Consider the following 400,990-nt stretch of genomic DNA (forward strand, 5'->3'; position numbering starts at 1 on the left):
CTGAACAGCCGGGAGGGCGGGGCGGCGGTGCTCCGGCAGGGCGCTGGCCGACGCCGCCGCGACACGCAAGACAGGGGGCGCCCTGCCGGCATGGCACGGCACCCCTGTCGCATGGGAGTGGTAAATCCATGCATCGGCGCGTCGCGCCCGACGATGACGGCAGGAAAATCGAACTATTAACCTTCTGAAAACCTTTGGCTCGCCGTGGCTTTTCTTGGGTTCCGCGGTCATGCTTAACGTGCTGTCAACCAACAGCGTTCTAGCTTGCCGCCATGACGCGCGGCGTTTCCTGGTTTATCGTAGCCCCGCTCGTCCTTCTGGGGCTTTCCGCCTGCCAGTTCTCGCTGTTCCAGCAGCGGGAACCCTGGCGCACGGAAGCTGAGGAACGGTGTCTGGCGGGAGGCTCGGTGAAGCCTTCCGCCTACATCGTCCCCATGCGGGCCATCGATGGGGCCGGCACCTGCGGGATGGAGCACCCGTTCAAAATTGGCGGCCTCAACCAGGGAACGGTGGAGGTGGCGCCCAAGGCGACGCTTGCCTGCCCGATGACCGCCTCGCTCGACAGCTGGCTCGCCGAGGACATCCAGCCCGCCGCCATCGCCTGGTTCGGCCAGCCGGTGGCCAAGATCAAGCAGATGTCGTCCTATTCCTGCCGCAACATGAACGGCGCGGCGACCGGCAAGGTTTCCGAACACGCCTTCGGCAACGGCTTCGACGTCGGCGGCTTCGTGCTGGCCGACGGGCGCGAGGTGCTGGTGAAGACCGGCTGGAAGGGGCGCGCGGACGAGCGCGGCTTCCTGCGCACGGTGCAGGCCACCGCCTGCCGGCGCTTCACCACCGTGCTGGCGCCGGGCTCGAACGTCTATCACTACGACCATATCCATGTGGACCTGATGCGGCGCACCTCCGGCCGCTGGGCGTGCAACCCGGCCGCCGTGATGCCGACGCCGCCGAACCTGCCGGTCTACAAGGCTCCCCCCATGGTCTCGGCTCCGCCCATGCTCTCGGCGCCGCCCATGGGTTCGCCCCCGGCGCAGGCGACGCCGGCCTATTATCCGCCGCCGGCTCCGGCATCCAATGGGGCGCCGGAACCGGAGCAGGAGGAGACCGACACGCCCGGCGCGCCGATGGTGCTGTCGCCGCAGCCGCAACAGCCGCAGGCTTATCCCCCGGCTGCCTATCCTCCGGCCGCCTATCCCCCCGCCGCCGCCTATCCCCCGGCCGCGGCACCCCAGCAACTGGCGCCGCCGGCCTATCCGTCGCCGGCGCAGACCTATCGTGCGCCGGCCTATCCCCCGCCCGCCCCGGCGGCGCAGCCGCAGCGTCCGAACGGCGTGCCGCTGCCGCCCGCCGGCATCCCGATGGTGATGCGCTGGCTCGGCCTCGACCCGACCCCGACCGGCTCGATCGCGACCGGCTCGACCGCGAAGCAGGCCTATGCCCCCGAGCGGCAGTTCGCCACGCCGATCCCGCCGCCGCCGGCCGAATCCGGCGCCGACTAGATCCGGCGCCGGCCGACGCTCAGTCCAGCAGCGTATCCAGCCCGCGCCGCACGCCGCTCCAGCCGTCGACCCGGCGCGCGGCGAGCAGCGTGCCGGCGACATAGGGCGCCGCCGAGGAACCGGCATCGTGGCGGATGGTCAGTCGTTCGTCCGGCGCGCCGAACACGCTTTCCACCGCCAGCACGAAGGAGGGCAGGCGCAGCGCATGCACGCGCACCTCGCGCGTGTCGTCGCCGAAGCCGCCGCCTCGGGTTTCCGGCACGCCCGAGACCTCGGCCACCGGCCGGCTGGTCGCCGGCAGCCGGACCCCGGCCAGCGTCTCGGCGAGCTCGCGGGCGGTGCCGGAGGGGGCGTCCATCTTGCCGGCGGAGGCGTAGTCGATGATCTCGACATCGGCGACATATTTCGCCGCTTCCAGCGTGAAGCGCTTGAGCAGGGTGGCGGTGATGGAGAAATTGCCGGCCGCCAGCACGCCGACGCCCCTGTCGCGGGCCAGCGCGTCGAGCTCGGCATAGTCGGCGGCGCCGAGGCCGGAGGTGCCGACCACCACGTGCCGGCCGGCAGCGATGGCAGCTGCGGCGTTGGCCTTCACCACATTCGGCTTGGTGTAGTCGATCAGCACGTCGGAGGGGATGTCGAGCGCCTCCTCGATGCTGGCGAAGACCGGCGCGCCGTCGATGCCGGAGCCTGCCGCCGAACGGGAAACGCAGGCGACGAGCTCAAGGTCGGCGGCGGCGGCGATGGCCGGCACCAGGGCGCGGCCGACCCAGCCGGTGGCGCCGGCGAGCAGGATTCGAAGGGGCATGGCAGGTCTCCAGAGGCAATGGACCACGCCGCATACACCCCGCGCGCAGGCGGGGAAAGCGCCAGCCGGCCTGTAAGCCGGGTTCTGTAAGGCGGGATCGCTCCCGCGCGGCGGCCATTCCTCTGGAACGCCGGTTGCCCGGCGCCTCTAGCAGTCAACCCGGGCGGCGATCCGAAGACGGGACCTGCGACCGGCGAACCGGCCTCGTGCCACCCCTATACGACTTTGCTCCCGGTGGGGTTTGCCGTGCCGCCGCCGTTGCCGGAAGCGCGGTGGGCTCTTACCCCACCGTTTCACCCTTGCCGCGGGCGCACCCGCGGCGGTTTGTTTTCTGTGGCACTTTCCCTGGGGTCGCCCCCGCCGGACGTTATCCGGCACCGTGTCTTCGTGGAGCCCGGACTTTCCTCGGCGCCCTTGCGGACGACGCGGCCGCCCGGCCGGCTGGCGGGGGAGCAATGGGGGAGACGCGCGCGTCCGTCAAGGCATGAAGCACAACAGGGTCCGCGAAGAAGGGCGCGCGCGGCTGTCTCAGTTCGAGGCCATGATGGTGCGGGCCTTGCTGCAATAGGTGCGGGCGGCCCCGGACATGCGCTTGGCGCCATGGCCGCCCTGGTAGCGCATCACCGTGCCGCAGGTGTCGCCGCCGGCGAGCCGATAGGCGCCGGCGAGGTAGCGCATGCCCCATTTGACGTTGGTTTCGGGATCGTAGAGGGCGGTGCGGCTGCCCTGGTAGCCAAGGCCGCGGGCGGTCGGAGGCTTGATCTGCATGAGGCCGACCTCGCCGGCGCGTCCGGTCATCCCGGCATTCCAGCTGCTCTCGATCCGCACCACGGCGCGGGCAAGGGCGATTGGAATGCCGTTCGCGCGGGCTTCACGATCGACGAGATCGACGATGGATGATTTGAAACCTTGAGCCTCGTCGAGGCTTTTATCTGCGTTGATCTGGCGGGCGCTTGCGATGTTCGCGCCGAATGAGACAGTCAAAATGGTGCAGAACGCGGTACGATAAAGAAAATGATGAAGAGCCATTCGCGGCGTTAGCCTTTCAAGGTCGATAAGGGAGACCCGGAAATGCAATGGGAAATCTGTTTCGAATGAGGCTTCAATTCCACACGAATTGGGTAATACGCAGGCGGCCACACCTGACCTGAATGCAGCTGTGGCCGATGCGCAACGAATCGGCACGATCGTTGCGCCCATGCTGCGCTGCACGCACGATGACTGCGCCAACGGTATGATAGGGCGGCGTACGAATTGACGAGTTGCCGCAGCGGTTCAGTCCGGCCGCGAGGCGGCCAGCGCGTATAATGTGGCAAGGGTCGACACATCCGCCACGCCGTCGACACGCGAGCGCCGGAAATGGCGCTGAAAGGCGCGCACCACCGCTTCGGTCTCGCTGCAATACGTGCCGGTGACCGGGAGGTCGTAGCCGTAGAAGCCGAGCATGGCCTGCAGCGCCTCGATGGGCTGGCCGTGCTCGCCGCGCATGAAATAGCGCCCGTCGGTGACCGCGACCTCCTCGACCAGATGGCCGATTCCGGCGCGGTGCAGAATTTCCCACGGGAATTTTTCGCCCGGATCCTGCTTGCGCAGCGGCGCGACGTCGGAATGCGCCAGCACCCGGTCCGGCCGGATGCGCAGGCGGGTGACGATGTCCTTGGCCAGGGCGGTCACCGCCTCGACCTGGCGGGGGGGGAACGGCGGGTAGCCGTGATCATGTCCCGGATTGACGATCTCGATGCCGACGGACAGCGAATTGATGTCCCGCGCGCCCGCCCAGCAGGCGATTCCGGCATGCCAGGCGCGGCGGGCCTCCGCCACCAGCTGCACGATGCGGCCGTCCTCGTGCACCACGTAATGGCAGGAGACCCCGCGCTCGGGCGAACGCAGCCATTCGACCGCCTCGTCGGCGCTTTCCATGCCGGTGTAATGCAGCACCAGCATGTCCGGCACGGTGACGCCGAGGCGCTCGCCGTGATTGGGCGAGGCCAGCACCTCGGCGGCGAGCGGCGAGTCGGCGGCGAAGCGTGGGGCGGTGTCCATGCAGCCGAGCTAAACGGCTCGTGAAGCCGATTCAACTGAATCTTAAGGTTCAGAGAGCGTTAATCGCGGATTGAAACCGGGGGGAATCAGCGCGCCGCGCCGGAGGCCCCGAGTAGCGTTCCGCCGATGTCCCAAAGTGTTGCATGCCTCGATCCGCCTGCCTCCCGCATCGTCCTGACGGCCCCGCGTCCGCCGGCGCGCGGCGATTGCGCGCGCGCGGCAGCCGCAACCGGCGGCCGGATGCCGGGCGGGGACGCGCGATGACGCCCCCGCAGGCCGGAAATCCCGGCGAGGACGCCCGCCACGTGCCGGTGATGCTGGCCGAGGTGCTGTCGCATCTCGCGCCCCGTGACGGCGGCGTCTATGTCGACGGCACCTTCGGCGCCGGCGGCTATACCCGCGCCATTCTCGACGCCGCCGACTGCCGGGTGGTCGCCATCGACCGCGACCCGTCCGCGGTGGCCGCGAGCGCGGCGCTGGTGCTGGCCAATCCCGGCCGGCTGGCGGTCACGCAGGACCGCTTCGGCCATCTCGACCAGGTGGCGGCCATGCTGGATGCGCCGCGGGTGGACGGCGTGGTGCTGGATATCGGCGTCTCCTCGATGCAGATCGACGAGGGCGAGCGCGGCTTCTCGTTCCGCCGCGACGGGCCGCTCGACATGCGCATGTCGAGCGAGGGGCTGTCGGCGGCGGATTACGTGGCGCGCCTTTCCGAGACCGAGCTCGCCAACCTCATCTATCGCTTCGGCGAGGAGCGGCACTCGCGCTCCATCGCCAAGGCCATCGTCAAGGCGCGCGCCGAGGCGCCGATCGAGACCACGCTGCAGCTCGCCGCCATCGTCGCCAAGGTGGTGTGGGCCAAGCCGCACGAGCCGCATCCGGCCACGCGCACCTTCCAGGCGCTGCGCATCGCGGTGAATGACGAGCTCGGCGAGCTGGTCCGGGCGCTGGCCGCCGCCGAGCGCATCCTGAAGCCCGGCGGGCGGCTGGTGGTGGTCACCTTCCATTCGCTGGAAGACCGCATCGTGAAGAATTTCCTCAACGCCCGCGCCAAGGCCGCGGCCGGCTCGCGCCACCTGCCGGCGGTGGCGAGCGCGCCGCCGAGCTTCCGGCTGGTCGCCAAGGGGGCGGTTGAGCCGGGGGACGCGGAGACGCGCCTCAATCCGCGCGCCCGTTCCGCCAAATTGCGGGCGGGAGAGCGCACCGAGGCGCCGGCCCGCGAGGCGGGCGACATCGAGGCACTGCTGCCGCCGCTTCCCGATTTCGACGCGCCGAACCGCCACCGCTGAGGGCTTCGACACATGTTCCGCATCCTCAATCTCATCTCGGTGATCGCGCTGCTGGCGGCGGCCGGCGCGGTCTACCACGTCAAATATTCCTCGGCCTTCGAGGCGCAGAAGATCGCCCGGCTGCGCGACGACATCCGCTGGGAGCGCGACCGCATCGCCACGCTCAATGCCGAATGGGCGCGACGCACCGCGCCGGACCGCATCCAGGCGCTGGCCGAGCACCATCTCGACATGCAGCCGCTCGACACCACCCGCATGGACATGCTCGCCAGCCTGCCGGCCAAGCCGGAGCTGGGCGGCGACGCGCTCGGCGGCATGATCGAGGCGCTGGTCGACGGGCCGACCGGGGCCGCCGCCATCCCCACCAGCCCGGCCAGGCCGTCCGCCTCCTCCGCCAAGCCGGTGGCGCGTGCTCCCGCCGCCGCGCCGGTGCGCACCAATGCGCCGCTGCCGCTCTCCGCCGTGCCCTCCGCCGGCGTGATGGCGCCGGTCGGCCCGCCGGTGCTCGGCTCGCCGCTTCCCCCGCCGTCCGCCCGCCCGATGGCGACGGCACCGATGATGTCGCCCATTCCGCTGCTGCCGCCGGCAGCGGTCGGCCAGTAAGCGTTGGAGGTCGCCCCCTTGTCCGAGTCCGAGCTGACCGAAACGCCCCTGACCGAGGCGCGCCTGCCCAAGGCTCACCCGGCCCGCCCGTCCAGGATGCAGCGGTTGAAGCGGCGGCTGCGCGCCATGCCGATGTGGCTGCTGCGCCTGCCGGGCCGCGCGCTGCGCGCCTTCGTCGGCGTGGTGCGCAGCGCCACGCGCCGCGGCCGGCCGGAAGCCCATGCCGTCGCCCGTGCCCGGCTGATCCTGTGCATGCTGGTGTTCGGCGGCGTCTACCTCGCCATTGGCGGCCGGCTCGCCATGTTCGCCTCGGCGCCGGAAGGCCAGCTCAGCCGACGCGGCATGTCCTCCGACGCGGTGGCCTCCGCCCGCCCGGACATCCTCGACCGCAACGGCCGCATCCTCGCCACCGACGTGCGCTCCTCCTCGCTGTTCGGCGAGCCCAAGCGGCTCATCGATGTCGACGAGGCGGTGGAGGCGCTCTCGGCGGTGCTGCCCAATCTCGACACCGACGAAACCCGCATCCGCCTCGACAGCAAGCGCGGCTTCGTCTGGCTGAAGCGCGACATCAGCCCGATGCAGCAGCGCGAGATCCACAATCTCGGCCTGCCCGGCATCGGCTTCATGACCGAGAACCGCCGCATCTATCCCGGCGGCAACCTCGCGGCGCATGCGCTGGGCTCGGTCAATATCGACAACCAGGGCATTGCCGGCCTAGAGAAGTGGATCGACAGCCGCGGCCTGTCCGAACTGCATCTCGCCGGCTTCGCCACCGACCGGCAGCAGGAGCCGGTGGAACTGTCGATCGACCTGCGCGTGCAGCACGTCCTGCGCGACGAGCTCAATTTCGCCTTCCAGAAGTTCAAGGCCAAGGCGGCGGCCGGCGTCGTCACCGACGTGCGCACCGGCGAGATCATCGCCATGACCTCGCTGCCGGATTTCGACGCCAACGATCCCGGCAAGGCGCTCGATCCCAAGGCGCTGAACCGGCTGACCACCGGCGTGTTCGAGATGGGCTCGACCTTCAAGGCGCTCACCTTCGCCATGGCGCTGGACAGCGGCAAGTTCAACCTCAACTCGACGCTGGACGCCCGCGGCGCGCTGCAGTTCGGCCGCTTCAGGATCCACGACTACCACGCCGAGAACCGGGTGCTGACGCTGCCGGAAGTGTTCCTGGTCTCCTCGAATATCGGCACGGCGCGCATGGCGCTGACGCTGGGGGTCGATGCCCACAAGGCGTTCCTGAAGAAGATGGGCCAGCTCGACCGCCTGCGCACCGAACTGCCGGAAAGCGCGGCGCCGCTGGTGCCCAAGCGCTGGGGCGAGCTCAACACCGCCACCATCGCCTTCGGCCACGGCCTCGCCGTCGCTCCCATCCAGGTGCTGATGGCGGAGAACGCGCTGGTCAATGGCGGCTGGCTGATTCCGCCGACCTTCCTCAAGCGCACGCCGGAGGAAGCCCAGAAGCTGGCGGTGCGGGTGATCAAGCCGGAGACCAGCGTCAAGATGCGCTATCTGATGCGGCTCAATGCCGAGAAGGGCTCGGCGAAGAAGGCCGAGAGCCCCGGCTACTATGTCGGCGGCAAGACCGGCACGGCGGAAAAGGTGATCGGCGGGCGCTATTCCAAGACCAAGCTGCTGACCTCCTTCATCTCCGCCTTCCCGATGGACGACCCGCAATACCTGATGCTGATCATGCTCGACGAGCCGCAGGCGGTGGAAGGCACCTACGGCTTCGCCACCGCCGGCTGGAACACGGCGCCCACCACCGCGCGCATCATCCAGCGCATCGCCCCGCTGCTGGGCATCATGCCGCGCAAGGAGCTGCCGCCGGTCGAGAGCATCCTCTCCACCTACAAGGTGGCGCAGGTGCAATAGCGGCGGACATGCCGATTTCCCGTGCGTGAGCCGCGGGGAATCGGCTATCCCCGCCAGAAGAGCGAAGGGCCGGCGGCGGCGCTGCGGAGCGCGCCGGCCTTCCTGAGGGCTCCGCGCGGTCGTTCGGGACGGCGAGCATGTCTGATACCCATCATCCCCCATCGAACCCCTCCAGCGCCCATACCCTCGGCGCGCTGATCGGCGAGGATGCCGATTACGAGGCGGCCGATCCGTTGCTGGCGGTGGCCGATCCGGTCCTCGACAGCCGCAGGGCGCGGTGCGGCGACGTGTTCTTCGCGCTGGCCGGCGCCAGGGCGGACGGCATGGCCTTCGCCCGCGAGGCGGTGGCGCGCGGCGCGGCGGCGGTGGTGGGCGAGACCGAGCGGCCGGCAGATCTCGATCCCGGCGTCTCCTATGTCCGCGTCGGCAATGCCCGCCGCGCGGTGGCGCTGGCCGCCGCCAACGCCTTTCCGCGCCAGCCCGAGACCATCGCCGCGGTGACCGGCACCTCGGGCAAGACCTCGGTCGCGGCCTTCACCCGGCAGATCTGGCAGCGCCTCGGCTACGAGAGCGCCAGCCTCGGCACGCTCGGCGTGGTGGCGCCGTCCGGCGCGGTCTACGGCTCGCTCACCACGCCCGACCCGATCGCGCTCCACCGCACGCTCGACCATCTGGCGGGCGAGGGGGTGACGCATCTGTGCCTGGAGGCCTCCTCGCACGGGCTGGACCAGCACCGGCTCGACGGGGTGCGGCTTGCCGCCGGCGGCTTCACCAACCTGTCGCGCGACCATCTCGACTATCACCCGACCATGGAGGCCTATCTCGAGGCCAAGCTGCGGCTGTTCCGCCACCTAGTGCCGCGCGGCGGCGGCGCGGCGGTGTGGGTCGACACCGCCGAGGGCGGCCATGTCGCGCAGGTGGCAGCCGATAGCGGGCTGGAGGTGATCGGCATCGGCGCCGCCGGCGCCGGGATCACGCTGCTGTCGCGCCGCGACGACGGGCTCGGCCAGGCGCTGGAGGTGGAGGCGGACGGCTTCAAGCGCAGCCTGCGCCTGCCGCTGGTCGGCGCCTTCCAGGTGGCGAACGCGCTCATCGCCGCCGGCCTCGTCACCGCCACCGGCACGCCGGTGCGCGAGGCGCTGGACCAGCTCGCCTATCTCGACGGCGTGCCGGGACGGCTGGAACTGGTCGGCACCGCCGCCGGTGCCGGAATCTTCGTCGACTACGCCCACAAGCCGGACGCGCTGGCCAATGCGCTCGACGCGCTGCGGCCCTATGCGACCGGGCGGCTGATCGCGGTGTTCGGCTGCGGCGGCGACCGCGACAGGGGCAAGCGCCCGCTGATGGGCGCCATCGCCGCCGAGAAGGCGGATATCGTCATCGTCACCGACGACAACCCGCGCAGCGAGGACCCGGCGAGCATCCGCGCCGCCATCCTCGAAGCCGCGCCCGGCGCGCGCGAGATCGGCGACCGCGCCGAGGCCATCGCGGCGGCGATAAGCATGGCGGGAGCCGGGGATGTCGTGCTGATCGCCGGCAAGGGTCACGAAACCGGCCAAATCGTGGGCGACCGGACATTGCCGTTCTCCGACCGCGATGTCGCGCGGGCCGCGCTGGAGGGACAATCCGCATGATGGCTCCGCTTTGGACGATCGACGAGCTGGTCGCGGCGACCGGCGGCAGCGCCGCCGGCAGCCTCGCGGGGACCCCCGAGGGCGCGGTGAGCGGAGTCTCGATCGACACCCGCACCCTGCAGCCGGGCGACGCCTTCTTCGCCATCACCGGCGAGAACAGCGACGGCCATGACTATGTCGAGGCGGCGCGCGGACGCGGCGCGGCGGTCTGCGTGGTGGCGCGGGAGCGTGCCGGATCGATGCCGGCCGGAGCGCCGCTGCTGGTGGTGGAGGACGTGCTCGCCGCGCTGGAGGCGGCCGGCCGGGCGGCGCGCGCCCGTTCGCGCGCGCGCATCGTCGCGGTGACCGGCTCGGTGGGCAAGACCACCACCAAGGAAGCGCTGCTGCTGGCGCTCGGCGCCGACGGGCCGACCCATGCCTCGGCCGCCTCCTACAACAACCATTGGGGCGTGCCGCTGTCGCTCGCCCGGCTGCCGCGCAGCGCCGCCTACGGGGTGTTCGAGCTCGGCATGAACCATCCGGGCGAGATCACGCCGCTCGCCGCCATGGTGCGCCCGCACGTGGCGGTGGTCACCACCGTCGAGCCGGTGCACATCGCCCAGTTCTCAAGCGTCGAGGCCATTGCCGACGCCAAGGCGGAGATCTTCACCGGCGTCGAGCCGGGCGGGGCGGCGGTGCTGAACCGCGACAACCCGCATTTCTCCCGGCTGGAGGCCGCCGCCCGCGCCGCCGGTATCGAGACGGTCATCGGCTTCGGCGAATCGGTGGCGGCGCAGGCGCGGCTGCTCAGCGTGGCGCTGCAGCCGCAGAGCTCCACCGCGCTGGCCGACATTCTCGGCGAGACGGTGAGCTTCAAGGTCGGCCTGCCCGGCCGGCATATCGTGCAGAACGCGCTGGCGGTGCTGGCGGCCGCCCGGCTCGCCGGCGCCGACCTCTGCCTCGCGGCGCTGGCGCTCGCCTCGCTCGGCCCGCCGCCGGGGCGCGGGGTGCGCACGGCGCTCGGCGTCAAGGGCGGCACCGCGCTGATGATCGACGAGAGCTACAACGCCAATCCCGCCTCGATGCGCGCGGCGCTCGCCGTGCTCGCCGGCACGCCGGTGGAAGGGCGCGGCCGGCGGATCGCGGTGCTCGGCGACATGCTCGAGCTCGGCACTTCCGGCGAGGAGCTGCATCGCGGCCTCGCCCCTTCGGCCGGCCGGGCCGACCTGGTGTTCTGCGCCGGGCCGCTGATGCGCGCGCTGTGGGAGGCGCTGCCGGAGAGCCGCCGCGGCGCCTGGGCGCCCGATGCCGCGGCGCTGCTGCCTCTCGTCGCCGACCGCCTGCGCGGCGGCGACGTGTTCATGGTCAAGGGGTCGAACGGCAGCCGCATGGGGCCGCTGGCCCGCGCGCTCGCCGAACGTTTCCATATTCAAGACGACGCCGCGGCGGAAGGTTGATCCGATGCTTCAATGGCTGGCCCAGTTCCAGGAGAGCGTTCCGGCGCTCAACGTGTTTCGCTACATCACCTTCCGCACCGGCGGCGCCATCATCACCGCGCTGCTGTTCGTGTTCATGTTCGGGCCGGCGATCATCGCGCTGCTGCGGCTGAAGCAGGGCAAGGGCCAGCCGATCCGCACCGACGGGCCGCAGTCGCACCTGCTGACCAAGAAGGGCACGCCCACAATGGGCGGGCTGATGATCTTCTCCGGCCTGATGGTGGCGACGCTGCTCTGGGCCAACCTCGCCAATCCCTATGTGTGGGTGGTGCTGTTCGTCACCATCGGCTTCGGGCTGATCGGCTTCTACGACGACTACCTGAAGGTGACGAAGCAGACCCATAACGGCCTGTCCGGCAAGGCGCGCCTCGCCATCGAGGCGCTGATCGCCGGCATCGCGGTGGTGGTGATCGTGCATGTGGGCCGCGCGCCGCTGTCGAGCTCGCTGGCCTTTCCGCTGTTCAAGGATCTGCTCATCGATCTCGGCTGGTTCTTCGTGGTGTTCGGCGCCTTCGTGGTGGTGGCGGCCGGCAATGCGGTGAACCTGACCGACGGCCTCGACGGCCTCGCCATCGTGCCGGTGATGGTGGCGGCGGCGAGCTTCGGCCTCATCTCCTACCTCTCCGGCAACGTGCTGTTCGCCGATTATCTGCAGATCCACTATGTCGCCGGCGTCGGCGAACTGGCGGTGATCTGCGGCGCGCTGATCGGCGCCGGCATCGGCTTCCTGTGGTTCAACGCCCCGCCGGCGCAGATCTTCATGGGCGATACCGGCTCGCTGGCGCTGGGCGGCCTGCTCGGCACCATCGCGGTCGCCACCAAGCACGAGATCGTGCTCGCCATCATCGGCGGCCTGTTCGTGCTGGAGGCGGTGTCGGTGATCGTGCAGGTGATCTCCTTCAAGCTCACCGGCAAGCGCGTGTTCAAGATGGCGCCGATCCACCATCATTTCGAGCAGATGGGCTGGACCGAGCCGCAGATCGTCATCCGCTTCTGGATCATCGCGGTGGTGCTGGCGCTGATCGGGCTGTCGTCGCTGAAGCTGCGGTGAGGGGCTGGAGGCGGGGGAATCGAGCCATCCTTACCCGTCGTCATGCTGAGGTGCCGGCCGGCACGGCCGGCCTCGAAGCACGCAGGCGGCGTGCTGGCGAGAGCGCTTCTGCGTCCTTCGAGGCTCGCCTTCGGCTCGCACCTCAGGATGACGGGGAGGTCGCTTGAGGCGCGATGACGGCTTCTCGGGTCCTTTTGGCTTTTGGCCGTTGGCCCTTGGCGCTCAGCTCTTCAGCACCTTCTTCACATTGTCGGCGTGCACCTGCTCATAGGGCGCGAAATAGGCGAGGACGCCCGAGGCGAGGTCCTCGGCGATGAAGGTGCTCAAATCCTGGTCCGCCAGCGACATGTCCTCGCGCGTGCGGATCAGCTTCTTCACGTAGCCGATCGTGGCGTCGATCAGTTCCGGCCCGTAGCCGCCATTGGCGATGACGTCCGGCGCGCCGTGATTGGGCAGGATGCGCGGATAGCCCCAGCCCTTCACCCGCCTGAGCTCCTCGACATGGACCGCCAGCCGGGCGGGCTCGGCGACATAGGTGATCGGCTCCTCCAGCGTGTCGCCGGCCAGCATGAGGCCGAGGTCCGGCAGCAGCAGGATCAGCCCGTCATGGCTGTGGATGTCGGCGGGGCGCAGTTCCACTTTGAGCGAGCCGACCCATAGATCGGTCGGGCCGGCAATGATGCGGTTCGGCATGACGAGCGGCCTGATCGGCGGCTCGGCGGTCTCGATCTCCTCGCGATGGTCGATCAGCGCCCGTTCGGTGAGGTCGAGGGCGATGATCTCGCAATCGGCGAACACCTCGTTGCCGGCGACATGGTCGTCATGCCAGTGGCTCAGCACCACCCGGATCGAGGTGATTCCGGCTTCCTCCAGCGTGCGCCGCATGATTCGCGCATGGGCGAGCGAGATGTGGGTGTCGTAGACGAGGGCCTGCGATCCCTCCACCACCGCATAGACGCAGACGCCGAGCGCATAGGCGCCGTCGTCCAGCCAGTTCGGCGCCGCCGAATGAGCGCGGACGCCCTCGATGCGGCCGTCATAGAAGGCGTAGACGTTGGGATGCGGGCGCAGCACCCGCATCGTCGAGGCGAGCGGGAGCAGGGTCGGGCTGGAGGCGGGCATCGGCGGGATTCTCGCGGTGACGGCGGACGGCGCGATCTTTCCATCCGGCGCGGAAATGCGCTAGCCAGAGATGCCCGGTCCGGGCGCCTGCCATCCCGAGTCCTAGCTATCCAGCGTCCTGCCTATCCAACCTCCCGCCTGTCCGAGGTCCCGCCCGCCATGATCCCCGTCACCACCTTCCGCGACCGCCGCGTCGCGCTGTTCGGCCTCGGCGGTTCCGGCCGCGCCACCGCCCATGCGCTGATCGCCGGCGGCGCCGACGTGATCGCCTGGGACGATGCCATTGCCTCGGTCGAGGCGGCGGATGACGAGGACATCCCGACCGGCGACCTGCGGGCGCTGGAATGGGGGGCGGTCGACGCGCTGGTGCTGGCGCCCGGCGTGCCGCTCACCCATCCGCTGCCGCACTGGAGCGTGCGGCTCGCGCACGCTGCCGGCGTCGAGGTGATCGGCGATATCGAACTGTTCATGCGCGAAAGGCGGGCGACGTCTCCCGGCGCGCCGATGGTGGCGATCACCGGCACCAACGGCAAGTCGACCACCACGGCGCTGATCGCGCATCTGCTGCAGGCGGCGGGACGCGACGCGCCGATCGGCGGCAATTTCGGGCCGGCGATCCTGTCGCTGGCGCCGCCGTCACCGGACCGCGTGCATGTGATCGAGTGCTCGTCCTACCAGATCGACCTCGCCCCGAGCCTCGATCCCAGCGTCGGCATCCTGCTCAACCTGTCGCCCGACCATCTCGACCGCCATGGCGACATGGAGCATTACGCCGAGGTGAAGGAGCGGCTGGTCGCCGGGGTCGAGCCGGGCGGCACCGCGGTGGTCGGCGTCGACGACGAGTGGAGCCGCGCCGTCGCCGACCGGCTGCAGGCGGCGGGGCGCAGGCTGGTGCGCATCTCGGTGCTGCACGACCTTGCCGACGGCATCTGCCGCGACGGCGAGACGCTGCTGGTGCGGGAAGCGGGCCGCACGGTGTTCACCGTGCCGCTCGCCGGCATCGGCTCGCTGCGCGGCGCCCACAACGCGCAGAACGCCGCCGCCGCCTTCGCCGCCGCGCGGGCGCTCGGCGTCGAGCCGGAGGCCATCGTCGCGGGCCTGCGCAGCTTCCCCGGCCTCGCCCATCGCATGGAGCAGGTGCGCAGCATCGGCAAGGTGCTGTTCGTCAACGATTCCAAGGCGACCAATGCCGATGCGGCCGAGCGGGCGCTGACCAGCTTCGAGGACATCTACTGGATCCTCGGCGGCAAGCCGAAGGCCGGCGGCATCGAGCCGTTGCGGCCGCTGTTCGGCCGGGTGCGCAAGGCCTACCTGATCGGCGAGGCGGCCGAGGCCTTCGCCGCGACGCTCGGCGACGCGATCCCGCACGAGATGTGCGGCACGCTGGAGGTGGCGATCCCGGCGGCGGCCCGCGACGCGGCGGCGTCCGGCGACGCGCATCCGGTGGTGCTGCTGTCGCCGGCCTGCGCCAGCTTCGACCAGTTCCGCAATTTCGAGGTGCGCGGCGACCGCTTCCGCAAGCTGGTGCAGGAACTGCCCGGTGGATGAGCGTCCCGCGGCGTGAACATCCCGAGACGCTGCTGGAGGTGCCGCCCACGGCCGGGCCCGGCCGCCGGGCGGGACGTGTGGGCAGGGCTTGCGGGCGGGACTTAATCGTCCGTCAACCTTAACCGGATGATACTCGCCGGTGGCGGGATCTGCCCCGCTTCAGGAGAGTGGCGTTCCATGATTTCGCGTGCCGAGAGGACCGTGGTCGGCGAGTGGTGGTGGACGATCGACCGCCTGCTTCTGGGAGCGCTGGCCGCGCTGATGATCATCGGCATCGTGCTGGCGCTGGCGGCGAGCCCGCCGGTCGCCGCCCGCCTCGGCATCGCCGACCCGTTCCATTTCGTGAACCGGCAGGTGTTCTTCCTCATGCCGGCGCTGTTCGTGCTGATCGGCACCTCGTTCCTCTCGCCGAAGCAGATCCGGCGGGTGGCGCTGGTGCTGTTCCTCCTGTTCCTCGGCCTCGTCTGCGCCACGCTGGTGTTCGGCCCGGAGGTGAAGGGCGCGCGGCGCTGGCTGAATATCGGCCCGATAGCGCTGCAGCCGTCCGAATTCCTCAAGCCGAGCTTCGTCATCATCGCCGCCTGGCTGTTCTCCGAGAGCGTGCGCCGGCCGGAAATGCCGGGCCAGTTCATGGCGGTGGCGCTGCTCGGCAGCGTGGTGACGCCGCTGGTGATGCAGCCGGACTTCGGCCAGACCATGCTGGTCTCGCTGGTGTGGGGCGGGCTGTTCTTCCTCGCCGGGCTCAGGATGATCTGGGTGGTCGGGCTCGGGGGCATCGGCGCGGCCGGGCTCCTGCTCGCCTATCACCTGGTGCCGCATGTGACGAAGCGCATCGACCGCTTCCTCGACCCGGAATCCGGCGATACCTACCAGATCGACCTCGCCATCGACAGTTTCCTCAATGGCGGCTGGCTCGGCCAGGGTCCGGGGGAGGGCACCTTCAAGAAGATGCTGCCGGACGGCCATACCGACTTCATCTTCGCGGTGGCGGCCGAGGAATTCGGCGCCATCCTGTGCATGATGATCGCCGGCCTGTTCGCCTTCATCGTGCTGCGCGCGCTCAGCCGGGCGATGAAGGACGAGGACCCGTTCGTGCGCTTCGCGACCGCCGGCCTCGCCATGCTGTTCGGCCTGCAATCGGCCATCAACATGATGGTGAACCTGCACATGATGCCGGCCAAGGGCATGACGCTGCCTTTCGTGTCGTATGGCGGCTCCTCGCTGCTGTCGCTCGCCTTCGGCATGGGCATGCTGCTGGCGCTCACGCGCCGGCGGCCGCGCAGCGCCACGCTCGCCGAGCTGGAGCGGCTCGGCACCCGCCTCGGCGCGCCGCCGGCGGCGACGCCTGCGGCGGCGTGAGGCGATCATGGCAGCCAGGAACGATCCGCCCCACGATGTGCCCCTCGTGCTGATTGCCGCCGGTGGCACCGGCGGCCACCTGTTCCCGGCCGAGGCGCTGGCCGGGGCTCTGGCGCGGCGCGGCGTGGTGGTCGATCTCGCCACCGATGCCCGCGCCGCCCGCTATGCCGGCCAGTTCCCGGCGCGGCAGCTGCACGTCCTGCCCGCCGATACGCTGCGCGGGCGCTCGCCGCTGGCACTGGCCAGGACCGGCTGGGCGCTGGCGAGCGGACTGGTGAAGGGCTTCGCATTGATCCGGCGGCTGAAGCCGGCGGCGATCGTCGGCTTCGGCGGCTATCCCACCGTGCCGCCGCTGCTGGCCGGCGCGCTCGGCGGCCGTCCGACGCTGATCCACGAGGCCAACGGGGTGATGGGGCGGGCGAACCGCCTGCTGGCGCCGCGCGTCACCGCCATCGCGCTCGGCTATCCCGATGCGGTGGCGGGCGAGCCGGCGCTGGCCGCCAAGGCGCATCACACCGGCAATCCGGTGCGCCCGGCCGTGCAGGCCGCCGCCCGCGTGCCGTTCGAGGCGCCCGAGGCGGATGGCGAGTTCCGGCTGCTGGTGTTCGGCGGCAGCCAGGGCGCGCGGATCATGAGCGAGATCGTGCCGCCGGCGCTGGAGAAGCTCGCCCCGGCGCTGCGCGCGCGGCTGCACCTCGCCCAGCAATGCCGGTTAGAGGATATCGCCGCGGTGCGGGCGGCGTATGACCGCATCGGCGTCGCCGCCGAGCTGGCGCCGTTCTTCGACGATCTGCCGGCGCGCATGGCGACGGCGCATCTGGTGGTGGCGCGCTCGGGCGCCTCCACCGTCGCCGAGCTCGGGGTCATCGGCCGCGCCTCGGTGCTGGTGCCGCTGCCCGGCGCGCTCGACCAGGACCAGCTGGTCAACGCCACCTCGCTCGCCCGCGCCGGCGGGGCGCGGCTGATGCCGCAGGCCGAGTTCACCCCGGACAATTTCGCCGTCGCGCTCGCCCGGCTGATGGAGGACCCCGCCGCGCTCGGCGCCATGGCAGCGGCGGCGCACGGCCTCGGCCGCGCCGATGCCGACGAGCGTCTCGCCGAGCTCGTCCTGCGAATCGCCAAGATCGATGTGTAACGGGCGGGGCGGGATGACGGCGCCGGCCGTCTCGTCTAATCCTGCCCGCCCGCCGGAGGACACCCGTTCGTTCGTCCGGCTGCAGAGGATATCGCCCGCATGAAGCTTCCGCTCTCCCTCGGTCCCATCCATTTCGTCGGCATCGGCGGCATCGGCATGAGCGGCATCGCCGAGGTGCTGCACAATCTCGGCTACACGGTGCAGGGCTCCGACGTCGCCGAGAGCGCCAATGTGAAGCGCCTGGCCGAGAAGGGCATCGCGGTGCGCATCGGCCATGTCGCCGAGAATATCGACGGCGCCGAGGTGCTGGTGGTCTCCTCCGCCATCCGCCGCGACAATCCCGAGCTGGTCGCCGCCCGCGCCAAGCGCCTGCCGGTGGTGCGCCGGGCCGAGATGCTGGCCGAGCTGATGCGGCTGAAGAGCTGCGTCGCCATTGCCGGCACCCATGGCAAGACCACCACCACCTCGCTGGTCGCCACCCTGCTCGACGCAGCCGGCCGCGACCCGACGGTGATCAATGGCGGCATCATCAACGCCTATGGCACCAATGCCCGCCTCGGCGACGGCGAGTGGATGGTGGTGGAGGCCGACGAGAGCGACGGCACCTTCCTCAAGCTGCCGGCCGAGGTGGCGATCATCACCAATATCGACCCCGAGCATCTCGACCACTTCAAGACCTTCGATGCGGTGAAGGACGCCTTCCGCAGCTTCGTCGAGAACGTGCCGTTCTACGGCTTCGCGGTGATGTGCACCGACCATCCGGTGGTGCAGGCGCTGGTGGGGCGCGTCGAGGATCGGCGCATCATCACCTATGGCGAGAACCCGCAGGCCGACGTGCGCATCGTCGATGTCGACCTGCGCGGCGGGCGCTCGCGCTTCACCGTGCTGTTCCGCGACCGCGAGGGCGTGGCGGCGCACGAATTGCGCGACCTCGTGCTGCCCATGCCCGGCCGGCATAATGCGCTCAACGCCACCGCCGCCATCGCGGTGGCGCGCGAGCTGAAGGCGACCGACGAGCAGATCCGCAGCGCGCTGGCCGGCTTCGGCGGCGTCAAGCGGCGCTTCACCCGCACCGGCGAGGTGAACGGCGTCACCATCTTCGACGATTACGGCCATCACCCGGTGGAGATCGCCGCGGTGCTGCGGGCGGCGCGGGCATCGACCGACGGGCAGGTGATCGCGGTGGTGCAGCCGCACCGCTATACCCGCCTCCACTCGCTGTTCGACCAGTTCGCCACCTGCTTCAACGATGCCGACCACGTCATCGTCGCCGATGTCTATGCCGCCGGCGAGGCGCCCATCGAGGGCGCGGACCGCGACCATCTCGTCGAGGCGCTGCGCGCCCGCGGCCATCGCTCGGTGCAGCCGCTGGAAGGACCGGAGGCGCTGGCCGGGCTGGTGAAGGGGCTGGCGAAGCCGTCCGACTATGTCGTGTGCCTCGGCGCCGGCAACATCACCCAATGGGCCTATGCGCTGCCGGGGCAGCTGGAGGCATGAGCTCGCCTGAAGTTCCCTCGCCGGACATCGGCTTCCCCGACCTGACCGGCGAGCTTGCGGAGCTCATGCCGGGGCTGCGGGGGCGCCTGCTGGCCAATCAACCGCTGGCGCCCTTTACCTGGTTCCGGGTCGGTGGGCCGGCGCAGCTGCTGTTCACCCCGGCCGACGAGGACGACCTCGCCTATTTCCTCGGCCATCTGCCGGCCGACATTCCGGTGATGGTGATCGGCCTCGGCTCCAACCTCATCGTGCGCGACGGCGGGGTGCCGGGCGTCGTCATCCGGCTGGCGCGCGGCTTCAACGAGATCGCGGTCGAGGCCGGGCACCGGCTGCGCGCCGGCACCGCGGTGCCGGACGTGAAGGTGGCCCGCGCGGCGGCGGATGCCGGCATTGCCGGGCTCGCCTTCTTCCGCGGCATTCCCGGCGGCATCGGCGGCGCCCTGCGCATGAATGCCGGCGCCCATCACGGCGAGACCAGGGATCGGCTCATCGAGGCGCGGGCGGTCGACCGGCAGGGCAGGATCCACGTGCTGAGCAATGCCGATTTCGGCTTCAGCTACCGGCATTCCGACGCGCCGGCCGATTTCATCTTTACCGGCGCGCTGTTCCAGGGCCAGCCCGGCGATCCTGCCGACATCCTCGCCGAGATGGACCGAATCACCGCCGCGCGCGAGGCCTCGCAGCCGATTCGCGAGAAGACCGGCGGCTCGACCTTCAAGAACCCGCCCGGCCACAAGGCGTGGCAGCTCGTCGACGCGGCGGGCTGCCGCGGGCTCACCCTCGGCGGGGCGCAGGTGTCGCAGATGCACTGCAATTTCCTCATCAATGCCGGCGGCGCCAGCGCGGCCGATATCGAGGGGCTCGGCGAGGAAGTCCGCCGACGGGTGAAGGCCGGCTCGGGCATCGAGCTGGAATGGGAAATCAAGCGGATCGGCATTCCCGCCGATTGAAGCGCGGGCCTTCCGATCGGGCCGTTGCCGCCGGTCGGAAAGGCGGGCCGGACAGGATCCGGGACCGCCAGAAGGGAGTTGCCAGATGGCAAAGCATGTCGCCGTCCTCATGGGCGGCTGGTCGGCCGAACGCGAGGTGTCGCTGCGCTCGGGCGCGGCCTGCGCCAAGGCCGCCGAGAGCGTCGGCTACCGGGTCACCCGCGTCGATGTCGGGCGCGACATCGCCGAGGTGCTGGCGCGCCTGAAGCCCGACGTGGCGCTCAACGTGCTGCATGGCCGTCCGGGCGAGGACGGGGTGCTGCAGGGCGTGCTGGAGCTGCTGCAGGTCCCCTACACCCATTCCGGCGTGCTGGCCTCGGCGCTGGCGATGAACAAGGCGCAGGCCAAGGTCGCGCTGGCGGCGGCCGGCGTGCCGCTTGCCGAGGGCATGGTGGTGTCGCGATTCGCGGCGGCGAAGCAGCACGTCATGGAACGGCCCTATGTGCTGAAGCCGGTGTCGGAGGGTTCCTCGGTCGGGGTGTTCATCGTCACCGCCGAACACGAGCATCCGCCTCAGGAACTGACGCGCGGCGACTGGTCGCTCGGCGATGATTTGCTGGCGGAACGCTACATTCCGGGGCTCGAGCTCACCTGCGCGGTGATGGGCGAGGAGCCGCTCGGCGTCATCGAAATTCAATCCGACCTAAGGTTCTACGATTACGAGGCAAAATACGCCCCCGGCGGCTCTCGCCACATTCTGCCGGCCAGAATTTTACCGAATATTTACCAAAAGGTACGGATGCTGTCCCTCAAGGCGCACCGCGCGCTCGGCTGTCGGGGCATCAGCAGGTCGGACTTCAGATACGACGACCGGACCGGAGACGAATCCGGCCTGGTCTGTCTGGAGGTCAACACGCAGCCCGGAATGACCGAGACGTCGCTTGTGCCCGAACTAGCAGCCCATGCGGGTTTTTCGTTCGGTGAGCTTGTGAGATGGATGGTGGAGGACGCGTCGCTCGATCGCTGAACCCGGGGCGCAAGCCCGGGGGGAAAAGCACGGGCGGGGCCATAGCGGGGCAGGGGCGCGGCGGCAGGCCGAATCGCATGACGGTTTCCCCGTCGGATGCGGGCGGCGGACGCGTGCGCTTCGTGAACCGGGCGATCATCGGCGGCAAGCGGATGCTGGTCGGCCTGTCCGCGTCGCGGGCGATGACCTGCGGCGCCGGCACCTGGCTGGTGGCGGCGCTGTTCGCGGCGACCGGCGCCTATGGCCTGCAGCAGGGCGGCCACATGCCGGAGGCGATCGAGACGGTGCGCGACATGACCGACGCTGCCGCCAATCTCGCCGGCTTCAAGATTCGCAACATCAACCTGTCCGGCCAGAACCACGTCACCCCCGGCGACATCCTCGCCACCGCCGGCGTCAAGCCGACCTCCTCGCTGCTGATGCTCGATGCCGAGGCGGCGCGGATGCGGCTCGAGGAACTGGCCTGGATCAAGCGCGCAACGGTGCAGAAGCTCTATCCCGACCGCCTCGACATCCAGGTGGTGGAACGCGAGGGCTTCGCCCTCTGGCAGAAGGACGGCAAGATCAACGTCATCGCCCGCGACGGCACCGTCATCGCCCCGTATTCCGACGACCCGCGCTACATCCGCCTGCCGATCGTCGTCGGCGACGGGGCGCAGAACCACGTCACCGAGATCGTCGAGGCGCTCAGCCTGGTGCCGGGCGTGCGTGACAAGGTGCGCGCGGCGATTCGCGTCGCCGACCGCCGCTGGACGCTGAAGATGCGCAACGGCATCGACGTGCGCCTGCCGGAAAAGGGCATGGCCGACGCGCTGCAGAACCTCGCGGTGCTCGATCGCGACAAGCAGCTGCTCACCCGCGACGTGACCGTGATCGACCTGCGCCTGGCCGACCGCGTGTCGGTGCGCCTGTCCGACGCCGCCTATGAGGCGCGCCAGGCGGATATCAAGGCCAAGACTCCCAAGAAGGCGGGCAACACATGAGGTCGCGCGCTCCGTTCGAGATCGCCCCGAAGATGCGGCCGCTGCCGCCGCGCCGCTCCGGCGTGGTGGGGGTGCTGGAGGTCGGCACCTCCAAGATCGTCTGCCTGATCGCCCGGCTGAAGCCGCGCGACGCCTCGATGAGCCTGCGCCGCCGCACCCACGCCATCGAGGTGCTGGGCGTCGGCCATACCAGCGCGCACGGCATCAAGGGCGGCACCGTCGCCGACATGGAGCGCGCCGAGCATGCCATCCGCCGGGCGGTGGACGCCGCCGAGCGCATGGCCGGCGCGCAGATCGCCTCGGTCATCGTCTCCATGGCCGGCGGGCGGCTCGCCTCCGAGCATTTCAACGCCGAGGTCGACCTGCCGGAGCCGGCGGTCGCCGAGGGCGACATCCGCCGGGTGCTCGACGCCGCCTCGACCTTCGCGGTCGGCGACGGCCGCGCCATCCTGCACGCGCTGCCGGTGAGCTACGCGCTCGACGGCGTCGGCGGCATCGCCGAGCCGCGCGGCATGCTCGGCCGGCGCCTCGGCGTCGACCTGCACGTGGTCTCCGCCGAGGCCTCGGCGGTGCGCAACCTGCTGCTCTGCGTCGAGCGCTGCCATCTCGGCGTCGAGGCGATGGTCGCCGCGCCCTATGCGGCGGCGCTGTCGACCCTGGCCGACGACGAGGCCGAGCTCGGCACCACGCTGATCGATTTCGGCGCCGGCACCACCACCGTCGCCGTGGTGGTGAACGGCCATTGCGTGCATGTCGACGGCATCGCCGTCGGCGGCCAGCACATCACCAACGACGTGGCGCGCGGCCTGTCCACCCGCCTCGCCGATGCCGAGCGGCTGAAGAGCCTGCATGGCGGGGTGATGGCGGTGGGCGCCGACGAGCGCGAGATGCTCACCGTGCCGGCGATCTCCGAGGACCAGCGCGACCTGCCGCGCACGGTGCCGAAGTCGCGGCTGCTGCACATCATCCGGCCGCGGGTGGAGGAGATCGTCGAGTTGATCCGCGACCGGCTGATCGCCTCCGGCCACGCCGCCGATGCCGGTCGCCGCATCGTGCTGACCGGCGGCGCCAGCCAGCTTACCGGCCATGCCGAGCTGGTGGGCAAGATCCTCGGGCCGCAGGTCGGCTCGCTGGTGCGGGTCGGCCGTCCGCTCGGCATCTCGCGGCTGCCGGAGGCGGTGCGGGGGGCTCCCTTCGCGGTTGCCGCCGGCCTCCTCGTCTATCCGCAGGTGGCGGGTCTCGAGCATTTCGAGGCGCGTCGCCGGCGCGTCTCCCATGCGGAGGCCGACGGGTATTTCTCCCGCGTCGGCCACTGGCTCCGGGAGGCTTTCTGAAAATGGTTCATCAAATCCGCGCCGGCGGAACCGGCACCACAGTGATCGAGACGGGACGCGTGCCCGCCGGCGTTAGGGGACACAAGCAATGACCATCAATCTCCAGGTGCCTGACATGCGCGAGCTGCGCCCCCGGATCACCGTCTTCGGCGTCGGCGGCGCCGGCGGCAACGCCGTCAACAACATGATCACCGCGGGCCTGTCGGGCGTGGATTTCGTGGTGGCCAATACCGACGCGCAGGCACTGTCCCTGTCCAAGGCCGAGCGCATCGTGCAGATGGGCGTGGCGGTCACCGAGGGCCTCGGCGCCGGCTCGCAGCCGGAAGTCGGCCGCGCCGCCGCCGAGGAGGCGCTGGACGAGATCCGCGACCACCTTGCCGGCGCACACATGGTGTTCATCACCGCCGGCATGGGCGGCGGCACCGGCACCGGCGCCGCTCCGGTCATCGCCCGCGCCGCCCGCGAGCTCGGCATCCTGACCGTCGGCGTCGTCACCAAGCCCTTCCACTTCGAGGGCCAGCGCCGCATGCGCATCGGCGAGATGGGCATCGCCGAGCTGCAGAAGGGCGTCGACACCCTCATCGTCATCCCGAACCAGAACCTGTTCCGGGTCGCCAACGAGAAGACCACCTTCGCCGACGCCTTCGCGATGGCGGACCAGGTGCTGTATTCGGGCGTCGCCTGCATCACCGACCTGATGGTGAAGGAAGGCCTGATCAATCTCGACTTCGCCGACGTCCGCGCCGTGATGCGCGAGATGGGCAAGGCGATGATGGGCACCGGCGAGGCCTCCGGCGAGAAGCGCGCCCTGCACGCCGCCGAGGCGGCGATCGCCAACCCGCTGCTCGACGAAGTGTCGATGCGCGGCGCCCGCGGCCTGCTGATCTCGATCACCGGTGGCAAGGACCTCACCCTGTTCGAGGTCGACGAGGCGGCGACCCGCATCCGCGAGGAAGTCGATCCCGACGCCAACATCATCCTCGGCGCCACCTTCGACGACACGCTGGACGGCCTCATCCGGGTGTCGGTGGTGGCGACCGGGATCGACCCGGCGGTCATCCCGGAGCAGATCCCGCACAGCTTCTCCAACCTCGCCGATATCGGCGGGCGCCGCATGTCCAATGCCGGCCGCGCCGCCGTGGAGGCGCGCCGCGACGCCGCCCTGCGCTCGGTCGCCTCCGCGCTGACCGAAGAGCCGGCCTACGAGCCCGCCTTCGCCGCGCAGAGCGCCGGCGAGCACGTCTATGCCGCCGAGACCGCCTATGCGCCGCAGGCGCAGATGCCGGCCGCCGCCATCGACGACGTCACCATCCGCCCGCTGCCGCCCAAGCCGCAGCTCTATGTCGAGCAGGAGCAGCCGCAGCCGGCGCCGTACGACTATCAGGACGAGCCGATCGAGCCGTTCATCCCGCCGCAGGCCGAGCGCCCCGAGCCGCGCATGCCCCGCATGCCGCGCGTCGAGGAACTGCCGATGCCGGCGCAGAACCAGATCCGCGCGGCCCGCGGCGAGCCGACCGAGCACCAGCATGCCGAGAAGAAGCGCATGACGCTGCTCCAGCGCCTCGCCAATGTCGGCCTCGGCCGTCGCGACGACGAGGAAGAGGTGGACCCGCCGGCGGACATGCGCCCGATGGTGCGCCGCGCGCCGCAGCAGCCCGCCCATGCCGAGGAGCGCGCGCTCGCCGAGCGTCGTCCCGAGGCGTCCGAATTCGCCAAGCGCCCGGCCCAGCGTCCGCTCGACGCCCATGGCCGGCCGCAGGCGGCGCGCCCGGCCGAGGACGACCACCTCGACATCCCGGCCTTCCTGCGCCGTCAGGGCTGAGGGCGGCGGCGGTACCGCGCTCCCGCGAGGGGCGTGTTAAGAAAGTCTTAACGCAGTGCAGCGCCCGGACCGCAAGGTTCGGGCGCTTTCCTTTGATTTTAAGGCTTTATTTCCCATCCCGGGTGTATTGCAGGACGGTAACAGACGGTAAGCAAGCGTGATTTGGCATGCGCCGGGGTGCTGACTATCGTGCAATCAACAACAGGCCGCCGGGGAGATTCGCGTCTCGGCAAAAAACACTGGCGGCGGATTGTGTCTGTATCGGGGAAGTAAGGGGAAAGCGCGACGCCTCTGACGCGCTTTTGGGATTGCGAATGAATGCAGTAAGTCAAACCACTCTTGCCGATCGCGTCGCCTTCACCGGCGTCGGCGTCCATTCCGGCAAGACGGCGCGTATGACCATTGCCCCCGCCTCGGCCGACACCGGCATCGTTTTCTACCGCTCCGACAGTTCCCAGTCCGTGCGCGCCTCCCATGGCGCGGTGCGCGGCAGCGATCTCGCCACCGTGCTGCGCGACGAGGAAGGCCCGGCAGTTTCCACCGTCGAGCACCTGCTCGCCTGTTTCGCCGGCCTCGGCATCGACAACGCCACCGTCGAGATCGACGGGCCGGAGGTTCCGATCCTCGACGGCAGCGCCGACCTCTTCGTCACCGCCATCGACCATGCCGGCATCGTCGAGACCGGCCACGCCCGCCGCTATCTCAAGGTTCTCAAAACCATCCGGGTCGAGACCGAGAACGGCTTCGGCGAGCTGTCCCCCTATGACATGGGCTTCCGGCTCGAGGTCGAGATCGAGTTCGACCACGCCGCCATCGGCCGCCAGCGCTACGCCGCGACCGTGTCGCCGGAAGTGTTCCGCAAGGACCTTGCGCCGGCCCGCACCTTCGGCTTCCTCAGCGACGTGAACCGCCTGTGGCAGGCCGGCTATGCGCTCGGCGCCTCGCTCGACAACACGATCTGCGTCGGCGAGGACGGGGTGGTGAATGAGAACGGGCTGCGCTGGTCCGACGAGTTCGTCCGTCACAAGGCGCTCGACGCCCTCGGCGATCTCGCCCTCGGCGGCATGCCGCTGATGGCCCGCTACCGCTCCTATCGCGGCGGCCACAAGTTGAATTTCGCCGTGGTCGACGCGCTTCTCGCCGACCGTTCGGCCTATGAGATCGTCGAGGCCCGCCTGCCCAGCCGTCGCGCCCTGCGCGGCACCGCCGGGTTCGGCGTCGCGGTGGCGGTGCCGGCCTACGCGCCGGAGCTCTGAGGGATTGCCTGCCCGCGCGGGATTGCCGCTGGCGCGGGGACCCTGTGGCGGTGCGCCGTGCCCTGCCTGCCGAACTTCCTCTCCTTTCGTCACGCCGCTTATCCCCGGCATATTGCCCCTGGCATCCCAGTCGCCATAATCCGGTCGGAAAGCCGCTATAGCGGCTAGTCAGGGAATTTGGGTGCCGGGCAGCGGCCGTGGCAGGGAGCGCTGGCTCCGGATCGGGATCGAAACCTGTGATGCGTCTTCTCCATCTCGCCGGTCGCAATTCGCCGGCGCCGCGAATTGCCTGCGCCGCCCGCCTCTTCGCGCTGGCCCTTGCCGCCCTGCCGATGGCCGGCTGCGCCGGTCTCTTCGACACCAAGGAAGAAGAGCTGGTCATTCCCGACGTGCCGGCCGAGCAGCGCTACAATGAAGGCCTGACCCTCCTGCAGAAGGAGGATTACAACGAGGCGCTGAAGCGCTTCGAGGACGTCGACCGCCAGCACCCCTATTCGGACTGGGCGCGCAAGGCGATGCTGATGATCGCCTATATCAACTACTCGCAGGGCAATTATGACGAGTGTATCGGCGCCGCCAAGCGCTACCTCGCCCTGCATCCCGGCGCGGCCGACGCCGCCTATGCGCAATATCTGGTCGCGGCTTCCAATTTCGATCTCATTCCCGACATTTCCCGCGACCAGACCCGCACCCAGCGCGCGATGGATTCGCTGGACGAGGTGATCCGCAAATATCCCGACACGGAATATGCGGTCAGCGCCAAGAAGAAGCTCGAGGTCGCGCGCGACCAACTCGCCGGCAAGGAGATGATGATCGGGCGCTATTATCTCGAGCAGCGCAACTATGCCGGCGCCATCAACCGGTTCAAGGTCGTCGTCACCCGCTACCAGACCACCCGCCATGTCGAGGAGGCGCTGTATCGCCTGACCGAGGCCTATATGGCGCTGGGCGTGGTGAACGAGGCGCAGACCTCGGCGGCGGTGCTGGGCTATAATTTCCCGGAAAGCAGCTGGTACAAGGACGCGTTCAAGCTGGTGCAGTCGCGCGGCGTCAGCCCGCAGATGAACGACCAGTCCTGGATCGCCAAGGCGTTCCAGGGCTTCAAGCTCGGCTGAGCCGGCCGCGCGTGCCGTCTCCCGGCGGCACGTTTTCGGGCGGCATCCTCGTCGGGCCGCGTGAAGCGGGCGCGAAAATGCTCTAGAACCAACCGGGCGCCGGCGGCAGACCCGCCTGCAGGATTCGCTTCGGAGCTGACGCATGCTGGCCGCCCTGGCGATCAGGGACATCGTTCTCATCGAGCGGCTCGACCTCGCCTTCGAGCCCGGTCTCACCGTGCTCACCGGCGAGACCGGTGCCGGCAAGTCCATCCTGCTCGACGCCTTCACCCTTGCGCTCGGCGGGCGCGGCGACGGCTCGCTGGTGCGCCAGGGCGCCGGCCAGGGGCAGGTGACGGCGGAATTCGACCTTCCCCTCGACCATCCGGCGCGGGCGATACTGACGGAGGCGGGGATCGCCGACGAGGGCGCGCTGGTGCTGCGCCGCATCCAGCACGCCGACGGGCGCACGCGGGCCTTCGTCAACGACCAGTCGGTGAGCGCGCAGATGCTGCGGGCGCTCGGGCGCGGCCTCGTCGAGATCCACGGCCAGCATGACGACCGGGCGCTGGTCGACCCCTCTTCGCACCGCCTGCTGCTCGATGCCTTTGGCGGGCTTAACGTTTTCGCGGCGGAGGTTGGCGTGCTGTGGCGGCGCTGGCGCGCGTTCACGGAGGAGCTGCGCGCCGAGCAGGCCCGGCTCGACGAGGCCGCGCGCGAGGCCGATTTCCTCCGCCACGCGGCCGAGGAGCTTGCCGCGCTGGGTCCGGAACCCGGCGAGGAGGAGCGGCTCGCCACCCGTCGCTCGGAGATGATGCGCTACGAGAAGATCGCGTCCGACCTCTCGGAGGCGCAGGAGGCCGTCGGCGGGGCCGGCTCGCCGGTGCCGGCGCTGGCCGCCGCCGTGCGCCGGCTGGAGCGGCGGGCGGGCGAGGCGGAAGCGTTGGTGCGCCCGGCGGTGGAGGCCATCGACCAGGCGCTCAACGCGCTGGAACTGGCGCGCACGCTGCTGGATGCCGCCCTGGAGGCGGCGGATTTCGACCCGCACGAGCTGGAGCGGATCGAGGAGCGGCTGTTCGCCCTGCGCGCCGCCGGCCGCAAATATAGCTGTCGCGTCGACGACCTGCCGCAGATCGCGGCGCGGTTCGCCGACAAGCTGGACGCCCTCGACCATGGCGCGCAGGCGCTCCTCGTGCTGCGGGCGCGGGCCACCGAGGCGGAGGCGGCCTATCGCGCCGCCGCCCGCGACCTCTCGGAAAGGCGCCACCGCGCCGCCGCCGATCTCGACGCGGCGGTGAATGCCGAGCTGCCGCCGCTGAAGCTGGAGCGGGCGCAATTCACCACCGATATTCAGACCGATGAGGTGTATGGTCAGGCCGACGGCTACGACCGGGTCGAGTTCTGGGTGCGCACCAATCCCGGCACCCGTCCCGGCCCGATGATGAAGGTGGCGTCGGGCGGCGAGCTCGCCCGCTTCCTGCTCGCCCTCAAGGTGGTGCTGGCCGACAAGGGCTCGGCGCCGACGCTGGTGTTCGACGAGATCGACACCGGGGTGGGCGGCGCGGTGGCGGATGCCATCGGCGCCCGGCTCGCCCGGCTCGGGGCGAAGGCACAGGTGATCGCGGTCACCCATGCGCCGCAGGTGGCGGCCCGCGCGGCCAACCATTACCGCATCGCCAAGGAGATGACCGCCGAGCGCGACCGCGTCGCCACCCATGTCGCCCCGCTCGCCCCCGACCACCGGCGCGAGGAGATCGCCCGCATGCTTTCCGGCGCCGAGATCACCTCGGAGGCCCGCGCCGCCGCCGAGCGGCTGCTGAAAAGCGCCGAATCCGTTAAATAGCCTGCATGACCCCACGCGCCTCCGATATCGACGTCGACAAGCTGACCGCCGACGAGGCGGCCAGGGAACATGCACGGCTCGGCGAGGAGATCGCCGGCCATGACAGGCGCTATTATCAGGACGACGCCCCCAGCGTCTCCGATGCCGATTACGACGCGCTGCGCCGCCGCTATGACGCCATCGAGGCGGCCTTTCCCGAGCTGAAAGGCATTGACAGCCTGTCGGAGAAGGTTGGCACCGCGCCGTCGTCGAAATTCGCCAAGATCCGGCACAAGGTGCCGATGCTCTCGCTCGGCAATGCCTTCGCCGACGAGGATGTCGAGGAATTCGTCGCCCGCATCCGCCGCTTCCTCAATCTCGCCGCCGATGCCGACCTCGTCCTGACCGCCGAGCCGAAGATCGACGGCCTGTCCTGCTCGCTGCGCTACGAGAAGGGCGTGCTCAGGCAGGCCGCCACCCGCGGCGACGGCTCCGAGGGCGAGGATGTCACCGCCAATGTGCGCACCATCGGGGAAATCCCCGAGCGGCTCGAAGGCCGCGACATGTTCGAGATCCCCGAGGTGTTCGAGGTGCGCGGCGAGGTCTATATGGGCCATGCCGACTTCGCGGCGCTGAACGCGCGCCAGCAGGAGGCGGGCAAGCCGCTGTTCGCCAATCCGCGCAACGCCGCGGCCGGCAGCCTGCGCCAGCTCGACCCGAAGATCACCGCCAGCCGGCCGCTGCGCTTCTTCGCCTATGCCTGGGGCGAGGTGACGCCGGGCGGCCTGCCGGCCGACACGCAGTTCGGCGTGATCGAGGCGTTCGCACGCTGGGGGCTGCCGACCAACAAGCTGACCGTGCGCTGCCATTCGGCGGAGGAACTGCTGGCGCATTACCGCATGATTGGGGAGAGGCGGGCCACCCTCGGCTATGACATAGACGGCGTGGTCTACAAGGTAGACCGGCTCGACTATCAGGCGGAGCTCGGTTTCGTCTCGCGTGCGCCGCGCTGGGCGATCGCGCATAAATTCCCGGCGCAGAAGGCGGTGACGCAGCTTCTCGACATCGAGATTCAGGTCGGGCGCACCGGCGCGCTCACCCCGGTCGCCCGCCTCGCGCCCATCACCGTGGGCGGTGTCGTCGTGTCGAACGCCACGCTGCACAACGAAGATTACATTGCCGGCATCGGCAGCGACGGAATGCCGATCCGCGGCGCGGTCGACAACAGACCGGTCGACATCCGCATCGGCGATTTCGTCACCATCCAGCGGGCCGGCGACGTCATCCCGCAGGTGGTCGACGTGCTCATCGAGAAGCGGCCGCCGGAGGCGGTGCGCTACGTATTTCCGCATCTGTGCCCGGCCTGCGGCTCGCATGCGGTGCGCGAGGAGGGCGAATCGGTGCGCCGCTGCACCGGCGGCCTGATCTGCCCGGCGCAGGCGGTGGAGCGCATCCGCCATTTCGTTGCCCGCGACGCCCTCGACATCGAGGGGCTCGGCGATGAGAACGTGCAGACGCTGTTCGATGCCGGGCTGTTGCGCACGCCGGCCGACATCTTCCGGCTGCATGCGCGCGGCGAGGAGGTGCGCAAGGCCTTCCTCGCCCAGCGCGAGGAACGCGCCCGCCAGCGCGAGATCGAGAGCGGGCAGGCGCGCAAAAAGGTGCTCAGCGAGGAGGAGCGGCAGTTCCTCGGCGTCGACAAGCTGTTCGCCTCGATCGACGAGCGCCGCGAGGTGCCGTTGGCGCGCTTCGTCTACGGGCTCGGCATTCGCCATGTCGGCGAGGTGACGGCCAAGGCGCTCGCCAAGACCTATCGCAGCGTGGAAGCCCTGCGCGCGGCGCTGGAGGGGGCGCTGCCGGGGCGGCCGGGCGAGGCGTGGATACGGCTGCTCGCCGTGCCGTCGGTCGGCCATAAACGGGCAGAGGCCGTTGCGCTCGCGACGGCGGATCTGGATCCGGCGGCCGCGCCCGAGGCGGCGGTGCGCGAGGTGTTCACGCGCGCGGCGCTCAATGCGCGCCAGCGCGTGGCGATCCGCGAGACCTACGGGCTTGAGGCCGACATCCTCACTGCCCTCGACGAGGCACGCCGACAGATGCCGGGCGAGGATTTCCTCGCCCTCGCCGCCGTGCCGGATGTCGGCGAGGTGGCGGCGACCTCGCTGTGCGAGTTCTACGCCGAGGAGCATAATCGCCGCCTGCTGGACGAATTGCTGGCCGAGGTGACGGTGGCGCCCCCCGAGGACGTGCCGTCCACTGCGGCTAGCGCCGTGGCCGGCAAGACGGTGGTCTTCACCGGGGCGCTGGAGAAGATGACCCGCGACGAGGCCAAGGCGATGGCCGAGCGGCTCGGCGCCAAGGTAGCCGGCTCGGTGTCGAAGAAGACCGATTACGTGGTGGCCGGCGCCGATGCCGGCTCCAAGCTCGCCAAGGCGCGCGACCTCGGCGTCGCGGTGCTCACCGAGGACGAGTGGCTGGCGCTGGCTGCGGCCGGCTGACGGTGCAGCCCTCGCCGGCCGACAAGGGGCATGGCGGCAAGGGGCATGGCGGCAAGAGGCGAGGCGGCAAAGAGGCAAAGAGGCAAGGCGCTTCCGTCGCGCCGCCTGACGATAGGCGATCATCCTGGAGTTTCCCGTGACCGACACCGCGCTTCTCATCATCGATCTGCAGAACGATTATTTTCCCGCCGGCAAATATCCGCTGGTCGGCACCGAGGCGGCGGCGCGGCAGGCGGCCGGGCTTCTCGACGCAGCCCGTCGGAACGGAGTTGCGGTGGTACATGTCCGTCACGAAGACCCGTCCCCGGACGCCTCCTTCTTCGGCAGCGGTACCGAAGGGGCGGACATCCACGCATCGGTAAGCCCGCAGGCGGGCGAGCCGGTGGTGGTGAAGCAGGACGTCAACGCCTTCCTGCACACCGATCTCGACGCGGTGCTGAAGCGTCACGGCGCCGCGAAGCTGGTGATCGTCGGGGCGATGAGCCACATGTGCGTCGACGCGGCGACGCGGGCGGCGCTGGATCTCGGCTACGAGGTCACGCTGGCGCATGACGCCGCCGCCACGCGGGACCTGTCCTTCGGCGGCACCGAGGTGCCGGCCGCCAGCGTGCAGGCGACGATGATGGCGGCGCTGGAATTCGCCGGCGCCACCCTGAAGACCGCCGCCGCCGTCGCCGACGAGTGGGATCGCCAGAACCTCTGAGGAAGGGCGCGGGATTCAACGGCCGGAGCGGGGCCGCCCGCAAGCCTCATCCGGTTTTGCGTATCGGGGCCTAGTGGCGCCAAAGCCTCGGCCGTCACACCTCGGCCGCCACGCCTGCCAAGTCTCAACGCTGCCGTGCTGGAATGACGACGGGCGCCCAGCCGGGGGAGCTGGACGCCCGTCAGCGGCGCTTGAGCCGCGTGCTTCCACCTTGCGGGGGCGGGGTGGAGGCAACCGGCTCCCAAACCCGGCACCAGGCCGGCGGCGCGCGGATCGACGACTGCAGCCTTTCCGGTGAATCCGGTTCACCGGAAAGGCTGCAGATCATCGTGTTGACGCGTTTTCCTCACGCGAACCGGTTTCCACTTCGGTAGAAAACGCTCTAGACGCGGCCGGTAAGCATCATCACGATCAGGATGACGACCAGGATTGTGACAAGCCCGCTCGGGCCGTAACCCCAACTGCGGCTGTAACCCCAGCTCGGCAGCGCGCCCACCAGGATCAGAATCAGGATAACGAGAAGAATAGTGGTCATGCTGGCGTCTCCATGCGTCCCGTAGACTTGGGTTACGAGGAGAACGCCGGGCCGGTGCGATGGTTCCATTCAACCGTCGAGCGGCATCCGCTGCGATGATGGTCGCGAATTCACGGCGAATAATGCTGCGGCGCAGGAGGTCTTGCGTGCGGTGCGGCTCGCCACCCAGCGGCCTATGCCGGCGGCCTCAGCCCTGAAGCGGCGCTGTGGCCTGGATCAGCCAGTCGGCGACCTCGCCCTCCACCAGCGGGCCGATCACCTCGCGCACGCGGGCATGGTAGTCGTCCAGCCAGGCGATCTCCTCGTCGGTCATCAGCACGGCGTCGATCAGCCGTGCGTCGAACGGGGCGAAGGTGATGGTCTCGAAGGCGAACAGCTCGCGCTCGCCGCCGGGCGGCATCGGCTCCGGGCGCACCACGATCAGGTTTTCCAGCCTTATGCCGTAGGCGCCCTGCTTGTAGAAGCCCGGCTCGTCGGACAGCACCATGCCGGCTTCCAGCGGCACGGTGCCGAGCTTGGAGATGCGCGCCGGCCCCTCGTGCACCGAGAGATAGGCGCCGACGCCGTGGCCGGTGCCGTGGTCGAAATCGAGCCCGGCCGCCCACAGGAACTGGCGGGCGAAAGGATCGAGCTGGGCGCCGGAGGTGCCTTTCGGGAACACGGCGCGGGCGACCGCGATGTGGCCCTTGAGCACGCGGGTATAGCGGTCGCGCATCTCGTCGCCGGGCGTGCCGACCGGCAGGGTGCGGGTGACGTCGGTGGTGCCGTCCTCGTACTGGCCGCCGGAATCGATGACGAACAATTCGCCCTCGCCGAGGCGGCGGTTGCTGGCGGCGCTCACCCGGTAATGCGGCAGCGCGCCGTTGGGGCCGGCGCCGGCGATGCTGGGGAAGGACAGGTCCTTCAGCAGCCCGGTCTCGCGGCGGAACGTCTCCAGCGCGCAGACCACGTCGATCTCGGTCAATTCGCCCTTCGGCGCTTCGGCGTCGAACCAGGCGAGGAAGCGGGTGAGCGCCGCGCCGTCGCGGATATGGGCGGCGCGCATGCCGGCGAGCTCGGCCTCGTTCTTGGCCGCCTGCATCAGGGCGACCGGGCTCGGCCCGCGCGAGACCCGCCCGCCGGCGGCCTCGATGCGGGCGGCGAGCAGCGCCGGGGCGGTCGCCTGGTCGAGCCGCACGGTGGCGTCTTTGGCGACGAGCTCGAGCGCACGCTCCAGCAGCACCGGCTCGGCGATCTCGGCATGCCGGGCGAGGGCGTCGCGCACGGCGTTGGAGAGCTTGCGGGCGTCGACGAACAGCGTCGGGCGGCCCTCGCGCGGCACGATCGCCCAGGCGAGCGGCAGCGGCGTGAAGCCGACATCGCCGCCGCGTATGTTGAAGGTCCAGGCCACCGCATGCGGATCGGAGAGCACGGTGGCGTCGAGCTTTTCCGCCCCGAGCTTCTCGCGGATGCGCGCGAGCTTGGAGGCGGTGTCCTCGCCGGCCAGCGCGGCGTCGCGCAGCAGCACCGGCGCGGTGGGAGCGGCGGGGCGGTCGGCCCAGACGGCGTCGATCGGGTTGCCGTCGACCGCCACCAGCACGGCGTCGGCGGCGGCCGCCGCCTTGCGCAGCCGGTCGAGGCTGTCGACGGTGATCAGCCACGGGTCGTAGCCGAGGCGGGCGCCGGCCGGCAGATGCGCCTCCAGCCACTTCTCCGGACTAGTCTCGGCCAGCGGCACCACGGTGTAGGAGCCGGGATCGGCCTGCGCCGCCGCCTGCAGCGTGTAGCGCCCGTCGACCACCAGCGCCGCCTCGTCGCGCAGCACCAGCGCGATGCCGGCCGAGCCGGTGAAGCCGGTGAGCCAGGCGAGCCGCTCGTCGCAGGGCGGAACATATTCGTTCTGGTGCGCATCCGCGCGGGGCACGACGAGCCCGTCCAATCCGCGCCGGTCGAGCTCGGCACGCAGCAGGGCGAGATGGACGGCACCGCGCTCGGGTGCCGCCGCATCGGCGAAGGACTGGAATTTCGATTCGAACATGAAGGCACTCGTCAGGGGTACGGCACGCGCCGGGAAGGTCAGGCGCGTGCGCTCATGGAGCGGCCGGCGTCCCACAGCGACTTGGCGCCGAAGGCGATGAACATCACGCCCACGAGCCGGGTGATGAGGGTGCCGTGGCGCGTGAACATGCGCCGCACCGGGGCAAGGCCGGCGGCCCATATCAGCACGAGGTCGGCGGCGATGAAGCCGATGAACGCCGCCGCCATCAGCACGGGCGCGTCCGACCACGACAGGCTGCCGGCATAGCTGGCGGTCAGCGCCGTGAACATGGCCACCGATACCGGATAGGCCTTGGGATTGGTGAGCCCGAACAGCACGCCGGTGATGAGCGGCCGCCCGGCGCCGATCGGCGCTCCCGCGCTGCCCCTCGAGGTCAGCGCCTTGAAGCCCAGCCAGCACAGATAGAGGCCGCAGGCGATGCCGAGCAGGTCGAACAGCGTCGGCCCGAGCTGGTTGACGCCGATGATGGCGGCGAAGGCCAACGTTCCCCAGAACAGATCGCCGATGAGGTGGCCGCTGACGAAGCGCGCCCCGGCGCCGCGCCCCTGCGCGGCCGACAGCGAGAACAGCGCCAGGAAGGCCGGGCCGGGCAGCAGGACGTAGAGCGCGCCGGCCAGCGCGGTCATCGTGAAGAGTCCGTAGGACATATTTGGAGAACCGGCTGGACGAAATGGAACGATTGAGCCAGCATCGGCCCGATCCCTCGGTACGTCAATCTTGCCGCCCGTCGCGTGGAGTCCAGCCAATGATCGGGACGGCTCGGCATTTGCTGGCGTGGTGCGGCGCATGCGCGGCGCTGGCCGTGCTGCTGTCGGTTTCCCCGGCATCGGCGACCCTGCTGCGGATCGGCATCCATCACGACAACAGGCCGTGGGAATTCCGCAGCCCGGCGGGGGAATATGTCGGCTTCGAGGTCGACATGATCCAGGCGCTCGAGGGCCAGCTCGGCGTCGATCTGGCGATGATCCCGATGAGCTTCCGCGGGTTGTTCGACGCGCTGGGCAACCATGAGGTCGATGCGGTGATCAGCAGCATCACCGTGACGCCGGAGCGGTCGAGCCGCTTCGATTTCACCCAGCCCTACTACATGACCTCGCAGGCGGTGGTGACGCTCAAGACCTCCAGTGTGCGGGACCTCGCGGGTCTCGCCGGCGCGACGGTCGCGACCACCCGGGGGTCGACCAATGACGATTGGCTCGAAGCCAACAGGCATCGCTACGCGATCCGCTCGATCCACTATGTCGACGGCATGGAGGAGGCGATCGAGCTGCTGCGCCGGGGCGAGGTCTCCGCCTATTTCGGCGACGAGCCGGCACTGCTCTACGAATTGCTGTCGAGTCGCGATCTCGCGGTCATCGCCCGGCTTCCGACCCATGACCGCTACGCGATCATGCTGCACGCGCAGTCGCCCTGGACCGAACGCTTCGACGCGGCGCTGGCCAGGATCAAGGGCAATGGCGAGATGGAGGCGATCTACCGCAAATGGTTCGGCTCCCGCCCGCCGCCGGATTCGCCCTCGATCATGGTGCTGCCGCGCCCCTGAGCCGGAAGATTCCGCCCGGCCTCGCCAAACGGGCATGCCGGTGCCATTTTGTTCACGCAAGAATCAGTCGCGACGACTGACAACCAGCCGTGACGGACAAGAGCGGGCCCTTGGCCAACCCCTGGAATCATTCGGACGACGATCCGTCCGACATCCCCTTCGACCTGCCGGCCCCCGCGCACCAGCCGCGCCCCGGCGGCATTGCCGCGCGCGCCAGCGCCGCCGCGATGCCGGGCCCGGCGCGGGCGGGGGGCGCCTATCTCGACGGGCTGAACCCCGAGCAGCGCGCGGCGGTGGAGGCGACGGAAGGCCCGGTCCTGGTGCTCGCCGGCGCCGGCACCGGCAAGACGCGGGTGCTGACCACCCGCATCGCCCATATCCTCTCGCTCGGCCTCGCCTATCCCTCGCAGATCCTCGCCGTGACCTTCACCAACAAGGCGGCGCGGGAGATGAAGGACCGCATCGGCGCCATGGTCGGCGAGCAGGTGGAGGGCATGCCCTGGCTCGGCACCTTCCACTCGATCGGCGTGCGCATGCTGCGCCGGCACGCGGAACTGGTCGGGCTGAAGAGCGGCTTCACCATTCTCGACACCGACGACCAGATCCGGCTGCTGAAGCAGCTGCTTCAGGCCGAGCAGATTGACGAGAAGCGCTGGCCGGCGCGGCTCCTGGCCAACACCATCGACGGCTGGAAGAATCGCGGCCTCACCCCCGACCAGGTCTCGGCCGGCGAGGGCGCGGCGTTCGCCAACGGCCGCGGGCAGAAGCTCTATGCCGCCTACCAGGCGCGGCTGAAGGCGCTGAACGCGGTGGATTTCGGCGACCTGCTGCTGGAGAGCATCCGGCTGCTGCGCGAGAACCCGGACGTGCTCGCCGAATATCACCGGCGCTTCCGCTACATCCTGGTCGACGAATACCAGGACACCAACGTCGCGCAATATCTGTGGCTGCGCCTGTTGGCGCAGGGCTCGCACAATGTCTGCTGCGTCGGCGACGACGACCAGTCGATCTATGGCTGGCGCGGCGCCGAGGTGGACAACATCCTGCGCTTCGACAGCGATTTTCCCGGCGCCACGGTGGTGCGGCTGGAGCGCAATTACCGCTCCACCGGCCACATCCTCGGCGCCGCCGCCTTCCTCATCGCCCATAATGAGGGCCGGCTCGGCAAGACGCTGTTCTCCGAGGGCGAGGCCGGCGAGAAGGTGACGGTGACCGGCGCCTGGGACAGCCAGGAAGAGGCCCGCGCCATCGGCGAGGAGATCGAGCAGCTGCAGCGGCAGGGCCGGGCGCTGTCGCAGATGGCCATCCTGGTGCGCGCCTCGTTCCAGATGCGCGAGTTCGAGGACCGCTTCGTCACGCTGGGGCTGAACTACCGCGTCATCGGCGGCCCGCGCTTCTACGAGCGCGCCGAGATCCGCGACGCGCTGGCGTACCTCCGCGTCATCGCTTCGCCGGCGGACGACCTCGCCTTCGAGCGCATCGTCAACGTGCCCAAGCGCGGGCTCGGCGACGCGGCGCTCCGGCAGATCCACGACCATGCCCGCGCGGTCGGCGTGCCGCTCATCGAGGCCGCGCGCCAATTGGTCGGCAGCGAGGAGCTGAAGCCCAAGGTGCGGCTCACCCTGCGCGACCTCGTCGCTTCGTTCGACCGCTGGGCCGGGCAGATGGCGCAGATGCCGCAGAGCGAGCTTGCCGAGATCGTGCTCGACGAGTCCGGCTATACCGAGATGTGGCAGAAGGACCGCTCCGCCGATGCCGCCGGGCGGCTGGAGAACCTCAAGGAGCTCGTGCGCTCGATGGAGCCGTTCGAGAACCTGGTCGGCTTCCTCGAGCACATCTCGCTGGTGATGGACGCCGAGGGCTCCGGCGGCGGCGACGCGGTCAGCATCATGACGCTGCATTCCGCCAAGGGTCTGGAATTCGATGTGGTATTCCTGCCCGGCTGGGAGGAAGGGCTGTTCCCGCACCAGCGCGCGCTCGACGAGCAGGGGCGCGCCGGGCTGGAGGAGGAGCGGCGGCTCGCCTATGTCGGCATCACCCGCGCGCGGCGCTTCGCCAAGGTGTTCTTCGCCTCCAACCGGCGCATCCACGGGCTGTGGCAATCGAGCGTGCCGAGCCGCTTCCTCGATGAATTGCCGGAGGCGCATGTCGAGGTGACGGAATCGCGCGGCGGCAATGGCTGGGGCGGCGCCAGCAGCGCCGGGCGCTACGGCTACGGCCCGAGCCGCTTCGACGAGGCGCAGACCTTCGGCTCCTCCTATTCGACGCCCGGCTGGCAGCGGGCGCAGACCAATGCCCGGCAGAACAATGCCAGCCCGTCTGGGGCCAGCCCGTCCGGAGCGAAGCGCGACGGCCAGTTCGGCGGCTTCTCGGAAGGCGCCGTGCGCCACGGAGGTGGGGGCTATGGAGGCGGGAGCCGCGGCGGACGGGTGATCGAGGGCCAGCTGGTGGCGAGTTCCGCCGGCCCGGAATCGCGATTCTCGACCGGTGAGCGGGTGTTCCACCAGAAGTTCGGCTATGGCGAGGTGACGGCGGTGGAAGGCAACAAGCTCACCGTGCAGTTCGACAAGGCCGGCGAGAAGCGGGTGCTGGACAATTACGTCGAGGGAGTGTGAGGGCGGTCGGACGCTGAGCGGGCGGTTAGCATCGCCCTGGCGGGAGGTGAGGCTTGGGCTCCCAAACCACGATCCGTTCCGGCACGGGCCGTGCCGAGCCGGCCTCCTTCCACGAGGCCGATCTCCAGCCGCCGCGACGAGGCACTGGTGCGCGCCTATCGCTCCGCCAAACCTCTGGCCTTCCGCCGCGGGCTTTCGTACACAGCGCGCGTCAGTTTCCGCATGCGAGGCCGCCATGCTCGAAGGACTTCCGCCCAACGGCGCGTCGCATGTGATGCGCGTCGATGCGCCCGAGCAGGAGGCGCGCGCCATCGCCGAATTCCTCGGCGAGAGCTTCGATCCCGCCGAGGTCGCCACTTCCGCCTTCGAGGTCGAGGACCGGGCGGAGGGCTCCGGCTGGGCGGTCGAGGTGTATTTTTCCGAGGAGCCGTACGAGGAAGGGGTGCGCGAGCTGATCGCCCTGGTCTCGCCGGCGGCGGCGCAGGCGGCGGTATTCTCGCTGCTGGACAAGAAGGACTGGGTCGCCGCCTCGCTGGAAGGGCTGGCGCCGGTGGCGATCGGCCGCTTCGTGGTGCATGGCTCGCATGACCGCGACCGGGCCGGCGGCGGCAGCCGCATCGGCATCGAGATCGAGGCGGCGCTGGCCTTCGGCACCGGTCATCACGGCACCACCAAGGGCTGCCTCGCCGCCGTCCACGCCTATGGGAAGAAAAGGCGGCCGGCGCGCACGCTCGATGTCGGCACCGGCACCGGGGTGCTGGCCATGGGGGCGGCGCTGCTGTTCCGCACGCCGGTCCTGGCCAGCGATATCGACCGGGTGGCGGTGGCGACGGCGCGGGAGAATGCGCGCGCCAACCATGCGGCGCCGTTCATCCGCTTCGTGCACGCGCCCGGCCTCGGGGCGCGGGATTTCCGCATGCGGCGGCCCTACGACCTGATCCTCGCCAACATATTGCTGGCGCCGCTCAAGGGCATCGCCAAACCGCTGCGCCCGCTGGTGGCGCGCGGCGGCACGGTGGTGCTGTCGGGGCTGCTGCCCTCGCATGCGAATGCGGCGCTCGCCGCCTATCGCGCGCAGGGGCTCTACCTGAAGCGCCGCCGCACCATTGAGGGCTGGACGACGCTGGAGCTCTCCGCCGGCGCCGGGCGCCCGAAGCGCTGAACCGGCGGGCGTCGAGCGCGCCGGCCGGGCGTGATCAGTCGCGGGAAGAGAGTTCCAGCATCGCGGCCGAGCGGGCGTCGAACCTGGCGATATGGGCGTGGCGGGCGATCTCGAGGCGGGCCTGCGCGGCGCGGGCGGCGATCAGCCGGTCGATGATGCGGGCGAAAAGGCTCCGGGCGGGAGCCTTGGTCGAAGCCTTGGCGGCGGTCGAGGCCTTGGCGGCGACGGCCGGCTGGGCGGGGGCGGCGATGGCGAAAGAAGCGGTGGCCATGAGGTGTCTCCTTCGAGGAGCAAGGTGATTATGCTCTGCAGCATAAACCTTTCGCACCGCACAAGAAGAGACGCGCATTCATGGCTGGCCTGCAAATCGCGCAAGGCCTGACGTTGAGGAACGGCCGGACGAGGTGTCGCCGGCCGATCATCGCCGCCTCAGGAGAGGCGGATCGGCATGTTCACCGGCCGGCCGAGCCCCTCGGGCTGCGGCAGGGCGCCGTGGGCCGCCTTCATCAGCGCGAGGCGCTCAAGCACCTCGTCCGGGAAGGGGGTGGCGCGGCGGGTGCCGGTTTCCACATGCAGCGCGATCTGCTCGCAGGTCGCCGCCGTCCATCCCTCGCGGGCATGGTGCATCTCCTGGAACAGGTGCATGCGCTTTTCGTCGTAATTGACGAGGCGCAGGGTCACCCGCACCTCATGTCCGGCGCGCAGTCCGCGCAGGAAGCGCTGATGCGACTCCGCGGTGAAGAAGGAGGAGCTGCGGGTGTCCGCGAGATGCGGCCCGAGCCCGACCAGGAACACCGCCTCGTCGACCGCGCGGTCGAACAGCAGGCTGTAATATGCCGAATTCAGCTGCCCGTCATAATCCACCCAGACCGGCTCGACCGTCATCACGGACGAGACAAACGGGGCGAAGAACACGGGTTCGAAGTCGATCCCGTCCAACATGACACCATCCCGACTTTTCTCGCGCGCTAGGTCGCGCTGCCTTATTGGCAAGCATTGTGCCGACTTTCCAAGCAATCGTCACCTGCCGAAGTGGCGTTTGAAGGGCGGAAATCGTGTGTTTCCGGGGTATTTGCCGAAGGCCGTGCGAATCAGGCGCTGTCGATGCCCTCGCTCCCGGCGCGCAGAGGGTATAAGCGTCGGGCGCACGCAGCGTCGAAGGGCAGGACGAGCAGGAGGCAGGCATGGCCGAGGCGATGGACGAAACCGTGGAAAGCCGGGAGGCCGACGCGGCAGCGGCGGCGACAATCGCCAGCCTTTCGAAGCACTTCGGCGACCGCCTCGCCACCGGCCGGGCGATCCGCGAGCAGCATGCCAATTCCATCACCTGGCTCGCCTGCGAGGCCCCGGACGCGGTGGTGTTCGCCGAGAGCGAGGACGAGGTTCAAATTATCGTGCGCACCTGCGCCGCCCATGGCGTGCCGGTGGTCCCCTTCGGCGCCGGCTCCTCGCTGGAGGGGCAGGTCAATGCGCCGAAGGGCGGCATTTCCATCGACCTGTCGCGCATGAACCGCGTCCTGGCGGTGAACATGGAAGACCTCGACTGCGTGGTGGAGCCCGGCGTCACCCGCAAGCAGCTCAACGAGCATCTGCGCGATATCGGCCTGTTCTTTCCCATCGATCCCGGCGCCGACGCCTCGCTGGGCGGCATGGCTTCCACCCGCGCCTCCGGCACCAATGCGGTGCGCTACGGCACCATGAAGGACAATGTGCTGTCGCTGAACGCCGTGCTGGCCAATGGCGAGGTGATCACCACCGCGCGCCGCGCCCGCAAGTCGGCGGCCGGCTACGACCTCACGCGGCTGTTCATCGGTGCCGAGGGCACGCTCGGCGTCATCACGCGGCTGACGCTGAAGCTTTCCGGCCAGCCGGAGGCGATCTCCGCCGGCATATGCCCGTTCCCCACCATCCGCGCCGCCTGCGACACCACCATCGCCACCATCCAGAGCGGGCTGCCGGTGGCGCGCATCGAATTGCTGGACGAGGTGCAGGTGAAGGCGTGCAACGCCTATTCCAAGCTCGACCTCGCCGAGCAGCCGACCCTGTTCGTCGAGTTCCACGGCACCGAGGCCGGCGTGCACGAGCAGGCCGAGCGCTTCGGCGAGATCGCCGCCGAATTCGGCGGCGGCGCGTTCCGCTGGGCGACGCGGCCGGAAGACCGCTCGAAGCTGTGGCAGGCGCGGCACGATGCCTATTGGGCCTGCCTGCCGATGCGCCCGGGCGCCAAGGCGCTGGCGACCGACGTGTGCGTGCCGATCTCGCGGCTGGCCGAATGCGTCGACGAGACCAAGCGCGACATCGAGGAGATGGGCATGGTGGCGCCGATCGTCGGCCATGTCGGCGACGGCAATTTCCACACCGTCACCCTGGTCATGATGGACGACCCGCAGGACGTGGCGAAGGCGCAGGATTTCATCTCCCGCATGGTGAAACGCTCGTTGGCCATGGGCGGCACCGCCACCGGCGAGCACGGCGTCGGCCAGGGAAAGCGCAAATATATGGAGGCCGAGCACGGGGCGGGAACGCTCGACGCCATGCGGGCGATCAAGCAGGCGCTGGACCCGCAGGGCATCATGAATCCCGGCAAGATACTACCCTAGCTCCCACCCGGACACCGCGCCGCCATGGCGCTGTTGCATCGGCGGGGAGAATGCAAATAACATCAATCATCTAAGACTATCGGCGGCCAGCCGTGCCCGCCTCGTGCGGGACGGCGCCGCGCTCGCCGATCGCGGAGGAACCGGGTGCAGAATTTCCTGCTCACCATCGCAGGCGTCGTGATCCTGGCGATCGCCGCCGCCTTCGCCGCGCCGTACGTGGTCGACTGGACGCAATGGCGGTCGACCTTCGAGGCGCAGGCGGCGCGGGTGGTGGGCGCGCCGGTGCTCATTCGCGGGCCGATCGAGGCGCGGCTGCTGCCGACGCCGGCGGTGGTGCTGCGCGACGTGTCGATCGGCGTCGATGCCGGGGGCACCGGCCTTGCCATACGCGAGCTTGCCGCCACGGTGGCGCTCGGCGACCTGATGCGCGGGCACATCGCCGTGCAGAACCTCACCCTCCACGAGCCGCGCGGCCGGCTGGTGCTCGACGGCACCGGCAAGGTGGCGCTGCCGACCGGCGCCGGCGCGCCGGCCGATCTCGGCATCGCCGCCTTCACCCTGCGCGGCGGCCGGCTCGACCTGATCGACCGGGCGAGCGGGCGCATGCTGCGGCTCGACGACATCGTCGCCACCGGCTCGCTGGTCAGCCTGATCGGCCCGCTGAAGCTCGACGGCGAGGTGACGGCGGCCGGGGCGCGGCAGCGGCTCAGGCTCGGCCTCGCCGGCTTCGGCGCCGATGGCGCCTCCAAGATGCGGCTGTCGCTGCAGCAGGTGGATTCGCCCTTCCTGATCGATGCCGACGGAAGCCTGAAGCTCGCCGGGGGCAAGCCGGCCTTCGAGGGCAAGGCCAGCCTGTCGACCACGCCGCCGGCCCGGCAGGGCGCGCCGGCGCCCGCCCTGCGCGGCTCGGATTCCGCCCTTGCCGACGGCGCCTCGCCGCTGTCCGGCTGGAGCCTCAGCGCCATGGTGGCCGCCACGCCGGCGGCGCTGGAGGCGAAGGACCTGACGCTGGCGCTGGGTTCCGCCGAGCGGCCGGTGCAACTCGCCGGCAGCGGGCGGCTCTCCGGCACGCCGGCGACACAGGGCAAGCCGGCGACCTCGCGGCTGGAGCTCAGCCTCGCCGCCCGCCAGATCGATCTCAACGCCGCCACCGGCGGGGTGGCGCCGCTCGCCGCCCTCGACGAGATGGCGCGCGCCGTCGCGCCGCTGGCCGGGGTGACCACCATCGGCACGCTCGACCTCGCCGCCGACACGGTGCTGCTGTCCGGCGCGGCGATGCGCGAGGTGAAGGCCGGGCTCGACTGGTCCGGCGGCGGCTGGGCGGTGCGCACGCTGGAGGCGAAGCTGCCCGGCGGCGCGCGTGCCCGCCTCGCCGGCACGGTGCCGGGCGCGGCCGGCGGCGATCCGACGCTGTTCGCCGGGCAGGTGGCGGCGAGCGCCGACGATCTGCCGGCCTTCGTCGCCTGGGCGGTGCCGCAAGCGGTGAATTTCACCGCCGGGCTGCCGGCGGGCGCGGCCAGGCTCGACGCCGCGGTGAAGCTCGGCCCCGAGAAGGTCGAGCTCTCGGCGATGACGCTGGCCGCCGGCGGGCTGACGTTGACCGGCGTCGGCTCCTACGCCTTTCCCGCCACCGACCGACGCGGGCGGGTGGATGCGGCGCTCAGCGGGCAGGGTGTCGATCTCGACGCGCTGCTGGTGCCGGCACGCCGGCTGATGGCGGCGAGCGGCGCGGCGCTCGACCTCGGCCTCACCTTTTCCGGCCGCGCGGTGCGGATCGGCGGCGTCGATGCGACGGGCATCGATGTCGCGCTGACCTCGGGCGCGCAGGGCATCGATATCGAGCGGCTGGCGCTGGCCGGATTCGGCGGGCTCGACCTTAAGGGTGCCGGCAAGGTGGCGGCGCTGGGCGACCCGGACGGGCGTTTCCGCGCCACGCTGACCGGCAGCCGGGCCGACGGGCTCGCGGCGCTGGCCCGGCTCGGCGGCTTCGAGACGGTGGCGGCGCTGCTCGGCAGGCTCGGCCCGGACCTCGCGCCGGTGAATGCCGACGTGACGCTCGCCTCCACCGGCGGGCGCATGGACGTATCTGCCGAGGGCCGGCTCGGCGCCTATGCCGGCAAGGGCCAGATGGCTTTCGGCGGCATGGATGCGGCGGCCGGATCCGCGACGACCGGTTCCCTCGCGCTCGACATCGCCGATGGCAGCGCCTTCCTCGCCCGGCTCGGCGTGCCGGGCGTGCGGGGGAGGCTCGGCCCGGCGCGGCTGGAGCTCGCGGCCAAGCCCGGCATCGCCGCGACGCTGGCCTTTGCCGGCGCCCGCCTGTCGGCCGACGGCGCGCTCACGAGGGCGGAGGACGGCACCCTGGCGCCCGATCTCGCGGTGAAGCTGGAGGGAGCCGATCTCGCCCGGCTGCTGCCCGACCTCGCCGCCGGCGGCACGCGGACGCTGCCGGCCTCGCTCGCCGCCCGCCTCACCAGGCAGGGCGACGCCTATAGCTTCGCCGGCCTCAACGGCAGCATCGCCGGCACCTCGCTCGACGGGCGGGTGCTCTATCGCCCCGGCACGCCGGAGCCGATCGAGGCCGAGCTGACATTGCCGAGCTGGACGCTCGCCACCGCGCTCGGGCTGGTGACCGGCCGCCCGGCCGGCGACGGGCTGTGGCCGTCCGGCGGCTTCGGCCCGGCGCCGCTGGCCAAGGCGGCCGGGCGATTGCGCCTCGACATCGCGCGGCTGGACCTGCCCGGCGGGCAGACCCTCGAAGGCGCCAAGCTGCGCGCGCGCCTCGCCGGGGGCTCGCTGGCGATCGACGAATTCGGCGGCGCGCTCGCCGGCGGCCAGCTTGCCGGCCGGCTGGAGCTTTCCCGCAACGGAACCAAGGTGCAGGCCACCGGCAGCCTCACCCTGAAGGAGGCCCCTTCGGCACCGCTGCTCAGGGCGGCCGGCGTCGCCCGGCCGATGGCGCAGGGCACCATCGACATGGCCCTCGACTTCACCGGCGCCGGAACCTCTCCGAAGGCGCTGGCCGCCAGCCTCGCCGGGCAGGGCAGCCTCGCCATCGACCGGCTGGAGGTCGCCGCGACGTCTCCGGCGGCGCTGCAATACGCGATGCTGGCCACCGAGCGCGGCCTGCCGCCGGAGCCGCGCCGGATCACGCAGCTGTTCGAGGAAGGGCTGACGCGCGGGCCGCTCAAGCTGCCGCGCGCCGAGACCACGCTCGGCCTGGTCGGCGGGGTGGCGCGCAGCGGGGTGGCGCGGCTCGCCATCGACGACCAGCGCTTCGCGCTGTCCGGCAGTCTGGACCTGGCCAGCCTCGGCTTCGAGGCGCTGCTGGAGGTCGAGGACGTGGCCAAGGCCGGCACGGCGGCGGTCCCGGCCGCCGCCATCCGCTGGAGCGGGGCGCTGAATGCGCCGGAGCGGCGCACCGACGTGACCGCGCTGTCGGCGGCGATCAACATGCGGGCGCTGGAGCGCGAGACCCGGCGGCTGGAGGCGGAATATGGCCGCACGCCGCTGACCAATGCCGGCCACGCCACCGACGCGCCGACCGATCCGGCACTGTCGCCATCGCCTCAAGCCGCGCCGCCGCCCCAAGCCGCGCCACTGCCGCTGATGGCGCCGCTCCCCCAAGCCGCGCCGATCTCGTCGTCCGCACCCTTGTCGGTTCCGCGCCGCACGCCGCAGCAGGCGCAGCGGCCAGCCCCGGTGCCGAATTTCATGATGGCCCCCGGCTCGCCGGCTCCGCCCTTGCCGCCGCCGGTGGAGATCCCGCCGGATGCGCTGCTCAACCCGATCCTGCAGCCGCCGCTGGCGCCCTAGTCGGGATAGCGGTTTTGCCCGAGCCGCGATAGCGGTCCTTGCCCGAGGACCGGGCGGGGCTCAGGCGGTCACGAATTCGTCGCGCGCGTAGCCTTGGAGATAGAGCAGCGCGGTGAGGTCGGCATGGTCGATGCGCACCGCCGCCACCGCCGCCACCGCCGGCTTGGCGTGGTAGGCGACGCCCAGCCCGGCCTCGCCCAGCATGGCGAGGTCGTTGGCGCCGTCGCCGACCGCCATGGTCTGGTGCGGTGCCAGGCCGAGCGCGTCGCGGCTCTCGATCAGCGCGGCGAGCTTGGCCTCGCGGCCGAGAATGGGCTCGGCGACGCGGCCGGCGAAGCTGCCATCCTCGACGATCAGCTCGTTGGCGCGGTCGGCATGGAAGCCGATGGCGGCGGCGATGCGGGCGGTGAACAGGGTGAAGCCGCCGGAAACCAGCAGCGTATGGGCGCCGTTCGCCCGCATGGTGCGCACCAGCTCGGTGCCGCCGGGGGTCAGGCGGATGCGCTGCGCGATCACCTCGTCGACGACGCCGGCGGGCAGGCCCTTCAGCAGCGCCACCCGCTCGCGCAAGGCCGGCTCGAAGGCGATCTCCCCGCGCATGGCCCGCTCGGTGATGGCGGAGACATGCTCCTTCATGCCGGCGAAATCGGCGAGCTCGTCGATGCATTCCTGGCCGATCATGGTGGAATCCATGTCGGCGAGGAACAGCTTCTTGCGGCGTCCTTCCGCCGGCACCAGCGCGACGTCGACCGGGGCGGGAGCGAGCGCGGCGCGCAAGGCCTCGATATCGGCGGTGCCGTCGAAGCCGATCTCGGCGGCGATCCCCTGCGCGAGGATGCGCGGCGCCTGCGCGCCCGGCAGGCGTGCGGCGACCTGCGCGATCAGCGCGGCGTCGAGCGCGGGGGCGGCGGGATTGGCGACGAGGACGGCGTAGTGGCTCGGCATGGGAAACTCGACGGCTGTTCGCTCGGAAAATGGGTTGCCGGCGGGCCGGCGCCGGGCAAAAAGGCGGAGGAGGCGCCGCGACCGGCGTTCAGGGAGATCGACGTGGACGACACCGGCGGGAGCAGTCCCCCCCGATATCGCGCGGTGCTTATCGCAGGGCCGACGGCGAGCGGCAAGTCGGCGCTGGCGCTCGATCTCGCCGAGCGGATGGGCGGCGTGGTGGTCAACGCCGATTCGATGCAGGTCTATGCCGACCTGCGCGTGCTCTCCGCCCGCCCGACGCCGGAGGAGGAGGCCCGCGCGCCGCATGTTCTCTACGGCCATGTCGACGGCGCGGCGGATTATTCCGTCGCCCATTGGGTGGAGGACGCGCGAGCCGTCATCGCCGAGACGCAGGCGCAGGGGCGGCTGCCGATCCTGGTCGGCGGCACCGGGCTTTATTTCAAGGCCCTGCTCCGGGGTCTGTCGCCGATGCCGCCGGTGCCGGAAGCGGTGAAGGCGCGGGTGCGCGGGCGCGCCGAGGACGCGGGCGCGCTGCATGAGCGGCTCTCGCGCCTCGACCCGCTGACCGCGGCACGGCTGCGGCCGAGCGACACCCAGCGCCTCACCCGCGCGATCGAGGTGTTCGAGGCGACGGGACGGCCGCTGGCGGCGTGGCAGGACGAGGCGATGACGCCGCCGGTGCTGGCGCCGGACGAGGCGTTCGGCGTGTTCCTCGCCACCGACCGCACCGCCTTGCGCGAGCGCATCGCCACGCGGTTCCGGGCGATGATGGACCTTGGCGCGCTGGACGAGGTGCGGCGCCTGACGGCGCGCGGCCTGCCGGCGGACCGCACCATCCTGAAGGCGCATGGCGTGCCGTGGCTCACGCGGCATCTCGCCGGCGAGATCGGGCTGGAGGCGGCGATCGAGGGCGGCATCGGCGATACAAGCCGCTATGCCAAGCGGCAGGAGACCTGGTTCCGCCACCAGATCGACGGCTTCGCCCGGCTGACGCCGGCGGAAGCCGCGGCGGCGCTCAAGGCGTGCGTCGGCTAGGCCGGGTCAGAGCCCGAGGTCGGACAGGCCGGGATGGCCGGCCGGGCGTGGGCCGCTCCGGTCCCAGTGGAACTTGCGCTCGGCCTCCCTGATCGGCAGGTCGTTGATCGAGGCATGGCGCCGCCGCATCAGCCCGTTCTCGGTGAATTCCCAGTTCTCGTTGCCATAGGAGCGGAACCAGCTGCCGGAATCGTCGTGCCATTCATAGGCGAAGCGCACGGCGATGCGGTCCTCCGTGAAGGCCCACAATTCCTTGATCAGCCGGTAGTCGAGCTCCTTCGCCCATTTGCGGGTCAGGAAGGCGACGATCTCCTCCCGCCCGGTGATGAATTCCGCCCGGTTCCGCCATTGGCTGTCGGGCGTATAGACCTGCGAGACCCGCGCGGGATCGCAGGAGTTCCAGCCATCCTCGGCGCCGCGCACCTTCTGGATGGCGGTCTCGCGGGTGAAGGGCGGCAGCGGCGGGCGGGTTTCGGTCATCGGACATTCCGTCGGGTTCAGGCCCGTGCGGCGCGGCGCACGGGGAGGGGACGCAGGCGCAGGACCACCTCGCTCGCCAGCGCCACCGCGACGCCGAGGCCGAACACCCACCAGGCCGGGCGAACGGAATAGGCGAAGGCGAGATTGGCGCTCAGCACCCGCACCGGGTCGATGCCGGTGGCGGCGAGATACCAGCCGGCCTCCAGCAGCGCGGTGCCGAGGCCGGCGGCGGCGGCAAGCAGCACGAGCGGGGCCAGCCCGGTGCCGCGCCCGCGGCGCTGCACTACCCGCCAGCCCATCAGCCACAGGAACAGGCCGGCCATCAGCGTCGGCTCGGTGACGTCGAGCTTCTGCTGCATGAAGAAATGCAGGATGGCGAGCGCGGTGATCGGGTAGGCGAGGCGGTGCAGCCTGGTCCAGCGCTCGGCGCCGAGGCGGGCGACCGCGCCGTCCCAGGAGGTGGCCGACAGCGCGATCAGGCCGACGAGCGCGACGAAGCCGATGGTGAGGTAGATGCGCAGCACGATCTCGCGCGCGACCACCGACAGCGAGCCCATGTCGATGCAGTAGAGCCCGAAATGGGTGAATACCAGCGCCGCGGCGCCGAGCCCGAGGGTGCGGCGGGCGGCCAGCAGCTTCGGCCAGTTGAACAGCCGTCGTGCCGGGGTGACGACCAGCGTGACCAGCAGCAGCCGCACCGCCCAGTCGCCGAGGAAGCGCAGCGTCTCCACCAGCGGCCGGGCGCCGAGCGCCGGCCCGCCGCCGAGCCCGCCCGCGGCGCCGCCGCCCAATCCCGATGCATCGAGACCCGGCGCCCCGGCGCCGAACGGATTGCCGCCGCCGGCGAGGTCGCCGCGCGCGATGCGCACGGCCAGCAGCGCGAAGGGCAGCAGGACGAGGAGGAAGGCGCCGATCTTTTCCGGGCTCCATTTATAGGCGGGGCCTTTGGCGCCGGAACGTTCGCGAAGAAAGGGCATGGCGGCTCGCTGCATGTCGATGGACGGACGCTACAGCTACGCAGGCGAGGCCGCCATCATATCGGCACGGCGCCGCACGTCTTCGTGAGCGGTCGCCTGCGCCGGCAGCCTATCCGGCGACGGCGCGGGTGAAACGGCCAGGCGCGTCACGCCGCGAAGACGCGGGTGGGATTGGGGGGTGTCACTCCGCGAAGACGCGGGTGACGTGGCCCATCTTGCGGCCCGGCCGGGCCTCGGCCTTGCCGTAGAGGCTGAGCATGGCGCCCGGCTCGGCGAGCAGGGCGTGCCAGCTCCCGGCCTCGTCGCCGATGAGATTGGTCATCTCGACGCGGGCGCCGAGCCGCTCCGCCGCGCCGAGCGGCCAGCCGGCAATGGCGCGCACATGCTGCTCGAACTGGCTGGTGCGGGCGCCGCCCAGCGTCCAATGGCCGGAATTGTGCACGCGCGGGGCGATCTCGTTGACCACCAGCCGCTCCTGCGCGCCGGTGCCGACCACGAACAGCTCCACCGCGAACACGCCGACATAGTCCAGCGCGTCGCCGATGCGGCGGGCGATGTCGCCGGCCGCCGCCACCGAGGCGTCGCCGAGCCCGGCCGGCACGGTGGAGCGGTGCAGGATGTGATGGCGGTGCTCGTTCTCGGTCACCTCATAGGCGGCCACCGTGCCGTCGAGGGCGCGGGCGGCAACCACCGAGACCTCGCGCTCGAACGGCACGAAGCCCTCCAGGATCGCGGGATGGCGGCCGATGGCGGCGAAGGCCCCGGCGGCGGCCTCGCCCTCGCGGATCATTACCTGGCCCTTGCCGTCATAGCCGAAGCGCCGGGTCTTCAGCACCGCCGGCCGGCCGATCGTCGCGAGCGACGCTTCCAGTCCGGCCTCGTCGTCGACCGCGGCAAAGGGGGCGACCTCGATGCCGAGGCCGCTGATGAAGCTTTTCTCGGCCAGCCGATCCTGGGTGATGCCGAGCGCCTTGGCGCCCGGATGCACCGGCGCGAAGCGGGCGATATGCGCGGCGGTGGCGACCGGCACGTTCTCGAATTCGTAGGTCACGACGTCGACCGCGCGGGCGAAGCGCTCCAGCGCCGCCTCGTCGTCATAGGCGGCGAGCGTGTGGGCGTCCGCCACCTGGAAGGCCGGGCTGCCGTCCTCCGGGGCATAGATATGCGCCTTCAGCCCCAGCGGGGCGGCGGCCAGCGCGATCATGCGGGCGAGCTGGCCGCCGCCGAGAATGCCGATGGTGGAACCGGGCTTCAGCATCAGATCGGCCCATCGGTGACGGCGGCGGTGCGGGCGGCGCGCCAGGCGTCGAGCCTTGCCGCCAGCGCCGCGTCGCTGAGCGCCAGTACGGCGACGGCGATCAGCGCGGCATTGGTCGCCCCGGCCTTGCCGATGGCGAGCGTGCCGACCGGGATGCCGGCCGGCATCTGCACGATGGAATAGAGGCTGTCGAGGCCGGACATCGCCTTGGATTCCACCGGCACGCCGAAAACCGGCAGCGGGGTGAGCGCGGCGACCATGCCGGGCAGATGCGCGGCGCCGCCGGCCCCGGCGATGATCGCCTTGTAGCCGGCCGCCCTGGCGCCCCTGGCGAAGTCGAACATGCGCTCGGGGGTGCGGTGGGCGGAGACGATGCGGCAGTCATGCGGCACGCCGAGCTCGTCCAGCGTCTGCGCGGCATGGCGCATGGTGTCCCAATCGGACTGGCTGCCCATGATGATGGCGATCGGCCGCAAATCGACGTTCGACGTCTCGGCGGTCGTCAAGGCGGTCATTGCAGGCCCTTCCCCGGAAAAAGAAGGCGCGGATTATAGGAATCCGCCCCCGTGCGGCAAGGGCTTACGCGATATCGTCCCGCGCGGCCTGTCGAAAGCGGCGCGCGGGCGGGAAAACGCAGGGCCTCGCGGCCGGCGCGATCATGCTTAACACCGCCTTTACCGCGCCTTGCCAGAGTGTCGCGCACATGCCCGTTCCGGTCGATCCGATGTGGCACCGAGGCGACGGCTTCGGCGCATTGATCTTTTTGTCGGGTTTGTGAGTTGAACGGTATCGGCATTGGCGCAGAACAGGGGCCGTCTCGCCCCTATCGATCGGTCAAGGCGGCGGCGATGGAGCGGAGAGTATGATGTCCGGGCATATGGGTGGCAGCGCGAAGCCCCGCCTCGCGGCGATGGCGTGCACCTTGCTGGCGGGAACCGCCCTGTGGGTCGGGCTGAGCGGCCATGCCGGCCTGCTGGCCGCTTCGCGTGCCATGGCGCAGGAAATGCCCGTCTTCGAGATGTCGGGCAAGGATGTGTCGGGCAGGGATCTGTCGGGAATGCCGGCATGGCGCGAGCCGGCCGGCAAGGGCACCGGCGACGTGGTGTCGGCGTTCGACCCGCAGGCCGCCGGCATGAATTCGGCCGGGCAGGGCGCGGCGCTGCTCGCCTCGCTCCATGACGATCCGGCACCTTTCGACATCAACGAGGCTCGCAGCCGCCCGCCGGCGCAGCCCGAGCCCGTGGCGCAGCCGCCGGCCGCGAGGAGCCCGCTGGTCCCGGGCGCGCCGGCCGTCAGCGCGCCAACCCCGCTTCCGGCGGTGCAGCCGGCGGCGATCCCGCAGCCGCAGCCGGCGACGCCGACCCTCGTCATGCCGGCTCCCGGCGGCATCGGTGGCGCCTCGGCACCGGCCGTCGGCGCCGGCTCCCCGGTTCCGGGCGATGCCACGCCGGGCGCGGCGCATCCCGGCGCCTCGACGCCGGGCGCCGCCACCGCCGCCTCGGCCACCGAGCAGGCGGCGCCCTCGGCGGTCGCCGCGCGCATCGGCGAGCTGGTCGCCGGCCAGCTGCCGCGCTTTTCGGCGCGCGCCGGCGAGCAGCAGGCGCTTGCCGGCTTCTATGCCGCGCGCCAGTACCAGCCGGTCTTCACCGCCGGCCACGCCTGGTCGTCGCTCGGCGTCACCGCGCTGCAGCAATTCGCCGCCTCCTGGCAGGACGGGTTGCAGCCGGCCGACTACGAGGTGCCGGCCATCTCCGCCACCTCCAGCGACGCCGAACTCGCCAATGCGGAATTGCGGGTGGCGGCGACGCTGCTGCTCTATGCGCGGCATGTGCAGAGCGGCCGCTTCGATCCCAAGCGGATTTCCGACAATATCGACCCCAGCCCCAGCGTGCCCGACGCGAATGCGGTGCTGGCCGAGGTGACGGGGGCGCCGAACCCGCGCGCGGTGCTCGCCTCCTACGCGCCGCAATATGACGAATACCGGCTGCTGAAGCAGCAACTCGCCGGCCTGCAATCGGAGCGGCGCGGCGTGGCGCTGGCGCCGGTGCCGGCCGGGCCGACGCTGCGGCCGGGCGATCGCGATCCCCGCGTGCCGCTGCTGCGCGCCCGGCTGGGCGTGCCCGGCGCGCCGGAGGACGTCCTGTATTCGCCGGCGCTGGTCGAGGCGGTGCGCGCCTTCCAGAATTCCGCCGGCGAACGCCCCGACGGCGTCATCGGGCCGGCGACGCTGGCGGCGATGAACGACATGGGCGACGACCGCCTCGCCGACGTCACCGCCAACATGGAGCGCTGGCGCTGGCTGCCGCATCAGGTCGCGCCGGTCTATGTCATCGTCAACATCCCGGAATACATGGTCCGGGTGGTGGTGAACGAGCAGGCCATCCACGAGACGCGGGTGATCGTCGGCAAGCCGGAGAACCAGACGCCGCTGTTGACCGAGGACATGCAATACGCGGTGTTCAACCCGTCGTGGAACGTGCCGCCCGGCATCATCCGCAACGAGATGCTGCCCAAGCTGCAGGCCGATCCCTATGCGCTGGAACGGCAGGGCATCGACGTGGTGCGCAACGGGCGCATCGTCGATCCCGGCACGGTGAACTGGAGCCGCGGCTCGCAGGGCTATTCCTTCCGCCAGCCCCCCGGCGAGCGCAATGCGCTCGGCAACATGAAGTTCATGTTCCCGAACAAGCACTCGGTCTATTTGCACGACACGCCGAATCGCTCGCTGTTCGCCCGCGACCGGCGCGCCCTGAGCCATGGCTGCGTGCGCGTGTTCGAGCCGATGAAATTCGCCGAGGTGCTGTTCGGCCTCGGCCTGCCGGGCGAGGGCTGGTCGCAGCAGCGCATCTCCAAGCTGATCGGCGGCAAGGAGAAATACCTGAACCTGAAGCAGCGCTTCCCGGTGCATCTCGCCTATTTCAACACCTATGTCGACGGCGACGGCCGGCTGGTGACCCGCGAGGATCTCTACGGCCTGAACGCCGCCACCAAGGCGATTCTCGGCATTGGCGGCAGCGCGCAGGTGGCCGACCGCGGCACGGCGCCGCGCCGGCGCTGACCTGTGGATATCGACGGTAATACTGTGATCTATTCGGCACGGTGGGCAGAAAAATGCTGCGCCGCGTCACTGATTGACGTGAATTTGTTTGTGCGGCACTCTTTCGCCACAGTCTCTTTTTAGCCAGAGACGCAATGAGTGTGGGGGTTGGGCCGTAACGCGCCCTTAACCAAACCTGACAAGACTATGTTCACCATGTCCGAACCGGCAGCCGTGCCGGTTCGTCTCAAGGAAACGTTCGCTTATCGGGTTGAGGGTTCGTGCGCATTCATCATCGCTTTCAAAACCTCCGATCGCATCGTGTCCTGAAGGCCGCGGCCCTGGCGGGTCTCGTGACCTTGGGCGGCACCGACATGCTGCAGGACGCCGTGGCCAACGGCGATACCCGCACGATCTCGCTGCATCACGTCCATTCGGGCGAGAGCGCCACCGTCACCTTCAAGAGGAACGGCCGCTACGACCCGGCCGCGCTGAAGCAGCTCAACGTCCTGTTGCAGGATTGGCGCCGCAAGGAGCCGACCAACATGGACCCGCAGCTGTTCGACATCATCTGGGAGGTCTATCGCGAGACCGACGCCACCCAGCCGATCCAGGTGATCGGCGGCTACCGTTCTCCCGAGACCAACGCCATGCTGCGCGCCCGCTCGCGCGGCGTCGCCCAGACCAGCATGCACATGCGCGGCAAGGCGATGGACTTCTTCATCCCCGGCGTGCCGCTCGCCAAGATCCGCGAGGCGGGGCTGCGCCTCCAGCGCGGCGGCGTCGGCTTCTACCCGACCTCCGGCTCGCCCTTCGTGCATCTCGACACCGGCGGCGTGCGGCACTGGCCGCGCATGACCCGGCCCGAGCTCGCCCGCGTGTTCCCGGACGGCAAGACCGTGCACATCCCCACGGACGGCAAGCCGATGCCGGGCTATGCGCTGGCCCTGGCCGAGGTGGAGAGCCACGGTTCCGAGCCGGGTGCCGTGAGTGCCGCCTTCGCCGGCAGCGCGGCGAGGCCGGCCGGCAAGACCAAGAACCTGTTCGCGGCGCTGTTCGGCAAGGATGGTGGCGACGACGACGACGAGGGCGCCGCCCCGGCGGCGGTGGCCTCCGCGAAGCCTTCCGCTCCCGCTCCGGCGGCTCCGCCCGCCGCTGCGCCGGTCGCCGTCGCTTCCGCCGAGCCGGCCGATATCCCGTTGCCGCAGCCGGCGCCGCTGGCGCGCGCGGCCCAGCCCGTCGCGCCGCCGCCGCCCGAGGCTCCCGCCACCATTCCCTTCGCGGTCGCCGCTCCGGCGCAGGCTCTCGCCTCGGCCTCCGTGCCGCTGCCGGCCGCCCGGCCGGGCGACGCGCCAAAGGCCGGTACCATCACCGTCGCCTCGGCCGGGCCGATCGGCGTGCCGCTGCCGGCGGCGCGGCCGCAGCAGGCCGGGCGGCTGCCCGAGCTCATCGTCGGCAATAATGGCGGCGATGGCCCGGCGCTCGCCTATGCCTCGGCGACCACCGGGCTGTTCCCCTCCGACCGGCTGCAGCCGGGCCGCGCGCCGCAGGCGGTTCAGCTGCCCGGCGTCAATGCGCCGGGCGTGACGTCCGCCGCCTTGCAGGGACCGGCGCGCGCCGTTGCCGCCCAGCCGCCGAAGCCGGCCAGCGCCTATTCCGCCGAGATGCAGGATGAAATCCGCCGGCTGTTCTCCAGCCCGACGGTGGCGGCGCATGTGGTAATGCGCACGCCGGAACTGCGCCGCTTCGCCGCCTTCGTCGCGCCGCCGCGGCAGGTGGTCGCCGCCGGCTTCGGCAAGGACGGTTCCAGCGGCCTCACCACCACCCGCTTCAGCGGCGCGGCGGTGGTCGCGGTGCCGGTCGTCGCGGTCATGGACGGCCCGGCGCCGATCGCCCGCAAGTTGTGATCCGTCGCAGGCACTGATCGCCCGCCGGCCCCAGGGCCGGGAGGCGGAGCCGATGCCTCGCGGGAGGCGAGGCGGGGCCGAAGCCCCGCCGCCGCCTGTTCAGGCGAGCATGCCCAGCGCCTGCATGTAGAGGTCGACGATCGCCTCGTGCTCGGCGCGCTGGTCGGCATCCTGCTTGCGGATCTTCAGGATCTCGCGCAGCGCCTTGACGTCGAAGCCGGTGCCCTTGGCCTCGGCGAAGACGTCCTTGATGTCTTCGGCAATGGTCTTCTTCTCCTCCTCGAGACGCTCGATGCGCTCGATGAAGGATTTCAGCTGCTCCTTGGCGAAGCCGGCGGCAGCGTCGGACATGGGTTCTTCGTTCGGAATATCGGACATAGGCTCTCCGGCCGGCGGGACCCGGCTCGTCAGGATCAAAAATTCGGGCGGCGATGAGGAACGCAAGCGGCCGCCCGCGTCAAGTTCGGCGGGTTTCGCGCCGGGGCGCTACGCCCGCTATCCACCGTCGTTCACAGGGCCAGTTTCATGGAGCCCGGTTTGCGAGGCGCGATTCGCGAGGCCAGGCCCGTGAGGCGGCGGTCAGTGGCCGGGGCCCTTGAAGGCGGCATTCTGCTGCGGGCTGGCCTCGCTCTGGTGGCGCGCCTTCCACTCCTCGTAGGGCATGCCGTAGACGATCTCGCGGCTCTCGTCCCTGGTCACCGGCAGGCCGCGTTCCTGCGCGGCCTCGAGATACCAGTTCGACAGGCAGTTGCGGCAGAAGCCGGCGAGATTCATCAGGTCGATGTTCTGCACGTCGGTGCGCTCGCGCAGATGCGCGACGAGGCGGCGGAAGGCGGCGGCTTCCAGCTCGGTGCGGGTGGGGGCGCTGAGGGCGGTGATCTTGTCGGCCATGTCTTCCTCCCGCCGCCGTCAGGCGGCTGTCAGTTCGGGGGCGTCGAAGGGCGGCACCGGCCCGGTGCGCGAGCCGAAGAAGCGGCGCTCGTGCAGTTCCGGTGCCTTGAGGATGCCGGGCAGCAGGCTCGCCAGCCGGTCGGCCCAGGTGATCTGCCCGGCGAGGTCGCCGATGAGGTCCTGGCGGATCTCGATCAGCACATTGGCGAGGCCGGCAATGGTGGCGTGGCGATAGAGGCAGTCGCCCTCCAGCGCGCCGTCATAGGGCTCGTTGTCGCCGACGATCAGGTCGCCCTGCGCCTCCAGGCCGTCGATCAGCGGGCGGGCGAAGCGCGGGTCGGCGTCCCAGAGCAGCGCGACGTGCCAGGGGCGCGGGACGCCGCGCCATACCGGGGTGAAGCTGTGCACCGAGAAGATCGCCGGCACCACGCCGGCGGCGCGGGCGCGGGCGATCTCGGCGGCGACGGCGTGGTGGTAGGGGCGGTGGAAGCGGTCGAGCCGGTAGGCGATCTCGGCCTCGTCGGCGTGCCGGTTGCCGGGCACGATGGCGCCGTCGGACAGCCGCATCACCAGCGTCGGGTCGTCCTCGCCGCGATTGGGATCGATGAGCAGCCGGGAGAAATGCGACAGCACCGCCGGGCAGCCGAGCGCGCTTGCCAGCGCCCGCGTGACGCCGGCCGCGCCGATGTCGTAGCCGATATGGCGCTGCAGCTCGGAGAGCGGCAGGCCGAGCGTGCCATATTCCGCCGGCAGGGCGTTCGAGGCGTGATCGCAGAGCAGGATCAGCCCGGTCTCGACGGCGCCGTCGATGCGCTCGACGGGGGGGAAGTCGGCTGTGGCCTGCCCGGCCGCATCCGCCTGCGCGACCGATTGTCCATCGGGGTTGGTCAGCCGGCGCATATTGTCCCTTATGCTACGAAAGCGGCGTCAGGATAGTGACGCGCGGCCTCAGGTGCCATAGGAATACGCCCGTTTCGCGTCGCGCGGAAACCGGATTCGACCGGCGCCCGCATGCAGGAATCACAGCCCGACGAGGCGGTAGCAGGGGTTGAAATGACGGACGGATCGGCACGCGCGTTTCTCGACAGGCTGTTCTCCGCGGCGGTGGCCGCAGCCCATCCCTCCACCTGCCTTCCGCCGGCGCTGCCGCCGCCGCCCGCCACCGGCCGGCTGATCCTGCTCGCCGCCGGCAAGGCCGCCGGCTCGATGCTGGAAGTGGCCGAGGCGCATTATCTCGATACGCTCGGCTTCGATCCGGCGCGGCTTGCCGGTATCGGCGTCGCCCGCCACGGCTACGGGCGGCCGACCCGGCTGCTGGAAATGGTCGAGGCCGGCCACCCGGTGCCGGACGCCGCCGGCCTTGCCGGCGCGCAGAAGGCGCTCGACCTCGCCGCCGCGGCGACCGCCGGCGACCTCGTGGTGGTGCTGCTCTCGGGCGGCGCCTCGGCCAACTGGATCGCCCCGGCCTATGGCGTCGAGCTCGACGACAAGCGGGCGCTCACCCGCGCGCTGCTGCGCTCCGGCGCCAACATCACCGAGATCAACACGGTGCGAAAGCACCTGTCGCGCATCAAGGGCGGCCGGCTCGCCGCGCTGGCGCAGCCGGCGCATGTGGTCACGCTGTCGATCTCGGACGTGCCGGGCGACGACCCGGCGGTGATCGGCTCCGGCCCCACGGTGCCGGATCCCTCGACGCTGGCCGAGGCGCGCGACGTGCTGGCGCGCTACCGCATCGATCCGCCGCCCTCGGTTGCGGTCGCCCTGCGCGACAGCGCCAACGAATCGCCCAAGCCCGGCGATCCGGCCTTCGCCAATGCCGAATATAAAATGATCTCCCGGCCGGCGGATTCCTTCGTCGCCACCGAGAGGCTGGTGCGCGAGGCCGGCTACGAGCCGGTGCTGCTCGGCGACAATCTCGAAGGCGAGGCTCGCGAGGTCGCGGCGGCGCAGGCGACGGAGGCCAAGGCGCTGAAGGCGGCCGGCCGCAAGGCGGTGCTGATGTCGGGCGGCGAGCTCACCGTCACCATGCGCGGCCAGGGCCGTGGCGGTCCCAACCAGGAATTCGCGCTGGCGCTCGCCACCGCGCTGGGCGGCGAGACCTCGATCTACGCGGTGGCCGGCGACACCGACGGCACCGATGGCGGCGGCGGCGACGCCACCGACCCGGCCGGCGCCTATGTGATGCCGGATACGCTGGTGCGCGCGGCGGCGGCCGGTCTCGATCCCGCCGCCTTTCTCGCCAATAACGATTCGACCGGTTTCTTCGAGAAGATCGGCGACCTGCTGACGCCGGGACCCACCTGCACCAACGTCAATGATTTCCGTGCCGTTCTCGTCGACCCCTGAGTTGCCGCGCCGGCGCCCGTTGCATCGGGGCCGGCGGCTGGCACTCGCCGCGCTGGCCGCCATGCCGCTGCTCGCGACGCTGATGCCGGTGCCGGCGGCGGCGGATTTCCGCTTGTGCAACCGTTCCGGCAGCCGCGTCGGCATCGCCGTCGGCTACAAGGACGGCGAGGCCTGGGCCACCGAGGGCTGGTGGAACCTCGCGCCGCGCAGCTGCGAGACCCTGCTGCGCGGCGACCTCGTCGCCCGCTTCTATTACGTCTATGCGGTGGATTACGACCAGGGCGGGGAATGGGCCGGCAAGGCCTTCATGTGCACCCGCGACAAGGAATTCACCATTCGCGGCATCGAGAACTGCCTGGCGCGCGGCTTCGACCGCACCGGCTTCTTCGAGATCGACACCCAGGAGCAGAAGAGCTGGACGGTGCAGCTGACCGAGGGCGACCAGAAGCCGGCGGCGCAGCCCGGCACGGCGCCGCCGCCACCGCCGAAAAAGCCCTGAGGGCGCTCTTCGCCGCGAAACGCGCCGCTCTCTGATGGTGCGCGCCGCGCAGGCATCCTCATCCATCCCATGACGCCGGCGGGCGCTTGTGTCGCACGTCCCGTCCGACGGCGGGTTTCCGCGGCGGCCCGATCAAGGCCGCCGCGAGGGCCCGGCTCAGTCGATCGGCAGCGCGGTGAAGCGCACCTGGCCCTGCGGATCGGAGACCATCAGCAGCGCCGAGCGCCGGCCGTCCTTCTTCAGCGCCGCGATGCGGTTCTCCACATCCTTCGGCGTGGCGGCGGCTTCCTGATTGATCTCGCTGATGACGTTGCCGGCCGCGAGGCCGCGATCGGCGGCGGGCGAGTTCGGCTCCACCGCGACGATCACCACGCCCTTCACCTCGTCCTTGATCTTGAACTTGGTGCGCAGGTCCGGCGTCATCTCGGCGATTTCGAGGCCCATCAGCTTGGTGGTGGGAGCGCTCGGCGTGAGCTTTTCCGGCGGCGGCGTGTCGCTGGCTTCCGCAACCTTCTCGCTCTCGTCGAGCCGGCCGACGGTGAGCTTCAGCGTCTCTTCCTTGCCCTTGCGGACCACCACCACGTCGACCTGCTTGTCGACCGGGGTGTCGGCGACGACGATCGGCAGCGAGCGCATGTCCTTCACCGGCTTGCCGTCGAAGCTGACGATGACGTCGCCGGCCTTGATGCCGCCCTTGGCCGCCGGGCCGTCATCGTTGACCGAGCCGACCAGCGCGCCGCGCGGCCGGCCGAGCGACAGGCTCTCGGCGATCTCGTCGGTGACCTGCTGGATGCGCACGCCGATCCAGCCGCGCCGCATCTCGCCGAATTCCTTGAGCTGGGCGACGACCGGCATCGCCGTGTTGGCCGGCACCGCGAAGCCGATGCCGATCGAGCCGCCGGAGGGCGAGATGATGGCGGTGTTGATGCCGATGACGTTGCCGTCCATGTCGAACAGCGGGCCGCCGGAATTGCCGCGATTGATGGCGGCGTCGGTCTGCAGGAAATTGTCGTAGGGGCCGCTGTTGATGTCGCGGTTGCGGGCCGAGATGACGCCGACCGTGAGCGTGCCGCCGAGGCCGAACGGGTTGCCGATCGCCATCACCCAGTCGCCGACGCGCAGCTTGTCGGAATCGCCGAACTTCACCGCGACCAGCGGCTTGTCCGCCGACGGCGTCACCTTGAGCAGCGCGATGTCGACCTTGGTGTCGCGGCCGACCAGCTCGGCCTTGAGCCGCGAGCCGTCGGCGAAATTGGCGTAGATCTCGTCGGCGTCGGCGATGACGTGGTTGTTGGTGACGATGAAGCCCGCGGCGTCGATGACGAAGCCGGAGCCCAGCGAGGAGACGCGGCGCGGCTTGCCATTGTCCTCGCCCTGCTGCTGGCGGCGCTTGAAGAATTCCTCGAAGAACTCCTCGAAGGGCGAGCCGGGCGGCAGTTCCGGCGTCGGCACCCCGCGCGAGGGGGCGACCGTCTGCGAGGTGGAGATGTTCACCACCGCGTCCATCACCCGCTCGGCGGTATCGGCGACGGTGTCCGGCCCCTTGGTGGCCGCCGCGCCGGCCGGGCCGGGGGCGGCGAACATCAGCGCGAGGCCCAGTATCGCCGCGAGCGGTCCGCCGCGCGACAGGCGGGAGAGAGCGGCGCCTCGATGGGGTGCGGACATGGTGCCTCCTTCGCGTCCCGGTGCGTCGGACCCGGCGCCTGGGGCGCCGGATCGACGTGCTTTGGGCAAACGCTTAACCGGGGGGCGGCGCGATGCAAGCCAAAACCGCGCGAGCCGGAAGCGGGAAGGCGGGAGGCGGGCGACCCCGGACCCCACGCCTCGGGGACCGGACGGGTCGGGCGGCTGGGCCGGAAGGTTGCCGGGCGCGGCGGCGGCCGCGTCCGCTACGAGACGTCAGCCGCGGATGAACCAGACGATGAGGATGCCGATGACGGCACCGGCGAGGCCGGCCATCCGCATCGGCATGTCCGGCAGGCGCTCCATGGCCTCCATGGCCCGGCGCACCGCGCCGGGAGCGGCCGCCAGCATCAATCCCTCGATGACCAGCACGAGGCCGAGCGCGACGATGAGGTCGGACATCGTCGCGCGTTCTCAGTTCGCAGGCTGGGCGGGGGCGGCGGCAGCCGGAGCTGCGGCAGCCGGCGCCGCCGGGGTGGGGGCGTTGAAGAAGCGGAAGAAGTCCGAGGTCGGCGACATCACCATCCTTGTGTCGCCGCTCTTCATAGACGCCTCGTAGGCCTGCATCGACCGGTAGAAGTCGAAGAAGCCCCTGTCCTGCTGATAGGCGCCGGCGAAGATCTGGTTGCGCTCGGCCTCGCCCTCGCCGCGCAGCTTGTCGGCGGTGGCGTTGGCTTCCGCGACGATGATGGTCGAATCGCGGTCGGCGCGGGCGCGGATGGTCTGCGCCTGCTCGGCGCCCTGGGCGCGGATTTCCGAGGCTTCGCGCTGGCGCTCGGTCTGCATGCGCTGGAACACCGCCTGGCTGTTGGCTTCCGGCAGGTCGGCGCGGCGGATGCGCACGTCGATGACGCTGATGCCGAAATTCGCCGCCTCGCGGTTCACCTGGTCGCGGATGCGGCCCATCAGCACCTCGCGCTCGTCGCGCACCACCTGGATGAAGGTGGATTCGCCGAGCACCCGGCGCAGCGACGAGTTGAGGATGGTGGCGAGCCGCGAATTGGCGGCCTCCACCGTGCCCACCGCCTGGTAGAAGCGCAGCGGGTTGGTGATGCGGTAGCGGGCGAAGGCGTCGACCACGAGGCGCTTCTGGTCGGAGGCGATCACTTCCTGCGAGGGGTTCTCGAGGTCGAGGATGCGCTTGTCGAGCAGGATCACGCTGTCGACCAGCGGGATCTTGGCGTTGAGGCCGGGCTGCTCGATGACGCGGATGGGCTCGCCGAAGCGAAGCACCAGCGCCTGCTGGGTCTGGTAGACGCTGAACAGCGCCGAGAACAGCACGATGGCGACCACCGCGACGGCGACGGCAAGGACGAGGCCAAAGATGTTCTTCATTTCGCGGCTCCCTGCGCGGCCGGAGTGGACGGGCGGGGTTCGAGAGCGCTGAGCGGCAGGTAGGGTACCACGCCGCCGCCGGCGCCGTTGGCCGGGGTATCGAGGATCACCTTGTCCATGCCGGCGAAGATGCGTTCCATGGTTTCGAGATAGAGGCGCTGGCGGGTGACGTCCGGCGCCTTCTGGTATTCGGCGAGCACGCTGAGGAAGCGCGAGGCCTGGCCGCGCGCCTCGATGATGGCGCGCTCCTTGTAGCCCTGCGCGCCCTGGGTGATGCGGGCCGAATCGCCGCGCGCCTCGGGAACGACGCGGTTGGCATAGGCCTGCGCCTCGTTCTGCAGGCGCTCGGCGTCGGCACGGGCGGCCTGGACGTCGCGGAAGGCGTCGATGACCTGCTGCGGCGGATCCACCTTCTGCAGCTGCACCTGGGTGACCATCACGCCGGACTGGTAGGAATCCAGCGTCCTCTGCATCAGCTCGTGCACGGCCTGCTCGATGCCCTGGCGGGCGCCGGTGAGGATCGGCTGGATGTTGGTGCGGCCGACCACCTCGCGCATGGCGCTTTCCGCCACCGCCTTGATGGTGCCTTCCGGGTTCTGGACGTTGAACAGGAAGTTCGCCGCGCCGATATCCTCGGTCGAGCCGGCGGCGGCGGGCTTCACCATCCAGAACACCGCGAAGTCGACATCGACGATGTTCTCGTCGCCGGTCAGCATCAGGCTCTCTTCCGACACGTCGCGCATGGCGGCGCCGCGGCGCGGGTCGTCGCCCGAACGGATGCCGATATCGATTCGGTTGACGCGGGTGACCTGCGGGGTCAGCACCGTCTCGATCGGATAGGGCAGGTGGTAGTTCAGGCCGGGATTGGAGGTCGAGACGAACTTGCCGAACCGAAGCACCACGCCCTGCTCGTCGGGCTCGACCCGGTAGAAGCCGGAGAGCAGCCACACCACGATGGCGATCGCGACGACGGCCAGCACGCCCTTGCCGCTGCCGAAGCCGCCGGGCACCACGGTGCGCAGCTTCTCCTGCCCGCGGCGGATCAGGTCTTCGAGATCGGGAGAGTTCGGACCCGAGGATTGCGGGCCACTGCCCCAGGGACCACGCGGACCACCACCCCATGGTCCGCCGCTCTGGTTCTTCCACGGCATGTCGTGCCAACTCCCGTTTGCGTGCCCGATGGGTCCAGGCCCGCAAACGCAGAACCGACAGACGCTATCGTGCTGAAAAGGACCCGCGCCGCCCAGGACAGGAGACGCGACGACGGCGGTTATAGGTGACGCAGCACCCGGATACAACGCGCCGTCGTGTCCGCAGATATGGGATGGCGGGAATGTTACGCAACGTTAGGGCGTGCGGCCACATTCCGATCCGTCTGGTCGCTCGCCTCGCGCCGTTGCGGCACCGCGCGGTAATGGGCGAGCACGTAAAGGCGGATTGCCGAGGACAGGTTGCCCTGGTTGCGTCCAGAATCAATGGAAGCGACGATATCTGACAAGGTACTGCGCTTTTCGGCAGCGATTTCCTTCAGCGCGTCCCAGAACTGGTCCTCGAGGCTGACGCTCGTCTTGTGTCCGGCAATAACGATCGACCGCTTCACCACGGGGCTTTTCATGTCTCGTCCTCTCGTATGCGCCTGTGCCCGTCCAGAACCGCCTCGCTCTTGCGTTTGGCGGCTTCGTCGGCGCCCCGCTGCGCCTTGGATACCCCAAACGCCAAACGTCGTTCCGTCGCGGTTTGTTCCGCCGCGTCCCGTGCTTTTCTCTTGCGGTAGCGCCGCAGGTTGATGAGATCGGCCAAGCTCTTTCCTCCCATGCTCCCTCCGGCCGCATGCGGTCGGGGGGAGCGGCTCGCTCGACGCGCCGGCAATGCCGGACAAGTCGGTCCTCGCGCGAATGGTAAAAACGTTTCTCGACGCAAAACAAACCGGAAAAAGAGTTGGGCGTTGCAAGGAAAATCCAGACAATTCGCACCCGAATTGTACCGGTTCGCCCAAGTCGTCTCATTTATTCGGTTATCCCCCCGAAACGGATCATCGCGTCGCAGCATAAGGTATCGGGCGGCCGTTCACGTCTTCGTGACCTTTGCCGGCGAAGCGGGCGGCGATGCCGCGGGGCCCCGTCCGAGGTCGCATTTGCCGCCCGCCGCGCGCGTGCTAAACCGGCGCCGCGCCGCGATCCGCCGGGAGGTGACGGCCGGCGCGTTCCGCGCCCGATCCGAAAGGTTGCTTCATGACCACCACCCGCATCGAAACCGATACGTTCGGCCCCATCGAGGTCGAGAACGACAAGTATTGGGGCGCGCAGGCGCAGCGCTCGCTCGGCAATTTCAAGATCGGCTGGGAGAAGCAGCCGCTGCCGGTGGTGCGGGCGCTCGGCATCGTCAAGCGCGCGGCGGCGGAAACCAATCTCGAGCTCGGCCGGCTCGACCCGGCGCTGGCCAAGGTGATCGTGGCGGCGGCGCAGGAGGTGATCGAGGGCAAGCTCGACGCGCATTTCCCGCTGGCGGTGTGGCAGACCGGCTCCGGCACCCAGTCCAACATGAACGCCAACGAGGTGATCTCCAACCGCGCCATCGAGATGCTGGGCGGGGTGATGGGCTCGAAGAAGCCGGTGCACCCGAACGACCACGTCAATATGAGCCAGTCGTCCAACGACACCTATCCCACCGCGATGCATGTCGCCTGCGCGGAGGAGATCGTGCACCGGCTGCTCCCGGCGCTCTCGAAGCTGCGCAACGCGCTGAACGACAAGGCGCACCAGTGGAAGGGCATCATCAAGATCGGCCGCACCCACACCCAGGACGCGACGCCGCTGACCCTCGGCCAGGAATTCTCCGGCTACACCGCGCAGGTGGAGAACGGCATCGCCCGCATCGAGCAGACGCTGCCGGCGCTGATGCAGCTCGCCCAGGGCGGCACCGCGGTCGGCACCGGGCTGAACGCGCCGGTCGGCTTCGCCGAGAAGGTGGCCGAGCATATCGCCGCCATCACCCAGCTGCCCTTCACCACCGCGCCGAACAAGTTCGAGGCGCTCGCCGCCCATGACGCCATGGTGTTCTCGCACGGGGCGATCAACACGGTGGCGGCCTCGCTGTTCAAGATCGCCAACGATATCCGCCTGCTCGGCTCCGGCCCGCGCTCGGGCCTCGGCGAATTGTCGCTGCCGGAGAACGAGCCCGGCTCCTCGATCATGCCCGGCAAGGTGAACCCGACCCAGTGCGAGGCGATGACGCAGGTCTGCGTGCAGGTCTTCGGCAACAATGCCGCGCTCACCTTCGCCGGCAGCCAGGGCCATTTCGAGCTGAACGTCTACAACCCGGTGATGGCCTACAATTTCCTGCAGTCGGTGCGGCTGATGGCGGATGCGGCGGTGAGCTTCACCGATAATTGCGTCGTCGGCATCGAGGCGCGCGAGGACAACATCAAGGCGGCGCTGGAGCGCTCGCTGATGCTGGTCACCGCGCTCGCCCCCAAGATCGGCTATGACAGCGCCGCCAAGATCGCCAAGACCGCGCACAAGAACGGCACCACGCTGCGCGAGGAAGCGGTCGGCGGCGGCTATGTCACCAACGAGGAATTCGACGCCGTGGTCCGCCCGGAGAACATGATCGCGCCGGGCTGAACGCGGCGTTCATCAAGCTGAACGGCTATTCATCTAACTCATTGAAAACAGAAGAACATTACCGAAGCTTCATTTGAAGCCCGGTTGGTTCGGTGCCACCATCGGCCTCGTTCTCATCAAGGAGACGAGGCCGATGAAACGCACCATACTTGCCGCTACCGCCGCCGCGCTTCTGGCGAGCGTGACTTTCGGCATCGCCGCGCCGAACTGGCGTGGCGCCGATCACCCGCGTCCCACTCCCGAGCAGATGGCGGAAAACGCCGCCGCCATGACCGATGCGCGCATCGCCGCGCTGAAGGCCGGCCTGCGGCTGACGCCCGACCAGGAGAAGCTGTGGCCGGCGCTGGAGACGGCGCTGCGCGGGTTCTCGGAGCAGCGGATCGAGGAGCGCCAGCAGCGCTGGCAGCAGCGCGCCGAGCGCCGGAATCCGGGATCCGAAGGTTTTGGCTCGGAAGGTCCGGGCCGTCCGGGTCCGGGCGCCGCTCCCGGCGTGGCGGGAGGCCCGCAGGCCGATGCCGGCCCGGATGCGGGTCCCGGCGGCCCGGATCGCGATGTCGTCGCCCGGCTGCAGCAGCGCGCCGACCGCCTGCTCGAACGCGGCACCGCGCTGAAGCAGCTCGCCGAGGCCGCCCAGCCGCTCTATGCCGAGCTCGAACCCGCCCAGCGCCACCGCTTCAACCTGCTGTTCCGCGAGGCGCAGGGCGAACGCTTCGCCGATGGGCGGCACGACCGGCACGAGCGCATGCGCGGCCCGCATCGCGGGCCCGGCTTCGGCCCGCACCCGCATCGCCCCGGCCTGCCGCCGCCGAATGGCGGTGACGACCGGCTCTGACCTTGCTCCCCGATCGGACCTTCGGGCATCCCCGCCCGACACCTCGCCGCCGGCCACCAGCCGGCGGCATTTTCATGTGCCGGCGAGTTCGCGCAGGGCATCGCCGGTGACGCGCTGCACCGTCCATTCGTCCATCGCCGCCGCGCCGATGGAGCGGTAGAACCGGATCGCCGGCTCGTTCCAGTCCAGCACCCACCATTCGAAGCGGCCGAGCCCCTCGTCGAGGCAGCGCCGCGCCAGATGGCGCATCAGCGCCGTGGCGATGCCGCGCGAGCGGAAGGCCGGGCGCACGAACAGGTCCTCGAGATAGAGCCCGTGGCGGCCGCGGAAGGTCGAGTAATTGTAGAACCACAGCGCGAAGCCGGCCGGCTGCCCGTCCCATTCGGCGATGTCGCAGAATGCCTTGGGATTGTCACCGAACAAGGCCGCCGCGATGTCGGCCTCGCCGGCCTCGACCTCGTGCAGCAGCTGCTCATAGTCGGCGAGCTCGCGCACCAGCGAATAGACGAGGGCGGCGTCGTCCGGCCGCGCCGGGCGGATGGCGAGGCTCATGTCGACAGGCTCATGATGGCATCCGTCAGACCGCGACCGGCGCCTTGATGGCGGGGTGGGGCTCGTAGCCCTCGATGGCGATGTCCTCGAAGCGGAAGGCGAACAGGTCCGTCACCGCCGGGTTCAGCGCCAGCTTCGGCAACGGGCGCGGCGCGCGCGAGAGCAACTGGTGCGCCTGCTCGACATGGTTCACATAGAGGTGCAGGTCGCCGAAGGAGTGGACGAAATCGCCCGGCTGCAGCCCGGTCACCTGCGCCACCATATGGGTGAGCAGCGCGTAGCTGGCGATGTTGAACGGCACGCCGAGGAAGCTGTCGGCCGAGCGCTGGTAGAGCTGGCAGGAGAGCTTGCCCTCCAGCACGTAGAACTGGAACAGGCAGTGGCAGGGCGGCAGCGCCATGTGCGGCACGTCTGCCGGGTTCCAGGCCGAGACGATCAGCCGGCGCGAATCCGGGTTGCGGCGGATCTCGGCGACGACCTGGGCGATCTGGTCGATCACCCCGCCGCGCCCGTCCGGCCAGGAGCGCCACTGATGGCCGTAGACCGGGCCGAGATTGCCATCGGCATCCGCCCACTCGTCCCAGATCGAGACGCCGTTCTGCTTGAGATAGGCGATGTTGGTGTCGCCGGCGAGGAACCACAAAAGCTCGTGAACGATCGACTTCAGGTGCAGCTTCTTGGTGGTGACCAGCGGAAAGCCTTCCGAGAGGTCGAAGCGCATCTGGTGGCCGAACACCGAGAGCGTGCCGGTTCCGGTGCGGTCGTCCTTGCGCGTGCCCTCGCGCAGCAGGCGTTCAAGCAGTTCGTGATATTGCCGCATGCCGCGCCACCATAGGCTGTCGAGATCGGTTGCCTACTACATATAGCGCGAAGGAGCGGGCGACGCATGTGCCGCCCGCTCCCAACATGTGGAAAATTATCTGTGATGCGGGGTGACGCGTGCCGGGCACTGCGTCAGTTGCAATAGGTGTAGCTGCGCAGCAGGCCCTTCTGGTCCGTCTTCTCGATCGTGCGGCAGGGCGTGCCATACGCGCCGGTGCGCATCGCGCTCGGGCTCACGCGCACCGGCTTGTTGCCGTAGCCGCGATAGACCGTGGCGCCATAGGGGTCGACCGGCTCGGTGACCACGACGGTGTTCGGCGCCGGGCGCACCATCATGCGCGGGGCGGGGGTCATGTAGCCGGGCTGCTGGTAGACCACGACCGGGGCGACATCATAGCCGGTGCCGTTGGTGCTGGTGACATGGGTCTGGGCGGCGGCCGGCGTCGCGCCGAGGGCGCCGAGGCCGAGAACGGCGGCAAGGCCGCAGGCGGCGAGGGTGGACGTCTTCATCGTCTGTCTCCGTTTCTGTCCCCTTTGGCCCCAGGGATGTGAGGCAAACGGGCCGGGGCCGGGTTCGTTCCGCCGCCGCCCGCGGCGTTTTCGCGGCGGAAACCGGGCGAAACCCGGAGCGGCGGCGAGCGGGTTATCGGGGGCCTATCGAGGATGACATGCCGCGATGGTATCGGAGGCAACCAACCGCACCGCCGGCGGTTAAGATAGGACCGCGCCGCCGCCTGCCGCGCGGCCGCGACGAGGGAGAGCGCCGATGACCATCGAGACCCAGGAAAACCTGAAGACCGCCCTGCACCGTGCCCGCGTGCATCTGGCGCTGATGGAGAAGGATGCCACGCATCCCATCGACCTGTCGGTGGTCGGCGCCAAATCGACGCCGACGCTGATCCTGCGCGGCGGCGAATGCCTGCGCAGCGCCCATTCCGACGCGCTGCTGAGTTATGAGCTGATGCGCGACATCATGATGGCGGCGCTGCAGGCGCGGATCGACGACCTGTTGGAAAAGCTCGGCGGCAGCGACCCCGGCCTGCCGCTCGACAAGCTGCAATTTGGGGATCAGACGGAAGCGTGAGGCGGTTATCGCGCGCAGCCCCTTCCAACCGGGCGCGCGCCTGCCTATATTCACCGGGCCGGCGCAAGCCGGATATGGCGATAAACCGCTATCGGAATAAACCCTTCGGACCCGGGGGCAGTACCCGGCGCCTCCACCAGAGCCCAGCGGAATGCTGGGTTCCGGCGGGGGCGAAACAGGATCGACGAGGGCGTAAAGGGTAGACTTTCGCTCGGCATGGTACCGCCGTCATCGGACCGAACATATAGTTGCCAACGACAACTATGCTCCGGTTGCTCAGGCCGCGTGAGCGGTTTGATCTCTGGGAAATAAGTCCAAACGGGTAGCACCGTGAGGCGGGGTTCGGAGGCACCTGGCAACAGAAGCCTCCACTCATTTCTCGCCCTTTGGGCCCGTGCGGGCTGGCGGCGACGGCCGGAATCGGGTTCATTGCCCCTATGAGCGTCGACCTTATCCGCTACGATCTCCTGGTCCAGGAAGCCCTGCGCGCCGTGGTGCGCCGCGTGCTGACCGATGTCGCGCGCGACGGCCTGCCCGGCGATCACCATCTCTACGTCTCCTTCGACACCACGGCTCCCGGCGTGCGGCTCTCGCCGCGGCTGAAGGAGAAGTACCCGGAGGAGATGACCATCGTGCTCCAGCACCAGTTCTGGGACCTCATCGTCACCGAGCAGTTCTTCGAGGTGGGGCTGTCCTTCAACGGCATTCCCGAGCGGCTGCACGTGCCCTTCGACGCGCTGAAGGGCTTTTTCGACCCGTCGGTGAAGTTCGGCCTGCAATTCGAGCCGCCGCCGGCCGACGATGCGCGGGAGCCGAATGCCCCCGGCGAGGCGACGGTGGCGAATCTTTCCGAGATGCGCCCGACCTCGGTGCCGCCGACGCGCTCGGCCTCCAGCCTCGACAATGTCGCCAAGGGCCCGGCCCCGGCGCGCCCGCAGCTTCGCCCTGCCGCCGCGGCGGGCGAGGCGCCGGTGGGCAAGGGCGAGGGGGTCAAAGGTGAGGCGGGCAAGGCCGCACGGCCGGACGCGGGCAAATCGGACGCGGGCAAGGCCGATGCCGGCAATGGCGGTGCCAGCAAGACGGAGGCGGTGAAGCCGGCCGCGCCGAAGGCGAAGCCCTCCGAATCCGATCCGCCGAAAGCCGAGCCTGCCAAGGCCGACACGACGAAGCCGGATACGGCGAAACCCGATGCGCCGAAGCCCGATGCGCAAAAAGGCGAGGCCAAGGAGGGCGGGGCGCAGGTCGTTCGGCTGGATTCCTTCCGCAAGAAATAGGCTGGTGGGCAAACCTCCCGCTGCACGCCACCCGATTCGGAGCGGCCGTTTCATGAGCCAGGATGTCGACGTCGTGGTCGTCGGGGCCGGTGCCGCCGGCCTCGCGGCCGGTGCGCGCCTCCATGCGGCCGGCGTACGGGTGCGGGTGCTGGAAGCCGCCGCCCGCACCGGCGGGCGCGCCCATACCGATACCGCGACCTTCGGCATTGCCTGGGACCGGGGTTGCCACTGGCTGCATTCGGCATCGGTGAACCCGCTGCGCGCCGCCGCCGACGAGCTCGGCTTCGCCTACCTCAATCGGGGCTCGCGGCAGGCGCGGGCGACCCATCTCGGCGATCACTGGGCCGACGAGGCGGAGCGCGGGGAGGTCTGGCGCGCCATTGACGGCACCTTCGCCGCGGTGAAGGCGGCGGGCGATGCCGGCCGCGACATCCCGGCGAGCGACTGCCTCGATACCGCGAGCCGCTGGCTGCGGCTCTCGCGCCATTGGCTGACCCTGATGTCGGCGGCCGAGCCGGAGCGGCTCTCCACGCTCGACTATGCCGCCTATACCGACACGGCGGAGAACTGCCCGGTCGAGGCCGGCTATGGCGCGCTGGTGCAGGCGGTGGCGGCGCGCGCCGCGCCCGCGCTCGACATCGTCACTTCCTGCCCGGTGCAGGCGGTGGACTGGTCCGGCACCGGCGTGTCGGTGACGACGCCGCGCGGGACCATCGCCGCGCGTTTCGCCATCCTCGCGGTGCCGACCAGCGTGATGGCCAGGGGCGCCATCCGCTTCGATCCCGGCCTGCCGCCGGCGCTGGAGGAGGCTTTCGCCGCCCTGCCGCTCGGCGCGGCAGAGAAGGTGGCCCTGCTGTTCGACCGCGACGTGTTCGGCCTGCCGCCGACCAGCTATTGCGACACGCTCGACCTGCGTGACCCCATGCGAAAGCCGGTCAATTTCACGCTGAACCCGTTCGGCGCGCCGATGGCGATCGGCCAACTCGGCGGCGCCAATGCGGCCGATCTGGTCGCCGCCGGCCCGCAGGCGATGGTGGATTTCGCGCTTGCCGCGCTGGTCGACGCCTTCGGCGCCGATATTCGCGCCCGCGTCAAAGCCACGGCGACGACCGGCTGGGTCGCCGACCCGCTGATCGGCGGCGCCTATAGCTGCGCGCTGCCGGGCCTTGCGCATCTGCGCGCCCGGCTGTCGACGAGCCTCGGCGAGCGGATTCTGTTCGCCGGAGAGGCGGTCTCGACGCATGCCTATTCGACGGCGCATGGCGCCCATCTCACCGGCCTCGCCGCCGCCGACCAGGTGCTGGCGCGGCTCCGCGGGGTGGCGGCGTGAGTGTCGACCTGGTGGTGATCGCGGCGGTGGCGACCAATGGGGTGATCGGGCGCGGCGACGAACTGCCCTGGCGGATTTCCGGCGATCTCAAGCGCTTCCGCGCCATCACCATGGGCAAGCCGATCCTTATGGGGCGGCGCACCTTCGATTCCATCGGCAGGCCGCTGCCGGGCCGCACCAGCATCGTGGTGAGCCGCGACACCGCCTTCCTGCCCGCCTCCGACGCGGTGCGGGTGGTGCCCTCGCTCGACGCGGCGCTGGCCATGGGCGCGCGCGAGGCGGAGCGGATGGGGGTGGACGAGATGGCGGTGATCGGCGGGGCGCAGATCTATGCGCAGGCGCTGCCGCTCGCCGCGCGGCTACGGCTGACCGAAGTGCATGGCGAGCCGTTCGGCGACGTGCATTTCCCGGCCTTCGATGCGGCGGAATGGCGGGAGATCGGCCGCGAAGGCCCGTTCCAGACCGAGAAGGACGAGTTCCCGTTCAGCTTCGTCGACTACGAGCGGGTCTGAAGGGGCGCCGCCAGATCGACGCCGTCAGATCGGCCGGCCCTCGACGGAGAGCGTCAGCGTCTTCTCCATCTCCCCGGCCGCCTCGAATTGCGGGTAGATGTCGTGTGCATGGCGCACCGCCGCCAGCGCGCTCTTCTCGTCGCCGAGCTCCTTGCAGATCAGCGCGATGCCCATCCATGCCGCGTAGTGGCGCGGCTCGCGGGCGACCACCTGCTGCAGGTCGCGCAGCGAATCCTCGTAGTCCTGATTGAGATAGAACACCGTCGCGCGCCGGTTCCAGGCGTCGAGATGATCCGGCGCCACCGCGAGCACGCCGTCGAGCAGCTGGATGGCGAGGTCGAAATCCTTGGCCTGCGTGGCCTGCGCGGCGCGGCTCATCAGCAGGTCGGCGGTCTCGCTGCCGGAGGGGGTCAGCGCGATGTCGATGCGGTCGGCGATGCTCTTGGCCGCGTCGGCGCTCGGCGCCGCCTTCAGCGCCGCGAACAGCGCGTCGAGCCGCTTGGCGCGGTCGGGCTCGGAAGCCTCGGCCGCTTTGGGCTCGGCGGTTTTGGCATCCGCAGGCTTGGCATCCGCGGCCTTGGGAACCGCCGGTTGAGCGGGCGCCGGCTGAACAGGCGCCGCTTGGGCGGGTGCCGGCTGGGCCCTGGCAGCGGGAGCGCCCTGCGGCACGCGGTCGGGCGCGGTCTCGGCATGAGCCGGGAGCGGCAGCAGCGTCAGGACGAGAACAGCAAAAAAGGCGCGCATGCCCCGAGTTTCGGGAAACATGGCGCCTTCGTCAATCGCCGAGCGTGCGGCGCCGCGAAAACGTGATCGCGGCGCGCGGGAGCGGAGGCCGCCCCTTCTCAGCCCTGGCGGGCCTTGAAGCGCTTCTGGGTCTTGTTGATGATGTAGACGCGGCCCTTGCGGCGAACCAGGCGGTTGTCGCGGTGACGGCCGAGCAGCGACTTGAGCGAATTACGGATCTTCATGACACGAACCTTGGATAGTTGAGAGCCCGCGCAAAGGGATCCCCACGAGAGAACCCGCTCCGCCAGCTGAAATCGAGGCCCGGCTGATAGCGGAGGGGTGGGGGCCTTGTCAATCCGCGCCGGGCCCGCGATCCCCATCCGCCGGCGCTTTTCCGATCCGCCCGAGATGGGTGAGGCCGAATCCGCCGGCATATTTCAGCCCGTAGCCGAGCGCGCGGTCGACGCCGACATGGGCGAGCCAGATCAGCCCGAGGCCGACCGCCGGCGGGGCTTCGAGCCACCAGCCGGCGGCGGAGAGCACGGCGGGGCCGAGATAGCTGTGGCCGATATTGTAGAGCACGGCGCCCGTGTGCGGGCCGCGGAGATAGCCGAGCATGGTGAGGTCGGGCGCCAGGATCAGAAGCGCGAACAGGCTCCAGTCGCCGCCGGTTTCCCGATAGGCGACGAGGGCGGCGATGAACATTGCCAGCCCTTCGAGCCGCAGGACGAGGCGCGGGACGCCCGTCGCCGCTCCGCCTGCCGATGTGCCCATCATCCCTCGACCTCTCCAACCGGCGCGGCCTAGCGCGTCTTGTACGGCGCCATGCCGGCGCGGGCGAGCTCGTCGGCGCGCTCGTTCATCTCGTCGCCGGCATGGCCCTTGACCCAGTGCCAGCGGATCTCGTGGCGCTCGATGGCGGCCTCCAGCCGCTCCCACAGGTCGACATTCTTCACCGGCTTCCTGTCGGCGGTGCGCCAGCCGTTGCGCTTCCAGCCGGCGATCCATTTGGTGATGCCGTTGCGCATGTATTCGCTGTCGGTGTGCAGGTCGACGGTGCAGGGACGCTTGAGCGCCTCCAGCGCCGAGATCGCCGCCATCAGCTCCATGCGGTTATTGGTGGTGGGCGTCTCGCCGCCGGAGAGCTCGCGCGCGTGATCGCCGTAGCGCAGGATGGCGCCCCAGCCGCCGGGGCCGGGATTGCCGGAGCAGGCGCCGTCGGTCCACACCGCGACGGTGTTGGCGGGCTGGGTCTGCTCGTCGGCGAAGATGCGGGCGGTGCCGGGCGCGGTCTTCACGCGACGATCCCGTAATCGCGGGCGCTGTGGGCGAAGCGGTGGAAGCGCAGCTTGCGCAGATATTCCAACGGGTCGTGCGGGCGCACCAGCGCGCCGGGCGGCACGTTCAGCCAGTCGACCAGCCGCGTCAGCAGGAAGCGCAGCGCGCCGCCGCGGCACAGCATCGGCAGCGCCTCGATCTCCTCCACCGTCAACGGACGCACCGCCTGGTAAGCGGCGAGCAGCGCCCGGCCCTTGGTCTGATTATAGGCGCCGTCCTGCTCGAAGCACCAGGCGTTGAGGCAGATGGCGATGTCATAGGCGAGCAGGTCGTTGCAGGCGAAATAGAAGTCGATCAGCCCGGAAAGCGCGTCGTCGGTGAAGAACACGTTGTCGGGGAAGAGATCCGCATGGATCACCCCGGCGGGCAGGTCCTTCGGCCAGCCGGCCTCCAGCACGGCGAGCTCGTCGGCGATCAGCGCCGACAGCCCGTGGGCCACGGTGTCGGCGCGCGCCGATGCCTGGTCGTAGAGCGGCCGCCAGCCGGCGACGGAGAGCGCGTTCACGCGGGAAAACGCGGTGAAGTCGGCGCCCGCCTTGTGCAGCCCGGCGAGCGCGGTGCCGAGCGCGGCGCAATGGGCGGCGCTGGGCCGGCGCACCGAGGTGCCGAGCAGGAAGGTGGCGATCAGCGCCGGCCGGCCGGCGAGCCTGCCGAGCGCCTCGCCGGCGCGGTTCGCCACCGGGAGCGGGCAGTCGATGCCGCGGCCGGCGAGGTGCTGCATCAGCCCAACGAAGAAGGGCAGATCGGCCGGGTTCACCCGCTTCTCGTAGAGCGTGAGGATGTAGCTGCCGGCCTCGGTCTGGAGCAGGAAGTTGGAGTTCTCCACCCCCTCGGCAATGCCCTTGAAGGCGCGCAGCCGGCCGAGATCATAGGTCGAGAGGAAGGCTTCGAGCTCTTCCGGCGAGACGTCGGTATAGACGGCCATTGTGTGGGCGGACCTTCGGGGGCGGATCTTGAGGGAGCTGTGTTGGGGGGCCGCTATTCGGCGGCATCGGGCCGCAGCTGGCGGGGCAGGGGGAAGAACACGTCCTCCTGCACCGTATGCACGGTCTCCACCTTTACCGTGAAGCGCTCGGCGAAGGCGTCGATGATCTCCTCCACCAGCACTTCCGGCGCCGAGGCGCCCGCCGTCACCGCCAGCGAGGAAATGGTGCCGAAGCGGTCCCAGTCGATCTCGCCGGCCCGCTGCACCAGCACGGCGATGCGGCAGCCGGCGCGCTCGGCGGCCTCGCGCAGGCGCTGCGAATTGGAGGAGTTCGGCGCGCCGACCACGATCATCGCGTCGACATCGGGCGCCACCTTCTTCACCGCCTCCTGGCGGTTGGTGGTGGCGTAGCAGATGTCTTCCTTGTGCGGCGCGACCATGGACGGGAAGCGGGCGCGCAATATGTCGACGATCTCGGCTGTGTCGTCGATGGAGAGCGTGGTCTGGGTGGTGAAGGCGAGATTGTCCGGGTCGCGCGGGGTGAAGACGCGCGCCTGCTCGGCGGTCTCCACCAGCGTCACCGCGCCCTCGGGCAGCTGGCCCATGGTGCCGATCACTTCCGGGTGGCCGGCATGGCCGATCAGCACCACCTCGCGGCCCCGCTTGTGGTGCACCGTCGCCTCGCGATGCACCTTGGTCACCAGCGGGCAGGTGGCGTCGATGGCGTAGAAATTGCGCGACGCCGCGTCCTGCGGCACCGACTTGGCGACGCCGTGGGCGGAGAAGATCACCGGCGCGGCGGTGCCGGCGGGGATCTCGGCGAGTTCCTCGACGAAGATGGCGCCCTTCGCCTTCAGCCCCTCGACCACATATTTGTTATGCACGATCTCGTGGCGCACATAGACCGGCGGACCGTACAGCGCCAGCGCCTGCTCGACGGCGTCGATGGCCCGCACCACGCCGGCGCAGAAGCCGCGCGGGGCGCAGAGCAGCACGCGCAGCGGACGCTTCTCGGCAGGCGGGTCGGTAACGCTCATCGCGGGTTCCGTTGCAGGGTCGCCGCGCCCTTGCGAGGCGGCCGGCGCGGCATGCACAAAAAATGTGACGTCCAAGGGAAAGTTGCAATTCGCCTCCACCTCATTGGGTGGAGCGGCCGATGCTGTCAAGCCGGCGTCCGGCCGCCATCGGCGTCTCGCGCCTTCTCAATTGCCTTAGGCGCGGGCTCGGCCTATATTGCACGCATCCCGGTCATCGCGAGACGGTCCGAGGCTCCGCCCCCCAAGGGGTGGCGGAGCGCGCGGGACTACGCATGTTCTACGTTCGTTTGCCGAACGCCATTTCACTGGAGACGCGCCCCATGGCGAACGCCCCTCTTATGCCGAAGGCCACCGCGGTGTGGCTGGTGGAAAACACCGCTCTGACGTTCGATCAGATCGCCGATTTCTGCAAGCTGCACGTCCTCGAAGTGAAGGGCATCGCCGACGGCGAAGTGGCGCAGGGCATCAAGGGCATGGACCCGGTCTCCAACGGCCAGCTGTCGCGCGAGGAGATCGCCCGCGCCGAGGCCAACCCGAACTACCGGCTGAAGCTGCTCGAATCCAAGGTGCGCCTGCCCGAGCCCAAGCGCCGGCGCGGCCCGCGCTACACCCCGGTGTCCAAGCGCCAGGACCGGCCGAACGCCATCCTCTGGCTGCTGCGCAACCATGCGGAGCTGAAGGACAGCCAGATCATGCGGCTGGTCGGCACCACCAAGCACACCATCGAGTCGATCAAGGAGCGCACCCACTGGAATGCGCAGAACCTGACGCCGATGGACCCGGTGACGCTCGGCCTGTGCTCGCAGATCGATCTCGACATCGAGGTGCAGCGCTCCTCCAAGGATCGTCCGGCGGCGGTCTCCGGCGAGGGTGCGACCCTGCTGCCGGCCGAGGTCACCACCTCGCATGCGCCGCATGACGAGGGCTTCACCGTGCCGCGCAAGCCGAAGGAGGATTCGCTCGACCTCGAGACCGTGTTCGCCAAGCTCGGCGGTTCGCGCAAGACCGAAGTCGACGACAACTGACCGGAGCCGAGGACCACCGATCGCCGATCGGGTCCGGTCCGGCATGAGACAAGGGGCGCCGAGGCGCCCCTTTGCTTTTGCATGACGCGGCGAGGCGGCCGGGCGCCGTCGGGGGAGCTACGCCGCCGTCGATTTGACGTGGCCGCGCTCCTTCAGCACCGCGGCGATCTCGTCCAGCACCACCGGGTCGTCGATGGTCGCCGGCAGGTTCCACGGCTCGGCATCGGCGATCTTCTTCATGGTGCCGCGCAGGATCTTGCCGGAGCGGGTCTTGGGCAGCCGCGCCACGGTGATGGCGATGCGGAACGCCGCCACCGGGCCGATGCGCTCGCGCACCAGCGCGACGATCTCGCCCTCGATCACCGTCGGCGGCCGTTCCACCCCGGATTTCAGCACCACGAAGCCGCAGGGCACCTCGCCCTTCAGTTCGTCATGCATGCCGATCACCGCGCATTCGGCGACGTCGGGATGCGAGGCCAGCACCTCCTCCATGCCGCCGGTGGAGAGCCGGTGGCCGGCGACGTTGATGATGTCGTCGGTGCGGCCCATGATGAACAGGCCGCCATCGGTGTCGCGGAAGCCGGCATCGGCGGTCTTGTAATAGCCGGGGAATTCCGAGAGGTAGCTCTCGGCGAAGCGCGCGTCCTGCTTCCACAGCGTCGGCAGGCAGCCGGGCGGCAGCGGCAGCTTGATGGCGATCGAGCCCATCTTGCCGTCGGCAACCGGATGCCCGCCCTCGTCGAGGATGTCGATCCGGTAGCCGGGCATCGGCACGCCGGTGGAGCCGGGCTTCACCGGCAGCAGGCCGAGGCCCGCCGGGTTGCCGGCGATCGCCCAGCCGGTCTCGGTCTGCCACCAATGGTCGACCACCGGCACGCCGAGCTTCTCGCCCGCCCACAGCACGGTGTCCGGGTCGGCGCGCTCGCCGGCGAGGAACAGCGTGCGCAGGCTCGACAGGTCGTAATCGCCGATCAGCCTGCCGGCCGGGTCTTCCTTCTTGATGGCGCGCAGCGCGGTCGGCGCGGTGAACAGCGCCACGACCTTGTACTCCTCGATCACCCGCCAGAAGGCGCCGGCATCCGGGGTGCCGACCGGCTTGCCCTCGTAGAGCACGGTGGTGCAGCCGGTGATCAGCGGCGCGTAGACGATGTAGGAGTGGCCGACCACCCAGCCGATATCGGAGGCCGACCAGAACACCTCGCCCGGCTCGACGCCGTAGAGCCCCTGCATCGACCAGCGCAGAGCCACCATGTAGCCGCCGGTGTCGCGCACCACGCCCTTGGGCTTTCCGGTGGTGCCGGAAGTGTAGAGGATGTAGAGCGGGTCGGTGGCGCCCATCGGCGTGCAGTCGACGCCGCGCCCGCCGGCGGCGGCGGCCTCGCGCAGCCTTGCCCAGTCGTGGTCGCGGCCGGCCAGCAGCTTGGCCTCCATCTGCGGCCGCTGGAGGATGACGCAGGCATTCGGCTTGTGGTTCGCCATGGTGAGGGCGAGGTCGAGCAGCGGCTTGTAGGAGACGATGCGGCTCGGCTCGATGCCGCAGGAGGCCGACAGCACCACTTTCGGCCGGGCGTCGTCGATGCGGCTCGCCAGCTCCGCCGCCGCGAAGCCGCCGAACACCACCGAATGGATGGCGCCGATGCGGGCGCAGGCCAGCATGGCGATCACCGCCTCCGGGACCATCGGCATGTAGATGACGACGCGGTCGCCCTTCTCGACGCCGAGATCGCGCAGCATCGCCCCGAGGGTGCGGGTCTCCGCCAGCATCTCGGCATAGGTGACGGTGCGGCGGGCGCCGGCCACCGGGCTGTCATAGAAGATCGCCGGCTGCGGCCCGCGTCCGGCATCGACATGCCGGTCCACCGCATTGTGGCAGACATTGGTGAGCCCGCCGACGAACCAGCGGCCATAGGCGCCGAGATCGGGATCGAAGACCTGGCGCGCCGGGGCGATCCACTCGATCGCCCTGGCGGCATCGCGCCAGAAACGCTCGGGATCGTCCATCGAGGCGGCATAGGCGGCGCGGTAGCCGGACGCGGGTGCCGGGGCGGCGCCGTCGTCGGCAGAATGGGAAATGGTCATGCTCGGCGTCTCCCTGAATCCCGATTATTTTTCTTCAAGGAAACCGGCAGCGCGCGCCGGTTGCAAGAACGCTCAAATGCGTACGACCTTGGTCGTGCTTCGTTCAGGCGCGGGCCGCTGCCAAACGCGAACCGCCGGCCCGAGGGCCGGCGGCGAAAGCGCTGAACCTTCAACGCGTCGAATCATGGAATCCCTCCGATCGGGCCTGGGGCCCGGTCAATGAGAAAATTCTGCAAATTCAAGTGGTTGGAGCATGTGCTCTTGGCAGAGGCCACACGGCTTCCGCAAATCATGCTCAGTGATACGTGTTCCCGACATCGGTCTTGAGTCGGGTGATCTCGTCCTTGAGGTGCAGCTTTCGCCGTTTGAGCTCGGCTATTCTCGTCTCGCTGGATGCCGGATGCGACATCTCGGCCTTGAGTTCCTTGTCGATCGCCTGATGGCGCCTTTCCAATTCCGCGACATGCGCCTGCATGGACATGGACTTTGATCTCCCTGTCTGGATTAGGAACGTCATCACTCTGTCATCGATGGGCGGTCGTGTCGACGAAACGATGCGCTGCAGCGCACCATCGTCGTGCAATGCGGGAGAGGGGGCCGGCGGGGCGCCCGGCATATTGCGGCGACGGGAAAGCCCGGCGATAATCGCGCGGCGCCCCGTATGCGGGCGATGGCGAGTCGGGTTGCGGGTCGGCGTTTTGGCAGAGATCACGACGGATGAGGAACGCGAGCTGAAGGCGCTCCTCGAGCGTCTGCGGCAGGAGCATCGAGATCTCGACACCGCGATCGAGGCGCTGCATTCCATTCCCGGCTGCGACCAGCTCCAGCTCGCCCGCCTCAAGAAGCGCAAGCTGTTGCTGAAGGACCGGATCGGCTTCGTCGAGGACCAGATCCTCCCCGACATCATCGCCTGAGCGAACCGGACCGCCGGCCGGCGTGATTCGCGGCGGAACATCCCCGGCGGCGTGCCGCGGGGGACAAGATTCGTGGCAGCCCGTTCCCCGGCGGCGTGCCGCCGGGGAACGGGAGCCCGCGATCAGAACTGCGTGAGCAGCACGTCGGCATTGGTGGTGTCGGCCTTGCTCGGCACCGGCTCGACATTGAGGATCAGCACCTCGCCGTCGTCGACCAGCATCGAATAGCGCTTGGAACGCAGGCCGAGCCCGGCGGCGGAGGCGTCGAAATCGAGGCCGACCGCCTTGGCGAAATCGCCATTGCCGTCGGAGAGGAACACGATCTTGCCGCCGGCATTGGAGGCCTTTTCCCAGGCTTCCATCACGAAGGGATCGTTCACCGCGGTCACCGCGATGGTGCTGACGCCCTTGGCGAACAGCTCGTCGGCGCGGGCGATGAAGCTCGGCAGGTGGTTCTTGTGGCAGGTCGGGGTGAAGGCGCCCGGCACGGCGAACAGCACGACCTTCTTGTTCTTGAAGATTTCCTCGGTGGACTTCGGTACCGGGCCGTCCGCGGTGGCGACGCGGAAGGTGGCGCTCGGCAGGGTATCGCCGACCTTGATCGTCATGATGCTTCCTTTCAACGGGCGTTTGGCAAAATATACGCGGTGCGCAGAGCCGTTCTTGTGCGGCTCCGGCGCGGCGCCGGTAGCATAATCGGTTCCCGTTCGACGGAAAGCGCTTTCATGGGGCGGAAAGTCGCGCCGTCACCTCCACCGCCCTGTCGCCGTCGACCAGGGTGAAGCGCAGCGGGCTGTCGGCGAGGTTCGCGCCTTTCGGCACGCCGTCCGCCGGCAGCACGAAGACGGTGCGCCCGTCGGTGCCGGCCACCGCGCGCTCGGGCAGCGGCAGCGCCCATTCCTCGTTCGGGCCCTCGACGAACAGGTCGCCTTCCGCCGCGTCGGCGAGGCGGGCGACCACCCGGATGCTGGCCTTGCCGCCGGCGGCCTCCAGCGTCGCCCGCTCCAGCGCCGGCGCGCCGGCCGCGCCGAGCGCGGCGAGGCGCGGCACCGCGCGCGCGGCCTCGACCAGCGCCGGCGATGTCGGGGCGGCGCCGGCGGCCGGGATGTCGAGCGAGACGGCGGCGCTCGCCGGCTGGCAGATGGTGCTGCACACCGCGAAATCGAGCGCGAGATTGAGCGTCACCGGCGCGCCGGCGTCGACCGGCACCACCCGCAGCGGCAGCAGCACGTCGTGCTTGTAGCCGATGGAGACCGCGCCGCCCTCGTCGAAGCGGGTCGGCGCCGGCCAGGCGACCTCGACCCGCTCGACATTGCGCGAGCCGCTCCAGTCGAAATGCGGCGGGATGCCGGCATCGCCGGGATAGCGCCAATAGGTCTTCCAGCCCGGCGCCAGCCGGATCTCGACCCCGGCGGCATGGGCGTCGCCGTCGCGCGCGCCGGCGAGCAGCCGCACCGCGGTGCCGTCCGGCGCCGACCACGGCGATTCGACGCCGGCGACGGCGCGCGGCGCACCGGCCGGCGCCAGCGCGCAGGCGGCGAGGAACAGGGCGGCGCGGCGGAAGGCGGGGCCGAAATCGGGGGCGCGGCAAAGGGTCATACCTTGCCGATAGCCCGCCGCGCGGCGCGCGAAAAGCCGGGCGGCCCGCACTTTCATGTGAGGGCGGGCGGCGGCGAAGGCTCGGATCGCTCGGCCGCACTTCAAAAAGCCGCCGACCGCGATTAGGCTTTCCGCATGTGGATCGGACAGAAGCAGAAGGACAGGGGCGGCTCCGACCGCCCAGCCGGCGCCAGCTTCCTCGACGGGCAGCTGCTGGTCGCCATGCCCGGCATGCGCGACGAGCGCTTCGCCCGCGCGGTGATCTACATGTGCGCCCATTCCCCGGAGGGGGCGATGGGCATCGTGGTCAACCAGCCGGCCAGCCATATCAGCTTCCGCGACCTGCTCGTCCAGCTCGACGTGGTGCCGGAGGAGGAGCGCATCCACCTGCCGCGCGGCGCCGGCGACGTCGCGGTGCTCAAGGGCGGGCCGGTGGAGACCGGGCGTGGCTTCGTGCTGCATTCCTCGGATTTCTTCATCCAGGATTCGACGCTGCCGATCGACAGCGGAATCTGCCTCACCGCGACGCTCGACATATTGAAGGCGATCGCCGCCGGCGGCGGGCCGGCCAGCGCGGTGCTGGCGCTCGGCTATGCCGGCTGGGCGCCGGGGCAGCTGGAGAACGAGATCCAGCAGAACGGCTGGATCAACTGCCCGGCCGATCCGACGCTGGTGTTCGGCGCCGACGCGGCGGGCAAATATGACCGGGCGCTGCGCCAGATCGGCATCGACCCCGGCATGCTCTCCTCCGACGCGGGCCACGCCTGAGCTTTCCAGCCGTCGCCGCTGGTGCCGTCGCCGCTCGTGCCGCGCCCAAGGCGGCGCGCGCCGATCCATGCCGTGATCGCGCCGCGTCGGGATGGCTTGAGCGTCGGGATGCCCTGCGCGTCAGGATGCCTTGGCCGGCGCCTCGCCTGGTGCCGGCCGGGCGAGGGGAGCCGGTGCCGCTGCCGGGCGGGCGGCGACCTTGCCGCCTGCCTCGCCATTGGTCGCCGGCCTGTCGCCAGAGGGCTTGTCGCCAGGAGGCTTGTCGGAGGTGGGCCTGTCGGCCGCCGGTTTGTCGGCCGCCGGCCTTTCAGGAGCTTTCCCGCCGCCGCCGCGGCGCAGCAGCCGGCCGCGCTCCAGCAGCGAGGCGGGCGCGGCTTCCGGCTGCAGCAGCCGGCGCGCCTCGTCGGCGCCGACCGTCTCGCCGAATAGCGGGCCCTGGCCGTAGCGGCAGCCGAGCTTGGCGAGCGCGGTGGCGGAGGGCTCGGATTCCACCCCTTCCGCCACGATCTCCATGCCGAGATCATGCGCCATGGTGACGATGGTGCGCAGGATCACCGGCCGCTGCGCCTTGTTGCCGTTGCGCCCCAGCGCCTTGACGAAGGTGCGGTCGACCTTGATCGTGTCGAAGGGGAAGCGCTGGAGATAGGCGAGCGAGGAATAGCCGGTGCCGAAATCGTCGAGCGTCAGCCCGGCGCCGAGCTCGCGCATGCGCATCAGGATCTGCGCCGCATATTCCGGGTTCTCCATGGCGAGCGATTCGGAGAGCTCCAGCTTGAGCGTGCCCGGCGCCACCACGTTGCGGGCGAGGATCGCCTTGAGGTCCTGCAGCAGGTCGTGGCGCAGCATCTGCCGCGAGGAAATGTCGACCGAGACGAAGATCGGCTCGCCGCGCATGTTGCGCTGCCAGGAGCCGAGCTGGCGGGCGGCGGCGTCGAGCGTGAACAGGCCGAGGTCGACGATCAGCCCGGTATCCTCGGCAAGGCTGAGGAAGTCGTCGGGGCCGAGCATGCCCAGCGTCGGGTGCTGCCAGCGCGTCACCGCCTCGAAGCCGGCGACGGCGCGGGTGGAGAGCTCGACGATCGGCCGGTAGACGACGTTGATCTCGTTGCGCTCCAGCGCGGTGCGCAGGTCCGCCTCCAGCGTCAGCCGGTCGAGCTTGTGGGTGCGCATCGAGGGCCGGAACACCTCGATTCGGTCGCCGCCGACGCGCTTGGCGAAATACATCGCCAGCTCGGCATCCTTCAGCATCTCCTCCGGCGTGCGCTTCTGGCCGTCGGCGAGCAGGAGGCCGATGGAGGCGGTGATGAAGATCTCGCGGTCGCCGAAGGTGATCGGCGCGCGCAGCGTGCGGCGCAGCGTGTCGGCGAAGGCGGTGATGCGCTCGGGGTCCTTCTCCGAGAGCAGGATCAGCGCGAAATGGTCGCCCCCGAGCCGCGCCAGCGTGTCCTGCTGCTTGGCGAGGCGCATCAGCCGCCGCGCCACGGTGAGCAGGATCGAATCGCCGGCCGGCATGCCGAGGCTGGCATTCACCTGCTTGAAGCGGTCGAGGTCGACCAGCATGATGGTCGGCTTCAGCGTCTCGTCGGCGCGGGCGAAGCCGATGGCGGAGGACAGCCGGTCGAGGAACAGCTCGCGGTTGGGCAGGCCGGTGAGGTTGTCATGCACCGCGTCGTGCAGCATCCGCTCCTCGGCGGTGCGGCTGTCGGTGACGTCGGAGAGCGTGCCGATGCAGCGCACCACTTCGCCGTCGGTGCCGACCACCGGCCGGGCGCGCAGGTTGAACCAGAGATAATGGCCGTCATGGGCGCGCAGGCGGAAATCCTGGTCGATGCGGCCGCGCCGCTGGTCGAGCAGCCCGTCCAGCGTGGCGCGGAAGCGGTCGCGGTCGCCGGGGTGGATGGTCTCCAGCCAGCCGGCGGCCTCGGTCTCCAGCGAGCCGGCCTTGAGGCCGAGCAGCTGTTCGGCTTCCGGGCTCACATGGATGCGGTCGGTGTCGACGTCCCAGTCCCACACGATATTGCCGGAGCCGGCGACGGCGAGGGCGCGGCGCTCCAGCTCCTGCGCGCTGCCGGCCACCGAGCCGATGCCGGCGAAGGCGTGCTGCATCACCGTGAAGCCGATCAGCATCACGATCAGCACCAGCCCGCCGAGCAGGGCGGGGGCGACGAGGTCGTTGCCGATCCGGCCCGATACCGCCAGCCCGGCGGTGATCACCCACACCATCAGCAGGAACAGCGTCGGGATGATCAGCACCGCGCGGTCGTAGCGATGCAGCGACAGCCACATCACCACCGCGAAGCCCATCACCGAGACCACCAGCAGCGAGGGCCGGGCGATGCCGGCCGCCGCCGAGGGATCGAGCAGCGCGAGCCCGACCAGGGCGACGAGGAACACCAGCCAGCCGGCGGTGATGTGGGCATAGCGCACATGCCAGCGGTTGAGGTTGAGATAGGCGAACAGGAACACCACCAGCGTGGCGGCGAGGATCGCCTCGCCGGCGGCGCGCCAGAATTGCTGGGCGATCGGCGAAATGCCGAACACCTTGCTCCAGAAGCCGAAATCGAGGCCGATATAGCCGAGCACCGCCCAGGCGAGCAGCGCGGCGGCCGGGAACATGGCGCTGCCCTTCACCACGAACAGGATGGTGAGGAACAAGGCGAGCAGGCCGGAAATGCCGATGACGATGCCGTTATAGAGGGTGAAGGAGTTGACCTTGTCCTTGAAGGCTTCCGGCTCCCACAGATGCAGCTGCGGCAGGTTGCCGTCGGTCAGCTCGGCGACCAGCGTCACCGTGGTGCCGGGGTCGAGCGTCACCAGATAGACGTCGGCGTCCGACGCATTCTGCATTTCCGGGCGAAAGCCCTGGCTCGGCGTGATGTTGACGATGCGCCGGTTGCCGAGGTCGGGCCAGAACACGCCGGAGCCGACCATGCGGTAATGCGGCGAGACGATCAGCCGGTCGACCTGCTCGTCGGTATTGTTGGCGAGCGCGAACACCGCCCATTTGCTGCCCTGCGGCGTCGGGGCGACGGCGCGCACCTCGAAGCGGCGCACGATGCCGTCGGCGCCGGGCACGGTGGAGACCGGGATGCTGCCGCCTTCGGTGTCGTGCCGCTCGATGGCCGGCGCGAGGTCGATCACCGGCGCGTCGAGCCGGATCGCCACCGCGTCGAGCGCGCGCGCCGTGCCGGGTGCCAGCGTCGCCGCCAGCACGAGCACGAGGAGCGTATGGAGCAGGACCTGCGGCAGCAGTCGGCGGGCAATGGCCAAAAACGGGCTCTCCTGAAGGCTGCGCACCGCGCCTGAGCACCGTGCGCCACGATGAGTAGCGGCGTGCGGTCGCCGGGGCAAGGCGCGGCGGGCGATCCGCTGCGCATCCGCCGGCTCCGCGAGGCGGGGCGGGTCAGCCCGAGGGGCCGCCCGCCCATTTGCGCAGGATCTCCTCGGCCCTCGCCCGCTCCTGCGGGGTCATGCCGGCGATCATCTTGTCGAGTTCGGCGTCCTTCAGTCCCTGGGTCAACGCGACCTTGTACCAGGCGGCGGCCAGCGGCTTGTCCTGCGGCACGCCGCGCCCGGCCGCCAGCATGCGGGCATAGCGGTTCTGGGCGATGGCGTTGCCGGCGAGCGCCGCCTTGCGGAACAGCTCGGCGGCGCGCTCCTCGTCCTTGGGCATGCCGACGCCGTTGAACACCGCGATGGCATATTCGGTGGTGGCGACGACATGGCCGACGCCGTCGGCGCGCTGCAGCAGCCGTGCCGCCTCGATCGGGTCGCGCCGCACGCCGCGGCCCTCGCGATAGAGCATGGCGAGCGCGTAGAGCGCGTCGGGCTGGTCCTTTTCCGCCGCCTTCTGGAACCATTCGGCGGCGATGGCCGGCTCCTTCGGCGCAGCCTCGCCCTGGAGATAGATCAGCCCGAGATTGTAGGCGGCGGTGGCGTTGCCCTTTTCCGCCGCGTCGCGCAGCATCGGCAGCGCCTCGCTCTTCATCTGGGCGTTCTTGCCGGCGTCCCTGATCTTGCGCGCGCCGAGGGCGAACAGCGCGTCGGCATTGCCCTTGGCGGCGGCGGCCTCGTACCACTGGCGCGCCGCGTCCTCGTCCTGGCGCACCCCGTAGCCCTGCGAAAGGATCTCCGCCGCCAGCACCATGGCGACCGGGTCGCCGGCGCTGTTGGCGCGCTCCACCGCCAGCTTCAGCGCCGTGCGGTAGTCGCCGCGCTGATAGGCGCCATAGGCGGCGTCGAGCGGGGTCGGCTCCGCCTCGGGCTTTGGAGGCTGGGTTTTTGGAATCTCGGCCTTGGGGGCGTCAGCCTTGGGGGCCTCGGCCTGCGGCGTCGCGGCCTCGGGCGTCTGCGCGCGTGCGCCGGCGCCGAGGAGAAGCCCGGCCGCGGCCAGGGCGGCGAACACCCCGTGCCGCACCCGCATCAGACCGCTCCCGCGGCGGCAAGGCGGCCGGAAAGCGCACGCCCGCCGGCGGCCGGGTCGTCGAGGATGAGGCCGTCGACGGCGATGAAATCGGCACCGAGGGCGACCAGCGCGTCGACTTCCTCCAGCGTGCCGGCATAGGCGACGCAGGGCGGCTGGAAGATCTCCACCCACCACTCGACGCGCTCGCGCGTGGTCTCGAAGGGCAGGCGGCGGCCGCCCGCATCCGGCTCGCCGAACATCACATAGTCGGCACCGGCATCCCCGGCATCCATCGCCTCGTGCCGGGTGCGCAGCTCGCCGATCCCGGCAATGCCGTCCGGCCGCACGGCGGCGATGGCGCCCTTCAGCGCCGGCAGGCCGGCGGCGTGCACGCCGTCCGCGCCGACGGCGGCGGCGAGCGCCGCATTGCCGTCGATCAGGCAGGCGGCGCCGCCTTCCTGGCAGGCGGCGACGAGGTCGCGCAGCGCGCCGGCGCCGGCCTCGCCGGGGCGCACCAGCACGGCGGCGATGTCGGCCGCTCCGGTCGCCTGGCGCACCAGCGCGGAAAGGCGCGCCGCGGCGGGCGCCGCATCCCCGGCGAGCGGCGGTAGCAGCAGGTAAAGTCTCGGAGCCGGCGGAGCGGCGGAGGAATCGGTTCGAGCCATGAACGAGCCATGTCGCAGGATGGCGGCGAAAGCACGGCCGAAATCGCCTGCCGGTGGCGTGTCCTAGACCATGTCGCGCGAAATTTGAAATGCTTTCGCCGCCGGGCGGTCATCGCATGGCGTCGAAATGGGCGTGCCACGGTAACGGGCAGGGGCGGCGAGGGCCGGGCCGTCGCAATTTACCGTGTACGGACGGGGCCTTGCGGCGGCGAGAATTTCCGTCGCCGGGCCCGGCCGGCAATGCTAATCAGGGCGCAGCCGGAGCCTGCCCCAACTGCGTACAAGCCCCGAGCAAGGGGCTCCCACGTTTCAAGGTCTCATGTTCACGGCCCCGTGCCGGTGGAGGAAACATGCCCGCCCGCCCTCGCTCGTCCCGCTCGCCCGCTATCCGCCCGGCCCGCCTGCTGGCGCTTGCCGGCGCGCTGCTCGCCGCGCCGCTCTCTCCCGCCTTCGCCCAGGCCCCCGCCACCCAGCCCCCCGCCACTCCGGCGCCGTCCGCCGCCACCGCTGCCGGCCTTTCCTGGCCGCGCAGCGTGAAGATCGGCGACAACGCGCTGGAGATCTACCAGCCGCTGATCGAGAGCTGGAACGGCGACCAGATCGCCGGCCGCGCCGCCGTGGCCTTCGGCGCCGCCTCCGGCTCGCCGACCTATGGCGTCGCCCGGTTCACCGCCCGCGTCGCCGTCGACAAGCCGGCCAAGCTCGCCCGGCTCACCAATATCGTCATCGCCAGGGTCGACGTGCCGACCCAGCCGGACCTCGACGTGAAGGTGCTCAGCGCCCTGCAGTCGCATATCCCGGCCGACGGCCTCACCGTGGCGCTCGACCACCTGCTCACCAGCTACGCCGCCAACAAGCAGCTGACCAAGGACATGGAGCAGCCGGTCGACAACACGCCGCCGAAGATCGTCTTCGCCGACGCGCCGACGCTGCTGGTGCAGGTGGCGGGGCCGCCGGTGCTGCGGCCGGTGGACGGCGCGCAGGGCTTCCAGCGGGTGATCAACACCCATCCGCTGATCCTCGTCGACGGGTCGGGCAGCTTCTACCTGCAGGCGGCGCTGAGCTGGTACCAGGCCAAGGCGATCGACGGGCCGTGGACGCTGCTGCGCGAGCCCGCCGCTGCGCTGCAGGCCGCCGGCTCGATGGCGAACTACCAGCAGCAGGCCGAGACCATGCTGCCGGAAAACGGCCAGAAGCCGGCCCAGCCGGCGGCGGTCATCGTCTCCACCGTGCCGGCCGAGCTGATCATCACCGCCGGCGCGGCGCAGATGGTGCCGGTGACGGGCACCTCGCTGCTGCGCATGGGCAATGCCGACCATGCCGTGCTGCTCGACCCCGACAGCAACAGCTATTACGTGCTGGTCTCCGGCCGCTGGTTCCGCGCCGCCGGCCTTGCCGGGCCGTGGAGCTTCGTTGCGGGCGACGCGCTGCCGGCCTCGTTCGGAAAGATCGCCTCCACCGACCCGGTGGCGAACGCCCTGGTGGCGGTGCCCGGCACGCCGCAGGCCAAGGAGGCGGCGATCGCCGCCACCGTGCCGCAGACGGCGAGCGTGTCGCGCGCCACCCAGCTCACCATCCAGTATGACGGCGGCACCCCGAAATTCGTGCCGATCAAGGGCACGCTGCTCAACTATGCCGAGAACACCCGCACCCCGGTGATCCAGCTCGACGCCAGCCGCTACTACGCGCTGTTCCAGGGCGCCTGGTTCATGGCGGCGACGCCGACCGGCCCATGGGTGATCGCCGACGTGGTGCCGGCGGCGATCTACACCATCCCCTCTTCCTCGCCGCTGCATTACGTGACCTATGTCTATGTCTACGCCTCCACTTCCGACGCGGTGACGGTCGGCTACATGCCGGGCTATCTCGGCGTGGTGGTCGGCCCCGGCGGCACCGTGGTCTACGGCACCGGCTATGATTGCGTCGGCTATGTCGGCACCTACTGGTACGGCTGCCCGGACACCTATGGCTACAACGCCGCCTTCGGCTGGCAGGGCGGCTTCGCCTTCGGCTTTGCCGCCGGCTATGCCTGGGGCGCCATGTCGCCGTGGTGGGGTCCCTATTGGGGGCCGGGGCCGTGGGGCGGGCCGTGGGCCGGCGTCAACGTCAACCAGACCAACATCTATGGCCGCTGGGGCGGCAGCGCCACGGTGAACCACGCCTTCGGCTACAACCCGTGGACCGGCAACGAATGGGCGGCCAATTCGGTGAACGGCGTCACCGCGCGCGGCACCGAGTTCACTGGGCGCTCCGGCGCCGCCTTCAATCCGTGGAACGGCAATTTCGCCGCCGGCCGCGCGGGCGGCTACTACAACCCCTCGACCGGGGCCTGGGGCGGGGCGCGCTCCGGCGTGGTCGGCAACGAGGATACCGGCAATTTCGCCGCCGGCCGCCAGTCGGCCAACTACAACCCCGCTACCGGCTTCGGCCACGCCTCCGAGACCGGGGTGACGCGAAATGACGGCCAGCTCGACGTCGACAGCCGCGGCGTCGCCGGCAATGTCCATTCCGGCAATGCGGTGGGCTGGAACAACGGCAACATCTATACCGACCATGACGGGTCGATCCACCAGTACAACCCGGACGGCTCCTGGCAGCACCAGTCCATCGACGGCTGGCAGCGCGACAGCGACGCCGACCAGATCGGCCGGCTCGACAACCAGCGCCAGTTCCAGGACCTCGGCAACCAGCGCGTCGACGACTTCGCCCGCTCCGGCGGCTTCGGCGGCGGCGACTTCGATCGCGGGGGTTTCGGGGGAGGCGGCTTCGGCGGCGGGTTCCGCGGTGGCTTCGGCGGCGGCGGGTTCCGCCGCTGAACGCCCTGGCGCCGCGCCCGCTCACCATCCCCGGCGGCGTCGCCGGGGATGTCGTTCGCCGCGTCGCGATTGACTGCCGCGCCGGTGCCTGCCGTGCCGGCGCTCTATCCCATCTTGCCGGTGACATAGGCCGCGGTGCGCTCGTCGGCCGGGTTGGCGAAGATCGCCTCTGTCGGGCCGAACTCGACCAGCCTGCCGAGATACAGGAAGGCGGTGTAGTCGGCGATCCGCGCCGCCTGCTGCAGGTTATGGGTGACGATCACGATGGTGCAGGTGGATTTCAGCGCCTCGATGGTCTGCTCGATCTTCGCCGTCGAGATCGGGTCGAGCGCGGAGCACGGCTCGTCGAGCAGGATCACTTCCGGTCGCACCGCCATGGTGCGGGCGAGGCAGAGCCGCTGCTGCTGGCCGCCCGAGAGGCTGAGCGCATCGTAGCGCAGGATGTCGCGCACCTCGTCCCATAGCGCGGCGCGGCGCAGGGCGTCCTCGACCCGCGCGTCGAGCGCGGCGGGGGTGAGCTCCTCGTTGAGGCGCATGCCGATCGCCACATTGTCGTAGATCGACATCGGGAAGGGCGACGGCTTCTGCGTGACCATGCCGATGCGCCGCCGGAGCGTCAGCACGTCGATGCCGGGACCCAGTATGTCGACGCCGTCGAGCCGCACCTCGCCCTCGACATGCTGGTCCTCGTAAAGGTCCGGCATGCGGTTGAACACGCGCAGCAGCGTGGACTTGCCGCAGCCGGAGGGGCCGATCAGCGCCGTCACCCTGTGGGCATGGATCGGCAGCGAGACATCGCTCAGGGCGACATGATCGCCGAAGCGGAAGCTGACATGCCGCACGTCCAGCTTCACCGCGGCGTCGGACGGCGCATCCGCGCGCCACGCGCCGGACAGCTGCCGAACGTCGAAGTCGACGGGCGCAACGCCGCCCTTGATGTCGCGTTGCACGGTGCGTTCTCCCCGTTGACGGAGGGGGAGGCTAGGAACTGGGATGCGGCCCGGCCTTGCGCAAGATCAAGCGGCGGGAAACTGCGTAGGGTGGAGACGACCGCCGGCAAAGCAGAACGCCGCCCCCGAAGGAGCGGCGTTCGTATGATCTCACTGGAATTTGCCGCCGCGCGAGCGGAGGGCCCGCGCGAAGCCGCTGCCGTCAGGCGGCCTTCTTCTGCTCGACTTCCGGCGTCCACTGACCCAGCGCGGCCAGGTAGTTCATCTTGGCGCGGTGGGTGAAGGCGGCCTGGCCGGCGGTCCAGTTCTCGTCCTTGCCGGACCACGCCTTCTGCGGCGCCGCCTGCAGGGCGCGGCCATAGGAGAAGGTGAGGTTCCAGGGCAGCCCGCCGATCTTGATCATGGCGTCGAGATTGGCCGTCGCCATCTCGTCCGACTGGCCGCCGGAGAGGAAGGCGACGCCCGGTACGGCGGAGGGCACGCAGTTCTTCAGGCAGCGGACGGTCTTCTCCGCCACTTCCTCGACCGAGGGCTGCTTGGGCGCCTTCATGCCGGCGACGATCATGTTCGGCTTCAGCACCATGCCTTCGAGGCGGATGCGGGCGTAGAACAGCTGCTGGAAGACTTCCTTCAGCACCCATTCGGTGACGTCGTAGCAGCGGTCGATGTCGTGGTCGCCGTCCATCAGCACTTCCGGCTCGACGATCGGCACGATATTGGCCTGCTGGCACAAGGCCGCGTAGCGGGCGAGCGCCTGGGCATTGGCGAGGATCGAGGTGTAGCTCGGGATGTGCGAGCCGATATCGATCACCGCGCGCCACTTCGCGAAGCGGGCGCCGAGGTCGTAATATTCCTTCAGCCGGGCGCCGAGGCCGTCGAGGCCCTCGGTGATGGTCTCGCCGGGTGCGCCCGGCTGCGGCTTGGCGCCGGCATCGACCTTGATGCCGGGGATCGAGCCGGCCTTCTGGATCAGCTCGACCAGCGGCGTGCCGTCCTTGGCCTTCTGGCGGATGGTCTCGTCGAACAGGATGACGCCGGAAATATACTTCGTCATCGCCTCGTCGGTGCGGAACAGCATCTCGCGGTAGTCGCGCCGACTGTCGAAGGTGGATTCGACGCCGATCGCGTCGAAGCGCTTCTTGATGGTGCTGGAGCTTTCATCCGCAGCAAGGATTCCCTTGCCGCCCGCACACATTTTGTACGCTACCTCGTCGAGGCCTGCCGTCATTCGTTTTTCTCCCGCAACGAACAAAAATAATGAACCGCCGACCGAAACACGCCGGGTCGGACGGTGAAAATTATAGCATCGGCTTCGCGTCTGTCCGCGACTTATCGCATGCAACAGGCTGCCGATGCGGCACTTAACGTCGCAGCGCCTCCACGCCCGGTAGCGGCTTGCCTTCCAGCCATTCGAGGAAGGCGCCGCCCGCGGTCGAGACATAGGTGAAGCGCCCGGCGACGCCGGCATGGTTCAGCGCCGCCACGGTGTCGCCGCCGCCGGCCACCGAGAGCAGCGCGCCCGCGTCGGTCAGGTCGGCCGCCGCCTGCGCCACCGCCACCGTGGCGGCATCGAAGGGCACGAGCTCGAAGGCGCCGAACGGCCCGTTCCACACCACGGTCTTCGAGGTCTTCAGCTTGGCGACGACATTGTCGACCGAGGCCGGGCCGGCATCGAGGATCATCTCGTCGGCCGCCACCGCATCGACGCCGACCGCGCGGTTGTCGGCATGCGCCTTGAATTCCTTCGCCACCACCGCGTCGACCGGCAGCACGATCTCGCAGCCGGCGGCACGGGCCTTCTCGACGATCTCCAGCGCGGTGCCGGCGAGGTCGTGCTCGCACAGCGACTTGCCGACCGGCTTGCCCTGCGCGGCGAGGAAGGTGTTGGCCATGCCGCCGCCGATCACCAGCAGGTCGACCTTGGCGACCAGATTGCCGAGCAGCTCCAGCTTGGACGACACCTTGGCGCCGCCGACCACCGCCATCACCGGGCGCTCGGGGGCCTCCAGCGCCTTGGCCAGCGCCTCGATCTCCACCTGCATGCAGCGGCCGGCATAGGCCGGCAGGTGATGGGCGAGGCCTTCCGTCGAGGCATGGGCGCGGTGCGCGGTGGCGAAGGCGTCGTTGACATAGAGGTCGCCGAGGGCGGCCAGCGCGGCGACGAAGCCGGGGTCGTTCTTTTCCTCGCGCGGGTCGAAGCGGGTGTTCTCCAGCAGCAGCACCTCGCCGGGCTGCAGCTTGTCCACCGCCGCCTGCGCCACCTCGCCGATGGTGGCGGGGGCGAAGGCGACCGGGCGGCCGAGGCGGGAGGCGACCTCGCCGGCGATCGGCTCCAGCGACAGCTTGGGGTCGGCGCCCTTGGGCCGGCCGAAATGGGCGAGCAGGATCACCTTGCCGCCCTTGTCGGCGATCTCGCGGATCGTCGGCAGCACCGCCTGGATGCGGGTGTCGTCGGTGACGGTGGCGCCGTCCATCGGCACGTTGAGGTCGACGCGCACCAGCACGCGCTTGTTGGCGACATCGGCGTCGTCGAGGGTGCGGAAGGCGGAGGTCTCGTTCATTGGCGTGGTTCTGCCTGTTTCGTTCCGCCTCGCGCCGCCCTCGGGAGGCGCTGCCGCGGATTGATACCTGCCCTTGGGGCAACCGAAGGGCGCAATGCGCCCCTGAACGAAAAGGCCGGGCGTCTTGCGACGGCCCGGCCGGATTTGGATCAGATCAGCTTGCCCATCGCCACCGCGGTGTCGGCCATGCGGTTCGAGAAGCCCCATTCATTGTCGTACCAGGACAGCACCCGCACCAGCGTGCCGTCGAGCACCTTGGTCTGGTCGAGGGCGAAGGTCGAGGAATGCGGGTCGTGGTTGAAGTCGATCGACACGTTGGGGAAGGCGGTGGTGCCGAGAATGCCCTTCAGGTAGCCCTGCGAGGCCGCCTTGATCGCCTCGTTGATCTCGGCGACCGAGGTGGTCTTCTTGGCGACGAACTTGAAATCCACCACTGAGACGTTCGGGGTCGGCACGCGGATCGAGGTGCCGTCCAGCTTGCCGTTCAGCTCCGGCAGCACCAGGCCGACCGCCTTGGCGGCGCCGGTCGAGGTCGGGATCATCGACATCGCCGCCGCACGGGCGCGGTAGAGGTCCTTGTGCATGGTATCGAGCGTCGGCTGGTCGCCGGTATAGGAATGGATGGTCGTCATGAACCCCTTGTCGATGCCGACGGCATCGTTCAGCACCTTGGCCACCGGCGCGAGGCAGTTGGTGGTGCAGGAGGCGTTGGAGATGACGAGGTGGTCCTTGGTCAGCTTGTCGTGGTTGACGCCGAACACCACGGTGAGGTCGGCGCCGTCGGCCGGGGCGGAGACGATCACCCGCTTGGCGCCGGCGGCGAGGTGCGCGGCGGCCTTGTCGCGGGCGGTGAAGATGCCGGTGCATTCCAGCGCGATGTCGACGCCGAGCTCGCCATGCGGCAGCTCGGCCGGGTTGCGCACCGCGGTCACCTTGATCGGGCCGCGGCCGACATCGATGGTGTCGCCGTCGACCGTCACCGTGCCGGGGAAGCGGCCGTGCACGCTGTCGAAGCGGAACAGGTGGGCGTTGGTCTCGACCGGGCCGAGGTCGTTGATCGCCACGACCTCGATATCGGTGCGGCCGGATTCGATGATGGCACGCAGCACGTTGCGGCCGATGCGTCCGAAACCGTTAATGGCAACCTTGAGCGTCATGCGTCTTCCCCCGAGTGACTGTTCCTGTTCGAGCACGGTGCGCGCCTTTGGCTCATAGCGCGGTCGCCCCTACGACACCAGCCGCTCATTCGGCCGGTATGGTGCCAGCGCAGGGCTGCGAGCCCGGTCATGCGCCAAGATCATGACTTACCTCATAATCTTGCGCATGACGTGCGGCGAATCGTCGACGGCTACGCCTTTTTCAGCCGGCTGCGGGCGGTGGCGGCGACGTTTTCGGCGGTGATGCCGAAATGCGCGAACACCTTGCCCGCCGGGCCGGAGGCGCCGAAGCCGGTCATGCCGACAAAGGCGGCGTCGGAGCCGACGACGGCGTCCCAGCCCTGGCGGATGGCGGCCTCGACGGCGACCTTCACCGGCGCGGTGCCGATGACCTGGCGGCGGCTTTCCTCCGGCTGGCTGGCGAACAGTTCGAAGCTCGGCACCGAGACCACGCGGGTCGGGATGCCTTCGGCTTCCAGGATGTTGCGGGCGGCCGCCGCCATCGAGACTTCCGAGCCGGAGGCGAACAGCGACACCTGCGCGTTGTCGGAGGCCGGCACGATCTCGTAGGCGCCGCGCGAGGTCAGGCAGCGCTCATTGGTGTCGGTGCGCATCAGCGGCAGGTTCTGGCGGGTCAGCGCCAGCACGCTCGGGCCGGTCTTGTGCTCCAGCGCCAGCTTCCAGGCTTCCGCGGTCTCCACCGTGTCGCAGGGGCGGAAGACGAGGAGGTTGGGGATGGCGCGCAGCGCCGCCAGCTGCTCCACCGGCTGGTGGGTCGGGCCGTCCTCGCCGACGCCGATCGAATCATGGGTGAACACGTAGACCACGCGGATGCCCATCAGCGCCGCGAGGCGGATCGAGGGGCGGCAATAGTCGGAGAACACCAGGAAGGTGCCGGCATAGGGGATGAAGCCGCCATGCAGGGCGATGCCGTTCATCGCCGCCGCCATGCCGTGCTCGCGGATGCCCCAGTTGACGTAGCGGCCGTCATATCCAGGCGGCTCGACATAGACCGAGGTGGCCTTGGTCTTGGTGTTGTTGGAATGGGTGAGGTCGGCCGAGCCGCCCACCATTTCCGGCAGCGCCGCGGTCAGGGCCTCCAGCACGGTCTCGGAGGACTTGCGGGTGGCGACCGGCGTCGCATCGGCCTGCGCCCTGGCGACGATGCCGGCGGCGATGTCGGCGAATTTCGACGGCAGCTCGCCGCGCATGCGGCGCTCGAACTCGCCGCGTTGCTCGTGGTCGGCGGCCTTCAGCCGGGCGGTCCAGTTCTTGTGCGCCTGGCGCGAGCGCAGCCCGGCGAGGCGCCAGGCGTCGAGCACGTCGGTCGGCACCACGAAGGGCTCGGCTTCCCAGCCCAGCGCGGCGCGGGTGGCGGCGATCTCGGCGGCGCCGAGCGGGGCGCCGTGCACGCCGTTGGTGCCGGCCTTGGTCGGCGCGCCGAAGCCGATCGTGGTGCGGCAGGCGATCAGCGTCGGCTTGTCGGATGTCTTGGCGCGCTCCAGCGCGGCGAGGATGGCGTCGGCATCATGGCCGTCGATCCGCGTCGCCGCCCAGCCAGAGGCCTCGAAGCGGGCGAGCTGGTCGGTGGCGACCGACAGCGAGGTCGGCCCGTCGATGGTGATGTGGTTGTCGTCCCACATCACGATGAGCTTGTTCAGCTTCTGGCGGCCGGCGATCTCGATCGCCTCTTCCGAGATGCCTTCCATGAGGCAGCCGTCGCCGACGATGGCATAGGTGTGGTGCTCGACGAGGTCCGAGCCGAACTGGGCGGCCAGCATGCGCTCGGCAAGCGCGAAGCCCACCGCGTTGGCAAGACCCTGGCCGAGCGGGCCGGTGGTGGTCTCGACGCCCACCGTATGGCCGTATTCCGGGTGGCCGGGGGTCCTGGAGCCGAGCTGGCGGAAATTCCTGATGTCCTCGATCGTCATCCCCTCGTAGCCGGTGAGATAGAGCAGCGAGTAGATCAGCATCGAGCCGTGCCCGGCGGAGAGGATGAAGCGGTCGCGGTCCGGCCAGTGCGGGTCGGTCGGATCGAACTTCAAGACCTTGCCGAACAGCACCGTGGCGACGTCCGCCATGCCCATCGGCATTCCCGGATGGCCGGACTTGGCGGCCTCGACGGCATCCATCGAGAGGAACCGGATGGCGTTGGCCATGCGGTCGTGCTTTTCACGGTTCGGCATGAGGTCTCATGACTCCCAGGAATGGGTGCAGGGGCGTGATCGGGGGCGTGGTTGGCGGCGTGGTCTGGGACGCGTCGGCGTTCGGTTTCCAGGCGGTTTCGTTATGGCACGCCGCGGGGACGCGGTCGCTCGGCATTCCGACTGAGGCGCCGGTCCGGCCGATGCCGGAGGCTGCCGCAAGGCGGCAATGAATGGGGCGGGAGTGATATCACCCCGCGTCATCCTGTCAAACGCGGCGCGGGCGGGTCTTGCGCGAGCCGGACGCTGCACCCGGCCGGGTGCAGCGCGTGCCCCCGGCCCCGCGCCGCGGTTGACGCCCGGCGCGGGGCCGGACCAATCTAGCCGAATCATCCGTTTCCCCAATCGCCGCACGGAGCGCAGCCAGCATGTCGGAACCGGCCCCGGTGGACGCCGCCGCGCGGCGCTTCAACGCCGCCCTGGAGGCGCTGGAGGCAGCGGTCGAGCGGCGGCTCGAAGTCGAGCGGCAGGAAGCCGCGCTTGCCGAGCAGATCCACGTGCTCGGCGCCGACCGCTCGCGCCTCGCCGCCGCGCTCGACGGGGCGCAGGCGCATGCCGGGCGGCTGGAGGGCGCCAGCGACGAGGTCGCCCGCCGGCTCGGCGCCGCCATGGAAACCATCCGCGCGGTTCTCGCCGCGCATGATCGCTAGAGGCGGCCCATGGCTCACGTCACCGTCACCATTGCCGGGCGCGCCTATCGCATGGCGTGCGACGACGGCCAGGAGGAGCATCTCGCCCGCCTCGGCCAGGAGGTCGACGCCCGCATCGACCAGCTGCGCGCCGCCTTCGGCGAGATCGGCGACCAGCGCCTGAGCGTGATGGCGGCGATCACGCTGGCCGACGAGCTCAGCGAGGCGCGCCGCCGGCACACGGCGCTGGAGCAGGAATTGCAGGCCGAGCGCAACCGCCACGCCGCCGCGGTCCAGCGCACCGACATGGCCGAGCGCACGGTGTCGGAGGCGCTCACCAAGGCCGCCGACCGCATGGAGCGCCTCGCCCGCGAGCTCGGCACCAGCCCGAGCCCGTCCTCGGGCGTGGCGATGGGCTGAGGGCAGCGGCGGCGGAGGAAAGCGCCGGGCGCCAGCCGGGCAGGCCGCCCCATGGCGCCAGCCGAGCAGGCTGCCTCTCGGCGCCGGCCGATCCGGCCGCCCCACGGCGTCAGCCGAGCAGGTTGCCCTTGCGGGCGAGATAGTCCTTCACCGCGATATCCTGCATGCGCGCGCCGACTGCGTACCATTCCAGCTTTTCGGTTTCCCGCGTCGCCCAGAGCGCCAGCAGGTCCTTGACGTCCTCGGCGATGCCGATCACCTCGCCCAGCACCGGCACATAGTGAAGCGGCTTGATGTAGAGGCTGGTGGTCTCGAACACCTTTTCGGCGCGTCGTCCCGCTTCGGCCCGTTCATAGGTCTTGGCCATGGCGCCGATGAGCTCGCGCTGCGCCTCCTCGTCGGTGCGGCGCAGCAGCGGGCGGATGCGGGCGGCATAGAAGGCGACCTGCGGGTCGCGGCGCACCGCCGCCAGCGCCGACGCGTCGGGCGGCGCGAAATTGAGCAGCCCGGCGGCGAAGGCATCGGCGTCGACCATGCGGCCGGACAGCGCGGGAAAGTCGAACGGCGTCGGACATCGCCGCTCCGCCAGCCAGTCGGCGATCTCGCCGATGAGCCGGACATCGTCCTCGGCCAGCACCAGCAGCGCCTCGGCGGCGGGCGCCGCCCGCAGGTGAAGGAACAGCCGGCACAGGTAATGTTCGGCGAGGGCGCGGCGCAGCACGTCGGCGCGAGCGGTCAGCTCCGCACGGTCCTCCGGCTCGTAGTCGCGCAGCGAGAAGCCGCCGATGCGGGCTCGCTGCTCGGGGGAAAGCGCCCCGGCATCGAGGAGGAGGTTGGCGAAGGCCCGGCTGTCCTCATCCCATTCGCGGCCGCCATAGTTCTTCGCGCCACCGAGGTGCACGCCGAGCGCGTCGCCGGAGAGCTCGTCCGATCCCGGCGCCCAGTCGACGGAGGGGACCTGCGTCTCCTCCGCGAGCGCGACGAAGGTCGCGGCGCGGCCGAAGCAGGCGGTCGGCACCCGCCGGTTCAGGCCCATGTAATAGCCATGGGTGGTGCGGTTGCGGGAAGGATCGCGCAGCTCGTCGACCGCGCGCACCAGCGCCGATTCAAGTGAACCGCCCAGCACGATGCGCATGGCAGGCCCCCGCTATCCTGATCTCCCGCCTCCGCCTGGCCGGTCGCGGCGGGGAGGCTCGGCACGGTAATGCCGCCGCCATGCCGCTGCAATTGGCGCCCCGCACTTGACGATCCGGCGCGCGACGGGCACAGGACGCCACGACTCCCATTCTCCCGTGAGGGCCCCCGCGCCCGCCGCGCCCTGTCTTCAGCCGGAAGCCCTCGATGATCCGTTCTCCCCTCATGACCGTCATGGTCGCCGCGGTCCGCAAGGCCGGCCGCTCCCTCGTGCGCGATTTCGGCGAGGTGGAGAACCTGCAGGTCTCCCTCAAGGGGCCGGCGGACTTCGTCTCCAATGCCGACCGCAAGGCCGAGCGCATCCTGCACGAGGAGCTCTCCAAGGCCCGTCCGGGCTTCGGCTTCATCATGGAGGAGAGCGGCGAGCGCGAGGGCACCGACGAGAGCCATCGCTGGATCGTCGACCCGCTCGACGGCACCACCAATTTCCTGCACGGCATCCCGCTGTTCTGCGTCTCGCTCGGGCTGACGCGCGACGGCGTGCCGATCGCCGGCGTCATCTACAACCCGGTCACCGACGAGCTGTTCATCGCCGAGAAGGGCGCCGGCGCCTTCATGAACGACCGGCGCATCCGCGTCGCCGCCCGCCGCTCGCTGGCCGAGAGCGTCATCTGCTGCGGGATCCCGCATATGGGGCGCGGCGACCTCGCCGGCTTCGGGCGCGAACTTGCCGCGCTGGCCCCGCGCGTCGCCGGGCTGCGCCGCACCGGCACCGCGGCGCTCGACCTCGCCTGGACGGCGGCCGGCCGCTTCGACGGGTTCTGGGAGCGCAAGCTGTCGCCCTGGGACATGGCGGCGGGCATCATCCTGGTGCGCGAGGCCGGCGGCTACGTCTCCGACCTCGACGACGGCGACAAGATGCTGGCCAAGGGCGACATCATCGCCGGCAACGAGGCGATCCGCCGCGATCTTTTGGCAATCCTGCGCAAGGCCTGACGAATCCGCGACGATTCGGTGCCGGCGGCGTTTCATTTCGGGCGCGCTGTGGCATAGTCCGGCCTTGATTTCGGCGGCATCCTGAGAGCCGTGCCGCCGCGTGCAGGAGACGGCCACCGGCAATGGACGCGAACGACCCCTTTCACAAGCTGTCTTCGCCCCGCATCTTCCTGGTGCGGATGTTCGTGTTCCTGCTGCTCTGCGGGGCGCTGACGGCGGTGCTGCACGAGCATATCTGGCGCGCCTTCCTCAACAATCCCGGCCTCAACGGCGTCATTTTCGGCGTGCTCGGCATCGGCATCGTCTTCGCGTTCCGCCAGGTGATCCGGCTGCTGCCGGAAGTCGACTGGGTCAACAGCTTCCGCCTCGTCGATCCGGGGCTGGAGGTGCGGCGCAACCCGGTGCTGCTGGCGCCGATGGCGGCGCTGCTCGGCGACCGCGTCGGGCGGATGTCGATGTCGCAGGCGACCATGCGCGGCATCATGGAATCGATCGGCACCCGCCTCGACGAGGGCCGCGACCTGCTGCGCTACCTCACCGGCCTGCTGGTCTTCCTCGGCCTGCTCGGCACCTTCTGGGGCCTGCTGGAAACCGTGAGCTCGATCGGCCAGGTCATCGGCTCGCTCGATGTCGGGCCGAATTCCGGCTCGGTGTTCGACACCATGAAGACCGGCCTCGCCGCCCCGCTGGCCGGCATGGGCATCTCGTTCTCGTCCTCGCTGTTCGGCCTCGCCGGCTCGCTGGTGCTCGGCTTCCTCGACCTGCAGGCCGGGCAGGCGCAGAACCGCTTCTATACCGACCTCGAGGACTGGCTCGCCACCACGGTGGAGGATCTCGGCATCGACAAGGCGAAGCCGGTGCCGGTTCCCGCGCCGCTGCCGCTGGCCTCGCAGATCGCCGCCGCGCAGCTGGCCGCGACCCAGCTCGCCAACCCGCTGCCGCCGCCTTCCGCCTTCCTGCCGCCGGCCGACCTCATCCAGCTCACCGAGGCGATCGCCAAGCTCGACCGCACCATGACGGAAGCCGGCTCGCAGCGCGTCACCACCGCCATGGCGCATCTGGCCGAGAGCCTGCAGGGCCTCGTCCAGCACATGCGCGGCGAGCAGCAGATGGTGCGCGACTGGGTGGAGGCGCAGGCCGAGCAGCAGAAGGACATCAAGAAGCTGCTCGAACGCATCGCCCGCGAGAGCGATCGCGAACGGGCGTGAGAGGCTGACGTCACATGGCGCTGGGACGCTCCCGCGGTCGCGAACGCACCGTCGATTACTGGCCCGGCTTCGTCGACGCGCTGTCGACGCTGCTGCTGGTCTTCGTGTTCCTGCTCTCGGTCTTCGTGCTGGCGCAGTTCTTCCTCACCCAGGAGATCACCGGCAAGGACGACGCGATGGCGCGCCTGCAGGCGCAGATCCGCGCGCTCACCGACCAGCTGTCGCTGGAGCGGGCCGGCCAGGACGAAGCCTCGTCGGAGATCGGCAGCCTGCGCGCCAGCCTCGCCGAGCTGCAGAGGGAGCGCTCCGACCTGCTCGACGCCGCCGAGGCGGCCGCCTCGGCGCCGGCCGACCTTTCCGCCGCCCAGGGCCAGAATGCCGAGCTCGGCCGCCAGATCGCCCGCCAGCAGGATGCCGCCGCCGACGCCGCCCAGCAGATCGCGCTGCTCAACCAGCAGATCGCCGCCTTGCGCAAGCAGGTGGGGGCGATGGAAGAGGCGCTGAACATTGCCGAGAAGAAGGACCAGGAGAGCCAGGCGCGGCTCGGCGACCTCGGCAAGCGGCTCAATCTGGCCCTCGCCCAGCGGGTGCAGGAACTCACCCGCTACCGCTCGGAATTCTTCGGCCGGCTGAACGCCATCCTCGGCAACCGGCCGGGCATCCGCGTGGTCGGCGACCGCTTCGTGTTCCAGTCGGAAGTGTTCTTCGACGCCTCCTCGGCGCAGCTGCGCCCGGAATCGGCGGCGGCGCTCGACCAGATCGCCGCGGCGCTGCTCCAGCTGGAGAAGGAAATCCCCGCCGACCTCGCCTGGGTGCTGCGGGTCGACGGCCACACCGACGACCGGCCGATCCAGACCCCGCAATTCCCGTCCAACTGGGAGCTTTCCGCCGCCCGCTCCATCGCGGTGGTGCAGTATCTCGCCGGCAAGGGCGTCTCGCCCACCCATCTGGTCGCCGCCGGCTTCGGCGAATACCAGCCGCTCGACACTTCCGGCACCGACGAGGCCCGCGGCCGCAACCGACGCATCGAGCTGAAGCTCACCGAGCGATGAGATGCGAGTAGCGAGATGACCGATACCGGCCCGTGCGTGCTGCGCGCTTTCGGCTGGGAGCAGATGCCGGCCATGGCCGACTTGTGGGTCGAGAGCTGGCAGGAGGCGATGCCGGAGATCGATTTCGAGGCCCGGCGCGGCTGGCTGTGCCACCGCATCGGCACGCTGGTCGAGGGCGGGGTGCGGATCGAGACCGCGGTGGATGCCGGGGGAAGGCTGCTCGGCTTCGTCACCGTCGATCCCGGCAGCGGCTATGTCGACCAGCTCGTCGTGCATCCCGACCATTGGGGGCGCGGCATCGCCCGGCTTCTGGTGGAGGCCGCCGCCGGCCGCGCGCCGGCCGGGCTGGCGATCGACGTCAACGAGGAGAACGAGCGGGCGGTGCGCTTCTACGCGGCGGCGGGCTTCGTCGTCGTCGCCCATGGCAGCAACCCGACCTCCGGCCGGCCGACGCTGAGGATGGAGCGGCGGGCGGACGCCGATTTCGGCTGACATTCGCGAAGCGGGGCGTGGGTCGGAGGGCGCGCTCGTCCCGCCGAAACGCTGCATCCCCGTCGTTTCACCCCCGACGCATCATCGTCATGGATCTAGGTCAGGCCCGTCCTGACCGGCCCGAGGGCGGAACCCGGCCGTCCGCACGCTCTCTCAGATCGGCGAGGCTTCCGCCTTCTCCTCGCGCCCAACGGGGGCGTGCTCGCCGAATTGCAGCGCCGCCAGCCGCGCATAGAGCCCGCCCTTGGCCACCAGCTCGGCGTGGCGGCCTTCCTCGACGATGCGCCCGCGCTCCATGACGAGGATGCGGTCCGCCGACAGCACGGTGGCGAGCCGGTGGGCGATGACCAGCGTGGTGCGCCCCTGCATGGAGTGGTCGAGCGCCTTCTGCACCAGCGTCTCGCTCTCGGCGTCGAGCGCCGAGGTGGCCTCGTCGAGCAGCAGCACCGGCGCCTTGCGCAATATGGCGCGGGCGATGGCGAGGCGCTGGCGCTGGCCGCCGGACAGCGTCACCCCGCGCTCGCCGACCGGCGTGTCCCAGCCCTCCGGCAGGCGCTCGATGAATTCGTCGGCGCTCGCGAGGCGGCCGGCCTCCTCCACCTCGGCGTCGCTGGCATCGGGCCGGCCGAGGCGGATATTGTCGCGGATCGAGGCGGCGAAGATGGCGACGTCCTGCGGCACCAGCGCCAGGCGCGCGCGAACCGCGCGCGGGTCGGCCTGCGCGATGTCGACGCCGTCGACGGTGATCCGGCCGGAGACGGGATCGTAGAAGCGCAGCAGCAGCTGGAACAGCGTGCTCTTGCCGCCGCCGGAGGGACCGACGATGGCGACCCGCTCGCCGGGCCGCACCGTGAAGCTCACCCCGGCCAGCGCCGGCGTGCCCGGCCGGGTCGGATAGGCGAAGCCGACATTCTCGAAGCTCACCGCGCCGACCGGCGGCTGCGGCAGCGCCAGCGGCGCGGCGGGGGGCGCCACCGCCGGCTTCTCGTCGAGCAGCTCGGCGATGCGCTCGGTGGCGCCGGCGGCCTGCGAGACCTCGCCCCATACCTCGCCGAGCTGGCCGAGCCCGCTGGCCGCCAGCACCGCGTAGAGCACGAACTGGCCGAGCGTGCCGGCGCTCATCGAGCCGGCCAGCACCGCATTGGCGCCGGCCCAGAGGATGCCGACAATGCTGGCGAACACCAGGAAGATGCCGACCCCGGTCAGCAGCCCGCGGGCGCGGATGGCGTCGCGGGCGGCGCCGAAGGCGTGCTCGACCTCGCCGTCGAACCGGCCCCTGGCCGCGTCCTCGGCGGTGTTGGCCTGCAGCGTGCGCATGGCGCCGACCGCCTCGGCGGCATAGGCGGAGGCGTTGGCGAGCGTGTCCTGCGCCTCGCGCGAGCGCTTGCGCACCCCGCGCCCGGAGCCGAGCAGCACCACGACGATGATCGGGATGGCGACCAGCAGGATGGCGGAGAGCCACGGGCTGGTGATCACCATCATCGCCGCCGCGCCGATGAACAGCACGATGTTGCGCAGCGCGATCGAGGCGGAGGAGCCGACGGCGGACTTGATCTGGGTGGTGTCGGCGGTCAGCCGCGAGACGATCTCGCCGGCCCGCGCATGGTCGTAGAAGGCGCCGTCGAGCCTGAGCAGATGCGCGAACACCGCCGCGCGCAGGTCGGCGACGATGCGTTCGCCGAGCGTCATCACCAGGTAGTAGCGCACCGCCGAGGCGCCGGCGAGCACCGCGACCACGCCGATCATCACCAGGAAATAGCGGTCGATGAAGCCGGCATGGTCGGCATCGAAGCCGAAATCGATCATCCGGCGCACCGCGACCGGCACCACCAGCGTCGCCAGCGACGCGACGACGAGGGCGGCGAGCGCGGCGCCCGCCCGGCCCTTGTAGCGCTTGACATGCGGCCACAGCGCCCGCAGCGGCGAGAGGTCGGTGCGGCCACTGCGGCGCGGGGCGGCGGCCCCCGTTGTCGTCGCGCTGGTCTTCTCGGCGCTTGCGGGGACGGCGCTCGTTTGATCGGCTTGTGTCACGCTCAGGTCTCGGTTATAGACCCGCACGGATTTCCGGCAGGATCGTTTTGAAGATCGCCGCGTGGCTCCCTTACCAGGGAGCGGCCCCGCGGCGGCGAGGATGCAACCCATGAAGAGCAACATCCATCCCGACTACCACTTCGTCAAAGTGGTGATGACGGACGGCACCGAGTACACGACCCGGACGACCTGGGGCAAGGAGGGCGACACCCTTCAGCTCGACATCGATCCGACCTCCCACCCGGCCTGGACCGGCGGCTCGCAGCAGCTGCTCGACCGCGGCGGCCGCGTGTCGAAGTTCCAGAAGAAGTTCGCCGGCTTCCTCAAGGCCTGATCGGCCGAGGGGCCGCGTCTCTTCGCGAGCCTGTATAGAGGAAACCCCCGTGCCCGGCGCGGGGGTTTTCGTTTGCCTGCATGCCTTTGCGCAAGCGGCTGGCGCAAGCGGCCGACGGGGCGGCGCCCGGCGCCCGTCAGGGCCGTTCGAACGCGGAACGCAGCCGGCCGATCTGGCCGGCCACCGCATTGGCGGGCCGCTCGGGCACGGCGCGGGCGCGCAGCGCCGCGTCGAGCTGCCGCACCTGCCGCTGCAGCTCGACGCTGCGCCCGATCAGCGCCCGCAGCGGCGTCGGCAGGAACGCATCCGGCTCGATCGGGGCATCGTCGCCGAGATCGACCTTGGCCGCCTCGCGCCGGGCATCCTCCAGGCTCATGTCGCCTTCGGTGACGGCGCGCTGCAGCAGCAGCCAGGAGGTGAGGTTCATCAGCCGCGTCGACAGCCGCCGGCTCTCCTCGGCATAGCGCGCCTGCGCCCGCCGTCCCAGCGCCGCCGCCTCCGCGCGGCCGGCGCCGTCGAGATAGTCGGCGGTCTCGTCGATCAGCGCGATGCCCTGCGCGAACAGCGCCGCGAAGGCGGGGGAGGCAACGCGGCGCTCGGCGAGATTGACCGGCATTTCGGCGGCGGAGGGGCGGCCGGAAGCGGGCGCCGCGCCCTCGGACGACGAGCCGGGGGGCGAGGAGCCGTCGGGCGTCCGCGACTCGTCCTGCGTCCGCTTCGCCATGTTCGTCACTCCGCGCCGGCCGCAGCCTTCATGCCGCGCCTGATTCGCCTGCCCCAGAACCGATCATGTCGCGCGGGCCGGGTTCCGTGTCCAGTCGTCGCGGCGCGGCGGCGGCGCAATCCCCGCAACCCACCGGTGCGGACAAAAAAGAGCCGCCTCCGGGGCGGCTCGCAAGTCTAAAGACAGGGAGGCGTCAAACAGAGTGGCAGGCGCCACTCGCGTCCAGGGGCTGGTGTCAGGCTGGACCTGTCCCCGATAATGGTTTGGAAAGCTTAACGTCGCGTTAAGAAAAAGCTTAACGCAACGTTAAGAACCTGCCTGTCAGCGCTTGAAGAAGGCGTCGGCCGCCTCCCGCGACGAGCGCTTGCCGGCCAGCGCCGCGCGCAGCCGCTCGATCTCCGCGCCGAGCAGGTCGATGCGCTCCTCGATCTCGGCTTCCGACAGGGCGGAAAGCTCCATGCCGATCTCATGGCTCGCCACCCGTCGCAGCGGGCGGGCGCCGAAGGGGTCGTCCTCGATCATGATGCGGGTCTCCTCTCACGCGCCGGCATGGGCTGGTCCTGCTGTATCTATTGCGCGCGGTCCTCGGTTGCCAGTGCGGGCGGCATGACTTAACCAGTCGGCTCGTCCCGAAAGCCCGCCGAACCGCGAGGACCGTCCCGTGACCGACCTGCCCGCCAGCGCTCTCCCGGCAACCATGACCGCCATCGGCCTGCCGACGCCGGGAGGCCCCGAGGCCCTCGTCCCCGAGCAGCGCCCGGTGCCGGTGCCGGGTGCCGGCCAGATCCTGGTCAAGGTGGCGGCCGCCGGCGTCAACCGGCCGGACGTGATGCAGCGCAAGGGCCTCTATCCGCCGCCGCCCGGCGCGCCGGACATTCCGGGCCTGGAGATCGCCGGCGAAGTCGTCGCCCTGGGCGAGGGCGCCACGCGCTGGAAGCTCAGCGACAAGGTGTGCGCGCTGGTCTCCGGCGGCGGCTATGCGCAATATTGCCTCGCCGAGGAGGCCGCCGCGCTGCCGGTGCCGGCCGGCCTGTCGATGCGCGAGGCCGCGGCGCTGCCCGAGACCTTCTTCACCGTCTGGACCAACGTCTTCGACCTTGCCGGGCTGAAGGCGGGCGAGAGCTTCCTCGTGCATGGCGGCACCTCGGGCATCGGCACCACGGCGATCCAGCTCGCCAAGGCCTATGGCGCCACCGTCTTCGCCACCGCCGGCAGCGCCGCCAAGTGCCAGGTCTGCCGCGACCTCGGCGCCGACTATGCCATCGACTACAAGACCGAGGACTTCGTCGCGGTCATCAAGGAGAAGACCGGCGGCCGCGGCGTCAACGTCATCCTCGACATGGTCGGCGGCTCCTATATCGCCCGCAATTACGAGGCGGCGGCCCCGCTCGGGCGCATCGTGCAGATCGCCTTCATGGAAGGCTCCAGGGTGCAGATCGACTATATGCGGCTGATGCTGAAGCGATTGTCGCATATGGGCTCGACGCTGCGCTCGCGGCCGAATGCCGAGAAGGCCGCCATCGCCGCCTCGCTGCGCGAGAAGGTGTGGCCGCTGATCGAGGCGGGCAAGGTGAAGCCGGTGCTCGACCAGAGCTTCCCGCTGGAACAGGCCTCCGCCGCCCATGCGCGGATGGAGACCAGCCTGCATGTCGGCAAGATCATGCTCGACGTGGGGTGAGGGGCGAGCCGGCATCCGGCCGCCATGCGGCTTCGCCGGCGGGCTCACGCTGGGGGGGCTCATGCCGGCGCTCTCCGCCGCCAGGGCCGGGCCTGGCCCGGCCCTCCACGCGATCGGCCCCGGCGCATGGGCGAAACGGGGATGCCCGGTCCGGGCAGGGCGCTCATCGGGGATGGCGCTTGCCGGGCAGAGCACTCGCCGGGCAGGGCGCTCGCCGATAATTGCGCCGCGGCCATCGGCCGCTCACAGGATATAAGTCCGCTGCCTCTGGCAATCCGTCCCGCGGCATCTTAGATTTGTCATGCGGGGCTGCGAGGTTCGTCAGGAGAACATAATCCCCGGGGCCTTATCGATCTCAAAGGGAGCTGTCCCTGACCGGACCCGTGGGTCCGGATACACGGCACCCACCTACGTTGTAGGTTCCCGGGATCGATTTCCAACGGCCATCGCGGCTCCGCGCTCACTCATCATGATGATTGCATCCCCGACCCACGACGCGACCGGCCCCGACAAGCGCAGCCTGCGCGCGGCGGCGCTCGCCCGCCGGGCCGATCTCGACCCGTCGGCCCGCGCCGTCGCCGCCGAGCGCGCCGCCGCCAATGCGCTGGCCTGGCTCGGGGCGGTCAAGGGCGAGGTGGTGGCGCTGTTCGCGCCCATCGGCACCGAGATCGACACCGCCCCGCTCGCGAGCGCCCTGCGCGCCGCCGGCGCCTCGCTGGTGCTGCCGGTGGTGGAGAGCGCCGAGCGGCCGCTGCTGTTCCGGCTGTGGCAGGAGGCAGTGCCGCTCATCGTCGCGCCCGGTCCCTGCCGTCTCATCATTCCGGTGCCGCCGGAAGGCGCGCCGGAAATGGTGCCGGACGTGCTGATCGTGCCGCTCGCCGCCTTCGATGCGCGCGGCCACCGGCTCGGCTATGGCGGCGGCTATTACGACCGCACCCTGTCGGTGCTGCGGCGGGTGAAGCGGGTGGAGGCGCTGGGCTACGCCTTCGCCGTGCAGGAACTTCCCTCCGTCCCCGCCGAACCGCATGATGAACGGCTCGACGCCGTCGTCACCGATGCCGGCATCATCTGCCCGTCGGAGGACTAGATTTGCGCATACTCTTCCTCGGCGACGTGGTCGGCCGCGTCGGCCGCCAGATCGTGCTCGACGAGCTTCCCCGCCTGCGGACGCTGTGGTCGCTCGACTGCGTGGTGGTGAACGGCGAGAACGCCGCCGGCGGCTTCGGCATCACCGAGGCGATCTACGAGGAATTCCTCGCCGCCGGCGCCGATGCCGTCACGCTGGGCAACCACGCCTTCGACCAGCGCGAGGCGCTCGTCTTCATCGAGCGCGCCCCGCGCCTGGTGCGTCCGGCCAACTATCCCGCCGGCACGCCGGGACGCGGCGCCGTGCTGGTGGAGACGGCGGGCGGCGACCGCGTGCTGGTGGTCAACGTCATGGGCCGCGCCTTCATGGACCCGATGGACGACCCGTTCGTCGCCATCGACCGCGAGCTGGAAGCCGCCCCGCTTGGCCTCGTCTGCGACGCGGCGATCGTCGATTTCCACGCCGAGACCACCAGCGAGAAGCAGGCCTTCGGCCATTGGTGCGACGGGCGGGCCAGCCTGGTCATCGGCACCCATACCCATGTGCCGACCGCCGATCACCGCATCCTGGCGGGCGGCACCGCCTATATGACCGATGTCGGCATGTGCGGCGCCTATGACGGCGTCATCGGCATGGACAAGGAGGAGCCGCTGCGCCGCTTCACCCGCAAGATCGGTTCCTCGCGCTTCGAGCCGGCGACCGGGCCGGGCACGCTGTCGGGCCTCGCGGTGGAGACCGACGGCGCCGGCCGGGCGGTGAAGGTCGCCCCTGTGCGCATCGGCGGGCTGCTGGAGCCGGTGGCGCCGTCCTTCTGGTAGCCGGCATTCCGCCCTGCGCGAAGGCGGCGGGCTTCACGCGCAGGCGTTCCGCTTTACGCATGGCCGGCCTTGCGCCTATAAGCCACGCGGCATTTTCGTGAAGTCGAGATCGCGCGGCGAAGGGACCGGCAAGGGCCCCGGCCGCCAGACGTGGAGAGGCGGCCATGGCCGGGCATTCGCAATTCAAGAACATCATGCACCGCAAGGGCAAGCAGGACGCGGTGCGCTCCAAGCTGTTCTCCAAGCTGGCGCGCGAAATCACCGTCTCCGCCAAGCTCGGCATGCCCGACCCGAACATGAACCCGCGCCTGCGCGCCGCCATCCTCGCGGCCCGCGCGGAAAACATGCCGAAGGACAATATCGACCGCGCCATCAAGAAGGCGGTGGGCGGCGATGCCGAGAACTATGACGAGATCCGCTACGAGGGCTACGGCCCCGGCGGCGTCGCCGTCATCGTCGAGGCGCTGACCGACAACCGCAACCGCACCGCCTCGGAAGTGCGCTCCTATTTCACCAAGTCGGGCGGCGCGCTGGCCGAGACCGGCGCGGTGTCCTTCATGTTCGACCGCGTCGGCACGGTGGAGTTCGACGCCGTCAAGGCCTCGGCCGACGACATGCTGGAAGCCGCCATCGATGCCGGCGCCGACGACGTCGCCTCCTCGGAGGACGGCCACGAGGTGACCTGCTCGATCGAGAACCTGCACGAGGTCGCCCGCGCGCTGGAAGCCCGCTTCGGCGAGCCGCGCAAGTCGGGCCTGGTGTGGAAGCCGCAGAACACCGTCGCGGTCGACGACGAGGTGGCCGAAAAGCTGCTGCGCCTCGTCGACAGTCTCCAGGACAATGACGACGTGCAGAACGTCTACGCGAATTTCGAGATTTCCGACGCGCTGATGGCCAAGATGAGCGCCTGAGCGTTCGTCTCGATGCGAGAACGGCTGGACGGTCCCCTTGCCCTCTCCCCGGCGGGGAGAGGGAGTGCGTCGCTCCAGCGCCGCCTGAGCGCGCGTCTTCGACGGGAGCGCGCGGGACGCTCCCGGCCTCACGGCCGCAATATCGGGTCCAGCAGCGGCACGCTCGCCAGCGCCGACAGCGCGATCACCCAATAGGCGATCAGCCGGAAATGCCGGTCGGTGGCGTGCCTGAACCCGCGCGCGCCGATGACGAGGCCGAGCGCATAGGTCGGTCCGAGGATCAGCGCGAGGCGCCCGGTCTCGTAATTGATCATGCCGCGGCTGACATAGGCGGTGCCGGACGCCACCGTCACCAGCGCGAAGAAGGCGAACAGGTTGGCCCGCACCAGCGCCGCGTTCTGGCCGGTGCCGAGCCAGTAGACCACCACCGGCGGGCCGGAGAGCTGCGCCGCGCCGCCGAGCATGCCGGCCAGCGCGCCGATGCCGAGCCGGGCGGCGAGCGAATGCGGCGCCTTCACCCCCTGGCCGAACATCAGGAGCAGCAGCAGCGCCACGGCGAGCATCGCGACCGCCCAGCGGAACGTCGCCGCGTCGACATGTTCGAGCAGCCCGACGCCGAGCGGCACCGCCAGCACCGCGCCGATGGCGAGCGGCGCCACCTGCCGCCACAGGCAGGCGCGCATCGCCCGCGCCACCATCGGCAGCGTCAGCACGGTGTCGATGATCAGCAGCGTCGGCGCCGCCACCCGCGGCCCGAAGGCGGCACCGATCAGCGGCACGAAGATCAGCGCGCCGCCGAAGCCGGAAAAGCCGCGCGTGGCGCCGGCGATGAAGGCGGTGGCGATCGCCCAGAGCAGAGCTGCGTCGAGGGAGGCGACGTCGAAGGACATGGAGGGCGCCACCGCACGGAACCGGACAGCATGAAACGGAAAACGGCGCTCGCGGCGCTGTCGTCGCATTGCTAGACCCGCGCCCGGGGCCGGTCAATCGTCGAAATTTGTCGTTTCGGCGGTTCCATCGCATTTGGTGAAGCAAGTCATCGGCAAAACTGATTTGTCGCATGGCCCGCCACCCCTCACATTGGGCCCGACACAAGCGGGGCGCCGCAGGCGCGCGTCGGAACGCCGCCGCCGGGATATTCCATGAGCATGACCGAACCCCGCACCGAAACGGGTGCCGCCGGCGTGGCCGCGGCCAGTCCGGCCAGCGAGGCGACCGCCGCCCGCGCGGCTGCCGAGCGCTACGACCGTCTGGTCGGCGCCGGGCTGGCCCTGTTCGCGGTCGCCATCTGGGGCGGCTGGATCGTCTCGACCCGCCATGCGGTGGCCGGCCATCTCACGCCCTCGGCGGTGGGCTGGCTGCGCTTCGTGGTGCCGGCCATCGTGCTGGCGCCCTATTGGTGGAAGATCGGGCTGTGGCCGCGCGGCCGGGCGGTGCCGTTCCTGTTCTGCTTCCTGGGCTCGGGCGGCATCTTCTTCCTGGTGGTGGCCAATGCCATGCGCTTCGTGCCGGCCGCCGATGTCGGGCCGATGCTGCCGGGCACCATGCCGCTCATCGTGGCGGTGGTGTCGGTGCTGGCGTTCCGCGAGCGGCTCGGCTGGCTGCGTGCCGCCGGCTTCGCCTGCATCGCCCTGGGGGTGATCACCCTCGGCGGGCGCGGCCTCTTCAATTCGGTGGACGGCGCCTGGCGCGGTCATCTGCTGCTGCTCACCGGCGCCGCGCTGTGGGCGGGCTACACGCTCGCCTTTCCGCGCACCCGGATGAACGCCCGCGAGATCGTCGGCCTCATCGGGCTGTGGTCCTGCGTGCTGCTGACGCCCACCGGCGTGCCGGGGGTGGTCGCGGCGCTGCGCGAGGGCCATGGCGCCGAGGTGCTGCAGCTCATTCTGGTGCAGGGCGTCGGCTCGGGTGTGGTGGCGCTGGTCGCCTTCGGCATGGCGATCGAGAAGCTCGGCTCCTCGCGCGCCGCCGCCTTTACCGGGCTGGTGCCGGCGCTGGCCGCCGGCCTCGCCATCCCGCTGCTCGGCGAGCACCCGGATGGGGCGGCGCTGATCGGCGTGGTCGCCACCGGCATCGGGGTGACGCTGGCCAGCGGCGCGCTGACGCCGCGCCGCCGGGCCTGATCTCCCGCCCCGCCGGCCGCCGGGCCGGGCCCGGTGCGGTCATGCCCGCATCCGGGCAGGCAGCCTTACAGGGGGCAGTCTTGCACGGGCGCCTTGCAGGGCTCGCCCGCTCGTCGGCTAGTCCTTGACGATGTGCCAGACGCCGCCGCGGCCGTCGCCCATCTTGTCGCCGGCCTTCTTGTCGCCGACGAAGAAATAGACCGGCTTGCCGTCATAGGCCCATTGCATGGCGCCGTCCTTGCGCGCCACCAGCGTCCAGCCGTCGCGGGGGGCCTCGCCGGTCTTGCCGAGCACCGGCGGCCAGTTCTTGGCGCAGCTGTCGTAGCAGCTCGGCATGCCGCCGGCATCGGAATCGAAGATATAGACCGTCATGCCGTTGGGGGCGGTGAGCAGGCCGGCCGCCGTGGCGGGCGCGGCCAGCAGCAAGCCGCCGGCGAGAAGGCCGGCAGTGCGGATGAGATATTTTTTCATGGCGTTTCTCCGGGGTACGTTCCGCCCCCTGGGAGCCCGTTCGGCCGTTCGAGCTCGTCCGGGCTCTTAATCCCGCCTTCACCATGTTCTCCGCCTGTGGCGAAGTCGCGGCGGACCGCGCGGCTGCGCACTGGCCGTTCGTCCTTTGTTCGTCTACTCCAGAGACATGGCCACCCGCCCGATTCGCATTCTCGGCCTCGACCCCGGCCTCCGCCGCACCGGCTGGGGGGTGATCGAGGCTGCCGGCACCCGTCTCGTCTTCGTCGCCTGCGGCACGGTGCTGCCGCCGGAGGAGGGCACGCTCGCCTCGCGCCTCGCCGCGCTGCATACCGAGCTCGCCGCGGTCATCCGCGCCTTCGCGCCCGACGAGGCGGCGGTGGAGGAGACCTTCGTCAACGTGAACCCCGCCTCGACGCTGAAGCTCGGCCAGGCGCGCGGCGTGGTGCTGCTCACCCCGGCGCTGGCGGGGGTGCCGGTGGCGGAATATGCGGCGCTGCTGGTGAAGAAGACCGTGGTCGGCGCCGGCCGGGCGGACAAGGCGCAGATCCGCATGATGATGAAGGTGCTGCTGCCGCAGGCCGATTTCGACACCGACGACGCCGCGGACGCGCTTGCCGTGGCGGTCACCCACGCCCAGCATAGGGGCATGGCGGCGCTGCGGGCGCAGATGGGCGTGACATGATCGGGAAGCTGAAGGGGCTGGTCGATACCTATGGCGAGGACCATGTCATCCTCGACGTGCAGGGGGTCGGCTATCTCGTGCATTGCTCGGGCCGCACGCTGCAGGCGCTGCCCTCGCCCGGCGAGGCGGCGAGCCTGTTCATCGAGACCTTCGTGCGCGAGGACATGATCCGGCTCTACGGCTTCGTCTCGCAGGCGGAGAAGGCGTGGTTCCTGCTGTTGCAGAACGTGCAGGGCGTCGGCGCCAAGGTGGCGCTCAACGTGCTCTCGGTGCTCTCGCCCTCCGAGCTCGCCAATGCGGTGGCGCTCGGCGACAGGGCGATGGTGTCGCGGGCCAACGGCGTCGGGCCGAAGGTCGCCGCCCGCATCGTCGCCGAGCTGAAGGACAAGGCCCCCGGTTTCGCCGATGTCGACCCGGCGGTCGCCGCGCTCGCCGGGCAGGTGGAGTCGCGCAGCGCCCCGGCGCCGGTGGCGGACGCCGTCTCGGCACTGGTCAATCTCGGCTATGCGCCGATCCAGGCCAGCGCGGCGGTGGCCGCGGCGGTGCGCGAGGCGGGGGAGGGGGCCGATACCGCCCGGCTGATCCGGTTCGGTCTGAAGGAACTGGCCCGATGAGCACGGATTTTCGGTCTCACTGGACAGTTTGCACGGGTTTTCGGGCTGATCGTACACCTCACTGCACTCACTGGACACGGGGTGGACGATGAGCACGAAGCGCCTGATCGCCCCCGACAAGCGCGAGGAAGACGCCGCGGAAGCCTCGCTGCGCCCGCAGATGCTGGCCGAATTCGTCGGCCAGGAGCAGGCCCGCGCCAATCTCGACATCTTCATCCGGGCAGCGAAAACCCGCGGCGAGGCGCTCGACCACGTGCTGTTCGTCGGCCCGCCCGGATTGGGAAAAACCACGCTGGCGCAAATAGTTGCGCGGGAGCTGGGGGTCGGTTTCCGCTCGACCTCCGGGCCCGTCATCGCCAAGGCCGGCGACCTCGCCGCGCTGCTCACCAATCTGGAGGAGCGCGACGTCCTGTTCATCGACGAGATTCACCGGCTCAACCCGGCGGTGGAGGAAATCCTCTACCCGGCGATGGAAGATTACGAGCTCGACCTGATCATCGGTGAAGGTCCTGCCGCCCGTTCGGTGAAGATTTCGCTGTCGAAATTCACGCTGGTCGGCGCCACAACCCGCTCGGGTCTGCTGACGACACCTTTGCGCGATCGCTTCGGCATCCCGATCCGGCTGAATTTCTACACGGTCGATGAGCTTGAGCTGGTGGTTACACGCGGCGCGCGGGTGCTCGGCATCCCGATCTCCAGGGACGGCGCCCGCGAGATTGCCCGCCGCGCCCGCGGCACGCCGCGCATTGCCGGCCGGCTGCTGCGACGGGTGCGGGACTTCGCGCTGGTGGCCGGCAAGGAGATCATCGACCGCGCGAGCGCCGACCATGCGCTCGGGCATCTCGAGGTCGACGCGCTCGGGCTCGACCAGATGGATCGACGCTATCTCACTGTGATCGCACTGAATTATGGCGGCGGCCCGGTCGGCGTCGAGACCATTGCGGCGGCGCTGTCCGAGCCGCGCGACGCCATCGAGGAGATCATCGAGCCCTATCTGGTGCAGCAGGGCTTCCTCCAGCGCACCCCGCGCGGGCGAGTGCTGACGGCGCATGCCTTCAAGCATCTGGGCCTCGCCGTGCCGACCAGCGCCAACCCGCTGCCGCTGTTCGACGAAGGCGAATGAGCCTGTCGACGCCGCCCCGCCGCTGATGTAAGTCATCTTCACATGAACTGGTCCCGCAACGGCGAAACGCGTTCCTATCACCACGGCAACCTACGGGAAGCCCTGGTGCAGGCGACGCTCGACCTCATCGCCGAGAAGGGCATTGCCGGCGTCACCTTCGCCGAGGCGGCGCGGCGCGCCGGGGTCAGCGCGGCGGCGCCCTACCGCCATTTCCGCGACCGCGACGAGCTCGTCGCCGCGGTGGCGACCGGCGGCTTCGACCGTTTCGCCGAGGAGCTTGCCGCCGCCTGGCAGAACGGCAAGCCGTCGCCGGCGGCGGCGTATGAACGCATGGGCCGGGCCTATCTCGACTTTGCGCGGCGGCATCCCGCCGATTACATCGCCATGTTCGAATCCGGCGTGCCGCTGGAGGCGCATGAGGGCCTGCAGCAGGCCGGCAACCGTGCTTTCGGCGTGTTGCGCGAGGCGGCGGAAGTATTGGTCTCTCACATGCCGGCGGCCGTGCGCCCGCCGGCTTTGATGGTGGCGCTGCACACCTGGTCGCTGGCGCATGGCGTGGCCTCGCTGTTCGGTCGTGCCGACGGGGCCCGCCGCAAGCTGCCGATGACCCCCGACGAGCTGCTGGAAGCGGCTTTTCTGGTCTATCTGAAGGGTCTCGGCGCCCCCGTCATCTGATTTTGCACGCGATCGCATTGACAGGAGCCGTCAGTGCTCCTACCTATGTAAATGTATTTAACATTAACCAGGAACGGCAGCCATGGAGCTCGCTTACAAGCTCGACAGTTACGGCAAACCGGCCTGGATCGCGCTGACGGTGCTGGGCTTCATGGCTTGGTGGCCGCTCGGATTGGCGATCCTGGCCTTCACAATCGGGAGTGGACGGATGGGTTGTGGTTCAAGGCGCAGCTTTGCGCGCTGGCAGGAAGAAGGCGGCGAAGCGGTTCGTAGCGCCTTCGGTCGTTGGGGTCGTGCGGCGCCGTCCAGCGGCAACCGCGCCTTCGACGAGTATCGCGAGGACACGCTGCGTCGCCTCGAGGAGGAGCAGAAGGATTTCCGCGGCTTCCTCGACCGGCTGCGCCAGGCCAAGGACAAGGCCGAGTTCGATCAGTTCATGGCCGATCGCCGCCGCCCGGCGCCGCCGGCTCCCGACGCTCCGACGGACGGCTCGGTCGGCAACTGATCCTGCCTCCCCCGAGTATCGTCTAAATGGCCGCGCCCTTTGTTCACAAGGGGCGCGGTCTCGTCTATGAGGGGGCATGGACCTCCCCGATTTCGCCTCCGACCCGTTCCTCCACCTCGCCGGCCGTCTGGTGCCGGGCGGCCATGTGCTGCCGGTGCGCGTCTATTACGAAGACACTGATTTCTCCGGCATCGTCTACCACGCCAATTATCTGAAATTCATGGAACGGGCCCGCTCCGACCATTTGCGCCTCATCGGCGTGGTGCAGGGCGAGCTGTTCGGCGAGGCGATGGCGGAAGCGCCCGGCTTCGCCTTCGTGGTGCGCTCGATAGCGCTCGATTTCCTGCGTTCCGCCCGCATCGACGACGTTCTGGAAATCCATACCAGCCCGGTCGAGGTTGCCGGCGCCTCGATCACCCTGCTGCAAAAGGTGATGCGCGGCGGCGAACTGCTGGTCGAGGGGCGGGTGAAGGTGGCTTTCGTCTCGCAGGGCCGCGCCCGTCGGATTCCCGATTCGCTGCGCGCCGCCATGCGCGCGGCGCAAGGCGAGGCGCCGTCGGCATGAGCGGATTGGTGTTGCGATGCCGCAACGCTAACGCAACATTAACCCTAGCAAGCGCTTAATGATCGCAGCGTGAGACGTCGCGCGCCCAAGTTTCGGCGGATTCCACGCCGAACAGGGGCCGCAAGTGGAACGGAAGACCTGGTTCTCGCCGGGGGTGTCCATTTGCGTTGATTAAGCCGCCGTGACGTCGTCGCGTCATGCGTACCGGCCGTCCGAAGGGCGGGCGGGCTCTGGTGCTTGAGGTTGAGATCACATGAACCCTGCTGACGTGGCGCAAACGGCCATGGCCGCTCCGAGCGCCGATCTTTCGCTGATCGGGCTGTTCCTTCAGGCACATTTCGTCGTCAAGCTTGTCATGGCGGGTCTCGTGCTCGCCTCCGTCTGGGTCTGGGCGATCATCATCGACAAGACCATCCTGTTCGGCCGCATGAAGCGGCAGATGGACCGCTTCGAGCAGACCTTCTGGTCCGGCCAGAGCCTCGAGGAGCTCTACCGGTCGCTGTCCTCGCGGCCGAACCACGCCATGGCGGCGATCTTCGTCGCCGCGATGCGCGAGTGGAAGCGTTCCTATGAAGGCGGTGCGCGCTCGTTCGCCGGGCTGACGCAGCGGCTGGAAAAGGTGATGGACGTCACCATCGCCCGTGAGGTCGAGCGGCTGGAGGCGCGGCTGCTGGTGCTGGCAACGGTCGGTTCGGCCGGTCCCTTCATCGGTCTGTTCGGCACGGTGTGGGGCATCATGACTGCCTTCCAGTCGATTGCCGCCTCGAAGAACACCAGCCTCGCCGTGGTGGCGCCGGGCATCGCAGAAGCCCTTTTCGCAACGGCAATTGGCCTTATCGCCGCCATCCCGGCGACGATTTTCTACAACAAGTTCGTGTCACAGGTGAACCGCTTGGCGCTGCGGCTGGAGGGTTTTGCGGATGAGTTCTCCGCCATCCTGTCGCGCCAGATCGATGAACGGGGCTGACGCGGATGGGTATGTCGGGAGGCGGGGGCGGAGGTTGGCAGTCGCGGCGCTCGCGTCGTCGCGGCGGCGGCGCCGTGATGGCCGAGATCAACGTCACGCCGATGGTCGACGTGATGCTGGTGCTGCTGATCATCTTCATGGTCGCCGCGCCGATGCTCACCGTGGGCGTGCCGCTCGACCTGCCGCAGACGCAGGCGCAGGCGGTTTCGCAGGATCGCGAGCCGCTGGTGATCTCCATCAACAACCAGGGCAAGATCTTCCTGCAGGACGGCGAAATTCCGGTCGACGAGCTGGTGCCGAAGCTGCAGGCGATCGCCAAGGCCGGCTATGACGAGCGCATCTTCGTGCGCGGCGACAAGACCGTCGACTACGGCGCGGTGATGAAGGTGATGGGCCGCCTGTCCGGCGCCGGCTTCAAGCGCGTCGCTCTCGTGTCCGAAGTCGAGCAGGGGAACTGAGCGTCATGCGCGCGGGTCTCGTCTCCTCGGCCGCCCTTCACATCGGCATCATCGGCTTCATGGCCGTTTCCTTCGCGTCGCCGCGTACGTTCGATTCGCCGCCGCAGGAATCGATGCCGATCGACATCATCTCCGACGCGGAGATGACGAAGATGATGGCCGGCAAGAAGGATGCCCCGAAGGCGCAGGCGCCCAAGCCGGTGGTCGAGAAGGTCGACAAGCCGAAGCCGGCCGAGAATCTCGAGGCCAAGGTGACGGAGAAGCCCGAGGTGAAGGCCGCCAACGAGCCTCCGCCTCCGCCGCCTCCTCCCCCGCCGCAGGCCAAGCCCGAGCCGGTGCCTACCCCTGCGCAGGCGCAGGCCAAGCCGCCGGAACCCAAGCCTCCCGCCGCCCAGGCGCAGGCAAAGCCGGAACCGGCGCCGCCGAAGGACGCCGAATCGCTGGCGGCCAAGCCGCCGGAAGCGAAGAAGGACGAGCCGAAGCCCGAGCAGACCGCCCAGGCCACGCCGACCCCGTCTCCGCCGAAGAAGCCGAAGGACATTCCGCCGAAGGTGGTGCAGGCGCCGCCCAAGGAGCAGGACAACCGCAAGTTCGACGCCAACCAGATCGCCGCGCTGCTCGACAAGCGCGATCCGAGCCGCATGGCCGCGCTCGGCGAGTCGATCAACCACACGACCTCGCTCGGCGCGACGGCCGGCACCGCCGCCATGCTGTCGCAGACCGAGCTCGACGCGCTGCGCGCGCGGCTGATGTCGCTGTGGAACCCGCCGGCGGGCGCCGCCAATCCGCAGGAGCTGATCGTCACCGTGCGCATCCGCCTCAACCAGGATGGCACGCTGAACGGGCCGCCCATGGTGGTGTCGTCGGGCTCCAGTCCGTTCTTCATGACGGCCCGCGACAGCGCGATCCGCGCGATTTTCCGTGGCCAGCCTTTTGACATGCTCTCCCCCGCCAAATACGAGGCGTGGAAGGACATCGAGATCACCTTCGATCCCCGCGACATGGTGCGCGGCTGATCGATCCTCCGCTCTTGAGACATTGGTCATGACGCAGAACATTCTCGGTCCCTCGGGCCTTCCCATCGGCCGTCGCACCCTTCTCGCCGGGGCGGGCGCGCTGGCGGGCGCCGGTCTGCTGGCCCGTCCCGCCAACGCGGTTCTGCGCCTCGACGTCACGCAGGGCACCCCCCAGCCGCTGCCGATCGCCATCACCGATTTCGTCGGCGGCGGCAGCCCGCAGGACGCCGAGGCCGGCAGGGGCGTCACCCAGATCATCTCCGCCGACCTGCGCCGTTCCGGGCTGTTCGCGCCGCTCGACCCGGCCGCCTTCGTCGAGAAGATCACCAATCCCGACGCCTCGCCGCGCTTCCAGGATTGGCGGGTGATCAATTCGCAGGCCCTCGTCACCGGCCGCATGACCCGCCAGCCGGATGGGCGGGTGAAGGCGGAGTTCCGCCTGTGGGACGTGTTCGCCGGCCAGCAGCTCATCGGCCAGCAATATTTCACCCAGCCGGAGAACTGGCGTCGCGTCGCCCACATCATCGCCGACGCCATCTATGAGCGCCTGACCGGCGAGAAGGGCTATTTCGACACCCGCATCGTCTTCGTCGACGAGAGCGGCCCGAAGGAAAAGCGCATCAAGCGCCTCGCCATCATGGACCAGGACGGCGCCAACGTGACCTATCTCACACGCGGCGACGACCTCGTGCTGACGCCGCGCTTCTCGCCGACGAGCCAGGAAATCACCTATATGAGCTATGGTGCCGGCGAGCCGCGCGTCTATCTGCTCAATATCGAGAACGGCCAGCGCGAGGTGGTCGGCAATTTCCCCAATATGAGCTTCTCGCCGCGCTTCGCGCCGGACGGGCAGCGGGTGATCCTGTCGCTGCAGCAGGGCGGCAATTCCAACATCTTCGTGATGGACCTGCGCTCCAAGGCGACCACCCGCCTCACCGACACCGCCGCGATCGACACCGCGCCCTGCTATTCGCCGGACGGCACCCAGATCACCTTCGAGAGCGACCGCGGCGGCACCTCGCAGGTCTACGTGATGAACCCGGATGGGTCGAACCAGCGCCGCATCTCGTTCGGCGACGGGCGCTATTCGACGCCGGTCTGGTCGCCGCGCGGCGATGTCATCGCCTTCACCAAGCAGGCGCAGGGACGCTTCGCCATCGGCATCATGCGGCCGGACGGCTCGGGCGAGCGCATCCTGACCGAAGGCTATCACAATGAAGGCCCGACCTTCGCACCCAACGGGCGGGTGATCATGTTCTTCCGCGATCCGGGCGGGGCGGCGGGGCCGCAGCTCTATTCGGTCGACATCACCGGCTATAACGAGCAGCGGATTCCGACTCCGAGCTACGCTTCCGACCCGGCCTGGTCGCCGCTGCGCTCGTGAGGCGCGGCCGTTAAGACTTGGTCAACCATAATGAGCGGTTTCGGCGATCCGTTTAAAATCGTCACTTCGATTAAGGTTTCGTAAAGGTTGACGGAACCTTCGATTAACCAGATGAGTGCTAGATCGGGTCGTCCCGGTCATGGGAATACAGGAGTTGAGCGGAATGATCCGTATGTTGCGCCAATTCGGCGGGGCGCGTATCGCCCTTGTCGTCGGCCTCGCGATGCTCGCGGCGGCCTGCGCCAAGAACCCGATGGACGGACAGGGTGCCGGCATGGGCCAGCTCGGCTCCGCCCCTCCGGGCAGTGCGCAGGAATTCATCGTTTCGGTCGGCGATCGTGTGTTCTTCGAGAGCGATCAGACCGACCTGTCGCCGCAGGCGCGTGCCACGCTGGATAAGCAGGCGCAGTGGCTGACCCAGTACGCCCGCTATACCTTCACCATCGAAGGCCATGCGGACGAGCGCGGCACCCGCGAATACAACATCGCCCTTGGCGCGCGACGCGCCCAGAGCGTGCGCGACTATCTCGCGAGCCGCGGCATCGATGCCAACCGCATGCGCACCATCTCCTATGGCAAGGAGCGACCGGTGGCGGTTTGCAACGACATTTCCTGCTGGTCGCAGAATCGGCGCGCCGTCACCGTGCTGAACGCGACGGGGTCGTAAAGGCCTTACTTCGCGACGTCTTCCAAACCCGGCCGAGGCCATGCCCCGGCCGGGTTTTTCTTTGCGGCATACGGGCTCGGCAGGTCAAACTTTGGACGTGATCGAGCCCGTATGTTCAAATGGATCCGGCGCTGCGCCCTTGACCCGCGCCGCTTGTCATTGAGGCCCGTACCGTTCGCCATGATCGCTTTTTCCGCGCGCCCGTCCGCCATTCTCGCCGTCGTCGCTTTCGTGATGGCCGTGCCAGCCGTCAACACAGCCTTCGCGCAGACCGACAACAATTTCTTCGGCAATCTCTTCAAGCCGCCCGGTCAGGTGCGCTCCGGTGCTCCGGCGACGAGCAACCCGCCGGTCCAGGTCGAAGATGACAGCACCACCACGCGCCTGGATCGCATCGAGAACCAGCTGCGGCAGATGACCGGCATGATCGAGCAGTTGCAGTTCCGCAACCAGCAGCTCGAAGCGCAGGTGAAGCGTCTGCAGGACGAAATTGACATGCGCGTGGGCGGAGGCGCCGCGCCGCGGGCGCCGGCCGCCGACCCCGCCGGGGCTTCGTCGCCGTCGGCACCGGGACAACCCGCCCGGCGGTCCGACGCCTTCGATCCTTCGCAGCAGCCGGCGGCGCCGGGCGCGCCGCGTCCGCTCGGCACCACCCCGTCTTCGGCGCCGGGCGCGGCCGGCGCGCCGATGGATATCGGCACGCTCGCCGGTGCGGCCGCCGGCGGCGCGGCGGTGGCGACCTTGCCGCCCTCCGGCACGCCGAAGGATCTCTACGACCTCGGCGTCGGCTACCTGCAGCGGCAGGACTATCCGCTCGCCTCGCAGACCTTCCGCGCTTTCCTGCAGCAATATCCCAATGACCGGCTGGTGCCGGATGCCTATTACGGCCTCGGCGAGGCGGATTACTCCCGCCAGTCCTACAAGGAGGCGGCGCAGAGCTTTCTGAAGGTGTCGGCCGACTATCCCAACGCGGTGAAGGCGCCGGATGCGCTGCTCCGTCTCGGCCAGTCGCTTGCCGCCATCGGCGAGAAGGACGCCGCCTGCGCGACGCTCAATGCGGTCAACAACAAATATCCGCGGGCTTCCGCCTCCATCAAGCAGGGAGTGGAGCGTGAGCAGAAGCGTGCCGGCTGCTGACGGCGGGCCCGGCGATCGCATTCCCTTCGACACCGAATGGGGCGCCGAGCCGCTCCAGCGTCTATTCGCTGCCTTCCTTGCCCATGGCTCGGTGCTGCTGGCAGTTTCCGGCGGCCCGGATTCCACGGCGCTCATGCTGCTGGCGCGGCAATGGCGGAGCGGCGTGCCCGAGGGGCCGGCGCTTCATGTGGCCAGCGTCGATCATGGCCTGAGGCCGGAGGCGGCGGACGAGGCGGCGGCGGTCGGCGTCACGGCGGCTCGCCTTGGCCTGCCGCACGCGGTGCTGGCTCTCGACGCGCCGCTTTCGGCGAGCGGCGTGCAGGAAGCGGCCCGCGAGGCGCGCTACGCGGTGCTGGCGCGCCATGCGCAGACGATCGGCGCCACCGCGATCGCCACCGCCCATACGTGCGACGATCAGGCGGAGACCGTGCTGTTCCGCCTGATGCGCGGTTCCGGGCTTTCCGGGCTCGCGGGCATGCCGGCGGAACGGCAGGCGGACGGCGTCGCGCTGTTGCGCCCGCTATTGGGCGTGCGCAAGGACGGGTTGATCGCCGTATGCCGGCGAGCCGGCGTCGCCTTCGTCGAGGACCCGTCCAACCATGATCTGCGCTTCGCCCGCGCCCGGTTGCGCACGCTTCTGCCGCTGCTGGAGCGGGAAGGGCTCGGCGCCGAGCGGCTGGCGCGCTTCGCCGAACGTGCGGCGCGCGCCGACGCGGCGCTGGAGGCGGGCGTCGATTCGGCCCAACGTCTCGTCGAAACGGTCGCGTCGGGCGGCGTAAGGATGGAGCGGGCGGCGTTTCTCGCCCTGCCGGAAGAAATCGCCCTGCGGCTGCTCGACTGCTCGATCCGGCGTTTTGCTACAGAAGGCGAGCCGGAACTCGGCAAGCTCGAGGTGCTCGACGGATGGATTCGCGCCAATGCGAGCGGCGCACGCACGTTGGCGGGCGCCCTCGTGCGGATTCGTGGTCGGACGCTGGAAATCGCGCGCGCACCCGCCCGCCGACCCCGCGGAGGGGCCGCTGACGCGAATTTGCATGCCGTGGCGGAGAAGGTTTCGGCACTGCATCTTGGCAAGGATCAAGGCGGGACCTAAATTACTGTGCGAAAAGGGAGGGCCGCCAGCGCCGGCGGCACCCAGCGTCGGTAACGCCCGACGCCGAAAGGACCATGATGAACGCCAATATTCGGAATTTCGCCCTCTGGGTGATCATCGTTCTCCTGCTGCTGGCGCTATTCTCGCTGTTCCAGAATCCGGCGCAGCGTCAGGCCGCGAACGACGTAAGCTTCTCCCAGCTCCTCAATGAGGTAGATCAGGGCCGCGTGCGCGACGTCGTCATCCAGGGACCGGAGATCACCGGCTCCTTCACCGATGGCCGCACGTTCCAGACCTATTCGCCGAACGATCCGTCGCTGGTGCAGCGCCTGTACGGCAAGGGCGTGTCGATCACCGCCAAGCCGCTGACCGACAATGTCCCGTGGTTCGTGAGCCTGCTGATCTCCTGGCTGCCGTTCATCGCGCTGATCGGCGTGTGGATCTTCCTGTCGCGCCAGATGCAGGGTGCCGGCGGCAAGGCCATGGGCTTCGGCAAGAGCCGCGCCAAGCTGCTGACCGAGGCGCATGGCCGCGTCACCTTCGAGGACGTCGCCGGCATCGATGAGGCCAAGAGCGACCTCACCGAGATCGTGGAATTCCTGCGCGACCCGCAGAAGTTCCAGCGGCTCGGCGGGCGCATTCCGCGCGGCGTGCTGCTGGTCGGCCCGCCGGGCACCGGCAAGACCCTGCTCGCCCGCGCCATCGCCGGCGAGGCGAACGTGCCGTTCTTCACCATTTCCGGTTCGGACTTCGTCGAGATGTTCGTCGGCGTCGGCGCCAGCCGCGTGCGCGACATGTTCGAGCAGGCCAAGAAGAACGCGCCCTGCATCATCTTCATCGACGAAATCGATGCGGTGGGCCGTCATCGCGGCGCCGGCCTCGGCGGCGGCAATGACGAGCGCGAGCAGACCCTCAACCAGCTGCTGGTCGAGATGGACGGTTTCGAGGCGAATGAGGGCATCATCCTCATCGCCGCCACCAACCGCCCGGACGTGCTCGACCCGGCGCTGCTGCGTCCCGGCCGCTTCGACCGCCAGGTCATCGTGCCGAACCCCGACGTGGTCGGCCGCGAGCAGATCCTGAAGGTGCATGCCCGCAAGATTCCGGTGGCGCCGGACGTGAATCTCAAGGTGATCGCCCGCGGCACCCCCGGCTTCTCGGGTGCCGACCTCGCCAACCTGTGCAACGAAGCCGCCCTCATGGCTGCCCGGCGCAACAAGCGCATGGTGACGATGAGCGACTTCGAGGACGCCAAGGACAAGGTGATGATGGGAGCGGAGCGCCGCTCGCTGGTCATGACCGAGGACGAGAAGATGCTGACCGCCTATCACGAAGGCGGCCATGCCATCGTCGCGCTGAAAGTCCCGGCGACCGACCCGGTGCATAAGGCGACCATCATTCCGCGCGGCCGTGCGCTCGGCATGGTCATGCAGTTGCCCGAACGGGACAAGCTCAGCATGTCCTATGAGCAGATGACCTCGCGCCTCGCCATCATGATGGGCGGGCGCGTGGCGGAAGAGCTGATCTTCGGCCACGACAAGGTCACCTCCGGTGCCGCCTCCGACATCGAGCAGGCCACTCGCCTCGCCCGCATGATGGTCACGCGCTGGGGTTTCTCCGACAAGCTCGGCCAGGTCGCCTATGGCGAGAACAATGACGAGGTGTTCCTCGGCATGTCGATGCAGCGGCAGCAGAATGTCTCGGAGGCCACCGCGCAGACCATCGACAGCGAAGTGCGTCGCCTGGTCGACGAGGGCTACGCCGAGGCGACGCGGATCCTCACGGAGAGCAAGGACCAGCTCGAGGCGCTCGCTCGCGGCCTGCTGGAATATGAGACGCTGTCCGGCGACGAGATCATCGGGCTTCTCGATGGCAACGCGCCGGTTCGCGACACCACGCTGGAACCCGCCAATGTGCGTGGCTCAGTGGTGCCGAGCGCCGGCAAGAACCGGCCGCCGCGGCCGGATGCCGGCATGGAGCCGCAGCCGCAGGCGTGAGCCCGGCGCCATATGCCGAATGAAAAACCCCGGCCTCGCGTCGGGGTTTTTTGTTGGCTCCGGCGCCATGCCTCGGGATCCCTGCCGGGTGCCCCACCGTCATGGCATGATCATTGAATCCCATTTCCGCAGGAACGGCATGCAACCGTGCAAGCCGACGAAAGCGGAGAACTGGCATGGCCGACAAGGTCCATCCCGTCGACGAGATGCTGCCCTGGCCGCGTCTGGCGACACTCGGACTCCAACATGTTCTGGTCATGTATGCCGGCGCCGTCGCCGTGCCGCTGATCATCGGGCGGGCGCTGAAGCTGCCACCGGAGGACGTGGCCTTTCTGATCAGCGCCGACCTGTTCGCCTGCGGCATCGCCACGTTGATCCAGAGCCTCGGCTTTCGCGGCGTCGGCATCAGGCTGCCGGTGATGATGGGCGTCACCTTCGCCTCGGTCGGGCCGATGCTCTCCATGGCGGCGGCGCCGGAGATCGGGCTGCTCGGCATCTACGGTTCGGTGATCGTCGCCGGCCTGTTCGGCATCCTTGTCGCGCCCTTTGTCAGCCGGCTGCTGCCGCTGTTCCCGCCGGTGGTGACCGGCACCATCATCCTGGTGATCGGCGTTTCGCTGATGCGTGTCGGCATCAACTGGGCGGGCGGCGGCCTGCCGACGCTGACCAAGGTGATCGACGGCGTGCCCGGCAGCTTCCCGAACCCGAGCTACGGCCAGCTGCCGGGGCTCGGCATCGCGCTGTTCGTGCTCCTGGTCATTCTCGCGCTGACCAAATGGGGCAAGGGCTTTCTCGCCAATGTGGCGGTGCTGCTCGGCATCGTCGCCGGCTGCGCGCTGGCGACCCTGCTCGGTGCGATGAACTTCGACAAGGTGGTCGCGGCGCCGTGGATCGACATCGTCATGCCGCTGCATTTCGGCATGCCGACCTTCCACCTCGTCCCGGCGCTGACCATGTGCCTCGTCATGATCGTGGTGATGATCGAATCGGTCGGCATGTTCCTGGCGCTGGGCGACATGACCGGCCGTGCCATCGATCGTGCCGCGCTCACGGCGGGCCTTCGGGCCGATGGTGCCGGCACGCTGATCGGCGGCCTCTTCAACACCTTCCCCTATACGTCCTTCTCGCAGAATGTCGGCCTCGTCGGCGTCACCGGGGTGCGCTCGCGCTATGTCACCGCAATGGGCGGCGGGATCATGCTGGTGCTGGGCCTGCTGCCGAAGATGGCGTCGATCGTCGAATCGGTGCCGGTCGTGGTGCTGGGTGGCGCCGGGCTCGTCATGTTCGGCATGGTGGCGGCGACGGGAGCCCGTATCCTCGCCAATGTCGACTTCCGCACCAATCGCTTCAACCTCTATGTCGTGGCGATCTCGGTTGGCTTCGGCATGATCCCGCTGGTGGCGCCGAACTTCTTCAAGCAGCTGCCGCATGAACTGCATCCGCTGCTGGAGTCCGGCATCCTGCTCGCCGCCATCGTCGCCGTGCTGCTCAATGCCTTCTTCAACGGCGTGCGCAGCCGAGAGGAAGCCGAGCAGGAAGTCGCGGCGGCGGCCGCCGCGGCCGAACACGCCTGAAAGACGCCGCAATGCCCGTATTAGTCCTCGAAAGGAACGCTTACACTTTGTGAAGCCTCTTGGGCCATGTTGAATGCTACATGGGAACAGTGGAGGGATCGCGAAGGCGATTCCTTCATCGTTCTTTGACGGACGCGCGCCATGCCCGTTCGGCACCGACAGGCCTGGAGACTTTCAATGACGCGCAAATATTTCGGCACGGACGGCATTCGCGGCCGGGCAAACGGCGTCATTACTCCAGAACTGGCCCTGCATGTCGGCATGGCGGCGGGCCTGGTATTCCAGCGCGGCGAGCACCGCCACCGGGTGGTGATCGGCAAGGATACCCGCCTGTCCGGCTACATGATCGAGAACGCGCTGGTCGCCGGCTTCACTTCGGTCGGCATGGACGTGCTGCTGCTCGGCCCGATGCCGACGCCGGCGGTCGCCATGGTCACCCGCTCCATGCGCGCCGATCTCGGCGTGATGATCTCGGCATCGCACAACCCGTTCGACGACAACGGCATCAAGCTGTTCGGCCCGGATGGCTACAAGCTCTCCGACGCCATCGAGGCGGAGATCGAGGAACTGCTCGGCGCCGACATGTCGGCGAGGCTGGCTGCGCCGATGAAGATCGGCCGTGCCAAGCGCATCGAGAGCGTGCATGCGCGCTATATCGAATTCGCCAAGCGCACCCTGCCGCGCAACCAGTCCTTCGATGGCATCCGCGTGGTGGTCGACTGCGCCCACGGTGCCGCCTATCGCGTCGCACCGGAGACGCTGTGGGAACTCGGCTGCGATGTCGTGACCATCGGCGACAAGCCGGACGGCTTCAACATCAACCGTGAGGTCGGCTCGACCTCGCCGGAAGCGCTGATGGCCAAGGTGCGCGAAGTGCGCGCCGATATCGGCATCGCGCTCGACGGCGACGCCGACAGGGTGCTGATCGTCGACGAGAAGGGTCATCTGGTCGACGGCGACCAGCTGATGGCGGTGGTGGCCGAGAGCTTCCGCGACGACGGGCGGCTGGCGCGCAACGGTGTGGTTGCCACCGTGATGTCCAACCTGGGACTCGAGCGGCATTTCCAGTCGCTGGGCCTGTCACTGGAGCGCACGCCGGTCGGCGACCGCTATGTGCTGGAGCATATGCGCGCCCATGGCTTCAATGTCGGCGGCGAGCAGTCCGGCCACATCATCCTGTCGGACTATTCGACCACCGGCGACGGCCTCGTCGCGGCGCTGCAGGTGCTGGCGGTGGTGCAGCGGCTGGGGCGCCCGGTTTCGGAGGCTTGCCACCGTTTCGACCCCTTGCCGCAGATCCTCAAGAATGTGCGCTACAAGGCCGGGCGGCCGCTGGAGGCCGACAGCGTGATGAAGGCGATCGCCGCGGCCGAGCTCAAGCTGGTCAATCACGGCCGCCTGCTCATCCGCCCCTCCGGCACCGAGCCGGTGATCCGCGTCATGGGCGAGGGCGACGACCGCGACCTCGTCGAATCGGTGGTGAACGACGTCGTGGCGGCGGTGGGTGCCGTCGCCGCCTGATCGCGCCCGGCGCGGTCAGTTGCCGATGCGGCGCAGCAGCCCGCGATAAATCTCGTCGTCGTCGCACAGGCCGGCGAGCCGCCCCAGATTGTCGACCAGGAAGATCGGCAGCGTGGTGTGCTGCTTCAGCTCGATCGCCGCCTTCAGCTTGAGGTCGACCGGGGCGACGATGCCGTCGCATTCGCGCGCCGCCACGGCATCGATATGGCCGGCTTCGCCATCGGCGACCGCCAGGCGCCCCTCGCGCCCGTCGAGATCCAGCCCCACCGGACGGTTCTCCTCGTCGACGCGCAGGCGGATGCGGCCGGTGCCATCGAGCATCACGCTGGTGCCGTCGCGCGGCAGCGAGGCGGCCGGGCGCATGACGGCGGTGCCGCGCAGCACGTTGAGCGGATTCATGTGCTTCACGAATTCCGCCACATAGGCATTGGCCGGCCGCAGCAGGATGTCCTCCGCCGTGCCGGCCTGCACGATGCGCCCGCCTTCCATGATGGCGATGCGGTTGCCGAGCTTCAGCGCCTCGTCGAGATCGTGGCTGACGAAGACGATGGTCTTGTGGATGCGCCGCTGCAGGTCGAGCAGTTCGTCCTGCAGCTTGTCGCGGATCAGCGGGTCGAGCGCCGAGAACGGCTCGTCCATCAGCAGGATATCGGCGTCGGTGGCGAAGGCGCGGGCAAGCCCGACTCGCTGCTGCATGCCGCCCGAGAGCTCATGGGTGAATTTCTCCGCCCAGTTGGTGAGGCCGACCATGGCCAGCTTCTCGTCGACGATGCGATTGCGCTCGGCGCCGCCCATGCCGCGCAACTCCAGCCCGAAGCCGACATTGTCGCGCACGGTGCGCCAGGGCAGCAGGCCGAATTGCTGGAACACCATGGAGACGGTGTGCATGCGCAGGTCGCGCAGCGTCGCCTCGTTGCAGCGGGCGACATCGACCGACTCGCCACGATGCTCGACGATCACCTCGCCGCGGGCGACCTCGTTCAGCCGGTTGACCGCTCGCAGGATGGTGGACTTGCCGGAGCCGGACAGGCCCATCAACACGCAGATCTCGCCGCGCTCGATGGCGAGGTTGACATCGGCGGCGCCGAGCACCGCGCCGGTCTTGCCGAGGATTTCGTCGCGGGTACGCCCCTGGTCGATCAGCGCCAGCGCGCCTTTCTGGTCGGCGCCGAACACGATGTCAACATGGCGGAATTCGACGGCGGGCATGCGGCTTCTCCTAGCCCTTGCGCCGGTGCGTCGGCCGCTTGCAGACGCGGTCGAGCACGATGGCGAGCACGACGATGGCAAGTCCGGCCTCGAAACCCATGGCGATGTTGACCGAGTTCAACGCCCGTACCACCGGCTTGCCGAGTCCGTCGGCACCGACCAGGGCGGCGATCACCACCATGGACAGGCTGAGCATGATGCACTGGGTGATGCCGGCCATGATGGTCGGCAGCGCATAGGGCAGCTCGATCTTCAGCAGCATCTGCGTCGGGGTGGCGCCGAACGCCTTGCCGGCCTCGTAGAGATTGGTCGGCACCGAGGAAATGCCGAGATGGGTGAGCCGGATCGGCGCGGGAATGGCGAAGATCACCGTGGAGATCAGACCCGGCACCACGCCGAGTCCAAACAGCACCAGCGTCGGGATGAGATAGACGAAGGTCGGGATCGTCTGCATCAGGTCGAGCACCGGGTGGATGGCCGAATACAGCCACGGTCGGTGGGCGGCGGCGATGCCGATCGGCACGCCGACCACGACACAGACCAGCGTGGCGCAGAGCACCAGCGACAGCGTCTCCATCGTCGCCTGCCAGTAGCCGAGATTGGTGACCAGCAGCAGCGCGCCGACGATGAACACGACCAGCCCGACCGAGCGGTGCACCAGCCAGGCGGCCAGCCCGAAAAGCGCGATCAGCAGCAGCGGCGGCACGAAGAGCAGCGCGCCGGTGAGGCCCGCGATCAGCGCGCCGAGCACCAGCGAGATGAAGTCGAAGACGCTCTGGCCGTGCTGGGTAAGCAGATCGACGGCATTCTTCAGCCACAGGCCGAGCGGTATCTTGTGCGCGGTCAGCCAGTCATACATCGGCGCTTGCTCCTTGGGGGCTTTCCCGTGGATGCTCTGCGGGCGTGCTCCGGCGAGGAGGCGCCGTAGCCGGACATGAAGGCGAAGGCGCCTCGCCCGGCGTGCCGGACGAAGCTGGATCGACGGGCCGCGAGGGCGGTCAGAGCCCGAGGCTCTTCTTCACCGCCGGCACGGCCGGCTTTCCGTCGATCGTGGTCACGCCGGCGAGCCAGGGCTCCCAGGTGGCGGTGTTGGCCTTCAGCCACTTGGTCGCGGCCGCGCCGGGCTCCATGGCATCGAACAGGATGTAGCCCATCACCACATTCTCGTCGGCGAGGGAGAATTTCAGGTTCTTGACGAGCGCGCCGGCATTGGGGCAGTCGGCGGCATAGCCCGCGCGGGTGTTGGTGTAGACGGTGGCGCCGCCATAGTTCGGGCCGAAGACGTCGTCGCCGCCCTCGAGATACTTCATCGGGAACTTGGAGTTCATCGGGTGGGGCTCCCAGCCGAGGAACACCACCGCCTCCTTGCGCTTGGTGGCGCGGTCGACCTGCGCCAGCATGCCCTGCTCGCTGGATTCGACGAGGTCGAAGCCCTTCAGCCCGAACTTGTCGTCCTTGATCATGTCGAGGATCAGCCGGTTGCCGTCATTGCCGGGCTCGATGCCGTAGATCTTGCCGCCGAGCTTGTCCTTGAACTTGGCGATGTCGGCGAAGGACTTCAGCCCCTCGTCATAGAGATAGGCCGGCACCGCCAGCGTGTATTTCGCGCCTTCGAGATTGACGCCGATGACGTCGACGGTCTTGTCGTCGCGATAAGGCTTCAGGTCGGCTTCCATGGTCGGCATCCAGTTGCCGAGGAAGACGTCGATATCCTTGGTCTGCATCGACTTGTAGGTGACCGGCACTGCCAGGACCTGTGTCTTGGGCGTGTAGCCGAGCGCCTCCAGGATCGCGGAGGTGATTGCCGTCGTGGCGGTGATGTCGGTCCAGCCGACATCGGCGAATTTCACCGTCTTGCAGGCGGCCGGCTCGGCGGCCTGCGCGCCCTGCCAGGTGGCCGGGGCGGCAAGAACGGTAAAACCAAGAAGGGCGGTCGCAAAATATGAAAGGCTGCGCATCGTTCGCTGTTCCCGTTTTTGTCAAGCGCCGATCCGACGGCCTGCCGCTGCTGTGGTACCGCGTTCCCTCTGCTTTGGCGCGCGGGCGGCATGCTTACGTGTCCAGCGTCTTGCTTCCGGCAGTGTAGCTGGAAGGAGTGGTCTCTGCATCCCGGCCGCTTGCGGCTCTTTTGAATGACAATTCAATAACGAATTTGCGTGCTTGTCATGCGTAATTTTTTGCCGTCGACAGATCGTGGTTGAACGGATTTTCATCAGCTCTCCCGGCAGGCGGCTTCCTCGCCGCCATGGCTGCTCCGATGCGCGCCGGGGGTTCGACATCGCGATCCGGCTCGGTTATTGTATGGTTGATCAATACGCTTGGCGATGGAGGCCGACCTCATGGATATCGCTTCCCGGCAGGAAGATGCGCCCGGCGGCGGCGCGCGGCGGCGCGAGAGCGAGGAGGTCCGCCGCCAGCAGCTTATCGAAGCGACCATCGATTCGCTTGCCGAGGTCGGCTTCAACGCTTCGACATTGGCGCAGATCGCCGGCCGTGCCGGCGTTTCGCCGGGTCTCGTCGCCCATTATTTCGGCGACAAGGATGGTTTGCTGGAGGCGACGCTGCGCTTCCTCGCCGCCCGCGTCGCTCGTGGCACCGCCATGCGCCTCGCAGGGGCGGCCTCGCCGCGCGAGCGGGTCGCGGCCGTGATCGAGGCCAATCTGGCGCCAGAGGAATTCGGCCAGCCGAGCAGCAGCGTCTGGCTGGCCTTCTGGGGGCAGGCGCTGCACTCCGAGCGGCTGCGGCGGGTGCAGAAGGTCTATCAGTCGCGCATGCGCTCCAATCTGCGCCATGCGGTGCGTCCGCTGGTGCGCGAGGAGGAGGCCGACCGCGTCGCCATCGCGGTGGCGGCGGTGATCGACGGCCTGTGGCTGCGCTCGACGCTCTCGGCGACCGGCGAGACCGATTCCGCCTCGGCGCGGGCCATCGCCTCGGCCTTCGTCGACGCGCAGATCGCCGCCGCCCCACGCCCGCTGGCTGGCGACGGTTCCGTGGTGCCGGCGCGGCGGGCGTCGCATTTCGAGACCGTCAATCCGGCGACCGGCGAGGTCCTCGCCGAGATCGCCATCGACGGGGAAGCCGAAGTCGAGGCCGCCGTCGCCGCCGCGCGGAAAGGCCAGAAGGTCTGGGCGGCGATGACCGGGGCGGAGCGCGGGCGCATCCTCAGGCGCATCGCCGATATCCTGCGCGCCCGCAACGACGAACTGGCGCGGCTGGAGACGCTCGACACCGGCAAGCCGATCCAGGAGACCAGCGTCGTCGACGTGCTCTCCGGCGCCGATTGCCTCGACTATTATGCCGGCCTCGCCGCCACCCTGTCGGGCGAGCATGTCGATCTCGGGCCCGGTGCCTTCGGCTATACGCGGCGCGAGCCGCTCGGGATCGTCGCCGGCATCGGCGCCTGGAACTACCCGCTGCAGATCGCCTGCTGGAAATCGGCGCCGGCGCTCGCCTGCGGCAATGCGATGATCTTCAAGCCGGCCGAACTGACGCCGCTCACTGCCGTGAAGCTGGCCGAGATCATGCGCGAGGCCGGGGTGCCGGAGGGCGTCTTCACCGTCGTGCAGGGCTTTGCCGATACCGGCCGCCTGCTCACCCGCCATCCTTCCATCGCCAAGGTCTCGCTGACCGGCGAGGTCGGCACCGGCAAGAAGGTGATGGCCGATGCCAGCGCCACGCTGAAGCAGGTGACGCTGGAGCTCGGCGGCAAGTCGCCGCTCATCGTGTTCGAGGATGCCGATCTCGACGATGCGGTTTCCGGCGCGCTGCTGGCCAATTTCTATTCGGCCGGCGAAGTCTGTTCGAACGGCACCCGCGTCTTCGTGCATGAGAGCGTGCGCGCGGCGTTCATCGAGAAGCTGCTGGCGCGCGTCGAGAAGATGGTGGTCGGCGATCCACTGGACCCGGCGACGCAGGTCGGCGCGCTGATCTCGCAGGCGCATATGGAGAAGGTGCTCGCCTATATCGCCCGCGGCCGCGCTGCCGGGGCGAAGCTGCTGGCCGGTGGCCATCGGGTGACGTCAGACGGCCTCGACCGCGGATTCTTCGTTGCGCCGACGGTATTCGACGGCTGTCGCGACGACATGGCGATCGTGCGCGAGGAGATTTTCGGGCCGGTCATGGCGGTTTTGTCCTTCGCGGGCGAAGAGGAGGTGGTCGCGCGCGCCAACGACACCGTCTTCGGCCTGGCGGCCGGGGTGTTCACCCGCGACCTCGCCCGCGCCCATCGGGTGATCGCCAGGCTCGAGGCCGGCACCTGCTGGATCAACAGCTACAACATCACGCCGATCGAGCTGCCTTTCGGCGGCGTCAAGCAGTCCGGCCTCGGCCGCGAGAACGGCAAGGCGGCGATCGAGCACTACACCCAGCTCAAGAGCGTCTACGTCAATCTCGGTCCGGTCGAGGCACCCTATTGAGGGCGGGCGCCATGGAGGAATTCGACTACGTCATCGTCGGCGCCGGCTCGGCCGGCTGCGTGCTCGCCGACCGGCTGTCCGCCGACGGGAGCAACCGCGTGCTGGTGCTGGAATTCGGCGGTTCGGACCGCTCGATGTTCATCCAGATGCCGAGCGCGCTCTCCATTCCGATGAACATGCCGCGCTACAACTGGACGTATGAGAGCGAGCCGGAGCCCGGCCTCGGGGGGCGGCGCATGCATTGCCCGCGCGGCAAGGTGCTCGGTGGCTCCTCCTCGATCAACGGCCTCGTCTATATCCGCGGCAATCCTGCCGATTTCGACCGCTGGCAGGATGAGGGCGCGCAGGGCTGGTCCTATGCCGACGTGCTGCCCTATTTCCGCCGTGCCGAGAGCCGGCAGGAGGGCGGCGACGCCTATCGCGGCAGCGAGGGGCCGCTCGCCACGCGTTACGGCACGCTCGCCAATCCGCTCTATGGCGCCTTCGTCGAGGCGGCGCAGCAGGCCGGCTATCCCGCCACCGACGACGTCAACGGCGAGCGCCAGGAAGGTTTCGGGCGCATGGACATGACGGTGAAGGACGGCGTGCGCTGGTCCGCCGCCAATGCCTATCTGCACCCGGCCATGAAGCGGGCGAACCTCAAGGTCGAGACCCACGCGCGGGTGACGCGGGTGGTGTTCGAGGGCCGGCGGGCGGTCGGCGTCGCCTATGAGCGCGGCGGCGAGCGCCGGAAGGTGCGGGCGGTGCGGGAGGTCATTCTCGCCGGTGGGCCGATCAACTCGCCGCAATTGCTCAAGCTCTCCGGCGTCGGGCCGGGGGAGGAACTGCGCGGTTTCGGCATCGATGTGGTCGCCGACCGGCGGGGGGTCGGGGAGAACCTGCAGGACCATCTCGAATTCTATTTCCAGGTTGCCAGCAAACAGCCGATCACCCTCTATTCGTCGATGGGGCTGATGGCGCGCGCCGGCATCGGCCTGCGCTGGATACTGAAGAGGGATGGGCTCGGCGCCACCAATCATTTCGAGAGCTGCGGCTTCATCCGCTCGCGGCCGGGCGTCGCCTATCCCGACATCCAGTATCATTTCCTGCCGCTGGCCGTGACCTATGACGGACAGGGGCTCGCCTCTGAGCACGGCTTCCAGGCCCATGTCGGGCCGATGCGCTCCAAGAGTCGTGGCTGGGTACGGCTCGCCTCCGCCGATCCGGTGGACAAGCCGCGCATCTTCTTCAACTACATGAGCCACCCGGACGATTGGGTGGAGATGCGCGCCTGCGTGCGGCTCACCCGCGAGATCTTCGCGCAGAAGGCGTTCGATCCCTATCGTGGACGCGAGATCCAGCCGGGTGCCGGGGTGATTGACGACGAGGCCATCGACGCCTTCATCCGCGACAAGGTGGAGAGCGCCTATCACCCGTCCTGCACCTGCAAGATGGGCGCGGCGTCAGACCCGATGGCGGTGGTCGACCCGAAGGCGCGGGTGATCGGCGTCGAGGGGCTGCGCGTGGTGGATTCCTCGATCATGCCGTCGGTCACGACCGGCAATCTCAACGCGCCGACCATCATGCTCGCGGAGAAGGCGGCGGATCACATATTGGATCGGGCCGCGCTCGCTCCTTCCAACGCGCCTTATTACAAGGCGCCGGACTGGCAGCACGCTCAACGCTGAGATTCAGCTGCTCGATGCCGGCTTGAGCACGCCGATGGCGCGCAGATGGTCGAGAATGGCGCGGGCGGCGTCCTCGGGTGCGGGATCGACCAGCACCCGGCCGCCGGCGCCGGCGGCCTGCGTCGCCGCCCTGAGCCGTTCGGCGGCGCTGGCGCCGGCCGCCGCCGACGCGATCAGCCGCGGACGCGGACGATAGGGGCGCTCCTCACGGTCGATCGCCTCGATGGGGGCGGGGAGGCCCGGCGCTTCGTCGATCCGCCCCGCACGGGCCGGGCCGAGGGCGAAGGCCGGTGCCGCCGGCGCTGCCGGATGCACGGTGACGATAGCCGGCAGGCGCACGCGCCACCGCCGGCGCGCGCCCTTCGGCAGTGCCTGGATCACCTCCAGAACGCCATCGCTCGCCGCCATCGCCACGGCGTTGGCGACGATCGGCCAGCCAAGCGCCTCGGCGAGCCGGTAGGGCAGCATGCCCGTCTGCTCGCCGGCTCCGCCGCGCCGGCCGGCAAGCAGCAGATCCGGCGTTTCGGCCCCGATCGCCGCGACGAGGCTCGGCACCGGGTCGTGGCCGGGGGGCAGGTACCGATGCGCGAGCCGGGCGAGGCCGTGACCGAGCGCGGCGCGAGGCGCCGCCGCCTCGGTGCCGGCATGCAGGCCGGCGACATTCTCGGTCAGGCGGTGCGCGAGGGCGATGGCCTGGAGCTCGGTCGGTGCCGGTGCCGGCCGGCCGGAGACCGGATGGCGACCTTCGGAAAGCAGCACCAGCGCCTTCATGCTTCCGCCTCCGCCTTCAGCAGCGCGATCAGCGCCGGCATCACCTTCTGCGCGTCGGCGATGATGGCGAGGCCGGCGCGCTCGACCATGGCGGCGTGCAGGTCGGTGTTCACCGCCACCACATGCTCGCAGCGGGCAATGCCCTGCAGGTGCTGCGGAGCGCCGGATATGCCGAGAGCCAGATAGCAGGCGGCTTCCAGCACCGTGCCGGAGGCGCCGACCTGTGCCTCGCGCGGCATCAGCCCGGCGTCGCATACCATGCGGCTGGCGCCGGGCGTCGCTCCGAGCGCGCGGGCGAGTTCGCGGAACAGCTCGAAATCGTTGACGCCGCTGCCCGCCGACATGACGAAATCGGCCTCCGCCAGCGGCAGCGCATCGGCAGCGAGCGGCAGGTCCTCGACGCTGAGAACCGAGGCGCCGGAAAGCGTCTCGACGTCCGGCACGGGCAGGCTTCGCGCCTCGTGCGCCGGACCGGCATGCGGGAGATGGGCGTCCGACGCCAGCGTGATCAGCTTCGGCGGTACGGCGCGCTGTTCGACCCGGCGATTGGCGGCGGCACGGGTGGCGGCTTTTGCCGTCACGCTCTCGACAGCGGGGAACAGGTCTTCGCCGGTCCTTGCCGCGAGCCGGCGGGCGAGGTCGCCACCCTCGGCGCTTTCGGGAAACAGCACATGGCGTGGGGCGATGGCCGCCAGAATGGCGACGAGGGCGGCCGCGCGTGCCGACGCATCTGGCCCCACCGATGCGCCGAACGCGACGACGCGGTCGGCACCGGCCGGGCCGATGCCATCGACCGGGGTGGCGACCAGGGCGAGCGTAGCGCCGCCTCCGGCATCGGCCAGGGTGCGGGCGGCGCCGAGCAACTGCCGGTCGAGCACGGTGAGCCGGCCGCCCGGCGCATCCGGCACCACGGCGACGAGATAGGCCGGGTTGTCGATCACGCGGACCGCTGGCGCCGCTGGAGCCGCTGGAGCCGCCGGGGCGTGTGCAGGCATCGCCTCCGCCGCCAGCGGCTTGCCGGTACGGTCGAGCCGCAGGCGGGCGGTCGAGGGAACGCGTGCCGTCTCGATTTCCCGGCGCGGATCGCGCCGCAGGCGGCCGGAGGTCGGCGCAGCGTCAAAGCGGAAGCGCGCGCGGGCGCCGCCATCGACGCGGCGCGCCCGCAACTCCGCATGCGGGTCTCGGCGCAGGCGGCTCATCGCGGCGCCTCCTGCACGCGGCGGGGCGCCGCTTCGACGGCGGCGAGCACCAGCTCGGCGAGGTCGCGCACCACGGCGATGTCGCCGGTGACGCCCTCCAGCATGGCGGCGCATTGCGGGCAGGCGACGGCGAGGGTGGTGGCGCCGGTGGCGCGTGCCTGCGCCATGCGCAGGTCCGGGATGCGGCGCTCGCCGGCGACGTCGCTCACTGGCGCGCCGCCCCCGCCGCCGCAGCACATGGCGCGCCTGCCATGGCGCTCCATCTCCACCCGCTCCAGACCGAGCCGGTCGAGCAGGCGGCGCGGGGCATCGGTCTCGCCATTGTAGCGGCCGAGATAGCAGGGATCGTGATAGGTGAGGCGGCCTTCCGCCGGCGCGGCGAGCGAGAGTCGCTCCTGTGCCGCCAGTTCGTCGAGGAAGGCCGAGTGGTGGACGACCTCATAGTGCCCGCCGAAGGCCGGATATTCGTTGCGCAGCACCTGCAGCGCATGCGGGTCGGCGGTGAGGATGCGGCTGAAGCGATACCGCGACAAGGTCGCGATATTGGCGCGGGCGAGATCGGCGAAGGTCGCCTCGTCGCCGAGCCGGCGGGCGAGATCGCCACAATCGCGCTCCTCCGCCCCGAGCACCGCGTAGTCGACGCCGGCCTTCTGCAGCAGCACCACCAGCGCCCGCAGCGTGCGGCCGTGGCGCAGGTCATAGGCGCCGGCGCCGAGCCAGAGTAGCACGTCGCAGGAGCCCTCGTCCGCGATCAGCGGCATGGGCAGGCCGGCGGCGAAATCGGTGCGGGCGGCGAGCGGTCGACCGCCGGGCTCCTCGGCATAGCGGGACTCGGTAAGCGGCGCGATGGCGCCGGCCGGCACGGCGGAGAGTTCCATGGTCTGGAAGCGGCGCAGGTCGACGATGGCATCGACATGCTCGATCATCATCGGGCATTCCTCGACGCAGGCGCGGCAGGTGGTGCAGGACCACAGCGTGTCGGGATGGATGAGCGCCCCGGCTCCGACGATGGGAAGCTCCGGCCCGGCTTTTCCGGCAACCGGCCGGGCCTGCGGATAGGGGCTGCCGGAATAGGCGGGGGGCGGTCCCGGCTTGAAGGCGCCCGCGAGGTCCTGGATCAGCTTCTTCGGGTTCAGCGGCTGGCCGGCGGCGAAGGCCGGGCAGGCGACCTCGCAGCGCCCGCACTGGATGCAGGCATCGAAGCCGAGCAGCCGGTTCCAGCCGAAATCGGCGGGCGTGGCGACGCCGAGGCGCGGGGCTTCGAGATCGGCGGGCATCAGAGCGGTGGCGGTCTCGCCCTCGAAACGTCCCGGCCGCGGATGGGCGGCGAGATGCAGCGCGCCGGCCAGCGCGTGGCGCATCGGCCCGTCGGCGATCTGCCGCACCAGGCCGATGCCGCCGATGGCCGCCGCTGCCAGCCCGAGCCAGCCGAGGAGCCCGCCGATGCCGCCGAGCGCGGCATCCAGCGCCACCATGAGCGCGCCGGCCCCGTAGGCGCAGAGCAGCAGCGGCAGGAGCTGGAAGCGCCCGCCGGACAATCGCGCCGGACGCTGCGGGTAGCGTCTTCGGCCGACCAGGGCGCCGCCCGCCAGTGCCGCGAGGAAGGCGACCGCGATGATCGCCCAGAGGATTCGCGAGCCGGCAAGGGGTGGGATGAGCGCCAGAAGCGCCAGAGCCGAGCCGGCGAGCAGGCCGCCGGCGGCCAGCGCGTGCATGCGCGCGGCATGGGGATCGCGGCCGACCACATGGTGGACGTCGACCAGATAGCGCTTCGGCAGCGCCAGCAAACCGGCGCGCCAGTCGACCACCGCCGGCCGGCCGACGCGCCAGCGCCGTGCCGCCCGGACGCCGTACAGCGCCGCACCGCCGACAAGAGCGGCGACGAGCAGGCTGAAGCTGAGGGCGGCGTATGTCATGGGCGTCGGCTACGGGTTCCGGTCGGATGCGGGTCGCGTCGCCATCGGCAATCATATGGCGTGGTCAAAGGTCCTTGCACAGGCGCAGCGCGTCGTAGATCGCCGCATGGATGTTGCGGCCGGTCCAGGCGTCGCCGATGCGATAGAGCGCGTAGCCGGGCTGGCCGGTCCAGCGCTGCGGCCGGCCGGCGACCAGCGCCTCGAGATCGGTCTCGCCGTCATTCACCGAACCCGCCCGCAGCGCCTCGAACAGGCCTTCGACCGGCAGGGTGCCGTAATCGACGACGACGTGGTCGACGACGCGCTCCTCCTCTGCCTCGGTCATGGTGTTGCGTAGGGCGGCGACGAGGCGGTTGCCTTCGGGATAGATCTCGATCAGCTCCATGTTCGGCGTGAAGATGACGCCGGCTTTGTAGAGCTCGCGCAGATGGATGGGCTGGTTGGTGGTGCCGACCTCCTGCGCCACCATGCGGTCATGCGTCACCATTTCGACGAGGCAGCCCTTGCGCGCCAGCACCTCGGCGGTGGAGGCGGCATTGTGGCCGCCAATCTCGTCGAACAGCAGCACGCTGCCCGAGGGCTCGACGCGGCCGGACAGCACGTCCCAGGTGGTGACCGCGCGCTCGGCGCCCTTGGCAAAGCCGGTATGCGGCCGGCCGCCGGTGGCGAGAATGACGATATCCGGCTGCTCGGCCAGTACCTTGGCCTCGTCGGCCTCGGTGCCGAGGCGGATGTCGACGCCGTTCTTCTGCACCTGCGCATAAAGCCAGCGAGGGATGCCGGACAATGCCTCGCGCCAGGTGGCCCGGGCGGCGATGTTGATCTGGCCGCCGGGCTTTTCGTCCTTCTCGAACAGCACCACGTGGTGGCCGCGCTCGGCGCTCACCCGCGCGGCTTCCAGCCCCGCCGGACCGGCGCCGACCACCACCACCTTGCGGCTGGCGGCGCCGCGGGCGATCACATGCGGCATGGTGGCCTCGCGCCCGGTCGCCGCGTTCTGGATGCACAGGGCGTCGCCGCCGACATAGATGCGGTCGATGCAATAGCCGGCGCCGACGCATTGGCGGATGTCGTCGTCGCGCCCCTCGATCAGCTTGCGCATCAGATGCGGGTCGGCGATGTGGGCGCGCGTCATCGCCACCATGTCGACATGGCCTTCCGCCACGGCGCGGGCGCCGGTCGCCAGATCGGTGACGCGCTGGGCGTGGAAGATGGGCACGTCGACCTCGCGCTTGATGGCGCTGGGCAGGAACAGGAACGGCGCCACCGGGAAGGACATGTTGGGGAGCGAGATCGCATGGGACATCTCGTCCCGTGCCTGGCCGCCCATCACGTTGATGAAATCGACGAGGCCGTCCCTCGCATAAGTAGCTGCGATGGCAAGGCAATCCTCCTGGCTGAGCCCGTCGGCGATCATCTCGTCGCCGGACATGCGGATGCCGATGACATAGTCGTCGCCGGTCGCCTCGCGCATCGCCTCCAGCACCTCGCGCCCGAAGCGCATGCGGTTGTCGAGGCTGCCGCCATACTCATCCGTGCGGTGGTTCACGGAAGGGCTCCAGAACTGGTCGATGAGATGGCCGTGGGCGGCGGAGACCTCGCAGCCGTCGAGCCCGCCGTCCCTGCAGCGTCGCGCAGCCTCGGCAAAGGCGCGTACCACGCGGCGAATGTCGTTCTTGTCCATCGCCCGCGGAATGGTGCGCGAGGCGGGCTCGCGCCGGGCGGAGGAGGAGATGGTCGGCAGCCAGTTCTCGGTATCCCATTTGGTGCGGCGGCCCATATGGGTGAGCTGGATCATCAGCTTGGCGCCGTGGGCGTGCACGCGCTCGGCGAATTGCTGGAAATAGGGGATGACGCTGTCATCGGCGACGGAGATCTGCGCCCAGGGCGCCGCCGGGCTGTCGAGCGCCACCGAGGAGGAGCCGCCGAACATGGTGAGCCCGATGCCGCCCCTGGCCTTTTCGGCGTGATAGAGCTGGTAGCGCTCCTGCGGCTTGCCGTCCTTGCCATAGCCGGGGGCGTGCGAGGTCGACATCACCCGGTTTCGGATGGTCAGCCCCTTGATGGTCAAGGGTTTGAGCAGGGCCTCGGCATGCGGGATCATGTGGCGGCGCGCGCTCCTCGGCACGGGTCCATCGCGACGGATCGTGCCACGATAGGTCGCATTCGCCTATGTCCGACAGAAGATTTTCGCCATGCCGCCGGAAGCGTTGCGACGGGGGCGTTTCAGCGAACGAGGCGCAGAAAGACCGAGGGGCCGGCGAGCAGCAGGATGACGATCGCCAGCGGCACGCAGAAGATGAAGCCGATATATTTGAAGCCCAGCGCGCCGGTGATGCCGCCGGCGAAGAACATCAGCACGAACAGGGTGAGCAGCTTCAGCTTCACGCGGTCGGCATAGATCAGCGGCACGCCGGATCGGCGGCGACGATTATGGTTCATGTAGAACAGCTTGCCGAGCTCGATGCCGAGATCGGTGACGACGCCGGTCATATGGGTGGTGCGGACCTTCGCGCCGGACAATTTGGTCACCGTGGCGTTCTGCAGCCCCATGATGAAGCAAAGCACCGCCACGGCGGTGATGAGCGCCACCGAGGAATGATGGGCGAAAACGCCCAGCGCACCGAAGGCGAGCAGCAGAAAAGCCTCCAGAGTCAGTGGGATGGCGTATTCGCGCCCGGCATGGTGCAGCCGCGCCCAGTTCACCAGCACCGCCGAGGTGGCGGCGCCGAGCAGGAACGGCCCGAGCGCGCCGACGCCGGCGATGACGAGGCCGGAGGCGCCGACCACGGCATTGTCGGCCATCGCCGAGATGATGCCGGACATGTGCGAGGTATATTGCCCGACCGCGAGCAGGCCGCCGGCATTGGTGGCGCCGGCGACGAAGGTCATGGCGAGGCCGAGCCGGGCGTCGGCGAGCGGCGTGCGCTCGGAGGCAAGCATGCCGGCGGCGAAATGCGAATAGCGATGGGCCAGCCGGGGCTGGTCCGTTGGCGTGTCGGGCGCGGTCATCAGCGATCAGCGCGGTCGGGCCGCGTCCATGGATATCGAAAACGCCGGTGGAAATTCATCCGTCTTTCACCGCACTTAATCCCTTTGCTGTTGCGGCGCCATAGGCATTGCGGCGGTGTCATTCGCCGGTCCGCTCGGCTCGCGGCGGCCGGCCGAAACGGCGGGCATAGGCGGTGGAGAAATGCGCCGCCGAGCGGAAGCCGCAGGCAAGGCCGACATCGGTGACGGGCCGGGTCGACAGGCGCAGCAATTCGCGAGCGCGATCAAGGCGCAAGCCGAGGTGATAGGCGGTCGGGGTGGCGCCGAGATGCTGGCGGAACAACCGCTCCAGCTGCCGCGGGGAGGCCTCGACATGCCGGGCGATGGCGGCGATGCCGGGCGGTTCCTCCAGCGTCGCCTGCATGAGGCGGACGGCGCGGGCGAGCGTCGGGTCCGGCAGCGCCGGGCGCGGACGGGCGGAGGGGCGCGTGCGCGTCCGCGCGCCCGGCTCCAGGATGAACTGCTCGGCCACGCGGTCGGCGAGATCGCGGCCGCCGCGGGCGGCGATCAGCGCCAGCATCATGTGCATCGGCGCCACGCCGCCGGTGCAGGTGAGGCGGTCGCCGTCGATGACGAAAGGCGCTTCGATGAAGTCAACATGCTGGAATTCCTCGCGAATCGCAGAGAGATTCTCCCAGTGGATGGCGCAGCGGCGGTAGTCCAGCAGCCCGGCTTCGGCGAGCACGAAGCTGCCGGTGCACAGCGCCCCCAGCGCCGTGCCGCGCCGCGCCAGCCGGCGCAGCGTGTCGGCGACGGCATGGGAGGCGGCGTGGCGGATGTCGATGCCGCCGCAGACCAGCAGCAGGTCGAGCGGTGCCGCCTCGGCGAGCGGCCGTGCCGGGGCGAGCTGCAAGCCGTTGCTGGCTTCCACCGCCGCCGCGTCGGGCTTCAGGACCTGCCAGGAATAAGTATTTGAATTGGAAACATAATTCGCCATGCGCAGCGCTTCCAGCGCATTGACGGTCGCCACCATGGAATGGTTCGGCAGCGTGAGGAAGCCGACCGAGGCGACGCTGGCGAGGTCGAAGGGCGAGGGCATTCGCGTGTTTCCTGCGCGGCGGTAGCGGGCGCTGCTGTCAAAATTCCCATTCCTCGACATAGGGAAGCAAGAAAGCCGCCGCAAAAATGTCGCGGCGGCTGCGCCCTATAGGAAGGCAGGGGACCCATCGTCGAACGGGATGTCGCTATGTCACTGTCTATCAATGGTTTTCCGACCTGGATCCGCCGCGCGGCGCTGCCGTTCGGATTCGCGCTCGCCGTCACGGCCGGCAGCGCCACCCTGATGCAGCCTTTCACCTCGCCGGAGGTTCCCGAGGCGGCGGTGCAGCCGGTGGCGCAGATCGTCGAGCCGCCGGCGGTGGAACCTGCGCCGCCCCACCGTGCCGGCCATCTCGCGCCGACCTATGTCCGCGCCATCGAGCCGGGCTCGGTCTACACGCCGCCGAAAATCGAAAAAGTCGTTCTGAATCAGAAGGTTGATGCCACTTCGCGCATGGCTGCCGCGCCGCTGCCGGGCGGGGTCGAGCGCTTCGACCAGTGCATCGGCAATTGCGACAGCCGCGATCCGCTGATCCTCGCCGCCACCGCGACGGCGCCGGCCGCTGCGGCGCCCGTGGCCCTCGCGTCGGTGCAGGAGGATAACTCCATGATCTCGCTGCCGAATTGGCTCGACGGCGGGGCGATGTTCGATCGCGCCAAGGCGGCGACGCTCTCGGTCGCCATCTCGGCCACCGATACGCTGAGGCAGGGCGTCGACATGGTCACCGGCCTGATGCGGTGAGGTGTAGGGTCAGTATGGTGCGGTGTACGATGAGCCCGATCGGAGCCCGATTTGCGGCCCGATCTCGCCGGTCTGATCGTCGCCTTGCCCGGTGAGGCCGGTCAGCGGTCGATCACCAGGTCCGAGGTCGGTTTCGAGCAGCACAGCAGCGCCATGCCGGCGTCGATTTCGCGCTGGCGGATGCCGCCGCCGTGCTTCATGTCGACACTGCCCTCGATGAGCTTCGACTTGCAGGTGCCGCACAGCCCCTTCGAACAGGAGGAAGGCAGTCGGATACCGGCGCGGCGGGCGGCATCCAGCACGAACATGTCGGAGCGGCATTCGATGCTGCGGTTCTGCCTGGCGAAGGAGATGCGGTAGGTCGCGACCTGCGGCGACGCCTCCGCTGCTGCCTCGGCCTCCAGCACCTCGGCGGCGACCTCCGGCTCGGCGGCCGCCAGCTCGGCGAAGTCGAAGCTTTCCTCGTGGTGGCGGCCCATGTCGAAGCCGGCACCCTTCAGCATGTCCCGCACCGCCGCCATGAAGGGCGAGGGGCCGCAGACGAAGATGTCCCGCGCGCGGAAATCCGGCGCGATCTGCTCCAGCATGGCGAGGGCCAGCCGGCCGCGCAGCCCGTGCCACGGGACGAGCGGGGCATCCGCCTCGCAGACCGGGGCGAAGCGGAAGTGGGAGGGCTGGTTGCGGGCCATCAGTTCCAGCTCGGCGCGGAAGATGATGTCCACCGGCGAGCGGGCGGCGTGGACGAAGACGAGGTCGCGCGGCTCGGCGAGGTCGTGGAAGCTGCGCGCCATCGACATGAGCGGGGTGATGCCGCTGCCGCCGGAGAGGAACAGGTATTTCGGCGCGGTGCCGGGATTCTGGCCGGGGTTGCCCTGCAGGAAGCAGGAGAAATCGCCCATCGGCCCGACGGCGCGGATCACCGAGCCGACCTTCACATGGTCATGCAGGAAATTCGACACCGGCCCGCCCGGCACCCGCTTCACCGTGATCGCCATCGTATGCGGGCGGGTGGGGGCGGAGGCGATGGTGTAGCAGCGGTTGATCGTCTGCCCGCCGATCTCGAGCTCCAGCGTGAGGAACTGGCCGGGCGCGTAGCGGAAGATGCAGGGGCTGCGCGGGGCGAGGACGAAGGTCTTCACGTCCGCCGTCTCGTCGCGCACGGCGCGCACGACCAGCGCGTCGTCGGCCTCCGGGTTCCAGTCCGGCAGGCCGGCGGCGATCCGCGCGGCGGCGGGGTCGGGCGCGGCGGCGGAAGGCGCGATGCTCATGGCAGGACTCGGTTCATGGCAGGGCTTCGGATCATGGCAGGGCTTCGGATCTGGAGGGCGCTGCTCCCTCTCCCCGATGGGGAGAGGGTTGGGGTGAGGGGACACAGCGCGAGGCTGCCCCCGATGTCGCGGCCCCTCACCGACCCGCTACGCGGGCCACCTCTCCCCGACGGGGAGAGGGAAAGGAGGCGTTCCGTTCCCCAGCGGGGAGGAAGGAGGCGCTCCGCTCCCCAGCGGGGAGGGAAGGAGGCGTTCCGTCCCCAGCGGGGAGGGAAAGAAGACGCTCCGGCGAGCGCCCGCCTCACCGCCCGACATGGTCGGACATGCGGCCGATATACCAGTTGCAGAACTTGTCCACGAGCATCTCGGTATGCGGGGAATAGGGGCCGGGCTCGTAGGCCGGGCTGGCGGCGCCGGACTGGCAATAGCCGACCAGGGTCGAATCCTGGTCGTTGGTCGCGTCCCACACCGTGGTGAGGTTCTCGATGTCGTAGTCGACGCCCTCGACCGCGTCCTTGTGCACCAGCCATTTGGTGCGCAGCAGCGAGCGCTCGGCGTCGAGCGGCAGCACCGAGAACACCACCGCGTGGTCGGACATGAAATGGTGCCACGAGTTCGGCTGGGTCCAGAAATGCAGCGCGCCGTGCCTGGGGTCGTTGATCTTGCCCAGCAGCTTCCTGCACGCGGCCCTGGTGTCGCCGGTATGGCTCTCGCCGTCGCCGGCCAGCGGCAGGCGCTCGGTGCGGAAGCCGGTGATCATGTCGTCGAGATGCTCCATCATCTGCGAGGGGAAGCCGCAGCTCTCCCATTCGCGATGCGAGGAGGCGATCAGCCTGGCATAGTCCTCGGCCTCCTTGCGGCCGAACTCGTCGAGCTCCTCCGGCGCGAAGCCGAAGCCATAGGCGAAAAGCGGCACGGTGAGCTCGGGATGGTTGCCCGCGCAGTGGTAGCACTCGCGGTTGTTCTCCATGGTGAGCTTCCAGTTGCCCGGCTCGATGATGTCCTTCTCGAAGGCGACCTTGGCGTTCCTCAGGTCGTGCGGGGCGAGATAGGGCGCCATCTTCGCCGCCATCACGTCGAAATCCGCCGGGGGATCGTCGGACAGGCAGACGAAGATCAGCCCTTCCAGCGAGCGCACATGCACCGGCTTCAGCCCATGGCAGCCGGGATCGAAATCCCCGCCCATGTGCTCGGCGAACAGGAGCTTGCCGTCGAGGCCGTAGGTCCAGGAATGGTAGCGGCAGACGAGGTTGCCGACCGTGGTCTTGTAGTCGTGCAGCAGCCGCGCGCCGCGGTGGCGGCAGACATTGTGATAGGCGCGCACCTCGCCGTCGTCGTCGCGCACGACGAAGATCGCATAGCGGCCGATGTCGAAGGTCATCGCGTCGCCGGGCTCGGCAATGTCCGGCTCGACGCCGACGAAGATCCAGTGGCGGGCGAAAATAATGTCGAGATCGGCCTGGAAGATCTCCGGGCTGGTATAGAAGGGGGCCTCCAGGCTGTAGCCGGGCTTGCGGCGGCGCAGCAGGGTTTTCAGCGGCGTATCGGTGGAATCGAGCATCGCAATCACTCCCGCACGCGGCCCGGCGCCGCTGATTGGAAATGTTCGATCCAAGGCAGGTTGTCGACTTTCATATTTGCGACGTCGATTTTCACGAATACGACATTCGGTGCCGCCATACCGGGCAAGGCGCCGGGACAGGCATTGATATCGGCCTTCGGGGCCGCGCGAGGGAGAGGGGTGCATGAAGCCGATGATGGAAACCCTGGCCGGGTCCTGGGCGTTCTGGGCGGTGCTGTCGGCGGGATTTGCGGCGGTGACCGCGATTTTCGGCAAGATCGGGGTGGAGAATGTCGGCGCCGATTTCGCCACCTTCATCCGCACGCTGGTGATCCTGGCGGCGATCAGCGCCATTCTCACCGCCACCGGCGGCTGGCAGGCGCTCGGCAGCCTGTCGCCGCGCACCGGGGTGTTCCTGGTGCTGTCCGGGCTGGCGACCGGCCTGTCCTGGGTGTGCTATTTCCGGGCGCTGAAGGTGGGCGACGCGGCGCGGGTGGCGCCGGTCGACAAGCTGAGCGTGGTGCTGGTGGCGGTGTTCGGCGTCGCCTTTCTCGGCGAGAAGCTGAGCGGGCCGAACTGGCTCGGCGTCGCGCTGATCGCCGGCGGGGCGATGCTGGTGGCCTATCGCGGCTGACCGGACGCGGTGGCCATCGAGGCGGCCGCCCGCCACTCGGACGGGCTCATGCCGGCGACGCGGCGGAATTCGCGGTTGAAGTTCGACTTGGTGAGGAAGCCGGCCTCGAACAGGATCCGCGTCACCGGCTGGTCGGTGGTCGCGAGCAGCCGCTGCGCCTCGGCGACGCGATGGCCGTTGACGTAGTGCGAGACGCTGACCGCGTGCACGCGGTTGATCGCCTGCGACACCCGGCGCGTCGGTCGGCCGAGCCGGCGGGCGAGGCGGCCGAGATTGAGATCGACATCGGCATAGAGCCTTCCGTCGCGCATCAGCGCGTCGGCGGCGGCGCAGATGGCGGCGTCTTCCGCCGCGTCGAGGGCATGGTCGTGCGCGGATGCCGCGCCGGCGGGCAGCGGGCCGTCGGCGGGCGGGACGCTACCGGCGCCGGAATCGGCGGCGGCGGCCGCCGCGCCGAGCAGCAGCAGCGCCAGCACGTTGGCCATGGCGATGATCGCCGCCGCATGAAGGCCGCCGGTCCATTCGAGGTCGAGATTGATGAAGACGTCGGTGAGCGCCGAGCCGATCAGCGCGACGGCAGTGACCAGCAGGGCGCGATAGGAGCGCACCGCGCCGTCGAGCCGGGAGGCCACCAGCCCGTCCGGCCCGAGCCGGGCCAGCCATAGCAGCGCCGCGCCATACGACAGGAACAGCGCGACGATGACCGGGCCGACCGGCGAGGGCTGCTCGACGAACAGGAAGGCGACCAGCAGCGGCGGCGCGGCGAGATGCGGCCATGCCGCGGCGGGCTTCTCGCCCTCCGCGCCGGCGAGGCTGCGGAAGGCGACATAGGCGAGCGGGGCGATGAAGCTCGCCAGCACCGCCTGCACCGGCAGCACGGCGCGCACATCATAGCCCCAGCGCAGGCCGATCAGCACCGATTGCAGCGCATAGGCGAGGATGAGGGCGAGGAACAGCGCGTGATGCCGGCCGGCCTCCTCCTCGCGCCGGACGAGGCGGATCGCCAGCAGCACCAGCATGAGCGACACGACGAAGGGGAGCGGGACGAAGATCATGGGCGGAGCCGGAGAGGGATGAGGTGGCGCGTGTGGCGGGGCGCTTGTGGCCCGAATCGCGCGCGAGGTCGACCTCGATCGCGTTCGAGGTCGCCGCCGCCTGCCGCGCCGGGACAGGGTGCGGCATCGCAACCCGATAGGGATCACCGCCATGCATCGCCATGCCCTTGCCATCGCCCTGCTGCTGATCGCCGCCCCGCCGGCCCGCGCGCAGGAGGCGCGGCTCGACCTGTCCGGCGTCGAGCGGGTGGAGATCGCCGGCGACGCCGCCTCGCTGCAGCTGACGACCAGCGCCGGCGGGCCGGCGGAGGCGCGGCTGGTAGCGCGGCGCTCCGGCTGGTTCTCGCGCTGGTATTCGAGCTGGTTCGCCAATGATTGCCGCACCGCCAGCCGCATGTGGGTGGAGGGCGCGGTGCTGCATGTCGCGGTGGCGGGCCCGCCGCTGTTCGAGGCCTCCGACTGCACGGTGGAACTGCGCGCCGCCCTGCGCCCCGGCGTCAATGTGCATGTGGCGCTCGACGCGGTGGACGCGCGGCTCGCCGGGCGTTACGGCGCGCTCGCCGTCGAGACCCGCGCCGGCGACGTCGTGCTGACCGGCAGCGTCGAGCGCGCCGCCCTGCAGGGCACGGCGCTGCGGGCGCGGCTCGACATCGAGGACGGGCCGGATCCGAAAAGCGTGACGCTGCGTGCGGGTTCGCTCGACGCGGCGCTGAACCTGAGCGCGGCGGCGAGCGTCGGCTACCGGGTGGAGGCGAAGGCGGCGCTGGTGGACAGCTTGCGGCCCAACGAGCCGGCCGGCTCTTCGCAGGTCGAGGTCACCGGCGACTATGTGCGCCTGACCCTGCGCTGAGCGCGCCGGCGGTCACAGCCGCTCGATCAGCGCCATGGCGGCATGCGGATTGCGCTCCTTGAAGCCGCTGATGACGAACAGGAACACCTCGCGCGGCGTCTCTTTCGCCGGCGCGGCGAGCAGCCTGGGCGCGAGGTCCGGCGGCGTGCGCCCGGCCGCCCAGTGGCGGGCGCGCCCGGCCCATGTGTCGAGCTCGGCCTCGGCATAGCCTCGGGGGTGATCCTCGACGGTGCCCATGATGCGGGCATAGACGAAGGGGGCGGTGAGGTCGGCGATCTGCGGGTGCTCGCTGTCGCCGGCGATCACGATGCCGACGCCGTGCGCGCGGGCCAGCGCCACGAAATCCGCATGCGCGAAGCTCGGGTGGCGCACCTCGACGACATGGCGCAGCGCGCGGCCGTCGACCGAGGCGGGCAGCAGCTTCAGGAACGCCTCGAAGTCGTCGGGATCGAATTTCTTGGTGGCCATGAACTGCCAGTTGATCGGCCCGAGCTTGTCCTTCAGCTCGGTGATGCCGCTGGAGACGAATTTCTCGATCGAGCCGCCGGCCTCGCCGAGCACCCGGCGGTTGGTGGCGAAGCGGGGGCCCTTCAGCGCGAAGACGAAGCCGTCCGGCGTCTCGTCGTGCCAGCGGGCGAAGCTTTCCGGCTTCTGCGAGCCGTAATAGGTGCCGTTGACCTCGATGGCGGTGAGCCTGGCCGAGGCATATTCCAGCTCGCGCTTCTGGGCGAGCCCCTCGGGATAGAAGCTGCCGCGCCAGGGCTCGAAGGTCCAGCCGCCGATGCCGATGCGGATCGGGGCGGGCGTCCGGTCGGAAGTGTTCACGGGCCTCTCCTGCTCAACGAGGCCCATCCTAGTCGAACAGCCGCTGGGCGGCGAGGCTCTGGCCGGCGAGGCCGGCCACGCCGCCTTCGGCGCCGGGCACCGGGCCGCCGGCGCGGGCGTCGGACGGGGTGAATCCGTGCAGCGCCTTGAACTGGCGGGAGAAATGCGCGCAGTCGGAAAAGCCGGATTCGAGTGCGATCTCGGTGATGCTGCGCCCCGTCGTGTCCAGCAGGAAGCGGGCATAGCGCAGGCGCAGCAGGCGGTAGAACTCCGCCGGGCGGCGGCCCATCACCGTGTGGAACAGCCGCTCCAACTGGCGGGTGGAGAGATGCAGCCGGCGGGCGATATCGGCGATGGGGACCGGGTCGGCCATGTTCTGCTCCATCAGCAGCAGGGCGCGGCGCACGCGGTCGTCGGCGACGAGATCGGCGATGGGCGGATGCGGCTGCGCCTGCGTGCCCGGCCGGGCGCGGTCGAGCAGCAGCACGTGCCGGCTCTTCTGCGCCACCGAGCGGCCGAGATGCTTCTCCACCAGCGCGGTGGCGAGATCGGCGGTGCCGCCGCCGCCGGCGCAGGTGATGCGGTCGCCGTCGATGACATAGAGCCGGTCGGCGACCGGGATATGGTGCGGGAACTCGTCGAGGAAGTCCTGGTAATGGTACCAGGAGACGCAGCAGCGCCGCCCGGTCATCAGCCCGGCGCGGGCGAGCACGAAGGAGCCGGTGCACACCCCGACCAGCGACACGCCGGCGCGGGCGGCGCGCTTGAGATAGGCGACCGCCTCGTCGTCGAGCTGGGCGCCGGTGTGCAGCAGCCCGCCGACCACCACGATATAGCTGAACTGCGCCGGATCGACGAACGGGCCGGCCGGGGCGACGGTGACGCCGCAGCTGGCGCGGATCGGCTCGGATTTCGCCGCCATGATGCGCCAGCGGGCGAGGATCGGGCGCGAGCGGTCGCCGTCATCGGCGGCGAGGCGCAGATGATCGACCAGCAGCGAGAATGCCGACAGGGTGAAGTTGTCGGTGAGGATGAAGCCGACATTGAGCACGGGCGGGGCGGGGGCTCGTAGCGGGGGCGGGTGTGCCGGGGGAGGGTGTGGATGCTCGCTCATGCCGTCCGCGCTCGCTGTTCGCGGGCGAGGATAGCAGGTTTCGCGGAGGGCGTGTGGCGGCGGGCGGCGGCAGGAAGGCGGCGGCGAGGCGCCGGTATCGCAATCCGCCTCAGGCAAACTCCCGCCGCGCCTCCTCCAGCAGGCCCCAGAGATAGGGCGCGAAGGAGCGCCAGACGTCGAGGCGGAAGCGCTCGGGCGCCTCGCGCATCAGCACGATCTCGGCCTTGGCGAACACGGTGCGGGTCGCCATGCCGACCGGGAACGCCGCCTCGTCGAAGTCGAGCGGGCAGCCCTGGTTCAGCACATAGGCGGCGCGCGGGCCTTCCAGCGCGATGCCGAGCGAGCGGGCGGAGATGTCGACCAGCGCATGCGGCAGGCCGGACAGCGCGGCTTCCAGCTCGCCCATCAGCGCCGCCGGGTCGACGTCCTCGGCGATGAGCAGCCATTCGTCCGGGCCGAGCCAGGCGGCAAGGCGCGGTCCCTCGTGGCGGAAGCGGCAGGCCTCGCGCGGCAGGGTGACGCCGAAGGCGCGGCCGGCCGGGCCGATCGCCGCCTCGCGGCCGCGGAAGGACAGCAGCGTCGCCGGGGCGATGACGCTGAGCCGGGCGGCGGCGATGTCGGGTGCGGTGGCGGCCAGCGTGTCGAGCGGCGAGATGAGGTCAGGCATCGACGCGGGCTCCTTCCGCGTCGTAGAAGGAAGGGGTGACCACCTCGACCTCGATGGCGCCGCGCGGCATCGGCACGAACAGGGTCTTCCCGATCCGCGCCCGCCCGCCCTTGACCATGGCCAACGCGATGGAACGGCCAAGCGTGGCGCTGGCATAGGACGACGTGACATGGCCGAGCATCGGCACCGGCAGCGGCGCCTTCGCGTCGGCGACGATCTGCGCGCCTTCCTCCAGCACGATCCTGGGGTCTCGGGTCAGCAGGCCGACCAGCTGCTTGCGGTCCGGCATGTAGAAGGCCGGGCGGTTCAGCGAGCGCTTGCCGACGAAGTCCTTCTTCGCCTTGCCGATGGCCCAGCCGAGGCCGACATCGTCCGGCGCCGCGGTGCCGTCGGTCTCCTGGCCGACGATGATGTAGCCCTTCTCGGCGCGCAGCACATGCATGGTCTCGGTGCCGTAGGGGGTGATGCCGTGGCTTTGGCCGGCGGCATGGATCGCCTCCCACACCGCGCGGCCATGGCCGGCGGGGACGTTGACCTCGAAGCCGAGCTCGCCGGTGAAGGAGACGCTGAACAGCCGGGTCGGCACGCCGGCTATGCGGCCCTCGCGCACGCTCATATGCGGCATCGCCGCCTTGGACAGGTCGATGCCCTCGACGAGCGGGGCCAGCACCTCGCGCGATTTCGGCCCCTGCACGGCGATGACCGCCCATTGCTCGGTGATGGAGGTCAGCCAGACGTCGAGCTCGGGCCACTCGGTCTGGAGGTAGTCCTCCATCATCGCGAGCACGCGGGCGGCGCCGCCGGTGGTGGTGGTGACGTGGAAGCGGTCCGGCGCCATGCGGCCGATGACGCCGTCATCCATGACGAAGCCGTCCTCGCGCAGCATCAGGCCGTAGCGCAGCCGGCCGGGCTCCAGCTTGGTCCAGGCATTGGTGTACATGCGGTTCATGAACTCGGCGGCGTCGGGGCCGACGATCTCGATCTTGCCCAGCGTCGAGGCGTCGAACATGCCGACGCCCGAGCGCACCGCCCGGCACTCGCGGGCGACGGCGGCGTGCATGTCCTCGCCCTTCAGCGGGAAGTAATGCGCGCGCTTCCACAGCGACACCGGCTCGAAGGCGGCGCCGTTGGCTTCGGCCCAGCCATGGATCGGGGTGACACGGACGGGATCGAACAGGTCGCCGCGGGCGGCGCCGGCGAAGATGCCGAAGGTCGTGGGCGTATAGGGCGGGCGGAAGGTGGTGAGGCCGATCTTCGGCACCGCCTCGCCGAGCGCGGCGGAGACGATGCCGAGCGCGTTCATGTTCGAGGTCTTGCCCTGGTCGGTCGCCATGCCGGTGGTGGTGTAGCGCTTCACATGCTCGATGGAGCGGAAGCCCTCGCGGGTGGCGAGCGCGATATCCTTGGCGGTGACGTCGTTCTGCCAGTCGACGAAGGCCTTGGCGAAGGCCGGGTTGCGCCCGTGCGGCACCGCGCCGATGAAGCCGTGGCTGCCGGTCTCGCGCGCCTGCACGCCGAAGGCGCGGCTGCGCGGCGCGCTCCGGCCCGCCGCCTTGGCGGCCTCTTCTCCGGCGCGGTAGCCGTCGGCGAGCGCGGTGGCAAGGCCGTACATGCCGCGGCAGGCGCCGGCGGAACGCTCGTTCTCCACCGAGGTGCCGGGCAGGTAGGCACCGAGCGTCTCGTCCCAGGCGAGCTTGCCGCGCGACTGCGAGAACAGGTGCACCGAGGGGGTGAGGCCGCCGGACATCAGCACGGCGTCGCAGGCGAGCCGCTCGGAGGCGCCGACCCTGTCGCCGTCGCGCTTGGCGAGGCGGGCGGCGCTCACCCGCAGCCGGCCCGAGGTGCCGGTGACGACGGTGGAGGGGCGCACGTCGATGCCGGCGGCCAGCGCGCGGGCCGGCCAGTCGCCGGCCAGCGTCGGGCGCAGATCGGCGATGGCGGCAATCGCGACGCCGGCGCCCGCGAGGTCGAGCGCGGCGCGGTAGCCGCCGTCGCCGGCGGTGAAGATGATGGCGCGCTCGCCGGGCTTCACGCCGTAGCGGGTGAGATAGGTGCGGGCGGAATCGGCGAGCATCACGCCGGGGCGGTCGTTCTCCGGGAACACCAGCGGGCGCTCCAGCGCGCCGGCGGCGATGACGACCTGCCTGGCCCGCACCTGCCACAGCCGCTCGCGCGGCTGGTCGCGGCCGGGCGTGGCGAGATGGTCGGTGACGCGCTCGGCCAGCGCGATCATGTTATGCGGGAAATAGCCGAAGGCGGTGGTGCGCGGCATGAGGACGACGCCGGCCGCCGCGAGCTCCGCCAATGCGTCGTCGAGCCATTCGTGCGCCGGCTTCGCATCGACCGTCGCCTCTGGCGCGGCCAGCAGCGAGCCCCCTGGCTCGGCCTGCTCGTCCACGAGGATCACGCGGGCGCCCGAGGCGGCCGCGGCGAGCGCCGCGGCGATGCCGGCCGGGCCGGCGCCGATGACGAGCACGTCGCAATGGGCGTAGTGCTGGGTGTAGCGGTCCGGGTCCGGCAGGGTCGGGGCCTTGCCGAGCCCCGCCATGGCGCGGATCTTCGGCTCGTAGAGGCGCTTCCAGGCGCCGGCCGGCCACATGAAGGTCTTGTAGTAGAAGCCCGCCGGCAGGAAGGGCGAGAACAGGTCGTTCATCGCCCCGGCGTCGAGGCCGAGCGAGGGCCAGCGGTTCTGGCTATTGGCCTCCAGCCCCTCATAGAGCTCGACCTGGGTGGCGCGCAGGTTCGGGGTGACGCGGGCATCGTCGCGCCTCACCTCGACCAGGGCGTTGGGTTCGTCCGAGCCGGCCGAGAGGAGGCCGCGCGGGCGGTGATACTTGAACGAACGGCCGAGGAGATGCACGCCGTTGGCCAGCAGCGCCGAGGCGAGGGTGTCGCCCCGGAAGCCGTAATAGGTCTTGCCGTCGAAGCGGAAGGCGAGCGGGGCGGCGCGGTCGATGCGCCCGCCGGATGCGGTGCGGAAGGAGCCGGTCATCGGGAGGCCTCTTCCTTGCCTCTCCCTGGCGGGGAGAGGTCGGCGCGTAGCGCCGGGTGAGGGGGGAGGACATCGGGAAGCCAAGAAGACCCATCACCCCATCCCTCTCCCCGATGGGGAGAGGGAGCAGAAAGGCGATTCATTCCGCTCATTTCATATCCCCCTCGACATCCGGGCGGGGCTCGCCGGGCTTGTAGGTGGCGAGGAAGAAGTCGCTCACCGTGTCGCGCACCGCGTTGAAGAAACGGCCGCAGCCATGCGCGTGGCGCCAGCGCTCGGCGTGGCGGCCCTTGGGATTGGTGCGGTTGTAGAGGAAGTCCGCCCATTCCTGGTCCGACAGCTTCGAAGGGTCGGTCGGGCGGGCGACATGCGCCTCGCCGCCATAGCTGAACTCGATCTCGGGGCGCTCGCCGCACCAGGGGCAGGTGATGATCAGCATGTCAGCTCCACGGCGTCGCCCTTGCGCAGGCGGAGGGTGAGGGACGCGACGTCGAAGGGGTTGCCCGGGGCGGCCTCCTTCGAGGCCCGGCGTGCCGCCGGGCACCTCAGGATGACGTTCCTTCGAGAAGGGAAGAAGGAGGTCCGGCATGCCGCCGAGCACCTCGGGATGACGTTCCTCCGAGGTGAAAAGAAGTCCGTCATCCTGAGGTGCGAGCGCAGCGAGCCTCGAAGGATGCCCATGTGAGAGCGCCCCATCACCCGATCCCCCAATGCGCGACGGCGGGGGGCCGTCGAAGCGGGCGCCCGGGGCGGCCTCCTTCGAGGCCCGGCGTGCCGCCGGGCACCTCAGGATGACGTTCCTCCGGGAAGGGAAGAAGGATGCCCATGTGAGAGCGTTCCATCGCCTTCCTCCTCAATGCGCCACCGCCGCCGCCGCCGCCTCGTCGATGAGGAAGCCGTCGCGGAAGCGCTCGATGGTGAAGGGGGCGTTGATCGGGTGCGGCTCGTCCCTGGCGATAGTATGGGCGAAGACGTGGCCGGCGCCCGGCGTCGCCTTGAAGCCGCCGGTGCCCCAGCCGCAATTCACGTAGAGGCCGGGCACCGGGGTTTTCGCGATGATCGGCGAGCGGTCCGGCGTCACGTCGACGATGCCGCCCCAGTTGCGCAGCATGCGCAGCCGGCGGAACTGCGGCACCAGCTCGCAGATGGCGTCGAGCGTGTGGGTGGTGATGTGCAGCGCGCCGCGCTGCGAATAGGAGGTGTAGGCGTCGGTGCCGGCGCCGATGACCATCTCGCCCTTGTCCGACTGAGAGATATAGGCGTGGATGGTGTTGCTCATCACCACGGTGGGGAAGGCCGGCTTGACCGGCTCCGACACCAGCGCCTGCAGCGGGAAGCTCTCCAGCGGCATGCGCACCCCGGCCATCGCCATGACGACGCTGGTATGGCCGGCGGCCGACACGCCGATCTTCTTCGCGCGGATGAAGCCCTTCGAGGTCTCCACCCCTTCCACCGCGCCGGTGGGGCCGCGGCGGATCGCCTTCACCTCGCAGTTCTGGATGATGTCGACGCCGCGCGAATCCGCGGCGCGGGCGAAGCCCCAGGCCACCGCGTCATGCCGCGCCGTACCGCCGCGCCGCTGCAGGGCGCCGCCGAGGATCGGGTAGCGCATCGAGGAGATGTTGAGCGGCGGGCAGAACGCCTTGCACTCCTCGGCGCTCAGCCATTCATTGTCGACGCCGTTGAGCCGGTTGGAATGGACGTGGCGCTTGAAGCTCTGCACGTCGTGATGGTTGTGCGCCAGCATCAGCACGCCGCGGGCCGAATACATGACATTGTAGTTGAGGTCCTGCGACAGGCCCTCCCACAGCTTCACCGCGTGCTCGTAGAGCGCGGCGCTCTCGTCGAACAGGTAGTTCGACCGCACGATGGTGGTGTTGCGCCCGGTATTGCCGCCGCCGAGCCAGCCGCGCTCGATCACCGCGACATTGGCGATTCCGTGCTCCTTGGCGAGATAATAGGCGCAGGCCAGCCCGTGGCCGCCGGCGCCGACGATGATCACGTCGTACTCGGCCTCGGGCTCGGGCGTGCGCCATTGCGGCTGCCAGCCCTTGTGGCCGCCGAAGGCCCGGCGGATGAGCTGGAACCCCGAAAACCTTTGGCCGGAGAATGTCTGCATGTCGGCGCCTCCGCCCGGACGAGAGCGATCTTCGGCTCATGCTGGACCCGGAGCCGTGCCGGCGCGAGCATTGTTTCGGCGCCAGCGTTGAATGGATGCGACATGAGAAATGCGACGCCGCCATGACACGACGGCGTGCCAGCGCGAGGCGGCCGCGCGACCGCCCCGCGCTGGCACGCCGGTTGCTCGGACGGCGCCATCGGGGCGGGGTGCGCTCCTGCGTGGATCGACCATGGCGCTGTCGTCGGCTTCCGCCCTTCCGGGCCTCACCTTCGCCTATCGTTTCGACGTCGCCGGCGAGGCGGCGGCGTTGGCGGCGACCGACCTCGCCGATGCCGATATCTCCGGCACCGAGATGTCCGGCACCGAGATGTCCGGCACCGACATGCCCGCCGCTCTTGCCGAGCCGGGCGGATGGGTGTGGCTGCATTTCGACCTTTCCGACGCGGAAGCGCGACGCTGGATCGATGCCTGCCCGCTGCTGCCGGCGGCCGGCCGGGCGCTGCTGCTCTCCTCCGACGACCATCTGCGGCTGGAGCCGGCGGAAGACGCGGTGGCCGGCGTCTTCGCCGACCTGCTGCGCGATTCCGCCGGCCCCGAGCGGGCGCTCGGCCGGCTGCGCTTCGTCATGACGCGCAACCTCGTGGTGAGCGGCCGGCGCGAGGCGCTCGGCGCCATCGCCCGTACCCTGCAGTCGATCGGCGAGGGGCGGCGCTTCGCGCATTCGGTGGCGCTGCTCGAACAGATCGTCGAGCATTTCGCCGAGGCGGTGGCGGAGGTGGCGGCGGAGCTGACCGAGGCGCTCGACGCCATCGAGGACGAGCTGATCGAGGAGCGGCCGGGCCGCGAGCGCGCCCGGCTCGGCCCGGTGCGGCGCACGGCGGTGCGGCTGCATCGCCAGCTCGCCTCGCTGCGGCTGATCTTCCACCGCTGGGCGAGCCCGGCCGGCGGCACGCTGCCGGTGCCGCTGGAGGAGGCGGTGACGCGGCTCGGTCGGCGCCTCGAGGGGCTCGACCAGGAAGTGACCGCCATCCAGGAGCGGGCGCGGCTGATGCAGGACGAGCTCGCCGCCAAGCTGAGCGCCGAGACCAACCGGCACCTGTTCGCGCTGTCGATCCTCACCGCCTTCCTTCTGCCGCCGACGCTGATCGCCGGCCTGTTCGGCATGAACCTGCCGGGCATGCCCTTCGCGCAGACGGTGGGCGGCTTCTGGCTCGCCATCCTGCTGTCCGCGCTCACCGGCGCCGCCGTCTACTGGGTGCTGCGGGCGATGCGCGTCATGCGCTGACGCGCCCGGCGGCTCACCGACTGATGATCGCCGGCGCCGGTGCTTTCCTTGCGGAAGCCATGATCGGTGCTTAACTCGGGTGCCGGCATCAGAACGGGAAGAAACATGTTCAACAGCGGAAATTTCGACGCCAAGCGGCTCCTCGACCAGTTCCTCGGGTCGCAGGCGGGCACCCAGGGCGGCCTGCCGGCGCAGACGGGAGCGCCGGCCGGCGGCAATCCCCTCGAAGCGCTGCTCGGCGGCCTCGCGGGCCGGCTGGGCGGCCAGGTTTCCGGCGGCCAGCCTTTCGGCGGCCAGCCTTCCGGGGGGCAGCCTTCCGGCGGTGGCGACCTGATGGGCCGGGCGAAGGACTATCTCGCCGGCAATGGCGGCTCGCTCGCCTCCGGCGCGGCGGCCGGGGCGCTGGTCTCGATGGTGCTCGGCTCCAAGGGCGGGCGCAAGATGGCGGGCAACGCGGTGGCGCTGGGCGGCCTCGCCCTCGTCGGCACGCTCGCCTACAAGGCCTACAATAATTACCGCAATGGCGAGGCACCGCAGCAGACCGGCGCCGATGTCAGCCGCAATCCGGTACCGACGCCGGCGCAGCTGCCGCCGCCGAATTCGCCGTTCAACCCCATCCAGGCGGAGGAGACGCAGCTGCCGCTGACGCTGCTGCGCACCATGATCGCCGCGGCGCTGTCCGACGGCCATATCGACGATGCCGAGCGCGTCGCCATCGCCGGCAAGCTGAACCAGAGCGGCGTTGCCGATCTCGGACAGGCGGAGCGCTTCCTTTCCGACGAGCTCGCCAATCCGGCGACGGTGGAGACCATCGCCCGCGCGGTGTCGAGCGAGGAGGAGGCCGCCGAGGTCTATATGGCGGCGCTGCTCGCCATCGACCCGGATTCCACCGCGGAGCGGGCCTTCCTCGCCCGGCTGGCCCTGGCGCTCCGGCTCGACCCGGCGCTGACGCCGCATCTGGAATCCGCCGCCCGCGCCGCCCGTCAGGGGTGAGCGGGCGATGAGCCGGCGATGAGGGAAGGGGAGGCGGGGCCTCGCTCCGCCCTCCCGGCCCGTTGCACGGCAACGCTTCGTTAAGGTTAATCGCCCCTTAAGCAATCGCGGCGACACTGCGCTCCACAAGACTTTTCCGGCGGCAGCGCCGGATCGGAGGAGCGAGCCATATGCGTGGGCGTGAGCCTTTCGGGCGTGAGCCCTATATCCGGGTCCTCGCGGCGTTCGGGGTGGTCCTCGGCATGCTGCCATGGCTCGCCGGCGCGGCGATGGCCGCCGATCTCGGCCCGGACGCCTCCGCCGACGACCTGCTCGCCAAGGCGCCGCAGGTGGAGGAGGCGAGCTTCTGGTATCTGCGCGCCGATGCCGGCTATGTCCTCAACGAGGCGCCGGACGGGAGCGCCGCGCCCGACGGCACGGGGGCCGATGCGACGCTCGGCGATGCGAGACTTGGCGATGCGGGGCTGGTCGGCATCGGCATCGGCGCGCGCTTCAACGACTGGCTGCGGCTCGACATCACCGCCGATTACCGCACGCGGGCGGACTACGCCGCCGTCGGGATTGCCGGCGACTACAGCGTGGCGACGGTGCTCGCCAACGCCTATGTCGATCTCGGCACCTGGCGCGGGATCACGCCCTATGTCGGCGCCGGCATCGGTGGCGCCTATGCCGATCTCGATGCGCCCGGCTTCGGCTCGGGCTGGGGTCTCGCCTGGGGGGTGACGGGCGGCGTCGCCATCGGCCTCGCGCCCAACTGGCAGCTCGATATCGGCTACCGCTATCTCGGCATCGAGAACGTGTCGCTCGGCGGCGGGCTCGCCGATGCCGACCAGGCGGCACAGGAGATCCGCATCGGCCTGCGCTACCTCATCGACTGAGATTGCGGCCGGTACATCGACGCGGCCGGCGCCGGCCGGCCCGCCATGCGCGAGAGGACGCCGTCGCGCCAGACGAACCGGTGCAGCAGCACCATGGCGACATGGCCGGCAATGGCGGCCAGCAGCACCCAGGCCAGCACGCCGTGCAGCAGGTTCCCCGGCGCCATCATCCAGTCGGTCCGCTCGCCGCCGGCGGCGAATATCTCGATGCCGAAGGGCGAAAAGCCGCGGCCGGAACCATAGGCGCGCAAGAGCGCCAGCGCCGGCACCGCCACCATGAAGCCGTAGAGCGCGAGATGGCCGAGGCGGGCGGCCAGCCCGAGCAGGCCGGCCTCATAGGGCGGCCGGTGCGCATGGTTGGCGAGCGCCCAGACCAGCCGCAGCGCCGCCAGCACCAGCAGCAGGAAGCCGATGGCGGTGTGCGAGCCGACGAAGAAGCTCACCAGCGGCGTGCGCCCGAGCATGGCGCGCAGCCCCATGCCGACGAACTGCCAGGCGAAGAGCAGGGCCATGCCCCAGTGCAGCGCGCGGCTGACAAGCCCGTAGCGCGTGGGGCCGTCGAGAAGGGCAGGCATGGGAAACTCCGTGCTTTTCCGAAAGACCTCATGTCCATGCTGCAGCGCGGCATCGGCGGCAAGTGGGGCGCGAGGTCAATTGATCTTGAGCGGGATCGGCTCGACGCGCGGCCATCGCCGGAACCGCCGGGCGCATCGGTGCGTTGAACCGTCGGCGCAAGTAGCGCCGCCGACTTGGATCGGCTGGGTCCGCTCGTCTCGCAGAGGCACCCGCCTTTGCCGAATGGGCCGTCATCAAGGGCACGGGGAACCGACATGGAAGACGCACAAATCGGGTGGATCGCCGCCATCATCATCGGCGGGCTCGCCGGCTGGATCGCCTCCAGCGTGATGAAGACCGATACCGGCATGCTGCTCAACATCGTTCTCGGCATCATCGGCGCCGCGATCGCGAGCTTCCTGTTCGGCTTTCTCGGCGTGAGCTTCGGCGGATGGCTCGGCTACCTGGTCGCCGGCGTGGTCGGCGCCTGCATCCTCATCGGCATCGTCCGGGCGGTGCGAAGCTAGGCCGGAACGCCGCGCGCAGGGCCGACGGCGATCACGGTCGCCGCCGGCCGGATCACGTATCGAACAGTGCCACGAACACGCCGCGCGGTCGGCTCGCATCACCCTCGTGCGAGGCGACGATGCCGCGGTTCGGGCTGCAGACGAGACGCATGCGGGCCTGCGCGAAGCCGGCCGCCCTGGCGCGTTCGAGCAGGTCCCAGCCGGGGATCTCGAACACCAGCGAGCCGCAATCCGCATCGAGCGGGTTGCCGTGATAGATCGGCGGCAGGTGATGGATGAGGCCGCCCTGCGTCAGCGTGGCGAAGCGCTCGCCGCGGGCGCGGTCGTGGAAAAACGGCAGGGTGGCGATGAGCCTGCCGCCGGGGCGCAGGATGCGCGCGGAATCGGCCAGCGCGGCATCGATGTCCGGCACATGTTCCAGCACGTCGCAGGAGACGACGACGTCGAATGTCGCCGCGGGGAAATCCGTGCCGCAGACGTCCTGATGCGGGATCGGCCACAGGGCGGCGCGCACGCCGTCGGTGTGGCCGTATTCGGAGCCGAGATAACGGGGAAACCGGCCGCGCAGCACCAAAGCGAGGCTGGTGACCGCCTCGTGGCCGTAGATGGCGGCGGCGTTGTAGTCGATGCCCTTCTCGAACAGATGCAGGCCGAGCTGATACAGCACCGCCCGGTGGCGGGAACTCATGCCGCCGGCATGCAGGTTCTCGCGCATCTCCGGGCCGAGGATCGAGAGATCGGCGGGTTCGAAACGGCCGGCGATCTCGACGCAGAGGCCGTTCCGCAGGCAGTGATCCACCGCCCGGCGCTCGAACTGATCGGTGAAGAAGGGCGCGTGCCGCCGGGTGGCGGCCCGATAGTCGTCCTGGCTGAACAGGTCGACGACCAGTTCCGGCGGCGCGTTGGCCGTGGCGGCGGGGGACGCGAGCCGGGCGCCGGCCAGCAGCTTCCTCAACATCGGCGTCCCCCTGGATTACCTTACGGCATGTTTGTCTTGGCCGCAGAGTGCCGCTCGGCACCGTGGACCACAAGCCCCGTCGGCGGCGGTCGAGCGTTCATCCCCGATGACGAAGGCGGCACGCCGGGCGGGGAGAGCCGCGTCAGGTGATTTTGCGGTGCAGCATGGGTATTTGGCGCCCCGCCGGGCGGGCGGCGGCGAAACGGTGCCGGGCTACGGCCCGACCGGCGAATCGGTCGCCAGACGAAGCAACCCCGGCGCCGCGACGGCGCCGGGGTGATGCAGGATGACACTTTCGATTTGGTTCGATTATTGAAATTTATTCTGCGCGGTGGCCCAGGCGAGCCCGCCGGCCGCCTCGGCATGGACGACCTGGCCGTTCAGGCTCTCTTCGCCTGCTTTCATGTAATCGAGCGTGTGGCGTACATGCGGGATCAACATCGACATGTCTTTGTTACGGATGCAAAGGTCGATGCCGATCGATTCGAGCGTGAGTATGTCCGAACGTCTTAGCGCGCGCTGGCCCATTTCGAGCATCATGTAGTCGCGCCGGCACAGGCCAAGGCGCTGAGCCATGGAGTCCTCGGTGAGGCCCCAGTTCAGTCGCATGGCAACGAGGTCATTTGCTTTCACGTGTTTCTCCCCAGCGCATCCAAAATTGGCCAGTTCGCCCTTCCCGGAATTCGAATACGCGCCCACGCTATTGTCGTTATCCGAGCGAAGACTGGCGATCTTCATGCTCGCAACAAATTCTCCGGCGGCAGCGGAAATAATCCTGCCGACCAAGATGCGTAGATCTGTCATCGAAAACCTGGAAAGCTGGCTCATGTGTTCCCTCTCACGGCATTGCTGTCCCCGTGAGCCACGGGGGAAGAAATCTAACTATGAAACCGGCTTTTTATCCAGTTTTTTGTTCGAATTTGGGCTTGAATACATATTGCGTTGCGTCATGTGTACCGGTTTTGCACGTTGCGTTGCGGAACAGACTGTCGCGGATACGAAAAAGACGCCTGTAAAACCGGCATGCCTATCCGATGGGCAGGCGGAAATGCTTGTCCGGGCAGGGGTGTGGCGGAACTCCGGGGCGCCGAATCAGGCCCCTGTTCCACGCTTGCGGGCGCCGGGAAGTTCCGCTAAACCCCGCCTGGGCTATCCCACCCCACCGTGGGACACCCATCTGAGAGGATGGCTAACATGACGACCAATGCTCTGCCGGTGGCGAAGCCGGCCAATCCCAATTTCTCGTCCGGTCCCTGTGCCAAGCGTCCCGGCTGGACGCTGGAAGCCCTGGGCGATGCGCCGCTCGGCCGCTCCCACCGCGCCAAGGTCGGCAAGGCGAAGCTGAAGCTCGCCATCGACCTCACCCGCGAGGTTCTCGACATTCCCGCCGACTACCGCATCGGCATCGTCCCCGCCTCCGACACCGGCGCGGTGGAGATGGCGCTGTGGTCGCTGCTCGGCGCCCGTCCGGTCGACATGCTCACCTGGGAGAGCTTCGGCGAGGGCTGGGTGACGGATGTCGTCAAGCAGCTGAAGCTGAAGGACGCCCGCGTGCTGAAGGCCGGCTACGGCGAGCTGCCGAACCTCGCCGAGGTGAATTTCGACCACGACGTCGTCTTCACCTGGAACGGCACCACCTCCGGCGTCCGCGTGCCGAACGCCAACTGGATCAGGACCGACCGCACCGGCCTCACCATCTGCGACGCCACCTCGGCGGCCTTCGCGCAGGATCTGGACTGGGCCAAGCTCGACGTCGTCACCTTCTCCTGGCAGAAGGTGCTGGGCGGCGAGGCGGCGCATGGCATGCTGATCCTGTCGCCGCGCGCGGTGGAGCGGCTGGAGACCTATGTCCCGGCCTGGCCGCTGCCGAAGATCTTCCGCATGACCAAGGGCGGCAAGATCGTCGAGGGCATCTTCGAGGGCGAGACCATCAACACCCCGTCCATGCTCTGCGTCGAGGACTATGTCGACGCGCTGAACTGGGCGAAGACGATTGGCGGCGGCGAGGGCCTGCGCGCCCGCTCCGACGCCAATTTCAAGGTGCTGGCCGACTGGGTGGCGCGCACGCCGTGGGTCGACTTCCTCGCCAGGGACGAAGCGACGCGCTCCAATACCAGCGTCTGCCTCGTGGTCGCCGACCCCGAGGTGAAGGCGCTCGCCGCCGACGCCCAGGCCGCCTTCGCCAAGGCGATCGCCGGCGCGCTGGAAAAGGCCAAGGTCGCCTACGACATCGGCGCCTATCGCGACGCGCCGGCCGGCCTGCGCATCTGGGCCGGGGCGACGGTGGAGGCCGCCGACCTCGAAGCGCTGCTGCCCTGGCTCGACTGGGCCTATGCAGAGGCCAAGGCCGGCCTGAAGCTGGCGGCCTGAGGCGACCGAGGGAGAGGGGCGAGGGGGCTCTACGCTTCCCGATCGTGTCGCCCCTCACCGACCCGCGGAGCCTGTCCTCGGGCTCGCCGCAGGCGAGACCCGTGGGCGGGCCGCCTCTCCCCGACGGGGAGAGGAAAAGCCAGTAGAGCTTCGCCGAGTCTTCCCTGGACCCCGGATGGGCGCCGCACTTCGTGCGGCTGTTCCGGGGAACGGAGTTGACCAGCCGCACCATAATCTCCCGCCATCGGCGGGACCCCTTTCCCCGAACATGAGGATGAAGCCAATGGCTCCCCGCGTTCTGATTTCCGACGCACTTTCCCCCGCCGCAGTGCAGATCTTCAAGGATCGCGGCATCGAGGTCGACTTCCAGCCGAATCTCGGCAAGGACAAGGACAAGCTGGCCGAGATCATCGGCAATTATGACGGCCTCGCCATCCGCTCGGCTTCCAAGGTGACGCCGAAGATCCTTGCGAATGCCACCCGCCTGAAGGTGGTCGGCCGCGCCGGCATCGGCGTCGACAATGTCGACATCCCGGCCGCCACCGCCAAGGGCGTGATCGTGATGAACACGCCGTTCGGCAATTCCATCACCACCGCCGAGCACGCCATCGCCATGATGTTCGCGCTGGCCCGCGAGATCCCCGCCGCCGACGCCTCCACCCAGGCCGGCAAATGGGAGAAGAACCGCTTCATGGGCGTCGAGCTGACCGCCAAGACGCTCGGCATCATCGGCTGCGGCAATATCGGCTCCATCGTCGCCGACCGCGCCCTGGGCCTCAAGATGAAGGTGGTGGCCTTCGACCCGTTCCTGTCGCCGGAGCGCGCGCTCGACATCGGCGTCGAGAAGGTCGAGCTCGACGACCTGCTCGCCCGCGCCGACGTCATCACCCTGCACACGCCGCTGACCGACAAGACCCGCAACGTGCTCTCCGCCGAGGCGCTGGCCAGGACGAAGAAGGGCGTGCGCATCGTCAACTGCGCCCGCGGCGGCCTCGTCGACGAGGTGGCGCTGCGCGCGGCGCTGGATTCCGGTCATGTCGCCGGCGCCGCCTTCGACGTGTTCGTCACCGAGCCGGCGACCGAGAACCCGCTGTTCGGCCATCCGAACGTGATCTGCACCCCGCATCTGGGCGCCTCCACCTCGGAAGCGCAGGAGAACGTGGCGCTGCAGGTCGCCGAGCAGATGAGCGACTACCTCTTGCGCGGCGCCATCTCCAACGCGGTGAACTTCCCCTCGATCACCGCCGAGGAAGCCCCGAAGCTGAAGCCGTTCATCGAGCTGGCCGAGAAGCTCGGCTCCTTCGCCGGCCAGCTGACCGACACCGACATCAAGACCGTGCGCCTGACCTATGAGGGCGCGGTGGCCGAGCTCAAGATCAAGGCGCTGACCTCGGCGGCGGTGGCCGGCCTGCTGCGCCCGGCGCTGCAGGACGTCAACGTCGTCTCGGCGCCGAGCATCGCCAAGGAGCGCGGCATCGTGGTGGAGGAGACCACCCGCGCGGCGGCCGGCGACTATGAGAGCCTGATCACCCTCACCGTCGTCACCGACAAGATGGAGCGCTCGATCTCCGGCACCGTCTTCGCCGACGGCCGCCCGCGCATCGTCGACATCAAGGGCATCAAGGTCGACGCCGAGTTCGCGCCGTCGATGATCTACGTGACCAACGAGGACAAGCCGGGCTTCGTCGGCCGCTTCGCCAGCCTGCTCGGCGATGCCGGCGTCAACATCGCCACCTTCGCGCTCGGTCGCGACCGGCAGGGCGGCGACGCCATCGCGCTGGTCGAGGTCGACGGCGCGGTGCCGGCCGACGTGCTGGCCAAGGTGCAGGCGCTGCCGGCGGTGAAGCAGGCGAAACCGCTGACGTTCTGAGCGGCGGCGACGTTCCGGGCGCCGGGCGTTCTCCCGCGGCGATACGGGAGCGAATATCCAGGGGCGCGGGCCGGTCGGTCCGCGCCCCTTTCGCGTTCAGCGGCACGCCTCGACGCATTCGGCCACCGCTTCCGCCACGCCGGGCATGGGGCGGCGTTCGTCTCGCCGGCCTTCCGCCAATACTCGCCGACGCAAGTTTACGTTAGGTAATATTCGAAAGTATGGCCTGAAATGCCGTCCGGGCTGAAGCTTTTCGCAAGAAAAGCCAAGCTGCAACCCTTGGCGGCCATTGCTCCCCCTCCCGCACTGCGGGATGATGCGTCGATGTCGGGAGCGGGGGCGACCATGGCTGAGAACTGGGGCCAGCAGGACTATCGGGCGGGCCGGGAGGGCTGGACGCATTACAGCCCGGTCGATCCCGTCGCCTACGGGCGCGGCGTCGCCGAGCGCGAGGGAAGCCTCTTCAGCGGGTTCGGCGGCGGCGGGGGCGGCAGTGGCGGTTATCTCGCCATCCTGGTGATCGTGCTGGCGCCGATCATCCTGATCGTGGGTCTGTTCATCCTGGTGCCGCTGTTCCCGGTGGCCGGCGGCATCACCGCAATCGCCGGCTATCTGCTGGAAACCTTCATCTTCAATGACCCGACCACGGTCGGCGTCGTGAACGACTCGTCGACCCTGCTGTTCTGCTTCATCGTGCTGATGCTGGCGATGAAGCTGGAACGCCGGGCCGAGGAGTTCTTCCGCTACCGGCAGGTGCGGCACTGGACACGGGTGGTCGGCCTCGCCTTCGGGATCAACGAGGCGATCCTGCCGCTGCTGGCCCTGTTCATGGTGGGGCCGCAGGCGGTCCATGGCTGGGGGCTGACCGGCGGGTTCAGCATCATGGCGCTGTTGCGGTTCATCGCCTTGATGGTCGTGCTGCATGTCGGCTTCCGCTGGATGCAGACCGGCCGGGCCGCGATGTCCCTCAAGCAGCGCTTCGGCTTCGCCGAGCCTTACTAGGGGCCATCCCGGACCGGCATCCGGCCGGCGGACGAACCGCCGGCCCGCCGCATGTCGCCGCCGCTCAGCCGGGGAAGGCGGCGCGGTGCAGCTTGGAGGCGGCGGTGGCAAGCTCGACGATGCGGGCCCAGTCGCCGGCCGCCACCGCGTCGCTCGGGCACACCCAGGAGCCGCCGACGGCGAGGACGCTCGGCAGGACGAGGTACTTGCCGACATTGTCCGGGCCGATGCCGCCGGTCGGGCAGAAGCGCAGGTCCGGCAGCGGGCCGGCGAGCGACTTCAGAAGGTTCACGCCGCCGGCCGATTCGGCCGGGAACAGCTTCAGCACCGGGAAGCCGAGCGCCGCCAGCGTCATCGCCTCGGAGGCGGTGGCGCAGCCGGGCATCACCGGCACCGGCGCCTCGGCCAGCGCCTCGGCCAGCGTCGGCGTGCAGCCGGGCGAGACCAGGAAACGCGCGCCGGCGTCGATGGATTTCTGGATCAGGTCCGGCCGCGTGACCGTGCCGGCGCCGACGATGGCGTCCGGCACTTCCTGCGCGATGGCGGCCATCGCCTCCAGCGCCGCCGGGGTGCGCAGCGTGACCTCGATGAGCGGCAGGCCGCCCTCGACCAGGGCGCGGGCGAGCTTCACGCCCGCCGAAACGCTGGGCACGGTGACGACGGGAACGACCGGCGCACGGGCGAGCAGGAAGCTGGGATCGGGAAGCGACATGGGCAATACCTTCGGGGGCGGCACGCGGATGAGGGAAGCGCCGGGCGGCGCAGCGGCCAATCAAGAACGCCCGGCACGGATTGTCGAGAGCCGATCCAAGAAATATGCCGGGAACGCGACGAGATTGTTTCCGCCCGCGCCGGCCTCGCATTAGCCTGCCCCGCGTGAGTCTTTCGGGCTCGCCGGCCTCGGCCCTGCGGCATCGACCTTGCAGGGTTGCCGTCCGTGCCTCCCGTTTTCCCGACCGTGTCCCGAGTGTTGCCATGTTCAGCTACGACCAGCCCTATCCCCGCGATCTCATCGGCTATGGCCGCGATGTCCCCGATCCGCGCTGGCCGGGCGGGGCGCGGGTGGCGGTGCAGTTCGTGGTGAATTACGAGGAAGGCGGCGAGAACAGCATCCTGCATGGCGATGCCGCCTCGGAAGCCTTCCTCTCCGAGATCGTCGGCGCCCAGCCCTGGCCGGGCATGCGGCACATGAACATGGAGTCGATCTACGAATACGGCTCGCGCGCCGGCTTCTGGCGGCTGTGGCGGCTGTTCACCCGCCGCAGCCTGCCGGTGACGGTGTTCGGCGTCGCCACCGCGCTGGCGCGCAATCCCGACGCGGTGGCGGCGATGCAGGAAGCCGACTGGGAGATCGCCAGCCACGGGCTGAAATGGATCGACTATCGCGACCATGGCTACGCGGCGGAAAAGGCGGATTTCGACGCCGCCATCGCCCTGCACGCCAGGGTGACCGGCGAGCGGCCGCTCGGCTGGTACACCGGTCGCACCTCGGTGAACTCGCGGCAGATCACCATGGAGGAGGGCGGCTTCCTCTACGATTCCGACACCTATGCCGACGACCTGCCCTATTGGGTGCAGGGGCCGCGCGGGCCGCACCTGACCATTCCCTATACGCTCGACGCCAACGACATGCGCTTTGCGGTGCCGGGCGGGTTCAATTCCGGCGACCAGTTCTTCGCCTATCTGCGCGACAGCTTCGATGCGCTCTACGCCGAAGGGGCGGAGGCGCCGAAGATGATGACCGTCGGCCTGCATTGCCGGCTGGTCGGCCGGCCGGGGCGCATCGTGGCGCTGGAGCGCTTCCTCGACCACATCGCCCGGCACGACAGGGTGTGGGTGCCGCGCCGCATCGACATCGCCCGGCACTGGCATAGCGAGCACAAGCCGGCATGAGCGGGCCGCGACCGGGGACGAGACCATGAACCGCAGCTTCCACGCCGCCGCCTTCGTCGCGGTCCTCGCGGCCACCACCCCGGCGCTCGCCGACACGCTCGCCATTCCGCTGCCCGCGGGAATGACGGCGCAGACGATCGAGGCCGCCTATCGCTGCGCCGACGGCTCCCGCCTCGCGGTGACCTACTACAACGCGCCGCCGGTGGCGCTGGCGAGCCTGACGGTGGATGGCGCGTTCATGGTGCTCGCCAACGTGCTCTCGGGCTCGGGCGCCCGCTATGCCGGCGGGCGCTTCGTCTGGTGGAGCAAGGGCAGGGACGGCGATCTCTACGACCTCACCAAAGGCGAGAGCGCGCCGCCCCTGAGCTGCAAGGGCGAGTAGCCGCGGGGCGGGCAGCGGACCGATGCGGGCCGGCCGGCGCGCCGGCCGTGCGCGGTCAGTCGCGTGTCGCGAGGGGCGCCGGCAGATGGCGCTGCACGACGAGGACCAGAAGCGCGGTCGACCAGCCGAACATCAGGATGCCGTTCGCCGAGGCGAGGGGGCCGAGCAGGCGGGTCTGGGTGCCCCGCAGCGAATCGCCATAGCCCAGCGTCGTGTAGTTGACGAAGGCCGAGTAGAAGGCATCCTCGGAATAGGAGACGAGGCCGAGGAAGTCGTAGAGTAGCCCCCACAGGCCCACCTCCAGCACATGCGCCGCCAGCATCACCAGATAGGTGGCGACCAGCGCGACGGTGAGGCGGAGGTGGTGGCGGCGGCGCATCACGCCGTGGAACGGGTTCATCAGCACGACGAGCAGCAGCGTGCCGGCGAGGTGGATCAACATGGCCATGAGGCTGACCGAGAGGCCGAGAAAGAGGTCGCTTAACATGGATGAGCAGCTTGTTGAGGTGGAAGGAGAGCGAGTCGGTGAACGATAGCCTTACTATCCGCGCCATGCGCCCGGAGGAAATCCTGCTCGCGGTCGAATGGGCCGCCGGCGAGGGCTGGAATCCCGGCCTTGCCGACGCGCCCTGCTTCGGCGCGGTCGACCCCGAGGGGTTCCGGGTCGCCGAACTGGCCGGCGCGCCGGCCGCCATCGTCTCGGTGGTGAATTACGACGACGCTTTCGCGTTTCTCGGCTTCTACATCGTGCGGCCGGACCTGCGCGGGCGCGGCATCGGCGTGCGGCTGTGGGAGGAAGGGCTGGCCCATGCCGGGGCGCGCAGCATCGGCCTCGACGGGGTGACGGCGCAGCAGGCCAATTATGCGAAGCAGGGCTTCGCCTTCTCCCACCGCAACATCCGCTTCCGCGCCACCTGCCGGGGCGGCGAGGCGGGCGGGTGCATCGAATTGCGCGAGGTGCCGTTCGCGACGGTCCTCGCCGACGACGCGCGGGTGTTTCCCGCCGCGCGGCCCGCCTTCCTCAAGGCCTGGCTGGAGACGCCCGGCCATGTCGGGCGGGCGCTGCTGCGCGAGGGGCGGCTCGCCGGCTGGGGCGTGGTGCGGCCGGCCCGCGCCGGCTTCAAGATCGGCCCGCTCAATGCCGAGGACCCCGCCGCCGCCGCCGCGGTGCTGGCGGCGCTGATGGAGGCGGCGGACGAGGACGACCTCTATCTCGACGTGCCCGAGCCGAATGCGGCGGCGGTGGAGCTGGCGCAGCGCCACGGCTTCGCGCCGGTATTCGAGACCGCGCGCATGTATCGCGGGCCGGTGCGGCCGGTGGCGCTGGAGCGGACCTACGGCGTCGCCAGCTTCGAGCTCGGCTGATCAGTCCGGCGGCGGCAGGGCGACCCTGCGCCGGCCCCACAGCGTGGCGATGGCGATGCCGGACAGCACCAGCGCGTAGCCGACCGCGTGATAGAGACGGAAGGACTCGCCGAGGAAGGCGATGGCCAGCACCGAGCCGAAGACCGGCATCAGGTGGAAGAACGGCGCCGCGCGGTTCGGCCCGATGAGGTGGACGCCGCGGATGAAGCACAGATAGGCCAGCACCGAGGGGAAGATCGCCACATAGAGCACCACCAGCGCGGTGGTGAGGTCGGCATGGAAGGGCGCGCCATATATCCGCTCCCACACGAAGACCGGCGACAGCATGAGGCTGCCGAGCACGGTGGAGACGGCGAGGAAGCTGATCGGCCGCATGCCGGGCCGGCGGGCCAGCAGGGCGGAATAGGCGCCATAGACCACCATGGCGGCGATGACCCACAGGTCGCCCTTGTTGAAGTCGATATGCAGCGCCACCGCGAGATCGCCGCGGCAGATGATGGTGAACACGCCGGCGAGCGACAGCAGGATGCCGGCCAGCTGGCCGAGCGTCAGCTTGTCCTTGTTGATGATCAGCGACCAGAAGCCGATGAGCAGCGGCCCGGTCGACTGGATCAGCAGCGCGTTGATCGCCGGGGTGAACTGCAGCCCCCAGTACATCATGGTGTTGAAGGCGGCGATGCCGGTCAGCGACAGCAGGGCCAGTATCGCCACATGGCCGCGGATGAGCGGCCACTCGCTCTTCATGTGCGGCCAGGCGAAGGGCAGCAGGATCGCCGAGGCGATGACCCAGCGCAGGAAGGCGAGCCCGACCGGCGGCACATGGCCGGCCGCCACCCGCCCGAGCACGATGTTGCCGGCCCAGAACAAGCTCGTCAGCGACAGGAGCAGATAAGGCGCGTCATGGAGACGGCGGAACATGGGGGGACCGGGAAGCAGCCAGATGGGCGTCCGGTCTAGAGCCTTTTCCGATCCGATGGAATCACCCGATCGATGAGAAGATGTGCTCGATCCGATCGACCGGCCCGATCCGGCCGCGCCGGGTTGCTCGCCGGCGCGGCAGTACCGGCCGCCGGCAGCCGGCGGACGGTTGCCGAAGGCGCTGCTGCCGCCGGCGTTCAGCCGGCGAGGAAGGCGGCCTGCGTCGACCAGGGATCGGCGATGGTGAAGCCGCCGGGAGTGTCGCCGACGCTCTCGCCTGCGGCGATGAGGCGCTGGCGCAGCGCCGCGAGCCCGGCTTCCGGCAGCACCACCTCGTAACGCACCAGTCCGACCGAGCCGGCCGGCGCCGGGCCGCCGCGGCGGCTCGCCCAGATGTTGAGGCCGAGATGGTGATGGTAGCCGCCGGCGCTGACGAACAGCGCGCCGGGATAGCTCTCGGTGGTGATCGCGAAGCCGAGGCGCTCGACATAGAAGCGGCGGGCGCCCTCGATGTCGCCGACCTGCAGATGCACATGGCCCATGACGGTGCCGGCGGGCATCGGCTGGTCGACCGGCACCAGGGCCGGCGCCTCGGCGAGCAGGCGCTGCAGGTCGAGGGCTTCGGTCGCCATGGCGATCGAGGCGCCGTTCCAGCGCCATTCGCTGCGCGGCCGGTCGCGATAGACCTCGATGCCGTTGCTGTCCGGGTCGTCGAAATACAGCGCCTCGCTGACCAGGTGGTCGGAGGCGCCGATCGGGATGCGGCGGCTCGCGAGGCGGCGCAGCACGATGGCGAGCGCGGTACGGTCCGGCACCAGGATGGCGAGGTGGAACAGGCCGGTGGTGCCGCGCGGGCGCGGCGTGGCGCCGGGGGCGGGCTCGAGCTCGACCAGCGTGCGGCCGCCGGCGCCGAGGCGGATGATTCCGTCGGCATCGGTGCCGAGCGGGGTGAGGCCGACCACGTCGCGATAGAAGGCGGTGGAGCGCGCGCCGTCGCGCACCCTGAGCCGCACCGCGCCGAGGCGCAATGTCGCGGGAAGGGCGGGGGCGGCGGCGGTCTCGGCGAGGGGGGCGGTCATGATGGGCCTCGAAATGGACGATGTCGGCGCAGGGCTTCCCTCAACGTCGTCCCGCCGGGCCGCGGTTGCAAGGCTCGGCCGATTGCGCGGCTGCAATATCGACCTGTCGCGGAACCGGCCTGTCGTCGACGCGCCCGTTCCGGTCCGGCGGGGCGGGCGGGGGCACCGGCACCGGTGGAGAGGTCGCGACAGGCCGGATATCGGCCCCCCGCGTCCTTGCCTCGCCGGGAGCGATCCCGTAAGAGGTTGGCGCCCCGGCCGGATCGCTTCGCCGGGGCTTCCTCTGTGCGTGCCAGGCGCTTCATGCGCCTCCCGCGCGCCGCAATCAGGAGCTCGGCTCGTGGCGAATGTGGTCGTCGTCGGATCCCAGTGGGGCGACGAGGGAAAAGGCAAGATCGTCGACTGGCTCAGCGAGCAGGCCGACGTCGTCGTTCGTTTCCAGGGCGGGCACAATGCCGGCCATACGCTGGTCGTCGGCAACCGGACCTACAAGCTCTCGCTGCTGCCCTCCGGCCTGGTGCGCGGCGCGCGCCTGTCGGTGATCGGCAATGGCGTGGTGCTGGATCCGCAGGCGCTGATCGACGAGATCGGCCGCATCCGCGACCAGGGCGTCGAGGTGACGCCGGAGCGGCTGCGAATCGCCGAGAACGTCACCCTCATCCTGCCGCTGCACCGCGAGCTCGACGCGATTCGCGAGAATGCCGCCGCCACCGGCACCAAGATCGGCACCACCAAGCGCGGCATCGGCCCGGCCTACGAGGACAAGGTCGGGCGGCGGGCGCTGCGGCTGATGGACCTCGCCTATCCCGACACGCTCGGCGCCAAGATCGACCGGCTGCTCGCCCATCACAACCCGCTGCGCCGCGGCCTCGGCTTCGACGAGATCGACGGGGCGGCGCTGCAGGCCGAATTGCTGGCGGTGGCGCCGAAGGTGCTGCCCTTCATGGACCGTGTCTGGGCGCTGCTCGACGACGAGCGCCGCCGCGGCTCCAAGATCCTGTTCGAGGGCGCGCAGGGCGCGCTGCTCGACGTCGACCACGGCACCTATCCGTTCGTGACCTCGTCCAACACGGTGGCGGCGCAGGCGGCGACCGGCTCCGGCCTCGGGCCGGGGGCGATCGGCTATGTGCTCGGCATCACCAAGGCCTATACGACGCGCGTCGGCGAGGGCCCGTTCCCGAGCGAGCTGCATGACGAGATCGGCCGCCGGCTCGGCGAGCGCGGCCATGAATTCGGCACCGTCACCGGCCGGGCGCGCCGCTGCGGCTGGTTCGACGCCGTGCTGGTGCGCCAGACCGTGCGAACCTCCGGCATCAACGGCATCGCGCTGACCAAGCTCGACGTGCTCGACGGCTTCGCCGAGCTGAAAGTGTGCACGAGCTACCGGCTCGACGGGCAGGAGATCGACTATCTGCCCGCCGGGCAGGACGCGCAGGCGCGGGTCGAGCCGATCTACGAGACCATCGAGGGCTGGTCGGAATCCACCGCCGGCGCGCGCTCCTGGGCCGACCTGCCGGCGGAGGCGGTGAAATATGTGCGCTGGATCGAAGAACTGATCGGTTGCCCGGTGGCGCTGCTTTCCACCAGCCCCGAGCGCGATGATACAATCCTGGTGCAGAATCCCTTCGAGGCCTGACATCCGCATAGGTGATCCCGTAGCGTAATGGCTGATTATTATCCGCTTCTGGCCCGCGCCCTCGAACAGCAGCCCAACAAGGGCCGCGAGGCGCGTGAGGTTATCTATGCGCGGGCCCGCAAGGCGCTGCTGACGCAGCTGCGCGGCGTCAATCCGCCCATGGCCGAAGCCGATATCGCCCGCCAGCAGGATTTCCTCGAAGTGGCGATCCGCCGGCTGGAAGCCGATTATGGCGGGCAGGGGCCGGCGGCTCCGGCACCCGCCGCTCCCGCGGTCTCCGCGCCGCCCGAGCCCAAGCCTTCTGAGATCAAGCCGCCGGAGACCCGGCCGTCCGAGACCCGGCCGCCCGAGCCCGCGCCGATCCCGAAGCCGGCTCCGAAGCCCGTCCCGCCCGTCGCCGAGGCGGCACCCGCTTCCGTTGCGCCTGTCCCCGCCAGGGCGCCGCGCCCGCGCGCGCTGGAGGAGGAGACCGAGGCGGACGACCTGTGGAACAGCACCGAACGGCCGCCGGCGCTCGACGACGACCTCGCCCATGATGCCGGCGACGGCGAGCCGGAGGACGGCGCGCCGCCGCGCCGCGGCCGCAGGCGGCTCGTCATCGGCGCCCTCGTGGCGCTGCTCGTGCTCGCGGCGGGGCTGGGCGCGTATCTGCAGCGCGACCGGCTGGCCGGGCTGATCAGGGGCGGGGCGAACCCGGCCGCGCCGACCACGGCGCAGGCCCCGGCCGCGGTCCCGGTGCCCGACGCCGCCACCAAGACCACCGACCGCATCGCCCAGGCGCCCGGCGCGCCGTCGGCGCAGCGCCCGGCACCGGCCCAGCCCGGCGTGCAGGCGGCGCCGCGCGCGATGCTGCTGGAGGAATCCGCCGGCAGCGGCCAGGGGCTGCAGCAATTCGTCGGCAAGGTGACCTGGAGCACCGAGACCTTCCAGCCCGGCACCGGCCAGCCGCAGGATGTCGGCATCCGCGCGCTGATCGACATACCGGACCGGAACTTCAAGGCGACGATGACCATCCGCCGCAACCCGGACCCGAACATCCCGGCCTCGCATATCGTCGACATCCAGTTCCAGCTGCCGCCGGACTTCGATTTCGGCAATGTGGCGAGCGTGCCGGGCATGCAGGCCATGGTGTCGGAAGGCGCGCAGGGCGCACCGCTGCGCGGCCTCGCCGTGCGGGTGGCGCCGGGCTATTTCCTCATCGGCCTGCTCTCCGGCGAGCGGGAGCGGCAGTATAATCTCGGCATGATGTTCAGCCGGGCGCTGCTCAACGTGCCGATGGTGTTCGACAATGGAAGGCGCGCCATTCTGGTGGTCGAGAAGGGCGAAGCGGGCGACGAGGCCTTCCGCACCGCCTTCGCCGCCTGGGGTCTGGTGCGCCCGCCAGCGGCGCCCAGCGCCAACTGAGGCGCCTCTACCCCCGCAGGACCGGTCTCTTCCGTGGCATCCTTATACAAAAGGATGATCGGATATGCACTGTGCGCATGGCTGCGTCGTGGCATCTGGTATACCACATCCATCATGCCTCCATTATGCTGCGTTGCAAGATACAGCGACATTGGAGACGACGCATGTTCGAGGCGGTTTTTCCCGTTCTGCCGGTGCTTATCCTCTGCCATGCGTGGATGACGATCATGCTCGCGCACACGCTGTCGGCCGAGGCCGAGATGGCCACCCTGCCGCCGGAAGCCTATCCGGTGTGAGGCGGGCGGCGCCGGGCGATCGGCGCATCCGAGGAGACACGAGCGGCCCGGTCGCGTTGCCCGCCGATCTCCCGGCAAGCGAGGCGGCGGCCGGATTTGCCGATGGATCATCGGTGATCTCCAGACCCTGGGGGCCGGCGAAACAGATGACCGCCGCGGCGCTGAGCTACCCGTTGCGGTCGTTTGCTGGCGCGTCGAAATATGGTGAATTACCTTTGCAAGCGAATTTCTTGCACGAGGCGCGACCAAGGGATGACGACAGTCTATTTCGTGACCCATCCTGAAGTCGTCATCGACCCGGCCGTAGCCGTGCCCGAATGGGGCCTTTCTCCAAAGGGCTGGTCACGCATCAGAGCGTTCTGCACTCGACCGGAACTCGTCAAGGTCAGCGATGTCTATTCGAGCGATGAGCGCAAGGCGGTGGATTGTGCCGTCGCTCTGAGGCAGGCCCGGCCAATCCATTTCACTATTGATCCGAGGCTCGGGGAAAATGATCGCTCCTCGACGGGGTATGTGGCTCCGCCGCGGTTCTGGGACATCGTTGACCAGTTCTTTGGAAACCCGGACAGAAGCGTTCTCGGCTGGGAGCGCGCGATCGACGCACAATCACGCATCAGAGCGGCGGTGAACGACTGTGTGGCTCGCCGGGCAAGCGACGGCGACATTTGTATTTTCTCGCACGGAGGGGTGGGAACCCTCCTGTTATGCGATCTGTCGGGCGAACCGATATCGCGGCAATATGGCCAGCCCATTGCCGGAGGTGGTTGCTTTTTCGCATTCGAAGCGAGAACAGGGACGATCATTCATGGTTGGCGAGATATCGTTCCGTAGCAAGTCTCCAGCCCGTCCAGTTCCGCTCTCCCAGATGGGCGACATTCGATGGCCCACGGCAGTCGCCGAATGAAAAAGCCCCGCCGCAATCCTGCGGCGGGGCTTTTCGCTGTCAGCAGCCTCACCCGCCGCACGACCGCATGACCGAAGACATCACGCACGCGTGCGGCCGCGCCGACGGCATCAGGCGGCGGCGCGCTTGCTCAGCACGTCGACCAGGGTCTTGCCGAGACGCGCCGGAGAGGGGGAGACCACGATGCCGGCCTCTTCCATCGCCGCGATCTTGTCTTCCGCGCCGCCCTTGCCGCCGGAGATGATGGCGCCGGCATGGCCCATGCGGCGGCCGGGAGGCGCGGTGCGGCCGGCAATGAAGCCGACCATGGGCTTCTTGCGGCCGCGCCGGGCCTCGTCCTTGAGGAACTGCGCGGCTTCCTCTTCCGCCGAGCCGCCGATCTCGCCGATCATCACGATCGACTCGGTGGCGTCGTCGGCGAGGAACAGCTCGAGCACGTCGATGAACTCGGTGCCCTTCACCGGGTCGCCGCCGATGCCGACCGCGGTGGTCTGGCCGAGGCCTTCCTGCGAGGTCTGGAACACCGCCTCATAGGTCAGGGTGCCGGAGCGCGAGACCACGCCGACCGAACCGCGCTTGAAGATGTTGGCCGGCATGATGCCGATCTTGCACTCGCCGGCGGTGACGATACCGGGGCAGTTCGGCCCGACCAGGCGCGACTTCGAGCCGTCGAGCGCGCGGCGCACCTTCACCATGTCGAGCACCGGAATGCCCTCGGTGATGCAGACGATGAGCGGGATTTCCGCCGAGATCGCCTCGCAGATGGCATCGGCCGCGCCCGGCGGCGGCACGTAGATGACCGAGGCGTCGGCGCCGGTCTTCTCGCGGGCCTCGGCGACGGTGTCGAACACCGGCAGGCCGAGATGGACCGAGCCGCCCTTGCCCGGCGAGGTGCCGCCGACCACCTTCGAGCCGTAGGCCAGCGCCTGCTCGGAGTGGAAGGTGCCGTTCTTGCCGGTGAAACCCTGGGTGATGATCTTGGTGTCGCGGGTGATGAGCACGGACATCAGACGGTCTCCTTCACGGCCTTGACGATCTTCTGGGCGGCGTCGTCGAGATCGTCCGCCGGGATGACGTTCAGCCCGCTCTCGCGGATGATCGCCTTGCCTTCCTCGACATTGGTGCCTTCGAGGCGCACCACCAGCGGGACCTCGAGGCCGACCGCCTTCACCGCGGCGATGACGCCGCGCGCGATGACGTCGCACTTCATGATGCCGCCGAAGATGTTGACGAGGATGCCCTTCACCTGCGGATCGGAGGTGATGATCTTGAACGCCGCCGTCACCTTCTCCTCGGTGGCGCCGCCGCCGACGTCGAGGAAGTTCGCCGGCGATTCGCCGTAGAGCTGGATGATGTCCAGCGTCGCCATGGCGAGGCCGGCGCCATTGACCATGCAGCCGATGGTGCCGTCGAGGGCGATATAGGCGAGGTCGTACTTGGACGCCTCGATCTCCTTGGCGTCCTCCTCGCTCTCGTCGCGCAGCGCCAGGATGTCGGCATGGCGGTAGAGCGAGTTGGAATCGAAGGAGATCTTGGCGTCGAGGCATTTCAGCTCGCCGCCCTTGGTGATCACCAGCGGGTTGATCTCCAGCATCGCCATGTCCTTGGCGACGAAGGCCTTGTAAAGCTTGTCAACCAGGCTGCCCGCCTGCTTTGCGAGGTCGCCGGTCAGGCCGAGCGCCTGGGCGACGGTGCGGCCGTGATGCGGCATCACGCCGGTGGCCGGGTCGACGGAGAAGGTGTGGATCTTCTCGGGGGTCGAGTGCGCGACCTCCTCGATGTCCATGCCGCCCTCGGTGGAGACCACGAAGGCGACGCGCGAGGTGGCGCGGTCGACCAGCGCCGAGAGGTAGAACTCCTTGTCGATGTCGGAGCCTTCCTCGATATAGACGCGGTTGACCTGCTTGCCGGCCGGGCCGGTCTGGATGGTCACCAGGGTCTTGCCGAGAATCTGCTTGGCGTTGGCGGCCGCATCGGTGGCGGACTTGACGACGCGCACGCCGCCCTTCTCGCCGGCCTCGGCCTCCTTGAACTTGCCCTTGCCACGCCCGCCGGCGTGGATCTGGCTCTTCACGACCCATACCGGGCCGGCAATCCTGGCCGCCGCCGCATCCGCCTCGTCGGCGGTGAGAATCGCGACGCCGCTCGGCACCGGGACCCCGAATTCGCGGAGCACTCCCTTGGCCTGATATTCATGGATATTCATAAATCCCGCTCCTCCGACAACCGGACAGCCGAAGGGTGCGCATGCCCCTCCGGCGCAAATTGGCGTATCCGTTTTTTCTATTACGCGCTGCGACGCCCGGGCGCTACTGCACGAAAGTGTTGCTGAGGGTTCCGATACCCTCAATCGTGATCTCCACCGCGTTGGTGGGATTCTTCATGACGCCGACGCCGAGCGAGGTGCCGCAGCAGATGACGTCGCCGGGGTTTAGCGTCATGTCGTGCGAGATGCGGCTGACCAGCTGGCGGGCCGAGAACACCATGTCGCTGATCGGATAGCGCTGGCGCTCGTCGCCGTTCAGCACCGTGCGCACCACCAGCGTCGAGGGGTCGACATCCGTCGCCACGACCGGGCCGAACGGGCCGAAGCCGTCGAAGCTCTTGGCCCGCACCCATTGGGCGAAGGTGGCGTCCTTGTTGATGATGTCGGCGGCGGTGATGTCGTTGACGCAGGTATAGCCGAAGATATGGCCGTCGGCCTCCTCCTCGGAGACGCCGGTCGCGGTCCTGCCGATGACGATGCCCAATTCGCCCTCATAGACCACCTTGCCGCCATAGCTCGCCGGACGGCGGACTTCCGCGCCCGGATTGGTGAGGCAGGAGCCGGCCTTGAGCAGATAGAGCGGATCGGCCGGGACCGGCGAATTGAGCTTCGCCGCCAGGGCGTGGAAATTGTTCCACAGGGCGATGATCTTGGTCGGCACCGTCGGGGTGAGCAGCGCGACCGACGAAAGCGGCACGCTTTCCCCGGTCGGCGTGGCACCGTCGAACATGTCGCCGCCATGGACGAGAATGCTGTCGCCCTCGAGCGTGCCGAAACCGGCCGCGCCCGAACGCTCGAAACGAACCCAATGTGTCATGTTGCCGGAACTCAGTTGTAGCAGCCGGCGATCTGGGCGCGCTGACGCACCAGAGCAAGCACGATGTCGATGGTCGGGGTCGGGATGCCGGCGAGACGCCCCATCTCCTGCACCACGGTCACCAGCGGATCGATCTCCATGGCGCGGGACCGCTCCAGGTCCTGCAGCATCGAGGTCTTGTGCGCGCCGACCGCGCCGGCGCCGTCGATGCGGCGCTCCACGCCGACGCGGAAGTTCACGCCGGACTGGATGGCGATCTCCTGCGCCTCCAGCATCATCGCCTTGGCGACCGCGCGGGTGCCGGGATCGGAGGCGATGGTGTCGAGAGTCGCATGGGTGAGGGCGCTGATCGGGTTGAAGCAGAGGTTGCCCCACAGCTTCAGCCACAGCTCGTCGCGGATGTTCGGCATGACCGGGGCGCGCAGGCCGCCGGCGGCGAAGGCGTCCGACAGCTTGGTGACGCGGTCGGTGATCTCGCCCGAGGGCTCGCCGAGCGGGAACTTGTCGCCATAGACGTGCTGGATCACGCCCGGCGCCACCACTTCGGTCGCGGGATAGACGATGCAGCCGATGGCGCGCTCGGGGCGCAGGCCCTTCCACTGCTTGCCGCCGGGATCGACGCTTTCCAGCGTCCTGCCCTCGAGATGGTCGCCGTGCTTGTAATAGTACCAGTAGGGCACGCCGTTGACGGCGGTGACCACCGCGGTGTCGTTGCCGAGCAGCGGCTGCATGGCATCGACCACGCCGGGCACCGAATGGCCCTTCAGCGCGACGATGACGTAGTCCTGCGGGCCGAGATCGGCGGGGTTGTCCGAGCACGGGATGTGCTCGACGCGCTCCTCGCCGTCGATGAGCAGCTTCAGGCCGTTGGCCTTCATGGCTTCGAGATGCGCGCCGCGTGCGACCAGGCTGACGTCGACGCCGGCGCGCTTGAGCTGAACGCCGACATAACCGCCGATGGCGCCGGCACCATAGATGCAGACTTTCATTGGGCTCCCTCCAATGTCCGCGCGGACCCCCGTGCGTCACGGACTTCATTATTTGGTATTTTGTATGCCATGATCAGGCATAATACGACTTTCGTCAAGGCTGATTGCAACCCCTTCGCCACCCCCGTGCGCAAACGTCGCGCGTGCCGATACAGCGGCTTGCGTCGGGTGGGGCGGTTTCCCGACGATCATTCAAGTTAAGCCGTGCGGTGGCGTATTGTCTACCGTGTAAAGTGTTGTAAAGCGCAGAACAATCGTCTCGGCCAGCTATCAAAAGACTGCCCCGGCAGCGGGGTTCCACTACCGGGGCAGCACTGCTTACTCATTCGCCTGTCGGTCAGCCGATCGGAATATCGAACCGGCCGATGGGGAACGACGATCACGCATCGGGAGCGACGGTGTGGTTTGCGAGCATCTCCAGCGCCTTCACCAGCGCCGAATGGTCCCAGGCCGCCCCGCCATTGGCGGCGCAGGCGCTGAACAGCTGCTGCGCCACCGCGGTCGCCGGCAGCGCCATCTGCAGCTGCCGCGCCCCGGTCAGCGCCAGGTTCAGGTCCTTCTGGTGCAGCTCGATGCGGAAGCCGGGCGCGAAGGTCCGCTTCACCATCCGCTCGCCATGCACCTCCAGGATGCGCGAATTGGCGAAGCCGCCCATCAGCGCCTGCCGCACCTTGGCCGGGTCGGCCCCGGCCTTGGAGGCGAACAGCAGCGCCTCGCCCACCGCCAGGATGTTGAGCGCCACGATGATCTGGTTGGCCACCTTGGTGGTCTGGCCGTCGCCATTGCCGCCGACCAGGGTGATGTTCTTGCCCATCGTCTCGAACAGCGGCTTCACCGTCTCGAAGGCGGCCTCCGGGCCGCCGACCATGATGGTCAGCGAGGCCGCCTTGGCGCCGACCTCGCCGCCGGAGACCGGGGCGTCGAGATAGTCGCAGCCGAGAGCGTTGATCTTCTTGGCGAATTCCTTGGTCTCCACCGGCGCGATCGACGACATGTCGACCACGATCTTGCCCGCCGACAGACCGGCCGCGATGCCGTTCTCGCCGAACAGCGCGGCGGCCACATGCGGGGTATCCGGCACCATGGTGATGATGATGTCGGCGTTCTTCGCCACCTCGGTGCCGCTGGCGCAGGCGACGCCGCCCTTGCCGGTGAGCTCGGCGGGAACCGGCTTCACGTCGTAGAGATACAGCGAGTGGCCCGCATCGATCAGGTGCCCGGCCATCGGCGCGCCCATGATCCCGAGCCCGACAAATCCAACCTTAGCCATTTTCTTTCCTCGCAGATCCGGTCAGGACAGGTATTTCTTGGCGATCGCCTCGGTCGTCCGGGCCAGCAGGCCGGTGTCGATGCCGACGGCGGTGAAGACGCAGCCCGCCGCCATGTAGCGTCGCGCCAGCGTCTCGTCGCCGGTGAGGATGCCGGCCGGCTTGCCGGTGGCGACGATGCGGGCGATGGAGGCCTCGATCAGTTCGACGATGTAGGGGTTGCCCTGGTCGCCGAGATAGCCGAGGTCGGCCGACAGGTCGCCCGGCCCGATGAACAGGCCGTCAATGCCCGGCACCGCGGCGATGGCCTCCAGATTGTCCAGCCCCTGCTGCGTCTCGATCTGCACCAGGAGGCAGAGTTCCTCATGCGCCCGGCGGTGATAATTCGCCACCCGGCCGAAGCGCGAGGCGCGGGCGGCACCGGCGAAGCCGCGGAATCCGTCCGGCGGGAAACGCGTCGCCGCCACCGCCGCCTCGGCATGCTCCACCGTCTCCACCATCGGGATCAGGAAGGTCTGGGTGCCGATATCCATATAGCGCTTGAGCATGATCGGATCGTTCTCCGGCACCCGCACGATCGGATGGGTGGGGTTCTCCATGACAGCATGCAATTGCGCGAGCACGCCCGGCACGTCGTTGGGTGCGTGCTCGGCGTCGATCAGCAGCCAGTCGAAGCCGGAGCCGGCGAGGATTTCGGTGGCGGTCGCGCTCGCCATGCTGTTCCAGAAGCCGATCTGCTGCTGGCCGGCCAGGATGGCGCGCTTGAAGGTATTGACGGGCAGGTCCACGGCGTGAGGTCCTTGTTCACGGGAAAGGGGCGGAAAGGCCGGCGCTATTCGGCCAGCGCTTCCTTGCGCTTGCGCAGCACGGCGGGGGAGAGCATCGCCAGCAGCAGCGCGGCGACGACGCCAAGCAGCACGGCGCTGATCGGATGGGTGAGGAAGACCGAGGGGTCGCCGTCCGACAGCTGCATGGCGCGGCGGAAATTCTCCTCAAGCTGCGGGCCGAGTACGAGGCCGAGCAGCAGCGGCGCCGGCTCGACGCCGACCTTGATGAAGAAATAGCCGAGCAACGCGCAGCCCAGCATCAGCCAGACATTGAAGGCGCTGTTGGAGATGCCGTAGGTGCCGATGCAGCAGAACAGCACGATGGCCGGGAACAGCAGTCGGTAGGGGATCTTGAGCATCGACACCCACAGCCCGACCAGCGGCAGGTTGATGATCAGCAGCATCAGATTGCCGGTCCACATGCTGGCAATGACGCCCCAGACCAGCTCGGGCTGCTCGGTCATCACCTGCGGGCCGGGCTGGATGCCCTGCATCATCAGCGCGCCGATCATCAGCGCCATCAGCGCGTTGGACGGGATGCCGAGGGTGAGCAGCGGGATGAAGCTGGTCTGCGCGCCGGCATTATTGGCCGCCTCCGGCGCCGCGACGCCCTCGATGGCCCCCTTGCCGAAGCGCGAGGGGTCCTTCGCCAGCTTCTTCTCCAGCGCATAGGCAGTGAAGGGCGGCAGCGCCGCGCCGCCGCCCGGCAGCACGCCGAGCGCCGAGCCGATGAAGGTGCCGCGCAGCATCGCCGGGAACGCCGCCTTGAGGTCGGCGGCGGAAGGGACGAGGTCGCGCAGCTTCTGGCTGACCACCTGCCGGACCGCCGGACGCTCCAGATTGGCGATGATCTCGGCGAGGCCGAACATGCCCATGGCGACCGGCACGAAGTCCAGCCCGTCCGCCAGCGCCGGCACGCCGAAAGTCATGCGGGCGGCGCCGGAATTGACGTCGATGCCGATGGTGCCGAGCAACAGGCCGAGGAACACCATGGCCAGCGACTTCGACACCGAGCCATGCGCCAGCAGGACCGCGGCGAACAGGCCGAGCACCAGCAGGCTGAAATATTCCACCGCGGTGAATTTCATCGCCAGCGCCGCCAGCGGCAGGCTGAGCACGGCAATGACCACGGTCGCCACCGTACCGGCGAAGAAGGAGGAGATGGCGGCGATGGCCAGCGCCGGGCCGGCCCTGCCCTGCTTGGCCATCTCGTGGCCGTCGAGGCAGGTGACGACCGAGGAGGTCTCGCCCGGCACGTTGACCAGGATGGCGGTGGTGGAACCGCCATATTGCGCGCCGTAGAAGATGCCGGCGAGCATGATCAGCGACGAGGCCGGCGCCAGACCGAAGGTGAAGGGCAGCAGCAGCGCGATGGTCGGGATCGGCCCGATGCCCGGCAGCACGCCGATGGCGGTGCCGATGACCACCCCGATCAGGCAGTAGAGGAGATTGTTCAGCTGCAGCGCCGTCGAGAGGCCGAGCAGAAGATTGTCGAACAGTTCCATGGGGATGCCTACAGGTCCGCGCTCACCAGGGCCAGATCGACACCGGCAGCGCCAGCGCCTTCACGAAGAGCAGCACGGCGGCGGCGGTGAGGCCGGCACCGAACAGGATGACTTCGAAAAACCGGCTCTCCCGGCTCGCCAGCGCCGAGATGAGCACCACGGCGAGCGAGGCCGCCGCCAGGCCGGCGGTCTCGATCAGCAGGGCGAAGACACCCACCGCCACCCCGACGCCGAGGATCGGGCGCATCTGGACGCGCTCGATCCCGGCATGGGAACGCATCAGCCCGCGCCCGGCGAAGAACAGGCCGAAGCCCAGCAGCACCAGCGCGATGACCCGGGGCATGTAGCCCGGCCCCATGTCGGCGGCATTGCCGCCGGCAAGTCGCGCGGTCGCGGCAAAGGTGGCCGCCGCGACGATGATGAGGAAGCCGCCGAACAGGAGGTCCGGCCAGTCGAACCGGCGATGTGTCACGGGCGTGATCCGATCAAGCGATCAGTTGGTCTTGATCTCGGCGGCGCGCACGACGCCTCCCCAGCTCTCGATATTGGTGGCGAGCCAGGCCTTCACGTCGTCCGGCGTGCCGGGACGCACCGAGCCGCCCTGCTCGGCGATCTTGGCCTGGATGTCGGGCATGGCGAGGATCTTCTGCAGCTCGGCATTGAGGCGCGCCACCACGTCCGGCGGCGTGCCGCCCGTCGTGAGCAGTCCCTGCCAGGTGCCGGCATCGGCGAGCGGCAGCTTGGCTTCCTTGAAGGTCTCGACATTCGGCAGCGCCGGCAGGCGGGCCTCGCCGGTGACCGCGATGCCGACCAGCTGGTTGTTGGTCACGAAGGGAAGCGTCGCGGTGGCGCCATTGATGATCACGTTGCTCTCGCCGGAGACGACGGCGCGCGAGGCGGCGGCGCCGCCCTTGTAGGGCACGTTCTTCCACTCGATGCCGAGATCGCGGGCGAGCGCCACGGCGGTGATGTGGTTGAGCGCGCCGACGCCGGAATTGGCGACCGCAAGCTTGCCGGGATTGGCCTTGGCATAGGCGACGAGTTCGGCGACGTTCTTCGCCGGCACCGACGGATGCACCGCCATGACATAGGGGCCGAACATCACTAGGCCGACCGGCGCGAGGTCCTTCTGGACGTTGTAGGACAGGTCGGGGAACAGGCTCGGCGCCACGGCGAGCGAGCCGATGTCCATCAGCAGCAGCGTATGGCCGTCCGGGCGGGCCTTGGCGACGGCATCGGCGCCGATATTGCCGGCCGCACCCGGCTTGTTCTCAACGACGACGGCCTGGCCGATGGCCTCGGACAGTTTCGGGCTGATCAGCCGGGCGAGGATGTCGGAGGTGCCGCCGGGGGCGAAGGGCACGACGATGCGCACCGGGCGCTCGAAGGCCTGGCTCCGCGCGGGGGTGGCGGTGAGTGCCGGGGCAAGGGCGGCGCACAGCGCCAGCGCGGCGGTGGCCGCCTTGAGGATGCGAAAGCTCATAAGCGTTTCCTCCAGAAACGAATAAGGGGGCGATTTGCGCGATGTGATTTTTGGGAGGCTGGCGGGGCGCTCCGAGACATGATGCTAGGCGATAGTTGATGCGCCAATGAGTTGTTTTGAGCATGGATCGATGCCATTTTTGGATGGATGTTCGAGCTCAGCCACCTTCGTTGCTTTGTTGCCGTCGCCGAGGAACTGCATTTCGGTCGGGCGGCGGCGCGCCTCAATCTCACCCAGCCGCCGCTCAGCCGGCAGATCCAGCTGCTGGAGCACACGCTCGACGTCCGGCTGATCGATCGCACCAGCCGGTCGGTGAGCCTCACCCGCGCCGGGCAGAACTTCCTGCCGGAGGCGCGCCGCCTGCTCCGGCTGGCCGAGGGCGCCGCGCTGGCGGCGCGACGCACGGCGAGCGGCGAGGCCGGCTCGATTACGCTCGGGTTCACCGCGGCGTCGGGCTATGATTTTCTGCCGCGGCTGATCAAGCAGTTCCGCGTGACCACGCCGGATATCGACATCGAGTTGAAGGAGATGGTCTCGGCCGATCAGATCGATGCGATCGTCGCCGGAAGGATCGACGTCGGCCTTGTGCGGCCGACCTTCAATCGCCGCGAGTTCGTCTCGCTCTGCGTCGTTCGGGAGCCGCTGATGCTGGCGGCGCCGGACGATCATCCGTTCGCCTCCGCGCCCGAGATAGCCATCGCCGACCTCGATCGCCAATCGATCGTGATGTATTCGCCCTATGAAGCTCGTTATTTCTACGATTTACTTGCAACGATATTCGCCAAGGCGGGAGCGATGCCGCATTATGTGCAGCATATCAGCCAGATACATTCCATTCTCGGGCTGGTTAAGGCAGGCATCGGCCTCGCCTTGGTGCCCAGGGCCGCGACGACCCTGAGGTTCGAAGGCGTCACCATTCGCCCGATTGCGATCGAAGCCGGCTCCACCGTGGAGCTCCATGCGGTCTGGCGTTCCGCCAACGCCAATCCGGCATTGGCTACGCTGGAAAGAACGCTGCGTGACGTCGCCGGCCGCCATGACTGAGGTCAGCCGGCTTTCCAGCGGCTCCCCCTAGTTTTCAGGCAGGAGCCCCGGTAGCGCGGACGGGTGGAATCCCGACCCATCCGGGATGCGGTCGCGCCGAGCACCCTAGTAGATATTCGCCGTGGGCAAGCCCAGCGCCGTCGCTCCTGCATATTCGGCTTGCGGGCCGGCCTGGAGCGGGTGGTAGCGGGCGCCCTGTATGTCGCGGAACCGACGCTCCAGCCCGTTCTCGCGATAGAAACCCGCCCCGCCCGCCAGCTCCATCGCGAGCTCGACGGTCTTGATCGCGTTCTCCGCCACGAGACTGCGCCCGATCATCACCTCGTTCACCGTCTCGGCCGAGGGGGCGTTGCGCTCCACGATATCGAGCATCCAGCCATGGGCCAGCTGCGCGGCGCGCAGTGCCGTATCCATCCGGCCGGCCAGGGCGAGCGTGTGCTGCGTCTGCCGCTTCTTCTTCGCTAGCCCGATGGCGATGTCGCGGGCGCTCTCGGCAACACCGAGATAAGCCGAATAGATCAGCGGAAAGGCGATCGTGGCGATCACCTGGAACAGCGGATGCCACTCGCCTGCCCTGCGCGACACCGCCACGCTGGCCTCGGGCACGAACAGGCCTTCGATCAGCACGTCGTTGGAGCCGGTGCCGCGCATGCCGAGCGTGCGCCAGGTGTCGAGCACCTTCACTTCCGGCGCCTTCATCGAAACCGGGAAATGGATCACGCTGTCGGGTGTTCCCTCGATGTGGACGACGGCGGTGGTCATCAGCACATCGCCCGCTTCGGCACCCGACGTGAAGATCTTGCGCGCGGTGATGCGATAGCCGCCCTCGACCTTCGCCGCCTGACCCGAGCCGGCGATCCAGTCGGACCCGCCGCTGGAGAGGATGACGATGCGGTCATTGGCCACGCGCTTCAGCAGCGGCTCGACGGCGGCCACTTTCTGGTAACGCCAGCGCCAGGCAGGGATCGCGACCTGGTGGGTGTGCATGGAAAAGGCCAGTGCGGTCGAACTGCAGTGATGCGCAAGCTCGCGCAACATCGCGGCCAGCTCGCGGACCTCCGCACCGCCTCCGCCAAGTTCGGATGGGACGCCCGCTTCCACCAGGCCGGCCTGCTTCAACGCCTGGTAATTGTCGGCCACGAAGCGGTCGTCGGCATCCGCCTCGGCCGCATGTTCGGCGAACGCGGCGCCGAGGGCCCGCGCGACCGTCACGAGTTCGCCGCGGCGTTGCCTGGGGGCTTCCGCCTTAATGGGAGTGATCATGTCCGGCTCCTCTCAAATGGATGGCGAGAGGTCGAGAATCCCGCAGCTGCGGCCCGAATTCCAGTTCACGAACTGTACCATGCGGCAAGCCCGGCCATCGGATCCACCCGGTGCAAATTCTTGGCACGCCGCGCGTGCCGGTGTTCTATACTATACGAGTTTGTCGGAGGAGGCAGACATGGAGGATCGCGGAGGATACGGACAGTTCTGCCCCGTATCCATGGCGGCCGAAATCCTGTGCACGCGATGGACGGCGCTGCTGATACGCGAGCTCCTTTGCGGAAGCACCCGTTTCAACGAACTTCGCCGCGGCGTGCCGCGCATGTCACCGGCGCTTCTTTCCAAGCGACTGAAAGAACTTGAGAAAATAGGCGTGGTCGTCACCGCCCCGCGCGAGTCCGGCGCTATCGAGTATCACCTGTCGCCGGCCGGCGAGGATTTGCGCCCGATCATCCTCGGCATGGGCTTTTGGGGCCAGCGCTGGGTGGAATCGCAGCTTTCGCTGAAGAATCTCGACCCGTCGCTGCTGATGTGGGACATCCGCCGCAACCTCAATCCCGAGCCGTTGCTGCCGGGTCGCTGCACGATTCAGTTTCAGTACCCCGAACTTCCCGAACCGCAGCGCAACTGGTGGATGGTGATCGAAAGCGGCAAGGTCGACCTTTGCGGCTTCGATCCCGGCTATGAGATCAACCTGCTGGTCCGCAGCTCGCTCCGCACGATGACGGCGATCTGGATGGGCTTTGCGCCCATTCCGCATGAGCTGGCCGCGGGGCGCCTTGAGCTCGAGGGCGAGCGGCCGATCGCCAATGCCATACAGAAATGGCTGACGCTCAGCACTTTTGCGTCCGAGCCGCGTCGGGTTTCCTGACGACAGCCGCGCGCAATCATTCGCTTCGAGGGTCGCCTGCGGAACATGCCTGGGCCGGCCGATTTTTCCGGGTGACCTGCACGCGGAAATCGTAAGATCTTTCAATCTTGTTCCATTCCAACGGCCCCCAGTCATCACAATGCAAAACCGGTTGCCGTAAAATACATTTAATTGATCGGGGTTACGGCTGGTATCCTACGATGTTTCCCGGATATCATTCGTTGCTGCAGCGCGATACCGATACCGAAGTATCCATCTCCGTGCCGGACATTTGTCGGCCGGAACTTGGCATCCATCGATTTTCACCGCCGGGTTTGTCTAAATCCCAAGGCTGATCGAGGTCGACAGAATGACTCAAGCGCAAAATCTGTCTGACTACATCGTCGATTGCTTCCAGAGAAACGTACTGTTTCTCGATGTTCTGCGCCAACGGGCCGATAACTACCTCGAGCACATGGCGATGAAGGTCCCGCATGTGCTCGGCTTCGAGCGCGAGCTGGTGATGGACGGACGCACCCTGCCGCGACCGGTCAATTACGGGATCGTCCGTATTACGCCGCCGGAAGGGGTTGTGGTCGACGAAAACGCTCGTCCCTTCATCGTCGTCGATCCGCGCGCGGGACACGGTCCCGGCATCGGCGGCATGAAAGCCGACAGCGAGATCGGCGCGGCGCTCGCCGCCGGCCACCCCTGCTATTTCATCGGCTTCAGCCCGACCCCGATGCCGGGCCAGACCATCGAGGATGTCGGCCGGGCGGAGGTCGCGTTTATCGCCGAGGTGCGGCGGCGCCATCCCGATGCCCCCGAGCCCTGCATCATCGGCAATTGCCAGGCCGGCTGGGCCATTCTCGGGGCGACGGCGACACGTCCCGACATTGCCGGGCCGCTCATCGTTGCCGGTGCTCCGGTCTCCTACTGGGCCGGCAAGGACGGTCTCAACTCGATGCGCTATTCCGGCGGGTCGCTCGGGGGCACCTGGGTGGCCTCGCTTGTCAGCGACCTCGGCGCCGGCATCTTCGACGGCGCCTACCTGGTGCAGAATTTCGAGAACCTGAACCCCGCCAACACCCTCTGGTCCAAGCTCTTCAATGTCTGGTCGAAGGTGGACACCGAGAGCGAGCGCTTTCTCTCCTTCGAGAAGTGGTGGGGCGGCCATGTGCTGCTGACCCGCGAGGAAATCGAGTTCATCACCGAGAACCTCTTCGTCGGCAACAAGCTCACCGCCGGCCGGCTGACGCTCTCGTCGGGCGAGACGGTCGATCTGCGCAACATCACGTCGCCGATCCTGGTCTTCTGTTCTTGGGGCGACAACATCACCCCGCCGCCGCAGGCGCTCGGCTGGGTGTGCGATCTGTACAAGACCGACACCGAGCTGCTGCTGCATCGGCAGACCGTGGTCTATTGCATCCATCCGCAGGTCGGCCATCTCGGCATCTTCGTGTCCGGCTCGGTCGCCCGCAAGGAACATGCGGAGTTCACCAGCCATATCGACCTGATCGACGTGCTGCCGCCCGGACTGTGGGAAGCCGTGCTGACCCCGCGTCGGCCGGACGACGTCAATCCCGACCTGATCACCGGCGACTATGTGGTGAGCTTCGAGGCACGCAAGCTCGACGACATCCGCGCGCTGGGGCTCAACACCGTGGAGGAGGACCGGCGTTTCGCCGCCCTCGCCCATCTCTCAGAGCTGAACGCCAGCATCTACAAGACCTGGATGCGCCCCTTCGTTCAGGCCGTCTCGACGCCGGACATGGCGGAGCTCGCACGCCGCCTCAACCCGACGCGAACGCAGTTCGAGATTTTCGCCGACGCCAATCCGGCCATGCGCTATGTGAAGGACTATGCGGAAACCGTGCGGGCCCACCGCAGGCCTGCCGCACCCGACAACCCTTTCGTCACGCTGCAGTCGATCGCCTCGGCCAATATCGAGGCGGCGCTGGATCTGTTCCGGGTGGTGCGCGACAACGCCGCCGAGGCGAGCTTCAAGATGATGTTCGGCGCGCCCTGGCTTCAGGCCGCGCTGCGCGTCGACGCGGACAACCCGCGCGAGGTGACGCCGGAGATGAGCTTGTCTCCCGACGAATTGCAGGTGCGCCTCGAGACGTTGCGCAGCGAGAGCGCGATCGTCACGCCGGCCGCTGCCGGCCTTCGGGCGGTGATGTTCGTGCTGGCGGCCGAGACGTCCGTCGACGAGCGCGCCTTCGAGGTGCTGCGGAAGCTGCGCCGCGAACGGGAGGAATTCCGCAACACGACGCTGGCGACCTTCAAGGAGCGGGTCCGGCAGCAATCCTTCATGCTGCGCCTCGACGCCGAAGACGCGATGGCGGCCGTCGCGCCGATGCTGGCCAGCGGGGAATGCCCGGCGAGGATCGAGGATATCTATGCGGTCGTCACGGCGTCGGGTCCGCTGAGCGATGCCGCGCTCGAGCGGTTCAAGCGGGTCGAGAAGATGTTCGCTGCAGCCGGCAAATCCGAGCCGGCGCTTTCGGCACAGAAGGCGCCCGCCGCATCGCTGCCGGAAGAACCTGCCCCGGAACCGCCTGCTCCGGCGGATTCGAGCCCGGCCAAATCCACGCGGGCGAAGCCAGAGGCGGTAAGCATCGCCCGCATGGCGCCCGCCCAGCCGCGCCGGCGCCCGCGCGCGGCCAAGCCGGGATAGGCGGCGTTCACAGCTCCGCTCTCCCTTCGTGTCTCTCGCACTCCAATGTGGCCATGAACAAACCCGTCAAGACCGAGCGCGAACACGACAAATACGAAGCCCTGATCGCGAAAGCCCGCGAGTTCGAGCCGAAGCCGACCGCCGTCGCGCATCCCTGCGACGAATCCTCGCTTCGTGGCGCGCTCGAGGCGGCCGAGGCCGGGTTGATCCGGCCGATACTGGTCGGACCGGCCGCGCGTATCCGAAAGGTGGCGGAAGCCGCGGGACTGGATCTTTCCGGCCTGGAAATCGTGGATGCGCCGCATTCCGTCGCGTCGGCCGCGAAGGCGGTGGAGCTGGTGCGGGCCGGCAGCGCCGCGATGCTGATGAAGGGGAGCCTGCATAGCGACGAGCTTCTGGCGCAGGTCGCCGCCAAGGATACCGGGCTGCGCACCGGGCGCCGCATCAGCCATGTGTTCATCATGGACGTGCCGTCCTATCCGACGACGCTGTTCGTCACCGACGCGGCGGTGAACATCTTCCCCGACCTCGATGCCAAGCGCGACATCATCCAGAACGCCATCGACCTGCATGTCGCGCTCGGCCTCGGCGCACCACGCGTCGCTATTCTCTCGGCGGTGGAGACGGTGACGCAGAAGATACCGAGCACCATCGAGGCGGCGGCGCTGTGCAAGATGGCCGATCGCGGCCAGATCACCGGCGGCGTGCTCGACGGGCCGCTGGCGCTCGACAACGCCATCAGCGAGGAAGCCGCGCACATCAAGGGCATCGTCTCGCCGGTGGCCGGCCGGGCGCAGATCCTGGTCGCCCCCGACCTCGAAGCGGGCAACATGCTGGCGAAGAACCTGTCCTTCCTGTCCAATGCCGATGCCGCCGGCATCGTGCTGGGTGCGAGGGTGCCGGTGATCCTGACCAGCCGCGCCGACAATCTGCGCACACGCCTCGCCTCCTGCGCGGTCGCCGCGCTCTATGCGCAAAGCTGCCTCCAGGGCCACCCGATCGGACGCTGAACCATGAGCGACTGCATCCTGGTCATCAATGCCGGCAGCTCCAGCATCAAGTTCAAGCTCTATCGCATCGCCGGCGATACGCTGGAGATGGATTTCGGCGGACAGCTCGACGGTATCGGCTCGCGCCCGCGCCTGCGGGTGAAGGACGGGGCCGGCGGCGAGCTGATCGACCGCAGCTTTCCGCCGGACGATGTCGGCTCGACGGCGCAGGCGCAGAGCGCGGTCGCCGAATGGCTCGTCACCCATCTCGGGGAACGCCGCATCATCGGCATCGGCCACCGCGTCGTGCATGGCGGCCTCGTCTATTCGCACCCGGTGATCGTCGATGCCGAGGTGCTCTCACGGCTGGAGAGCTTCATTCCGCTGGCGCCGCTGCACCAGCTCTCCAATCTCGACCCCATCCGGGTGCTGAGGGAGCGCCGGCCGGACCTGCCGCAGGTGGCCTGCTTCGACACCGCGTTCCATCGCGGGCACCCGGAGCTCGCCGACCGCTTCGCGCTGCCGCGCGAGCTCTATGACGAGGGCGTGCGCCGCTACGGCTTCCATGGGCTCTCCTATGAATATGTGAGCACCGCCCTGCGCGGGATCGCGCCGGACATCGCAAACCGGCGCATCGTCATCGCCCATCTCGGCTCCGGCGCTTCCGCCTGCGCGATCGAGGGCGGACGCAGCATCGAATCCACCATGGGCTTCACAGCGCTCGACGGCCTGCCGATGGGCACGCGCTCGGGCTCGCTGGATCCCGGCGTCATCCTGCATCTGATCGAGCAGAAGGGCATGTCCGCCCATGATATCGGCAACATGCTCTACAAGAAGAGCGGCCTGCTCGGCCTTTCCGGCATCAGCAACGACGTGCGCGAATTGCTGGAGAGCGAGGATCCGCGCGCGGCGATGGCGATCGACTTCTTCTGCCGGCGCATCGCCCAGGCGATCGCCTCGCTGGCCGTCGCCACCCGCGGCCTCGACGGCCTCGTCTTCACCGCCGGCATCGGCGAGAACTCGCCCGACATCCGCCGCCGCGTCGTCGACTATCTCGGCCTCTACGGACTGAAGCTCGATTCCGATGCCAATGAGGCTTCGGCCACCCGCATCGACGCGCCGGGCAGCCGGAGCGCCATCTTCGTCGTGCCGACCGACGAGGAGCGTATGATCGGTCTGCACACGCTCGCCCTGCTGCGCCCTGCCCGCGCCTGAACCGGCCCGCTCATCCCCTCACCTATCGGAGACAGGACCTGATGACCGCGAACATGCCGGACGGCAACTCCCTCGTCGGAAAGCGCGTGCTGGTCCTCGGCATCGCCAACGAGCATTCCATCGCCTATGGCTGTGCGAAGGCGTTCCGCGCGCTCGGCGCCGAGCTGGCCGTCACCTATCTCAACGAGAAGTCCAGGTCCTATGTCGAGCCGCTGGCGCGCGAGCTCGGCGCCACCATCTTCGAGCCCTGCGACGTGGCGCAGCAAGGCAGCCTGGAAGCGGTGTTCGAGCGGATCGCCGCCGACTGGGGCCGGCTCGACGTGGCGCTGCATTCCATCGCCTTCGCGCCGAAGGAGGACCTTCAGGGCCGCCTGGTCGACAGCTCGGCCGAGGGGTTCAAGGTGGCGATGGACATTTCCTGCCATTCCTTCATCCGCATGGCGCATCTGGCCGAGCCGCTGATGACCGAGGGCGGCACGCTGATCGCTATGAGCTACCACGGCGCGGCCAAGGTGGTGCCGAACTATAACCTGATGGGGCCGGTGAAGGCCGCGCTGGAATGCACGGTCCGCTACCTCGCCTATGAGCTCGGCCACAAGGAGATCCGCGTGCACGCGGTCTCGCCCGGACCGCTGAAGACGCGGGCGGCATCCGGCCTGAAGGATTTCGACGAGTTGCTCGCCGATGCGACCGAGCGCTCTCCGATCGGCGAACTCGTCGACATCAACGATGTCGGGCTGACGACCGCCTTCCTCGCCACCCCCTTTGCCCGCCGCCTCACCGGCTCGACCGTCTATGTCGATGGCGGGCTGAGCATCATGGGGTGATGCGCGACATCCGCCTCGCCGGGAAACTTGCCTGAAGCCTTGCCGGAGCCCGGCGGCAGCCAGACACCTAGCGCGCGGCGGCCGTGTCGACGACGAAGACGGGAACATGCCGGGCGAATCCCTTCAGGGCCCGCGCCTCCAGTTCGACGAGAGCAACGGTGGTCCTGACAGACTGAGCCGCCATGCGATCGAGCAGGACTTCACCGTCCTTTGCGCTGGCGCAGAGGCGCGAGGCGAGGTTTACCACGTTGCCGATCGCGGTGTAGTCGAGGCGGCCTTCGGTCCCGATCCGCCCCACCGTCGCCGGCCCCATCGCCAGCCCGACGCCGAAGCCGAGCTCATGCCCCGCCTTACGCCATTCGGCCAGGAGCGCTTGAACGCTGGCTTGCATGTCGCGCGCCATGGCGACAGCGCGCAGGGCCGGGTCCGGGCAGGCGACCGGCGCGTTCACCAGCACCATGACGCCGTCGCCGGAGAAGTTGGTGAGCGTCGCCTCATGCGCCGCGATCACCCTTTCGAGCGCATCGTAATAGGTACTGAGCACGCTGATGATGGTCTCGGGCTCCGCCTGCGCGGAGAAGGCGGTGAATCCGCGCAGGTCGCAGAACACCACCACAACCTCGACGCGCCGCCCATTGAGCACCCGGTCGTCGCCGCTCCGCTCGACCAGTTCGGCGACCTGCGGCGCGAGGAAGCGCTTGAGCCGGCTGATCCGCTCCGAGCGTTCCTGCGAAACGGCGAGTTCGCCAGCCATTTCGTTGAAGCGCTCCGCGAGGCGCTCGAGCTCGTCGCCGGTGGCAAGCCGGATGCGATGGTCGAACTGGCCGGTGCCAATGCGGGTAACCCCATCCTCGAGCAGGCGGATCGGTCCGACCATGCGCTGCGTCAGCCAATAGGCAAGCAACGCAGCGAGGATCGCGCCCGCGATCAGCAGGATGCCGGTCCGCCACAGCGCGGCATAGATCGGCCCGAACGCCTCCGCCACTGGCTGCTTGACGATGACGCTCCACTCCACCATGGGGATCGACGCCATTGCGGCCATGACCGTGTTTCCCCCGGTGTCGCGACCGGCGATGGCCTGGCCGGGCTGCGCCAGGATGGCCGCCCGCAGGAGCTGCAGCGGCCGGGCCGAGGCGTCGTCGGCGCGCAGCACCAGACTGATGTCGGGATGCGCCACGAGACGCCCCGGCTGGTCGAGGACGAAGGCCTCCCCGGTGCGCCCCACCCGAATGGCGGAGATCACCTCCCAGATGAATTTCAGGTTGACCTCGGCGATCGCGACGCCGACGGCCGAGCGGTTTCCCGCGACGGCAATGGTCATGAAGGGCTCCGAGCCGCCCTGGAAGATGACCGGTCCGAACCACACCCGCTGGGCGGTCGCGCCGATCACCGCAGGATCGCCGGAATAGTCGCCGCCGCTCTCGACGCGGTTGAGGCCGATGCGGGAGACGAAGAGACGCTCCCTTCCGGCGGCATCGATCAGCCGAAGGCTCATGACGGGCTGCACCTGGCGCAGCAGGCGCAACCCATCCAGCCTGCGCCGCTCGTCGGCGCCGGCCGACCATGGCAGATGCACCATCCAGCCGAGCTGGTCGCTGATCCCTGCGAGGAAGTACTGGATCTTGACGGCCGCAAGGCGCGCCTCCAGGTCGAGCAGGTCGCTCAACCGGGCCCGCTGATCGCGATAGCCGAGCCAGGCCTCGCTGCCGCCGGCGACCAGGAGCGGCACGACCACCGCCGCGAACAGGGCGAGGAAGTATTTCGTGAACAGCGACCTGCGGGGAGGCTTCGGTGCGTTGGTCGCCATATGGGCTGGTCCGCTGCCTTCCCGGCCGGGCAGGCTCCCGGCAGGCTATTCGATCACGACGTCCGCGCTGCTCAGCAGCGAGGGCGGGACGGTCAGGCCGAGCGCTTGGGCCGCATTGAGATTGATGAAGAATTCTACCTTCGTCACCCGCTGGACCGGCAGGTCGGCCGGTTTCTCGCCCTTGAGAATGCGCCCGGCATAGATGCCGGTGTGCCGATGCGATTGCCGGAAATCGCCGCCATAGCTCATCAGCCCGCCGGCCAGCGGAAAATCGCGCGTCTGGGTGATCGCCGGAACCGCATGGCGCGCGGCAAGTTCGGCGAGCCGTGCGCTTCGATAGGCGAAATAGGGATCGGAGGTGAAGACGAGCCCGCCGGCCCCCATGTCGCGGGTCGACGTGAAGATCGCCTCGAACTCTTCCGACTTGCTGGCATTCAACACATGCAGTTGCAGGCCGAGCGCGCCGGCGGCGGCGTCGAGGTTCTTCAATTGCGAGTTGACGGTCGGGCTGGTCGGGTTGCCCGCGATCGCGAAGAGCTTGGCTGCGGGAAACAGCTCGCTCATGAACTCCAGGCGTTTGCGCGAGACCTCGACGCTCAGGCTCGTCACCCCGGTCATGTTGCCACCCGGCTGGGACAGGCTGGTCACCAGGCCGAGCGCGACGGGATCACCGCCGAGTTCGAAGACGATCGGGATGTCGCGGGTGGCCGACTTGGCCGCAAGCGCGACTTCCGCGCCGCCCGGGGCCACGATCAGCACCACCCCGCCTGCGGCAAGCTCCGCCGCGAGCGCCGGCAATTTGCGATATTGCCCGTCGGCCCATCGAAACAGGATGGCGACGTTGCGTCCGTCGACATATCCGGTTTCGGCCAACCCTTCCGCGAAGGCGGCGAGCCGGCTGGCGCTGCGCTCCGGGGTCTCGGGCCCGAGATAGCCGATCACCGGCATGGGAGACTGTCGTGCGCGTGCCGGTGCAGCCCACGCCCCTGCCCCGGCCGCGAACATCGAGGCGATGACGTCGCGTCGCCGCATCCCGGCATGCGCTCGGTGATTGCCCAGGCGATGCAACAGGAGGTCGTTTTGACCCGCGACCGACATGGCTGCCACCGTGACGTGCTGAACACACCCTCATTCGCGCGACCGCCATCATAGCCTTGCGGCGGGAGTGGCGAAAGTCGCTCTCTTTGACGGGAAGTTCCCTTCTCTCGATCGCCCGATCGCTTGCTCGGCGAAGGTTTGGCCGTCGACGACACGGCCGGATAAGCCCGTTTCTTTCGAGCCGGCCGACGTCGGGTCTTTCGCTGCCACAGAACCTTTCGATCTGCTATCGTGACTCTAGGAAAAGCCGCGCTGGAGCGTGCGGAACATCCGGGTGACATGACGGCGCAAAGGTACCGCTCAAAGCCGGCCGTCGATTTGATCGTATTTTACGATACTGCTTAAGAAAAGAAAACGTGACGATATGATCAGTATTTTTGATTATATCTGGAAGAATAGCAAACGTGAGCAGCTAAAAATAATTGCCATTGTTTGCCTGTCATTGCCATTCTATTATTTTTCCCTCGACCTTCCCAAGTACATCATCGCCGATGCGCTGCAGGGACGCGCCTTCCCGGGCGGACAGGAAACCGCCCGTCTTTTTCATATCACCCTGAACCTGCCGGAGGCATTCGGCGGCCCGCGCACGCTGTTCGAGGGCGTCTGGCTCGATCGAATGTCGTATCTGTTTGCCTTGTCGGGACTTTTCCTGCTGCTCGTCCTGATCAATGGCCTGTTCAAATATGTCGTCAACATGCGCAAGGGGGCTCTGGGGGAACGGCTTCTCCAGCGCATCCGCTTCGACCTCTTCTCGGCTCTGCTGAGCTTCAAGCCCGAAGCGCTCCAGCGCATCAAGCCCTCCGAAGCCGCGACCGTCATCAAGGACGAGGTCGAGCCGATCGGCGGCTTCGTCGGCGATGCCTTCGTTCAGCCGGTGTTCCTTGGCGGTCAGGCCTTGACCGCGCTCACGTTCATTCTGGTGCAGAACCTCGCGCTCGGCCTGATCGCCGCCGGCATGATCCTGATCCAGGGCACCATCATTCCACGGCTGCGGCGCGAGCAAATCCGTCTCGGACGGCAGCGCCAGATCGTGTCGCGGGCCTTTGCCGGCAAGATCGGAGAAGTGGTTGAGAGTATCGGCGAGATCGCGAACCACGGGACATCCGCGGTCGAGAAAGGCCAGGTTGCGCAGCGGCTGGAGCAGCTTTTCGGCATCCGCTACCGGCTGTACGAGCGCAAATTCGCCGTCAAGATGCTCAACAACCTGCTGGCGCAGATCACGCCCTTCCTGTTCTACGCCGTCGGAGGCTATTTCGCCCTCACGGGGCATCTCGATCTGGGACAGCTCATCGCCGTCATCGCGGCCTATCGCGACCTGCCATCGCCGGTGAAGGATCTCATCGACTGGGATCAGCAAAGGCTGGATGTCGAGACCAAGTTCGAGCAGGTGGTCGAGCATTTCGGACTGAAGGGGGACGAGCATTTCGGACGGCGGGGCGACAAACCCGGCCGAGACGGTGTCGACGGCGACGATGTGGCCAGCCCGCCCGTCATGGGGATGATCGTCGCCCGGGCGCTGACGGTCGTGAATCCGACCGGCGATTGCGTGCTCGACCGGATTTCCCTGTCATTGCCGCTGCAAAGGCACATCGCGCTTTCGGGTGAGGCGAGCGAAGGCGCAGGGATCCTGGCGCAGTTGCTGGGCGGCGGCCTGAGTGCCAGCGAGGGAACGCTGACCCTCGCGGGCGTTCCGTTGACGGCCCTGTCGCGCGAGACGCGGGGGCGTCTGATCGCCTATCTCGGGCCGGAGCCGGTGGTCCTTGACGGAAGCCTGCGGGACAACATCCTCTACAGCCTGCGCCGGGTGGAGAGGGACGGCACCAACCCGCTCGGCTGGTCCATCGACCATTATCGCGCGAATGCCGCCGACGAGACCGAGCTCTCGCAAAGATTGCTCGAGGTGCTGCGCATCGTCGGGCTGGCCGACACCGTGTTCAGGCTCGGGCTGGCCCGGAAGCTGGACGTCGACGTGTCGTCCGACATGATCGTGCGAATTTCCGAAATCCGCACCCGCATCCGCGCCAAACTCGCGGCGCGCGGCACGGAGGCGGCGATCGAGCCCTACGATCCGGCGCGCTATATGCACAACGCGACGATCGGTGAAAACATCGTTTTCGGCGTGCCGAGCGACCCTGCCCTGTCCGGCATGCGCCTGGCCGACCACGACGCCATCCGGCAGGTTCTCGCCGAGCTGGACCTGGCCGACACGCTGAGCGGGATCGGGCAGCGCATGGCGGCGACGATGCTGGAAATCTTCCGCGACCTTGCTCCCGGCCATGTGCTGTTCGAGCGTTTCTCCTTCGTCGCGGCGGAGGATTTCAAGGCATACGGGGAATTGCTGGTCCGGCTCGAAGCCGGCACCGCCAGCGAGAACGACCGCACGCGGCTGATCGGGCTGGCCTTCCTCTATATCGAGCCGCGCCACCGCCTCGGACTGCTGGATCCGGCCATCGAGGCACGTCTCCTGGCCGCCCGGACGGCATTTCGCGCCAGGGCCTCGTCGGATCCGGGCCATTCGATCGCTTTTTATGACCCTCAGCGCTACTGCGCCGCGGCGCCCCTGCGCGACAATCTCCTGTTCGGGCTGGGCACGCATGACATCGCCGACACGGTCATCCGCGAGACGCTGGAGGAACTCGGTCTGGACGCCGATGTCTACCGATGGGGCCTCGATCAGCCCTCGGGCTATGCGGGTCGCCTGCTGTTTCCCGCGATAAAGACCCAGCTCGCCCTTGCGCGCTGCCTGATCAAGCAGCCGGAACTGTTCATTCTCAACAATGCGTTCGGCGCCTTCAGCCGAACCGAGGCGCGGCAGATCCTCGATCGCGTCCGGGCCGCTATGGCGGGCAGAACGCTGATCGTCGCAGGCGGCGATATCGGCCCCGACCAGAGCTACGACCTGCACGTCGCCTTCGAGGGGGCCAGACTGGCCGCCGTGCAGGACGCAACGGGCGCGGTCCTCGGCCAGGCGGCACCGGCTCCGGACGACATCGGACCGGCGGAGGCGGGCATGCCGCCCGATCGCGAAGAGGAAATCCGTGCGCTGCGATCCGTGTCGATCTTCGCCGATCTCGATATTGCGCATCTCAAGCTGCTCGCCTTCACGAGCGAGCGCGTTGTCTTCGCCGCCGGCGACGTGCTGTTTCGTCAGGGGGATGAATCCGACGCGGCCTATGTGCTGCTGTCGGGAGCGGCCGATGTGCTGATCGAGAGCGACGGCAGGCGGCCTGTGCGAGCCTCGGGCGTCTCCCGCAATGCCATCGTCGGCGAGATGGGGATCGTCACCGGCGATCCCCGCTCGGCCACGATCGTCGCAACCACTCCGCTCGAAGCGCTGCAATTGCGCAAGGAGGTTTTCCTGGCGCTTCTGGCCGAGTTCCCGCCAATGGCCCTGTCGGTGATGCGTCTCATGGCCAGGCGCCTCCAGGACAATCTCACCGCCATCCGCGAGCGGGATGGCCGCTGACGATCCGCAGCGGCGGCCGTACCGGGAAACATGCCGTCCACGGCCAGCCATGCGCAAAATGAGCTGGCTCCGGTTTCCGACCCGAATGAAAACGTCGATCTCAAGTCAATCTATATTCGTCTTTACATATCCAATACTTGGGATCATGGTCCACATTCTCAATCACGAGGTGCGCAAAAGCATCTACGGCAGAGGGAGGCGGAGGGAGCAATGGCGATAAGCGTCAAACTGGTCTCAAAGGGCAAGTCCAGGTGGATCGTTGCTTACGACGGCTGGACTGGGAACGGCACCCCGATACACGACGGCGGCATCGAGGCTGGCGGCGAATCCGATGTATTTCCGGTGACGGAAACCGCAATATTCGAAGGTAAGAAACAGGGAAAAATACGCATCGAGGCCGCCTATTGGGAGCTTGGAGAGGACGAGCCCGATAAAGACTGGAAACAGAAAAAAGATATAGTTACCGAGGATGACGATATTAACGCGCTCGTGATCGACGACAAGTTTTTTGCCGAATTCGAAGAAAGATCAAAATACTAACTCGCTCCAAAAGCTGAAGCACGGAATAGCTGCCAGGGAAGCAATTCGTCGTCGCGGCTCATGCGCCGCCGGCCGGCAGGGTGGCGCATGAGCCATGAGAGGCATCTCGAGCGGCTCTATTGCCCTCCACCCCGGTTGAGCCGGCCGCCGCGATGGGCGAGTTCCATGTGGTTGCCGTAAGTGTTCGGCGGGCGGTTGCCCGGAAGGTTGGCCGCAAGGACCAGATCCTCCGCCAACCCGATTGTCGTGGCCACCTCGAACAACATGGTCTTCGAGGTGATCCGCCACATCTTGTAGGGCGGATTGAAACCGTCGAAACCGCAGCCCTGAGCGTCGAGTGCGACGCCGACGGGCGCGAAGAGCAGCAGGCGTGGCTTGTCGAAGCGATAGCAGGCGCCCTCGAAGGCATAGCCATAGGCGACCATCATCGAGACCTGGCCACGGCCGACCGGCAGTGTGCCCCCGCCCTGGTCCGCCCTCCGCGCCTGCAGGCGAAGGAAGACGCTCGATTGCCTCACCATGACCGAGGAATCGAACGGTATCTCCGCGAAATCATCCGCGTCGTTGAGATCCACCCCATAGAGCAGGATCTCGTTCGGCTGGTACATGGGTGCGCCTGTTGGAGCCGGCGTATTGTCTGACAGCATGATGGTCGCTCCTTCATTGTTTTCGGACCGACTGGCAGTCCGCTCCCCTCAAGCACGTGAGGCCCGTGGCCCTTCCCTGCGCGCCTACAAGATGCCGCGCCAGGCGAAGCAGGCTTCGAACCGGTCGGCAAAGCGCTGCGCCCCGCCCTCGTCGGCGGCGCGGACCATTGCCTCGGCCGCGTCCGCATAGGTCAGCCATGTGGGATCGAGCGTCCGCCACGACCCCAGCAAAACGTCGCCGAGAATATCCCGCGCCTCCTCCAGTGCGGACTTCACCGCGAAATGGCGCAGCTCGTAGTCAACGAGGGACGCGGAAAGCTCTTCCTCGAGCCTTTCCTCCGGCAATTCGCTGCGCAGGTTCCAGAAGGCGCGCGGATCGAGATCGGAGAGGCCGCGCTCATGGAGCAGCACCTGGTAGATCTCGATCAGCGTGTCGAACAGGGCGCCGGCGAACGGCCTGGAAAGATCGTGCACCTCGCGGCCGACATCGGGCATCTTCAGGGAATGATTGAAGCGACGCACCTGCTGCTCGTCGCTCATCTCGGCGAAGCGGTCGAGCTCGTTGGTGAGCAGCAGGTTGCCGCGCGTGCGCCGCAGGATCAGGTCGAGCGAGGTATCGAAATGCAGCAGGCCGAGCAGCGCGATGAAGTCCGAGACGGCCTCGTGATAACCGTAATATTCCCGCGGGGGATCGTGTCGCGGCAGGCCCATGGCGCCGAACAGCACGAGATGGCCGATCTCGTGGGCCACCGCATCGAAATTGAGGGCGAAAGGATGCGGGTCGCCGCGGGCGCGATCCTCGCCGAGTTCGAGAAAGCCGAAGCCCGACTGGGCGTTGTCCCAGCTCAGCCGCGGCACGATCTCCAGCCGCTCATAGGTCGGCTGGAAGAACCACGGGATCTCCTTGCCCCAATAGCTCTCGCAAATGTCGAGCACGCGCCGGACGCAGGCGAAGACATGCGCCGCCTCGAACTCCCGCGAGCCGATCGTGAGATGATCGAAATGCCCATCCGGTCCGGCCACGGCAGGCGGATGAAGACTGCCGGCATAAGGCGGGAGATAGGGATAGGCGTAGGGTAATTTTGCGCGCGTCGGATCGACGACATACATGCGCCGATCGGCCGGCCCGGCGGTCACGCCGCCCAGCGGCGTCGAGATCCACACCGTTTCGGGCCGCTCATAGCCGGGGATGAAGGGGGGCTGCGGAAAAACGAGAAAACGAGTGCCGAGCCGCGCGGTATCAGCCCGCGTCATCGACCGCCCTGCGTTCTCGCCGTACATCGTCGGCCTCCACCCAGCGTTGCACAGCCTCGCACAGCGCGGCGCTGGTGTCACGATCCGCCTTGGCCCTGCGTCAGGTCGACGATGTCCTCCGAGAGAAGACCGGCGGCGTCGAGGTCATAAGCCCAAGCCTCGGTCATGCGGAACGCGGGGCGCACCGTCGGCGGACGCAGCAGATCCGGCGATGCCGCGAGCAGGCGCAGCAGGCCGACGGCATCCGCCGCCTTTTGATCGATGGCGTTGTCCGGCCACCAGCGTTCGAGGCGGTCGAGCCCGGCATGCGCTTCCGCCGGCAGGGCGGCGCGCGCCGCCGCGATGATCGGCACATGGAGGCGGTCGATAAAATGGGTGCGGCGCGCCACGTCCTCGATGGCCCGCCGCAAGGTCTCGGAAACGATGTCGGCTCGCCGGGCGGCGCGCAATGTCAGACGGATGTTGATCAGCGCCTCGCTGAGCGGCGCGGCACCAAGCTCGGCGGGCATCATCGCCACCGCGACCTCGTCGTCATCGGCGAGCGGGGTGCGTGCGTACCACCGATAGATGAAGCCATAGCCTTTCATCCCGGCGGTGCCGAGTTCCGCCGCCCGCAGGGCGCCCATGCTCGCCGCGCCGAACACCGGTATGTTCTGCGCCAGGGCCCAGAGGATTTCCTTGTGGCGGACGGCGGGCACCCGGGCGAAGGCGCCGTCGATCAATACCACCGCACGCGGCTTCAGCGTCCGCACGGCGCTGACGATCGAGCCCTGCTCGGCGGGCGGCAGATAGGTCGCCTCGAAGCAGTCCTTCGCCGCCTCGCGTGGCAGCGTCGGGCCGAGAAAGACGATGACGTCATCTGCCGGTGTCATGATCTGCCGGTGTCATGGCGCCACGGATGCCGGGCCGTGGTGCAAAGGCGGCACGACGAGGCGGATCACATATACTTGCGGCTCCGGGAGATGGAAAAGCGGCACGGCAAGCACGGCCTTCGCCCCCGCCGCTGCCAGCGCCTGCAACAGGCGATCGAGCGCTTCCGGGGCGCATCCCGGCGCCTCGGCATCCTCCGGCGGCGGCGTGGAAAGGGCCGTCTGTCGGATACGGCGGCGCCAGTCGTCGAGGCGGGTGCGGTCATGCCGGTCGGGGTAGAAGCTGCGCGTGATGTCCTCCCGCGCACCGGCAATCGCCGTCACCCGCGCCTGACATGCTTCCATCAGCGCCCTTGCCAGCGCCGCGTCATGGGTGAAGTCGCAGCCGAACCCCTCCCCTGGCAGCGGAGCGAGTTCGGCCGTGCCCTCGTCTTCGACGACGTGGCACCAGTAGACCGGAAGGCCATGATCCGCCTCCACGCGCCAGATGCCGGCGACCAGCCCCGCTCCGTGGATCCGGGCGAGAATCCGCGCCGATAGCGGCCATTCGATCGCCGAACCGTCCAGTTGCGAACGATCGAAGAAATAGGGCTCGCGAGCCGCCGTGGCGATGCTCGCCCGCTCCAGCACCTCCAGGCCGGCATGAATGACAGCCGCGTGCAGCGTCGCTCCCGCGGCCAGACCCGTCGTCGTGCGCGGAAATGCCACCGGATGCGGCGAGGGGTAGGTGTAGACGGTATCCACCAATGCCGCCGGCACCGGCAGGCACCGGTCGGCGAACAGATCCCAGCCGTCGATCCATCGCAGCGCGATCCGATCCCAGCCAAGGTCATCGCGATGGACGAGGCTGCCGGCATAAAGCGTGCGCAGGTCGCGCGGCATGTCGATGGCCGCCCGCGTGGTCAGCCGCGCCGGTTCGATCCTCTCGCCTGCCCAGGTCTCCAGCGCCTCCATCAGCCCGGAGGCCGCTGCCCGCATCGGATCGAGGCCCTTGCCCTGCGATACGACATTGGACAGGGCGAGGGGTCGGACCACCTGCGTGACGAGGATGCCGGCGCGGTCGAGCCGGGTAATCGAGCCGAGCCGTGTAATTCCGAACCTGTGCCGCGCAGCGAAGACGCCGCGCACGATCGCCGCAAGGCGTGCGTCACGCTGCGCCGGTGTCAGCTCGGCGCGGTCGCGCTCATGGGCCAGCGTGGCGACGACGCCGGCCGGCGTGAGCGGATCGGTGTCGATCATGGCGATAGGGCGTTCAGCAGGCCGAGCCGCCCGATATCGGCGCGTGCGCGCCCTACCAGCGCCGTGGCGGCGTGGCTCTCCGCCAGTTCCACGGCGCGACGGAGATCGGAGAGCGTCTCCTCAGCGGTTGCCCCCAGCTTGCGGCGCAGCAGGCCACGCCGGCGATGGAGCTCCGGGAGCCAGAACACCTGCCCGCTTTGGCTGCTGCTGGCGATCGCCTCCTCCACGATGGCCACCGCTTCATCGAGCCGGCCGGCCTGCGCCAGCAGCTCCGCTTCCATGTCGCGGTAGATCGGAAGATTTTCTTCGGTGCCGATTTCCCGTTGCAGGGCAAATCCTTCGTTGAATTCGGCAACTCCCCGGTCTTCGTCGCCGACAAGGGCACGTGCCCATCCACCAAACAGCTTCGCCTTGGCCCGCCCGCCCGGCAGGCCCCGCTCCTCGGCGATGGCGCTCATCCGCTCGGCGACCGCGATCACGCGATGAAAGTCGTTCCGGTAGCGCGCCAGCCCGACGGCGTAGTCGAGCGCGTGGAACAGGCTGTCGGGATGAGCGATCCGTTCGGCCCAGTCGAGCGTCGCCTCCATGCTGCGCGCCGAGCCGGCCTCGTCTCCGGTGAACCACAACGAAAGGGCACGCTCGCCGAGGCCGCACACCTTGGCGTCGTGGCCGCCATAGCGGACGCGGCTCAGGCGGGCGCGCTCCTCGTCATAGAGCGCCAGCCCGGCCTCGACGCAGTCGAGGCAATAGGCGTGGCGTCCGGCGTCGAAATTGGTCGCCCATGCGCAGTGAAACGACTGCAGCCGCACCTCCGGGTCGGCGGTCTGCTCAAGGTCGCGGACGACGATGTCCGAACGGGCCTTCTGGGCCTCGTAGTTGGGCGCCGTGAACCACCAGCCCCAATAGAGCGGGAACCATCTTGCCCGGTCCCGTGGCGCCGACGCACTGCAAAGCGCGACGCCCTGATCATACACGGCACTCGCCTGGGGCGAGCCGCGGCCGAACAGTGCCGCCGCCACCGGACCCCGTGCGGACAACAGTTCGAGCTGCAATTCATGGGTAAGATCAGTGTCTAGGCCGTCGAGTTGCCGTTGGGCGAAATTCAGCAGCCGGTCCGCTTCGAGCATCGCCGAACGGCCGATGCATGCCATCGCGGCGTTTGTCGCGCAGCGCGCCGCATCGAGCGGACGGTCGGCCTGCTCATAGTGCCAGGCGAGGACATTGTCCGCGAGCGGGGGCACCGCGCCTGTGCAGACCAGGTCGATAATGCGAGCCTGCAGCTGGCGTCGCTCGGTCTTCAGCAGGCTCTCATAGGCGACTTCCTGTATCAGCACGTGCTGGAAGCGGCAGGTCGCCTCCGCCTCGAACGCCCCTGCGCTGAAGATGCCGGCCTGGACCAGTTCGCGCACGGCGAGCTTCAGCGGCAGAGGCAATGTGTCGGCATCGACGATCCGGGTCAGCAGGTCGAGATTGAACTCGCGCCCGATCGCGCCGGCGACCTGGGCCAGCCGGCGCAGCGGGCCGAGGGCCGACAGGCGAGCCGCGATGAGGTCCTGCAGCGACAGCACGGCACCGCCGGGGAGCACCTGGCTCCAATCCGCCGGCGAAGCGGGCGAGATGGCCTGCTGCTTGTCCCATGTTTCCTTGAGCAGGCAGGTCAACTGCTCCGCGAAGAGCGGCACGCCGTCGCTACGCTCGTGAACGAAGGCGGCAAGACCGTTGGGCGGCGCGTCATCCCAGATGGATTGGAAAAGTTGCGACGTCGCACCGGCGTCGAGGCGCGACAGGGACAGCGAGGACACGTTGGGGCCTTCGATCGCATCCAGGCCCACCTCATCGCGGGCCGTGACCAGGACCAGCACCGGCAAGCTGGCGGCGACGTGCGGCAGCCGCAGGACGATCGCCTTCGTGAGGCTGTCCGCCCAATGGAAATCCTCGATGACGATCAAGCACGGGTTCGCTCGCCCGCACAGAAGACGCAGCATGGCGTCCTGACCGCGGGCCCGAATTTCCTCCGCCGCAAGATCGAGGCCTGCCGATGCCGGCGTCCTCAGGCCGGCCTGTTGCCCGTAGAGGAAGGTGATGATCTCGGCATCGTCGTCGGAAACGTCGAGATACTGGCTTCGGAGATAGGCGCGGACGCGCTCTTCCAGGTCGGCGCCGTCGCCCGCCGCTCCCAACCCCTGCTCCAGAAAATCCAGAAACGGGTGAAGCGGCCGGGTATCTCCGCGCGGCTTGCACTGCAGGACGACGACGCTGTCCGCCGCCGTCAGTTCGTTCCGAAGTTCGGCAACCAGCCGCGACTTGCCGATGCCCGCCTCGCCGTGGACGACGAGGAACTGCCCCTTGCCCTCTTGAGCCAGCGCCCAGCTCCGGCAGCAAAAATCGAGCTCCTCCTCTCGGCCGATGAGAGGGGCGCCCACGCGACGGCTTGCCGAGAACCGATCGGCCGTCGGCCGGCGCGAAACCGCTCGCCAGAGGCCTATGGGCTCCGTGAAACCCTTGGGAAGCCGGTCTCCGAGCGGCTCGAACTCGAATGCCCCGCGGGCGAGGCGATAGGTGGAATCGGCGACGACGACACAGTTCGGCGCGGCATCCGCCTGGATGCGGGCGGCAAGTGCCGGCGCGATCCCTATGATCTCCGTCTGGCCCGGCAGCCTGGTGCCCTTGGTTGCCGCGACCACCACCATGCTGGTGGCGATCCCGACCCGGATCATCAGATGCACGCCCCGCTCATGCTGCAGCCGCTCGCATCGGCCGACGAGTTCGAGGGCGGCACCGACGGCGGCCTCCGCCGCATCTTCCAGTGGCACCGGAAGGCCGAAATAGGCCGATCCACCGTCGCCCTGCAATTGCTGAACCGTGCCGCCGAACTGCTGGATCGCCGCCGCCGCCTCATTGTGCAACGTGCGTTGCACCACCGCGACGTCTTCAGGATCAAGGCGGGTGAGCAACCGGACCGACCCGACAATGTCGTAGAACAGGGCCGTCACTTGCAGGCGCTCGCCCGATAGCGTGCTCGATGTTGGCCGGACTCCACTAGCTGGCATCAATCGCGAGCTCCGTGACACGGACCCAGTCCCGATCGTCCATACTAACGCAAGCACGCGATGCAACGCGACAGGTTTGATGGCTGGCTTTATCTGTCGACAAGTGCTGAATTCATTGCCGAATAGTCCCAAGTCGATCGAAACCGAGGTGAAGGTTTCTGCACGCCGGTTCAGGCACTGGCTACGGAAGCGACCGTTGAACGCCTCGATGAAGGCGTTGTCGGTGGACGTGCCGGTGGGCTTGCCGGATCGCGCGCAGGTGTCCGCGCCGGCCGCTATTCCTATACCGGCATCGGCGGTGACAAGTTTGCGTGAGTCAAGCCCCCTGCCCAGTCGGCCCATTCGTCAAAGACAGAGTTCGAGGACCCGCCGGCGAGGCGCGCTTCAAACGGGCGGCGAACATGGTTTAATGCGGCCGCATCGCTCACCGACTGTATCGCTTCATGCATGACTCCGCCGTTCTCGCCTGGCTGCTGTTCATCGCTCAGGCGGGCGTCCAGCTCATCTTCATCATCCGCGCGCTGCTGCGGCCGCACCGCGAGCCGTCCTCGCGGTTCGCCTGGGTGCTGGTGATCGCAGTGGCGCCGGTGCTCGGCGTCGTGGCCTATGTGCTGTTCGGCGAGGTCAGCCTGGGCCGCAAGCGCATCGGGCGGCTGCGCGCGGCATTCGAAATCCTGCCGCGCTCCGGCGAGGTGGCCGGTGCGTCGGCGGAGGCGACGATTCCCGAACGCTTCGCGCCGCTGTTCCGGGTCGGCTATTCGGTGAGCCACTATCTGCCGGTTGCCGGCAACCGGGCGACGCTGCTGCCGGACTCTGCCGCCGCCATCGCCGCCATGGTCGCGGATATCGATGCCGCACGGCAGAGCGTGCACGTGCTGTTCTATATCTGGCTGGCGGACGAGAGCGGGGGACAGGTGGTGGAGGCGCTCAAGCGTGCCACCGCGCGCGGCGTCCTTTGCCGGGCGATGGTGGACGATATCGGCTCACGGGCGCTGATCGGCTCCGCGTACTGGCGCGACATGGCTTCGAGCGGGGTGCGGCTGGCGGCGGCGCTGCCGGTCGGCAACCCGCTGCTGCGCCCGTTCAAGGGCCGGATCGACATGCGCGACCACCGCAAGATCGTGGTGATCGACAACGCCATTACCTATTGCGGCAGCCAAAACTGCGCCGACGCGGCCTTCGCGGTGAAGGCCAGCTTCGCGCCATGGGTCGATGTGATGGCGCGGTTCGAAGGGCCGGTGGTGCGGCAGAACCAGCATCTTTTCGCCAGCAACTGGATGGCCCAGACCGACGAGGATCTCAGTTCCCTGTTCGCGGAACCGCTGCCGGCGCCCGTGCCGCCCCGAACGGACTTCACGAGGTCATTATGGGATTTTCCCACATTGGCCTCGACGGCCTCGATGAAAGCCTCTGCGCTCGGCGAACGGAGCCACTGAGCGGGTTCTTTATTGTCCGGCGACTTCTGCGCCTTCCACATGTCGGTGAGCGAGAGCATCTCGTTGCGGTCGCGGATCGCGCCCGGCGCCGGTGCCTCTAGCAACAGAGGCGCCACCTGCGCCGAGGCCAGCACGGATTCCGATGCGTCCTCCGGCCCGTGCGCGACCCGCGCAGCTGACAGCATCCCTACCGGAAATCCCGCGTCTTCACCCTGATCTCGTCGAAATGCAGATCCGGGTCGACCATGTTGCGCGGCTTCAGCATCTCGCGCGGATCAGCTGTCGGCGAACCGCGCTCACGTCGAGGCGCAACTGCCGGCCTTCACCGCAGCGGCCCGATCACAGACTTCCAAGATTGCAAGGGCGAACGCACGTAGTTCGCCCTCGTTGCCATGCGCGTCGTTGTGGCAACGCTTCACCATGAACCGGTCGGTCGGCACGTCGAGCACCGCGCGATCGGCGCCGGGCACGCGCAGGAGGAGGGCCTCGGGGCGCTCACCTCCCGGAGATTTCAAAGGGCACCTCGCGCGAAGCTCTGCGGCAGCATACGGTCTTGCCCGCCTGGGCATGGCATGGTTCTATTCCGTTGGGAAAAGCACTGCGGCTCAGGGGTAGGGGAATGGCGACGTTCAATGCAACGGCGAATGGTCAAACGCTGAACGGCACCGATGATGCCGACCAAATGTCCAGTAAAGGCTTCAGCAACGTGACGCTGAACGGCGGCGCCGGAAACGACACGATCCGCGGCGGCCATGGAGGCGGCTGCACATTCAATGGCGACGCCGGCGACGATGCTTTTTTGACAATTGATCCGTCTTTGCCATATTCATCTATTCCATTCAATTGTGAATATAATGGGGGAGATGGAAACGATACGTTTCTGTCTTTAGAAAGTTACGATACGACTTTTAATGGTGGAGATGGAAACGATAGCTTATCGTTGGTCTATGCTTGGACAGGTGTCTTCGATGGCGGCACCGGGAATGATGAGATCATTTTTTCCGATTTCGGTACGTCTGAGGGCGGCGGCAACGGTGGAGGCGGTCACGGCATCGCCTTCGTGGACGGCGGCAGCGACCAGGACACGGCTACATTTTACCAAGACATAAGCAAATTCTCCTTCGTAAAGACAGGAGATTCGGTTTCTTTCACCGATTCCGAGGCTGGATCTCGTACAACTATTACCTTCGCCAATATTGAAACCTTTAGTTTCCTGAATAGTGACGGTACATGGGATGTCTATACATTTGACGAGATCCCCTGTTTCCTGCCCGGCACGCGGATCGCCACGCCCTCCGGCGACGTCGCCATCGAAACACTGAAAGCCGGCGATCACGTGCTCACCACCGAGGGCGAGGCGAAGGCCGTGCGCTGGCTCGCCCGTCAGACGGTTTCTACTCATTTCGCCGATCCGCTGCGGATCATGCCGATCCTGATCCGCGCCAGCGCGCTGGGCAAAGGGTTGCCGGCACGCGACCTCTACGTCTCGCCGGATCACGCGCTGTTTCTCGACGGCCTGCTCATCCAGGCAGGCGCGCTGATCAACGGTTCAAGCATCGTCCGCCATACCGACATGCCGGAACGCTTCACCTACTACCATGTCGAGCTCGCCGACCATTCGCTGATCCTCGCCGAGGGCACCCCCGTCGAAACCTTCATCGACAATGTAACACGCAAGACCTTCGACAATTGGCAGGAAGCCCCCGAAGCCCCGGTGGCCGCCGAGCTTGAGCTGCCGCGCGTGAAATCGGCCCGCCAGCTTTCCCCGTTCATCCGCAACCTGCTCGCCCTAAGGGCAAGGGCGCTGGGATGTGCGGAACAGGCAGCGTGACCCCTCAGCCCGCCAGCCGGTTCAGCCGAGCCAAAACCTTCGCCTCGGCCGGACAATGGGCGCAGGCTGAGGTGCTGCTGCAGCAGATATTGGCGGCCTCGCCGGGCGCTGTGCATGCCTTGCTGCTGCTGGCCGACATTCGCCGGCGCACCGGCGATCGCGTGGCGGCCGAACAGTTCTTCCGGCAGGCATGGGAGGCCAATCCGAGCCATCTGAAGGCCGGGATCGGTCTTGTCCGCATGCTCCTCTCCGGAGGGAAGCACCAGCAAGGGGTCGTCATCTTACGGCAGGTTCTGGATGTGGCCCCTGGCCAAGCCGATGCGTTTGTCCTGCTCGCGGAATTGCACCAGAGCGCCGATGACGCAACAGAGAGCGAGGCGCTGCTGAGAGAGTGTCTTGCCATCCATCCCGGCCATCCCGAACTGACCCTCGCGCTGGTGAAGCGGCTTGCGCGCGAGCGGCGCGATGTCGAGGCCGACACGGCGCTTGCTGAAGCCCTCGACATCTTTCCCGACCATCCGGAACTCCTTGTCGCTCTCGGCAGGAGACAGGCGGATGCTCGCGACAACGATGCCGCGCTCGCGACATTCGAGCGGGCATGCCGGCTGCCCGTCTCTTCCGCGTCAGCCTGGATCGAATGCTCGCGTCTCGTTTCCCGCCTGTTCTCCGCGAAAGAGGGAGTGGCCCGGCTTGCACAGGGCGTCGCCACGTCCTGCGACGCCCCCGAACTGCAGCACGAGCTGGCGGCCCAGTTGCTGGCCACCGGTCGCATGGTCGAAGCCGAGCAGACGCTGGCGGCCTCGATCGATCGCTATCCCGACAATCTTGATCTGATGACGCTGCGCCTGCGGATCGACATCCTCATGGGGCGGTATTCTCAGGCCGAACAGGCGCTGGCAAGGCTGCCCGTCAACACGCGCAAGGCGCGCCGCTTGAAGGCACGCCTCAAATCCTCGCTTCTCAAGGCCCAATGGCGGATCGGCGAAGCCCTGAAAGCCTATCGGGTCGCGCAGGATGATTGCGGTCTCGACCCGGAGGACCATCGCGCCCTCGCCCAGCTGCATCTCATGGCCCTGGACGTGCCGAATGCCCGCCAGGCCCTGAAGGAATCGCTCCCTCGCCAGCTGCGGGCGCCGGATGCCCGAATTCCCAAGGGTCTGCTGCGGGAGATCGCCAACGACCTCGGGGCCGATCCCAGGGCGCTGGCCGTCGTGCAGAAAGCGCGGGCGGCGTCCTCACTGCCGGTCTGGGTCGAAGCGCTGCGCTCGAATCCCCACCATACGGGCTGCGCCATCGGCTTTCTGATCCATCTGCGCCAATCGGGCTATCTGGGCGTGCAGGCGCCTGCAGCGCACGGCGACGTTATCCCGCGCCATATCCATCAATTCTGGGATACGCCCGACCTGCCGGAGGATGTGGAGGATCTGACGCAAAGCTGGCGCGCGCAGAATGCGGGATCCAGGCATGTCCTGCTTTCCCTGCCATCGGCGCGGGCCTGGCTGGCGCAGCGCGACGATCGCTGGCCCCAGGCTTTTCGCAACATCCCGTCGATCGCCGGCAAGGCCGATCTGCTGCGGCTGGCCCTGCTCCATGAAGAAGGTGGCGTCTATGCCGACGCCGATGACCGCTGCCTTGCACCGCTCGGTACGCTCCTGGCCGGCCGCGAACTCGTGCTCCGTCAGGAACATTACGGGACGATCGGCAACAACTTCATCGCGGCCCGGCCGCGCCACCCCCTTATCGGACTGGCGTTGCAGAGAGCCCTCGAAGCGGCGTTGCGTGGCGATCGCGACTCCATCTGGCTATCGAGCGGACCCGGCCTTCTCACGCGTGTGCTCGCCGGCTGGCTCGCGAGCGAACCGGAGCACATGGACATGCTCGGGCGTGAAATCCTCGTGCTGAACCAGCACACCCTGTTGCGCTACTGCGCCTCGCACTGCAAGGCCAACTACAAGCACTCGGCCCGCAACTGGCAAGTGTCCGAGTTCCGAGGGGCGCCAGCGGCGGCAACCGCATCCAACGGAAGAGCCCCGCAATGGGTCGTGTCCGATCGCGCCGGCTTACGTCGGGAAGCTCGTTAATTTATGCAGGAAAAGGCCGATCAGCTTCTCGAGCGTCAGGTCTGAAACCGCCCATGCGTGCCGATGGCTTCGTGATGCCGTCTCACGCCTGATTTGCCACCACGACCAGAGCGCGGATGCGGCCGCTCACAGCGCCGTTGCCAAACCGTTTCGCGATGGCATCCGCCACGTGCCGTGTCACGTCCGTCGGCACGCCGCCGCGCGCCTCGATCTCGCCGCGCAGCGGCGTGCCCTGGCAATAGGCCGTCGCCGCCTCATAGGGTGATGGCGCCGCGCTGATCGCATCCAGCGGCGTGATCGAGACCTCGTCGAAACCTGCCGCGCGCAGGTCGGCACGGATGGCGTCCGGGTCATGATAACCGTGCGGCGTCCTCGCCAAGAAGCGCGGTGGGTCGGCGGAGAAAAGCACGGCGAGCGCCCGCGTTACCTCCTGCGCAAACTCATTGTCCTCGATGCGGTCCCATACATTGAACAGGAAGCGCCCACCCGGCTTCAGCACACGTTTGGCGTGCCGATAGGCCGCGACCCTGTCCGGGAAAAACATGGCGCCGAACTGGCACAGCACGGCGTCGAACTGCGCGTCTTCGAAGGGCAAGGCCCCGGCATCGGCCTGCCGCCAGACGATCCGGGGGTCGCTTGCCAGTCGCTCGCGCGCATGATCGAGCATGGGCTGATTGAGGTCGGTGGCCACCACGCTCGCGTCCGCCGGCAATCTTGCGGCGAGCGCCCGCGTCACCACGCCGGTGCCCGCCGCCACTTCGAGCACGGACCGGGGTTCGAGCGCCGCCGTCCTTGCCGCCAGATCCTGCGCATAGGGCTCGAAGATCAACGGCACCATCAGCCGGTCGTAGATTTCGGGAATGGAGCCGGTGAACGACTTGTCGTTGCTCGACATGGCATCTCTCCGACCGCCTTGGCATCCGCGCGGCGCGATCAGGCTTGAATTCCAAGTCCCCGCAAGTCATTGGCCGCCGCCTGATCCGGGTCAAGTTCAATCTCTGAACTGACGAGCGACCAGCAAACGCAATCGGGCCATGGATGAGGGTTACGGCAAGCGAGCGCCGGCCTTCCTATCGGCCCGAGCGACCGGCTACTCGTTCGCGAAGGCGGGGAATTTCCAACCATCAATTCGGGTCTCCTTTGCGGCCGTGAACAGCTTCACGTCCGGCGGAGCTTCCAACTCCCATGATATAAGAGCCACATGACGCGGAGATCATGGTGGTGAGCACACAAATGACGACCGAACGCGCATGCCCGCAATGCGGCAGGATGAACAGCATTGCCGCGAGGCATTGTGAGCAGTGCGGCACCGATCTCGTGCCAGGGTGCTCGGTGGAGGCCGAGCGCGACGGAGAGAAGGTTCTCGTCACTCTCAAGCTGCATGAGGCCCGCGGGCCGGGAGGCCGGCCTTGTGCCCCCGCCATCATCGCCCCAGAGATAGGCGGGTCAGGTCTTGCGATCTGGGTTCTGTCCGAAGAATCCGACACCGCGTGCGTGTATGATTATGGCGGTGGGATCGTTTGATCCCACCCTGCGACCCGGCAAGCATCTTGCGCCCTCGCCTTCAGGACTCACGCCGCCTCCAGCACCCTGTTGAGGATCTGAGCCGCGAGGGCGGCTTTGTCCTGCGGCAGGAAGCGCCCGTAACGCTTCGCCACCATGTCGGGCGTGTGGACGAATTTCCACACACAAGGCTCTGATTGTGATCAGCGCCTACCCGTGCGGAACATTCCTTCTTCCGCGCTTTCGGATTCCGTTCTACAGGCATCGGACGGCTAGCCCCAACGCCGCGTGCGTCCTTCCGGGAGCAGGCGCCTGCTCTGAGGAGTACACGATGGTTTTCCAACGATTGTTGAGTGCCTGCCGTTTCGCGGTGCTTTCAGGCGCCATCGCGGCAAGTGCCGGCTGCGCCTCAAGGCTCGATAACGTCTTCATTCCCATAGAGGATTCGGTCGCGTTGGCATCGGGCGCCTCGCGGGTCGAGATGCTGGTCGCGACGACGCGCAAACCCTCCGACGTGCCGGGCGAGATGTATGGCGGCGACCGTGGTGAGGCCTCCTTCGCCGAGATCACCATCTCCATTCCGCCCGGGCACAAGTCCGGCGCCGTCGAATGGCCGCAAAAGCGCCCCGCCGACCCGGAGGCATCCTTCGCCACGGTGAAGGCCGAGTTCATGCGCCGCGACCAGATCATCGCGCTGTTCAACAGGCGCCTGGTCAAGGAGCCCAGCCGCAGCGTGCTGGTATTCGTCCATGGCTACAACAACCGGTTCGACGATGCCGTCTTCCGTTTCGCGCAGATCGTGCACGATTCCGGCACCCGCGCCGTGCCGGTGCTGTTCACCTGGCCCTCGCGCGGCGGCATCCTCGCCTATGGCTACGACAAGGACAGCGCCACCTATTCGCGCGACGCGCTGGAACGGCTGCTGGGCTATCTCATCGCCGACAAGGCGGTGAACGAGATCTCCATCATGTCGCATTCCATGGGCAACTGGGTGACGCTGGAGACCCTGCGGCAGATGTCGATCCGCAACAAGGGTCTGTCACCCAAGATCAAGAACGTCCTGCTCGCCGACCCGGATGTCGACATCGACATCTTCCAGACCCAGGTCCTGGAAATGGGCGAGAAGCGGCCGGATTTCACGGTCTTCATCTCCAACGACGACAAGGCGCTGGCCGCCTCCAAGATCATCTGGGGCAGCACCGCCCGCCTCGGCAGCATCGACCCCGCCAATCAGAGCTATGCGGACTTCATGAAGGCTCACCGCATCGAGGTGGTGAACATGTCGGCGATCAAGACCGACGACGAGATGAATCATGGCAAGTTCGCCGAGAGCCCGGAGATGATCCAGCTCATCGGCCGCCAGCTCGCCACCGGCCAGCCGATCTCCGACAAACGCGTCAACGCCAGCGACACGATCGACCTGCTGAACGCGAGCGTCGTCAGCGCCGGACAGTCGATCTCAGGCCGCTAGAGCCTTTTCCGATGAGATGGAATCATCCGATCAGCCGGAGAATGCTCTAGATTCAATGGCCTGGAGCATGTTCTTCTCCTGGAGGCCCGAGGCAGCGGGCGGAGCTGCGGCGGACGGAGCGCCTATGGTCGATCGGCCGGGCGGAAGCCCAAGTGCTATGGATGATGCTTCACGATCCGGTAGGTCCGCGTCATGAGCCGACCTCTCCCCGCGTCCGGGGGCACATGCCTTGCCGGCATGTGGCCTTGTCGCCGCGGTCGTACAATCTGACTCACGTTCATGCAGTCGCACCTACCTGCCTCCCTTCGCCTACGGCCCGGCCGGCGCCACGAGGTGCAGCGAGCGGCGCATGCGCGGCCGCTATGGCACGAAGGCGGCTGAGGATGGCATCCGGCGCGGCGGTCGCGCGCCCTCCGGCGACATCCACATGCAGCAGCATTTGCTCGGCGGTGGCGATCTCCCGTTCTTGTTCGCCGGCAAACAACCTGTGGAACAGATGGATGCGCTTCTCGTCGGCCGACAGGATCTGGCACGTCGTACGCAACGCCTCGCCAAGATGCGCCTCATCGAGGTGCCGCAGATGGGTCTCCACCGTGTAATAGCTGTGGCCGCCCTCGACATAGGCAAGGTCGACGCCGATCAGCCGGAGCAGCGCATCGGTAGTGTCGCCGAACACCTGGAGATAGCGGTGCTCGGTCATGTGGCCGTTGTAGTCGATCCAGGCCGGCGAGACGCGAACCTCGACGAGCGCCAGCGGGGCCGTCAGATCGGGAAGGGCCGGGGCTTGGGCTCCGGCGAGAAGGCGTCGCTCGAAATCCGCCAGCAGCTTTCCGGCGCCCCAGCCTTCGCCGCCGTGGCCCGCCTTCAGCGCCTGGACGATGCCAACGAGATTCTCGTCGCGGATCCGCTCCAGTTCGCGGATCGACAGGCCCGCCGCCTGGGCGTCGGACTGAGCGCCGATCTTCTCGACGAGCGCATCGTCGAGGTCGACCACGTCGGTCAGCCTGGTCCACGGCCATTGCAGGCAAGGGCCGAACTGGGCGAGGAAATGCCGCATGCCGGCCTCGCCGCCAGCGATGCGGTAGGTCTGGAACAGCCCCATCTGCGCCCAGCGCAGGCCGAAGGAGTAGCGGATCACGTCGTCGAGCGTCTCGACATCGCAAATGTCGTCCTTGATCAGCCACAGTGCCTCGCGCCATAGCGCTTCCAGCAAGCGATCGCCGACGAAGGCCTCGATCTCGCGGGCGATGACGACGCCCTTCATGCCGATGGCGTCCAGTACCGCCTTCGCCCGCTCGATGGTCGGTGGCGCCGTCGCGGCGCCGCCGACCAGCTCGACCAGCGGCAGCAGATAGACCGGGTTGTAGGGATGGGCGACGAACAGGCGCTCGGGATGCGTCATGCCCTGCTGGAGATCGGAGGGCTTGAGGCCGGAGGTCGAGGAGCCGATCAGCGCTGTCGGGGCGGCGGCGGCGTCGATCTCGGCCAGCACGCGGCGCTTGAGGTCGAGCCGTTCCGGCACGCTCTCCTGCACCCATTGCGCTTCCTTCACCGCCTCAGCGACGCTGCCAGCGAAGCTGAGCCGGCCGCGCGGCGGCAGCGGCGCGCCGGTGAGCAGGTCATAGGCGCGCTCGGCATTGGCGAGCACCTCGCCGACGATGCGCTTGGCCTCCGGATGCGGGTCGAACACCTTCACGTCAATGCCGGCGAGCAGGAAGCGGGCGATCCAGCCGCCGCCGATGACGCCGCCGCCGATGCAGGCCGCGCGGGAGATGGGGGAGAGCGTGCTCACGGTCATGTCCGGGTCCTTAGCGCTTCACCAGCTTCAGCTTCTCGCGCACCTCGGCCGGGCCGATGACCTGCGCACCCATGTTGGACACCACGGTCGCAGCCTTCTCGACCAGCTGGGCGTTGATCGCGAGCTGGCCCTTGCCGATATAGAGGTTGTCCTCGAGGCCAACCCGCACATTGCCGCCGGCAAGCACCGCGGCGGCCGGATAGGCGAGCGCGTTGCGGCCGATCGAGAAGGCGGAGTACACCCAGCCCGCCGGCACATTGTTCACCATCGCCATGAAGGTGTTTAGGTCGTCCGGCGCGCCCCACGGAATGCCCATGCAGAGCTGCACCAGCACGGGATCCTCGATGAGACCTTCGGAGACCAGCTGCCTGGCGAACCATAAATGGCCGGTATCGAACACTTCGATCTCCGGCCGCACCCCCAACGCCGTCATCTGCCGCACCATCTCGCGCAGCATGGAGGGCGTATTGGTCATGACGTAATCGCCCAGATTGAAGTTCATCGTGCCGCAGTCGAGGGTGCAGATCTCGGGCAGGCATTCGGCGACATGGGCGACGCGCTCGGTGGCGCCGGCCATGTCGGTAGCTGCCTCGTTGAGCGGGAACGGCGCTTCCACGCTTCCGAACACCAGGTCGCCGCCCATGCCGGCGGTAAGGTTCAGCACGACGTCGACATCGGCCGAGCGGATGCGGTCGGTCACCTCACGGAACAGGTCGCGGCGGCGGGAGGCGGCGCCGGTCTCGGGATCGCGCACATGGCAATGCACCACGGCCGCGCCCGCCTTGGCGGCATCGATGGCGGATTCGGCAATCTGCCGGGGCGTCACCGGCACATGGGGCGAGCGTCCCACGGTGTCGCCGGCGCCGGTGACGGCGCAGGTGATGAAGACATCGCGATTCATCGACAAGGGCATCTCATGGCTCCCAGGAAGACCCGCGAAGCTTGACGGGGAAGCTGATCCGTGACGCAACTATTTACGCACCACATTTGCCACTTCGCGAAGCGATGATCTTTACCCATTCCGACGAGACGCTGGACGTCACGCTGCTGCTGTTCTCCGGGCTGTCGCTGCTCTCGCTGGCGGCGACGCTCGATCCCATGCGCGGGGCCAATCGCGTGCTCGGCCGCACCGCCTATCACTGGCGGCTGGTCTCGATGGACGGCCAGATGCCCGTGGCGAGCTGCGGACTGCCGATTCCGGTCGACGGCGCCTTCGCTCCCGCGCAGCCCCAGGATGCCTTGATCGTGCTCGCCGCCTTCGACGCGGCCAACTACGCGACGCCACGCATCCTCAAGGCGCTGCGCACGGGAGCAACGCGCTCGAAGATCGTCGGGGGCATCGAATCCGGGTCGTGGCTGATGGGATTTGCCGGGCTTCTCGACGGGCGCCGGGCGACCACGCATTGGGAGGACCTGGAGGACTTCGCGGCCCGCTTCCCGCATGTGGATGTGCAACCGGATCGTTTCGTCGTCGACGAGCCGGTGTTCAGTACTGGCGGGGCGACGCCGGCACTCGACTGCATGCTGTCGCTGATCCGCGCGCGCAACGGCTATTCGGCGGCGCTCGATGTCGCCAGCCTCTACATCTACGAGGAGATGCGCACCGGCTCGGATGTGCAGCCGATCGTCTCGCTCGGGCGTATCCGCCAGCACGAACCGCGCGTCGCCAAAGCGATCCGCATCATGGAAACGCATATCGACCGGCCGGTGACGATCGCCGCCATCGCCCGGCGGCTGGACATATCCACGCGGGGACTGGAAACGCTGTTCCTCAAGACGATCGACGTGTCTCCGGGAGCCTATTACGTCGCGCTACGGCTCAGCGCAGCGCGACGCCTGGTGCTCGATACCAGCCTTCCCATCGCCGACATCGCCGAGCGGACGGGCTTTTCCGCCATCGCCTCGCTCTCGCGCGCCTATCGGCGCCAGTTCGGCGTGCCGCCTTCGGCGGCGCGCCGTGCCCGGCTCTAGAGACCGAGTCCGCTCTTCACCGCGGGCAGGCCGGGCTTGCCGTCCAGCGTGGAGACGCCATCAAGCCATGTGTCGAGCGCGGCGGGATTCTCCTTCAGCCAGGCGCGGACGGCGGTGTCAGGCTGCATGTTCTTGTCGAGAATGTCGCTCATCAGCCGATTCTCCGTCGCGACGCTGAAGGCGAGATTGGACAGGAAGCGCCCCACATTCGGGCATTCCTTCACATAGCCCGGCCGCGTCAGCGTGACGACGGTCGCGCCGCCATCGTTCGGCCCGAACACGTCATTGCCGTCGGTGAGATAGGCGATGGGCAGGTTGACGTTCATCGGGTGCGGCTGCCAGCCGAAGAACACCACCGGCTTCTTCTGGCGGATGTCCTGCGCCACCTGGGCGAGCATGCCCTGCTCGCTCGATTCCACGAGGTCGAAGCCCTTCAGGCCGAAGGTGTTCTCCGCGATCATCTTGGTGATGGTGTTGTTGGCGCCGCTGCCCGATTCGATGCCGTAGATCTTGCCGCCGAGCTGGTCCTTGAACTTGGCGATGTCGGCATAGGTCTTGAGGCCGGCATCGTAGGCGGCCTTGGAGGTCGCAAAGCCGATGCGGGCATCCTTGAGATTGTCGGCGACGATCTCGACCTTGCCGGCCTTGACCAGCGGGCCCTGGGTCGGCTCCTGCAACGGCATCCAGTTGCCGAGGAAGATGTCGCGGTCGCCATTTTCCAGCGCTTTGAAGGTGATGGCGACGGACAGGACGGACACTTCGGGCTTGTAGCCCAGCCCGCCGAGCACTTGTTTGGCGATTTCGGTCGTCGCTGTGATGTCGGTCCAGCCGACGTCGGAGAAACGCGGTTTGGCGCATGCGGCCGGGTCGTTGGCGAAGGCCGGCGGCCCGACGAGCATGGCGGACAAGGTGAGGCAGGCAACGAGACTGCGTGAAATCATTGCTGTTCCCCGTGTTGGCGATCACGCTGCTGGCGATATCGCAGAGGAAAGCCTACGCCCGGCTCCTTTCACTGATTGACTGTTTTCGAACCTCAGATGACCGAATGCGCAGTGCCGAACCATTGGACGACCATGCGAGGAACCCGCCAACAGGACGCTGCGCTACCGGCCGCTCCACGAATGCTCGCCTCGGCAGGCCTCACATACGATCCTTCAGCCACCCCCCAGCTCCGCCGCCGTTCTCCGGGATGAACGGCCACCGGCCATGCCAGTCCCGCCACGTGGCATTGCGCTACTCTGGAATGCAGACGATCACCGCGGAAAGCGACTGGGCCTTGGAAGCGAGGTCCCCAGACTTCAAAGGTTCGCCTGCAATGCCCCGTTCATAGTTGATGTTGTTCGCGTCCGGAAAACTGGCGGCGATTGCGGCAGCCACCGCGACGGCGTCGATCTTCGAGACCCCCGCACCGACGACATGACCGGTCTCATCGAATAACGGGCCACCGCTATTTCCCGGCTGCACCGGCATCGAGATCTGTAGATGCCGCGTATCGTCGCGCGGGCCCGCTGTGCGGATAGCCAAAGGCGGCGACATCCTCACCGCGCCGCACTCCGGGGCTCAATGGGGCAACGGTCAGGAAGCGTGCCGACGTCTCGACAGGCGCCAGATCATTGATCGGATCCCGGCGCAGCACGGTGCCGGAGGAGATGCGCCCGTCGATCGAGATCATGATGGTGCTGCACCCCTTCACAACATGATCCGGCCGAATCCGCTCTCCGAGCGCATTGCCGGTCTCACGGCGCTTCGGGATACGGCGCGGGCCGACGCGGGCCGACGCGGGCCGGATCGAAGCGATGCCCCAAAGCTCGTCGCATCACGCCCTGACGGGCGCGGACGCTCCGTCTCGGAAAGGGCAGCTATCGGCGGGAATCGGCGTTCCCGGTTTTGTTCCGAAGTGGCGGAAGAGGTGTCCCTCCGCCTAACTTCTATCAAGGCCCGGAAACTTCCAAAACTTACTGTAATATCAAGGCATTAAATCCCTATAATGCTATGGACAATTCCGAGTACTTCCGACACAATACGGCATTAGTTTGTGGGTAGAAATGTGGGTTGACGTGCAGACTGCTCAACATCCCCCACTCAGTTGAGTGTTTCCACAAAACTCTAATCGTGACAAATGCTTAGATCCACCTGCGCGGATAACGCCTCATGGCAAGCACCATCAATAAGCTCAGTGCCGCAAGGGTCGCGAAGATCGACAAGCCGGGAATGTACGGCGACGGTGGGGGCCTCTGGCTTCAGGTTACACAGAGTACCAGCAAGGGCGTCGGCGTCACCAAGTCATGGGTGCTGCGGTACATGCTGGTGGGCAAGCCGCGATACATGGGGCTCGGCTCCATTAATGACTTCTCGCTAAAGGAGGCGCGGGATCGCGCGCGAGAAGCCCGCCAGCTTCTGACCGATGGCAAAGACCCCATCGAGGTCAAGCGGGAGGCAGCGGCCGTTTCCCGAGCAGACGATGCAAGGCGGATTACCTTCACGGACGCCTGCGAGCGCTACATCAAAGCGCATTCGGCCGGCTGGAAAAATGCCAAACACGCGGATCAATGGAGCAACACATTGGCCACATACGCCTTCCCGACAATCGGTGCCTGCCGGTAGCTAAGGTGGACACGGCGCACATCCTGAAAATTCTCGAGCCGATCTGGACGGAGAAGGCGGAGACGGCATCCCGTGTTCGGGGTCGTATCGAGTCGGTGCTCGATTGGGCAAAGGCGCGGCACTTCCGAAGCGGTGAGAACCCCGCCCAGTGGCGCGGTCATTTGGACAAACTGCTCCCGGCCCGCTCCAAGGTGGCGAAGGTCCGCCACCACGCAGCAATCCCCTACGCCGAGTTGCCGGCGTTCATGTCCCGCCTTCGGGCGATGGATAGCATCTCGGCACGAGCGCTGGAGTTCACCATCCTCACTGCCGTTCGCACAAGCGAGGCAATCGGCGCGACCGAGACCGAAATCGATTTGGGAGAGAAGGTGTGGACCATCCCGGCCGAACGAATGAAGGCCGGGAGGCCCCATCGCGTGCCGCTATCGGATAGGGCGCTTGCCATATTGAAGGCGGCACCGCGTGAAGCCGGCAGCCCGTACCTATTTCCAGGTGGTCGGAGGGGCAAGCCGCTTTCCAACATGGCGATGCTGCAATTGCTGCAGGGCATGGAGGGTACCGAGGGCGTAACCGTCCACGGCTTCCGGTCTACCTTCCGAGATTGGGCGGCTGAGCGCTCCAGTTTCCCGCGTGAGATCGCGGAGGCGGCGCTTGCGCACGTTCTCAAGGATAAAACCGAGGCCGCATATCAACGGGGTGACTTGCTGGAAAAGCGCCGCCGGCTGATGACAGCGTGGGCGGGATTTGCGAGTTCGCATCCAGTGACGTAAGCAGTTTGGTCGAGAACGCATATTGGCAGAAGGTTTGTGCTCACGGCCTCAAAGGAAATATTTTACCTTCGTGAATGTGCCACAAGCGGTCGTTTGTTTCATCTGTGGGATGAAGCCGTCCTAGCACCGCTGTTCAGGAAAGTGGGGGAAGGAGGATGCCATCGAAGTCTTTAAATAAATTCGAGAGCACGATGATGAAAGATGTGACCCGCATCATCGAAAGTCATGCCACTTTGTCAGGAGGTGCGCCCGGCAAGAAAGGTTTAGGTCACCTCACGCGCGGAGGCGTCTTACTGCTTTGCTCCGCGTGGGAGCTCTATCTTGAGGAGGTGCTGAGAGAAGCGGTTAAATTTGCCTGCGAAAAGGCTGCAGCGCCCGACGAACTACCGAAGGTAGTAAAGAAAACTATTGCAGCCTTTGTGGTCGAAAGCCGGCATGAATTGAAAGCGTTGGCCATGGCTGGGGATGGCTGGAAGGCGGTCTACCAAGAATCTGCGCAAATCAAGATCGATGCAGTCAACACGCCCAAACCGGGCGTCATTAATCCGATTTTCAATAAGTTTCTAGGCATCTCCAAGATCAGTTCCTGCTGGCACCTGGGGGAGCAGGCTGTAACGGATTTCGTGACCGCGCGTGGAGACATCGCGCATCGTGGTAGCGACGCGGGGTACGTAACCATTGGAAAGCTACGGGACGAATACAAGCCTTGCATCATGAGGGCGGCGCTCGATACGGATAACTATATTTCACAACACCTCCGAGACATGTTCCCCAGAACCCAACGCCCGTGGAATAAGCGAGCTCCGTAAGGGGGAGTTCGAATGATCGCTTCGACACGGGTACACCAAACCCCCCGACGCTCCAAAAATCCCTAAAAACTTGCGAGGGACCTGGGTAGAAGGGTGACGGGGCCGGCACCAGCGAAAGGCCCCCGCCTTCCGTAAAAAAGAAGGGGTGGGGGTCCTTTTTCGAAAACAAAAGCTGGACCATATCTTCGGGCGGGCCACAAATGCCCTGTGGCGGGCGTCACGCCATGCACCCGGAAACCACCCATCGCGCATTGCCCATCGGGGCCACGCCCCGCCGCGCGGCCGGCATCGCCCCGGCGTTCAATCCCCCCGGTTATCGCCGTGATGCCCGTACATCGCCACGTATGGTTCAGGCTTCGAGTGCAACCATCCGCCAGCATCATTAGACCTTGGCCTATTGATTCCGCCAAACTGCCCCCTATCCGTATCACACAAATCGGAGTTGCTATTTTTGATCCTGTAGGCTCATAATATCTTAAATATCAATGATCCTACGGAGTAACGCCGCGATGTCCGCATCAGTCCACATCGGCTACGCCCGCACGTCCACCACCGACCAGAAGGCCGGGCTTGATGCCCAACTTCGCGACCTCAAAGCAGCGGGTTGCACCAAGCTCTTTCAGGAGGAGGTGTCTTCGGTCACCGCCAACAGGCCCGCGTTTCGCGCTGCGTTGGACTACGTAAGGGAAGGCGACACGCTGGTTGTTACCAAGATCGACCGCCTCGCCCGTTCGGTCGCGGACTTGGTTGCGATCACAGAGGCCCTTCGGACCAAGGGGGTTGCCCTTCGCATACTTGCCATGAACCTCGACACAGCCAGCCCCACCGGCAAGCTCATGTTGAACCTGTTGGGGTCCATCGCCGAGTTCGAGCGAGAACTGATGCTGGAGCGACAGCGTGAGGGCATTGCCAAAGCCAAGGCCGAGGGCAAGTACAAGGGTAGGGCTCCTACTGCCCGCGCCAAAGCAGAGCAAGTGATCAGGTTGAAAGCCGAGGGTCTGACGGGCGACGCTATTGCAGCCAAACTGGGGATTGGGAGGGCTAGCGTGTTTCGGATACTGCGAGATGCATGATGCAATGAAGCGGGCCGACTTTTGGTTGGACAGGTAGGGAGTTCAGCAACACTCAGCGGTACAGCCGACCTCAGACAACCGGCTCTTGACTGGGCCAATTCCCCTCCCGCATCAATGCCACCCGTACGCGAGCAGTTTCCAGACGCTTCGACAGGCGTTCCGACGACGCCCAATCGCCGGGGCCGCCGCGTCCCGGCACAACCCGCTTTGCCTCCACCTTCCTGATTAGTTTGAGGGCTTCAAGCTTCTGCGTGACCTCCTGCCCTTGGTCCTGCGCGATGCCCATCAGGAGCTGGTGGGTAAGGTCAAAGACCTCACGCGGGGCCTCATATTCGATGATCGCGCGGGCGGCTTCCAGCCGATCCCCGATCCACAGATCGGGATTTGTCATCAGCTCTATGAGGGCGGTCAGTGCCGGGCTCGCCCGGGTATCGCTGGAATTGGCCATCTTGCTTCCTCTCCCTGCCGGCCGAGCGCCTACCAGCCGTAATATGGTGCTGGTGATGCTGGTGATGCCGCTGGTGATGCCGACACCCATCACCAGCGGCGTAAGTCATTGAAACTAAAAGGTTTTATTGGATTTGCTGGTGATGCTGGTGATAGAAACACGAAATAAAATTTCGCGTAAGAAACAAAAGACAACAAAGAAGTTGGGATTTATCACCAGCATCACCAGCAAGCACCATTAAGTCATTGATTTAGTTATACATTTGTTGCTGGTGATACCAAAGCCCATATCACCAGCGCATCACCAGCATTCATCATAACCAATTGATTTCATTATATCTTTTTGCTGGTGATGCATTCCCGCGACACCGACGTCACCCGGTCAATGTGGGGCCACCCGATCAACGCCCCATTCCTTGGTCCCGAGCCGGTTCTGCCGGTGCCGTAGCCGCAGGCCACCGACCACCTGATTAACGCACTTCCGAAGGTAGTAGCCCGCGCTGCTTGCATTCAAAGGCTTAGGCGCCACAGCCAGCGCTAGCACCGCTTGCAGTCGTTCCCACGCAACCCGTTTGCCCGAGTCGCCGGGCTCGGCAAGCATCTCTGCTATTGTCATTTTCTTTTCACCGCAGTATTCCGCAAGCGACTCGAACACCTCTGCCTTCCTCTGAAGTTTTTCGTCATCGCCGCGTGCCGTGTCCTGTGTCACCGCCGGGTCCCGTTCCCCGAGCCACACCAGCGGCCCCCGAACAAACCTGCCGTAATCCTCAAATCCATTCAGGGGCTCCAACTCCGCCGGCTCGCCCGCAGCCAGATACGCCCGCACGACCGTCAGCGCTGCAGCGACAAACCTTCCCCGTTCCCGCCCAACTTCCTCCAGCGGATCGCGCGCGAACGCCCGCTCCCACGGCTTTTCCAGCCCGGTATCGAGACGGCAGAGGAGCACCCGCCGCCCGAGGTCATCGGCAATCCTGATGTTGTTGCCGTTAGCGACCAGCACACTCCGGCATTCTAATTCCACCATGTCCCTGCCATACGGCAGCAGCGCTTTCACGGTTGGCTGCGTTAGCGCCTGCGACAGCAGGTCGGAACGTAGTTCTCCATTAAAGTTGTCCAGGCTGATGATCGGGTCGCCGCCTGCCATTGCCAGAGCAACCTGCCGCTCCCACTTCTCGGATTCTTCCCGCGTGGCAATCACCGCACATCGCTGCCCAGTCACGAGCACGTTGGCTAAATCCACCAGATATGACTTTCCCGAGCCCTTCTCCGGTGCCCGCACAAGGTGCAGCGGCACATGCGCAAGTGCGCCCCGTACCACGGCACACAAGAGCAACGAAAGCGCCACCGCCCGGTCCGCTTCTTCAACGAATTCAAACTCCTCGAGCAATCCGCGAAGCTCCGCAAGCGCCTTCTCGGCCTCTTGCCGCGTTGGCCTCTCCGAGATCGCCTGCATGCTTGGCAAGTTTACCAGCAAGAGCCGCGTCTTCTCGTCATGCCCCTCCCGGTCAATTACCGTCCCATCCGGGCGGAGCGTCGCCGCAGTGAATAGCCCCGACACCCTCGGGATCACGTCGAGCTTCCACGCCAAATCCTCCATCATCCCGCACACCGAGGGCGGCACCGGGATCGTCCCGCCCTTCCCACTCTTCCGCCACTCTGTCAGCCGGCTCAGTTCGTCCCTAAGGTTTTCCTTCATCCCCTCAGCCGTGAAACGCTTCACAGTGATCGGATTGTGCTGCAGGTCCTTCGCCGGCACATCCCGTAGCCACACTAGCCGCGAGTGCAGCACGTAAATCGGGCGCTCTTCCTTTACTAACAACGCAGCCGCTTCACGAATGGCCTCATCGAGGCGCGTGTCATCGTAGGTGATAATCGCCCGGCCAGCCCGTGCGGTCGCCTTCGGCCCCCGGCCCTTTCTGAACGTCCCACCCTTCGATCCGAACTCGGTGTCCAACCGCTTTTTAGCCAGCCCGATTATGTCCTCAAGCGCGGCCATCCCTCGCCACCTCCCGCGCCTTCGCCGGCCCTGCGCCATAAAGCAGCGCCATCATCTCAAGCAGCACAGCCGCGACCTCATCCACCAAAAACTCCACCGCCTCCCCATCCGGCGGCTGAAGTCTTCCGGCCAGCCGGCGCAGACAATCGCAAGCCACGCCGGCATCGCCTAGCCGATCCAATGCAAACTGCGCGGCGAAGGCGGGGTCCGCCTCCACCCTTCGCGAAACAGCTTCCCGTAGATCTGGGTCTACCCTCAGCATCTTTCCGCCTCCTCTTTGAGCGCGCGTTGCACCCTAAGTTGCAGTTCGGACCGCCAGTTTCCGTATTCGTCCTCGACAAAGCCCCGACGCTGCAACTCGCGTCGAGCGCGCCAAACAAGCTGAGCTAAGCGGAACCCCGTCCCTTCCGGCATGGGCATCTCGAGCAGGTCCATCGTGTAAAGAGAGGCGTTGAGTGCGTCGGGGGACGGTTGCAGTCGAACAAGCTCTTCCAGCCAGACGTCCATGCCACCCGGCTCCCCAAGCGCCAGCTGCCGGAACATTGCCCGGCAGCCCTCGTCCTCATTCGCCTCTAGCGCGAGCGCCCACAGCACGTCGCGTAGGCTCGCATCCGTGCCGTCCCAATGGTCCCGCACTATGTGCGCCACGGAACGCTCGTCGCCGCTATTGCGCGGGGAATATAATGACTGTCGGATGCTTTGGGCGCCGGGACGAATGTCCCGGCGCCAATTAGCGGCCCACCTGTTCATTCGTCGTCACCCGGCTGGATGGCGGGGCGATATAGACGTTCGGCCGGCGGTGCCGAAGCTTGCGACACCAGAGACATAGCTGACGCCCCCGGCGTGGCGTGCACCTGCGTACCCCGGCCGAATGGGCCGGCGTAAGTCGTATCCTTGTACATCTCGATTGTGTTGAGGTCCCGCACCGAGATCGGCGACCTATGCCGCTCGTACCACTCAATGACTTCTCGATGATTGCCGAGCCCCTTCTCTTCGATGAGGAGATTTATCAGCGCGTGCTCCTCGGGAAATCGCTTCGCTGTATAGTCGTAATTGGTCTTTGCCCGCTGAATCTGCTCCGGCGTGAAATTCGTCTCAGTAGAGCGCTTGTACTTCTCTTCTCGCTTCATCTTCATATCTCCTCAAGCAGCCGTCTCATCACGCGCGGCAAGCCGTTGCTGCTGCCACTGCTCAATTTCCGCAGAGTCCCAGCCCACGGCCCTCGGCCCCAGCTTCACCGGCTTTGGAAACCAGCCGAGTCTGATGCCGTCGTAGAGTGTAGATACGGGAAGTCCAGTGATGCGCTGGACGTCGTGGAGTCTAATGAAGGTTGTCATTCGTGAAAAAACCCCAATTCATGATCAAATTGAACCGATCGTCTTCGTTACGACGACCGTTATCGAACAATACGGCACAACGGGGTCCGAATATAGCTCGCTCTTATTGGTTTCCTAGCGCGTACAGCGCCTTTGAAACAAATTGTGATGACTGTATATGATACATATGCCGCTGCTTAAATACGTTTAACTTCAGCATTTGTATTTTGCATGTCGTCAAAAACCGGGGTTGGATGAAGGCTGCTTCGATCGCAAGGGAATTTGCTGCAGCCTTGCCCGACTCAGAATGAGAAATACAAGCTGAGGGCGGGGCCGTCGGCACGAGGGGCAAAACGCCGCCCTACAGCCCCACCTCTCGCTTCAGAAGCGAGTGCGCCTGAAAAGCCCTCGGAGCGAATGGGGCCGACTCCTCCGCTCAGGAAGGCGGGCCCGGAGTCAAAGCCGCTCTACTGCTGTTGTATGGAACCGAAACGACTCGAAGGCTGGAAGGGAGTCGGAACGAGAGTCGGGAGGCCGGAGGGAGATATGGCTGGGGACATGAAGTCAGGAACCATATGTGGCTGGATGCAAGCATCTCGCGCACCGTCCGGTCAGCGCCGGTGCAGCTGTTCGACTGGATCGAGGGCGTTGTGCCGGCAAGGGAACCAGACTGATATGGTTGCTTGCATGGTGCAAAGGACCATATGAACCTTGCCAGCTTTCTGGCCGCTGTCCCGCTTCCGACCCCAAGCATCCACTCTCTAAAGAGCGCAAGCTTCGGCTCCTTCAACGGAGTGTCATTTTAAAAGCTGAAGCCGAACCAATTTGCTCAGTCCTTTGCATTGCAGTCAGCGTTTGAGAAGGGCTTTGGGGCTACCCGGTATGGTTCCTAACCTCAGGTTATCAACCATATAGGCCTCCGCGATCAAATGCCCGGCACTTCGAATTTGCCTTTAGCGAGGGCGACTCGACGGGTGGCCCGAAAACATTAGTCGTTCCTGGCACAACGCGTTGTGAGGCAACAAACGGCGCGACTATCTTGTGGGTAAGATCGTTGGTTTCAATTCAATGACGACAAAAAATCATTATATATCAATTAGTTAACCGAATAATTGGCGGAAGAGGTGGGATTCGAACCCACGGTGGGCTTGCACCCACGGCGGTTTTCAAGACCGCTGCCTTAAACCACTCGGCCACCCTTCCCGCGCCGGGGACGTTCTTCCCATACCCGGCGGCGAATGCAAACGGGGCGGCGGCCTTTATCCCCCTTTGGGACGCGGCGGCACGGCCATGGCATCCGGCGCGCGCGACGCCTGCGCCGTGCGCCAGCGCGACATGTAGGACGAGGTTTCGGCGAGGATGATCGTCTCGACCGCCGGATTCGTCGGCAGCCGCGCATGGTTCACGAATTGCGCGCCCGCCGCCCAAGCATCGATGTTGCGCGCGCCGCGCACATCGGGGAAACCCGGCCCGTGGATGTTGACGCACCGCGCCACCGGACAGGCCGACGAGCCGGGCGCGGCGTCGATGGTGATCACCAGCGGCGCCGCATAACCCTTGCGCACCATGTCGCGGGCAAAGGTCAGCGCCGTCGAGCCACCGAGCGAGTGGCCGATCACCACATCGGGCACCGAGCCCGCCTGTCGGTTGAGGAAATGCGTATCGCTCAGGGTGCGGAAGCCCTGCTGGCGCAGCGGCCCCGCCAGCGCGGAAACGCCGACATAATTATTCTCGACATACACGCCGAGCCCATCCAGCAGCAGCACCACCGGCGCCCTGTCCTGCGCCACTGCCGGCGTGGCGAGGCACATCGCCGCCGCCGCCAGCCACTGCCGACACCTCACGCTCACGCCCGTCAATTCGCCATTCCCGTCAGCTCCGCGTCGGCACGGTCAATGATACCGACAGATAACCGATAGGATGAAGCCCGGCCAACGGCGAATTTGCGGCAGCAGCCAAGCCGATGTCGCATGGCTCCGGTAGCGCGCGCTTCACATTCCGCGCAACGGGACAGCCGCGCGGTTCGAAGAGGTCACGACGTCGGATTGCGCTGGGCGAGGGCCGGCCCGCTCGGCCGGACGATCGCCCTGGCGCCGGACGGTCAGGCCGCGTGCGGCCGCGCCTCGCTGTCGCTGTGCAGGCCGCAGGCCATCGTCCAGCTGCGGAAGGCCGCCCAGGCGCGGGCCTGCTGCGCGGGCTCGTGCGCCTGCTCCATCTGGGTGAGCAGCATTTCCGCATAGCGCCCCAGATGGTCGTGGCGCAGCGAACGCAGAAGATGCACGGCGGAAGTGAGCGAACCGATCTCGATGTCCTCGTGGCCGACCTGTACGCGGATCGGTTCGGGATGGAACTCGAGGGAATGCGTCATGGCGGTTGATCCTCCCAAGGCGCGACCCTTCTGGATCGTCGCGGGTGCATCGGGGTCGTCGCGACGCACCGCATTTGATCTTCATTTTAGCCTGGATTCGTGTCGCGGCAGCGACACCTTTCGGTGAACGGACGGTTTGTTCACCGCCAAATGCGCATCGCCGGATCGATGTCGGCATGAAGAATACAGAACATAATACATAAAATCTGGGATGCCAGACCTTCAACCAGTCGGTCCCGGCTCCAGCACAAGCCGGGCGGCGACCCGCGAATACAACATATCGCCATGACGGACCGGAATTTCGGCGATTTCGCGTCAAAGCCTTCTCGATATGAAATACATGAACGTTTATGATCTGCATAAACGCAGCATAATCGTCACGATCGAATAAATATAACTATATTTTTTCGCAGTTGCGAAACGACGAAATATTCATGCCGCTGCGCACAACAAATAATTATTGCTTTCTATGCTTGGTGTCATGTTACGTTACGTTCGGACGACGTCAAGATCGTCCCTCAAGAGGAAACGCCAATGTCCATCCGCACCAAGATTGCCGCGCTGGCCGCGGCGGCGACCCTGCTCGGGATAGCTCCCGCCTTCGCGCAGGACGAAATGCCCCACGCGGCAGCCGCCACCGCCTATGTGAAGAAGAATATCGAGCCCTGGCTGGGGGATCCGGTGGTCGTCACCGCGGTCATCGCCTCCAACAAGGCGCATGCCAGGCTGATGCAGTCCGACATCGACGAACTCGACAACAAGTGGAAGGCGAAGGATCAGGCGCTGCGCGACAGCACCATGAAGAACAAGCTCGCCGAGTTCCTCACCAAGAAGAAGGATGCTTCCGGCGGCGTCATCACCGAAGCCTTCGTCATGGACGATCACGGCCTCAATGTCGGCCAGACCGACGGCACCTCGGACATGTGGCAGGCCGACGAGGCCAAGTGGCAGAAGACCTATCCGGTCGGTCCGGGCACCATCTTCGTCGACAAGGTCGAGGAGGACGGCGGCAAGAAGATCGCCCAGGTCAGCGTCACCATTTCCGACAAGGGCAAGCCGGTCGGCGCGGTCACCTTCGGCATCGACGTCGACAAGCTGAAGTAAGCCCCGCGGTCGGCCGAGCCGCCGGGGGCGCCGCCCCTGCTCCCGGCGGCTCGCGCATCGCCCCGTCACCGGGGGCGACATCGCCACGAACCACGGCGATCGGGCGGACCCGACCGGCGGACGACTTCGCCGCTTCCGCCGGCTCTAGGCCCGCTCCATCGCCTGCGGCAGCAGGAACGGGCCGCTCGCCGGCGCGATGCCGACCCGTGCCGCCACGCCATAGAGCTCGGCCAGCACGGCGTCGGTCAGCACCTCGTGCGGAGCCCCGCGCGCGGCCACCCGGCCCTGCTTCAGCGCGACGATCTCGTCGGCGATCATCGCCGCGAGGTTGAGGTCGTGCAGCACCGCCGCCACCCCGCCGCCGTCGCGCGCCACCTGCCGGGCGAGTTCGACCACCATCAGCTGGTGCGCGAGGTCCAGGCTGGCGGTCGGCTCGTCGAGCAGCAGGTAGCCGCGCCCCTCCCCGCTCGCCATCTGCGCCAGGGCGCGGGCGATCTGCACCCGCTGCTGCTCGCCGCCGGACAAGGCCGCATAGGGCCGGTCGCGGAAATCGGCGAGGTCGACCCGCGCCAGCGCCTCGGCGATGCGGCCGGGGGCGCGCTCGCCGGGCGGCAGGCCGATCGCCACCACCTCGGCGACGGTGAAGGGAAACGCCACCTGCACGTCCTGCGGCAGCACCGCCCGCCGCCGCGCCAGACGCGCCGGGCCGAGCATGGCGATATCCTGCCCGTCGATCGCCACATGCCCGCGCCGCGGGCGGATCTCGCCGGCCAGCACCTTCAGCAAGGTCGATTTGCCGGCGCCGTTCGGGCCGATCACCGCCGTCACCCGCCCCGGCACCACCGCAACCCCGGCGCCGTCGAGCAGGATGCGGCCGGCCACCGCGTAGTGGATGTCGCGCGCCTCATAGATGGTCTGCATCTTCATCACCCGAACAGCTCGGCACGCCGGCGCAGCAGCAGCCAGAGGAAGAACGGCGCACCGATGGCGGCGGTGACGATGCCGAGCGGCAGTTCGGCCGGCGCCGCGGCGGTGCGCGCCACCAGGTCGGCGCCGAGCAGCAGCGCCCCGCCGGCCAGCGCCGAGGCCGGCAGCAGCACCCTGTGCCCCGGCCCGAGCATCAGCCGCAGCAGATGCGGCACCACCAGGCCGACGAAGCCGATCACCCCCGCCGCCGCCACCGCCGCGCCGGCCCCGGCCGCGACGCCGGCAATGGCGAGGCGCTTCACCCGCTCGACATCGATGCCGACATGGAAGGCCGCCGCCTCGCCCAGCGCCAGCGCATCGAGCGCGCGCGAGAGCGGCCGCATGAGCACGAGCAGCGCCAGCACGAAGGGCGCGGCGGCCGCCAGCTTGCGCCAGGTCGCCCCGCCGAGGCTGCCGAAGGTCCAGAAGGTGAAGTCGCGCAATTGCTGGTCGGAGGCCATGAACACCATGATGCCGGTGCCGGCGCCGGCGAGCGCGCCGAAGGCGATGCCGGCGAAGAGCAGCGTCGCCACCGAGGTGCGCCCGTCGCGCGTTGCCACCACATGCAGCACCAGCGTCACCAGCAGCGCGCCGGCGAAGGCGGCGGCCGGCAGGCCGAATTCGCCGATCACCGCCGGCAGCGCCGCCGCCAGCGGCGCCCCGAGCACGATCCACATGACGGCGGCCAGCGCCGCGCCGCTCGATACGCCGATCAGCCCCGGATCGGCGAGCGGATTGCGGAACACGCCCTGCATCACCGCGCCGGCCGTCGCCGTCGCCGCGCCGACCATCAGCCCGAGCAGCGTGCGCGGCAGGCGGATGTCGAGCACGACGATGCTTTCACGCAGCGACACCTCCGGGTCCAAGGCCGCCCCGGTCAGCGCCCGCCACAGGATGGCGAGCACCCGCTCGACCGGAATGCTCACCGGCCCGATCGCCAGCGAGGCGAGCGCCGCCGCCGTCGCCAGTCCGGCGCAGACCGCCAGTCCCAGCACCGCGCGCCGTTCGCGTCCGGTGCGGCCGCGCCCGGCCTCCAGCGCCACGGCGCTCACGGTGCGCTCCCCGCCGCGCCGACCCAGGGCCGCTCGGGCAGCTTCGGCAGGTCGAGCTCGGGATAGATGGCGGCGGCGAGGTCGCGCGCCGCCTGCGGGGTGCGCGGGCCGAAGCCGAGTATGTACTGCCCGCCGATGCGGATCAGCCGCCGGTTCTGCGCCGCCGGCGTGCCGGCGAAGGCGGGCAGCGCCAGGATCGCCTCGTCGCCGCCGGAAGCGCGGGTCTGCATCTGCACGATGGCATAGGGCTCGGCGGAGAGCACCGCCTCCCCGACCACCGGCTTGTAGCCGGACAGACCGCTCATCGCATTGGCGACGCCGGCCAGCTTCAACGCCGCGTCGGCGCCGCTGCCGCCGCCGCCGACCACCGGCGAGCCGCCGCCCATGGACAGCACGAACACCGCCGCGCGCGGCTCCCTGATCCTCTCGCGCATCGCCGCCAGCGCCGCGAAATCGGCGGCGACGGCGTCGGCGAGCGTCTCGCCGGCCGCGTCCGCCCCCATCGCATGGGCGACGAAGCGGATCTTGGCGACCACGCCCTCGGCATCATAGCCGTCCGGCACCGAGACGAAGGGCACCGAGGCCTGCTGCAGCACCTTGATGGTGTCCGGCGGCCCGGAGCCTTCCATCGCCAGCACCAGGGTCGGGCCGAGCGCCAGCACCCCTTCGGCGGAGAGCGCGCGCATATAGCCGACATCCGGCTTGTCCTTCAGCGCCTGCGGCGGGAACACGCTGGTGGTGTCGACGGCGACGATGCGGTCCTGCAGCCCGAGCGCATAGAGGATCTCGGTGATCGCGCCGCCGATGGCGACGACGCGGCTGGTATCGCCCACCACCACATGCCGACCGGCGCTGTCCACCATTTCCACCGGAGCGGCCTCGGCGGCCTGCGCGTATTCGTGTGGTAAAATGGTCACGTACAGCAGAAACAGAAATTTCAAATTGTTATAAATCAGATCTGGCATGGCAACACCTCTCAGTGATGACGCCTATGTGGATCAATCATGCGCTTGATTCAATTCATTTTCGAAGGATCATTCGGCTCCATGTTGCTCGAATTTCCTATCATGTAATTATTATAAAGTGCATCTAACCTTTGTTGACTCCATGCTTTATCTGAAAATATGACCCGATATGACGCAAATGCGAGGCGGAGTCGTTCCTCCGATTGGGCCGTCCTCCGGCCTCGCGGCTTACGCATTGGGGATATTCATGGTCGCGACCTTCGCGCACGCCGGCGGCAGCCGTCGTTCGACACTTCTCCGCCACTCCGCGCTTCTCGGCATCTCGCTGGCCGCGCTGGCCGTCGCCTCTCCGGCTCTGGCGCAGCAGGCCGCGTCCTCCGCCGCCTCGACGACCGCGCCCGCCGCGGCCAGCGAGACCGTCGAGACGCTGCCGGTGGTCACGGTTCAGGGAGCGGATGGGCGGCTGGTCAGCGATCCCTTCTCCACCCCCTCGGCGGTGAGCACCGTCAACCTGCTCAACGGCCTCAACCAGGCCGCCCGCCTCGACACCGTGCTGCGCACCGTGCCCGGCACCTTCACCGAGCAGAGCACCAGCAATCCCGGCCTCGCCATCAACATCCGCGGCTTCCAAGGCTTTGGCCGCGTCAACACCATGATCGACGGCGTGCGGCAGAACTTCCGCTTCGTCGGCCATGAGGCGAGCGGCTTCGCCTATGTCGACGAGCAGCTGCTGGCCGGCGTCGACATCGCCCGCGGCGCCGTCTCCACCGCCGGCGGCGCCGGCGCTCTCGCCGGCGCGGCGGACCTGCGCACGCTCGGCGTCGACGACATCATCAAGCCGGGCAACAGCTGGGGCGCCATCGGAAACCTCACCTGGGGCAGCAACGGGCAGGGCTGGAAGGAGATGTTCGCCGGTGCGGCCAAGCTCAACGACCGCGTCTCGGTCGCCGGCGCCATCGCCAATTCCAACCCGTCGAACTATGAGAACGGCGACGGCACCATGGTGCCCTACACCTGGCAGAACCTGACCTCCGGCCTGCTCAAGAGCGACATCAAGCTCACCGACGACTCGACGCTGAAGCTCGGCGGGGTGTTCTACAACAACTATTTCTATGCCAATACCGCCGACCAGCAGATCACCAACAACACCTTCACCGCGAAATACCACTACGACCCGGACAGCGACCTGATCGATTTCCGGCTGAACGCCTATTATAACGACCTCACGATGACCTATCTGAATACCATTCGCACCTCGTCGAGCTCGCGCGGGCGCGTCATCGAGGATGAGGGCTGGGGCTTCGACACCTCCAACACCTCGCAGTTCGCCATCGGCGAGGTGGCCGTGTCGACGATCAACGGCTTCGAGTATTTCTACGACGACGTGAACACCTACAACACCCTCACGCCCTCGAACTACGGTGGCGTCAACCCGTCCGGCGAGAGCTCCATCGGCGGTTTGTTCTCCGAGACGACGTTCAGCTACAGCATCGTCGATTTCATCCTCGGCCTGCGCTACGACTTCTACACGCTGGAGGGCTCGGGCTACGAAAGCACCAGTGGCGGCGCGGTGCCCATCGGCAACTGGACCGTCGACCAGAGCGACGGCCGCTTCGATCCCAAATTCACCCTCGCCATCAATCCCTTCGACTGGCTGCAGCCCTATGTGACCTATGCCGAGACCATGCGCGCGCCCACCGCGAGCGAGACCATGGTCGGCGGCACGCATCCGGGCGGCACCGGCTCCTACTCGGCCAATCCGTATCTCGAGCCGGAAGTGTCGAAGGGCTGGGAATTCGGCGTCAACATCCGCAAGGACGCGCTGTTCACCGCCGGCGACCAATTTCGCCTGAAGGCCGATTATTTCAGCAACGACATCTCGAACTACATCGTCACTTGCCGCAACGTTCAGTACTATTTCTGCAACGTCGACGGCACGTCCAATGTGAGCGGCATCGAGCTCGAAGCCAATTACGACGCCGGCCGCTTCTTCGCCGCGGCGAGCTACACCCACAACGACAACGACCTGCCGGCGCAGACCCAGGGCTTCGGCACCAACCAGTATCTGCCGGACGACATCATCTCGCTCACCGCCGGCCTGCGCTTCTTCGACGAGCGGCTGACGATCGGGGGACGCTACTCCTACTACTCGCAGTCGACGCAGATCACCTACGGCTCGGACTTCACCGGCGCGATCAGCCCGACGCCGTCGGACAGCTACAACATCGTCGACGCTTTCGGCAGCTACCAGATCACCGAGAACCTGACCTTCCGGGTCGATGCCACCAACCTGCTCAACGAGGACTACACGCCGGCGCTCTCCATCGCCCCGACCAGCTTCACCGGCGACACCGGCCAGGGCCGCACCGTCCTCATGAGCCTGCGCGCCCATTTCTGAGCGCGACGCGTTTCCAACCCCGGCGCCGGACGCTATCGTCCGGCGCAATCCACCTGATCAATGAGGATGCCCATGTTCATCGCCATGAACCGCTTCAAGGTCCAGCTCGGCTCGGAAGGCGAATTCGAGCGCATCTGGCGCGAGCGCGACAGCCGCCTCGCCACCGTGCCCGGCTTCAAGCAGTTCGAGCTGCTGCGCGGCCCGCAGCGCGACGACCACACGCTCTACGCCTCGCACACGATCTGGGGCAGCCGCGCCGATTTCGACGCCTGGATCAAGTCGGAAGCCTTCCGCGCCGCCCATCACAGTGCCGGCGGCAACAAGCCGCTCTATGTCGGCCACCCGGAGGTCGAGCTGTTCGAGGCCGTCGATCTCGGCAGCGCCGACAAGGCCGCCTGACGTACCTTACCGCCGTCTTCGACCGTCTTCCGCCGGGTCGTCCCGCGTGCTGCGCGCGAGGGCCCGGCGTCTTCGTGAGTTGACGGCGGACCCCACCTCGATTAACGGCTCGCGTTTGCTTCTGGAACCCGAGCCCGACATCCATGGCCGACCCCGCGTCGATCGACCTCCCTCATCTCGCCTCCGGCGAAGCCCCGCGCATCTCCTTCGTCTCGCTGGGCTGCCCCAAGGCGCTGGTCGATTCGGAGCGCATCGTCACCCGGCTGCGCGCCGAGGGCTATGAGCTGTCGCGCCGGCACGAGGGCGCCGACCTCGTCATCGTCAACACCTGCGGCTTCCTCGACAGCGCCAAGGCCGAGAGCCTGGCGGCCATCGGCGACGCGCTGAAGGAGAACGGCAAGGTCATCGTCACCGGCTGCATGGGCGCCGAGCCCGAGCAGATCCGCAACGTTCATCCCGGCGTGCTCGCCGTCACCGGCCCGCAGCAATATGAGAGCGTGGTCAACGCGGTGCATGCCGCGGTGCCGCCGCGCCACGACCCCTTCCTCGACCTGGTGCCGCCGCAGGGAGTGAAGCTCACCCCGCGCCACTATGCCTACCTAAAGATTTCAGAGGGTTGCAACAATCGGTGCACCTTCTGCATCATCCCGAAGCTGCGCGGCGACCTGGTCAGCCGCCCGGCCGGCGAGGTGCTGCGCGAGGCCGAGAAGCTGGTCGCCGCCGGGGTGAAGGAGTTGCTGGTCATCTCGCAGGACACCTCGGCCTATGGCGTCGACCTGAAATATGCCGAGAGCCAGTGGAAGGACCGCGCCGTCCGCGCCCGCTTCCTCGACCTGTCGCGCGAGCTGGGCTCGCTCGGCGCCTGGGTCCGCATGCACTATGTCTACCCCTATCCGCATGTCGACGAGGTCATCGGCCTGATGGCCGACGGGGTGATCCTTCCCTATCTCGACATCCCGTTCCAGCACGCCTCCCCGTCGGTGCTGAAGCGCATGAAGCGCCCGGCGGCGCAGGAGAAGACGCTGGCCCGCATCCAGGCCTGGCGCGCCGCCTGCCCGGAGCTGACGCTGCGCTCCACCTTCATCGTCGGCTTCCCCGGCGAGACGGAGGAGGAATTCCAGGAGCTGGTCGATTTCCTCGACGAGGCCGAGCTCGACCGCGTCGGCTGCTTCAAATACGAGCCGGTCGCCGGCGCCCCGGCCAACGACCTCGGCGCCGCGGTGCCGGACGAGGTGAAGCAGCAGCGCTGGGACCGCTTCATGGAGGTGCAGCAGCGCGTCAGCGCCCGGCGCCTCAAGCGCAAGGTCGGCACCCGCCAGCAGGTGATCATCGATTCCGTCGGCCCGACCGTGGCGGTCGGCCGTTCCAAGGCGGACGCGCCTGAGATCGACGGCGTCGTCCATGTCGCCTCGCGCCGGCCGCTGCGCGTCGGCGAGATCACCACCGTGAAGATCGAGCGCGCCGACGCCTACGACCTGCACGGCACGGCGGTTGGCTTCTGAGGCACGGCGGCCAGCCGCGAAGCTGCACGCCTTCCACCGTCATGGCCGGGAAATCGATGCTCGGGATGACGGCGCGTCGTGGCACGGCGGTCGCCCGGAGCGGCCGGACGCCCTCACCCCGAGGCTCGGCTCGCCGCCGCCCGCGGCGCAGCTATTGCAGGATCCGCGTCAGGTCCTCGGAGGGCAGCAGGCTGGCATCGACGGTCGGCCACACCAGCGCCACCGTGTAGGACATGGTGGCGATGAAGGCGACGGTGAACACCGCCATGCTCACCGTCAGCGCCGGCCGCCGGCCGATATGCAGCGAGGCGATGCCGGTCTGGGTGAGCACGCCGAGCAGCAGCACCATCATCCAGCGGTGCGGGGCGAGGTCGGAATTGATGATGAAGTAGCGGTCGCTGCGCAGCTTGCGCAGCTGGGTGTAGTTCTGCACCAGCGGCCCGCGCAGCGTGGCCGGCGTCGCCTTGTCGGCCTCCACCTCGCGCAACCGCTGGGTGATGGTGTCGAGTGCGCTCGCCGCCTCCGGCTGCAGCTCGGCCCAGCCCTCGCGCCATTCCAGCGCGGTGACGGCGCGGGCATAGTCGGCGAGCGCCGCGCCCAGCCCGTCGCACGGCCCGCCGCACATGCCGGCGAGGTCGATGCCGGTCGCCAGCGTCTGCACCTCCTCCTGCATGGTCTTGGCGAAGCGCATGTCGCGATTCCAGATGTCGCCGATCATGAAGGCGAAGAACAGCGCGAAGGGCAGCGTCAGCGCGCTGAGATAGGAATTGGCGAAGTCGGTCGGCTTCACCCAGGCGATCACCCGCTCGGCCATCGCCAGCCGGTACAGCGCGAGCGCGGACAGCACCGGCACCAGGCCGACGGCGATCACGGCGATCCAGTAGCCGTGGCCGTCGATCAGCTGGTCGAGGAAATCCGGCACGGTGCTCAGCCCGCCGTCAGCAGGTCGCGCAGCGTCGCCTCGATGATGCGCGTCGCCTTGTCGAGGTCGGAGATGCGCACGTGCTCGTCGGCGGCATGGGCGTTGGCCTCCAGGATCGAGCGCGGCCCCGCGCCGTAGAGGATGGTCGGCACGCCGGCGGCGGTATAGTGGCGGGCATCGGTATAGAGCGGCACCGCGGTGGCCGGCGGCACCTCGCCCAGCACCTCGGCGGCGTGCCTCTGCACGATCTCCACCAGCCTGTCGGTGCCCGGCAGGGTGCGCAGCGGCTCGGCGAGGATGATGCGCCGGCACTCGATGTCGATGCCTTCCCAGCCGCCGACCGCCCGCTCGACCAGCGCATTGAGCTCGGCCTCCACCTGCTCGCCATCCTCCTCCGGGGTCAGGCGGCGGTCGACGCGCATGACGATGCGGTCCGGCACCACATTGGTGTTGATGCCGCCGGAGATCAGCCCGACGGTGATCTTCGGCGAGCCGATGCCCGGCGTGGCGCTGGTGATGCCGTAGAGCCGCTTGCGCTCGGCATAGAGCGCGGAGAGGATGGCGGTCGCCGCCTCCAGCGCGTCGGCGCCGGTCTCCGGCAGCGCGGCATGCGCCTGTTTGCCGCGCACCACGATCTCCAGGTGCAGCGCGCCGTTATGGGCGACGACCACCGCATAGGAGAAGCCGGCCGAGATGGCGTAGTCCGGCTTGGACAGGCCGTGCTCCAGCAGCCATTGCGGCCCGACGAAGCCGCCGGCCTCCTCGTCATAGGTGAAATGCAGCTCCACGGCGCCGTCGAGACCCTCGGGATGCTGCTTCAGCGCTTTGAGCGCGAAGGCATAGGTGGCGAAGTCGGATTTCGACACCGCCGCGCCGCGGCCATAGATCGCCCCGCCCTTCTCCTCGGCGCCATAGGGATCGAAGGTCCAGCCTTCGCCCGGCGGCACCACGTCGCCATGGGCGTTGAGCGCGATCACCGGGCCCTTGCCGGTGCCGAAGCGCTCGCGCACCACGAGGTTGACCACCGACTTCATGCCGTAGGTCTTCACGAACGGCTCGGGTACCGCATGGCGCTCGACGGCGAAGCCGAGCTCCTCCAGGAGCTGGCCGGTGATTTCGGCATGCGGCGCGCAATCGCCGGGCGGATTGTCGCTGGGCACCCGCACCAGCGCCTTCAGGAACGCCACCTCGCGTTCGAGCCGCTTGCCGTCCTCGCCCGCGACTCCCGGTTTATCCTGGCTCACTGTTCTGCTCCATTGGCGCTGCCGGCCAGTTGCGGCAGTTCGAACCGTTCGATGAAACGCGCCAGCGCCGCGACCGCAAGGCCGATATCTCCAGGGCTCGCATATTCGGCCGGATTATGGCTGATGCCGCCCCGGCAGCGCACGAACAACATGCCGATCGGGCACAGCCGCGACATCGCCTGCCCGTCATGGCCGGCGCCGGACGGCAGGATCAGCGCGCGATGGCCGAGATCGGCGACGGCGGTGCGCAGGCGCAGCTGCAGGTCGCGATAGCAGGGCACCGTGCCGACCTCGTGGAAGGCGGAGATCACCACGCCGAGCCCGCGCGCATCGGCGATCCTGTGGGCCTCCCGCTCGAACCGCGTCAGCGCCTCGCGTCGCGAGGTGTCGGAACTGGAGCGCAGGTCGACGGTAAACACCACCCGCGAGGGAATGACGTTGATCGAGCCCGGCTCGATATGCATGCGCCCGACGGTGGCGACCATGCCATGCGCGTCCGCCCGCGCGATCTTCTCCGCCGCCAGCGCCATCTCGGCGGCGCCGAGCAGCGCGTCGCGGCGCATGCGCATCGGCACGGTGCCGGCATGGCCGGCCTCGCCGGTGACGGTGATCGACAGCCTGGAGGCACCGGCAATGGCGGAGACGATGCCGAGCGGCTCGCCCTCGGCCTCCAGCACCGGCCCCTGCTCGATATGCGCCTCGACATAGGCGATGACGCGGTTCGGGTCATAGGCGGCGGCGGGAATGTCGGCGGGGTCCTTGCCATAGGCGCGGATCGCCTCTTCCAGCGACACGCCCTCGGGATCGCGCAAAGCCAGCCAGGCCGGCGAGAAATAGCCGGCGATCGCGGCGGAGGAGGACAGCGTGGTCGGAAAGCGCGTGCCCTCCTCGTCGCCGAAGGCCAGCACGTCGATGCCGTAGGGCCGCTTCAGCCCGGCCTTGATCACCGCCTCCAGCGCCAGGATGGCGACGACGACGCCCATGGTGCCGTCATATTTGCCGGCATTGGCGACGGTGTCGATATGCGAGCCGATCAGCAGCCGCGGCGCCTGCGCGCCGGCGGGCTGCCAGTGGCCGCGCAGCGTGCCGAGCGCGTCCTCGGAGACGTCGAGGCCCGCCGCGCGCATGAAATCGCCGACGAGGTCGGCGGCGCGGCGGTGCTCGCGCGTCAGGAAGAAGCGGGTGAGGTTGTCCTCGGATTGCGAGATGGCGCCGAGCGCCTCGAGCATCGCCGCCGCACGAGCGCCGGTCGCGGCGATGTCCACCGGTATCGTCATGAGCGTGCCACCGCATCCCCGTTCGCGCCGACCGCTCAGGTGATCGGCGCCGATCATTCGTGGCGCAATCGCATATGGAGGCGGCTTTGGCAATCTCGGCGGGAACGCCGCCGGCACCAAGCGGCCGCTTCAGGATCCGCGTTCCAGCCCGGCGGAACACCGGACGCCGGCCGCATGCCGAGAGCACCCCGTGCCCCGAGACAGGCCGCGAGATGAAACGTGCACCACCGGCCCGCTCCGCGGGCCCGCCCCGGCGGGCGTCATGGCCGGGCAGCGCCCGGCCATCCGATGACCCTATGGCCGGCCGCCGGCGGTGCGGCTTCCGGCGACGAGGGCGAGCCGGAACCGGCGCGCCCTCAGCCCATCCGGCTCACTGGCCGGGCACCTTGTCGTCGATGCCCTTCACGTACCAGTTCATCGAGAGGATATCGCCGTCCGGCAGCACCGCGCCCTCCTTCACGAACAGCGTGCCGTCCTGTTTGCTGATCGGCCCCTTGAACGGGTGCAGCGAGCCGTCCTTGATCGCCGCCTCGGTCTTCTGGGCCATCGCCTTCACGTCGTCGGGCATGTTGGTGTAGGGAGCCATGACGACTTCGCCGTCCTTCATGCCGGCCCAGGTGTCGGTGGACTTCCAGGTGCCGTCCATCACTTCCTTGACGCGCTCGACATAATAGGGCGCCCAGTTGTCGACGATCGAGGTGAGCTGGGCATTGGGGCCGAAGCTCTTCATGTCGGACGCCTGGCCGAACGCCTTCACGCCGCGCGCCTCGGCGGCTTGCATGGCGGCGGGGCTGTCGGTGTGCTGGGTGATGATGTCGGCGCCCTGGTCGATCAGCGCCTTGGCGGCGTCGGCCTCCTTGGCGGGGTCGAACCAAGAGTTCACCCACACGATCTTGATCTTCATGTCCGGGTTGACCGACTGGGCGCCGAGCATCACCGCATTGATGCCCGAGATCACTTCCGGGATCGGGAAGGAGGCGATGTAGCCGATGGTGCCGGTCTTCGACATCTTGGCGGCGATCTGGCCGACGATGTAGCGACCCTCGTGGAACTTGGAATTATAGGTCGCGACGTTCTTGTCGCGCTTGTAGCCGGTGGCGTGCTCGAACATCACCTTGGGGTGGCGCTTGGCCACTTTCAGCGTCGGCTCCATATAGCCGAACGAGGTGGTGAAGATGATCTTGTTGCCGGCGCGGGCCAGCTGCTCGATCACGCGCTCGGCGTCGGGGCCCTCCGGCACGTTCTCGACATAGGTGGTCTCCACCTTGTCGCCATACGCCGCCTCGACCGCCTTGCGTCCCTGGTCGTGCTGGTAGGTCCAGCCGAAATCGCCCACGGGGCCGATATAGACCCAGGCCGCCTTCAGCTTCTCGGCGGCCTGCGCCTGCATGCCGATGCCGGCGACGGCCGCACAGGCGGCGAAGGCCAGCGCCGTTGACAAGATTTTCCGCATGAACGTCTCCGCTCTCACATCCGTCGCGGCCGCTGGAGTTCCGCCCCCGCGTGGCCGCGGCCGCGAGGGCTGGGGCCGCGCAGGGCGGCCGGACAAGGCAGGTCAGCGGTCGGGTACGAAAGGCACGCCGAGCGAGGCCGGCGCACCCTGCCCGCGCTTCAGCGCCGAGATCAGCACCAGCGCCGCCACCGTGGCAAGATAGGGCAGCGAGGACAGCAATTGCGAGGGAATGCCGAGCCCGAAGCCCTGCACATGCAGCTGCAAGATCGATACCGCGCCGAACAGATAGGCGCCGGCGAGCAGCCAGAGCGGCTTCCAGGCGGAGAACACCACCAGCGCCAGCGCGATCCAGCCGCGCCCGGCGGTCATGTCGCTGGCCCAGAACGGCGTATAGGCGAGCGACAGATGCGCCCCGGCGAGACCGGCGCAGGCGCCGCCGAACATCACCGCCAGCGTGCGGATCCTGCGCACCGGATGGCCGAGCGCATGGGCGGCGACATGGCTCTCGCCCACGGCGCGGATCACGAGCCCGGTGCGGGTACGCGCCAGCCCCCAGGTCACCAGCGCCAGCAGCGCGATCGAGGCGTAGACGAAGGCGTCCTGCCCGAACAGCGCCTCGCCCAGGATCGGCAGGCTGGTCAGACCGGGAACCTGCAGTTCCGGCGCGCCGTCCAGCCGCGTGCCGACGAAGGAGGCGCCGATCAGCCCGGCGAGGCCGAGGCCGAGAATGGTGGTGGCGAGGCCGGAGGCCACCTGGTTGGCGGCGAGCCAGATGGTCAGCGTCGCGAACACCAGCGACAGCGCCACCCCGGCGAGGATCGCCGCGAGGGTGCCGAGGATCAGGCTGCCGGACGAGTAGGCCGTGGCGTAGCCGACCGCGGCGCCGATGATCATCATGCCCTCGACGCCGAGATTGAGCGTGCCGGCGCGCTCCGCCACCAGCTCGCCGAGCGAGGCGAGCAGCAGCGTGGTCGCCGCCGCCACCACGCTCGCCAGCACCGCGCCGATCATCACCGTATCAAGCATGGCGCGGTCCCTCGACGCGGCGGAGGCGGTAGCGCACCAGCACATCCGCCGCCAGGATGGCGATGAGCAGCGTGCCCTGGAACACGCGGGTGACGTCGAAGGGCATGCGCAGCGTGATCTGCGCCGCCTCGCCGCCGATATAGGTCAGCGCCAGGATGAAGCTCGACACCAGGATGCCGACCGGGTGCAGCCGCCCCAGCATCGCCGCGATGATGGCGGTGAAGCCGTAGCCCGGCGAGATCGAGGGCTGCATCTGGCCGATCGGCCCCGCCACCTCGATGATGCCGGCCAGCCCGGCGAGCGCGCCGGAGACCGCGAACACGCCATAGGTGACGCGCCGCTCGTCGAAGCCGGCAAAGGCCGCCGCGCGCGGCGCGGTGCCGCCGAGCTCGATGGAGAAGCCGACCAGGGTGCGCCCGAGCACGAAGGTCGCCGCCGCCACCACCACGAGCGCGATCAGGATGCCGGCATGCAGGCGCCCCTCCTCCATGAGCAGCGGCACGGTCGCGACCGCATCGAAGGTCACGCTCTGCGGGAAGTTGAAGCCGGCCGGGTCGCGCCACGGGCCGCGCACCAGATAGTCGAGGCCGAGCTGGGCGACATAGACCAGCATCAGCGAGGTGAGGATCTCGCTCGCCCCGAAGCGCACCCGCAGGAAGGCCGGGATCAGCCCGTAGGCGGCCCCGCCGACGGCGCCGAGCACCAGCATCGCCGGCAGCACCCAGGGGCCGGCATCCGTGCCGTGGGTGGCCAGCGCCAGCCAGGAGCCGGCCAGCGCGCCGGCGACATATTGCCCCTCGGCGCCGATATTCCAGCGATTGGCCCGGTAGCAGAAGGCGAGGCCGACGCCGATCAGCAGCAGCGGGCAGGCCTTCACCACCAGTTCCTGCAGCGTATAGGGATCGCCCAGCGGCTCGATGAAATAGACGGTGAACGCCTTGATCGGGTCGTGGCCCATGGCGAGGAACATCACCGCGCCGACGACCATGGTGAAGACCAGCGCGACGAAGGGCGCGGCGATCAGCCCGGCGAGCGGGACGTTCTCCTGGCGCTCCAGCTTAAGCGGCATCGGCGCCCTCCTGTGCCGGCGCGTGGTGGGCACCGCCCATGGCGAGGCCGATCGCCTCGCGCGAGGTCTCCTCCACCGGCACCGGGTCGGTGAGCCGCCCCTCGCTCATCACCGCGATGCGGTCGGTGAATTCCAGCAATTCGTCGAGATCCTGGCTGATCACCAGCACCGCGCAGCCCTCCGCCGCCTTCTGGCGCAGCGTGGTGCGGATGAAGCCGGCCGCCGCCGCGTCGACCCCCCAGGTCGGCTGGTCGACGATCAGCAGCACCGGCTCGCGCAGCACCTCGCGGCCGATGACGAATTTCTGCAGGTTGCCGCCGGACAGTCGCCGCGCCTTGGGATCCCTGCCGCCGAAGCGTACGTCGAAGCGCTTCACGATCGCGGCGAACGTGGCGTTCAGCACCGAGCGCCGCACCACGCCGAACTTCACGATCCGCCCGTCGCCATGGGTGGTCAGCAGCACGTTGTCGGAAAGCGGCATGTCGGGCGCGGCGGCATGTCCGAGCCGCTCCTCCGGCACGAAACCGGCCCTCAAGGCCCGCCGCGCGGTCGGCCCCAGCCCGCCCGCCGGCACCCGGTCGATGACGATGCTCTCCCGGTCCTCGGCGAGGCGCTCGCCGGACAGCGCCTCGAACAGCGAGGTCTGGCCATTGCCGGCCACCCCGGCAATGCCGACGATCTCGCCGGCGCGGATTTCGAGAGTGATATCGTGGAGCGCCGAGCCGCGCGAGCCGTCGCCCTTGAGGTTGAGATTCTTGATCAGCAGCCGCGGCTCGCCCAGCTCATGGGTGACGACGCGGGGCGTGCGGGGAACCTCCGCTCCCACCATCAGCCGGGCGAGGCTGGCCGAGCTCTCCTGCCGCGGATCGACCTCGGCGATGAACTTGCCGCCGCGCAGCACGGTGGCGCGCTGGCACAGGCGCCGCACCTCGTCGAGCTTGTGCGAAATGAACAGCACCGCCCGCCCCTCGCCGGTCAGCAGGTCGACGGTGCGGAACAGGCTCTCGGATTCGTCGGGGGTGAGCACCGAGGTCGGCTCGTCGAGAATCAGCACCCGCGGGTCGCCGAGCAGGCAGCGCACGATCTCCACTCGCTGGCGCTCGCCCACCGAGAGCTCGCCGACCCGCCGGTACGGCTCGACCTCCAGCCCGTAGCGGCCGACGCAGTCCTCGATGCGGGCGGCCAGCACCGCCAGCGGCTCGGTGGTGGCGAGGCCGAGCGCGACGTTCTCCACCACGGTCATCGCGTCGAACAGCGCGAAATGCTGGAACACCACGCCGATGCCGCGGGCGCGGGAGGCGGCGGGATCGGGGAAGGTGATCGGCTCGCCGTCGAACCGCAGCTCGCCCGAATCGGCCTGCAGCAGGCCGCACATCATCTTGACGAGGGTCGACTTGCCGGCGCCGTTCTCGCCGAGCAGCGCATGGGTCTCGCCGGCGCGGATGGCGAGGCTTACATGGTCGTTGGCCACCAGCGCGCCGAAGCGCTTGGTCAGCCCGATCGCCTCGAGCAGCGCCCGCGGCTTGTCCCCCTCGGATGAGGTCGAATCAACCGACGTCCGGTCAGACATGACGAGCCCCCCGGCCGCTGTCACGGTTCGTGGCGTGCAGGCCGAAGGCCGGAGCGACCATGGCCGGTCGGAACGGGCAGCGATGTCTCATCCGGGTTCCACGGCCGATGCACTTGTTGCGAGCATCGCATGCCGCAAGGGCGGAGCAAGCCCAAACTCTGATCGGACGGCGCGCGGATTTGATGCAATTCGCGGCAATTTCGTATCTTTTGCGGCCGGTCGCCGCGGCGCCCCGGCCGGGAACCCGACCTCAGGGGATCAGCACGCTCGATCCGGTGGTCTTGCGGCCTTCCAGCTCGCGATGCGCCTCGGCGACGTCGGCGAGCCGGTAGCGCTGGTTGACCGGGACCTTCACCACGCCCTTGCCGACCACGTCGAACAGGTCGGCGGCATTGGCCTCCAGTGCTTCGCGGGTCGCCACATGGGTGAACAGCGTCGGGCGGGTGGCGTAGAGCGACCCCTTCTGCGACAGCGCCAGCAGCGAGAAGTTCTGGATGGCGCCCGAGGCGTTGCCGAAGCTGACGAACATGCCGCGCGGGCGCAGGCAGTCGAGCGAGGCCGGGTAGGTCGCCTGGCCGACGCCGTCATAGACCACCTGGCACAGCGCGCCCTCGGTGATCTCCTTGACCCGCGCGGCGAAATCCTCGCGGCTGTAGTCGATCGTGTAGGCGGCGCCCGCCTCGGCAGCCAGGGCGCATTTCTCCGGCGAGCCGGCGGTGCCGATCACCGTGGCGCCGAGATGGCTCGCCCATTGGCAGAGGATCTGCCCGACGCCGCCGGCCGCCGCCTGCACCAGCACCACGTCGCCGGCCTTCACCGGGTAGGTCTGGCGCAGCAGGTAGCGGGCGGTCATGCCCTTCAGCATCATCGCCGCGGCGGTGGCGTCGTCGATCGTGTCGGGAATCTTCACCAGCGTGGCGGCCGACATCACCCGCTCGGTGCAATAGGCGCCGAAGGCGGTGCCATAGGCGACGCGGTCGCCGCGCTTGAAGCCGGTGACGCCCTCGCCGACCGCCTCGACCACGCCGGCCGCCTCGTTGCCGGGGGTGAAGGGCAGCCCGCCGGCGGCCGGATAGAGGCCGGAGCGGAAATAGGTATCGATGAAGTTGAGACCGATGGCGGTGTGGCGGAGCTTCACCTCGCCCGGTCCGGGCATGCCGACCTCCACCTCTTCGAGCCCCAGCACCTCCGGCCCGCCGAGCTCGCGCACCCGCACCGCCCACACCATGGAACGCACTCCTGACAATTGAAAAATGGCTTACGAACGCCGGAACCGCTGCGGCACCAGGCCGAACAGCAGGAAATAGACCGCGATGAGGCACAGGCCGGCGCTGACGTAGACGGGCGGGTGCAGCTTGTCGATCACCGCCACCGCCGCCAGCACCGCCCACAGCGCCAGCAGCGCGATGGTGAGCAGCCGCCCGCGCACGACGCGGAACGGATGCACGAACTTGATCGGCAGGAAGGTCGCGACCGACAGCAGGGCGATGATGCCGGCAATGACGTAGCCGTTCATCGGCAGCAGGAAGAAATAGAACACCACCAGGTTCCACACCGCCGGGAAGCCCTGGAAATACTTGTCCTCGGTCTTCATCGTGGTGTCGGCGAAATAGAGCGCGCTGGTGAGCAGGATCGCCGCGCTGGCCGGCACCGCCAGCCAGGTCGGCATCAGCCCGCCGGTCGCCACCGCGAAGGCCGGCACCAGCACATAGGTGAGATAGTCGACCACCAGGTCCAGCGTCTCGCCGGACCAGCGCGGCAGCACCTCCACCACCCGCACCCGCCGGGCGATCGAGCCGTCGATGCCGTCGACGAACAGCGCCGCGCCGAGCCAGGTGAACATCAGCGACCAGTTGCCCTCGACCGCGGCGATCAGCGCCAGCAGGCCGAACACGGCGCCGGTGGCGGTGAAGACGTGCACGGCGAAGGCCAGCGTCTGCCGGCGTGTCGGCCGCTCGGTGAAGGGTTTGACGGATACCGTCACAGGTGTCTCTCCCAAGGCCGCGATGCGCGACCGGCCGGCTTGTTCTTCGTCGACGTCACGCATCTGTCACGCGCCCGTAGCGATCCGCATGGACAGACCGCATCGCCCTCGCTTATCCCACACTCATGCCCGGGCTTGTAGTCCCGAAAAACGCCCGATGGAGGTCGGCATGGAGATGCACGTCGCATCCGCACCCGAAAGCCGAACGCGCCCGGTCGCGGTCGTCGGCGCCGGCGCCGCCGGCCTGGTCGCCGCGCTCGCCCTCGCCGGCGAGGGGCTGGACGTGGTGCTGGTCGGCCCGGCGCGCGGGCGCGACGCCCGCACCACGGCGCTGATGGACGGCTCGGTGCGGGCGCTGGACGCGCTCGGCGTGTGGGAGCGGCTGGGCGATCGGGTGTCGCCGCTGCGCACCATGCGGCTGGTCGACGACACCGGCCGGCTGTGGCGCGCCCCCGAGGTGAGCTTCCAGGCCGGCGAGCTCGCCCTGCCCGCCTTCGCCTGGAATGTCGAGAACGAGACGCTGCTCGCCGCGCTGGAAGCGGCCGTGGCCGCCGAGCCGCGCATCGCGCGTCTCTACGCCAGCGTGACCGGCATGACGGAGGCGACGGACGCCGCCGAACTCGCCCTCGATGACGGGCGCCTTCTGCCCGCCGCGCTGGTGGCGGCCGCCGACGGACGGCAGTCGCCCTGCCGCGAGGCTGCCGGCATCCGGCTGCGCTCGCGTGACTATCCGCAGGTCGCCGTCACCGCGACGCTCGGCCATGAGCGCCCGCATCGCGACATCTCCACCGAATTCCACACCCCGACCGGACCGTTCACCCTGGTGCCGCTGCCGGGGAACCGCACCAGCATCGTCTGCGTGGTGGCGCCCAGGGATGCCGAGGCGCTGATGGCGCTGGACGAGGCGGCCTTCTCGCGCGAGATGGAGCGCCGCGCGCATTCGCTGCTCGGCAAGATGGTGCTGGACGGCCCGCGCGGCGCCTTCCCGCTCGGCGCCCGCACCGCCGAGCGCTTCGCCGCCGGCCGGCTGTTCCTCATCGGCGAGGCGGCGCATATCATCCCGCCCATCGGCGCGCAGGGGCTCAATCTCGGCATCCGCGACGCCGCCACCCTCGCCGAGCTGGCCGGTGCGGCCCATCGCGCCGGCACCGACATCGCCGGGCCGGAGGTGGCCTCCGCCTATGAGCATCGCCGCCGCGCCGACGTGGGGAGCCGCAGCCTCGCCGTCGACCTGTTCAACCGCTCGCTGCTCACCGATCTCCTGCCGGTCCAGGGGGTGCGCGGGCTCGGCCTGTGGGCGCTCGGCCGCTCGGCGACGCTGCGCCGCCTCGTCATGCGCGAGGGCGTCGGCCCGACGCGGGATGTGCCGAAGCTGATGCGGCGCGAGGTCGCCTAGATTTTCTGAGACGTCGAATCAGGAAGCTCGCCTAAGCTGTTGATCCGTCAGTTCAGGCCGTAGGGCAGCATGTCGTGCTGCACGGCATAGAGCAGCGCGGTGACCGTCGCCACCGAGACGATGGTGCCGATCAGCACCCCGCCGGAGGCGCCCACGACATAGGTGTCGTATTGCTTGGCCATGATGAAGGCGTTGAGCGCCGGCGGCAGGCCGGCCATCAGCACCGCGGTGGCCACCCAGACCGGCGGGATGCCGCCGACCAGCATCAGCACCGTCCATACCAGCGCCGGGTGGACCAGCAGCTTGATGGCGATGAGGAACGGCACCTCGCCCTGCACCTTCTCCATCGGCCGCAGCGCCACCGAGACGCCGAGCGTGAACAGCGCGCAGGGCGCGGCGGCGTTCTTCAGGAATTCCAGCATGCGGTCGATCGCCGCCGGCGGGTGGAACTCGACATAGGCCGCGACCACGCCGAGAAAGGTTGCCACGTTGAACGGGTGCGTCGCCACCCGCCGCACCACGTACCAGGCCGTCGCCGCCCACGAGCGCCTGTCGCGCCCGCCGAGCGCCATCAGCAGCGGCACCACGGTGAAGAAGAACAGGCTGTCGAACACGAAGATCAGCGCGGTCGGCACCGAGGCGGCGGCGCCGAGCGCGCCGAGCGTCAGGCCCGGCCCCATATAGCCGACATTGGAATAGGAGCCGACGATCGCCGAGATCGTCGCCTCCGGCAGGTTGCCGCGCCGCAGCCACAGCCCGACGCCGAGCGACAACGCGAAGCAGGTCGCCGTCGACAGCGTGGTGGCCAGGATGAAGCTGCCGTTGGCGAGCTCGTGGAACGGCGTGCGCGCCACCAGCGAGAAGAACAGCGCCGGCAGCGCCACATAGATGATGAAGAAGCTCAGCCAGGCGAGGCCGCTCTCGGGGATGCGCGCCATCCGCCCGCAGGCGAGCCCGAGGAAGATCACACCGAAAAAGGGCAGCGCAAGCGCGAGGACGTCGGCCATGGTCGTTGGCTACCGGCTCGCCGCCGCGCGGTCAATCGGCGGTGGAGACGGCGCCTGCGCCCGCTGCCGCGGTATGGGGCTTGCATCGGTCTCAGCCGGTGCGAATGCGGCTAAAGTTGACATGATCACACCCGGCGCTTAGGGCTCGAACGGCGCGGAAGGGCGAACCAATGGACATGAAAGAACGCATCGCCAAATACCGTATCGGCCAGGTCGTCAGGCACCGGCATTTCCCGTTTCGCGGCGTGGTGTTCGACGTGGACCCGGAATTCGCCAATACCGACGAGTGGTGGGAATCGATTCCCGAGCATATGCGCCCGTCCAAGGACCAGCCCTTCTATCACCTGCTCGCCGAGAACGCCGACACCGAATATGTCGCCTATGTCTCCGAGCAGAATCTCGAGCCGGACAATTCCGGCGAGCCGGTGCGCCACCCGCAGGTCGAGGAGATGCTCGCCGCCGACGGTGACGGCGGCTGGCGGGTGAAGACCGACCGCCTGCAATAGGCACCCGATTCGGCCGGGCCGGGCGAACCTCGCCGGCCGGCGAGCTTCCCGGAACCAGCCTTCCCGGCTCCCCAACGAAAACGCCCGGCACTCGCGAGAGGCCGGGCGTTTTCATGAATGTCGTCCAGGCCGGCCGGGCGCGCCGCGGGCGCACCGGGCCCGATCGACCGCCGCGGCGGAAGCCGGCCTCACTGGGCCGGCTGCGCGCCCTTCAGCTTCTCGGCGCCGAGCTTTTCCAGCCCCTGCTTGGTCTTCTGGTCGCGGGCGTCGGCCTCGGCCTTCAGCTGCTCCTGGCGGGCCTTGACCTGGTCCTGGATCTTCTTGACCTGCTCCTCGAAGGACTTCTGCTCGGTATCCGGGCCGTCATAGACCTTGGCGAAGTCGCCGAGGCCGATCGGGTAGTTGATGATGCGGCCGACCGAATTGGCGGCCTGGATGGTCAGGCCCGGCGCCTTCTTCATGCGGGCGATGAACTCGTCGTCGATCTGCAGGTCGCCGCGGCACACGCGCTCGTCGCACATGATGTAGGTGCCGAGGATCGGCTGCTCGCCGGCCAGCGCCACGCGGAAGCCCTGGCGCAGCAGCACGCCGGTCGGGAACGCCACGGTGAAGAACTTCTTCGGGTCGTCCTTGATCTCGAAGACGCCGAAGCGCACCAGGAACTGCCCGGTATCGGTGATGATGCTCTGGTCGAGATTGCAGACCTTCTTGTTGATCTGCGTGTTGTCCTCGCAGCGCTTCACCCACGGAATCGGGATGGCGGGAATCTGCGGGGCGGCCTGCGCCTGCGGCTGAGCAGGGGCCGGCGCAGCCGCCGGGGCGGCGGGCTTGGCGGCCGGCTTCGGCTGGGTCTGGGCCAGCGCCGGGCCCACGCCGGCGATGGCGAGCAGCAGGGCGGCTCCGGCGACCTTGCGCGCCAGACGCGACGCGGAAGACTGCGGCGCGGGAAACGAGCGTCTGATCATATCAAGTTCCTGTCGTGCGAACCGCAGCATGAGCAACGGCGACGGACGCCTTGGCGCCTTTTGGAGAACGAGGCTGTCTCCCGTTCAAATGCGGCAAGACAGTGGCCCATGGCGCGGCGGTCGTCCATTCTGTTATCAGTGACACGACCGATCCGCATCGAATCCGTCGCGAGGCAACAGCAAGCGTGACCGATATCACCCGTCGCGCCCTCCTGCGCAACGGCCTCGTGGCCGCCGGAGCGGCCGCCTGCCTGCCGGCCATCCTGCCCCACGCAGATGCCCAAACCATGGCCGAACCCGCGGCCGGCACCGGACCCGGCGGAGGCGACGACGGGCGCTACGGCCTCGCCATGCACGGCGAACCGCTCTATCCCGCTGATTTTGCTCACTATGCCAGCGTGAACCCGGCCGCGCCGCGCGGCGGGCGGCTGGTGCAGGGCGCGGTCGGCGCCTTTGACAGCCTCAATCCGTTCATCGTGCGCGGCGCGCCGGCGCCGTTCGTGCGCTGGAATATCGTCGAAAGCCTGATGGCGCGCAGCCCGGACGAGGCGTTCACGCTCTATCCGCTGCTGGCCCGCTCCGTCGCCACCGACGATGCGCGCTCTTATGTCGCCTTCGAGATCGACCCGCGCGCCCGATTCGCCGACGGAACCCCGGTGACCGCCGACGACGTGCGCTTCTCCTTCGAGCTGCTGCGCGATCGCGGCCGGCCGAACCTGCGCAGCTTCTATGCCAAGGCCGTCGCGCGCGTCACCGGCGAGCATGCCATCCGCTTCGACTTCACCGGCACCGACCGCGAATTGCCGCTGATCCTCGGCCTGATGCCGGTGCTGGCCCGCCACGCCACCGATCCGGCCATGTTCGAGCAGACCAGCTTCAAGGCGCCGCTCGGCAGCGGCCCCTACGAGGTCGCCGCCGTGCGGCCGGGCGAGAGCGTGACGCTGCGCCGCCGCGCCCTCTATTGGGGCGCCGACCTGCCGGTCAATCGCGGCCTCTATAATTTCGACGAGCTGCGCTACGACTATTATCGCGAGGTCAACGGCCTGTTCGAGGCGTTCAAGCGCGGCCTCACCGACATCCGCTTCGAGACCGATCCCGGCCGCTGGTCGAGCGCCTACGACTTCCCGGCGGTGCGCGAGGGCCGGATCGTGCGGGAAGAGATCGCCACCCGCACGCCGAAGCCCTATTCGGCGCTGATCTTCAACATGCGCCGGCCGCCCTTCGACGACGTGCGCGTGCGCGCCGGCATGATGGCGCTGTTCGATGCCGAATGGGCGAATGCCAATCTCTATTTCGGCCTCTATCGCCGCTGCGGCAGCTTCTTCGACGATTCGGAGCTTTCCGCCCGCGCCCGCCCCGCCGATGCCGCCGAGCGGGCGCTGCTCGCTCCCTATCCCGGCGCGGTGCTGCCGGAGGTGATGGACGGCACCTGGCAGCCGCCGTCCTCGGACGGGTCCGGCCGCGACCGCGCGACGCTGAAGGCCGCGCTCGACCTGTTCGATGCCGCCGGCTACGTGCTGCAGGGCGGCCGCCTCGTCGCCCGCGCCGATGGAAGACCGCTGGCGCCGGAGGTGCTGGCCGGCACCCGCGACCAGGAACGCCTCGCCCTCGCCTGGCAGAACATGCTGCGCCGGGCCGGCATCGCGCTGTCGATCCGCCTCGTCGACGGCGCGCAGTTCGAGGCGCGCAAGATGAACTACGATTTCGACCTCGTGCCCTATGTCTGGGACCAGTCGCTGTCGCCGGGCAACGAGCAGGCGTTCTATTTCGGCTCGGCCGCCGCCGATACGCCCGGCACCCGCAACTTCATGGGGCTGAAGAGCCCGGCGGCGGACGCGATGATCGAGGCGCTGCTCGCCGCCCGCTCGCGCGGGGACTTCGTCGGCGCGGCGCGGGCGCTGGACCGGGTGCTGATCTCGGCGCGGTTCTCGCTGCCGCTGTTCTACACGCCGGGCGAGTGGCTGGCGCGCTGGCGCGACGTCGAGCGGCCGGCGACGCTGTCGCTGCGCGGCTCGCTGGCGGAGACGTGGTGGCACGGTAGCGCGGGGCGCTGAGCCCCGGCGGCGGCCGGTTTTCGCGGGGCGCGCGGGCCACACCGCGCGATTTCCTTAACCGCGGCGTCCGCGAAGGCTGGACTTGCCGTTCGGAAACGGCTCCTTAGGGGGCGGACGGCGCGGAATTGGCCGTCCCCTCGGAGTTCGACCATGCGTTACGCCGCGCTTCTCGCCGTGAGCCTCCTGGCCGCGGCCCCTGCCTTCAGCCCCGCCGGGGCGGCCGAGCAGCTGACCATCCATCCCAACGCCCAGACGGGCGGTTCGGGCGAGCAGATCGTCATCCCGCCGCTCAACAACCCGAATTATCTCGATCCCGGCCCGATGCCGTACAATCCGGGTTCGGACAAGTCGATGGACTACATGAACCAGGCCGGCGGCAACGAAATGGGCGGCGTCGGCGTCGGCATCGGCTCGGATGTGGATGCCGACGACCTGCCCGACGGCGACGGCGCCTACGATTCCGATCCTTGATCGGCGGGATCGACGCGTAGGTTTCGCCGCTCGCACGCCTTATCCTCTCCCCATTGGGGAGAGGTGGCCCGCGAAGCGGATCGGTGAGGGGCGACGCCCTCGCGAAACGGGAGAGCCCCCTCACCCCAGCCCTCTCCCCGATGGGGGCGAGGGAGCAAAAAGCTGCCTCACGCCGCCTTGGCGCCCTGCTCGGCGATCCTGGCGAGGTCCTTCAGCAGCGTGCCGACCCCCTTCAGCCGCGCATTGGCGTCCGGCCAGTCGTCGGAGAACACCACCTTGAGGTCCGGGCGCACCTTCGCCACCACATGCGGCTTGCCGAGATAGGCGACCAGCCCCGCCGGATTGGGGAAGCGCTGCTCGCGGAAGGTGAGCACCGCCCCGCGCGGGCCGGCATCGACCTTCTCGACATTGGCGCGGCGGCACAGGGCCTTGATCGCCACCAGCTTGAGCAGCTGCTTGACCTCCTCCGGCGCCGGGCCGAAGCGGTCCACCAGCTCGGCGCCCACCTGCTCGAACTCCTCGTCGGTGTCGAGGTCGGCGAGGCGGCGATAGAGGCTGAGCCGCACATGCAGGTCGGCGACATAGTCCTCCGGGATCAGCACCGGCGTGCCGATGGAGATCTGCGGCGACCACTTGTCGGCCACCGGCGCGGTGATGCCGGCCTTGAGGTTGGCGATCGCCTCCTCCAGCATCTCCTGATAGAGCTCGTAGCCGACCTCCTTGATATGGCCGGACTGCTCGTCGCCGAGCAGGTTGCCGGCGCCGCGTATGTCGAGGTCGTGGCTGGCGAGCTGGAAGCCCGCCCCCAGCGTGTCGAGCGACTGCAGCACCTTGAGCCGCCGTTCCGCCTGCTGGGTGATGCTCTTCTCCGCCGGCAGCGTGAAGATCGCATAGGCCCGCGTCTTCGAGCGCCCGACCCGCCCGCGCAGCTGGTAGAGCTGGGCGAGGCCGAACATGTCGGAGCGGTGGATGATCAGCGTGTTGGCCGAGGGGATGTCGAGCCCCGATTCCACGATGGTGGTGGAGAGCAGCACGTCGAACTGCCCGTCATAGAAGGCGGACATGATCTCTTCCAGCTGCGTCGGCGCCATCTGCCCGTGGGCGACGGTGACCTTCACCTCCGGCACGTTCTTGTCGAGGAACTCCTTCACCTCGCCGAGATCCTCGATGCGCGGGCACACATAGAAGCTCTGGCCGCCGCGATAGCGCTCGCGCAGCAGGGCCTCGCGCACGATCAGCGGATCGAACGGCGTCACGAAGCTGCGCACCGCGAGGCGGTCCACCGGCGGCGAGGCGATCAGCGACAGCTCGCGCACCCCGGTCATGGCGAGCTGCAGCGTGCGCGGGATCGGCGTCGCCGTCAGGGTGAGCACATGCACCTCGGCGCGCAGCTGCTTCAGCCGCTCCTTGTGGCCAACGCCGAAATGCTGCTCCTCGTCGACGATGACGAGGCCGAGATCCCGGAACGAGATCGCCTTGCCGAGCAGCGCATGGGTGCCGACCACGATGTCGACGGTGCCGTCGGTGAGGCCCTTCCTTGTCTCGTTCATCTCCTTGGCCGGCACCAGGCGCGACAATTGCCGCACCACCACCGGAAGCCCCTTGAAACGGTCGGAGAAGGTTCGGAAATGCTGGCGCGCCAGCAGCGTGGTCGGCACCACCACCGCCACCTGCTTGCCGTTCAGCGCCACCGCGAAGGTGGCGCGCAGCGCCACTTCCGTCTTGCCGAAACCGACATCGCCGCAGACGAGCCGGTCCATCGGGTGGCCGGAGCCGAGATCGTCGAACACCGCCTCGATGGCGGCTTCCTGGTCCTCGGTCTCCTCATAGGGGAAGCGGGCGCGGAACTCGTCATAGATGCCTTCGGCCGGCACCAGCCGCGGCGCCTCGTGCAGCTGGCGCTGCGCGGCGATCTTGATCAGCTCGGCCGCCATCTCGCGGATGCGGCTCTTCATCCGCGCCTTGCGGGTCTGCCAGCCGCCGCCGCCCAGCCGGTCGAGCTGCGCCTCGGTGTCCTCCGAGCCGTAGCGCGACAGCAGCTCCAGGTTCTCCACCGGCAGGAACAGCTTGGAGCCTTCCGCGTAGTGGATTTCCAGGCAGTCGTGCGGCGCGCCCATCGCCTCGATGGTCTTCAGCCCGACGAAGCGGCCGATGCCGTGGTCGACATGCACCACGAGGTCGCCGGCGGTCAGCGACGTCAATTCGGAGATCACGTCCTGCGGACGGCGGGCCTTGCGCTTGGGGCGCACCAGCCGGTCACCGAGAATGTCCTGCTCGCCGATAATGGCCAGCGCGTCGGTCTCGAAGCCGTTCTCGATGCCGAGCACGGCGAAGCCGATCGCCCCCTTGGGCAGCTTGGCGGCGGCGTCGCTGGTGCCGACGCGCTGGCCGCCCTTCAGGCCGTGGTCGCCGAGCACGGTGGTCAGCCGGTCGAGCGAGCCCTCCGACCACGCCGCGACCACGGTGCGCTTGGCGGCGGCGAGTTCGCGGATATGGGCGACCGCCGCCTCGAACAGGTTGGCTTCCGGGTCGGCGCGTTCCGGCGCGAAGGAACGGGCCGGATCGCCATCGAGGTCGATCACGTCCCGTGAGGGCGGCACCGCGAAGGCGGTCAGCGCCACGGCGGGCGCGCCCTCGCGGCGGCTCTTCCATTCGCCTTCGGCGAGATAGAGCGCGTCCGGCGGCAGCGGCTTGTAGGGCGCCCCGCCGCCCAGCATGCCCTGCGCGTGATGCGCGCCCTGCCCGTGAAGGTCGTGGCTCTCGCGCCGTGCGTCGTAATAGTCGCGGATCTGGGCGAGCCGCTCGGCGGCGGCCTCGGCCGTCTGCGCCTCCATCACCACCGGGCTCTGGCCGGTATAGTCGAACAGCGTGTCGAGCCCGTCATGGAACAGCGGCAGCCAGTGCTCCATGCCGGCATAGCGCCGGCCCTCGCTCACCGCCTCATAGAGCACGTCGCCGCGCTGGGCGGCGCCGAAGGCGGCGACATAGGCCATGCGGAAGCGCCGCATGGTCTCGGTGGTCAGCTGCAATTCGCTCATCGGCACCAGGTCGAGCGCGCGCATCTGCGCCGCCGTGCGCTGGGTCTCTGGGTCGAAGGAGCGGATCGATTCCAGCGTGTCGCCGAAGAAGTCGAGCCGCACCGGCAGCGGCAGGCCGGGCGGGAACAGGTCGATAATGCCGCCGCGCACCGCATATTCGCCGGTGTCGCGCACCGTGGAGGTGCGCTGGAAGCCGTTGATCTCCGCCCAGCCGGTCACGTCGTCCAGCGAGAGCGCATTGCCCGGCGCCGCCGAGAAGGACTGCGTGGCGACGAGCTCGCGCTTCGGCACCCGCTGCAGGGCGGCATTCACCGTGGTGAGCAGCACCGAGCCGCCCTCGCGCCCCTTCACCCGCGCGAGGCGCGCGAGCGTGGTCATGCGGCGGGCGACGATGGCGCCGTTCGGCGAGGCGCGGTCATAGGGCAGGCAGTCCCAGGCCGGCAGCGGCAGCACCTCGACCTCGGGCGCGAAGAAGCCGAGCGCCCGCTCCAGCTCCGCCATGCGCTCGGCGTCGCGGCAGATCACGGTCAGCGTCGGCCAGGCGGCGCCGTCGCGGGCGGCGAGCGTGCGGGCGAGGTCGCCGACCACGAGGCCCTGCATGCCGGTCGGCACATTGGCGAGGGTCACCGTCCGGCCGGAAGCCAGACGGTCGATGAAGGCGGAAGGGGCTTTGGTCATATTTCGGGAAGGCCTTCCCCGGACAGGTGGAAGCGGCAGAACCGCTGGAACATCGGCGTGTCGAAGGGCGCGGGGGCGACGCCGCCATTGACCCAGGCCAAGAGGTCCGGGTCCTCGATCTCGATCAAAATCTCGAAGGCGTCGACCTCCTCCTCCGACATGGTCGGTAGCAGGGCGTCGGCGAAGCGGCCCATCAGCAGGTCCATCTCGCGCGTGCCGCGATGCCAGGAGCGATAGAGAAGCCGCCGGCGGCGGGGGTCGAGCCCCGCGCTCGACCGCGTGGTTCCGGTCATCGAATGCGCCTCGTTCTGGCCCGCCAAAAGCGGGCCGGGAAGGAAGGGCCAGGAAAAGGCCAGGGAAAGGCAACGTCTTTGAAGGCGACGTCTTTAGCGCGCCTTGGCCCGGATGTCAGGTAGGCAATGGGAGGGCGTTCGGCCAGTGGGGCGCTCATCGGCGACGTCGCTTCCGATCGAAGGTCGAGAGCCGGACCAGCCCGGAAGAGCGCGGCGCTCCCTCTCCCCGTCGGGGAGAGGGCTGGGGTGAGGGGTCTTTCCCGAGCTCGCAAGAAGCCCGCCCCACCCGCGTTGCGCGCCGCCCGCGCTTCGTCCAAATTCCCGCCAATGCGTCCCGACTCCCTGAACGCCTATTTCGCCGCGATCACCGATCTGCCGGGGATCGGCCCCAAGCTTGCCCGGCCGTTCAACCGGCTGCTCGGGCGGCCGGAGGGCGCGCGCATCCTCGACCTGCTGCTGCACCTGCCCTCCTCCACGCTCGACCGCCGCGCCCGCCCGAAAATCGCCGGGCTGGTGCCGGGCGATCTCGCCACCGTGCGGGTGCATGTCGACCGCCACCAGCCGACGCCCCCCGGCTCGCGCGCGCCCTATCGCGTCTACACGCATGACGAGACCGGCGACATGGTGCTGGTGTTCTTCGCCGCCGATCGCGGGCGGATGGAGCACATGCTCCCCGTCGGCGAGGACCGCTGGGTGTCCGGCACCGTCAATTTCTACGACGGCATCCCGCAGATCGTGCACCCGGACCGCGTCGTCGACGATGCCGGCCTCGCCCGCCTGCCGCCGGTCGAGCCGGTCTACCCGTTGGTGGAAGGGCTCGGGCAGGGCCATGTCCGCCGCGCCATCGCCGCCGGGCTCGCCCGCACCGGCGCGCTGCCGGAATGGAACGCCAACCCCGCCCTGGAAGGCCTGCCCGGCGCGCCGGATTTCCACACCGCCCTCACCCGCGTCCACCAGCCAATGGACCCCGCCGACGCCACCCCTGCCGGCATGCCGTGGCGCCGCCTCGCCTATGACGAACTGTTCGCCGGGCAGATTGCGCTCGCTCTGGTGCGCGCCCGCACCATCCGCAAGACCGGCCGGCCGGTGGTCGGCACCGGCAAGCTGTCCGCGAGCCTTCTCAAGGCGCTGCCCTTCTCGCTCACCTCCTCGCAAGAGGCCGCGCTCAAGGCCATCCGCGCCGATCTCGGCTCGCAGAACCGCATGCTGCGGCTGCTTCAGGGCGATGTCGGCTCCGGCAAGACCGTAGTCGCCCTGCTCGCCGCCGCCACCGTCATCGAGGCCGGCCACCAGGCGGCAATCATGGCGCCGACGGAAATCCTCGCCCGCCAGCACCTCAAGACCGTCGCCCCGCTCGCCGAGGCCGCCGGCATCCGCGTCGCCCTGCTCACCGGCCGCGAGAAGGGCCGCGCCCGCGAGGATATCCGCAAGGCGCTGGCCGCCGGCGAGGTCGACCTCGTCATCGGCACCCATGCACTGTTCCAGGAGGGCGTCGACTTCCGCGACCTCGCCCTCGCCGTGGTCGACGAGCAGCATCGCTTCGGCGTCCACCAGCGCCTGGCGCTGGCCGCCAAGGGCGAGGCGGTCGACGTGCTGGTGATGACGGCGACGCCGATCCCGCGCACGCTGGTGCTCACCTATTTCGGCGACATGGATTCCAGCGAGCTTCGCGAAAAACCCAAGGGCCGCAAGCCGATCGACACCCGCATGGTGGCGATGGACCGGCTCGACGAGGTGATCGCGCGGCTCGGCCACGCGCTCGACGAGGGCCGGCGCGTCTACTGGATCTGCCCGCTGGTCGAGGAAGCCGAGACCTCCGACCTCGCCGCCGCGCAGGAGCGCTTCGAGGACCTGCGCCGCTGGTTCGGCGACAAGGTCGGCCTCGTGCACGGCAAGATGAAGGGCGCGGAGAAGGACGCCGCCATGGCCGCCTTCGCCCGCGGCGACACCCGCCTGCTGGTCGCCACCACCGTGGTCGAGGTCGGCGTCGACGTGCCGGAGGCGAGCATCATCGTCATCGAGCATGCCGAGCGCTTCGGCCTCGCCCAGCTGCACCAGCTGCGCGGCCGGGTCGGGCGCGGCGACGTCGCCTCCATCTGCCTGCTGGTCTACCGCCGCCCGCTCGGCGAGATTGCCCGCGCCCGGCTGGAGGCGCTGCGCGAATCCGACGACGGCTTCTTCCTCGCCGAGAAGGACCTCGAACTGCGCGGCGAGGGTGACCTGCTCGGCACCCGCCAGAGCGGCCTGCCCGGCTTCCGCCTCGCCCGGCTCGACGTGCATGGCGACCTTTTGGAGCGCGCCCGCGCCGAGGCCCGCGCGCTGGTTGCCGCCGATCCCGATCTCGTCGGCGAACGCGGGCAGGCATTGCGGCTCATGCTGCATATTTTCGAGCGCGACGTGGCGGTGAAGCTGCTGGAAGCCGGATAAGCCGCTATGCTGCAGCCGCACAAACGCGAGCATGGGCCGATCGTGCCGGGACGATCGCCGATCTCGGTCGGGACGAAATCAGCGCGTCGATCGGCGGGAGGGCGGCCGGCCGGCGGGCCAGGCCAGGATTCCCTATCCGCCATCATGAGCGAGAAACCCCGCCTTCCCTCAGCCACCGCGCCGCTGCGCTGGGCGATGTTCGCCCTCGCCTGGCTCTGCGTCGGGCTCGGCGTGGTCGGGCTGGTGGCGCCGCTGCTGCCGGGCACGCCGTTCCTCATCCTCGCCGCCTGGCTGTTCACCCGCTCCTCGCCGCGCTTCGAGGCGTGGCTGCTCGGCCATCCGAAACTCGGCCCGACGGTGGTCGCCTGGCGCGCGCGCGGCGTGGTGCCGCGCTGGGCGCAGTTCGTCGCCACCGGCTCGATGGCGGCGAGCTTCACCTTTCTCAGCTTCACCGCCATTCCCGGCGCGGTGCTGATCGGCATCGGCGCGACGATGCTCGCGGTCGCCGCCTATCTGCTCACGAGGCCTGCGGCGTGAGCGAGGATGGCGGCATCCTCGGCATCATCCTCGCCGGCGGCCTCTCGCATCGCATGGGCGGCGGCGACAAGACCCTGCGCGAGATCGGCGGCATGCGCCTTCTCGACCGGGTGATCGCGCGCCTCTCCCCGCAGGTGAATGCGCTGGTCCTCAACGCCAACGGCCCGGCCGAGCGCTTCGCCGTCGACCTGCCCGTCATCGCGGATCCGCTGCCGGGCACGCCCGGCCCGCTTGCCGGCCTGCTCGCCGGTTTCGAGCATGCCGCCCGCCATGTGCCGGAAGCCCGCTACCTGCTCAGCGTCTCCTCCGACTGCCCGCTGCTGCCGCACGACCTCGCCGAGAGGCTGCGCGACGGGCTGGGCGAGGCGCCCGCCGCCATCGCCTCCTCCGGCGGCCGCGATCATCCGGTGATCGGCCTGTGGGACATCCGCCTCGGCCCGGCGCTGCGCGCGCTGCTGGTCGAGCAGGGCGAGCGGCGGGTGCGCGCCTTCACGCGGGCCATCGGCGCCGTGACGGTGGATTGGCCGACCACGCCCTGCGACCCGTTCCTCAACATCAACACGCCGGAGGATCTGGCAGCGGCCGAAGCCCTGATCGCCGGGAACTGAGGCCTGGCGACGAACTCCTGCCCCCACCCCCCGGAACGCCGTCATCCTGAGGTGCCCGCCGATAGGCGGGCCTCGAAGGATGTTCGTCTGGGCGTGCCCGGAGGCCCATCCTTCGAGGCTCGCTACGCTCGCACCTCAGGATGACGGCGCCCGGAGCGGAGAGGCATTCACAGGTCATCCCGTCCGCCAGTCGACCTCCGATATCGCCGCCGCATGCGTCTCGACGAAATCGGCGATCGCCCCGGTATCGTCCAGCATCAGCACCGGCAGCGGCGCCTCCGGCAGCGGCGCGTCGGAGGCGATGGCGGCGATGAACGGGTCGTCCGGGTAGAGGAACGGCTTGCCGACCTCGGCGCGGTGGATCTCGATCTTCGGATGCCGGTCGCGCTTGAAGCCCTCGACCAGCACCAGGTCGACCGGCGCCAGATGGGCGATGAGCTCCGGCAGTTCCGGCTCCGGCGCGCCGCGCAATTCGTGCATCAGCGCCCAGCGCACCGCGGAGGCCACCAGCACCTCGCTCGCTCCCACCAGGCGATGGGTGTGCGAATCCTTGCCCGGCGTGTCGACGTCGAATGCGTGATGGGCGTGCTTGATGGTGGAGACGGCGAGCCCGCGCTCCACCAGCACCGGGATGAGCCGGGCCAGCAGCGTCGTCTTTCCCGCCCCGCTCCAGCCGGAGAAACCCATCACGCGCATCGACATTCCCCCATCCGCCGGCCCTGGAGCTTGCCGGTCTGGCCCGGCCGCCGTAATCGATGGCACGGGAGTGACCTAGATGCCGCCTGACGCCGCGCCGGACAAGCCCCGGCTTCTCGATCTCAAGGGCCTGAAATGTCCGCTGCCGGCGCTGCATACCCGCCGGGCGCTGCAACGCGCCGCCCCCGGCGAGCGCATCGAGGTCCTCTGCACCGATCCGATGGCGGTGATCGACATTCCCCATCTGGTCGGCCAGCTCGGCGACGTGCTGGAGGCGAGCGAGCGCCGCGGCGCCGAGCTCGCCTTCCGCATCCGCAAGGCCTGAGGCAGCGATCCGGGCGCGAGGATCACGCCTCGTCGCGCCAGTCGAAGGGCAGCGGCGCCTCACGGAAGGCGAAGCGATCGAGATGCCGGGCGACGACGCCCTTCATCCGCTCCAGCGTCTCCGCATCGACCGCCGCCAGCCGCACGTCCAGCCCGAGCTCGTCGGCCTCGAGGGTCGCGACCGTGTCTTCCGGCAGCGCGATGCGCCCGCTCTCGGCGGTGAACGCGACCTCGAACTTGTGCGCCCAATGCTTGCAGAGCTGCTGGAGATAGCGGCTGGCATGGGCGGTCGGCACACGGGCAAAACTGGCGGACATGGCATCGAGCTCGCAAGGAAAGGAAGAAACTCCATGTAACAGATTGATTTCGCTCATTCCAGATGCCGCAAGGCCGACCGGCATGGCGCGCCGGAACCCTCAGTAGCGTCGAGGGGCTGCTCGGGCGAAGCTTCCGACCCGTCCTGCATGGCTGCGCTCCCGCAGTCGCGCATCGTGAACGGCTTGTATAAGCTCTGCCCGACGGCAATGTTGGATGGCTGACATGAGCGGCGTCGACGATACATCGGAGACACGCTGGCCGGTGGTCCGGCTGTTCCTGATACTGGCCCTGCCGGCTTTCGCGCTCTGCTACGTCCTGGCGGCGGTGCAGGGAGCGGGCTGGCAGCTGTCGGCGTTTCTCGGCGCCATCGGGCTGGCGGGATGCCTCGTATCGGCCGCCGCCTATCACCTGCTCGGCCCAGCTTCGAAGCAGTTGCTCTATTGGGCTGCCGGCCTTCTCGCCGTCATCGGCTTCTTCATCGGCCGGTAGGTGGCGCGCACGAGAGCGGGCGATTTCCGCCGCGTGAGGCCGACAATATCCGAGGCGGATGCCAGAAATTTCCCTAGAGGGGAAAATGGTGCTGCCAGAGAGGATTGAACTCTCGACCTCTCCCTTACCAAGGGAGTGCTCTACCACTGAGCTACGGCAGCCCGGCGGGGAGGGTCGCTCCCCGAAGCGGGGCGACGTTTGCCACAGCCGACGCCGCCGCGCAAGCACCGTGTGCGCTCATGCACATGCCCTTGCACATGCCCGTGCCTGCCCTTGCACATGCCGTCGCACGGCACCGGCTTCCCCCGGCGCGGCGAAGCGCCTAATAAAAACCGCCCGTCGCGCGATCGCGACGCCCTCCCCGCCGGAGCCCCGCCCATGCGCCGGAAAGACGACCACGATGCCGAGGAGCGCGCCCGCCGGCTCGCCGCGGCGCTGCGGGAAAACCTCAAGCGGCGCAAGGCGCAAGCCCGCGGACGCGACGCGGCGGGCGTGCCCGAGGCGCCCTCGCCCTCCGCCGGCGCCGACCCGGCGAAAGACGTCGAGGACTGAAGCCCGCCCGCGCGGTGAATTGTCTCGCCGCCCCGCACGCGCTAGGACTGCCGGTCACCGTAGGGCAGTGCCGCGCCGCGAATCGCGCCCGCCCCCCTGTATGTATGATGGCCTTAAGCCGCCGGGAGAGCGCCGTCCGGTCTCTTCCCAGGTCAAGGAGCACAGACGCCCATGGACCGCATCCGCATTGTCGGCGGCAATCCGCTCAACGGATCGATTCCGATCTCCGGCGCCAAGAACGCCGCGCTGCCGCTGATGATCGCCGGCCTGCTCACCGACGAGAAGCTGATCCTGGAGAACGTGCCGCGCCTCGCCGACGTGGCGCAGCTCCAGCGCATCCTCGGCAATCACGGCATCGACATCACCGTCAACGGCAAGCGGCGCGGCGACGATGCCTATGCCGGCCAGACGCTGGAGATCGACGCACGGCTGATCGTCGACACCACCGCCCCCTATGAGTTGGTCTCCAAGATGCGGGCAAGCTTCTGGGTCATCGGGCCGCTGCTCGCCCGCATGGGCCAGGCCAAGGTGTCGCTGCCGGGCGGCTGCGCCATCGGCACCCGGCCGGTCGACTTCCATCTCGACGCGCTGCGCGCGCTCGGCGCCGAGATCGAGATCGACGCCGGCTATGTGCTCGCCCGCGCGCCGAAGGGGCTGAAGGGGGCCCGCATCCCGTTCCCGAAAGTGTCGGTCGGCGCCACCCATACCGCGATCATGGCCGCCAGCCTCGCCGATGGCGAGACCCTCCTCGAGAACGCCGCCCGCGAGCCGGAGATCGTCGACCTCGCCGATTGCATCAACGCCATGGGCGGGCGCATCGAGGGCCAGGGCACCTCGACCGTGCGCATCGTCGGGGTGCCGCGGCTCAACGGCGCCCGCCACGCCGTGCTGCCGGACCGCATCGAGGCCGGCACCTACGCGATGGCGGTGGCGATGACCGGCGGCGACGTCATGCTCGCCGGCGCCCGCGCCGACCTGCTCGAATCGGCGCTCGACACGCTGCGCCAGGCCGGTGCCGAGATCACCGTGTCGAACGAGGGGCTCAGGGTGAAGCGCAACGGCGCCGGCATCTCGCCCGTCGAGGTGTCGACCGCGCCCTTCCCCGGCTTCCCCACCGACCTGCAGGCGCAGCTGATGGCGCTCACCACCCGCGCGAGCGGCACGTCGCGCATCACCGAGACCATTTTCGAGAACCGCTTCATGCACGTGCAGGAGCTGGCCCGGCTCGGGGCGCGCATCCATCTCGACGGCGACAGCGCCACCATCGAGGGCGTCGAGCGGCTGACCGGCGCGCCGGTGATGGCGACCGACCTGCGCGCCTCGGTGTCGCTCGTCATCGGCGCGCTGGCGGCCGAAGGCGAGAGCATGATCCACCGCGTCTACCATCTCGACCGCGGCTTCGAGCGGCTGGAGGAGAAGCTCTCCGCCTGCGGCGCGCAGATCGAGCGTCTGGCGGGCTGACGCGCGCCTTGGCGAGGGCAGGTCCGCGAGGCAAGGGCAAGTCCGCGAGGCGAAGGCATGCGTGCTTCGAGACGCGGGCTTCGCCCGCTCCTCAGCATGACGAAGGTCGATCGATCGTCATCTGGCCTCCCTGTCGTCCCGGCCCCACGTCATCCTGAGGTGCCCGGCACAGCCGGGCTTTGGGGGACGCACAATGCCGGTGCACGCGGGATCCGAACCGTCTCTCGGGCGCCCAATGCAGGCGTCGGCACTTGAAGCGGGCCGCCGGCGGCGCCATGTGTGCGCCGTCGGGATATGTGCGCCGTCGGATATGCGGAGAATGGTGAAATGGGCAACGGTCTCAAACTGATCGCGCTCGACGATGAGGACCTCGCCGTCATTTCCGTGCATCTTCAGGATGCGGTGGTGACGGTCGGCGACATGGCCTTCCAGCCGACCGATCAGCGTTTCGTCATGCTCGCCAATCGATTCGATTGGGAGGGCGCGATCCAGAAGGAACTGCAGGCGGAAGCCGCCGGCGGTGGCGAGAGCGTGCTCACGGCCGGGGCGCCGGCGGGCTGCGTGCGGCGCCGGTCCGGCATCCGCTTCGAGCATGTGCTCGGCGCGCGGGTGCGCGGCATCGACCTCAAGCGCAAGCGCGACGTGCTCAACCTGCTGCTGGTGACCTTCGAGGCGACCGATGCGCCGTCCGGCATCATCACCTTCCTGTTCTCCGGCGGCGGGCAGCTGCAGCTCACCGTGGATTGCCTGGAGGCCGGCGTCGAGGACCTCGGCCCCGCCTGGGACGCCAAGGGCACCCCCTGCCACGATGCGTGAGGGGGCTCGAAGGAACGGGTTGGCGTGCGATGCCAGGCCAGCAGGCAGGCCGGCCGTCCTTCCTGCTGCACGACGCCTGATTTCTCGACATATCGGCGCAATGGCCTGGGAATGGCCTCGCTCCTGAAAATGCATGAGATGTCCTCGGCGGATGCAAGGCGGTACGCTTTGTGACGAGGGTGTAGCCTACCCCTTGTCACGACGCCGGTCGGTTGCGATACGGAGGGCGCTGATAGTCGCCGTGCCGCGCGGTTCCGGGCTGCCGCCTTCCCGGATCGCCACTTCGCAGGACCCGCTGATGCCGCTCCATCTCGACACGCGCTCGCCCGATTTCGCCGAGCGGTTCCAGGCCTTTCTCGGCACCAAGCGCGAGGTCTCGCAGGACGTGACCGACGCGGTGGCGAAGATCGTCGCCGATGTGCGCGCCCGCGGCGATGCGGCGCTGGTCGAGCTGTCGCGGCGCTTCGACCGCATCGACCTCGGCGCCATGGGGATCCGCGTCACCGAGGCGGAGATCGACCAGGCGGTGGCCGCCTCCGATCCGGCTACCCTCGATGCCCTGCGCCTCGCGCATGAGCGCATCCGCTCGCATCATGCCCGCCAGCTTCCCGAGAGCTCCCGCTATGTCGACCCGATCGGCGTCGAGCTCGGCCATCGCTGGACGGCGGTGGACGCGGTCGGGCTCTATGTGCCGGGCGGCACCGCCGCCTACCCGTCCTCGGTGCTGATGAACGCGGTGCCGGCCAAGGTCGCCGGCGTCGGCCGCCTCGCCATGGTGGTGCCGTCGCCGGACGGGGTGCTCAATCCGCTGGTGCTCGCCTGCGCCCGCCTCGCCGGGGTCGACGAGGTGTACCGCGTCGGCGGCGCGCAGGCGGTGGCGGCGCTCGCCTATGGGACGCAGACCATCGCCCCGGTGGCGAAGATCGTCGGGCCGGGCAATGCCTATGTCGCCGCCGCCAAGCGGCAGGTGTTCGGCACGGTCGGCATCGACATGATCGCCGGCCCCTCCGAGGTGCTGGTGATCGCCGACGGCGAGCAGAACCCCGACTGGATCGCCGCCGACCTGCTCGCCCAGGCGGAACATGATACCGCCGCGCAATCGATCCTGATGACCGACTCGCCCGCGCTGGCCGCGGCGGTGGAGGCGGCGGTCGAGCGTCAGCTCGCCACCCTGCCCCGTCGCGACATCGCCGGCGCCAGCTGGGCCGATTTCGGGCTCATCATACACCTCACTGCACTCACCGACGCCCCGGACCTGGCCAACCGGATCGCCCCCGAGCACCTCGAAATCCTCTGCGCCGATGCCGAGGGCCTGGCGGCGCAAATCCGCCATGCCGGGGCGATCTTCCTCGGCGCCCACACGCCGGAGGCGATCGGCGACTATGTCGGCGGCTCCAACCACGTGCTGCCCACCGCCCGCTCCGCCCGCTTCTCCTCCGGGCTCGGCGTGCTCGACTTCATGAAGCGCACCTCGATCCTGAAATGCGGACCCGAGCAGCTGCGCGCCATCGGCCCCGCCGCCATCGCCATCGGCGAGGCGGAAGGGCTCGGCGCCCATGCCCGCTCGGTGGCTATCCGCCTAAACCTTTGATGGATCAGGCATGTCCGATGGCGACGACCCTCATGCCGAGACGCGCCGCCTGGTGGCGGTGACGCTGGATTCCGCCTCGATCGGCCGCTCGACCCGCGATATCGAGCATGAGCGCGCCATCGCCATCTACGATTTGATCGAGGAAAACAGCTTCGCGCCGCGGGGCGATCCACATCCGGGTCCCTACTGGCTTACCGTGTCGCTAGCCGACAACCGGCTGGTGCTCGACATCGCGCGGCAGGACGGCGCGCCGGTGGTGTCCCACCACCTCTCCCTCAGCCCGCTGCGGCGGGTGGTGAAGGACTATTTCCTTGTCTGCGAAAGCTATTACGACGCCATCCGCAAGGCGAGCCCCTCGCAGATCGAGGCGATCGACATGGGTCGGCGGGGCCTCCACAATGAGGGATCCGAATTGCTGCGCGAGCGGCTGAAGGACAAAATCGCCTGCGATTTCAAGACCGCACGGCGCCTGTTCACCCTCGTCTGCGCCTTGCACTGGAAGGGCTGAGCGGGTGGTGGAGACAGCGCCCGCGCCCTTCTCCCCGAATCCCGGCGGCCCTGCGCCGGGCCGGAAGGCGCGCCCGCAGGCCGTGCTGTTCATGTGCGGGCAGAATTGCGTGCGCTCGCCCATGGCGGCGGCGCTGGCCCGCCACCTGTTCGGCCGCTCCATCTATGTCGGCTCCGCCGGGGTGATGAAGGGCGATCCCGACCCGTTCGTCGTTGCCGCCATCGACGAAATCGGCCTCGACATCAGCCGCCACCGACCGCAGACGCTGGAAGAACTTGAGGAAAATGAAGGGCTTGCCTTCGATCTCGTCATCACCCTCTCGCCCGACGCCCACCATCGGGCGCTGGAATTGACCCGCAGCAACGCGCTCGATGTCGAATATTGGCCGACACCGGATCCGACCCTCGTCACCGGCAATCGCGAGCAGCGCATGGATGCCTATCGCAATGTCCGCGACGAACTGGAGATGCGCATCCGCGCGCGTTTCCGGCCGTGAAATGGTCGCGCGAATGGCGCGAGGGACCGTTCACAGCGGCATCGCTTTCCAGTAGCGTGCCGGCCGTTCGTGCCGCCGGATGTTCCGGCGGAACAAGGAGTTCGTGCGTGAGCCTCCGCCCTACCCTGGTCCTGGCCTCCGGTTCGCCGCGCCGCCTGGCGCTGCTGGCCCAGGCCGGCATCGAGCCCGATGCGCTGCTGCCCGCCGACATCGACGAGACTCCCGAGCGCGCCGAGCTGCCTCGTCGTCTCGCCGTGCGCCTCGCCCACGAGAAGCTGGTCGCGGCCGATGCCAAGCGCCGGGCCGCCTCCGAATATGAGGGCGCCTACCTGCTCTCCGCCGATACGGTGGTGGGCGTCGGGCGGCGCATCCTGCCCAAGCCGGAGCTCGGCGAGGAAGCGGAGGACTGCCTGCGCCTGCTCTCCGGCCGCGCCCATCGCGTCTATACCGGCGTGGCGCTGATGACCCCCAAGGGTGGCATCCGCAGCCGGCTGGTGGAGACCCGGGTGCGCTTCAAGCGCCTGTCGACCGAGGAGATCGCCGCCTATGTCGCCTCGCGCGAATGGTACGGCAAGGCAGGCGGTTACGCCATTCAGGGTCTCGCCGGCACCTTCGTGGTCAAGCTGGTCGGCTCCTACACCAATGTCGTTGGCCTGCCGCTCACAGAGACGGTGGCGCTGCTGGCCGGCGAGCGTTTTCCGGTGCATGGAAGCTGGGGGAACCCGACGTGACCGAGAAGCCGGCCGACACGCCGAAGGAGAAGCCCTGCCCCATCTGCGGCAAGCCGCCGACCGAACGCTATCGGCCGTTCTGCTCAAGCCGCTGCGCGGATGTCGACCTGCACCGCTGGCTGTCCGGCACCTACGCGATTCCCGGCGCCGGCGAGGACGACGAGGATGGTGACGAGGTGCCGCTCGTACCGCGCCCGCCCAGGGACGGCTAGATCGGGGTTCAAGGTTCCCAATACTGGTGACGCGGGGCCGCTTTCCGGAGGCAGCCATGGCGCTCTGGACCGTCTGTTTTTCGGATATCCCGAAGGAGACACGGAACGGCGTCATGCAAATGGCAGCTTCCGTATTGACATCGCGGGGCTAGGATCGAGCCGTTCGGCTCGGGGATCGGAACCGGCACGCAGGGCTCCTGCCTTTCCGGGCACGCAACGAAAAGTATTGTAGCGACTTGAGTTTAACGGGCCTGACCGACCATCTGGGGATAGCGTCATTTTTCCGTCGCGCCCCATGGACATGCCACGACGGAGACTCTATAACCCGCCCGCTCCGCACGGTTTGATGCCGTTGCCGGCTACGCCCAGGTAGCTCAGTTGGTAGAGCATGCGACTGAAAATCGCAGTGTCGGCGGTTCGACTCCGTCCCTGGGCACCATTTTTCCTCTATCAGGCTGGATCAGATCACCTCACAGAGGATCATATCCAACTGATTTTACTAGCATATTTCGCTCTCACTTATATCTCATCCTATCATTTCAGCTCATCCTCGATCAGTGCATCTCGCTGATTTGTTGGCCTTGATGTTGGCTCCGGTTTGCGCTTTGTTGGCCTCGAAGCCAACAAGACGAGACGAGCCATGGCGTTGTGAGACACGGCGTGCCGGGCGGCCAAGGCTGCAGATCGCGAGTACAAGCTCTCCGACGGCGGCGGCCTCTATCTCCTTGTGAAACCCAACGGAACGCGGCTCTGGAATCAGGCCTACCGTTTCGCCGGGAAGCAAAAGAAGCTCTCCCACGGCACTTACCCGACCATCTCGCTGGCCGACGCCAGACGGCTCCGGGACGAGGCCAAGAAGCTGTTGGCCTCGGATGTCGATCCTGGGGCCAACAAACGAGCCAACAGATTGGCGGCGGCGATATCGGCAGGAGACACGTTCGACAGCCTCGCAACCGAATATCTCGCTCGAATCGAGGATGACGGAGCGGCTCCGGCGACCGTTGCAAAGAACCGCTGGATGCTGGTCGACCTTGCCGGTCCTTCGCTCGGGAAGCGACCGATCGCGGACATCACGCCGGCAGAGATCCTCGCGTTTCTCCAGCAGATCGAGCGCAGTGGCAGGCGTGAGACTGCTCGGCGATTGCGCAGCGTGATCGGCACCGTCTTCCGCCTGGCTGTGGCAACCTTGCGCGCCAAGGACGACCCTACGCTGCCTCTGCGCGGCGCGCTGAAGGCTCCCAAGGTGCAGCACAGGGCCGCGATTACGGATGAGAAACGTCTCGGGGCGCTTCTTATGTCGATCGATGAGTACGATGGTTGGCCGACGCTCCGCTGCGCGCTCCAGTTCACTGCACTGACATTCGCGCGGCCGGGTGAGGTGCGCGGTGCGATGTGGGACGAGTTCGATGTCGAGGGAGCGGTGTGGCGCATTGACGGCAAGCGCACCAAGGTGCGCCGGCAGCATGACGTACCCCTCTCCCGCCAAACCCTCGACGTGCTGCGGGATGTGAAAGAGGTCGCGCGAGCCAGCAAGCTCGTGTTTCCATCCATCCGCTCGAACGTGCGGCCGCTGTCGGAAAATGCCATGAACTCGGCGCTTAGGCGCCTCGGGTTCACTCAGGACGAAATGACGGCTCACGGCTTTCGCGCAGCAGCCAGCTCAATCCTCAACGAGAAAGGCTTTCGGCCCGACGTGATCGAAGCCGCGTTGGGGCACCAGGAGAAGAACGAAATCCGGCGAGCTTACAACCGCGCGTCCTATTGGCCCGAGCGGATCGAGCTCATGCAGTCATGGGCGGATCACCTCGATACATTGAAGGCTTCTTAAAATGGCCAAGCGGGTGAAACCCACCGACAGTCCCGGATCGTTCGCGGATCTGTTTACGGATCCGGCAGCCGAATTATCCCGGGATGGCGCCATTCTTGCCGGTCTGGCAGCTTTGACGAACGTCGATGCCGAAGCTCTCGTGAAAGACTATAACCGAAACGGCCCGCTATCGGTCGCGGTGGGCCGTCTGTTGGGTTTGGAACCGACGCAGAGCGGGCCCAAGCAGGGACGCCCGCCAATCGAGCTTCAACGCATTGCGGCAGTTTACGGCGTTGTAGATCGACTGATGCATGACGGCCTGAGCGAGATCGAGGCGAGAAGGAGGGCACCGAAGCTTCTATTCAAGCTCGGCGTGAACAACGGTCTCAAACCTCCAAAGCCTTTAAGCGATCGGAGCATGCGCCGGTTGCTCAACCGTTACCCGGAGGTCTGGTTCGAACGGCCGGAGATGGGCGGACAATAATTCCAATGGCTTTTAATGTCCGAAGATGTGGATTTTATAGGGAACCAGTCGATCCTTCGTGATGGGAGAAGATTGGAATGTACCTTGAGAAATCGCCCCTGCCCTCTAACCCCACAATCGCCTGCTCGATCGCCGACGGTGCCAAGTACATCGGCGTTTCCCAGCCTACGCTTTGGCGGATGCTTCGTGATGGCGAGTTAGTCAGGGTCAAACTGCGTGGCCGAACTCTGGTCCGATACTCGGACCTGAACGCTCTGCTGGAGCGAAGCGCGGAGATTGCGGGCAGCCCCGTCCAGGGTCCTGCTCAATGAAAACCGGCAACCCTCATCCCGCCACCTTCCTCGCGTTTGCTTGCCGCCTCCGCGAGGACCTGCGGCTGATAGAAAATCGCCCGACCACTCTGATCAGCACCGGCGCCTTCGATCCGTCGGGTGTTGCTGCCATTAGGGAATTCCATCACGACCGTAGCACTCGAATTCTGGACGCAGCGAAATGGAGCATCGAAAAGGACCTACGCGACGGTGGCCTGGACCAGGCTACCTTGGCCAATCCCACGCTCCGAAAGTTCACAGAGGCTTTGGCAAAATTCGCCTCGTCGACGCTTGAGGAACGGGCGATGCTCAGCTGCGCCGCCGATTTAAGGTATAATGATCCGCATATTGCCTGGCGTCCCCGGCGCACAACGGTTTCCGCCGTTATGTTCGGCGCTTACTTGGCAACCGGCGCTACCAGCCGTGTGATAACGGTCGGTTTTCTCAATCGAAACCCGCCGCACTGTGAAGGCAGCCCGGTGGATTACGAACAGGTGCGCGACGGCGTTGAGCGCTTCGTCCGCGACACGGCGAGAGGCAACCCGCCCCTGTCTCACTCCGTCGATTTGGTTACCATCCTGTGCGCAAGCGAGGTTCAAGACATTCGCACCGCGGCTGCGCTTTGGGACGAGTTGTTCGCTTCCAAAGGTGCCAACAGGATCGAGCACTATATCCAGGCCCTCCGAGCGTCTGGTGAGCTCTTTCGAATGCAGCAGCGTATCGACGAAACCGAGCGTATCAGCGGCCAGGAGGCAAATAGCCTGGCTCAAAAGCTCTACGAGATGTGGCTGAGGCGATGGGAAAAAGGGGAAGCCAGCAGATCGCGGAGCGAATTGGGCCCGAACAGTCGGCGTCGAAACGCAACATCATTGCGCGCAATCTAACCCCTCGAATGACGAGGGCCCCATGCACGTACTGAAACTCGCAACTGCAGCGCCTGTCCTGACGATCGCCGAGGCGTCCCGCCTGGCCGGCATCAGCGCCCGCCGCGTGCGGCTCTATCGCCGCTACGGCATGCTCGACGCAACCACCGTCAACGGCCGGCACGCTGTGACGCGCACCAGTCTCGGCAAGTTCCTTTCGGAGTTTCGGGAGCGGCCGGCGCGCGGAGAACGTTCCGCCGTAGGCGCTGCGCGTCATACGCGGCTTCGCCTGGTCGTCGACAACACATGAGACGAAAAGGCCGGCCGCTCCCGTGAAGAGCGCGCCGGCCAAAGAAAGTCCAGATGGTGACTTATAACGAGCGAGACGCGTCGCCGCAAGGTAGATCGAGAGTAGATCTCGCCTCGGCATGTGTTGAATTGCACAAGGGGACATCGGTCGCAAGCACGCGGACTGTGATGGCAACAGTTCCGCTTGGTGTACCGGAAAACAAAGTGGTGCGATTTCTATCGCTCCCTGAACCTCCGGCCGCCTCCGCGCCGTCGACGAACGCTGTACTTGAGTTGGATCAGGCGGGTTTTGGTCCTTACCTGCGGCCCTGTGCGCCTCCTGGGGCGACAATTCACTTCAAAGATGGCCCGAAGCCCAGTGACGGCAAAGTGCCCAGCCGACTCGATGATGGACGCTGGTACGGCTTTTCGGGGTGGCGAACCTTTGCGCCCTCCGAAGCAGATATCGCGGCGTGGTCGAACTATTCAGACGCGAATATCTGCTTCGTCACCGGGGCCGTGGTCGCCATCGATATCGACATCAAGGTCGACGACGTGGACCAGTCGGATGAAGCCGAGAGGGCGCGCAGGCTGGTCGGATTGATCCGGGCAGAGATCGGCCGGATCGATACCAGCCCCGCTACACGGCCGGCTCTCCGCCAGCGTGATGGAACGACGAGCTGCGTTGTCTTCCTGCGATGGATTGGCGAGACCGTCACCAAGCGAACCTGGACACTCACGGATCTCGCCACCTCGCGCAAGTACCAGGTAGAATTCTTGGCGGCGGGTCAGCAGGTGCACGTCGAGGGGCGTCATGCCTCCGGAGCCCGCGTTCGCTCGGATCTGGCCGATATCGGCTTTTCCGGCTTGGCCGCAATCGACGCGGGCCGGCTCGATATTCTCGCTGATGCGCTGCACGAGGTTGCAGACAATTGCGGCTTCGAATGGGGGAAGGCCTCCAGAGCGACCGTCGTCCGGGCGCGCGATGTCCGGCATTCCTTAACGCCTAAACAGGCTGTCGAACGTGCGGTATGGCTTCGACGCTCGGAGTGGGTGCCGGTCTTGCTCCCGCATACGGCTTCGACGCCGAGCGTGGGTGATTGGTCCATATCCTCCAGTGAACTCGACCGAGATCGAGAGGAGCGGCTGGCCATCTTCGACGGTGGAAACGGCGCCTACGATTTCGGTACTGAACGACCGCACACGCCCGTCTCGTTCATCTGCGAATTCGGGGCCGTCGATCCCGACGGCGAAATCATTTTTGGCGGCTGCCCCGAATATGGCCCGGCCGGCACGCAGCCCTTTGCGGTGATCGCGGAGCCGGACCCGGCCGTGCGCCGTCCGACCGAGGCACAGGCGATGACGTGGCTATGCCGGCGGCTTGCCGGCGAGGAATTTGAGGACTTTGACGCGAGCACCCGGTGGAAGTCGGGCCTGCCGAGAATTGCGGCGGCGCTCGGCGTCGGCTGGGCAGATCTCCAGGAGGTGGATGCTCTTCAATGGCTCGATCCTGACGAAGAATCGCTGTTTCCAGCCGACGCTCCCGTGTCGGGTGGCCCACCCGACCGAGTGTCTGCGCCTGCAGCCTTTGATTTCGGCGCGGCAACACGCGTCAAGCTGATCGACCTGGAGAACATTCCACCCAAGGAATTTGTCCTCGGCACTCGCTTTCAGCCGGGAGCGTTCACGGTAGGGGTCGGGCCTGGCGGCGTCTCGAAATCCATGTTTGCAATGCTGAGCGCCGTTTCGATCGCCACCGGAAGGCCGCTTACGGGTGAGATCGTTTCGAAGAAGGGACGCGTTCTCATTTATGACGCCGAGACGACTATCATTGAAATGCGCCGCCGCCTGAAGGCGCTGGCCGCTCTTTACGACATTCCGATCGGGGACATCGTTGAGAATGTCCGATTGCTTTCCGGTCATGAGCAGCGATTGGTTCTTGCGGAGCGTCGTGAGCAGAAAGCGCCAATCACGATCGGGCCACTCGTTGCCGGGTTGGGAAACTTCATCCGCGACGAGAACATCGTTCACGTCGTGCTCGACCCCCTTGTGACGCTGCACCGGGGCCTTGATGAAAACTCCTCCGGCGACATGGAGCGTGTCACCGACTTCCTGCGCGATCTCGTGAGGCGAACCGGCGCGTCTATCGATCTGACCCATCACACGGTGAAAAACCGAACCGGGCAGCCGGAAGGGAACGCCGGCGTCGCCGACTCCGCCCGAGGTTCCGGCGCGATCATAACGCAGGCCCGCGCGGCCTACACGCTCACGCCCATGGCGATGAAGACCGGCACGGAACTCGGGCTCGATCCCGATCGTGTAAGTCAAATGGGCCGTGTCGACGACGCCAAGCGAAACAATACGCGTCGGTCGGCACGAGAGCATTGGTTCGAAATTCAATCCGTTCTACCGAACGGCGATGTCGTGCCTGGCTGGCATTTCGAGGCCGCCGACCCGGAATTGCGGGTGCGGTCCCTGGAGACTGTGGGCGTGCACGTCCTGTTTGATGCCCATCGACAACGAACTCTTGCTGCCCTGAACAGCATGAACGATGCCGAGCGCCGCGGCGCCGCTCTTTGTTCCTTTGTGGCCGACACCATGAAGAGCGACCGCGTTACGCGAGCGTCCGTCGTCAGTGCCGTGCAAGACGCCAGGGGCGTCGGCGAAACCACGGCGCGTACGGAGATCGACGAGGCCATACCTGAAGGCAGGCCGCGTGCCGTTCAAGCGGAGGGAGCCGGACTCCGGTACCTTTTATGGCGCGAGAGGACGAAGCGCGGTCAACAAACCTCCTGGTTCGTTCGACGCGAAGCTCTCGGACAGATTGTCCAAGATCTGGCGGAGGTTCCACCAGATACGCGGCCCACATTTGACGATATGGGGGGCGTTTTTGACTGACGATCGCAACGACCGCAAAAGCTCACAAACCGTTGAAAATCAACCGTCCGCACGATCGCAACCGGGTTGCGGCTCTGCGAACGTTGCGGGGGGACCTCATAACTACATGTTACCAAAAGTCTTTTTGACCCGCAGGACAAAATGTCCGCTACACCCGCAACGGCCCCTTATAATAGGGCCGTTGCGGGTGCGGGTGTGCGGCGGTGATAACGCGGCTCCTCCTTCAAATCAAATACCTCATGCGCCCGTTCTCCTGGAGGCGGTGCGATGAAGAAGCGGCGAATGGTGCGCCGGGCGGGGCCTCCTACCAAGCGGCAACAGGCCTGGGCCAATTCAGCCCGGTTCCGCGAAATGGGCCGCGCCATGATGAAGCGCTTCAACCGGCTTCGTCAGCTCGGCCCCAAATGCGGAGCGGCGACCAAGCAGACGGGTCTGCCCTGCGAGAACCCGGCCATGTCGAACGGACGCTGTCGTCTGCACGGCGGCAGCACGCCGAAGGGCGACAACTGGCACAAGCCGGTTTGGCCGAACGCGTCGGCGCCGAATTGGAACGACAAGCTGAACCGCAAACTGCGGGATCTTGATCGTGCGAAACGCAAACGGGATCGACGCCTGCGCGCCATGACGCCAGAGCAGTCCGCCGCGCATGCGGAGTGGCACCGGACCCATAAGCCCGGCCCCGCGGCCCAGCGAGCGCGGCAACGATGGGAAAGGGCCAACCAGGTCGATCTCGTTGCCCTGGCTGCCGCGGTGGTCCGGCCGCCAAATCCTGAACTGGAGATGATCGAGGCGACGATTGCGGCTTTGAAAGCCGAGATTGCTGAACTGCAGCGTGAAAACATCGAAGACACGGGAGTTTTTGGATGACTAACACCAGCGACGAATTCGAAGACGATATCGAGCTCGACGAAGACAAGCAGGATGCGCGGGATGAGATCATTCGCCGGGCGCGAACGACCGGCTTGCGGATCGCGTATGAGGCCGCCGAGGAAATCGCCGGCGACACGAAGGCGCCCAAGCAAGCACGGGCAACCGCTATCCGCACGATAATGGAGGTCGGCGGTGTTCTGGATCATCGCGATCGTTTCGAGCGGGGCCAAACTAAGGATGCCAGCGAAATGACAGGTGTCGAGCTCCGGGCTGCGATAGAGCGCCTCCAGGCGAAGGCTAAGCGGTTTTCGAAGCCGCTTGTAGAAGCCGAGGCCGAGGATGAAGAGGAGCCGGACGGCAGTTCCGATCTGTTCGAATGACGGCGGAACAGTGCGCCGGCCTAAGTGCGCCTGCGCGTGCGTTTCGATTTCCGCCGCGGAAGTTTGGCTCGCTCGCGGCACGCCTCGCTGACGCGTCGGCGGTGTTCATCGTGAAACTCGATGTCGTCGAGCCGGTCTTGAAGCACCCGCTCGCGAGCCGCCGATAGGGCTGCGTTCGCTTCTTCCGATCGCGGCTCGGCTCCGAAGGCGTCCGGCCAGATGTTGCGCGTCTCGATCAGATAGCGCCACAGCTCTTCCTCGCGGATCAAAATCGGCTTTCCTGGTAGCCAGCCGATCTTGCCTTGCAGGCACAGGCTTTCGACCGACCGGATCGATCGCCTTAATCGCTCGGCGACGACGTCGATCGCGAGGAGAGTGGGTCCATTCGAGCTCATTTGTGTTTGCTCCGCATCTGCCGCTGAAGCCATTTCACCCGCGCCCTATAGGCCGCATCGCTCTTGGCCTCGCGTGGCGGAATTTCTGTCTCGAGTGAGTTTTTCTGCATTGGCCCTGCGTTAGCTTGCTGGCGCACGGATTCGAGATACGCGGCCAGGTCGGCCTCACTGATGAGAACCGGCCGGCCACGGATAAAGGCCAGTTTGCCCGAAGGATTGCGCCAGCTCCGGCATGATCAACGGCGCCAGGGTCACGGCGCAGCCGATATTGATGTGGCCACGTACTAGCGTGCTCGCTTCCGAGGCCAGCGCATACAGACCTTCGGCCTGCGCAACTAGCCTCTTCGCCTCCGCCAGCATGGTTCGCCCCACCGGGGTGAGCGACAGGCCTTGCGCATGATGACGCACAAAAAGCTGCACCCCGAACTCCCGTTCCAGATGCGAAATGGCTGTCGATATGGACGGTTGTGAGATACGGACTCGCTCCGACGCCGCCGTAATGCTGCCGGTTTGACCAACGGCAATGAAATAGTCGAGCTGCCGCAATGTATATCTCATATCCCATCCCTAGAGGACCGACGCGTACGGCTGACATACCCATAGGATTCTATGGTATGGTCATCCAGCAAATAGCATGCCAAACGCACTACAAGATCAACGGCTCAGGGGCAGAAGAGAGGCCGTCCCATGCCTCTCTGGGGACCACCGCCACGTTGGCACCGGACAGCGCCAGTTCGGAGGCTATATCGAGAGCTCCGATGGAGCAGCCGGCCACGACCACGGAACGCCCACGGTGGCGATCCGATCCGCGGTGTCGCGCGCTGTAGATGATGCCACGGCCGCCAGCAAACCGGTCTCGCCCTTCGATCGTCGGCAACGCGGGGGCATTCTCCGCTCCACTGGCGAGAACGACATGTAAGCCAACATGTCCTCGCGCGGCGAGCTGGTATTGATTCGCATGCCGGGCCACGTCGCGGACGTCGGGCATGACGGGGGCGGACAGTTCCGTCTCGTTCTGGCCGGCCGCCCCGTCCTGACATCGCATTGAAAAGAGAAAACGTCCGCCTAGATGCGGCGCGCGGTCTCGTTGGGAGCGTCGTCTTACCCATGACGAACTCATGGCTGGCCTCATCATCGAAGCCTTACCTTATGGTCGGGGTGTCTGTGACTACAGCATGCCGCAGGGCTTAAGGCTGCAGGGACGGCCCCTGCGCCTCTTGCGGGGTCACACTCCGATCGGCATGCGCGCCGGATCCCGCGGCACCGCCCGGGGAGCCACCAGCGCCTTCCATGTCGACAGGGCACGGTTCGCTGACGGGAACGCCGGGCGCGGGATGAAACGCCCTCGCCCGGGACGCGGCGCGTCATTGCGCCCCTCCGAGAACACCACCTCGCCGCGCGACAGGGTGAAGCGCGGCAGGCCGCGCACCTCGACCCCCTCGAACACGTTGTAGTCGATGATCGAGGCCTGCGCGCTCGCGCGTATGGTCTTCGCCGCCTTCGGGTCCAGCACCACGATGTCGGCATCGGCGCCCGGGACGAGCGAGCCCTTCCGTGGGTAGAGGTTGAGGATGCGAGCGATATTGGTCGAGGTCACGGCGACGAACTCGTTCGGCGTCAGCCGGCCGGTCTCCACGCCGCGGGTCCAGAGCACCGGCATCCGGTCCTCCAGTCCGCCGGTGCCGTTGGGGATCCTGGTGAAATCGGCGAGCCCCATGCGCTTCTGCGCCGTGGTAAAGGCGCAGTGATCGGTCGCCACCACCTGTAGCGACCCGGCGGAAAGCCCCGCCCACAAGCTGTCCTGATGAGCTTTGTCGCGAAAGGGCGGCGACATCACCCGCTGCGCCGCATAGTTCCAGTCGGGATGCTGGTAGACGCCCTCGTCCAGCGTCAGGTGCTGGACCAGCGGCTCGCCATAGACCCGCATGCCCTTCTGCCGCGCCCGCCTTATCGCCTCATGCGCCTGCTCGCAGGAGACATGAACGATATAGATCGGCACCCCGGCGGCATCGGCGATCATGATGGCGCGGTTGACCGCCTCGCCCTCTACCTCCGGCGGGCGGGAATAGGCATGCGCCTCCGGTCCGCGAATGCCCTCGGCGAGATATTTCTGCTGCAGCGCCGCGACGATGTCGCCGTTCTCGGCATGCACCAGCGGCAGCGCGCCGAGCGCGGCGCAACGTTGGAACGAGGCGAACATCTGGTCGTCGTCGACCATCAGCGCGCCCTTATAGGCCATGAAATGCTTGAAGCTGTTGATACCGCGCGCGACCACCGCCTCCATCGCGTCGAAGATCGCCTCCGACCAGCCGGTGACGCACATATGGAAGGAATAGTCGCCGCTTGCCTGCCGGCTGGCCCGCGCCTGCCAGGCGTCCAGCGCGCCGATCAGGTTCTCACTGTCCGGGATCACGAAATCCACCACCATGGTCGTGCCGCCCGACAGCGCGGCGAAGCTGCCGCTTTCCCAGGTTTCGGCCGCCGTGGTGCCCATGAACGGCATTTCGAGATGGGTGTGCGGGTCGATGCCGCCGGGCATGACATAGGTGCCGGCGGCGTCGAGCACGGTGTCGCCGGAAAGGTTCGGGCCGATGGCGGTGATGGTCTCGCCTTCGATCAGCACGTCCGCCTCATACGAGCGGTCGGCGGTGACGACGGTGCCGCCCTTGATGACGATGGACACGGTTCTTGCTCCCTCAGACGACCTCGGCGGTGGCGAGCACCGCTTGCAGCAGCACGTCGGCCCCGGCCTTCGCCGACATGACCTTGCTCATCCAGCAAGCATCGTGCCCGGCGCCGGAGACGATGTCGCGAGGGGAATTGCCGAGGCTCTCTGCCGCAGCGCGAACGCGGCCGACGGGGATGGAATCAAAGGTGATCGGATCGAAGGATGTGACCTCGGCCATGGTAAAGCGGAGGCTCATCCTGCCCACAATTTCGGCGGCACCCGCACGGATCTCCGCCGCTCAATGGGCCGCGCGGGACGGTAGCCCAATATTCGAATTCTGCTGAGTATGACGAGTGCGCTACACTATATAGTGCAGACATGCGCCGAACCGAAAAGATCGGCGGCGATAACCTGGGAGGGGATTATGAGCTTCCCGACGTACTGTACGACTTATATGGAGCTCTCCCATAGATTTCCCCGAGCCGGATTCGGCCAAGCCGGCGATCCGCCATCGAGGTGGCTCGTCCACAGGTCTGCCTGGCGTGCACTGCTCGGCATTGCTCTTGCCGTGAGCCTCGTTAGCGGTCCGATGTCGGTCGCGCCGTCCCTCGCGCAGGGTCAGGCGGCAGGCCCGGCATCCGCATCGCAGGCCGAAGCCGCACCCGAGCCGCTCAGCGAGCAGGAGCTGCAGGTGCTCGTCGCCCGCATCGCGCTCTATCCGGACGAGCTCGTGGCGGTGATATCCGCCGCCTCGCTCTATCCGCTGCAGATCGTGGAAGCCGAACGCTTTCTGGAAGCGTATCAGAAAGACCCGAAGCTCCAGCCCAAGGCCAGCTGGGACGGCAGCGTCATCTCGCTCCTCAACTACCCCGAGATCGTCAAGATGATGAGCGACGACCTCGAATGGACGCAGGAGTTGGGCGAAGCCCTCGCCAACCAACAGAAGGACGTCTTGGTCGCCATCCAGCAATTGCGCGATCAGGCTCTCGCCGCCGGCGTCATCAAATCCGACGACAAGGTCACGGTGACGCGGGAGAACGACAATGTCGTGATCCAAGCGGCGAATCCCGAGAAGATCTATATCCCGCAATACCCGCCGGAGATGCTCTACGAGCCCGGCTACGCCCTGGTGCCGGTGACCTACGTCGATCCCTACCCCTCCTATTTCTGGCCAACCGCGACCTTCTTCACCGCGGCCGTTACCGGCGCGGTCTGGGCGGCCGCGGTCGACTGGAACGACTGGGGAATATGGGGCGGGCGCTGGCGCGGCGACGTCGATGTCGACTGCAACAACTGCTTCAACAACCGGAATTTCAGCGGCCGGGTCAATATCAATGATGTCGACTGGCGGAACGTCGATCGCAGCAAGCTGAATTTCGACCGCAACCAAATCAACAAGATCGACCGCACCAACATTCGCAACGGGCTCGAAGCCAATAACGGCAACAATCTCAAGGTTAAGGCTGCCGATATCCGACGCGCGGATCCGGCTGGCCCGCGCACCGGACAGATCAAGGACGTCCGCAAGAGCACGCTCGATGGGCTGAAGGCGGGCGGAGGCGACCGTCCCGGACCGAGACCAGGCGGGGCGGGCAACGCAAGTGGCCAACGCCCCGTTGCCGGCGACAGGCCGCGGCCGAGCGGCGAACGGGCCGGACAGATTGATCGACCGGCAGGCGGGAAAATCAACCGTCCTGCCGGTGCCCCCAAGCCCGGCGGCCGGATCGACAATCGCCCCAGGACCCCGTCAGGGCTCGGTGAAATACGCCAGGGCAAGGCGGCACAACTTCACTCCAACCGTGGCGCCGCGGCACGCGGCGGCGGCCAGCGCGCCATCCCGCCGCGTGCAATGGGCGGCGGGCGTGCGGGCGGCCACGGCGGCGGCCGGCGGCGTTGAGGCGGAGAGAGGACATGACCATGCTCAGCAGTTTGCGTCGCGGGACCATGCACGGCCTTGTCGCTCTCACTGTCGCGACCAGTGCAGTCGCCATCTGCACGTCCACGGCAGGGGGCCAGGAAACCGCGAATCTCGTTTCGAAACAGATGGCGCCAACCTTCGAGGATCCTGCCAGGTTGGTCGATGCGTTCAAAGCCGCCCTGGCCGGCGGCGACTTCGACGGCCTTGCAAAGCTCCTCGGTCTCGATGCCGCGAAGTTGCGCGCAAGCGACGGCATCATGGACACGTTCGACAAGATCCGGCGGGGCGCAGCGCAACAGCTGGAGGTCAAGGATGCCGGTGCCGACCGCAAGCTCCTCGATATCGGCCGGGAATTGTGGCCGCTGCCCTTCCCGCTCGTGAAGAATGCCGAGGGCAGATGGGCCTTCGATACCACGGCCGGGCTCGACGAAATCCAGAACCGGCGCATCGGGGAGAACGAGCTCGAGGCGATCGCCACGCTGCGTGCCTATGTCGACGCCCAGCGCGTCTACGACACGGTCGATCACGACGGCGACGGCGTGCTCGAATATGCACAGAAGCTCATGAGCTCGCCGGATAAGACCGACGGCCTCTACTGGCCGGCGGAACAGGGCGACGGCGACAGTCCCGCCGGCGCCTTCGTCGATCCGGGTGCGTTGGAGAAGACCAAGCAGGGCAACGGCTATTTCGGCTACCGCTTTCGCATCCTGCTAGGCCAGGGCGGCCATGTCGCGGGCGGGCGCTACGACTACGTCATCAACGGTAACATGATCGCCGGCTTCGGCCTGATCGCCTGGCCGGTCGCCTATGGCGAAACCGGTGTTAACAGCTTCGTCGTCAACCAGGCCGGCATCGTCTATGAGAAGGATCTCGGCCCCGACACTGCGACCCTGATTAAAAAGATCCGTCACTTCAACCCGGATGCGAGCTGGCAGGTCTCGGCAGACTAATTGGACGTTATGTCGGATCGGCCAGAGGATCGTGCCACACGCGACGGGCGATCCTTGTCATGCTTGAACCGCATGAAGCGCAAAGGAAGAGACGCTTATTTTTTCGGACTGATCCGGGGGTATTGTGGCCGGTTCGGACCATCTGCCGCTTTGGACCTCGGCAATGCGGGCGTCCAGTTCGCCAATCACATAACGTGAAAATGGATAAAGGTGCAGATAGAGCACCATATTGGTCATTGCCGCCTCAAGGGCGCTAGGATTGCGCCGCGCGCAATCGATAAAGGTCGCCCAGAAATGACCCGCGAGACGGGGATGGCTGGTAGTGATCCGCCAGCTGGCGCGCAACAGCAGCCTGAGCTCCGTCATGACAGCACGCAATGTCGGCTTGGAACCGAATGATGGCCGTTCCAACTTGCGCGCCATGTTGCGCACCCGCTGGAAAAACTGCTTCGGATCGTATATTTCGTCGATCACCCGCCTGTAGTCCGATAGTATTTCCTGGCGATCTCTCAACGTCGTAAAATTGAGTCCACCCGTGCACTGATCGCCGGCATCTACCGGTGCTTGATTGTAACCTTCGAACAGCCTGCCTTCGCTCTTCAAGCGCCGCATCAATTGCGTATTCGGCAAGGCGTGCAGGAGTCCGACCATGGCGACGGGAATATTGCTCGCCTCGATGCAGTCAATCATCGGCGTCGCCATGTCGCCCCGCTCGGTATCAAAGCCAACGATGAAGCCGGCAGTTACACAAATTCCGGCGGCATATATGCGCTCGACGCTTTCGGCGATGCTGCGGCGCGTATTCTGTTTTTTCTGCATGGCGACCAACGTGTCATGGTCGGGACTCTCAATGCCGGTGAAAACAAGGAAGAAGTTCGTCTCGCTCATCATCGTGAGCAGCTCGGCATCATCGGCGAGATTTAGCGAGGCTTCCGTGGAAAACTGGAACGGGTAACCATTCTGTTCCTGCCACCGTTTCAATTCCGGGAGGAATTTCTTTATCGCCTTCTTATTGCCGATCAGATTGTCATCGACAAAGTCGACATGGCCACGGTAGCCAAGCGAAAGCAACCGATCCAGCTCCGCCAGCATCTGGCTGTTCGTCTTCGTTCTTGGAACTCGACCGTAAAGCTCAATGATATCGCAAAATTCACATGTAAAAGGGCAGCCTCGGGAAAACTGCACGCCGACATAGAGATAATCGTCAAAATCGATCAGATCGAAACGCGGTATCGGACTGGCGTGAACGTCGGCTTTGAATTTTTCCGCGTCGAACCGGCCTGTTCGTGCGCCGCCTTCCCACGCGTCCACGAAGCTGTCGATGATGCCCTCGGCTTCGCCCAGGACGAGGAAATCTGCCTGGGCATAGACATCTGGATTTGAGGTTGGATCGGGCCCCCCAAGGCAGACTGGCCTGCCAAGCTCCTGGCAGCGCTTCATCACGGCGAGCGTGTCGACCTGTTGGGGGAGCATGCCGCCGGACATGACGAGATCCGCCCACAGGATGTCGTCGTCATTGAGGTCACGCACGTTTCGATCAACAAGCCTAAGGTCCCAGCTGTCCGGAAGCAGGGCGGCGAGCGTCATGAGACCAAGAGGGGGCGCTATGCACCGGGCGCCGTGCAGTTCGCAGGCCTCCTTGAAGTTCCAAAAGGAATTTGGATTGAAACGAGGGAAAACAAGCAGGATCCGAGGGCTCGCCCGAGCAGTGCAGGAAGCGCCTTGTTCGTGCATCCGATAACCCCAGTGAGAAGCACCGACCTTGGCCGGGTGCCTGCGTTATAGGCATGCCAGCGATACTAGCAGATCCCTCCCCGTCTCCCAGCCTGAAAAGTGCTGGCCTCAAGATGAAGACGTTACTGGACTACCTATATCCGAGGTATTTGCACGATTCAGTCGGCGGATTTCTTGGGAACCGGGCTGGTTCCGCTGCGCATCAACGAACCACGGGCGGCCTCTCGCGGGCACGGCGCGAGCGATCCGGCGGCGAGTTGAGCAAAACAGCATCGGATGCCTTTGACTCCTGAAACATCATACGTATGATGTTTCGCATGACGCTCTATCACGACACCCTCGCTCGGCTTGGCAAGGATATCTGTGCCGGGCATTACCTTCCCGGCCAGGTGATCCCGGCCGAGCCGGTGCTGTGCGTCCAGCTCGGCGTCAGCCGCATCGTGCTGCGCGAGGCGATCAAGGGGCTGGCCTCGAAGGGCATGGTGGAGGCGCGGCGGCGGACCGGCACGGTGGTGCTGGAGCATAGCCGCTGGAGCCTGCTCGACCCGGAAGTCATGATTTGGCGCGCCGACGCCAACGGCATCAACCTGTCGCTCGGCACCGACATCATGGAGTTGCGCCGCATCGTCGAGCCGGCCGCCGCCCGGCTCGCTGCCCAGCGGGCGAGCCCCGCCGAGCTCGCCGCGCTGCGGGCGGCGTACGAAGCCATGGCTGCCGCCGTCGACGGCGAGGGCGACTACGTGACGGCGGACCTGGACTTCCACAGCACCATCATCCGCGCCTGCGCCAACCCCTTCGTGACCCAGCTTCAGAGTGTGATCTCGACGGTGCTGCGCATCTGCTTCGAGCGGGTGGCGGCCCTGCCGGGCGGGCGGCGACGGTCGCTGCCGCTGCATCGCAGGGTATGCGAGGCGATCGAACAGCGCCGACATTTCGACGCCGAGAGTGCCCTGATCGAACTCCTCGACGATGCCGAGCGCGATTTGCGCCAAGTTCTGCTGCACGGCCAGGGTGGAATAGCCGCCGCGACGCCGCCGGGCGACAACGAACGCCTTGCAATGCCAACCCGCCTGACCGCGGGCAAGAACCTCAAAAAAGCAAACAGACACAGGGAGAAGAACCATGACGACGTCGTCCCGACATAGCTCGGCGCGCCTTGTGCGGCTTGCCGTCAACTCCAGCGTACGGCTCCATGACGGGCTCGCCATCGGCGGCTCTCGCAACGGCGCCTGACCGCTTTCGCCGACGATCTCAGTTCAACCGATCCCGCGTGCCGCGCGTTCGCAGAGGCATGCCTGCGCCAGCCATACAGTCGTTGCAAAGATGAAAATCACCGCCATCGAGACCATCCGCCTCGCCGAATTCGCCAATCTCCTATGGGTCCACGTGCACACCGACGAGGGCGTGGTGGGTTTGGGCGAGACCTTCTACGGCGCCGCCGCGGTAGAAGCCCACATCCACGATACGCTGGCGGGGCGCCTGCTCGGCCGCGATCCGCTGCGCATCGAGGCGCTGAACAAGGAAATGGTGAACCTGCCGCTGGCGCAATCGTCGACCGGCGCGGAGTATCGCGCCGCCTCTGCCATCGATTTCGCTCTGTGGGACATTTTCGGCAAGCTCTGCAACCAGCCGGTCCACCAGATGCTCGGCGGGCTCTGCTTCGACAAGATGCGCATCTACAATACCTGCGCCGGCTACAAGTATGTGCGCTCCATGAACATCAAGCCGGTATCGACCTGGAGCCTGGGCGAGGCCGAGGGCCCCTATGAAGATCTCGACGCCTTCATGAACCGGGCCGACGTGCTGGCCGAAAGCCTGCTCGACGAGGGCATCACGGCGATGAAGATCTGGCCGTTCGACCCGGCTGCGATCGAGACCGGCGGCCTGCATATCAGCGCCGAGCAGATGAAGACCGCGCTCGTCCCGTTCGAGAAGATCCGCAAGGCGGTGGGCGACAGAATCGAGATCATGGTCGAGCTGCATTCGCTGTGGAATCTCCCGACCGCCATCAAGATCGCCCGCGCGCTCGAACCCTATGCCCCGACCTGGTACGAGGATCCGATCCGGATGAACTCGCCGCAGGCGTTGGCGGAGTTCGCCCGTTCGACGACGGTGCCGGTCTGCGCCAGCGAGACGCTCGGCTCGCGATGGGCCTACAAGGATTTTCTCGACCGCGACGCGATGCAGGTGGTCATGGTCGATCTGTGCTGGACCGGCGGGCTGACCGAGGGCCGCAAGATCGCCGCCCAGGCCGAGACCTACCACCGCCCCTTCGCGCCGCATGACTGCACCGGCCCGGTCGCCTTCGTCGCGGCGATCCATGCCTCGTTCAGCCAGCCCAACACGCTGATCCAGGAATCGGTGCGATCCTTCTATCGGGGATGGTATAACGAGCTCGTCACGACGATGCCGCGCATCGAGAACGGCTACGTCTATCCGATGGAAGGACCGGGGCTCGGCCTTGAGTTGAGGCCGGAGGTCATGAAGCGCGACGACCTCACGCTCCGCCGCAGTGCGCTTTGAGGAGAACCGGTCATGTCGCTTGATCTCTTCTCCCTCGAAGGTCGCACCGCCCTCGTCACCGGCTCGGCCCGTGGCCTTGGCTTCGCCCTCGCCCGCGGCCTCGCCAAGGCCGGTGCGGACATCATCCTCAACGGCACCGACGGCGCCCGCACGGCGGCCGCGGCCGAGACCCTGGCCGGCGAAGGGCTGAACGCGCGAGCGCTCGCCTTCGACGTCGCCGACGATGACGCGGTGATGGCCGCCTTCCAGCATCTCGACGCCGAGGGGCTGGCCGTCGACATCCTGGTCAACAATGCCGGCATCCAGTTCCGCAAGCCGATGGTGGATCTCGATCCCGCCGACTGGCGGCGCGTGGTGGACATCAATCTCACCAGCGCCTTCCTCATCGGGCGTGAAGCGGCCAAGCGCATGATCGCACGCGGGAATGGCGGCAAGATCATCAATATCGGCTCGCTGATGAGCGAAGTGGCCCGTCCGACGGTGGCGCCCTACACCGCAGCCAAGGGCGGCATCAAGCTGCTGACCCGGTCCATGGCCGCCGAGTGGGCCGAACACGGTATCCAGTCGAATGCCATCGGCCCCGGCTACATGGCGACCGACATGAACGAGGCGCTGATGAACGATCCGAAGTTCGACAGCTTCATAAAGGGCCGCACGCCCACGCGGCGTTGGGGCCGGCCGGACGAACTCGTGGGGGCGGCGGTGTTTCTCGCCTCCTCCGCCTCAAGCTACGTGAACGGCCAGATCATCTATGTCGATGGAGGTATGCTGGCAGTTCTCTGACCTTCGCGGCAGATGCCGCGGATCTACCCAACAAAAATCAAAAGTAACCCAAGGAGAAACCTCATGAAATCCCATCTTGGAATGCGTGTTGCCTACGCCGCCCTGATCGCCGCCGCTGCCCTGCTCGGCGCCGGCCCGGCCTCGGCCGAGATCAAGGCGAAGATCGGCCACGCCATGCCGGATTCCCATCCGCAGGCGGCGGCGATGATCAAGTTCGCCGAGTTGGTCGGCACCTACACCCACGGCAACGTGAAGATCCAGACCTATCACGGCGCCCTGCTCGGCAGCGACGAGAAGCAGCTGCAGGCGGTGCAGGCGGGCACGCAGGAATTCTACATCGGCACACTGGCGCCGCTGTCGAGCCGCGTGAAGGAAGTGCAGGTCTGGGATCTGCCCTTCATGTTCCAGAACACCAAGGAGGTCTATGCGGTCCTTGACGGCCCCTCCTCCAAGAAGATCTTCGAGAAGATCGAGCCGTCGGGCCTGGTGGGCCTCACCTGGACCGGCATGGGCTTCCGCAACCTGTCCAACAGCCGGCGTCCGGTCACCAAGCTCGACGACATCCCGGGGCTGAAGCTGCGCGTCATGGCCAACCCGGTGGCGCTCGATACCTGGAAGACCATCGGCGCCAACGCGACGCCGATGCCGTTCTCCGAGGTGTTCCCGGCGCTCGAGGTGAAGGCGATCGATGGCCAGGAGAACCCGCTCCTGCACATGTATGCCAACAAGATGCAGGAAGTGCAGAAATACATCTCGCTGACCAACCACGTCTACACGCCGGTGGCGCTGGTCGCCTCGAAGAAGTTCTGGGACACGTTGTCCCCGGTCGACCAGGACGGCATCCGCAAGGCGGCGGTCGAGGCCGGCCTGCTCCAGCGCAAGCTGCTCGACGAGGGCGACCGCGAGGTCATCGCCAAGTTCAAGGAGGCCGGCGTCGAGGTCGATCCGGTGCCGGCGGACCAGCTCGCCCGCATCCAGGAGCAGGTGAAGTCGGTCGTCGCGAAGTTCAAGCCGCAGATCGGCGATGAATTCGTGGACGGCGTCTACGCCGAGATCGCCAAGGTCCGCGGCGGCAACTGAGCCCTCGACCGGCTACAGACAGGGCGGGCGGCTCCCTATCGCGGAGCGGCCCGTCTCGCCCCTGCCCCGCGGCATTGGCGGCCTGCCCGTCTCGATGACGGCAACGGTCGAGCTGTGCCGGTACGTATTCGCCGCCGAGCGGCATCCAGATATATCGAGGTGCTTCGATGAACCAACTGCTCAAGTTGGCGATCGCCGCGTTCTACCGAATGCTCGAAGCGATCATGGTCCTGTGCATGGTCGTCATGCTGGTCATGGTCTTCGGCAATGTGGTGCTGAGGCTCGCCTTCAACACCGGCATCGACCTTTCGGATGAAATGCCGCGCTTCGCCTTTGTCTGGATGACGTTTCTGGGTGCCATCGTCGGACTCCACAAGCGCGCCCATCTCGGCGTCGACATCGTGGTGCGGGCGCTGCCGCTGCTCGGGCGCAAGATATGCTGGGGCATCAGCCAGGCCATCATGCTGATCTGCAGCCTCTACATCCTGTACGGCACCTGGCTCCAGCACGACATCATCGCCGGGAACGCTTCGCCCGTCGCACAGATCAGCACGCTTTGGGTCTATGGCGTCAGCTACTTCACCGGCGTCGCCATCGCCGTCATCTGCATCGCCAACCTGACGCGGCTCCTCCTCGGCACGGTGGAAGAAGCCGAGTTGATCGACGTCAACGAAGAAGGAATGTCGGAAGCCACCGAGATCGAGCGCGAGCTCAGCGAACAGGCAGCACGCAAAGGTACGGCATCATGATCGTGTTCGTGTTCATTTCCTCGCTGCTGGCCCTTATGGCGCTCGGGATGCCGGTCGCGTTCGCGCTGATCGGCTGCGGCCTGGTCATGATGTTCTACATGGGCATCACCGATCCGCAGATCATCATCCAGAACATGTGGGACGGCGCCAACAGCTTCCCGCTGCTCGCGGTTCCCTTCTTCATGCTGGCCGGCGAATTCATGAATGCCGGCGGCATGACGCGGCGCATCATCACAATGGCCATGGCCTGGGTAGGGCACATACGCGGCGGCCTCGGCTATGTCGCGGTGATGGCGGCGGTCATCATGGCGTCGCTGTCGGGCTCGGCGGTGGCCGACACCGCAGCGCTCGCCTCGGTGCTGATCCCGCTGATGCGCAGCGCCGGCTATGACGTCAATCGCTCCTGCGGTTTGATCGCCTGCGGCGGCATCATCGCGCCGGTGATCCCGCCGTCCATCGGCATGATCATCTTCGGCGTCACCGGCGGCGTGTCGATCACCAAGCTCTTCATCGCCGGCATCGTGCCCGGCATCTTGATGGGCGTGGCGATCATGCTGGCCTGGCGCTGGTGCATCAAGCACGACAATCCCCGCGTCGAGCCGAAACGCAGCCTGTCCGAGCGGCTCATCGAGACCCGCGACGCCTTCTGGGCGCTGCTCCTGCCGCTGGTGATCATCGGCGGCCTGAAGTTCGGCATCTTCACCCCGACCGAGGCAGCCGTCATCGCCGCCGTCTATTCTTTGTTCGTCGGCGTGGTGATCTACCGCGAGATCAAAATTCGCGACCTGTTCCACCTCATCTACCGCGCGGCGGAAACCACGGCGGTCATCATGTTCCTGGTCGCCGCCGCCGGCGTGTCGGCCTGGCTGATCACCACCGCCGACATTCCCCAGGCGTTGGCGGAGATGGTGGAGCCGTTCATGGGCAGCCCGATGCTGATGACGGCGGTGCTCATGTTGCTGGTGCTCATCGTCGGCACGGCTCTGGACTTCACCCCGACGGTGCTGATCCTCACGCCCGTGCTCATGCCGGTGATCAAGCAGGCGGGCATCGATCCGGTCTATTTCGGCGTGCTGTTCATCATGAACAACGCGCTCGGATTGGTGACGCCGCCTGTCGGCACCGTGCTCAACGTCGTGTGCGGCGTCGCCAAGGTGCCGATGAGCGGGGTGATCCGCGGCGTGCTGCCGTTCCTGATCGCCCAGACCATCGTGATGTTCCTGCTGGTGGTGTTCCCGCAGATCGTCATGTGGCCGCTGCAATGGATGACCCGCTGAGCGCGGGTCGTTCCTCTCCCGACACGACCAAGGACTTCCGACCAAAGGACCTGAGACCATGCGCGCCATCGTCATCCACGCTCCGCACGATCTCCGCATCGAATCCATGCCGACGACACCGCCGGGGCCGAATGATGTGGTCGTCCGCATGGGCGCCGGCGGGATCTGCGGCTCGGACCTGCATTATTTTCATAATGGCGGATTCGGCACCGTGCGGCTCAAGCAGCCGATGGTGCTGGGTCATGAGGTAGCCGGAACGGTGGCGACGGTCGGTTCGGCCGTCACCAGCCTGGCAGTGGGAGACCGGGTGGCCGTCAACCCGAGCGGCCCGTGCGGTGTCTGCGAATATTGCCGCCAGGGACTGCGCAACCAGTGCCTCGACATGCGCTTCTATGGCAGCGCGATGCGGTTTCCTCACATTCAGGGCGCATTCCGTGAGGAGATGACCGTACCGGAAGCCCAGGCGGTGAAAGTCGGCGCACATGTCGACCTCGCCTTGGCGGCGCTGTGCGAGCCCTTCGCGGTGGCACTGCATGCCGTCGCCCAAGCCGGCCCGCTCGCCGGAAAGACGGTGCTAGTCTCCGGCTGCGGTCCCATCGGCTGCCTGGTGATCGCCGGCGTCAAGCTCGCCGGCGCCGCCGAGATCATCGCCACGGACATTGCTCCCGAGGCTCTCGCCATCGCGGCGGCGCTGGGGGCGACGCGCTGCGTCGACGTCTCCGGCGGCACCGGCGAGCTTGCCGATCTAGCGCAGGGCAAGGGGCGCGTGGATGCGGTCATCGAATGTTCCGGCAACGCCCGGGCGCTGTCCTCCGCCATCGAGCTGGTGCGGCCCCGCGGCACGATCGTGCTCGTCGGGCTCGGCGGCGACCTGCCGCTGCCGGTCAACAGCATCGTCGCCAAGGAAATCCACATCGGCGGCAGCTTCCGCTTCGATGAGGAATTCGCCCGTGCTGCCGAGTTGATCTCCGAAGGACGGGTTGATCTGCGTCCCTTGCTGACGGGCAGTTTCCCGATCGAGGACGCGGCCGCGGCCTTCGCGCTTGCCTCCGATCGCCGTCGAGCGATGAAGGTGCAGTTCCACTTCGGAGCTTGATCGCCGTAGCTTCGTTGGCGCTACGGCGTGCAGCGAATCCTCGTCTGCATTTTGCTGGCGGGCTGCATGCCCGTCCCATGCGTTGGCTGGCGTGACTTACGGTCCGTCGCCCGAGCCTGGCACCCGGAAACGCGCCTGATCGATTCCATGGCGTTTGAGCTTGTCGTAGAGCGTCTTGCGGGGAATTCCGAGGGCGCGCAGCGTCGCCTGGATGTCGCCACGGCTCGCCGCCAACGCGTCGCGGATCTGTTCGGCCTCGAAAATATCGACCCGCTCCGGCAGGCTCGCCCCCGTCGACAGTGCAGCTGGAGCGGTGTCGGATATCAGTCCGAGGGCGAAGCGCTCGGCGTAATGGGCGAGTTCGCGCACATTGCCCGGCCAGTCATGCGTGTCGAGATGCCGGTGCACGGCGGCATCGATCAGCGGCGGCTCGCGGCGGAACCGCTTGGCGGCGCGGCCGAGGAAATGCCCGAACAGCAGCGGCACATCCTCGCGCCGCTCGCGCAGCGGCGGAATGCGCACGAAGGCGACGTGCAGCCGGTAATAGAGATCCTCGCGGAAGCTGCCGCGCCGAACCTGTTCCTCCAGATCCACCTTGGATGCCGCCACCACGCGGATGTCGACGCGGCGCACCTCGTTGGTGCCGAGCGGCATGATTTCGCGCGCCTCCAGCACCCGCAGCATCTTCACCTGCAATGCCGGCGACATCGCCTCGATCTCGTCGAGAAACAGCGTGCCGCCGCTCGCATGCTCGACGCGTCCGACCCGCTTCTTCAGCGCGCCGGTGAAAGCCCCTGCCTCATGGCCGAACAGCTCGCTCTCGATGACGTTCTCCGGCAGCGCGCCGCAATTGACGGCCACGAAGGGACGCGAAGCGCGCGGGCTCCAGCGGTGCAGCGTCTGGGCCACGACCTCCTTGCCGCTGCCGGTCTCGCCTTCCACCAGCACGTCGATATCGGCATCGGCGATCTGCCGCACCCGCTGGCGCAGCCGCTCCATCTCCGGCGCATGGCCGAGCATCGGCATGTCGAGAGCCGCCGCCTCCGCCTTGCGGCGCAGGCCGCGGTTCTCCAGCACCAGCCGCCGCTTGTCGAGCGCATGGCGTACCGCGACCAGCATCCGGTCCAGCGCATAGGGCTTGGCGATGAAGTCGTAGGCGCCCTCGCGCATCGCCTCCACCGCCATGCCAATATCGCCATGGCCGGTGATGAGGATGACCGGCAGCTCGGCATCGAGCCGCTTAAGCCGGCGGAACAGTTCCAGCCCGTCGATGCGCGGCATGCGCACGTCCGTAATGACGACGCCGGTGAAGCTTGCGTCGATTTCGTCCAGCGCCGCCATGGCCGAGGGGTAGGAGGCGACAGCGAAGCCGGCCAGCATCAACGCCTGCACATTGGCGGCGCGCAGTGCCTCGTCGTCGTCAATGAAGGCGACATCCATCAGGAAAGCCTCGGCAAGGTGAGGGTGAAGACCGCGCCGCCATCGTTTTCGACTTTGAGCCCGCCGCCGAATTCGGCAACGATGTCGTGCGAGATGACGAGCCCGAGCCCGAGCCCGTCGGGCTTGGTGGTGGTGAAGGGGAGGAACAGGTTTTCAAGCACCGTCGATGCGAGGCCCGGCCCGTTATCGGCCACGCGCAGCACCACCGCGTTCGGTTCCGCATGGCCGATGATGCGAATGCGGCCATCCTCCCGCCCGGCCAGTGCCTCGACGGCGTTCTGAAGCAGGTTCACCAGCACCTGTTCCAGCCGCCAGCGCTCCGCCCACACGATCACGTCCTCTTCCGGCAGGTCCAGTTCGAGCTCGATGGCGTTCTGCCGCAGGCGGTGGCCGACCAGCAGCAGCGCACCCTCGATCGCCGGACGCAGCGCCACCGGCCCGATCTGTGTCGGACTTTTGCGGGCGAAGGCGCGCATCTCGCTGGTGATGGCGCCGATGCGCTCGGTCAGCGAAGCGATGGTGGCGAAATTGCCCCGCGCCATCTCCGTCTGCCCGCGCTCCAGCAAGGTGCCGCCGCTATCGGCGAAGGTGCGGATGGCGGCAACCGGCTGGTTGACCTCATGGGCGACGCTGGCGGCGATCTGCCCGAGCAGGGCGAGCTTGCTCGCCTGGGCGAGTTCGTCCTGCGCGCCGCGCGCGGCGGCTTCTGCGCGACGACGCTCTTCCATCTCCGCCCGTAGCCGGTCATTGGTTTCGCTCAGTTCGGCGGTGCGCGCGCCGACACGGGCTTCGAGCTCCCTGCGCATGGCGGCCTGCTGCCGGCGCTCTTCCTTGAGCCGCTGGCGACGCGTGAAAACGACCGCGGCCACACCGATCACCGCCATGCCGATGAGCAGGGCGAGCAGCCGTGCCGCCAACGCCGCGAGTTGCAGCGTGCCGGCGAGGGGCTCCAGCACATGCAGCATCCAGTTCGTCGTCGGCACCGCGACGGAGGCCTCGACAAAGCTCTGCCCACCCGGCTCCTGCGGCCAGTCGACCAGTTCCCGGTCGGTGCCTGACCGGCGCAGCGGCAGGAGGTCGAGCGGTGCGTCGCCGAATTGCAGGCTGGTGCGGACGGCTTCACGCTGGTCTGCCGGGATCGGACGGTTGGCGCGAAAGCGCCAGTCCGCCACGCTGGTCACCAGCACGATGCCGCGCGCATCGGTGACGAAGGTCGGGTCGCCGGCCCGCTGCCAGTCGGCTTCAACCGCATCGAACTCCGCCTTTGCCACCACCACGCCGAGCGCGGCCTCCGGTCCGTCGATCCGGCTGGCAATATAGAGGCCCGGCTTGTGGCTCACCGTGCCGAGCGCGAAATGTTCCGCCGCGCCCTCCTCCATCGCCCGGGTGAAATAGGGGCGGAAGGCATAGTCGTTGCCGACGAAGCTGATCGGCAGACGATAATTGCTGGCGGCGATGGCGATACCCCCGGCATCGATCACATAGATGACGCCGGCCCGGGTGGCGGCGGCCAGCGCCTCGAGCTTGGCGTCGAGCGCGGCGATGCGGGCGGGATCGCGGGCGTCCAGCGCAGCACGCACATCCGGGTCTTGCGTCAGGATCACCGGCAGCGTGCGCTGCTTCTCGATCTCGCTGCGCAGCATCGCCGAGCGGAACTCCGCCGCCGCTTCCGCCCCGGCGCGGACCTGGCCGAGCGCCCAGCGTCCGGCGCCAAGGCGTGCTGCCGCGTCAAGCGCGAGCAGCAGCCCAAGGCAGATCAACAATGGAACGGCCCGGCGGGCGACCTGTCTCGCACGGCCTGTCTCGGACATCGGCACCCGCCTCTTCACCAGGTCATACGTGCGGATACCCACACATGGCTCACGCCTATTGTGCGAAATTCCGCACAACTTGTCGAGGACTACATGGAGGGTCACGAGAATACGCAAATCATATCAATGCGTTAATTTCATCTACCCGTTTCGGCATGGTTGGCATGCACCTTGCGCAGGGTCTGTCGAGGCGCGCCTCGCGCCAAGTCCAGATAGTCACGGCTCCCAACGACGCCCAGGCAACGAGGCGCTGACGGTTCCCAGGAGGAAAGCTTCATGGCACACGCCATTCATGCCCCCGTTCCGGCCACCCCCCGGAAATTCTACCAGCATCTCTATGTGCAGGTTCTCGTCGCCATCGCGGCGGGCATCGCGCTCGGTCACTACTACCCGTCCTTGGCCACCGACATGAAGCCGCTCGGCGATGCCTTCATCAAGCTGGTGAAGATGATCATCGCTCCGGTCATCTTTCTGACGGTCGTCACCGGCATTGCCGGCATGCGCGACCTCGGCAAGGTCGGACGGGTCGCCGGCAAGGCGATGCTCTACTTCATTACCTTCTCGACGCTGGCGCTGGTCATCGGCCTCATCGTCGGCAACGTCGTCCGCCCCGGCGCCGGCCTGCACATCGATCCGGCTTCGCTCGATCCCAAGGCGGTCATGGACTACGCCGCCAAGGCGCATGAGCAGACCATCGTCGGCTTCCTCACCAACATCATCCCGACCACCCCGGTGAGCGCGCTGGCCTCCGGCGACATCCTGCAGGTTCTGTTCTTCGCGGTGTTGTTCGGCATTGCGCTGGCGGGCATCGGCGAGCGCGGCCATCCGGTGATGGAAGTACTGACCTCGCTGTCGCAGGCGATGTTCCGCCTGGTCGCCATCCTGATGAAGGCCGCGCCGATCGGCGCCTTTGGCGCCATGGCATTCACCATCGGCAAATACGGCATCGGCTCGGTCGCCAACCTCGCCTTGCTGGTCGGCACCTTCTACCTCACCAGCCTGCTGTTCGTGCTCGTCGTGCTCGGCGCGGTCGCCCGCTACAACGGGTTCTCCATCCTGGCGCTCATCCGCTACATCAAGGACGAGCTGCTGCTGGTGCTTGGGACCTCCTCTTCCGAGGCGGCGCTGCCGAGCCTGATGGAAAAGATGGAGCGCGCCGGCTGCCGCAAATCGGTGGTCGGCCTGGTCATCCCGACCGGCTATTCCTTCAATCTCGACGGTACCAACATCTATATGACGCTCGCCGCGCTGTTCATCGCGCAGGCGACCGGCATCGAACTGAGCCTGTGGGACCAGATCCTGCTGCTGCTGGTCGCCATGCTGAGCTCCAAGGGCGCGGCCGGCATCACCGGCGCCGGCTTCATCACGCTGGCCGCAACGCTCTCGGTGGTGCCCTCGGTTCCGGTGGCCGGCATGGCGCTGATCCTCGGCATCGACCGCTTCATGTCGGAATGTCGCGCGCTGACCAACTTCATCGGCAACGCGGTGGCGACCATCGTGGTGGCCCGCTGGGAAGGCGAGCTCGACGCCGACCAGTTGCGCCGCGCATTGGCAGGCGAAGCGACCACCCCGGCGCCGATGCCGGCGGTGATCGACATTACCCCCGCCCCCGCGGAATAGGTCAGGTCGGGCAGCAGCCCAGTCCGCGCACCGACGCGCGAAGAAACAAGGGCGAGAGCGGCATCGTCGCGCTCGCCCTTTTTGCCGTCGACATGACACAACATTGAGCGCAGGCCCAGGGCGGACCTTCGGAAGCGCGACGCGAGGGCCCGCCCGGCGTCAGTCCTCCGCCTCGCTCCCCTCTCCCAGCCGCCTGGCGCGGCGGACGGCGCGCCCTTCCCTTCCCTCCACCAGCGCGGTGACCATGCCGTGCAGCGTGGCGAGGTCCTGCCGCGTCAGGCCGACGCGATGGAAGATGTTGCGGATATTGCGGGTGGTGGAGGGCTGCTTCTCCGGCGAGCGGAAGAAGGCCGCCGCTTCCAGCTCACGCTCTATGTGGTCGAAAAAGGCGAAGAGATCGCCCTTGTCGGCCAGCGGCGAGCGCTCCGGCGGTTGGAAAGGCAGGGTGCCGCCCGAGACGAGCTTGAACCACTCATAACCGACAATGGCCACCGCCATGCCGAGATTGAGCGAGGCGAAGGCGGGATTGACCGGCAAGGTGAGGATGGCGTCGGCAAGCGAGACCTCCTCGGTATAGAGCCCGGTGCGCTCGCGGCCGAACAGCAGGCCGACATCCTCCCCCGCAGCAAGGCGGCCGACCGTCTCGGCCGCGACGGCATCGGCGCTCATGACCGGCTTGGCCATGCCGCGCTCGCGCGCCGTGGTGGCGACGACGAACTTGAGATCGGCGACGGCCGCGCGCACATCCGGATAGACGACGGCGCTGTCCAGGATGCGATCGGCGCCGGAGGCGAAGGTCACCGCCTTCGGGTTCGGCCAACCCTCGCGTGGGTTGACGATGCGCAGCCGCGACAGGCCGAAATTGCCCATGGCACGGGCCGCTGAACCTATGTTCTCGCCGAGTTGCGGCTCGACGAGAATCACTACCGGCCCGCCTTCCTGCCATGGCTTGGTGCTGTCGGTTCCGGCGCCGGGCATGCCCGCTTCCCTCGTGTGATGGACCCTTATGGCGCCCCTCATAGCGAAGGCGCCAACAAATGCGAAGCGCGCGCGGCCTTAACCGCCCTCTTGCCCGAAAGTTGGCGCGCGACCTGCTTTCGTTTGAGGTTACGGCGCGGTATCACCCACCCACCGGCGCCTGCCGCGCGGACCGGCGCCGAGGCCCCATTACGAGAGACGCTTCTGCGCGAGGTAAAACCCAATGGCGAAGATCAAGGTCGCAAATCCGGTCGTCGAGCTCGACGGCGATGAGATGACCCGTATTATCTGGCAGTACATCAAGGACAAGCTCATCCACCCCTATCTGGATGTGCCGCTCGAATATTACGACCTGAGCGTCGAGAATCGCGACGCCACCGGCGATCAGGTGACCATCGACGCCGCCGAGGCGATCAAGCGCGCCGGCGTCGGCGTGAAATGCGCCACCATCACGCCGGACGAGGGCCGGGTGAAGGAGTTCAACCTCAAGAAGATGTGGCGCTCGCCCAACGGCACGATCCGCAACATCCTCGGCGGCGTGATCTTCCGCGAGCCGATCATCTGCAAGAACGTGCCGCGCCTGGTGCCGGGCTGGACACAGCCGATCATCGTCGGCCGCCACGCCTTCGGCGACCAGTACCGCGCCACCGACTTCAAGGTGCCCGGCCCCGGCACCATGACGGTGAAGTTCGTCGGCGACGACGGCACCGTGATCGAGCACGAGGTCTACAAGTTCCCTGGCTCCGGCGTCGCCATGGCGATGTACAACATCGACGAGTCCATCGCCGAGTTCGCCCGCGCCTCGCTGAATTACGGCCTGATGCGCAACTATCCGGTATATCTCTCGACCAAGAATACCATCCTCAAGGCCTATGACGGGCGCTTCAAGGACATCTTCCAGGAGATCTACGACGCCGAATTCAAGGCCGAGTTCGAAAAGCGGAAGATCTGGTACGAACACCGCCTGATCGACGACATGGTGGCTTCGGCGCTGAAATGGTCGGGCGGCTATGTCTGGGCCTGCAAGAACTACGATGGCGACGTGCAATCCGACATCGTCGCGCAGGGTTTCGGCTCGCTCGGCCTGATGACCTCGGTGCTGATGACGCCGGACGGCAAGACCGTCGAGGCGGAAGCCGCGCATGGCACGGTGACCCGCCACTATCGCGAGCACCAGAAGGGCAAGGAGACCTCGACCAACTCCATCGCCTCGATCTTCGCCTGGACGCGCGGCCTCGCCCATCGCGCCAAGCTCGATGACAATGCCGAACTCGCCACCTTCGCCAAGACGCTGGAGAAGGTCTGCATCGACACCGTCGAAGCCGGCGACATGACCAAGGACCTCGCCCTGCTGATCGGGCCGGACCAGAAGTGGCTCTCCACCACCGGCTTCCTCGACAAGATCTCGTCGAACTTGCAGAAGGCGCTCGCCTGACGCGACGCTTGCACTCCGCGGGGTGGGGGTGTCCCCGCCCCGCGATTTCCGACGCGACATCGGCCGCAGGACCAGGCGCCAGACCCTGCCCAGCTCGGTCCTACGGATGATGTTTCCAGACGATCGCCGGCGTCGACGCGCATCCGGCACGACCCGGTCGATTCGACCCGATGGCCGGCATTTCAGCAATCGCCGCGGCTTGCCGCGGGCTGTATCGCCGAGTGCGCCACATGGCGTTCACTGCGATCGATGGGCGCCAAGCTCTGCCGAAGATGGGCTATCGAACGATATCCCGATCAGAACGCGCCGGCCCCCTCGACGGCACGGCACGCCATACGCGTAGCGACGCCCCGCCAGCCATCGCGCTCCAAAGGTCAGAATTCCGAAGGCTCCGCAGCCCATGGCCCTCGGCGACAGGCTGACGGAACGAGGCGGATCGTGTCAGGCATGGGGCCGGCAAGCCGAAGTGCGTAACGAGCGGCTAGCTCCCCGCCCCTTTCTCGGGTACTTCGCCGGAGGCGATGTCGCTGCGGCGCGCGACCGGGTGCGGACCGTCCTCCACCCGTGCCATGGCGCGAATGCGCTGGCCGATATCCGGGTGGCGGCGAATGACCTCCGCGAAGTCGTCGGTATCGAGGACCAGCAGCATGGAACGACGACGCGCACGAGCGGTCGCAGCACGCCGGGCACTGTGCAGAAGCGCCATCTCGCCGAAAAACTGGCCGCCACCGAGCACCGCCGTCTCGTCGCCGAACTCCAGCTCCACCTCGCCCGAGGCGATGAAATACATCGACCGCGCCTCCTCGCCGCGCCGGGCGATGATCTCGCCGGCACGCGCGGTATGCGCGGAAAGCACCTTGTGGATCTCGCCGATCGACGCCGCGTCGAGGTCGGCAAACAGCGGCACGCGGGCGACCATGCCCCATGTGATGACGAAATCACGCCGCTTGATGACGTCGACAAAGGCCGTGGCAATTATGCCGACGGGCAGCGCGATCATGATGATGCCACACAGCATGGTGAGCCCTGCGACGATCCGACCGGCCACCGTGACAGGATAGACGTCGCCATAGCCGACTGTCGTCACCGTCGCCATCGCCCACCACATGGCCAACGGGATCGATCCGAGATGGTCCGGCTGGGTCGATCCCTCGGCGACATACATGGCCGAGGCTGAAATGAGCACCACGCCGCCGAGCAACCAGAGACAAGCGAGCAGGGATTGCCGCTCGGCACGCAAAACCTCGAAAAGCGATTGCATTCCAGGAGAGTATCGCGCGAGTTTCACAAACCGCATCAGCCGCAGGATCGCGAGCGTCCGCAGGTTCACCCCGAACAGCGCCGAGATGAAGAACGGCAGCCAGGCCGCGAGATCGACCAGCGCCGGCAACGTCCGCGCATAACGCCAGCGCGCCTTGCGATGCGAGAGGCCGCGATAGCGCGGATCCTCGGGCGCGATCCACAGCCGCAGCAGGTACTCGACGGCAAAGATGGCGAGCGAGAACGCCTCGAAGGCGCGCAGCAGCACGAGATCGTGCAGCATCAAGCTCGGCACCGTCTCAAGCACGGCGGCAAGCACGTTGACGAGCACGAGCAGAACAAGCGCGGAATTGACCGCCGTTCCGAGCCTGTCATCCGAGCCGCTACCTTCCAGCACCTCGTAGAGGCGATGCCTCGCCCGGCGACGCCAGGTGCTCGACAGCCAGCCAACCTGCTGCCCCCGGGGCGTCATGCGCTGCTCACTCTCCGCAAAGGCAGGACCGCATTCCGCTCGGCCATGCGCATGCCGGGCTCACCCCGCGAGCGCGGCCTCGATTGCCTCGAGCGCCGCCGAAGCCTTCGCACCGTCCGGTCCCCCGGCCTGGGCCATGTCGACCCGGCCGCCGCCGCCCTTGCCACCAAGGGCCTCGGCGCCGCGCCGAACCAGCGCCACGGCGTCGAAGCGATCGGTGAGATCCGGCGTCACCCCGACCACAAGGCCAGCCCGACCTTCCTCGGTGACCGCGACGATGGCGACGATGCCCGAGCCGAGGCGCTTCTTGCCCTCGTCGGCAAGGCTCTTGAGATCCTTGAGATCGATGCCCGAAACCTGCCGGGCCAGCAACTTGATCGCACCGACCGTGCGGGCCGGCTCCTCGCCCGCCTCGCCGCCGCCCATCGCCAGGCGCCGACGCGCTTCGCCGATCTCGCGCTCCAGCCGCCGGCGATCCTCAACCAACTGGGCAACGCGGGCCTGCACCTCGCCAACCGGCACCTTCAGCACGGCGGCGGTCGCCTCAAGCGCGCGTTCCCGTTCGCCGAGGTGACGGCGCGCCGCATCGGCGGTCATCGCCTCGATACGGCGCACGCCGGCACCAACCGCGCTTTCGCCAAGCACGGTCACCAGGCCGATATCGCCCGTGCGGGTCACATGGGTGCCGCCGCACAGCTCGATCGAATAAGGCGCGCCATTGCCGGGATCGGTCCCCATGGTGACCACGCGCACCTCATCGCCATATTTCTCGCCGAACAGGGCGCGGGCGCCGGAGGCAATGGCGTCGTCGACGGCCATCAGCCGCGTCTCGACCGGCTCGTTCCGCAGGATCACCGCATTGGCGAGGTCGGCAACGGCGGCGATCTCTTCGTCGCTTACCGGCTTGGGATGGCTGAAATCGAAACGCAACCGGTCGGGACCGACCATCGAACCCTTCTGCGCGACATGATCGCCGAGCACCCGCCGCAGCGCCTCGTGCAGCAAATGCGTCGCCGAATGATTGGCCCGGATCGCCCGCCGCCGGCCATGATCGACATCGAGACCGAGCGCCGCTCCCACCGACAGGGTGCCGCTCTCGATCTCCACCTCGTGCACGACGACGTCGCCGAGCTTTTTCTGCGTGTCGAGAACCCGTGCCTTGAGGCCGCCTTCGCCGGTCATCGTGCCGGCATCGCCGAGCTGACCGCCCGACTCGCCGTAGAACGGCGTCTGGTTGAGCACCACGAGACCGCGACCACCCGGCCCGATCGCCGGAACCTCAACGCCGTCCGCCACCAACGCGACGACCGAGCCCTCGGCGGTCTCGGTGCCATAGCCGAGAAACTCGCTGGCCCCCGCCTTCTCGCGGATGCCGAACCACACGGCATCGGTTGCCGCCTCGCCCGATCCGGACCACGATGCCCGCGCCTCGGCTCGCTGGCGCTCCATCGCCGTTCCGAACGCCGCCGTGTCGACACTGATTCCGCGGGCGCGCAACGCGTCCTCGGTCAGGTCCAGCGGAAAACCATAGGTATCGTAGAGCTTGAACGCCGTTTCACCGGAAAACTTGGCGCCTTCGCCAAGCCCCTCGCTCTCCGCCTCGAGGATGGACAGGCCACGTTCCAGCGTCCTGCGGAACCGCGTCTCCTCGAGGAGCAGCGTCTCGGTCACCAGCGCCTCGGCGCGCACGATCTCCGGATAGGCACGTCCCATCTCGCGCACGAGAACCGGCACCAGCCGATACATCAGCGGATCGCGGGCACCGAGCAGCTGCGCATGGCGCATGGCACGGCGCATGATCCGCCGCAGAACATAGCCGCGCCCCTCATTGGAAGGCAGCACGCCATCGGCAACGAGAAAGGTCGAGGCGCGCAGATGGTCGGCAATGACACGATGGCTCGCCTTCTGCGGACCGTTCGCCGCTATATCGGTGAGATCTTCAACCGCACCGGTCAGTGCCCGCATGAGATCGATTTCGTAATTGTCATGCGTGCCCTGCAGCACCGCCGAGATGCGCTCCAGGCCCATGCCGGTATCGATCGAGGGCCTCGGCAGGTTGACCCGCTCGCCACCGGGCAGCTGCTCGAACTGCATGAAGACGAGGTTCCATATCTCGATGAAACGGTCTCCATCCGCATCGGCCGAGCCGGGCGGACCGCCCGGAATATGGGGGCCGTGATCGTAGAAAATCTCCGAACACGGACCGCAAGGACCGGTATCGCCCATCTGCCAGAAATTGTCGGAGGTCGGAATGCGGATGATCCTGCTATCCGGCAGGCCGGCGATCTTCCGCCACAGCCCGAACGCCTCGTCGTCCTCATGATAGACCGTGACCGTCAGCCGGTCGACCGGAAGCTCGAACTCGCGGGTGATCAGATTCCAGGCGAACTCGATGGCGTCTTCCTTGAAGTAGTCGCCAAACGAAAAATTCCCCAGCATTTCGAAGAAGGTATGATGCCGCGCGGTATAGCCGACATTGTCGAGGTCATTGTGCTTGCCACCGGCCCGCACGCATTTCTGCGAGGTTGCCGCCCGAATATAGGGACGCTTCTCCATGCCGGTGAAGACGTTCTTGAACTGCACCATCCCTGCATTGGTGAACATCAGGGTCGGGTCGTTGCGCGGCACGAGCGGCGAAGATTCCACCACCTGATGACCGTTCTTCGCAAAATAATCGAGGAAGGTCGACCGAATCTCGTTGACGCCGCTCATCGAACAATGCCCGCAGAAACAGATAACCGGCATAGCCACCGGCCCGCGCCGGAGCGGCGCGAGCACAGGTTCTAACGACGCTGCAATAGCTTGTCCAGAAAACGCCGTGCGGCGCCAACCGACCATCCACCGTGGTGAGCATCGACATACCGAGCGTCGGCGGCTACCGCCGACGCTGCGATCGTCCATGCCGCCCCTATTCGGCGTCGGTCTCGCCATCCTCGCCGGCCAGAATCTGCTCGGCGATAAGGCCGGCATTCTGGCGGATGGTCGCCTCGATGCGATTGGCGACGTCAGGATTCTGCCGCAGGAAGCCTTTGGCATTCTCCCGTCCCTGACCGAGACGCTGGCTGTCATAAGAGAACCAGGCGCCGGATTTCTCCACCACCCCCGCCTTGATGCCGAGGTCGATGAGCTCGCCCATCTTCGACACGCCCTCGCCATACATGATGTCGAACTCGACCTGCTTGAACGGCGGCGCGAGCTTGTTCTTGACCACCTTGACGCGGGTCTGGTTGCCGACCACCTCCTCGCGCTCCTTGATGGAACCGATACGGCGGATATCGAGACGAACCGACGCGTAGAACTTGAGGGCATTGCCGCCCGTCGTGGTCTCCGGGCTGCCGTACATCACGCCGATCTTCATGCGGATCTGATTGATGAAGATTACCATCGTGTTGGAACGGCTGATCGAACCCGTCAGCTTGCGCAGGGCCTGGCTCATCAGCCGCGCCTGCATGCCCGGCTGGTTGTCGCCCATCTCGCCATCGAGTTCGGCCCGCGGGGTAAGCGCGGCGACCGAATCCACCACCAGGACATCCACCGCGCCCGAGCGAACCAGCGTATCGGCGATCTCCAGAGCCTGCTCGCCGGCATCAGGCTGAGAAATCAGCAGATTGTCGAGATCGACGCCCAGCTTCCTGGCATAGATCGGATCGAGTGCATGCTCGGCGTCGATGAACGCACAGACACCGCCCTTCTTCTGTGCCTCGGCAATGGTGTGAAGTGCGAGTGTCGTCTTGCCGGAGGATTCCGGCCCGAAAATCTCGACGACGCGTCCGCGAGGCAACCCGCCGATGCCGAGCGCGATGTCGAGCCCAAGCGAGCCGGTCGAGACCGTCTCGATCTCCATGACCTTGTCGCCCTTGCCGAGCCGCATGATCGAGCCCTTGCCGAAGTGCCGCTCGATCTGTGAGAGCGCTGCGTCGAGCGCCTTGGCCTTGTCCATTGAAGATCCTTCGACGAGTCGCAACGTGGCTTGAGTCATTGCCGGGCTCCGGGTCGTAAGCAAGTGATTTGCTGTGATTTCTTGATCGTACTTGCTTTGTTCTAAGTTCGCAATATGTTCTCGATAGCCGGCGGCGAATTGCTGGTGGTGGGTGCGCGATCACTCTTTGTCGAACCTGGCGAAGGATATGGCAAGACATAGAAGGCCGGAGAGCTTTGAAATCTCGAATGGTTTTTGCCGGGCTGGCGGCGGAGGCTATGCCGTCAGGCGACGAGGTCCCTGATCGGCGCCAGCGCCGTGGTGTCGGGAAAGACCTCGCGGGCGAGATAGCTCGCCGGCGCGCCGAACAGGTCGGCGAGCAGGCCCTTGGCGACGGCGCGCACATCGGTGGTCGGACGCAGGTCCCGTCCCTCATAAAGTGCGGCATCGGACAGGCCAGGCCAATCGGCGATCACGCGGCCGCCGCGAATGGCGCCGCCGGCCAGGAACACCACCGTGCCGGTGCCGTGGTCGGTGCCCTGCGTGCCGTTGATGCGGGCGGTGCGGCCGAATTCGGTGATCACCATCAGCGCCGTGTCGTTCCATTTCGGACCGAGCGTGTCGGCGAAGACGCCGATGGCCTCGTCGAGACCGCGCAGCCGGTTGGCCAGCTGTCCCTTCACCCCGCCCTCATTGGCGTGGGTGTCCCAACCCTCGAAGGCAAGGCCGGCAATGCGCGGGCCATCGTCCTGCGCGATCAGCCGCGCAGCGCCGAGCGCGGTCTGGCGCATGCCCTTGGGATCGGCGAGGCCGCCCTGCCGCTTGATCGCCGGACCGTTCATGGCGACCATGTCCTCGGTCTTGAGCCCGTCCAGCAGCACCCGGTGCAATGCGGGGTCGCGCTCGGCATAAAGCGCCGCGAGGCGGGTCGCGAGGTCCTCGCCGGCGGGCGGCAGCACGGCCGGGCTCCAGCCCAGCACCGGCGCCGGTCCGCGCACCACCAGCGGCGCCACCGGACCGATGCCGAGCACGCCGGGCGTGGCGACACGCTCCCCGCTCGGCAGCCCGGCGAGGAAGCGGTTGAGCCAACCTGAATCGGCCTTGCCCGGCCCCGGCTGGCCGCTCTCCAGCACGTCCTGTCCGTCGAAATGCGAGCGGTCGCGATAGGCGGTCGCGGCGGCGTGCACGACGCTGGCCTGGCCGGCCTTGTAGAGCCGGGCGAAGGTCGGCATCGAGGGATGCAGCGCGAAGAAGCCGTCGAGCGGCAGGGCCGGTATCTCGCCGTCCAGCGAGAGCGCCAAGTCGCCATGCAGGCCGGCATAGGTGGGATCGCCGACCGGTGCCACCGCGGCAAGCCCGTCCAGCGCCCCGCGCAGCACGATGCACACGAAGCGCGCGTCGCGTCCGCCGGCGGCGAAGGCGACGCGCGGCATGAAGGCCCAGGCGAACAGCGCGCCGGAAGTGCCGAGGAGCGCGCGGCGGGAGAGCGAGGTTTCGCATAGGCTCATCGGCTCATCTCCTCTGGAATTCGGGCGCCATCAGCAGCAGCGCGACAGCCTGCGAACGGCTTTCGGCGCGGCGCACCGCCTGCACCGTCTCCGGCGAGACGGCCGAACCAAAGGCGGCCTCGACGAGTTGGAGCGGCAGTGCGGTGTCGGCCGTTCGGGCGATCTGATCGGCGACGTCGAGGCGCATCTTGATGCCGGTGGGCGAGAGCCATTCGTCGGCCCGGTCTGGAAAGCCCTCGGGACTACCGGGGTTCCATATCGGCTGTCCCATGGCGATGAGATGGCTGATCACGGTCTTGGCCTCAACCGGCTTGCCGGTCAGCCGCATGGCGGCGAACAGGTATTCTTGCGGGCTTCGCAGCTTGGCAGGCTCGGCCGCCCAGGCCTCCGGGGCCTCGATCAGCACGCGGGCAAGTTCCTTGAGATCGCCACCGCTGCTGCGGAAATTCGCCGCAAGCCGCGCGACCAGGGCGGGGGGCGGGTCGTCGGCGACGAAATGGGCGGCGAATTTATGCGCGATATGGCGGGCGGTGGCGGGATGCGTGGCGAGCGCGACCAGCGCCGCCTCGCCCTGCTCGACCCCGCCTTCGGGAAACACCCGGCCGAGCAGCGTCTGGTCGCCGGACTCATGGCGGACCGGGGCGAACGTGAAGCGCCCGCCATTAAAGGCGTCCTCATCCGACGAGGCGACCGTCCAGCCGGTGATGATGCGCGCCAGCGAGGTGACATCGGCCTGCGTATAGCCGCCATTGACGCCGAGCGTATGCAGCTCCAGCGTCTCGCGCGCCAGATTCTCGTTGAGGCCGCGCCTGTTCTTCAAGGCGGCATTGGAATTCGGGCCGATCGACTGGTTGTTGTCGAGATAGAGCAGCATGGCCGGGTGCTGCTCGACCGCCTTGAGCATGTCGCCGAAGCGACCGAACACGTAGGGGCGGATCGCCTCGCGCTCGAAGGCGCCGGCGATGATGCGCACCGGCGCATCCTTCAGCGCAATGGCGAAATGATTAGTCCAGAACATCACCAGCCGTTCGGGAAAACCGACCGGCATGTCGCGCAGCCGCACGAGCCGGGCCGCCAGCTCCTGCTCGTAGATCGGCGTGTCCGGCGAGGGGCCGATGGCATCCGCCGCGGTCATCGCTGGCGAAGCGTCCATGCCGCTGCCGGACCTGCCGCCGGACATTCCCCCGGACATGTCCATCGCCGGATCCATGCCGGCACCCATACCGGGCAGTGTCCCGGCAGGCGGCGCCTTGTCGCGCAGCGCCACGGCCATCGGCTTGGCGGCCTCGGAACCTGGCGGGCGCTGCCCTCGGGCACGGGTGACCGCACGTTGATAGGCGGCATTGCGCGCCAGCGCCTGCTGGCTGCTCGGCAGTTCGGGATCGTCGATGAGAAGGCCGTTCGCTCCCGCAAGCTCCTCGGCGAGAGCTCCGCGCGGGTCGGAACCAATGCGGGCGAGGTCGCCGGGACGGGGACCCAGCCCAAAACGGCGAAGGGCGGTCAAGGCGGCGGCATCGGCAGCGAGGTCGTCGGGCATGCGGGCGGCCTTGCGTTCGGTGCGCATGGCCGTCGCCCCGCCATGGAATGGCCGAACGGCTTGCCATCACGCTGCACATCACCCCACCGGGACGGGAGGTTGGGCATGGTTTTGGGCGATTTGGCGGCCGCCGCGGCAGCATTCGCGGGAGGCCATCAATTCAACTTAGCAGGCTCAGCAGGACACCGGCGAGACCGCAGCCGAGAAGCGTGACGAACATGCCGAGCTTGAACCGCAGCATGGCTACCATGGCCGCGGTCGTCAGCAAGGCCGCGCGCCAGTCCACCGAGGCCGGAACCGGCAGTTCCGGCCGCAACCCGAAAAGCTCGACCGTCACCACCTGCCGGAACACGACATGCAGGGCAAACCATAAGGCGAGGTTCAGGATGACGCCGACCACCGCCGCGGTGATCGCCGACAGCGATGCCGACAGGGCGCGGTTGCCGCGCAGCGCCTCGATGAAGGGCGCCCCGAGGAATATCCAGAAAAAGCAGGGCGCGAACGTCACCCACGTCGTCAGCAGCGCGCCGAGGCTGCCGGCGAGCAGCGGGTCGAGCGGCCCGGGAGCCCGGAAGGCGGCGAGGAAGCCGACGAACTGCACCACCATGATCAACGGGCCGGGCGTCGTCTCCGCGAGACCGAGGCCATCGACCATCTCGCCCGGCGCCAGCCAGCCGAAACCGTCCACCGCCGCCTGGGCGACATAGGCGAGAACCGCATAGGCGCCGCCGAAGGTCACGACCGCCATGGCGCTGAAGAAGCCGCCGATCTGCGTCCATACGCTGGACGGTCCGGTGAAAGCCCAGAGCAATATGACCGGACCGAGCCAGATCGGCAGCCAGACCGCCGTCACCCGCAAGGCCCGCCCCCAGGACGGATCGGCATGGGCGAGCTCGCCGCGTTCGAACATGCGGTCGACGACACCCTTCACAGCCGGCACATCGGTCTTTCCGCCCTGCCCGCCCGGCACGAACAGCGACGGTGCGCGGGTGCTGCCGATCCAGCCGATGGCGCCGGCCAGGGCGATGATGAGCGGAAAGGGAAGACGGAACAGATAGATACCGACAAAGGCCGCCGCCGCGATGGCGACCATCGCCCGGTTCCTGAGCGCGCGCCGCCCGATGCGGAGCACCGCCTCGACCACCACGGCCAGCACCGCCGCCTTGACGCCGAAGAACACCGCATCGACCAGTGGCACATGACGATAAAGCGCATAAAGGGCGCTGAGGCCGAGCATGACCACGGCGCCGGGCAGCACGAACAGTAGACCGGCAACGAGCCCCCCGGCGGTACGGTGCAGCAGCCAGCCGATATAGGTCGCAAGCTGTTGCGCCTCCGGGCCGGGCAGCAGCATGCAATAGCTGAGCGCATGCAGAAAACGCTGCTCGCCGATCCAGTGGCGCTGCTCGACCAGTTCCTTATGCATGAGGGCGATCTGGCCGGCCGGTCCGCCGAAGCTGAGCAGGCCGATCTTGGCCCAGAGCCGCGCCGCCTGCGCGAAGCTCGGGACGCCCGGCGATGCGGCCGCCTCATCGGTCGTGAATGCCGCGGTCATGAACGCCCCCTGTTGGATCGACTTCCGGCTGGAGGGCCGGTCGCGATCATTCTACACGGCATCCGGTAGCTGCGATGACATGTCAGGTGTAGTGCGGGGAGTGGATTGCGGCGATCGGCGCCGGAACCGCGTCCGGACTGCTCGATCAGGGCAGGTCACCGCGCCCGGTGCCATCGCGGTCGACCGAAATACGCGGCTGCTCGACGGCGAGTTCCTGCTCCAGCAGCAATATCTGCCGGTCGATGGCGGAGGCGGCGACATCTGCTCCTTGGCGGCCTTCCGGATGGAGCCCGAGCGGGCGCGCCATCAGACCGTCCTAATTATTCGAATGGACTATTGCTTAATCTGCGCTGGACGGCAACGCGTTCGTGCCCGAACCTGTCTGCAGACAAGCCGGCAAGAATGCACCCTCAAGTCGTCGTCCACAGCCACGGGAACAGCCGATGAGCAACGTTGAACGCATCGACGTGCCCGCACGAGCTTCGCCCGACACGCGCGCCGAGCGCGGGTTCCCGGACGAAGCGCTGGCGTCCCGCCTTGTCGGAAAGGTCTGGAGCCTGCTCACCCGGACTCGCTACACTGGTTATCTGCTGGTGACGCCGACGGTTCTGTTTCTGGCGGTCTGGTTCCTCTGGCCCGTCCTGACGATGGTGCATCTCAGCCTGACCGCACGCAGCGTAGACGGCGCGATGGTCGAGGGCTTCACGCTGGAAAATTACATCCGGCTGTTTTCGTCGGATCTCTATTTCAGGATCCTGATGCGCACCATCCGGGTCGCGCTGCTGACGAGCCTCTTCGCCGCCTTGTTCGCCTATCCGCTGGCCATCGCCATCGCTCGCGGAGGCCCTGCCCTCGCCCGCCTCGTCACCATCACCATTCTCGCGCCGCTGCTGGTCAATGTGGTGGTGCGCTCCTATGGCTGGCAGACGATCCTCAACAAGACCGGCGCCCTGGCCTGGGGGCTCAAGCTTCTCGGCATCGGCAATCCGCCGGTTCTGCTCTACACGGAATGGGCGGTGCTCGTCGCCTGCGTGCACGTCTACCTGCCCTTCATGGTCATGCCGCTTGCGGGCGCCATCGGCCGCATCGACCGCTCCGTGGAGGAAGCCGCGCGGGTCGCCGGAGCGACGCGCCTTTCGATGCTCCTGAGGGTGATCCTGCCCTTGAGCCTGCCGGGCCTTGCCGTCGGGGTCTCGCTCGTCTTTTCGCTGAGCGCCGCGGCCTATGTCACGCCGCAGATCCTCGGCGGCAATTTCTCGCCCCTGCTCGGCACGCTTATCGAACAGCAGATCCTGACCCTCAACGACTGGCCCTTCGGCGCAGCGATCTCGACCCTGCTGATCGCCATGGTGCTCGCCTCCAACCTCGTCTTCCTCAAGATCGTGAGCCGGCGTTTCGCACGCTGGACGGCAGGTGCGCGATGAACGAGACCGTCAGCCCGCTTCTCAGGATCATCGTCGGCATCATCCTGCTGATCGTCGTCGCGCCGCTGGTCGTGCCGCTGCTGATGTCGATCTCCGACACGCCCTATATCGTGTTTCCGCCGCAGGGCTTCACGCTGAAATGGTACGGCGCCGTTCTCGCCAATCCCGAGGCGCGCGGCAGCTTCCTGTTCTCGCTGGAACTTGCCGCCATCGTCACCGCGGTGGCGCTGGCGCTCGGCATTCCCTGCGCGGCGGGGCTCACCCGCTTCAAGGTTCCGGGCCAGGGGGCCGTTCTCGGCCTCATCCTGTCACCGCTGATCGTGCCGCTGATCGTCACCGGCGTCGCGCTGCTGCAGCTGTTCTCCATGCTCGGATCGCGCGCGACGATGATGCAGCTCGTCATCGGCCACACGGTCGTCTGCCTGCCCTATGTGATCCGCTCGGTATCGGCGAGCCTGCTGCTGGTCAATCGCAACCTGGAAGACGCCGCCTCCGTGCTCGGCGCGCCGCCCCATGTCGTGGCCGCCAGGGTGATCTGGCCGCAGGTGCGCCCCGGCATTCTCGCGGGCGGCATCTTCTGCTTCATCGTCTCTTTCGACGACTACCCGATCTCCATGTGGCTCGCCGACGGCAATCATTTTCCGGTGCCTCTCTACCTCTACACCGTCATCGAACGCTCGTTCGATCCGTCGATCGCGGCCATCGCATCGCTGATGATCTTCTTCGCGCTGCTTCTCGTGCTCGTCATCGAAAAAGTCTTCGGGCTCAGCCTGGCGCGGCTCGCGAGCTGACCGCCGGCCTCACGCAAACCAGAACAGGGGATTCACGCATGACCGACATCTCACGCCGTACCTTCGGCAAGTTCGCGCTGGGCGCGACCGCCCTCGCCGCCCCGATGGGCTTCGTCCGCAACGGCTGGGCGCAGGGCAAGGAGATCCAGATCGGCATCTGGGGCGGCTCGCAGGGCGAGTTCGTCAAGAAGCACATCATCCCGGTCTTCGAGAAGGATTTCGGCTGCAAAGTCACCGCGGAAGAAGGCTTCACGCTTGCCAATGTCGGCAAGATGCGGGCGACCAAGGCCAACCCGAAATTCTCCGTCATGTTCATCGACGACGTGGCGATACCGATCTGCAAGAGCGAAGGCCTGATCGAGCCGCTGCCGAGCGCCGACATGCCGGCGCTCGGCAACCTCTATCCGCGCTTCGGGTTCGATGGTTGGGGCACCGCGCTCGCCATCTCGGTCGGCAGCATGTTCTACAACACCGGCATCACCCCGCCCGACAGCTATGCCGACCTCTGGAAGCCGGAATATGCCGGCAAGCTGAAGCTGGTCAGCCCGAAGAATACGCCCTCGGTGTTCTTCCTGATCGTGGCGGCGGCGGTGAAGTCCGGCAAGCCGTTCTCGGAGGCGCAATATCTGATCGACGACAGCTTCGACAAGGTCGCGGAGCTGAAGCCGAACATCATGAACCTCTTCGACAACGGCCCGCAGGCGGCCAACGAAGTGGCGCAGGGCCAGGCCGATATCGGCCTGCTGGAGCTTTCCAAGTATATCTATCCCTATACCTCCAAGGGAGCCCCGGTGACCATGAGCTTCCCGAAAGAGGGCAGCTTCGCCGGCAATAATTGCCAGGTTCTGGTCAAGGGGGCGCCGAACAAGGATGTCGCCGTCGCCTTCATGAACCGCATGCTTGAGCCCGCCGTGCAGAAGGCCTTCTCCGAATATGCGCTGACGGCGCCGCCGGTCTCCGGCATCGAGTTCTCCAAGGAGACGCTGAAATACATCGCCTATCCCGTCGAGGAGATGGACAAGCGCGGCCTGTTCACGCCGGACTGGGAATACATCAACGCCAGGCGCTCGGGCTGGACCGAGAAGCTGAACGGCATCTTCGCCGTCTGACGGCTTGCACCCGACCCAATGGCCGGCCTTCCCAAGGCCGGTCCGCGACACCGCCGGACCATCAGGGGAAAACGAGATGGCAACAGCATCGTCAACCAGCGGGGCCGACGTGTGCCTCACCGGCATCTGCCGCAGCTATGGGGACACCCAGGTGGTCCGCGACGTCAACCTGAAGGCTTCGGGCGGCGAGATTCTCGCCTTGCTCGGCCCTTCCGGCTGCGGCAAGACGACGACGCTGCGCATGATCGCCGGTCTGGTGCAGCCGTCGGCCGGAGAAATTACCATTGACGGCTCACCGGTGACCGGCCTGCCGGTGCATCGGCGAAATCTCGGCATGCTGTTCCAGAACTATGCCCTGTTTCCGCATCTGACGGTTCTGGAGAACGTCGCCTTCGGCCTGGCCATGCGCGGTGTCTCCAAGGCCGAGATGGCGCAGCGCGCGAAACAAGCCCTCGCCCTCGTCCGCCTGACCGGTTTCGAGGACCGGATGCCGGCCGCACTTTCCGGCGGCCAGCAGCAACGCGTGGCGATGGCCCGCGCCATCGTCTACCGCCCGCGCGTACTGCTTCTCGACGAGCCCTTCGGCGCGCTCGACAAGAAACTGCGCGAGGAAATGCAGATAGAGCTCCGCCAGCTCTGCAGCGAACTGGGCCTGACGACGATCCTCGTCACCCACGATCAGGAGGAGGCGCTCATTCTGGCCGACCAGATCGCCGTGATGCGCGGCGGCCGCATCGAGCAGGTGGCGGCGGCCCGCACCATCTACGAGCGGCCGGTCTCGCATTTCGTCGCCGACTTCATCGGCACCTCGAATTTCCTGCCCGCCGGCATCGTCGAAAAGGCCGGCGATCGCACGGTCCTGAAGACGGCGAAGGGCCAGATGTTCGAGAGCGCCATTCCCAACGACCTCACCGCGCAGGACCGCGTGGCCGTCGCCATACGTCCGGAAAGCGCGAGGCTGGTTCCGGGCGAAGCGCCTGCCGCGGCCAATACGCTGTCCGGCACCATCCTGCGCAGTCTCTTCAAAGGGCAGATCCTCTCGGTCTGGATGCATGTCGGCGACGGAACGGAATTCGTCGTTTCCGTGCCGATCGAAGACGCCGGAACAAGGCCCCCTCAGCCCGGCGAAGCGTGGACGGCGCGCTGGTCGGCGGAACGCACGCTGGTGGTTCGCGAACAGTGAGCAGGGATCACGCACACACACCCCACGCGATAGGGATCCTGTTGCCTTCGTCGAATCGTGTCGTCGAACGCGTGACGCGATCCATCCTCGACGGCTTGCCGGGCATCGATGCCTGCTTCACGCGCGTGCCCTATGCCGGCCATCCTGCCGACGGCTACGACATGGCGTCGTTCCGGCAGGCGGCGACGATGCTCGCGCAGGCGCGTCCCGACGTCATCCTGTGGAATGCGACACGCGGCGCATTGCTCGGCTTCGAGCCGGACAGGCAGCTCTGCGCGGCGATCGAAGGCGAGACCGGCATCCCCTGCACGACGACGGCCCTGGCCACCGTCGAGCTGCTGCGAAGCCGGAACCTGCGCCGGATCGGACTTGTCGCGCAGGGGGACGATGTCGAAGGTCTGCGGTTAAAGGCGACCTTCGCCCGCGAGGGCATCGCGATCGTGGCCGGGCACAATTTCGGCATCAGCGACAATTTCGAGGCCGCAAACGTCGCCCCGGAAGAGATCGAAGACCAGGTCATCCGCCTGGCATCGGTCGCCGAGCCCGACGCGGTGCTGATCTGGAGCACCAATCTCGCCGGCCACAGGCTGACGTCCCGCCTGCAGGCACGCCTCGGCATTCCGATCCTGGATTCGGCGGCGATAGGAATACTGAATTCGCTGCCCTACGTGACGGCTACGCCGTCGCGGCCGACGGAGCCGGTCTGACGCGCTGATCCATGGTTCGCTCAGGCGGCGGCAACGGCGAGATCGCCTTCGGGAATTCCGCGCAGCCGGGCGACATCGCGGATGGGCGAAGCGCCGAACAGCCGCGCATATTCCCGGCTGAACTGGGAAGGGCTGCCATACCCGACCTCGAAGCCGGCCGTGGCGGCGTCGGAGCCGACCGCCAGCATGAGCCGTCGTGCTTCCTGAAGGCGCAGCTGCTTCTGGAATTGCAGCGGGCTCATCGCGGTGATCGCCTTGAAATGTGCGTGCAGCGCCGATGTGCTCATTCCCGCCACCGCCGCGACGGTCTCGACGCTGAACGGTTGGCGGAAGTTTTTCTTGATCCACGTCACCGCGCGCGCCACCTGCGCCGTGTGGCTGTTGGCGATGGCGATCTGGCGCAGCCGCCGGCCCTGCTCGCCGGCCAGCAGCCGATAGAGCAGTTCGCGCTCGACGAGAGGAGCGAGAATCGGAATGGACTGCGGCTCATCGAGCAGGCGCGCGAACCGCGCCGCCGCATCGACGACCGGCAGGCTCGCCGCACTCACCACCATGGCGAGGCCGGCGTCCGCATTTGCGCTCGAGGAAAGGCCGGCCTCCAGGATGATCTCGCTCAGCAGGGCCGGATCGAGATCGAGCCGAAGGCATAGATAGGGCGCATCCGCCGAGGCGCGGATCACCTGCCCGATCACCGGCAATTCCACCGACACGGCGAGATAATCGCCGGGTGCATATTCCAGAACATGGTCGCCGACGATGATGCGCTTGGAGCCTTGTGCAAGCAGGCAGACCGAGGGCTGGTAGACGGTATGGAGCTGCTCTGTCGGCCGGTCGGTTCGGATCATCGACAGGCGCGGGATCGGTGTCGGATGAATGCCGAAACCGAGATGTGTGGTGAATCGATCAATCGTTTCCGCGAGATCCGTCAGACCCGCCATCGGTCGAATCCTTGTTCTAGCTTGAGATTCGCGCTCCATCGAGGCAGGGGTCGCGCTCGGCACTACGATACGCATGGACGGAGGAACGGGCAATCCCATTGCCTCACCTCATCGTCCGGCGGAGATGCGACGGCCACATCGGAGCACCTTTTTCCTCCGGCAGGACGACGGACCCCAACGAGAGGCGATATCTGGAGAATCGGGCAAGAGGACGGGACTTCCATTCTACCGCCTGCTCCATGGCTGGCGGCATTCTCCAGGGCGTCGACGGGGCGTCCCGTCGCTTGCCGAGCCAGGAGGACGACATGCAGACCCTTTCCGATAAAACCATCATCATCACCGGTGCCTCCAGCGGCATCGGCCAGGCGACGGCCCGCCATCTCGCCGAGCGCGGCGCCCGCGTGGTGCTTGGCGCCCGCCGCACCGACCGGCTGGAGGAAGTGTCCAACGAGCTCAACGCGGCCGGCGCCAATACGGCCTTCCGTGCGCTCGACGTCACCGATGCCGCTGACGTCGCAGCTTTCGCCGCCTTTGCCGAGGAGCGCTTCGGGCCGATCGACGTGCTGGTGAACAATGCCGGCGTGATGCCGCTCTCGCCGTTGAACGCCCTCAAGATCAACGAGTGGAACCGCATGATCGACGTCAACATCCGCGGCGTGCTGCATGGCATCGCCGCCGTGTTGCCGAAGATGGAGGCGCGGGGCAGCGGCCAGATCATCAACGTGGCGTCCATCGGCGCCCACGCGGTCTCGCCGACCGCCGCGGTCTATTGCGCCACCAAATTCGCCGTGCGTGCGATCTCGGACGGACTGCGGCAGGAGACTTCGCGCATCCGCGTCACCACCGTCAGCCCCGGCGTGGTCGAATCCGAGCTCGCCGACACGATCACCGACGATACGGCCCGCGAGGCCATGGCCGGCTTCCGTGCCGTGTCCATCCCGCCGGACGCCATCGCGCGCGCCATCGCCTTCGCCATCGAGCAACCGGAAGGCGTGGATGTCAGCGAACTGATCGTGCGCCCCACCGCCAGTCCCTATTGATCGCCCCCTTCCGATCACGCCCGCCATTTCCGGGAGAGAACGATGAACACGCATTTTCCGCCGGTCGGCCGGCTGCTCAAGCACTCCTCGGCTTTGCTGGCCCTGCTGGCCGTGCAGCCGGCCCACGCGGCGCCTACCGCCGAACGCAAGCCGGGGGAGCCCTCCCCCTCGACATCCAGGGAGCAGAAAATGGAGCGGCAAGCTTATGTCGGCATGTGGGTGACCCAGGACGGACGCATCCGCCACCAGCTTCTGCCCGATGGCCGCTATGACGAGCAGCGCGGAAACCGGAAGAGCGCCTACCGGGGCCGTTACGAGATCACCGGCAACTGCATCTACTATTGGGAAGACACCGGCTTTACCGCCGATGGCGAGTTCCGCGGCGATGTGCTCTACCACGCCGGCATGGTTCTCCACCGTAGCGTCGACGGCGGATCCTGAGCGCCCTCGGAACAGGGCCGGACCGCCGCGCCGGGGAGCCGCCGGTTGGCGTGGAATCTGACCGGCGGTAGGCTGATCGGCCTGCCGCCACCTTGTCCGCCGCCGGCGCCCGCCGGCTCGGGAAGCGAGCGGCGGTCGCCAATGGGAGCTTCGTCTTGAGCGCACCGGCCGATTTCAGCAGGACGCTGTTTTCCTTCATCTGGACGCACAGCGCACGCCAGCAGGTCTACCTGCTGCTGCTGACGGCGCTCTCGTTTCCAATCCTCTATTTCACGCTCAACCTTCCCAAGCTGATCCTGAACGACGCCATCCAGGGGCATGCCTTCCCGAAACTGTTCTTCGGGCTTGGCATCGACCAGGTTCAGTATCTCGTGGTCCTCTGCTTCCTGCTGCTGGGCGGCATTCTCGCCAACGGCATCATAAAGATGCGCCTCAGCATCTATCGCGGCGTCGTTGGCGAACGGCTGATACGCCGCCTGCGCTACATGATGACGGCGCGGGTGCTGCAGTTTTCGCCGGCACAGACCAGCCGGGTCTCCCAGGGCGAAATCGTCTCGATGGTGACGGCGGAGGCCGAGCCGCTCACCGGCGTCATGGGCGATGCGTTCGCCCAGCCGCTGTTCCAGATCGGGCAGATGCTGACGATCCTGGCTTTCCTGTTCCTGCAGAGCATTTGGCTGGGGCTTGCCGGCATCAGCCTGATCCCCCTGCAGGCCTACCTCATCCCGCGCATGCAGCGGAAGGTCATCCGCCTGCAAAGGAGCCGGGTTGCCGAGGTCCGGCACCTGTCGGAGCGCATCGGCGAGAGCGTCGCCGGCGCCGCCGCACTTCGTTTGAACGGTGGCGTGCGCTATCGGCTCGCGCAGTTCAGCAATCATCTCCATCGCATGTTCGCGATCAGGGTCGCCATCTTCCGGCAGAAGTTCTACATCAAGTTCGTCAATAACTTCCTGAACCAGATCACGCCGTTCTTCTTCTACGTCCTCGGCGGCTATCTGGTGATACGCGGACAGCTGAGCATCGGCGCACTGGTCGCGGCAATCGCGGCGTCACGCGACATTGCCGAACCCTGGCGCGAATTGCTCGTCTTCTGGAACGCGGCCCAGGAGGCGACGTCCCGCTACACCAGCCTGATCGCCCAGTTCTCGCCCCGCGACCTGCTGCCGCCTCAAGCGCCCGACGTCGAACCGGAAACGGTGCCGAAACTCAGCGGCGATATCGTCATGACGGGCATCAGCGTCGAGCAGGGCGTCGGCGGCACCCTGCTCGACCAGCTCGATCTGGAGATCCGCGGCGGAACGACCGTCGCGGTCCTGTCGACGGACGATATGTGTCGCCGGACGTTCCGCGACGTGTTGACCGGCGTGCGGAAGCCGGATTTCGGCAGCATCACCCTATCCGGCACGAAGGTCCATGATCTCGATGCCGGGCAGCTGGCCGCGCGCATCGGCGTCGCGACGCATTCGCCCTTCGTCTTCAATGCGAGCATCGCCGAAAACATCCAGATGCCGCTTCGCCTCGTACCAGGCTCGGGCGAACCGTCTCCGGCGTTCCACGAGGCGACGCTGACCGGCAACAGCACCGATCGGCTCGATGTCGAGTGGTTCGATGGCGGCATGGCCGGTTTCGCGTCCCGCGAGGCCGCCAATGCGTGGTGGCTGGAAATCATCGAGGCGATCGGCTCCGGCCCGCAGCTTATGGAGCGTGCTCTCGACGCCTATCTCGCCCCGAAGCAGAATCCCGAGCTCGACAGGCGCATTGTCGAATTGCGCGCAGCCATGGCGGATCGCCTTGCGCGGACGGACCTTGCGCGTGATGTCGACACTTTTTCAGCGGACCGTTTCAACCCAGCCCTTTCGATCGGCGAGAACCTGCTGTTTTCCGTCCTCACGCCGGGCAGCCTGGACAGTGCCACCCTGGCGCCGCTGCTGCTGAGGCTGAACGAGCTCGACCTCGCCGGCTCGCTCAAGGGATTTGCGGCCGACCTCGCGACCGTGCTGGTTCGGGCATTCCGCGCGGTGGGACCGGAGCATGCCCTGCTGCGCCGGCTGACCGCGATCAAGCCCGAATATTTCGCCCAGCTCGTCGCCATCGAGGCCAAGATCTCCGGGAGCGACAACGAAGCCCTCAGCCCGGCCGAGCAACTGAGCCTGCTCGCGCTCCTGTTCAAGGTGAGCCCGAAGGATCTCGGAAGCGAATTTCCGCAGGCGCTGGCCGCCGCCGTCGTCTCGATGCGGCGGGACTACGCCCCGGAATTGCGCACCATCACCAAGCTCCATTTCGACAAGCTCGATGAATCGCAGTTCAATCACCACCTGACCGTTCTCGAGAACCTGCTGTTCGGCACCGTGCGCGGGAAATCGGCCGTGCGTCAGCGCAAGGTGCGGGCAATGGTCATCGACGCCGTCGTCGAGGCCGGGCTCGAAGGCGATCTCAAGCTGCTGATCGGCGATGTCGACGCCGGCCTCAACGGCGACGCGCTGACCCCTGTCGCCAGGGAGAGGTTGAGCGTGGCGCGTGCGCTCATCCGGCGCCCGGACGTGCTGATCCTCGACATGGCGATGGCCAGCAGCCCGCCCACCGACAAGGCCCGGATGTGGCATGCCTTCCGGCGCCTTCTGCCCGAGAGCACCATCCTCATCTTGGAACGCGAGCTGCCGGCGTTCGACGGCTTCGACCGCGTCATCCGGCTCGACGAGGGAAGGGTCGTCGCGAAAGCGGCGGAACCGGCCGTCCGCAGGCCGCCGGACCGCAGCAGCATGACCTCGGATCAGCACGAAAAGTTCAACATGCTGGCCAATACCTCGGAGTTCCGTGCACTGCGCAGGAGCCAGCTGGAGCTTCTCGCCTATGCCGCGCAGTGGCTTCACTGCCCCGCGGACGAGTTGGTATTCCGCGCCGGCGAACCGGCGGACGGCGCCTATCTCGTGACGGAAGGACGGGCCGAGCTGCGATGGCCTGCGACGGAGGGCGATATCGAGGTATCGATCGACATCGTCGAGCCCGGTCGGCTCATCGGAGATCTCTCCATCGTTCTCGACATCGACCGGACGTCGAGCATGATCGCGTTGACCGATCTCACCTGCCTCAAGATCGGCCGGAGCGAATTCCTCGACATCGTGGAGGGCGACGTCAGCGTCGCCTTGCTGCTGCTGCGCTCCGTTGGTCGGCATCTCCTCGAAGCGGGAGACGAGCTGAGGACGTCGTCGCTGCGGGATCGGGCCGGCGGATGAGCCCGGACCCGCCGAGCGCCGCACTCCAGTAAGCCCATGCATGGCTCGGCAGCGACGGCTGACATGCGAGACATCGCCGATTCGCTCTGCTAGCAATGACGCGGCAACCGCTCGTGAGCCGCCCGCTGGAGAGCAACGGTATGGCTGTGCTTCCCACCACCACCGACATTCTCATTGTCGGTGCTGGCCCCACCGGGCTTGCGCTTGCAACGGCCCTGCGGCGCCTCGGCATCGCCCCGCTGCTGATCGACCGGCAGGCCGCCGGCGCCAATACATCGCGCGCGGCCGTGGTACACGCCCGCACATTGGAGGTGCTGGAGCCGCTGGGCCTGTCCTCCAGGCTGCTGGAGAAGGGCATCAAGGTACCGCTCTTCTCGGTGCGCGAGCGCGGCCGCACCCTGGCCGAAGTGTCGTTCGCGGGCCTGCCCACCCCCTATCCCTTCACGCTGATGATTCCGCAGGACGCGACGGAAGCGATCCTCCTGGAACACCTCGCCACCCTCGGCGGAAGCGTGGTTCGCCCGGCACAGGCAGTCGGCATCCGCCCGAGCGACGACGGGGCGGAGGTGGACATCTCCCTCGGCGGCGAAACGGCGACGGTCGCCGCCCGGTGGCTCGTCGGCTGCGACGGCATGCACAGCGTCGTGCGCGAGGCGGCCGGCGTACCCTTCGAAGGATCCACCTATCCCGAAGACTTCATCCTGGCCGACGTGCACATGGGTTGGCCCATCAGCCGGGAAGAGGTCACCCTGTTCTTCTCGCCGGCCGGGTTCGTCATGGTAGCGCCGCTGCCGGGCGACGACCGCTACCGCATCGTCGCCACCGTGGACGACGCCCCGCCCCAGCCCGACATCGCCTTTGTGCAGGCGATGATGGACGAGCGCGGCCCCGCACCCGGCGCGGCCGCCATTCGCGACCTGGTGTGGAGTTCGCGCTTCCGCATCCACCATCGCGTCGCCGCCACGCCGCGTGCCGGACGCCTCATATTGTGCGGCGACGCCGCGCATGTTCACAGCCCGGCCGGCGGGCAAGGGATGAATACCGGAATCCAGGATGCCGTCTCGCTGGCCGAACCCCTCGCCGCCGCTCTTCGCGGCAGCGATGCCACCGCACTCGACGCGTGGGCGCAGGCCCGCCACCGGGTGGCCGAGCGCGTGGTCGACATTACCGACAAGATGACCCGCGCCGCTGCGCTTTCCTCCATCACGGGCCGCCGGGTGCGCAATCTGGCATTGACCCTGGTCGGTCACGTACCCGCCGCCCGCGAAGCAATCGCCCGCAGGTTGGCGGAACTGGACAATGTCTAGCAGCCGCACCTGCAACCGAACCCGTTGCGACGCATGGCGAGAGGTTTCGGTGGATGTTCCGGGCCAAAGGGCTGCGCCCCCTCGCTAGCCCGGAATCGCGATGCCGAGCCTGGCGATCACGGCATTCCAGCGTGCGGCCTCGCTGACCTGCAGGGCAGCCAGTTCGGCCGGTGGCGTGCCGAGGATCTCGTTGCCGGCCTTGTCGAGACCGCCGCGCGCCGCCGGGTCGCTGCGCAGCGCATCGCGCATGGTTTCAGACAACCGCAGCGCCATATCGTCCGGGAGGTCTGCCGGCGCCACCATTCCGGCCCAGCCGAAGAAGGCGCCGTCGCGAATACCGGCTTCGGCGAGCGTCGGAACATCGGGCAGCCTCGCCAGGCGGCGGGTTCCGGTCTGGGTGAGCGCGACAAGCCTACCGTCCGCGATGAATTCCAGCGCCGTGCTGGGGACGTTGAACATCGCGTCGACCTGCCCGGCCACCAGATCGAGCGTCGCCTGGGGAAAGCCGCGATAAGGCACATGCACCAGGTCGATACCGAGCTGTGCCTTCAATTCCTCCATGGCGAGATGGGTGACGGTGCCGGGTCCGATCGAGGCGTAGTTCAGCTTGCCGGGCCGCGAGCGGACATAGTCGAGCCAGGCCGGAAAGCCGGTGGCGGGCAGCGCGTTCGGAGTAACGGTCAGGATGAAAGGAACGCGCGTCAGCAGGCTGACGGCCTTGAAGTCGCGCATGGGGTCGTAGGTGATCGCTGGGTTCAATGCCTTGGCCGTCGTCGTCGGACCGCCCTGGACGATCCCGAGCGTATGCCCGTCCGTGGCATGGGCCACGGCCGCCGCGGCGATGTTGCCACCCGCCCCGGTCCGGTTCTCGATAATGAATGGCTGTCCGAATGCCGCCACCAGATGCGGGGCGAGTCCCCTCGCCAGCAGATCCGTACCGCCTCCGGCCGGCTGGCCGACGACGATCTTCACCGGCTGGCGGGGCCAGTGCGTCTCGGCAAATGCCCGGCGTGCCAGCATCGGCGTCGCACAGATGGCTGCGATCGCGCTGCGCCGGGACAGATGATGGCTCATGGCCGGGAAGCTCGCATTCGCTCTCATGGTGTCAGGCTCCCGTGATGATGGAGGAGATTTGACGGGCGGCAAGGGTGGCGAGGAGGATGGCGACGGCCATGCGGATGGCTGGCGCAACCGATGTCGCGGCGGGCCAGTGCCGCGCCTGCGCGGCAAGGCCCGCGATGGCGAGGGCGATGCAGAGCGACACCAGCCCGGCGCCGACCGCCATGACGGCGGGCAGCCAGGACGTATGTCCGGCGTCGGTCATCGCGAGCGTCGCCGCGAAATAGCCAAGCGTCACCGGGTTGAGCAGCGCGATCTGCAGGCCTGCGATGAAGCGTGGATGCTGGCTGTCGCCGGTGCCGCCCGCAGGGGCCGGCTTCGACGCGAAGCGCCATGCATGGCGCAGCAGCAGCGTGGCCGAGGCGACGACGATGAGATGATGGCCGGGCGAGCCCGGCTCCGACATTCCGACGCCGCAGGCGACGATGAAGGTCAGGGCGACGACGCCGGTGGCCGTTCCCAGACAGTGTGGAATGACGGAACGGAAGCCGGACAGGGTGGAGAGGCTGGCCACGACCAGCATGTTGGGTCCGGGCGTCGCGGCGACGAGGGCATAGCCGATCAAGGCCGTGCCGAGCATCGCCAGTGGTGGGGATACGGAGCCGGAGACCAGGGGCGCCGCGGCGATCCAGGGGGACATCGAAGCAAGCATGATCAACCTCGCTCGTCACCGGCCGGTTTGGGATCGGCCTGTGACGAGCATCGGCGATAGCGTCGTCCGACGTCCTGACATCGCGCTGAAGCTGTGTTGAAATGAAATGTCGTTGGGACCAGAAATGCCGTTGGGGCCAAGCGAGCGGCGGTCGATGCGGTCAGAGAACGACGAGACGCCGTCGGCGTATTACTTCGAGGGTTTCGCGCTCGATCTGGCCAAAGGGCGGCTGCTCGGGCCGGAAGGGAACGAGGTGCCGCTGCGGCCCAGGGCCTTCGACCTGCTGGGCGCCCTCGCCGGCAACCCTGGCCGCGCGATGGCCAAGAGCGAACTGCTCGATCTGGTCTGGGGCGACATCCACGTTACCGAGGACAGTCTCTTCCAGGCCGTCCGGGAGGTGCGCCGCGCCCTCGACGACAAGGCGGGCCACCTGCTGCGCAGCGTGCCGCGCCGCGGCTATATCCTCGATTGCGCCGTTCAGGCCGCTGGGGAGCCGATGGCCGAGCCGCCGAGCCACCGCGAAACTCCCCAGCCCGCCCCGGACAGGACCTCTGTCGCGATCCTGCCCTTCAAGACGCTCGGCGACGACCAGGGGCGCGGATATTTCACCGACGGCCTCGTCGAGGAGATCACCACGGCCCTGTCGCGATTCCGCTGGCTCTTCGTTTCGGCCAGCCGCTCGGCCTCGCAACGGCGGGAGGCCGACAGCAGCCTCGCCGAGATCGGACGCCTGCTCGGCGTGCGCTATCTCGTCGATGGCAGCATCACCTATGCAGGCCAGCAATTGCGGATCACCTGCCGGCTGATCGAGGCCGCCGGCGAACGAACGGTGTGGAGCGATCGGTTCGCCGGTAGCACGGCGGACATTTTCCGGTTCCAGGACGAAATCACCTCGGCCATCGCAGCGGCGCTGGAGCCGCGCATTCTGAGGGCCGAAATCGAGCGCGTGCTTCGGCAGGCCACCACTAGTCTCGATGCGTTCGACTGTTATCTGCGGGCGTTGCCGGGCTATCACTCGCGCACCCCGTCTGGGAATTCCGACGCCATCGCCTTGCTCGAAACGGCGCTCGCGCTGGATCCGCACTTCCAGATGGCGCGGGCGCTGCTGGCCCGTTGCACGGCGAGCGCCGTCTGGCTTGGCACCGAACGCGATCATGAGGCCGGCTCGCAGCTCGCTCTCCAGCTTGCGCGCGAGGCCCTGGCCGGCGACCGGTCCGACGCGCATGTCCTTGCGCTGTGCGGCCACCTCCTCGCTGTCGTCGGCGGGGAGCACGACGAAGCCGGCGCGCTGCTCGACCTATCCCTGCGCATGAATCCGAATGACGCGGAGGCATGGCGGCTCGGCGCCTGGGTATCGGTGTGGGGCGGGCATCTCGATCAGGCATTGTCCCGCCTCGATGAGGCGGAGCGCCTGGATCCCCTCTCGCCGTTACAGGCGGATCTACATGCGGTCCGGGCGGCGGCGCTGTTCTATTCCGGTCGCTACGGCGATGCCGTCGCCGTGGCGCGACGCTCGCTCGCCAGCGTGCCGGAAGCGACCACGCCGAGGCGATATCTCACGGCCGCGCTCGTCCGCATGGGGGCGCTGCCGAAGGCGCGATCTGAATTGGTGGAGTTACTCAGGCTCCAGCCGAACAGCTCGATCCACCGCACCCGAGCCATGCATCCGCTGCGGGATGCGACGATGTTGGAACCGTATCTCGACGCGCTGAGACAGGCAGGCATGCCCGAATAGCGCACAATAGCCACTCCGCTTGGCGCCCGATCCGACATTCGGCACCGCACGCTGCGGGGCCTGCCTCTCCCGGCCTTGCTACTGACCGCGATAGGTCGAGTAGGCCCAGGGCGTGATGGCCAGTGGCACATGATAGTCCCCGGCGGGTTGGTCGATGCAGAAGACGACGGGCACCACGTCCAGGAACGACCACAGGCCCTCGACCGCGCCGGTCTGACGGTAATATTCGCCCACGTGGAAGCGCAATTCATAGCGCCCTATGCGCAGCGGCTCGCCGGACAGCAGCGGCATCGCCGGACGCCCCTGCTGGTCGGTCACGGTCTCCACCAGGGCAGAGCTGGTACTGCAGGGGAGATCGTTGCTCACCTCATGCAGGGCGAGCCGCAACCCTTCGGCGGGATGGCCTCGGCTGGTGTCGAGCACGTGGGTGGTGAGGCGGCCGCTGATCTCGGTGAACCCGTGGTCCACGATGCGTGCGGCGAGCCGGTGCCGCGTGATGTGCCCGATCTCCTTCAGGGCCTGGGCGATCTCGCGATCGCGATCGTTCTGAAGGCGCTGCCTGAAGACAGGCAGCATCGAGCCCCGCGCATAGTGGCGCGCGCACAGGATGAAGGGGAAGCCGAAGCGAGCCCGATAGGCGGCATTGAGGGCATCCCACCGATCCGCTTCGTCCTGCGGCAGGCCGCCGAGAGACAGCGCACCCTGCTCCAGCGTCGAATCCGCCGTCATCCTTCCCGTACGGGCATCGGGACCCGCCAGGTCCGGGTGCCCCGCCAGAAGGGTAACCAGCTCCTCTTCCGGCAGGCCGGCGACGAGGGCGAGCATGGCCTCGTGCAGCGCAGCCGCGGTGCGGAAGGGACGCAGTTCCGCCGCCCTTTCAGCGACCCATGGTGCGTGCTCCCAAACGCTTCCGAGCCTCGCCACGAAGGTGGCGCGGTCGCAGGAGTTCAGTTCGTCGAGAGTGATCGAGACGTGCATGATTTACCCTCATTTCCGAATGCTGGCGCGATCCTCGGGACGTTCTGCCAGGGTCCGCACCCGGGCCGCGACAGGCGGCAGGAAGCCAGGGTCGAAGATCTGTTCCACCTTGGGCGCCGCCGTCAGACCCTTGGCCGCGACGATGAGCGCTATGGCGTCGTCGAGGCGGCCTTCGTCCGCATCGCCGATGCCGCGCATCCCGCCTTCGGGATGCGCCATCTCGAGAGCGAGCGTACCGGCGAGGCGGGCCCGGTTGGCCGCGCGGTCCATGGCGGGATTGCGCCGAACCACGGCGTCGGTCGCGGCCTCGATATCGCCCGCCACGTCGACGAGCCCACGATTGATGGCCCGCACGAGACCGCGGACAGCCTCCGGCCGGGTGTCCCGGAGCTGCCGGGAGACCATCACCGCTGCGCCGTAGAGGCTCGGAACGTGATGCTGCCATTGAAAATGTCGCAGCATCTTTCCCGGATCGATCCCGGCCTCCAGGGCCTGGGCGCCGATGGTGTTGACGAACCCGAAAAGCCCGTCCCATCGACCGTCCAGCATGAGCGGCACGATATTCTTGTGCGGCAGGTCCGAGACTTCGACCCGCACATCCGACGGCGCGAAGCCGCAGGCATGCGCAAATTCCGGGAACATGCGCCAGGCGGCATCGCTGGGGTGCGAGACCAGCACTTTCCCGACGAGATCGCGTGCGTTCCGCACCGGCCCCGCCGCCGGGACGGCGATCGTGTAGGGCGAGCGGTTATGCATCACGAAGACCGCGACCGGCGCTTCCGACGGACGCGCGGCGGCACATTCGATGAGGCGTTCATATCGCCATAGCCGGCATCGAAGGCTCCGCTGGCGATGCGGGGCACCGCGTTCGCGAGGGTGTCGCCCTCGGTGAAGCTGACGTCGAGGCCCTCGTCGCGGAAATAGCCACGGTCGTCGGCGAGGAAGAACCACGCCTGGGGCCCGGAATAAAAGGTGTTGAGAATGAAGCGAATAGGCAGGGGCGCGGACGTCACGGCGTGTTTCCTCAATCCTCGCGCAGGGCGACGGCGCGGGTGCGTTTGACGCTGGGGATGAGCATCATGGCCAGCATGGCCACAGCGACGATGAGCAGGCCGGCGCTGATGGGACGCTCCACGAAGGTCACCGGATCACCGCTGGAGAGCAGCATGGCGCGCTTGAAGTTCTCCTCCATCATCGGACCGAGGATGAAGCCGAGCACCAGCGGGGTCGCCTCGAAGCCTAGCTTGGCCATCACATAGCCGAGGATGCCCGAGCCCACCGCCAGATAGACATCGAACGACTGGTTGCTGATGGAATAGACGCCGATGACGCTGAAGAAGAGGATCGCCGGAAACATGAGGCGGTAGGGCACCTGAAGCAGCTTCACCCAGAGGCCGACCAAGGGGAGATTGAGGATCAGCAGCATGAGATTTCCGATCCACATGCTGGCGATCATTCCCCAGAACAGGGTCGCGTGCTCGCTCATCACCTGAGGACCGGGAACGATGCCCTGGATGGTCATCGCCCCGGCCATCACGGCCATGATGGCATTCGAAGGCACGCCAAGGGTCAGCAGGGGGATGAACGAGGTCTGGGCGCCAGCATTGTTCGCGGCTTCGGGTGCGGCGACGCCGGCTATGGCGCCCTTGCCGAAGCGTTCGGGGGTCCGCGACAGCTTCTTTTCGAGCGCATAGGCGCCGAACGAGGCCAACAACGCCCCTCCTCCCGGCAGCACGCCGAGCACCGAGCCGAGAAACGTGCCGCGCACGATCGGCATGGCGCTCTCCCGAAGCTCCTCCCTGGTCGGGAACAGCTCGCGCAGGGGAACGGCGCTCACGCGGGTGAGGTCACGCTCCAGGTTGAGGATGATCTCGGTGATGCCGAACAGCCCGACGGCGATGGCGACGAAGCTGATGCCGTCCGCCATGGCGTCGATGCCGAAGGTCAGGCGCGGCATGGGCGAGTTGGCGTCCGTCCCGGCGAGGCCCAGGAAGACCCCGAACAGGATCATCACCACCGCCTTGTGCAGGGCGCCGCTCGCCAGCACCATGGACGAGACGAGGCCGAGGACCATCAGGGAGAAATACTCCACCGGGCCGAATTTCAGCGCCAGCATCGCCATCGCCGGCCCGAATTGGGCGATCAGCAGGGTCGACACGGTGCCGGCAAAGAACGAACCGATGGCCGCGATGGCGAGCGCCGCTCCGGCCCGTCCCCGCCGTGCCATCGCGTAGCCGTCGAGGGCGGTGGCCACCGAGTTGGCCTCGCCCGGCAGGTTGACCAGTATGGCGGTGGTGGAACCGCCATACTGGGCCCCGTAGTAGATGCCCGCCAGCATGATGAGCGATGTCGTAGGTGCAAGGTGGAAGGTCAGCGGCAGCAGCATGGCCATGGTGGCCACCGCGCCGATACCGGGCAGGACACCGATGAGCGTACCCAGAAGCACGCCGAGGAAGCAGAACAGCAGGTTCTCGAATCCGGCGGCCACGCTGAGGCCCAGGGAGATGTTCTGTATGAGGTCCATGACCGTGCGTCCTCAACGGGGCCAGATCGGGATGGCGAGGCCGAACCCCTTTACGAAGGCCACGGCCCCCAGAAGGGCGAGGACGACGCACAGGACCGGCGTCTCGCGATGGCGCGTGATCGGGCTGGCGAAACTGGCGGCGGTGGTCGAGGCGACCACCGCGACGACGATGCCGTAATGATCCACCAGCAGGCCGAACAGGCTCACGGCCGCTGACACCACCACGAGCGGTCGCCAGTGCATCGCCTCCGGCAAGGTCGCCTCGTCCCACAGGCCCGCCAGCGTCATCGCCACTCCAGCCAGAACGATCAGCCAGGCGAGCGCATTCGGCACATAGCCGGGGCCCATCTCCTGGACGGTCCCGATATCGAGGTCGCCGACCGCGAGGAAGCAACCGGCGCCGAGCACGAGCACGAACAGGCCGGAGAGAAACTCCGTGCGCTGGAGGAGCGGGAGGAGATTGGGCATTGCACTCTCCTCACTTGTCCTGCGCGCCGGCCGCGATGATCAGCGGGCGCCACACCTCGATCTGCTGGCCCACGAAATCGGCGTATTCGGCACTGGTCAGCGACCGGGTCTCGACGCCCCAGGTGAAGAGCCGCTCCTTGACCGCCGGCAGGGCGACCGCCTCCGCGACGGCGTCATGGATCTTCGCCACCAGCTCCGGCGGCATGCCGGCGGGTCCCGAGACGCCGAGCCAGTTCTCGAGCACGATGTCGAGCCCCTGCTCGCGAAAGGTCGGAACGTCCGGCGCCTGCGAAATCCGCTGCGGCGCCGCGACCGCGACGGCCACCGCCTCGCCGGACTTCACCATGGGGACGTTCTGGGCAAGCAGGTCGTAATAGGCCTTCAGCACGCCGGCCTTGAAATCCTGGATCGCCGGGGCGCTGCCCTTGTAGGGCACATGCACCATCTGGATGCCGGCCGCCTTCTTCACCGCCTCGCCGAGGATATGGCTGATGGAGCCGACCCCGCTCGATCCGTAGGTGAGCTTGGGATCCGCCTTGGCGAGCGCGATGAGGCCCTGCAGGTCCTTCACGCCCAGGGAGGGCTGCACCATCAGGCCCGGCGCCGACGCGCCGATATAGGCGACGTGGGTGAAGTCCTTGACGGGGTCGTAGGGGATTTTCTTGAACTGGGTCGGAGCGATGGTGAAGGGCGCATTGTTCGCCAGCAGCAGCGTATAGCCGTCCGGCGACTCCTTGCGCACGATCTCCGCGCCGACGGTCCCGCCGGCGCCCGGACGATTGTCCACCAGGAACTGCTGGCCGAACTTCTCCGTGAGGTGCTGGCCGACCAGGCGGGCGACGATGTCGCTGGTGCCGCCGGGCGGGAAGGTGACGACGATGCGCACCGGCTTGGTGGGCCAGTCGACACCCTGGGCCATCGCTCCGCCCGGAACGCCCAGTGCGAGACCCGCGACAAGCGCCACGCCGAGAAGATCGCGGCGCGACACAGCTGAAGACTTGCTGGGAAACAGCATCGTGGCATCCCTCTGGTGGAATGGGGCGATCACGGTGCGGTCCGCGATCCTTATGCTTCGACGCTAGAATATTGCCGGCGTTGCCGTCCATCGCAGCTTGGGCAACAATCCGTTCTAGGAATTCGTATGGATGGAATATGCGCCCTTCCTTTGTCCCTGCTGCACTCCGCTATGTCGATCAGGTCGCGAGATCGGGCTCCATCCAGCAGGCCGCCCGCGAACTGCGCGTTGCCGCCTCCGCCATCGACCGGCAGATCATCCTGCTTGAGCAGGACCTCGGCGTGCCGCTGTTCGAGCGGCGCCCGCGCGGCATGCAACTGACCGCCTCAGGCGAGGCCATCGTCAGCCTCATCCGCCGCTGGCGCATGGACGAGCGGCGCGCCGTGGCAGAGATCCGGCGTCTTCAGGGGATCCACCAGGGACACGTGCAGATCTTCGCCATGGACAGCCACGCCACGAGCTTCCTGCCCCGTTTCGTGGAGGACATGGCGGCTTCACATCCCCTGGTCTCGCTCTCCGTCGAGATCGGCAGTCCCGACGATGCGACCCCGGCTCTGCTGACGGGGCGGGCCGACCTCGCGGTGGCCTTCAACCTGCCGCCGCGCCGCGATGTCCAGGTCCTCTGGAGCGAGGAACTGCCCTTCGGATGTGTGGTGGCCCCGACCCATCCGCTGGCGCAGGCGCGCTCCGTCAGCCTCCAGGAACTGTCATCCCATCCCATCGCGCTGCAAAGCAGGAGCCTAGCGATCCGCCGGTTCCTCGATGCGCAATATGGCTGGCTGTTCACGGGCGCGAAAGGACAGGTGGAATCGAACTCCTTGCATCTGATCAAGCAGTTGGCATGCGGCGGCCGCTACTCCGTGATCACCTCCGAGCTCGACGCGGCGCCGGAGCTGATATCCGGCGCCCTGCGCTTCATACCTGTGCGCGACAAGGGCGCCGAACCCCAGACCATCAGCATTGCGGTGGAGGCAAAGGGGCTGGATTTCGTCGTGCGGCTGGTCGCGGAACGTATGCAAGTGGCTGTCGAGGCGTGTCTCGACAACGTGCGGACCACGGCATCTGCCTAGCTGGCGCGTGCAGACGGCTGAACCAAGGGAGCCTCCGACGGTGCAAGGGTCGTAGGGCTGCGCCCAGGGCGCCGGCGCCGGCCGGTGCAAGCTCCGTCAGGGATCGGTTGCGGCGTCAGCACGGATCGCCCCGCACTCGACGTGAGTGAATCGCATGCGATATTCTAGACATTAATGCAGAACAATCGCATGCATAACTGCATGCGATTTGCGCAAGTTGGATCAAAACATGAGCAGCGAAGGAGCCTTTCCAATCGCCTCTTTTTCATAGGTCGTTGAAAATAAACAAGCGATCTCGCTGACAGAAGTTGGCACGCATTCTGCTTTAGCTGTTTTCGCATGCGATTAGTGCATGCGATTTATCGAGCGGAGTAGAATCATCCAATGTCCAACCCCTTCCCGTTCCGCGCCGACATCAGTCGCCGCTCCTTCCTCAAGGCCGGCGTCGCCGCTGGCGCGCTCGCCGCCACCTCCCGCTGGTCGCCGGCCGATGCCGACGATCCCAAGGTGCTCAACTATCTCTCCTGGCCGGGCAATGCCGATCCCTATCTGGTCGAGCAGTTCGAGAAGGAGAACGGCGTCAAGATCCGCATCAAGGAATATGTCGGCGGCGACCAGATGCTCGCCGTCATCAACCAGTCGCCGCCCGGCTCGTTCGACGTGGTGCTCGCGGATGCCGAGTACATGCACTTGCTGCATGCAGCCGACTTCATCGAGGAGCTCGATCCCGCCGACTATCCGCTGAAGGATTTTTGGCCGGAATTCCAGAAGTTCCCGCTGCACTGGTTCGACGGCAAACTCTACGGCGTGATGACGGACTTCGGCTATCTCGGCCTGTCCTACAACACCAAGGAATTCACGCCGAAGGAGGTTGCCTCCTATGCCGCTCTATGGTCGGAGAAGGCCAAGGGCAAGGTCGGCTTCTTCGACTGGTATCTACCGTCCATGGGGTCGATCAGCCTGTCGAACGGCAACCGCCCGCCCTTCGATATCGATGCGGCCAAGTTCGAGGCGGTAAAGGAGAAGCTGTTCTCGCTGAAGCCGCAGGCCTCGGGTTTCTACACCATCGCCGACATCTTCTCCTCGCTCACCAATGGTCGCGCCCAGTTGGTGCCCGGCATCGGCGAGTGGATCACGCTTGGCCTGCGCATGAACGGCGTGCCGGTCGACACCATCATTCCGGAGGAAGGCGGCCTGCAATGGACCGAGTCGCTCTCCATCGTGAAGGACACGCCGAAGAAGGACCTTGCCCGCAAGTTCATCCAGTACACCACTTCACCCGAGGGGCAGGTGAAGATGGCCACCAAGGTCGACAACAAAAAGAGCATCCCCTCGATTGCCGGCTGGAAGCTGCTCAACCAGACCATGCCGAAGGAGGCCGAGATCCTGCGCATGACGCTGACCGGCCCGAACGTCATGGACGAGTACAAGGCCAAGAAGATCCAGTTCCGCCAGCTCCCCCAGCAGCAGGAGATCAGCGACTGGAACGACGTGTGGAGCGAGTTCAAGAGCCTCTGAACCTTCATCAAAGCAAGAAAGAGGATCGCCATGACGACCTCCTCAGTGACTGCGCATGCCGGCGCCTTGGGGCGCTGGTTGCGGCTGGCAAGGCCACGCACGGCGGGTTCGCCCGCCGTGCTGCCGGCCATGCTCGGCCTGCCCGTGGTGCTCTGGCAGGCCGTCTTCTTCGCGGCGCCGCTGGCCTTTCTGGTCGTCGTGACCTTCTGGCAGGTCAGGTCGTTCCGGCTGGAGCCCGCCTTCGTGCTCGACAACTGGTCGCGCATCCTGTTCTCGACGACGTTCCAGCGCGCGCTCGTCCATACTTTCGCGATCGCCGGCATGGCGACGGTGCTGGCGGTGGCCCTGGCCTTCCCGGTCGCCTACACCATCGCATTCCGGCTGAACACACGCGCACGCGATCTCGCCGTCGCCTTCCTCATCGTGCCGGTGTTCTCCAGCTATATGCTGCGCATCTATGCGTGGCAGATCGTGTTGAGTCCGGAGGGCATCGCCAACGCGCTCATCGGCACGCTCGGCATCGGGCCGCTGCCGCTGCTCGGGGGTGCCTTCTCGCTGCAGGTCGGGCTGATGACACTCTGCCTGCCGATCGCCGTCCTGATCCTCGTCTTCGCCATGGCCGGCATCGACCGCACCTTGATCGAGGCGGCGGAAAACCTCGGCTGCCGGCGCAGCCGGGTGATCGCGCATGTGATCGCGCCGTCGGTACGCCCGGCCATCACGCTGGCGGCGACCACCGCCTTCCTGCTCTCCTTCGGCGACTATATCAGCCCGCTGTTCATGACCGGCTCGAAGCCGCCGACGCTCTCCATCCTCATCGTCGACACGGTGAAGTCGGGCTCGCAATGGCCGCGCGCCTCCGTCATCGGCGTCGCCATGCTGGTCACGCTGGCGGCGGTGCTGGGGCTCGGCCAGTGGCTCTCGCGCGAGCGCGCCGCGCAGCGGGAGGCGGCATGATGAACCGCAGCCTCGCCACCCGCCTGTCCAGGTTCGCCCAATACGGCTTCCTCGGGCTCGTCTTCGCCTTCATCGCCACGCCGATGCTGGTCATCGTCGTGTTCTCCTTCGATGCCAACCGCTTCCCCACCATCCCCTGGGGAGGTTTCAGCCTCGAATGGCACCGCGCGATCCTCGCCGACGCGATGATCCGCGACGCCTTCGTCAACAGCGTGCTGGTCGGGTTCGGCACGGCCGTGCTGTCGACCCTGCTCGGCTTCGCGAGCGCCTATCTCGACTTCCGCTACCGCTTCCGGCTCAAACCCGGCTTCGTGCTGCTGGTCGCGATTCCGCCCGCGGTGCCGGCGACCATCCTCGGCATGGCCATGCTGGCCTTCCTGTCGCGCATCGGCCTGTTCGGCCGGCTGGAGACCATCGCCGCCTGCCACGTCGCCATCGCCACCTCCTTCTCGATGGCCATCATTCGCTTGCGAATGAACGACCTCAGCCGCGACCTGGAACCGGCGGCCTGGAACCTCGGCGCCTCCCCGACGGCGGCGCTGGTCCATGTCGTCATCCCGTTCTGCAAGCCCGCGCTTATCGCCTCCTTCTTCCTGTCGGCGGCGGTCTCGTTCGACGAGTTCCTCATCGCCTGGTTCGTCGGCGGCGTGCACGAGACGCTGCCGGTGCGCATCCTCAACCTGTTGCAGGGGCAGGTTAATCCGAAGATCAACGCCATCGGCACCGTGGTGCTGGTCATCAGCGTGGCGCTCGTGCTGCTCGCCCAGCGTTTCACCGGTGTCCGCGTCGGGCACCGCCAGTCCAACTCATAGCCCGACGGGAGACACCCTCATGGCAACGCCCTTCATCGCGCTTGAATCCCTCGACAAGAAATATGCCGATCACCATGCGGTGCGCAGCATCGATCTCGATATCGCGGCCGGCGAGTTCATTGCCATCATGGGACCGTCCGGCTGCGGCAAGTCGACGACGCTGCGACTGCTGGCGGGCCTCGACCTGCCGACCGGCGGCGACATCCGCATCGGCGGCGAGAGCATGCGCGGCGTGCCCGCCTTCCAGCGCAACACGCCGATGGTGTGGCAGAGCCTCGCTCTGTTTCCCTTCCTCACCGTCGCCGAGAACGTCGCCTTCCCCTTGCGCATGCAAAAGGTCGGCGCGGCCGAGCGGCGCAAGCGCGCGCTCGACTGGCTCGACCGGCTCGGCCTTGCCGGCATGGCGGATCGCGGCATCGGCCAGCTTTCCGGCGGGCAGCGCCAGCGCGTCGCCATCGCGCGCGCACTGATCACCGAGCCGGCCGTTCTGCTGCTGGACGAGCCGCTCTCCGCCCTCGATGCGCATTTGCGCGTGCGCATGCAGACCGAGCTCTCGCGGCTGCACAAGCAGCTCGGCATCACCTTCGTCTATGTGACGCATGCGCAGTCCGAGGCCTTCGCGCTCGCGGACCGCATCGTCATCATGAGCGAGGGCCGCATCCAGCAGGTCGGACGTCCACAGGACGTCTACCGCGCGCCGGCCAACGCCTTCGTGGCCGAGTTCATGGGCATGAACAATCTCATCCGCGGCGAGGTGCGGGGCGGTTCCGGCGGGTTGATCGAGGTCGGCAGTATGCTGGGTGAATTCCGGGTGCCGGCGGATGCCTCGCGCCCGGAGGGCAGCCGCGGCGATTTCGTCATCGCCGCCGACCGCATCACGTTGGCTCCCGACGTCGAGGGGCCGGGCATTTCCGGCACCGTGCTGGGGCTCGAATTCGTCGGCTCGACGCAGACCGTGTTCGTCGAGATCGAGGGGGGCGCGGAGTTCCGCGTGCAGAAGCAGCAGCACGAGATCGAGGCGCTGGACCTCGTGCCGGGCCGCCGGGTGAAGTTGAATTGGGATCCGCGTCACGCCTGGCTGCTGCCGCAGGCCGCGTAGTTTGGAGGAGACACACCATGTATCGTGAAGAATTCATGCGACGGGCGATCGAGATTTCGCGCGAGGCGCTGTCCAGGCCAGGCACCGAGCCATTCGGCTGCGTCATCGTGAAGGATGGCGCCATCGTAGGCGAGGGCCTGAACCACTCGCTCGCCCATTTCGACCCGACGTCGCATGGCGAGGTGGAGGCGATCCGCGATGCCTGCCGCCGGCTGGAATGCGTCGACCTCTCGGGCTGCGACCTCTATTCCTCATGCGAGCCGTGCGCGATGTGCGTCGCCACGATGGAGATCGCCGGCATTTCCAAGCTTTATTACGCCGCCTCGATGCAGCAGGCAGGGCAGGCCTTCACCGGGCTGACCCGCGCCGAGCGCCATCCCATCGATACCGAAGCGCTGCGTGCGGCGGCCGGGGCACTTGTCGAGGACCGGACAATGCCGTCACAGCAGGCGATGGACGAGGATGCGGTAGCGATTCTCGAAAGCTGGGCGCGGGCGCGCAAAGCCGTAACCGCGGCGACTGGCTGAGTGGGACAGGACGGGCAAGTCATGAGCATCACGCGTTTGAAGAAGGGGGCCTCGCGCTCCGTCAACGACCCGACCGCCAAGGGCAAGGGTCCGCCTGCCGCCGTGGAGGCCGCCACGATCTCGCGTACCGGAGCCGTCCACGAGGCGCTTCGGCAAGCCATCATCGAGCAGCGCCTGCAGCCCGGCGCCAAGCTCCCGGAGGACGCCATCGGCGATGCCTTCGGTGCCAGCCGCACCATCGCCCGCGAGGCGCTCGGCCGCCTCGCGGTCGAGGGACTTGTGGAACTGAAACAGAATCGCGGCGCCTTCGTCGCCAACCCGAGCATCGACGAAGGCCGGGATGTCTTCGTCGTCCGCCGCGGCCTCGAGCGCATCGTGACCGAATGCCTCGCCGGCAAGCTGAAGCCGGATGAAATCGCGATACTGCGCGATCATGTCGGCCGCGAGCAGGAGGTTTCGGGTCGCAATGAGGTGGAATCGATCCGCCTCGCCGGCGAATTCCATCTCCTTCTCGCACGCCTCACCGGCAACCACGTTCTCGTCCGCTATGTGACCGAGGTGGTATCGCGCTGCTCGCTCATCCTCGCCATGTATGGTCGCCCGCACTCGTCGGATTGCGGCGTCAACGAGCACATCGAGATCGTCGATGCCCTCGTCGCCGGCGACACGGCGAAGGCGTCCCACCTCATGGATCACCATGTCGCCTCCGTCGCCAGCCGCGCCCTGCTCCAGGCAAAGCAGGAGCGCGACATACGCGACGTACTCGCGCCCTATGCGGCGCGCATCAAGGGGGTGGGAATATGAGCATCATTCGCGACCCAGAAACGGGCTCCGTCGCCTTCGATTTCCAGGCGATGGGCGAGCGCGAGCGCTACAAGCTGATGATCGGCACCATCGTGCCGCGGCCCATCGCGCTGGTCACGACGGTCGATCCGCAGGGACGGGTGAATGCGGCCCCGTTCAGCTTCTTCAACTGTCTGTCGGCCGATCCCCCGATCCTCGCGCTGGGCGTCGAGAACCACCCGGACATGTCCTTCAAGGACACCGCGCTGAACATCCGTCTCACCGAGGTGTTCACGGTGAACATCGTCTCCCACGCCATTGCCGAGGCGATGCATGTCTGCGCGGTCGGCTTCCCTTCGGGCACCGACGAACTGGCCGCCGCCGGCCTCACCGCGATGCGTGGTGAAAAGGTCGCCTCGCCCTGGATCAGGGAGGCACCTGCGGCCTTCGAATGCCGCCGCCACCTGACACTGGAACTCGGCAAGTCGCGGCAGATCATCCTGGGCGAGATCGTCTACGCGCACTATCGAGCGGACGTGGTCGATGCCGACCGGCTGCGGGTCGATCCCGGCCGGCTCGATGCCATAGCGCGGCTCGGCGGCTCGACCTGCTCGACCATTCGCGACCGCTTCGACATGCCCACGCCCACGCTGGCGCAGTGGCAAGAACTGGCTCGCACGGGAGAGGTCGCCGACTGAGTGTGAACGCGGCCTCGCGCCAGGCGCGGCTTCTCACGGCACTGCCGGTCAGACTGTCCAACACCGGTCCCTGGCGGAGCCCGGAACCGGTCGAAGCTGTTGTGCTCGTAACGGTCGCGATCGCGTGGAGCAGGTTGAAACACCCTCCATGATCGCTCTGAGATTATAGTCGCGGGCTGTGCGGAAGTACCAGATTGTCGGCCCATGCCGGCAGTATATGAGGGAAGGTGAACTCCGGCTGGCGGCCGAGCAGCAGTGCAAGGACGCGAGGTGGGGTCAGCGGCAGTTCCTGCACGCGCCTCCTGGTGGCATTTGCTACCGCACAGGCCACCGTCGCCCCCACATTGAGGATCGGCACCTCGCCTGCGCCCTTGATGCCGAGCGGTCCGAGGGAGGGCGCGCCCTCGAACAGATCGACCTCGACCGGCACCACATCGCAAGCAAGCGGTACGCGGTAGGTCTCGAAACCACTCTGGCGGATACGGCCCTGGGCGTCGATCGACACCTCTTCGTGTAGCGCATAGCCCAGGCCTTGCACGACGCCGCCCTGGATCTGGCCGCCAATGGCGCTGCGGTTGAGTGCCCGTCCCACATCCTGCACGACACGGTAACTCAGCACTTCGACATGGCCGGTGTCGTGATCGACCGCGACCTCGCAGTCATGAACGGCGAAGACTGGAATATCGAGCGCGTCGATGAAGTGACCGGCGACGCAGCCCGGCATGGCGGGTACACCCTCGCGGGTGGAGGCGCCGGTGCCGCCGATCGGTCCCAGCAGGGTCTGTGCCCGTGCCGTCACGTCGGCAATGCTGAAACCGGCGCCGTTGGGGCCGGCGATCTCGATCCGTCCATTCTGCATCACGAGGTCGTCGGGGTTGGCATCCAGCATCTGCGCCGCGACCGCCATGAGTTTGGCCCGCACTTCCTGCGCCGCCGCGAGGCTGGCGGCGCCGAGCGAGACCGTCTGTCGGCCGCCGCCTACGCCTACATCGTAACCGGCGGCGTCGGTGTCGGCCTGGCGCACCACCACCTCCTCCGGGCGGATGCCGAGCGCTCCGGCTACGATCTGCGGCAGGCTCTGCATCATCGAGCCGGAGCCGATCTCGACGCCGGAGGTGACAAGGGTGGCACTGCCATCGGCATTCATGTTCACCGTCGCCGCAGAGGGGCCCGTGAAGACGAACCAGGTGCCTACCGTTGTCGCGCGACCGTAGAGGCGCCCGTCATCGGCCTTGCGCGGCGGCGCGGCGGCGCACAGGGCCTCCATGCGCGCGAGCATCGGGCGCAGCACCTCTCCTTCGAACACCTGGCCTGTGGCGCCGAGATCGCCGTCGCCGAGCACGTTGCGCCGGCGCAATTCGAGCGGGTCCATGCCGATGGCGGCGGCGATCTCATCGGTGTGCCGCTCCAGTGCGAAGGTGTTGTAGACGCCGTTGCACGCCCGGAAGGCCCCGTTGGGCGCGGTGTTGGTGTAGACGGCACGGGACACCAGGCGGGTCGCGCCGAGCCGGTAATTCCCGCCCAGCGTGTGGGCGGTCATGGTGGTGAGGAAGATCTGCTCGCCGCCATGGGCGCCGCAATCCATCAGCACCACCGCCTCCCGCCCTGCAATCTCGCCCTCGCGGGTCACCGCCGAGCGGATACGGATCTCGGCATTCTCGCGGAACAGGCAGGTGAGCATCTCCTCCTCGCGCGAGTTGACCAGCCGCACCGACCGGCCGCTCATCTTCGCCAGCAGCGCGGCGAAGGGCTCGATGGCGATGTCGAACTTGAGTCCGAAGGCGCCTCCCACCGGCGGCACCGTCACTCGCACCTGCGAGGCCGGCACACCGAGGAAGCGCGCCGTGGCGTTGCGTACCGTCCAGGGCACCTGTGTGGAGGTCTCGATATGGAAGCGGCCCTCCTCGTAGCGTGCCACGGCCGCCCGCGGCTCGAACGCCATGTGGTTCTGCCGGCCGACGCGGAACGAGCTCTCGACCACGGTCACATCCGGCCGAGCGAAGGCGGCGTCGACATCGCCGCGCACGACCGTCGCCTCCCAGGCGACATTGCCGGCGCGGGCGCCGCCTTCCAGCAACACCTCGTAGTCCTGCCACGCCGGGTGTACGAGGTGGGCGCCCGGTGCCAGCGCCTCCTCCATGGTGACGACGGCCGGCAGCGGCTCGATCACGACCTCGATCGCCGCCAGCGCCGCCTGCGCCTGCTCCGGCGTGTCGGCGGCCACGGCGGCGAGCGGCTCGCCGACATAACGCACCACGCCATCGGCGAAGAGCGAATGATCGGCGACGCCGATACCGACGCGACCCGGCGCATCGGCAGCGGTGGCCACAGCGCGCACGCCTGGCAGACTGGCCGCCTTCGACGTGTCGAGCTTCACGAGACACCCCGACGCTACCGACGCTCGCAGCACGGAGGCATGCAGCATACCCGGCGCGGCGCGGTCGATGGTGTAGCGGGTGCACCCCGTCAGCTTGTCGCGGGCATCGCGGCGGCGAAACTCCATCACGGCATCGACGGTCATCGGCGCATCTCCACGCGGGCGCCGGCGACGGCCATCGCCGCCTCGACGATGCGCTCATAGCCGGTGCAGCGGCAGATATTGCCGGTGAGCGCCGCGCGGACATCGTCCCGGCTCGGCCGCAGCGTGTGCTCGAGGAAATGGCTCAGCGTCAGTACCATGCCGGGAAAGCACATGCCGCACTGCACGGCGTCGTGCTGCTCGAGCCGTGCCTGGACTTCATTGAGGCGGCCGCCGGCCGAGATGCCTTCGATGGTGACGACATCGCGGCCCCCGGCCATGGCGACGGGGATGAGGCAGGACGCCGTCGGCTCGCCGTCCACCAACACGGTGCACGCGCCGCAGAACCCTTCTCGGCACACCGGCTTGGCGCCGGTGAGGTGGAACTCGTCCCGCAGCACGTCGATGAGCGGGGTCAGCGGGTCACGGGCGGAACATCTCGCCTCGCCGTTCACCGTCATGTCGATCGGCATCATGACCTCCTGTCGTGTTCAGTGAAGCGCCGCCACGGCGCGCCGGGCCAGCGCCGGCAGCACGCCGACGCGGTACCAGCCCGGCGCATCGATGCCGTCGCGTCCGTCGAACTCCCCGGCGAGGTCGGCGGCGGCGCGCTGGGCCGACGCGGCGTCGAGCGGGGCGCCGATGAGCGCGTCCTCGAAATGAGGCCAGCGGCGGGCGACCGGCTCCACCGAGCCGACGGCGACGCGCGCCTGCACGACGCGGCCGGCCGCGTCGCACCTCACCGACAAGCTGAGAATGGCGGTCGGATAGTCCCCCGCCTTGCACAGCGGGAGACGGGCATGCGCGCTACGGGCGAGCGAGCGCGGAACCCGGACCCGCGTCAGCAGACGCCCCGGCCCAAGCGACGGGCGAAGGGCGAGAAACCGTTCCAGCGTCAGTCGTTCGATGCCGCCGCGCGCGGCGATGTCGACCTCGGCGTCGAGGCACAGAAGCGCCGGGACGAGGTCGGCGGCCGCGAAGCTGGCGGTGCACAGATTGCCTCCCAGCGTGGCCGCCCGGCGCACGGCCGGATTGGCCGAGCGGCCGGCCGCCTCCGCGAGCACCCGCAGGTCCGGCAGGTCGCTCAAGGTCTCGGCAAGGCGCGCATGGGTGACGCCGGCGCCGATGGCGACATGATCGTCGCGCAGCTCGATCCGACCCAGTTCCGCCACGCGGCCGAGCCCGACATAGGCGGGGCTCATGCGCTCGTGGCGGATGGGCGCGCGCATGATCCAGGTGCCGCCCGCGAGGGGGGCACCCTCGGTGCCGCGCTCGGCAAGGGCATCGAGGGCGGTATCGAGGGAGGGGGCGACATAGAGCGAGGGATGGGGCGACGGCGTCATCGAGATACCTCCGTAGGCCGTCGCCGGGCGTGTCCGGTCAGTATGGTGAGGTGTATGGTCGGTATGGTGAGGTGTACGATGAGGGTGATCTGTCCGATCGGGCCGAATTCGTGCATCAGCGTCGCTCCAGCCGCAGCCGGTCGAGCACGACGCCGGCGATGACGATGGCGCCGAGCACCACCATCTGCACATAGCCGTCGATGCGGGCGAGGTTCATGCCGTTCGACAGGATGGTGACGAACAGCGCGCCGACCACCGCCGTGCCGACCCCGCCGCGTCCACCGGCCAGGCTGGTGCCGCCGACCACCGCCGCCGCGATGGCCTGCAGCGACAGCGAGCCGCCGAGGTTCGGCTCGCCCGAGCCGGTGCGCGCCGTCATCATCAGCGCCCCGAGCGCGGCCAGCGCCGAGCACAGCACATAGGTGGCGACCAGCAGGCGCTTCACCGGCAGGCCGGCGACCGCCGCGGCGCGGGGGTTGGTGCCGATGATGTAGAGCGCGCGGCCATAGACGGTGCGCGTCAGCAAGAGGTGGAGGCCGATGCCGACCAGCACCGCGATGACGATCGCCGCCGGCACGCCGAACAGGCTGCCGCCATAGAGCAGCCACGAGAACAGGTCCGGCACGCCCTGCACCGGCCGGCCGGCCGAGAGGGTGGTGGCGACGCCGATGGCGATGTTGTAGCTGCCGAGCGTCGCCACGAAGGGGCTGACCCCGAGCCAGGCGACGACCACGCCGTTGAAGAGCCCGCAGGCGGCGCCGAGCGCGAAGCCCGCCGCCAGCCCCATCAGCAGCACGGTGCCGGGCTCCTGCCCGCCGGCGACCCCGGCCGCCATGGCCAGCGCGGAGCCGACGCTGACCATCGACACGGTCGGCCCCAGGGCGAGGTCGAAGCCGCGGGTGAGGATCACCACCGTCTGCGCCATGGCGAACAAGGCGAGATAGCTCGCCTGCTGCGCGATGTTGACGAGGTTGCCCAGGGTGAGCACGGCGGAATCCACCGCCGCGAAGCCGAGCAGCAGCACGACGAGGGCGATGGGCAGCGCGGCCTGCCACAGCAGCGACATGAGGGCGGCGCGGCGCTCGGCCGGCGCCGGGACGGCGGGGGTGGAGAGGTCAGACACGGGACTTCCTCCGCCGGCCGAGCTCGTCCAGCGCCACCGCCGCCACCATGATGACGCCGAGGAACACCGGTTGCAGGCGCGAATCGATGTGGAGCAGGTTGAGGGCGTTGCCGAGAATGGTGAGGAACAGCGCGCTCACCGCGACGATCTCCACCCGGCCGATGCCGCCACGCAGGCTGACCCCGCCGATGACGGCGGCGGCGATCGATTGCAGCATCATGCGGTCGCCGCCGAAGCTGGCCTGGCCGGAGCCGACCTGGGCGGTGAGCAGGATGCCGGTGAGCGCGGCGAGCACGCCGGAGAGCACATAGGTGCCGACGATGTGCCGGCGGATGCCGACGCCGGAGACGATGGCGGCGTCGGCATTGCCGCCGATGGCGTAGACATAGCGGCCGAACAGGGTGCGCCGCTGCACGAACACCACCGCCGCCAGCACGAGGAGCGCGACATAGATCGCGGTCGGCAGGCCGAGGAACTGGGCGCGGCCGAACTCGCGCACGAAGCTCTGCGGCATGCCGTAGACCGGGATGCCCGAGGTGATCATCAAGGCGACGCCGGCGGTGGCCGACATGGTGCCGAGCGTGACCACGAAGCCGGAGACCTTCAGCCGGGCGACGCACAGACCGTTGACGATGCCCACCGCCGCGCCGCTGCCGAGCCCGGCGACGACGCCGCAGGCAACGGCGAGCACGTCATTGCCGGGAAAGGCGGCGGCGGTGGCGGCCATGGTCTTCGCCGTCACCACGCTGGCCAGCGCCACCACCGCGCCGACCGACAGGTCGAAGCCGCCACCGATGATCACCAGCGCCTGCCCGCAGGCGACGATGGTGAGAAAGGCGGCGTTGCGCAGGATGTTGAGGATGTTGATCGGCCCGTAGAATTGCGGGTCGGTCGCCGACATGCCGACCACCACCAGCACGAGCAGCGCCGGCAGGAAGCCGATGCGGCCGAGAAGGCTGCGGCCATAGGAGGCGGCGATGCCGGGACGGGCAGCGAGGGAGGCCGAAGCGTGCGCGCTCATGCCGCCTCCGTCGCCAGATGCTCCTTGAAGAAGGAGGCGAGCACGTTCTGCTCGGTCTTGTCCGCGCCCGCCAGCTCGGCGGCGATGCGGCCGTGATGCATCACATAGAGGCGGTTGGAGAGCGCCAGCACCTCCGGCAGTTCCGAGGAGACGACGATCACCGCCGCCCCCTCGCTCACCAGCTGCTTCATGAATTCATAGACCTCGAGCTTGGCGCCGACATCGATGCCGACGCTCGGTTCGTCGAACAGGAAGACCTTGAGGTCGCGGGTCAACGCCCGGCCCAGCATCACCTTCTGGCGGTTGCCGCCGGACAGCGCGCCGGCCGGCCGCTCGATATTGGGCGGGCGCAGCTTCAGCCGCTCCATCGCCGCGCCGACGAGGCCGCGCTCGGCGCCCTGCCGCAGCAGGCCGAAGCGGGCGAACGCGGGCAGGTCGAGCGCCGTCATCGAGGCGTTCTCCCGTATGGGGCGTGAAAGGGCGAGGCCCTCCGCCACCCGGTTGGCCGGGAAATAGGCGATGCCGCGCGTCAGGCTCGCGCGCGGGACGGGGACGTCATAGGGCGTGCCGCCGATGCGCAGCGTGCCGCCGACGATCGGCTCCAGCCCGTAGATCGCCCGTACCAGCTCCGACTTGCCGCAGCCGACCAGGCCGGCAATGCCGGTGATCTCGCCGGCGCGGGCATGAAAATTCACCTCCCGCACCGAGCCGTCGGCGAGGGTGAGGCTCTCGACGTCCACCGCCACCTCGGCGGGGGCGTGGGGGATGGTGGGAAACAGCACGTCGATGCGCCGGCCGGTCATCAGCTCGACCAGCTCGCCATCGGTCACCTTCGCCGCGTCGAGGGTGCGGATGTGGCGTCCGTCGCGCAGCACCGTCACCCGGTCGGCCAATGCCCGGATCTCGCGCATGCGGTGCGAGACATAGATGAGGCCGACGCCCTGCGCCTTCAGCCGGGCGATCAGCTCGAACAGGCGGCCGGTCTCGCGCTCGGTGAGCGAGGCGGTCGGCTCGTCGAGGATCAGGAGGCGCACCTTGCCGAGCAGGGCCTTGGCGATCTCCGCCATCTGCTGGTGGGCGCGCGAGAGGTCGTCGACGCGCCGGCCCGGATCGAGGTCGAAGCCGAGCTCGTCGATCAGCGCGCGGGCCTTTTTCCGCATCGCCCCGGCGCGCAGCACGCCGCCGGCCGAGATCTCGCGGCCGAGGAACAGGTTCTCCTCCACCGTGAGGCTCGGCACCAGCGAGAATTCCTGGAACACCGGGCTGATGCCGATGGCGCGCGCCCGCTGCGGGGAAAGGTGGCGGATCTCCTCGCCGTCGAAGCGGAAGCCGCCCTCGTCCGGCGGGAAGGTGCCGGCGATGACGTTGATCAGCGTCGACTTGCCGGCGCCGTTCTCGCCGAACAGCACGTGCAGCTCGCCCGCCCGCACGTCGAGGTCGACATGGTCGAGCGCGCGCACGCCGGTGAAGCGCTTGGATATGCCCTTCAGTTCCAGCAGGGGGGCGGCCTTTCGGGCCTCTACGCTGATGTTCATCCGTTCTCCTACGGCCCCTTCTCCCTCTCCCCGTGGGGGAGAGGGTTGGGGTGAGGGGTCTTCCTGGCTTCCCGATATCGTCGCCCCTCACCGACCCCGCTTCGCGGGGCCACCTCTCCCCGACGGGGAGAGGGAGAGTAAGATGAGCGCCAACTCCCCGGGTTCTCAACGGGATCGAAGCCGTTCCCGGGCCGTGCGAGGACCCGTGCGCGGGGGAGGCACGCACAGGTCCTCGACGCGGCGCCCGCGGGGGCCCTACTTCGCCTTGACGGAGTAGACCGGGCTCCAGCTCGCCGGGGCGAGCACGAGGTCCATCTGCAGGTTCGGCACCGTCGACTTGTCGATCACCGCCGCCACCGGCTGCACCAGGCCCATCACCGGCTTCTTCTCGATCAGCCGCACCGCCTGATCGATGGCGATGGCGCCCTCGCCGACCGGGTACTGGGTGGCGAAGGCGAGGATGTCGCCGCGGTTGAGCGCGTCGAGCATCGCCTGGTTCTCATAGGAGGAGATCACCTTGATGTCCGAGCGCCCGGCCTCGGCGACCGCGCCGATGGCGGCCTCGGCGGTGGGGGCGGTGCCCCAGATCACGTTCATCGAGGGATAGGCCTGGAGGGCATCCTGGATCAGCTGGAGCTGCACGGCGACGCCGGAATCGCCGAACTTCTCGCCGAGGATCTTGGCCTTCGGGTTCTTGGCCACCGCCTTCTTGAAGCCCTCGTTGAAGGATTCCGCCCAGCCCGAGCCGGCCGGGCCGGGGAAGGTGACGATGTTGAGCTCCTCGCCCGGCTTCGACTGCGCGAGCAGGCCCTCGCCGGTGACCTCGCCCATGGCGACGAAGTCGACATAGTTGGCGGCCGGCAGCGCGTTCGGCGGCAGCGGATTGGTGACGCCGACCACGGGAATGCCCTTGGCCTTGGCCTCCTCGAACTTCTTCATCAGGCCGGCGCCGGAAATGGCGCCGACGACGATGGCGTCGGCCTTGGCCGCCACGCAGTCATCGAACTGCGAGAGCTGCTTGGGCAGGTTCTCGTAGCCGCCGGCCTCGTAGAGATTCATGTTCACGTTCGAGGTCTCGGCCTGCTTGACGATGCCGTAGGCGACCGCGACCCAGAAGCTGTCCTTCATGTGCGGGAACAGGACGCAGATATTGTAGGGCTTCTCGGCCTTCGCGAGCGGCGTGTACTCCGCCGGCTTCGGCGTGCCCGAGGAAGCGTCGTAGATCTTCATCGGGAACCATTTCGTCTCCGCCGCGGCGGGGGAGAGCGAAGAGGCGGCGAAGGCGAGCAGGGCGGCGCCGGCAAGGGCGCGTTGCCTCAGGCGGGAAAGCGCCGGACTGCGGGTAGCGGTGGTGGACATGGTCGTTTTTTCCTCTGGTTGGTTTTGGCGGAAGGGAAGAACGGACCCGCCCTCCCCTTGCGAAAGCACGGCCCGGCGCCGCCGCGCGGCGGCGGGGATCAGTTCCTCCAGTTGGCGACGGAACGGCGCTCGAACACCTCGCGGAACTGGCGGGTGGATTCGGGCAGCAGATCGCCGGTGCCCCAGTCGAGGATCACCGCATGGCGGCGGATGGCGTCGAGCGCGTCGATCTCTCCGGCCCGGTAGCGCGCGGCCACCGCTTCCGGGTCGATGCGGGCCTCGGCGACACGCACGCCCCGCTGCGCGGCGCGCAGCGCCTCCGTCGCCGGCACGTCCACCTCATAGTCGCAGAGCTCGGCGTCGACGGTCTCGATGACGACGCCGTAGTCCCTGGCGGCGCGCGCGACCGAGACGTAGTCGTCCTTCACGTCCTCCAGCACCCGCGCGGGATCGCGCTCCAAGGGGTCGCCGAAGCCGCCGCCGCCGGCGGTGGGCCGCGAGAACACGTCGCCCTCGCCGATCGGCACGTCGGAGAAGATCGAGCCGAGCCGCTCCTCCTCGTTCGCCCCGGCGCGCCTGAGGGTGAGGCCGTGCGGCATGGAGGGCAGGCCGCCCTCGATGCCCCAGACCACCGCGCGCTCGCGGTCGCAGATGTAGGAGATGACGGTCTTCTCCGCCGCCAGCATCGCCGAGGTCTTCACCACGCCGGCGCCGCCGCGCCATTTGCCGGGGCCGGGCGAGTCCATGAGGATCTCGCATTCGGTGGTGAGGATCGGGTTGGCGCGCTCCTGGCCTTCCACCGGCTGGGCCATCATCCCGGTGCCGAAGCAGGCCGTGGTGACATTGGCCCCGTCCTTGCCGTTGCGCCCGCCCCAGCCGCCGGGCAGCCAGTCGTAGAACATGAAGATCGGCTTGTCGGGCGTGCGCGCATCGCGCCCGCCGGTGAGCAGGTATTCGAGGTTGAACGCGCAGGCGAGCGCCCGCTCGGGCATCAGCTTCGACCACATCTCGTAGATCGAGTTCATGATCTTCTCGAACGGCATCAGGAAGCCCGTCACCGCCACCGGCCATTGCGCGTCGACGATCGAGCCTTCCGGGACGATGATCTCGAAACAGCGGTAGAAGCCGGAATTGAGCGGCAAATCGGGGAAGAAGGTCTTCATCCCGGCCGCCACCGCCGAGAAGGTGGTGCCGAAGGCGGAGTTGTAGATGGAGCCGATCACCGGGTGGCTGCCGGTGAAATCGTAGATCGCCTTGTCGCCCTTGATGATGAGCTTGATGCGGATGGGAATCATGCCCTCCCCGCCCGCGGGATCGCGGTCGATGAAGTCGACCGTCTCCCATTCGCCGTCCGGCAGCGCGGCGATGCGCTGGCGTGCCGAGCGCTCGACATAATCCTGCACGGCGGCGAGGCCGGTCTCGACCGTCTCGCGGCCATATTTGCCGACGAGCCGCAGCATCTCGCGCTCGCACACCGCGGTGGCCTGCGCCTGCGCCTGGATGTCGCCGATGATCGAGGCCGGGTCGCGGGTGTTGGAGGCGATGAGGTGGGCGACATCCTTCACGAAGCGGCCCTTGTCGAACAGCCGCACCGGGGTGATGCGCAGGCCCTCCTTGAACATCTCCTTGGCGGAGACGTCGAACGAGCCGGGCACCGAGCCGCCGACATCCGACCAGTGGCCGTTCGACTGCGCAAAGGCGATGATCTTGCCGTCGGCGAAGATCGGCCGGATGAGACGCACGTCGGAGAAGTGGGTGCCGCCGGCATAGGGGTCGTTGATGGCGTAGACGTCGCCCTCGTGCATGTCGCCGTCGAAGTGGCGCATCACTTCCTTGCAGGTGAAGTGGAGCGTGCCGACATGCACGGCGATGTCGGCATTGCCCTGGGCGGCGCATTCGCCATTGGCATCGTGCAGCGCGCTGGAGAAGTCGTGATTGTAGATCACGAAGGAGTAGCAGGTTCGCAGGATCTGCTCGCCCATCTGGTCGACGCTGGTGATGAAGGAGTTCTTCAGGACCTCGAAGGTCACGGGATCGAGCTCGGCCATCGGTCTCAGCCCTTCACGCGGATGATGATGTTGAGGAACCTGTCGACCTCGGCGCGGGCGCCGGGCGGCACGACGGTGGTGGAATCGAGCTGCTCGACGATGGCCGGCCCCTGAAAGACGAAGCCGCACGGCATGTCGTCGCGGTCGTAGACCGGGGTATCGAGCCCCTCCCCGTCGAACCAGACGCGGCGGTGGGAGACCGGCGCGGGGGTGGCGCCGGTGGCGGCATGGATGGCCAGCTCGGCCTTCGGCACCACGCCGATCGCCTTGAGGTTGAGGCGGAAGAAGCTCACCGGCGCGTCGTCGCGGCGGAAGTTGTATTCGCGCTGGTGCTCGGCGTGGAAGCTGCCGACCAGGTCGGCGATGGCGCCGATCGGGCGCGGCGCATTGACCGCCAACGAGCGCCACTGGCCGCGATACATCATGTCGATGGAACGCTGCAGCACGATGTCGGCTTCAGTGACGCCCTCATGCGTCAGCCGCGCCATCGCCTCCTTCTCCAGTTCGGCGAACTGCGCCTCGATGGCCGCCGGATCGGCCTCGTCGGCAGCGACCATGCAACTCTGCGAGAAATCGTGCTGCATATCGACCAAAAGGCAGCCCAAAGCCGAGGTGACGCCGGGATTGGGCGGCACGATCACCACTGGAATCGAAAGCTCGCGGGCGACGTCCACCCCATGCAGCGCTCCGGCGCCGCCGAAGGCGACGAGAGCGAAGTCGCGCGGGTCGTAGCCGCGCGAGATGGAGATCAGCCGCACCGCATCCGACATGTTGGCATTGGCGACCTTGACGATGGCATCCGCCGCCTCGTGCAGGCCGAGGCCGAAGGGCCTGGCGACGCCTTCCTCCACCGCGCTGCGGGCGAGTTCGGCGTCAAGCTGCACCTTGCCGCCGGCCAGCGACGTGCCGAGGCGGCCGAGGGTGACGTTGGCGTCGGTATTGGTAGGCTGCGCGTTGCCGTTGCCGTAGCAGGCGGGACCGGGATAGGCGCCGGCCGATTGCGGGCCGTTGCGCAGGCCGCCGGCGGGATCGGTCCAGGCGAGCGAGCCGCCACCGGCGCCGATGGTCAGCACCTCGATGGAGGAAAAGCGGATCGGGTAGCCGAATTCGATGTACCAATCCTTGGTGACGCGCGACTGGCCGTCATAGGCGAGCGACACGTCGGTCGAGGTGCCGCCCATGTCGAGGCCGATGGAGTTCGGGAAGCCGCACAGCCCGGCAATGTAGCGGCTGGCGATGGCGCCCGCCGCGATGCCCGATCCCGCGAGGCGGGCGGCGAAATCCTTGACGCTGGCCGGCGTCATCACGCCGCCGCCGGTGTGGAGCAGCAGGAGATCGCGGGTGTAGCCGCCATCGGCGAGCCGGTCGCCGAGCCGGGTCGTGTAGTCGACCACCACCGGGCTCACCACCGCGTTGGCCACCGTGGTGGAGAAGCGCTCGTGCTCGAAGATCTCCGGCAGCACCTGCGAGGAGATCGACACCGGGATGTCCGGCATCGCCTCCTTGAGGATCTCGCGCATGCGCCGCTCATTGGCGCCGTTGAGATAGGCGTTCATGAAGCAGACGGCGATGGCGGCGACGCCGCGCTTCTTCAGGATGCGGGCGACGTCGCGGGCGGCGTCCTCGTCGAGCGCCTCGACGATCCGGCCGGCCGCATCGATGCGCTCGGGCACGGTGAGCCGGTCGCGGCGCGGCACATAGGGCGGCACCACGTCCTTGTAGACGTCCCACAGGTCTTCCTTGTTGGCGCGGCGGATCTCGATCACGTCGCGGAAGCCCTTGGTCGAGACGACGGCGGCGCGTGGAAGGCGGCGGGTGATCAGCGCATTGGTCGCCACCGTGGTGCCGTGCGAGAACAGCGCCACCTGCGAGAGGTCGATACCGGCCTTCTCGACGCCGCTCATGATCCCGTCGATGGGATCGCGGGTGGACGAGGTCTTCTCGATGCGGATGAGGCCCGTCGCCTCGTCCATGATGCAGATGTCGGTGAAGGTGCCGCCTACATCGACGGCCACGCGGAGATTCTGCACGGCAGCGCTTCCTTTCGCACACGCCCCTCCACCCGCACGCAACGCCCCTGCAGGCGAGCGGCCGGATCGGTGATCCGGGCCCTCGTCCCCAGTCGGCCGGCGGCGGAATGTTGGAGCAGTCGAAGGGATTAAACGTGCTTTGCGCCCGCGGCTCTTGGCGCTGAGTGCAGAAAAATTTGCGCTACAGAGCGAATGGAGGCCATTTTTCGGGCGCATGCCGGGCCTGCCTCGCGATTGGGCATTCTCATGCGGGTCGGAGCGCCGGACGACGCCCCGAGCGGCGGCAGGCGAAAGCGGCGGCGGCGGACGCCGCCGATCCGTGGCAGGCGGCGGCGTGCACGCCCCGTGCGGGGTCAGGCGTCCGGCATGCCGGCTTCGACCCAGGTGGTGACCTCGTCGAGCGTGGCCTCGAACCGGCGCAGCATCTCGTCGATTTCCGCCTCGGTGATGATCATCGGCGGGCAGAAGGCGATCGTGTCGCCGATGGCGCGGATGATCAGGCCATGGTCGTGCGCGCGGTCGAACAGCCGGAGCCCCACCTTGCCGACCGGGTCGAAACGCGCCTTGGTCCGCTTGTCCGCCACCAGCTCGACCGCGGCGATGAGGCCCATGCCGCGCACTTCGCCCACCAGCGGATGGCCGGCGAAGCGGGCGAGGCCGGCGCGCATGTATTCACCCATCGCGGCGGCGCGGGCGACGAGGCCGCGCTCCTCGATGATGGCGAGGTTCTCCAGCGCCACCGCCGTCGCCACCGGATGGGCGCCCGTGGTGTAGCCATGGCCGAACACGCCGAGCTTCTCCGAGTAGTCGGCGATCGGCTGGTAGATGGAATCCTTCATGAGGATGGCGGCGAGCGGCTGGTAGGAGGAGGTGATCTGCTTGGAGCAGACGAGAATGTCCGGCGCGATGCCGAGCGCCTCGCAGCCGAACATCGTGCCGAGCCGGCCGAAGCCGTTGATCACCTCGTCGGCAACGATGAGCACGTCGTATTTCCGGCAGATCTCCTGCACCTTCGCCCAATAGCCCTCGGGCGGCACGATGACGCCGCCCGCGCCCATCAGCGGCTCGCCGATGAAGGCGGCGACCGTCTCCGGCCCCTCGGCAAGGATCATGTCCTCGAGTTCCTGGCCGAGCCGCTCCGCGAAGGCCCGCTCGCTCTCGCCCGGCAGGGCGTTGCGGTAATGGTGCGGGCGCGAGACGTGGCGGGCGAAGGGCAGCGGCAGATCGAAGCCCTTCTGGTTGCCGGCCAGGCCGGTGAGGCTGGCGGCGGCGATGGTGATGCCGTGATAGGCGCCCTCGCGGGAGATGAACTTCTTCTTCTCCGGCCGGCCCAGAGCGTTGTTGTAGTACCAGACGAACTTGATGACGGTGTCGTTGGCCTCGCCGCCGGAATTGGTGAAGAAGACGCGGTCGAGGCCGGCGGGGGCGAGTTCCGCCAGCTTGCCGGCGAGCAGCGCCGAGGGAGCGTGCGCCTTCTGCGAGAACACATGGTAATAGGGCAGCTTCTCCAGCTGCCTGGTCGCCGCAGCGACGAGGCGCGGCTCGCCGAATCCGACGCCGACGCTCCACAGCCCCGCCATCGCCTCGATATATTCGCGCCCCTCGTCGTCATAGACATAGATGCCCGCGCCGCGGTCGATGACGATCGGCCCCTGGCGCTCATGCCGGCGCAGATTGGTGACGGGATGGATGTGGTGGGCAACGTCCAGACTGTGCAGCGAATTGGGAAGCATGCTTTGAACCTTGGGGTGGGAAGAGCCCCCGCGATCAGTTTGCGGGGGAACGGGAGGCGGCGCGCGCCTCGCTCGGCGTGCAGCCGAAACGGGCACGATAACTGCGGCTGAACTGAGCCTGGTCGCCGAAGCCCCATTCATAGGCGATTTCGGAGATGGACTTGCGGCAGTACGGATCGCGCAACATCGCCTCGCTGGCGAGCAGGCGCTGGTTGCGGATATAGGCGCCGACGGTGATGCCTTCGGCCTCGAAGATCTGGTGCAGGTAGCGCACCGAGATGCCGCAGCCTTCGGCCACCATCTGCGGCGAAAGCCGCATGTCGCCCAGCCGCGCGCGGACGAAATGCTCGCAGCGGTGCAGATGCGCGTTGCGCACCGTGGAGGAACTTCCAGCGAGCACCCGCTCGTCCGCCTCGATCGCCATGGCGAGCAGGTCGACGAGCTGCTTGCCGAGCAGCGCGCGGGCCGGCTCGTTCATTTCGTCGATGCGCGCCCCGGTCAGGCGCAGCATGTCGACGAACATGGCGCCGACCGCGCGGGTGGCATCGAACTGCAGCGTGGCAAGGCGTTCCGGCCGGGCGATGCGGGCCCGCAGCACGGCGCTCGGCACCTTCATCACCCACAGCGCCGCCGGGTCCCTATGGCTGAACTCGTAGGGCAGATGGCTGCGCTCGATGAGGAACGCGCCCGGCCGGCAATGCACCTGCCGTCCGTCCTGCTCGAAGCGGATTTCGGCAAGCTCGGGAACGGTGATGAGATAGCTTTCCTCGCGCTCGGCGACGAGATGGCGTTCATGACGGCGGTAGAGCAGGCCGTCCGAAACGTTGCGCGAGACCGAGACCGGCCCGAGCGACCAGGCGCCGAGGCTGCCGGAGAAGGTATCGCCCGAGGCGAAGCGCAGATCGAGGGGGAAATAAGTCCTGGAGACGGCGTCCTTCCAGAACTGGCGCCTCTGCATCGGCGCTGCCTGATCGGTCGAGTAGCTGGCACGCATGTCACGCTCCTCCGATTTCAAATGCGGGACGCCCTCCGGGGGCCGGCACCCTCGCGCATCCGCGATGCGCCGGCGCGGGTTCAACAGGCACGTTCAGGCCGGACGCTGCCTCTCGGCATGTCCACAGGCACCGGTCGTCCCTACCGGACCCCGGCCTCGACGGCCGGCGATCCGGCAAGCCAGGGCCGCACCGCCTCTTTCAAGACGCGGGCCAACTCTACCGCGTTCGGCGTATCGGAATGGATGCAAATCGTGTCGGCCTTCATGTCGAAGTCGCGGCCGTCGATGGTCGTCGCCTTGCCTTCGGTGAGCATCCGCACCGCCCGGCGCGCCGCCTCAACGGGATCGCGCGCCGGATGCTCGCGGGTGATCAGCAGAGCGCCCGCGGGGTCGTAGTCGAGATCGGCATAATATTCCGAGACGAAGGTGAGGCCACGGCTGCGGTAGACCTCTTCGTGCAGCGTGCCGGCCATGCCGATCACCGGCACGCGATAGACCGAGGCGGCGTCGGCCACGGCTTGCGCCACGTCCTCCCGGCGCATCGCGGCACCGTAGAGGGCACCGTGCGGCTTCACATGGTTGAGCGGGAGGCCGGCATCGTCGAGGAACGCCTTCAGCGCACCGATCTGGTAGAGGACGCAGGCGGCGAGTTCCTCGCGCGTCATGGCCATGTCGCGCCGGCCGAAGCCCTGCAGGTCCGGGAAGGAAGGATGGGCGCCGACGGCCACGCCGTATTCGACCGCCAGGCTCACCGTCTCGCGCATCACCATGGGGTCGGCGGCATGGAAGCCGCAGGCGACGTTGCCAATATCGATATGCGGCATGATGCCGGCGTCGTCGCCGCAGCGATACAGGCCGAACCCCTCGCCCATGTCGCAATTGATCACCACACCCATGCCCGGCTCTCCACTTGCCTCACGACGTCGCAAAGCGTGGCGAAGCGGGACGGCAAGCGTCAAATCGTATTAAGCGGAAGCCGATATCTCAATTTTCGATGTCCCCGTGATACGGCTCGCCCGCGACGGCGCGCGGCTCGCCGGCGGCGGCGGAGCGCCCGGCGGTGTGGCCGGCCACCGCGAAGCGCAGGAAGTCGCAGAAGGCCTGCACGGCGGGGGTGAAGCCGACGTCGCGCTTCCAGGCAAGGCCGACATCCATGCTCGGCACGTCGTCGGCGACGTCCCGCACCTCGATGCGCTGCCCCTCCAGCGACCAGGGCCGGTAGACGAGATCGGACAGGATGGTCACGCCCATGCCGCCCCCCACCATGGAGCGGACCGCCTCCACCGAGGAGGTGCGGAAGATGGTGCTTGGCTCCAGCCCCTGCGCGGTCCAGTAGCGCAGCGCCGTGTGCTTGGCCTCGTCGACGGTGAGCATCACATAGGGGTGACGCACGATATGGGCGAGGCGCACCCGCTCGAGACGGGTGAGCGGGTGGGACGGGGCGAGCCACAGCCGCCGGGCCGAGCGCAACAGCAGCTGGCTGGCCAGATTCTCGCTATCCTGAAGGTTCGAGACCAGCAGCACCGCCACGTCCAGCGCGCCGTCGACCAGCGCCTGCTCGACCACCGAGCGCGGCGCCTCGAACAGATCGATGGTGATGCCGGGAAAGCTCGACTGGAAACGCATCTGGTGGCGCGGCAGGAAATAGCCGGAGACGGTATAGGTCACACCGACCCGCACCGTACCGGCCATCGGGGTGGTGGAATGGCGGGCGTCGCGCACCGCCTCCGCCACCGCCGTGAGGATCTGCCGGCCCTGGGAGAGGAAGCGGCTGCCCTCCAGCGTCACGCTCACCCCGGTGGGGGTGCGCTCGAGCAGCCGCGCGCCCAGCATCGCCTCCAGCTGCTGGATGGCCGCGGTGACCGCCGACTGCGACACATTGAGCTCGACCGCGGCCTGGCTGATCCGCCCGGTCTCGGCGGCGGCGACGAAATAGCGGATCTGCTTCAACGAAATCGACATGGCGTCCTCGGCACCCGCAGGCGGCGCGGCGGCATGCTATCTGATTTTCTGATGTCCCGAATTCCTTAATGCTATTTCTCGACCGGAACGTCTTTTGCAACTCTTCCCGCAGCGATGAACCGCAGCTTCGATGGACGAAACGCGATGGCAAAGACGATACAGGCGCCGCTTCCGGGCACCTTCTACCGGGCGGCGGCGCCCGGCGAGCCGCCCTTCAAGCTGGAAGGCGATGCGGTCGCCGTCGGCGACACGATCGGCCTGATCGAGGTGATGAAGTCCTTCACGCCGGTCGTCGCCGAGGAGGCCGGCACGCTCGCCGCCTTCCACGTGGAAAACGAGGACGCGGTGATGGCCGGCCAGCCGCTCTACGATCTCGACGCCTGACCATGGGCCTCTCGACGATCTTCATCGCCAACCGCGGCGAGATCGCGGTGCGCATCATCCGCGCGGCCCGCGAACTGGGGCTGAGAACGGTGCAGGCGGTGAGCGCGGCCGATGGCGACATGCTCGCCGCCAGGCTCGCCGATGCCGTCGCCCCCGTGGGTCCCGCCCACGCCACCAAGTCCTATCTCAACAAGGAGGCGGTGGTGCGCGCGGCACTGGAGAGCGGCTGCGACGCGCTGCATCCTGGCTATGGCTTCCTGTCCGAGAATGCCGATTTCGCGCAGATGGTGGAGGCGGCCGGGCTCATTTTCATCGGGCCGACGCCCGAGACCATCCGCCAGATGGGCGACAAGGCCCGCGCCCGGCAGCAGGCGCAGGCCGCCGGCGTGCCGACCGTGCCGGGCACGGAGGGCGTCGTCGCCGATCTCGACGCCGCGAAGGCGGAGGCCGCGCGCATCGGCTATCCCGTGATGATCAAGGCCGCGGCCGGCGGCGGCGGGCGCGGCATCCGCGTCGCCCGCGACGAGGCGGAGCTCGCGACCCTGTTCCCGCAGGCGAGCGGCGAGGCCCGCGCCGCCTTCGGCGATGGCGGGCTGTATCTCGAGCGCTTCATCGGCCGCGCCCGGCATATCGAGGTGCAGGTGCTGGGCGACGGCGAGAACGCCGTCCACCTGTTCGAGCGCGAATGCTCGCTGCAGCGCCGCCGCCAGAAGGTGTGGGAGGAGGCCCCGGCCGCCTGCCTCACGCCCGGGCAGCGCGCCGAGCTGTGCGCCTCCGCCGTGCGGCTCGCCGAGCGCGTGGGCTATCGCGGAGCCGGCACGCTGGAATATCTGTTCGACGACGCCACCGGCGAGTTCTTCTTCATCGAGATGAACACCCGCATCCAGGTCGAGCATCCCGTCACCGAAATGGTGACCGGCATCGACCTCGTGCGCGCGATGATCCGCATCGCGATGGGCGAAAAGCTGATGTACCGCCAGGACGACATCGCGCTGAAGGGGCACGCGATCGAGGCGCGCATCTGCGCCGAGGATCCAGCCGCCGACTTCCGGCCCTCCCCCGGCACGGTGAGCGGGCTCGCGCTGCCGGGCGGCTTCGGGGTGCGCTTCGACACGCTGCTCTATGCCGGCTACACGGTGCCGCCCTTCTACGATTCGCTGCTCGGCAAGCTCATCGCCCATGACGAGAGCCGCGCCGCGGCGATCGCCCGGCTCGACCGTGCGCTCGGCGAGCTGACGATCGAGGGGCTGCCGACCACCGCGCCGCTGCACCGCGCGCTCGCCGCCGATCCGGCGGTGAGGGCTGGCGCGGTCCATACGCGCTGGCTGGAAGCGTGGCTCGCCGACGCGCCCCTGGCCGCGCCGCCCGCCGTGCCCGCCCCGCCCGTCATTGCCACCCCAGCCTGAAGGATCGACCGGGATGCACACGCGCTATTCATTCGGTGGCGACGAGCACATCTTCGTCGAGGTCGACGAGGAGATGTCGCTGGAGGCCTTCTTCAAGAGCCTGTCCATGACCACCGCGGTGCGCGAGGCGAACATTGCCGGCGTCACCGAGATCTGCCCGGCCAACGCATCGTTCCAGATCAAGTTCGACCCCGACATCATCGCCCCGCAGGACCTCATGGCCGAGCTCAGGAGCTTCGAGGCGGCGGCGGAGGCGGCGGAGAAGACCATCGCCACCCGCATCATCGAGATCCCGGTGCTCTACGACGACCCGTGGACCAACGAGACGCTGATGCGCTTCCGCGAACGCCACCAGGACCCGGATTCGACCGACCTGCAATATGCGGCGCGGGTGAACAATTACGAGAGCGTGGCGAGCTTCGTCGCGGCGCACGCCGCCTCGCCCTGGTTCGTCTCGATGGTCGGCTTCGTCGCCGGCCTGCCCTTCACCTACCAGCTGGTGGAGCGGGCCAAGCAGATCGAGGTGCCGAAATACCTGCGTCCGCGTACCGACACCCCGCGCCTGACCATCGGCCATGGCGGCTGCTTCGGCTGCATCTATTCGGTGCGCGGTGCCGGCGGCTACCAGATGTTCGGCGTCACCCCGATGCCGATCTACGATCCCACCGGAAAGATCAGCTACCTCAGGGAACTGATGATCTTCCGCCCCGGCGACATCCTGAAGTTCCGCTCCATCGCTCGCGAGGAATATGACGAAACCGTCGCGGCAATCGACGAGGGGCGTTTCGAGCCGAAGATCAGGCCGGTGCCGTTCTCCCTCGACGCTTTCACCGCCGATCCCGACGGCACCAACGCCAAGCTGCTGGAGGCTCTCAATGGCTGAACGTTCCTTCGAGGTCGTCAAGCCCGGCCTTGCCACCACCGTGCAGGACCTCGGCCGGCCGGGCTACTATCATCTCGGCCTGCCGCTCTCCGGCGCCATGGACCGCTTCGCGCTGATCGCCGCCAACCGCCTGGTCGGCAATCCCGACGGCGCGGCCGGACTGGAGGCGGTGTTCCTCGGCCCGGAACTGCGGTTTTCCGCCGACGCGCTCGTCGCCATCACCGGCGCCGAGCTGCCGCCCAAGCTCGACGGCGTCGAGCAGCCGCTGTGGACCGCTTTGGCCGTGAAGGCCGGGCAGGTGCTGTCCTTCGCCTTCCTCAAGGCCGGCGCGCGGGCCTATATCGCGATAAATGGCGGCGTCGACGTGCCGGAAGTGCTCGGCTCGCGCTCGACCTATGCGCTGGGGGCGTTGGGCGGCTTCGAGGGCCGGGCCCTGAAGGCGGGCGACGTGGTGCCGCTGGGAGCGCCGACGACCACCGGACGCGAGGGCGCGACGCTGCCGCCCGACGGGCGCCGGCCGTCGCAGGAGAGCGGGGTGGAAATCCGCGTGCTGCCGGGGCTCTACTGGCACCGCATCACCGAGGAGGCGCAGGCCGGCTTCTTCGAGGATGCCTGGAAGGTGGCTCCCGAGGCGGACCGGATCGGCTACCGCTTCCGCGGCGGCAAGAAGCTCGACTTCGTGCCGCGCCAGCAGCCGTTCGGCGCCGGCTCCGATCCCTCCAACATCGTCGACAGCTGCTATCCCTACGGCTCGATCCAGGTGCCGGGCGGCACCGAGCCGATCGTGCTGCACCGCGACGCGGTGTCGGGCGGCGGCTATTTCATGATCGGCACGGTGATCTCGGCCGACATGGACCTGATTGGGCAATTGCAGCCGCACCAGCCCGTGCGCTTCGCCGCCGTAACGCTGGAAGAGGCGCTCAAGGCGCGTGCGGTGGAGACCGCGCGGCTCGGGAAACTGGAACCGTCGCTGCCGTTGCAGAGCTGACGAACAAGGCGGCGGGCGGCGGCGTCAGTCAATCATCAGCGTCTTCTCGGATATCCCCGTGAAACCCGTCTTCAGGGCGAAAAGCGAGCCGGAAAGCGGGGCCGCCTCCAGCAAGGGAGCGGCAAGCTCCAGCCGCGCACTGGTCGCGAAGAGAATGGCCAGGTCCTGCCCTCCGAAGGCAACGCTGGTGGGGCGTGGCACCGTGAGCGGTATCACCAGCGTTCGCTCGCCTTCCGGTGAGAAGCGGGTGACGCGCCAGCCATCCCAGTGCGCCACCCACACGCCTCCGTCCGCGTCGACGGTCAGTCCGTCTGGATATCCCTCGTCGACCGCCATCTCCGCAAAGACCCGGCGGTTGCGGAGTTCGGCGACATCCGGCGCCAGATCATAGGCCAGAATCCGACGGGCAAGGCTGTCGCTGAGATACAGAGTGCGGCCATCGGGCGAGAAGGCTGGACCATTCACCACCGCAAAGCCGGCATCCGCCAAGACGGGAGCGGATCCCGGCGCCCAGCACCACAGGGCGCCACGCGGATCGCTCTCGGCGAGATCGCTCGTGCCGATCCAGAGGCGTCCCGAGCGGTCCACCTTGGCGTCGTTGTAGCCGATCCCGCCGCGCTGCGCTTCGGGATGGCAGAGCGGCGTCAGCGTGTCGCCCGCCCAGTCATAGAGCCATATGCCGTCGCAGGCGCTGAGGACGAGGCGACCGGCGGATGGCCCGGCGACGATGGCACCCAGCGGCAGTGGACGATCGATCCGGCGGCTGTCGATCCGGCCGTCGGCGTTCATCCGGTGCAGGCGGCCGGCGGCCAGGTCGAGCCAGTACAGGCAGCCATCCAGGGGATGCCACAAGGGCGCCTCGCCCAGCACATCGTCGGTTTGCGCCGCGACCCGGAATGTCGGGCGCGGCGAGCACGGTCCGGTCGTCGTCATCCGCCCTGCCCCTTTCGCCTCATGCCGTCGCGTCCATCACCGACTGCTCCGCCTTGCCGCTGCCCTCCCCCATGCGCGAACGGAACAGGGTCCGGCCCCGGACGATGATCTCCACGTCGACCCTGTATTGGTCCAGAGCGGCGGGGTTGATCTCGACCCCGAGGCCTGGCGCATCCGGCGCGGCTATCTCGCCATTGGCGTCGCGCAGGATGTGGCTGGCGGTCAGGTCCAGGGCGAGCGGCTGCAGCGTCACCGGAAATTCGCAGATCGTCGCCTCCTCCACGCCGGCAAAAGGCTGGAGCGACGCACTGAGCGCGAGATTGGAGGTGAAGGTATGGTTCACATAGGTGACGCCCTTCGCCCGAGCGTGGTCCGCCACCCGTTTGGCCGGTCCGATGCCGCCGATGCGTCCGCAATCGATCTGCACATAGCCGATGCCGCCATAGTCGATGAGGTTGCGGGCCATATGGAAATTGTGGGCACCCTCGCCGCCGGCCATCTTCACCGTGCTGCGCGCGGCGAGCGCGGCATATTCGCCATAGGCGCTGGCGGCGAACGGCTCCTCCAGCCAGGTGGCGCGCGCCGCCTCCAGCGCCGGCAGGCGCTCGGCCGCCCTCTCCACATCCTCGCCGAAGATCTGGCCGACATCGACGAGAAGGATGCCGTCGCTGCCGAGGCCCTCGCGGGCTGCGACGAAATGATCGACGTCGACCGCGAGCGCGCCGCGCCCGATCGGGCCCCAGCCGAACTTCACCGCCCGGAAGCCCTCGGCGCGTGAGCGCCGGCCGCGCTCAAGCGTCTCCTGCGGCGTGTCGCCGAACAGTTGCGAGGCATAGGGGGTTTTCCGGCAGGAGCGCTCATAGCCGAGCAGCTTCCACACCGGCTCGCCGCGCGCCTTGCCGAGAAGGTCCCACAGCGCCATCTCGATACCCGACCAGGTATGCGCGGCCTGCAGGAGGTCCATGCTGTCATATTCAACCTGCGCCGCCATGCGGGCGATATCCCGCGACCCTTCGAGCCGCTGGCCGAGCACGGCATTGCGCACCGGCTGGCAGGCGCCATGCGACATCGGGCAGACGAAAGCGGCGATGGAAGGCAGCGGGGAGGCCTCGCACTCGCCCCAGCCGACATGGTCGCCGGCCGTCACGCGCGCGACGAGCGCATCCTGACTGCCATCTGCCGCGGTGGTGATCTCGGGCATGGCCAGATAGAAAAAATCGACGGTTTCGATCTTCATGGGACGCGTCTTCTCCCGGAGACATGATGTTGGGGCGGAGCGGCGGCGGGGCGTGTCAGGCACGTTCCCCGGCGCGTTGCATCAGCCCGATGGCAAAGGTGATGGCGGCAGTGAACAGAAGGATCAGCGTCGCCAGGGCGTTGATCTCCGGGACGAAGCCGACCCGCATCATCGCCCACAGGCGGATGGGCAGCGTCGTCTGCGACCCGGCGACGAAGAGGGTGATCAGCGTCTCGTCGAAGGAGATGGCGAAGGCGAGCAGCACGCCGGACATCAGCGCCGGCCGCATCTGCGGCAGGATCACATAGCGCAGCGTCTGCAGCCGAGAGGCGCCGAGATCGAGCGAGGCCTCGGTCAGACTGGCGCCAAGCAGTTGCAGACGCACCAGCACCGTCCGGTAGACCACCGGCACGATGAAGACGATATGGGCGATGATGATGGTGGCGAGGCCGCGGCCAAGATCAATCTCGCGAAAGGCGATGAGCAGTGACAGGCCGGTGATGATCGGCGGCAGCAGGAAAGGAAGGAACACCATGGTTTGCATGGCGATGCCGAGGCTGCGACGCGCCGAGACGAAGTAGAGGGCGAACATCAGCGCCAGCATCAGCGCGGCGAGGCTGGCCACCGTCGCCACGACGAGCGAGGTGGCAAGCGCCGCGAGGATCTCGCCATTGGCGAGCAAAGCGGCATAGGGCCCGAGGGAGAAGGGCGCGAAGCCAAGGCTGCCGCGGACCCGCACGATCTGGAAGAAGGAGATCGCTGCGGTCGCGAGGAGCGGCGCGTAGAGCGCGACGAGGCCGATCCCGGCGACAAGCCCGAGCAGCGCGTCAAGGAGTGGCGCCTTCTGCCTCATCGCACATGCTCCCGCCTGAGGATGAGCCCGGCGAGCGCCACCGCGAAAAGCGTGGTGGCGAGCAGGATGACGGCGAGCGCCGAGCCGAGCGGCCAGTTGAGCGCGAGGCCGAACTGGCTGAACACGATGCGCCCGAAGGTGAAGCCCTGGGTACCGCCCACCATTTGCGGCGTCACGAAGTCGCCGAAGGTGAGGATGAACGTGAACACGCCGCCCGCCGCGATTCCCGGCCGGCCGAGCGGCAGCACGACGTCGCGCAGCGTCTGCACCGGCGTGGCACCGAGATCGGCGGCAGCGGCGAGATAATTCGCCGGGATGCGGTCAAGCGCGAGATAGATCGGCAGGATCGCATAGGGAAGATAGAGGACCGCCAAGGCGATGAAGATGGCGGTGCGCGAGAACAGCAGCACCTCGATCGGCTGATCGATCAGCCCGAGCGCCATCATCCCCTCGTTCAGGAGCCCGCGCTGGCCGAGAATGGAGCGGATCGAATAGACCTTGATGATGTAGCTCATGAAAAGCGGCAGCATGAAGCTCATCAGGATCAGGAACCGGATCCGCGGAGTCCGGCGGAAGATGAACAGCGCGATGGCGGTGGCGAGCACGACATTGACCACCGTGACCTGCAGCGAGAGGCCGACGGTCTGGAGGTAAACCGGGAGGTAGCTGCCTTCGGCGAAGAAGGCGAGATAGTTGGCGAGCGTGGGGATGCGCAGGATCTGGCCGTCCTGCAGGGTCCAGAAGCTGACCACGACGAAGGACAGGATCGGGGTCACCACGAAGACGAGAGGCAGGCCGAGATTGAGCGCGTGCAGCAGTCCGGCGCGCAGAAGGTCCTGGCCTTTGCGAGAATGTGCCCGGTCCATGGCGCGCCTCACTCCGTCGCCGGCAGCAGGGCAGCATCGCCCGCCGCCCAGCTGAGGACGAGCCGCTGTCCCGGTTGCAGCCCGGCGGTTGAGCCGTCGGCGAGGCGGCGCACCTTGAGTATCGTGCCCGGCAGCGCCGGATGCCTGAGCTCGATCAGCACGTTGGCACCGAGGAAGCGGACATCCGCCACCTCGGCCGCCAGCCCCGACGGAGCGGCCGCCCCGGCAGGGTCGAGCCGGATATGTTCGGGCCGCACCGCCACCAGCACCTTGCCTCCCACCAGGGGCGGCGGCACGTCCACCGTCGCGGCGAGGCGCCCGGCCGGGGTGTCGACGGCGCAGAGCGTGCCGTCGACGGCGGCCAGCGAGCCGGAGACAAGGTTGTTCTCGCCGAGGAAGGAGGCCGTGAAAGGCGTGCGCGGGCGCCGGTAGAGCTCCTCCGGTGCGCCTTGCTGCTCGATGCGACCATGATTCACCACGATGATGCGGTCGGACAGCGCGATCGCCTCCTCCTGGTCGTGGGTGATGAAGACGAAGGCGATGCCGAGCCGGCGCTGCAGCGACTTGAGGAAGCGCTGCATCTGCGCGCGCAGTTCGACGTCGAGCGCCGAGAGCGGCTCGTCGAGCAGGATGAGACGCGGCTCGCAGACGATCGCGCGGGCAAGCGCCACGCGCTGGCGCTGTCCACCGGAAAGCTGGGCGGGATAGCGCCCGCCGAAGGCACCGAGCCCCACCGTTTCCAGCACCTCGGCGACCCGCGCGGCGATCTCCGGCTTCGGCCGTCCGCGCACCTTCAGGCCGTAGCCGACGTTCTGCGCCACCGTCATATGGTGGAACAACGCGTAGTCCTGGAAGACGGTGTTGAAGGGGCGGCGGTTGATCGGCACGGCAGCAAGGTCGCGGCCCTCGAACATCAGCCGCCCGCCATCAATCCCCTCGAAGCCGCCGATGATCCGCAGGATCGTGGTCTTTCCCGAACCGGACGGCCCGAGAATGGTGAGGAACTCGTTGTCCGCCACGGTGATGTCGATGCCGTCGAGGACGCGCACGGCGCCATAGCGCTTCGAGATATTCTCGAGATGGAGGAGAGGCTGCACGCGCGTCGTCCCGCAATCCGGCCGAGGGAAACAGCGGCGTCCATGACGCCGCCCGAGGTCTCGGGGGGCCGGCCGAACGAGCCCCCCGATGGAAGAGGCGACAGCTACTCGGCCGCCTTGACCTCATTCCAGATCGCCTGGCGGCGGGTATAGTCCTCCGGGTTCTGCGCCCAGATCAGCCGGCCGGCATAGTCCATGCCCTGCGGGGTATCGGTGGTCGGGCCATAGCCGAACTTCTCTGCCATGTCGGCGCCGATCTTCTTCTGCAGCACGAAGTTTATCCAGGCATAGGCGGCGTCCGGGTTCGACGTGCCGGCGCTGACGGTGAGATTGTCGAGCCAGCCGACCGCACCCTCCTTGGGAATGGTGTAGCCGACGTCGAAACCCTTCTTCTGGAGATTGACGGCGGCGAGCTCGCCCATGGAGAACATCAGCACGACATCGTTCTCGGTCCAGATGGTTGTGCCCTCGTCGAAGCCGGCGAAATAGGTCAGCAGGTTGCGCTTGAGGGCGATCAGCTTGTCCTTCACCTGCGCGAACTGCGCATCGTCGAGCTTGAAGGGATCCTTGATGCCCAGCATGATGGCGCCGAAATTGACGGCGTTGTTCGCGTCGTCGAGCGAGATGACCTTGCCCTTGAATTTGGGGTCCCAGAGAACCTCCCAGCTTTCCGGCGCGGTGGGAAAGGTCTTCTTGTCATAGACCATGCCGAGCGACCCCCAGGCCCACGGCACGCCATAGGTGGCGCCATCGAAGGTGGCGCTCGCCATGTCCCGGAAGTCGGGCAGGAGATTGCCGGCGCTGGTGAGCTTGGCCTTGTCGATGGGCGTGATAAGCTTCTGGTCGGCATAGGTCTTGAGGCTGGCGGTATCGATGGTGATGACGTCGTAGTCCTTGCCGCTGGACGCCTTCATCTTGGCGATCTGTTCGTCGACACCGCCGACATAGGTCACCTTTACGGTGATGCCCGTTTCCTTCTGGAATTCGTCGACCCAGGCCGGATCGGCATAGCCTTCATAGGCAAGGAGGCGCACCTCGCCCTTCGGCCCGGCAACGGCCGCCGCCGAGCCGAGAAGGGTGAGCGTGGTGAGCGACGCAGCGACTGCCCTCGACATCCAATTCATCGTCCGTTCTCCATCTGGCGCCGTTTTGGCTTGAAATCAAAAAATCATATTTTATTTTCACCGTCAATCATCTCGCAGATGCGAAATGGCGAAAATACGTCGGTCATGCGAGAGGATGCTCGTTCGACAGCCGGCCCCGAAGCGGTTGACCGCACCAAACATCATATTTTATGCTCCCCTCGCCCACCACCCTCGCGATGACCTGGACCCCCCGATGCCCTCCCCGACCGTGCACGCCCCTTCCGCCACCCGCCGCCTGGATGGTCGCGTTGCCATCATTACCGGCGGCGCGCATGGCATCGGCCGCGGCATAGCCGAGCGGTTCGCCGCCGAGGGCGCCCATGTGGTGGTGGCCGATATCGACGAGGCGAGCGCCCGGGAGGTGGCTGCCGAGCTCGGGCCGGCAGCGCTGGCGCTGCGCGTCGACATTGCCGATCCCACCTCCGTTGCGGCGCTCGCCGCCACGGTCGAGGCCCGGTATGGCCGCTGCGAGATCCTCGTCAACAACGCTGCCATCCTCGACGCGGCCGGCGTCGACGCCATGAGTTTCGAGCATTATCGCGCCGTGCTCGACATCAACCAGGACGGCGCCATAAGGGTCACGCTCGCCCTGCTGCCGCTCATCCGGCGCGCGGAAGCGGGGCGGCGCATCCTCAACATCGCCTCGATCCAGGGCGTGCGCGGCACCCGCGATTCTCTCGCCTATGCGACCGCAAAGGGAGCGCTGGTCAATTTCACCCGCGCGCTCGCCTGCGATCTTGGCGCGGAGGGCATCATTGTCAACGCGCTCGCTCCCGGCTTTATCGACACGCACATGGCGCAGCTGCCCGACGGCAGCGGCCACGAGCACGAGACCGAATGGTTCCGCGACATCTATATCCGCCACGGTCGCATCCCGCTGCGACGGCCCGGCGAGGCGGTCGACATCGCCGGGCCCGCCTTCTTCCTGTGCTCGGACGATGCGCGCTATGTGACCGGCCAGATCCTGCTCGCCGATGGCGGCGTATCCGCCACCTTCTGACGATACGACAACGGGCGCGCCGCGAGGCGGTAGCGGATGATGGTGGGACGCTCCGGCGTGACGGCGAGGCTGGTCAGCGTGCCGGCTGCGACGAGCGGGTTGTCGGCCAGCGACACCGGCTCGGCGAAGTCGAAGCAGGCGGCGATCGGCTCGATGCCAAGTCCACGATAGCGCCCATCCCAGGGCGCGTCGGCGAGCGCCCGATCGCTGATCCACAGCTGGCACGACGGCAGAAGCTCGCGGTCCCACGCGAGGCTCAGCACCGCGCCGCGTTCCGCGAAGACCGCTTCCACCGGCCCCTCGATCCCGCAGAGCTGCACGACATCCTCCGTCGGCTCCGCTTTGGGCAGGCGCGCCAGATCGATGAACCCGCCCGCGCGTGCGGGAACGACGGCAAGGCATCCGAAATCGCGGCCGATGGCGGCGCGCATCGCCTGGCCGGGCACGGCGGCCGGATAGGTGAAGCCGCGGCGGAACCGGGCGTGGAGGTGCAGGCCCTCCACCGGGACATCAAGCGAGAGGATAGGGTGAAGCCCCAGCGGAAGGCGGGTCGCGCGCCGCGCCTCGATGGTGAGCTCAAGGTCGAGCACGGGGGCGTCCGGCCGCACCGTCAAGACGCGGCTGAGCCTTCGCACCGCATGCCCGGCCGGATAGTCCAGCGTCAGGCGGAGGCGGTCGGCGCGATGCTCCTCCACCGTCCACACCGCATTGGCAGCAAGACCATGGGCAGGATCATTGCGGCGTTCAAGATCGAAATCCCGCCAGTCCGGCGCGATATCGTGGAGCGGCCCGCCGACGCCGAAGGGCAAGCACACGAATTCCGCGCCGAGATGGCGCAGATGGGCCGGCAGGTGGCGCAGCGACGGATCGTCCGGCGACCAGTGCGGCCGGGCAAAGGGCGCGAACGGCCCATCCGGCAAATGGAAGACGAGCTCGGCGAGCATCGCGCCCACGGGAACCACCCGCAAGGCGCCATGCGCCCACTCAAGCGTGAGTGGCTGCGGGAATTCGCCCGTCACTTGAGCGCGGCGAGCAGCGAATCCTTGCCATCGAGTATCACGTCGCGCATGGCACGTGCCGCCGCCTCGCCTTCTCCGCCGATGATAGCCTCAAACACCAGCCGATGCTGGCCGATATCGTCCTCGATGCTCTTGTCGGCCTTCAATGCCTGCTGCTGGATGGAGAAGCTCAGATGCAGGAAGTCGGCGACCAGGTGAGCAAAGCTGCCGAGCAGCACATTGTGGCTCGCGGCGAACACCGCCATGTGGAAGGCGACGTCGGCATGGGCGTAGCTGGTGAGATCGCCGCTGGTCGCCTCCATCGCGTGGAGAGCGGCGCGGATACGGCGCAGATCCTCGATCGTCGCCCGACCGGTGGCAAGCTGGGCCGCGGCTGGCTCGATCATCAGCCTCAGCTCGATCAGATCGCGCATCATGGTATCGCGCAGCGCGGCGGTTCCGTCGCCTTCGCCGAAATGCCAGGCGATCACGTCGCTGTCGAACGTGTTCCACAGGTCGCGCGGGCGCACCCGCGTGCCGACCTTCTGGCGCATCTCGATCAGCCCCTTGGCGGCGAGCACCTTCAGCGCCTCGCGCAGCGAGGGGCGGCTCGCGGCGAACTCCGCCATCAGATCCGGTTCCCGCGGCAGCAATTCACCCGGCGCGAAGCGGCCCGAGACGATGGCGCGACCGAGCTCGGTGATCACGTGTCCCTGCACGCCGCTGATCCGATAGCCGGACGGACGGGACGGACGGCGCGCCGGTTCGTCCGATCCGCTCTCGGTTTCCACCGCCTCGGCGCGCCGGCGCGGCGTTGAGGGACGTTCCACCAATTGCGCTCTCCCGATCATCTGCATCGCCGGCCTCATCATCGCATCCTTTGCGCCGGCGGGCAGCCGGCAAGAACACTTCGATACGCTTCATATAAATCATATTTTTCAACCGAACAATCGCGCATGCCCGGATTATATCTGGACAGAATATCCACATTAAGTAATATTTTTGTTCATGCCGGCCCGGATCGGCCCTTCCAGCCAGGAGAATGCCATGCTGAAAACCGTACTGGCGGCCCTGTTCGCGGCCGTCGCCAGCGTCAGTGCGCGTGCGCAGGAGTTCCGGTTCGAGGCACCGGCGCTGTTCGCCGATTGCGGCGATCCGTCCCTCGCGCGGGCGAAGGCAGAAGGCGTCACCCTCGGCTTCTCGCCCTCCCCGCCCTATTCCTCGCTCGATCCGGCGACGAAGAAGGCGGGCGGGCTCGACATCGAGCTCGTCGAGGCGGCGCTGAAATGGGCCGGCATCCCCTCCTTCGACGGGCTGAAGGGCAAAAAGGTGGGCGCCGTCGCCGGCTCGGCGGCGGACGAATATTTGCGCAAGATGGGCGTCGTCGTCACGGCCTGCCTGCGCTCGGCAACGACCTGATCGCCCTGTTCAAGGATACCGCGCTCGCCTCCGCGGTGACGGTGCAGGAACTGATGTTCTCCGGCCAGATCATTGCGGCGCGCAACTACCAGTATTTCACCGTCTACACCGTCACCGCCTTCCTCTATTTCGCGGTCGGCTATCCGGCCGCTCTCATTGTGCGACGACTGGAGCGCTGGCCACAGCGCGGCTGGTCGGCGCCGGGTCGCAAGAGCTGAGTTCCCCTTCATGTCCGATATCGCCCTGCCCAAGGTCACCATCCGCTCCATCGCCGTCGCTCCGCTGTTCGGCGAGAGCCCGAAAGGCGGCTGGTCCGCCGAAATCAGGCCGGAGGATTCCATCCACGCTCTTATCGCCGTTCACACCGAGGAGGGGATCACCGGACACGGCAGCGTCTTTACCGACGGCCGGCTGGTGCAGGCGGCGGTGGACGTGCTCGAACCGCTCTGGCGCGGGGAGAACGCGCTGGAACCGGAGCGCGTCAGCGAGAAGCTGCACCAGAACAGCTTCTGGATGGGCCGCGGCGGCAGCCTCACCCATGCGATCAGCGGTATCGACATCGCACTGTGGGACATTCTCGGCAAGGCACTTGGCCAGCCGGTCGGGCGGCTGCTCGGCGGCACCTATCGCGACCGGGTGACCCCCTACTGCTCGCTGCTGATGGATGAACCCGAGCGCATGGGCGACATCATCCATCCGCACCGCGAGCGGGGATTCAAGGCATTCAAGATCGGCTGGGGGCCCTTCGGCAGAAGGGGCAGCGCCCGGCTGGACGAGGCGATCGTGCGCGCGGCGCGCGAGGCCGCCGGGCCGGATGCCCAGCTGTTCGTCGATGCCGGGGCGAGCGACGCTCATTGGCCCCAGGGGCTCAAGTGGGCGCTCAATACCGCGCAGATGCTGAAGGATTATGAGGTCGGCTGGTTTGAGGAAGCGCTGCGGCCCGACGCGCTGGAGGATTTTCGTACCCTGCGCCGGGCGAGTCCGGTGCCGATCGCCGGAGGCGAGGTGCTCACCCGCCGGCAGAGCTTCCTGCCCTGGCTGTCAGGCGGCGCCTTCGACATCGTGCAGCCGGACGTGACCAAGGTAGGCGGCCTCAGCGAGCAGCGGCGCATTGCCCGGCTCGCCGACGAATTCGGCGTTGCCTATGTCGGTCATGGCTGGAACACCGCGCTGGGCCTCGCCGCCGACCTTCAGCTCGCGGCCGCCCTGCCCCAGTGCGCGCTGGTCGAGTTCATCGGCGGCAGCGCCTATGTCGACGGCATCGTCACCGAGCCTTTTAACGTGGATGCCAACGGCCAGTTGCGCATCCCCGCCCGGCCGGGGCTCGGCATCACGCTCGATCCCGAGGCGCTGGCGCGATTCACTCACGCGCCAGCCTCGCTCTTTGGGCCCGGCTGATGGCCTGCGCAATTAGGCGATCGGCCCGCGAGAAGACCGCCGTCGAGACAAGCGACAGGGCAAGACGGGATGAAACTCGTGGCGCGCTGCAATGATTTCCGTCAACGGACATTCCCTGCGAAGATCGTGTCGCAGACGTATAGCGAGGTCGGCGCTCCCCATTGGCGGTCGATCATCGGTGTTGAACGCCGGTGCCGCATTATCTGCCCGCCCACATCATGAGGCGAATGAAGCGCGCCTGCCTTGCCTCCGCAAATGGACGATTTGGGCCGTCAAGCCGACAACCAGAATGGCGAGGAGACTGGCTTGAGAGCCGAGGAGAAGCGGCGCGTTCAGATCGGCAGCCAAGGGATGGCCGTCTGGAACACGGCGCAGGACTTCGGTAACGGTCGGCAACATCAGCAGAAACGCCGTCAGGCTGAGGAAGATCGTTTCGAGGTACTTGCCCGCACGCCCCAAGCTCGAAACACGACCGATGCCGTATCCGGCGAGCAGCAGCAGGATCGTTACCGCGCCAATGGCGTAGCTCACCGGCTGATGCGCGACGAGGAACGCCGTTGCCGCGCCGATCAGCATCGAGACGAAATAAGCGACGCCGGGCGCTGACCGGGGCACGATCCGTCCGTGGCGGGCAAACATATAGATGGCCAGCGGAATGGCGGGCAGGCTGCCGAGCGTATGCACCCAGCCGAGTGGTGAAACTCCAAACATATCGGTCTCCTTTGTGTTCAGTCGCTGAATATTCTTCCAACTAGTAGGTAGCCCGCGAAGGTAAGCTTCGCAGGCTCCTTCAAACGTCAGATCGGACCGCCAGGCCCGAGCACTTCATGCGGATCGTGAACGACCATCACACCCCGGACCACTCGACGAGGGCCGGCCACAACCGATTTCGATTTTTCCGGCTATGAAAAGTGCAACTCGTTCAATGCACTAAGGCGCGCCCTGTATCGACGTTTGGCTAAGCCAAGGGCGGTCATTTCGACCTCCCTTCATCTCGATCATGACTGTCCTCATCGCCCTCGTGGCTTGCATCAGAGGGGAAGCGCGATGCGAGTCGCTCCAAAAGCGGATCTGTCACGACAGCGAATATCTTCGGATCGCCATAGGCCCGCGCCGAAAGCATCGCGCCGTGAACCGTCGCCATGAACGCTTCGGCCTCGGCACGCGGGCTACTCGTCAGCTGAAGTTGACCGTGCCGCGCGCCACGCTCCAGCACGGATGCCAGCCACTCCGACAGGGAGCGGAAATGCGCCCGGACCTCCAGGCCGACTTCCTCGGGCAGGACGGGAAGCTGGCTTGCCAACAGCGCGCAGACGCAAAACGGAGCGCTGGCGTCCGCGATGCAGGCTTCCCAATACCCAACGTAGAACCGAAGCTGTTGGAGCGGATCGGACACCTGAGTTTCGAGCTTCGCCATCCCCGCTGCAGCTTCTTGCCGATACCGCGCAACCAGCGTTCGGACCAGATCGACCTTGCTGGGGAAATGGTGATGGATGCTCGCCTTGCGAATGCCGACCACATCCGCGATGTCGGCATAGCTGAAGCCGTTGTAGCCGCCGGCGACGATCAGAGAACGCGCGCAAGCCAGGATGTCGTCGGCGGTGGTGGATAAATTGCTCATGCCTTTACCTACCTTCTAGTAGGAAGCCTGTCAAATCCCTTGCCGTCCGGGCGGCAAACGGAGAGAGCCGCGAATGAGGCAGGCACCCATTCGCCCCCATTCCTGCCGAGACGTTCAGGCAAGCTCGCCCAGATGCCGGCGAACCCATTTGGCCTCTTCCGATGCGGTACGTCGGAAGTGTCGCTTGAAGTCACGGCTGAACTGGGCGGGACTGGCGTAGCCGACCGATGCCGCGACCTCGGCGATCGTCCTGTTCTGGCGTGCGATCATCAGGCGGGCCTCGTGGAGCCGCAGAGCCTTCACGTACTGTATCGGACTGCTGCCTGTCAGGGCCTTGAAATGGACGTGGTAGGAGGGAACGCTCATGCCTGCTTCACTCGCCAGCGCGGCCACCGAGATCCGCGAACCGTAGGTTTCGCGCAGCCGGGCGAGGGTTTGCACGATCCTCCCGGATGGGCCCCGGTGCTGCAGGGCCGAGATCATCGCGCCGCCCTGCGGGCCGACGAGCACCCGGTAATGCAGCTCGCGCAGGATGCCGGCTCCCAGAACGGCAAGCTCGACAGGATCGTGCAACGCCCGCAGCAAGCGCCGCACGACATCCTCGATACTCGGCTCCATCCGGCTTGAAACCAGGCCCCTCGCCCTGCCGGCTGTCGGCTCGGAACGCCTCGCCCCGACCTCCGAGGCGATTTCGGCCGCCAGCCGCATGTCGAACTCGACATAGACCGCAAGCAAGGGGCGTGCTGCGCTGGCTACGGATTCCATCCGGAATGGAACGGGCACCGACACGGCCAGATAGTGTTCTTCGTCATAGAGATAGACGTCGCCTTCGAGCATGCCCTGCTTGCGGCCTTGCAGCACGAACACCGCGCCCGGCCTGTAGAGCACGGGGACGTCGTGAAGCACCGCCTCGGTCCTGAGAATGCGGACCCCATCGAGCCCTGTCGGATTGTAGCCGTGGCGAGGGGCAAGCAGCCCCGCCAGTTCCACCAGCTCGCGGCGCTCCGGCCTCTCGTTCTCCGCATTCATAGGATCTGACAAGATATTCATAGTTTTCGCGATCGATGCCCGCCTCTCCGAAGACTATCAGTCATGGACACCGACCCATCAAGGAGAGAACGCCTATCATGTCACCGAAGACCTTCTTCATTACCGGAGCGAATTCCGGCTTCGGCTTCGCGATCGCAGCGGCCGCGGTTCGCCAAGGCCATACGGTCATCGGCACCGTCCGCTCGGAACCGTCGCGGGCAGCTCTCGCGGAGCGCCTGCCGGCGGTGCGGTCCATCCTGTGCGACGTGACGGAGTTCGACCGGATAGCCGACGTCGTCCGGCAGGCAGAGGAGGACCACGGGCCGGTCAACGCGCTGATCAACAATGCCGGCTACGGTCACGAGGGGATACTGGAGGAGGCGCCTCTTGAGGAGATGCGGCGCCAGTTCGACGTGAACGTCTTCGGCGCGGTCGCGGTCGCCAAGGCCTTCCTGCCGCGATTCCGCGAAAGGCGCAGCGGGTTCATCGTGAACGTGACCTCGATGGGCGGCATGATCACCATGCCCGGCATCGCCTATTACTGCGGGAGCAAGTTCGCCCTTCAGGGCATTTCGGACGTCATGCGCGCCGAGATGGCGCCGTTCGGCGTCCACGTGACGGCCCTGTGCCCCGGTTCCTTCCGGACGGACTGGGCCGGACGTTCGATGATCAGGACCGAGCGATCGATCGCGGACTACGATGCGCTGTTCGATCCGATCCGGCAGGCACGGCAGGCCAGGAGCGGCAAGCAGCCTGGCGATCCCGACAAGCTTGCGGCAGCCGTTCTGGACCTGGTCGCTTCCGGCAACCCTCCGCCGCAGCTCCTGCTCGGCAGCGATGCCCTTGGACTCGTGTCGGACAGGATCGAGCGCCTTAAGCAGGAAATCGAAGCCTGGAAGTCCGTGACCGCTTCAACCGACGGCTGACGGCGTGGCTTAAAAGACCGTTCAAGCCGAGAGATGGTAGCGCGGGCCTACTAATCCGGCCGCAGGCGCGATTGCGCGCGGGCCTAACCGAGATGGCTAAGGGCCTCATTCGGTGAGGAGATGAAGCTGCGCTTGCGCAGGGCTACCGCCTCGTCGAGAAGCCATGATCGGGAGGCCTGCACGCGCGGATCGTCCATCCGCGATTCATGGATGAGAAGGTAGTATTCGCCCGCGCTCGCAATCTCGCTTGAATAGGGAATGCAGAGCCCCCGCGCGCCCTCGTCCTGCGCCAGCAGGATATCCGGCACCAGCGCTATGCCGCGCCCCTGCCGCGCCGCGTCGAGCGCCATGAAGAAATGCCCGAACTGCAGGTGCGGATCGCTCTCCGCCTCGTAGCGCACGCCATTGGCCCGCAGCCAGTCGGGCCAGGCATAGCGCCGCGTGGTGGTATGTATCAGCGGATAGGCAAGGAGATCGGCCGCCTCTCGCACATCATTCGTCAGCAACGCAGGCACGCAGACCGGCACGAGCCGGTCGGGAAACAGTTCGTCGGCGTGCACGCCGTCCCAGCGAGCGACCATCGGCAGCTCGATGCGCGGCTGGGTGCGCTCGTAGCGCCGGCCGGGCAGACGGCCGACCCGGATGGCGATATCAGCGTCGTGGGCGAGGAGGTCCGCCGCTTCGATCGAAGAAACGATGCGCGCCTCGATCTCCGGATGGCGGGCGATCAGAAGATGCAGCCGGGGCATCAGCCAGACGGTGGCGATCGTCGGCAGCGCGCTGATGGTGATGGCGGGATCGCTGCGCCGGCGCGTCAGTCGCAAGGCGGCGCGCTCCAGCTCGTCGAAGATCCCCTCGACCACGCGATAGAACTGCTCGCCCTCGGCGGTGAGTTCGATGCGTCGTGTGTGGCGCACGAACAGGTCCTGGCCCAGCTCGATCTCAAGCTCTTTCACCTGCCGGCTGACCGCCCCTTGCGTGAGGTGAAGCTCGTCGGCCGCACGGGTAAAGGAGAGATGGCGCGCCGCGGCCTCGAACCCCTTCAGCGCATTCAAAGGCGGCAGTCGCCTCTTTCTCATACACCACCTCCGTCATGCATGAACCTAGCTCATGCATGTGTGCCGAACAAATCGTTTGTGACAGGTCTCACCGCCCGGCATCGTAGCGGCATCCGATTTCCACCAATCAGCACCGTCATCCACTCATCCCGGACTGCCAGCGTCCGGGCGAGGATTCCCATGCCCTTATCCGATGAAGCGCTCGTCGCCACCGGCATCGCCAAGACCTATGGGGCGACCTGCGCGCTGCGCGACGCACGACTGGTGCTGCGACATGGGCGGGTGCATGCCCTGCTCGGCGAAAACGGCGCGGGCAAGTCGACGCTCGTCAAGATCCTCGTCGGTGCGTTGACGCCCGATGCCGGCAGTGTCGAGCTCGCCGGTAGACGAACGGCCTTTGGCTCGGTGACACAGGCGATCCACGCGGGCATCGTGCCGATCCATCAGCATCTCAGCCTGTTCCCGGAACTCAGCGTCCACGAGAATCTCTCGGCTTTCGCCATTGCCGGCAGCGGCGGGCTCTGGGCGGGCCGGCGTCTCGTGGACCCCGCACGTGCGCGGGCTTGGCTCCACGAGGTCGGCCTCGATGTCGATCTTGCCGCGCCGCTCGCGGCGCTGTCGCTTGGCGAGCGCCAATTGGTCGAGGTGTCTCGCGCGCTCAGCCTCGATTGCCGCGTGCTGGTGCTCGACGAGCCGACCGCCGCCCTTAACGCCAGCGAGGCCGACCGGCTGTTCGCCGTGGTGCGCCGGCTCTGCGCCACGGGCACGGCGGCCTTGTTCATCTCCCATCGCTTCGACGAGATCGAGGCGCTCGCCGACGATGTCACCGTGTTGCGCGACGGCCGCACGGTGATCGACGCCGCGCCCATCGGCCGTCACAGCCGCGAGGAACTGACCCACGCCATGCTCGGCGCCGGCGTCGAGGCAGCCCCGGAGCGCCTTTGCGCGCGGGCCGATCCGGTATTGGTAGGCCGCGGCTTTGCCGTCCGCCGCGACGCACGAAGCGACACCAACGTCACCGTCCACGCCGGCGAGGTCGTCGGGCTTGCCGGCCTCATCGGCTCCGGCGCGCTCGCCCTCGCCGCGTGGCTGGCAGGCGCACAGAGCGGTGCAGGAGAGCTTTCCGTGGCAGGGCAAGCCTTCACGCCCGGCGATCGCAAGCGCGCGGCCGCACTCGGCATCGCCTACGTGCCGGCCGATCGTCACGTTGAAGGCCTGTTCGCCACGCTTTCGGCGCGACGCAACGTCTCGGTTTCTGCGCTCGGCAAGCTCGCGCGTCTCGGCTGGCTACGCACATCCGAAGAGACGGAGCGGATCGATCCGCTGGTGCGCCGGCTCAAGCTGCATCCCTCGCGACCCGATGCGGAAGCCGCAACGTTCAGCGGCGGCAACCAGCAGAAGCTGCTCATCGGCCGCTGTCTCGCATTGCCGGGCCTGAAGGCGATGGTCCTCCTGGAGCCGACACGCGGCGTGGATGTCGCCGCACGCGGCATCATCCACGATGCCATCCGCGAAGCCGCGGCCTCGGGCGTGGCGGTTCTGGTCGCCACCAGCGACCTCGACGAGCTCATGGTGCTTGCCCATCGCTATCTCGTGATGCGCGACAATCTCCTCGCCGCCGAATTGCCGGGAGACGCCCCGCGCGCGGCGTTGCTGTCGGCGCTGTCCGGGAGCATCGCAGCATGATGCCCGAGCGTCTGCCGAGCCGCCCCTCATCCCTGCGGCCGTACCGCCCGCCGACGGTGGCGGTGGTCTGCCTCGGCCTGTTCCTGATGTGCTGCCTGTTCGTGCCGCGCTTTGCTAACTTCGGCAATCTGGAGAACGTTCTGCGCGTCGCGGCCATTCTCTGCGTCGTCGCCTGCGGGCAGGCGATCGTCATCATTCTCGGCGGCATCGAGTTCTCGTTCGGCGCCTCCGCGGCACTGGCCAGCGTCGTGACGGTGATCGCGCTGCCCGCCACGGGCCCGATCGCCGGCCTGGCGGCGGGTGGCGCGACCGTCATCGGCATCGGGGCGGTGAATGGCTGGCTGGTCGGGCGCATGGGGCTTCCGCCGGTCATCGTGACCCTCGGCACGCTGATGATGGCCTCCGGCATCGCCGCCTGGCTGGTCGGCGGCCTGCCGCTCGATGCGCCGCCCTCCGCCGCCTTCTCCTGGCCGGCGCGCGGGCGCGTCCTCGGCATTCCGGTACCCATCCTCGCCGCCCTGCTCGCCTGTGGCGTGCTGCATGTGCTGCTGGCGTACGGGCGGATCGGGCGGCTCTGGTACCATGTCGGCGCCAATCCGCTGGCCGCGCGGCTCGCGGGGATCGATGTCGCCCGCGTCACCCTTCTCGGTTATGCGGCGGCCGGCGCCTTCTGTGCCGTCGGGGCCATCATCCTGACGAGCCGCGTGGCCTCCGGCCAGCCGGCTCTCGCACCGAACCTGCCTTTTGAGACCATTGCGGCCTGCGCCATCGGCGGATTGCCGCTGTCGGGAGGGCGCGGACACGTCCTGCAGGTCGTGTCCGGCGTGCTCACCGTGGCCATGCTCAACAATGCCGTGGTGCTCATCAACCTGCCGGTGGCTTGGCAGCTGGTGCTGCTCGGCCTGGCGGTGCTGGCCGCCGTCGGCCTGCAGAAGGACTGGGCCGCGCTGAAGCGCCTCGCCCGGAGGGCTGCTCGATGAGGCATCTCAATGAAAGCGGCGCCCGTTTCCTCGTCGCCCCAGCCTCGATCCTGGCGGCAACGGTGCTGTTCGGCCTCTCGACGCCCGGCTTCCTGACGCTCGACAACGGGCTCAGCATTGCCGGCCAGATCTGGATCCTCGCCTTGCTGGCGGTCGGGCAGATGTTCGCCATCACCGTGCGCGGCTTCGACATCTCGGTCGGAGCGGTCGCCGCATTGTCGGGGACGCTGGGAGCGATGGCGGCGAACGCCTTTGGGCTGCCGGCGCTGCTTCTCGCCGTGCCTGTCGGCCTCGCCTGCGGAACAGTGAATGGATGGCTGGTGGGCCACGCCCGCTTTCAGCCAATCATTGCCACGCTGGGCACGCTGCTGGCGGTGAAGGGTCTCGCGCTGCTCGTCACCGGTGACGGGCAGGCGGTGCCCATCGAGGCGGCGGATACGGCAGGGCTCGCGTTCGACGCGGTTCTCGGCCTGCCGCCGCTGGGCTGGGCCGCGCTCGCCTGCATCGGCGGCGCCCATGTCGTGCTGCGCCATCTCGTCCTCGGCCGGCGCATCCTGATGCTCGGCTCGAACCCGGAGGCGGTGGCGCTGGTGGGAGGGTCATCCTGTCGCATCGAGATGAGCGCCTACCAGCTCTGCGGCGTCTTTGCCGGACTTGCCGGCGCGCTCATGGCGGCCCGCGCCGGCGCCGGCCTGCCGACCGAGGGCGCCGGCATGGAGCTGCAATCCATCGCTGCGGCGGTGATCGGCGGCACCGCCCTGGCGGGCGGTCGCGCCAATGTGTGGGCGGTGCTCGCCGGCGCGGCCTTCGTGCAGGTGGTGCTCACAGGGCTCAACCTGTCCGGCGTTTCGCCCTTCTTCGCCCAGATCGCCGTCGGCGCCGTGATCATCGCTTCCGGGCTGATGGATACGGGCCTGCGCTTCCTGCTTTCCCGGCTTTCCAAGACCAGCCAATCGAAAGGGATGTTCCGATGAACCTGTTCCGTGCCGCTTCCCTCGCCACCCTCCTCCTGTCCACGGCCCTCGTGCCGGCCGTCGCCGCCGAACCGGTCATCGGGGTCTCGGTCCCGAATCTCGGCTCGTCCTTCTGGATTTCCGTGCTGTACGGCGTCGACACCGCCGCCAAGGCCGACAAGGCGAAGCTCGTCACGCTCAGCGCCGGCGGCGACGCCAATTCGAGCCAGCAGATCTCGCAGATCCAGGACCTGATCCAGCGCAAGGTCGATGCCATCATCGTCGGCGCCACCAATGGCGACGCGGTGAAGGCGATCGTCGAGCGGGCGGTTGCCGCCGGCATTCCGGTGGTCGGCATCTCCTCGCCGCCCAATACCGAGAAACTCTCCGCCGTGGTCAGCGCCGACCACTACGACATGGGCAAGCTCCAGGCCGAGTGCCTGGCGAAGGCCATCGGCGGCAAGGGCGAGGTGGCGATGATGGCGGGCCCGAGCGGCCAGGCCTGGTCGGACCTGCGCGCGCAGGGCTTCCGGGACACCCTCGCCAAGGCGGCCCCCGACGTGAAGATCGTCGCGGAGTCGCGCCTCGCCGACAACCGCAACGCCGCGCTGACCACGACCGACGACTGGATCCAGCGTTTCCCGGACCTCGCTGGCGTCTACAGCGCCACCGACGACATGGCGGCGGGCGTGGTTTCAGCGCTCAAGAGCGCCGGCAAGGGATCCGTGAAGGTGTCGGCGTCCAACCTTTCTCCGACCGCCCAGCAGATGCTCAAGGACGGCGATCTCGCCTGCACATCGATCCAGCAGATCGTCGCGCAGGGCAAGGCGGCGCTCGACCAGGCGGTGGCGGCCGCGACGAAGGGCAAGGTGGAAGCGAAGGTGGTGACGCCCGCCGTGCTTGTCACGCCGGACAATGTCGGCAGCATCGACCTCAGCCTCGTCGTTGCCCCCGCCGACTATCGGCCCTGATCCTCCTGGAGCCTTTCCATGCTGCCGTCCCGAATTCTGCTGTCCCATGACCGCTTCGCCTATTCGCCCATCACCGCCCGTCCCGACTTCTCCTGGTCGGGCGGCAAGCGCCTCGCCGTCTATGTCGCGCTGTGCGTGGAGCACTTTTCCTATGGCTCCGGGCTCGGGCTCGCCTATTCGCCGGGGCTCGGTCATCCCAATTCCTACAATTGGGGCTGGCGTGAATATGGCAACCGCGTCGGGGGCTGGCGGCTCATCGAGCTGTTCGAGGAGTACGGCCTGCCGCTGACCGTGCTGCTCAACAGCGCCTGCTACGATCATTGCCCGGAACTCGTTGCCGCCCATCGCCGGCGCGGCGACGAGATCGTTGCCCATGGCCGCACCAATTCCGAACACCAGAACGGCATGGACGAGGCGACCGAGCGCGCGCTCATCGCCGAGGTGACGGCCCGTATCCGCAAGGAAGAGGGCACTCACCCCGCCGGCTGGATGAGCCCCGGCGCACACCCCAGCGCGCGCACCGAGGACATGCTGGCGCAGGCCGGCTACGGCTACACGCTGGACTGGCCGATCGACGACCAGCCCGTATGGATGAAGACGGCCGGTGGCCCGCTGCTCGCGATGCCCTATCCGCACGAGGTCAACGACGTGCCGATGGTGGTGCTGCACGACGGGACCGCCACCGCCTTTGCCGACATGGCGATCGACAATCTGGAGGAGATGCTCGCACAGTCCGAGCGTCAGCCTCTCGTCTACGGCATCACCATCCACACCTTCATCATCGGCCAGCCCTTCCGCCTGCGGCAGTTCCGCCGGGTGATGGAGGCGCTTGCCCGCCATCGCGACCGCATCTGGTTCACCACCGCGGGCGCCTGCGCGCACCATTACGCGTCGCTGTTCCCGGCACCCGGCGATCTTTCCTCGCAAGGCACGCAGCCATGAGTTCTCCCTACACCAAGCCGGCGCCCGCGCCGGTCACGCCTGCTCATCGCAGGGGCGTGCTTCGCGTCGCCATCGCCGGCCTCGGCGCCGTCGGCCTGCGTGTGGCGCTGGCCCTTGACGAGGGTCTGCCCGGCTGCGAGCTCGTCGCGGTCTCCGCCAATGATCGCGCCCGCGCGGCCGAACGCCTCGCGGATCTGCGGCGCCCGGTGCCCGTGGTGGCGGTCGAGGAGCTGGAAGCTCTCGCCGATATCGTCGTCGAATGCGCGCCCGCGGCGCTGCTGCCCGCCATCGCCGAGCCCTTCCTCCGGGCCGGCAAGACGGTGATCGTGCTCTCGTCGGGCGCCATCCTCTCGCATCAGGATCTCGTGGAGCTCGCCCGCGCCCATGGCGGGCAGATCGTGGTGCCGACGGGCGCCCTGCTGGGGCTCGATGCCGTGACGGCGGCCGCGGAGGGCGACATCCGCTCGGTGCGCATGATCACCCGCAAGCCGGTCAAGGGGCTGGTGGGGGCGCCCTATCTGGTCGAGCACGACATCGCCATCGACGAGATCACCGAGCCGGTGCGCGTGTTCGACGGCACCCCGCGCGAGGCGGCGATCGGGTTTCCCGCCAACCTCAACGTCGCGGTGGCGCTGGCGCTGGCCGGCATCGGGCCGGACCGCACCCGGCTGGAGATCTGGGCCGATCCCGCGCTCACCCGCAACACCCACACGATCGAGGTGGAGGCGGATTCGGCGAGCTTCTCCATGTCGATCGCCAACATCCCCACCGACAACCCCAAGACCGGGCGCATCACCGCGCTCTCGGTCATTTCCTACCTGCGCAAGCTGAACGCGCCGCTGCGGGTCGGATCGTAGAAAGTCACTCCCATGGATCTGGAACTGAACGGACGCACGGCGCTGGTTCTCGGCGCCGGCGGCGGGCTCGGCCGTGCCATCGCCCGGACACTGGCGGCGGAAGGGGCGAGGGTCGCCCTCGCCGACATCGACGCCGAGGCGCTGAAGGTCACGCAGGCCGAACTCGAAGCGCTGGGAGCGGCGACGCTGCCGCTCGCATGGAACCTCGCCGACATTGCCGCGTGCGACGGCCATGTCGCGGCGATCGAGGCGGCGCTCGGGCCGGTCGACATCCTCGTCAACAACACGGGCGGACCGCCGCCGAGCACTGCCCACGGCGTCGCGCCGGCAAGCTGGGAAACGCAGTTCCGCGCCATGGTGCTGTCGGTGATCCATCTCACCGATCGCGTGCTCCCAAGCATGCGGACGCGCAAATGGGGACGGATCGTCACCTCGACCTCCTCGGGCGTGGTGGCGCCGATCCCCAATCTCGGCGTGTCCAACGCGCTGCGGTCCACCCTGGTCGGCTGGTCGAAGACGCTGGCGCGGGAAGTGGCGGCGGACGGTGTCACCGCCAATGTCATCCTGCCTGGGCGCATCGCCACCGCCCGCATCCGTTTCCTCGACGAGCAGAAGGCCAAGCGGGAGGGACGGGCCGTCGATGCCGTCGTCGCCGAAAGCACGGGCTCCATCCCCATGGGACGCTACGGCACGCCTGAGGAATATGCCGACACCGTCGCTTTTCTCGCCAGCGCCCGCGCCGCCTACATCACCGGCTCGGTGATCCGCGTGGACGGCGGCTATCTGCCCAACATCTGATCCAGGGAGACACCCGATGACCACCACGGACAGCGCGCCGGCCTTCAGCCCGGAACAGAAGGCCGACATCCGCCGGCGCTATCTCGCCGTCGACACGTCGAATGTCGCCGACGTGCTCGACACGCTCGGCTTCATGGACCAGAGCCTTGCCGCCGACTTCGCGCCCTATCCCGCGCATCACGGCCGCATCGCCGGCTGGGCCTACACGATCCGCGGCCAGAAGACCCCTTACCCGCTGGGCGGCGACGCAGAGAAGATGAAGGCCTGTCACGGCGTCGGCCCGGACGAGATCACCGTATGGAGCGGCGACGGCGAGGGCGTCTGCTATTTCGGCGAGCTGATCGCCCTCGGCATGAAGGAACGCGGCTGCGTCGGCGCGGTGATCGATGGCGGCATCCGCGACATTCGCTGGATCGGCGAGCATGGTTTTCCGGTCTTCGCGCGCTACCGCACGCCGACCCAGTCTATCGGCCGCTGGAAGGTCAATGCCTGGCAGGTGCCGGTGGTCATGCGTGGTGCCACCAGCCGCACCGTCGAGGTGGTGCCGGGCGACTTCCTGCTCGGCGACGAGGACGGCGTGATCGTCATCCCCGCCCGCGTGGTCGAGCCCGTGCTCGCCGAGGCCGAGCGACTCACCCGCACCGAGGTCGCCATCCGCGCCGAACTGGCCAATGGCCTCTCGCTCGCAGACGCGCTGGCGAAGTACGGTCACGTCTGAAACACAGGAGACCGCTCTCGGCCGGCGCACCCGATATCGGTCGAGAGCATCCCCGTCACCGGAGCCGATCATGCCCGAGAGCCTTGACGACCTCGCCTCCGACCTCGCCGCTGGCCGGACCGACCCGGTCCGCCTGGTCGAGCGCGCGCTCGAGCGGGCGCGGACGTCCGACGCCGTTTTTATTACCCTCATGTCGGAACCGGCGCTCGCGGAAGCCCATGCCGCTCGCCGGCGATGGGCGAACGGGCGGCCGCTCAGTCGCTATGACGGCATTCCGATCGCGTGGAAGGACCTGTTCGACATCGCCGGCACGCGCACCAGCGCCGGTTCGCGCACCCGCGACGCGGCTGAACCGGCGAAGGCGGACGCGCCGGTGGTCGCGGCGACGCGGCGCCTCGGCTTCATCCCGATCGGCAAGACCAATCTCAGCGAGTTCGCCTTCTCCGGCCTTGGCGCCAACCCGCATTTCGGCACGCCAACTGCGGACCTGCCGGGCACCGAGCCTCGCATGCCCGGCGGCTCCTCCAGCGGCTCGGCGGTCGCGGTCCAGCGCGGAATCGTGCCGGCGGCGATCGGCACCGACACGGCCGGATCGGTGCGGGTGCCCGCCGCCTTCACGGGCTGCGTCGGCTACAAGGCCTCGCAGGCGCGCTACGACATGGCGGGCGTGTTTCCTCTGGCGAGGAGCTTCGACAGCCTCGGGCCGCTCGCCGGCTGCGTCGCCGATTGCGCAACCATGGACGCCGCGTTGCGCGGCCTCGCGGCACGCCCATTGCGCCCCGCTCCGGCACACCTCGTCGTCGACGACGCCATAGTGGACGACCCTGCCGTCACCGCGCCGGTCCGTGCCCATTTTGAAGAGGTGGTGGCGCGACTGTCCCGCCATGTGCCTATCCGCCGCCAGCGGCTCGAAGCCTGGCACCGCGCACGCGAAGCCATCGCGACCCTTGGCTGGCTCGGCGCCTATGAGGCGCGGCAACTGCACCTTGGCACACTGACCGGCCCGCAGCGGGCACTGATCGACACGCGGGTGGTGAGCCGCCTCGACGGCGCCGCCCGCATATCCGCGGAGGCGGCCGCCGAACTCGTCTCGATCCGCGCGCGGGAGATGCAGCGCCTGCGCATGGAGCTTGGCGGCGCCGTGCTGATCCTGCCGACTGTCAAGCATGTCCCTCCGCCGCTGGCACCGATCGAGGCAGATTCCGCGCGCTTCGCCGAGGTCAATGTCGCGACCCTGGCGCTGACGATGATCGCAAGTTTCCTGGACATGCCGAGCGTGGCCTTGCCGACCGGATGGACGACGGACGGACTGCCGCTATCGACCCAGCTCTGCGCGGTGTCGGGAGCCGACGATCGATTGCTGACGCAGGCGATCTGGGCCGAGCAGATTCTTCGCGCCTGCACGCCGGAGTTCGGATCGACTTGCCGGCACTGGCGATGACGCGGGGCCAGCTCAAAGAGATGGGACGCTTCAGGTGGCCACCGCCGCGACAAGCTCTCTCAAGCAAGGCTCGCCCGGCAATTGGCGGCAATGTCGCAGCGCAGCGGGCTATCGGCGGGTTCTGGCGCGCCGACCAAGGTGAAACCGCGAACACCTATGTTATTGAGCTTTCTATGATTTAAGCTGCGAGCCAGTCGCCGCAGGTGAGCGTACAAATGCGGCGGCCTCGGGGGCGCCTCTGCTGTATGGCGGCATAATCTCGGCTTTGCGGAGGCCGTGCGTCCTTGTTCCAGCGAGCGCGAGAGCGGCACAGGTCCGGCCCGCGCGTGCTCACACGACTAAATTGAAGGCGGCGATACGTAAGATGTCATGTATGATCGGAGCGTCGGCAAACTGGGGTGCACAGGCGCGCCGAATTGGGTAGAGGTCCGCTATGAGTCTCGCCCCCTACGACGCCAGAGCAGTATGCAATGCGCTCCTTGATGAGGCTGCCAAGTTCGGGCGGCCAGTAAGCAATCTCGCCCTCCAAAAATTGCTGTATTTCGCCCACGGTCTGTACCTCATCGAAACCGGGTGCCCGCTCGTGCTCGGCTATTTTGAGGCGTGGCAGCATGGCCCGGTCCACCCTTCAGCCTATGCAGCATTCAAGCTAGCTAAGGATCAGCCGATTACATTTCGAGCTCAGCGGCAGGACCCCTTATCCGGCCAGCGGCACGACTTGCTGGGGGTGACGGACGAGGTGGCGCTGGATCGGGTTCGTCGTGTCACCCGGCATTACGGTCCGCTATCGGCAGGTAGGCTAGTTGCGCTGTCACACGCAAAGCACGCTCCCTGGCACTACGTTGTGCAGAGCGCTAAAGATGCTATGGTGTTTGGCCTGCGCATACCAGATAATGTTATTGTTGAGCGTTTCAGACACCATAAGGTGACCATCGGTTCCGATCCTCCTCAGGGAGACCCCGTTGAAGACACGCCTTTTGCCTGAAGTCGATCTAGCCCGCATCACTGTATTGCCGCATGATCGGCAGTTGGCAGCGCTGCGGGCATTCAAGGGCGGCTGGCCCCCTTATTCGTACGCTGTATTCCGGGGGTCAATCTTCAGCATTTGTAACGTCGAGGCCCCCTTGTTCGGGCCGAAGGAGCGGGCCTGTTGGCCGGAAATCGCACGTGCTATCGAGCGTGCACTGAAGAAGGACGATGCAAGAGCTGCAAATCTGGCCGTTGCGGAAGCGCTCTATGAGTTTGCGGTGGAGCATAACATTTCCGGTCGTGCTCAAGACTTCTTCCCGATGGCCGTCGGCACGTCGGGCAAGGTGCGGTACTGGTCGCCGGCTGTGCTATCCGTCGATGGAGAGCCCACGATCATCCTTGCCGATCCCAGAAAGCGCAGCGCGTTGTCTCCTGAGGCCCGACGCTTTGCGATGTCAGTTATGCACGAGCGTATCCGCGTTCTTGAGCCGGACTACGCCGATGTCCGCCTCGCGGTAATTCAGTTCGCTGTTGAAGGCGAGGCTCGAAGAGCCACGCTCCACAGCGACGCCGGTCTCGACCTCTTTGGTTTCGACGACCTCGACCGCATGGTCCGCCAGACCTACGAACTCTGGCGGCAGGTACAGCATGAGCGTGAGGAAGAAGTGAAGCGTGGCACGGGCACGTGGGGACCTCTGTTCGGAGGCGAGTAAGTCGCTCAGGGGCATCTCACCTCAGACGGCTATCGAGGCTCCTGCGTGATTCCTGAGCTTCGGTCCCTCTGGAGTGCGCGTTGACCTCCGGCGCCTCCAGTTCTGCGTGCACCTTCAAGGGCACTCTGAACCTATAGCATAGCCCAACGCCGTCTCCAGCTAGCCTGATGACGGTCTCATAAACTTCCGCAGGCACATGAGCCGCACGTACATAATCTATGAACGTGTGCAGGAACGAATAATATCTTCATGGCTTCCGCGGCCCGCCAGCCTTTCACTTGAGCTGACGAGCATCTGCTTCATCGCCACTAAAGGCAGCATTTTCAAAGAAGCTAAGGTGGCAAGCTCCCACATGCATCAGTACGAACAGGGAGCACGTCCTCCAGACGCGGGCCTCAATCATCATGAGTGACGTCCTCGGGGCTCAAGTCGCGCGTCACAGGGTTCACCTTCCGCAACTCTACTAAACCCTCAGCCGCATATCGCTCCAGCAGCGCCATCAATTCACGGTAGCCGGTGGCGTTTCTCACATCACCTGGAATGACGACGCCATGCTCATCCATTTTGGCGAGGTCGAAAGGCATGGCGGGCACGCGCTTGTCGACCATCCCCAGGTAGGGAGAGAACGGCATCAGCATGAGGCCTGCGAACAGATATCGGTTCAGCACTTCGTCATAGGCAGCGCGCTCGTCGTCGCTCTGAAGCAGATGGTAGCCGGGCGTCCCGATCGGCTCGTAATAGGTGTTGAAGTCGCCGATCCTGTCTTCGATGGCCCGGCAGCGGTGGCTATACCACTTGGCGAAATATCGCTCCTGAAACTCCTCGAAGGTGACGAGATTGATGTTCGTTGCTTTCGCGGCCTCGACAGCGCCTGATTGGAAGCCCATTCGCGAGATGATGTAGCCCCGGTTGGCGCCTGTTTCTTGCATGACCGTACGGAAGGCGTGCACCACCTCTTTTGGGATGTTAGTCTTCCAATTCTTGCACTCGCAAACCGTGCGATGGACGATGCCGTCCACCGTTTCTTCCGCGTAGACGTCGACATCTACATCGCCGCGCGGCAGTTTGAGATTGACCTGCCGCTTCGCGGCCATGCCGCATTCATTGAGAATGGCCGTATCGAGTTCTTCGAGCTCTTCCCAGCTTTCCGGTACGGCGCCTGTGATAAGCGGCATTATGGGTTCTCCGGGAGAACGGCCTGCAATTCCTCAGCAAGCCGCTGCCTGTTCTCGGGTTTGAGCCGATCGAGATTGAACTGTTTCCACCTGACGGCAGGAAGATGCCGGGCCTCCGGCACACCCAGCAGATCCCAGTTCGGCGCGCCTTCCTTGAAGCCAATAAGAAACCGCCGGTGCTCTTTCGGCATACGCTCGACTATCTCCGCGACAAGCGCCGCGCGCGCCGCGATCAGCTCTTCAAGCGAGACGTCTTCATTCGTCATGCCCGCGAACTCGCCTGCGAACACGGCGGCGATATCCTTCTGCGGGGAGCGCAGCACTTCAGCCATCGGGCGGTGATGGCTGATGAGATAGACGATGAAGGCCTGCCGAAGCGCGTCCGTGATCCCTTCATTTGCGAGCAAGTCCCGCACGTCGAACAGGTCACGCGGATGCTGACGGTCGAGCGCCGCCATGATCTTCCCGCCATAAAGGTCGGCGAACGAGACGACCTTCGTTTCGGCAAAGCCGAACTCCTCTTCAACAGACGCCGACACGCCGCGTATCTCCGGTGCGAACACGCAGCCACGCAGCACGGGCGTGACCTCGATCTTGATTTGCGCGCCGGGTCGCTGGACGGTCAGCTTCGTGACGATCCCTTCGGCGGCGTTCATAACTTCATTGACCCGCGCATCGCGAAGGCCCGCGCGGATCGCGCCCGCCAGGCGCTTCATCGCGGAATCGATAGCGGCAAGCGACTCCGCGCGTTCCGCGACTGTTAGGTACGCAAGATCGATGTCGACCGACAGGCGCGGCATGTCGCGCAGGAACAGGTTGATTGCTGTGCCGCCTTTGAGAGCAAACTCCTCCTCCGCCGCGACGAACGGCATGACGGCGATCAGGAGCGCGACCTGCGCGCGATAGCGGTCAGATCGGGGCACTGAGATCCTCCGGCACTGTGATCAGGTATTTGGCGTCGAGGCGCCCGCCTTTGACCAGCACGCGCTTTCCGCTGCCGAGCGGCACGCGCTCCCGATCGATCTGGTTGAGCCAGCGATGACCATGGCGCTCGGCAAACCAGAAGAAGAGCCGCCGGACCTTGATGCTGCGGCAATCCTCCAGCAGCCCCTGAAGGCGCTTCGGGCTGAGCGTGCGCAGCCCCTCCGCGATCATGTCGACGTTATGAAACGTCTCCCGCCCCGGTAGCTCGTCGAGCATTTCGAGGAAGGCCCGCTCGGTCGTCGAGATGGTCAGCGGCCACTCCGCGTTCGTCTGGAAGGCGCGCACCGCGCCCCCTGCGAAAGCCTCAGCGTGCTGCCCGCTGTTGGTCTCGATATCCCAAGCAAAGCTGGTCAGCCCCTTCGTAACGGGCTCGGATCGGAAGAGCGTCTGCGAGCGGTGAAATACAAACCGCACGTCGAGCGGCAACTTCGCGAGCCAGTTCGGCGGCGCCTCCCGGCCATGCAGGTGCACGACGCGCGGGCCGCCGGGCGACAGATAGTGACCGAAGCCCTGCAACTCGAGCGCGGTCCGGCCCCCTACTATCAGCGGACATCCCATCAGGGTCTGGAGCGATATGACCGCTTTTTCCCAGGTCAGCACGCCGCGCGGCCGTTTGAAGGTGCCGCGCACCGGCTGCACCAGCCATCCGCCCTTTACATACTGGCTGCGCAGGCTTGTCGAATAGCCGTGCTTCTCCATCCAGACCGCATCCACGAGCAGCCCATCGGGGAGCGTCTTTTCCAGATAGTTCAGCTTTCCTTCATTTTGCGTAGTCATACTTTGTAAATTAGCACAATGTCAAACCTACGAGCAAGTTTGAGTTTCTCGATATTTACGAAGTCAGGCTTCGCTTTTCGTGCTCATATCAAACCCGCCCGTTTGCCAAACGCACGCATCATATTGATATCAAAGCACCAAAATCCAATCGTGCGATGCTAAATCTAAGTGTACCAGACGTAACCATGACGGGCCCGGGGTTCAACCGATGAGCGCGGCGCAATGACGACTCGCGCGCCTATTCGCTCCTGTTGTTTACTACGGGGATTCGCCAGCAGGCTGCTGGCCAAGAAAATGCGCCGGGGGAAAAATGACACTGGTTAGAGCAATAGAAGTAGAGAATTTTCGGAGCATAAAGACGCTGAGATGGCTTCCCGGCCCAGGCATCAACTGCCTCATTGGTCACGGTGATAGCGGCAAGTCCACAGTTCTGGACGCGATAGATTACTGCATCGGCGCCCGGCGGACGTTGCCGCTGACGGACGCGGATTTCTGCGGGTTGGAAATGGAGAAACCTATCCGCATCTGTATCACGCTCGGAAGCCTGCCTGATGAGCTGAAAAATATCGATAGCTACGGCCTTTATCTACGCGGCTTCAACACTGCCGATGGCACGATCGCCGAGGAGCCGGAAGCCGGCCTCGAAACTGTCATCACCGTTCAGCTGCTCGTGGAAAGCGATCTTGAGCCGCAATGGTCGCTGCTTTCAGCGAGGGCTACGGCGCAGGGACAGTCTCGCTCCCTGAACTGGGCCGACCGCGTCAAAATTGCGCCGACACGTCTGGGTGCTGTCAACGACTACAATCTCACATGGCGTCGCGGCTCGATCCTGAACCGTCTTTCTGACGAGCGGGCTGATGCTTCAAAGGAGCTGGCCAAAGCCGCGCGCAATGCGCGCATCGCCTTCGGTGCGCAGGGCAGCGAGCAGCTTGCCACAGCGCTCGGCGCAGTGAACGACGCCGCCAAGAAGCTCGGTATTCCCATTGGAGCGGAAGCGAGGGCGCTGCTCGATGCCTCCTCAGTCTCCTTCTCGGGCGGTACGATTTCATTACATGACGAAGTCGGCGTGCCGCTGCGCGGACTCGGCCTTGGATCGATCCGGCTTCTGATTGCCAGTCTGCAGCGGCAAGCGGCAGTGCAGGCCTCGATCATTTTGATTGATGAGCTGGAACTCGGCCTTGAGCCGCATCGCATCATCATGCTGTTGCAGGCTCTGGGCGCGAAAGACAACCCGCCGCCCTTGCAGGTTTTCATGACCACGCACTCGCCTGTCGCGGTGCGCGAGCTAGCGGCAGCACAGCTTCACGTCCTGCGGAAGGATGGCGACCAGCACTATGCTTTGGCCGTGGGCAACGCGGGTGATGTGCAAGGCACCATCAGAAGGTTCCCCGATGCGCTCCTTGCCACCACGGTGTTTGTCTGCGAGGGCGCCAGCGAGGTCGGACTTATGCGCGGCTTCGATCAATGGCGCGCAACAAATGGGCAAGCTCCAATAGCAGCTCACGGCTGCGCGCTTGTTGACGGCGGCGGCAGTGAACTGTTCAGCCGTGCGCTGGCGTTCCAGGCTCTGGGCTATCGCGTCGCTACGCTGCGCGACAGCGACGTGCACCCCACGCCCGAACTTGAGGCAAAGTTCCTAGCCGCAGGCGGTCAGACTTACCGGTGGCGTAACGGTCGCGCCCTCGAAGACGAGCTATTTGAAACCGCGGGGCCGCTAACCGTCGCGAAGCTACTGGAGCTTGCCGTTGCTGAGAAGGAAGAAGCACTCGTCAACGAGCATATAAAGACGGCTTCGGGGAATACGAAAGACCTCGCCGTGATCCGCGCCGAATGCGCGGCAGGAGTTACGCCCGCGACCCGAACGCTGCTAGGTGCGGCCTCCCGCTTCAAGGGGCAGAAGGGCTGGTTCAAATCCGTCGGTGCGATGGAGCAGGCAGCATGCACGCTGATCGCGCCCGAGCTGCCGCAGGCCATCGATCCCGCCATTGGTCAATTCATGGACCAGATCTTCACCTGGATCGCCAATGGGCGCTGATATCGACTTGCTCGCCATAGCGCGGGGCCTGATCGTCGCGCCGGCAGGTTGCGGCAAGACGCAGCTGATCGCGGAGGCGCTTAAACGCCACTCGGGTCCCAAGCCGGTGTTGATCCTGACCCATACCAATGCCGGGGTCGTTGCGCTCCGCGCCCGGCTCGACAACGCGGGCATCAAACCGTCCGCCTACCGGCTGTCTACGATCGACGGATGGGCCATACGCCTGATCTCAACGTTCCCCGAACGCGCGGGACACGACCCTGCGATCCTTACCGGCGCCCGCCCGAGTTATCCGGCGATCCGGGCGGCAGCCGCCAATCTTCTGAAGCACCGCCATTTAAACAACGTCATAGCGGCGAGTTATGCACGCCTGCTGGTCGACGAGTATCAGGATTGTTCGTTCCGCCAGCACGCCATTGTCTATTATGCCTCAGCGGTCCTGCCGACATGCGTCATGGGCGACGATATGCAGGCAATCTTCGGCTTCGGAGATGATCCGCTCGCGAAATGGAGGGAGCACGTATGCGCTCATTTCCCCGCCGCAGGAACGCTCGACACGCCATGGCGGTGGATCAACGCTGAAGCACCTGAACTGGGCACTTGGTTGCTCGACGCCCGCGCGCGCTTGATCGCCAGCACACCTGTCGACCTTCGTACCTTGCCTGCCCATGTCACCTGGGTGCAACTCGATGGCACTGCCGCAGACCATCAAAAGCGCCTCGAAGCATGCCGGACCCGTGCGCCTGGCGCACAGGGCTCGGTCCTGATCATCGGTGCAAGCACAAGCCCCAACAGCCAGCGCCGCTTTGCAAGCCAGACACCCGGCGCCGTCACAGTGGAGGCTGTCGACCTGCGCGATCTGGTCTCGTTTGCTGAAGGGCTCGACCTTGACGCCGGAGATGCACTCCGCCGCATCGCTTCATTTGCCGAGCAGGTCATGACGAATGTGGGAGCCAATGATCTGCTCCGCCGCACAGAGACGATCATGCGGGGTGCCGAACGCCGCGCGGCCTCTGCGACTGAAACGGCGGCCATCGCATTTCTGAACGACCGCACGTACAGGCGCGTGGCCGCTCTCCTGGCAGCAATAGGCATGGAGCCAGCGGTAAGGGCCTATCGCCCCGCCGTGCTTCAGGCGTGCATGCGGGCGCTCGACATGTGCCAGTCTCAGGATGGCAGGACGTTTCGCGAAACTGCGGTGATGATGCGTGAACAGAACCGGCTTCTTGGTCGCCCTCTCCCCCGGCGTGCGGTCGGTAGCACGCTTCTTCTGAAAGGGCTCGAAGCGGAAGTCGCCGTCATACTCAATGCCGACGAGCTTGACGCACGCAATCTCTATGTCGCCATGACCCGGGGCTCAAAGCGTATCGTGGTATGCTCGCGAACGCCGGTTCTAACCCCGGCGATCTGACACGCGCTTGTCTTAGACAGTGACAAACCCCACTCGTTCATCCGACTGAAGCGGACGCGCGATCGCCCCGCGACGGGTGTTCGACCGTCCGCATCCGCACATCCCGCGCTAGCATCACAAGCACTGCTTCAAGCAGTGAAAGTAACCGGCTTCTCCCGCTACACCTGCGCCAGCCGGGCGATATCCCTGCGGATGCGCCGCAGTTCCGGCCAAGGGAATTGCCGCCCCTCGGCGCCATCAGCGCCGACAGAAATAAGGACGTCAAGCTTCGCGGAGATCCCGCGCAACGAAGTGGCGTTTGCCGCCAGAAGACCCTCCATCAGGCACTCTTCATCGTCGGCAGCCATAGCCTCTTTCTGCCGGGCGGCGGAGTAGCCGATGGCGCGATCTGCGTCGTCCCAGCGTCGTTTATGCGCACACAGCGCAGCAGCGACTTCGTCGCGCCGCTTACAAAGCGACGGCACATTGGCCGCAAGCTCATCGAACTGCCGCAGAGAGCTGACCCGCACCGGTAACGGCAGTTCGGCTGTAGCCAGAACCGCCTGCGGAAAGCCGATCGTCCGCGCGAGTTCGGACTCCAGACGCTGCTGTTTCCGACACAGGGCAAGCGTGCGCCGATGCGCGGCGCGCCACCCTTTCCACGCGAGGACGGCGGCATCCGTTGCGCTGTCGTCTTGCGGCGCCGCCGCAGACGAACTGTTGAATGACGTGCCGCCGATCGTCAGCAGGACGGCATAGAGAACGTCCCTCCGGGATGGCCGGGACAGACTCGTGCTAATCTCAGAATCAGCCATGATCCGAGCTCCAATCAGCTTGGTTGTGGTCAGGCCGGGTTGGGTGTTCGCGCACTCACCCCGGCCGTTGTACGTGCAATGCACGTGCATGACTCTGCCTCGAACTACGCCGGATCGCAAGCAATAAGGCCGATGACGAAACAGCCCTTCACTACCCGCATTGATGCTGACGTACTCGCGCTGGCGCGCCAGCTCGCTGACGCCGAGCGGCGATCTATTACGGCTTTGATTGAAGTTGCCTTGCTCGAATATGCCGAGCGTCGCGGCATCTTCGTCGCCGAAAAATCGCAAGAGGTTGTCGAGCCTAAACGCGGCAAATGATACCGAGATGGGAGATCTTTTGCGATCAAACGACAGCACATCAAGCTTCCCTGCATTGCTGCTCGTGTGCAGGAGAACTGCGATCTCTGTGCGGTTCGGCGGCAGTTTCTCTGCAACGTGTCTGCACGGCGATGGACAGCCATTGGCATCACTGGTGCAGGCTCGACGCTAGTTGGGTTGCCGCGTGGACGGCGTTTGACCGTGAATCCACCGCGTCGGCGATCCCGCATCCGACAGCGGCCGTATTAGCTGCGGTGCCGGCAGCGTGTCAGCGGCCTCCATTGGCCAGAATGTAGTTTTCTTGGTCATTACCGAGTAGTATATTCGCCGTGTGTTGTCAGATTTAGATGGCAGATAGCGAAGTAGAGGTATCCGTCCGAGGGCTGCACTGATGTCAGCTCTTGACGGGATCTTGCTTCTTCCACGCCCACGGCAGCAGTTCG

The 400,990-nt window shown here is 67.9% G+C and carries 360 protein-coding genes, 3 tRNA genes, 3 other RNA genes and 5 pseudogenes; 189 read left to right on the forward strand and 182 right to left on the reverse strand.

Going from position 1 to position 400,990, the window contains the following annotated elements:
- Positions 1–272 precede the first annotated feature (272 nt).
- Positions 273–1,502: an extensin-like domain-containing protein gene (locus AC1RU4_RS02395; RefSeq protein WP_492889418.1), complete on the forward strand. Its 1,230-nt coding sequence runs from the start codon at positions 273–275 to the stop codon at positions 1,500–1,502.
- 19 nt (positions 1,503–1,521) lie between these two features.
- Here AC1RU4_RS02395 and dapB read toward each other — a convergent pair whose 3' ends face one another.
- From dapB to AC1RU4_RS02415, 4 genes are all read right to left on the reverse strand, one after another.
- Entirely contained in the window at positions 1,522–2,307 is a 786-nt protein-coding gene (dapB, locus tag AC1RU4_RS02400; RefSeq protein WP_492889419.1) for a 4-hydroxy-tetrahydrodipicolinate reductase, read from the reverse strand.
- A gap of 57 nt (positions 2,308–2,364) precedes the next feature.
- Positions 2,365–2,752: RNase P RNA component class A (gene rnpB / locus AC1RU4_RS02405), an RNA gene on the reverse strand.
- A gap of 83 nt (positions 2,753–2,835) precedes the next feature.
- Positions 2,836–3,507 carry a lytic transglycosylase domain-containing protein gene (locus tag AC1RU4_RS02410; protein WP_492889420.1) on the reverse strand — a complete coding sequence of 224 codons (672 nt, stop codon included), beginning with the start codon at positions 3,505–3,507 and terminating at the stop codon, positions 2,836–2,838.
- A gap of 75 nt (positions 3,508–3,582) precedes the next feature.
- Complete coding sequence (locus AC1RU4_RS02415) at positions 3,583–4,350, reverse strand: N-acetylmuramoyl-L-alanine amidase (protein WP_492889422.1); 768 nt, start codon at positions 4,348–4,350, stop codon at positions 3,583–3,585.
- A gap of 260 nt (positions 4,351–4,610) precedes the next feature.
- On the opposite strand from AC1RU4_RS02415, the gene rsmH reads away from it, so the two are divergent.
- The 6 genes from rsmH to mraY all read left to right on the forward strand — a co-directional run bounded on the left by rsmH (position 4,611) and on the right by mraY (position 12,280).
- Entirely contained in the window at positions 4,611–5,639 is a 1,029-nt protein-coding gene (gene rsmH, locus AC1RU4_RS02420; RefSeq protein ID WP_492889423.1) for a 16S rRNA (cytosine(1402)-N(4))-methyltransferase RsmH, read from the forward strand.
- Between the two features lie 12 nt (positions 5,640–5,651).
- Positions 5,652–6,242, forward strand: a complete 591-nt coding sequence (gene ftsL, locus AC1RU4_RS02425) for a cell division protein FtsL (RefSeq protein WP_492889424.1) — start codon at positions 5,652–5,654, stop codon at positions 6,240–6,242.
- Positions 6,243–6,368: 126 nt separating this feature from the next.
- Positions 6,369–8,120: a peptidoglycan D,D-transpeptidase FtsI family protein gene (locus tag AC1RU4_RS02430; protein ID WP_492889757.1), complete on the forward strand. Its 1,752-nt coding sequence runs from the start codon at positions 6,369–6,371 to the stop codon at positions 8,118–8,120.
- Between the two features lie 137 nt (positions 8,121–8,257).
- Positions 8,258–9,754: a UDP-N-acetylmuramoyl-L-alanyl-D-glutamate--2,6-diaminopimelate ligase gene (locus AC1RU4_RS02435; protein ID WP_492889425.1), complete on the forward strand. Its 1,497-nt coding sequence runs from the start codon at positions 8,258–8,260 to the stop codon at positions 9,752–9,754.
- On the forward strand, positions 9,751–11,190 hold the full coding sequence (locus AC1RU4_RS02440) for a UDP-N-acetylmuramoylalanyl-D-glutamyl-2,6-diaminopimelate--D-alanyl-D-alanine ligase (RefSeq protein WP_492889426.1): 1,440 nt from the start codon (positions 9,751–9,753) through the stop codon (positions 11,188–11,190). Before AC1RU4_RS02435 ends, AC1RU4_RS02440 begins: the two co-directional genes overlap by 4 nt.
- 4 nt (positions 11,191–11,194) lie before the next feature.
- Entirely contained in the window at positions 11,195–12,280 is a 1,086-nt protein-coding gene (gene mraY / locus AC1RU4_RS02445; RefSeq protein ID WP_492889427.1) for a phospho-N-acetylmuramoyl-pentapeptide-transferase, read from the forward strand.
- A gap of 222 nt (positions 12,281–12,502) precedes the next feature.
- Here mraY and AC1RU4_RS02450 read toward each other — a convergent pair whose 3' ends face one another.
- Positions 12,503–13,402, reverse strand: coding sequence for an MBL fold metallo-hydrolase (locus AC1RU4_RS02450; protein WP_492889428.1), 900 nt, complete (start codon positions 13,400–13,402; stop codon positions 12,503–12,505).
- A gap of 159 nt (positions 13,403–13,561) precedes the next feature.
- On the opposite strand from AC1RU4_RS02450, the gene murD reads away from it, so the two are divergent.
- The 14 genes from murD (at position 13,562) to AC1RU4_RS02520 (ending at position 32,406) form a co-directional block, all read left to right on the forward strand.
- The gene (murD, locus tag AC1RU4_RS02455; RefSeq protein ID WP_492889429.1) at positions 13,562–14,950 is read left to right on the forward strand and encodes a UDP-N-acetylmuramoyl-L-alanine--D-glutamate ligase; all 1,389 of its coding nucleotides are present in this window, start codon (positions 13,562–13,564) and stop codon (positions 14,948–14,950) included.
- 177 nt (positions 14,951–15,127) lie between these two features.
- A complete protein-coding gene (ftsW, locus tag AC1RU4_RS02460) occupies positions 15,128–16,309 on the forward strand; it encodes a putative lipid II flippase FtsW (RefSeq protein ID WP_492889430.1) in 1,182 nt (393 codons plus the stop codon).
- 7 nt (positions 16,310–16,316) lie between these two features.
- Entirely contained in the window at positions 16,317–17,444 is a 1,128-nt protein-coding gene (locus AC1RU4_RS02465; protein WP_492889431.1) for a UDP-N-acetylglucosamine--N-acetylmuramyl-(pentapeptide) pyrophosphoryl-undecaprenol N-acetylglucosamine transferase, read from the forward strand.
- Positions 17,445–17,543: 99 nt separating this feature from the next.
- A complete protein-coding gene (gene murC / locus AC1RU4_RS02470) occupies positions 17,544–18,941 on the forward strand; it encodes a UDP-N-acetylmuramate--L-alanine ligase (protein WP_492889432.1) in 1,398 nt (465 codons plus the stop codon).
- Positions 18,938–19,891 carry a UDP-N-acetylmuramate dehydrogenase gene (gene murB, locus AC1RU4_RS02475; RefSeq protein ID WP_492889433.1) on the forward strand — a complete coding sequence of 318 codons (954 nt, stop codon included), beginning with the start codon at positions 18,938–18,940 and terminating at the stop codon, positions 19,889–19,891. Before murC ends, murB begins: the two co-directional genes overlap by 4 nt.
- A gap of 85 nt (positions 19,892–19,976) precedes the next feature.
- Complete coding sequence (locus AC1RU4_RS02480; protein ID WP_492889434.1) at positions 19,977–20,897, forward strand: D-alanine--D-alanine ligase; 921 nt, start codon at positions 19,977–19,979, stop codon at positions 20,895–20,897.
- Positions 20,898–20,974: 77 nt separating this feature from the next.
- Complete coding sequence (locus AC1RU4_RS02485; RefSeq protein WP_492889435.1) at positions 20,975–21,880, forward strand: cell division protein FtsQ/DivIB; 906 nt, start codon at positions 20,975–20,977, stop codon at positions 21,878–21,880.
- On the forward strand, positions 21,877–23,214 hold the full coding sequence (ftsA, locus tag AC1RU4_RS02490) for a cell division protein FtsA (RefSeq protein ID WP_492889436.1): 1,338 nt from the start codon (positions 21,877–21,879) through the stop codon (positions 23,212–23,214). The genes AC1RU4_RS02485 and ftsA overlap by 4 nt, the downstream gene beginning before the upstream one ends.
- An 88-nt stretch (positions 23,215–23,302) precedes the next feature.
- Positions 23,303–25,036 (forward strand): cell division protein FtsZ, encoded by a 1,734-nt coding sequence (gene ftsZ, locus AC1RU4_RS02495; RefSeq protein WP_492889437.1) that lies wholly within the window; start codon positions 23,303–23,305, stop codon positions 25,034–25,036.
- Between the two features lie 314 nt (positions 25,037–25,350).
- Positions 25,351–26,292 (forward strand): UDP-3-O-acyl-N-acetylglucosamine deacetylase, encoded by a 942-nt coding sequence (gene lpxC, locus AC1RU4_RS02500; RefSeq protein WP_492889438.1) that lies wholly within the window; start codon positions 25,351–25,353, stop codon positions 26,290–26,292.
- Between the two features lie 239 nt (positions 26,293–26,531).
- On the forward strand, positions 26,532–27,407 hold the full coding sequence (locus AC1RU4_RS02505; protein ID WP_492889439.1) for an outer membrane protein assembly factor BamD: 876 nt from the start codon (positions 26,532–26,534) through the stop codon (positions 27,405–27,407).
- A gap of 142 nt (positions 27,408–27,549) precedes the next feature.
- A complete protein-coding gene (gene recN / locus AC1RU4_RS02510; RefSeq protein ID WP_492889440.1) occupies positions 27,550–29,229 on the forward strand; it encodes a DNA repair protein RecN in 1,680 nt (559 codons plus the stop codon).
- Between the two features lie 5 nt (positions 29,230–29,234).
- Positions 29,235–31,703, forward strand: a complete 2,469-nt coding sequence (gene ligA, locus AC1RU4_RS02515; protein WP_492889441.1) for an NAD-dependent DNA ligase LigA — start codon at positions 29,235–29,237, stop codon at positions 31,701–31,703.
- Positions 31,704–31,839: 136 nt separating this feature from the next.
- Positions 31,840–32,406: a cysteine hydrolase family protein gene (locus AC1RU4_RS02520; RefSeq protein WP_492889442.1), complete on the forward strand. Its 567-nt coding sequence runs from the start codon at positions 31,840–31,842 to the stop codon at positions 32,404–32,406.
- A gap of 382 nt (positions 32,407–32,788) precedes the next feature.
- Here AC1RU4_RS02520 and AC1RU4_RS02525 read toward each other — a convergent pair whose 3' ends face one another.
- The 3 genes from AC1RU4_RS02525 to AC1RU4_RS02535 all read right to left on the reverse strand — a co-directional run bounded on the left by AC1RU4_RS02525 (position 32,789) and on the right by AC1RU4_RS02535 (position 35,626).
- Positions 32,789–32,941: a DUF3309 domain-containing protein gene (locus AC1RU4_RS02525; RefSeq protein WP_492889443.1), complete on the reverse strand. Its 153-nt coding sequence runs from the start codon at positions 32,939–32,941 to the stop codon at positions 32,789–32,791.
- A 187-nt stretch (positions 32,942–33,128) separates the two neighbouring features.
- Complete coding sequence (locus AC1RU4_RS02530; RefSeq protein WP_492889444.1) at positions 33,129–34,958, reverse strand: aminopeptidase P family protein; 1,830 nt, start codon at positions 34,956–34,958, stop codon at positions 33,129–33,131.
- Between the two features lie 38 nt (positions 34,959–34,996).
- Complete coding sequence (locus AC1RU4_RS02535) at positions 34,997–35,626, reverse strand: LysE family translocator (RefSeq protein ID WP_492889445.1); 630 nt, start codon at positions 35,624–35,626, stop codon at positions 34,997–34,999.
- Positions 35,627–35,724: 98 nt separating this feature from the next.
- On the opposite strand from AC1RU4_RS02535, the gene AC1RU4_RS02540 reads away from it, so the two are divergent.
- The 3 genes from AC1RU4_RS02540 (at position 35,725) to AC1RU4_RS02550 (ending at position 40,299) form a co-directional block, all read left to right on the forward strand.
- Positions 35,725–36,522, forward strand: coding sequence for a substrate-binding periplasmic protein (locus AC1RU4_RS02540; RefSeq protein WP_492889446.1), 798 nt, complete (start codon positions 35,725–35,727; stop codon positions 36,520–36,522).
- A gap of 110 nt (positions 36,523–36,632) precedes the next feature.
- On the forward strand, positions 36,633–39,137 hold the full coding sequence (locus AC1RU4_RS02545; protein ID WP_492889447.1) for an ATP-dependent helicase: 2,505 nt from the start codon (positions 36,633–36,635) through the stop codon (positions 39,135–39,137).
- 235 nt (positions 39,138–39,372) lie between these two features.
- Positions 39,373–40,299, forward strand: a complete 927-nt coding sequence (locus tag AC1RU4_RS02550) for a 50S ribosomal protein L11 methyltransferase (RefSeq protein ID WP_492889448.1) — start codon at positions 39,373–39,375, stop codon at positions 40,297–40,299.
- Positions 40,300–40,333: 34 nt separating this feature from the next.
- Here the strand turns inward: AC1RU4_RS02550 and AC1RU4_RS02555 are convergent, their stop codons facing one another.
- Entirely contained in the window at positions 40,334–40,570 is a 237-nt protein-coding gene (locus AC1RU4_RS02555) for a hypothetical protein (protein WP_492889449.1), read from the reverse strand.
- A gap of 158 nt (positions 40,571–40,728) precedes the next feature.
- Positions 40,729–41,241, reverse strand: a complete 513-nt coding sequence (locus AC1RU4_RS02560; RefSeq protein WP_492889450.1) for a thioesterase family protein — start codon at positions 41,239–41,241, stop codon at positions 40,729–40,731.
- 254 nt (positions 41,242–41,495) lie between these two features.
- On the opposite strand from AC1RU4_RS02560, the gene AC1RU4_RS02565 reads away from it, so the two are divergent.
- The gene (locus AC1RU4_RS02565; RefSeq protein WP_492889758.1) at positions 41,496–42,899 is read left to right on the forward strand and encodes an FAD-binding oxidoreductase; all 1,404 of its coding nucleotides are present in this window, start codon (positions 41,496–41,498) and stop codon (positions 42,897–42,899) included.
- Positions 42,900–43,043: 144 nt separating this feature from the next.
- A complete protein-coding gene (locus AC1RU4_RS02570; RefSeq protein ID WP_492889451.1) occupies positions 43,044–46,715 on the forward strand; it encodes an AsmA family protein in 3,672 nt (1,223 codons plus the stop codon).
- A 60-nt stretch (positions 46,716–46,775) separates the two neighbouring features.
- Here the strand turns inward: AC1RU4_RS02570 and serB are convergent, their stop codons facing one another.
- Positions 46,776–47,660 carry a phosphoserine phosphatase SerB gene (gene serB / locus AC1RU4_RS02575; protein ID WP_492889452.1) on the reverse strand — a complete coding sequence of 295 codons (885 nt, stop codon included), beginning with the start codon at positions 47,658–47,660 and terminating at the stop codon, positions 46,776–46,778.
- 102 nt (positions 47,661–47,762) lie between these two features.
- Here serB and miaA point away from each other — a divergent pair, with 102 nt between their 5' ends.
- Entirely contained in the window at positions 47,763–48,698 is a 936-nt protein-coding gene (gene miaA / locus AC1RU4_RS02580; RefSeq protein ID WP_492889453.1) for a tRNA (adenosine(37)-N6)-dimethylallyltransferase MiaA, read from the forward strand.
- Positions 48,699–48,704: 6 nt separating this feature from the next.
- Here miaA and AC1RU4_RS02585 read toward each other — a convergent pair whose 3' ends face one another.
- The 4 genes from AC1RU4_RS02585 to purE form a co-directional block, all read right to left on the reverse strand.
- Positions 48,705–49,178 (reverse strand): nuclear transport factor 2 family protein, encoded by a 474-nt coding sequence (locus AC1RU4_RS02585; protein ID WP_492889454.1) that lies wholly within the window; start codon positions 49,176–49,178, stop codon positions 48,705–48,707.
- A 17-nt stretch (positions 49,179–49,195) separates the two neighbouring features.
- Positions 49,196–50,155, reverse strand: a complete 960-nt coding sequence (locus AC1RU4_RS02590; RefSeq protein ID WP_492889455.1) for a protein-methionine-sulfoxide reductase heme-binding subunit MsrQ — start codon at positions 50,153–50,155, stop codon at positions 49,196–49,198.
- A gap of 181 nt (positions 50,156–50,336) precedes the next feature.
- The gene (locus tag AC1RU4_RS02595; protein WP_492889456.1) at positions 50,337–51,413 is read right to left on the reverse strand and encodes a 5-(carboxyamino)imidazole ribonucleotide synthase; all 1,077 of its coding nucleotides are present in this window, start codon (positions 51,411–51,413) and stop codon (positions 50,337–50,339) included.
- On the reverse strand, positions 51,413–51,928 hold the full coding sequence (gene purE / locus AC1RU4_RS02600; RefSeq protein WP_492889457.1) for a 5-(carboxyamino)imidazole ribonucleotide mutase: 516 nt from the start codon (positions 51,926–51,928) through the stop codon (positions 51,413–51,415). The genes AC1RU4_RS02595 and purE overlap by 1 nt, the downstream gene beginning before the upstream one ends.
- Positions 51,929–52,278: 350 nt before the next feature.
- On the opposite strand from purE, the gene AC1RU4_RS02605 reads away from it, so the two are divergent.
- Together AC1RU4_RS02605 and AC1RU4_RS02610 are read left to right on the forward strand one after the other, a co-directional pair.
- Positions 52,279–54,471 (forward strand): L,D-transpeptidase family protein, encoded by a 2,193-nt coding sequence (locus AC1RU4_RS02605; protein WP_492889458.1) that lies wholly within the window; start codon positions 52,279–52,281, stop codon positions 54,469–54,471.
- A gap of 353 nt (positions 54,472–54,824) precedes the next feature.
- Entirely contained in the window at positions 54,825–56,357 is a 1,533-nt protein-coding gene (locus AC1RU4_RS02610; protein WP_492889459.1) for a peptidoglycan L,D-endopeptidase MepK, read from the forward strand.
- A gap of 99 nt (positions 56,358–56,456) precedes the next feature.
- Here the strand turns inward: AC1RU4_RS02610 and AC1RU4_RS02615 are convergent, their stop codons facing one another.
- The 3 genes from AC1RU4_RS02615 to AC1RU4_RS02625 form a co-directional block, all read right to left on the reverse strand.
- Positions 56,457–56,708, reverse strand: coding sequence for a DUF2312 domain-containing protein (locus tag AC1RU4_RS02615; protein ID WP_492889460.1), 252 nt, complete (start codon positions 56,706–56,708; stop codon positions 56,457–56,459).
- 228 nt (positions 56,709–56,936) lie between these two features.
- Positions 56,937–57,236 (reverse strand): DUF1244 domain-containing protein, encoded by a 300-nt coding sequence (locus AC1RU4_RS02620; RefSeq protein ID WP_492889759.1) that lies wholly within the window; start codon positions 57,234–57,236, stop codon positions 56,937–56,939.
- 30 nt (positions 57,237–57,266) lie between these two features.
- Positions 57,267–58,148 (reverse strand): N-formylglutamate amidohydrolase, encoded by an 882-nt coding sequence (locus AC1RU4_RS02625; protein WP_492889461.1) that lies wholly within the window; start codon positions 58,146–58,148, stop codon positions 57,267–57,269.
- Between the two features lie 153 nt (positions 58,149–58,301).
- Between AC1RU4_RS02625 and AC1RU4_RS02630 the strand changes: the two genes are divergently transcribed.
- Together AC1RU4_RS02630 and AC1RU4_RS02635 are read left to right on the forward strand one after the other, a co-directional pair.
- Positions 58,302–59,594, forward strand: a complete 1,293-nt coding sequence (locus tag AC1RU4_RS02630; RefSeq protein WP_492889463.1) for a glycerate kinase type-2 family protein — start codon at positions 58,302–58,304, stop codon at positions 59,592–59,594.
- A complete protein-coding gene (locus AC1RU4_RS02635; RefSeq protein WP_492889464.1) occupies positions 59,563–60,093 on the forward strand; it encodes a DUF1036 domain-containing protein in 531 nt (176 codons plus the stop codon). Before AC1RU4_RS02630 ends, AC1RU4_RS02635 begins: the two co-directional genes overlap by 32 nt.
- Before the next feature lie 156 nt (positions 60,094–60,249).
- Here the strand turns inward: AC1RU4_RS02635 and AC1RU4_RS02640 are convergent, their stop codons facing one another.
- From AC1RU4_RS02640 to AC1RU4_RS02665, 6 genes are all read right to left on the reverse strand, one after another.
- Positions 60,250–61,758 carry a Do family serine endopeptidase gene (locus tag AC1RU4_RS02640; protein WP_492889465.1) on the reverse strand — a complete coding sequence of 503 codons (1,509 nt, stop codon included), beginning with the start codon at positions 61,756–61,758 and terminating at the stop codon, positions 60,250–60,252.
- 234 nt (positions 61,759–61,992) lie between these two features.
- Positions 61,993–62,178, reverse strand: coding sequence for a DUF2065 domain-containing protein (locus tag AC1RU4_RS02645; RefSeq protein WP_492889466.1), 186 nt, complete (start codon positions 62,176–62,178; stop codon positions 61,993–61,995).
- A 12-nt stretch (positions 62,179–62,190) separates the two neighbouring features.
- Positions 62,191–63,111: a protease modulator HflC gene (gene hflC / locus AC1RU4_RS02650; RefSeq protein ID WP_492889467.1), complete on the reverse strand. Its 921-nt coding sequence runs from the start codon at positions 63,109–63,111 to the stop codon at positions 62,191–62,193.
- Positions 63,108–64,262 (reverse strand): FtsH protease activity modulator HflK, encoded by a 1,155-nt coding sequence (gene hflK / locus AC1RU4_RS02655; protein WP_492889468.1) that lies wholly within the window; start codon positions 64,260–64,262, stop codon positions 63,108–63,110. The genes hflC and hflK overlap by 4 nt, the downstream gene beginning before the upstream one ends.
- A gap of 185 nt (positions 64,263–64,447) precedes the next feature.
- Entirely contained in the window at positions 64,448–64,726 is a 279-nt protein-coding gene (locus AC1RU4_RS02660; protein ID WP_492889469.1) for a ribbon-helix-helix domain-containing protein, read from the reverse strand.
- A complete protein-coding gene (locus AC1RU4_RS02665; protein ID WP_492889470.1) occupies positions 64,723–64,911 on the reverse strand; it encodes a DUF4169 family protein in 189 nt (62 codons plus the stop codon). Before AC1RU4_RS02665 ends, AC1RU4_RS02660 begins: the two co-directional genes overlap by 4 nt.
- A gap of 431 nt (positions 64,912–65,342) precedes the next feature.
- Between AC1RU4_RS02665 and fumC the strand changes: the two genes are divergently transcribed.
- Together fumC and AC1RU4_RS02675 are read left to right on the forward strand one after the other, a co-directional pair.
- Positions 65,343–66,734: a class II fumarate hydratase gene (gene fumC, locus AC1RU4_RS02670; protein WP_492889471.1), complete on the forward strand. Its 1,392-nt coding sequence runs from the start codon at positions 65,343–65,345 to the stop codon at positions 66,732–66,734.
- A 133-nt stretch (positions 66,735–66,867) separates the two neighbouring features.
- Complete coding sequence (locus tag AC1RU4_RS02675) at positions 66,868–67,566, forward strand: Spy/CpxP family protein refolding chaperone (protein ID WP_492889472.1); 699 nt, start codon at positions 66,868–66,870, stop codon at positions 67,564–67,566.
- A 72-nt stretch (positions 67,567–67,638) separates the two neighbouring features.
- On the opposite strand, the gene AC1RU4_RS02680 is transcribed toward AC1RU4_RS02675, so the two are convergent.
- The 3 genes from AC1RU4_RS02680 to AC1RU4_RS02690 form a co-directional block, all read right to left on the reverse strand.
- Entirely contained in the window at positions 67,639–68,118 is a 480-nt protein-coding gene (locus tag AC1RU4_RS02680; RefSeq protein ID WP_492889473.1) for a GNAT family N-acetyltransferase, read from the reverse strand.
- A gap of 25 nt (positions 68,119–68,143) precedes the next feature.
- On the reverse strand, positions 68,144–68,938 hold the full coding sequence (locus AC1RU4_RS02685) for a thymidylate synthase (RefSeq protein ID WP_492889474.1): 795 nt from the start codon (positions 68,936–68,938) through the stop codon (positions 68,144–68,146).
- Between the two features lie 134 nt (positions 68,939–69,072).
- Positions 69,073–69,450: a hypothetical protein gene (locus AC1RU4_RS02690; RefSeq protein WP_492889475.1), complete on the reverse strand. Its 378-nt coding sequence runs from the start codon at positions 69,448–69,450 to the stop codon at positions 69,073–69,075.
- A gap of 256 nt (positions 69,451–69,706) precedes the next feature.
- Between AC1RU4_RS02690 and AC1RU4_RS02695 the strand changes: the two genes are divergently transcribed.
- The 5 genes and pseudogenes from AC1RU4_RS02695 to AC1RU4_RS02715 all read left to right on the forward strand — a co-directional run bounded on the left by AC1RU4_RS02695 (position 69,707) and on the right by AC1RU4_RS02715 (position 73,140).
- On the forward strand, positions 69,707–70,024 hold the full coding sequence (locus AC1RU4_RS02695; RefSeq protein ID WP_492889476.1) for a hypothetical protein: 318 nt from the start codon (positions 69,707–69,709) through the stop codon (positions 70,022–70,024).
- Between the two features lie 18 nt (positions 70,025–70,042).
- Positions 70,043–70,397, forward strand: a transfer-messenger RNA (tmRNA) gene (gene ssrA, locus AC1RU4_RS02700).
- A 64-nt stretch (positions 70,398–70,461) separates the two neighbouring features.
- Positions 70,462–71,028: pseudogene (locus AC1RU4_RS02705) on the forward strand (SspB family protein); the annotation flags it as partial.
- A gap of 322 nt (positions 71,029–71,350) precedes the next feature.
- Positions 71,351–72,628, forward strand: coding sequence for a flavin monoamine oxidase family protein (locus tag AC1RU4_RS02710; RefSeq protein ID WP_492889477.1), 1,278 nt, complete (start codon positions 71,351–71,353; stop codon positions 72,626–72,628).
- Positions 72,625–73,140: a dihydrofolate reductase gene (locus AC1RU4_RS02715; protein WP_492889478.1), complete on the forward strand. Its 516-nt coding sequence runs from the start codon at positions 72,625–72,627 to the stop codon at positions 73,138–73,140. The genes AC1RU4_RS02710 and AC1RU4_RS02715 overlap by 4 nt, the downstream gene beginning before the upstream one ends.
- A 24-nt stretch (positions 73,141–73,164) precedes the next feature.
- On the opposite strand, the gene AC1RU4_RS02720 is transcribed toward AC1RU4_RS02715, so the two are convergent.
- From AC1RU4_RS02720 to ispH, 6 genes are all read right to left on the reverse strand, one after another.
- Positions 73,165–73,884 carry a tetratricopeptide repeat protein gene (locus AC1RU4_RS02720; RefSeq protein ID WP_492889479.1) on the reverse strand — a complete coding sequence of 240 codons (720 nt, stop codon included), beginning with the start codon at positions 73,882–73,884 and terminating at the stop codon, positions 73,165–73,167.
- Between the two features lie 98 nt (positions 73,885–73,982).
- Positions 73,983–74,108, reverse strand: coding sequence for a type B 50S ribosomal protein L36 (gene ykgO / locus AC1RU4_RS02725; protein WP_013167868.1), 126 nt, complete (start codon positions 74,106–74,108; stop codon positions 73,983–73,985).
- A gap of 109 nt (positions 74,109–74,217) precedes the next feature.
- A complete protein-coding gene (locus AC1RU4_RS02730; RefSeq protein WP_492889480.1) occupies positions 74,218–74,643 on the reverse strand; it encodes a DUF4260 domain-containing protein in 426 nt (141 codons plus the stop codon).
- A gap of 26 nt (positions 74,644–74,669) precedes the next feature.
- Positions 74,670–75,164 (reverse strand): ribonuclease HI, encoded by a 495-nt coding sequence (gene rnhA / locus AC1RU4_RS02735; RefSeq protein WP_492889481.1) that lies wholly within the window; start codon positions 75,162–75,164, stop codon positions 74,670–74,672.
- On the reverse strand, positions 75,161–76,129 hold the full coding sequence (locus tag AC1RU4_RS02740) for a homoserine kinase (RefSeq protein ID WP_492889482.1): 969 nt from the start codon (positions 76,127–76,129) through the stop codon (positions 75,161–75,163). Before AC1RU4_RS02740 ends, rnhA begins: the two co-directional genes overlap by 4 nt.
- Positions 76,130–76,182: 53 nt before the next feature.
- Positions 76,183–77,166, reverse strand: coding sequence for a 4-hydroxy-3-methylbut-2-enyl diphosphate reductase (gene ispH / locus AC1RU4_RS02745; protein WP_492889483.1), 984 nt, complete (start codon positions 77,164–77,166; stop codon positions 76,183–76,185).
- 320 nt (positions 77,167–77,486) lie between these two features.
- Between ispH and AC1RU4_RS02750 the strand changes: the two genes are divergently transcribed.
- On the forward strand, positions 77,487–78,191 hold the full coding sequence (locus AC1RU4_RS02750; RefSeq protein ID WP_492889484.1) for a DUF1013 domain-containing protein: 705 nt from the start codon (positions 77,487–77,489) through the stop codon (positions 78,189–78,191).
- Positions 78,192–78,308: 117 nt separating this feature from the next.
- On the opposite strand, the gene AC1RU4_RS02755 is transcribed toward AC1RU4_RS02750, so the two are convergent.
- A complete protein-coding gene (locus AC1RU4_RS02755; RefSeq protein WP_492889485.1) occupies positions 78,309–80,270 on the reverse strand; it encodes a propionyl-CoA synthetase in 1,962 nt (653 codons plus the stop codon).
- 295 nt (positions 80,271–80,565) lie between these two features.
- Positions 80,566–80,751, reverse strand: coding sequence for a YdcH family protein (locus AC1RU4_RS02760; protein ID WP_492889486.1), 186 nt, complete (start codon positions 80,749–80,751; stop codon positions 80,566–80,568).
- A 226-nt stretch (positions 80,752–80,977) separates the two neighbouring features.
- Between AC1RU4_RS02760 and AC1RU4_RS02765 the strand changes: the two genes are divergently transcribed.
- A complete protein-coding gene (locus tag AC1RU4_RS02765) occupies positions 80,978–81,184 on the forward strand; it encodes a YdcH family protein (RefSeq protein WP_492889760.1) in 207 nt (68 codons plus the stop codon).
- 122 nt (positions 81,185–81,306) lie between these two features.
- Here AC1RU4_RS02765 and AC1RU4_RS02770 read toward each other — a convergent pair whose 3' ends face one another.
- Both AC1RU4_RS02770 and AC1RU4_RS02775 read right to left on the reverse strand, forming a co-directional pair.
- Positions 81,307–81,792 (reverse strand): peroxiredoxin, encoded by a 486-nt coding sequence (locus tag AC1RU4_RS02770; RefSeq protein ID WP_492889487.1) that lies wholly within the window; start codon positions 81,790–81,792, stop codon positions 81,307–81,309.
- 115 nt (positions 81,793–81,907) lie between these two features.
- Complete coding sequence (locus tag AC1RU4_RS02775) at positions 81,908–82,783, reverse strand: protein-disulfide reductase DsbD domain-containing protein (protein ID WP_492889488.1); 876 nt, start codon at positions 82,781–82,783, stop codon at positions 81,908–81,910.
- Between the two features lie 135 nt (positions 82,784–82,918).
- Between AC1RU4_RS02775 and AC1RU4_RS02780 the strand changes: the two genes are divergently transcribed.
- Entirely contained in the window at positions 82,919–83,551 is a 633-nt protein-coding gene (locus AC1RU4_RS02780; protein ID WP_492889489.1) for a YqgE/AlgH family protein, read from the forward strand.
- A gap of 120 nt (positions 83,552–83,671) precedes the next feature.
- On the opposite strand, the gene AC1RU4_RS02785 is transcribed toward AC1RU4_RS02780, so the two are convergent.
- The 3 genes from AC1RU4_RS02785 to AC1RU4_RS02795 all read right to left on the reverse strand — a co-directional run bounded on the left by AC1RU4_RS02785 (position 83,672) and on the right by AC1RU4_RS02795 (position 88,621).
- Positions 83,672–86,815, reverse strand: coding sequence for an EAL domain-containing protein (locus tag AC1RU4_RS02785; RefSeq protein WP_492889761.1), 3,144 nt, complete (start codon positions 86,813–86,815; stop codon positions 83,672–83,674).
- Between the two features lie 139 nt (positions 86,816–86,954).
- On the reverse strand, positions 86,955–87,974 hold the full coding sequence (locus tag AC1RU4_RS02790; protein ID WP_492889490.1) for a tetratricopeptide repeat protein: 1,020 nt from the start codon (positions 87,972–87,974) through the stop codon (positions 86,955–86,957).
- Positions 87,974–88,621, reverse strand: a complete 648-nt coding sequence (locus AC1RU4_RS02795; protein WP_492889491.1) for a thiamine phosphate synthase — start codon at positions 88,619–88,621, stop codon at positions 87,974–87,976. The genes AC1RU4_RS02790 and AC1RU4_RS02795 overlap by 1 nt, the downstream gene beginning before the upstream one ends.
- Positions 88,622–88,971: 350 nt before the next feature.
- Here AC1RU4_RS02795 and AC1RU4_RS02800 point away from each other — a divergent pair, with 350 nt between their 5' ends.
- Positions 88,972–91,437 (forward strand): carbohydrate-binding family V/XII, encoded by a 2,466-nt coding sequence (locus AC1RU4_RS02800; RefSeq protein ID WP_492889492.1) that lies wholly within the window; start codon positions 88,972–88,974, stop codon positions 91,435–91,437.
- A 104-nt stretch (positions 91,438–91,541) separates the two neighbouring features.
- On the opposite strand, the gene pstB is transcribed toward AC1RU4_RS02800, so the two are convergent.
- The 5 genes from pstB to tkt form a co-directional block, all read right to left on the reverse strand.
- Positions 91,542–92,333: a phosphate ABC transporter ATP-binding protein PstB gene (pstB, locus tag AC1RU4_RS02805; RefSeq protein ID WP_492889762.1), complete on the reverse strand. Its 792-nt coding sequence runs from the start codon at positions 92,331–92,333 to the stop codon at positions 91,542–91,544.
- 256 nt (positions 92,334–92,589) lie between these two features.
- Positions 92,590–93,615: a class I fructose-bisphosphate aldolase gene (locus AC1RU4_RS02810; RefSeq protein WP_492889493.1), complete on the reverse strand. Its 1,026-nt coding sequence runs from the start codon at positions 93,613–93,615 to the stop codon at positions 92,590–92,592.
- A gap of 133 nt (positions 93,616–93,748) precedes the next feature.
- Positions 93,749–94,948, reverse strand: coding sequence for a phosphoglycerate kinase (locus AC1RU4_RS02815; protein ID WP_492889494.1), 1,200 nt, complete (start codon positions 94,946–94,948; stop codon positions 93,749–93,751).
- A 149-nt stretch (positions 94,949–95,097) separates the two neighbouring features.
- A complete protein-coding gene (gap, locus tag AC1RU4_RS02820) occupies positions 95,098–96,105 on the reverse strand; it encodes a type I glyceraldehyde-3-phosphate dehydrogenase (RefSeq protein WP_492889495.1) in 1,008 nt (335 codons plus the stop codon).
- Positions 96,106–96,296: 191 nt separating this feature from the next.
- On the reverse strand, positions 96,297–98,291 hold the full coding sequence (tkt, locus tag AC1RU4_RS02825; protein WP_492889496.1) for a transketolase: 1,995 nt from the start codon (positions 98,289–98,291) through the stop codon (positions 96,297–96,299).
- A gap of 386 nt (positions 98,292–98,677) precedes the next feature.
- Here tkt and AC1RU4_RS02830 point away from each other — a divergent pair, with 386 nt between their 5' ends.
- A complete protein-coding gene (locus AC1RU4_RS02830; protein ID WP_492889497.1) occupies positions 98,678–98,959 on the forward strand; it encodes a DUF4164 domain-containing protein in 282 nt (93 codons plus the stop codon).
- A gap of 9 nt (positions 98,960–98,968) precedes the next feature.
- Positions 98,969–99,358, forward strand: coding sequence for a cell division protein ZapA (locus AC1RU4_RS02835; RefSeq protein WP_492889498.1), 390 nt, complete (start codon positions 98,969–98,971; stop codon positions 99,356–99,358).
- 109 nt (positions 99,359–99,467) lie between these two features.
- Here AC1RU4_RS02835 and AC1RU4_RS02840 read toward each other — a convergent pair whose 3' ends face one another.
- Complete coding sequence (locus AC1RU4_RS02840; protein ID WP_492889499.1) at positions 99,468–100,493, reverse strand: hypothetical protein; 1,026 nt, start codon at positions 100,491–100,493, stop codon at positions 99,468–99,470.
- Positions 100,494–100,699: 206 nt separating this feature from the next.
- Here AC1RU4_RS02840 and AC1RU4_RS02845 point away from each other — a divergent pair, with 206 nt between their 5' ends.
- The 4 genes from AC1RU4_RS02845 to AC1RU4_RS02860 all read left to right on the forward strand — a co-directional run bounded on the left by AC1RU4_RS02845 (position 100,700) and on the right by AC1RU4_RS02860 (position 104,240).
- Positions 100,700–101,488 carry an inositol monophosphatase family protein gene (locus AC1RU4_RS02845; protein ID WP_492889500.1) on the forward strand — a complete coding sequence of 263 codons (789 nt, stop codon included), beginning with the start codon at positions 100,700–100,702 and terminating at the stop codon, positions 101,486–101,488.
- Positions 101,489–101,610: 122 nt separating this feature from the next.
- Complete coding sequence (locus AC1RU4_RS02850) at positions 101,611–102,696, forward strand: flagellar motor protein MotA (protein WP_492889501.1); 1,086 nt, start codon at positions 101,611–101,613, stop codon at positions 102,694–102,696.
- 14 nt (positions 102,697–102,710) lie between these two features.
- Positions 102,711–103,748 (forward strand): peptidoglycan -binding protein, encoded by a 1,038-nt coding sequence (locus tag AC1RU4_RS02855; protein WP_492889502.1) that lies wholly within the window; start codon positions 102,711–102,713, stop codon positions 103,746–103,748.
- 15 nt (positions 103,749–103,763) lie between these two features.
- The gene (locus AC1RU4_RS02860; protein WP_492889503.1) at positions 103,764–104,240 is read left to right on the forward strand and encodes a GNAT family N-acetyltransferase; all 477 of its coding nucleotides are present in this window, start codon (positions 103,764–103,766) and stop codon (positions 104,238–104,240) included.
- A 153-nt stretch (positions 104,241–104,393) separates the two neighbouring features.
- On the opposite strand, the gene AC1RU4_RS02865 is transcribed toward AC1RU4_RS02860, so the two are convergent.
- A complete protein-coding gene (locus tag AC1RU4_RS02865; RefSeq protein ID WP_492889504.1) occupies positions 104,394–106,271 on the reverse strand; it encodes an ABC transporter transmembrane domain-containing protein in 1,878 nt (625 codons plus the stop codon).
- 109 nt (positions 106,272–106,380) lie between these two features.
- Here AC1RU4_RS02865 and rpmE point away from each other — a divergent pair, with 109 nt between their 5' ends.
- Positions 106,381–106,605 (forward strand): 50S ribosomal protein L31, encoded by a 225-nt coding sequence (rpmE, locus tag AC1RU4_RS02870; RefSeq protein WP_492889505.1) that lies wholly within the window; start codon positions 106,381–106,383, stop codon positions 106,603–106,605.
- A gap of 136 nt (positions 106,606–106,741) precedes the next feature.
- On the opposite strand, the gene AC1RU4_RS02875 is transcribed toward rpmE, so the two are convergent.
- Together AC1RU4_RS02875 and AC1RU4_RS02880 are read right to left on the reverse strand one after the other, a co-directional pair.
- Positions 106,742–107,329 (reverse strand): DUF1465 family protein, encoded by a 588-nt coding sequence (locus AC1RU4_RS02875; protein WP_492889506.1) that lies wholly within the window; start codon positions 107,327–107,329, stop codon positions 106,742–106,744.
- A gap of 321 nt (positions 107,330–107,650) precedes the next feature.
- Positions 107,651–107,851: a DUF1192 domain-containing protein gene (locus AC1RU4_RS02880; RefSeq protein ID WP_492889507.1), complete on the reverse strand. Its 201-nt coding sequence runs from the start codon at positions 107,849–107,851 to the stop codon at positions 107,651–107,653.
- 175 nt (positions 107,852–108,026) lie between these two features.
- On the opposite strand from AC1RU4_RS02880, the gene AC1RU4_RS02885 reads away from it, so the two are divergent.
- From AC1RU4_RS02885 to AC1RU4_RS02905, 5 genes are all read left to right on the forward strand, one after another.
- On the forward strand, positions 108,027–109,007 hold the full coding sequence (locus AC1RU4_RS02885; RefSeq protein WP_492889763.1) for an NAD(P)H-quinone oxidoreductase: 981 nt from the start codon (positions 108,027–108,029) through the stop codon (positions 109,005–109,007).
- A gap of 303 nt (positions 109,008–109,310) precedes the next feature.
- A non-coding RNA gene (gene ssrS / locus AC1RU4_RS02890) (6S RNA) lies at positions 109,311–109,466 on the forward strand.
- A gap of 10 nt (positions 109,467–109,476) precedes the next feature.
- Positions 109,477–110,094 carry a 5-formyltetrahydrofolate cyclo-ligase gene (locus AC1RU4_RS02895; protein ID WP_492889508.1) on the forward strand — a complete coding sequence of 206 codons (618 nt, stop codon included), beginning with the start codon at positions 109,477–109,479 and terminating at the stop codon, positions 110,092–110,094.
- 2 nt (positions 110,095–110,096) lie between these two features.
- Positions 110,097–110,912 carry a TIGR00282 family metallophosphoesterase gene (locus tag AC1RU4_RS02900; RefSeq protein WP_492889509.1) on the forward strand — a complete coding sequence of 272 codons (816 nt, stop codon included), beginning with the start codon at positions 110,097–110,099 and terminating at the stop codon, positions 110,910–110,912.
- 164 nt (positions 110,913–111,076) lie between these two features.
- Positions 111,077–111,823, forward strand: coding sequence for a YebC/PmpR family DNA-binding transcriptional regulator (locus AC1RU4_RS02905; protein WP_492889510.1), 747 nt, complete (start codon positions 111,077–111,079; stop codon positions 111,821–111,823).
- Positions 111,824–111,951: 128 nt separating this feature from the next.
- On the opposite strand, the gene AC1RU4_RS02910 is transcribed toward AC1RU4_RS02905, so the two are convergent.
- Complete coding sequence (locus tag AC1RU4_RS02910; protein ID WP_492889511.1) at positions 111,952–112,713, reverse strand: sulfite exporter TauE/SafE family protein; 762 nt, start codon at positions 112,711–112,713, stop codon at positions 111,952–111,954.
- A 258-nt stretch (positions 112,714–112,971) separates the two neighbouring features.
- On the opposite strand from AC1RU4_RS02910, the gene AC1RU4_RS02915 reads away from it, so the two are divergent.
- Positions 112,972–113,946, forward strand: coding sequence for a DMT family transporter (locus AC1RU4_RS02915; RefSeq protein ID WP_492889512.1), 975 nt, complete (start codon positions 112,972–112,974; stop codon positions 113,944–113,946).
- A gap of 117 nt (positions 113,947–114,063) precedes the next feature.
- Here AC1RU4_RS02915 and AC1RU4_RS02920 read toward each other — a convergent pair whose 3' ends face one another.
- The gene (locus AC1RU4_RS02920) at positions 114,064–114,417 is read right to left on the reverse strand and encodes a COG4315 family predicted lipoprotein (protein WP_492889513.1); all 354 of its coding nucleotides are present in this window, start codon (positions 114,415–114,417) and stop codon (positions 114,064–114,066) included.
- Between the two features lie 166 nt (positions 114,418–114,583).
- Here AC1RU4_RS02920 and ruvC point away from each other — a divergent pair, with 166 nt between their 5' ends.
- The 16 genes from ruvC to glmM all read left to right on the forward strand — a co-directional run bounded on the left by ruvC (position 114,584) and on the right by glmM (position 130,395).
- Positions 114,584–115,099 (forward strand): crossover junction endodeoxyribonuclease RuvC, encoded by a 516-nt coding sequence (gene ruvC / locus AC1RU4_RS02925; protein ID WP_492889514.1) that lies wholly within the window; start codon positions 114,584–114,586, stop codon positions 115,097–115,099.
- On the forward strand, positions 115,096–115,713 hold the full coding sequence (ruvA, locus tag AC1RU4_RS02930) for a Holliday junction branch migration protein RuvA (RefSeq protein ID WP_492889515.1): 618 nt from the start codon (positions 115,096–115,098) through the stop codon (positions 115,711–115,713). Before ruvC ends, ruvA begins: the two co-directional genes overlap by 4 nt.
- Before the next feature lie 88 nt (positions 115,714–115,801).
- Positions 115,802–116,836: a Holliday junction branch migration DNA helicase RuvB gene (gene ruvB, locus AC1RU4_RS02935; protein ID WP_492889516.1), complete on the forward strand. Its 1,035-nt coding sequence runs from the start codon at positions 115,802–115,804 to the stop codon at positions 116,834–116,836.
- A gap of 42 nt (positions 116,837–116,878) precedes the next feature.
- Complete coding sequence (locus AC1RU4_RS02940; RefSeq protein WP_492889517.1) at positions 116,879–117,511, forward strand: TetR/AcrR family transcriptional regulator; 633 nt, start codon at positions 116,879–116,881, stop codon at positions 117,509–117,511.
- 82 nt (positions 117,512–117,593) lie between these two features.
- Positions 117,594–118,016, forward strand: coding sequence for a DUF2852 domain-containing protein (locus AC1RU4_RS02945; protein ID WP_492889518.1), 423 nt, complete (start codon positions 117,594–117,596; stop codon positions 118,014–118,016).
- Between the two features lie 76 nt (positions 118,017–118,092).
- Positions 118,093–118,581: a tol-pal system-associated acyl-CoA thioesterase gene (ybgC, locus tag AC1RU4_RS02950; protein WP_492889519.1), complete on the forward strand. Its 489-nt coding sequence runs from the start codon at positions 118,093–118,095 to the stop codon at positions 118,579–118,581.
- 253 nt (positions 118,582–118,834) lie between these two features.
- Positions 118,835–119,548: a protein TolQ gene (tolQ, locus tag AC1RU4_RS02955; RefSeq protein WP_492889520.1), complete on the forward strand. Its 714-nt coding sequence runs from the start codon at positions 118,835–118,837 to the stop codon at positions 119,546–119,548.
- Between the two features lie 5 nt (positions 119,549–119,553).
- Positions 119,554–120,006, forward strand: a complete 453-nt coding sequence (gene tolR / locus AC1RU4_RS02960) for a protein TolR (RefSeq protein ID WP_492889521.1) — start codon at positions 119,554–119,556, stop codon at positions 120,004–120,006.
- Between the two features lie 5 nt (positions 120,007–120,011).
- Positions 120,012–121,022: a cell envelope integrity protein TolA gene (tolA, locus tag AC1RU4_RS02965; RefSeq protein ID WP_492889522.1), complete on the forward strand. Its 1,011-nt coding sequence runs from the start codon at positions 120,012–120,014 to the stop codon at positions 121,020–121,022.
- Positions 121,023–121,050: 28 nt separating this feature from the next.
- Complete coding sequence (gene tolB / locus AC1RU4_RS02970; protein WP_492889523.1) at positions 121,051–122,406, forward strand: Tol-Pal system beta propeller repeat protein TolB; 1,356 nt, start codon at positions 121,051–121,053, stop codon at positions 122,404–122,406.
- A 172-nt stretch (positions 122,407–122,578) separates the two neighbouring features.
- Positions 122,579–123,073, forward strand: coding sequence for a peptidoglycan-associated lipoprotein Pal (pal, locus tag AC1RU4_RS02975; protein WP_492889764.1), 495 nt, complete (start codon positions 122,579–122,581; stop codon positions 123,071–123,073).
- Between the two features lie 180 nt (positions 123,074–123,253).
- Positions 123,254–124,210: a tol-pal system protein YbgF gene (gene ybgF / locus AC1RU4_RS02980; protein ID WP_492889524.1), complete on the forward strand. Its 957-nt coding sequence runs from the start codon at positions 123,254–123,256 to the stop codon at positions 124,208–124,210.
- Complete coding sequence (tilS, locus tag AC1RU4_RS02985; RefSeq protein WP_492889765.1) at positions 124,128–125,303, forward strand: tRNA lysidine(34) synthetase TilS; 1,176 nt, start codon at positions 124,128–124,130, stop codon at positions 125,301–125,303. Before ybgF ends, tilS begins: the two co-directional genes overlap by 83 nt.
- Positions 125,304–125,380: 77 nt before the next feature.
- Positions 125,381–127,300 carry an ATP-dependent zinc metalloprotease FtsH gene (ftsH, locus tag AC1RU4_RS02990; RefSeq protein ID WP_492889766.1) on the forward strand — a complete coding sequence of 640 codons (1,920 nt, stop codon included), beginning with the start codon at positions 125,381–125,383 and terminating at the stop codon, positions 127,298–127,300.
- A gap of 176 nt (positions 127,301–127,476) precedes the next feature.
- Positions 127,477–128,874: a nucleobase:cation symporter-2 family protein gene (locus tag AC1RU4_RS02995; RefSeq protein ID WP_492889525.1), complete on the forward strand. Its 1,398-nt coding sequence runs from the start codon at positions 127,477–127,479 to the stop codon at positions 128,872–128,874.
- A 177-nt stretch (positions 128,875–129,051) separates the two neighbouring features.
- On the forward strand, positions 129,052–130,395 hold the full coding sequence (gene glmM, locus AC1RU4_RS03000) for a phosphoglucosamine mutase (RefSeq protein ID WP_492889527.1): 1,344 nt from the start codon (positions 129,052–129,054) through the stop codon (positions 130,393–130,395).
- 15 nt (positions 130,396–130,410) lie between these two features.
- Here the strand turns inward: glmM and choV are convergent, their stop codons facing one another.
- From choV to AC1RU4_RS03015, 3 genes are all read right to left on the reverse strand, one after another.
- Positions 130,411–131,604 (reverse strand): choline ABC transporter ATP-binding protein, encoded by a 1,194-nt coding sequence (gene choV / locus AC1RU4_RS03005; RefSeq protein WP_492889528.1) that lies wholly within the window; start codon positions 131,602–131,604, stop codon positions 130,411–130,413.
- 10 nt (positions 131,605–131,614) lie between these two features.
- Complete coding sequence (gene choW / locus AC1RU4_RS03010; RefSeq protein WP_492889529.1) at positions 131,615–132,463, reverse strand: choline ABC transporter permease subunit; 849 nt, start codon at positions 132,461–132,463, stop codon at positions 131,615–131,617.
- Between the two features lie 139 nt (positions 132,464–132,602).
- Positions 132,603–133,562, reverse strand: coding sequence for a choline ABC transporter substrate-binding protein (locus AC1RU4_RS03015; RefSeq protein WP_492889530.1), 960 nt, complete (start codon positions 133,560–133,562; stop codon positions 132,603–132,605).
- Between the two features lie 381 nt (positions 133,563–133,943).
- On the opposite strand from AC1RU4_RS03015, the gene betB reads away from it, so the two are divergent.
- Both betB and betA read left to right on the forward strand, forming a co-directional pair.
- Positions 133,944–136,019, forward strand: coding sequence for a betaine-aldehyde dehydrogenase (gene betB / locus AC1RU4_RS03020; protein ID WP_492889531.1), 2,076 nt, complete (start codon positions 133,944–133,946; stop codon positions 136,017–136,019).
- An 11-nt stretch (positions 136,020–136,030) separates the two neighbouring features.
- On the forward strand, positions 136,031–137,686 hold the full coding sequence (betA, locus tag AC1RU4_RS03025) for a choline dehydrogenase (RefSeq protein ID WP_492889532.1): 1,656 nt from the start codon (positions 136,031–136,033) through the stop codon (positions 137,684–137,686).
- A gap of 3 nt (positions 137,687–137,689) precedes the next feature.
- Here the strand turns inward: betA and AC1RU4_RS03030 are convergent, their stop codons facing one another.
- The 6 genes from AC1RU4_RS03030 to AC1RU4_RS03055 form a co-directional block, all read right to left on the reverse strand.
- Entirely contained in the window at positions 137,690–138,457 is a 768-nt protein-coding gene (locus tag AC1RU4_RS03030) for an electron transfer flavoprotein subunit beta (RefSeq protein ID WP_492889533.1), read from the reverse strand.
- Positions 138,454–139,656 (reverse strand): electron transfer flavoprotein subunit alpha/FixB family protein, encoded by a 1,203-nt coding sequence (locus tag AC1RU4_RS03035; protein ID WP_492889534.1) that lies wholly within the window; start codon positions 139,654–139,656, stop codon positions 138,454–138,456. Before AC1RU4_RS03035 ends, AC1RU4_RS03030 begins: the two co-directional genes overlap by 4 nt.
- Entirely contained in the window at positions 139,653–141,572 is a 1,920-nt protein-coding gene (locus AC1RU4_RS03040; RefSeq protein WP_492889535.1) for a DUF3483 domain-containing protein, read from the reverse strand. The genes AC1RU4_RS03035 and AC1RU4_RS03040 overlap by 4 nt, the downstream gene beginning before the upstream one ends.
- A 64-nt stretch (positions 141,573–141,636) precedes the next feature.
- Positions 141,637–143,676 carry an oxidoreductase gene (locus AC1RU4_RS03045; RefSeq protein ID WP_492889536.1) on the reverse strand — a complete coding sequence of 680 codons (2,040 nt, stop codon included), beginning with the start codon at positions 143,674–143,676 and terminating at the stop codon, positions 141,637–141,639.
- A gap of 122 nt (positions 143,677–143,798) precedes the next feature.
- Positions 143,799–144,584 (reverse strand): YoaK family protein, encoded by a 786-nt coding sequence (locus tag AC1RU4_RS03050; protein WP_492889537.1) that lies wholly within the window; start codon positions 144,582–144,584, stop codon positions 143,799–143,801.
- 118 nt (positions 144,585–144,702) lie between these two features.
- Complete coding sequence (locus AC1RU4_RS03055; protein WP_492889538.1) at positions 144,703–145,662, reverse strand: GlxA family transcriptional regulator; 960 nt, start codon at positions 145,660–145,662, stop codon at positions 144,703–144,705.
- A gap of 147 nt (positions 145,663–145,809) precedes the next feature.
- On the opposite strand from AC1RU4_RS03055, the gene AC1RU4_RS03060 reads away from it, so the two are divergent.
- Positions 145,810–146,403 carry a hypothetical protein gene (locus AC1RU4_RS03060; RefSeq protein WP_492889539.1) on the forward strand — a complete coding sequence of 198 codons (594 nt, stop codon included), beginning with the start codon at positions 145,810–145,812 and terminating at the stop codon, positions 146,401–146,403.
- Positions 146,404–146,504: 101 nt separating this feature from the next.
- Here AC1RU4_RS03060 and AC1RU4_RS03065 read toward each other — a convergent pair whose 3' ends face one another.
- Together AC1RU4_RS03065 and AC1RU4_RS03070 are read right to left on the reverse strand one after the other, a co-directional pair.
- Positions 146,505–147,671, reverse strand: a complete 1,167-nt coding sequence (locus AC1RU4_RS03065) for an FAD-binding oxidoreductase (RefSeq protein ID WP_492889540.1) — start codon at positions 147,669–147,671, stop codon at positions 146,505–146,507.
- A 301-nt stretch (positions 147,672–147,972) separates the two neighbouring features.
- The gene (locus AC1RU4_RS03070) at positions 147,973–149,232 is read right to left on the reverse strand and encodes an aromatic ring-hydroxylating oxygenase subunit alpha (protein WP_492889541.1); all 1,260 of its coding nucleotides are present in this window, start codon (positions 149,230–149,232) and stop codon (positions 147,973–147,975) included.
- A 196-nt stretch (positions 149,233–149,428) separates the two neighbouring features.
- On the opposite strand from AC1RU4_RS03070, the gene AC1RU4_RS03075 reads away from it, so the two are divergent.
- Entirely contained in the window at positions 149,429–149,866 is a 438-nt protein-coding gene (locus AC1RU4_RS03075; protein ID WP_492889767.1) for an EamA family transporter, read from the forward strand.
- Here the strand turns inward: AC1RU4_RS03075 and AC1RU4_RS03080 are convergent.
- Positions 149,854–150,921, reverse strand: coding sequence for an AraC family transcriptional regulator (locus tag AC1RU4_RS03080; RefSeq protein ID WP_492889542.1), 1,068 nt, complete (start codon positions 150,919–150,921; stop codon positions 149,854–149,856). The genes AC1RU4_RS03075 and AC1RU4_RS03080 overlap by 13 nt on opposite strands.
- Before the next feature lie 151 nt (positions 150,922–151,072).
- On the opposite strand from AC1RU4_RS03080, the gene AC1RU4_RS03085 reads away from it, so the two are divergent.
- The gene (locus AC1RU4_RS03085) at positions 151,073–151,771 is read left to right on the forward strand and encodes a hypothetical protein (protein ID WP_492889543.1); all 699 of its coding nucleotides are present in this window, start codon (positions 151,073–151,075) and stop codon (positions 151,769–151,771) included.
- A gap of 12 nt (positions 151,772–151,783) precedes the next feature.
- Here the strand turns inward: AC1RU4_RS03085 and AC1RU4_RS03090 are convergent, their stop codons facing one another.
- The 6 genes from AC1RU4_RS03090 to AC1RU4_RS03115 all read right to left on the reverse strand — a co-directional run bounded on the left by AC1RU4_RS03090 (position 151,784) and on the right by AC1RU4_RS03115 (position 159,488).
- Positions 151,784–152,596 (reverse strand): DUF72 domain-containing protein, encoded by an 813-nt coding sequence (locus AC1RU4_RS03090; RefSeq protein ID WP_492889544.1) that lies wholly within the window; start codon positions 152,594–152,596, stop codon positions 151,784–151,786.
- 28 nt (positions 152,597–152,624) lie between these two features.
- Positions 152,625–153,710: a GlxA family transcriptional regulator gene (locus AC1RU4_RS03095; protein ID WP_492889545.1), complete on the reverse strand. Its 1,086-nt coding sequence runs from the start codon at positions 153,708–153,710 to the stop codon at positions 152,625–152,627.
- A gap of 109 nt (positions 153,711–153,819) precedes the next feature.
- Positions 153,820–154,377 (reverse strand): sarcosine oxidase subunit gamma, encoded by a 558-nt coding sequence (locus AC1RU4_RS03100; protein WP_492889546.1) that lies wholly within the window; start codon positions 154,375–154,377, stop codon positions 153,820–153,822.
- Positions 154,370–157,369 carry a sarcosine oxidase subunit alpha family protein gene (locus AC1RU4_RS03105; RefSeq protein ID WP_492889547.1) on the reverse strand — a complete coding sequence of 1,000 codons (3,000 nt, stop codon included), beginning with the start codon at positions 157,367–157,369 and terminating at the stop codon, positions 154,370–154,372. The genes AC1RU4_RS03100 and AC1RU4_RS03105 overlap by 8 nt, the downstream gene beginning before the upstream one ends.
- 148 nt (positions 157,370–157,517) lie before the next feature.
- Positions 157,518–157,808 (reverse strand): sarcosine oxidase subunit delta, encoded by a 291-nt coding sequence (locus AC1RU4_RS03110; RefSeq protein ID WP_492889548.1) that lies wholly within the window; start codon positions 157,806–157,808, stop codon positions 157,518–157,520.
- 414 nt (positions 157,809–158,222) lie between these two features.
- Positions 158,223–159,488 carry a sarcosine oxidase subunit beta family protein gene (locus tag AC1RU4_RS03115; protein ID WP_492889549.1) on the reverse strand — a complete coding sequence of 422 codons (1,266 nt, stop codon included), beginning with the start codon at positions 159,486–159,488 and terminating at the stop codon, positions 158,223–158,225.
- Between the two features lie 232 nt (positions 159,489–159,720).
- On the opposite strand from AC1RU4_RS03115, the gene AC1RU4_RS03120 reads away from it, so the two are divergent.
- The 3 genes from AC1RU4_RS03120 to AC1RU4_RS03130 all read left to right on the forward strand — a co-directional run bounded on the left by AC1RU4_RS03120 (position 159,721) and on the right by AC1RU4_RS03130 (position 162,647).
- Positions 159,721–160,776, forward strand: coding sequence for a CorA family divalent cation transporter (locus AC1RU4_RS03120; protein ID WP_492889550.1), 1,056 nt, complete (start codon positions 159,721–159,723; stop codon positions 160,774–160,776).
- Positions 160,777–160,881: 105 nt separating this feature from the next.
- Positions 160,882–161,769: a tellurite resistance TerB family protein gene (locus tag AC1RU4_RS03125; RefSeq protein WP_492889551.1), complete on the forward strand. Its 888-nt coding sequence runs from the start codon at positions 160,882–160,884 to the stop codon at positions 161,767–161,769.
- A 170-nt stretch (positions 161,770–161,939) separates the two neighbouring features.
- The gene (locus AC1RU4_RS03130) at positions 161,940–162,647 is read left to right on the forward strand and encodes an outer membrane protein (protein ID WP_492889552.1); all 708 of its coding nucleotides are present in this window, start codon (positions 161,940–161,942) and stop codon (positions 162,645–162,647) included.
- On the opposite strand, the gene AC1RU4_RS03135 is transcribed toward AC1RU4_RS03130, so the two are convergent.
- Complete coding sequence (locus AC1RU4_RS03135; RefSeq protein WP_492889553.1) at positions 162,632–163,222, reverse strand: cytochrome b; 591 nt, start codon at positions 163,220–163,222, stop codon at positions 162,632–162,634. The genes AC1RU4_RS03130 and AC1RU4_RS03135 overlap by 16 nt on opposite strands.
- A gap of 255 nt (positions 163,223–163,477) precedes the next feature.
- Here AC1RU4_RS03135 and AC1RU4_RS03140 point away from each other — a divergent pair, with 255 nt between their 5' ends.
- Positions 163,478–163,729: a GlsB/YeaQ/YmgE family stress response membrane protein gene (locus AC1RU4_RS03140; RefSeq protein ID WP_492889554.1), complete on the forward strand. Its 252-nt coding sequence runs from the start codon at positions 163,478–163,480 to the stop codon at positions 163,727–163,729.
- Positions 163,730–163,781: 52 nt separating this feature from the next.
- Here the strand turns inward: AC1RU4_RS03140 and AC1RU4_RS03145 are convergent, their stop codons facing one another.
- Complete coding sequence (locus AC1RU4_RS03145; protein ID WP_492889555.1) at positions 163,782–164,687, reverse strand: methyltransferase domain-containing protein; 906 nt, start codon at positions 164,685–164,687, stop codon at positions 163,782–163,784.
- A gap of 309 nt (positions 164,688–164,996) precedes the next feature.
- A complete protein-coding gene (locus AC1RU4_RS03150) occupies positions 164,997–165,515 on the reverse strand; it encodes a hypothetical protein (RefSeq protein WP_492889556.1) in 519 nt (172 codons plus the stop codon).
- 366 nt (positions 165,516–165,881) lie between these two features.
- Between AC1RU4_RS03150 and AC1RU4_RS03155 the strand changes: the two genes are divergently transcribed.
- From AC1RU4_RS03155 to AC1RU4_RS03165, 3 genes are all read left to right on the forward strand, one after another.
- Entirely contained in the window at positions 165,882–167,057 is a 1,176-nt protein-coding gene (locus AC1RU4_RS03155) for a phosphoserine transaminase (protein ID WP_492889557.1), read from the forward strand.
- Positions 167,058–167,340: 283 nt separating this feature from the next.
- Positions 167,341–168,927, forward strand: coding sequence for a phosphoglycerate dehydrogenase (gene serA, locus AC1RU4_RS03160; RefSeq protein ID WP_492889558.1), 1,587 nt, complete (start codon positions 167,341–167,343; stop codon positions 168,925–168,927).
- Between the two features lie 345 nt (positions 168,928–169,272).
- The gene (locus AC1RU4_RS03165) at positions 169,273–169,929 is read left to right on the forward strand and encodes a hypothetical protein (protein WP_492889559.1); all 657 of its coding nucleotides are present in this window, start codon (positions 169,273–169,275) and stop codon (positions 169,927–169,929) included.
- 64 nt (positions 169,930–169,993) lie between these two features.
- Here AC1RU4_RS03165 and eda read toward each other — a convergent pair whose 3' ends face one another.
- Complete coding sequence (eda, locus tag AC1RU4_RS03170) at positions 169,994–170,641, reverse strand: bifunctional 4-hydroxy-2-oxoglutarate aldolase/2-dehydro-3-deoxy-phosphogluconate aldolase (protein WP_492889560.1); 648 nt, start codon at positions 170,639–170,641, stop codon at positions 169,994–169,996.
- 263 nt (positions 170,642–170,904) lie between these two features.
- Between eda and puuE the strand changes: the two genes are divergently transcribed.
- Both puuE and AC1RU4_RS03180 read left to right on the forward strand, forming a co-directional pair.
- Positions 170,905–171,822: an allantoinase PuuE gene (puuE, locus tag AC1RU4_RS03175; RefSeq protein WP_492889561.1), complete on the forward strand. Its 918-nt coding sequence runs from the start codon at positions 170,905–170,907 to the stop codon at positions 171,820–171,822.
- Positions 171,823–171,847: 25 nt separating this feature from the next.
- The gene (locus AC1RU4_RS03180) at positions 171,848–172,204 is read left to right on the forward strand and encodes an MliC family protein (RefSeq protein ID WP_492889562.1); all 357 of its coding nucleotides are present in this window, start codon (positions 171,848–171,850) and stop codon (positions 172,202–172,204) included.
- Between the two features lie 55 nt (positions 172,205–172,259).
- On the opposite strand, the gene AC1RU4_RS03185 is transcribed toward AC1RU4_RS03180, so the two are convergent.
- The gene (locus AC1RU4_RS03185; RefSeq protein WP_492889563.1) at positions 172,260–172,691 is read right to left on the reverse strand and encodes an ion channel; all 432 of its coding nucleotides are present in this window, start codon (positions 172,689–172,691) and stop codon (positions 172,260–172,262) included.
- 2 nt (positions 172,692–172,693) lie between these two features.
- Here AC1RU4_RS03185 and AC1RU4_RS03190 point away from each other — a divergent pair, with 2 nt between their 5' ends.
- Positions 172,694–173,569 (forward strand): GNAT family N-acetyltransferase, encoded by an 876-nt coding sequence (locus AC1RU4_RS03190; RefSeq protein ID WP_492889564.1) that lies wholly within the window; start codon positions 172,694–172,696, stop codon positions 173,567–173,569.
- Here AC1RU4_RS03190 and AC1RU4_RS03195 read toward each other — a convergent pair whose 3' ends face one another.
- Both AC1RU4_RS03195 and AC1RU4_RS03200 read right to left on the reverse strand, forming a co-directional pair.
- Complete coding sequence (locus tag AC1RU4_RS03195; RefSeq protein ID WP_492889565.1) at positions 173,570–174,487, reverse strand: DMT family transporter; 918 nt, start codon at positions 174,485–174,487, stop codon at positions 173,570–173,572. It abuts the gene before it with no gap.
- A gap of 197 nt (positions 174,488–174,684) precedes the next feature.
- Complete coding sequence (locus AC1RU4_RS03200) at positions 174,685–175,566, reverse strand: VOC family protein (RefSeq protein WP_492889566.1); 882 nt, start codon at positions 175,564–175,566, stop codon at positions 174,685–174,687.
- Positions 175,567–175,906: 340 nt separating this feature from the next.
- Between AC1RU4_RS03200 and AC1RU4_RS03205 the strand changes: the two genes are divergently transcribed.
- The 4 genes from AC1RU4_RS03205 (at position 175,907) to AC1RU4_RS03220 (ending at position 179,733) form a co-directional block, all read left to right on the forward strand.
- Positions 175,907–177,202 carry an adenylosuccinate synthase gene (locus tag AC1RU4_RS03205; RefSeq protein WP_492889567.1) on the forward strand — a complete coding sequence of 432 codons (1,296 nt, stop codon included), beginning with the start codon at positions 175,907–175,909 and terminating at the stop codon, positions 177,200–177,202.
- Positions 177,203–177,229: 27 nt separating this feature from the next.
- The gene (locus AC1RU4_RS03210) at positions 177,230–178,606 is read left to right on the forward strand and encodes a hypothetical protein (RefSeq protein ID WP_492889568.1); all 1,377 of its coding nucleotides are present in this window, start codon (positions 177,230–177,232) and stop codon (positions 178,604–178,606) included.
- Positions 178,607–178,770: 164 nt separating this feature from the next.
- Entirely contained in the window at positions 178,771–178,902 is a 132-nt protein-coding gene (locus tag AC1RU4_RS03215; protein ID WP_492889569.1) for a hypothetical protein, read from the forward strand.
- Between the two features lie 252 nt (positions 178,903–179,154).
- Complete coding sequence (locus AC1RU4_RS03220; protein ID WP_492889570.1) at positions 179,155–179,733, forward strand: histidine phosphatase family protein; 579 nt, start codon at positions 179,155–179,157, stop codon at positions 179,731–179,733.
- 183 nt (positions 179,734–179,916) lie between these two features.
- On the opposite strand, the gene sucD is transcribed toward AC1RU4_RS03220, so the two are convergent.
- From sucD to AC1RU4_RS03265, 9 genes are all read right to left on the reverse strand, one after another.
- Complete coding sequence (sucD, locus tag AC1RU4_RS03225; RefSeq protein ID WP_492889571.1) at positions 179,917–180,813, reverse strand: succinate--CoA ligase subunit alpha; 897 nt, start codon at positions 180,811–180,813, stop codon at positions 179,917–179,919.
- Positions 180,813–182,012 (reverse strand): ADP-forming succinate--CoA ligase subunit beta, encoded by a 1,200-nt coding sequence (sucC, locus tag AC1RU4_RS03230; RefSeq protein WP_492889572.1) that lies wholly within the window; start codon positions 182,010–182,012, stop codon positions 180,813–180,815. Before sucC ends, sucD begins: the two co-directional genes overlap by 1 nt.
- A gap of 103 nt (positions 182,013–182,115) precedes the next feature.
- Positions 182,116–182,889, reverse strand: coding sequence for a fumarylacetoacetate hydrolase family protein (locus AC1RU4_RS03235; RefSeq protein ID WP_492889573.1), 774 nt, complete (start codon positions 182,887–182,889; stop codon positions 182,116–182,118).
- A gap of 11 nt (positions 182,890–182,900) precedes the next feature.
- Complete coding sequence (locus tag AC1RU4_RS03240; protein ID WP_492889574.1) at positions 182,901–183,878, reverse strand: 2-dehydropantoate 2-reductase; 978 nt, start codon at positions 183,876–183,878, stop codon at positions 182,901–182,903.
- Between the two features lie 379 nt (positions 183,879–184,257).
- On the reverse strand, positions 184,258–185,148 hold the full coding sequence (locus AC1RU4_RS03245; RefSeq protein WP_492889575.1) for a 2-hydroxy-3-oxopropionate reductase: 891 nt from the start codon (positions 185,146–185,148) through the stop codon (positions 184,258–184,260).
- Between the two features lie 21 nt (positions 185,149–185,169).
- Positions 185,170–185,934: an aldolase/citrate lyase family protein gene (locus AC1RU4_RS03250; RefSeq protein ID WP_492889576.1), complete on the reverse strand. Its 765-nt coding sequence runs from the start codon at positions 185,932–185,934 to the stop codon at positions 185,170–185,172.
- Positions 185,935–185,978: 44 nt separating this feature from the next.
- Complete coding sequence (locus tag AC1RU4_RS03255; RefSeq protein WP_492889577.1) at positions 185,979–187,478, reverse strand: tripartite tricarboxylate transporter permease; 1,500 nt, start codon at positions 187,476–187,478, stop codon at positions 185,979–185,981.
- 22 nt (positions 187,479–187,500) lie between these two features.
- On the reverse strand, positions 187,501–187,950 hold the full coding sequence (locus tag AC1RU4_RS03260) for a tripartite tricarboxylate transporter TctB family protein (protein ID WP_492889578.1): 450 nt from the start codon (positions 187,948–187,950) through the stop codon (positions 187,501–187,503).
- A 21-nt stretch (positions 187,951–187,971) separates the two neighbouring features.
- Positions 187,972–188,961 carry a Bug family tripartite tricarboxylate transporter substrate binding protein gene (locus AC1RU4_RS03265; protein ID WP_492889579.1) on the reverse strand — a complete coding sequence of 330 codons (990 nt, stop codon included), beginning with the start codon at positions 188,959–188,961 and terminating at the stop codon, positions 187,972–187,974.
- A 147-nt stretch (positions 188,962–189,108) separates the two neighbouring features.
- On the opposite strand from AC1RU4_RS03265, the gene AC1RU4_RS03270 reads away from it, so the two are divergent.
- Positions 189,109–190,005: a LysR family transcriptional regulator gene (locus tag AC1RU4_RS03270; protein ID WP_492889580.1), complete on the forward strand. Its 897-nt coding sequence runs from the start codon at positions 189,109–189,111 to the stop codon at positions 190,003–190,005.
- 105 nt (positions 190,006–190,110) lie between these two features.
- On the opposite strand, the gene AC1RU4_RS03275 is transcribed toward AC1RU4_RS03270, so the two are convergent.
- A complete protein-coding gene (locus AC1RU4_RS03275; protein ID WP_492889581.1) occupies positions 190,111–191,268 on the reverse strand; it encodes an acyl-CoA dehydrogenase family protein in 1,158 nt (385 codons plus the stop codon).
- Between the two features lie 178 nt (positions 191,269–191,446).
- Here AC1RU4_RS03275 and AC1RU4_RS03280 point away from each other — a divergent pair, with 178 nt between their 5' ends.
- A complete protein-coding gene (locus tag AC1RU4_RS03280) occupies positions 191,447–192,139 on the forward strand; it encodes a winged helix-turn-helix transcriptional regulator (protein WP_492889582.1) in 693 nt (230 codons plus the stop codon).
- A 214-nt stretch (positions 192,140–192,353) separates the two neighbouring features.
- Here the strand turns inward: AC1RU4_RS03280 and AC1RU4_RS03285 are convergent, their stop codons facing one another.
- A complete protein-coding gene (locus AC1RU4_RS03285) occupies positions 192,354–192,614 on the reverse strand; it encodes a hypothetical protein (RefSeq protein ID WP_492889783.1) in 261 nt (86 codons plus the stop codon).
- Here AC1RU4_RS03285 and AC1RU4_RS03290 point away from each other — a divergent pair.
- Genes AC1RU4_RS03290 through fabI form a run of 4 tightly spaced genes read left to right on the forward strand, consistent with a single transcriptional unit; the run spans position 192,546 to position 197,829 of the window.
- Positions 192,546–194,798, forward strand: coding sequence for a DUF3141 domain-containing protein (locus AC1RU4_RS03290; RefSeq protein ID WP_492889768.1), 2,253 nt, complete (start codon positions 192,546–192,548; stop codon positions 194,796–194,798). The two genes, AC1RU4_RS03285 and AC1RU4_RS03290, sit on opposite strands and share 69 nt — an antisense overlap.
- 53 nt (positions 194,799–194,851) lie before the next feature.
- Positions 194,852–195,808 (forward strand): phosphate acetyltransferase, encoded by a 957-nt coding sequence (locus AC1RU4_RS03295; RefSeq protein WP_492889583.1) that lies wholly within the window; start codon positions 194,852–194,854, stop codon positions 195,806–195,808.
- Positions 195,809–195,811: 3 nt separating this feature from the next.
- Positions 195,812–197,002, forward strand: coding sequence for an acetate/propionate family kinase (locus AC1RU4_RS03300; protein ID WP_492889584.1), 1,191 nt, complete (start codon positions 195,812–195,814; stop codon positions 197,000–197,002).
- Positions 197,003–197,043: 41 nt separating this feature from the next.
- Positions 197,044–197,829, forward strand: coding sequence for an enoyl-ACP reductase FabI (gene fabI / locus AC1RU4_RS03305; protein ID WP_492889585.1), 786 nt, complete (start codon positions 197,044–197,046; stop codon positions 197,827–197,829).
- Positions 197,830–197,896: 67 nt separating this feature from the next.
- Here the strand turns inward: fabI and AC1RU4_RS03310 are convergent, their stop codons facing one another.
- Together AC1RU4_RS03310 and AC1RU4_RS03315 are read right to left on the reverse strand one after the other, a co-directional pair.
- A complete protein-coding gene (locus tag AC1RU4_RS03310) occupies positions 197,897–199,636 on the reverse strand; it encodes an adenylate/guanylate cyclase domain-containing protein (protein WP_492889586.1) in 1,740 nt (579 codons plus the stop codon).
- Positions 199,637–199,681: 45 nt separating this feature from the next.
- Positions 199,682–200,668: an ABC transporter substrate-binding protein gene (locus AC1RU4_RS03315; RefSeq protein WP_492889769.1), complete on the reverse strand. Its 987-nt coding sequence runs from the start codon at positions 200,666–200,668 to the stop codon at positions 199,682–199,684.
- A gap of 430 nt (positions 200,669–201,098) precedes the next feature.
- On the opposite strand from AC1RU4_RS03315, the gene AC1RU4_RS03320 reads away from it, so the two are divergent.
- Together AC1RU4_RS03320 and AC1RU4_RS03325 are read left to right on the forward strand one after the other, a co-directional pair.
- Positions 201,099–204,200 carry a cyclic nucleotide-binding domain-containing protein gene (locus tag AC1RU4_RS03320; RefSeq protein ID WP_492889587.1) on the forward strand — a complete coding sequence of 1,034 codons (3,102 nt, stop codon included), beginning with the start codon at positions 201,099–201,101 and terminating at the stop codon, positions 204,198–204,200.
- A 30-nt stretch (positions 204,201–204,230) separates the two neighbouring features.
- Positions 204,231–204,740 (forward strand): hypothetical protein, encoded by a 510-nt coding sequence (locus AC1RU4_RS03325; protein ID WP_492889588.1) that lies wholly within the window; start codon positions 204,231–204,233, stop codon positions 204,738–204,740.
- A 116-nt stretch (positions 204,741–204,856) separates the two neighbouring features.
- On the opposite strand, the gene AC1RU4_RS03330 is transcribed toward AC1RU4_RS03325, so the two are convergent.
- The 5 genes from AC1RU4_RS03330 to AC1RU4_RS03350 form a co-directional block, all read right to left on the reverse strand.
- A complete protein-coding gene (locus tag AC1RU4_RS03330) occupies positions 204,857–205,387 on the reverse strand; it encodes a hypothetical protein (RefSeq protein ID WP_492889589.1) in 531 nt (176 codons plus the stop codon).
- An 84-nt stretch (positions 205,388–205,471) separates the two neighbouring features.
- Positions 205,472–206,668: a gluzincin family metallopeptidase gene (locus AC1RU4_RS03335; protein ID WP_492889590.1), complete on the reverse strand. Its 1,197-nt coding sequence runs from the start codon at positions 206,666–206,668 to the stop codon at positions 205,472–205,474.
- 50 nt (positions 206,669–206,718) lie between these two features.
- Entirely contained in the window at positions 206,719–207,513 is a 795-nt protein-coding gene (locus AC1RU4_RS03340; RefSeq protein ID WP_492889591.1) for a TfuA-like protein, read from the reverse strand.
- A 12-nt stretch (positions 207,514–207,525) separates the two neighbouring features.
- Positions 207,526–208,749, reverse strand: coding sequence for a YcaO-like family protein (locus AC1RU4_RS03345; protein ID WP_492889592.1), 1,224 nt, complete (start codon positions 208,747–208,749; stop codon positions 207,526–207,528).
- Positions 208,746–211,742 (reverse strand): ATP-binding protein, encoded by a 2,997-nt coding sequence (locus AC1RU4_RS03350; protein WP_492889770.1) that lies wholly within the window; start codon positions 211,740–211,742, stop codon positions 208,746–208,748. Before AC1RU4_RS03350 ends, AC1RU4_RS03345 begins: the two co-directional genes overlap by 4 nt.
- Before the next feature lie 500 nt (positions 211,743–212,242).
- On the opposite strand from AC1RU4_RS03350, the gene AC1RU4_RS03355 reads away from it, so the two are divergent.
- Positions 212,243–213,235: a phospholipase D-like domain-containing protein gene (locus AC1RU4_RS03355; protein WP_492889593.1), complete on the forward strand. Its 993-nt coding sequence runs from the start codon at positions 212,243–212,245 to the stop codon at positions 213,233–213,235.
- On the opposite strand, the pseudogene AC1RU4_RS03360 reads toward AC1RU4_RS03355, so the two are convergent.
- Positions 213,205–213,420, reverse strand: a pseudogene (locus tag AC1RU4_RS03360) (hypothetical protein); the annotation flags it as partial. The gene AC1RU4_RS03355 and the pseudogene AC1RU4_RS03360 overlap by 31 nt on opposite strands.
- A 111-nt stretch (positions 213,421–213,531) precedes the next feature.
- Complete coding sequence (locus AC1RU4_RS03365; RefSeq protein ID WP_492889594.1) at positions 213,532–213,750, reverse strand: hypothetical protein; 219 nt, start codon at positions 213,748–213,750, stop codon at positions 213,532–213,534.
- Between the two features lie 104 nt (positions 213,751–213,854).
- Here AC1RU4_RS03365 and AC1RU4_RS03370 point away from each other — a divergent pair, with 104 nt between their 5' ends.
- Together AC1RU4_RS03370 and AC1RU4_RS03375 are read left to right on the forward strand one after the other, a co-directional pair.
- Positions 213,855–215,066, forward strand: coding sequence for a Hint domain-containing protein (locus tag AC1RU4_RS03370; protein WP_492889595.1), 1,212 nt, complete (start codon positions 213,855–213,857; stop codon positions 215,064–215,066).
- Positions 215,063–217,147, forward strand: coding sequence for a tetratricopeptide repeat protein (locus AC1RU4_RS03375; RefSeq protein WP_492889596.1), 2,085 nt, complete (start codon positions 215,063–215,065; stop codon positions 217,145–217,147). Before AC1RU4_RS03370 ends, AC1RU4_RS03375 begins: the two co-directional genes overlap by 4 nt.
- Before the next feature lie 82 nt (positions 217,148–217,229).
- Here the strand turns inward: AC1RU4_RS03375 and AC1RU4_RS03380 are convergent, their stop codons facing one another.
- Positions 217,230–218,042, reverse strand: coding sequence for a class I SAM-dependent methyltransferase (locus AC1RU4_RS03380; RefSeq protein ID WP_492889597.1), 813 nt, complete (start codon positions 218,040–218,042; stop codon positions 217,230–217,232).
- 338 nt (positions 218,043–218,380) lie between these two features.
- Here AC1RU4_RS03380 and AC1RU4_RS03385 point away from each other — a divergent pair, with 338 nt between their 5' ends.
- Positions 218,381–218,671, forward strand: coding sequence for a hypothetical protein (locus AC1RU4_RS03385; RefSeq protein WP_492889598.1), 291 nt, complete (start codon positions 218,381–218,383; stop codon positions 218,669–218,671).
- A 310-nt stretch (positions 218,672–218,981) separates the two neighbouring features.
- Positions 218,982–220,121, forward strand: coding sequence for an alpha/beta hydrolase (locus AC1RU4_RS03390; protein WP_492889599.1), 1,140 nt, complete (start codon positions 218,982–218,984; stop codon positions 220,119–220,121).
- 277 nt (positions 220,122–220,398) lie between these two features.
- Here the strand turns inward: AC1RU4_RS03390 and AC1RU4_RS03395 are convergent, their stop codons facing one another.
- Positions 220,399–221,919, reverse strand: a complete 1,521-nt coding sequence (locus AC1RU4_RS03395; protein ID WP_492889600.1) for a carnitine 3-dehydrogenase — start codon at positions 221,917–221,919, stop codon at positions 220,399–220,401.
- 10 nt (positions 221,920–221,929) lie between these two features.
- Positions 221,930–222,832, reverse strand: coding sequence for a 3-dehydrocarnitine:acetyl-CoA trimethylamine transferase BcoG (gene bcoG, locus AC1RU4_RS03400; protein ID WP_492889601.1), 903 nt, complete (start codon positions 222,830–222,832; stop codon positions 221,930–221,932).
- 92 nt (positions 222,833–222,924) lie between these two features.
- Here bcoG and AC1RU4_RS03405 point away from each other — a divergent pair, with 92 nt between their 5' ends.
- Positions 222,925–223,890: a GlxA family transcriptional regulator gene (locus AC1RU4_RS03405; protein WP_492889602.1), complete on the forward strand. Its 966-nt coding sequence runs from the start codon at positions 222,925–222,927 to the stop codon at positions 223,888–223,890.
- Here the strand turns inward: AC1RU4_RS03405 and choX are convergent.
- The gene (gene choX / locus AC1RU4_RS03410) at positions 223,887–224,831 is read right to left on the reverse strand and encodes a choline ABC transporter substrate-binding protein (RefSeq protein WP_492889603.1); all 945 of its coding nucleotides are present in this window, start codon (positions 224,829–224,831) and stop codon (positions 223,887–223,889) included. The genes AC1RU4_RS03405 and choX overlap by 4 nt on opposite strands.
- 292 nt (positions 224,832–225,123) lie before the next feature.
- Positions 225,124–225,562, reverse strand: a pseudogene (locus tag AC1RU4_RS03415) (S1 family peptidase).
- A 560-nt stretch (positions 225,563–226,122) separates the two neighbouring features.
- On the opposite strand from AC1RU4_RS03415, the pseudogene AC1RU4_RS03420 reads away from it, so the two are divergent.
- From AC1RU4_RS03420 to AC1RU4_RS03430, 3 genes and pseudogenes are all read left to right on the forward strand, one after another.
- Positions 226,123–227,261: pseudogene (locus AC1RU4_RS03420) on the forward strand (integrase arm-type DNA-binding domain-containing protein); the annotation flags it as partial.
- A 194-nt stretch (positions 227,262–227,455) separates the two neighbouring features.
- Positions 227,456–228,073: a HEPN domain-containing protein gene (locus AC1RU4_RS03425; protein WP_492889604.1), complete on the forward strand. Its 618-nt coding sequence runs from the start codon at positions 227,456–227,458 to the stop codon at positions 228,071–228,073.
- Between the two features lie 509 nt (positions 228,074–228,582).
- Positions 228,583–229,146, forward strand: coding sequence for a recombinase family protein (locus AC1RU4_RS03430; RefSeq protein ID WP_492889605.1), 564 nt, complete (start codon positions 228,583–228,585; stop codon positions 229,144–229,146).
- A gap of 70 nt (positions 229,147–229,216) precedes the next feature.
- Here the strand turns inward: AC1RU4_RS03430 and AC1RU4_RS03435 are convergent, their stop codons facing one another.
- From AC1RU4_RS03435 to AC1RU4_RS03475, 9 genes are all read right to left on the reverse strand, one after another.
- Complete coding sequence (locus AC1RU4_RS03435; protein WP_492889606.1) at positions 229,217–229,594, reverse strand: hypothetical protein; 378 nt, start codon at positions 229,592–229,594, stop codon at positions 229,217–229,219.
- Between the two features lie 381 nt (positions 229,595–229,975).
- Positions 229,976–231,589: a hypothetical protein gene (locus AC1RU4_RS03440; RefSeq protein ID WP_492889607.1), complete on the reverse strand. Its 1,614-nt coding sequence runs from the start codon at positions 231,587–231,589 to the stop codon at positions 229,976–229,978.
- Entirely contained in the window at positions 231,576–231,851 is a 276-nt protein-coding gene (locus tag AC1RU4_RS03445; protein ID WP_492889608.1) for a hypothetical protein, read from the reverse strand. Before AC1RU4_RS03445 ends, AC1RU4_RS03440 begins: the two co-directional genes overlap by 14 nt.
- Positions 231,845–232,237 carry a hypothetical protein gene (locus tag AC1RU4_RS03450; RefSeq protein ID WP_492889609.1) on the reverse strand — a complete coding sequence of 131 codons (393 nt, stop codon included), beginning with the start codon at positions 232,235–232,237 and terminating at the stop codon, positions 231,845–231,847. The genes AC1RU4_RS03445 and AC1RU4_RS03450 overlap by 7 nt, the downstream gene beginning before the upstream one ends.
- 98 nt (positions 232,238–232,335) lie before the next feature.
- Positions 232,336–232,719 carry a hypothetical protein gene (locus AC1RU4_RS03455; protein WP_492889610.1) on the reverse strand — a complete coding sequence of 128 codons (384 nt, stop codon included), beginning with the start codon at positions 232,717–232,719 and terminating at the stop codon, positions 232,336–232,338.
- A 12-nt stretch (positions 232,720–232,731) separates the two neighbouring features.
- The gene (locus AC1RU4_RS03460) at positions 232,732–232,926 is read right to left on the reverse strand and encodes a helix-turn-helix transcriptional regulator (RefSeq protein WP_492889611.1); all 195 of its coding nucleotides are present in this window, start codon (positions 232,924–232,926) and stop codon (positions 232,732–232,734) included.
- A 1,092-nt stretch (positions 232,927–234,018) separates the two neighbouring features.
- Positions 234,019–234,108, reverse strand: a tRNA-Ser gene (locus AC1RU4_RS03465).
- Between the two features lie 56 nt (positions 234,109–234,164).
- On the reverse strand, positions 234,165–234,764 hold the full coding sequence (locus AC1RU4_RS03470; protein WP_492889612.1) for a hypothetical protein: 600 nt from the start codon (positions 234,762–234,764) through the stop codon (positions 234,165–234,167).
- A gap of 242 nt (positions 234,765–235,006) precedes the next feature.
- Entirely contained in the window at positions 235,007–235,273 is a 267-nt protein-coding gene (locus AC1RU4_RS03475; RefSeq protein ID WP_492889613.1) for a hypothetical protein, read from the reverse strand.
- Between the two features lie 534 nt (positions 235,274–235,807).
- On the opposite strand from AC1RU4_RS03475, the gene AC1RU4_RS03480 reads away from it, so the two are divergent.
- Positions 235,808–236,377 carry a hypothetical protein gene (locus AC1RU4_RS03480; protein ID WP_492889614.1) on the forward strand — a complete coding sequence of 190 codons (570 nt, stop codon included), beginning with the start codon at positions 235,808–235,810 and terminating at the stop codon, positions 236,375–236,377.
- A 144-nt stretch (positions 236,378–236,521) separates the two neighbouring features.
- Here AC1RU4_RS03480 and AC1RU4_RS03485 read toward each other — a convergent pair whose 3' ends face one another.
- From AC1RU4_RS03485 to AC1RU4_RS03495, 3 genes are read right to left on the reverse strand one after another with little or no spacing between them, the layout of a single operon-like run.
- Entirely contained in the window at positions 236,522–237,289 is a 768-nt protein-coding gene (locus AC1RU4_RS03485; protein ID WP_492889772.1) for a heme ABC transporter ATP-binding protein, read from the reverse strand.
- Positions 237,290–237,303: 14 nt separating this feature from the next.
- Complete coding sequence (locus AC1RU4_RS03490; RefSeq protein ID WP_492889615.1) at positions 237,304–238,395, reverse strand: FecCD family ABC transporter permease; 1,092 nt, start codon at positions 238,393–238,395, stop codon at positions 237,304–237,306.
- Positions 238,392–239,336, reverse strand: coding sequence for a heme/hemin ABC transporter substrate-binding protein (locus tag AC1RU4_RS03495; RefSeq protein WP_492889616.1), 945 nt, complete (start codon positions 239,334–239,336; stop codon positions 238,392–238,394). Before AC1RU4_RS03495 ends, AC1RU4_RS03490 begins: the two co-directional genes overlap by 4 nt.
- A gap of 271 nt (positions 239,337–239,607) precedes the next feature.
- Between AC1RU4_RS03495 and AC1RU4_RS03500 the strand changes: the two genes are divergently transcribed.
- From AC1RU4_RS03500 to rimO, 3 genes are all read left to right on the forward strand, one after another.
- Positions 239,608–241,758 (forward strand): TonB-dependent receptor domain-containing protein, encoded by a 2,151-nt coding sequence (locus tag AC1RU4_RS03500; RefSeq protein ID WP_492889617.1) that lies wholly within the window; start codon positions 239,608–239,610, stop codon positions 241,756–241,758.
- Positions 241,759–241,830: 72 nt separating this feature from the next.
- Complete coding sequence (gene hmuQ, locus AC1RU4_RS03505) at positions 241,831–242,157, forward strand: heme-degrading protein HmuQ (RefSeq protein WP_492889618.1); 327 nt, start codon at positions 241,831–241,833, stop codon at positions 242,155–242,157.
- A 143-nt stretch (positions 242,158–242,300) separates the two neighbouring features.
- Entirely contained in the window at positions 242,301–243,659 is a 1,359-nt protein-coding gene (gene rimO, locus AC1RU4_RS03510; protein WP_492889619.1) for a 30S ribosomal protein S12 methylthiotransferase RimO, read from the forward strand.
- Positions 243,660–243,810: 151 nt separating this feature from the next.
- On the opposite strand, the gene AC1RU4_RS03515 is transcribed toward rimO, so the two are convergent.
- The 9 genes from AC1RU4_RS03515 to AC1RU4_RS03555 all read right to left on the reverse strand — a co-directional run bounded on the left by AC1RU4_RS03515 (position 243,811) and on the right by AC1RU4_RS03555 (position 254,204).
- Positions 243,811–244,581 carry a bestrophin-like domain gene (locus tag AC1RU4_RS03515; protein ID WP_492889620.1) on the reverse strand — a complete coding sequence of 257 codons (771 nt, stop codon included), beginning with the start codon at positions 244,579–244,581 and terminating at the stop codon, positions 243,811–243,813.
- Positions 244,582–244,586: 5 nt separating this feature from the next.
- Positions 244,587–245,825, reverse strand: a complete 1,239-nt coding sequence (locus AC1RU4_RS03520) for an ArgE/DapE family deacylase (RefSeq protein WP_492889621.1) — start codon at positions 245,823–245,825, stop codon at positions 244,587–244,589.
- Complete coding sequence (locus tag AC1RU4_RS03525) at positions 245,822–247,102, reverse strand: allantoate amidohydrolase (protein ID WP_492889622.1); 1,281 nt, start codon at positions 247,100–247,102, stop codon at positions 245,822–245,824. The genes AC1RU4_RS03520 and AC1RU4_RS03525 overlap by 4 nt, the downstream gene beginning before the upstream one ends.
- 370 nt (positions 247,103–247,472) lie before the next feature.
- Entirely contained in the window at positions 247,473–248,555 is a 1,083-nt protein-coding gene (locus AC1RU4_RS03530) for a BMP family ABC transporter substrate-binding protein (protein WP_492889623.1), read from the reverse strand.
- 102 nt (positions 248,556–248,657) lie between these two features.
- Positions 248,658–249,581, reverse strand: a complete 924-nt coding sequence (locus AC1RU4_RS03535) for an ABC transporter permease (RefSeq protein WP_492889624.1) — start codon at positions 249,579–249,581, stop codon at positions 248,658–248,660.
- Complete coding sequence (locus AC1RU4_RS03540; protein WP_492889625.1) at positions 249,574–250,650, reverse strand: ABC transporter permease; 1,077 nt, start codon at positions 250,648–250,650, stop codon at positions 249,574–249,576. Before AC1RU4_RS03540 ends, AC1RU4_RS03535 begins: the two co-directional genes overlap by 8 nt.
- Positions 250,640–252,220, reverse strand: a complete 1,581-nt coding sequence (locus tag AC1RU4_RS03545; RefSeq protein ID WP_492889626.1) for an ABC transporter ATP-binding protein — start codon at positions 252,218–252,220, stop codon at positions 250,640–250,642. The genes AC1RU4_RS03540 and AC1RU4_RS03545 overlap by 11 nt, the downstream gene beginning before the upstream one ends.
- 250 nt (positions 252,221–252,470) lie before the next feature.
- A complete protein-coding gene (locus AC1RU4_RS03550; protein WP_492889627.1) occupies positions 252,471–253,448 on the reverse strand; it encodes a quinone oxidoreductase family protein in 978 nt (325 codons plus the stop codon).
- 30 nt (positions 253,449–253,478) lie between these two features.
- On the reverse strand, positions 253,479–254,204 hold the full coding sequence (locus AC1RU4_RS03555; RefSeq protein ID WP_492889628.1) for a CDP-alcohol phosphatidyltransferase family protein: 726 nt from the start codon (positions 254,202–254,204) through the stop codon (positions 253,479–253,481).
- Between the two features lie 169 nt (positions 254,205–254,373).
- Between AC1RU4_RS03555 and AC1RU4_RS03560 the strand changes: the two genes are divergently transcribed.
- Positions 254,374–255,600: a UbiH/UbiF family hydroxylase gene (locus tag AC1RU4_RS03560; protein ID WP_492889629.1), complete on the forward strand. Its 1,227-nt coding sequence runs from the start codon at positions 254,374–254,376 to the stop codon at positions 255,598–255,600.
- Positions 255,601–255,647: 47 nt separating this feature from the next.
- On the opposite strand, the gene AC1RU4_RS03565 is transcribed toward AC1RU4_RS03560, so the two are convergent.
- A complete protein-coding gene (locus AC1RU4_RS03565; protein WP_492889630.1) occupies positions 255,648–256,607 on the reverse strand; it encodes an AEC family transporter in 960 nt (319 codons plus the stop codon).
- Between the two features lie 176 nt (positions 256,608–256,783).
- Between AC1RU4_RS03565 and hspQ the strand changes: the two genes are divergently transcribed.
- On the forward strand, positions 256,784–257,113 hold the full coding sequence (gene hspQ / locus AC1RU4_RS03570) for a heat shock protein HspQ (protein WP_492889774.1): 330 nt from the start codon (positions 256,784–256,786) through the stop codon (positions 257,111–257,113).
- Between the two features lie 188 nt (positions 257,114–257,301).
- Here the strand turns inward: hspQ and AC1RU4_RS03575 are convergent, their stop codons facing one another.
- The gene (locus AC1RU4_RS03575; RefSeq protein WP_492889631.1) at positions 257,302–258,078 is read right to left on the reverse strand and encodes an invasion associated locus B family protein; all 777 of its coding nucleotides are present in this window, start codon (positions 258,076–258,078) and stop codon (positions 257,302–257,304) included.
- A gap of 350 nt (positions 258,079–258,428) precedes the next feature.
- Between AC1RU4_RS03575 and AC1RU4_RS03580 the strand changes: the two genes are divergently transcribed.
- A complete protein-coding gene (locus AC1RU4_RS03580) occupies positions 258,429–260,132 on the forward strand; it encodes an extracellular solute-binding protein (protein WP_492889775.1) in 1,704 nt (567 codons plus the stop codon).
- 150 nt (positions 260,133–260,282) lie between these two features.
- Positions 260,283–260,603 (forward strand): hypothetical protein, encoded by a 321-nt coding sequence (locus tag AC1RU4_RS03585; protein ID WP_492889632.1) that lies wholly within the window; start codon positions 260,283–260,285, stop codon positions 260,601–260,603.
- 167 nt (positions 260,604–260,770) lie between these two features.
- On the opposite strand, the gene mfd is transcribed toward AC1RU4_RS03585, so the two are convergent.
- Both mfd and AC1RU4_RS03595 read right to left on the reverse strand, forming a co-directional pair.
- The gene (mfd, locus tag AC1RU4_RS03590; protein ID WP_492889633.1) at positions 260,771–264,319 is read right to left on the reverse strand and encodes a transcription-repair coupling factor; all 3,549 of its coding nucleotides are present in this window, start codon (positions 264,317–264,319) and stop codon (positions 260,771–260,773) included.
- Complete coding sequence (locus AC1RU4_RS03595) at positions 264,316–264,612, reverse strand: FAD assembly factor SdhE (protein ID WP_492889634.1); 297 nt, start codon at positions 264,610–264,612, stop codon at positions 264,316–264,318. Before AC1RU4_RS03595 ends, mfd begins: the two co-directional genes overlap by 4 nt.
- Positions 264,613–264,939: 327 nt before the next feature.
- Here AC1RU4_RS03595 and recG point away from each other — a divergent pair, with 327 nt between their 5' ends.
- From recG to mobA, 3 genes are all read left to right on the forward strand, one after another.
- The gene (gene recG / locus AC1RU4_RS03600) at positions 264,940–267,039 is read left to right on the forward strand and encodes an ATP-dependent DNA helicase RecG (protein WP_492889635.1); all 2,100 of its coding nucleotides are present in this window, start codon (positions 264,940–264,942) and stop codon (positions 267,037–267,039) included.
- 144 nt (positions 267,040–267,183) lie between these two features.
- The gene (locus AC1RU4_RS03605; RefSeq protein ID WP_492889636.1) at positions 267,184–267,576 is read left to right on the forward strand and encodes a YbaN family protein; all 393 of its coding nucleotides are present in this window, start codon (positions 267,184–267,186) and stop codon (positions 267,574–267,576) included.
- The gene (gene mobA / locus AC1RU4_RS03610; RefSeq protein WP_492889637.1) at positions 267,573–268,184 is read left to right on the forward strand and encodes a molybdenum cofactor guanylyltransferase MobA; all 612 of its coding nucleotides are present in this window, start codon (positions 267,573–267,575) and stop codon (positions 268,182–268,184) included. The genes AC1RU4_RS03605 and mobA overlap by 4 nt, the downstream gene beginning before the upstream one ends.
- 174 nt (positions 268,185–268,358) lie before the next feature.
- Here the strand turns inward: mobA and mobB are convergent, their stop codons facing one another.
- The gene (mobB, locus tag AC1RU4_RS03615; RefSeq protein ID WP_492889776.1) at positions 268,359–268,880 is read right to left on the reverse strand and encodes a molybdopterin-guanine dinucleotide biosynthesis protein B; all 522 of its coding nucleotides are present in this window, start codon (positions 268,878–268,880) and stop codon (positions 268,359–268,361) included.
- A gap of 79 nt (positions 268,881–268,959) precedes the next feature.
- Between mobB and AC1RU4_RS03620 the strand changes: the two genes are divergently transcribed.
- Entirely contained in the window at positions 268,960–269,205 is a 246-nt protein-coding gene (locus AC1RU4_RS03620; protein ID WP_492889638.1) for a sulfurtransferase TusA family protein, read from the forward strand.
- A gap of 22 nt (positions 269,206–269,227) precedes the next feature.
- Here the strand turns inward: AC1RU4_RS03620 and AC1RU4_RS03625 are convergent, their stop codons facing one another.
- A complete protein-coding gene (locus AC1RU4_RS03625) occupies positions 269,228–269,521 on the reverse strand; it encodes a DUF2218 domain-containing protein (protein ID WP_492889639.1) in 294 nt (97 codons plus the stop codon).
- Positions 269,522–269,744: 223 nt separating this feature from the next.
- Between AC1RU4_RS03625 and AC1RU4_RS03630 the strand changes: the two genes are divergently transcribed.
- Positions 269,745–270,011, forward strand: a complete 267-nt coding sequence (locus tag AC1RU4_RS03630) for a hypothetical protein (protein WP_492889640.1) — start codon at positions 269,745–269,747, stop codon at positions 270,009–270,011.
- Between the two features lie 86 nt (positions 270,012–270,097).
- On the opposite strand, the gene AC1RU4_RS03635 is transcribed toward AC1RU4_RS03630, so the two are convergent.
- A tRNA-Thr gene (locus AC1RU4_RS03635) sits at positions 270,098–270,172 on the reverse strand.
- A 217-nt stretch (positions 270,173–270,389) separates the two neighbouring features.
- Here AC1RU4_RS03635 and AC1RU4_RS03640 point away from each other — a divergent pair.
- The 18 genes and pseudogenes from AC1RU4_RS03640 (at position 270,390) to AC1RU4_RS03725 (ending at position 284,279) form a co-directional block, all read left to right on the forward strand.
- Positions 270,390–270,563, forward strand: coding sequence for a hypothetical protein (locus AC1RU4_RS03640; RefSeq protein ID WP_492889641.1), 174 nt, complete (start codon positions 270,390–270,392; stop codon positions 270,561–270,563).
- A 171-nt stretch (positions 270,564–270,734) separates the two neighbouring features.
- Positions 270,735–272,024 carry a UDP-N-acetylglucosamine 1-carboxyvinyltransferase gene (gene murA / locus AC1RU4_RS03645; protein WP_492889642.1) on the forward strand — a complete coding sequence of 430 codons (1,290 nt, stop codon included), beginning with the start codon at positions 270,735–270,737 and terminating at the stop codon, positions 272,022–272,024.
- Positions 272,025–272,351: 327 nt separating this feature from the next.
- Complete coding sequence (locus tag AC1RU4_RS03650; RefSeq protein ID WP_492889643.1) at positions 272,352–272,840, forward strand: DUF2948 family protein; 489 nt, start codon at positions 272,352–272,354, stop codon at positions 272,838–272,840.
- 298 nt (positions 272,841–273,138) lie between these two features.
- Complete coding sequence (gene hisD, locus AC1RU4_RS03655; protein ID WP_492889644.1) at positions 273,139–274,431, forward strand: histidinol dehydrogenase; 1,293 nt, start codon at positions 273,139–273,141, stop codon at positions 274,429–274,431.
- A gap of 10 nt (positions 274,432–274,441) precedes the next feature.
- Positions 274,442–274,939 (forward strand): UPF0262 family protein, encoded by a 498-nt coding sequence (locus AC1RU4_RS03660; protein WP_492889645.1) that lies wholly within the window; start codon positions 274,442–274,444, stop codon positions 274,937–274,939.
- Positions 274,940–275,030: 91 nt separating this feature from the next.
- Positions 275,031–275,435 (forward strand): arsenate-mycothiol transferase ArsC, encoded by a 405-nt coding sequence (locus AC1RU4_RS03665; protein ID WP_492889777.1) that lies wholly within the window; start codon positions 275,031–275,033, stop codon positions 275,433–275,435.
- A gap of 107 nt (positions 275,436–275,542) precedes the next feature.
- The gene (locus tag AC1RU4_RS03670; protein ID WP_492889646.1) at positions 275,543–276,166 is read left to right on the forward strand and encodes a Maf-like protein; all 624 of its coding nucleotides are present in this window, start codon (positions 275,543–275,545) and stop codon (positions 276,164–276,166) included.
- Positions 276,163–276,378 carry a DNA gyrase inhibitor YacG gene (yacG, locus tag AC1RU4_RS03675; RefSeq protein WP_492889647.1) on the forward strand — a complete coding sequence of 72 codons (216 nt, stop codon included), beginning with the start codon at positions 276,163–276,165 and terminating at the stop codon, positions 276,376–276,378. The genes AC1RU4_RS03670 and yacG overlap by 4 nt, the downstream gene beginning before the upstream one ends.
- A gap of 363 nt (positions 276,379–276,741) precedes the next feature.
- Positions 276,742–276,817: transfer RNA gene (locus tag AC1RU4_RS03680), tRNA-Phe, on the forward strand.
- 225 nt (positions 276,818–277,042) lie between these two features.
- Positions 277,043–277,267, forward strand: a pseudogene (locus tag AC1RU4_RS03685) (Arm DNA-binding domain-containing protein); the annotation flags it as partial.
- An 18-nt stretch (positions 277,268–277,285) separates the two neighbouring features.
- The gene (locus AC1RU4_RS03690) at positions 277,286–278,206 is read left to right on the forward strand and encodes a tyrosine-type recombinase/integrase (RefSeq protein WP_492889778.1); all 921 of its coding nucleotides are present in this window, start codon (positions 277,286–277,288) and stop codon (positions 278,204–278,206) included.
- A 1-nt stretch (position 278,207) separates the two neighbouring features.
- Positions 278,208–278,669, forward strand: coding sequence for a hypothetical protein (locus AC1RU4_RS03695; protein ID WP_492889648.1), 462 nt, complete (start codon positions 278,208–278,210; stop codon positions 278,667–278,669).
- A 77-nt stretch (positions 278,670–278,746) separates the two neighbouring features.
- A complete protein-coding gene (locus tag AC1RU4_RS03700) occupies positions 278,747–278,980 on the forward strand; it encodes a helix-turn-helix domain-containing protein (protein ID WP_492889649.1) in 234 nt (77 codons plus the stop codon).
- Positions 278,977–279,864: a hypothetical protein gene (locus tag AC1RU4_RS03705; RefSeq protein ID WP_492889650.1), complete on the forward strand. Its 888-nt coding sequence runs from the start codon at positions 278,977–278,979 to the stop codon at positions 279,862–279,864. The genes AC1RU4_RS03700 and AC1RU4_RS03705 overlap by 4 nt, the downstream gene beginning before the upstream one ends.
- A gap of 22 nt (positions 279,865–279,886) precedes the next feature.
- Positions 279,887–280,153 carry a hypothetical protein gene (locus AC1RU4_RS03710; protein ID WP_492889651.1) on the forward strand — a complete coding sequence of 89 codons (267 nt, stop codon included), beginning with the start codon at positions 279,887–279,889 and terminating at the stop codon, positions 280,151–280,153.
- A 167-nt stretch (positions 280,154–280,320) separates the two neighbouring features.
- Positions 280,321–283,029 (forward strand): AAA family ATPase, encoded by a 2,709-nt coding sequence (locus tag AC1RU4_RS03715; RefSeq protein ID WP_492889652.1) that lies wholly within the window; start codon positions 280,321–280,323, stop codon positions 283,027–283,029.
- A 267-nt stretch (positions 283,030–283,296) separates the two neighbouring features.
- Positions 283,297–283,896: an HGGxSTG domain-containing protein gene (locus tag AC1RU4_RS03720; RefSeq protein ID WP_492889653.1), complete on the forward strand. Its 600-nt coding sequence runs from the start codon at positions 283,297–283,299 to the stop codon at positions 283,894–283,896.
- Positions 283,893–284,279 carry a hypothetical protein gene (locus AC1RU4_RS03725; protein WP_492889654.1) on the forward strand — a complete coding sequence of 129 codons (387 nt, stop codon included), beginning with the start codon at positions 283,893–283,895 and terminating at the stop codon, positions 284,277–284,279. Before AC1RU4_RS03720 ends, AC1RU4_RS03725 begins: the two co-directional genes overlap by 4 nt.
- A 20-nt stretch (positions 284,280–284,299) precedes the next feature.
- On the opposite strand, the gene AC1RU4_RS03730 is transcribed toward AC1RU4_RS03725, so the two are convergent.
- The 4 genes from AC1RU4_RS03730 to AC1RU4_RS03745 all read right to left on the reverse strand — a co-directional run bounded on the left by AC1RU4_RS03730 (position 284,300) and on the right by AC1RU4_RS03745 (position 287,598).
- On the reverse strand, positions 284,300–284,674 hold the full coding sequence (locus AC1RU4_RS03730; protein ID WP_492889655.1) for a hypothetical protein: 375 nt from the start codon (positions 284,672–284,674) through the stop codon (positions 284,300–284,302).
- 165 nt (positions 284,675–284,839) lie between these two features.
- Positions 284,840–285,220: a LysR family transcriptional regulator gene (locus tag AC1RU4_RS03735; RefSeq protein WP_492889656.1), complete on the reverse strand. Its 381-nt coding sequence runs from the start codon at positions 285,218–285,220 to the stop codon at positions 284,840–284,842.
- Between the two features lie 679 nt (positions 285,221–285,899).
- Positions 285,900–287,357 carry a dihydropyrimidinase gene (gene hydA / locus AC1RU4_RS03740; RefSeq protein WP_492889657.1) on the reverse strand — a complete coding sequence of 486 codons (1,458 nt, stop codon included), beginning with the start codon at positions 287,355–287,357 and terminating at the stop codon, positions 285,900–285,902.
- Between the two features lie 13 nt (positions 287,358–287,370).
- Positions 287,371–287,598 (reverse strand): hypothetical protein, encoded by a 228-nt coding sequence (locus AC1RU4_RS03745; protein WP_492889658.1) that lies wholly within the window; start codon positions 287,596–287,598, stop codon positions 287,371–287,373.
- Between the two features lie 333 nt (positions 287,599–287,931).
- Between AC1RU4_RS03745 and AC1RU4_RS03750 the strand changes: the two genes are divergently transcribed.
- Together AC1RU4_RS03750 and AC1RU4_RS03755 are read left to right on the forward strand one after the other, a co-directional pair.
- Positions 287,932–289,239: a DUF3300 domain-containing protein gene (locus AC1RU4_RS03750; RefSeq protein WP_492889659.1), complete on the forward strand. Its 1,308-nt coding sequence runs from the start codon at positions 287,932–287,934 to the stop codon at positions 289,237–289,239.
- 20 nt (positions 289,240–289,259) lie between these two features.
- Positions 289,260–290,210: a DUF2950 domain-containing protein gene (locus AC1RU4_RS03755; protein ID WP_492889779.1), complete on the forward strand. Its 951-nt coding sequence runs from the start codon at positions 289,260–289,262 to the stop codon at positions 290,208–290,210.
- A 57-nt stretch (positions 290,211–290,267) separates the two neighbouring features.
- On the opposite strand, the gene AC1RU4_RS03760 is transcribed toward AC1RU4_RS03755, so the two are convergent.
- Entirely contained in the window at positions 290,268–291,944 is a 1,677-nt protein-coding gene (locus AC1RU4_RS03760; RefSeq protein ID WP_492889660.1) for a B12-binding domain-containing radical SAM protein, read from the reverse strand.
- 317 nt (positions 291,945–292,261) lie between these two features.
- Here AC1RU4_RS03760 and AC1RU4_RS03765 point away from each other — a divergent pair, with 317 nt between their 5' ends.
- The 7 genes from AC1RU4_RS03765 to AC1RU4_RS03795 all read left to right on the forward strand — a co-directional run bounded on the left by AC1RU4_RS03765 (position 292,262) and on the right by AC1RU4_RS03795 (position 299,452).
- Positions 292,262–293,089, forward strand: a complete 828-nt coding sequence (locus AC1RU4_RS03765; RefSeq protein ID WP_492889661.1) for a FadR/GntR family transcriptional regulator — start codon at positions 292,262–292,264, stop codon at positions 293,087–293,089.
- Between the two features lie 178 nt (positions 293,090–293,267).
- A complete protein-coding gene (locus AC1RU4_RS03770) occupies positions 293,268–294,467 on the forward strand; it encodes a mandelate racemase/muconate lactonizing enzyme family protein (RefSeq protein WP_492889662.1) in 1,200 nt (399 codons plus the stop codon).
- Positions 294,468–294,479: 12 nt separating this feature from the next.
- Positions 294,480–295,250 carry an SDR family oxidoreductase gene (locus AC1RU4_RS03775; RefSeq protein WP_492889663.1) on the forward strand — a complete coding sequence of 257 codons (771 nt, stop codon included), beginning with the start codon at positions 294,480–294,482 and terminating at the stop codon, positions 295,248–295,250.
- 63 nt (positions 295,251–295,313) lie between these two features.
- Complete coding sequence (locus tag AC1RU4_RS03780; protein WP_492889664.1) at positions 295,314–296,330, forward strand: TRAP transporter substrate-binding protein; 1,017 nt, start codon at positions 295,314–295,316, stop codon at positions 296,328–296,330.
- Positions 296,331–296,497: 167 nt separating this feature from the next.
- Positions 296,498–297,079 (forward strand): TRAP transporter small permease, encoded by a 582-nt coding sequence (locus AC1RU4_RS03785; RefSeq protein ID WP_492889665.1) that lies wholly within the window; start codon positions 296,498–296,500, stop codon positions 297,077–297,079.
- The gene (locus AC1RU4_RS03790; RefSeq protein ID WP_492889666.1) at positions 297,076–298,356 is read left to right on the forward strand and encodes a TRAP transporter large permease; all 1,281 of its coding nucleotides are present in this window, start codon (positions 297,076–297,078) and stop codon (positions 298,354–298,356) included. The genes AC1RU4_RS03785 and AC1RU4_RS03790 overlap by 4 nt, the downstream gene beginning before the upstream one ends.
- A 58-nt stretch (positions 298,357–298,414) precedes the next feature.
- A complete protein-coding gene (locus AC1RU4_RS03795; protein WP_492889667.1) occupies positions 298,415–299,452 on the forward strand; it encodes an L-idonate 5-dehydrogenase in 1,038 nt (345 codons plus the stop codon).
- A 96-nt stretch (positions 299,453–299,548) separates the two neighbouring features.
- Here AC1RU4_RS03795 and AC1RU4_RS03800 read toward each other — a convergent pair whose 3' ends face one another.
- Together AC1RU4_RS03800 and AC1RU4_RS03805 are read right to left on the reverse strand one after the other, a co-directional pair.
- Positions 299,549–300,892 carry a sigma-54-dependent transcriptional regulator gene (locus tag AC1RU4_RS03800; RefSeq protein WP_492889668.1) on the reverse strand — a complete coding sequence of 448 codons (1,344 nt, stop codon included), beginning with the start codon at positions 300,890–300,892 and terminating at the stop codon, positions 299,549–299,551.
- On the reverse strand, positions 300,892–302,703 hold the full coding sequence (locus AC1RU4_RS03805; RefSeq protein ID WP_492889669.1) for a sensor histidine kinase: 1,812 nt from the start codon (positions 302,701–302,703) through the stop codon (positions 300,892–300,894). Before AC1RU4_RS03805 ends, AC1RU4_RS03800 begins: the two co-directional genes overlap by 1 nt.
- A gap of 276 nt (positions 302,704–302,979) precedes the next feature.
- On the opposite strand from AC1RU4_RS03805, the gene AC1RU4_RS03810 reads away from it, so the two are divergent.
- On the forward strand, positions 302,980–304,323 hold the full coding sequence (locus AC1RU4_RS03810) for a dicarboxylate/amino acid:cation symporter (protein ID WP_492889670.1): 1,344 nt from the start codon (positions 302,980–302,982) through the stop codon (positions 304,321–304,323).
- A gap of 159 nt (positions 304,324–304,482) precedes the next feature.
- Here the strand turns inward: AC1RU4_RS03810 and AC1RU4_RS03815 are convergent, their stop codons facing one another.
- A complete protein-coding gene (locus AC1RU4_RS03815) occupies positions 304,483–305,301 on the reverse strand; it encodes an RNA methyltransferase (protein ID WP_492889671.1) in 819 nt (272 codons plus the stop codon).
- A gap of 223 nt (positions 305,302–305,524) precedes the next feature.
- Between AC1RU4_RS03815 and AC1RU4_RS03820 the strand changes: the two genes are divergently transcribed.
- Positions 305,525–306,736 (forward strand): NADP-dependent isocitrate dehydrogenase, encoded by a 1,212-nt coding sequence (locus tag AC1RU4_RS03820; protein ID WP_492889672.1) that lies wholly within the window; start codon positions 305,525–305,527, stop codon positions 306,734–306,736.
- 481 nt (positions 306,737–307,217) lie between these two features.
- Here AC1RU4_RS03820 and AC1RU4_RS03825 read toward each other — a convergent pair whose 3' ends face one another.
- From AC1RU4_RS03825 to AC1RU4_RS03855, 7 genes are all read right to left on the reverse strand, one after another.
- Entirely contained in the window at positions 307,218–308,468 is a 1,251-nt protein-coding gene (locus AC1RU4_RS03825) for a cyclic nucleotide-gated ion channel (RefSeq protein ID WP_492889673.1), read from the reverse strand.
- A 60-nt stretch (positions 308,469–308,528) separates the two neighbouring features.
- Positions 308,529–311,180, reverse strand: a complete 2,652-nt coding sequence (gene alaS, locus AC1RU4_RS03830; RefSeq protein WP_492889674.1) for an alanine--tRNA ligase — start codon at positions 311,178–311,180, stop codon at positions 308,529–308,531.
- A 196-nt stretch (positions 311,181–311,376) separates the two neighbouring features.
- The gene (recA, locus tag AC1RU4_RS03835) at positions 311,377–312,447 is read right to left on the reverse strand and encodes a recombinase RecA (protein ID WP_492889675.1); all 1,071 of its coding nucleotides are present in this window, start codon (positions 312,445–312,447) and stop codon (positions 311,377–311,379) included.
- Positions 312,448–312,671: 224 nt separating this feature from the next.
- Complete coding sequence (locus tag AC1RU4_RS03840; protein ID WP_492889676.1) at positions 312,672–313,895, reverse strand: DUF1501 domain-containing protein; 1,224 nt, start codon at positions 313,893–313,895, stop codon at positions 312,672–312,674.
- A gap of 4 nt (positions 313,896–313,899) precedes the next feature.
- Complete coding sequence (locus tag AC1RU4_RS03845) at positions 313,900–315,459, reverse strand: DUF1800 domain-containing protein (protein WP_492889677.1); 1,560 nt, start codon at positions 315,457–315,459, stop codon at positions 313,900–313,902.
- Between the two features lie 133 nt (positions 315,460–315,592).
- Positions 315,593–316,987 (reverse strand): chromate efflux transporter, encoded by a 1,395-nt coding sequence (gene chrA / locus AC1RU4_RS03850; protein ID WP_492889678.1) that lies wholly within the window; start codon positions 316,985–316,987, stop codon positions 315,593–315,595.
- A 145-nt stretch (positions 316,988–317,132) separates the two neighbouring features.
- Positions 317,133–317,294 (reverse strand): hypothetical protein, encoded by a 162-nt coding sequence (locus AC1RU4_RS03855; RefSeq protein ID WP_492889679.1) that lies wholly within the window; start codon positions 317,292–317,294, stop codon positions 317,133–317,135.
- Between the two features lie 136 nt (positions 317,295–317,430).
- Between AC1RU4_RS03855 and AC1RU4_RS03860 the strand changes: the two genes are divergently transcribed.
- From AC1RU4_RS03860 to AC1RU4_RS03880, 5 genes are read left to right on the forward strand one after another with little or no spacing between them, the layout of a single operon-like run.
- Positions 317,431–318,411, forward strand: a complete 981-nt coding sequence (locus AC1RU4_RS03860; RefSeq protein WP_492889680.1) for an ABC transporter permease — start codon at positions 317,431–317,433, stop codon at positions 318,409–318,411.
- Positions 318,408–319,202: an ABC transporter permease gene (locus AC1RU4_RS03865; protein ID WP_492889681.1), complete on the forward strand. Its 795-nt coding sequence runs from the start codon at positions 318,408–318,410 to the stop codon at positions 319,200–319,202. The genes AC1RU4_RS03860 and AC1RU4_RS03865 overlap by 4 nt, the downstream gene beginning before the upstream one ends.
- Before the next feature lie 38 nt (positions 319,203–319,240).
- Positions 319,241–320,311, forward strand: coding sequence for an extracellular solute-binding protein (locus AC1RU4_RS03870; protein WP_492889682.1), 1,071 nt, complete (start codon positions 319,241–319,243; stop codon positions 320,309–320,311).
- Positions 320,312–320,315: 4 nt separating this feature from the next.
- A complete protein-coding gene (locus AC1RU4_RS03875; protein ID WP_492889683.1) occupies positions 320,316–321,494 on the forward strand; it encodes an ABC transporter ATP-binding protein in 1,179 nt (392 codons plus the stop codon).
- The gene (locus AC1RU4_RS03880; RefSeq protein ID WP_492889684.1) at positions 321,491–322,201 is read left to right on the forward strand and encodes a maleate cis-trans isomerase family protein; all 711 of its coding nucleotides are present in this window, start codon (positions 321,491–321,493) and stop codon (positions 322,199–322,201) included. The genes AC1RU4_RS03875 and AC1RU4_RS03880 overlap by 4 nt, the downstream gene beginning before the upstream one ends.
- A 20-nt stretch (positions 322,202–322,221) precedes the next feature.
- Here AC1RU4_RS03880 and AC1RU4_RS03885 read toward each other — a convergent pair whose 3' ends face one another.
- A complete protein-coding gene (locus tag AC1RU4_RS03885) occupies positions 322,222–323,139 on the reverse strand; it encodes an AraC family transcriptional regulator (RefSeq protein WP_492889685.1) in 918 nt (305 codons plus the stop codon).
- 305 nt (positions 323,140–323,444) lie between these two features.
- Here AC1RU4_RS03885 and AC1RU4_RS03890 point away from each other — a divergent pair, with 305 nt between their 5' ends.
- The 4 genes from AC1RU4_RS03890 (at position 323,445) to AC1RU4_RS03905 (ending at position 329,160) form a co-directional block, all read left to right on the forward strand.
- Positions 323,445–324,179 (forward strand): SDR family oxidoreductase, encoded by a 735-nt coding sequence (locus AC1RU4_RS03890; RefSeq protein WP_492889686.1) that lies wholly within the window; start codon positions 323,445–323,447, stop codon positions 324,177–324,179.
- Between the two features lie 42 nt (positions 324,180–324,221).
- On the forward strand, positions 324,222–324,620 hold the full coding sequence (locus AC1RU4_RS03895) for an Atu4866 domain-containing protein (RefSeq protein ID WP_492889687.1): 399 nt from the start codon (positions 324,222–324,224) through the stop codon (positions 324,618–324,620).
- 371 nt (positions 324,621–324,991) lie between these two features.
- Complete coding sequence (locus AC1RU4_RS03900; RefSeq protein ID WP_492889780.1) at positions 324,992–327,853, forward strand: ABC transporter transmembrane domain-containing protein; 2,862 nt, start codon at positions 324,992–324,994, stop codon at positions 327,851–327,853.
- Between the two features lie 113 nt (positions 327,854–327,966).
- On the forward strand, positions 327,967–329,160 hold the full coding sequence (locus tag AC1RU4_RS03905) for an FAD-dependent monooxygenase (protein WP_492889688.1): 1,194 nt from the start codon (positions 327,967–327,969) through the stop codon (positions 329,158–329,160).
- A gap of 84 nt (positions 329,161–329,244) precedes the next feature.
- Here AC1RU4_RS03905 and AC1RU4_RS03910 read toward each other — a convergent pair whose 3' ends face one another.
- Positions 329,245–330,234: a Bug family tripartite tricarboxylate transporter substrate binding protein gene (locus AC1RU4_RS03910; protein WP_492889689.1), complete on the reverse strand. Its 990-nt coding sequence runs from the start codon at positions 330,232–330,234 to the stop codon at positions 329,245–329,247.
- A gap of 31 nt (positions 330,235–330,265) precedes the next feature.
- Positions 330,266–330,931 (reverse strand): LysE family translocator, encoded by a 666-nt coding sequence (locus tag AC1RU4_RS03915; RefSeq protein ID WP_492889690.1) that lies wholly within the window; start codon positions 330,929–330,931, stop codon positions 330,266–330,268.
- Between the two features lie 154 nt (positions 330,932–331,085).
- Between AC1RU4_RS03915 and AC1RU4_RS03920 the strand changes: the two genes are divergently transcribed.
- Positions 331,086–332,666 (forward strand): winged helix-turn-helix domain-containing protein, encoded by a 1,581-nt coding sequence (locus AC1RU4_RS03920; RefSeq protein ID WP_492889691.1) that lies wholly within the window; start codon positions 331,086–331,088, stop codon positions 332,664–332,666.
- A gap of 78 nt (positions 332,667–332,744) precedes the next feature.
- On the opposite strand, the gene uraD is transcribed toward AC1RU4_RS03920, so the two are convergent.
- Genes uraD through AC1RU4_RS03950 form a run of 6 tightly spaced genes read right to left on the reverse strand, consistent with a single transcriptional unit; the run spans position 332,745 to position 337,651 of the window.
- Positions 332,745–333,644, reverse strand: a complete 900-nt coding sequence (uraD, locus tag AC1RU4_RS03925; RefSeq protein ID WP_492889692.1) for a 2-oxo-4-hydroxy-4-carboxy-5-ureidoimidazoline decarboxylase — start codon at positions 333,642–333,644, stop codon at positions 332,745–332,747.
- A 9-nt stretch (positions 333,645–333,653) separates the two neighbouring features.
- Positions 333,654–334,400: an ABC transporter substrate-binding protein gene (locus AC1RU4_RS03930; RefSeq protein ID WP_492889693.1), complete on the reverse strand. Its 747-nt coding sequence runs from the start codon at positions 334,398–334,400 to the stop codon at positions 333,654–333,656.
- Complete coding sequence (locus AC1RU4_RS03935) at positions 334,400–334,657, reverse strand: ABC transporter substrate-binding protein (protein WP_492889694.1); 258 nt, start codon at positions 334,655–334,657, stop codon at positions 334,400–334,402. The genes AC1RU4_RS03930 and AC1RU4_RS03935 overlap by 1 nt, the downstream gene beginning before the upstream one ends.
- 11 nt (positions 334,658–334,668) lie before the next feature.
- Positions 334,669–336,168, reverse strand: coding sequence for a tripartite tricarboxylate transporter permease (locus AC1RU4_RS03940; protein ID WP_492889695.1), 1,500 nt, complete (start codon positions 336,166–336,168; stop codon positions 334,669–334,671).
- A gap of 12 nt (positions 336,169–336,180) precedes the next feature.
- Positions 336,181–336,636 (reverse strand): tripartite tricarboxylate transporter TctB family protein, encoded by a 456-nt coding sequence (locus AC1RU4_RS03945; protein WP_492889696.1) that lies wholly within the window; start codon positions 336,634–336,636, stop codon positions 336,181–336,183.
- 10 nt (positions 336,637–336,646) lie between these two features.
- Positions 336,647–337,651: a Bug family tripartite tricarboxylate transporter substrate binding protein gene (locus AC1RU4_RS03950; RefSeq protein WP_492889697.1), complete on the reverse strand. Its 1,005-nt coding sequence runs from the start codon at positions 337,649–337,651 to the stop codon at positions 336,647–336,649.
- 137 nt (positions 337,652–337,788) lie between these two features.
- Between AC1RU4_RS03950 and AC1RU4_RS03955 the strand changes: the two genes are divergently transcribed.
- The 8 genes from AC1RU4_RS03955 to AC1RU4_RS03990 all read left to right on the forward strand — a co-directional run bounded on the left by AC1RU4_RS03955 (position 337,789) and on the right by AC1RU4_RS03990 (position 345,115).
- The gene (locus AC1RU4_RS03955) at positions 337,789–338,721 is read left to right on the forward strand and encodes a LysR family transcriptional regulator (protein WP_492889698.1); all 933 of its coding nucleotides are present in this window, start codon (positions 337,789–337,791) and stop codon (positions 338,719–338,721) included.
- Positions 338,722–339,105: 384 nt separating this feature from the next.
- A complete protein-coding gene (locus AC1RU4_RS03960) occupies positions 339,106–340,239 on the forward strand; it encodes an ABC transporter substrate-binding protein (RefSeq protein ID WP_492889699.1) in 1,134 nt (377 codons plus the stop codon).
- A gap of 30 nt (positions 340,240–340,269) precedes the next feature.
- Positions 340,270–341,196 carry an ABC transporter permease gene (locus AC1RU4_RS03965; RefSeq protein ID WP_492889700.1) on the forward strand — a complete coding sequence of 309 codons (927 nt, stop codon included), beginning with the start codon at positions 340,270–340,272 and terminating at the stop codon, positions 341,194–341,196.
- Complete coding sequence (locus AC1RU4_RS03970; RefSeq protein WP_492889701.1) at positions 341,193–342,008, forward strand: ABC transporter permease; 816 nt, start codon at positions 341,193–341,195, stop codon at positions 342,006–342,008. The genes AC1RU4_RS03965 and AC1RU4_RS03970 overlap by 4 nt, the downstream gene beginning before the upstream one ends.
- Before the next feature lie 19 nt (positions 342,009–342,027).
- Entirely contained in the window at positions 342,028–343,107 is a 1,080-nt protein-coding gene (locus AC1RU4_RS03975; RefSeq protein ID WP_492889702.1) for an ABC transporter ATP-binding protein, read from the forward strand.
- A gap of 17 nt (positions 343,108–343,124) precedes the next feature.
- Positions 343,125–343,634 (forward strand): nucleoside deaminase, encoded by a 510-nt coding sequence (locus AC1RU4_RS03980; RefSeq protein ID WP_492889703.1) that lies wholly within the window; start codon positions 343,125–343,127, stop codon positions 343,632–343,634.
- Positions 343,635–343,655: 21 nt separating this feature from the next.
- A complete protein-coding gene (locus tag AC1RU4_RS03985) occupies positions 343,656–344,438 on the forward strand; it encodes a GntR family transcriptional regulator (RefSeq protein WP_492889704.1) in 783 nt (260 codons plus the stop codon).
- Positions 344,435–345,115: a flavin reductase family protein gene (locus tag AC1RU4_RS03990; RefSeq protein WP_492889705.1), complete on the forward strand. Its 681-nt coding sequence runs from the start codon at positions 344,435–344,437 to the stop codon at positions 345,113–345,115. Before AC1RU4_RS03985 ends, AC1RU4_RS03990 begins: the two co-directional genes overlap by 4 nt.
- A gap of 163 nt (positions 345,116–345,278) precedes the next feature.
- Here the strand turns inward: AC1RU4_RS03990 and AC1RU4_RS03995 are convergent, their stop codons facing one another.
- The 13 genes from AC1RU4_RS03995 to AC1RU4_RS04055 all read right to left on the reverse strand — a co-directional run bounded on the left by AC1RU4_RS03995 (position 345,279) and on the right by AC1RU4_RS04055 (position 362,781).
- Positions 345,279–347,636: a xanthine dehydrogenase family protein molybdopterin-binding subunit gene (locus tag AC1RU4_RS03995; RefSeq protein WP_492889706.1), complete on the reverse strand. Its 2,358-nt coding sequence runs from the start codon at positions 347,634–347,636 to the stop codon at positions 345,279–345,281.
- Positions 347,633–348,106, reverse strand: coding sequence for a (2Fe-2S)-binding protein (locus tag AC1RU4_RS04000; RefSeq protein ID WP_492889707.1), 474 nt, complete (start codon positions 348,104–348,106; stop codon positions 347,633–347,635). The genes AC1RU4_RS03995 and AC1RU4_RS04000 overlap by 4 nt, the downstream gene beginning before the upstream one ends.
- A gap of 18 nt (positions 348,107–348,124) precedes the next feature.
- Positions 348,125–348,976 carry an FAD binding domain-containing protein gene (locus tag AC1RU4_RS04005; RefSeq protein ID WP_492889708.1) on the reverse strand — a complete coding sequence of 284 codons (852 nt, stop codon included), beginning with the start codon at positions 348,974–348,976 and terminating at the stop codon, positions 348,125–348,127.
- A gap of 115 nt (positions 348,977–349,091) precedes the next feature.
- On the reverse strand, positions 349,092–350,099 hold the full coding sequence (locus tag AC1RU4_RS04010; RefSeq protein WP_492889709.1) for an ABC transporter permease: 1,008 nt from the start codon (positions 350,097–350,099) through the stop codon (positions 349,092–349,094).
- Positions 350,092–351,120 carry an ABC transporter permease gene (locus AC1RU4_RS04015; protein WP_492889710.1) on the reverse strand — a complete coding sequence of 343 codons (1,029 nt, stop codon included), beginning with the start codon at positions 351,118–351,120 and terminating at the stop codon, positions 350,092–350,094. The genes AC1RU4_RS04010 and AC1RU4_RS04015 overlap by 8 nt, the downstream gene beginning before the upstream one ends.
- Entirely contained in the window at positions 351,117–352,655 is a 1,539-nt protein-coding gene (locus tag AC1RU4_RS04020; protein WP_492889711.1) for a sugar ABC transporter ATP-binding protein, read from the reverse strand. Before AC1RU4_RS04020 ends, AC1RU4_RS04015 begins: the two co-directional genes overlap by 4 nt.
- A gap of 255 nt (positions 352,656–352,910) precedes the next feature.
- Entirely contained in the window at positions 352,911–354,014 is a 1,104-nt protein-coding gene (torT, locus tag AC1RU4_RS04025) for a TMAO reductase system periplasmic protein TorT (RefSeq protein ID WP_492889712.1), read from the reverse strand.
- Positions 354,015–354,112: 98 nt separating this feature from the next.
- Positions 354,113–356,062, reverse strand: coding sequence for a hydantoinase B/oxoprolinase family protein (locus tag AC1RU4_RS04030; protein WP_492889713.1), 1,950 nt, complete (start codon positions 356,060–356,062; stop codon positions 354,113–354,115).
- Between the two features lie 5 nt (positions 356,063–356,067).
- The gene (locus AC1RU4_RS04035) at positions 356,068–358,092 is read right to left on the reverse strand and encodes a hydantoinase/oxoprolinase family protein (RefSeq protein WP_492889714.1); all 2,025 of its coding nucleotides are present in this window, start codon (positions 358,090–358,092) and stop codon (positions 356,068–356,070) included.
- A gap of 353 nt (positions 358,093–358,445) precedes the next feature.
- Complete coding sequence (locus tag AC1RU4_RS04040; RefSeq protein WP_492889715.1) at positions 358,446–359,825, reverse strand: aspartate aminotransferase family protein; 1,380 nt, start codon at positions 359,823–359,825, stop codon at positions 358,446–358,448.
- A 34-nt stretch (positions 359,826–359,859) separates the two neighbouring features.
- Positions 359,860–360,819 (reverse strand): AraC-like ligand-binding domain-containing protein, encoded by a 960-nt coding sequence (locus AC1RU4_RS04045; RefSeq protein WP_492889716.1) that lies wholly within the window; start codon positions 360,817–360,819, stop codon positions 359,860–359,862.
- 140 nt (positions 360,820–360,959) lie between these two features.
- Positions 360,960–361,715, reverse strand: coding sequence for a 5-oxoprolinase subunit PxpA (gene pxpA, locus AC1RU4_RS04050; protein WP_492889717.1), 756 nt, complete (start codon positions 361,713–361,715; stop codon positions 360,960–360,962).
- 88 nt (positions 361,716–361,803) lie between these two features.
- A complete protein-coding gene (locus AC1RU4_RS04055) occupies positions 361,804–362,781 on the reverse strand; it encodes a LysR family transcriptional regulator (protein WP_492889718.1) in 978 nt (325 codons plus the stop codon).
- Positions 362,782–362,925: 144 nt separating this feature from the next.
- Between AC1RU4_RS04055 and AC1RU4_RS04060 the strand changes: the two genes are divergently transcribed.
- The 4 genes from AC1RU4_RS04060 to AC1RU4_RS04075 are packed head-to-tail and all read left to right on the forward strand — an operon-like array spanning position 362,926 to position 366,442.
- Positions 362,926–363,165 carry an acetyl-CoA carboxylase gene (locus AC1RU4_RS04060; RefSeq protein ID WP_492889719.1) on the forward strand — a complete coding sequence of 80 codons (240 nt, stop codon included), beginning with the start codon at positions 362,926–362,928 and terminating at the stop codon, positions 363,163–363,165.
- Positions 363,166–363,167: 2 nt separating this feature from the next.
- Positions 363,168–364,571 (forward strand): acetyl-CoA carboxylase biotin carboxylase subunit, encoded by a 1,404-nt coding sequence (locus tag AC1RU4_RS04065; protein ID WP_492889720.1) that lies wholly within the window; start codon positions 363,168–363,170, stop codon positions 364,569–364,571.
- Between the two features lie 13 nt (positions 364,572–364,584).
- Positions 364,585–365,454, forward strand: coding sequence for a 5-oxoprolinase subunit B family protein (locus AC1RU4_RS04070; RefSeq protein ID WP_492889721.1), 870 nt, complete (start codon positions 364,585–364,587; stop codon positions 365,452–365,454).
- Positions 365,447–366,442, forward strand: a complete 996-nt coding sequence (locus tag AC1RU4_RS04075) for a 5-oxoprolinase subunit C family protein (RefSeq protein WP_492889722.1) — start codon at positions 365,447–365,449, stop codon at positions 366,440–366,442. Before AC1RU4_RS04070 ends, AC1RU4_RS04075 begins: the two co-directional genes overlap by 8 nt.
- A 24-nt stretch (positions 366,443–366,466) precedes the next feature.
- On the opposite strand, the gene AC1RU4_RS04080 is transcribed toward AC1RU4_RS04075, so the two are convergent.
- From AC1RU4_RS04080 to AC1RU4_RS04105, 6 genes are all read right to left on the reverse strand, one after another.
- Positions 366,467–367,375 (reverse strand): SMP-30/gluconolactonase/LRE family protein, encoded by a 909-nt coding sequence (locus tag AC1RU4_RS04080; RefSeq protein WP_492889723.1) that lies wholly within the window; start codon positions 367,373–367,375, stop codon positions 366,467–366,469.
- Between the two features lie 19 nt (positions 367,376–367,394).
- Positions 367,395–368,612, reverse strand: coding sequence for a mandelate racemase/muconate lactonizing enzyme family protein (locus AC1RU4_RS04085; protein ID WP_492889724.1), 1,218 nt, complete (start codon positions 368,610–368,612; stop codon positions 367,395–367,397).
- Between the two features lie 55 nt (positions 368,613–368,667).
- Positions 368,668–369,465: an ABC transporter permease gene (locus AC1RU4_RS04090; protein WP_492889725.1), complete on the reverse strand. Its 798-nt coding sequence runs from the start codon at positions 369,463–369,465 to the stop codon at positions 368,668–368,670.
- Positions 369,462–370,331: an ABC transporter permease gene (locus tag AC1RU4_RS04095; RefSeq protein WP_492889726.1), complete on the reverse strand. Its 870-nt coding sequence runs from the start codon at positions 370,329–370,331 to the stop codon at positions 369,462–369,464. Before AC1RU4_RS04095 ends, AC1RU4_RS04090 begins: the two co-directional genes overlap by 4 nt.
- Before the next feature lie 8 nt (positions 370,332–370,339).
- Positions 370,340–371,428 carry an ABC transporter ATP-binding protein gene (locus AC1RU4_RS04100; protein ID WP_492889727.1) on the reverse strand — a complete coding sequence of 363 codons (1,089 nt, stop codon included), beginning with the start codon at positions 371,426–371,428 and terminating at the stop codon, positions 370,340–370,342.
- Between the two features lie 104 nt (positions 371,429–371,532).
- Complete coding sequence (locus AC1RU4_RS04105) at positions 371,533–372,543, reverse strand: ABC transporter substrate-binding protein (protein WP_492889729.1); 1,011 nt, start codon at positions 372,541–372,543, stop codon at positions 371,533–371,535.
- A 223-nt stretch (positions 372,544–372,766) separates the two neighbouring features.
- Here AC1RU4_RS04105 and AC1RU4_RS04110 point away from each other — a divergent pair, with 223 nt between their 5' ends.
- On the forward strand, positions 372,767–373,573 hold the full coding sequence (locus tag AC1RU4_RS04110; RefSeq protein WP_492889731.1) for an SDR family NAD(P)-dependent oxidoreductase: 807 nt from the start codon (positions 372,767–372,769) through the stop codon (positions 373,571–373,573).
- On the opposite strand, the gene AC1RU4_RS04115 is transcribed toward AC1RU4_RS04110, so the two are convergent.
- Together AC1RU4_RS04115 and AC1RU4_RS04120 are read right to left on the reverse strand one after the other, a co-directional pair.
- On the reverse strand, positions 373,519–374,517 hold the full coding sequence (locus tag AC1RU4_RS04115; protein WP_492889781.1) for a hypothetical protein: 999 nt from the start codon (positions 374,515–374,517) through the stop codon (positions 373,519–373,521). The two genes, AC1RU4_RS04110 and AC1RU4_RS04115, sit on opposite strands and share 55 nt — an antisense overlap.
- A 71-nt stretch (positions 374,518–374,588) precedes the next feature.
- Positions 374,589–375,401: a FadR/GntR family transcriptional regulator gene (locus tag AC1RU4_RS04120; RefSeq protein ID WP_492889732.1), complete on the reverse strand. Its 813-nt coding sequence runs from the start codon at positions 375,399–375,401 to the stop codon at positions 374,589–374,591.
- A 217-nt stretch (positions 375,402–375,618) separates the two neighbouring features.
- On the opposite strand from AC1RU4_RS04120, the gene AC1RU4_RS04125 reads away from it, so the two are divergent.
- From AC1RU4_RS04125 to AC1RU4_RS04135, 3 genes are read left to right on the forward strand one after another with little or no spacing between them, the layout of a single operon-like run.
- Positions 375,619–375,990: a hypothetical protein gene (locus AC1RU4_RS04125; protein WP_492889733.1), complete on the forward strand. Its 372-nt coding sequence runs from the start codon at positions 375,619–375,621 to the stop codon at positions 375,988–375,990.
- A gap of 35 nt (positions 375,991–376,025) precedes the next feature.
- Positions 376,026–376,208 carry a hypothetical protein gene (locus tag AC1RU4_RS04130; protein ID WP_492889734.1) on the forward strand — a complete coding sequence of 61 codons (183 nt, stop codon included), beginning with the start codon at positions 376,026–376,028 and terminating at the stop codon, positions 376,206–376,208.
- Between the two features lie 10 nt (positions 376,209–376,218).
- Entirely contained in the window at positions 376,219–377,388 is a 1,170-nt protein-coding gene (locus AC1RU4_RS04135) for a mandelate racemase/muconate lactonizing enzyme family protein (RefSeq protein WP_492889735.1), read from the forward strand.
- Positions 377,389–377,604: 216 nt separating this feature from the next.
- On the opposite strand, the gene AC1RU4_RS04140 is transcribed toward AC1RU4_RS04135, so the two are convergent.
- From AC1RU4_RS04140 to AC1RU4_RS04150, 3 genes are all read right to left on the reverse strand, one after another.
- Positions 377,605–378,099, reverse strand: a complete 495-nt coding sequence (locus AC1RU4_RS04140) for a hypothetical protein (RefSeq protein WP_492889736.1) — start codon at positions 378,097–378,099, stop codon at positions 377,605–377,607.
- Positions 378,100–378,361: 262 nt separating this feature from the next.
- Positions 378,362–379,009, reverse strand: coding sequence for a TetR/AcrR family transcriptional regulator (locus tag AC1RU4_RS04145; protein ID WP_492889737.1), 648 nt, complete (start codon positions 379,007–379,009; stop codon positions 378,362–378,364).
- Positions 379,010–379,123: 114 nt separating this feature from the next.
- On the reverse strand, positions 379,124–380,059 hold the full coding sequence (locus tag AC1RU4_RS04150) for an AraC family transcriptional regulator (protein ID WP_492889738.1): 936 nt from the start codon (positions 380,057–380,059) through the stop codon (positions 379,124–379,126).
- Positions 380,060–380,136: 77 nt separating this feature from the next.
- On the opposite strand from AC1RU4_RS04150, the gene AC1RU4_RS04155 reads away from it, so the two are divergent.
- Positions 380,137–380,964, forward strand: a complete 828-nt coding sequence (locus AC1RU4_RS04155; RefSeq protein ID WP_492889739.1) for an oxidoreductase — start codon at positions 380,137–380,139, stop codon at positions 380,962–380,964.
- Between the two features lie 83 nt (positions 380,965–381,047).
- Here the strand turns inward: AC1RU4_RS04155 and AC1RU4_RS04160 are convergent, their stop codons facing one another.
- The gene (locus AC1RU4_RS04160) at positions 381,048–382,043 is read right to left on the reverse strand and encodes a LysR substrate-binding domain-containing protein (RefSeq protein ID WP_492889740.1); all 996 of its coding nucleotides are present in this window, start codon (positions 382,041–382,043) and stop codon (positions 381,048–381,050) included.
- Between the two features lie 159 nt (positions 382,044–382,202).
- Here AC1RU4_RS04160 and AC1RU4_RS04165 point away from each other — a divergent pair, with 159 nt between their 5' ends.
- From AC1RU4_RS04165 to socB, 11 genes are all read left to right on the forward strand, one after another.
- Positions 382,203–383,708: a sugar ABC transporter ATP-binding protein gene (locus tag AC1RU4_RS04165; protein ID WP_492889782.1), complete on the forward strand. Its 1,506-nt coding sequence runs from the start codon at positions 382,203–382,205 to the stop codon at positions 383,706–383,708.
- A complete protein-coding gene (locus tag AC1RU4_RS04170; protein ID WP_492889741.1) occupies positions 383,705–384,688 on the forward strand; it encodes an ABC transporter permease in 984 nt (327 codons plus the stop codon). Before AC1RU4_RS04165 ends, AC1RU4_RS04170 begins: the two co-directional genes overlap by 4 nt.
- Positions 384,685–385,662 (forward strand): ABC transporter permease, encoded by a 978-nt coding sequence (locus AC1RU4_RS04175; RefSeq protein WP_492889742.1) that lies wholly within the window; start codon positions 384,685–384,687, stop codon positions 385,660–385,662. The genes AC1RU4_RS04170 and AC1RU4_RS04175 overlap by 4 nt, the downstream gene beginning before the upstream one ends.
- Entirely contained in the window at positions 385,659–386,612 is a 954-nt protein-coding gene (locus AC1RU4_RS04180) for a substrate-binding domain-containing protein (protein WP_492889743.1), read from the forward strand. The genes AC1RU4_RS04175 and AC1RU4_RS04180 overlap by 4 nt, the downstream gene beginning before the upstream one ends.
- A gap of 18 nt (positions 386,613–386,630) precedes the next feature.
- Positions 386,631–387,554, forward strand: a complete 924-nt coding sequence (locus tag AC1RU4_RS04185; protein ID WP_492889744.1) for a polysaccharide deacetylase family protein — start codon at positions 386,631–386,633, stop codon at positions 387,552–387,554.
- The gene (locus tag AC1RU4_RS04190; protein ID WP_492889745.1) at positions 387,551–388,411 is read left to right on the forward strand and encodes an aspartate dehydrogenase; all 861 of its coding nucleotides are present in this window, start codon (positions 387,551–387,553) and stop codon (positions 388,409–388,411) included. Before AC1RU4_RS04185 ends, AC1RU4_RS04190 begins: the two co-directional genes overlap by 4 nt.
- Before the next feature lie 12 nt (positions 388,412–388,423).
- On the forward strand, positions 388,424–389,209 hold the full coding sequence (locus AC1RU4_RS04195; protein WP_492889746.1) for an SDR family oxidoreductase: 786 nt from the start codon (positions 388,424–388,426) through the stop codon (positions 389,207–389,209).
- 16 nt (positions 389,210–389,225) lie between these two features.
- Positions 389,226–389,927: an RraA family protein gene (locus AC1RU4_RS04200; RefSeq protein ID WP_492889747.1), complete on the forward strand. Its 702-nt coding sequence runs from the start codon at positions 389,226–389,228 to the stop codon at positions 389,925–389,927.
- 70 nt (positions 389,928–389,997) lie between these two features.
- The gene (locus tag AC1RU4_RS04205; protein ID WP_492889748.1) at positions 389,998–391,368 is read left to right on the forward strand and encodes an amidase family protein; all 1,371 of its coding nucleotides are present in this window, start codon (positions 389,998–390,000) and stop codon (positions 391,366–391,368) included.
- 433 nt (positions 391,369–391,801) lie between these two features.
- Positions 391,802–392,353, forward strand: coding sequence for a type VI toxin-antitoxin system SocA family antitoxin (gene socA, locus AC1RU4_RS04210; protein WP_492889749.1), 552 nt, complete (start codon positions 391,802–391,804; stop codon positions 392,351–392,353).
- On the forward strand, positions 392,331–393,050 hold the full coding sequence (socB, locus tag AC1RU4_RS04215) for a type VI toxin-antitoxin system SocB family DNA replication inhibitor toxin (RefSeq protein ID WP_492889750.1): 720 nt from the start codon (positions 392,331–392,333) through the stop codon (positions 393,048–393,050). The genes socA and socB overlap by 23 nt, the downstream gene beginning before the upstream one ends.
- 395 nt (positions 393,051–393,445) lie before the next feature.
- Here socB and AC1RU4_RS04220 read toward each other — a convergent pair whose 3' ends face one another.
- From AC1RU4_RS04220 to AC1RU4_RS04230, 3 genes are read right to left on the reverse strand one after another with little or no spacing between them, the layout of a single operon-like run.
- On the reverse strand, positions 393,446–394,225 hold the full coding sequence (locus AC1RU4_RS04220) for a restriction endonuclease (RefSeq protein WP_492889751.1): 780 nt from the start codon (positions 394,223–394,225) through the stop codon (positions 393,446–393,448).
- Positions 394,225–395,148 (reverse strand): nucleotidyl transferase AbiEii/AbiGii toxin family protein, encoded by a 924-nt coding sequence (locus AC1RU4_RS04225; RefSeq protein WP_492889752.1) that lies wholly within the window; start codon positions 395,146–395,148, stop codon positions 394,225–394,227. Before AC1RU4_RS04225 ends, AC1RU4_RS04220 begins: the two co-directional genes overlap by 1 nt.
- Positions 395,135–395,986: a type IV toxin-antitoxin system AbiEi family antitoxin domain-containing protein gene (locus tag AC1RU4_RS04230; protein ID WP_492889753.1), complete on the reverse strand. Its 852-nt coding sequence runs from the start codon at positions 395,984–395,986 to the stop codon at positions 395,135–395,137. Before AC1RU4_RS04230 ends, AC1RU4_RS04225 begins: the two co-directional genes overlap by 14 nt.
- A gap of 310 nt (positions 395,987–396,296) precedes the next feature.
- On the opposite strand from AC1RU4_RS04230, the gene AC1RU4_RS04235 reads away from it, so the two are divergent.
- Both AC1RU4_RS04235 and AC1RU4_RS04240 read left to right on the forward strand, forming a co-directional pair.
- Positions 396,297–398,021, forward strand: a complete 1,725-nt coding sequence (locus AC1RU4_RS04235) for an ATP-dependent nuclease (RefSeq protein WP_492889754.1) — start codon at positions 396,297–396,299, stop codon at positions 398,019–398,021.
- On the forward strand, positions 398,011–399,432 hold the full coding sequence (locus AC1RU4_RS04240; protein WP_492889755.1) for a UvrD-helicase domain-containing protein: 1,422 nt from the start codon (positions 398,011–398,013) through the stop codon (positions 399,430–399,432). Before AC1RU4_RS04235 ends, AC1RU4_RS04240 begins: the two co-directional genes overlap by 11 nt.
- A gap of 158 nt (positions 399,433–399,590) precedes the next feature.
- Here the strand turns inward: AC1RU4_RS04240 and AC1RU4_RS04245 are convergent, their stop codons facing one another.
- On the reverse strand, positions 399,591–400,586 hold the full coding sequence (locus AC1RU4_RS04245; RefSeq protein ID WP_492889756.1) for a hypothetical protein: 996 nt from the start codon (positions 400,584–400,586) through the stop codon (positions 399,591–399,593).
- Positions 400,587–400,990: the final 404 nt, after the last annotated feature.

Source organism: Ancylobacter sp. GW821-FHT10E12 (assembly GCF_058809335.1).

Excerpts from the sequence above, each read along its gene's own strand:
- ruvA (WP_492889515.1), top strand. The coding sequence starts at position 115,096 with ATGATCGGGAAGCTGAAGGGGCTGGTCGATACCTATGGCGAGGACCAT.
- AC1RU4_RS03650 (WP_492889643.1), top strand. The coding sequence starts at position 272,352 with ATGGGCAACGGTCTCAAACTGATCGCGCTCGACGATGAGGACCTCGCC.
- AC1RU4_RS02790 (WP_492889490.1), bottom strand. The coding sequence starts at position 87,974 with ATGCGGGTGCGGCACGGGGTGTTCGCCGCCCTGGCCGCGGCCGGGCTT.
- AC1RU4_RS03130 (WP_492889552.1), top strand. The coding sequence starts at position 161,940 with ATGCGTGGGCGTGAGCCTTTCGGGCGTGAGCCCTATATCCGGGTCCTC.
- AC1RU4_RS02625 (WP_492889461.1), bottom strand. The coding sequence starts at position 58,148 with ATGCGCCGGCTGACCAACCCCGATGGACAATCGGTCGCGCAGGCGGAT.
- AC1RU4_RS03440 (WP_492889607.1), bottom strand. The coding sequence starts at position 231,589 with ATGGCCGCGCTTGAGGACATAATCGGGCTGGCTAAAAAGCGGTTGGAC.
- AC1RU4_RS02810 (WP_492889493.1), bottom strand. The coding sequence starts at position 93,615 with ATGACGGCAGGCCTCGACGAGGTAGCGTACAAAATGTGTGCGGGCGGC.
- sucC (WP_492889572.1), bottom strand. The coding sequence starts at position 182,012 with ATGAATATCCATGAATATCAGGCCAAGGGAGTGCTCCGCGAATTCGGG.
- AC1RU4_RS04145 (WP_492889737.1), bottom strand. The coding sequence starts at position 379,009 with ATGAGCAATTTATCCACCACCGCCGACGACATCCTGGCTTGCGCGCGT.
- pal (WP_492889764.1), top strand. The coding sequence starts at position 122,579 with ATGTTGCGCCAATTCGGCGGGGCGCGTATCGCCCTTGTCGTCGGCCTC.
- AC1RU4_RS03480 (WP_492889614.1), top strand. The coding sequence starts at position 235,808 with ATGTCCATCCGCACCAAGATTGCCGCGCTGGCCGCGGCGGCGACCCTG.
- AC1RU4_RS04220 (WP_492889751.1), bottom strand. The coding sequence starts at position 394,225 with ATGCCGCTTATCACAGGCGCCGTACCGGAAAGCTGGGAAGAGCTCGAA.
- AC1RU4_RS02660 (WP_492889469.1), bottom strand. The coding sequence starts at position 64,726 with ATGAAAAGCCCCGTGGTGAAGCGGTCGATCGTTATTGCCGGACACAAG.
- AC1RU4_RS02740 (WP_492889482.1), bottom strand. The coding sequence starts at position 76,129 with ATGGCCGTCTATACCGACGTCTCGCCGGAAGAGCTCGAAGCCTTCCTC.
- ykgO (WP_013167868.1), bottom strand. The coding sequence starts at position 74,108 with ATGAAGATCCGTAATTCGCTCAAGTCGCTGCTCGGCCGTCACCGCGAC.
- AC1RU4_RS03970 (WP_492889701.1), top strand. The coding sequence starts at position 341,193 with ATGATGAACCGCAGCCTCGCCACCCGCCTGTCCAGGTTCGCCCAATAC.
- AC1RU4_RS04065 (WP_492889720.1), top strand. The coding sequence starts at position 363,168 with ATGGGCCTCTCGACGATCTTCATCGCCAACCGCGGCGAGATCGCGGTG.
- AC1RU4_RS02690 (WP_492889475.1), bottom strand. The coding sequence starts at position 69,450 with ATGAAGACGTCCACCCTCGCCGCCTGCGGCCTTGCCGCCGTTCTCGGC.
- AC1RU4_RS02840 (WP_492889499.1), bottom strand. The coding sequence starts at position 100,493 with ATGCGCATCGTGCTGGGCGGTTCACTTGAATCGGCGCTGGTGCGCGCG.
- AC1RU4_RS03560 (WP_492889629.1), top strand. The coding sequence starts at position 254,374 with ATGGAGATGCACGTCGCATCCGCACCCGAAAGCCGAACGCGCCCGGTC.
- AC1RU4_RS03110 (WP_492889548.1), bottom strand. The coding sequence starts at position 157,808 with ATGCTGATCATCACCTGCCCCTGGTGCGGCGAGCGCCCCGAGATCGAG.
- AC1RU4_RS03445 (WP_492889608.1), bottom strand. The coding sequence starts at position 231,851 with ATGCTGAGGGTAGACCCAGATCTACGGGAAGCTGTTTCGCGAAGGGTG.
- ybgC (WP_492889519.1), top strand. The coding sequence starts at position 118,093 with ATGGACCTCCCCGATTTCGCCTCCGACCCGTTCCTCCACCTCGCCGGC.
- AC1RU4_RS03315 (WP_492889769.1), bottom strand. The coding sequence starts at position 200,668 with ATGCGGCGACGCGACGTCATCGCCTCGATGTTCGCGGCCGGGGCAGGG.
- AC1RU4_RS03460 (WP_492889611.1), bottom strand. The coding sequence starts at position 232,926 with ATGACAACCTTCATTAGACTCCACGACGTCCAGCGCATCACTGGACTT.
- AC1RU4_RS03075 (WP_492889767.1), top strand. The coding sequence starts at position 149,429 with ATGGAAACCCTGGCCGGGTCCTGGGCGTTCTGGGCGGTGCTGTCGGCG.
- ftsL (WP_492889424.1), top strand. The coding sequence starts at position 5,652 with ATGTTCCGCATCCTCAATCTCATCTCGGTGATCGCGCTGCTGGCGGCG.
- AC1RU4_RS04165 (WP_492889782.1), top strand. The coding sequence starts at position 382,203 with ATGCCCTTATCCGATGAAGCGCTCGTCGCCACCGGCATCGCCAAGACC.
- hflC (WP_492889467.1), bottom strand. The coding sequence starts at position 63,111 with ATGAAGAACATCTTTGGCCTCGTCCTTGCCGTCGCCGTCGCGGTGGTC.
- AC1RU4_RS02535 (WP_492889445.1), bottom strand. The coding sequence starts at position 35,626 with ATGTCCTACGGACTCTTCACGATGACCGCGCTGGCCGGCGCGCTCTAC.
- AC1RU4_RS02590 (WP_492889455.1), bottom strand. The coding sequence starts at position 50,155 with ATGCCCTTTCTTCGCGAACGTTCCGGCGCCAAAGGCCCCGCCTATAAA.
- AC1RU4_RS02730 (WP_492889480.1), bottom strand. The coding sequence starts at position 74,643 with ATGATGGGCACATCGGCAGGCGGAGCGGCGACGGGCGTCCCGCGCCTC.
- AC1RU4_RS02560 (WP_492889450.1), bottom strand. The coding sequence starts at position 41,241 with ATGTTGGACGGGATCGACTTCGAACCCGTGTTCTTCGCCCCGTTTGTC.
- tolQ (WP_492889520.1), top strand. The coding sequence starts at position 118,835 with ATGAACCCTGCTGACGTGGCGCAAACGGCCATGGCCGCTCCGAGCGCC.
- AC1RU4_RS03535 (WP_492889624.1), bottom strand. The coding sequence starts at position 249,581 with ATGCTTGATACGGTGATGATCGGCGCGGTGCTGGCGAGCGTGGTGGCG.
- AC1RU4_RS03860 (WP_492889680.1), top strand. The coding sequence starts at position 317,431 with ATGAGCAACGTTGAACGCATCGACGTGCCCGCACGAGCTTCGCCCGAC.
- alaS (WP_492889674.1), bottom strand. The coding sequence starts at position 311,180 with ATGAGCGGCGTCAACGAGATTCGGTCGACCTTCCTCGATTATTTTGCG.
- AC1RU4_RS03215 (WP_492889569.1), top strand. The coding sequence starts at position 178,771 with ATGTTCGAGGCGGTTTTTCCCGTTCTGCCGGTGCTTATCCTCTGCCAT.
- AC1RU4_RS03285 (WP_492889783.1), bottom strand. The coding sequence starts at position 192,614 with ATGCGGGACCTTCATCGCCATGTGCTCGAGGTAGTTATCGGCCCGTTG.
- dapB (WP_492889419.1), bottom strand. The coding sequence starts at position 2,307 with ATGCCCCTTCGAATCCTGCTCGCCGGCGCCACCGGCTGGGTCGGCCGC.
- AC1RU4_RS02450 (WP_492889428.1), bottom strand. The coding sequence starts at position 13,402 with ATGCCCGCCTCCAGCCCGACCCTGCTCCCGCTCGCCTCGACGATGCGG.
- AC1RU4_RS03745 (WP_492889658.1), bottom strand. The coding sequence starts at position 287,598 with ATGAGCCTCCGCTTTACCATGGCCGAGGTCACATCCTTCGATCCGATC.
- AC1RU4_RS03050 (WP_492889537.1), bottom strand. The coding sequence starts at position 144,584 with ATGACCGCGCCCGACACGCCAACGGACCAGCCCCGGCTGGCCCATCGC.
- AC1RU4_RS03980 (WP_492889703.1), top strand. The coding sequence starts at position 343,125 with ATGTATCGTGAAGAATTCATGCGACGGGCGATCGAGATTTCGCGCGAG.
- AC1RU4_RS03280 (WP_492889582.1), top strand. The coding sequence starts at position 191,447 with ATGGAGGATCGCGGAGGATACGGACAGTTCTGCCCCGTATCCATGGCG.
- AC1RU4_RS04135 (WP_492889735.1), top strand. The coding sequence starts at position 376,219 with ATGTCCGATATCGCCCTGCCCAAGGTCACCATCCGCTCCATCGCCGTC.
- AC1RU4_RS03435 (WP_492889606.1), bottom strand. The coding sequence starts at position 229,594 with ATGGCCAATTCCAGCGATACCCGGGCGAGCCCGGCACTGACCGCCCTC.
- AC1RU4_RS03105 (WP_492889547.1), bottom strand. The coding sequence starts at position 157,369 with ATGACCGGCTCCTTCCGCACCGCATCCGGCGGGCGCATCGACCGCGCC.
- AC1RU4_RS03620 (WP_492889638.1), top strand. The coding sequence starts at position 268,960 with ATGCCGCCTGACGCCGCGCCGGACAAGCCCCGGCTTCTCGATCTCAAG.
- AC1RU4_RS04150 (WP_492889738.1), bottom strand. The coding sequence starts at position 380,059 with ATGAATATCTTGTCAGATCCTATGAATGCGGAGAACGAGAGGCCGGAG.
- AC1RU4_RS02675 (WP_492889472.1), top strand. The coding sequence starts at position 66,868 with ATGAAACGCACCATACTTGCCGCTACCGCCGCCGCGCTTCTGGCGAGC.
- murA (WP_492889642.1), top strand. The coding sequence starts at position 270,735 with ATGGACCGCATCCGCATTGTCGGCGGCAATCCGCTCAACGGATCGATT.
- AC1RU4_RS03060 (WP_492889539.1), top strand. The coding sequence starts at position 145,810 with ATGTCACTGTCTATCAATGGTTTTCCGACCTGGATCCGCCGCGCGGCG.
- AC1RU4_RS03095 (WP_492889545.1), bottom strand. The coding sequence starts at position 153,710 with ATGAGCGAGCATCCACACCCTCCCCCGGCACACCCGCCCCCGCTACGA.
- AC1RU4_RS03345 (WP_492889592.1), bottom strand. The coding sequence starts at position 208,749 with ATGATCGACACCGATCCGCTCACGCCGGCCGGCGTCGTCGCCACGCTG.
- AC1RU4_RS04070 (WP_492889721.1), top strand. The coding sequence starts at position 364,585 with ATGCACACGCGCTATTCATTCGGTGGCGACGAGCACATCTTCGTCGAG.
- hisD (WP_492889644.1), top strand. The coding sequence starts at position 273,139 with ATGCCGCTCCATCTCGACACGCGCTCGCCCGATTTCGCCGAGCGGTTC.
- AC1RU4_RS03340 (WP_492889591.1), bottom strand. The coding sequence starts at position 207,513 with ATGACACCGGCAGATGACGTCATCGTCTTTCTCGGCCCGACGCTGCCA.
- AC1RU4_RS03240 (WP_492889574.1), bottom strand. The coding sequence starts at position 183,878 with ATGAAAGTCTGCATCTATGGTGCCGGCGCCATCGGCGGTTATGTCGGC.
- AC1RU4_RS03395 (WP_492889600.1), bottom strand. The coding sequence starts at position 221,919 with ATGACCGTGAGCACGCTCTCCCCCATCTCCCGCGCGGCCTGCATCGGC.
- AC1RU4_RS03640 (WP_492889641.1), top strand. The coding sequence starts at position 270,390 with ATGCGCCGGAAAGACGACCACGATGCCGAGGAGCGCGCCCGCCGGCTC.
- AC1RU4_RS04185 (WP_492889744.1), top strand. The coding sequence starts at position 386,631 with ATGCTGCCGTCCCGAATTCTGCTGTCCCATGACCGCTTCGCCTATTCG.
- mfd (WP_492889633.1), bottom strand. The coding sequence starts at position 264,319 with ATGACCAAAGCCCCTTCCGCCTTCATCGACCGTCTGGCTTCCGGCCGG.
- AC1RU4_RS02920 (WP_492889513.1), bottom strand. The coding sequence starts at position 114,417 with ATGAAAAAATATCTCATCCGCACTGCCGGCCTTCTCGCCGGCGGCTTG.
- fabI (WP_492889585.1), top strand. The coding sequence starts at position 197,044 with ATGACCGCGAACATGCCGGACGGCAACTCCCTCGTCGGAAAGCGCGTG.
- AC1RU4_RS03295 (WP_492889583.1), top strand. The coding sequence starts at position 194,852 with ATGAACAAACCCGTCAAGACCGAGCGCGAACACGACAAATACGAAGCC.
- AC1RU4_RS02720 (WP_492889479.1), bottom strand. The coding sequence starts at position 73,884 with ATGCGCGCCTTTTTTGCTGTTCTCGTCCTGACGCTGCTGCCGCTCCCG.
- hmuQ (WP_492889618.1), top strand. The coding sequence starts at position 241,831 with ATGTTCATCGCCATGAACCGCTTCAAGGTCCAGCTCGGCTCGGAAGGC.
- AC1RU4_RS03995 (WP_492889706.1), bottom strand. The coding sequence starts at position 347,636 with ATGACCGTCGATGCCGTGATGGAGTTTCGCCGCCGCGATGCCCGCGAC.
- AC1RU4_RS03715 (WP_492889652.1), top strand. The coding sequence starts at position 280,321 with ATGGCAACAGTTCCGCTTGGTGTACCGGAAAACAAAGTGGTGCGATTT.
- AC1RU4_RS03815 (WP_492889671.1), bottom strand. The coding sequence starts at position 305,301 with ATGCCCGGCGCCGGAACCGACAGCACCAAGCCATGGCAGGAAGGCGGG.
- AC1RU4_RS02770 (WP_492889487.1), bottom strand. The coding sequence starts at position 81,792 with ATGACGATCAAGGTCGGCGATACCCTGCCGAGCGCCACCTTCCGCGTC.
- AC1RU4_RS02555 (WP_492889449.1), bottom strand. The coding sequence starts at position 40,570 with ATGGCCACCGCTTCTTTCGCCATCGCCGCCCCCGCCCAGCCGGCCGTC.
- AC1RU4_RS03120 (WP_492889550.1), top strand. The coding sequence starts at position 159,721 with ATGGCGCTGTCGTCGGCTTCCGCCCTTCCGGGCCTCACCTTCGCCTAT.
- AC1RU4_RS03115 (WP_492889549.1), bottom strand. The coding sequence starts at position 159,488 with ATGCAGACATTCTCCGGCCAAAGGTTTTCGGGGTTCCAGCTCATCCGC.
- AC1RU4_RS03885 (WP_492889685.1), bottom strand. The coding sequence starts at position 323,139 with ATGGCGGGTCTGACGGATCTCGCGGAAACGATTGATCGATTCACCACA.
- AC1RU4_RS03045 (WP_492889536.1), bottom strand. The coding sequence starts at position 143,676 with ATGATCCCGCATGCCGAGGCCCTGCTCAAACCCTTGACCATCAAGGGG.
- AC1RU4_RS02415 (WP_492889422.1), bottom strand. The coding sequence starts at position 4,350 with ATGGACACCGCCCCACGCTTCGCCGCCGACTCGCCGCTCGCCGCCGAG.
- AC1RU4_RS04125 (WP_492889733.1), top strand. The coding sequence starts at position 375,619 with ATGCTGAAAACCGTACTGGCGGCCCTGTTCGCGGCCGTCGCCAGCGTC.
- AC1RU4_RS03180 (WP_492889562.1), top strand. The coding sequence starts at position 171,848 with ATGAACCGCAGCTTCCACGCCGCCGCCTTCGTCGCGGTCCTCGCGGCC.
- AC1RU4_RS03840 (WP_492889676.1), bottom strand. The coding sequence starts at position 313,895 with ATGAGCCTATGCGAAACCTCGCTCTCCCGCCGCGCGCTCCTCGGCACT.
- AC1RU4_RS03730 (WP_492889655.1), bottom strand. The coding sequence starts at position 284,674 with ATGAGCTCGAATGGACCCACTCTCCTCGCGATCGACGTCGTCGCCGAG.
- serB (WP_492889452.1), bottom strand. The coding sequence starts at position 47,660 with ATGCCGAGCCACTACGCCGTCCTCGTCGCCAATCCCGCCGCCCCCGCG.
- AC1RU4_RS02800 (WP_492889492.1), top strand. The coding sequence starts at position 88,972 with ATGCCCGCCCGCCCTCGCTCGTCCCGCTCGCCCGCTATCCGCCCGGCC.
- AC1RU4_RS03070 (WP_492889541.1), bottom strand. The coding sequence starts at position 149,232 with ATGCTCGATTCCACCGATACGCCGCTGAAAACCCTGCTGCGCCGCCGC.
- AC1RU4_RS03770 (WP_492889662.1), top strand. The coding sequence starts at position 293,268 with ATGAAAATCACCGCCATCGAGACCATCCGCCTCGCCGAATTCGCCAAT.
- AC1RU4_RS02880 (WP_492889507.1), bottom strand. The coding sequence starts at position 107,851 with ATGATCGAGGACGACCCCTTCGGCGCCCGCCCGCTGCGACGGGTGGCG.
- AC1RU4_RS03545 (WP_492889626.1), bottom strand. The coding sequence starts at position 252,220 with ATGTCTGACCGGACGTCGGTTGATTCGACCTCATCCGAGGGGGACAAG.
- AC1RU4_RS02430 (WP_492889757.1), top strand. The coding sequence starts at position 6,369 with ATGCCGATGTGGCTGCTGCGCCTGCCGGGCCGCGCGCTGCGCGCCTTC.
- AC1RU4_RS04140 (WP_492889736.1), bottom strand. The coding sequence starts at position 378,099 with ATGTTTGGAGTTTCACCACTCGGCTGGGTGCATACGCTCGGCAGCCTG.
- AC1RU4_RS03190 (WP_492889564.1), top strand. The coding sequence starts at position 172,694 with ATGAGCAGCTTGTTGAGGTGGAAGGAGAGCGAGTCGGTGAACGATAGC.
- AC1RU4_RS03015 (WP_492889530.1), bottom strand. The coding sequence starts at position 133,562 with ATGCGCAGCCTTTCATATTTTGCGACCGCCCTTCTTGGTTTTACCGTT.
- recN (WP_492889440.1), top strand. The coding sequence starts at position 27,550 with ATGCTGGCCGCCCTGGCGATCAGGGACATCGTTCTCATCGAGCGGCTC.
- AC1RU4_RS03870 (WP_492889682.1), top strand. The coding sequence starts at position 319,241 with ATGACCGACATCTCACGCCGTACCTTCGGCAAGTTCGCGCTGGGCGCG.
- AC1RU4_RS03455 (WP_492889610.1), bottom strand. The coding sequence starts at position 232,719 with ATGAAGCGAGAAGAGAAGTACAAGCGCTCTACTGAGACGAATTTCACG.
- AC1RU4_RS03335 (WP_492889590.1), bottom strand. The coding sequence starts at position 206,668 with ATGTACGGCGAGAACGCAGGGCGGTCGATGACGCGGGCTGATACCGCG.
- AC1RU4_RS03390 (WP_492889599.1), top strand. The coding sequence starts at position 218,982 with ATGGTTTTCCAACGATTGTTGAGTGCCTGCCGTTTCGCGGTGCTTTCA.
- AC1RU4_RS02540 (WP_492889446.1), top strand. The coding sequence starts at position 35,725 with ATGATCGGGACGGCTCGGCATTTGCTGGCGTGGTGCGGCGCATGCGCG.
- AC1RU4_RS03150 (WP_492889556.1), bottom strand. The coding sequence starts at position 165,515 with ATGAGCCAGCTTTCCAGGTTTTCGATGACAGATCTACGCATCTTGGTC.
- chrA (WP_492889678.1), bottom strand. The coding sequence starts at position 316,987 with ATGACCGCGGCATTCACGACCGATGAGGCGGCCGCATCGCCGGGCGTC.
- AC1RU4_RS03275 (WP_492889581.1), bottom strand. The coding sequence starts at position 191,268 with ATGATCACTCCCATTAAGGCGGAAGCCCCCAGGCAACGCCGCGGCGAA.
- AC1RU4_RS02815 (WP_492889494.1), bottom strand. The coding sequence starts at position 94,948 with ATGAACGAGACCTCCGCCTTCCGCACCCTCGACGACGCCGATGTCGCC.
- AC1RU4_RS03895 (WP_492889687.1), top strand. The coding sequence starts at position 324,222 with ATGAACACGCATTTTCCGCCGGTCGGCCGGCTGCTCAAGCACTCCTCG.
- AC1RU4_RS03550 (WP_492889627.1), bottom strand. The coding sequence starts at position 253,448 with ATGGTGTGGGCGGTGCGGGTGCGCGAGCTCGGCGGGCCGGAGGTGCTG.
- AC1RU4_RS03355 (WP_492889593.1), top strand. The coding sequence starts at position 212,243 with ATGCATGACTCCGCCGTTCTCGCCTGGCTGCTGTTCATCGCTCAGGCG.
- AC1RU4_RS03955 (WP_492889698.1), top strand. The coding sequence starts at position 337,789 with ATGCGCCCTTCCTTTGTCCCTGCTGCACTCCGCTATGTCGATCAGGTC.
- AC1RU4_RS02905 (WP_492889510.1), top strand. The coding sequence starts at position 111,077 with ATGGCCGGGCATTCGCAATTCAAGAACATCATGCACCGCAAGGGCAAG.
- AC1RU4_RS02695 (WP_492889476.1), top strand. The coding sequence starts at position 69,707 with ATGACCATCGAGACCCAGGAAAACCTGAAGACCGCCCTGCACCGTGCC.
- AC1RU4_RS03910 (WP_492889689.1), bottom strand. The coding sequence starts at position 330,234 with ATGAGCCATCATCTGTCCCGGCGCAGCGCGATCGCAGCCATCTGTGCG.
- recG (WP_492889635.1), top strand. The coding sequence starts at position 264,940 with ATGCGTCCCGACTCCCTGAACGCCTATTTCGCCGCGATCACCGATCTG.
- AC1RU4_RS03810 (WP_492889670.1), top strand. The coding sequence starts at position 302,980 with ATGGCACACGCCATTCATGCCCCCGTTCCGGCCACCCCCCGGAAATTC.
- AC1RU4_RS03300 (WP_492889584.1), top strand. The coding sequence starts at position 195,812 with ATGAGCGACTGCATCCTGGTCATCAATGCCGGCAGCTCCAGCATCAAG.
- AC1RU4_RS02530 (WP_492889444.1), bottom strand. The coding sequence starts at position 34,958 with ATGTTCGAATCGAAATTCCAGTCCTTCGCCGATGCGGCGGCACCCGAG.
- AC1RU4_RS03785 (WP_492889665.1), top strand. The coding sequence starts at position 296,498 with ATGAACCAACTGCTCAAGTTGGCGATCGCCGCGTTCTACCGAATGCTC.
- AC1RU4_RS03080 (WP_492889542.1), bottom strand. The coding sequence starts at position 150,921 with ATGATCTTCGTCCCGCTCCCCTTCGTCGTGTCGCTCATGCTGGTGCTG.
- AC1RU4_RS03525 (WP_492889622.1), bottom strand. The coding sequence starts at position 247,102 with ATGACGATACCGGTGGACATCGCCGCGACCGGCGCTCGTGCGGCGGCG.
- AC1RU4_RS02630 (WP_492889463.1), top strand. The coding sequence starts at position 58,302 with ATGACGGACGGATCGGCACGCGCGTTTCTCGACAGGCTGTTCTCCGCG.
- AC1RU4_RS04190 (WP_492889745.1), top strand. The coding sequence starts at position 387,551 with ATGAGTTCTCCCTACACCAAGCCGGCGCCCGCGCCGGTCACGCCTGCT.
- mobB (WP_492889776.1), bottom strand. The coding sequence starts at position 268,880 with ATGCGCGTGATGGGTTTCTCCGGCTGGAGCGGGGCGGGAAAGACGACG.
- AC1RU4_RS02550 (WP_492889448.1), top strand. The coding sequence starts at position 39,373 with ATGCTCGAAGGACTTCCGCCCAACGGCGCGTCGCATGTGATGCGCGTC.
- AC1RU4_RS02440 (WP_492889426.1), top strand. The coding sequence starts at position 9,751 with ATGATGGCTCCGCTTTGGACGATCGACGAGCTGGTCGCGGCGACCGGC.
- AC1RU4_RS02830 (WP_492889497.1), top strand. The coding sequence starts at position 98,678 with ATGTCGGAACCGGCCCCGGTGGACGCCGCCGCGCGGCGCTTCAACGCC.
- AC1RU4_RS02855 (WP_492889502.1), top strand. The coding sequence starts at position 102,711 with ATGGCGCTGGGACGCTCCCGCGGTCGCGAACGCACCGTCGATTACTGG.
- AC1RU4_RS03210 (WP_492889568.1), top strand. The coding sequence starts at position 177,230 with ATGGCTGATTATTATCCGCTTCTGGCCCGCGCCCTCGAACAGCAGCCC.
- betB (WP_492889531.1), top strand. The coding sequence starts at position 133,944 with ATGGATATCGCTTCCCGGCAGGAAGATGCGCCCGGCGGCGGCGCGCGG.
- bcoG (WP_492889601.1), bottom strand. The coding sequence starts at position 222,832 with ATGCCCTTGTCGATGAATCGCGATGTCTTCATCACCTGCGCCGTCACC.
- eda (WP_492889560.1), bottom strand. The coding sequence starts at position 170,641 with ATGTCGCTTCCCGATCCCAGCTTCCTGCTCGCCCGTGCGCCGGTCGTT.
- AC1RU4_RS03140 (WP_492889554.1), top strand. The coding sequence starts at position 163,478 with ATGGAAGACGCACAAATCGGGTGGATCGCCGCCATCATCATCGGCGGG.
- betA (WP_492889532.1), top strand. The coding sequence starts at position 136,031 with ATGGAGGAATTCGACTACGTCATCGTCGGCGCCGGCTCGGCCGGCTGC.
- AC1RU4_RS03425 (WP_492889604.1), top strand. The coding sequence starts at position 227,456 with ATGATGAAAGATGTGACCCGCATCATCGAAAGTCATGCCACTTTGTCA.
- AC1RU4_RS03310 (WP_492889586.1), bottom strand. The coding sequence starts at position 199,636 with ATGGCGACCAACGCACCGAAGCCTCCCCGCAGGTCGCTGTTCACGAAA.
- AC1RU4_RS03765 (WP_492889661.1), top strand. The coding sequence starts at position 292,262 with ATGACGCTCTATCACGACACCCTCGCTCGGCTTGGCAAGGATATCTGT.
- AC1RU4_RS04075 (WP_492889722.1), top strand. The coding sequence starts at position 365,447 with ATGGCTGAACGTTCCTTCGAGGTCGTCAAGCCCGGCCTTGCCACCACC.
- AC1RU4_RS04030 (WP_492889713.1), bottom strand. The coding sequence starts at position 356,062 with ATGGCCGAGCTCGATCCCGTGACCTTCGAGGTCCTGAAGAACTCCTTC.
- AC1RU4_RS03775 (WP_492889663.1), top strand. The coding sequence starts at position 294,480 with ATGTCGCTTGATCTCTTCTCCCTCGAAGGTCGCACCGCCCTCGTCACC.
- AC1RU4_RS03920 (WP_492889691.1), top strand. The coding sequence starts at position 331,086 with ATGCGGTCAGAGAACGACGAGACGCCGTCGGCGTATTACTTCGAGGGT.
- AC1RU4_RS04155 (WP_492889739.1), top strand. The coding sequence starts at position 380,137 with ATGTCACCGAAGACCTTCTTCATTACCGGAGCGAATTCCGGCTTCGGC.
- socA (WP_492889749.1), top strand. The coding sequence starts at position 391,802 with ATGAGTCTCGCCCCCTACGACGCCAGAGCAGTATGCAATGCGCTCCTT.
- rpmE (WP_492889505.1), top strand. The coding sequence starts at position 106,381 with ATGAAGAGCAACATCCATCCCGACTACCACTTCGTCAAAGTGGTGATG.
- AC1RU4_RS02940 (WP_492889517.1), top strand. The coding sequence starts at position 116,879 with ATGAACTGGTCCCGCAACGGCGAAACGCGTTCCTATCACCACGGCAAC.
- AC1RU4_RS02465 (WP_492889431.1), top strand. The coding sequence starts at position 16,317 with ATGGCAGCCAGGAACGATCCGCCCCACGATGTGCCCCTCGTGCTGATT.
- AC1RU4_RS03795 (WP_492889667.1), top strand. The coding sequence starts at position 298,415 with ATGCGCGCCATCGTCATCCACGCTCCGCACGATCTCCGCATCGAATCC.
- AC1RU4_RS02845 (WP_492889500.1), top strand. The coding sequence starts at position 100,700 with ATGATCCGTTCTCCCCTCATGACCGTCATGGTCGCCGCGGTCCGCAAG.
- choV (WP_492889528.1), bottom strand. The coding sequence starts at position 131,604 with ATGCCCGCCGTCGAATTCCGCCATGTTGACATCGTGTTCGGCGCCGAC.
- AC1RU4_RS02565 (WP_492889758.1), top strand. The coding sequence starts at position 41,496 with ATGGACGAAACCGTGGAAAGCCGGGAGGCCGACGCGGCAGCGGCGGCG.
- gap (WP_492889495.1), bottom strand. The coding sequence starts at position 96,105 with ATGACGCTCAAGGTTGCCATTAACGGTTTCGGACGCATCGGCCGCAAC.
- ftsW (WP_492889430.1), top strand. The coding sequence starts at position 15,128 with ATGATTTCGCGTGCCGAGAGGACCGTGGTCGGCGAGTGGTGGTGGACG.
- AC1RU4_RS02835 (WP_492889498.1), top strand. The coding sequence starts at position 98,969 with ATGGCTCACGTCACCGTCACCATTGCCGGGCGCGCCTATCGCATGGCG.
- AC1RU4_RS03220 (WP_492889570.1), top strand. The coding sequence starts at position 179,155 with ATGACGACAGTCTATTTCGTGACCCATCCTGAAGTCGTCATCGACCCG.
- AC1RU4_RS03805 (WP_492889669.1), bottom strand. The coding sequence starts at position 302,703 with ATGTCCGAGACAGGCCGTGCGAGACAGGTCGCCCGCCGGGCCGTTCCA.
- AC1RU4_RS04060 (WP_492889719.1), top strand. The coding sequence starts at position 362,926 with ATGGCAAAGACGATACAGGCGCCGCTTCCGGGCACCTTCTACCGGGCG.
- AC1RU4_RS03710 (WP_492889651.1), top strand. The coding sequence starts at position 279,887 with ATGCACGTACTGAAACTCGCAACTGCAGCGCCTGTCCTGACGATCGCC.
- AC1RU4_RS02610 (WP_492889459.1), top strand. The coding sequence starts at position 54,825 with ATGCTGCAGGACGCCGTGGCCAACGGCGATACCCGCACGATCTCGCTG.
- pxpA (WP_492889717.1), bottom strand. The coding sequence starts at position 361,715 with ATGGGTGTGGTGATCAATTGCGACATGGGCGAGGGGTTCGGCCTGTAT.
- AC1RU4_RS03165 (WP_492889559.1), top strand. The coding sequence starts at position 169,273 with ATGGCTGAGAACTGGGGCCAGCAGGACTATCGGGCGGGCCGGGAGGGC.
- sucD (WP_492889571.1), bottom strand. The coding sequence starts at position 180,813 with ATGTCCGTGCTCATCACCCGCGACACCAAGATCATCACCCAGGGTTTC.
- AC1RU4_RS04115 (WP_492889781.1), bottom strand. The coding sequence starts at position 374,517 with ATGCTCGCCGAGCTCGTCTTCCATTTGCCGGATGGGCCGTTCGCGCCC.
- AC1RU4_RS04015 (WP_492889710.1), bottom strand. The coding sequence starts at position 351,120 with ATGAGCGCGCACGCTTCGGCCTCCCTCGCTGCCCGTCCCGGCATCGCC.
- AC1RU4_RS02485 (WP_492889435.1), top strand. The coding sequence starts at position 20,975 with ATGACGGTTTCCCCGTCGGATGCGGGCGGCGGACGCGTGCGCTTCGTG.
- AC1RU4_RS02685 (WP_492889474.1), bottom strand. The coding sequence starts at position 68,938 with ATGCGGCAATATCACGAACTGCTTGAACGCCTGCTGCGCGAGGGCACG.
- AC1RU4_RS02605 (WP_492889458.1), top strand. The coding sequence starts at position 52,279 with ATGTCCGGGCATATGGGTGGCAGCGCGAAGCCCCGCCTCGCGGCGATG.
- ligA (WP_492889441.1), top strand. The coding sequence starts at position 29,235 with ATGACCCCACGCGCCTCCGATATCGACGTCGACAAGCTGACCGCCGAC.
- AC1RU4_RS02615 (WP_492889460.1), bottom strand. The coding sequence starts at position 56,708 with ATGTCCGACGCTGCCGCCGGCTTCGCCAAGGAGCAGCTGAAATCCTTC.
- AC1RU4_RS02755 (WP_492889485.1), bottom strand. The coding sequence starts at position 80,270 with ATGACCATTTCCCATTCTGCCGACGACGGCGCCGCCCCGGCACCCGCG.
- AC1RU4_RS03790 (WP_492889666.1), top strand. The coding sequence starts at position 297,076 with ATGATCGTGTTCGTGTTCATTTCCTCGCTGCTGGCCCTTATGGCGCTC.
- AC1RU4_RS03475 (WP_492889613.1), bottom strand. The coding sequence starts at position 235,273 with ATGACGCATTCCCTCGAGTTCCATCCCGAACCGATCCGCGTACAGGTC.
- AC1RU4_RS03605 (WP_492889636.1), top strand. The coding sequence starts at position 267,184 with ATGAGCGAGAAACCCCGCCTTCCCTCAGCCACCGCGCCGCTGCGCTGG.
- AC1RU4_RS03930 (WP_492889693.1), bottom strand. The coding sequence starts at position 334,400 with ATGCATAACCGCTCGCCCTACACGATCGCCGTCCCGGCGGCGGGGCCG.
- ftsH (WP_492889766.1), top strand. The coding sequence starts at position 125,381 with ATGAACGCCAATATTCGGAATTTCGCCCTCTGGGTGATCATCGTTCTC.
- AC1RU4_RS03065 (WP_492889540.1), bottom strand. The coding sequence starts at position 147,671 with ATGAGCATCGCGCCTTCCGCCGCCGCGCCCGACCCCGCCGCCGCGCGG.
- puuE (WP_492889561.1), top strand. The coding sequence starts at position 170,905 with ATGTTCAGCTACGACCAGCCCTATCCCCGCGATCTCATCGGCTATGGC.
- AC1RU4_RS03825 (WP_492889673.1), bottom strand. The coding sequence starts at position 308,468 with ATGACGCCCCGGGGGCAGCAGGTTGGCTGGCTGTCGAGCACCTGGCGT.
- AC1RU4_RS03145 (WP_492889555.1), bottom strand. The coding sequence starts at position 164,687 with ATGTTGAGGAAGCTGCTGGCCGGCGCCCGGCTCGCGTCCCCCGCCGCC.
- AC1RU4_RS03575 (WP_492889631.1), bottom strand. The coding sequence starts at position 258,078 with ATGATCAGACGCTCGTTTCCCGCGCCGCAGTCTTCCGCGTCGCGTCTG.
- AC1RU4_RS03380 (WP_492889597.1), bottom strand. The coding sequence starts at position 218,042 with ATGTCGAGCAACGACAAGTCGTTCACCGGCTCCATTCCCGAAATCTAC.
- AC1RU4_RS02875 (WP_492889506.1), bottom strand. The coding sequence starts at position 107,329 with ATGGCGAAGCGGACGCAGGACGAGTCGCGGACGCCCGACGGCTCCTCG.
- AC1RU4_RS03945 (WP_492889696.1), bottom strand. The coding sequence starts at position 336,636 with ATGCCCAATCTCCTCCCGCTCCTCCAGCGCACGGAGTTTCTCTCCGGC.
- ftsZ (WP_492889437.1), top strand. The coding sequence starts at position 23,303 with ATGACCATCAATCTCCAGGTGCCTGACATGCGCGAGCTGCGCCCCCGG.
- AC1RU4_RS02645 (WP_492889466.1), bottom strand. The coding sequence starts at position 62,178 with ATGTCCGACCTCATCGTCGCGCTCGGCCTCGTGCTGGTCATCGAGGGA.
- AC1RU4_RS03595 (WP_492889634.1), bottom strand. The coding sequence starts at position 264,612 with ATGACCGGAACCACGCGGTCGAGCGCGGGGCTCGACCCCCGCCGCCGG.
- murC (WP_492889432.1), top strand. The coding sequence starts at position 17,544 with ATGAAGCTTCCGCTCTCCCTCGGTCCCATCCATTTCGTCGGCATCGGC.
- AC1RU4_RS03665 (WP_492889777.1), top strand. The coding sequence starts at position 275,031 with ATGTGCGGGCAGAATTGCGTGCGCTCGCCCATGGCGGCGGCGCTGGCC.
- AC1RU4_RS03630 (WP_492889640.1), top strand. The coding sequence starts at position 269,745 with ATGAGCGGCGTCGACGATACATCGGAGACACGCTGGCCGGTGGTCCGG.
- AC1RU4_RS03265 (WP_492889579.1), bottom strand. The coding sequence starts at position 188,961 with ATGAGCTTTCGCATCCTCAAGGCGGCCACCGCCGCGCTGGCGCTGTGC.
- lpxC (WP_492889438.1), top strand. The coding sequence starts at position 25,351 with ATGAATGCAGTAAGTCAAACCACTCTTGCCGATCGCGTCGCCTTCACC.
- ybgF (WP_492889524.1), top strand. The coding sequence starts at position 123,254 with ATGATCGCTTTTTCCGCGCGCCCGTCCGCCATTCTCGCCGTCGTCGCT.
- AC1RU4_RS04160 (WP_492889740.1), bottom strand. The coding sequence starts at position 382,043 with ATGAGAAAGAGGCGACTGCCGCCTTTGAATGCGCTGAAGGGGTTCGAG.
- AC1RU4_RS04175 (WP_492889742.1), top strand. The coding sequence starts at position 384,685 with ATGAGGCATCTCAATGAAAGCGGCGCCCGTTTCCTCGTCGCCCCAGCC.
- AC1RU4_RS03625 (WP_492889639.1), bottom strand. The coding sequence starts at position 269,521 with ATGTCCGCCAGTTTTGCCCGTGTGCCGACCGCCCATGCCAGCCGCTAT.
- hflK (WP_492889468.1), bottom strand. The coding sequence starts at position 64,262 with ATGCCGTGGAAGAACCAGAGCGGCGGACCATGGGGTGGTGGTCCGCGT.
- AC1RU4_RS03055 (WP_492889538.1), bottom strand. The coding sequence starts at position 145,662 with ATGCCCTCGCCCTTCGACCTCGCCAGCGTCGCCTCGGTCGGCTTCCTC.
- AC1RU4_RS02775 (WP_492889488.1), bottom strand. The coding sequence starts at position 82,783 with ATGACCCTTTGCCGCGCCCCCGATTTCGGCCCCGCCTTCCGCCGCGCC.
- AC1RU4_RS02710 (WP_492889477.1), top strand. The coding sequence starts at position 71,351 with ATGAGCCAGGATGTCGACGTCGTGGTCGTCGGGGCCGGTGCCGCCGGC.
- recA (WP_492889675.1), bottom strand. The coding sequence starts at position 312,447 with ATGACTCAAGCCACGTTGCGACTCGTCGAAGGATCTTCAATGGACAAG.
- AC1RU4_RS03565 (WP_492889630.1), bottom strand. The coding sequence starts at position 256,607 with ATGGCCGACGTCCTCGCGCTTGCGCTGCCCTTTTTCGGTGTGATCTTC.
- AC1RU4_RS04080 (WP_492889723.1), bottom strand. The coding sequence starts at position 367,375 with ATGACGACGACCGGACCGTGCTCGCCGCGCCCGACATTCCGGGTCGCG.
- AC1RU4_RS02750 (WP_492889484.1), top strand. The coding sequence starts at position 77,487 with ATGGCGAACGCCCCTCTTATGCCGAAGGCCACCGCGGTGTGGCTGGTG.
- AC1RU4_RS03325 (WP_492889588.1), top strand. The coding sequence starts at position 204,231 with ATGCCGTCCACGGCCAGCCATGCGCAAAATGAGCTGGCTCCGGTTTCC.
- tolB (WP_492889523.1), top strand. The coding sequence starts at position 121,051 with ATGACGCAGAACATTCTCGGTCCCTCGGGCCTTCCCATCGGCCGTCGC.
- AC1RU4_RS04235 (WP_492889754.1), top strand. The coding sequence starts at position 396,297 with ATGACACTGGTTAGAGCAATAGAAGTAGAGAATTTTCGGAGCATAAAG.
- AC1RU4_RS03660 (WP_492889645.1), top strand. The coding sequence starts at position 274,442 with ATGTCCGATGGCGACGACCCTCATGCCGAGACGCGCCGCCTGGTGGCG.
- AC1RU4_RS02760 (WP_492889486.1), bottom strand. The coding sequence starts at position 80,751 with ATGTCCATGCAGGCGCATGTCGCGGAATTGGAAAGGCGCCATCAGGCG.
- AC1RU4_RS04000 (WP_492889707.1), bottom strand. The coding sequence starts at position 348,106 with ATGCCGATCGACATGACGGTGAACGGCGAGGCGAGATGTTCCGCCCGT.
- hspQ (WP_492889774.1), top strand. The coding sequence starts at position 256,784 with ATGAAAGAACGCATCGCCAAATACCGTATCGGCCAGGTCGTCAGGCAC.
- AC1RU4_RS04005 (WP_492889708.1), bottom strand. The coding sequence starts at position 348,976 with ATGACGCCGTCGCCCCATCCCTCGCTCTATGTCGCCCCCTCCCTCGAT.
- AC1RU4_RS02635 (WP_492889464.1), top strand. The coding sequence starts at position 59,563 with ATGATTTCCGTGCCGTTCTCGTCGACCCCTGAGTTGCCGCGCCGGCGC.
- AC1RU4_RS03135 (WP_492889553.1), bottom strand. The coding sequence starts at position 163,222 with ATGCCTGCCCTTCTCGACGGCCCCACGCGCTACGGGCTTGTCAGCCGC.
- AC1RU4_RS03530 (WP_492889623.1), bottom strand. The coding sequence starts at position 248,555 with ATGCGGAAAATCTTGTCAACGGCGCTGGCCTTCGCCGCCTGTGCGGCC.
- AC1RU4_RS03950 (WP_492889697.1), bottom strand. The coding sequence starts at position 337,651 with ATGCTGTTTCCCAGCAAGTCTTCAGCTGTGTCGCGCCGCGATCTTCTC.
- AC1RU4_RS04040 (WP_492889715.1), bottom strand. The coding sequence starts at position 359,825 with ATGCTTCCCAATTCGCTGCACAGTCTGGACGTTGCCCACCACATCCAT.
- AC1RU4_RS03040 (WP_492889535.1), bottom strand. The coding sequence starts at position 141,572 with ATGACATACGCCGCCCTCAGCTTCAGCCTGCTCGTCGCCGCTCTTGTC.
- AC1RU4_RS02795 (WP_492889491.1), bottom strand. The coding sequence starts at position 88,621 with ATGGCTCGAACCGATTCCTCCGCCGCTCCGCCGGCTCCGAGACTTTAC.
- AC1RU4_RS03755 (WP_492889779.1), top strand. The coding sequence starts at position 289,260 with ATGCTCAGCAGTTTGCGTCGCGGGACCATGCACGGCCTTGTCGCTCTC.
- AC1RU4_RS02395 (WP_492889418.1), top strand. The coding sequence starts at position 273 with ATGACGCGCGGCGTTTCCTGGTTTATCGTAGCCCCGCTCGTCCTTCTG.
- rsmH (WP_492889423.1), top strand. The coding sequence starts at position 4,611 with ATGACGCCCCCGCAGGCCGGAAATCCCGGCGAGGACGCCCGCCACGTG.
- AC1RU4_RS04110 (WP_492889731.1), top strand. The coding sequence starts at position 372,767 with ATGCCCTCCCCGACCGTGCACGCCCCTTCCGCCACCCGCCGCCTGGAT.
- AC1RU4_RS02640 (WP_492889465.1), bottom strand. The coding sequence starts at position 61,758 with ATGTCCGCACCCCATCGAGGCGCCGCTCTCTCCCGCCTGTCGCGCGGC.
- AC1RU4_RS03915 (WP_492889690.1), bottom strand. The coding sequence starts at position 330,931 with ATGCTTGCTTCGATGTCCCCCTGGATCGCCGCGGCGCCCCTGGTCTCC.
- ispH (WP_492889483.1), bottom strand. The coding sequence starts at position 77,166 with ATGAGCGTTACCGACCCGCCTGCCGAGAAGCGTCCGCTGCGCGTGCTG.
- AC1RU4_RS03965 (WP_492889700.1), top strand. The coding sequence starts at position 340,270 with ATGACGACCTCCTCAGTGACTGCGCATGCCGGCGCCTTGGGGCGCTGG.
- AC1RU4_RS03985 (WP_492889704.1), top strand. The coding sequence starts at position 343,656 with ATGAGCATCACGCGTTTGAAGAAGGGGGCCTCGCGCTCCGTCAACGAC.
- mraY (WP_492889427.1), top strand. The coding sequence starts at position 11,195 with ATGCTTCAATGGCTGGCCCAGTTCCAGGAGAGCGTTCCGGCGCTCAAC.
- AC1RU4_RS03960 (WP_492889699.1), top strand. The coding sequence starts at position 339,106 with ATGTCCAACCCCTTCCCGTTCCGCGCCGACATCAGTCGCCGCTCCTTC.
- choX (WP_492889603.1), bottom strand. The coding sequence starts at position 224,831 with ATGATTTCACGCAGTCTCGTTGCCTGCCTCACCTTGTCCGCCATGCTC.
- AC1RU4_RS02850 (WP_492889501.1), top strand. The coding sequence starts at position 101,611 with ATGGACGCGAACGACCCCTTTCACAAGCTGTCTTCGCCCCGCATCTTC.
- ruvB (WP_492889516.1), top strand. The coding sequence starts at position 115,802 with ATGAGCACGAAGCGCCTGATCGCCCCCGACAAGCGCGAGGAAGACGCC.
- AC1RU4_RS03855 (WP_492889679.1), bottom strand. The coding sequence starts at position 317,294 with ATGGCGCGCCCGCTCGGGCTCCATCCGGAAGGCCGCCAAGGAGCAGAT.
- AC1RU4_RS03975 (WP_492889702.1), top strand. The coding sequence starts at position 342,028 with ATGGCAACGCCCTTCATCGCGCTTGAATCCCTCGACAAGAAATATGCC.
- AC1RU4_RS03195 (WP_492889565.1), bottom strand. The coding sequence starts at position 174,487 with ATGTTCCGCCGTCTCCATGACGCGCCTTATCTGCTCCTGTCGCTGACG.
- AC1RU4_RS02410 (WP_492889420.1), bottom strand. The coding sequence starts at position 3,507 with ATGGGCGCAACGATCGTGCCGATTCGTTGCGCATCGGCCACAGCTGCA.
- serA (WP_492889558.1), top strand. The coding sequence starts at position 167,341 with ATGGCTCCCCGCGTTCTGATTTCCGACGCACTTTCCCCCGCCGCAGTG.
- AC1RU4_RS04240 (WP_492889755.1), top strand. The coding sequence starts at position 398,011 with ATGGGCGCTGATATCGACTTGCTCGCCATAGCGCGGGGCCTGATCGTC.
- AC1RU4_RS04055 (WP_492889718.1), bottom strand. The coding sequence starts at position 362,781 with ATGTCGATTTCGTTGAAGCAGATCCGCTATTTCGTCGCCGCCGCCGAG.
- ftsA (WP_492889436.1), top strand. The coding sequence starts at position 21,877 with ATGAGGTCGCGCGCTCCGTTCGAGATCGCCCCGAAGATGCGGCCGCTG.
- AC1RU4_RS03035 (WP_492889534.1), bottom strand. The coding sequence starts at position 139,656 with ATGAGCCGCCTGCGCCGAGACCCGCATGCGGAGTTGCGGGCGCGCCGC.
- tolA (WP_492889522.1), top strand. The coding sequence starts at position 120,012 with ATGCGCGCGGGTCTCGTCTCCTCGGCCGCCCTTCACATCGGCATCATC.
- AC1RU4_RS03430 (WP_492889605.1), top strand. The coding sequence starts at position 228,583 with ATGTCCGCATCAGTCCACATCGGCTACGCCCGCACGTCCACCACCGAC.
- AC1RU4_RS03580 (WP_492889775.1), top strand. The coding sequence starts at position 258,429 with ATGCACGGCGAACCGCTCTATCCCGCTGATTTTGCTCACTATGCCAGC.
- purE (WP_492889457.1), bottom strand. The coding sequence starts at position 51,928 with ATGACCGCCTTGACGACCGCCGAGACGTCGAACGTCGATTTGCGGCCG.
- AC1RU4_RS02885 (WP_492889763.1), top strand. The coding sequence starts at position 108,027 with ATGACCGCCATCGGCCTGCCGACGCCGGGAGGCCCCGAGGCCCTCGTC.
- AC1RU4_RS03845 (WP_492889677.1), bottom strand. The coding sequence starts at position 315,459 with ATGCGCACCGAACGCAAGGCCGCCCGCATGCCCGACGACCTCGCTGCC.
- AC1RU4_RS04205 (WP_492889748.1), top strand. The coding sequence starts at position 389,998 with ATGCCCGAGAGCCTTGACGACCTCGCCTCCGACCTCGCCGCTGGCCGG.
- AC1RU4_RS03235 (WP_492889573.1), bottom strand. The coding sequence starts at position 182,889 with ATGACACATTGGGTTCGTTTCGAGCGTTCGGGCGCGGCCGGTTTCGGC.
- AC1RU4_RS04085 (WP_492889724.1), bottom strand. The coding sequence starts at position 368,612 with ATGAAGATCGAAACCGTCGATTTTTTCTATCTGGCCATGCCCGAGATC.
- AC1RU4_RS02505 (WP_492889439.1), top strand. The coding sequence starts at position 26,532 with ATGCGTCTTCTCCATCTCGCCGGTCGCAATTCGCCGGCGCCGCGAATT.
- AC1RU4_RS03100 (WP_492889546.1), bottom strand. The coding sequence starts at position 154,377 with ATGCCTGACCTCATCTCGCCGCTCGACACGCTGGCCGCCACCGCACCC.
- AC1RU4_RS02895 (WP_492889508.1), top strand. The coding sequence starts at position 109,477 with ATGATGATTGCATCCCCGACCCACGACGCGACCGGCCCCGACAAGCGC.
- AC1RU4_RS02910 (WP_492889511.1), bottom strand. The coding sequence starts at position 112,713 with ATGTCCTTCGACGTCGCCTCCCTCGACGCAGCTCTGCTCTGGGCGATC.
- AC1RU4_RS04090 (WP_492889725.1), bottom strand. The coding sequence starts at position 369,465 with ATGAGGCAGAAGGCGCCACTCCTTGACGCGCTGCTCGGGCTTGTCGCC.
- AC1RU4_RS03125 (WP_492889551.1), top strand. The coding sequence starts at position 160,882 with ATGTTCAACAGCGGAAATTTCGACGCCAAGCGGCTCCTCGACCAGTTC.
- AC1RU4_RS03800 (WP_492889668.1), bottom strand. The coding sequence starts at position 300,892 with ATGGATGTCGCCTTCATTGACGACGACGAGGCACTGCGCGCCGCCAAT.
- AC1RU4_RS03705 (WP_492889650.1), top strand. The coding sequence starts at position 278,977 with ATGAAAACCGGCAACCCTCATCCCGCCACCTTCCTCGCGTTTGCTTGC.
- AC1RU4_RS02860 (WP_492889503.1), top strand. The coding sequence starts at position 103,764 with ATGACCGATACCGGCCCGTGCGTGCTGCGCGCTTTCGGCTGGGAGCAG.
- AC1RU4_RS04180 (WP_492889743.1), top strand. The coding sequence starts at position 385,659 with ATGAACCTGTTCCGTGCCGCTTCCCTCGCCACCCTCCTCCTGTCCACG.
- AC1RU4_RS04195 (WP_492889746.1), top strand. The coding sequence starts at position 388,424 with ATGGATCTGGAACTGAACGGACGCACGGCGCTGGTTCTCGGCGCCGGC.
- AC1RU4_RS03185 (WP_492889563.1), bottom strand. The coding sequence starts at position 172,691 with ATGTTAAGCGACCTCTTTCTCGGCCTCTCGGTCAGCCTCATGGCCATG.
- AC1RU4_RS03200 (WP_492889566.1), bottom strand. The coding sequence starts at position 175,566 with ATGACCGCCCCCCTCGCCGAGACCGCCGCCGCCCCCGCCCTTCCCGCG.
- AC1RU4_RS04045 (WP_492889716.1), bottom strand. The coding sequence starts at position 360,819 with ATGCGTGCCAGCTACTCGACCGATCAGGCAGCGCCGATGCAGAGGCGC.
- AC1RU4_RS03030 (WP_492889533.1), bottom strand. The coding sequence starts at position 138,457 with ATGAAGGCGCTGGTGCTGCTTTCCGAAGGTCGCCATCCGGTCTCCGGC.
- AC1RU4_RS04170 (WP_492889741.1), top strand. The coding sequence starts at position 383,705 with ATGATGCCCGAGCGTCTGCCGAGCCGCCCCTCATCCCTGCGGCCGTAC.
- AC1RU4_RS03695 (WP_492889648.1), top strand. The coding sequence starts at position 278,208 with ATGGCCAAGCGGGTGAAACCCACCGACAGTCCCGGATCGTTCGCGGAT.
- murB (WP_492889433.1), top strand. The coding sequence starts at position 18,938 with ATGAGCTCGCCTGAAGTTCCCTCGCCGGACATCGGCTTCCCCGACCTG.
- tilS (WP_492889765.1), top strand. The coding sequence starts at position 124,128 with ATGCGGTCAACAACAAATATCCGCGGGCTTCCGCCTCCATCAAGCAGG.
- AC1RU4_RS03405 (WP_492889602.1), top strand. The coding sequence starts at position 222,925 with ATGATCTTTACCCATTCCGACGAGACGCTGGACGTCACGCTGCTGCTG.
- AC1RU4_RS02780 (WP_492889489.1), top strand. The coding sequence starts at position 82,919 with ATGTGGATCGGACAGAAGCAGAAGGACAGGGGCGGCTCCGACCGCCCA.
- AC1RU4_RS04105 (WP_492889729.1), bottom strand. The coding sequence starts at position 372,543 with ATGTCGAGGGCAGTCGCTGCGTCGCTCACCACGCTCACCCTTCTCGGC.
- AC1RU4_RS03585 (WP_492889632.1), top strand. The coding sequence starts at position 260,283 with ATGCGTTACGCCGCGCTTCTCGCCGTGAGCCTCCTGGCCGCGGCCCCT.
- AC1RU4_RS03385 (WP_492889598.1), top strand. The coding sequence starts at position 218,381 with ATGACGACCGAACGCGCATGCCCGCAATGCGGCAGGATGAACAGCATT.
- AC1RU4_RS03700 (WP_492889649.1), top strand. The coding sequence starts at position 278,747 with ATGTACCTTGAGAAATCGCCCCTGCCCTCTAACCCCACAATCGCCTGC.
- glmM (WP_492889527.1), top strand. The coding sequence starts at position 129,052 with ATGACGCGCAAATATTTCGGCACGGACGGCATTCGCGGCCGGGCAAAC.
- AC1RU4_RS03940 (WP_492889695.1), bottom strand. The coding sequence starts at position 336,168 with ATGGACCTCATACAGAACATCTCCCTGGGCCTCAGCGTGGCCGCCGGA.
- AC1RU4_RS03370 (WP_492889595.1), top strand. The coding sequence starts at position 213,855 with ATGGCGACGTTCAATGCAACGGCGAATGGTCAAACGCTGAACGGCACC.
- AC1RU4_RS03865 (WP_492889681.1), top strand. The coding sequence starts at position 318,408 with ATGAACGAGACCGTCAGCCCGCTTCTCAGGATCATCGTCGGCATCATC.
- AC1RU4_RS02435 (WP_492889425.1), top strand. The coding sequence starts at position 8,258 with ATGTCTGATACCCATCATCCCCCATCGAACCCCTCCAGCGCCCATACC.
- torT (WP_492889712.1), bottom strand. The coding sequence starts at position 354,014 with ATGTCCACCACCGCTACCCGCAGTCCGGCGCTTTCCCGCCTGAGGCAA.
- AC1RU4_RS02480 (WP_492889434.1), top strand. The coding sequence starts at position 19,977 with ATGGCAAAGCATGTCGCCGTCCTCATGGGCGGCTGGTCGGCCGAACGC.
- AC1RU4_RS03760 (WP_492889660.1), bottom strand. The coding sequence starts at position 291,944 with ATGCACGAACAAGGCGCTTCCTGCACTGCTCGGGCGAGCCCTCGGATC.
- AC1RU4_RS02995 (WP_492889525.1), top strand. The coding sequence starts at position 127,477 with ATGGCCGACAAGGTCCATCCCGTCGACGAGATGCTGCCCTGGCCGCGT.
- AC1RU4_RS04020 (WP_492889711.1), bottom strand. The coding sequence starts at position 352,655 with ATGAACATCAGCGTAGAGGCCCGAAAGGCCGCCCCCCTGCTGGAACTG.
- AC1RU4_RS03320 (WP_492889587.1), top strand. The coding sequence starts at position 201,099 with ATGATCAGTATTTTTGATTATATCTGGAAGAATAGCAAACGTGAGCAG.
- choW (WP_492889529.1), bottom strand. The coding sequence starts at position 132,463 with ATGTATGACTGGCTGACCGCGCACAAGATACCGCTCGGCCTGTGGCTG.
- ruvC (WP_492889514.1), top strand. The coding sequence starts at position 114,584 with ATGGCCACCCGCCCGATTCGCATTCTCGGCCTCGACCCCGGCCTCCGC.
- AC1RU4_RS02945 (WP_492889518.1), top strand. The coding sequence starts at position 117,594 with ATGGAGCTCGCTTACAAGCTCGACAGTTACGGCAAACCGGCCTGGATC.
- AC1RU4_RS04095 (WP_492889726.1), bottom strand. The coding sequence starts at position 370,331 with ATGGACCGGGCACATTCTCGCAAAGGCCAGGACCTTCTGCGCGCCGGA.
- AC1RU4_RS03750 (WP_492889659.1), top strand. The coding sequence starts at position 287,932 with ATGTCGGTCGCGCCGTCCCTCGCGCAGGGTCAGGCGGCAGGCCCGGCA.
- AC1RU4_RS03085 (WP_492889543.1), top strand. The coding sequence starts at position 151,073 with ATGCATCGCCATGCCCTTGCCATCGCCCTGCTGCTGATCGCCGCCCCG.
- AC1RU4_RS02525 (WP_492889443.1), bottom strand. The coding sequence starts at position 32,941 with ATGACCACTATTCTTCTCGTTATCCTGATTCTGATCCTGGTGGGCGCG.
- AC1RU4_RS02680 (WP_492889473.1), bottom strand. The coding sequence starts at position 68,118 with ATGAGCCTCGCCATCCGCCCGGCGCGGCCGGACGACGCCGCCCTCGTC.
- AC1RU4_RS03245 (WP_492889575.1), bottom strand. The coding sequence starts at position 185,148 with ATGGCTAAGGTTGGATTTGTCGGGCTCGGGATCATGGGCGCGCCGATG.
- AC1RU4_RS03270 (WP_492889580.1), top strand. The coding sequence starts at position 189,109 with ATGTTCGAGCTCAGCCACCTTCGTTGCTTTGTTGCCGTCGCCGAGGAA.
- AC1RU4_RS04200 (WP_492889747.1), top strand. The coding sequence starts at position 389,226 with ATGACCACCACGGACAGCGCGCCGGCCTTCAGCCCGGAACAGAAGGCC.
- AC1RU4_RS03540 (WP_492889625.1), bottom strand. The coding sequence starts at position 250,650 with ATGCCGCTTAAGCTGGAGCGCCAGGAGAACGTCCCGCTCGCCGGGCTG.
- AC1RU4_RS02585 (WP_492889454.1), bottom strand. The coding sequence starts at position 49,178 with ATGACCGAAACCCGCCCGCCGCTGCCGCCCTTCACCCGCGAGACCGCC.
- AC1RU4_RS04230 (WP_492889753.1), bottom strand. The coding sequence starts at position 395,986 with ATGACTACGCAAAATGAAGGAAAGCTGAACTATCTGGAAAAGACGCTC.
- AC1RU4_RS03155 (WP_492889557.1), top strand. The coding sequence starts at position 165,882 with ATGACGACCAATGCTCTGCCGGTGGCGAAGCCGGCCAATCCCAATTTC.
- uraD (WP_492889692.1), bottom strand. The coding sequence starts at position 333,644 with ATGCACGTCTCGATCACTCTCGACGAACTGAACTCCTGCGACCGCGCC.
- AC1RU4_RS03330 (WP_492889589.1), bottom strand. The coding sequence starts at position 205,387 with ATGCTGTCAGACAATACGCCGGCTCCAACAGGCGCACCCATGTACCAG.
- AC1RU4_RS03890 (WP_492889686.1), top strand. The coding sequence starts at position 323,445 with ATGCAGACCCTTTCCGATAAAACCATCATCATCACCGGTGCCTCCAGC.
- rimO (WP_492889619.1), top strand. The coding sequence starts at position 242,301 with ATGGCCGACCCCGCGTCGATCGACCTCCCTCATCTCGCCTCCGGCGAA.
- AC1RU4_RS02595 (WP_492889456.1), bottom strand. The coding sequence starts at position 51,413 with ATGCTGAAGCCCGGTTCCACCATCGGCATTCTCGGCGGCGGCCAGCTC.
- AC1RU4_RS03725 (WP_492889654.1), top strand. The coding sequence starts at position 283,893 with ATGACTAACACCAGCGACGAATTCGAAGACGATATCGAGCTCGACGAA.
- tolR (WP_492889521.1), top strand. The coding sequence starts at position 119,554 with ATGGGTATGTCGGGAGGCGGGGGCGGAGGTTGGCAGTCGCGGCGCTCG.
- fumC (WP_492889471.1), top strand. The coding sequence starts at position 65,343 with ATGACCACCACCCGCATCGAAACCGATACGTTCGGCCCCATCGAGGTC.
- murD (WP_492889429.1), top strand. The coding sequence starts at position 13,562 with ATGATCCCCGTCACCACCTTCCGCGACCGCCGCGTCGCGCTGTTCGGC.
- AC1RU4_RS03720 (WP_492889653.1), top strand. The coding sequence starts at position 283,297 with ATGAAGAAGCGGCGAATGGTGCGCCGGGCGGGGCCTCCTACCAAGCGG.
- AC1RU4_RS03780 (WP_492889664.1), top strand. The coding sequence starts at position 295,314 with ATGAAATCCCATCTTGGAATGCGTGTTGCCTACGCCGCCCTGATCGCC.
- AC1RU4_RS03500 (WP_492889617.1), top strand. The coding sequence starts at position 239,608 with ATGGTCGCGACCTTCGCGCACGCCGGCGGCAGCCGTCGTTCGACACTT.
- tkt (WP_492889496.1), bottom strand. The coding sequence starts at position 98,291 with ATGCCGAACCGTGAAAAGCACGACCGCATGGCCAACGCCATCCGGTTC.
- AC1RU4_RS03990 (WP_492889705.1), top strand. The coding sequence starts at position 344,435 with ATGAGCATCATTCGCGACCCAGAAACGGGCTCCGTCGCCTTCGATTTC.
- AC1RU4_RS03820 (WP_492889672.1), top strand. The coding sequence starts at position 305,525 with ATGGCGAAGATCAAGGTCGCAAATCCGGTCGTCGAGCTCGACGGCGAT.
- AC1RU4_RS02915 (WP_492889512.1), top strand. The coding sequence starts at position 112,972 with ATGACCGAACCCCGCACCGAAACGGGTGCCGCCGGCGTGGCCGCGGCC.
- AC1RU4_RS03255 (WP_492889577.1), bottom strand. The coding sequence starts at position 187,478 with ATGGAACTGTTCGACAATCTTCTGCTCGGCCTCTCGACGGCGCTGCAG.